General features: G+C 58.9%; 415 protein-coding genes, 6 tRNA genes, 3 rRNA genes, 1 other RNA gene, 7 pseudogenes and 1 riboswitch (2 of these 433 cut by a window edge). Of the genes and pseudogenes, 238 read left to right on the forward strand and 194 right to left on the reverse strand.

Features of this window, described 5'->3' with window-relative positions; all coding sequences use genetic code 11:
* Positions 1–178, reverse strand: partial view of an AAA family ATPase gene (locus ACP3TY_RS01620; RefSeq protein WP_053123866.1) — the 5' portion only. The gene continues 1,379 nt to the left of window position 1, outside the view; only the first 178 of its 1,557 coding nucleotides appear in the window; the start codon lies at positions 176–178; the stop codon falls past the left edge of the window.
* Between the two features lie 117 nt (positions 179–295).
* On the opposite strand from ACP3TY_RS01620, the gene mrcB reads away from it, so the two are divergent.
* The 3 genes from mrcB to ACP3TY_RS01635 are packed head-to-tail and all read left to right on the forward strand — an operon-like array spanning position 296 to position 3,721.
* Positions 296–2,620, forward strand: a complete 2,325-nt coding sequence (gene mrcB, locus ACP3TY_RS01625) for a penicillin-binding protein 1B (protein ID WP_212550780.1) — start codon at positions 296–298, stop codon at positions 2,618–2,620.
* A gap of 16 nt (positions 2,621–2,636) precedes the next feature.
* The gene (locus ACP3TY_RS01630) at positions 2,637–3,386 is read left to right on the forward strand and encodes a hypothetical protein (protein ID WP_426619130.1); all 750 of its coding nucleotides are present in this window, start codon (positions 2,637–2,639) and stop codon (positions 3,384–3,386) included.
* Entirely contained in the window at positions 3,386–3,721 is a 336-nt protein-coding gene (locus tag ACP3TY_RS01635) for a YqcC family protein (protein WP_053123861.1), read from the forward strand. The genes ACP3TY_RS01630 and ACP3TY_RS01635 overlap by 1 nt, the downstream gene beginning before the upstream one ends.
* A gap of 147 nt (positions 3,722–3,868) precedes the next feature.
* On the opposite strand, the gene ACP3TY_RS01640 is transcribed toward ACP3TY_RS01635, so the two are convergent.
* The gene (locus ACP3TY_RS01640; protein WP_426619131.1) at positions 3,869–4,285 is read right to left on the reverse strand and encodes a DUF4124 domain-containing protein; all 417 of its coding nucleotides are present in this window, start codon (positions 4,283–4,285) and stop codon (positions 3,869–3,871) included.
* 398 nt (positions 4,286–4,683) lie between these two features.
* Between ACP3TY_RS01640 and ACP3TY_RS01645 the strand changes: the two genes are divergently transcribed.
* The 14 genes from ACP3TY_RS01645 (at position 4,684) to ACP3TY_RS01710 (ending at position 20,092) form a co-directional block, all read left to right on the forward strand.
* The gene (locus tag ACP3TY_RS01645) at positions 4,684–6,408 is read left to right on the forward strand and encodes an acetolactate synthase 3 large subunit (protein WP_053124217.1); all 1,725 of its coding nucleotides are present in this window, start codon (positions 4,684–4,686) and stop codon (positions 6,406–6,408) included.
* A 2-nt stretch (positions 6,409–6,410) separates the two neighbouring features.
* Positions 6,411–6,902, forward strand: a complete 492-nt coding sequence (ilvN, locus tag ACP3TY_RS01650; RefSeq protein ID WP_003176102.1) for an acetolactate synthase small subunit — start codon at positions 6,411–6,413, stop codon at positions 6,900–6,902.
* A gap of 48 nt (positions 6,903–6,950) precedes the next feature.
* Positions 6,951–7,967 (forward strand): ketol-acid reductoisomerase, encoded by a 1,017-nt coding sequence (gene ilvC, locus ACP3TY_RS01655; protein ID WP_053123857.1) that lies wholly within the window; start codon positions 6,951–6,953, stop codon positions 7,965–7,967.
* 147 nt (positions 7,968–8,114) lie between these two features.
* Entirely contained in the window at positions 8,115–8,972 is an 858-nt protein-coding gene (gene pssA, locus ACP3TY_RS01660; protein ID WP_053123855.1) for a CDP-diacylglycerol--serine O-phosphatidyltransferase, read from the forward strand.
* A gap of 63 nt (positions 8,973–9,035) precedes the next feature.
* Complete coding sequence (gene msrP, locus ACP3TY_RS01665; protein ID WP_426619132.1) at positions 9,036–10,049, forward strand: protein-methionine-sulfoxide reductase catalytic subunit MsrP; 1,014 nt, start codon at positions 9,036–9,038, stop codon at positions 10,047–10,049.
* Positions 10,049–10,672: a protein-methionine-sulfoxide reductase heme-binding subunit MsrQ gene (gene msrQ / locus ACP3TY_RS01670; RefSeq protein ID WP_426619133.1), complete on the forward strand. Its 624-nt coding sequence runs from the start codon at positions 10,049–10,051 to the stop codon at positions 10,670–10,672. Before msrP ends, msrQ begins: the two co-directional genes overlap by 1 nt.
* A 483-nt stretch (positions 10,673–11,155) precedes the next feature.
* Positions 11,156–12,692: ribosomal RNA gene (locus ACP3TY_RS01675) — 16S ribosomal RNA — on the forward strand.
* A 123-nt stretch (positions 12,693–12,815) separates the two neighbouring features.
* Positions 12,816–12,892: transfer RNA gene (locus ACP3TY_RS01680), tRNA-Ile, on the forward strand.
* A 10-nt stretch (positions 12,893–12,902) separates the two neighbouring features.
* Positions 12,903–12,978 (forward strand) — tRNA-Ala (locus tag ACP3TY_RS01685).
* Between the two features lie 234 nt (positions 12,979–13,212).
* A 23S ribosomal RNA gene (locus tag ACP3TY_RS01690) occupies positions 13,213–16,106 on the forward strand.
* Between the two features lie 156 nt (positions 16,107–16,262).
* Positions 16,263–16,378, forward strand: a 5S ribosomal RNA gene (gene rrf / locus ACP3TY_RS01695).
* Together the 16S, 23S and 5S rRNA genes with 2 tRNA genes alongside form the textbook arrangement of a ribosomal RNA operon.
* 148 nt (positions 16,379–16,526) lie before the next feature.
* Complete coding sequence (locus ACP3TY_RS01700; RefSeq protein ID WP_426619134.1) at positions 16,527–17,186, forward strand: paraquat-inducible protein A; 660 nt, start codon at positions 16,527–16,529, stop codon at positions 17,184–17,186.
* Positions 17,173–17,796, forward strand: a complete 624-nt coding sequence (locus ACP3TY_RS01705) for a paraquat-inducible protein A (protein ID WP_426619135.1) — start codon at positions 17,173–17,175, stop codon at positions 17,794–17,796. Before ACP3TY_RS01700 ends, ACP3TY_RS01705 begins: the two co-directional genes overlap by 14 nt.
* Positions 17,789–20,092 carry an intermembrane transport protein PqiB gene (locus ACP3TY_RS01710; protein ID WP_159815604.1) on the forward strand — a complete coding sequence of 768 codons (2,304 nt, stop codon included), beginning with the start codon at positions 17,789–17,791 and terminating at the stop codon, positions 20,090–20,092. Before ACP3TY_RS01705 ends, ACP3TY_RS01710 begins: the two co-directional genes overlap by 8 nt.
* 183 nt (positions 20,093–20,275) lie before the next feature.
* On the opposite strand, the gene mksF is transcribed toward ACP3TY_RS01710, so the two are convergent.
* Genes mksF through mksB form a run of 3 tightly spaced genes read right to left on the reverse strand, consistent with a single transcriptional unit; the run spans position 20,276 to position 25,081 of the window.
* Positions 20,276–23,116, reverse strand: a complete 2,841-nt coding sequence (gene mksF, locus ACP3TY_RS01715) for an Mks condensin complex protein MksF (RefSeq protein WP_426619136.1) — start codon at positions 23,114–23,116, stop codon at positions 20,276–20,278.
* Entirely contained in the window at positions 23,113–23,814 is a 702-nt protein-coding gene (mksE, locus tag ACP3TY_RS01720) for an Mks condensin complex protein MksE (protein WP_034156067.1), read from the reverse strand. Before mksE ends, mksF begins: the two co-directional genes overlap by 4 nt.
* Entirely contained in the window at positions 23,804–25,081 is a 1,278-nt protein-coding gene (gene mksB, locus ACP3TY_RS01725; protein WP_426619137.1) for an Mks condensin complex protein MksB, read from the reverse strand. Before mksB ends, mksE begins: the two co-directional genes overlap by 11 nt.
* A 219-nt stretch (positions 25,082–25,300) precedes the next feature.
* On the opposite strand from mksB, the gene ACP3TY_RS01730 reads away from it, so the two are divergent.
* Positions 25,301–26,047 (forward strand): energy transducer TonB, encoded by a 747-nt coding sequence (locus tag ACP3TY_RS01730; RefSeq protein WP_212545608.1) that lies wholly within the window; start codon positions 25,301–25,303, stop codon positions 26,045–26,047.
* Positions 26,040–26,492, forward strand: a complete 453-nt coding sequence (gene rimI, locus ACP3TY_RS01735) for a ribosomal protein S18-alanine N-acetyltransferase (RefSeq protein WP_053123834.1) — start codon at positions 26,040–26,042, stop codon at positions 26,490–26,492. The genes ACP3TY_RS01730 and rimI overlap by 8 nt, the downstream gene beginning before the upstream one ends.
* Before the next feature lie 143 nt (positions 26,493–26,635).
* Here rimI and ACP3TY_RS01740 read toward each other — a convergent pair whose 3' ends face one another.
* Positions 26,636–27,040: a hypothetical protein gene (locus tag ACP3TY_RS01740; RefSeq protein WP_053123832.1), complete on the reverse strand. Its 405-nt coding sequence runs from the start codon at positions 27,038–27,040 to the stop codon at positions 26,636–26,638.
* A gap of 141 nt (positions 27,041–27,181) precedes the next feature.
* Between ACP3TY_RS01740 and can the strand changes: the two genes are divergently transcribed.
* Complete coding sequence (gene can / locus ACP3TY_RS01745) at positions 27,182–27,826, forward strand: carbonate dehydratase (protein WP_053123831.1); 645 nt, start codon at positions 27,182–27,184, stop codon at positions 27,824–27,826.
* Positions 27,827–27,834: 8 nt separating this feature from the next.
* Here the strand turns inward: can and ACP3TY_RS01750 are convergent, their stop codons facing one another.
* The 3 genes from ACP3TY_RS01750 to ACP3TY_RS01760 form a co-directional block, all read right to left on the reverse strand.
* Positions 27,835–28,356, reverse strand: a complete 522-nt coding sequence (locus tag ACP3TY_RS01750) for a lysine methyltransferase (RefSeq protein WP_426619138.1) — start codon at positions 28,354–28,356, stop codon at positions 27,835–27,837.
* 171 nt (positions 28,357–28,527) lie between these two features.
* Positions 28,528–29,700, reverse strand: a complete 1,173-nt coding sequence (locus ACP3TY_RS01755) for a hypothetical protein (protein ID WP_426619139.1) — start codon at positions 29,698–29,700, stop codon at positions 28,528–28,530.
* A gap of 116 nt (positions 29,701–29,816) precedes the next feature.
* On the reverse strand, positions 29,817–31,520 hold the full coding sequence (locus ACP3TY_RS01760; RefSeq protein WP_426619140.1) for an acid phosphatase: 1,704 nt from the start codon (positions 31,518–31,520) through the stop codon (positions 29,817–29,819).
* Positions 31,521–31,665: 145 nt separating this feature from the next.
* Between ACP3TY_RS01760 and ACP3TY_RS01765 the strand changes: the two genes are divergently transcribed.
* Positions 31,666–31,956: a nucleotidyltransferase family protein gene (locus ACP3TY_RS01765; protein WP_282358664.1), complete on the forward strand. Its 291-nt coding sequence runs from the start codon at positions 31,666–31,668 to the stop codon at positions 31,954–31,956.
* A gap of 213 nt (positions 31,957–32,169) precedes the next feature.
* Here the strand turns inward: ACP3TY_RS01765 and ACP3TY_RS01770 are convergent, their stop codons facing one another.
* The gene (locus tag ACP3TY_RS01770) at positions 32,170–33,588 is read right to left on the reverse strand and encodes a short-chain fatty acid transporter (RefSeq protein WP_053123825.1); all 1,419 of its coding nucleotides are present in this window, start codon (positions 33,586–33,588) and stop codon (positions 32,170–32,172) included.
* A gap of 353 nt (positions 33,589–33,941) precedes the next feature.
* On the opposite strand from ACP3TY_RS01770, the gene ACP3TY_RS01775 reads away from it, so the two are divergent.
* The 7 genes and pseudogenes from ACP3TY_RS01775 (at position 33,942) to ACP3TY_RS01805 (ending at position 39,074) form a co-directional block, all read left to right on the forward strand.
* Positions 33,942–35,255 carry an MFS transporter gene (locus ACP3TY_RS01775; protein WP_426619141.1) on the forward strand — a complete coding sequence of 438 codons (1,314 nt, stop codon included), beginning with the start codon at positions 33,942–33,944 and terminating at the stop codon, positions 35,253–35,255.
* 206 nt (positions 35,256–35,461) lie between these two features.
* Positions 35,462–36,148, forward strand: a pseudogene (locus ACP3TY_RS01780) (PAS domain-containing protein); the annotation flags it as partial.
* A gap of 102 nt (positions 36,149–36,250) precedes the next feature.
* Positions 36,251–36,688, forward strand: a pseudogene (locus tag ACP3TY_RS01785) (methyl-accepting chemotaxis protein); the annotation flags it as partial.
* A gap of 179 nt (positions 36,689–36,867) precedes the next feature.
* The gene (locus ACP3TY_RS01790) at positions 36,868–37,479 is read left to right on the forward strand and encodes a flavin reductase family protein (protein WP_426619142.1); all 612 of its coding nucleotides are present in this window, start codon (positions 36,868–36,870) and stop codon (positions 37,477–37,479) included.
* Between the two features lie 92 nt (positions 37,480–37,571).
* Positions 37,572–38,132 carry a DUF2975 domain-containing protein gene (locus ACP3TY_RS01795; protein ID WP_159814605.1) on the forward strand — a complete coding sequence of 187 codons (561 nt, stop codon included), beginning with the start codon at positions 37,572–37,574 and terminating at the stop codon, positions 38,130–38,132.
* 7 nt (positions 38,133–38,139) lie between these two features.
* Entirely contained in the window at positions 38,140–38,361 is a 222-nt protein-coding gene (locus ACP3TY_RS01800) for a helix-turn-helix domain-containing protein (RefSeq protein ID WP_053123815.1), read from the forward strand.
* Positions 38,362–38,441: 80 nt separating this feature from the next.
* Positions 38,442–39,074: a LysE family translocator gene (locus ACP3TY_RS01805; protein ID WP_282358943.1), complete on the forward strand. Its 633-nt coding sequence runs from the start codon at positions 38,442–38,444 to the stop codon at positions 39,072–39,074.
* 23 nt (positions 39,075–39,097) lie between these two features.
* On the opposite strand, the pseudogene ACP3TY_RS01810 reads toward ACP3TY_RS01805, so the two are convergent.
* Positions 39,098–39,268, reverse strand: a pseudogene (locus tag ACP3TY_RS01810) (helix-turn-helix domain-containing protein); the annotation flags it as partial.
* 152 nt (positions 39,269–39,420) lie between these two features.
* The gene (ggt, locus tag ACP3TY_RS01815) at positions 39,421–41,253 is read right to left on the reverse strand and encodes a gamma-glutamyltransferase (RefSeq protein WP_426619143.1); all 1,833 of its coding nucleotides are present in this window, start codon (positions 41,251–41,253) and stop codon (positions 39,421–39,423) included.
* Positions 41,254–41,520: 267 nt separating this feature from the next.
* On the opposite strand from ggt, the gene ACP3TY_RS01820 reads away from it, so the two are divergent.
* Positions 41,521–42,621, forward strand: coding sequence for a DUF2817 domain-containing protein (locus ACP3TY_RS01820; RefSeq protein WP_426619144.1), 1,101 nt, complete (start codon positions 41,521–41,523; stop codon positions 42,619–42,621).
* Positions 42,622–42,719: 98 nt separating this feature from the next.
* Here ACP3TY_RS01820 and ACP3TY_RS01825 read toward each other — a convergent pair.
* From ACP3TY_RS01825 to ACP3TY_RS01850, 6 genes are all read right to left on the reverse strand, one after another.
* Positions 42,720–42,796: transfer RNA gene (locus tag ACP3TY_RS01825), tRNA-Met, on the reverse strand.
* Between the two features lie 86 nt (positions 42,797–42,882).
* Positions 42,883–44,337, reverse strand: coding sequence for an amidase (locus tag ACP3TY_RS01830; protein WP_426619145.1), 1,455 nt, complete (start codon positions 44,335–44,337; stop codon positions 42,883–42,885).
* Between the two features lie 60 nt (positions 44,338–44,397).
* Positions 44,398–45,444 (reverse strand): extracellular solute-binding protein, encoded by a 1,047-nt coding sequence (locus ACP3TY_RS01835; RefSeq protein ID WP_212545503.1) that lies wholly within the window; start codon positions 45,442–45,444, stop codon positions 44,398–44,400.
* Between the two features lie 27 nt (positions 45,445–45,471).
* Positions 45,472–46,278: an ABC transporter permease gene (locus ACP3TY_RS01840; RefSeq protein ID WP_426619146.1), complete on the reverse strand. Its 807-nt coding sequence runs from the start codon at positions 46,276–46,278 to the stop codon at positions 45,472–45,474.
* On the reverse strand, positions 46,278–47,198 hold the full coding sequence (locus tag ACP3TY_RS01845; RefSeq protein ID WP_426619147.1) for an ABC transporter permease: 921 nt from the start codon (positions 47,196–47,198) through the stop codon (positions 46,278–46,280). The genes ACP3TY_RS01840 and ACP3TY_RS01845 overlap by 1 nt, the downstream gene beginning before the upstream one ends.
* A 15-nt stretch (positions 47,199–47,213) precedes the next feature.
* Positions 47,214–48,332 carry an ABC transporter ATP-binding protein gene (locus tag ACP3TY_RS01850; RefSeq protein ID WP_426619148.1) on the reverse strand — a complete coding sequence of 373 codons (1,119 nt, stop codon included), beginning with the start codon at positions 48,330–48,332 and terminating at the stop codon, positions 47,214–47,216.
* A gap of 227 nt (positions 48,333–48,559) precedes the next feature.
* Here ACP3TY_RS01850 and ACP3TY_RS01855 point away from each other — a divergent pair, with 227 nt between their 5' ends.
* Complete coding sequence (locus ACP3TY_RS01855) at positions 48,560–49,462, forward strand: LysR substrate-binding domain-containing protein (RefSeq protein ID WP_426619149.1); 903 nt, start codon at positions 48,560–48,562, stop codon at positions 49,460–49,462.
* Here ACP3TY_RS01855 and ACP3TY_RS01860 read toward each other — a convergent pair.
* Entirely contained in the window at positions 49,455–51,650 is a 2,196-nt protein-coding gene (locus tag ACP3TY_RS01860; protein ID WP_426619150.1) for a methyl-accepting chemotaxis protein, read from the reverse strand. The genes ACP3TY_RS01855 and ACP3TY_RS01860 overlap by 8 nt on opposite strands.
* A gap of 294 nt (positions 51,651–51,944) precedes the next feature.
* Here ACP3TY_RS01860 and ACP3TY_RS01865 point away from each other — a divergent pair, with 294 nt between their 5' ends.
* A complete protein-coding gene (locus ACP3TY_RS01865; RefSeq protein ID WP_426619151.1) occupies positions 51,945–53,162 on the forward strand; it encodes an MFS transporter in 1,218 nt (405 codons plus the stop codon).
* 149 nt (positions 53,163–53,311) lie between these two features.
* On the opposite strand, the gene ychF is transcribed toward ACP3TY_RS01865, so the two are convergent.
* From ychF to ACP3TY_RS01905, 8 genes are all read right to left on the reverse strand, one after another.
* Positions 53,312–54,412, reverse strand: a complete 1,101-nt coding sequence (ychF, locus tag ACP3TY_RS01870) for a redox-regulated ATPase YchF (RefSeq protein ID WP_426619152.1) — start codon at positions 54,410–54,412, stop codon at positions 53,312–53,314.
* 22 nt (positions 54,413–54,434) lie between these two features.
* Positions 54,435–55,019: an aminoacyl-tRNA hydrolase gene (gene pth, locus ACP3TY_RS01875; RefSeq protein WP_008079560.1), complete on the reverse strand. Its 585-nt coding sequence runs from the start codon at positions 55,017–55,019 to the stop codon at positions 54,435–54,437.
* Positions 55,020–55,190: 171 nt separating this feature from the next.
* Positions 55,191–55,790 carry a 50S ribosomal protein L25/general stress protein Ctc gene (locus ACP3TY_RS01880; RefSeq protein ID WP_053123771.1) on the reverse strand — a complete coding sequence of 200 codons (600 nt, stop codon included), beginning with the start codon at positions 55,788–55,790 and terminating at the stop codon, positions 55,191–55,193.
* A gap of 142 nt (positions 55,791–55,932) precedes the next feature.
* Positions 55,933–56,874, reverse strand: a complete 942-nt coding sequence (locus ACP3TY_RS01885) for a ribose-phosphate pyrophosphokinase (protein WP_003171603.1) — start codon at positions 56,872–56,874, stop codon at positions 55,933–55,935.
* 45 nt (positions 56,875–56,919) lie between these two features.
* A tRNA-Gln gene (locus ACP3TY_RS01890) sits at positions 56,920–56,994 on the reverse strand.
* 36 nt (positions 56,995–57,030) lie between these two features.
* Positions 57,031–57,882, reverse strand: coding sequence for a 4-(cytidine 5'-diphospho)-2-C-methyl-D-erythritol kinase (ispE, locus tag ACP3TY_RS01895; RefSeq protein WP_053123769.1), 852 nt, complete (start codon positions 57,880–57,882; stop codon positions 57,031–57,033).
* Positions 57,883–57,885: 3 nt separating this feature from the next.
* Positions 57,886–58,503: a lipoprotein insertase outer membrane protein LolB gene (lolB, locus tag ACP3TY_RS01900; RefSeq protein WP_053123767.1), complete on the reverse strand. Its 618-nt coding sequence runs from the start codon at positions 58,501–58,503 to the stop codon at positions 57,886–57,888.
* Positions 58,504–58,506: 3 nt separating this feature from the next.
* Positions 58,507–60,231: a tetratricopeptide repeat protein gene (locus ACP3TY_RS01905; protein WP_159814616.1), complete on the reverse strand. Its 1,725-nt coding sequence runs from the start codon at positions 60,229–60,231 to the stop codon at positions 58,507–58,509.
* A gap of 334 nt (positions 60,232–60,565) precedes the next feature.
* Between ACP3TY_RS01905 and hemA the strand changes: the two genes are divergently transcribed.
* From hemA to ACP3TY_RS01935, 6 genes are all read left to right on the forward strand, one after another.
* A complete protein-coding gene (hemA, locus tag ACP3TY_RS01910) occupies positions 60,566–61,852 on the forward strand; it encodes a glutamyl-tRNA reductase (RefSeq protein WP_053123763.1) in 1,287 nt (428 codons plus the stop codon).
* Entirely contained in the window at positions 61,849–62,931 is a 1,083-nt protein-coding gene (prfA, locus tag ACP3TY_RS01915; protein ID WP_053123761.1) for a peptide chain release factor 1, read from the forward strand. The genes hemA and prfA overlap by 4 nt, the downstream gene beginning before the upstream one ends.
* The gene (gene prmC / locus ACP3TY_RS01920; protein WP_426619153.1) at positions 62,932–63,762 is read left to right on the forward strand and encodes a peptide chain release factor N(5)-glutamine methyltransferase; all 831 of its coding nucleotides are present in this window, start codon (positions 62,932–62,934) and stop codon (positions 63,760–63,762) included.
* Positions 63,756–64,511: a molybdopterin-synthase adenylyltransferase MoeB gene (locus tag ACP3TY_RS01925; protein WP_426619154.1), complete on the forward strand. Its 756-nt coding sequence runs from the start codon at positions 63,756–63,758 to the stop codon at positions 64,509–64,511. The genes prmC and ACP3TY_RS01925 overlap by 7 nt, the downstream gene beginning before the upstream one ends.
* A complete protein-coding gene (gene murI, locus ACP3TY_RS01930; protein ID WP_426619155.1) occupies positions 64,504–65,295 on the forward strand; it encodes a glutamate racemase in 792 nt (263 codons plus the stop codon). The genes ACP3TY_RS01925 and murI overlap by 8 nt, the downstream gene beginning before the upstream one ends.
* A gap of 112 nt (positions 65,296–65,407) precedes the next feature.
* Entirely contained in the window at positions 65,408–65,926 is a 519-nt protein-coding gene (locus tag ACP3TY_RS01935) for an acyloxyacyl hydrolase (protein ID WP_426619156.1), read from the forward strand.
* Between the two features lie 114 nt (positions 65,927–66,040).
* Here the strand turns inward: ACP3TY_RS01935 and ACP3TY_RS01940 are convergent, their stop codons facing one another.
* From ACP3TY_RS01940 to ACP3TY_RS01995, 12 genes are all read right to left on the reverse strand, one after another.
* Positions 66,041–66,346, reverse strand: coding sequence for a YkgJ family cysteine cluster protein (locus ACP3TY_RS01940; RefSeq protein ID WP_426619157.1), 306 nt, complete (start codon positions 66,344–66,346; stop codon positions 66,041–66,043).
* 52 nt (positions 66,347–66,398) lie between these two features.
* Positions 66,399–66,890 carry a DUF2878 domain-containing protein gene (locus ACP3TY_RS01945; protein WP_426619158.1) on the reverse strand — a complete coding sequence of 164 codons (492 nt, stop codon included), beginning with the start codon at positions 66,888–66,890 and terminating at the stop codon, positions 66,399–66,401.
* Positions 66,883–68,148 (reverse strand): class I SAM-dependent methyltransferase, encoded by a 1,266-nt coding sequence (locus ACP3TY_RS01950; RefSeq protein WP_426619159.1) that lies wholly within the window; start codon positions 68,146–68,148, stop codon positions 66,883–66,885. Before ACP3TY_RS01950 ends, ACP3TY_RS01945 begins: the two co-directional genes overlap by 8 nt.
* The gene (locus tag ACP3TY_RS01955) at positions 68,135–68,950 is read right to left on the reverse strand and encodes a DUF1365 domain-containing protein (protein WP_053123744.1); all 816 of its coding nucleotides are present in this window, start codon (positions 68,948–68,950) and stop codon (positions 68,135–68,137) included. Before ACP3TY_RS01955 ends, ACP3TY_RS01950 begins: the two co-directional genes overlap by 14 nt.
* Positions 68,947–70,194, reverse strand: a complete 1,248-nt coding sequence (locus ACP3TY_RS01960; RefSeq protein WP_426619160.1) for an NAD(P)/FAD-dependent oxidoreductase — start codon at positions 70,192–70,194, stop codon at positions 68,947–68,949. The genes ACP3TY_RS01955 and ACP3TY_RS01960 overlap by 4 nt, the downstream gene beginning before the upstream one ends.
* Entirely contained in the window at positions 70,191–70,973 is a 783-nt protein-coding gene (locus ACP3TY_RS01965; protein WP_053123740.1) for an SDR family NAD(P)-dependent oxidoreductase, read from the reverse strand. Before ACP3TY_RS01965 ends, ACP3TY_RS01960 begins: the two co-directional genes overlap by 4 nt.
* Positions 70,970–71,392 (reverse strand): nuclear transport factor 2 family protein, encoded by a 423-nt coding sequence (locus ACP3TY_RS01970; protein WP_053123738.1) that lies wholly within the window; start codon positions 71,390–71,392, stop codon positions 70,970–70,972. The genes ACP3TY_RS01965 and ACP3TY_RS01970 overlap by 4 nt, the downstream gene beginning before the upstream one ends.
* Positions 71,385–72,830 carry a deoxyribodipyrimidine photo-lyase gene (gene phrB, locus ACP3TY_RS01975; protein WP_212548756.1) on the reverse strand — a complete coding sequence of 482 codons (1,446 nt, stop codon included), beginning with the start codon at positions 72,828–72,830 and terminating at the stop codon, positions 71,385–71,387. Before phrB ends, ACP3TY_RS01970 begins: the two co-directional genes overlap by 8 nt.
* A 16-nt stretch (positions 72,831–72,846) precedes the next feature.
* Entirely contained in the window at positions 72,847–73,788 is a 942-nt protein-coding gene (locus ACP3TY_RS01980; protein WP_400651611.1) for a MerR family transcriptional regulator, read from the reverse strand.
* Complete coding sequence (locus ACP3TY_RS01985; RefSeq protein WP_426619161.1) at positions 73,788–74,750, reverse strand: YbgA family protein; 963 nt, start codon at positions 74,748–74,750, stop codon at positions 73,788–73,790. Before ACP3TY_RS01985 ends, ACP3TY_RS01980 begins: the two co-directional genes overlap by 1 nt.
* Before the next feature lie 178 nt (positions 74,751–74,928).
* The gene (locus ACP3TY_RS01990; protein WP_053123731.1) at positions 74,929–75,147 is read right to left on the reverse strand and encodes a TIGR02450 family Trp-rich protein; all 219 of its coding nucleotides are present in this window, start codon (positions 75,145–75,147) and stop codon (positions 74,929–74,931) included.
* On the reverse strand, positions 75,144–76,130 hold the full coding sequence (locus ACP3TY_RS01995) for an NAD(P)/FAD-dependent oxidoreductase (RefSeq protein ID WP_053123729.1): 987 nt from the start codon (positions 76,128–76,130) through the stop codon (positions 75,144–75,146). The genes ACP3TY_RS01990 and ACP3TY_RS01995 overlap by 4 nt, the downstream gene beginning before the upstream one ends.
* Before the next feature lie 197 nt (positions 76,131–76,327).
* Between ACP3TY_RS01995 and ACP3TY_RS02000 the strand changes: the two genes are divergently transcribed.
* Both ACP3TY_RS02000 and hemH read left to right on the forward strand, forming a co-directional pair.
* Positions 76,328–77,230 (forward strand): TIGR01777 family oxidoreductase, encoded by a 903-nt coding sequence (locus tag ACP3TY_RS02000; RefSeq protein ID WP_426619162.1) that lies wholly within the window; start codon positions 76,328–76,330, stop codon positions 77,228–77,230.
* Between the two features lie 13 nt (positions 77,231–77,243).
* Positions 77,244–78,269, forward strand: coding sequence for a ferrochelatase (hemH, locus tag ACP3TY_RS02005; RefSeq protein WP_426619163.1), 1,026 nt, complete (start codon positions 77,244–77,246; stop codon positions 78,267–78,269).
* A 150-nt stretch (positions 78,270–78,419) separates the two neighbouring features.
* Here hemH and ACP3TY_RS02010 read toward each other — a convergent pair whose 3' ends face one another.
* Both ACP3TY_RS02010 and upp read right to left on the reverse strand, forming a co-directional pair.
* A complete protein-coding gene (locus ACP3TY_RS02010) occupies positions 78,420–79,694 on the reverse strand; it encodes a uracil-xanthine permease family protein (RefSeq protein WP_008086144.1) in 1,275 nt (424 codons plus the stop codon).
* 2 nt (positions 79,695–79,696) lie between these two features.
* Positions 79,697–80,335 (reverse strand): uracil phosphoribosyltransferase, encoded by a 639-nt coding sequence (upp, locus tag ACP3TY_RS02015; RefSeq protein WP_007912842.1) that lies wholly within the window; start codon positions 80,333–80,335, stop codon positions 79,697–79,699.
* Positions 80,336–80,497: 162 nt separating this feature from the next.
* Between upp and ACP3TY_RS02020 the strand changes: the two genes are divergently transcribed.
* The 3 genes from ACP3TY_RS02020 to ACP3TY_RS02030 all read left to right on the forward strand — a co-directional run bounded on the left by ACP3TY_RS02020 (position 80,498) and on the right by ACP3TY_RS02030 (position 82,010).
* The gene (locus ACP3TY_RS02020) at positions 80,498–81,055 is read left to right on the forward strand and encodes a hypoxanthine-guanine phosphoribosyltransferase (protein ID WP_159814630.1); all 558 of its coding nucleotides are present in this window, start codon (positions 80,498–80,500) and stop codon (positions 81,053–81,055) included.
* Between the two features lie 124 nt (positions 81,056–81,179).
* Positions 81,180–81,659: a hypothetical protein gene (locus ACP3TY_RS02025; RefSeq protein WP_400754539.1), complete on the forward strand. Its 480-nt coding sequence runs from the start codon at positions 81,180–81,182 to the stop codon at positions 81,657–81,659.
* Positions 81,660–81,722: 63 nt separating this feature from the next.
* Positions 81,723–82,010 (forward strand): PA4642 family protein, encoded by a 288-nt coding sequence (locus tag ACP3TY_RS02030; protein ID WP_053123715.1) that lies wholly within the window; start codon positions 81,723–81,725, stop codon positions 82,008–82,010.
* Positions 82,011–82,147: 137 nt separating this feature from the next.
* Here ACP3TY_RS02030 and mqo read toward each other — a convergent pair whose 3' ends face one another.
* Positions 82,148–83,656, reverse strand: a complete 1,509-nt coding sequence (mqo, locus tag ACP3TY_RS02035; RefSeq protein WP_053123713.1) for a malate dehydrogenase (quinone) — start codon at positions 83,654–83,656, stop codon at positions 82,148–82,150.
* A 402-nt stretch (positions 83,657–84,058) separates the two neighbouring features.
* Between mqo and ACP3TY_RS02040 the strand changes: the two genes are divergently transcribed.
* Complete coding sequence (locus ACP3TY_RS02040; protein WP_156316182.1) at positions 84,059–84,295, forward strand: hypothetical protein; 237 nt, start codon at positions 84,059–84,061, stop codon at positions 84,293–84,295.
* Positions 84,296–84,364: 69 nt separating this feature from the next.
* On the opposite strand, the gene ACP3TY_RS02045 is transcribed toward ACP3TY_RS02040, so the two are convergent.
* Entirely contained in the window at positions 84,365–84,598 is a 234-nt protein-coding gene (locus ACP3TY_RS02045; RefSeq protein WP_053123709.1) for a hypothetical protein, read from the reverse strand.
* Positions 84,599–84,803: 205 nt separating this feature from the next.
* On the opposite strand from ACP3TY_RS02045, the gene ACP3TY_RS02050 reads away from it, so the two are divergent.
* Positions 84,804–85,388, forward strand: a complete 585-nt coding sequence (locus tag ACP3TY_RS02050; RefSeq protein WP_008086137.1) for a YajG family lipoprotein — start codon at positions 84,804–84,806, stop codon at positions 85,386–85,388.
* A gap of 160 nt (positions 85,389–85,548) precedes the next feature.
* Here ACP3TY_RS02050 and ACP3TY_RS02055 read toward each other — a convergent pair whose 3' ends face one another.
* A complete protein-coding gene (locus tag ACP3TY_RS02055; RefSeq protein ID WP_027612213.1) occupies positions 85,549–85,755 on the reverse strand; it encodes a hypothetical protein in 207 nt (68 codons plus the stop codon).
* 193 nt (positions 85,756–85,948) lie between these two features.
* On the opposite strand from ACP3TY_RS02055, the gene ACP3TY_RS02060 reads away from it, so the two are divergent.
* Positions 85,949–86,227: a hypothetical protein gene (locus ACP3TY_RS02060; protein ID WP_053123707.1), complete on the forward strand. Its 279-nt coding sequence runs from the start codon at positions 85,949–85,951 to the stop codon at positions 86,225–86,227.
* Between the two features lie 90 nt (positions 86,228–86,317).
* Here ACP3TY_RS02060 and ACP3TY_RS02065 read toward each other — a convergent pair whose 3' ends face one another.
* Entirely contained in the window at positions 86,318–87,481 is a 1,164-nt protein-coding gene (locus tag ACP3TY_RS02065) for a 1-acyl-sn-glycerol-3-phosphate acyltransferase (protein WP_172680153.1), read from the reverse strand.
* Between the two features lie 142 nt (positions 87,482–87,623).
* On the opposite strand from ACP3TY_RS02065, the gene ACP3TY_RS02070 reads away from it, so the two are divergent.
* From ACP3TY_RS02070 to ACP3TY_RS02085, 4 genes are all read left to right on the forward strand, one after another.
* On the forward strand, positions 87,624–87,806 hold the full coding sequence (locus ACP3TY_RS02070; protein WP_053123703.1) for a CPXCG motif-containing cysteine-rich protein: 183 nt from the start codon (positions 87,624–87,626) through the stop codon (positions 87,804–87,806).
* Positions 87,807–87,815: 9 nt separating this feature from the next.
* Entirely contained in the window at positions 87,816–88,076 is a 261-nt protein-coding gene (locus ACP3TY_RS02075; RefSeq protein ID WP_025109321.1) for a putative signal transducing protein, read from the forward strand.
* Positions 88,077–88,111: 35 nt separating this feature from the next.
* Complete coding sequence (locus ACP3TY_RS02080; RefSeq protein WP_053123700.1) at positions 88,112–88,735, forward strand: SOS response-associated peptidase; 624 nt, start codon at positions 88,112–88,114, stop codon at positions 88,733–88,735.
* Positions 88,736–89,042: 307 nt separating this feature from the next.
* Entirely contained in the window at positions 89,043–89,861 is an 819-nt protein-coding gene (locus ACP3TY_RS02085; protein WP_053123698.1) for a M48 family metallopeptidase, read from the forward strand.
* 123 nt (positions 89,862–89,984) lie between these two features.
* Here ACP3TY_RS02085 and ACP3TY_RS02090 read toward each other — a convergent pair whose 3' ends face one another.
* From ACP3TY_RS02090 to ACP3TY_RS02100, 3 genes are all read right to left on the reverse strand, one after another.
* Positions 89,985–90,569, reverse strand: a complete 585-nt coding sequence (locus tag ACP3TY_RS02090; protein ID WP_053123696.1) for a TMEM165/GDT1 family protein — start codon at positions 90,567–90,569, stop codon at positions 89,985–89,987.
* Positions 90,570–90,657: 88 nt separating this feature from the next.
* A riboswitch (yybP-ykoY riboswitch) is annotated at positions 90,658–90,782 on the reverse strand.
* 50 nt (positions 90,783–90,832) lie between these two features.
* Complete coding sequence (locus ACP3TY_RS02095; protein ID WP_212545528.1) at positions 90,833–91,831, reverse strand: class I SAM-dependent methyltransferase; 999 nt, start codon at positions 91,829–91,831, stop codon at positions 90,833–90,835.
* Positions 91,832–91,863: 32 nt separating this feature from the next.
* Positions 91,864–92,829, reverse strand: a complete 966-nt coding sequence (locus tag ACP3TY_RS02100) for a 2-hydroxyacid dehydrogenase (protein ID WP_282357648.1) — start codon at positions 92,827–92,829, stop codon at positions 91,864–91,866.
* Between the two features lie 244 nt (positions 92,830–93,073).
* Between ACP3TY_RS02100 and ACP3TY_RS02105 the strand changes: the two genes are divergently transcribed.
* Positions 93,074–93,703 carry a LysE family translocator gene (locus ACP3TY_RS02105; RefSeq protein WP_053123690.1) on the forward strand — a complete coding sequence of 210 codons (630 nt, stop codon included), beginning with the start codon at positions 93,074–93,076 and terminating at the stop codon, positions 93,701–93,703.
* Positions 93,704–93,826: 123 nt separating this feature from the next.
* Here the strand turns inward: ACP3TY_RS02105 and ACP3TY_RS02110 are convergent, their stop codons facing one another.
* Complete coding sequence (locus tag ACP3TY_RS02110; protein WP_401244136.1) at positions 93,827–94,591, reverse strand: AraC family transcriptional regulator; 765 nt, start codon at positions 94,589–94,591, stop codon at positions 93,827–93,829.
* Between the two features lie 85 nt (positions 94,592–94,676).
* On the opposite strand from ACP3TY_RS02110, the gene ACP3TY_RS02115 reads away from it, so the two are divergent.
* From ACP3TY_RS02115 to ACP3TY_RS02145, 7 genes are all read left to right on the forward strand, one after another.
* Positions 94,677–95,861, forward strand: coding sequence for an MFS transporter (locus ACP3TY_RS02115; protein ID WP_426619164.1), 1,185 nt, complete (start codon positions 94,677–94,679; stop codon positions 95,859–95,861).
* A gap of 146 nt (positions 95,862–96,007) precedes the next feature.
* Positions 96,008–97,690: a fatty acid--CoA ligase gene (locus tag ACP3TY_RS02120; protein WP_159814639.1), complete on the forward strand. Its 1,683-nt coding sequence runs from the start codon at positions 96,008–96,010 to the stop codon at positions 97,688–97,690.
* A 336-nt stretch (positions 97,691–98,026) separates the two neighbouring features.
* Positions 98,027–99,916 carry a DUF1302 domain-containing protein gene (locus ACP3TY_RS02125; RefSeq protein ID WP_426619165.1) on the forward strand — a complete coding sequence of 630 codons (1,890 nt, stop codon included), beginning with the start codon at positions 98,027–98,029 and terminating at the stop codon, positions 99,914–99,916.
* A gap of 28 nt (positions 99,917–99,944) precedes the next feature.
* Complete coding sequence (locus tag ACP3TY_RS02130; RefSeq protein ID WP_053123680.1) at positions 99,945–101,309, forward strand: DUF1329 domain-containing protein; 1,365 nt, start codon at positions 99,945–99,947, stop codon at positions 101,307–101,309.
* A gap of 726 nt (positions 101,310–102,035) precedes the next feature.
* Positions 102,036–104,771, forward strand: coding sequence for a LuxR C-terminal-related transcriptional regulator (locus tag ACP3TY_RS02135; protein WP_426619166.1), 2,736 nt, complete (start codon positions 102,036–102,038; stop codon positions 104,769–104,771).
* A gap of 52 nt (positions 104,772–104,823) precedes the next feature.
* The gene (locus tag ACP3TY_RS02140) at positions 104,824–105,468 is read left to right on the forward strand and encodes an MBL fold metallo-hydrolase (RefSeq protein ID WP_053123676.1); all 645 of its coding nucleotides are present in this window, start codon (positions 104,824–104,826) and stop codon (positions 105,466–105,468) included.
* Between the two features lie 112 nt (positions 105,469–105,580).
* Positions 105,581–106,318: an OmpA family protein gene (locus tag ACP3TY_RS02145; RefSeq protein WP_212545532.1), complete on the forward strand. Its 738-nt coding sequence runs from the start codon at positions 105,581–105,583 to the stop codon at positions 106,316–106,318.
* Positions 106,319–106,556: 238 nt separating this feature from the next.
* On the opposite strand, the gene ACP3TY_RS02150 is transcribed toward ACP3TY_RS02145, so the two are convergent.
* Positions 106,557–106,994, reverse strand: coding sequence for a YhcB family protein (locus ACP3TY_RS02150; RefSeq protein ID WP_053123671.1), 438 nt, complete (start codon positions 106,992–106,994; stop codon positions 106,557–106,559).
* Positions 106,995–107,138: 144 nt separating this feature from the next.
* Between ACP3TY_RS02150 and ACP3TY_RS02155 the strand changes: the two genes are divergently transcribed.
* The 3 genes from ACP3TY_RS02155 to zapE all read left to right on the forward strand — a co-directional run bounded on the left by ACP3TY_RS02155 (position 107,139) and on the right by zapE (position 110,333).
* A complete protein-coding gene (locus ACP3TY_RS02155) occupies positions 107,139–107,768 on the forward strand; it encodes an alpha/beta hydrolase (RefSeq protein WP_426619167.1) in 630 nt (209 codons plus the stop codon).
* 24 nt (positions 107,769–107,792) lie between these two features.
* Positions 107,793–109,148 carry a tryptophan--tRNA ligase gene (locus tag ACP3TY_RS02160; RefSeq protein ID WP_053123670.1) on the forward strand — a complete coding sequence of 452 codons (1,356 nt, stop codon included), beginning with the start codon at positions 107,793–107,795 and terminating at the stop codon, positions 109,146–109,148.
* Between the two features lie 90 nt (positions 109,149–109,238).
* The gene (gene zapE / locus ACP3TY_RS02165) at positions 109,239–110,333 is read left to right on the forward strand and encodes a cell division protein ZapE (RefSeq protein ID WP_053123668.1); all 1,095 of its coding nucleotides are present in this window, start codon (positions 109,239–109,241) and stop codon (positions 110,331–110,333) included.
* Between the two features lie 259 nt (positions 110,334–110,592).
* On the opposite strand, the gene ACP3TY_RS02170 is transcribed toward zapE, so the two are convergent.
* Complete coding sequence (locus ACP3TY_RS02170) at positions 110,593–111,489, reverse strand: GlxA family transcriptional regulator (RefSeq protein ID WP_172680158.1); 897 nt, start codon at positions 111,487–111,489, stop codon at positions 110,593–110,595.
* A 250-nt stretch (positions 111,490–111,739) separates the two neighbouring features.
* Here ACP3TY_RS02170 and ACP3TY_RS02175 point away from each other — a divergent pair, with 250 nt between their 5' ends.
* Positions 111,740–112,876 (forward strand): acyl-CoA dehydrogenase family protein, encoded by a 1,137-nt coding sequence (locus ACP3TY_RS02175; RefSeq protein WP_426619168.1) that lies wholly within the window; start codon positions 111,740–111,742, stop codon positions 112,874–112,876.
* Between the two features lie 103 nt (positions 112,877–112,979).
* Here the strand turns inward: ACP3TY_RS02175 and ACP3TY_RS02180 are convergent, their stop codons facing one another.
* Positions 112,980–114,020: an NADP(H)-dependent aldo-keto reductase gene (locus ACP3TY_RS02180; protein ID WP_008080271.1), complete on the reverse strand. Its 1,041-nt coding sequence runs from the start codon at positions 114,018–114,020 to the stop codon at positions 112,980–112,982.
* Positions 114,021–114,265: 245 nt separating this feature from the next.
* Here ACP3TY_RS02180 and rplM point away from each other — a divergent pair, with 245 nt between their 5' ends.
* The 7 genes from rplM to ACP3TY_RS02215 all read left to right on the forward strand — a co-directional run bounded on the left by rplM (position 114,266) and on the right by ACP3TY_RS02215 (position 119,149).
* Positions 114,266–114,694 (forward strand): 50S ribosomal protein L13, encoded by a 429-nt coding sequence (rplM, locus tag ACP3TY_RS02185; protein ID WP_019693576.1) that lies wholly within the window; start codon positions 114,266–114,268, stop codon positions 114,692–114,694.
* Between the two features lie 14 nt (positions 114,695–114,708).
* Complete coding sequence (rpsI, locus tag ACP3TY_RS02190; RefSeq protein WP_008080273.1) at positions 114,709–115,101, forward strand: 30S ribosomal protein S9; 393 nt, start codon at positions 114,709–114,711, stop codon at positions 115,099–115,101.
* A 269-nt stretch (positions 115,102–115,370) separates the two neighbouring features.
* Positions 115,371–115,964 (forward strand): ubiquinol-cytochrome c reductase iron-sulfur subunit, encoded by a 594-nt coding sequence (petA, locus tag ACP3TY_RS02195; protein WP_053123662.1) that lies wholly within the window; start codon positions 115,371–115,373, stop codon positions 115,962–115,964.
* Positions 115,964–117,175, forward strand: a complete 1,212-nt coding sequence (locus ACP3TY_RS02200; protein WP_016985147.1) for a cytochrome b — start codon at positions 115,964–115,966, stop codon at positions 117,173–117,175. The genes petA and ACP3TY_RS02200 overlap by 1 nt, the downstream gene beginning before the upstream one ends.
* Positions 117,175–117,954, forward strand: coding sequence for a cytochrome c1 (locus tag ACP3TY_RS02205; RefSeq protein ID WP_053123660.1), 780 nt, complete (start codon positions 117,175–117,177; stop codon positions 117,952–117,954). Before ACP3TY_RS02200 ends, ACP3TY_RS02205 begins: the two co-directional genes overlap by 1 nt.
* 147 nt (positions 117,955–118,101) lie before the next feature.
* Complete coding sequence (locus tag ACP3TY_RS02210) at positions 118,102–118,719, forward strand: glutathione S-transferase N-terminal domain-containing protein (RefSeq protein WP_047303097.1); 618 nt, start codon at positions 118,102–118,104, stop codon at positions 118,717–118,719.
* A 16-nt stretch (positions 118,720–118,735) separates the two neighbouring features.
* On the forward strand, positions 118,736–119,149 hold the full coding sequence (locus ACP3TY_RS02215) for a ClpXP protease specificity-enhancing factor (protein ID WP_053123658.1): 414 nt from the start codon (positions 118,736–118,738) through the stop codon (positions 119,147–119,149).
* Between the two features lie 218 nt (positions 119,150–119,367).
* Here the strand turns inward: ACP3TY_RS02215 and ACP3TY_RS02220 are convergent, their stop codons facing one another.
* The 4 genes from ACP3TY_RS02220 to ACP3TY_RS02235 all read right to left on the reverse strand — a co-directional run bounded on the left by ACP3TY_RS02220 (position 119,368) and on the right by ACP3TY_RS02235 (position 122,814).
* Positions 119,368–119,946: a BON domain-containing protein gene (locus tag ACP3TY_RS02220; protein ID WP_007917023.1), complete on the reverse strand. Its 579-nt coding sequence runs from the start codon at positions 119,944–119,946 to the stop codon at positions 119,368–119,370.
* Positions 119,943–120,536, reverse strand: coding sequence for a phosphoheptose isomerase (locus tag ACP3TY_RS02225; protein WP_008082788.1), 594 nt, complete (start codon positions 120,534–120,536; stop codon positions 119,943–119,945). Before ACP3TY_RS02225 ends, ACP3TY_RS02220 begins: the two co-directional genes overlap by 4 nt.
* A gap of 104 nt (positions 120,537–120,640) precedes the next feature.
* Positions 120,641–121,003 (reverse strand): YraN family protein, encoded by a 363-nt coding sequence (locus ACP3TY_RS02230; protein WP_426619169.1) that lies wholly within the window; start codon positions 121,001–121,003, stop codon positions 120,641–120,643.
* Positions 121,003–122,814, reverse strand: a complete 1,812-nt coding sequence (locus tag ACP3TY_RS02235) for a penicillin-binding protein activator (RefSeq protein WP_426619170.1) — start codon at positions 122,812–122,814, stop codon at positions 121,003–121,005. The genes ACP3TY_RS02230 and ACP3TY_RS02235 overlap by 1 nt, the downstream gene beginning before the upstream one ends.
* A gap of 177 nt (positions 122,815–122,991) precedes the next feature.
* On the opposite strand from ACP3TY_RS02235, the gene rsmI reads away from it, so the two are divergent.
* The 18 genes from rsmI to lpxC all read left to right on the forward strand — a co-directional run bounded on the left by rsmI (position 122,992) and on the right by lpxC (position 142,582).
* Positions 122,992–123,897, forward strand: coding sequence for a 16S rRNA (cytidine(1402)-2'-O)-methyltransferase (rsmI, locus tag ACP3TY_RS02240; RefSeq protein ID WP_159815078.1), 906 nt, complete (start codon positions 122,992–122,994; stop codon positions 123,895–123,897).
* A 73-nt stretch (positions 123,898–123,970) separates the two neighbouring features.
* An RNA gene (rnpB, locus tag ACP3TY_RS02245) (RNase P RNA component class A) lies at positions 123,971–124,324 on the forward strand.
* A gap of 402 nt (positions 124,325–124,726) precedes the next feature.
* The gene (gene mraZ / locus ACP3TY_RS02250; RefSeq protein WP_008147486.1) at positions 124,727–125,182 is read left to right on the forward strand and encodes a division/cell wall cluster transcriptional repressor MraZ; all 456 of its coding nucleotides are present in this window, start codon (positions 124,727–124,729) and stop codon (positions 125,180–125,182) included.
* Positions 125,179–126,126: a 16S rRNA (cytosine(1402)-N(4))-methyltransferase RsmH gene (rsmH, locus tag ACP3TY_RS02255; protein ID WP_371926024.1), complete on the forward strand. Its 948-nt coding sequence runs from the start codon at positions 125,179–125,181 to the stop codon at positions 126,124–126,126. Before mraZ ends, rsmH begins: the two co-directional genes overlap by 4 nt.
* Positions 126,123–126,416: a cell division protein FtsL gene (gene ftsL, locus ACP3TY_RS02260; protein ID WP_053123650.1), complete on the forward strand. Its 294-nt coding sequence runs from the start codon at positions 126,123–126,125 to the stop codon at positions 126,414–126,416. The genes rsmH and ftsL overlap by 4 nt, the downstream gene beginning before the upstream one ends.
* Positions 126,416–128,155 carry a peptidoglycan D,D-transpeptidase FtsI family protein gene (locus ACP3TY_RS02265; protein WP_178124211.1) on the forward strand — a complete coding sequence of 580 codons (1,740 nt, stop codon included), beginning with the start codon at positions 126,416–126,418 and terminating at the stop codon, positions 128,153–128,155. Before ftsL ends, ACP3TY_RS02265 begins: the two co-directional genes overlap by 1 nt.
* Positions 128,155–129,618, forward strand: coding sequence for a UDP-N-acetylmuramoyl-L-alanyl-D-glutamate--2,6-diaminopimelate ligase (locus tag ACP3TY_RS02270; protein WP_212545539.1), 1,464 nt, complete (start codon positions 128,155–128,157; stop codon positions 129,616–129,618). Before ACP3TY_RS02265 ends, ACP3TY_RS02270 begins: the two co-directional genes overlap by 1 nt.
* A complete protein-coding gene (locus ACP3TY_RS02275; RefSeq protein ID WP_400652403.1) occupies positions 129,611–130,978 on the forward strand; it encodes a UDP-N-acetylmuramoyl-tripeptide--D-alanyl-D-alanine ligase in 1,368 nt (455 codons plus the stop codon). Before ACP3TY_RS02270 ends, ACP3TY_RS02275 begins: the two co-directional genes overlap by 8 nt.
* Positions 130,978–132,060: a phospho-N-acetylmuramoyl-pentapeptide-transferase gene (mraY, locus tag ACP3TY_RS02280; RefSeq protein WP_008082775.1), complete on the forward strand. Its 1,083-nt coding sequence runs from the start codon at positions 130,978–130,980 to the stop codon at positions 132,058–132,060. The genes ACP3TY_RS02275 and mraY overlap by 1 nt, the downstream gene beginning before the upstream one ends.
* Before the next feature lie 5 nt (positions 132,061–132,065).
* The gene (gene murD, locus ACP3TY_RS02285; RefSeq protein WP_426619171.1) at positions 132,066–133,412 is read left to right on the forward strand and encodes a UDP-N-acetylmuramoyl-L-alanine--D-glutamate ligase; all 1,347 of its coding nucleotides are present in this window, start codon (positions 132,066–132,068) and stop codon (positions 133,410–133,412) included.
* Positions 133,409–134,626, forward strand: coding sequence for a putative lipid II flippase FtsW (ftsW, locus tag ACP3TY_RS02290; protein ID WP_053123640.1), 1,218 nt, complete (start codon positions 133,409–133,411; stop codon positions 134,624–134,626). The genes murD and ftsW overlap by 4 nt, the downstream gene beginning before the upstream one ends.
* Positions 134,616–135,686: an undecaprenyldiphospho-muramoylpentapeptide beta-N-acetylglucosaminyltransferase gene (gene murG / locus ACP3TY_RS02295; RefSeq protein WP_426619172.1), complete on the forward strand. Its 1,071-nt coding sequence runs from the start codon at positions 134,616–134,618 to the stop codon at positions 135,684–135,686. Before ftsW ends, murG begins: the two co-directional genes overlap by 11 nt.
* Positions 135,679–137,139 (forward strand): UDP-N-acetylmuramate--L-alanine ligase, encoded by a 1,461-nt coding sequence (gene murC / locus ACP3TY_RS02300; protein WP_053123636.1) that lies wholly within the window; start codon positions 135,679–135,681, stop codon positions 137,137–137,139. The genes murG and murC overlap by 8 nt, the downstream gene beginning before the upstream one ends.
* Entirely contained in the window at positions 137,136–138,110 is a 975-nt protein-coding gene (locus ACP3TY_RS02305) for a D-alanine--D-alanine ligase (protein WP_159815072.1), read from the forward strand. Before murC ends, ACP3TY_RS02305 begins: the two co-directional genes overlap by 4 nt.
* A 4-nt stretch (positions 138,111–138,114) precedes the next feature.
* Positions 138,115–138,981, forward strand: coding sequence for a cell division protein FtsQ/DivIB (locus ACP3TY_RS02310; protein WP_053123632.1), 867 nt, complete (start codon positions 138,115–138,117; stop codon positions 138,979–138,981).
* 15 nt (positions 138,982–138,996) lie between these two features.
* Entirely contained in the window at positions 138,997–140,256 is a 1,260-nt protein-coding gene (ftsA, locus tag ACP3TY_RS02315; RefSeq protein ID WP_053123630.1) for a cell division protein FtsA, read from the forward strand.
* A gap of 105 nt (positions 140,257–140,361) precedes the next feature.
* The gene (ftsZ, locus tag ACP3TY_RS02320; RefSeq protein WP_053123624.1) at positions 140,362–141,558 is read left to right on the forward strand and encodes a cell division protein FtsZ; all 1,197 of its coding nucleotides are present in this window, start codon (positions 140,362–140,364) and stop codon (positions 141,556–141,558) included.
* Positions 141,559–141,670: 112 nt separating this feature from the next.
* On the forward strand, positions 141,671–142,582 hold the full coding sequence (gene lpxC, locus ACP3TY_RS02325) for a UDP-3-O-acyl-N-acetylglucosamine deacetylase (RefSeq protein ID WP_008082763.1): 912 nt from the start codon (positions 141,671–141,673) through the stop codon (positions 142,580–142,582).
* A gap of 151 nt (positions 142,583–142,733) precedes the next feature.
* On the opposite strand, the gene ACP3TY_RS02330 is transcribed toward lpxC, so the two are convergent.
* The 7 genes from ACP3TY_RS02330 to ACP3TY_RS02360 all read right to left on the reverse strand — a co-directional run bounded on the left by ACP3TY_RS02330 (position 142,734) and on the right by ACP3TY_RS02360 (position 152,710).
* Complete coding sequence (locus ACP3TY_RS02330) at positions 142,734–144,242, reverse strand: sensor domain-containing diguanylate cyclase (RefSeq protein WP_426619173.1); 1,509 nt, start codon at positions 144,240–144,242, stop codon at positions 142,734–142,736.
* A gap of 135 nt (positions 144,243–144,377) precedes the next feature.
* Positions 144,378–145,694, reverse strand: coding sequence for an OprD family porin (locus ACP3TY_RS02335; RefSeq protein WP_426619174.1), 1,317 nt, complete (start codon positions 145,692–145,694; stop codon positions 144,378–144,380).
* 194 nt (positions 145,695–145,888) lie between these two features.
* On the reverse strand, positions 145,889–146,110 hold the full coding sequence (locus tag ACP3TY_RS02340) for a hypothetical protein (protein WP_053123621.1): 222 nt from the start codon (positions 146,108–146,110) through the stop codon (positions 145,889–145,891).
* 300 nt (positions 146,111–146,410) lie between these two features.
* Positions 146,411–147,775: a heavy metal sensor histidine kinase gene (locus ACP3TY_RS02345; protein ID WP_053123619.1), complete on the reverse strand. Its 1,365-nt coding sequence runs from the start codon at positions 147,773–147,775 to the stop codon at positions 146,411–146,413.
* Positions 147,765–148,442, reverse strand: coding sequence for a heavy metal response regulator transcription factor (locus tag ACP3TY_RS02350; protein WP_053123617.1), 678 nt, complete (start codon positions 148,440–148,442; stop codon positions 147,765–147,767). Before ACP3TY_RS02350 ends, ACP3TY_RS02345 begins: the two co-directional genes overlap by 11 nt.
* Before the next feature lie 9 nt (positions 148,443–148,451).
* On the reverse strand, positions 148,452–151,553 hold the full coding sequence (locus tag ACP3TY_RS02355; RefSeq protein ID WP_426619175.1) for a multidrug efflux RND transporter permease subunit: 3,102 nt from the start codon (positions 151,551–151,553) through the stop codon (positions 148,452–148,454).
* Positions 151,550–152,710, reverse strand: a complete 1,161-nt coding sequence (locus ACP3TY_RS02360) for an efflux RND transporter periplasmic adaptor subunit (RefSeq protein ID WP_426619176.1) — start codon at positions 152,708–152,710, stop codon at positions 151,550–151,552. Before ACP3TY_RS02360 ends, ACP3TY_RS02355 begins: the two co-directional genes overlap by 4 nt.
* 949 nt (positions 152,711–153,659) lie before the next feature.
* On the opposite strand from ACP3TY_RS02360, the gene ACP3TY_RS02365 reads away from it, so the two are divergent.
* A complete protein-coding gene (locus ACP3TY_RS02365) occupies positions 153,660–154,022 on the forward strand; it encodes a DUF6124 family protein (protein ID WP_426619177.1) in 363 nt (120 codons plus the stop codon).
* Between the two features lie 320 nt (positions 154,023–154,342).
* Positions 154,343–154,582, forward strand: coding sequence for a hypothetical protein (locus tag ACP3TY_RS02370; RefSeq protein WP_053123604.1), 240 nt, complete (start codon positions 154,343–154,345; stop codon positions 154,580–154,582).
* Positions 154,583–154,732: 150 nt separating this feature from the next.
* On the opposite strand, the gene ACP3TY_RS02375 is transcribed toward ACP3TY_RS02370, so the two are convergent.
* The 5 genes from ACP3TY_RS02375 to norR all read right to left on the reverse strand — a co-directional run bounded on the left by ACP3TY_RS02375 (position 154,733) and on the right by norR (position 159,322).
* Positions 154,733–155,482 (reverse strand): YkgJ family cysteine cluster protein, encoded by a 750-nt coding sequence (locus ACP3TY_RS02375; protein ID WP_282354298.1) that lies wholly within the window; start codon positions 155,480–155,482, stop codon positions 154,733–154,735.
* 83 nt (positions 155,483–155,565) lie between these two features.
* The gene (locus tag ACP3TY_RS02380) at positions 155,566–155,892 is read right to left on the reverse strand and encodes a hypothetical protein (RefSeq protein ID WP_282354300.1); all 327 of its coding nucleotides are present in this window, start codon (positions 155,890–155,892) and stop codon (positions 155,566–155,568) included.
* 152 nt (positions 155,893–156,044) lie between these two features.
* A complete protein-coding gene (locus tag ACP3TY_RS02385; protein ID WP_426619178.1) occupies positions 156,045–156,506 on the reverse strand; it encodes a GNAT family N-acetyltransferase in 462 nt (153 codons plus the stop codon).
* Between the two features lie 27 nt (positions 156,507–156,533).
* A complete protein-coding gene (locus ACP3TY_RS02390) occupies positions 156,534–157,436 on the reverse strand; it encodes a chemotaxis protein CheV (protein ID WP_053123596.1) in 903 nt (300 codons plus the stop codon).
* 326 nt (positions 157,437–157,762) lie between these two features.
* Positions 157,763–159,322: a nitric oxide reductase transcriptional regulator NorR gene (gene norR, locus ACP3TY_RS02395; RefSeq protein WP_426619179.1), complete on the reverse strand. Its 1,560-nt coding sequence runs from the start codon at positions 159,320–159,322 to the stop codon at positions 157,763–157,765.
* A 164-nt stretch (positions 159,323–159,486) separates the two neighbouring features.
* Between norR and hmpA the strand changes: the two genes are divergently transcribed.
* The 11 genes and pseudogenes from hmpA (at position 159,487) to ACP3TY_RS02450 (ending at position 168,946) form a co-directional block, all read left to right on the forward strand.
* Complete coding sequence (gene hmpA, locus ACP3TY_RS02400) at positions 159,487–160,668, forward strand: NO-inducible flavohemoprotein (RefSeq protein ID WP_401244286.1); 1,182 nt, start codon at positions 159,487–159,489, stop codon at positions 160,666–160,668.
* 198 nt (positions 160,669–160,866) lie between these two features.
* Positions 160,867–161,376, forward strand: coding sequence for a disulfide bond formation protein B (locus ACP3TY_RS02405; protein ID WP_053123590.1), 510 nt, complete (start codon positions 160,867–160,869; stop codon positions 161,374–161,376).
* 825 nt (positions 161,377–162,201) lie between these two features.
* Entirely contained in the window at positions 162,202–163,143 is a 942-nt protein-coding gene (gene cyoA, locus ACP3TY_RS02410) for a ubiquinol oxidase subunit II (protein WP_008084799.1), read from the forward strand.
* Between the two features lie 3 nt (positions 163,144–163,146).
* The gene (cyoB, locus tag ACP3TY_RS02415; RefSeq protein WP_053123588.1) at positions 163,147–165,177 is read left to right on the forward strand and encodes a cytochrome o ubiquinol oxidase subunit I; all 2,031 of its coding nucleotides are present in this window, start codon (positions 163,147–163,149) and stop codon (positions 165,175–165,177) included.
* Positions 165,178–165,180: 3 nt separating this feature from the next.
* The gene (cyoC, locus tag ACP3TY_RS02420; RefSeq protein ID WP_042560958.1) at positions 165,181–165,804 is read left to right on the forward strand and encodes a cytochrome o ubiquinol oxidase subunit III; all 624 of its coding nucleotides are present in this window, start codon (positions 165,181–165,183) and stop codon (positions 165,802–165,804) included.
* On the forward strand, positions 165,804–166,142 hold the full coding sequence (gene cyoD, locus ACP3TY_RS02425) for a cytochrome o ubiquinol oxidase subunit IV (RefSeq protein WP_053123586.1): 339 nt from the start codon (positions 165,804–165,806) through the stop codon (positions 166,140–166,142). The genes cyoC and cyoD overlap by 1 nt, the downstream gene beginning before the upstream one ends.
* Positions 166,143–166,152: 10 nt before the next feature.
* Positions 166,153–167,040: a heme o synthase gene (gene cyoE / locus ACP3TY_RS02430; protein ID WP_053123579.1), complete on the forward strand. Its 888-nt coding sequence runs from the start codon at positions 166,153–166,155 to the stop codon at positions 167,038–167,040.
* A gap of 116 nt (positions 167,041–167,156) precedes the next feature.
* Positions 167,157–167,285: pseudogene (locus tag ACP3TY_RS02435) on the forward strand (toxin); the annotation flags it as partial.
* Positions 167,286–167,312: 27 nt separating this feature from the next.
* Positions 167,313–167,627 carry a helix-turn-helix domain-containing protein gene (locus ACP3TY_RS02440; RefSeq protein WP_426619180.1) on the forward strand — a complete coding sequence of 105 codons (315 nt, stop codon included), beginning with the start codon at positions 167,313–167,315 and terminating at the stop codon, positions 167,625–167,627.
* A 320-nt stretch (positions 167,628–167,947) separates the two neighbouring features.
* Positions 167,948–168,196, forward strand: a complete 249-nt coding sequence (locus ACP3TY_RS02445) for a hypothetical protein (RefSeq protein ID WP_426619181.1) — start codon at positions 167,948–167,950, stop codon at positions 168,194–168,196.
* A gap of 258 nt (positions 168,197–168,454) precedes the next feature.
* A complete protein-coding gene (locus ACP3TY_RS02450) occupies positions 168,455–168,946 on the forward strand; it encodes a RidA family protein (protein WP_159814012.1) in 492 nt (163 codons plus the stop codon).
* Positions 168,947–169,037: 91 nt separating this feature from the next.
* On the opposite strand, the gene ACP3TY_RS02455 is transcribed toward ACP3TY_RS02450, so the two are convergent.
* From ACP3TY_RS02455 to ACP3TY_RS02470, 4 genes are all read right to left on the reverse strand, one after another.
* Entirely contained in the window at positions 169,038–170,180 is a 1,143-nt protein-coding gene (locus tag ACP3TY_RS02455; protein ID WP_426619182.1) for an IS481 family transposase, read from the reverse strand.
* Positions 170,181–170,523: 343 nt separating this feature from the next.
* Positions 170,524–171,225: a hypothetical protein gene (locus ACP3TY_RS02460; protein WP_053123575.1), complete on the reverse strand. Its 702-nt coding sequence runs from the start codon at positions 171,223–171,225 to the stop codon at positions 170,524–170,526.
* A gap of 118 nt (positions 171,226–171,343) precedes the next feature.
* On the reverse strand, positions 171,344–172,855 hold the full coding sequence (locus ACP3TY_RS02465) for a sensor histidine kinase (protein WP_212545556.1): 1,512 nt from the start codon (positions 172,853–172,855) through the stop codon (positions 171,344–171,346).
* A complete protein-coding gene (locus ACP3TY_RS02470) occupies positions 172,852–173,562 on the reverse strand; it encodes a response regulator transcription factor (RefSeq protein WP_159814006.1) in 711 nt (236 codons plus the stop codon). Before ACP3TY_RS02470 ends, ACP3TY_RS02465 begins: the two co-directional genes overlap by 4 nt.
* A gap of 151 nt (positions 173,563–173,713) precedes the next feature.
* Here ACP3TY_RS02470 and msrB point away from each other — a divergent pair, with 151 nt between their 5' ends.
* The 3 genes from msrB to msrA are packed head-to-tail and all read left to right on the forward strand — an operon-like array spanning position 173,714 to position 176,804.
* Entirely contained in the window at positions 173,714–174,232 is a 519-nt protein-coding gene (msrB, locus tag ACP3TY_RS02475) for a peptide-methionine (R)-S-oxide reductase MsrB (protein WP_212545558.1), read from the forward strand.
* Between the two features lie 43 nt (positions 174,233–174,275).
* Positions 174,276–176,084 (forward strand): cytochrome c biogenesis protein DipZ, encoded by a 1,809-nt coding sequence (locus tag ACP3TY_RS02480; protein ID WP_426619183.1) that lies wholly within the window; start codon positions 174,276–174,278, stop codon positions 176,082–176,084.
* Positions 176,085–176,099: 15 nt separating this feature from the next.
* The gene (gene msrA / locus ACP3TY_RS02485) at positions 176,100–176,804 is read left to right on the forward strand and encodes a peptide-methionine (S)-S-oxide reductase MsrA (protein ID WP_426619184.1); all 705 of its coding nucleotides are present in this window, start codon (positions 176,100–176,102) and stop codon (positions 176,802–176,804) included.
* Between the two features lie 15 nt (positions 176,805–176,819).
* On the opposite strand, the gene ACP3TY_RS02490 is transcribed toward msrA, so the two are convergent.
* Both ACP3TY_RS02490 and ACP3TY_RS02495 read right to left on the reverse strand, forming a co-directional pair.
* Positions 176,820–177,224, reverse strand: a complete 405-nt coding sequence (locus ACP3TY_RS02490; protein ID WP_426619185.1) for a GNAT family N-acetyltransferase — start codon at positions 177,222–177,224, stop codon at positions 176,820–176,822.
* 56 nt (positions 177,225–177,280) lie between these two features.
* Positions 177,281–178,186: a LysR family transcriptional regulator gene (locus ACP3TY_RS02495; RefSeq protein WP_400651313.1), complete on the reverse strand. Its 906-nt coding sequence runs from the start codon at positions 178,184–178,186 to the stop codon at positions 177,281–177,283.
* A gap of 102 nt (positions 178,187–178,288) precedes the next feature.
* Here ACP3TY_RS02495 and ACP3TY_RS02500 point away from each other — a divergent pair, with 102 nt between their 5' ends.
* Complete coding sequence (locus ACP3TY_RS02500; RefSeq protein ID WP_426619186.1) at positions 178,289–179,461, forward strand: aspartate aminotransferase family protein; 1,173 nt, start codon at positions 178,289–178,291, stop codon at positions 179,459–179,461.
* A gap of 112 nt (positions 179,462–179,573) precedes the next feature.
* Here the strand turns inward: ACP3TY_RS02500 and ACP3TY_RS02505 are convergent, their stop codons facing one another.
* The 3 genes from ACP3TY_RS02505 to ACP3TY_RS02515 form a co-directional block, all read right to left on the reverse strand.
* Positions 179,574–181,493, reverse strand: a complete 1,920-nt coding sequence (locus ACP3TY_RS02505) for an alkaline phosphatase D family protein (protein ID WP_426619187.1) — start codon at positions 181,491–181,493, stop codon at positions 179,574–179,576.
* 72 nt (positions 181,494–181,565) lie between these two features.
* On the reverse strand, positions 181,566–182,297 hold the full coding sequence (locus tag ACP3TY_RS02510) for a hypothetical protein (RefSeq protein ID WP_401244504.1): 732 nt from the start codon (positions 182,295–182,297) through the stop codon (positions 181,566–181,568).
* Positions 182,298–182,427: 130 nt separating this feature from the next.
* Positions 182,428–182,781 carry a hypothetical protein gene (locus ACP3TY_RS02515; RefSeq protein ID WP_426619188.1) on the reverse strand — a complete coding sequence of 118 codons (354 nt, stop codon included), beginning with the start codon at positions 182,779–182,781 and terminating at the stop codon, positions 182,428–182,430.
* A 199-nt stretch (positions 182,782–182,980) separates the two neighbouring features.
* Here ACP3TY_RS02515 and ACP3TY_RS02520 point away from each other — a divergent pair, with 199 nt between their 5' ends.
* On the forward strand, positions 182,981–183,349 hold the full coding sequence (locus ACP3TY_RS02520) for a PH domain-containing protein (RefSeq protein WP_053123551.1): 369 nt from the start codon (positions 182,981–182,983) through the stop codon (positions 183,347–183,349).
* Here the strand turns inward: ACP3TY_RS02520 and ACP3TY_RS02525 are convergent.
* Together ACP3TY_RS02525 and ACP3TY_RS02530 are read right to left on the reverse strand one after the other, a co-directional pair.
* A complete protein-coding gene (locus ACP3TY_RS02525) occupies positions 183,346–183,675 on the reverse strand; it encodes a hypothetical protein (RefSeq protein WP_053123549.1) in 330 nt (109 codons plus the stop codon). The genes ACP3TY_RS02520 and ACP3TY_RS02525 overlap by 4 nt on opposite strands.
* 135 nt (positions 183,676–183,810) lie before the next feature.
* Positions 183,811–183,895, reverse strand: a tRNA-Leu gene (locus ACP3TY_RS02530).
* Between the two features lie 108 nt (positions 183,896–184,003).
* Between ACP3TY_RS02530 and queA the strand changes: the two genes are divergently transcribed.
* From queA to ACP3TY_RS02560, 6 genes are all read left to right on the forward strand, one after another.
* Positions 184,004–185,068 (forward strand): tRNA preQ1(34) S-adenosylmethionine ribosyltransferase-isomerase QueA, encoded by a 1,065-nt coding sequence (gene queA / locus ACP3TY_RS02535; protein WP_426619189.1) that lies wholly within the window; start codon positions 184,004–184,006, stop codon positions 185,066–185,068.
* A gap of 14 nt (positions 185,069–185,082) precedes the next feature.
* Positions 185,083–186,198 carry a tRNA guanosine(34) transglycosylase Tgt gene (tgt, locus tag ACP3TY_RS02540; RefSeq protein ID WP_164979451.1) on the forward strand — a complete coding sequence of 372 codons (1,116 nt, stop codon included), beginning with the start codon at positions 185,083–185,085 and terminating at the stop codon, positions 186,196–186,198.
* A 43-nt stretch (positions 186,199–186,241) separates the two neighbouring features.
* Positions 186,242–186,580, forward strand: coding sequence for a preprotein translocase subunit YajC (yajC, locus tag ACP3TY_RS02545; protein ID WP_003227923.1), 339 nt, complete (start codon positions 186,242–186,244; stop codon positions 186,578–186,580).
* Between the two features lie 65 nt (positions 186,581–186,645).
* The gene (gene secD / locus ACP3TY_RS02550; protein WP_053123543.1) at positions 186,646–188,514 is read left to right on the forward strand and encodes a protein translocase subunit SecD; all 1,869 of its coding nucleotides are present in this window, start codon (positions 186,646–186,648) and stop codon (positions 188,512–188,514) included.
* 9 nt (positions 188,515–188,523) lie between these two features.
* Positions 188,524–189,438 carry a protein translocase subunit SecF gene (gene secF / locus ACP3TY_RS02555; RefSeq protein ID WP_426619190.1) on the forward strand — a complete coding sequence of 305 codons (915 nt, stop codon included), beginning with the start codon at positions 188,524–188,526 and terminating at the stop codon, positions 189,436–189,438.
* 120 nt (positions 189,439–189,558) lie between these two features.
* Positions 189,559–190,107, forward strand: a complete 549-nt coding sequence (locus tag ACP3TY_RS02560; RefSeq protein ID WP_053123539.1) for a glycine zipper 2TM domain-containing protein — start codon at positions 189,559–189,561, stop codon at positions 190,105–190,107.
* 228 nt (positions 190,108–190,335) lie between these two features.
* On the opposite strand, the gene suhB is transcribed toward ACP3TY_RS02560, so the two are convergent.
* The gene (suhB, locus tag ACP3TY_RS02565; protein ID WP_008084666.1) at positions 190,336–191,154 is read right to left on the reverse strand and encodes an inositol-phosphate phosphatase; all 819 of its coding nucleotides are present in this window, start codon (positions 191,152–191,154) and stop codon (positions 190,336–190,338) included.
* A 145-nt stretch (positions 191,155–191,299) separates the two neighbouring features.
* On the opposite strand from suhB, the gene trmJ reads away from it, so the two are divergent.
* From trmJ to ACP3TY_RS02670, 21 genes are all read left to right on the forward strand, one after another.
* Positions 191,300–192,070, forward strand: a complete 771-nt coding sequence (trmJ, locus tag ACP3TY_RS02570; protein WP_008084663.1) for a tRNA (cytosine(32)/uridine(32)-2'-O)-methyltransferase TrmJ — start codon at positions 191,300–191,302, stop codon at positions 192,068–192,070.
* A gap of 3 nt (positions 192,071–192,073) precedes the next feature.
* The gene (gene cysE / locus ACP3TY_RS02575) at positions 192,074–192,850 is read left to right on the forward strand and encodes a serine O-acetyltransferase (protein WP_026000547.1); all 777 of its coding nucleotides are present in this window, start codon (positions 192,074–192,076) and stop codon (positions 192,848–192,850) included.
* Positions 192,851–193,087: 237 nt separating this feature from the next.
* Positions 193,088–193,579 (forward strand): Fe-S cluster assembly transcriptional regulator IscR, encoded by a 492-nt coding sequence (gene iscR, locus ACP3TY_RS02580; protein WP_003227911.1) that lies wholly within the window; start codon positions 193,088–193,090, stop codon positions 193,577–193,579.
* A gap of 47 nt (positions 193,580–193,626) precedes the next feature.
* Positions 193,627–194,841 carry an IscS subfamily cysteine desulfurase gene (locus tag ACP3TY_RS02585; RefSeq protein WP_008084662.1) on the forward strand — a complete coding sequence of 405 codons (1,215 nt, stop codon included), beginning with the start codon at positions 193,627–193,629 and terminating at the stop codon, positions 194,839–194,841.
* 101 nt (positions 194,842–194,942) lie between these two features.
* On the forward strand, positions 194,943–195,329 hold the full coding sequence (gene iscU, locus ACP3TY_RS02590) for a Fe-S cluster assembly scaffold IscU (RefSeq protein ID WP_007916892.1): 387 nt from the start codon (positions 194,943–194,945) through the stop codon (positions 195,327–195,329).
* A gap of 34 nt (positions 195,330–195,363) precedes the next feature.
* Complete coding sequence (gene iscA / locus ACP3TY_RS02595; protein ID WP_003227904.1) at positions 195,364–195,687, forward strand: iron-sulfur cluster assembly protein IscA; 324 nt, start codon at positions 195,364–195,366, stop codon at positions 195,685–195,687.
* Between the two features lie 8 nt (positions 195,688–195,695).
* The gene (gene hscB, locus ACP3TY_RS02600; protein WP_053123537.1) at positions 195,696–196,217 is read left to right on the forward strand and encodes a co-chaperone HscB; all 522 of its coding nucleotides are present in this window, start codon (positions 195,696–195,698) and stop codon (positions 196,215–196,217) included.
* Positions 196,218–196,268: 51 nt separating this feature from the next.
* Positions 196,269–198,134 (forward strand): Fe-S protein assembly chaperone HscA, encoded by a 1,866-nt coding sequence (gene hscA / locus ACP3TY_RS02605; protein ID WP_053123535.1) that lies wholly within the window; start codon positions 196,269–196,271, stop codon positions 198,132–198,134.
* Complete coding sequence (fdx, locus tag ACP3TY_RS02610; RefSeq protein ID WP_007916885.1) at positions 198,134–198,475, forward strand: ISC system 2Fe-2S type ferredoxin; 342 nt, start codon at positions 198,134–198,136, stop codon at positions 198,473–198,475. The genes hscA and fdx overlap by 1 nt, the downstream gene beginning before the upstream one ends.
* Positions 198,476–198,489: 14 nt before the next feature.
* Positions 198,490–198,690: a Fe-S cluster assembly protein IscX gene (gene iscX / locus ACP3TY_RS02615; protein ID WP_053123533.1), complete on the forward strand. Its 201-nt coding sequence runs from the start codon at positions 198,490–198,492 to the stop codon at positions 198,688–198,690.
* Between the two features lie 87 nt (positions 198,691–198,777).
* On the forward strand, positions 198,778–199,203 hold the full coding sequence (gene ndk / locus ACP3TY_RS02620; RefSeq protein ID WP_007916882.1) for a nucleoside-diphosphate kinase: 426 nt from the start codon (positions 198,778–198,780) through the stop codon (positions 199,201–199,203).
* A 28-nt stretch (positions 199,204–199,231) separates the two neighbouring features.
* Positions 199,232–200,380, forward strand: a complete 1,149-nt coding sequence (rlmN, locus tag ACP3TY_RS02625; protein ID WP_008084652.1) for a 23S rRNA (adenine(2503)-C(2))-methyltransferase RlmN — start codon at positions 199,232–199,234, stop codon at positions 200,378–200,380.
* A gap of 12 nt (positions 200,381–200,392) precedes the next feature.
* Positions 200,393–201,151 (forward strand): type IV pilus biogenesis/stability protein PilW, encoded by a 759-nt coding sequence (gene pilW / locus ACP3TY_RS02630; RefSeq protein WP_053123531.1) that lies wholly within the window; start codon positions 200,393–200,395, stop codon positions 201,149–201,151.
* On the forward strand, positions 201,151–202,185 hold the full coding sequence (locus tag ACP3TY_RS02635; RefSeq protein WP_426619191.1) for a RodZ domain-containing protein: 1,035 nt from the start codon (positions 201,151–201,153) through the stop codon (positions 202,183–202,185). The genes pilW and ACP3TY_RS02635 overlap by 1 nt, the downstream gene beginning before the upstream one ends.
* A 3-nt stretch (positions 202,186–202,188) precedes the next feature.
* Positions 202,189–203,298 (forward strand): flavodoxin-dependent (E)-4-hydroxy-3-methylbut-2-enyl-diphosphate synthase, encoded by a 1,110-nt coding sequence (gene ispG / locus ACP3TY_RS02640; protein WP_008084646.1) that lies wholly within the window; start codon positions 202,189–202,191, stop codon positions 203,296–203,298.
* Between the two features lie 37 nt (positions 203,299–203,335).
* Positions 203,336–204,625 carry a histidine--tRNA ligase gene (hisS, locus tag ACP3TY_RS02645; RefSeq protein WP_426619192.1) on the forward strand — a complete coding sequence of 430 codons (1,290 nt, stop codon included), beginning with the start codon at positions 203,336–203,338 and terminating at the stop codon, positions 204,623–204,625.
* A 41-nt stretch (positions 204,626–204,666) separates the two neighbouring features.
* On the forward strand, positions 204,667–205,308 hold the full coding sequence (locus tag ACP3TY_RS02650) for a YfgM family protein (RefSeq protein ID WP_053123524.1): 642 nt from the start codon (positions 204,667–204,669) through the stop codon (positions 205,306–205,308).
* Entirely contained in the window at positions 205,301–206,452 is a 1,152-nt protein-coding gene (gene bamB, locus ACP3TY_RS02655) for an outer membrane protein assembly factor BamB (protein ID WP_053123522.1), read from the forward strand. Before ACP3TY_RS02650 ends, bamB begins: the two co-directional genes overlap by 8 nt.
* A gap of 139 nt (positions 206,453–206,591) precedes the next feature.
* Positions 206,592–208,061 carry a ribosome biogenesis GTPase Der gene (der, locus tag ACP3TY_RS02660; protein WP_053123520.1) on the forward strand — a complete coding sequence of 490 codons (1,470 nt, stop codon included), beginning with the start codon at positions 206,592–206,594 and terminating at the stop codon, positions 208,059–208,061.
* Positions 208,062–208,306: 245 nt separating this feature from the next.
* Positions 208,307–209,455, forward strand: coding sequence for a pyridoxal phosphate-dependent aminotransferase (locus tag ACP3TY_RS02665; protein WP_426619193.1), 1,149 nt, complete (start codon positions 208,307–208,309; stop codon positions 209,453–209,455).
* Entirely contained in the window at positions 209,443–210,234 is a 792-nt protein-coding gene (locus tag ACP3TY_RS02670; RefSeq protein ID WP_212548801.1) for an amidohydrolase, read from the forward strand. The genes ACP3TY_RS02665 and ACP3TY_RS02670 overlap by 13 nt, the downstream gene beginning before the upstream one ends.
* Positions 210,235–210,505: 271 nt before the next feature.
* On the opposite strand, the gene leuA is transcribed toward ACP3TY_RS02670, so the two are convergent.
* The 4 genes from leuA to ACP3TY_RS02690 all read right to left on the reverse strand — a co-directional run bounded on the left by leuA (position 210,506) and on the right by ACP3TY_RS02690 (position 215,861).
* A complete protein-coding gene (gene leuA, locus ACP3TY_RS02675; protein WP_053123514.1) occupies positions 210,506–212,185 on the reverse strand; it encodes a 2-isopropylmalate synthase in 1,680 nt (559 codons plus the stop codon).
* A gap of 453 nt (positions 212,186–212,638) precedes the next feature.
* Positions 212,639–213,460, reverse strand: a complete 822-nt coding sequence (locus ACP3TY_RS02680; RefSeq protein ID WP_282354647.1) for a peptidoglycan DD-metalloendopeptidase family protein — start codon at positions 213,458–213,460, stop codon at positions 212,639–212,641.
* Between the two features lie 3 nt (positions 213,461–213,463).
* The gene (xseA, locus tag ACP3TY_RS02685) at positions 213,464–214,843 is read right to left on the reverse strand and encodes an exodeoxyribonuclease VII large subunit (protein WP_426619194.1); all 1,380 of its coding nucleotides are present in this window, start codon (positions 214,841–214,843) and stop codon (positions 213,464–213,466) included.
* Positions 214,844–214,973: 130 nt separating this feature from the next.
* Positions 214,974–215,861 carry a LysR family transcriptional regulator gene (locus ACP3TY_RS02690; protein WP_426619195.1) on the reverse strand — a complete coding sequence of 296 codons (888 nt, stop codon included), beginning with the start codon at positions 215,859–215,861 and terminating at the stop codon, positions 214,974–214,976.
* A gap of 100 nt (positions 215,862–215,961) precedes the next feature.
* On the opposite strand from ACP3TY_RS02690, the gene ACP3TY_RS02695 reads away from it, so the two are divergent.
* The 4 genes from ACP3TY_RS02695 to guaA all read left to right on the forward strand — a co-directional run bounded on the left by ACP3TY_RS02695 (position 215,962) and on the right by guaA (position 220,823).
* Positions 215,962–216,729: a sulfite exporter TauE/SafE family protein gene (locus tag ACP3TY_RS02695; RefSeq protein WP_426619196.1), complete on the forward strand. Its 768-nt coding sequence runs from the start codon at positions 215,962–215,964 to the stop codon at positions 216,727–216,729.
* Positions 216,730–216,894: 165 nt separating this feature from the next.
* Complete coding sequence (locus ACP3TY_RS02700) at positions 216,895–217,443, forward strand: sugar ABC transporter ATPase (RefSeq protein ID WP_401243146.1); 549 nt, start codon at positions 216,895–216,897, stop codon at positions 217,441–217,443.
* Between the two features lie 207 nt (positions 217,444–217,650).
* Complete coding sequence (gene guaB / locus ACP3TY_RS02705; RefSeq protein WP_053123503.1) at positions 217,651–219,120, forward strand: IMP dehydrogenase; 1,470 nt, start codon at positions 217,651–217,653, stop codon at positions 219,118–219,120.
* 125 nt (positions 219,121–219,245) lie between these two features.
* Positions 219,246–220,823 (forward strand): glutamine-hydrolyzing GMP synthase, encoded by a 1,578-nt coding sequence (gene guaA / locus ACP3TY_RS02710; RefSeq protein ID WP_212545604.1) that lies wholly within the window; start codon positions 219,246–219,248, stop codon positions 220,821–220,823.
* Positions 220,824–220,892: 69 nt separating this feature from the next.
* Here guaA and ACP3TY_RS02715 read toward each other — a convergent pair whose 3' ends face one another.
* Entirely contained in the window at positions 220,893–223,868 is a 2,976-nt protein-coding gene (locus ACP3TY_RS02715; RefSeq protein WP_426619197.1) for a membrane-targeted effector domain-containing toxin, read from the reverse strand.
* Positions 223,869–224,122: 254 nt separating this feature from the next.
* Here ACP3TY_RS02715 and ACP3TY_RS02720 point away from each other — a divergent pair, with 254 nt between their 5' ends.
* Positions 224,123–225,499: a multicopper oxidase family protein gene (locus ACP3TY_RS02720; RefSeq protein ID WP_426619198.1), complete on the forward strand. Its 1,377-nt coding sequence runs from the start codon at positions 224,123–224,125 to the stop codon at positions 225,497–225,499.
* On the forward strand, positions 225,499–225,999 hold the full coding sequence (gene tadA / locus ACP3TY_RS02725) for a tRNA adenosine(34) deaminase TadA (protein ID WP_053123497.1): 501 nt from the start codon (positions 225,499–225,501) through the stop codon (positions 225,997–225,999). The genes ACP3TY_RS02720 and tadA overlap by 1 nt, the downstream gene beginning before the upstream one ends.
* A 574-nt stretch (positions 226,000–226,573) precedes the next feature.
* Here tadA and cmoB read toward each other — a convergent pair.
* The 8 genes from cmoB to ACP3TY_RS02765 all read right to left on the reverse strand — a co-directional run bounded on the left by cmoB (position 226,574) and on the right by ACP3TY_RS02765 (position 238,071).
* A complete protein-coding gene (gene cmoB, locus ACP3TY_RS02730; protein ID WP_159813950.1) occupies positions 226,574–227,530 on the reverse strand; it encodes a tRNA 5-methoxyuridine(34)/uridine 5-oxyacetic acid(34) synthase CmoB in 957 nt (318 codons plus the stop codon).
* Positions 227,527–228,270 (reverse strand): carboxy-S-adenosyl-L-methionine synthase CmoA, encoded by a 744-nt coding sequence (gene cmoA, locus ACP3TY_RS02735; protein WP_007916813.1) that lies wholly within the window; start codon positions 228,268–228,270, stop codon positions 227,527–227,529. The genes cmoB and cmoA overlap by 4 nt, the downstream gene beginning before the upstream one ends.
* Before the next feature lie 234 nt (positions 228,271–228,504).
* A complete protein-coding gene (locus tag ACP3TY_RS02740) occupies positions 228,505–229,143 on the reverse strand; it encodes a lysoplasmalogenase (RefSeq protein WP_400649443.1) in 639 nt (212 codons plus the stop codon).
* Positions 229,144–229,145: 2 nt separating this feature from the next.
* Positions 229,146–229,538, reverse strand: coding sequence for a protease inhibitor I42 family protein (locus ACP3TY_RS02745; RefSeq protein WP_053123491.1), 393 nt, complete (start codon positions 229,536–229,538; stop codon positions 229,146–229,148).
* 218 nt (positions 229,539–229,756) lie between these two features.
* Positions 229,757–232,174: an endopeptidase La gene (gene lon / locus ACP3TY_RS02750; protein ID WP_282354601.1), complete on the reverse strand. Its 2,418-nt coding sequence runs from the start codon at positions 232,172–232,174 to the stop codon at positions 229,757–229,759.
* A 1,018-nt stretch (positions 232,175–233,192) separates the two neighbouring features.
* Positions 233,193–233,558, reverse strand: coding sequence for a DUF6124 family protein (locus ACP3TY_RS02755; RefSeq protein ID WP_426619199.1), 366 nt, complete (start codon positions 233,556–233,558; stop codon positions 233,193–233,195).
* Positions 233,559–234,079: 521 nt separating this feature from the next.
* Positions 234,080–236,491, reverse strand: coding sequence for a glucose/quinate/shikimate family membrane-bound PQQ-dependent dehydrogenase (locus ACP3TY_RS02760; protein WP_426619200.1), 2,412 nt, complete (start codon positions 236,489–236,491; stop codon positions 234,080–234,082).
* A gap of 218 nt (positions 236,492–236,709) precedes the next feature.
* Positions 236,710–238,071 (reverse strand): carbohydrate porin, encoded by a 1,362-nt coding sequence (locus tag ACP3TY_RS02765; protein WP_426619201.1) that lies wholly within the window; start codon positions 238,069–238,071, stop codon positions 236,710–236,712.
* A gap of 333 nt (positions 238,072–238,404) precedes the next feature.
* Between ACP3TY_RS02765 and ACP3TY_RS02770 the strand changes: the two genes are divergently transcribed.
* Together ACP3TY_RS02770 and ACP3TY_RS02775 are read left to right on the forward strand one after the other, a co-directional pair.
* Positions 238,405–238,635 carry a VF530 family DNA-binding protein gene (locus ACP3TY_RS02770; RefSeq protein ID WP_008088485.1) on the forward strand — a complete coding sequence of 77 codons (231 nt, stop codon included), beginning with the start codon at positions 238,405–238,407 and terminating at the stop codon, positions 238,633–238,635.
* A gap of 1 nt (position 238,636) precedes the next feature.
* A complete protein-coding gene (locus tag ACP3TY_RS02775; protein WP_426619202.1) occupies positions 238,637–239,266 on the forward strand; it encodes a Pr6Pr family membrane protein in 630 nt (209 codons plus the stop codon).
* Positions 239,267–239,512: 246 nt separating this feature from the next.
* On the opposite strand, the gene ACP3TY_RS02780 is transcribed toward ACP3TY_RS02775, so the two are convergent.
* Positions 239,513–240,298 carry a siderophore-interacting protein gene (locus ACP3TY_RS02780; protein ID WP_053123478.1) on the reverse strand — a complete coding sequence of 262 codons (786 nt, stop codon included), beginning with the start codon at positions 240,296–240,298 and terminating at the stop codon, positions 239,513–239,515.
* Positions 240,295–240,870 (reverse strand): PadR family transcriptional regulator, encoded by a 576-nt coding sequence (locus tag ACP3TY_RS02785; RefSeq protein WP_053123477.1) that lies wholly within the window; start codon positions 240,868–240,870, stop codon positions 240,295–240,297. The genes ACP3TY_RS02780 and ACP3TY_RS02785 overlap by 4 nt, the downstream gene beginning before the upstream one ends.
* Before the next feature lie 535 nt (positions 240,871–241,405).
* Between ACP3TY_RS02785 and ACP3TY_RS02790 the strand changes: the two genes are divergently transcribed.
* The 6 genes and pseudogenes from ACP3TY_RS02790 to ACP3TY_RS02815 form a co-directional block, all read left to right on the forward strand.
* Complete coding sequence (locus tag ACP3TY_RS02790; protein ID WP_426619203.1) at positions 241,406–241,897, forward strand: CS1 type fimbrial major subunit; 492 nt, start codon at positions 241,406–241,408, stop codon at positions 241,895–241,897.
* A gap of 108 nt (positions 241,898–242,005) precedes the next feature.
* The gene (locus tag ACP3TY_RS02795) at positions 242,006–244,528 is read left to right on the forward strand and encodes a CS1-pili formation C-terminal domain-containing protein (protein WP_426619204.1); all 2,523 of its coding nucleotides are present in this window, start codon (positions 242,006–242,008) and stop codon (positions 244,526–244,528) included.
* 72 nt (positions 244,529–244,600) lie between these two features.
* Positions 244,601–245,338: a molecular chaperone gene (locus ACP3TY_RS02800; protein WP_426619205.1), complete on the forward strand. Its 738-nt coding sequence runs from the start codon at positions 244,601–244,603 to the stop codon at positions 245,336–245,338.
* A 33-nt stretch (positions 245,339–245,371) separates the two neighbouring features.
* Positions 245,372–245,872 carry a CS1 type fimbrial major subunit gene (locus ACP3TY_RS02805; RefSeq protein WP_426619206.1) on the forward strand — a complete coding sequence of 167 codons (501 nt, stop codon included), beginning with the start codon at positions 245,372–245,374 and terminating at the stop codon, positions 245,870–245,872.
* A gap of 34 nt (positions 245,873–245,906) precedes the next feature.
* Entirely contained in the window at positions 245,907–247,154 is a 1,248-nt protein-coding gene (locus tag ACP3TY_RS02810) for a hypothetical protein (protein WP_426619207.1), read from the forward strand.
* A 42-nt stretch (positions 247,155–247,196) separates the two neighbouring features.
* Positions 247,197–247,811: pseudogene (locus ACP3TY_RS02815) on the forward strand (hypothetical protein); the annotation flags it as partial.
* Here the strand turns inward: ACP3TY_RS02815 and ACP3TY_RS02820 are convergent.
* The 3 genes from ACP3TY_RS02820 to ACP3TY_RS02830 all read right to left on the reverse strand — a co-directional run bounded on the left by ACP3TY_RS02820 (position 247,808) and on the right by ACP3TY_RS02830 (position 256,802).
* A complete protein-coding gene (locus ACP3TY_RS02820) occupies positions 247,808–252,931 on the reverse strand; it encodes an NEL-type E3 ubiquitin ligase domain-containing protein (protein ID WP_426619208.1) in 5,124 nt (1,707 codons plus the stop codon). The pseudogene ACP3TY_RS02815 and the gene ACP3TY_RS02820 overlap by 4 nt on opposite strands.
* 114 nt (positions 252,932–253,045) lie before the next feature.
* Positions 253,046–256,159 carry a transglycosylase domain-containing protein gene (locus tag ACP3TY_RS02825; RefSeq protein WP_426619209.1) on the reverse strand — a complete coding sequence of 1,038 codons (3,114 nt, stop codon included), beginning with the start codon at positions 256,157–256,159 and terminating at the stop codon, positions 253,046–253,048.
* A gap of 184 nt (positions 256,160–256,343) precedes the next feature.
* Entirely contained in the window at positions 256,344–256,802 is a 459-nt protein-coding gene (locus tag ACP3TY_RS02830; protein ID WP_159815112.1) for an REP-associated tyrosine transposase, read from the reverse strand.
* 886 nt (positions 256,803–257,688) lie between these two features.
* Here ACP3TY_RS02830 and ACP3TY_RS02835 point away from each other — a divergent pair.
* Positions 257,689–259,110, forward strand: a complete 1,422-nt coding sequence (locus ACP3TY_RS02835) for an amino acid permease (RefSeq protein ID WP_053123460.1) — start codon at positions 257,689–257,691, stop codon at positions 259,108–259,110.
* A 244-nt stretch (positions 259,111–259,354) separates the two neighbouring features.
* Positions 259,355–259,717, forward strand: a complete 363-nt coding sequence (locus ACP3TY_RS02840; protein WP_426619210.1) for a GtrA family protein — start codon at positions 259,355–259,357, stop codon at positions 259,715–259,717.
* 36 nt (positions 259,718–259,753) lie between these two features.
* On the opposite strand, the gene ACP3TY_RS02845 is transcribed toward ACP3TY_RS02840, so the two are convergent.
* Together ACP3TY_RS02845 and ACP3TY_RS02850 are read right to left on the reverse strand one after the other, a co-directional pair.
* On the reverse strand, positions 259,754–261,373 hold the full coding sequence (locus tag ACP3TY_RS02845; RefSeq protein ID WP_212546298.1) for an FMN-binding glutamate synthase family protein: 1,620 nt from the start codon (positions 261,371–261,373) through the stop codon (positions 259,754–259,756).
* A 109-nt stretch (positions 261,374–261,482) separates the two neighbouring features.
* Complete coding sequence (locus ACP3TY_RS02850; RefSeq protein ID WP_426620420.1) at positions 261,483–262,271, reverse strand: response regulator transcription factor; 789 nt, start codon at positions 262,269–262,271, stop codon at positions 261,483–261,485.
* A 242-nt stretch (positions 262,272–262,513) separates the two neighbouring features.
* On the opposite strand from ACP3TY_RS02850, the gene ACP3TY_RS02855 reads away from it, so the two are divergent.
* Genes ACP3TY_RS02855 through ACP3TY_RS02865 form a run of 3 tightly spaced genes read left to right on the forward strand, consistent with a single transcriptional unit; the run spans position 262,514 to position 264,119 of the window.
* Positions 262,514–262,948 (forward strand): NUDIX hydrolase, encoded by a 435-nt coding sequence (locus ACP3TY_RS02855; protein WP_159815115.1) that lies wholly within the window; start codon positions 262,514–262,516, stop codon positions 262,946–262,948.
* A 23-nt stretch (positions 262,949–262,971) separates the two neighbouring features.
* Entirely contained in the window at positions 262,972–263,610 is a 639-nt protein-coding gene (locus ACP3TY_RS02860) for a LysE family translocator (RefSeq protein WP_426619211.1), read from the forward strand.
* Between the two features lie 2 nt (positions 263,611–263,612).
* On the forward strand, positions 263,613–264,119 hold the full coding sequence (locus ACP3TY_RS02865; RefSeq protein ID WP_426620421.1) for an N-acetyltransferase family protein: 507 nt from the start codon (positions 263,613–263,615) through the stop codon (positions 264,117–264,119).
* An 83-nt stretch (positions 264,120–264,202) separates the two neighbouring features.
* On the opposite strand, the gene metR is transcribed toward ACP3TY_RS02865, so the two are convergent.
* Complete coding sequence (gene metR / locus ACP3TY_RS02870) at positions 264,203–265,120, reverse strand: transcriptional regulator MetR (protein WP_008087231.1); 918 nt, start codon at positions 265,118–265,120, stop codon at positions 264,203–264,205.
* Between the two features lie 203 nt (positions 265,121–265,323).
* On the opposite strand from metR, the gene ACP3TY_RS02875 reads away from it, so the two are divergent.
* Positions 265,324–266,358 carry an alpha/beta fold hydrolase gene (locus ACP3TY_RS02875; RefSeq protein ID WP_426619212.1) on the forward strand — a complete coding sequence of 345 codons (1,035 nt, stop codon included), beginning with the start codon at positions 265,324–265,326 and terminating at the stop codon, positions 266,356–266,358.
* A gap of 178 nt (positions 266,359–266,536) precedes the next feature.
* Complete coding sequence (locus tag ACP3TY_RS02880) at positions 266,537–267,205, forward strand: DsbA family oxidoreductase (protein ID WP_426619213.1); 669 nt, start codon at positions 266,537–266,539, stop codon at positions 267,203–267,205.
* A 107-nt stretch (positions 267,206–267,312) separates the two neighbouring features.
* On the opposite strand, the gene ACP3TY_RS02885 is transcribed toward ACP3TY_RS02880, so the two are convergent.
* The 11 genes from ACP3TY_RS02885 to ACP3TY_RS02935 all read right to left on the reverse strand — a co-directional run bounded on the left by ACP3TY_RS02885 (position 267,313) and on the right by ACP3TY_RS02935 (position 279,898).
* A complete protein-coding gene (locus ACP3TY_RS02885) occupies positions 267,313–267,651 on the reverse strand; it encodes a GlpM family protein (RefSeq protein ID WP_008079444.1) in 339 nt (112 codons plus the stop codon).
* A gap of 11 nt (positions 267,652–267,662) precedes the next feature.
* Positions 267,663–268,991 (reverse strand): sigma-54-dependent transcriptional regulator, encoded by a 1,329-nt coding sequence (locus ACP3TY_RS02890; protein WP_053123444.1) that lies wholly within the window; start codon positions 268,989–268,991, stop codon positions 267,663–267,665.
* Positions 268,988–270,889 (reverse strand): sensor histidine kinase, encoded by a 1,902-nt coding sequence (locus ACP3TY_RS02895; protein ID WP_212548821.1) that lies wholly within the window; start codon positions 270,887–270,889, stop codon positions 268,988–268,990. Before ACP3TY_RS02895 ends, ACP3TY_RS02890 begins: the two co-directional genes overlap by 4 nt.
* A gap of 144 nt (positions 270,890–271,033) precedes the next feature.
* A complete protein-coding gene (locus ACP3TY_RS02900; protein WP_053123439.1) occupies positions 271,034–271,768 on the reverse strand; it encodes an amino acid ABC transporter ATP-binding protein in 735 nt (244 codons plus the stop codon).
* On the reverse strand, positions 271,765–272,436 hold the full coding sequence (locus ACP3TY_RS02905) for an amino acid ABC transporter permease (protein ID WP_003227756.1): 672 nt from the start codon (positions 272,434–272,436) through the stop codon (positions 271,765–271,767). The genes ACP3TY_RS02900 and ACP3TY_RS02905 overlap by 4 nt, the downstream gene beginning before the upstream one ends.
* Positions 272,436–273,182 (reverse strand): amino acid ABC transporter permease, encoded by a 747-nt coding sequence (locus tag ACP3TY_RS02910; RefSeq protein ID WP_053123437.1) that lies wholly within the window; start codon positions 273,180–273,182, stop codon positions 272,436–272,438. The genes ACP3TY_RS02905 and ACP3TY_RS02910 overlap by 1 nt, the downstream gene beginning before the upstream one ends.
* Positions 273,183–273,375: 193 nt before the next feature.
* Positions 273,376–274,302 carry a glutamate/aspartate ABC transporter substrate-binding protein gene (locus tag ACP3TY_RS02915; RefSeq protein ID WP_053123435.1) on the reverse strand — a complete coding sequence of 309 codons (927 nt, stop codon included), beginning with the start codon at positions 274,300–274,302 and terminating at the stop codon, positions 273,376–273,378.
* Positions 274,303–274,825: 523 nt separating this feature from the next.
* The gene (glpD, locus tag ACP3TY_RS02920; protein ID WP_426619214.1) at positions 274,826–276,367 is read right to left on the reverse strand and encodes a glycerol-3-phosphate dehydrogenase; all 1,542 of its coding nucleotides are present in this window, start codon (positions 276,365–276,367) and stop codon (positions 274,826–274,828) included.
* Between the two features lie 248 nt (positions 276,368–276,615).
* Positions 276,616–277,371: a DeoR/GlpR family transcriptional regulator gene (locus tag ACP3TY_RS02925; protein WP_007916700.1), complete on the reverse strand. Its 756-nt coding sequence runs from the start codon at positions 277,369–277,371 to the stop codon at positions 276,616–276,618.
* 95 nt (positions 277,372–277,466) lie between these two features.
* On the reverse strand, positions 277,467–278,969 hold the full coding sequence (gene glpK / locus ACP3TY_RS02930; RefSeq protein WP_212546291.1) for a glycerol kinase GlpK: 1,503 nt from the start codon (positions 278,967–278,969) through the stop codon (positions 277,467–277,469).
* Between the two features lie 77 nt (positions 278,970–279,046).
* Positions 279,047–279,898: an MIP/aquaporin family protein gene (locus ACP3TY_RS02935; RefSeq protein WP_053123429.1), complete on the reverse strand. Its 852-nt coding sequence runs from the start codon at positions 279,896–279,898 to the stop codon at positions 279,047–279,049.
* 361 nt (positions 279,899–280,259) lie between these two features.
* Between ACP3TY_RS02935 and ybaK the strand changes: the two genes are divergently transcribed.
* Both ybaK and ACP3TY_RS02945 read left to right on the forward strand, forming a co-directional pair.
* Positions 280,260–280,730, forward strand: coding sequence for a Cys-tRNA(Pro) deacylase (gene ybaK / locus ACP3TY_RS02940; protein WP_426619215.1), 471 nt, complete (start codon positions 280,260–280,262; stop codon positions 280,728–280,730).
* A 98-nt stretch (positions 280,731–280,828) separates the two neighbouring features.
* Positions 280,829–281,611, forward strand: coding sequence for a PhzF family phenazine biosynthesis protein (locus ACP3TY_RS02945; protein WP_426619216.1), 783 nt, complete (start codon positions 280,829–280,831; stop codon positions 281,609–281,611).
* Between the two features lie 78 nt (positions 281,612–281,689).
* On the opposite strand, the gene ACP3TY_RS02950 is transcribed toward ACP3TY_RS02945, so the two are convergent.
* Both ACP3TY_RS02950 and argF read right to left on the reverse strand, forming a co-directional pair.
* Positions 281,690–282,799 (reverse strand): ABC transporter ATP-binding protein, encoded by a 1,110-nt coding sequence (locus tag ACP3TY_RS02950; RefSeq protein WP_212548824.1) that lies wholly within the window; start codon positions 282,797–282,799, stop codon positions 281,690–281,692.
* Positions 282,796–283,716, reverse strand: coding sequence for an ornithine carbamoyltransferase (gene argF, locus ACP3TY_RS02955; RefSeq protein WP_426619217.1), 921 nt, complete (start codon positions 283,714–283,716; stop codon positions 282,796–282,798). Before argF ends, ACP3TY_RS02950 begins: the two co-directional genes overlap by 4 nt.
* A 403-nt stretch (positions 283,717–284,119) precedes the next feature.
* On the opposite strand from argF, the gene ACP3TY_RS02960 reads away from it, so the two are divergent.
* The 3 genes from ACP3TY_RS02960 to grxD all read left to right on the forward strand — a co-directional run bounded on the left by ACP3TY_RS02960 (position 284,120) and on the right by grxD (position 287,089).
* Positions 284,120–284,410, forward strand: a complete 291-nt coding sequence (locus ACP3TY_RS02960; RefSeq protein WP_053123421.1) for a hypothetical protein — start codon at positions 284,120–284,122, stop codon at positions 284,408–284,410.
* Positions 284,411–284,544: 134 nt separating this feature from the next.
* Positions 284,545–286,650 carry a molybdopterin oxidoreductase family protein gene (locus tag ACP3TY_RS02965; RefSeq protein WP_426619218.1) on the forward strand — a complete coding sequence of 702 codons (2,106 nt, stop codon included), beginning with the start codon at positions 284,545–284,547 and terminating at the stop codon, positions 286,648–286,650.
* Positions 286,651–286,747: 97 nt separating this feature from the next.
* Entirely contained in the window at positions 286,748–287,089 is a 342-nt protein-coding gene (grxD, locus tag ACP3TY_RS02970; RefSeq protein WP_007916674.1) for a Grx4 family monothiol glutaredoxin, read from the forward strand.
* 213 nt (positions 287,090–287,302) lie between these two features.
* On the opposite strand, the gene bfr is transcribed toward grxD, so the two are convergent.
* A complete protein-coding gene (bfr, locus tag ACP3TY_RS02975; protein ID WP_426619219.1) occupies positions 287,303–287,776 on the reverse strand; it encodes a bacterioferritin in 474 nt (157 codons plus the stop codon).
* A gap of 200 nt (positions 287,777–287,976) precedes the next feature.
* Positions 287,977–288,195 (reverse strand): bacterioferritin-associated ferredoxin, encoded by a 219-nt coding sequence (locus tag ACP3TY_RS02980; protein WP_426619220.1) that lies wholly within the window; start codon positions 288,193–288,195, stop codon positions 287,977–287,979.
* Between the two features lie 314 nt (positions 288,196–288,509).
* Here ACP3TY_RS02980 and ACP3TY_RS02985 point away from each other — a divergent pair, with 314 nt between their 5' ends.
* The 3 genes from ACP3TY_RS02985 (at position 288,510) to ACP3TY_RS02995 (ending at position 290,217) form a co-directional block, all read left to right on the forward strand.
* On the forward strand, positions 288,510–289,112 hold the full coding sequence (locus ACP3TY_RS02985) for a peroxiredoxin (RefSeq protein ID WP_003227723.1): 603 nt from the start codon (positions 288,510–288,512) through the stop codon (positions 289,110–289,112).
* 217 nt (positions 289,113–289,329) lie between these two features.
* Positions 289,330–289,800: a Panacea domain-containing protein gene (locus ACP3TY_RS02990; RefSeq protein ID WP_007916669.1), complete on the forward strand. Its 471-nt coding sequence runs from the start codon at positions 289,330–289,332 to the stop codon at positions 289,798–289,800.
* A 3-nt stretch (positions 289,801–289,803) separates the two neighbouring features.
* Complete coding sequence (locus ACP3TY_RS02995) at positions 289,804–290,217, forward strand: hypothetical protein (protein ID WP_426619221.1); 414 nt, start codon at positions 289,804–289,806, stop codon at positions 290,215–290,217.
* Positions 290,218–290,274: 57 nt separating this feature from the next.
* Here the strand turns inward: ACP3TY_RS02995 and rnt are convergent, their stop codons facing one another.
* Both rnt and pyrC read right to left on the reverse strand, forming a co-directional pair.
* Positions 290,275–290,952 carry a ribonuclease T gene (rnt, locus tag ACP3TY_RS03000; RefSeq protein WP_007916667.1) on the reverse strand — a complete coding sequence of 226 codons (678 nt, stop codon included), beginning with the start codon at positions 290,950–290,952 and terminating at the stop codon, positions 290,275–290,277.
* Entirely contained in the window at positions 290,949–291,995 is a 1,047-nt protein-coding gene (gene pyrC / locus ACP3TY_RS03005; protein ID WP_426619222.1) for a dihydroorotase, read from the reverse strand. Before pyrC ends, rnt begins: the two co-directional genes overlap by 4 nt.
* 160 nt (positions 291,996–292,155) lie before the next feature.
* Here pyrC and ACP3TY_RS03010 point away from each other — a divergent pair, with 160 nt between their 5' ends.
* Entirely contained in the window at positions 292,156–293,064 is a 909-nt protein-coding gene (locus ACP3TY_RS03010) for a flagellar protein MotY (RefSeq protein WP_282355510.1), read from the forward strand.
* Positions 293,065–293,193: 129 nt separating this feature from the next.
* Positions 293,194–294,411, forward strand: coding sequence for an argininosuccinate synthase (locus ACP3TY_RS03015; RefSeq protein WP_053123414.1), 1,218 nt, complete (start codon positions 293,194–293,196; stop codon positions 294,409–294,411).
* A 113-nt stretch (positions 294,412–294,524) separates the two neighbouring features.
* On the opposite strand, the gene ACP3TY_RS03020 is transcribed toward ACP3TY_RS03015, so the two are convergent.
* Positions 294,525–295,169 (reverse strand): hypothetical protein, encoded by a 645-nt coding sequence (locus ACP3TY_RS03020; RefSeq protein ID WP_426619223.1) that lies wholly within the window; start codon positions 295,167–295,169, stop codon positions 294,525–294,527.
* Positions 295,170–295,643: 474 nt separating this feature from the next.
* On the opposite strand from ACP3TY_RS03020, the gene ACP3TY_RS03025 reads away from it, so the two are divergent.
* On the forward strand, positions 295,644–296,270 hold the full coding sequence (locus ACP3TY_RS03025) for a response regulator transcription factor (protein ID WP_053123410.1): 627 nt from the start codon (positions 295,644–295,646) through the stop codon (positions 296,268–296,270).
* Between the two features lie 88 nt (positions 296,271–296,358).
* On the opposite strand, the gene ACP3TY_RS03030 is transcribed toward ACP3TY_RS03025, so the two are convergent.
* The 8 genes from ACP3TY_RS03030 to metG all read right to left on the reverse strand — a co-directional run bounded on the left by ACP3TY_RS03030 (position 296,359) and on the right by metG (position 303,359).
* Positions 296,359–296,541 (reverse strand): PA3496 family putative envelope integrity protein, encoded by a 183-nt coding sequence (locus ACP3TY_RS03030; protein WP_212546280.1) that lies wholly within the window; start codon positions 296,539–296,541, stop codon positions 296,359–296,361.
* Between the two features lie 107 nt (positions 296,542–296,648).
* A complete protein-coding gene (nth, locus tag ACP3TY_RS03035) occupies positions 296,649–297,287 on the reverse strand; it encodes an endonuclease III (protein WP_053123406.1) in 639 nt (212 codons plus the stop codon).
* Positions 297,284–297,853, reverse strand: a complete 570-nt coding sequence (locus ACP3TY_RS03040; protein ID WP_426619224.1) for an Rnf-Nqr domain containing protein — start codon at positions 297,851–297,853, stop codon at positions 297,284–297,286. The genes nth and ACP3TY_RS03040 overlap by 4 nt, the downstream gene beginning before the upstream one ends.
* Positions 297,850–298,455: an RnfABCDGE type electron transport complex subunit G gene (locus ACP3TY_RS03045; RefSeq protein ID WP_212546277.1), complete on the reverse strand. Its 606-nt coding sequence runs from the start codon at positions 298,453–298,455 to the stop codon at positions 297,850–297,852. Before ACP3TY_RS03045 ends, ACP3TY_RS03040 begins: the two co-directional genes overlap by 4 nt.
* Positions 298,452–299,435 carry an RnfABCDGE type electron transport complex subunit D gene (locus ACP3TY_RS03050; protein ID WP_426619225.1) on the reverse strand — a complete coding sequence of 328 codons (984 nt, stop codon included), beginning with the start codon at positions 299,433–299,435 and terminating at the stop codon, positions 298,452–298,454. The genes ACP3TY_RS03045 and ACP3TY_RS03050 overlap by 4 nt, the downstream gene beginning before the upstream one ends.
* Positions 299,422–300,627 carry an electron transport complex subunit RsxB gene (rsxB, locus tag ACP3TY_RS03055; protein WP_426619226.1) on the reverse strand — a complete coding sequence of 402 codons (1,206 nt, stop codon included), beginning with the start codon at positions 300,625–300,627 and terminating at the stop codon, positions 299,422–299,424. The genes ACP3TY_RS03050 and rsxB overlap by 14 nt, the downstream gene beginning before the upstream one ends.
* Positions 300,624–301,193 (reverse strand): electron transport complex protein RnfA, encoded by a 570-nt coding sequence (locus ACP3TY_RS03060; RefSeq protein ID WP_426619227.1) that lies wholly within the window; start codon positions 301,191–301,193, stop codon positions 300,624–300,626. Before ACP3TY_RS03060 ends, rsxB begins: the two co-directional genes overlap by 4 nt.
* A 114-nt stretch (positions 301,194–301,307) precedes the next feature.
* On the reverse strand, positions 301,308–303,359 hold the full coding sequence (metG, locus tag ACP3TY_RS03065) for a methionine--tRNA ligase (protein ID WP_426619228.1): 2,052 nt from the start codon (positions 303,357–303,359) through the stop codon (positions 301,308–301,310).
* 225 nt (positions 303,360–303,584) lie between these two features.
* Between metG and apbC the strand changes: the two genes are divergently transcribed.
* Positions 303,585–304,679, forward strand: a complete 1,095-nt coding sequence (gene apbC / locus ACP3TY_RS03070; protein ID WP_212546272.1) for an iron-sulfur cluster carrier protein ApbC — start codon at positions 303,585–303,587, stop codon at positions 304,677–304,679.
* A gap of 130 nt (positions 304,680–304,809) precedes the next feature.
* Here apbC and ACP3TY_RS03075 read toward each other — a convergent pair whose 3' ends face one another.
* Positions 304,810–305,568, reverse strand: a complete 759-nt coding sequence (locus ACP3TY_RS03075) for an SDR family oxidoreductase (protein ID WP_053123391.1) — start codon at positions 305,566–305,568, stop codon at positions 304,810–304,812.
* Positions 305,569–305,732: 164 nt separating this feature from the next.
* Between ACP3TY_RS03075 and ACP3TY_RS03080 the strand changes: the two genes are divergently transcribed.
* From ACP3TY_RS03080 to groL, 4 genes are all read left to right on the forward strand, one after another.
* Positions 305,733–306,464 (forward strand): HugZ family protein, encoded by a 732-nt coding sequence (locus tag ACP3TY_RS03080; RefSeq protein ID WP_053123387.1) that lies wholly within the window; start codon positions 305,733–305,735, stop codon positions 306,462–306,464.
* 65 nt (positions 306,465–306,529) lie between these two features.
* Positions 306,530–307,006 (forward strand): FxsA family protein, encoded by a 477-nt coding sequence (locus ACP3TY_RS03085; RefSeq protein WP_212546271.1) that lies wholly within the window; start codon positions 306,530–306,532, stop codon positions 307,004–307,006.
* Positions 307,007–307,265: 259 nt separating this feature from the next.
* Complete coding sequence (locus ACP3TY_RS03090; protein WP_007916610.1) at positions 307,266–307,559, forward strand: co-chaperone GroES; 294 nt, start codon at positions 307,266–307,268, stop codon at positions 307,557–307,559.
* 50 nt (positions 307,560–307,609) lie between these two features.
* Positions 307,610–309,256 (forward strand): chaperonin GroEL, encoded by a 1,647-nt coding sequence (groL, locus tag ACP3TY_RS03095; protein ID WP_426619229.1) that lies wholly within the window; start codon positions 307,610–307,612, stop codon positions 309,254–309,256.
* A 165-nt stretch (positions 309,257–309,421) separates the two neighbouring features.
* On the opposite strand, the gene ACP3TY_RS03100 is transcribed toward groL, so the two are convergent.
* Positions 309,422–310,165 (reverse strand): phosphatase PAP2 family protein, encoded by a 744-nt coding sequence (locus ACP3TY_RS03100; protein ID WP_282355485.1) that lies wholly within the window; start codon positions 310,163–310,165, stop codon positions 309,422–309,424.
* A 221-nt stretch (positions 310,166–310,386) separates the two neighbouring features.
* Between ACP3TY_RS03100 and ACP3TY_RS03105 the strand changes: the two genes are divergently transcribed.
* The 5 genes from ACP3TY_RS03105 (at position 310,387) to ACP3TY_RS03125 (ending at position 314,110) form a co-directional block, all read left to right on the forward strand.
* The gene (locus tag ACP3TY_RS03105; protein ID WP_053123379.1) at positions 310,387–311,058 is read left to right on the forward strand and encodes a response regulator transcription factor; all 672 of its coding nucleotides are present in this window, start codon (positions 310,387–310,389) and stop codon (positions 311,056–311,058) included.
* Positions 311,058–312,332, forward strand: coding sequence for a sensor histidine kinase (locus ACP3TY_RS03110; protein ID WP_053123377.1), 1,275 nt, complete (start codon positions 311,058–311,060; stop codon positions 312,330–312,332). The genes ACP3TY_RS03105 and ACP3TY_RS03110 overlap by 1 nt, the downstream gene beginning before the upstream one ends.
* A 161-nt stretch (positions 312,333–312,493) precedes the next feature.
* Entirely contained in the window at positions 312,494–313,162 is a 669-nt protein-coding gene (locus tag ACP3TY_RS03115) for a class I SAM-dependent methyltransferase (protein ID WP_053123376.1), read from the forward strand.
* A 4-nt stretch (positions 313,163–313,166) separates the two neighbouring features.
* Positions 313,167–313,880 carry a lipopolysaccharide kinase InaA family protein gene (locus tag ACP3TY_RS03120; protein WP_212546268.1) on the forward strand — a complete coding sequence of 238 codons (714 nt, stop codon included), beginning with the start codon at positions 313,167–313,169 and terminating at the stop codon, positions 313,878–313,880.
* A gap of 2 nt (positions 313,881–313,882) precedes the next feature.
* Positions 313,883–314,110 carry a hypothetical protein gene (locus ACP3TY_RS03125; protein WP_053123372.1) on the forward strand — a complete coding sequence of 76 codons (228 nt, stop codon included), beginning with the start codon at positions 313,883–313,885 and terminating at the stop codon, positions 314,108–314,110.
* Between the two features lie 134 nt (positions 314,111–314,244).
* Here the strand turns inward: ACP3TY_RS03125 and ACP3TY_RS03130 are convergent, their stop codons facing one another.
* The 7 genes from ACP3TY_RS03130 to ACP3TY_RS03160 all read right to left on the reverse strand — a co-directional run bounded on the left by ACP3TY_RS03130 (position 314,245) and on the right by ACP3TY_RS03160 (position 326,108).
* On the reverse strand, positions 314,245–317,271 hold the full coding sequence (locus tag ACP3TY_RS03130; RefSeq protein WP_426619230.1) for a multidrug efflux RND transporter permease subunit: 3,027 nt from the start codon (positions 317,269–317,271) through the stop codon (positions 314,245–314,247).
* Between the two features lie 13 nt (positions 317,272–317,284).
* Entirely contained in the window at positions 317,285–318,433 is a 1,149-nt protein-coding gene (locus ACP3TY_RS03135; protein ID WP_212543935.1) for an efflux RND transporter periplasmic adaptor subunit, read from the reverse strand.
* A 168-nt stretch (positions 318,434–318,601) separates the two neighbouring features.
* Complete coding sequence (locus ACP3TY_RS03140) at positions 318,602–319,702, reverse strand: DUF1513 domain-containing protein (protein WP_426619231.1); 1,101 nt, start codon at positions 319,700–319,702, stop codon at positions 318,602–318,604.
* Positions 319,703–319,716: 14 nt separating this feature from the next.
* Positions 319,717–320,781 carry an imelysin family protein gene (locus ACP3TY_RS03145; RefSeq protein WP_426619232.1) on the reverse strand — a complete coding sequence of 355 codons (1,065 nt, stop codon included), beginning with the start codon at positions 320,779–320,781 and terminating at the stop codon, positions 319,717–319,719.
* Positions 320,782–320,808: 27 nt separating this feature from the next.
* Positions 320,809–322,236: a di-heme oxidoredictase family protein gene (locus tag ACP3TY_RS03150; RefSeq protein ID WP_426619233.1), complete on the reverse strand. Its 1,428-nt coding sequence runs from the start codon at positions 322,234–322,236 to the stop codon at positions 320,809–320,811.
* Positions 322,237–322,497: 261 nt separating this feature from the next.
* On the reverse strand, positions 322,498–323,844 hold the full coding sequence (locus ACP3TY_RS03155) for an imelysin family protein (protein ID WP_053123360.1): 1,347 nt from the start codon (positions 323,842–323,844) through the stop codon (positions 322,498–322,500).
* A 212-nt stretch (positions 323,845–324,056) separates the two neighbouring features.
* On the reverse strand, positions 324,057–326,108 hold the full coding sequence (locus tag ACP3TY_RS03160; protein WP_053123358.1) for a putative bifunctional diguanylate cyclase/phosphodiesterase: 2,052 nt from the start codon (positions 326,106–326,108) through the stop codon (positions 324,057–324,059).
* A gap of 491 nt (positions 326,109–326,599) precedes the next feature.
* Here ACP3TY_RS03160 and ACP3TY_RS03165 point away from each other — a divergent pair, with 491 nt between their 5' ends.
* Positions 326,600–327,931 (forward strand): hypothetical protein, encoded by a 1,332-nt coding sequence (locus ACP3TY_RS03165; RefSeq protein ID WP_426619234.1) that lies wholly within the window; start codon positions 326,600–326,602, stop codon positions 327,929–327,931.
* 109 nt (positions 327,932–328,040) lie between these two features.
* Positions 328,041–328,835, forward strand: coding sequence for a hypothetical protein (locus ACP3TY_RS03170; protein WP_282358266.1), 795 nt, complete (start codon positions 328,041–328,043; stop codon positions 328,833–328,835).
* 68 nt (positions 328,836–328,903) lie between these two features.
* Here ACP3TY_RS03170 and ACP3TY_RS03175 read toward each other — a convergent pair whose 3' ends face one another.
* The 3 genes from ACP3TY_RS03175 to ACP3TY_RS03185 form a co-directional block, all read right to left on the reverse strand.
* Entirely contained in the window at positions 328,904–329,500 is a 597-nt protein-coding gene (locus ACP3TY_RS03175) for a superoxide dismutase (RefSeq protein WP_007918933.1), read from the reverse strand.
* A gap of 176 nt (positions 329,501–329,676) precedes the next feature.
* Positions 329,677–330,279, reverse strand: a complete 603-nt coding sequence (locus ACP3TY_RS03180) for a LysE/ArgO family amino acid transporter (RefSeq protein ID WP_053123351.1) — start codon at positions 330,277–330,279, stop codon at positions 329,677–329,679.
* 5 nt (positions 330,280–330,284) lie between these two features.
* Positions 330,285–330,686: an ACT domain-containing protein gene (locus tag ACP3TY_RS03185; RefSeq protein ID WP_426619235.1), complete on the reverse strand. Its 402-nt coding sequence runs from the start codon at positions 330,684–330,686 to the stop codon at positions 330,285–330,287.
* Between the two features lie 96 nt (positions 330,687–330,782).
* Between ACP3TY_RS03185 and ACP3TY_RS03190 the strand changes: the two genes are divergently transcribed.
* The 4 genes from ACP3TY_RS03190 to ACP3TY_RS03205 all read left to right on the forward strand — a co-directional run bounded on the left by ACP3TY_RS03190 (position 330,783) and on the right by ACP3TY_RS03205 (position 334,852).
* A complete protein-coding gene (locus tag ACP3TY_RS03190; RefSeq protein WP_053123347.1) occupies positions 330,783–331,682 on the forward strand; it encodes a LysR family transcriptional regulator ArgP in 900 nt (299 codons plus the stop codon).
* 97 nt (positions 331,683–331,779) lie between these two features.
* Positions 331,780–332,772, forward strand: a complete 993-nt coding sequence (locus ACP3TY_RS03195) for an NAD-dependent epimerase/dehydratase family protein (protein WP_053123345.1) — start codon at positions 331,780–331,782, stop codon at positions 332,770–332,772.
* Positions 332,773–332,888: 116 nt separating this feature from the next.
* The gene (locus tag ACP3TY_RS03200; RefSeq protein WP_159812569.1) at positions 332,889–333,743 is read left to right on the forward strand and encodes an ATPase; all 855 of its coding nucleotides are present in this window, start codon (positions 332,889–332,891) and stop codon (positions 333,741–333,743) included.
* A 260-nt stretch (positions 333,744–334,003) separates the two neighbouring features.
* Positions 334,004–334,852, forward strand: a complete 849-nt coding sequence (locus ACP3TY_RS03205) for a cache domain-containing protein (protein WP_053123341.1) — start codon at positions 334,004–334,006, stop codon at positions 334,850–334,852.
* An 84-nt stretch (positions 334,853–334,936) separates the two neighbouring features.
* On the opposite strand, the gene ACP3TY_RS03210 is transcribed toward ACP3TY_RS03205, so the two are convergent.
* Together ACP3TY_RS03210 and pobA are read right to left on the reverse strand one after the other, a co-directional pair.
* Positions 334,937–336,454 carry an MDR family MFS transporter gene (locus ACP3TY_RS03210; RefSeq protein ID WP_426619236.1) on the reverse strand — a complete coding sequence of 506 codons (1,518 nt, stop codon included), beginning with the start codon at positions 336,452–336,454 and terminating at the stop codon, positions 334,937–334,939.
* A gap of 79 nt (positions 336,455–336,533) precedes the next feature.
* The gene (pobA, locus tag ACP3TY_RS03215; protein WP_426619237.1) at positions 336,534–337,727 is read right to left on the reverse strand and encodes a 4-hydroxybenzoate 3-monooxygenase; all 1,194 of its coding nucleotides are present in this window, start codon (positions 337,725–337,727) and stop codon (positions 336,534–336,536) included.
* Positions 337,728–337,905: 178 nt separating this feature from the next.
* On the opposite strand from pobA, the gene ACP3TY_RS03220 reads away from it, so the two are divergent.
* The gene (locus ACP3TY_RS03220) at positions 337,906–338,790 is read left to right on the forward strand and encodes a helix-turn-helix domain-containing protein (protein WP_053123335.1); all 885 of its coding nucleotides are present in this window, start codon (positions 337,906–337,908) and stop codon (positions 338,788–338,790) included.
* Between the two features lie 135 nt (positions 338,791–338,925).
* Here ACP3TY_RS03220 and ACP3TY_RS03225 read toward each other — a convergent pair whose 3' ends face one another.
* A complete protein-coding gene (locus ACP3TY_RS03225) occupies positions 338,926–339,102 on the reverse strand; it encodes a hypothetical protein (protein ID WP_212543925.1) in 177 nt (58 codons plus the stop codon).
* A gap of 130 nt (positions 339,103–339,232) precedes the next feature.
* Positions 339,233–340,138 (reverse strand): LysR family transcriptional regulator, encoded by a 906-nt coding sequence (locus tag ACP3TY_RS03230; protein ID WP_426619238.1) that lies wholly within the window; start codon positions 340,136–340,138, stop codon positions 339,233–339,235.
* 114 nt (positions 340,139–340,252) lie between these two features.
* On the opposite strand from ACP3TY_RS03230, the gene ACP3TY_RS03235 reads away from it, so the two are divergent.
* Positions 340,253–341,131: an MBL fold metallo-hydrolase gene (locus tag ACP3TY_RS03235; protein WP_426619239.1), complete on the forward strand. Its 879-nt coding sequence runs from the start codon at positions 340,253–340,255 to the stop codon at positions 341,129–341,131.
* 225 nt (positions 341,132–341,356) lie between these two features.
* Positions 341,357–341,971: an NAD(P)-dependent oxidoreductase gene (locus ACP3TY_RS03240; RefSeq protein ID WP_426619240.1), complete on the forward strand. Its 615-nt coding sequence runs from the start codon at positions 341,357–341,359 to the stop codon at positions 341,969–341,971.
* 115 nt (positions 341,972–342,086) lie between these two features.
* Here the strand turns inward: ACP3TY_RS03240 and ACP3TY_RS03245 are convergent, their stop codons facing one another.
* Positions 342,087–342,968: a LysR substrate-binding domain-containing protein gene (locus tag ACP3TY_RS03245; RefSeq protein ID WP_426619241.1), complete on the reverse strand. Its 882-nt coding sequence runs from the start codon at positions 342,966–342,968 to the stop codon at positions 342,087–342,089.
* Positions 342,969–343,195: 227 nt separating this feature from the next.
* Here ACP3TY_RS03245 and ACP3TY_RS03250 point away from each other — a divergent pair, with 227 nt between their 5' ends.
* Both ACP3TY_RS03250 and ACP3TY_RS03255 read left to right on the forward strand, forming a co-directional pair.
* Positions 343,196–344,833: a 5-guanidino-2-oxopentanoate decarboxylase gene (locus ACP3TY_RS03250; RefSeq protein ID WP_426620422.1), complete on the forward strand. Its 1,638-nt coding sequence runs from the start codon at positions 343,196–343,198 to the stop codon at positions 344,831–344,833.
* Positions 344,833–346,281, forward strand: a complete 1,449-nt coding sequence (locus ACP3TY_RS03255) for an aldehyde dehydrogenase family protein (RefSeq protein WP_426620423.1) — start codon at positions 344,833–344,835, stop codon at positions 346,279–346,281. The genes ACP3TY_RS03250 and ACP3TY_RS03255 overlap by 1 nt, the downstream gene beginning before the upstream one ends.
* 129 nt (positions 346,282–346,410) lie before the next feature.
* On the opposite strand, the gene ACP3TY_RS03260 is transcribed toward ACP3TY_RS03255, so the two are convergent.
* Positions 346,411–347,340, reverse strand: coding sequence for an AraC family transcriptional regulator (locus ACP3TY_RS03260; protein WP_212543919.1), 930 nt, complete (start codon positions 347,338–347,340; stop codon positions 346,411–346,413).
* A gap of 370 nt (positions 347,341–347,710) precedes the next feature.
* Here ACP3TY_RS03260 and ACP3TY_RS03265 point away from each other — a divergent pair, with 370 nt between their 5' ends.
* A complete protein-coding gene (locus ACP3TY_RS03265) occupies positions 347,711–348,064 on the forward strand; it encodes an antibiotic biosynthesis monooxygenase family protein (protein WP_159812559.1) in 354 nt (117 codons plus the stop codon).
* Positions 348,065–348,107: 43 nt separating this feature from the next.
* Positions 348,108–348,350 carry a hypothetical protein gene (locus ACP3TY_RS03270; RefSeq protein WP_053123283.1) on the forward strand — a complete coding sequence of 81 codons (243 nt, stop codon included), beginning with the start codon at positions 348,108–348,110 and terminating at the stop codon, positions 348,348–348,350.
* Between the two features lie 4 nt (positions 348,351–348,354).
* Here ACP3TY_RS03270 and ACP3TY_RS03275 read toward each other — a convergent pair whose 3' ends face one another.
* From ACP3TY_RS03275 to ACP3TY_RS03300, 6 genes are all read right to left on the reverse strand, one after another.
* A complete protein-coding gene (locus tag ACP3TY_RS03275; RefSeq protein ID WP_426619242.1) occupies positions 348,355–348,984 on the reverse strand; it encodes a flavin reductase family protein in 630 nt (209 codons plus the stop codon).
* 229 nt (positions 348,985–349,213) lie between these two features.
* Positions 349,214–349,468 (reverse strand): hypothetical protein, encoded by a 255-nt coding sequence (locus ACP3TY_RS03280; RefSeq protein ID WP_426619243.1) that lies wholly within the window; start codon positions 349,466–349,468, stop codon positions 349,214–349,216.
* 384 nt (positions 349,469–349,852) lie between these two features.
* Complete coding sequence (locus tag ACP3TY_RS03285; protein ID WP_426619244.1) at positions 349,853–351,172, reverse strand: MFS transporter; 1,320 nt, start codon at positions 351,170–351,172, stop codon at positions 349,853–349,855.
* A gap of 294 nt (positions 351,173–351,466) precedes the next feature.
* On the reverse strand, positions 351,467–352,789 hold the full coding sequence (locus ACP3TY_RS03290) for a sigma-54-dependent transcriptional regulator (RefSeq protein WP_159812554.1): 1,323 nt from the start codon (positions 352,787–352,789) through the stop codon (positions 351,467–351,469).
* A complete protein-coding gene (locus ACP3TY_RS03295; protein WP_159812577.1) occupies positions 352,789–354,549 on the reverse strand; it encodes an ATP-binding protein in 1,761 nt (586 codons plus the stop codon). Before ACP3TY_RS03295 ends, ACP3TY_RS03290 begins: the two co-directional genes overlap by 1 nt.
* A 500-nt stretch (positions 354,550–355,049) precedes the next feature.
* Positions 355,050–356,573, reverse strand: coding sequence for a fumarate hydratase (locus ACP3TY_RS03300; RefSeq protein WP_008080438.1), 1,524 nt, complete (start codon positions 356,571–356,573; stop codon positions 355,050–355,052).
* 553 nt (positions 356,574–357,126) lie between these two features.
* Here ACP3TY_RS03300 and ACP3TY_RS03305 point away from each other — a divergent pair.
* The 3 genes from ACP3TY_RS03305 (at position 357,127) to ACP3TY_RS03315 (ending at position 360,207) form a co-directional block, all read left to right on the forward strand.
* Entirely contained in the window at positions 357,127–358,233 is a 1,107-nt protein-coding gene (locus ACP3TY_RS03305) for a GGDEF domain-containing protein (RefSeq protein ID WP_159812553.1), read from the forward strand.
* Positions 358,226–359,161 carry an iron-sulfur-binding ferredoxin reductase gene (locus ACP3TY_RS03310; protein WP_159812552.1) on the forward strand — a complete coding sequence of 312 codons (936 nt, stop codon included), beginning with the start codon at positions 358,226–358,228 and terminating at the stop codon, positions 359,159–359,161. The genes ACP3TY_RS03305 and ACP3TY_RS03310 overlap by 8 nt, the downstream gene beginning before the upstream one ends.
* Before the next feature lie 296 nt (positions 359,162–359,457).
* Entirely contained in the window at positions 359,458–360,207 is a 750-nt protein-coding gene (locus ACP3TY_RS03315) for an enoyl-CoA hydratase-related protein (protein WP_159812551.1), read from the forward strand.
* 121 nt (positions 360,208–360,328) lie between these two features.
* On the opposite strand, the gene pyk is transcribed toward ACP3TY_RS03315, so the two are convergent.
* Positions 360,329–361,780: a pyruvate kinase gene (gene pyk / locus ACP3TY_RS03320; protein ID WP_008080434.1), complete on the reverse strand. Its 1,452-nt coding sequence runs from the start codon at positions 361,778–361,780 to the stop codon at positions 360,329–360,331.
* 198 nt (positions 361,781–361,978) lie between these two features.
* On the opposite strand from pyk, the gene ACP3TY_RS03325 reads away from it, so the two are divergent.
* Entirely contained in the window at positions 361,979–362,365 is a 387-nt protein-coding gene (locus tag ACP3TY_RS03325) for a tetratricopeptide repeat protein (RefSeq protein WP_053123257.1), read from the forward strand.
* A 230-nt stretch (positions 362,366–362,595) separates the two neighbouring features.
* Complete coding sequence (locus ACP3TY_RS03330) at positions 362,596–362,955, forward strand: PilZ domain-containing protein (RefSeq protein ID WP_053123255.1); 360 nt, start codon at positions 362,596–362,598, stop codon at positions 362,953–362,955.
* A gap of 70 nt (positions 362,956–363,025) precedes the next feature.
* On the opposite strand, the gene ACP3TY_RS03335 is transcribed toward ACP3TY_RS03330, so the two are convergent.
* The 8 genes from ACP3TY_RS03335 to ACP3TY_RS03370 form a co-directional block, all read right to left on the reverse strand.
* Positions 363,026–363,403, reverse strand: coding sequence for a DUF6124 family protein (locus ACP3TY_RS03335; RefSeq protein ID WP_053123253.1), 378 nt, complete (start codon positions 363,401–363,403; stop codon positions 363,026–363,028).
* Between the two features lie 496 nt (positions 363,404–363,899).
* Positions 363,900–364,109 carry a hypothetical protein gene (locus ACP3TY_RS03340; RefSeq protein ID WP_426619245.1) on the reverse strand — a complete coding sequence of 70 codons (210 nt, stop codon included), beginning with the start codon at positions 364,107–364,109 and terminating at the stop codon, positions 363,900–363,902.
* Between the two features lie 143 nt (positions 364,110–364,252).
* Positions 364,253–365,584, reverse strand: a complete 1,332-nt coding sequence (locus ACP3TY_RS03345) for a DUF58 domain-containing protein (protein WP_426619246.1) — start codon at positions 365,582–365,584, stop codon at positions 364,253–364,255.
* A gap of 109 nt (positions 365,585–365,693) precedes the next feature.
* On the reverse strand, positions 365,694–366,695 hold the full coding sequence (locus ACP3TY_RS03350; protein ID WP_053123333.1) for an AAA family ATPase: 1,002 nt from the start codon (positions 366,693–366,695) through the stop codon (positions 365,694–365,696).
* A complete protein-coding gene (locus tag ACP3TY_RS03355) occupies positions 366,692–367,855 on the reverse strand; it encodes a DUF4350 domain-containing protein (RefSeq protein WP_159812548.1) in 1,164 nt (387 codons plus the stop codon). The genes ACP3TY_RS03350 and ACP3TY_RS03355 overlap by 4 nt, the downstream gene beginning before the upstream one ends.
* A complete protein-coding gene (locus ACP3TY_RS03360; protein ID WP_159812547.1) occupies positions 367,852–369,399 on the reverse strand; it encodes a DUF4129 domain-containing protein in 1,548 nt (515 codons plus the stop codon). The genes ACP3TY_RS03355 and ACP3TY_RS03360 overlap by 4 nt, the downstream gene beginning before the upstream one ends.
* Positions 369,386–370,363: a stage II sporulation protein M gene (locus ACP3TY_RS03365; protein ID WP_426619247.1), complete on the reverse strand. Its 978-nt coding sequence runs from the start codon at positions 370,361–370,363 to the stop codon at positions 369,386–369,388. The genes ACP3TY_RS03360 and ACP3TY_RS03365 overlap by 14 nt, the downstream gene beginning before the upstream one ends.
* Positions 370,360–371,085, reverse strand: a complete 726-nt coding sequence (locus ACP3TY_RS03370; RefSeq protein ID WP_426619248.1) for an RDD family protein — start codon at positions 371,083–371,085, stop codon at positions 370,360–370,362. Before ACP3TY_RS03370 ends, ACP3TY_RS03365 begins: the two co-directional genes overlap by 4 nt.
* A gap of 180 nt (positions 371,086–371,265) precedes the next feature.
* On the opposite strand from ACP3TY_RS03370, the gene sbcB reads away from it, so the two are divergent.
* Positions 371,266–372,696, forward strand: coding sequence for an exodeoxyribonuclease I (gene sbcB / locus ACP3TY_RS03375; RefSeq protein ID WP_212543903.1), 1,431 nt, complete (start codon positions 371,266–371,268; stop codon positions 372,694–372,696).
* Between the two features lie 97 nt (positions 372,697–372,793).
* On the opposite strand, the gene mvaT is transcribed toward sbcB, so the two are convergent.
* Positions 372,794–373,171 (reverse strand): histone-like nucleoid-structuring protein MvaT, encoded by a 378-nt coding sequence (mvaT, locus tag ACP3TY_RS03380; protein WP_007933316.1) that lies wholly within the window; start codon positions 373,169–373,171, stop codon positions 372,794–372,796.
* Positions 373,172–373,508: 337 nt separating this feature from the next.
* Here mvaT and purU point away from each other — a divergent pair, with 337 nt between their 5' ends.
* On the forward strand, positions 373,509–374,357 hold the full coding sequence (gene purU, locus ACP3TY_RS03385) for a formyltetrahydrofolate deformylase (RefSeq protein WP_007912774.1): 849 nt from the start codon (positions 373,509–373,511) through the stop codon (positions 374,355–374,357).
* Between the two features lie 85 nt (positions 374,358–374,442).
* Positions 374,443–374,616: a hypothetical protein gene (locus tag ACP3TY_RS03390; RefSeq protein WP_212543902.1), complete on the forward strand. Its 174-nt coding sequence runs from the start codon at positions 374,443–374,445 to the stop codon at positions 374,614–374,616.
* 39 nt (positions 374,617–374,655) lie between these two features.
* Here the strand turns inward: ACP3TY_RS03390 and ACP3TY_RS03395 are convergent, their stop codons facing one another.
* The 5 genes and pseudogenes from ACP3TY_RS03395 to ACP3TY_RS03415 all read right to left on the reverse strand — a co-directional run.
* Entirely contained in the window at positions 374,656–375,651 is a 996-nt protein-coding gene (locus ACP3TY_RS03395; protein WP_400752730.1) for a lysylphosphatidylglycerol synthase transmembrane domain-containing protein, read from the reverse strand.
* Entirely contained in the window at positions 375,648–376,424 is a 777-nt protein-coding gene (locus ACP3TY_RS03400; protein ID WP_426619249.1) for a DUF2334 domain-containing protein, read from the reverse strand. Before ACP3TY_RS03400 ends, ACP3TY_RS03395 begins: the two co-directional genes overlap by 4 nt.
* Positions 376,417–377,508, reverse strand: a complete 1,092-nt coding sequence (locus ACP3TY_RS03405; protein ID WP_426620424.1) for a glycosyltransferase family 4 protein — start codon at positions 377,506–377,508, stop codon at positions 376,417–376,419. The genes ACP3TY_RS03400 and ACP3TY_RS03405 overlap by 8 nt, the downstream gene beginning before the upstream one ends.
* Positions 377,509–377,898: 390 nt before the next feature.
* The gene (locus ACP3TY_RS03410; RefSeq protein WP_371262383.1) at positions 377,899–378,663 is read right to left on the reverse strand and encodes a methyl-accepting chemotaxis protein; all 765 of its coding nucleotides are present in this window, start codon (positions 378,661–378,663) and stop codon (positions 377,899–377,901) included.
* Between the two features lie 93 nt (positions 378,664–378,756).
* A pseudogene (locus ACP3TY_RS03415) lies at positions 378,757–379,788 on the reverse strand (HAMP domain-containing protein); the annotation flags it as partial.
* Positions 379,789–379,974: 186 nt separating this feature from the next.
* Here ACP3TY_RS03415 and ACP3TY_RS03420 point away from each other — a divergent pair.
* On the forward strand, positions 379,975–381,462 hold the full coding sequence (locus ACP3TY_RS03420; RefSeq protein WP_426619250.1) for a helicase HerA-like domain-containing protein: 1,488 nt from the start codon (positions 379,975–379,977) through the stop codon (positions 381,460–381,462).
* 111 nt (positions 381,463–381,573) lie between these two features.
* On the opposite strand, the gene ACP3TY_RS03425 is transcribed toward ACP3TY_RS03420, so the two are convergent.
* A complete protein-coding gene (locus ACP3TY_RS03425) occupies positions 381,574–382,029 on the reverse strand; it encodes a DUF721 domain-containing protein (RefSeq protein ID WP_053123114.1) in 456 nt (151 codons plus the stop codon).
* 307 nt (positions 382,030–382,336) lie between these two features.
* On the opposite strand from ACP3TY_RS03425, the gene secA reads away from it, so the two are divergent.
* From secA to ACP3TY_RS03445, 4 genes are all read left to right on the forward strand, one after another.
* Entirely contained in the window at positions 382,337–385,072 is a 2,736-nt protein-coding gene (gene secA / locus ACP3TY_RS03430; protein WP_426619251.1) for a preprotein translocase subunit SecA, read from the forward strand.
* 122 nt (positions 385,073–385,194) lie between these two features.
* Positions 385,195–386,412: a bifunctional glutamate N-acetyltransferase/amino-acid acetyltransferase ArgJ gene (gene argJ, locus ACP3TY_RS03435; RefSeq protein ID WP_053123110.1), complete on the forward strand. Its 1,218-nt coding sequence runs from the start codon at positions 385,195–385,197 to the stop codon at positions 386,410–386,412.
* Positions 386,413–386,573: 161 nt separating this feature from the next.
* Positions 386,574–387,206 (forward strand): glutathione S-transferase family protein, encoded by a 633-nt coding sequence (locus ACP3TY_RS03440; protein ID WP_159812539.1) that lies wholly within the window; start codon positions 386,574–386,576, stop codon positions 387,204–387,206.
* Complete coding sequence (locus ACP3TY_RS03445; RefSeq protein ID WP_400648786.1) at positions 387,203–388,150, forward strand: Nudix family hydrolase; 948 nt, start codon at positions 387,203–387,205, stop codon at positions 388,148–388,150. Before ACP3TY_RS03440 ends, ACP3TY_RS03445 begins: the two co-directional genes overlap by 4 nt.
* A gap of 120 nt (positions 388,151–388,270) precedes the next feature.
* Here the strand turns inward: ACP3TY_RS03445 and ACP3TY_RS03450 are convergent, their stop codons facing one another.
* Genes ACP3TY_RS03450 through ACP3TY_RS03460 form a run of 3 tightly spaced genes read right to left on the reverse strand, consistent with a single transcriptional unit; the run spans position 388,271 to position 391,849 of the window.
* The gene (locus ACP3TY_RS03450) at positions 388,271–388,846 is read right to left on the reverse strand and encodes a cob(I)yrinic acid a,c-diamide adenosyltransferase (protein WP_426619252.1); all 576 of its coding nucleotides are present in this window, start codon (positions 388,844–388,846) and stop codon (positions 388,271–388,273) included.
* 3 nt (positions 388,847–388,849) lie between these two features.
* On the reverse strand, positions 388,850–390,886 hold the full coding sequence (locus ACP3TY_RS03455; protein WP_426619253.1) for a sensor histidine kinase: 2,037 nt from the start codon (positions 390,884–390,886) through the stop codon (positions 388,850–388,852).
* A gap of 45 nt (positions 390,887–390,931) precedes the next feature.
* On the reverse strand, positions 390,932–391,849 hold the full coding sequence (locus ACP3TY_RS03460) for a putative 2-dehydropantoate 2-reductase (RefSeq protein WP_426619254.1): 918 nt from the start codon (positions 391,847–391,849) through the stop codon (positions 390,932–390,934).
* Between the two features lie 140 nt (positions 391,850–391,989).
* On the opposite strand from ACP3TY_RS03460, the gene ACP3TY_RS03465 reads away from it, so the two are divergent.
* Positions 391,990–392,475, forward strand: coding sequence for a YajQ family cyclic di-GMP-binding protein (locus tag ACP3TY_RS03465; protein WP_008080210.1), 486 nt, complete (start codon positions 391,990–391,992; stop codon positions 392,473–392,475).
* Positions 392,476–392,627: 152 nt separating this feature from the next.
* The gene (locus ACP3TY_RS03470; protein WP_053123098.1) at positions 392,628–393,470 is read left to right on the forward strand and encodes a mechanosensitive ion channel family protein; all 843 of its coding nucleotides are present in this window, start codon (positions 392,628–392,630) and stop codon (positions 393,468–393,470) included.
* 228 nt (positions 393,471–393,698) lie between these two features.
* Here ACP3TY_RS03470 and ACP3TY_RS03475 read toward each other — a convergent pair whose 3' ends face one another.
* Positions 393,699–395,024 carry an OprD family porin gene (locus ACP3TY_RS03475; RefSeq protein WP_053123096.1) on the reverse strand — a complete coding sequence of 442 codons (1,326 nt, stop codon included), beginning with the start codon at positions 395,022–395,024 and terminating at the stop codon, positions 393,699–393,701.
* Between the two features lie 897 nt (positions 395,025–395,921).
* Between ACP3TY_RS03475 and ACP3TY_RS03480 the strand changes: the two genes are divergently transcribed.
* Both ACP3TY_RS03480 and ACP3TY_RS03485 read left to right on the forward strand, forming a co-directional pair.
* Positions 395,922–396,347, forward strand: coding sequence for an HIT domain-containing protein (locus tag ACP3TY_RS03480; protein ID WP_053123094.1), 426 nt, complete (start codon positions 395,922–395,924; stop codon positions 396,345–396,347).
* Between the two features lie 3 nt (positions 396,348–396,350).
* The gene (locus tag ACP3TY_RS03485; protein ID WP_053123092.1) at positions 396,351–396,557 is read left to right on the forward strand and encodes a SlyX family protein; all 207 of its coding nucleotides are present in this window, start codon (positions 396,351–396,353) and stop codon (positions 396,555–396,557) included.
* Positions 396,558–396,623: 66 nt separating this feature from the next.
* Here the strand turns inward: ACP3TY_RS03485 and ACP3TY_RS03490 are convergent, their stop codons facing one another.
* A complete protein-coding gene (locus ACP3TY_RS03490; protein WP_053123090.1) occupies positions 396,624–397,226 on the reverse strand; it encodes a cold-shock protein in 603 nt (200 codons plus the stop codon).
* A 313-nt stretch (positions 397,227–397,539) separates the two neighbouring features.
* On the opposite strand from ACP3TY_RS03490, the gene ACP3TY_RS03495 reads away from it, so the two are divergent.
* The 19 genes from ACP3TY_RS03495 to nadA all read left to right on the forward strand — a co-directional run bounded on the left by ACP3TY_RS03495 (position 397,540) and on the right by nadA (position 412,623).
* Complete coding sequence (locus ACP3TY_RS03495) at positions 397,540–398,010, forward strand: Dps family protein (RefSeq protein ID WP_053123088.1); 471 nt, start codon at positions 397,540–397,542, stop codon at positions 398,008–398,010.
* Positions 398,011–398,192: 182 nt separating this feature from the next.
* Entirely contained in the window at positions 398,193–398,531 is a 339-nt protein-coding gene (locus tag ACP3TY_RS03500) for a ribbon-helix-helix domain-containing protein (RefSeq protein WP_426619255.1), read from the forward strand.
* Positions 398,532–398,664: 133 nt separating this feature from the next.
* Positions 398,665–398,886 carry an FmdB family zinc ribbon protein gene (locus ACP3TY_RS03505; RefSeq protein ID WP_053123084.1) on the forward strand — a complete coding sequence of 74 codons (222 nt, stop codon included), beginning with the start codon at positions 398,665–398,667 and terminating at the stop codon, positions 398,884–398,886.
* Positions 398,887–398,995: 109 nt separating this feature from the next.
* Positions 398,996–400,771 (forward strand): aspartate--tRNA ligase, encoded by a 1,776-nt coding sequence (gene aspS, locus ACP3TY_RS03510; protein ID WP_053123083.1) that lies wholly within the window; start codon positions 398,996–398,998, stop codon positions 400,769–400,771.
* A 128-nt stretch (positions 400,772–400,899) separates the two neighbouring features.
* Positions 400,900–401,646, forward strand: a complete 747-nt coding sequence (locus ACP3TY_RS03515) for a YebC/PmpR family DNA-binding transcriptional regulator (RefSeq protein ID WP_016983823.1) — start codon at positions 400,900–400,902, stop codon at positions 401,644–401,646.
* Positions 401,647–401,802: 156 nt separating this feature from the next.
* Positions 401,803–402,330 carry a crossover junction endodeoxyribonuclease RuvC gene (gene ruvC / locus ACP3TY_RS03520; RefSeq protein ID WP_008080220.1) on the forward strand — a complete coding sequence of 176 codons (528 nt, stop codon included), beginning with the start codon at positions 401,803–401,805 and terminating at the stop codon, positions 402,328–402,330.
* 114 nt (positions 402,331–402,444) lie between these two features.
* On the forward strand, positions 402,445–403,053 hold the full coding sequence (gene ruvA, locus ACP3TY_RS03525) for a Holliday junction branch migration protein RuvA (RefSeq protein WP_053123081.1): 609 nt from the start codon (positions 402,445–402,447) through the stop codon (positions 403,051–403,053).
* Complete coding sequence (gene ruvB / locus ACP3TY_RS03530; protein ID WP_053123079.1) at positions 403,054–404,115, forward strand: Holliday junction branch migration DNA helicase RuvB; 1,062 nt, start codon at positions 403,054–403,056, stop codon at positions 404,113–404,115.
* Between the two features lie 127 nt (positions 404,116–404,242).
* Positions 404,243–404,710, forward strand: coding sequence for a tol-pal system-associated acyl-CoA thioesterase (gene ybgC / locus ACP3TY_RS03535; protein ID WP_053123077.1), 468 nt, complete (start codon positions 404,243–404,245; stop codon positions 404,708–404,710).
* A complete protein-coding gene (gene tolQ / locus ACP3TY_RS03540) occupies positions 404,700–405,395 on the forward strand; it encodes a protein TolQ (RefSeq protein ID WP_008080223.1) in 696 nt (231 codons plus the stop codon). Before ybgC ends, tolQ begins: the two co-directional genes overlap by 11 nt.
* A gap of 23 nt (positions 405,396–405,418) precedes the next feature.
* On the forward strand, positions 405,419–405,871 hold the full coding sequence (gene tolR, locus ACP3TY_RS03545; RefSeq protein ID WP_161806672.1) for a protein TolR: 453 nt from the start codon (positions 405,419–405,421) through the stop codon (positions 405,869–405,871).
* Positions 405,871–406,950 (forward strand): cell envelope integrity protein TolA, encoded by a 1,080-nt coding sequence (tolA, locus tag ACP3TY_RS03550; protein ID WP_053123075.1) that lies wholly within the window; start codon positions 405,871–405,873, stop codon positions 406,948–406,950. Before tolR ends, tolA begins: the two co-directional genes overlap by 1 nt.
* Positions 406,951–406,967: 17 nt before the next feature.
* On the forward strand, positions 406,968–408,248 hold the full coding sequence (gene tolB / locus ACP3TY_RS03555; RefSeq protein WP_172680149.1) for a Tol-Pal system beta propeller repeat protein TolB: 1,281 nt from the start codon (positions 406,968–406,970) through the stop codon (positions 408,246–408,248).
* 52 nt (positions 408,249–408,300) lie between these two features.
* Positions 408,301–408,798, forward strand: a complete 498-nt coding sequence (gene pal / locus ACP3TY_RS03560) for a peptidoglycan-associated lipoprotein Pal (protein WP_003178634.1) — start codon at positions 408,301–408,303, stop codon at positions 408,796–408,798.
* A gap of 6 nt (positions 408,799–408,804) precedes the next feature.
* Entirely contained in the window at positions 408,805–409,647 is an 843-nt protein-coding gene (ybgF, locus tag ACP3TY_RS03565; RefSeq protein ID WP_053123074.1) for a tol-pal system protein YbgF, read from the forward strand.
* Positions 409,648–409,813: 166 nt separating this feature from the next.
* Positions 409,814–410,461, forward strand: coding sequence for a 7-carboxy-7-deazaguanine synthase QueE (queE, locus tag ACP3TY_RS03570; RefSeq protein ID WP_426619256.1), 648 nt, complete (start codon positions 409,814–409,816; stop codon positions 410,459–410,461).
* A 1-nt stretch (position 410,462) separates the two neighbouring features.
* Entirely contained in the window at positions 410,463–411,155 is a 693-nt protein-coding gene (gene queC / locus ACP3TY_RS03575; RefSeq protein ID WP_053123071.1) for a 7-cyano-7-deazaguanine synthase QueC, read from the forward strand.
* Between the two features lie 62 nt (positions 411,156–411,217).
* Positions 411,218–411,293: transfer RNA gene (locus tag ACP3TY_RS03580), tRNA-Lys, on the forward strand.
* A 271-nt stretch (positions 411,294–411,564) separates the two neighbouring features.
* The gene (gene nadA / locus ACP3TY_RS03585; protein WP_008080237.1) at positions 411,565–412,623 is read left to right on the forward strand and encodes a quinolinate synthase NadA; all 1,059 of its coding nucleotides are present in this window, start codon (positions 411,565–411,567) and stop codon (positions 412,621–412,623) included.
* Between the two features lie 82 nt (positions 412,624–412,705).
* Here nadA and ACP3TY_RS03590 read toward each other — a convergent pair whose 3' ends face one another.
* The 12 genes from ACP3TY_RS03590 to arcD (ACP3TY_RS03645) form a co-directional block, all read right to left on the reverse strand.
* Positions 412,706–413,194: an RDD family protein gene (locus ACP3TY_RS03590; RefSeq protein WP_212543896.1), complete on the reverse strand. Its 489-nt coding sequence runs from the start codon at positions 413,192–413,194 to the stop codon at positions 412,706–412,708.
* A 97-nt stretch (positions 413,195–413,291) separates the two neighbouring features.
* A complete protein-coding gene (locus tag ACP3TY_RS03595) occupies positions 413,292–413,504 on the reverse strand; it encodes a cold-shock protein (RefSeq protein WP_003227496.1) in 213 nt (70 codons plus the stop codon).
* Between the two features lie 404 nt (positions 413,505–413,908).
* Positions 413,909–415,033 carry a glycine cleavage system aminomethyltransferase GcvT gene (gene gcvT, locus ACP3TY_RS03600; RefSeq protein WP_426619257.1) on the reverse strand — a complete coding sequence of 375 codons (1,125 nt, stop codon included), beginning with the start codon at positions 415,031–415,033 and terminating at the stop codon, positions 413,909–413,911.
* 149 nt (positions 415,034–415,182) lie between these two features.
* Complete coding sequence (locus ACP3TY_RS03605) at positions 415,183–416,559, reverse strand: L-serine ammonia-lyase (protein WP_426619258.1); 1,377 nt, start codon at positions 416,557–416,559, stop codon at positions 415,183–415,185.
* A 180-nt stretch (positions 416,560–416,739) separates the two neighbouring features.
* Positions 416,740–419,592, reverse strand: coding sequence for an aminomethyl-transferring glycine dehydrogenase (gene gcvP / locus ACP3TY_RS03610; RefSeq protein ID WP_426619259.1), 2,853 nt, complete (start codon positions 419,590–419,592; stop codon positions 416,740–416,742).
* Between the two features lie 11 nt (positions 419,593–419,603).
* The gene (gene gcvH, locus ACP3TY_RS03615) at positions 419,604–419,987 is read right to left on the reverse strand and encodes a glycine cleavage system protein GcvH (RefSeq protein WP_159812526.1); all 384 of its coding nucleotides are present in this window, start codon (positions 419,985–419,987) and stop codon (positions 419,604–419,606) included.
* Positions 419,988–420,562: 575 nt separating this feature from the next.
* Positions 420,563–422,071, reverse strand: a complete 1,509-nt coding sequence (locus ACP3TY_RS03620) for a sigma-54-dependent transcriptional regulator (protein WP_053123059.1) — start codon at positions 422,069–422,071, stop codon at positions 420,563–420,565.
* Positions 422,072–422,303: 232 nt separating this feature from the next.
* Complete coding sequence (locus ACP3TY_RS03625) at positions 422,304–422,666, reverse strand: DUF5064 family protein (protein ID WP_053123058.1); 363 nt, start codon at positions 422,664–422,666, stop codon at positions 422,304–422,306.
* A gap of 62 nt (positions 422,667–422,728) precedes the next feature.
* Complete coding sequence (gene arcC, locus ACP3TY_RS03630; protein ID WP_053123056.1) at positions 422,729–423,658, reverse strand: carbamate kinase; 930 nt, start codon at positions 423,656–423,658, stop codon at positions 422,729–422,731.
* Between the two features lie 191 nt (positions 423,659–423,849).
* Positions 423,850–424,860 carry an ornithine carbamoyltransferase gene (locus tag ACP3TY_RS03635; protein WP_053123054.1) on the reverse strand — a complete coding sequence of 337 codons (1,011 nt, stop codon included), beginning with the start codon at positions 424,858–424,860 and terminating at the stop codon, positions 423,850–423,852.
* 69 nt (positions 424,861–424,929) lie between these two features.
* Positions 424,930–426,186, reverse strand: a complete 1,257-nt coding sequence (gene arcA / locus ACP3TY_RS03640) for an arginine deiminase (protein ID WP_053123052.1) — start codon at positions 426,184–426,186, stop codon at positions 424,930–424,932.
* Positions 426,187–426,221: 35 nt separating this feature from the next.
* Complete coding sequence (gene arcD, locus ACP3TY_RS03645) at positions 426,222–427,649, reverse strand: arginine-ornithine antiporter (protein ID WP_053123050.1); 1,428 nt, start codon at positions 427,647–427,649, stop codon at positions 426,222–426,224.
* 496 nt (positions 427,650–428,145) lie between these two features.
* Between arcD (ACP3TY_RS03645) and arcD (ACP3TY_RS03650) the strand changes: the two genes are divergently transcribed.
* Positions 428,146–429,573: an arginine-ornithine antiporter gene (gene arcD / locus ACP3TY_RS03650; protein WP_053123047.1), complete on the forward strand. Its 1,428-nt coding sequence runs from the start codon at positions 428,146–428,148 to the stop codon at positions 429,571–429,573.
* Positions 429,570–430,433 carry a DNA-3-methyladenine glycosylase family protein gene (locus ACP3TY_RS03655; RefSeq protein WP_426619260.1) on the forward strand — a complete coding sequence of 288 codons (864 nt, stop codon included), beginning with the start codon at positions 429,570–429,572 and terminating at the stop codon, positions 430,431–430,433. The genes arcD (ACP3TY_RS03650) and ACP3TY_RS03655 overlap by 4 nt, the downstream gene beginning before the upstream one ends.
* Positions 430,434–430,559: 126 nt before the next feature.
* Here ACP3TY_RS03655 and ACP3TY_RS03660 read toward each other — a convergent pair whose 3' ends face one another.
* From ACP3TY_RS03660 to gap, 9 genes and pseudogenes are all read right to left on the reverse strand, one after another.
* A complete protein-coding gene (locus tag ACP3TY_RS03660) occupies positions 430,560–431,906 on the reverse strand; it encodes a CoA transferase (RefSeq protein WP_426619261.1) in 1,347 nt (448 codons plus the stop codon).
* 175 nt (positions 431,907–432,081) lie between these two features.
* Positions 432,082–432,837 (reverse strand): methyl-accepting chemotaxis protein, encoded by a 756-nt coding sequence (locus tag ACP3TY_RS03665; protein ID WP_401242094.1) that lies wholly within the window; start codon positions 432,835–432,837, stop codon positions 432,082–432,084.
* Positions 432,838–432,987: 150 nt separating this feature from the next.
* A pseudogene (locus tag ACP3TY_RS03670) lies at positions 432,988–434,220 on the reverse strand (cache domain-containing protein); the annotation flags it as partial.
* Between the two features lie 389 nt (positions 434,221–434,609).
* Positions 434,610–434,999, reverse strand: coding sequence for a YbaN family protein (locus ACP3TY_RS03675; RefSeq protein WP_426619262.1), 390 nt, complete (start codon positions 434,997–434,999; stop codon positions 434,610–434,612).
* A 167-nt stretch (positions 435,000–435,166) separates the two neighbouring features.
* Positions 435,167–435,775, reverse strand: a complete 609-nt coding sequence (locus ACP3TY_RS03680) for a biliverdin-producing heme oxygenase (protein WP_159812518.1) — start codon at positions 435,773–435,775, stop codon at positions 435,167–435,169.
* A gap of 112 nt (positions 435,776–435,887) precedes the next feature.
* Positions 435,888–438,443, reverse strand: coding sequence for a TonB-dependent receptor (locus tag ACP3TY_RS03685; protein ID WP_400649644.1), 2,556 nt, complete (start codon positions 438,441–438,443; stop codon positions 435,888–435,890).
* A 120-nt stretch (positions 438,444–438,563) separates the two neighbouring features.
* Positions 438,564–439,529 (reverse strand): FecR family protein, encoded by a 966-nt coding sequence (locus tag ACP3TY_RS03690; protein ID WP_426619263.1) that lies wholly within the window; start codon positions 439,527–439,529, stop codon positions 438,564–438,566.
* A 107-nt stretch (positions 439,530–439,636) separates the two neighbouring features.
* The gene (locus ACP3TY_RS03695; RefSeq protein WP_053123030.1) at positions 439,637–440,164 is read right to left on the reverse strand and encodes an RNA polymerase sigma factor; all 528 of its coding nucleotides are present in this window, start codon (positions 440,162–440,164) and stop codon (positions 439,637–439,639) included.
* Positions 440,165–440,353: 189 nt separating this feature from the next.
* Positions 440,354–441,355, reverse strand: coding sequence for a type I glyceraldehyde-3-phosphate dehydrogenase (gene gap, locus ACP3TY_RS03700; RefSeq protein ID WP_053123028.1), 1,002 nt, complete (start codon positions 441,353–441,355; stop codon positions 440,354–440,356).
* 220 nt (positions 441,356–441,575) lie between these two features.
* Between gap and edd the strand changes: the two genes are divergently transcribed.
* The 11 genes from edd (at position 441,576) to ACP3TY_RS03755 (ending at position 455,296) form a co-directional block, all read left to right on the forward strand.
* Positions 441,576–443,402, forward strand: coding sequence for a phosphogluconate dehydratase (edd, locus tag ACP3TY_RS03705; RefSeq protein ID WP_053123026.1), 1,827 nt, complete (start codon positions 441,576–441,578; stop codon positions 443,400–443,402).
* Complete coding sequence (locus ACP3TY_RS03710) at positions 443,399–444,352, forward strand: glucokinase (protein ID WP_212548881.1); 954 nt, start codon at positions 443,399–443,401, stop codon at positions 444,350–444,352. Before edd ends, ACP3TY_RS03710 begins: the two co-directional genes overlap by 4 nt.
* 175 nt (positions 444,353–444,527) lie before the next feature.
* Entirely contained in the window at positions 444,528–445,259 is a 732-nt protein-coding gene (locus ACP3TY_RS03715; protein WP_008082801.1) for a response regulator, read from the forward strand.
* Positions 445,249–446,718, forward strand: coding sequence for an ATP-binding protein (locus ACP3TY_RS03720; RefSeq protein WP_053123022.1), 1,470 nt, complete (start codon positions 445,249–445,251; stop codon positions 446,716–446,718). Before ACP3TY_RS03715 ends, ACP3TY_RS03720 begins: the two co-directional genes overlap by 11 nt.
* 189 nt (positions 446,719–446,907) lie before the next feature.
* Positions 446,908–448,167, forward strand: coding sequence for an AGE family epimerase/isomerase (locus ACP3TY_RS03725; RefSeq protein ID WP_426619264.1), 1,260 nt, complete (start codon positions 446,908–446,910; stop codon positions 448,165–448,167).
* A 118-nt stretch (positions 448,168–448,285) separates the two neighbouring features.
* Positions 448,286–449,587, forward strand: a complete 1,302-nt coding sequence (locus tag ACP3TY_RS03730) for an ABC transporter substrate-binding protein (protein WP_053123019.1) — start codon at positions 448,286–448,288, stop codon at positions 449,585–449,587.
* 117 nt (positions 449,588–449,704) lie between these two features.
* A complete protein-coding gene (locus tag ACP3TY_RS03735) occupies positions 449,705–450,613 on the forward strand; it encodes a carbohydrate ABC transporter permease (protein ID WP_008082808.1) in 909 nt (302 codons plus the stop codon).
* Positions 450,606–451,451: a carbohydrate ABC transporter permease gene (locus tag ACP3TY_RS03740; protein WP_007917872.1), complete on the forward strand. Its 846-nt coding sequence runs from the start codon at positions 450,606–450,608 to the stop codon at positions 451,449–451,451. The genes ACP3TY_RS03735 and ACP3TY_RS03740 overlap by 8 nt, the downstream gene beginning before the upstream one ends.
* A 2-nt stretch (positions 451,452–451,453) precedes the next feature.
* The gene (locus ACP3TY_RS03745; RefSeq protein WP_053123017.1) at positions 451,454–452,614 is read left to right on the forward strand and encodes an ABC transporter ATP-binding protein; all 1,161 of its coding nucleotides are present in this window, start codon (positions 451,454–451,456) and stop codon (positions 452,612–452,614) included.
* Between the two features lie 192 nt (positions 452,615–452,806).
* Positions 452,807–454,156, forward strand: coding sequence for a carbohydrate porin (locus ACP3TY_RS03750; RefSeq protein ID WP_053123015.1), 1,350 nt, complete (start codon positions 452,807–452,809; stop codon positions 454,154–454,156).
* A 285-nt stretch (positions 454,157–454,441) separates the two neighbouring features.
* A complete protein-coding gene (locus tag ACP3TY_RS03755) occupies positions 454,442–455,296 on the forward strand; it encodes a D-hexose-6-phosphate mutarotase (RefSeq protein ID WP_400755821.1) in 855 nt (284 codons plus the stop codon).
* A 151-nt stretch (positions 455,297–455,447) separates the two neighbouring features.
* Here the strand turns inward: ACP3TY_RS03755 and ACP3TY_RS03760 are convergent, their stop codons facing one another.
* Complete coding sequence (locus tag ACP3TY_RS03760) at positions 455,448–456,308, reverse strand: MurR/RpiR family transcriptional regulator (protein WP_171057240.1); 861 nt, start codon at positions 456,306–456,308, stop codon at positions 455,448–455,450.
* Between the two features lie 226 nt (positions 456,309–456,534).
* Here ACP3TY_RS03760 and zwf point away from each other — a divergent pair, with 226 nt between their 5' ends.
* The 3 genes in view from zwf to ACP3TY_RS03775 are tightly spaced (at most 17 nt apart) and all read left to right on the forward strand, a layout consistent with a single transcriptional unit that may run on beyond the window.
* A complete protein-coding gene (zwf, locus tag ACP3TY_RS03765) occupies positions 456,535–458,001 on the forward strand; it encodes a glucose-6-phosphate dehydrogenase (protein WP_053123011.1) in 1,467 nt (488 codons plus the stop codon).
* Positions 457,988–458,701 (forward strand): 6-phosphogluconolactonase, encoded by a 714-nt coding sequence (gene pgl, locus ACP3TY_RS03770; protein WP_426619265.1) that lies wholly within the window; start codon positions 457,988–457,990, stop codon positions 458,699–458,701. The genes zwf and pgl overlap by 14 nt, the downstream gene beginning before the upstream one ends.
* 17 nt (positions 458,702–458,718) lie before the next feature.
* On the forward strand, positions 458,719–458,775 hold the 5' end (the start) of the coding sequence (locus ACP3TY_RS03775; protein ID WP_008082815.1) for a bifunctional 4-hydroxy-2-oxoglutarate aldolase/2-dehydro-3-deoxy-phosphogluconate aldolase. Its footprint extends 609 nt past the window's final position; 57 of the gene's 666 nt are visible here — the first part of the coding sequence; the start codon lies at positions 458,719–458,721; its stop codon lies off the right edge, out of view.

Consider the following 458,775-nt stretch of genomic DNA (forward strand, 5'->3'; position numbering starts at 1 on the left):
CGCGCGATTCGAGGCCGGTGAAGTCGAGGAAGCCGAAATTCACGGGCTTCTTCACTTTATAAGCAAACGGACCGGTGAGGATTACCCACGAGATGTGCGTTTCGATGACCTGAAACCCTTCGACAGGGTGCGGGTAGAGGGCCGGGTTTTGCAGGGCAGCGATCAGTGACTGGCTCACGGGCGATCCTTCAGAGAGGGGGGAAATTCGAGGCGGCTATTATGGCCGCTCGCCAGCCTGACGCAAACCTCGGAGCGCTCCTGTTGAGGATGAATAAAGTGCGTATAATCCGCCGCCATGACTCGAACTCGATCTCCCCGTACCAAGAAAAAACCACCTTCCAAGGGCCTTAGCCCGTGGTTGAGCTGGGCCATTAAACTCAGTCTGGTCGGCCTTGTCGTGCTGGCCGGCTTCGCCGTTTACCTCGATGCCGTGGTGCAGGAGAAGTTCTCCGGCAAGCGCTGGACCATCCCGGCCAAGGTTTACGCGCGCCCGCTTGAGCTGTTCGTCGGACAGAAGCTCAGCAAGGACGATTTCCTCACTGAACTCGATGCCCTCGGCTATCGCCGCGAAGCCGTGAGCAACGGCCCCGGTGCTGCTGCGGTCAACGGCAACACGGTTGATCTGAACACTCGTGGCTTCCAGTTCTACGAAGGCCTGGAAAAACCGCAACCGGTGCGCGTGCGCTTCTCCGGCGATTACGTCGCCGAGTTGTCGGCGACCAACGGTTCCAAGTTGTCCGTGGTGCGTCTTGAACCGCTGATGATCGGCGGCATTTATCCGAAAAATCTCGAAGACCGCATTCTGATCAAACTTGATCAAGTGCCGCCGTACCTGCTCGAAACCCTGGTGGCTGTCGAAGACCGCGATTTCTACAGCCACTGGGGCGTGTCGCCGAAGTCGATTGCCCGCGCTGTCTGGGTCAACACCTCGGGCGGCAAAATGACTCAGGGCGGCAGTACGCTGACCCAGCAGTTGGTGAAAAACTTCTACCTGACCAGCGAACGCAGTCTGACCCGCAAGCTCACCGAAGCGATGATGGCGATGCTGCTGGAGCTGCATTACGACAAGAAAGAAATTCTTGAGGCCTACCTCAACGAAGTCTTTGTCGGTCAGGACGGTCAGCGTGCGGTGCATGGTTTCGGTCTGGCCAGCCAGTTCTTCTTCGGCCAGCCATTGTCCGAGCTGAAGCTGCATCAGGTTGCGCTGCTGGTCGGCATGGTCAAAGGCCCGTCCTACTACAACCCGCGTCGCAACCCGGAGCGTGCGCTGGAGCGTCGTAACCTGGTGCTCGACGTGCTTGAGCAACAAGGTGTGGCGACCGCCGAGCAAGTCGCAGCGGCGAAGAAAATGCCACTGGGTGTGACCACGCGCGGCAAACTGGCCGACAGTTCCTTCCCGGGCTTTATCGATCTGGTCAAACGTCAGCTGCGTGAAGACTATCGCGACGAAGACTTGACCGAAGAAGGCCTGCGGATCTTCACCAGCTTCGACCCGATTCTGCAGATGAAGGCGGAAGCCTCGGTCAACGACACTTTCAAACGTCTGTCCGGGCGCAAAGGCTCCGACGATGTCGAAGCGGCGATGGTCGTGACCAACCCGGAAACCGGCGAAGTGCAGGCGATGATCGGCAGCCGTCAGGCCAGTTACGCAGGCTTCAACCGCGCGCTCGATGCTGTGCGGCCGGTGGGTTCGTTGATCAAACCGGCGGTGTACCTGACCGCGCTGGAAAAACCGAGCAAGTACACGCTGACCAGTTGGCTGTCGGATGACCCGTTGTCGGTCAAAGGCGCGGACGGTCAGGTGTGGAAACCGCAGAACTACGATCGTCGCTCCCACGGCACGGTGTTCCTCTATCAAGGTCTGGCGCATTCCTACAACCTGTCGACCTCGCGTCTGGGTCTGGAAGTCGGTGTGCCGAACGTGCTGAAAACCCTCGGGCGCCTTGGCGTAACCCGTGAGTTCCCGGCGTTCCCGTCGATGTTGCTGGGTGCCGGCGGCATGACCCCGATCGAAGTGGCAACCATGTACCAGACCCTCGCCAACGGCGGTTTCAACACGCCGATGCGCGGGATTCGCAGCGTATTGACCGCCGAGGGCGAACCGCTCAAGCGTTATCCGTTCCAGATCGAACAGCGTTTCGATCCGGCATCGATCTACCTGATCCAGAACGCCATGCAGCGCGTGATGCGTGAAGGTACCGGTAGCTCGGTTTACAACGTCTTGCCGAAAACCCTGACGCTGGCCGGCAAGACCGGTACCAGTAACGATTCGCGGGACAGCTGGTTCGCCGGTTTCAGTCAGGATCTGCTGGCTGTGGTCTGGTTGGGTCGCGACGATAACGGTAAAACGCCATTCACCGGTGCCACCGGTGCGTTGCAGGTCTGGACCAGTTTCATGCGCAAGGCCGACCCGCTGCCGCTGGACATGCCGCAGCCGGACAACATCGTTCAGGCATGGGTGGATTCGCGCACCGGACAAGGCTCCGATGCCAACTGCCCGGGCGCGGTGCAGATGCCGTATATTCGCGGCAGCGAACCACCACCCGGCGCCGCCTGTGCAAGCGAAACGCCTGCTTCCGGCGAGTCGGTGATGGATTGGGTCAAGGGCTGGATGAATTAAGCAAAGAGGGTTTCAAGTGAACAAGTGGTTGATTCCAGCGGTGACCGCCGTGGCTTTGCTCAGCGGCTGCTCTACCGTACAGCGTGGTTCGATTCCGGTGGTTGATTCCGGGACTGCGGTGTCCAACAGCGAACGTATTTCGGCCAATGGCGGTTTCCGTCAAACCACGGTGACGCGTCCTGCGCAGGGCCAGACTCAGGCCATTCCGCAGGGTGATACCGGCGTGGTGGTGATGGTGCCGGGTGGCGGCGCTGCCGTGTCGACGCCGATCAGCTCTTCGCCAATCGTGCCGGGCCCGGCGTCCGGCGGTATCACGGCGGGGCCTTACAACCCTGCGCCAGTCGAGTCGGCGCCGGTCAATACCGGCACCTACAACATGCCGTCGACGCCGAGCGGGATTCCTTCGGCCAGCAGCGGCGGCGGTTTGTCGGCTGACGAGCAACTGGACGGTCCGGTGCTCGCCTTGCTGACCACTGCGCAACAGCAACAGGCCGGTGGCGACCTCAACGGTGCGTCCTCCAGCCTCGAGCGTGCGCAACGTGTCGCGCCGCGTGAGCCGCAAGTGCTTTATCGCCTCGCGCAGGTACGCATGGCTCAAGGCGATGCGCCGCAAGCCGAGCAGTTCGCCCGTCGCGCGTTGACCATGGCCAATGGTCGTCCGGATCTGCAGGCGAGCCTGTGGGAATTGATCGCGCAGTCCCGTGAGAAACAAGGCGATTCCGCCGGCGCCGCTCAGGCCCGTCAGAAGGCCAAGGTTTCGCTGTGATGGATGCACGGTTCCCGAAAATCGCCGATCAGTTACTGCTGATCGAGCGCGAACTGCGCACACAGGGCTGGTGGGATGAGGTGCAGCCGTCGGCAGAAGCCTTGAGCAGTGTCGAACCGTTTTCGGTCGATACGCTGGACTTCGAACAATGGCTGCAATGGATCTTCCTGCCGCGCATGAAAATGATCCTCGAGCAGGATCTGCCACTGCCGAATGCCTCGGGCATTCAGGAAATGGCCGAGATGGTCTTCGCCCAGCGCAACCTGGGTGGCAAGGATCGTCAACTGCAGGTGCTGCTCAAAGAGTTCGACCTGCTGATCACCGCCTCACGTTAACCCCCCGATCCTTTTCGGGGCCCGGTAACCCCGATCCTGTCGGCGTGTACACCGGAAACTGTAGGAGCTGCCGAAGGCTGCGATCTTTTGATCCTGTTTTAAAAACAACATCAAAAGATCGCAGCCTTCGGCAGCTCCTACACATATCTATTCACAATTCTGTGCAATCTGCTTCTGCGCCTCAACAATCCGCTCCTGACGCTGCGCATCATCCAGCCGTCGCATCTGTCCCTGCACTTCCTCCCTCAAACGCGGATTGTTCTGCAACTGCGCAAGGTTCGTCCGTGCCTGCTGACAAAACTGCTTGAGCTGCGCCTGCTGATCCGCGACCTGTTTCTTCACCTTGTCATCAATCGCCTTCTGATCGCCGAGCACGCCGCTGGCCGGCATTGGCGCAGGTTTGGGCGGGGGCGAGGAGGGCGTCTGTAACGTCGTCGACGGCTGGCCCGCTGGCGGCTGCGCATCGAAATGCGTGACACCTTGGGCGTCGACCCATTTGTAGATCTGAGCGGCCATGCACCAGGGGCTGAGGCCGATCAGCAGGGTGAGGAGGAGCGTTCGCATGCTGATTCCTTGGCAAAATTGCGCAATTGACGCTAACTGAGTAGCGGTTTTCAGGTTTTTTCTTGCGTTCTCATGTGCTTACCCACAATTAGTGACATAGACAGCTTGACTTGGAGAGGGCGAAACAGAAGAATCCAAAGTCCGCTGTAGAGGGACTGCCAGAAGCAGACCCACTCGGTAGATCATGAGGCGCACATCCGCGCCGACCTGTTACACCCGCAACGCGTTACCTCGCGCTGGGTGGGAAAGGCCCGCAACACTGGGACGATCCCAATACTTGCTCAGTCAGTGCTGACGTAGTCGGCGACCACCGTCGCTCATGCTCTGCCGAGAAGTAAACCTATTAAGACCCGCCCCTTTTTTGTGGACGGTATTCTGGCGTTTTAGAGGTGAACAACGTGGAGCTTTTATCTGGCGGTGAGATGCTCGTCCGCTTTTTGCGTGACGAAGGCGTCAAATATATCTACGGGTACCCGGGTGGTGCTCTCCTGCATGTTTACGATGCCCTGTTCAAAGAACCGGAAGTGAATCACATCCTGGTTCGTCACGAACAAGCGGCAACCCATATGGCTGACGGCTACGCCCGTGCCACCGGTAAAGCCGGCGTGGTATTGGTGACTTCCGGTCCAGGCGCCACAAACGCCATCACCGGTATCGCCACGGCCTATATGGACTCGATTCCAATGGTGATCATTTCCGGTCAGGTGCCAAGCACCATGGTCGGCACCGACGCGTTCCAGGAAACCGACATGATCGGTATCTCCCGGCCGATCGTGAAGCACAGCTTCATGATCAAGCACGCTTCGGAAATCCCGGAAGTCATGAAGAAGGCCTTCTACCTGGCGCAATCCGGTCGTCCGGGCCCGGTCGTGGTCGATATCCCGAAAGACATGACCAACCCGGCCGAGAAATTCGAATACATCTTCCCGAAGAAAGCCAAGCTGCGTTCCTACAGCCCGGCCGTTCGCGGTCACTCCGGGCAAATCCGCAAGGCAGCCGAAATGCTCCTCGCGGCCAAGCGCCCAGTGCTCTATTCCGGTGGCGGCGTGATTCTCGGCAACGGTTCCGCACCGCTGACCGAACTGGCAAAAATGCTTAACCTGCCCGTGACCAACACTTTGATGGGCCTGGGTGGTTTCCCGGGGACTGATCGGCAGTTCATCGGCATGCTCGGCATGCACGGCAGCTACACCGCCAACCTGGCGATGCACCATGCTGACGTGATCCTCGCGGTCGGCGCGCGTTTCGACGATCGCGTGATCAACGGCCCGGCGAAGTTCTGCCCGAACGCCAAGATCATCCATATCGACATCGACCCGGCTTCGATTTCCAAGACCATCAAGGCCGACGTGCCTATCGTTGGTCCGGTTGAGAGCGTCCTGACCGAAATGGTCGCGATCCTCAAGGAAATCGGCGAGACCCCGAACAAGGAGTCCGTGGCCAGTTGGTGGAAGCAGGTTGATGAATGGCGCGGTGATCGCGGCCTGTTCCCTTATGAAAAGGGCGACGGCAGCCTGATCAAGCCACAAACTGTGATCGAAACCCTCTGCGAAGTGACCAAGGGCGATGCCTTTATCACTTCCGACGTGGGCCAGCACCAGATGTTCGCTGCGCAGTACTACACGTTCAACAAGCCGAATCGCTGGATCAACTCCGGTGGCCTGGGCACCATGGGCTTCGGTTTCCCGGCGGCCATGGGCATCAAGTTGAGCTTCCCGGATGACGACGTTGCCTGCGTCACCGGCGAAGGCAGCATCCAGATGAACATCCAGGAACTGTCGACCTGCCTGCAATACGGCTTGCCAGTGAAAATCGTCATCCTGAACAACGGTGTTCTGGGGATGGTTCGTCAGTGGCAGGACATGAGCTACGGCAGCCGTCACTCGCACTCCTACATGGAATCGCTGCCTGACTTCGTCAAGTTGGCTGAAGCCTACGGCCACGTCGGCGTACGCATCACCGAATCGAAAGATTTGAAGTCGAAGATGGCAGAAGCGTTCGCCATGAAGGATCGCCTGGTGATCATCGATGTTTCGGTCGACACCAGCGAGCACGTCTATCCGATGCAGATCAAAGACGGCTCCATGCGCGATATGTGGCTGAGCAAGACGGAGCGTACTTAATCATGCGGCACATTATTTCCTTGCTTCTGGAAAACGAACCCGGCGCTTTGTCTCGCGTAGTCGGCCTGTTCTCGCAGCGCAACTACAACATCGAAAGCCTGACCGTGGCCCCGACCGAAGACCCGACCCTGTCGCGTCTGACGCTGACCACCGTTGGCCACGATGAAGTCATCGAGCAGATCACCAAAAACCTGAACAAGCTGATCGAAGTGGTCAAGCTGGTGGACCTGTCGGAAAGTGCTCACATCGAGCGCGAACTGATGCTGGTCAAGGTCAAGGCCACTGGCGCCCAGCGCGCCGAGATCAAACGCACCACCGATATTTACCGTGGACAGATCGTCGACGTCAGCGCCAGCGTGTATACCGTTCAACTGACCGGTACCAGCGACAAGCTCGACAGCTTCATTCAGTCCATCGGCACCGCATCGATTCTGGAAACCGTCCGCAGCGGCGTGACCGGCATTGCCCGCGGCGACAAAGTACTCAGCATCTAAAACAAATTAGCGAATGGCCTGAACGGCCTGGATATATAGGGGAATTTCATGAAAGTTTATTACGAAAAAGACTGCGACCTGTCGATCATCCAGGGCAAGAAAGTTGCCATCATCGGTTACGGTTCCCAAGGCCACGCTCAAGCGTGCAACCTGAAAGACTCCGGCGTTGACGTTACTGTTGGTCTGCGTAAAGGTTCGGCCACCGTTGCCAAAGCTGAAGCTCACGGCCTGAAAGTGACTGACGTTGCTTCCGCTGTTGCGGCTGCCGACCTGGTCATGATCCTGACCCCGGACGAGTTCCAGTCTTCGCTGTACAAGAATGAAATCGAGCCGAACATCAAGAAAGGCGCCACCCTGGCCTTCTCCCACGGCTTCGCGATTCACTACAACCAGGTTGTTCCGCGTGCTGACCTCGACGTGATCATGATCGCGCCGAAAGCACCAGGCCACACCGTACGTTCCGAGTTCGTGAAAGGCGGCGGTATCCCTGACCTGATCGCGATCTACCAGGACGCCTCGGGCAACGCCAAAAACGTTGCACTGTCCTACGCTGCTGGCGTTGGTGGCGGTCGTACCGGCATCATCGAAACCACCTTCAAGGACGAGACTGAAACCGACCTGTTCGGCGAACAAGCCGTTCTGTGCGGCGGTACCGTTGAGCTGGTTAAAGCCGGTTTCGAAACCCTGGTTGAAGCTGGCTACGCGCCGGAAATGGCCTACTTCGAGTGCCTGCACGAACTGAAGCTGATCGTTGACCTCATGTACGAAGGCGGCATCGCCAACATGAACTACTCGATCTCCAACAACGCCGAATACGGCGAGTACGTGACTGGCCCGGAAGTGATCAACGCCGAGTCCCGTCAGGCCATGCGCAACGCCCTGAAACGTATTCAGGACGGCGAATACGCCAAAATGTTCATCAGCGAAGGCGCAACCGGCTACCCTTCGATGACCGCCAAGCGTCGTAACAACGCCGCTCACGGTATCGAAATCATCGGCGAGCAACTGCGCTCCATGATGCCGTGGATCGGTGCCAACAAGATCGTCGACAAAGCCAAAAACTAAGTCGTCCTTCTTGTACGGAAAACGCGGCCTCGGCCGCGTTTTTTCGTTTGAGCCGGTGGTTCTGGTATAAAGCTGCAGCGTTTGTGGCCGAACTGTCGTCCTCAAGCACCTGTCGAAATTTCTCCAAACCGTTGCAAGGTAATGTCCATGAGCGAACGTCCCGAAGAGCCGAACAAGGCTTCTGACGCCGAAAGCCTGCTGCCCATCGATGAACATATCGAAGAAGGGCACGACGCAGAAGGTCGTAAAGTCCGGCATCGTGGTATCTATCTGCTGCCGAATCTATTCACCACTGCGAACCTGTTCGCAGGGTTTTACTCCATCATCAACTCGATGAGCGCGCAGGCGGCATTGAGTGCTGGGGATTCCGTCAACGCGAGCAAGTATTTCGCCTTTGCCGCAATCGCGATTTTCGTCGCCATGGTGCTCGACGGCCTCGACGGTCGTGTGGCGCGCATGACCAATACGCAAAGTGCCTTCGGCGCCGAGTACGACTCGCTGTCGGACATGGTCGCGTTCGGTGTCGCACCGGCGCTGCTGGCGTTCGGTTGGGCGTTGGGTGATATGGGCAAGGTCGGCTGGATGGTCGCCTTCATCTATGTCGCGGGCGCGGCATTGCGTCTGGCGCGCTTCAACACCCAGGTCGGCACGGCAGACAAGCGCTATTTCATCGGTCTGGCCAGTCCGGCAGCGGCGGGTGTGGTGGCGGGTATCGTCTGGGCGTTCAGCGATTACGGCATTCAGGGTTCGAAGATGTCGTTCCTCGTTGCGCTGATGGTTGCGGCGGCCGGCATGCTGATGGTCAGCAACATCAAGTACAACAGCTTTAAAGAGCTGGACTTGAAAGGGCGCGTGCCATTCGTGGCGATTCTTGCCGTGGTGCTGGTGTTTGCCGTTGTGTTCAGCGATCCGCCGCGCATTCTGCTGTTGGTGTTCCTCGCCTATGCAGCATCCGGCCCGGTGCAATACTTGTTGCACCTTCGTCGGCACAAAAAAGCCGAGTGATGTAATTTCACGCATACTCCGCAGTCTATGGGTGCATCTGTCCTCCAAAGCTGCGGAGTTGTCATGCTGATCAAAATCCCCAAAGCGTCTGACTGCAACGAGTCGGATGTCACGCCTGAATCCATTTATCTCTCGCGCCGCCAATTGCTCGGGGCTACTGCTGCCGGTATCGCCGTCAGTAGCCTGCCACGCTGGGCCAATGCCGAGGATGCCGCTCGCTACGCCGATGTCGAACCCGGTAAAGCGCCTGCCTGGTTTAGCGATAAGCTGTCCTCTACTAAATGGGGAGCAGTCAACGTCAAGGATGAGGCGATCACGCCTTTTAAAGACGCCACTCACTACAACAACTTCTACGAGTTCGGCACCGACAAGGGGGATCCGGCGGCGAATGCCAGCTCGCTGAAAACCGAACCGTGGAGTGTGGTGATAGACGGGGAGGTGGGTAAGCCGGGGCGATATGCGCTGGAAGACTTCATGAAACCGTATCAACTGGAAGAGCGAATCTATCGCCTACGCTGTGTAGAGGCGTGGTCGATGGTGATTCCGTGGATCGGTTTTCCAATCTCGGCGTTGCTCAAGCAAGTCGAGCCAAACGCTAATGCCAAGTACATCCGCTTTGAAACACTGCAGGATCCCAAAACCATGCCGGGGCAGCGCTCCGGTTTTGCCTTGATCGACTGGCCGTATGTAGAAGGCTTGCGTCTGGATGAGGCAATGAATCCTTTAGCGATTCTGGCGGTGGGCATGTATGGCCGCGAGTTACCAAATCAGAACGGCGCGCCGCTGCGTTTGGTGGTGCCGTGGAAGTATGGCTTCAAGAGCGTCAAATCCATCGTGCGTATCAGTCTGGTCAGCGAGCAACCGAAAACCACTTGGCAAAGCATTGCGGCGGATGAGTATGGGTTCTACGCGAACGTGAATCCAACGGTTGATCACCCACGCTGGACGCAGGCACGGGAGCGACGGTTGCCGAACAGCCTGTTCAAACCGAACGTGCGCGATACGCAGATGTTCAACGGCTACTCGGATGAAGTCGCTTCTTTATATACAGGGCTCGATCTGCGGAAGAACTACTGATGCGATTTCCGTTCTGGCGTATAGGCGTTTTCATTGCGGCAGCGATCTGGCCGATGCTTTGGTTGTATCAAGCGCTTGAGGATTTGCTCGGCCCTGATCCCGGCAAAGTGTTGGTCGATCGGCTGGGGTTGGGAACCTTGGTGTTGTTGCTGATCACCCTGAGCATGACGCCGATGCAGAAACTCACCGGTTGGGCGGGGTGGATTGCGGTTCGCCGGCAGTTGGGGCTTTGGTGTTTCGCCTATGTGGTATTGCACCTGTGCAGTTATATGGCGTTTATCCTGGGGTTAGACTGGTCGCAGCTGGCGGTCGAGTTGCGCAAGCGGCCTTACATAATAGTAGGGGCGTTGGGTTTTCTAGGATTGTTGGCGTTGGCGGTGACGTCCAATCGCTACAGTCAGCGGCGTTTGGGCTCGCGCTGGAAGAAGCTGCATCGCCTGGCGTACGTAATTCTGGGTTTGGGTTTACTGCATATGCTGTGGATCGTGCGCGCTGATCTTGAGGAATGGGCGATCTATGCCTTTATAGGTGCAGTGCTTCTGATACTGCGTATTCCGCCCGTGACGCGGCGTATCCCGCGTTTGCTGGCCAGAAAGCCAGTTTTGCAAGAAAAGCGAAATTAACGGTTGACGGCAGATTTCATGCGTCTATAATTCGCCCCACTTCCGGCGCAGTCGAAACGGAAAACTCCTTGAGATTCAATGAGTTACGCAGTTTTCGGCAGCATGTGCTTCAGTTCATCGAAGCCAAAAGGAAGTTGAAAAAGAGGTGTTGACAGCAGCGTGTAACGCTGTAGAATTCGCCTCCCGCTGACGAGAGATCTGAAGCGCAAGTGGTTGAAGTTGTTGAAGAATTCTTCGAAAACTTCTGAAAATAATCACTTGACAGCAAATGAGGCTGCTGTAGAATGCGCGCCTCGGTTGAGACGAAAGATCTTAACCAACCGCTCTTTAACAACTGAATCAAGCAATTCGTGTGGGTGCTTGTGGAGTCAGACTGATAGTCAACAAGATTGTCAGCATCACAAGTTACTCCGCGAGAAATCAAAGATGTAACCAACGATTGCTGAGCCAAGTTTAGGGTTTCTTAAAAACCCAAAGATGTTTGAACTGAAGAGTTTGATCATGGCTCAGATTGAACGCTGGCGGCAGGCCTAACACATGCAAGTCGAGCGGATGAGAGGAGCTTGCTCCTTAATTCAGCGGCGGACGGGTGAGTAATGCCTAGGAATCTGCCTGGTAGTGGGGGACAACGTTTCGAAAGGAACGCTAATACCGCATACGTCCTACGGGAGAAAGCAGGGGACCTTCGGGCCTTGCGCTATCAGATGAGCCTAGGTCGGATTAGCTAGTTGGTGAGGTAATGGCTCACCAAGGCGACGATCCGTAACTGGTCTGAGAGGATGATCAGTCACACTGGAACTGAGACACGGTCCAGACTCCTACGGGAGGCAGCAGTGGGGAATATTGGACAATGGGCGAAAGCCTGATCCAGCCATGCCGCGTGTGTGAAGAAGGTCTTCGGATTGTAAAGCACTTTAAGTTGGGAGGAAGGGCAGTAAATTAATACTTTGCTGTTTTGACGTTACCGACAGAATAAGCACCGGCTAACTCTGTGCCAGCAGCCGCGGTAATACAGAGGGTGCAAGCGTTAATCGGAATTACTGGGCGTAAAGCGCGCGTAGGTGGTTCGTTAAGTTGGATGTGAAATCCCCGGGCTCAACCTGGGAACTGCATTCAAAACTGTCGAGCTAGAGTATGGTAGAGGGTGGTGGAATTTCCTGTGTAGCGGTGAAATGCGTAGATATAGGAAGGAACACCAGTGGCGAAGGCGACCACCTGGACTGATACTGACACTGAGGTGCGAAAGCGTGGGGAGCAAACAGGATTAGATACCCTGGTAGTCCACGCCGTAAACGATGTCAACTAGCCGTTGGGAGCCTTGAGCTCTTAGTGGCGCAGCTAACGCATTAAGTTGACCGCCTGGGGAGTACGGCCGCAAGGTTAAAACTCAAATGAATTGACGGGGGCCCGCACAAGCGGTGGAGCATGTGGTTTAATTCGAAGCAACGCGAAGAACCTTACCAGGCCTTGACATCCAATGAACTTTCCAGAGATGGATTGGTGCCTTCGGGAACATTGAGACAGGTGCTGCATGGCTGTCGTCAGCTCGTGTCGTGAGATGTTGGGTTAAGTCCCGTAACGAGCGCAACCCTTGTCCTTAGTTACCAGCACGTCATGGTGGGCACTCTAAGGAGACTGCCGGTGACAAACCGGAGGAAGGTGGGGATGACGTCAAGTCATCATGGCCCTTACGGCCTGGGCTACACACGTGCTACAATGGTCGGTACAAAGGGTTGCCAAGCCGCGAGGTGGAGCTAATCCCATAAAACCGATCGTAGTCCGGATCGCAGTCTGCAACTCGACTGCGTGAAGTCGGAATCGCTAGTAATCGTGAATCAGAATGTCACGGTGAATACGTTCCCGGGCCTTGTACACACCGCCCGTCACACCATGGGAGTGGGTTGCACCAGAAGTAGCTAGTCTAACCTTCGGGAGGACGGTTACCACGGTGTGATTCATGACTGGGGTGAAGTCGTAACAAGGTAGCCGTAGGGGAACCTGCGGCTGGATCACCTCCTTAATCGACGACATCAGCTGCTCCATGAGCTCCCACACGAATTGCTTGATTCATTGAAGAAGACGATAGAAGCAGCTTTAAGCTCCAAGCTGATAGCTCCAAGCTAACAGTTACGCGCTCGAAATTGGGTCTGTAGCTCAGTTGGTTAGAGCGCACCCCTGATAAGGGTGAGGTCGGCAGTTCGAATCTGCCCAGACCCACCAATTTTGTTATGGGGCCATAGCTCAGCTGGGAGAGCGCCTGCCTTGCACGCAGGAGGTCAACGGTTCGATCCCGTTTGGCTCCACCATATAACTGCTTCTGAAAGCTTAGAAATGAGTATTCCATTGAGAATATTGATTTCTAGTCTTTTGATTAGATCGTTCTTTAAAAATTTGGGTATGTGATAGAAAGATAGACTGAACGTTACTTTCACTGGTAACGGATCAGGCTAAGGTAAAATTTGTGAGTTCTCTTAATTGAGAAATTCGAATTTTCGGCGAATGTCGTCTTCACAGTATAACCAGATTGCTTGGGGTTATATGGTCAAGTGAAGAAGCGCATACGGTGGATGCCTTGGCAGTCAGAGGCGATGAAAGACGTGGTAGCCTGCGAAAAGCTTCGGGGAGTCGGCAAACAGACTTTGATCCGGAGATGTCTGAATGGGGGAACCCAGCCATCATAAGATGGTTATCTTGTACTGAATACATAGGTGCAAGAGGCGAACCAGGGGAACTGAAACATCTAAGTACCCTGAGGAAAAGAAATCAACCGAGATTCCCTTAGTAGTGGCGAGCGAACGGGGACTAGCCCTTAAGTGGCTTTGAGATTAGCGGAACGCTCTGGAAAGTGCGGCCATAGTGGGTGATAGCCCTGTACGCGAAAATCTCTTAGTCATGAAATCGAGTAGGACGGAGCACGAGAAACTTTGTCTGAATATGGGGGGACCATCCTCCAAGGCTAAATACTACTGACTGACCGATAGTGAACTAGTACCGTGAGGGAAAGGCGAAAAGAACCCCGGAGAGGGGAGTGAAATAGATCCTGAAACCGTATGCGTACAAGCAGTGGGAGCAGACTTTGTTCTGTGACTGCGTACCTTTTGTATAATGGGTCAGCGACTTATTTTCAGTGGCGAGCTTAACCGAATAGGGGAGGCGTAGCGAAAGCGAGTCTTAATAGGGCGTCTAGTCGCTGGGAATAGACCCGAAACCGGGCGATCTATCCATGGGCAGGTTGAAGGTTGGGTAACACTAACTGGAGGACCGAACCGACTACCGTTGAAAAGTTAGCGGATGACCTGTGGATCGGAGTGAAAGGCTAATCAAGCTCGGAGATAGCTGGTTCTCCTCGAAAGCTATTTAGGTAGCGCCTCATGTATCACTGTAGGGGGTAGAGCACTGTTTCGGCTAGGGGGTCATCCCGACTTACCAAACCGATGCAAACTCCGAATACCTACAAGTGCCGAGCATGGGAGACACACGGCGGGTGCTAACGTCCGTCGTGAAAAGGGAAACAACCCAGACCGTCAGCTAAGGTCCCAAAGTTATGGTTAAGTGGGAAACGATGTGGGAAGGCTTAGACAGCTAGGAGGTTGGCTTAGAAGCAGCCACCCTTTAAAGAAAGCGTAATAGCTCACTAGTCGAGTCGGCCTGCGCGGAAGATGTAACGGGGCTCAAACCATACACCGAAGCTACGGGTATCATCTTCGGATGATGCGGTAGAGGAGCGTTCTGTAAGCCTGTGAAGGTGAGTTGAGAAGCTTGCTGGAGGTATCAGAAGTGCGAATGCTGACATGAGTAACGACAATGGGTGTGAAAAACACCCACGCCGAAAGACCAAGGTTTCCTGCGCAACGTTAATCGACGCAGGGTTAGTCGGTCCCTAAGGCGAGGCTGAAAAGCGTAGTCGATGGAAAACAGGTTAATATTCCTGTACTTCTGGTTATTGCGATGGAGGGACGGAGAAGGCTAGGCCAGCTTGGCGTTGGTTGTCCAAGTTTAAGGTGGTAGGCTGAGATCTTAGGTAAATCCGGGATCTTAAGGCCGAGAGCTGATGACGAGTGTTCTTTTAGAACACGAAGTGGTTGATGCCATGCTTCCAAGAAAAGCTTCTAAGCTTCAGGTAACCAGGAACCGTACCCCAAACCGACACAGGTGGTTGGGTAGAGAATACCAAGGCGCTTGAGAGAACTCGGGTGAAGGAACTAGGCAAAATGGCACCGTAACTTCGGGAGAAGGTGCGCCGGTGAGGGTGAAGGACTTGCTCCGTAAGCTCATGCCGGTCGAAGATACCAGGCCGCTGCGACTGTTTATTAAAAACACAGCACTCTGCAAACACGAAAGTGGACGTATAGGGTGTGACGCCTGCCCGGTGCCGGAAGGTTAATTGATGGGGTTAGCTAACGCGAAGCTCTTGATCGAAGCCCCGGTAAACGGCGGCCGTAACTATAACGGTCCTAAGGTAGCGAAATTCCTTGTCGGGTAAGTTCCGACCTGCACGAATGGCGTAACGATGGCGGCGCTGTCTCCACCCGAGACTCAGTGAAATTGAAATCGCTGTGAAGATGCAGTGTATCCGCGGCTAGACGGAAAGACCCCGTGAACCTTTACTATAGCTTTGCACTGGACTTTGAATTTGCTTGTGTAGGATAGGTGGGAGGCTTTGAAGCGTGGACGCCAGTTCGCGTGGAGCCAACCTTGAAATACCACCCTGGCAACTTTGAGGTTCTAACTCAGGTCCGTTATCCGGATCGAGGACAGTGTATGGTGGGTAGTTTGACTGGGGCGGTCTCCTCCTAAAGAGTAACGGAGGAGTACGAAGGTGCGCTCAGACCGGTCGGAAATCGGTCGTAGAGTATAAAGGCAAAAGCGCGCTTGACTGCGAGACAGACACGTCGAGCAGGTACGAAAGTAGGTCTTAGTGATCCGGTGGTTCTGTATGGAAGGGCCATCGCTCAACGGATAAAAGGTACTCCGGGGATAACAGGCTGATACCGCCCAAGAGTTCATATCGACGGCGGTGTTTGGCACCTCGATGTCGGCTCATCACATCCTGGGGCTGAAGCCGGTCCCAAGGGTATGGCTGTTCGCCATTTAAAGTGGTACGCGAGCTGGGTTTAGAACGTCGTGAGACAGTTCGGTCCCTATCTGCCGTGGACGTTTGAGATTTGAGAGGGGCTGCTCCTAGTACGAGAGGACCGGAGTGGACGAACCTCTGGTGTTCCGGTTGTCACGCCAGTGGCATTGCCGGGTAGCTATGTTCGGAATAGATAACCGCTGAAAGCATCTAAGCGGGAAACTAGCCTCAAGATGAGATCTCACTGGAACCTTGAGTTCCCTGAAGGGCCGTCGAAGACTACGACGTTGATAGGTTGGGTGTGTAAGCGCTGTGAGGCGTTGAGCTAACCAATACTAATTGCCCGTGAGGCTTGACCATATAACACCCAAGCAATTTGACTACTCGAAAGAGCATCAGATTGCGGTGTGTGAAGACGAAACGAACCGAAAGTTCGATGTTCACAAACACCGAAAGCTGTCACATACCCAATTTGCTGAAGCGAGGCCATCTGGTCACGACTCAGTACCCGAATTTCTTGACGACCATAGAGCGTTGGAACCACCTGATCCCATCCCGAACTCAGCAGTGAAACGATGCATCGCCGATGGTAGTGTGGGGTTTCCCCATGTGAGAGTAGGTCATCGTCAAGATTAAATTCCGAAACCCCAATTGCGAAAGCAGTTGGGGTTTTGTTTTGCCCGCAGGAAAGTTTTTGCACGGTTCATCGAACAAATTTGCACAGTTATTTTCGAACCAGAACACTAGAATAGCCCCACCTTTTTTGGAGCCAGAGCCTTTATGTCAGAGTCGGTTGACGCCCCCGGGCTGTCAGATCTACCGCTGGAAGACTTGGTGGCCTGTCACGAGTGCGACCTGCTGGTGCGCAAGCCAACACTCGCCCACGGCGAGAAAGCCCTCTGCCCCCGCTGCGGATACGAGTTGTACGCCCATCGCCATAACGTGGTGCAGCGCAGCCTTGCCCTGGTGATTGCGGCACTGCTGCTGTACATACCAGCGAACTTTTTGCCGATCATGCAGCTCAATCTACTCGGGCAGTCTTCGGATGATACGGTCTGGAGCGGCGTGCTCGGTCTCTTCAATACCGGCATGCAAGGCGTATCGATTGTTGTGTTCCTGTGCAGCATGGCCATTCCGCTGCTCAAGTTGCTGTGCCAATTGTTTGTGCTGCTGACAATCCGTTTCGATATCGGTCGCAGCTATGGCTTGTTGCTCTACCGCATTTACCACCACCTCAAAGACTGGGGGATGCTCGAGGTTTACCTCATGGGCGTACTGGTGGCGATCGTCAAACTGGCGGACATGGCCGCCATCACCGTCGGCCTTGGCCTGGCGTGTTTTATCGGCTTGTTGCTGGTTCAGGTCTGGCTGGAAGTGGTGATGTCGCCGCACCAGATCTGGCAGGCGTTATCAGGGGAAGATGCTCATGCGGGCGATTGATGCAGGCATTCTGACGTGCACCGAATGCCATGAGTTGAACCGGCAGGAAGCGGAGAACGATGAACAAACCTGCACCCGCTGCGGTGCATTGGTTCACGCGCGCCGGCCGAACAGCCTCACCCGTACTTGGGCCCTGCTGATCACGGCGGCGATTATCTATATACCGGCCAACGTATTGCCGATCATGACTGTCAGTTCTTTGGGTCAAGGTGACCCAAGCACGATCATGTCCGGCGTGATCCAGTTGGTGCAGCACGGCATGATTCCGATTGCTGCCGTAGTGTTCATCGCCAGTATTCTGGTGCCGACTTTCAAACTGGTGGGCATCGCACTGCTGTTGTTTTCAGTACAACGCAAACAACCGTTGTCGGCGCGGCAGCGCATCTGGATGTACCGCTTCATCGAGTTCATTGGCCGCTGGTCGATGCTCGATATTTTTGTGATCGCCATTCTGGTGGCGGTCGTCAATTTCGGCCGCTTAGCCAGTGTCGAAGCCAATCTTGGCGCCATCGCCTTCGCCAGTGTGGTGATTCTGACGATGCTTGCCGCAGTAACTTTTGATCCCCGACTGATTTGGGATAACACGGAGTCGGACGACGACCATGACTGATTTGCCCGTAGCGAAAACCCGACCGGCCTCGAACTGGTCTGCCATTTGGGTACTGCCTCTGATCGCGCTGATCATCGGTGGCTGGCTCGGCTGGCGTGCCTATTCCGAAACCGGCATCGAGATCCAGATTCGCTTTGAAAGCGGCGAAGGCATCCAGGCCAACAAGACCGAGATCATGTACAAGGGCATGTCGGTCGGTAAGGTCAAAACGCTGAAGCTCGACGACGAGGGCAACTCCAAAGGCGTCATCGCCACCGTCGAGATGAACAAGGACGTCGAGCAATACCTCAAGACCAGCACGCGTTTCTGGCTGGTCAAACCGAGCGTAACTCTGGCCGGCATCACTGGTCTGGAGACGTTGGTCTCAGGTAACTACGTCGCTATCAGTCCCGGCGAAGGCGAGCCCGCGCGCAAGTTCAAGGCGCTGGCCGAAGAGCCGCCGCTGTCCGACGCCAAACCTGGTCTGCACTTGACCATCAAGGCTGATCGTCTCGGTTCGTTGAGCCGTGGCAGCCCGGTGTTCTACAAGCAGATCAAGGTCGGTCAGGTCAAAAGCTATGTGCTGTCGGAAGACCAAAGCACCGTTGAACTCAAAGTGTTCATCGAACCGACCTACGCCAAACTGGTGCGCAAACACACGCGTTTCTGGAACGCCAGCGGCATCAGCATCGACGCGAACCTGTCCGGGGTCAAAGTGCGCAGCGAATCGCTGGCCAGCATCGTCGCCGGCGGTATCGCGTTCGCCACACCGGAGAATCGCAAGGACAGTCCGCCAACCGATCCGAGCCTGCCATTCCGTCTCTACGAGGACTTCGACGCTGCCGCTGCCGGTATTCGTGTGAAGGTCAAACTCAGCGACTTCGAAGGCCTGCAGGCTGGCCGTACGCCAGTGATGTACAAAGGCATTCAGGTCGGCAACCTGAAAGCATTGAAAGTCGATGCCGATCTGAACAGCGCCACCGCCGAGCTGACCCTCGATCCGTTGGCCGAAGATTATCTGGTGGAGGGCACTCAGTTCTGGGTGGTCAAACCGTCGATCTCGCTGGCCGGCATCACGGGTCTCGAAGCGCTGGTGAAAGGTAACTACATCGCCGTGCGTCCGGGTGACAAAGGTGCCGCCCCGAAACGTGAGTTCGAAGCACGTCCGAAAGCGCCACCGCTGGATCTGCGTTCGCCGGGTCTGCACCTGGTGCTGTTCACCGACACGCTGGGTTCGATCGATGTCGGCAGTCCGATCTTGTACAAGCAGGTCAAGGTCGGTTCGGTACAGAGCTACCAATTCTCCAAGACGCGCAAACAAATCATCGTCGGCGTGCACATCGAGAAGGAATACGAAAACCTGGTCAACGCTTCGACGCGGTTCTGGAATGTCAGCGGTGTCACGTTGACTGGCGGGCTGACCGGCGGCATTCAGGTCAAGAGTGAATCCCTGCAAACCCTGATGGCCGGCGGTATCGCCTTCGAAACACCGCAGGCCAAGGCGCCGCTGCAGAAACGCATTCCGCGTTTCCGTCTGTTTGCCAATCATGACGACGCCAGTAAAAAAGGCAGCGTAGTAACGATCAAAGTCGATCGCGCCGACGGTCTCAGCAGCGGCACGCCGGTTCGTTTCAAAGGGCTGGATGTCGGCAAGATTGAAAGCGTCGATCTGACTGACGACTTGCAATCGGTCATCCTCACCGCGCGCATCACGGAAGTGCCGGAGAAGATTGCCCGGGTTGGCAGTCAGTTCTGGGTGGTCAAGCCTGAGCTCGGCCTGATCAAGACAGAAAATTTGGAAACCCTGGTGACCGGCAAGTACATCGAAGTGCAGCCAGCGGCGAAGAATCTTGGGCCGCAGAAGAACTTCGTTGCACTGGCCACGGCGCCGGAAGTCACCAAACAAGAGGCGGGTCTGAGTCTGGTCTTGAGCGCTGCTCGCCGTGGTTCGTTGAAGCCGGGTGTGCCGGTGACTTACCGTGAAATTACCGTGGGTAAAGTCACCGGTTATGAACTGGGTCAGACCGCTGATCGCGTATTGGTGCACATTCTGATCGAGCCGAAATACGCGCCGCTCGTACGCAGTGGCAGCCGCTTCTGGAACACCAGCGGTGTCGGGTTTGATATCGGTTTGTTCAACGGGCTGACGGTGCGCACCGAATCGCTGGAGACAGCGATTCAGGGCGGGATTGCCTTCGCTACGCCGGAGGGTGAGCGGATGGGCGGTCAGGCTCGGGCGGAGCAGACGTTCCCGTTGTTCGACAAGTTTGAAGATGAGTGGCTGACGTGGGCGCCGAAGATTTCGCTCGGTAAATAAATTCTGCGGTGTTTGAAGTGGGGCCATCGCGAGCAGGCTCACTCCTACAGGGGAACGCATTCCAACTGTAGGAGTGAGCCTGCTCGCGATAGGGCCAGCCAATTCAGCACAAACCCCAAGCCATAAAAAAGGGCCGCGATCCCAGCAGATCGCGGCCCTTTTTTTATCTTCAGTTAACGCCGATCAAACCGCATCCAGCTCCGGTTCATCCGCTTCAACATTCACCGTGGCCTTCACCACATCATGGCGACGGATGTACTTCCAGTCCGCCTCATCAATGTAGATCCCCGCCGGGCCGCTGCCGCCTTCCAGGTCGATCGCGACACTCGCGCAGACCTGCGGCTTCACGCTCGCCAGAATCGGCACGAAACCCAGTTGCAGGCTGGTTTCCAGCAGTGCGGCCTGGTTCTTCTCATCGATGTCCGCCGCCTCGTCGAGGTAGTACGGCAGACGCACGCGGCCGGCCTGATCGCGATCCATCAAGTGCAGCAACAAGTACATGTTGGTCAGCGCCTTGATGGTCATGGTCGTGCCGTTGGACGCCGCGCCATCGATGTCGGTGTGGATCACCGGCTGGCCGTTGACCTTGGTGATCTCGAACGCCAGTTCGAACAAGTCCTTGAGCCCGAGTTGGTTGTGGTTCGCTGCCACCAACCGCGCCAGATATTCCTTGGCCTCTTCGTTCTTGTTGTCTTGCTCGGCGCTTTGGCTGAGGTCGAACACCGACAGGGTTTCGCCTTCTTCGTACTGACCGGCGCTGTGGATGATCTGGTCGATGTGCTTCAGGGCTTCCTTGTTCGGCGCGAGGACGATGCGGAAGCTCTGCAGGTTGGAGACCTGACGCTTGTTGATCTCGCGGTTGAACAGCGCCAACTGGTGCTCGAGGCTGTCGTAGTCGCTGCGAATGTTGCGCAGGGTTCGAGCAATGTCGGTAACCGCCGCGCGACGGGCCTTGCCCAGCGTCAGTGCTTCATCGGTACGGTGCGCGTAAGCGTTGATCAGCAGCGACAAACGGCGCTCCATGTCGTCTTCGCTGTCGAACTTGGCCACACCTTTGAGGCGCACTTGCGCGTACAGCGCTTCGATCTGACCGTCAGCACGGAGCAAGCCTTGCCAGCTGTCCTGATAGTCGTTGAGCAGCGGTAGCAGGTTGTCCATCGAATCGTCGACCGGATCCATGAACGGCGTACCGAACGGCAGATCCGCCGGCAGCAACTGACGACGGCGCAATGCATCGTCGAGCGTGCGTTGCTTGGCTTCCATATCGGCGATCTGGCGGCCGACCAGTTGCAGCTTGGCCGACAGTTGCTGGACGCGCTCGGTGAAGGCATCGCTGGAACGCTTGAGTTCGTCCTGCGCGCCTTCCATCTGCGCCAGTTGCTCGAGCTTGTCGCCTTCTTCAGCGCTCAAGGTCTGGGTGCGACGGAAATCTTCCAGCGCCTTTTGCGCGTCCAGCACTTGCTGGTACAGCGCTTCGGTCTGGGTCTTGCTCGCCGAGCGGTCAGCGGCAACGGCCTGCTGGGTCTTGAGCTGTTTCAGCTCTTTGTCCAGACGTTCTTTCTGGTCGCGCAACGCGGCACGGTCGGCCAGTGCTTGCAGCGCCGGTGGCTCAATGTGCGAGAGGTCTATCGACAGGCCCGGCACTTCGAAGCGTTCACCCTTGAAGCCATCAAGGATCAGCTCAACCGATTTGACCCATTCGCCACCCTCGTCGAGGGTAATGCCGTGTTCGCCCAGCGGCAGGCTGAACAGTGCGCTGTTGAACAGACGCATCAACCGTTCGACGTCGGGTTGCGAAAATTCTTCGCGCAGACGTGCATAGCTGTTGTTGTCGGCGTGATCGAGTTGCTGCTTCACCGACTTCAGGCGTTTTTCCAGATCGCGCAGGCGTTCTTCGAGATCTTCTGCACTGAACTGACGCGATTGCGCCAAGGCGCCGGCGAGTTCGTCGTGGGCGTCTTTGGCCGCGAGCAATTGTTGCTCCAGCACTTTGACGTCATCGACCAAAGCAAAGCGATTCTTCAGTACCGACAGCTCGCCGAGCCAACGCTGGATGCCGGAAATTTCCCGCTCCAGACGCATCAGTTCCTGGGTACCGCCGCGCTGATTGTTTTGCAGACTGTCCTGCTCGCCACGGTAGTGGTCGGCCTGGATGGTCAGCTCTTCCTTGCGCGCACTGGCGTAATCCGACCAAGTACCGAGCAACGAATCGAGCAGCGGCGACAGCCGATGCAGCTTGCCGCGCAGCACGTCGCGCTGTTTCACGCCGTTGGCCAGGGCTTCAACCAACGGGCCGGCAGCGACCAGCGAGTTGTAGTCCTGTTCCATGCGACGCACGTCGCGGAAGGCTTCTTCGCACGCGGCGATGTAATCGACACTGCCGGAACGCAGGCTGTGTTCGAAGGCATCGAGGAACAACTGCTTCAACTTGGCCGCTGTAATTTCGCGCATGTGCAGCAGGTTGATGAACAGCGCGCGGAAAGTCTTCAGGCTTTGCTCGCTGGTGGAGCGCAGCGGGATCAGGGTCAGATCCAAAGGAATAGACGTGTGACCGCCCACCAGCAAACGACGCAGCTCATCGGGCTTGAGTTCGTAGGCTTTCAGGCCTTCTTTCTCAAGGTTGCTGAACAGCTCTTTCTGACGCAGGCAGGTGTCGTTCTTTTGGTAATGCGCCAGATCGAGCTTGCCGGCGTAGGCGAAGAACTGGTGACCGAAACCACCGCCCGGGCCGCGACCGACCACGCCGATCACGTGCGGGCCGTGTGGCAGGTTCACTTCGACAAGGATGTAGCTGGTGTCGGAAGCGAAGTAGAAGCGCCGCGATTGTTCGAGGCTGTACTTGCCGAAACTCATGTCCGACATGCGCGCCAAAATCGGGAACTGCAAGGCGTTGATCGACGCCGATTTACCGAGGTTGTTCGCGCCGTAAACCGACAGCGGTTCTTCCAGCGGGAACAGGCCGAGGCTGTAACCGGCAGTGTTCAATAGGGCAAAGCGGCGGATGCCGTAGCGTTCCTGGCTCATGCGTCGGACTCCTGTTCTTCGGCAATGGCGCGGGCCAGTGCGTCTTCTTCGCTTTCTTCATCGAACTCGGTTAGATCAAGCGGATCGTCGGTTTCGAGGAATTTGGCTTCGGCCGCTTCGTCGATCAGCACCGGCGCTGGCAGCGGCAATACGCTGTGCACGCTGGCCGCCAGATCGCGGTCTTGCTGCACCGACAGGCACACGTCGAGGAAACGGTGCATCGGTGGCAGGAAGCGGTACACACCGTTTTCTTCACCGGCGAAACCGAGTTGAGTCATGCGGCGCATGATCTTTTCTTCGAGCTCTTCGACGGTCTGCACTTCGGCTTGAATAAACAGGTCGCGGTACTTCTCCAGCAGCGACGGCAGTTCTTCGCGGCCGAGGCTGCCGCCATCGAGCACGGCGATCGGGTCGCGGCCCTGATCGGCCAGATGCTCGACGAGGATGAAGGTGAACAGCGCCAGACGCTGCGCCGTCTTGTTCACCGCCGCAGCGGCCATGTCCGGCACAAAGTAGTAGAAACCACGGGTGTCGCAGACCAGTTCAAAACCCAGCGCCTTAAACAGTGTGCGGTATTGATCCTGGAAGTTCGACAGTTGCGCGTACAGTTCCGGGTCGCGGCGGCTGACGTGGTAACCCTTGAACAGCTCGCGGAAGATCGGTGCCAGTTGGGACAGTTCGGAGAGATCAAGATGCATTGGGGATGCTCGCAGAATCCTCGGCGGCACTGTCGCGGGCCGAGAGCAGGGCGAAGGAGCGCAGGCTGACCTGGTGCTCATGAGTGTGGTATTCGCGGCGTTCCAGACGTTCGCGGGTAAAGCGTTTTTCCCGCGACAGGCGCGAGAACCAGTAGAGCAATTCGTCGGTGGCGCCGTCCGGTTCCTGCTCGAGCAGCCAGGTCATCAGATCCGGCATCGGCAGCGATTCTTCGCAACGGTCGACCATCTCGCGCACGGTGCGCGGGGCACGTGGCGCATCGCCTTTCTGGGTTTTGTGCGCTTTCGGGAAGCGGGCCGGTTTCGGTTCGAAACGCGCCAACGCGTACACGTAGGCTTCGACCTGACTGGCGCTGCCGAGGAAGGTGCTTTGCGGGCGAGTGAACATCGGCATCGCGGCTTGCGGCACGGCGTCGATGCCTTTACGGCGGATCGCCGCCAGTGCGAGCGCGGCGCCACGGGTCACGGCGTTGTGCCGGCGGGCTTCTTCACGCAGCGGCAGCAACAGTTCGCGGGCATGCCGCAGAGTCAACTGAGCGCTGGTCTGCATTTCGAGGATGCGCGCGTGGGTGCGCAGCAGCATGTCATCGTCAACCAGATGGCCGAGGCGCTGTTGCTCGCTGAGCATTTTCAGCAGCACGGTTTCAACCTTGCGCACGCCTTGTTCGAAGGCGCCGTCGGCGTTCACCAGATCGATCATCGGCTCGACGTATTCGTCCCACGTCGCCAGTACTTCGGCGTAACGCTGACGCAGCGGAATCTGCCGGTCACTGGTCTTGGCGCGTTCTGCCACCGCCACCAGCGCTTGTTCGTCGTTGTCGAGTTTCTTCAGAACATCGCGCACGCGCATGTCGAGCAAACGCAACTGACGGGCGAGGTCGTGACCGTCGCGAACGTCGAACGCATCCTGAATGTAACCGGCCAGGCGTTCGAGGTGACGCAAATAGGCTTCGATTTCCAGGCACAGGCCCAAACGGTGTTCACGACGCAGGTAAGCGAGGAAGTCGTGAATCTGCGCATTGAGCTCGAACCGGTTCGGGCTTTTCGCCACCGGCACCAGAATATCGAGGCGAATCCACACGTCGAGCAGGCTGGTAATGTCCTGCGGCGTGCTGTCCAGTTGTTGGGCGGCCAGTTGCGTGCGCAGTTCGTTGAGGCTCAATGTGCCTTGGTCGAAGTGCTCACACAAAGGCTCCAGAAGCGCCCAGTGTTCAGCGAGGGCGCGCAAGACGCGCTTGGGTTCGATCATCGGAATGCCCGGCTGGTTGGCAATGAAAAGCGGCGATTGTACTGCATCGCAGCCGATACGATTCAATCCAGGGACAGGCTGTTGTTTTTCTTTCGGTCAAGTGATTGATCAACAACGGGCGATCTTGGACGAAGGGCGGTAGAATCAGCCCACTTCAGTTATCCACAAGTGGCCGACCCTTTGCTAATCGAGTCCCGCCGCCGCGCCTATTTGAACGCCATGCAGGTGGTCAATTGGCTGCCGCGCACCGAATTGCCCTTCGCCGCGCCCTCGCGCCCCGAGCTGCTGGACATGCCCGAGCCCGAGGTAGAAGCGCCGCTGGTGCCCGCGCCTCAGGCCGAAGCGCCGGTGCAGCCTGTTGCGCGCCCGAGCGAACGGCCGAAGATCGAAGTGCCGCGCCCGTCGCTGGCGAGCACGCGAACCAACGCCAAACCGGTGGAAGAGGCCGACGACACGCCAGTCGTCGCCAAGCCCGCACCGGTGCCGCCGCCGCGTTTCGCCCTGCAATTATTGCGGGCCGGGCGTTGCCTGCTGCTGGTCGAGTTACCCACAGGCGAGCCGTTCCAGAGCCGTGATCCTGCTTATTTATTGCTCAAAGACATGCTGCGTGCCGCCGGTCTGCCGGATGCGCCGCAAATTGTCGGCGAGCCAGTGCGTTGGCCGTGGCTCAATCGCGGCACCATGGATCAGGGCCCGGATGCGGCGCGCGACTTTGTGCAGGGTTTCCTTTCGGTACAAATGGAATCCGCACCCTGCGCCTGCCTGTGGCTGATCGGCCTGCCGGCGGTGCGTTTTGCCGGTGAGGCGGACGCTGAAGCATTCAATCGTGAATTGCAGATCGAAGGTCTGGGCTCAGCCTGGGCCATTCCCGGTCTGGAATTGTTAATGGAAGAGCCACAGCGCAAAGCCGCTGTGTGGCAAGCCATGCGTCGGCTGATGGCGCGCTGGAAAGAATCGAATGAGTGACGCTGTATCGTTCCGCCCGATGATCGAGGCGGATCTGGACGCTGTGCTGAAGATTGAATTCGCCGCGTACAGCCATCCGTGGACACGCGGGATTTTTCTCGACGGCTTGGGCAAATACCAGATCTGGCTGATGTTCGAAGGTGAGCAACAGGTCGGGCATGGTGTGGTGCAGATCATTCTCGATGAAGCGCATCTGCTCAATATCACCGTGAAACCGGAGAGTCAGGGGCGAGGGTTGGGGCTGACATTGCTGGAGCATCTGATGTCGCGAGCGTATGCGGCTGAGGCTCGGGAGTGTTTTCTCGAAGTGCGCGACAGTAATACGGCGGCGTTCCGGTTGTATGAGCGTTATGGCTTCAATGAAATTGGCCGGCGTCGGGATTATTATCCGGCGGTGGGCGGGCGTGAAGATGCCGTGGTCATGGCCTGCACTTTGGTTGACTGACCCCCTGACTCATTCTGCTCCTGCGGATACAACATCCCCCTGTAGGAGTTGCCGAAGGCTGCGATCTTTTGATCTTGTTCCGGATCATGCAAAAAGATCAAAAGATCGCAGCCTTTGGCAGCTCCTACAGGGGATCGGGTCTGTCAGCGCTTGCCATCCATCGGATCACGCCGCGCCAGTTCCGCCTCATCCAGCCCGTTTCCACCGCCAATGTCATCCTCATCGACAATGCTCAAATCCCAATCCGCCTGATTGCCTTCCCCGGCCTCTTCGGCATCCCGCGCACCGTCTTCATGAATCAGCGTTTCCGGGCTCATGTCATCGTCGGTCGGCTCATGGTCGGCAACCGAGGCGCCAGTCATCCCGGCTTCACGCACGCGTTCATTGGGCATCAACTGCTCGCGTTCACGCTCGGGAATCTCATCACCGATCTTCGCGCTCGGCTCGTCTTCATCGAAATCCAGCTCATGCACCGAACCCATGCGGTCTTCGTTATCATCGATGGGCTCCGGCTGTACCGCATCGTAAGGGCGTCGTGAATCAGTCATGGCAATTCCTCATACTGTGGGCCTTACTAAGGTGGACTCACCGGGCACACGAGAATTCCAACGAAATCACTTTCGGCTCAAGCGTGACCCCGACGGGCGGTCGACTGTCATACCAGCGCATCTTTCTTGAGGCCTTACAGCATGCATGACTTACAAGACCTGATTGATAACAACGAGCGTTGGGCTGACGCGATCACCAAGGAAGACCCGGATTTCTTCGCCAAACTGGCCCGCCAGCAAACGCCGGAGTATCTGTGGATCGGCTGTTCCGACGCGCGCGTGCCGGCCAACGAAATCGTCGGCATGTTGCCGGGCGATCTGTTCGTTCACCGCAACGTCGCCAACGTGGTGCTGCACACCGACCTCAATTGTCTGTCGGTGATTCAGTACGCGGTGGATGTGCTCAAGGTTAAGCACATTCTGGTCACTGGCCACTACGGTTGCGGCGGTGTGCGCGCCTCGATGCAGGATCGCCAGTTCGGCCTGATCGACGGCTGGCTGCGTTCGATTCGCGATCTGTACTACGAAAAACGCGAAGAACTGGCCAAGTTGCCGACCGAAGAAGAACAGGTCGATCGGATGTGCGAACTCAACGTAATCCAGCAAGTGGCCAACGTCGCCCACACCAGCATCATCCAGAACGCCTGGCATCGTGGGCAGAGCCTGTCGATCCACGGCTGCATCTATGGCATCAAGGATGGCCGCTGGAAAAGTCTCAACACCACCATCAGTGGTTTCGAGCAATTGCCGCCGCAATACCGTTTGCGTCCGGTCGGCGCGCCGTAATCAGCGTTTCAGCGCAGGCCCGCGTGGCGCCAGCGCTGTAAAAACTGTTGGCCTTCGCGGTTGGGTGGTTCGTCGTAACCGGTGATCCACCCACGACAATGCGACGATCCGCAATGGCAAGCGAACTGGCGCAAGAGTTTGTCTTCGGTGGCGGCGAAATCCATGGTCAGCCGTTCGCCCCTGTGGATATCTTTCAGCGCCCACAGCCACAATTCGCTCATGTCGAGAAACACGTTGGGGTTGCAGGAATGCTCCAGCAATCCGCAGAAGCGTGGGTCGTAAAGATGCAGGCCGGTTTGCAGTTGCCGGGTCTGCCGACATCGATAGGGCAACACTTGTCCCGATACGCGACACATGCGGGTGATGCGCAGAAACTCCCGATGCGCGATCACCGCATCGGCGCCATCGTCATCGTGAATGATTTCGAAGTCATCGCTGGCTGGAAACCCGAGACGCACGGGGAGGCCGGCAAACGGATAAATGCCCGGCGAATCACAAGCATGACGGGCGTGAACGGCATGACTGTTCATAACGATCCTTGTCCAACGGGTGCTGCGACTTCCGTAGGCTGACGTCCTGTCAGTCCTGCAACACGATTTATGGATCCAATCCTGCGATATATGACAGAACCGGTCTACTGTCAGATCTGACAGGCGCGATTCGCGCTTTTGCGCGTCAGCCAAAACTGACGCGCAACACTTCTATAAGTGTGGGGCCGGGACGGCAGCGGCAGGCAGCGGTGCCTGCAATTTCTGCAGTTCAGCCTTGATCGGCGTGGTGGTGCATTTCGCGGCGGCTTGTTCTGCGCTCAGATTGCGAATCGAGGTGTAGAACAGCTCGCAGGTTTTGACCTTCTGCGTCACCTGCCAGGTTTGTGTGCAACGGTTGAGCAGGGGCTTCGGGTCGCTGCCCGGTTTGCTGCCCATTCCGGCCTGCCAGCAAGCGGCGCTCAAATCCTGTCCCATCACTTTCAGGCCGGCGGCATCGGCATTGGCTTGTGCGTCATCACCGGTGTAGCTTTTCGGGTCGGCGGCGTACCAGATGTAACTCGGGTGATTGGAGCCCAATACCGGCACGTTCACGCCTTTGCTCGGTGTGATGGTGGCGAGGCCTAACACGCTCACGGTCGGCCCGTATTGATCTTTGATCCAGTTTCGCACCGGCGCCCCGAAAGCGACCATCGGCAGCACGCTACCGCTGGCGCTCTGGCTGAACTGTTTGACCAGCGTGGTCTGGTAGTCCTTGAAGTAACCGTAGACGCCTTCCAGATCACTGCCGGCGCTGGCGGGCGCGGCGATCGGGGCGATGTCGATGATGGTTTGAAACGCCGGTGTTTGCGCCGCAGGAATACCGTTTGCGGTCAGCAACGTTGCCCAGCGATCGGTGGTGTTCGAGCGCAGGTAATCCTGCGCCTGGGTCAGCGAATAATCCGGCGGGAAGTGCAGCAGTTCGATGCTTTTGCGGTTTTCCAGGGCCATGCCCAGCGGCAGGAACAGATACCAGCTGTACGCCCATTTGCCGTCGGCGTTGAGTTGGCTGGCGCCTTTGTAAGCCAGATCGCCGGCATCGAGCAGCGCCGACAACGGTTTGTCATAACCCTTCGGCACGCCGGTTATCTCGGCGTAGAGCTGACCGTTATCAGTCTTCACCAACACCTTTGCATTGGCGTAACCGTCGCGTTGCACGCTCTGGTTCAAGTAGTGGGCGACGGTCTGCTCCAGCGTCCAGTTGCGAAAGCAGATGACGCTGCAGTTGTTGGGGTAGGCGAAGAGACGGGTAACGCGTTCGCTGCTGCCGAGTTTCAGGTCGACATCGGCGTGGGCGGCGGCGCTCAGCGTGAGCGCGGCGAGGGTCAGTCCTGCGATTTTCAACATGCTCAGATCCTTTTCAGCGTGATTCCCCCTCGTTCGGGGGCGCCTCATAGTGGATCAGCCGTGATGCCCGGAGAAGTCGGGCAACACGGTTTTTTGTGCGCAAGTCGCAGGCGGGTTTATCCGGCCGGAAAGTGCAGGGCGTTGCTCAGATCGCCCATGGGTTGTTGCCCGCGCGCAGTCATCGCGTCATCGCGCTGCTTGAGGCCGTCGAGCTTCTCCAACTGGAACACGCGGGTGATCAAGCGCAGGATCGACGCCGTGTCGTAAACCGTGTGATCGACTGTGCCTCTACGCGCAAACGGCGACACCACCAGCGCCGGTACACGCGAGCCCGGGCCCCAGCGATCGCCCTTGGGCGGCGCAACGTGATCCCACCAGCCGCCGTTTTCATCGACGGTCACGACCACCACCATGTTTTTCCACTGCGGACTTTCGCGCAGCACTTTCAACGCGCGGACGATGTGTCGATCCCCGGAGGCGACGTCGGCATAACCGGCATGCATGTTCAGGTTGCCCTGAGGTTTGTAGAAACTCACGGCGGGCAATTTGCCGGCCTCGGCGTCGGCGAAGAATTTGTTAGTACTCGACTCATCGCCCAACCCGGCGTCGCGCAGACGTTTAGTGCGCTCTGCGGGATTGTCCGGGCCTTGTTGTTTGAAGTAGTTGAACGGCTGATGGTGATACTGAAAGTTGGGAATCTTCGGGATGCCGCCGGAATCCTTGAACTGATCCAGCGTCGCCTGCCACGCGCCGGCGTACCACGCCCAATCGACGTTCTTTTTCGACAGCTTGTCGCCGATGTGCTCGTGGGTCTGCGGCACCATCACATTGGGCAGATCGGCTTTCGAATACGCCGGGCGCTCAGGGTCGCGAATCCATGTCGGCCAGTAGGGCGGGGCCAGTGTGTTAACGCCATAACCATCCGGCGTAAGCGCACTCGGGCCGAATTGAGGCGGGCCAGTCATGGCGCTGGCGGGCGATGCGTCCAGCGGTTTGAGGCGCGGGTCGTTTGGATCAGCGCTTTGCAGCGCAGCGATCTGCGACTTGGCCACAGAATTGCCGACGTCCGGATAGAACGGTGCGGTGGCGCTGATCAGGTACTGATGGTTAAGGAACGAGCCACCGAAAGCACCCTGGAAAAAGTTGTCACAGAGCACGAACTCCTGCGCGAGATCCCACAGGCGCAGGGCATAACGGCTCTGTGCGTAGTGCCCCATGGTCAAACCACCGGAGTCGGCCCACGCGACGAAACCGTCATTCTTGCCGCCGTTGATCTGCATCTGGTTCTGATAAAACACGTGCCACAAATCACGGGTGACCAGGCCAAAGGGCAGGTCTTCGCCATTCGGGCCTTTGAGGGCGAACGGCGCGTTGAGCAGGTTTTCCTGAAACTGCGTGGCGTTGGGGTACGTCACGCCATCCAGGGTTTGCGGGCCGATCTGCAAGGTGCCGCCCCAGACCGGCGGCAGGGTTTGCAACAGCGAGCCATCGCGGTCGCGTTGCTGATAGTCGGCAGGTTTCAGCGCCGACAGCGGCTTTTCGACGCCGGGGAAATCACCGAACAGGTTATTGAAACTGCGGTTCTCGGCGTAGATCACCACCACGGTTTTCACCTGCTCACGCAGCGCCTTGTCCAGCTCGGCCGGGGTCAGCGGATGCTCGGCTGGTTTATCCGGTTGATCGCTGGTATTGCCACACGCCGCCAGCGTCGCCCCGACGCCAAGCACCGCAACACCCCCAAGGAAACGGCGGCGACTGGTATCGGTGGGGGTATCGGATTTTGCGGAAGGTGCGTCGGTGGCGTCTGAATCGTCGATCATGTGTCGGCCCGTTTTGCTTAAATGTTTCAGTATGTTTCGGGCGGACGCTAGCAAGGGGATGTGACGGTTGGGTTACAAATGGTGCGGTGATTGTTGATCTGCTGCACGGTTAGACTTTCGCGATTGAATCCTGTCGCGATAAACCATGAAGCCCTCTACTGCTCTTGATTTGCAACGAATCGCTGTCCGTGCGGTTGCCCGCCGATTTCAGATGGGCAACCTTCGTGTTTTTGGTTCGGTGGCCATGGGCACCGATACAGAAGGCAGTGATCTCGACCTTTTGGTCGATCCAAAGCCCGGCACCACATTGTTTGATCTAGGAGGGCTTCAGGTGGAGCTTGAGGAATTATTGGGCGTCACCGTTGACTTGCGAACCCCGGAAGATATTCCACTCAAATTTCGCCAACAGGTTTTGGAACAGTCGCGACCTGTATGAAAAGGGAACTGATCTATCAGTTAAGAACTGAATGAGACTGCGAATAATGGGTGTGAAGTCTGGATGGTGATTCAAGTTCGAAGTGAAAAACAAATGTGGGAGCGGGCTTGCTCGCGAAGGCGATGTATCAATCAGCAATGATGTTGACTGACACACCGCTTTCGCGAGCAAGCCCGCTCCCACAGGGGTTTTATGCCAACTTGACGATCCGGTTTACGGCATCACCGGCGGTGTATACGCCAATGTCGTCCCCAGCGCCCACAGCAAAAACAGCACCAGTGGCGTGTGCACCAGCAGTTGCACGAACGAGAAGCCGATCAGATCCCGTGCCTTCAGTCCGAGCACGCCCAGCAACGGCAGCATGTAGAACGGGTTGATCAGGTTCGGCAGCGCTTCCGCCGCGTTGTAGATCTGCACCGCCCAGCCGAGGTGGTATTGCAGATCGTTGGCGACCTGCATCACGTACGGCGCTTCGATGATCCACTTGCCGCCACCCGACGGGATGAAGAAGCCGAGAATCGCCGAGTACACGCCCATCAGCAGGGCATAGGTGTCGTGGGAGGCGATGCTGACGAAGAACGTCGAGATGTGGTGTGCCAGCGTCTGCGCATCGGCGCCTTTGACCGTGGTCATCAGTGCGGCAATCGAGCCGTACAGCGGGAACTGGATCAGCACGCCGGTGGTGGTCGGCACCGCGCGCGACACCGCATCGAGGAAGCTGCGCGGGCGCCAGTGCAGCAGCGCGCCGAGCATGATGAACAGGAAGTTGTAGGTGTTCAGCCCGGAAATCGCGGTGATCGCCGGTTTCGTCGAGAATTCGTGGAACAGCCATCCCGCCGCCAGCAGCACCAGCACGATGATGAGAAGAGGACTGTGTTCGAGCCATTCGCCCGGACGAGTGCGCGGTTGCAGCGGTGGCAGATTGAACGCCGGGTCGATGCCGCACGCCTTGGCGTCTCGCGCAGAGTTCGGGCCGGGCGCGGTGGCGTAGGCGATGATGATCGAGATCACGATCAGCGCCAGCAGCATCACGCCGGACTGCCAGAGGAAAATCGTTTCGGTGAACGGAATCACTCCGGTGATCGACAGGATCGACGGCGGCAGGCTGCCCGGGTTGGCCTGCAACTGTGCGGCCGACGACGACAGGCCCAAGGCCCACACGGCGCCCAGACCCAGATAGGCAGCGGCACCAGCGGCGCGGTAATCCATTTTCAGATCGGTGCGGCGGGCGAGGGCGCGCACCAGCAAACCGCCGAACACCAGCGACAGGCCCCAGTTGAGCAGCGACGCAACCATCGAAATCAGTGCGACCCAGGCCACGGCGGAACGACCGTTTTTCGGGATGCGCGCCAGACGATCGATCAGTTTCACGGCGGGCGGCGAGCTGGCGACGACGTAGCCGCCGATCACCACGAAGGCCATTTGCATGGTGAAGGGGATCAGGCTCCAGAAGCCGTCACCGAAAGCCATCGCGGCGTCGGTGGGTTTGGCGCCCATGGCCATTGTCGCCAGCGCGACGATGATGACGGCCAGCGCGGCGAACACCCAAGAGTCGGGAAACCAGCGTTCGGCGAAGTTGGAACAGCGCAAGGCGAAGCGCGCGGAGCGGCTATCTTCGATATCAGCGGCCACAGAAGTACCTCGGATTTTTTTATGGTTATTTTTGATCCAGGAGCGTGTTACCCATTTCAGGCAAAGCGGTGAACCCTGTGGGAGCGAGCCTGCTCGCGAAGAGGCCGGCACATTCAACATAAATGTTGCCTGAGCTGACGCTTTCGCGAGCAGGCTCGCTCCCACAAGGGGGCACTTTGGTTTGCCGGCGTTAGAGCGGGCGCCGCCTGGACAGGCCCCAACAGTAAATCAAGCCGAGGCGTTTTGTGAGCAGGTTTTTCCAAATCAGGACTATGGTCTAACGGGTTGTCCATCCGTCCATTTGCGTAGACCATGTGCGCCTTGGTTTTTTGCCTGTGCCAGAGTTCTTTGTCATGACTGCCAATTCCGCAGCGCAACCCGCGCCGTTCAGCCGCTCCGACTACAAGACCCTCGGCCTTGCAGCCCTCGGTGGCGCGCTGGAAATCTATGATTTCATCATTTTCGTGTTCTTCGCCCTGACCCTCAGTCAGCTGTTTTTCCCGCCGGAAATGCCCGAATGGCTGCGCCTGCTGCAAAGCTTCGGGATCTTTGTCACCGGTTACCTGGCGCGGCCGCTGGGCGGTATTTTGATGGCGCATTTCGCCGACCGCATGGGGCGCAAGAAAGTCTTCAGCCTGAGCATCCTGATGATGGCGCTGCCGTGCCTGCTGATCGGGATCATGCCGACCTACACGCAGATCGGTTATTTCGCGCCGCTGTTGTTGCTGGCGCTGCGCATCCTCCAAGGCGCGGCGGTCGGCGGCGAAGTGCCGAGTGCCTGGGTGTTCGTCGCTGAACATGCGCCTGCTGGCCATCGCGGTTATGCGCTGGGCTTCCTCCAGGCCGGGCTGACCTTCGGTTACCTGATCGGCGCGTTGACCGCGACGTTTCTGGCGCAAGTCTTCACCCCGGCGGAAATCCTCGATTACGCCTGGCGCTATCCGTTCCTGCTCGGCGGTGTATTCGGCGTGATCGGCGTCTACCTGCGTCGCTGGCTGAGCGAAACGCCGGTGTTCATGGCCATGGAAGCGCAACGTGAGGCGCGCGTCGAACTGCCGTTGCGCACGGTGTTGCGCGAACACCGACTGGCGATGTTGCCAGCCATGCTGCTGACCTGCGTGCTGACCTCGGCGGTGGTGGTGTTCGTCGTCATCACGCCGACGATGATGCAGAAAACCTTCGGCATGAGCGCCAGCCACACCTTCGCCCTCAGCGCCTTGGGCATCGTTTTTCTCAATATCGGCTGCGTGATCGCCGGGTTGCTGGTCGACCGCATCGGCGCCTGGCGCACGGTCATGCTCTATAGCCTGCTGCTGCCGCTGGGCATTGCCGTGCTCTACGGCTGCCTGATCAGCGGCGGCGACTGGATTGGCATCGCCTACGCCATCGCGGGTCTCGCCTGCGGCGTGGTGGGTGCGGTGCCGTCGGTGATGGTCGGGTTGTTCCCGGCGCGTATTCGCGTGTCAGGCATTTCCTTCACCTACAACATTGCCTACGCCGCGTGGGCAAGTATCACACCGCTGCTGCTGATCGGTCTGATGCCGTGGAGCCCGTGGATCTGCGTGATGTTCTGCGCGGTGATGGGCGCGGTCGGTATCGTCAGCGCGGCGTATTTCGGCGCGCGGATGCCGCGCACGGGACAATGTCAGGTAGCCGGAACTGCCTGACAACGTACGTCCGAACTATTTTTGACTGAGGAGTCTCAAGCGCTCTTCAGAAACGCTGCGCAAGGCCGATGGTTAGGCTGCATCCCGCTCTCTAACCTGTCCATCGGTACTTTCCCATGTTCAACAAACGCTTGAAGCAAGAGCTGGCCGCTCTTCGTGAAGAACTCTCCAGTCTTGTGCAAGTGAAGGAAAGCCTGGAAAGCGAGATGCTGGTGCTGACCCTTGAGCCCGACGGCCGGGTGCAATCGGTCAATCAGAACTTCCTCACCGAGATGCTCTACAAGAGCCACGATCTGATTGGCCGCGCGATCGAAGACATCGTTCCGGCCCACGTGAAGTCCGATGAATTTCATCAGCGCTTCAAAAACGCCATGAACCGTGGCGAGCATTTCGCTGGCGCGATTCGTTTGATGCGCGGCAATGGTGAAGAGGCGTGGCTGCGTTCGATTGTGCAGCCGGTGCGCACGTCGGATGGGCGGATCAAAAACATCTCGATCTACGCCAGTGACCTGACGCGCACCATCGAAGCCTCCCGTGAACACGAAAACCTGATCGGCGCGCTGGTGCGTTCCACCGCCGTAATCGAGTTCGATCTCAACGGTAATGTACTGGCCGCCAATGATCGTTTCCTTAGCGGTATGGGTTACAGCCTGGCGCAGATCAAGGGCAAACATCACCGGATGTTTTGCGAGCCGCAGGAGTACAACAGCGCCGAGTACGCGAACTTTTGGCGTCGTTTGAACAACGGTGAGTTCGTCGCCGACCGTTTCAGACGGGTCGACAGCCATTGTCGTACAGTCTGGCTGGAAGCGTCCTACAACCCTGTGGTCGATGCCAACAACAAACTGTACAAAGTGGTGAAGTTCGCCACGGTGATCACCGATCAGGTCAACCGCGAAAAGGCCGTTGCCGAAGCCGCCAACATTGCCTACAGCACCTCGCAACAAACCGACAGCACGGCGCAGCGTGGCACCACGGTGGTGACCGAGGCGGTCAATGTGATGCGCGATTTGTCGCGGCACATGCAGACGGCGGGTGAGGGCATTGAAGCGCTGAACGAGCAGTCGCTGGTGATCGGTACCATCGTCAAAACCATCAGCGGCATTGCTGAACAGACCAACCTGCTGGCGCTGAACGCGGCGATCGAAGCGGCGCGTGCCGGTGAACAGGGGCGTGGTTTTGCCGTGGTGGCCGATGAAGTGCGGCAACTGGCTTCGCGCACCAGTCAGGCGACGGACGAAATTGTTGGCGTGGTGCGGCAGAACCAGGAAATGGCGCGCAATGCTGTGGCCCTTATGACTGACGGCAAGCTGCAGGCCGAACAGGGGCTGGCGCTGGCGGCAGAGGCGGGCACGGTGATTGTCGAGATTCAGGACGGTGCGCAGAAAGTGGTGAATGCGGTTGGCCAGTTCGCCAATCAACTTTCCAACTGAAGATCCACCCAATCCCTGTAGGAGCTGTCGAGTAAAACGAGGCTGCGATCTTTTGATCTTGATGTTGAGGGCCAAGATCAAAAGATCGCAGCGTTCCGCAGCTCCTACAGGTTTTTCACCAGCAGATATTTCGTTGCAGGCGCTACAATCGGCTCCTTTTCTCCCCGGAGCAGATCCCCATGAGCGCCGACCATTGCCGCCCGGTTCCCCTCAACAAAGCCTACCGTTTGCTCAACCACGGGCCGACCGTATTGGTCAGCGCCGCCCACAACGGCCAGCGCAATATCATGGCTGCCGCCTGGGCAATGCCGCTGGATTTCGAACCGCCGAAAGTCGCCGTCGTACTCGACAAATCGACCTGGACGCGACAGTTGCTCGAAGCCTCGGGCACCTTCGTCCTCAACGTGCCGTGCGCGCAACAGGCCGATATTGTACAAACCGTCGGTAACACGTCCGGTCTGGACATCGTTGGCAGTCAAAGCCGCGACAAATTCGAAGCCTATGGCCTGCAAACCTTCGCCGGAGATCTGGTTGAGGCGCCGCTGCTCGACGGCTGCGTCGCCTGGCTTGAATGTCGTTTGTTGCCGGAGCCGCACAATCATCAGCAGTACGATCTGTTCCTCGCCGAGGTGATTGCCGCTCACGCCGATGCGCGCGTGTTTAGCGAAGGGCGTTGGCATTTCGACGGCCACGATTCGTTGCGTACGCTGCACCATGTGGCGGGCGGGCATTTCCTCACTATTGGCGATGCGCTGGATGGCAAAGTGCTGGAAGCTAAACCATCGGAGTGAAACAAAAATTAACGTTTTGCAGTAATTAATTATTGTTTTGCGATAATTTAATCGTCTATGGTTTGTCTCACATTCAATCTGTGAGGCTTTCCATGACTTCCGTTTCTCTCGCGCAATTCAGCCGCCGTATGGCCACGATTACATTGCTGCTGATCATCCTGATGCTGGTGCTCAACGCTGCGGTCTGGCTGTTCCCGACGTTGGCCAGCAAGGATGGTTTGGGCCTGGGGTTCGCCTTGAGCGATCGTCAGCTTTCGGACATGACCAGTGCCGCCGCAGTGTTTCCGTGGTGGCAAACATTGGGCGCGATCGTGCTGTCGAGTATTCCCCTGATCGCATTGGCATTTGGTTTGAGGGCGCTGCGCCGTCTGTTCCAGTGCTACGCCACGGGTGAGTATTTTTCCGCAGAAGCGGCCGGTCATCTGGGCAAGGTCGGGCGCGCCGTGGCGCTTTGGGTGCTGCTGGATTTTCTATGCGAACCGATGCTCAGCTTGTGGATTACGCAAAATGCGCCGGTGGGTGAGCGAATGGTGACTTTGAGCGTCACAGCGTCCACCTTCGTCGCGTTGTTCATGGCCGGCTGTATTTCGATCATTGCGCGTATCCTGTCGCAGGCCAGCGAAGTGGATTCCGAAAACCGTACTTTTATTTGAGATCGCTATGTCTATCGTGATTCAACTGGACGTGATGCTCGCCCTGCGCAAGGTCAAATCCAAGGATCTGGCCGCCGCCATCGGCATCACCGAAGCCAATCTGTCCTTGCTCAAACAGGGCAAGGTCAAAGGTTTGCGTCTGGCGACTCTGGACGCCATTTGTGAATACCTCAACTGCCAACCCGGCGACTTGCTGATCCGCGTGCCGGAGGGCGAACCGGCTGTTTAAAAGCACTGCCCAACCCATGGCAAAACGCGGCGGGATGTTGCAAGGTGTGGGCATTGTCGAATCAATCAGGCACATGCCCCATGGATATCTCTGCCGTGAGCTACCTCGCTCCACTGCTGTCGCTGGCGCTGTTGTGGACAGTCGCCGTGGTCACGCCGGGGCCGAACTTCTTCAACATCGCGCAACTGGCCGTCAGCCGTTCGCGACGCCATGGCGTCGTTGCCGCACTCGGCGTGGCCAGCGGCACGGTACTGTGGGGACTGGCCGGCGGCTTGGGCATCCAGTCATTGTTCAGCGCCGCACCGACGCTGTATCTCAGTTTCAAGATCGCCGGTGGCTGCTACCTGATCTACCTCGGCCTCAAGCAATTCAAACGCAAGGCTGCCATCGCGCCGGGCACCGTCGACGCGTCGCAGCAAACACTGCGCGGCGCCTATGCCCGAGGCTTTCTCGGCAACATGACCAATCCAAAATCGGCACTGTTTGTCGCCACCATCTTCGCTACCGCAATGCCGGCACACATACCGCCGTTATTGCTGGCGCTGGCGGTACTGACCATGGCCACGCTGTCGTTCAGTTGGTATTGCAGCGTCGCACTGTTCTTCGCCAGCCGCCGGGTGGCGAGTGTTTACGAACGCTCGCGTAAGTGGCTGGATCGACTGGCCGGTGGTTGCTACTTGCTGTTTGGCGCACATCTGGTGGCGAGTCGTTGAGCGCATTGGGTGTATCTGTCTCAGGGCAAGTCGAGAGGAAAATGCTTCGCTTCGTAGGCTTCGATCAAGGTGATCAATACCTCGAAGTAATCCCCTTCAGGCGTACCAGGTACAGGTTCATTGTCGAAAAGTCCGGAAACGTTTTTGAGCGCCGCACGGTAGTCTTCTTCGGTGTGGATCGGACGGATGTTCATGGGGAAAACTCCATTTCAACGAACGGACTCACTCTACCTCTGCGTACAATTTTCAGGGGTAGGAAAAGGCGACGTGATATTGCCGTAGCTTCCGAGCCCGCATAAAAAAAGGCCTACCTCCCAGTAAGCCTTTTCCGTCTTGCATGTAAGCCTCAATCCCCCAACGCTTCCCCTTCACGCCGTGGGTCCGCACCACCTTCCAGCGTTGCATTCCCTTGCGCATCCTTGACCCGAACAATCGCCTGGGTGCCGCTGGTCATGTCGATTTCATTCACCGCATGCCCTTTGTCCTTCAACGCCTGAATCAGCGTCGGGCTGAATTGGCCTTGTTCCAGTTCGGTCGGGCCGTTGCGGCTGCCGAAGTTGGGCAGGCTGATAGCGCTTTGTGGGTCGAGGTTCCAGTCGAGCAGGCCGATGGTGGTTTTCGCCACGTATTCGATGATCTGCGAGCCGCCCGGTGAACCGACGCTGGCGAGGAATTCGCCGCTGTTGCGATCGAAGATCAAGGTCGGTGCCATCGACGAGCGTGGGCGTTTGCCGGGCTCGACGCGGTTGGCGACTTTTTGGCCGTTCTCTTCGGGGATAAAGGAGAAGTCGGTCATCTGGTTGTTCAGCAGAAAACCCTGAACCATCAGGTGCGAACCGAACGCTGCTTCGATGGTGGTGGTCATCGATACGGCGCCGCCGAGGTCATCCACTGCGACCACTTGTGACGTCGAGATACGCAGTGGCGAACGATCCGGTGCATAGGCCACCTGCACGCCCGGCGGTGTGCCGGGTTGGGCGGTGCCCATGCTGCGCTCGCCGATCAGGCTGGCGCGGCTGGCCAGATAACCCGGGTCGATCAGGCCTTTCACTGGCACCGGAACGAAGTCGGTATCGGCGACGTATTGCGCGCGGTCGGCGTAGGCCAGACGTTCAGCTTCGGCGATCAGGTGCACCGCTTGTGGCGCGGGTTCGATGCCGGCGGGTTTGTCGGTTTTCACTGGTTTTAGCGGGGTGAGCGACAAGCGCGGATCGCGGGTTTCCAGCGCCTGCAAGGTGCCGAGAATCTGCGCCACGGCGATGCCGCCCGACGACGGTGGCGGCATGCCGCAGACTTGCCAGCGCTTGTAGTCGGTGCACAGCGGCGCGCGTTCTTTGGCTTGATAGTGCTGAAGATCGTTCAGCGACAGGCTGCCCGCGTTGGCGTGGCCCTGAACCTTGGCGACGATTTCTTCAGCGATCGGGCCTTTGTACAGCGCGTCGGCGCCTTCGTTGGCGATGCGTTTGAGCACGGCGGCCAAGGCTGGATTCTGCAAGCGTGTGCCGACCGCTTTGACACTGCCATCGGCATTGAGGAAATACGCGGCCATGTCCGGCGAATTGCGAATCACCGGATCAGATTCCAGCAGCGAATGCAGGCGCGGGGAAATCGCGAAACCTTGTTCAGCGAGTTTTATCGCCGGTTCAAACAGCTTGGCCCATGGCAGGCGACCGTGTTGTTTATGCGCCATTTCCAGTGCGCGCAAAACGCCCGGAGTGCCGACTGAGCGGCCGCCAATTTGCGCCTGGGGAAACGACATCGGTTTACCGTCAGGGCGCAGAAAGAGTTTCTCGGTTGCGCCGGCCGGCGCGGTTTCGCGACCGTCATAGGTGCGCACCTGTTTACCGTCCCACAACACGATCATCGCGCCGCCACCGATCCCGGAAGATTGCGGCTCAACCAGCGTCAGCACGGCCTGCATCGCAATCGCTGCATCAATCGCCGAACCGCCCTGACGCAACATCTCGCGACCGGCCTCGGCAGCCAGTGGATTGGCAGCGGCGGCCATGTGTTTGCTCGCGTGACGGGTTTGCAGATCGGTGCGGAAACCCGACGCGGCTTCCGGTGCCAAGGGCATGACCGAGGAGGGCGGGGCGTTGCACGCGGTGAGGGTCAGGGCGCTGATGATCAGCGTCAGGGCAGGCAGGCGAAAGCGGCTCAAGGGCAAGGCTGAAAACACGCGGGCTCTCCGTCCGTGGATTAAAAGTCTGAGGGACTCTATCGACCGGTCGGTCGAGACGCAAACCGATGGGCATTTTTGTCTTTCTTTTCTGGGCGGATGTTCGCTAGGGTCGACCTCAACTGATAGACCATAACGACTCCCTGTAGGAGTGAGCCTGCTCGCGATAGCGTCATCACATTCAACATCATTGCTGACTGATCCAGCGCTATCGCGAGCAGGCTCACTCCTACAGTTGAAAGGCATAAAAATCATAAGAGGCCAGGCATGCACAGCGAGTTTCCCACTGAGTCCAGTTACCGCATTCAACGCGAACAGTTTCTCGCCGCCGCCAATGCCGCCGGGGCGTCAATCACCTCCTACGCACATCCGCGCTGTGGCCCGTTTGGCGAGCCGTTGAGCACCGACGTCGCCGTGCTCGGTGACCCGCAGGCCAAAAAACGTCTGGTGGCACTCAGCGGTACCCACGGTGTGGAGGGCTATTACGGTTCCGACTGCCAAATCGACTGGCTGAAAGCATTCGCACCCGGCTCGCTGCCCAAGGATGTCGCGGTGATCATGGTTCACCTGATCAACCCGTGGGGCACGGCGTGGTTGCGTCGAGTCAACGAAGACAACATCGACCTCAACCGCAATCACCTGGATTTCACCGAAGCATTGCCGGATAACCGTGCTTACGCGGCATTACACGATATCTACGCCTGCACCGACCTGAATGGCCCCGAGCGTCAGCGCGCCGATGCCTTGCTCGATGCGCAGATCAACGAACACGGCTGGCCGGCGGTGATGTCGATTGTCGAGGGCGGGCAGCACAGTCATCCGGATGGATTGTTCTATGGCGGTCGCGCGCCGAGCTGGTCGAATCGCACGTTGCATCAAATCATCGAAGCGCACTTGGCCGGCGCGGACACCGTGATGTGTTTCGACCTGCACACCGGCGCTGGCGAATACGGTCATCCGATGTTGCTGACCATCACCCAAACGCCGTACCCGGCACTCCCCAAGGCTCAGTCGATTTACGGGCCATGGCTTTACACGCTGCACACCGGCGCCGACACCCTGAGCGAAACCGGCGTCGCCGCGACCGCCACCGGTTACACCTCGCAGGCATTGCTCGATGCCTTGCCGGACGTGCAATTGATGCCGTTCGTGATCGAGTGCGGCACCTATCCCGGCGCGGATGTGCATCGGTATTTACGTGACGACCATTGGTTGCATCTTCACGGCGATCCGCTGGATGCGACGGGAAGGGTGATCAAACTGAATCTGCTGGAACAGTTTTACCCGGCCGATCCCGACTGGCGGGCGATGGTGGGTTTGCGTACCCGGCAAATCTGGGCGAAAGGATTGACGGCACTGGCAGGCTAAAACGCTGGATGAGGGGAGAAATCCCCTCACCATAAAACCGGCGCTTTTCTCGAGGCATAAAAAAACGGCCTACCTTTCGGTAAGCCGTTTTTAGTACTTGGTGGCTACACAGGGACTTGAACCCCGGACCCCAGCATTATGAATGCTATGCTCTAACCAACTGAGCTATGTAGCCAAGTGGCGCGCATTATTCCCCTGAAATGGAAAAGCGTCAAGCGTAAATTTAAAAATTTTTTCTACGCTTTCAACCGTTTATCAAAATCACTGGCTCAGCAGTGGCGAAGGGCAGCGTTGGAACCAGCGGCTGGCCTGTTCATACGCGTGCGCCAATTGCAGAACAGCGAAGTCTGCCTGGTGCTTGCCGATGATCTGCAGCCCCATCGGCAAACCCTGCGCATTGAATCCAGCCTGAACGCTCGCCACCGGGCAACCCGATAACGTGCCGGGGATCACCACTTCCATCCAGCGATGATAAGTGTCCATGCTCACGCCATCGATCGACGTCGGCCACGGCTGGGTCTTGTCGAACGGAAACACCTGAGCGCTCGGCAACAACAGGTAGTCGTATTTTTCGAATAACTTCGAGATCGCTCGATACCAATCACTGCGCACCGCCGAGGCGGTAAACACTTCGCTGGCGGAAAGCTGCAAACCGTTTTCCACTTCCCAGATCGCTTCCGGTTTCAACAGTGCGCGCTTTTGCGGATCGGCGTAAGTCGCGCCCAACGAACCGGCGACCATCCAGTGGCGCAACGTGCGCCAACTGCTCCACAAGCGCTCAGGCGCGAAACCCGGATCCGCTGCCTCGACGTGGCAGCCAATGCTTTCGAAGTCGGCGAAGGTCTTCTCGCACAGCGACAGCACGCCGTTCTCCATCGGCAGATAACCGTTGAAGTCACCCAGCCAGCCCAGCCGCGTGCCTGTGAAATCACGTTCCAGCGGCGCCGCAAACGCCTCACCGGATTCGGCGATGGACAGCGGCGCTCGCGCATCGGCGCCGGCCTGCACTGACAGCAGCAATGCCGCGTCACGCACGCTGCGCGCCATCGGGCCTTCGTAACCGAGTTGATCGATAAACAGATCGGCACTGTCATCAAACGGTACGCGACCCTGCGACGGGCGGAAGCCGAAGATGTTGTTGAACGCCGCCGGGTTGCGCAGTGAGCCCATCATGTCGCTGCCATCGGCCACCGGCACCAGATGCATCGCCAGCGCCGCGCCTGCGCCACCGCTGCTGCCGCCGGCGGTTTTGCTCGGGTCATACGCGCAACCGGTGGCACCGAACAATGGGTTGTAGCTTTGCGAGCCGAGGCCGAATTCCGGGGTGTTGGTCTTGCCGATGATGATCGCGCCGGCCTGCTTGATCCGCTCGACCATGATGCCGTCGCGCTCGGGCACAAAATCCTTGTACAGCGGCGAACCCATGGTGGTGCGAATGCCACGGGTCAGCGACAGATCCTTGATCGCGTGCGGCAGGCCGTGCATCCAGCCATGGTATTCGCCGCGCAGCAGTTCAGCGTCGCGCTGATCGGCCTGAGCCAGCAGATCTTCAGGCGCTTGCAGGCTGATCAACGCATTGACTTTGGGGTTGAAGCGTTCGATGTGCGCAAGGTACGTCTGCATCACTTCGCGGCAGGAAACCTGGCGCAGGCGAATGCGCTCGGCGAGCTCATGGGCCTGCAACAGGACCAGTTCGCTGATGTTATTAGAATTCATTGCAAGCAGCCTTTAAGACGACTGGAAAAACGCCCCGGCCTCGCGCCGGGGCGGCAGGGATCAACGCATCAGGTTGGTCCAGAGACGGTCGGCCAGACGGATCGAGCCTTCGCCGCAGGTCTTGCTGAACACCACTTTGGTGCCTTGCGGAATGTGCAGCTCCGGTGCGTCCTTGAGCGAGGCATCGAGGAACGGTTCGACGCCTTTGATCGGGCTCTGATGCTTGAGGAAGTTCTGTGTCATCGCCGCATTTTCAGGCTGACTGAGGAACGCAATGAACGCCTTGGCATTCGCTGGATTCTTGCTGCCGGTCGGAATGACCATATTGTCGACCCACGCCAGCACGCCTTCCTTCGGGTACAGATATTTCAGCGTCGGTTTCATTTCGCGGGCGCGCATCGACGAGCCGCCCCAGAACATCGACATGTCGATTTCACCCGAAGCGAGGTTTTCGCGGATCGAACCGGCCTTCGAGCTGTAGGTTTTCACGTACGGCTTCTGCGCCTTGAGCAACGTCAGAATCTGCTGCATCTGCTTCGGATCTTCGGTGCACAACGGGATGTCGAGGTAGAGGCTGGCCATGTCTACCGCATCGCTGACCGCGTCGAACATGTTGATCCGGCCTTGCAGTTCGGCCGGCGGCTCATACAAGACTTTGTAGCTGTCGGCCGGGCCGCTGTAGCGCGCGGTGTCGAGCACCACGCTGGTGGTACCCCAAATGAACGGCACCGAATACGCGCCCTCGGGATCCCAGCTTGGCTTTTTCAGGTTGTCGGCAACGTTGGCGTAATACGCTTCTTTGACCGGGTCGAAGCGCTCCAGCAGTTTTTCCTGAATCAGGATCGGCACGAATTGATGCGACGGAATCGCCACGTCATAACCGGCGCCGCCCTGTTTCAGTTTCGCCAGCAGCGTCTCGTTTGAGTCATAGGAATCGACGGTGACTTCGATGCCGGTCTGCTTCTGGAACTTGGCGAGAATCTCCGGCGAAAAGTAGCCGCTCCAGCTCACCACGTTGAGTTTCTCGGCGGCCTGAACACTCACGGCCATGGTCAGCGGTAAAGTCAGGAACAACGAAGTGCCGACGCTTTTTATCCACTTGCTCATGTCATTTCCCCACGGTAGGTAGAAGGTTCAGGCGTTCTTTTTGCCCAACAGATAAGAGAGGCTGACGAACAGCACCGAGACGCCCAAAATCAGTGTCGAGACGGCGTTGACGTCGGGTGTCACACCCATGCGCAGCAGGCCGAAGATGAAGATCGGCAGGGTGGTGGTGCCGGCCTGCGAGACCATCATCGAGATCACGAAGTTATCCAGCGAGACGATGAAGGCCAGCATCAACCCGGAGAAAATCCCCGGCATCAGCAGCGGCAGCGTGACCTTGCGAAAGGTGCGCCACGGGCCGGCGTAGAGATCGGCCGAGGCTTGCTCCAGCGACAGATCCATATCGTTCAGACGTGCACGAATCGGCAGGTAGGCGAAAGGAATGCAGAACACCGTGTGCGCGATGATCAGGTTGCCGTAACCCAGCGACAGGCCGATGGTCGAGAACAGCGCGAGCGTTGCCACGCCGACGACAATTTCCGGCAATACCAGTGGCAACATGATCGCGCCCATCGACAGTTGCAGGCCTTTGAACTTGGCCCCGCGCGAGGTACCAAGCGCGGCGAGGGTGGCGATCGCTGTGGCGATCATGCTGGCGCACACCGCGATCATCAGGCTGTTGCTGGCGGCCTGGCGCAAGGCCTGATTGGCGAACGCGGCGCGGTACCAGTCGAGGCTGAAACCAGTCCACACCGTCGCCGACTGATTGGCGTTGAACGAGAACACCACCAGCACCACGATCGGCGCATAGAGGTACAGATAGAACAGAAAACTGAAACCGCCGAACCCTGGAAAGTCCTGCACGCCCAGCCCTTTGCGTTTGAATAAAGCCAGCATCACGCACCTCCTTTGGCGATGCGCTGACGCTCGGCGCGCAGGGCATACACGGTCAGCACCAACATCACTGCGGCCATCAGCACCAGCGACAGCGCCGCGCCGAATGGCCAATTACGCGAGTCACTGAACTGGCGGAAGATCAGGTTGCCGAGCATCATTCGCGTGCCGCCGCCGAGCAGTTCCGGGGCAATCATCGCGCCCAGGCACGGTACGAAGGTGAGGATGGCGCCGGCGAGAATCCCCGGTTTGGCGATCGGCAACACCACTTTGCGCAAGGTGCGCACGCGGCCGGCGTAGAGATCCTGCGCAGCTTCAAGCAGGCGGGTGTCCATTTTTTCCAGCGTGGCGTAGATCGGCAAAACCACGAATGGCGCGTAGGTGTAAACCAGCCCCAGCAGCACCGCGCCGTCGGTGTACAGCAACTGCAACGGTTCATGGATGACGCCCATGCCCATCAGGCTGTTGTTGATCACCCCGGTGTTACGCAGCAGCAAAATCCACGCATAGGTGCGGATCAGCAGGTTGGCCCAGAACGGCACGGTGATCAGAAAAATCAGCAAGCCGCGCCGATGCGGCGGTTGCATCGCCAGCCACACGGCGACCGGAAAACCGATCAGCAGGGTGATGATCGTGGTCAGCCCGGCGATGCCGATCGAACGCAGGGCGATGAGCAGATAGGAGTCGGTAAACGCCAGGCTGTCATCCATTTGCCGCTCGAACAGCAACGAGGTGTACGCCTCACTGCTGAAGACTTTATTGACCCCGCCGTAGGGGTTGGCTTCCATCAGCGAATAGCCGATGACAATCAGGATCGGCACCACCAGAAACAGGCAGATGGCGGTCAGCGCCGGGCTGACCCCGAGGAAACTCTGGAAGGCCTTGCGACGTTCCAGCGTGTTGGCAATCGGTAAGGCGTGCATGGCAATTTCTCCGGCTCAATCGTGCAGGACGCTGGCGCTACCGCGGTCAAACAGCAGACCGGCCCGGGAGCCGACGGCAAAGCGCAGGCTCTGGTCGACGCAATTGGGCGTGCGCACGGTGAGACGCGAACCATCGCTGAGGCTGACCTGATATTGCAGGTCGGTGCCAAGGTAGATCTGCGCGTCGATCCGGCACGGCAAGGCAGCCTCGGTAGTGGCCGGCACCAGATGCAGGCGCTCGGGGCGTACCGACAGCGATACGCTGGCGCCGACCTGCACGTCATCGCACGCTTGCGCCGGCAGCGGATGCCTGGCCGGCCCGGCGAACCACGCCTGACCGTCTTCCACACGAGTCACGGTGCCTTCGATGAAATTGGTTTCGCCGATGAAGTCAGCGACGAAGCGATTGCGCGGACGTTCGTAGATTTCTTCCGGCCGCCCGACCTGTTGCACTTCGCCTTCGGAGAGCACGGCAATACGGTCGGACATGGTCAGTGCTTCTTCCTGGTCGTGGGTGACGAAGATGAAGGTGATGCCGGTTTTCGCCTGAATGGTTTTCAGCTCTTCGCGCATGGCCTGACGCAGCTTGAGATCGAGTGCCGACAGCGGCTCATCAAGCAGCAACACTTTTGGATGCGGCGCCAAAGCGCGGGCGAGGGCGACACGTTGTTGCTGGCCGCCGGACAGTTGCGCCGGTTTGCGATTGGCGAAGCGCTCCATCTGCACCAGCGCGAGCATCTCGCGGACACGTTCGCTGATTTGCGCCTTGGTGAGGACTTTGCCCATCGGGTGCGATTCGAGGCCGAAGGCCAGGTTTTCAGCGATGGTCATGTGCGGGAACAGCGCGTAATGCTGAAACACCGTGTTGACCGGCCGCTCGAAGGGTGGACGATCGGCGATGTTTTCGCCGTAGAGGAGAATCTCGCCTACGGTGGGAAATTCGAAACCGGCGATCATCCGCAGCAGCGTGGTTTTGCCACAGCCGGACGGGCCGAGAAGGGTGAAGAATTCGTTGTCGCGGATATCCAGATCAATGCTTTTCAGCGCCACTGGACCGGTTTGCGGATCACCGTATACCTTGCGCACCGAGCGGATTGAGACCGCCAGTGTTTGCAGCGAATGCAGGGCATTCATGCGTTACCTCCGATTCCCCCATCGCCTGCGGTTCGCTCAGAAAAGCGTTGCCGTCGGGCCATGGATATTATTTTTTTGGGCAGGATCGAGATTGCGTTCGGGTGTAATAACCAGCTTTTTTTGTGTTCTGCTGTGGCTCGATTATCAGCCAGGGGTTGCGCGGGGCGACACTTCAATTTAAACATGGCAGCTGTTAGTTAATTTAATAGCCAAAGGTGCCAGGAATCATGCCCGACCACCGATTGCCGCCGTTGAATGCGGTGCGTGCCTTTGATGCCGCCGCCCGTTTGGGCAGCTACGTCGAAGCCTCGAAAGCGCTGCACGTGACCCAGCCTGCGATAGGCCGGCATGTGAAATTGCTCGAAGACTGGTTGGGCATTCAATTGTTCGAACGCACCTCGCGCGGGGTCAACCTGACCCCGGCGGGCGAGAAATACCACCGCAAGATCAGCGCCGCGTTGCAGTTGATCATCGAGGCCGGCAAGGAAGCGCAGCCCAAAGACGCCGAACGCTGGCTGCGGATCATGGTGGTGCCGGGGTTCGCCAAGCGCTGGTTGATGCCACGGATCGAAGCCATGCGGCACCTGCGGCCGGGGCTGAAATTTGCCATCGAACCCAACTCGACCTTCACCGAAGTGGACGGCAAGAGTGCCGATCTGGGCATCGTCTACGGCCTCGACGGGGAGTACGCCGATTCGCGGGAAGCGCTGATTTGCTCTCGGGTGTTTCCGATTTGCACGCCGGAGTATCTGGCGAGCATCGATCCTATCGACAGCCCGAGAGATCTGATCAAGCACGAGCTGATTCACGTCGATGACGGTGAGTGGTGGAACCTGTGGTTCGCCGCCCATGACCTCGATATCCACCTGAAATCCGACCTGCTGTACGTCAACAACGATCACGCCTTGTCGGTGGCCGAGAGCGGGCAGGGCATTGCGCTGGCCAACGAAGTGCTGGTGCGCCATGAGCTCGCCAGCGGCAAACTGGTGCGCGCGATTGATGATGAGGTGAAGCTGGAAAGTTACCGGGTGCTGACGCCGTCCGCCGAGCTCTCAGCGGACGCCGTGTGGTTTATCCAGTGGCTGAAAACCGAGCTGGAAAAGGACTTCCCGCAAGCGGTGATCAGTTGAGGCGAAAGCGCGCCGTGTTCTCGCTCAGTGCCTGGCTGCCGAGGCGCAGGGTGTCTGCCGCGAGGTTCACCGCTCGCGCGCCTTCTAGCAAACGTACCGCCGCTTGATCGACCTGCTGGATATTGCCACTGACTTCATCGGCGGTGCACGCCTGTTCCTCCACCGCCGTGGCGATTTGCGCGAGGGTGTCGGTGACACTTTGCACGGCACTGGCGATTTCGCCCAACCGTTCGCCAAGCCCGGTGACTGACTCGGCGTCGGTTTGCGCCTGGCCGCAGGCAGCTTCCATCAAACTCACGGCTTCGTTGACCGTTGCGCGCAGGCTGTCGACCGTTCCAGCGATCTGCGCGGTGGATGATTGCGTGCGTTGCGACAGGCTGCGCACTTCGTCAGCCACGACGGCAAAGCCGCGTCCCTGTTCGCCGGCGCGCGCGGCTTCGATGGCCGCGTTGAGCGCCAACAGGTTGGTCTGTTCGGCCACCCCGCGAATGGTGTCGACCACCAATTGAATCTGCTGGCCTTGCTCGCTGACCCGACCCAGCGCCGCAGCGGTGTCGTTCAAACGCTGATTGAGCTGTTGAATACTCGCGGTGGTGCGCTGACTGTCGCGGCTGCTGTCGGCGGCGATACGCTGGGTGTGCTGAGCGCTGCCGGAAGCCTGTTCGCAACTTTGCGCCACGCCTTGCGAGGTCGCGGCCAATTGCGTGGCCGCAGCGGCGATCTGGCTGATCTGCAACTGCTGCGCTTCGACTTCGCCGAGGGCACCGCTGGAGTGATCGTTGAGGCTGCGCACCGCGTCGCTCAGTTGCGAGGTCTCGTGATCGACTCCGAGCATACTGCTGCGCAGTTGCACCACCGCGACGTTGAGCGCGGTGCTGATCGCCGCCAGTTCATCGCGACCCTCCACCGGCACTTGCAGGCTGAGGTTGCCATCGCGCAGGGCTTCCGCGAGCAAGGTAATGCCGCTGGCGCTGCGACGAATCGAAGCTTGCAGGCAGATGAACAGGTACAGCGCGGCCAGCAGCAGGCACCCGAACACGGCGGCTACGATGATGAACTGACGGATCGCTGAACCGTGATAAGCATCAAGCCTTTGATCCAGCGAGACCAGCGATTGCTGGCGCAGGGCGGCGAGGTCGATCAACAAGGCGTCGAGGCTGCGCTCAAAGTCTTCCGGTTTGAGATTGATGCTGCCGCCAAACACGCCGTCATCCAGCACCTTCAGGCCGCTGTCGAGGTGTTTGAGGCTCTCGTGGTATTGGCTGGCCCAGCTCTGCTGATCTTTCGGCAGGCGTGCTTCCAGCAGCGTGGCGGTTTTCACCAGTTGCTCGCGAGCATCACCGATTCGGCTGCGCAGATCGCGCAACTGCAGACGGCTTTGCAGGGTGAACTGGCCCGAGACTACCGAGGCCTGGCCGACGGCAGCGAGGCGACCGACGCGTTCAATCAAGTCCGGCGCGTGTTGCGTGGAGATTTGCGTCAGCAGATAGGTTTCCAGCCACGGCGCGAGGGTCAGGCGATTGTCCATGACGATCTGCTCGCGCAACGCTTGCAGGGCGCTCAGGGCGTTGGTGAAACGGTCATAACCGTCCGGCCACCAACCGACACTGCTGAGGCTTTTCGAATCCAGTCCATTGAGTGCGGTTTGCAGCGTTTGATAGCGGCTGAGTGTTTCATCTTCCGCGCCTTCGTTTTGCAGGGCATTGCCCAGATCCGTGGTGGCTTGCACAACCGCCGGTTGCACCGCGTCGAACGCGCCCATGGCGGCGAGGGTGGCCGGTGTCGGCTGGCGATTGGTTTCGGTGGCGCGCCAACGGGCGGCGCGGTCGCGTTGGGCGGCGAGCAGGTTGTCCAGCGCATCCAGCGCGAGCAACTGGCGCACGCCGGCACGTTCGCCGGCAATCAGATTGAGCTTGTCGCGATAGTCCTGGCCGATCATCAACAGGCTGCCGGCCAACGGCAAAATGAACAGCAGAAACAACAACTGGAATTTACCCGCGAAGCCAAACCGCCCCAGCAATTTGATCCCCGGTGAAAGGAAAGCCTGCATGCCCCATGACTCCTCTGGACACCACGCACCATCGGCGTGCATCGCGGTCGTTCGACGTTGATGTTGTGCCCTGCTAAAAGGCCTCGAAAGTTCACTCTCACCCGCTCTGTAGGCAGGTTCTGTAGCGAAACTTCCCATTGTCGATCACCTTTGTAAGGCGACCGCGTTCAGGGTCAGTATCAAGGCAAGATTCAGACCATGGCGTTGGGCTATCACCTAAATCCCGTACCCTGTAGGAGCTGCCGAAGGCTGCGATCTTTTGATGTTGTTTTTTAAAAGATCAAAAGATCGCAGCCTTCGGCAGCTCCTACACGATTGGGTGATTCAGGTCGGGTGGTTAGTTAGCTGGCTAAGGGGATGGCGCTGACGCACTGAAAAATGGCACATTGACGCACCTGCCTGCGTGCACCCATCTGCTGTCCGGAAACTTCCATGGCCATCAGCAACGTTCAGACCGCCGCTGCCTCGGCGCCCGCTGCTCCTCAAAGCAGTCCATTGGTGATGCGAATTATCGGCGCGGTGGCGCTGGCGCATTTGATCAACGACCTGATTCAGTCGGTCTTGCCGTCGATCTACCCGATGCTCAAGGCCAATTACGGCCTGACCTTTACCCAGGTCGGCCTGATCACGCTGACCTTCCAACTGACCGCGTCGCTGCTGCAGCCGTGGGTCGGTTATCACACCGATCGGCATCCGAAACCGTGGCTGTTGCCTGCCGGTTCGCTCTGCACATTGATCGGCATCGTGATGATGTCGATGGTCGGCAGTTTTCCGTTGATTCTGCTGGCGGCGGCGCTAATCGGCATCGGCTCCTCGACGTTCCACCCTGAGGCCTCGCGGATTGCGCGGCTAGCGTCGGGCGGACGTTTTGGTCTGGCGCAATCGACCTTCCAGGTCGGTGGTAACGCCGGTTCCGCGTTCGGCCCGTTACTGGCGGCGGCGATCATCATTCCGTTCGGTCAGGCCAATGTGGCGTGGTTCGGTTTGTTCGCGGTGTTTGCGCTGTTCGTCCTGTACCGCATCAGCCGTTGGTACGCGCACCACTTGAACCTGTTCAAACTCAAGGCCGGTCAGGCCGCGACTCACGGACTGTCGAAGGGCAGGGTGACCAGTGCGCTGGTGGTATTGGGGCTGTTGGTGTTCTCCAAGTATTTCTACATGGCCAGCCTCACCAGCTACTTCACCTTCTACTTGATCGAGAAGTTTGACCTGTCGGTGGCGAGCTCGCAGTTGCACCTGTTCCTGTTTCTCGGTGCGGTAGCGGCGGGCACCTTCTTCGGCGGGCCGATTGGCGACAAGATCGGCCGTAAGGCGGTGATCTGGTTCTCGATCCTTGGCGTGGCACCGTTCACGCTGCTGATGCCCCACGTTGATCTGTTCTGGACGACTGTCCTTAGCGTGGTGATCGGCTTCATTCTGGCCTCGGCGTTCTCGGCGATTGTGGTGTACGCGCAGGAACTGGTGCCGGGCAACGTCGGGATGATTGCCGGGGTGTTCTTCGGTTTGATGTTTGGTTTCGGCGGGATAGGCGCGGCGCTGCTCGGGCATCTGGCGGATATTCACGGGATTGAGTACGTGTATTACCTGTGCTCGTTCCTGCCGCTGTTTGGTGTGTTGGCGATCTTCTTGCCGCGTACCAAAAAGGCCTAAGATCAAAAGATCGTCCGATCGCGGCCCGAGCCTTCGGCAGCTCCTACAGGTGATCCCATGTAGGAGCTGCCGAAGGCTGCGATCTTTTAACAATCTTTCAGGCACAAAAAAGCCGCGTATCAAACGCGGCTTTTTCTTGGGCGTAACGCTTACACGTTAAAGCGGAAGTGCATCACGTCGCCGTCTTTGACGATGTAATCCTTGCCTTCCAGACGCCATTTACCGGCTTCTTTGGTGCCGGCTTCGCCCTTGTACTGGATGAAGTCGTTGTAGGCGATGACTTCGGCGCGGATGAAGCCTTTCTCGAAGTCGGTGTGGATCACGCCGGCAGCCTGAGGTGCGGTCGCACCGACTTTGACGGTCCAGGCGCGGACTTCTTCGACACCGGCGGTGAAGTAGGTCTGCAGGTGCAGCATCTCGTAGCCGGCGCGGATCACGCGGTTCAGGCCAGGCTCTTCCAGGCCCAGGGCCTCGAGGAACATGTCTTTTTCTTCACCGTCATCGAGCTCGGCGATTTCTGCTTCGATCTTGTTGCAGACCGGAACGACCATTGCGCCTTCTTCTTCGGCGATGGCGCGAACCACGTCCAGGTGCGGGTTGTTCTCGAAACCGTCTTCAGCGACGTTGGCGATGTACATGACCGGTTTGGTGGTCAGCAGGTGGAAGCCCTTGATCACTGCTTTTTCGTCAGTGCTCATGTTCTTCATCAAGCTGCGTGCCGGCTTGGCTTCGGTGAAGTGCGCGATCAGTTGCTCAAGCAAGGCTTTCTGAACCACGGCGTCCTTGTCACCACCCTTGGCGTTACGCGCGACTTTCTGCAGTTGCTTCTCGCAGCTGTCGAGGTCGGCGAAGATCAGTTCCAGGTCGATGATTTCGATGTCGCGCTTCGGGTCAACGCTGTTGGAAACGTGGATCACGTTCTCGTCTTCGAAGCAGCGCACCACGTGAGCGATCGCGTCGGTCTCGCGGATGTTGGCGAGGAACTTGTTGCCCAGGCCTTCACCTTTCGAGGCGCCGGCAACCAGGCCTGCGATGTCGACGAATTCCATGGTGGTCGGCAGGATGCGCTTTGGATTGACGATGGCCGCCAGAGCGTCCAGACGCGGATCCGGCATCGGCACGATGCCGCTGTTCGGCTCGATGGTGCAGAAGGGGAAGTTTTCGGCCGCGATACCGGATTTGGTCAGGGCGTTGAACAGGGTGGACTTGCCGACGTTAGGCAGGCCGACGATGCCGCAATTGAATCCCATGGTGTTTCCCCTCGGAGTAGAGTCAGGCCTTCTGGCTGTGCAGGTTTTTCATCGCGCGGTTCCATTCACCGGCGAGGATATCCGGCAGCACGCCGAGGGCAAAGTCGATGCTGGCATCGAGTTTTTCCTGTTCGGCGCGTGGCGCACGACCCAGGACGAAATTTGAAACCATACTGGCGACGCCCGGGTGGCCAATGCCAAGCCGCAGGCGGTAGAACGTATTCTGATTGCCCAGTTGCGCAATGATGTCGCGCAACCCGTTGTGACCGCCATGGCCGCCGCCCTGCTTGAGCTTGGCAACGCCCGGAGGCAAGTCGAGTTCGTCATGCGCCACCAAAATTTCTTCAGGCTTGATGCGGAAGAAACCGGCGAGTGCCGCTACGGCCTGGCCGCTGCGGTTCATGTAAGTGGTGGGAATCAGCAGACGAACATCCTGACCCTGATGCGAGTAGCGCCCGGTCAGGCCGAAATATTTGCGATCGGCCACAAGATTCACATTCTGTGCGTGGGCGATGCGCTCAACAAAAAGGGCCCCTGCGTTATGCCGGGTCTGGTCGTATTCGGCGCCTGGATTTCCCAGGCCAACGATCAGTTTGATGGCAGTCACGATAGGGGCCCTTCCTTTGAGTGGTGAGTAACATCGCCGCGATCAGGGAAAGCGGCGAAAGTGGACGAAAAATGCTCATTTACCATGGATGTAAACTCCGCGTTCTCGCCCGCTTTCTCGCTACGTTCCAGTCCGCGATGTTACTTGCTCACTCAGGCATGACAGAGTGAATTACTCTGCTGCGCCTTCTTCAGCTTCTGGAGCAACGCGTGGAGCGTGTACGTTTGCAACAGCTTTGTCGTCGCCGTGAGCCAGTGCAACGAACTCAACGCCTTTAGGGGCTTTGAGGTCGGACAGGTGAACGATTGCGCCGATTTCCAGAGCCGACAGGTCGACTTCGATGAACTCAGGCAGATCTTTCGGCAGGCAGGAAACTTCGATTTCGTTCAGGACGTGCGAGATCTCGCCGCCTTTCTTGGTCGGAGCTTCTTCACCAACAAAGTGCACAGGCACGATAGCGGTCAGTTTCTGGCCGGCTACGACGCGTACGAAGTCAGCGTGCAGAACGTGACCCTTGGACGGGTGACGTTGCAGAGCCTTGATGATGACGTTCTGCTTTTTGCCGCCAACGTTCAGTTCGATAACGTGGCTGTAGGCAGCATCGTTTTCGAGCAGTTTGGCAACTTCTTTGGCCAGCATGCTGATGGATTCAGGGGCTTTTTCGCCACCGTAAACAACAGCTGGAACCAGAGCGGCGAGACGACGCAGGCGGCGGCTCGCACCTTTCCCCAGGTCGGAACGCAGTTCAGCATTCAGAGTAAAATCGTTCATTGTGTATCTCCAAAATAGCCATGACCGGGTTGACGTTTGCGACCAGCGCCAAACACGGTATGGGCAAAAAAGCCCCGCCCCGGCAGGAATGCCGGGGCGGGGCGCTTTTCGTCAACGAGACATTTCGAGAAGGGCAGGGCCCTTAACGGAACATCGCGCTGATCGATTCTTCATTGCTGATGCGGCGAACCGCTTCGGCAACAACCGGTGCGATATCCAGTTGACGGATACGTGCACAGGCTTGTGCTGCAGCGGACAGCGGGATGGTGTTAGTCACCACCAGCTCGTCCAGCACGGAATTTTCGATATTCTCGATGGCCCGACCCGACAGCACAGGGTGTGTGCAGTAGGCAAAGACCTTGGCTGCGCCATGCTCTTTCAGGGCCTTGGCCGCGTGGCACAGAGTGCCGGCGGTATCGACCATGTCATCGACCAGAATACAGGTACGCCCTTCGACATCACCGATGATATGCATCACTTCAGAGTGATTGGCTTTCTCACGGCGTTTGTCGATGATCCCGAGGTCCACGCCCAGGGATTTGGCAACAGCACGTGCACGCACGACGCCACCAATGTCCGGGGACACAATCATCAGGTTTTCGAAGCGCTGATCTTCAATGTCATCCACCAATACCGGGGAGCCGTAGATGTTATCTACCGGAATATCGAAGAAACCCTGAATCTGGTCAGCATGCAGATCAACCGTGAGAACACGGTCGATGCCGACTACGGTAAGCATGTCAGCAACGACTTTCGCGCTGATAGCCACACGTGCGGAACGCGGACGGCGATCCTGACGGGCATAACCAAAATAAGGAATAACAGCAGTGATACGAGTAGCCGAGGAGCGGCGGAAGGCGTCAGCCATCACTACCAGTTCCATCAGGTTATCGTTGGTCGGAGCGCAAGTCGGCTGAATAATGAAAACGTCTTTACCGCGAACGTTTTCATTGATCTCGGCTGTAATTTCGCCGTCGGAAAACTTACCGACAGAGATGTCACCGAGAGGGATATGCAGCTGACGTACAACACGCCGAGCCAGATCGGGGTTAGCGTTCCCCGTAAAGACCATCATCTTGGACACGCGCAGTACCTAGAGGCTGAGGGTAACCTGGATGAGTATAGAAAATGGCAGGGGCGGCTGGATTCGAACCAACGCATGGCAGGATCAAAACCTGCTGCCTTACCGCTTGGCGACGCCCCTGTATCTGTTGCATCAAGTGCCGTGCACTTGGTTCCTTTAGAGCAGACTTTGCAGCTTGCGATGCAACATCGAAACGTTGCTTCCTTTCGCTACAAACCCTGTAAGGGTCTCTGTCAGAAGGGCCGAGACTTTATCAGCTTCAGCTTTGCTTGGGAAGCCCCCAAACACACAACTTCCAGTTCCGGTGAGCTTTGCTTCGGTAAATTTACCTAACAAATCCAATGCGTTACGTACCTCTGGATAACGCCTTGCAACCACCGGCAAGCAGTCATTTCGACTGTTTCCCTCGGGAACGGGGCGCACTTTAATGGGCGGCGTGTTACGTGTCAACAAAGGATCGGAAAAAATTTCTGCCGTACTTACAGAGACTTGCGGTACGAGCACCAGATACCACGGTTCTTCGGGATCGACCGGGGTGAGTTTCTCGCCCACGCCCTCGGCAAAAGCCGCGTGACCACGGACGAAAACCGGCACGTCGGCGCCAAGCGTCAGACCCAGTGCCGCCAGGCGATCTTCATCCCAGCCCAGCTGCCACAAGTGATTCAGGCCGAGCAAGGTGGTCGCCGCGTTCGAGCTGCCGCCACCGATGCCGCCGCCCATGGGCAGAATTTTGTCGATCCAGATGTCGATACCCAGCGTACAACCCGATTGTTGCTGAAGCATTTTGGCTGCGCGCACGATCAGATTGCTGTCATGTGGCACGCCGGCAAATTCGGTGTGCAACTGAATCACGCCGTCATCGCGCACGGCAAAAGTGATTTCATCGCCGTAGTCGACAAACTGAAACAGCGTCTGCAACTCGTGATAACCGTCTTCACGGCGACCAAGAATGTGCAGCATCAGATTGAGTTTGGCCGGCGAGGGCAGGGTCAGACGTGCAGCGGTCATGCGTTATTGCCCCAGCTTGCGCGGTTGCCAGGTCTTGATCACCAGCGTGACGTCGAGGTCGGTGCCGTGCAGCTTGATGCGCTCGGGCAACCAGTAACCGTTTTGTTCGGTGTACGCGGTGTACTCAACTTTCCAGCCGTCCTGTTCCAGGCTGGCCAGACGGCTGTCGGCGTCCAGATTCAGGCGACTTTTAGTGTCCGGAGCCGGCAGGCCACGCACCCACCAGGCCAGATTCGACACCGGCAACTTCCAGCCCAGTTGCTCTTCGAGCAGGGCTTCCGGCGATTGCGATTCGTAGCGACCCTGATTGGCGACTTCCAGCGACACCTTGCCCGGGCGTCCGGTCAGGCGTGCAGCGCCACGACCCAACGGGCCGGACAGACGAATGTCGTAATAATCCTGACGTTGCAGCCAGAACAACGTGCCGCTACCGGAATCTTTCGGTGCGCGGATGCCGATCTTGCCGTCGATCTGCCAGCCGTCGAGGCCGGTCAGCTGCTGTTTGTTCGCCGCCCATTGAGCCGGGCTGCCGTGGCCCTCGACCGATTCACGAGTACCAAAACCCGAGCAACCAGCGAGGAGGGCGATGAAGCTGAAAACAATAACGTGGCGCAAAAACATGAGTTAAAGAGTCTCGGATCCGGTCAGGCGCTTGATGGTGCTGCGCAGAATGGTGCTGTCGGGCTGATCCTTGAGGAATTTGCCCCAGATTTGTTTGGCTTCACGCTGGTTGCCCTTGGCCCACAACACTTCGCCCAGATGCGCGGCGACTTCGTGATCCGGGAAACGCTCCAGCGCCTGACGCAGATATTTCTCGGCGTCGTCCAGATTGCCCAAGCGGTAATTCACCCAGCCGAGGCTGTCGAGTACGGCCGGGTCTTCCGGATTGATCTGGTGCGCCTGCTCGATCAGCGTTTTCGCTTCAGCGTAGCGGGTCGTGCGGTCGGAGAGGGTGTAACCCAGCGCATTCAGCGCCATGGCGTTGTCCGGATCACGCTTGATGATCAGGCGCAGGTCTTTTTCCATCTGCCCGAGATCATTGCGTTTTTCCGCGAGCATCGCCCGGGTGTAGAGCAGATTCAGGTCGTCCGGGTATTGCAGCAACGCTTGCTGCAAGACTTTCCAGGCCTTGTCGTCCTGTTTATTGGCCGACAGGGTTTCCGCTTCGATCAGATACAACTGGATCGCGTAATCCGGTTCTTCGTCACGCTGCGCCGCCAGTTTGCTTTGCGCTTCAGCGGTTTTGCCGTTGTTCATCAAAATATCTGCCTGACGCAATTGCGCCGGCAGATAGTCGTTGCCCGGGCCAACCTGGGCGTATTCGATCAGCGCGCCTTGTGGATCGTTACGCTCTTCGGCGATGCGACCGAGGTTCAGGTGGGCTGAATCGACGTGGCTTTCACGGGCGATCAAGTCTTCCAGATAGCCCTTGGCCTCGTCCCAGGCCTTGGCTTCGAGGCACACCAGCGCCAGCGAGTAACGCAGTTCGTCGTCTTCCGGGTATTGCTGAACGAGGCTGGAGAATTCGACTTTGGCGTCGTCCATCCGGTCTTGCTCGACCAGCATGCGCGCGTAAGTCAGGCGCAGGCGTTTGTCGTCCGGGTATTTCTTGATGTTTTTTCGCAGCAGCGGCAGCGCTTCGTCGCCACGGTTCATCACTTGCAGCAGGCGTGCGCGCAACAGAATCGGGGCGATTTCGCCTTCTTCCGGCGGATGGTCTTCGAGCAGGGTCAGGGCCGCTTTATTGTCGCCGTCCTGTTGCAACAGCAGGGCTTTGCCGAAAATCAGCTGACTGTTGTTCGGGTGGCGCTGCAACAAACGGTCAAAACTTTTCATCAGACCGTTGCGGGTTTCCTGATCAGTGTCAGCCGCCGACAGGGCGAGGAAGTCGAAATGGGTGTCGCCCTTGCCCTGCAGGACTTTCTCCATATAGACCATCGAGTCGTCGTAACGCCCGGCGCGCGCCAGTTGCACGGCGGCGGCGCGTTGCGCTTCGAGGTCTTCCGGAGCGTTTTTCGCCCAGATCAGCGCGGTATCGAGGGCCGGTTGATCGGCGCCCAGATATTCGGCGATGCGAAACGCGCGCTCGGAAACGCCCGGATCTTGCGTATTGATCGCCTGGGTCACGTAGTTATCCAGCGCAATATCGAAGCGATTGCGCTGGCCGGCGAGTTCGGCGCTCAACAGGCTGAAGACGGTTTCCTCGCTGAACGAGCTGTAAACCTTGGGCTTTTCAGGCGCGGGCGTGGTGTCTTCGACCGGCGGCGTACCGTCCGGCGACACGGGTGCCAAGGCCTGGCAGCCGCTGAGGAAGACAAAAGCGAGGAGCAACGCGGAAGATCTATTCATATAGGAAGAGGACGACTAACCTGCGGTCGGATCATCATGACACAAGCCTTCGGCCAAACATAACCGCTCAGGCAATTTACGGCTTATCGCCTGTAGGAGCTGCCGCAGGCTGCGATCTTTTGACGTTGTTTGAGACGCGGAGCGTCCCGGGCTGCATTCCCACGCCGAGCGTGGGAACGATCAATCAAAAGATCGCAGCCTGCGGCAGCTCCTACAAGGAGCTAAATTGTGACCATTATAGGGACTGACCATTGGGACAATAGTCAGCGGTAGTTGTTCTGAATCTGACGAAGTAGGACAATTGCCGGCTTCACGTCACCACCAGCGACTTTGAATGGCCTTCCTTGCACTCGGTATCAACCACAAGACTGCTTCAGTAGACGTCCGCGAGCGCGTGGCTTTTACGCCTGAGCAACTGGTGGAGGCCTTGCAGCAGCTTTGCCGACTGACCGACAGCCGCGAAGCCGCGATCCTCTCCACCTGCAATCGCAGTGAGCTTTATATAGAACAGGATCAGCTTTCTGCCGATGTCGTCTTGCGCTGGCTGGCTGATTACCATCATTTAAGCCTCGATGAGCTGCGCGCGAGTGCTTATGTGCATGAAGATGATGCGGCAGTTCGTCACATGATGCGCGTCGCCTCCGGGCTTGACTCGCTGGTGTTGGGCGAACCGCAGATTCTCGGCCAAATGAAATCGGCCTACGCCGTGGCCCGTGAGGCTGGCACCATCGGCCCGCTGCTGGGGCGACTGTTTCAGGCGACGTTCAATGCCGCCAAGCAGGTGCGTACCGACACGGCGATTGGCGAAAACCCGGTATCGGTGGCGTTTGCTGCCGTCAGTCTGGCCAAACAGATTTTCAGTGATTTGCAACGCAGCCAGGCCTTGCTGATCGGCGCCGGCGAGACCATCACCTTGGTCGCCCGCCATTTGCACGAGCTGGGGGTCAAGCGCATCGTCGTCGCTAACCGCACGCTCGAACGCGCCAGTTTGCTCGCCGAACAGTTCGGCGCCCACGCGGTGCTGCTCTCGGACATCCCGGCAGAACTGGTGCGCAGCGATATCGTGATCAGTTCGACCGCCAGTCAGTTGCCAATCCTCGGCAAGGGCGCGGTGGAAAGTGCTTTGAAACTGCGCAAGCACAAACCGATCTTCATGGTCGACATCGCGGTTCCCCGGGATATCGAACCGGAAGTCGGCGAACTGGACGACGTTTACCTGTACAGCGTCGACGATCTCCACGAAGTGGTCGCCGAAAACCTCAAGAGCCGCCAGGGCGCAGCGCAAGCCGCCGAAGAGATGGTTTCGGTCGGCGCCGACGATTTCATGGTGCGCCTGCGCGAACTCGCGGCGGTTGATGTGCTCAAGGCCTATCGTCAACAGAGCGAACGCCTGCGCGACGAAGAGCTGCAAAAAGCCCTGCGTCTCCTGGCCAACGGCGGCAACGCCGAAGACGTGCTCGGGCAACTGGCCCGTGGCCTGACCAATAAACTGTTGCATGCGCCCAGCGTGCAACTGAAAAAGCTTTCTGCCGAAGGCCGCCTCGATGCGCTGGCCATGGCCCAGGAACTCTTTGCCCTCGAGGGCTCACCGGATAGCTTTTCGGATAAAAAACCGCAATGAAAGCGTCACTGCACAATAAGCTGGACATCCTCCAGGATCGTTTCGAGGAACTGACCGCGCTGCTCGGCGACGGCGAAGTCATTGCCGATCAGAGCAAATTCCGCGCCTATTCCAAGGAATACGCCGAAATCGAGCCGGTCGTACAAGGCTATAAAAAGCTCCTCAGCGTACAAAGCGATCTTGAAAGCGCGCAGGCGCTGCTCAAAGACAACGACCCGGACATGCGTGAAATGGCCGTGGAAGAAGTCCGCGAAGCCAAAGAATCGCTGATCACCCTGGAAGCCGATCTGCAACGCATGTTGCTGCCGAAGGATCCCAACGATGGCCGCAACGTCTTCCTCGAAATTCGCGCCGGCACCGGTGGCGACGAGGCGGCGATCTTCTCCGGCGACCTGTTCCGCATGTACTCGCGTTACGCCGAGCGTCGCGGCTGGCGCGTGGAGATCCTCTCGGAAAACGAAGGCGAACACGGCGGCTATAAAGAAGTCATCGCGCGCATCGAAGGCGACAACGTTTACGGCAAACTGAAATTCGAATCCGGCGCGCACCGCGTTCAGCGCGTACCCGCCACCGAATCCCAGGGCCGTATCCACACCTCGGCCTGCACCGTGGCGGTATTGCCCGAGCCGGACGAGCGCGAAGCGATCGAGATCAACCCGGCGGATTTGCGCGTCGACACGTTCCGTTCCTCCGGGGCCGGCGGTCAGCACGTCAACACCACCGATTCGGCGATCCGCATCACGCACATTCCGACCGGCACCGTCGTTGAGTGTCAGGAAGAGCGTTCCCAGCACAAGAACCGTGCCCGGGCGATGGCCTGGCTGTCGGCGAAACTCAACGATCAGCAGACCGCAGCGGCGGCGAATGCCATCGCCAGCGAGCGCAAATTGCTGGTCGGTTCCGGCGACCGCTCCGAACGCATTCGCACGTACAACTTTGCTCAGGGCCGGGTTACCGACCATCGCGTCAACCTGACCCTGTACTCCCTTGATGAAATTCTCGCCGGTGGCGTTGATGCGGTGATCGAGCCGTTGCTGGCCGAATACCAGGCTGACCAACTCGCAGCGATAGGTGAATAAATGACCATCATTGCCAGCCTGTTGCGCGCCGCCGAACTGCCGGACTCGCCCACTGCGCGTCTGGACGCCGAATTGCTTCTGGCCGCTGCACTGGGCAAGTCGCGCAGTTTTCTGCACACCTGGCCCGAGCGCATCGTGCCGAGTGAAGCGGCGCTGACCTTTGCCGAGTACCTGCAACGTCGCCGTGGCGGTGAGCCGGTGGCCTACATTCTTGGTCAGCAGGGTTTCTGGAAACTCGATCTGGAAGTCGCGCCGCACACGCTGATCCCGCGTCCGGACACTGAATTGCTGGTGGAAGCGGCGCTGGAATTGCTGCCCGCGACGCCGGCTAAAGTGCTCGACCTCGGCACTGGCAGCGGCGCGATCGCCTTGGCCTTGGCCAGCGAACGTCCGGCGTGGAAAGTCACTGCGGTGGATCGCGTGCTCGAAGCCGTGGCACTGGCCGAACGCAATCGTCAGCGCCTGCATTTGAACAACGCCACGGTGCTGAGCAGCCATTGGTTCAGCTCGCTGGCCGGTCAGCGTTTTCAGTTGATCATCAGCAACCCGCCGTATATTGCGGCGGCCGATCCGCATCTGGTCGAAGGCGATGTGCGCTTCGAACCGGCCAGCGCCTTGGTCGCCGGTGAAGACGGCCTCGATGACCTGCGTTTGATCGTCGCTCAGTCCCCGGAGTATCTGGAGGCCGGTGGCTGGCTGATGCTCGAACATGGCTATGATCAAGCCGAAGCCGTGCGCGATCTGTTGCTGACGCGCGGTTTTGAAGAAGTCCACAGCCGCACCGATCTGGGCGGCCATCAACGCATCAGTCTGGGACGCCTGCCGTGCTGAATGATCAGGAGTTGCTGCGCTACAGCCGGCAGATTCTGCTGCAACACATCGACATCGATGGCCAGTTGAAGCTCAAGGACAGTCGCGTGCTGATCGTCGGCCTCGGTGGTCTCGGCGCGCCGGTCGCCTTGTATCTGGCGGCGGCGGGTGTCGGTGAGTTGCATCTGGCGGATTTCGACACGGTCGATCTGACCAACCTGCAACGCCAAATCATTCATGACACCGACAGCGTCGGCATGAGCAAGGTCGATTCGGCGCTCAAGCGTCTGAGTGCGATCAATCCGGATATTCAACTGATCGCCCATCGGCAGGCGCTGGACGAGGATTCTCTCGCCGCCGCCGTGACAGCGGTGGATCTGGTGCTCGACTGTTCCGATAATTTTTTTACGCGCGAGGCGGTCAACGCCGCGTGTGTGGCGGCGCGCAAACCGCTGGTCAGCGGCGCGGCGATTCGCCTTGAAGGGCAATTGTCGGTGTTCGACCCGCGCCGCGATGAGAGCCCGTGCTACCACTGCTTGTACGGCCACGGCAGCGAAGCCGAATTGACCTGCAGCGAAGCGGGTGTTGTCGGGCCGTTGGTGGGGCTGGTTGGCAGTCTGCAAGCGCTTGAAGCGTTGAAAGTGCTGGTCGGTTTCGGCGAGCCGCTGGTGGGCCGTTTGTTGCTGATCGATGCGCTGGGCTCGCGTTTCCGTGAGCTGCGCGTCAAGCGTGATCCGGGTTGCAGTGTCTGTGGTTCGCGCCATGCGTGAAGCGCCGATCGGCGTGTTCGATTCCGGTGTCGGCGGTTTGTCGGTACTGGCAGAAATCCAGCAATTGTTGCCCAACGAATCGCTGCTCTATGTCGCCGATTGCGGGCACATTCCCTATGGCGAGAAAACCCCGGAATTTATCCGCCAGCGTTGCAGCGTGATGGCTGGGTTTTTCCGCGAGCAGGGCGCCAAGGCGTTGGTGCTGGCCTGCAACACGGCGACCGTCGCCGGAGTTGCCGATCTGCGTCGTGATTACCCGGACTGGCCGATTGTCGGCATGGAACCTGCGGTGAAACCGGCGGCGGCTGCGACCCGTAGCGGTGTGGTCGGCGTGCTCGCCACTACGGGCACTTTGCAGAGTGCCAAGTTCGCGGCATTACTTGATCGCTTCGCCACCGATGTGCGGGTGATTACCCAGCCTTGTCCCGGACTGGTCGAGCTGATTGAAAGCGGTGACCTGCACAGCGACACATTGCGCGCGTTGTTGAAAAGTTATGTCGATCCGTTGCTGGCCAACGGTTGCGACACGATCATTCTTGGTTGCACGCACTATCCCTTCCTCAAGCCGATGCTCAAATCGATGATCCCGGCGGACATCAGTTTGATCGACACCGGCGCCGCTGTGGCGCGGCAACTTCAACGGCTGCTGGCCGAGCGCGATCTGCTGGCTGAGGGGCCGAACCGATCGGTCAGATTCTGGACCAGCGCGGATCTGCAGTCCTTCAAAAATGTCCTGCCATTGCTGGGGCAAATCGCGAATGATGTGCAAAACTTCGGTTTGTGAAAAAAACGTGAAATAAGCTGAAATTCGTCTGAACTTCTATTCAGGCGCAGACTTCTATAGCGTTGTGTTAACCAGAAAACCAAACGATCGTTCCGGAAAAGGAAGTTTCAAAGTGAAGCGACTATTCTGCTTGGCCGCGATTGCGGCCGCACTAATGGGGCAAAGCATTACTGCACAAGCGGCAGGTGTTGAATTTGCGGTGGGGGCCACCAGCGATTCGACCATGACCTACCGCCTGGGGATGAATTTTGATTGGGATCAGAGCTGGCTGCAGAGCGACGTCGGTCGCCTGACCGGTTACTGGAGCGGCGCCTACACCTATTGGGAAGGTGACAAGACCTCCAGCAACAACAGTCTGTCGTTCTCGCCGGTATTTGTTTACGAGTTTGCCGGCCAGTCGGTCAAACCGTATGTAGAGGCGGGCATCGGCGTTGCCGCGTTCTCCAACACCAAGTACGAATCCAACAACATTGGCGGCTCGCTCCAGTTCGAAGACAGTATCGGTTTTGGTCTGCGTTTCAATGGCGGGCATGAAGTCGGGATCCGTGCGACGCACTATTCCAACGCCGGCCTGGCCAGCAGTAACGACGGCGTAGAAAGCTACGCGCTGCACTACACAATGCCGTTGTAACCGCACCCTTGTAGGAGCCGAGCTTGCTCGCGAAGGCGCAGTGTCAGTCGATGAGAATGTTGACTGAACCATCGCGTTCGCGAGCAAGCTCTGCTCCTACAAAAAACGGGTAGATCAGCGGTAGGCAGTGGTAATGCGTTGGCGTTCTTCGAGGCACTCGGGGGCGCCCATTTCGAATTCGCGGCAGATCAGCGGGCGTTTTTCGTAGATCGTGCACATCATCGTGTCGCGATCCAGCGCCGCGCACCAGCCGTCGTCCAGGCGCAGCATCACTTCGCCGCCCCACTCATCGGTATCGATAAAGCGATCAGGCACGCCGGTGTCGGTGATCAGCATCACTTCGAGCTGGCAGCAGCACGCCGCGCAGGTCGAGCAGGTGACTGCAGGCTCGGTGATTTGCTGGTGGGGGATGGTTTTCATGGCGCCAGTGTAAGGCAGTCGCTGCGGTGCGTGTGAATGGTCTGACAGACGCTCAGCCCGCCAACCGCCGCGCCATAGAGTGCAAAAGCGGAAACAACAGTGCCCAGAGCAGGCCGATGCCAATCAGTGTCGGTAATTCGCCGTAGGGAAATTGCACCCCGGCGAGTCGTCCACCGCCGTAATACGACAACGCGCCACCCACCGCGCCCAATCCACTCGCCAGCCACCAGGGCCGACCACTCCATTGCAGACAGTGCCGCAACGTGGTCGCAAGCAACGCCCACAGCAGCATCAGCCACAGCGGAATCAGCGGCGATTGATCCTGAAATTCAAACACGCCGGCGCCGCGCAATACGCTGTCCACCGCTGTACCGACAATCACCACGCTGAGAATCAAACGTCCCTCAGCCGCCCAACTGCTGATCCAGCGCAGATGAATCACCAGCACTGCCAATGCCAGCAACAACCACAAACTGTTGCCGCCGATTACGCAGGTCAGCCAGCCGATCTGGAACAACACGGCATTGGCAACTCGCTCAAGCATCGAAGCGGCCAAGCAATGGCGCAGTCATCGCCGCGGGTTTGGCCAGCAGCAATTGCGCGGTGCCGATGGTGCGTTCGAGGAACCCACCTTCGCAGTAGCACAGGTAAAACTCCCACAGTCGCAGGAAATAATCGTCGTAACCCAGCTCGGTCAAACGGCCATGGGCGCGGCGAAAGTTCTCGTGCCACAGGCGCAGGGTCTTGGCGTAATGCAGGCCGAAATCTTCCATGTGCAGCAGGTTCATGTCGGTGTCGCGGCTGACCACTTCGAGCATCTTCTGCACACAGGGCAGGGCGCCACCGGGGAAGATGTAGCGCTGAATGAAGTCGACGCCGCGTTTGGCCTGTTCGTAGCGTTGCTCGCGAATGGTGATCGCCTGGATCAGCATCAAACCGTTGCTCTTGAGCAAGTGCGCGCACTGTTTGAAATAGGTCGGCAGGAAGCGATGGCCGACCGCTTCGATCATCTCGATCGACACCAGTTTGTCGTACTCGCCCGTGAGGTCGCGGTAGTCCTCCAGCAGCAGCGTCACTTGATCCTGCAAACCGAGTTGCTCGATGCGCTGGGCGGTGAAGGCGTACTGCTCTTTCGACAGCGTCGTGGTGGTGACGCGGCAACCGTAATTCTGTGCGGCGTAAAGCGCCATGCTGCCCCAACCGGTGCCAATCTCGAGCAAGTGATCGCTGGGCTTGAGCGCGAGCTTCTGGCAGATGCGCTCCAGTTTGTTCAGTTGCGCCTGCTCCAGCGTGTCTTCGGGAGTAAGAAATTGCGCCGCCGAATACATCATGGTCGGGTCGAGAAACTGTTCGAACAGATCGTTGCCGAGGTCGTAATGCGCCGCGATGTTCTTCTGCGAACCCTTGCGTGTATTGCGATTGAGCCAGTGCAGACCTTGCACCAACGGCCGACTGATGCGGGCCAGTCCGCCCTCCATCGCATCGAGCACTTCAAGGTTGCTGACGAACACGCGCACTACCGCCGTCAGATCCGGCGAACTCCAGTAACCGTGAATAAACGCCTCGCCCGCACCGATCGAACCGTTGCTGGCAACCATGCCCCACAGGGCCGAATCCAGCACGTGGATTTCCCCGAGCATCGCACTGCCCGGCGTGCCAAACATCAAGCGTTCGCCATCCTCGACCACCAGCAGTTGCCCGTTTTTGAGCTGACCCAATTGGCGCAATACGCCGCGGCGCAGCAACGAACCGGTCAAACCGTTGGTGCTGAGCCGACTGACCGACAGGCTAGAGGATTTCATGGCGGTGCTCCTTGGGAGGCACAGTGGCGGTTTGAAAGCTGCCGTCGGCAGCCTGATGAGCAAAGATCGGTACGCGTTTAAGCAACAGCCGCAGCGCTTGCCAGTAAATGGCCAACGCGGTTTTTGCGGTCATCCACGGAAAGCGTTTCAGGTAGCGATGCAGGCTGCGACGGTCGAGGGCTTCGCGTTGCAGATTGAGCGTCGCGTCGAACAGTTTTTCCTCGCCCTGCCAGTCGGCCATGTGTACGCCGAGATTTTTCGCGGCGGGGCTGAAGCTCATGCGGTATTCGAGGTCGCGCGGCAGAAACGGCGAAACGTGAAAGGCCTTGGCCACGGCAAAGTGCTGGTGGAAATCCTGCAGATTGCTCGGCGCACGGGCCGGCAACACATAGTGATAACGCTCGCGCCACGGCGTGTTGGTGACTTCGCAGACGATCGCTGCCAGTTGCCCATCGGCTTCGTGGCAATAAAAGAAGCTCACCGGATTGAACGACAAACCCCAACTGCGCGCTTGGGTCAGCAGACAGATCGCGCCTTGCGGTTCGTGACCGATGGCGGCGCCGACCTGTTGGCGCACCGCATCAATCAAACGCACGCCGCGACTGGTGAAGGATTTGAGGTAGTCGGTCTCGCGAAAGGAGAACGGTGCAAATCGGCTGCGACCTGCCAGCGGCGACAGCGCGAGCACGGCGTCCTGTTCGCTGAGATCGAGATAGAGCAAACCGATCTTGTAGCGGAATTGATGCTTGCGCGGCGAGAAGCGCCGATGGCCGATCCAGCCGCTGTAAAGGGCGCTGTTCATAAGGTTTCCCCGAACGCCGAGGCCACGCGCAACGCACTGACCACGCCGTCTTCATGGAAACCATTGGCCCAGTAAGCGCCGCAATAATGCGTATGTTGCGCACCGTCCAGTTCCGCCCAGCGATTTTGCGCCGCTACCGCCGCGAGGCTGTATTGCGGGTGGGCGTAGGTGTATTTGGCGAGCACTTTGAACGGGCTGATGCCGGCACTCTGGTTGAGGCTGACGCAGAACGTGGTGTCGCTCTGAATGCCTTGCAGAATGTTCATGTCGTAAGTGACGGCGGCGTGAGTATGACCGGCGCCGCTGAGCCGATAGTTCCAGCTGGCCCAGGCCAGTTTGCGTGTTGGCAGCAAACGCGTGTCGGTGTGCAGCACCACCTCGTTATCGGCGTAGGGCAGGGCGCCGAGGATTTCGCGTTCGGCATCGCTCGGCTCGGCGAGCAATTGCAGGGCCTGATCGCTGTGGCAGGCGAACACCACTTTGTCGAACTGCTCGCTGCCCTCCGCGCTGTGGATAACTACGCCATGCTCGTCACGATCAACCCGCGTTACCGGGCAATTGAGGCGGATCTTGTCTTTGAACGCGGCGGTCAGCGGCGCAATGTAAGCGCTGGAACCGCCCTCGATCACCCGCCATTGCGGACGATTGCTCACCGACAACAGCCCGTGATTCTTGAAGAAGCGCACAAAGAATTGCAGCGGAAAATTGAGCATCTCGGCCATCGGCATCGACCAGATCGCCGCGCCCATCGGCACGATGTAATGCAGGATGAAACGCTCGCCGTAGTTGCCTGCTTTCAGGTAATCGTCGAGGGTCATGTCGCTGGAAATGCGCAACTCGGCGAGGTCGCGCTGGGCTTCTTTATTGAAGCGCAGAATGTCGCGCAACATGCCCCAGAACGCAGGCGACAACAGATTGCTGCGCTGGGCGAACAGGCTGTTGAGGTTGTTGCCGTTGTACTCCAGACCGGTGTCCGGGTCGCTCACCGAAAAACTCATTTCGGTGGCTTTGAACGGCACGCCGAGCTGGCCGAGCAGGCGGAGGAAATTCGGGTACGTCCAGTCGTTGAAGACGATAAACCCGGTGTCCACCGCGTACTGCTGGCCGTCGACCGTCACTTCGACCGTGTGCGTGTGGCCACCGACCCAGTCGCTGGCCTCGAACACGTGCACGTCATGTCGGCGATTGAGCAGGTGGGCGCAGGTGAGCCCGGCGATCCCGCTGCCGACGATGGCGATTTTCATGCTGGATCTCGCAGCGGCGGCGATTTACGCACCATGCGCTTGCCGATCGCCAGTTGCAGGCTGGCGGGCAATTTCGACAGCGGCCACAGCGCCGCCATGAACAGCGCCGGAAAGGCGATTTCCAGTGGCCGATCCTTGAGCTTGGCGAAGATGTGCCGCGCGGCTTTATCCACAGGCCAACTGAGCGGCATCGGGAAATCGTTCTTCGCGGTCAGCGGCGTTTCGACGAAACCGGGGCTGACGATGGTGACTTCGATGCCTTCATCCGCCAGATCGATGCGCAGCGATTCAAACAGATAACGCAGCCCGGCCTTCGACGCGCCGTAGGCTTCGGCCCGTGGTAGCGGCAAGTACGTCACCGAACTGGCGACGCCGATCAGATGCGGCGCGGTGCCTTTGCGCAACAGCGGCAGGGCGGCTTCGATGCAGTAGCTGCTGGCGAGCAGATTGGTGCGCACCACGTGCTCGATGATCGACGCATCGAACTGCTTGGCGTCGACATATTCACAGGTGCCGGCGTTGAGAATCACCGAATCCAGCGAGCCCCAGACTTCAGCGATCTGCTCACCGATTTCGCGCACGGTCTGACTGTTGGTCAAATCCCCCGGCACCACTAAAACCTGGCCTGGATAGCGTTGCGACAAGACTTTCAGTGCCGCGACCGAGCGCGAGCTGACCGCCAGGTGCGCGCCGCTTTTCAGAATCTCTTCAGCGAGCGCCGCGCCGATGCCACTGCTGGCCCCGGTCAACCAATAGCGCCGTGGAGGTGTACGACTCATCCCATTCTCCTTTTTAGCCAGGCGATGACCCGGCCCAATACGGGTAAATGTTCATACAACAGCGCCCCGGCATCGAAGTAATCCCGGTGGCGATAAACCTTGTCGCGCCAGAGCAGATGCGAGCAGCCGCTGACGCGAATCACCTGACCACTCGCCAGGCGCGGATGGCGGTAACTCATGACCCAGCGCAGATAGCCTTCGCCGTCGCTGATCTGATCGAAGCCATGAAAATCAAACCGCAGCTCGCTGACGTTGGCGTACAGCTCGCTGAAATAATCGTGCAGTTGCTTGAGCCCCTGCACTTCGTGCAACGGGTCGGTGAAATGAATGTCATCGCTGTACAGCTCGCCCAGCCGGTGCAGGTTGTCTTTGTTCAACTCGCAAAATTGTTGGGCGAAGCGGCGCAGGAATTCACTCATCACTGCCCTCCATTGCCGTGCGCGATGGCAGGCTCTTGAACGCGGCCAGTGCGCGCTCACGGGAGGCGCTGAGATTGACGATTGGCGACGGATAATCGGCGACGCCAAACAGTCCGCCAAGGTTGGCCGGGTTGTGGATTTCCTTTTTGTTCAGCCCGGCGAGTTCCGGCAGCCAGTGCTTGATGAACAGGCCTTCGCTGTCGAATTTTTCCGACTGGCTCAACGGATTGAAAATGCGGAAGTACGGCGCGGAGTCGGTGCCGGTCGAGGAGCTCCATTGCCAGCCACCGTTGTTCGCCGCCAGATCGCCGTCGATCAGATGACGCATGAAAAAGCGCTCGCCTTCACGCCAATCGATCAACAGGTTTTTGGTCAGGAACATCGCCACGACCATGCGCAGACGGTTGTGCATCCAGCCGGTTTCGAGCAATTGGCGCATCGCCGCGTCGATGATCGGCAGGCCGGTGCGCGCTTCTTGCCAAGCCTTGAGTTCCTCCGGCGCATCACGCCAGGCCAAGGCCTCGGTTTCCGGGCGGAAAGCACGGTGACGCGAAACCCGTGGGTAGCCGACCAGAATGTGTTTGTAGAACTCGCGCCAGAGCAGTTCGTTGATCCAGGTGACGGCGCCGACGTTGCCGCTTTCGAATTCGCCCTGATTGCTTTGCAACGCGGCGTGCAGGCATTGGCGCGGTGAGATCACGCCAGCGGCGAGGTACGCCGAGAGCTGACTGGTGCCGGGTTTGGCCGGGAAGTCGCGTTCGCTTTTGTAGTATTCGATCTGCGCGTCGGTGAAGGTGTCGAGGCGACGGCGCGCTTCTTCTTCACCGGCCGGCCACAGGGCTTGCAGGGATTCGCTTGGGGTGGCGAAGCCTTTGACCGAGTCAGGAATCGGGTCGCTGTCGACCTTGAGTGTTGCCTGTTTGCCGGGCGCCTTGACCAGCGCCGGCATGGAGCGGTGCAGGCGTTCGTAGCAGACCTTTCTGAACTGGCTGAACACCTTGAAATAGGTGTCGGTTTTGGTCAGCACGGTGCCCGGTTTGAACAGCAGTTGATCGAGGTAGCTGTGAAACTCGATGCCTTCGGCCTGCAAGGTTTCCGCCACGGCGGCATCGCGACGGCTTTCGTGGACGCCGTATTCTTCGTTGACGTGAACCGCTTCGACCTTCAGTTCGCGGCACAGCTTGAGCAGCTCCGCTGGAGCCTGATCCCAATGATTGGCAGTGCGGATCAACAAGGGGATGTTCAGCTCGCCGAGGCTGTTGCTCAGTTCTTTGAGATTGCGTAACCAGAAGTCGACCTTGCACGCGGCATCGTCGTGTTCCAGCCACTGCTGCGGGCTCAACAGGTACACGGCCACGGTCGGGCCGCGGGCTGCGGCGGCCGCGAGAGCGGTGTTGTCGTGTTGGCGCAAGTCGCTGCGCAGCCAGATCAATTGCATGACATTAAACCCATCATTAAATCAGTCCACGCTGAACGAGTACCTGGTGCGCTGACAGCGCATCTTCAGCCAGGTACACATCAGCGATCTCGGAAGTTCTTACGGACAACTCGGCGTGGTGGATGCATACCGTTGGTCCGACAATCATTTTTGGGCAACTGACTCCGTTCAGTAGCTTGGGCAGGTGGGCAAGGTTCATGGCCTTGCTCGAATAGAGCAGCACGCCACGGGCTTGCAGGTGTTCGACGGCCAGCGCCAGTTCGCCGGCCGGTAACGGCCAGTCAAACACTTGCACCGGGCAATCGGCGCTGCTGATCAGCCACGCGCATAGCCACAGATGAGGTTCCAGTGGCAGGTCGGAGTGGTTGATCAACAGCAGCGGTGCGGCGTGCAGCTGACGATTGTTATGGTAGATGCGCGCACCGAATTTGCTGCGCAGCCAGGAAAAAAAGAACGTGCGCTCCATCTGCGCACCGAATTGGCCCTGCCAGCGTTGTTCGAGCTCAGCCAGCAGCGGCATCAACAACTGCTCACACAAGGTGCGCGGCGGGTACAGCGCCATCGCTTGGTTGACGCTGTCGTCGAGGTTGCGTTCGTTGAGCTGGGTGACGGCGGCGAGCAACGTTTGACGCAGGCGTTGCCAATCGTTTTCCACCGGTTCGCTGAAGGCTTGCGGGGTGTCTAGGAGCGGCTTGACCTGGCTGACTGCAACGCCACGATTGAGCCAGGTCAGGATCGCCAGAATTCGTTGCACATGTTCAGCGGAATACAGCCGATGGCCCTTGGGTGTGCGTTGCGGCACGATCAGCCCGTAGCGACGTTCCCACGCGCGCAAAGTGATCGCGTTGACGCCGGTTTGCCGCGCGACTTCGCGGATCGGCAACCAGCCTTCATCAAGGGCTTTCTTGAAATCGGCGCCGAGGTCTTCCTGGGCACTGGAGTCGAGTTTGTCGTTCATCAGATGGCGTTTCGCAGGCTGAGGTTTTCCGGGTGCGGTTGCAGGTAAACCTGTTGCGCGATGTACGGATCGGGGTGTTGGCGAAAGTGATGCTTGAGCAGCGTCAACGGCACCACCAGCGGCACAATGCCGAGGCGGTATTGGTCGATAACGTGCACCATTTCCTGTTTGTCTTCGGCGCTGATCACCTGTTTCAGGTAACCGCTGATGTGCAGCAGCACGTTGCAGTGCGTGCCGCGCGTGGCGCATTTTTTCAGCGCGGCCATCAGTTCGCTGAAGTAGCGCGGGCCGAGTTCGGCGGGATCGGTGTGCGCCATGTTGCCCAGCAGTTTGCCCAACGCTTTGTATTGCAGCGGGTTGTGGGCCATCAGCAAGTATTTGTAGCGCGAGTGAAATTCGGTGAGGGCGCGACGGCTCAGGCCATCGGCGAGTACCTGCTGCCAGGCACTGTAGGCAAATACGCGGGTGATGAAGTTTTCCCGCAGCACCGGATCGTTGAGACGCCCGGCTTCTTCCACCGGCAAATCCGGGTGTTGTGCGCAGAAGGCTTGGGCATAAATGCCGCGTCCGCCGCCATTCACCGGAGCGCCGTTGGCGTGATAGACCTTGACCCGCTCCAGCCCGCAGGACGGCGATTGCTGCATAAATATGTAGCCGCAGATGTCATCAAGGTCAGCGGCCATTTTCTCGCCGTATTCGGCCAGTGGCTGGGTGACGTTGATCGCCGGATTGACTGTGCCGATGGCTTGCGGATGTTCGGGATCACCGACGAGGCGAATCGGCTCGCGGGGAATGCCGAGGCCGATAGCGACTTCCGGGCAAACCGGGGCGAATTCGAAATATTCAGTGAGGGTGCGGCTGCACAGGCGCGATTCCTTGTGGCCACCGTTGTAGCGCACCTCGGCACCCAACAGGCAGGCACTGATGGCGATTTTCGGTTTGGCGGCGGGCAGGGCAAGCATAGGCACCTCGAATCTAAACCTGTACAGAGTGCAATCTCTGTACAACATTGCGTTAGCATAGATTCAAAGGTGTACAAGTCAAATTGTTTGTATAACTTTCTGTAGGAGCTGCCGAAGGCTGCGATCTTTTGATGTTGATTTAAAAGCAAGATCAACAGATCGCAGCCTTCGGCAGCTCCTACATGAGCCAACCGATTTTCCAGTCAGTGCTGTTTTGGAGCGTCTGCCAATCGAGGCGTTCGGCGCGCTTGGTCAGCACGGCCTGCAATTCAACTTCCAGCACCGTGCCCTCCTCATCGCGGAACAATTCGGTCACCAGAAAATGCTTTTCGCGATTCTGCGGGTGGGCTGCTGTCCATTTCGACAGCAGCAACTTGCGCGGGTTGATGCGGTTCATTGCAGGTGTTCGTGCAAGCGGCGTGCAGCCTCCTGACCACTCAGCCATGCACCCTCCACACGCCCGGACAGGCACCAGTCGCCGCAGGCATACAAGCCCAGATCGGCATCGGCCAGCGTGCCCCATTCGTGCCCCGTTGCCGGGCGTGCATAGAGCCAGCGATGGGCGAGGCTAAAGCTCGGCGCCGGCATCGCGCTGTGCAGCAATTCAGCGAATGCACCGTGCAGATGCTCGATCACCGCTTCCTTGGACAGGTCGATGTGTTGCCGACTCCAGGCGCTGGTCGCGTGCAGCACCCAGGTGTCGAGGGTGTTGTCGCGCCCGGGTTTGCTGCGGTTGCGCGCCAGCCAGTCGAGCGGGCTGTCCTGCACGAAGCAGCCTTCGATTGGCGTATCCAAAGGCGTGTCAAAGGCGAGGGCAACGGCCCACGTCGGATCCATCTTCACCCCGGCAGCGGCGCCGGCGAGCTTCGGTGCTGCGGCCAATAATGCCGTGGCTTGCGGCGCCGGCGTGGCGATCACCACGTGGCTGAAGGGGCCGTGGGTGAAGCCTTCAGCGTCCTGCAAATGCCAGTGCTCTTCACCGCGAAAAACTTCGGTGATGCGGCAGGCGAAATGCACTTCCAGACCGTCGAGCAAACCACGGGTGATGGCGCTCATGCGCGGCGCGCCAACCCAGCGTGTCTGCTCGTCCGGCGACAGGTTCAGTTGCCCGCCCTGATAGGTGTAGAGCTGCGGCGTCCACTCGGCGACCCAGCCCTGGCTTTGCCAACGCTGTACTTCGGTGACGAAGCGCCGGTCGCGGGCGGTGAAATATTGCGCGCCCATGTCCAGCGAACCGGCGTCGCTGCGTTTGCTCGACATGCGCCCACCGCTGCCGCGGCTTTTATCGAACAGTTGCACGGTATGCCCGGTCTCTGTCAGAGCCTGGGCGGCGGAGAGCCCGGCGATGCCGGTGCCGATGATTGCGATAGGTACAGTCATAGGGGCCTCGTTTACCTTTCTGTACAGACTACGCCGTGATTGAAACCTGTACAATTTTGTTTTCTGGTATAACTTCTAGCGTTCTCGTTCTGACAGCTTGGCCTATGGTTAAACAATAGAGCCTGCCCGATAGAAAAGATCCCTGCTTTTAAAAATAGACTAGTGATCCGGGTTAAACGCCACGCGAGGAAGATGTCATGCACATATTGCTGACCGGCGGTACTGGTTTGATCGGCCGACAACTCTGCCGACACTGGTCCGCGCAGGGTCATCGTCTGACGGTATGGAGCCGCACGCCGGAAAAAGTCGCGAAAATTTGCGGCGCACAGGTGCGTGGCATCGCTCGTCTCGAAGACCTGGGTGATGAGCCGTTAGACGCGATCATCAACCTCGCTGGCGCTCCGATTGCCGATCGGCCGTGGACGCATCGGCGCAAGGCGTTGCTGTGGAGCAGTCGCATCACGCTGACGGAAACCTTGCTGGCGTGGCTCGAAACTCGCGCGCAGAAACCGGCGCTGTTGATTTCCGGCTCGGCGATCGGCTGGTACGGCGATGGCGGCGAACGTGAGCTGACGGAAGAATCGCCGCCGGTGATCGACGACTTCGCCAGTCAGCTGTGCATCGCCTGGGAAGAAACCGCGCAACGTGCTGAAGCGCTGGGCATTCGCGTGGTGCTGGTGCGAACCGGTTTGGTGCTGTCGGCCGAGGGCGGCTTTTTGTCGCGGCTGCTGTTTCCGTTCAAGCTTGGGCTGGGCGGGCCTTTGGGCAACGGTCGGCAATGGATGCCGTGGATTCATATCGATGATCAAATCGCCCTGATTGATTTTCTTCTGCACCGCGAGCAGGCCAGTGGTCCTTATAATGCGTGCGCGCCGCAACCTGTGCGCAATCGCGAATTTGCCAAAACCCTGGGCAGCGTATTGCACCGCCCGGCGTTCATGCCGATGCCGACCCTGGCACTGAAGGTCGGTCTCGGCGAGATGTCTTTGTTGTTGCTCGGCGGCCAAAAGGCTACGCCGGCACGCTTGCTGGAAGCGGGTTTCACTTTCCAGTTCACGGAATTACGCGCGGCTTTGGATGATCTCTCCAGCCGCCTCTGAAATAGGACGTTGCATGACCGATCACGCCTTGCTTCTGGTCAACCTGGGCTCCCCGGCCTCCACTTCGGTGGCCGATGTGCGCAGTTACCTCAATCAGTTTTTGATGGATCCGTACGTGATCGACCTGCCATGGCCGCTGCGGCGTTTGCTGGTGTCGCTGATCCTGATCAAACGCCCGGAGCAGTCAGCCCATGCCTACGCGTCGATCTGGTGGGAGGAGGGCTCGCCACTGGTGGTGCTCAGCCAACGTCTGCAACAGCAGATGAAGGCGCAGTGGACGCAAGGGCCGGTCGAACTGGCGATGCGCTACGGCGAGCCGTCGATTGCAACCTGCTTGCTGAAACTGGTCGCGGCGGGGCACAAACGCATCACGCTGGCGCCGCTGTATCCGCAGTTCGCCGACAGCACCACGACCACCGTGATCGAAGAAGCCAAACGGGTGATTCGTGAGAAGAAGTTGAATGTGCAATTGTCGGTGCTGCAACCGTTCTACGATCAGCCGGAATACCTCGACGCGCTGGTTGAAAGTGCCAAGCCGCATCTGCTGCAGGATTACGATCACTTGCTGCTGAGCTTTCATGGCTTGCCGGAGCGGCACCTGACCAAGCTCGACCCGACGGGCAATCATTGTTTCAAGAACGAAGACTGCTGCAAGAACGCTTCGCCGGCAGTATTGGCCACCTGTTATCGCGCGCAATGCCTGCGCACCGCCGCGCTGTTTGCCGAGCGCATGGGATTGGCGGACGGCAAGTGGTCGGTGTCGTTTCAGTCGAGGTTGGGCAAGGCAAAGTGGATCGAGCCGTACACCGAAGCGCGGCTGGATGAGTTGGGTAAAAGCGGCGTGAAGAAGTTGCTGGTGATGTGCCCGGCGTTTGTCGCCGACTGCATCGAAACGCTGGAAGAGATTGGCGATCGCGGCAAGGAACAGTTCCGCGAAGCAGGGGGCGAGGAGTTGATTCTTGTGCCGTGCCTGAACGACGACCCGCAATGGGCGAAGGCGTTGGCGACCCTCTGCGAACGAGCACCGTTGGCCCTTTAAAAGCCAAAAGCTTCGCGAGCAAGCCCGCTCCCACATGATCGTTCCCACGCTCCGCGTGGGAATGCAGCCCGTGACGCTCCGCGTCACTGGACGCGGAGCGTCCCTAGAGACATTCCCACGCAGAGCGTGGGAACGATCAGATCTAAAAGTTTAGATCAGCGGCTCATCCGCCTTCTTGTTCTTCCAGCCGTCATTGCCCGGCAGGATCAGGTTCAGCGCAATCGCCACCACCGCGCACAGCGCGATGCCTTTGAGGCCGAAGTCGTCCGGGCCAGTGCCAGTGCCAACCAGCACACCGCCAATCCCGAACACCAACGTCACCGAGACAATCACCAGATTGCGTGCTTCGCCCAAATCGATCTTGTGACGGATCAGGGTGTTCATGCCCACCGCCGCGATCGAACCGAACAACAGGCACAGAATCCCGCCCATCACCGGCACCGGAATGCTTTGCAGCAGCGCGCCGAACTTGCCGATGAACGCCAGGGTGATGGCGAAAACCGCCGCCCAGGTCATGATTTTCGGGTTGTAGTTCTTGGTCAGCATCACCGCGCCAGTCACTTCGGCGTAGGTGGTATTCGGCGGACCGCCAAACAGACCGGCGGCGGTGGTGGCAATGCCGTCACCTAGCAAGGTGCGATGCAGGCCCGGCTTCTTCAGATAGTCGCGACCGGTCACGCTACCCACAGCAATCACGCCGCCGATGTGTTCGATGGCCGGGGCCAAGGCCACCGGAACGATGAACAGAATCGCCTGCCAGTTGAACTCCGGCGCGGTGAAGTGCGGAATCGCAAACCATGGCGCAGCGGCAATCTTCGCGGTGTCGACCACGCCGAAATAGAACGACATGGCAAAACCGACCAGCACACCGGAAATGATCGGCACCAGGCGGAAGATGCCTTTACCGAACACCGCCACGATCAACGTGGTCAGCAGCGCTGGCATCGAGATCAGCATCGCGGTCTGGTAGTGAATCAGTTCCGAACCGTCGCCAGCCTTGCCCATCGCCATGTTCGCGGCAATCGGCGCCATGGCCAGGCCGATGGAGATGATCACCGGGCCAATCACTACCGGCGGCAGCAAGCGGTCAATGAAGCCCGTGCCTTTGATCTTCACGGCCAGGCCCAGGAAGGTGTAGACGAAACCGGCCGCCATCACACCGCCCATGGTCGCGGCGAGGCCGAACTGGCCCTTGGCGAGAATGATCGGAGTAATGAAAGCGAAGCTCGACGCCAGAAACACCGGCACCTGACGCCCGGTGACGATCTGGAACAGGATCGTCCCCAGACCCGCGGTAAACAGTGCCACGTTCGGGTCGAGGCCCGTGATCAGCGGCATCAGCACCAAAGCGCCGAAAGCCACGAACAGCATCTGGGCGCCGGACAGCACCGTGCGCCAGAGCGGATCGTTGAACTCTTGCTGCATGGTTACGCGTCCTTCTGCTTGGTGCCGAAGATCTTGTCACCGGCGTCGCCAAGCCCAGGGATGATGTAACCGTGCTCGTTCAAACGCTCATCGATGGACGCGGTGTAGATGGTCACGTCCGGGTGAGCCTTCTCGACGGCAGCAATGCCTTCCGGCGCAGCAACCAGCACCATCGCGCGGATGTCTTTGCAGCCGGCCTTTTTCAACAGGTCGATGGTCGCAACCATCGAGCTGCCAGTGGCGAGCATCGGGTCGATGATCATCGCCAACCGTTCGTCGATTTCCGGAACCAGTTTTTCCAGATAGGTGTGCGCTTGCAGGGTTTCTTCGTTGCGGGCGACACCCACAGCGGAAACCTTGGCACCCGGGATCAGGCTCAGCACGCCTTCAAGCATGCCGATGCCGGCGCGCAGGATCGGCACGACGGTGATCTTCTTGCCGGCGATTTTCTCGACCGACACAGTGCCGCACCAGCCTGCAATATCGTAGGACTCCAGCGGCAAATCTTTTGTAGCTTCATAGGTCAACAGGGCGCCGACTTCCTGAGCGAGCTCACGGAAGTTCTTGGTGCTGATATCGGCGCGGCGCATCAGGCCGAGTTTATGACGGATCAGCGGATGGCGGATCTCGAGGATGGGCATGGAAAAACTCCGGCGGCGGGCAAAAAAACCGGCCTAGATTAATCTATCCGAGGGTGATGTCCTATAGGACATACAGTACGTTAGTCCACAAATGCTTGATTCGACCTCGCGGGATGCGTACCTTTGCCCGCTTTTCCGAAATCGAACCCCCTGGAGAGCGCCATGTCCGCTGATCTCGAGCATATCCGTCAAGTCATGCGAGAGGCTGACTGCCTGTACACCGAAGCTGAAGTCGAGGCGGCCATCGCCCGTGTCGGTGCACAAATCAACGAACAACTGGCTGACAGCAACCCTGTGGTGTTCTGCGTGATGAACGGCGGCCTGATCTTTTCCGGCAAACTGCTGACGCATCTGCACTTCCCGCTGGAAGCGTCCTACCTGCACGCAACCCGTTATCGCAACGAAACCAGCGGCGGCGACCTGTTCTGGAAAGCCAAGCCGGAAGTCTCGTTCATCGACCGCGACGTGCTGATCATCGACGACATCCTCGACGAAGGTCACACCCTCGGCGCGATCATCGACTTCTGCAAACACGCTGGCGCGCGCAAAGTGCACACCGCGGTGCTGATCGACAAGGATCACGACCGCAAGGCGCGTCCTGACCTGAAAGCCGATTTCGTCGGCTTGCCGTGCATCGACCGTTATATCTTCGGTTACGGCATGGACTACAAAGGCTACTGGCGCAACGCCAACGGGATTTTTGCCGTTAAAGGCATGTAAGCAAGATCAAAAGATCGCAGCCTTCGGCAGCTCCTACAGGTTCAATGTAGGAGCTGCGGAACGCTGCGATCTTTTGCTTTTAATCCCATGCTAGAGTGCTCGGCCCCGCCCTCCGGAGCCTGTCATGAGCCTCTTGATCCGCAGCCTCGCCGCGCTTTTCCTGATCTTCAGCCTGCCTCTGTCCGCCGCGCCGATGCACAGTCAATTCCTGCCGCCGGACGATCTGACCGTGCGCGATGCCGAGCCCGAGCAACAGCAACTCATGCAGGTCACCGATTATTCCGTGGTGGTGGGCGCGCAACGTCAATCCAATCAACAACCGATTCCGGTCACGTCACCGCTGCTGATCCGTCTCAAGGGCAAATCCCTGAACAAGGGTGCGACCATCACGCAGGTGCTGGTCAATTTTGACGGCGAAAGCAAAAGCCTGAAAAAGCCGATTTACGACGACAAAAGCAAAACCCTGACGTTGTTTTATCCACAGGCCCAATACCGCGTGATCATCGATTTGCTGCGCAATGACACCGTCTATGTGCAGTTCCTCAGTTACGCCAACGGCCACATCTGGGCCGATTTGCACACCGGCAGCACGCGTTCGCGTTGAGCCCGGCGGCAGGGCAGGGGTAAACTGCCCGCCCCGTGTAATGTCTGCGAGCTGGAGTCGGCAATGCGTAAAGATAAGAAACAAGTGATTGGTGACGAGATCGGCGATGAGCAGATCAAGCTGTTCCTCGATTTTGAACCGGTCGACGCCACTTCGCCGTCGCTGCACAAACTGATCAAGGCCTACCGTGGCTTGCGTATCGACGACTTCGAACGCTTCCTGGGTTTCTTCGTTGAGGCCGGTTATGACGTTGATGGCAAGGACGAGCAGGGCAAGACCTTTGTTGAGCTGATCGCCGATCAGCGTAATGCCCCGGACTACATCGAACTGATCGAAAAGTCCCGCGGTTAAGGTCAAAAGATCGCAGCCTGCGGCAGCTCCTACATGGGATTTATGGTGACTGTGTAGGAGCTGCCGAAGGCTGCGATCTTTTGCTTTTCAAGGCCATAAAAAAACGCCCCGATCGGGGCGTTTTTTATGCCGCAAGATCAAGCGTAGCTTGGTGTCTCGCTGCTTTCTTCAACCAGTTCCAGCGCGATGTTGTTCTGCGTGTTGATCTTGCGATACAGCGCAGCATCGGTTTCCAGCACCTTTTCACGGGCCGGGAAGATCTCGGCCAGTTTCGCCGCCCACTCACCCTTGGCCTGATTCGGGAAGCACTTCTCGATCAGTTCGAGCATGATCGAAACGGTCACCGAAGCGCCTGGCGAAGCGCCGAGCAGCGCGGCCAGCGAACCGTCCTTGGCCGACACCAGTTCGGTACCGAATTGCAGGATGCCGCCCTTTTTCGGGTCTTTCTTGATGATCTGCACCCGTTGGCCAGCCACTTCCAGACGCCAGTCTTCGGCTTTCGCTTCCGGGTAGAAACGGCGCAGGGAATCCAGACGCTGTTCCATCGATTGCATCACTTCGCTGACCAGGTACTTGGTCAGATCCATGTTGTTTTTCGCCACGGCCAGCATCGGCCCGATGTTACCGGCGCGAACCGACAGCGGCAGGTCCATGAAGGAGCCGTGCTTGAGGAACTTGGTGGTGAAACCGGCGTATGGCCCGAACAGCAGGGATTTCTTGCCGTCGACCACGCGGGTGTCCAGGTGCGGCACCGACATCGGTGGCGAACCCACAGCGGCCTGGCTGTAAACCTTGGCCTGATGCTGTTTGACCACTTCCGGATTATCGCAACGCAGCCACTGGCCGCTGATCGGGAAGCCGCCGAAGCCTTTGCTTTCTTCGATGCCCGAAGCCTGCAGCAACGGCAACGCCGCGCCACCTGCACCGAGGAAGACGAATTTGGCATCGACTTCACGGGTGTTGCCGTTGTTGACGTCTTTGATGCTCACGGTCCAGCCGCTGCCGTTACGCTTGAGACCAGTCACGCGCTTGCAGTATTTGACCTGAGTGTCGGGAGCGCTGGTCAGGTGCTTGAGCAACTGATTGGTCAGCGCGCCGAAGTTGACGTCGGTGCCGTTCATCACGCGGGTGGCAGCGAGGACTTCGTCCGGCGAGCGGCCCGGCATCATCAGCGGCATCCACTCGGCCATTTTGGCCTTGTCTTCGGTGTATTCCATGTCGGCGAAGGCGTGGTGCTTGTGCAGCACGTCAAAGCGTTCTTTGAGGAACGACACGCCGGAATCACCCTGCACGAAGCTCAGGTGCGGTACCGGGCTGATGAACGATTTGCACGAGCCGAAGGTGCCTTTCTTGGTCAGGTACGACCAGAACTGCTTCGACACCTCGAACTGGGTGTTGATGTGCACGGCTTTCTTGATGTCGACGGTGCCATCGGCGGCCTGCGGCGTGTAATTCAGCTCGCAAAGACCAGCGTGACCGGTACCGGCGTTGTTCCACGGGTTGGAACTCTCCGCAGCACCGGAATCCATCAGCTCGACGACTTCCAGCTTGATCGCGGGGTCGAGCTCTTTGAGCAGTACGGCGAGGGTGGCACTCATGATGCCGGCCCCAACCAGTACTACGTCGACTGCTTCGTTATGCGCCATTTAACGCGTCTCCAAAATCTGCAGCACCAAATTGTCGGCATGGCTGCCAGGCGTTCCGGGACAGATCAATTGTGTCCAGGCTATCCGTGGTCAGGTTCGCCATGTCCGAATCTTCGCAATTTTTCGCAACTTCGACGGATGCATGCGGCCTGGCTTCAAAAGCTCCATGAACTCATTTCAGCACGCAGCTGGCAATTCGACTTATGGTCGAGACATCCGTTTTTGTGCAACCAAATCCGTAGCGGACAGGCTTCAGGCTCCGATATTCGAGGTATACCCGGTCCTGTGTCGTTGGGCTGTTCCAGACGCTAATGGTGCATGTTCAGACGCAAAACTATTCATTTGCTCGCCACACTCTTGTGAAGTTGTGAAAACCCGTTTTTTTCACGCTCTTTTGAAGACGTGAACCTCAAAAAAGGGCTGTCTTGGCTTGGCACCTTGCCCGAGGGCAAAAACAACGCGGCGGCCGAGCGTCATGACAGCTCTGCAGATTCGCGAAAAGCGGGGTTTTTGCCGGAAGAACAGGCAAGCGCGCCAACTTCACTCGATCTGTGTGGGCGGCTCTCTGTGGGCGATTTTGATGTCGATGCGATGCGCATTGACGCTGTTGCGGGGCCCGATCAGGAGACGTCCTTATAATCGGGGGGAGATTGTATCGAAGAAATGCGGGGAGTTGGTCGTGTTTAATGACTTTTATTAGGCATCCGGTCAGATGCTCAACATCGCCTGAGCGCGTGCACGAGGCTGCGGCGCTATGACGCGGGCGCTGGCGGGCAATGGGTGGTGCAACCAGTTGAGACGAATTTCTTCGATTTCCACCCAACCGTCACCCATCGGTTGCAGGCTGCACTGCTTGAATGCCTGACAATGGCCGTTGCGGTCGAGCAGGGCAAAGCTGCGGTGCAACGGGCGTGGCGCAAACAACGAGATCAAATAACGCATGGCCGATTACCTTGCTGGAGGACTTGTTTGAAGGTTGCCAGCAGGGCGTGACGTCAACATGTACGGCAGATGACAGCGGCGTGACAGGAACCGGCCTGCCACGGCTGTGTCAGACATTTCAGTATTCACCGTGTGACGCTGGTGACCCGCAGTGGCCCACCGCTATACTGCCGGCCTGTTTGTGCCTGATTCTGGAGAGAAGAGCATGTTGCAACGCCTGTTGTTCGGTTTGATCACTGTGGCCGGTTTGACCCTGGCCGGCTGCGCCCACAGCCCGCAACAACTGAATCCGGAGCCGAAGCTGACCACGCAGTTGCCTGCGGTCGGCCGTGGCCAGCCCGTTGTCGTGCGTGTGGTAGACGGTCGTCCGTCGCCAACCCTCGGCACCCGTGGCGGTCTGTACCCGGAAACCAGCGCTATCACCGTGCAGCGCGAGCAGATCCTGCCGAAGCTGCAAGCTCAGGCTGAAGCCGCCGTGCGTCTGCTCGGTTTCACCCCGACCAACAATGCACCGAACGCGCCGCAGCTGACCGTGACCCTGGCCGAGCTGAAATACCAGTCGCCGAAAGAAGGCATGTACGTGACGGAAGCGACCATCGGCGCGACCTTCCGCTCCGATGTGCAGAACGCCAACCGCCGTTACAGCGGCCGTTACGGCGCGTCGCTGGATCAGCGTTTCGGCATGGCGCCGAACCAGGAAACCAACACCAAACTGGTCAGCGACGTGTTGAGCGATGCGCTGACGCGTCTGTTCAAGGATCCGACCGTGGGTCAGGTGCTCGCTGAGTAAGCTTTCAGCGGATGTGAAAAAGCCCGGGGCCAGTGATGACCCCGGGCTTTTTCATACAGATCGATTCCCTGTAGGAGCTGCCGAAGGCTGCGATCTTTTGATGTTGGTTTTAAGATCACAAGATCGCAGGCTTCGGCAGCTCCTACACGGGGAGTTTTATTCAGGCAGCCTGCGAGTAGAAGTCGAGCACGCTAACCCCCGTCAACAAATCCGTCTCCGGCAAATCCGCATGCTGATGCCCGCCCAGCGCGCAATACACCAGCCAGTGGCGATCCTGAACATTGAAGGCAAGACTGCCGACGAGGCTTTGCTGTTCGTCGGTCGGGGTGATGAGGTAGAGGCGATCCTGGTTTTCGGCGTGCAACATGACGCGTTCCCTGTCGGTTTCGAGGCGCGCATCTTGGGTTATCCAGATGACGATGCCGTGACACAGGACAGCCATCGGTCGATTGTTACGTTATTTGTCGTAAAGGCTGGGGCAGGGGGCCAAGGTTTGGTTAGAATCCGCGCCGCGGTCGTCGGTCTGGCGCCTGCCACACCGGTTTAGATAGAGGTCTGTGATGTCGCTGCACTTGATGACGCTGTTTACCGCCCATCCCGCCAAATTGATCAACCTGCTGGCGCTGCTGTTGGCGTTCCCGGGCAGTTGGCTGCTGCACGCAACGCGCCGCCGCGAACAACGCGCAATGGCCAGCATCGCCGCCCAGCGCAACGCGCAGCCGAATGCCGAGCCCATTCTTGATTGGGCGACCTTGCGCATGAACCGGTTTTTCTATCGATTTGGTTTTGCTTGCCTGGGGCTGGCACTGATCGTCTCGTGGATCAGCACGCGTTACTAAAAGCAAAAGATCGCAGCCTTCGGCAACTCCTACATGAATCCACTGTAGGAGCTGCCGAAGGCTGCGATCTTTTGATCTTGCTCTGAAAATTTAAAGCGGCAACCCGGCCTTAACGCGGTATTGGTTACGCACCGGCGTCGCATATTGCAGCACCAGATACGGACGATGTTCTGCAGGGCAAGCATCCAGCCGGCTCTGCCATTCTTCCTGCGCCTTGGCCAGTTCATCCGCCGCAAACACCTCGGCAGCCTTCGGCACATTCAACTGCGGATCCGCATCAGCCCACTGCGCGTACGCCAGGTAATGCACCGGGAATAACCGGTAGCCGCCGAGAATCTGCTTGTCCATCTCGACCGCCAATTGCTTGGTGTCTTCGAACAGCTCGGTGATCGGCGCAGCAAAGTTCACGTGCACGCGGCCCTTGTAGCCGGTGATGCCCTTGGCAATGCTCACGTCATCCTCGCCCGGCGCTTTCGCGTAGGTGCCGGTGGTGGCGCGGATGTACAGCTCGCGGGCCTTGGCCTGGTCGCACGGGTCGTATTCGTAGCTGATCGAAACCGGAGTGACATTCAGCGAGCGAATGACTTCGCCGAACGGCTCGTCCTTGCGGCTCATGTGGAACATCTTGAGGATCGCCGACTCTGTGCGATCATCGCCATCCTTCGCCCGACCTTCAGCCTGCGCGATCCAGATCGACGCGCAATCATTGCGGATCGAGTGGTTGATGTACGCCGACAACAGCTGATACGCAGCCATTTTCTCGCGACGGCCGGTGATCGAACGGTGAACGATGAAACTCTTGTTCAGGCGCATCAGATCGCTGACAAACGGCTTTTGCAGCAGGTTGTCACCGATGGCGATGCGCGGCGTCGGCAGGCCAGCGTGGTACACGGCGTAGTTGACGAAGGCTGGATCCATGACGATGTCACGGTGGTTGGCGATGAACAGATAGGCGCTGCCGGACTTGAATTGCTCGACACCGGTGTAGGTCACGCCGTCGGTGGCGCGCTCGATGGTGTGGTCGACGTAGGACTCGACCTTGTCCTGCAACGTCGCCACCGAGGTCACGTCGGCGAACTCACGACGCAGCCGATGGGCTATAAGTGGTTTGAGCATCCAGCCGAAAGCACCGGCAAAACGCGGGAAGCGGAAGTGGGTGAGGATATCTAGAAACGCCTTGTCGCCGAGCAGTCTTGCCAGTACCACAGGTACTTCGCTGTCGTCGTAAGGTCGGATGGCATCGAATTCGCCCATCATGCTCTCTTGTTAGAAACGGCTAGGGTAAGTAAAGGTTTTGATCGAAAACCAACGGGGCACGGTCTGAAAAGTCAGCCAGACAAAAATAGCCCTGCAAATAGACCGGCGATTATACGCACAAGTCACTTGGGAGACCGCGATGCTGGAGAGCGCACTGTACGAATGTCCGTATTGTGGTGAGCAAGTTGAAACGACGGTGGATCTGTCCGGCGGTGATCAGACCTACATTGAGGACTGTCAGGTGTGTTGCCGGCCGATCACGTTCGTCTTGCAGGTACACGGAGAGGATTGGTTTCTGGAAGTCTTCAGCGAAAACGAGTGAGGCGCGCCCATGCAGCGGATCTACGAGCCGGAAAACCTGATGGAAGGCGAAATGCTCAAGGGCATGCTCGCCAGCGAGGGCATTGAGGCGCACCTGGTTGGCCGCGATTTGCTCGGCGGCACCGGTGAGTTGCCGATCTTCGGCTTGCTCGGGCTGTCGGTCGACAACGACCAGGCCGAATACGCCCGCGAGCTGATCACCGCGTACAATGCCGCGCTGCCGCTGCCCGGCGACGAACCGGAGAGCTTCCCCGGGACGCTGGTCTGTTAGGCTGACGATCGTTTTATTTAGAGTCTTGTTGCCCCATGTGTGGACGTTATGCCCTGTTTCGCTGGAACCGCGATTTTGCGGCCCTGCCAGGTTTTCCCGCCGATCAGCAGGCGCAGTGGAACATTTCCCCCAACGATTCGGTGTTGATGCTGCGTGCCGGTGACGCCGGCGAACGCACGCTGGCCCGCGCCCGCTGGGGGCTGACGCCGCCGTGGCTGACCGACCTGTCGAAAACACCCGCGCATGCTCGCGCGGAAACCGTGGCCGAACAGCCGATGTTCCGTGAGGCGCTGCGTCAACGTCGCTGTCTGTTGCCGGCGAATGGTTTTTACGAATGGCGCGGGACTCAGCGCAAACGCCCGTACTGGCTGACGCCGGGGGAGGGCGCGTCGCTGTTTTTCGCGGCAATCTGGGAAGCGTATCCGGTGCAGGAACAGGTCTGGTTGAGTACGGCGGTGATTACGCAGTCGGCGTCGAGTCAGCGCCGACCGTTGATTCTGGATGAGGCGGGGCAGGCGGCGTGGCTGGATCCCGAGACGCCGTTGCATGTGTTGCAGGCGTTGCTGGCGAGTGAGCCGGCGGTGTTGCGGGAGCGGGTGTTGGCGAATCTGATCAATGATCCGAAGCTCAATGGGCCGGAGTGTTTGACGCCGGGTTGAGTTGTCTGGTCTATCAAGAGCCCCTCACCCTAACCCTCTCCCAGAGGGAGAGGGGACTGATCGAGGTGTCTTGCTTCATACATCGACCTGAGAAATCGAGTCGATTATGGATTCAAAGCAGATCGTTCAGGTCGGCGAACTTCTTGAATATCCCCCAATCAGTCCCCTCTCCCTCCGGGAGAGGGCTAGGGTGAGGGGCTTTTGAACTGTGGGACATGTCTGAAAGTCACTGCAACACGTCCGTTGTATCTGGCGTCGATACAATTACCCGCCTAGGATACCCGGCAGGTTTTCAGGGAGCTTTTGAATGAACAAGACATTGGTTGTAAGTGCACTGAGCGCAGCGTTGTTGCTGGCCGGTTGTCAGTCGGTCAACACCACCAGCGGCGGCGCTGTGGGTGTGGAGCGCAAGCAGTACATGTTCAGCATGCTGTCCTCGCAAGAGGTCGACCAGATGTATGCCCAGTCGTATCAGAAGACCGTCGGCGAAGCGTCCACCAAAGGTGTGCTGGACAAGACCAGCAGCGACGCCAAACGCGTTCAGGCGATCGCCGACCGTTTGATCGCTCAGGCGCCGAACTTCCGCCCCGATGCGGCGCAATGGAAATGGGAAGTCAATCTGATCAAGAGTGACGAGCTCAACGCCAACTGTGGCCCCGGCGGCAAGATCATTTTCTACACCGGGCTGATCGACAGCCTGAAACTCACCGACGATGAAATCGCTGCTGTCATGGGCCATGAGATTGCCCACGCCTTGCGCGAGCATGGCCGTGAAGCGATGTCCAAGGCGTACGGGATTGAAATGGCCAAGCAGGGCGCGGGTGCGTTGCTCGGTCTGGGGCAGGACAGCCTGGCGCTGGCCGACACCGTGGCCAATTACGGCATGACGCTGCCGAACAGCCGCGCCAACGAAAACGAAGCCGACCTGATTGGTCTGGAACTGGCCGCCCGCGCCGGCTACAACCCGAATGCCGCGATCACCCTGTGGGACAAGATGAGCAAGGCCTCGGAAGGTTCACCACCGGAGTTCATGAGCACTCACCCGGCATCGGCTAGCCGGATTGCTTCGTTGCAGGCAGCGATTCCAAAAGTCATGCCGCTATACGAACAAGCCCCGAAATCCTGAGTCGGTGATCGTTCCCACGCTCTGCGTGGGAATGCCTCAAGGGACGCTCCGCGTTCCAATGGGACGCAGAGCGTCCCCGGCTGCATTCCCACGCAGAGCGTGGGAACGATCCTTCTCTCAGGGTTAAACCCAACCACTGCTCTGCATCGCTTTGTACACCGCGACAATTGCCAGAATCATGAACGCCGACGCCGCGAGGCGACGGATCAGGGTCAGTGGCAATTTGTCGGCGGCAAAGTTACCGGCCAATACCACCGGCACGTTGGCAATCAGCATGCCCGCCGTCGTCCCGATAATCACCAGCCACAAGTCAGGGTATTGCGCGGCCAGCATCACCGTCGCGACCTGAGTCTTGTCACCCATTTCAGCCAGGAAGAACGCAATCAGCGTGGTCAGGAACGGCCCGAACTTGCGTGCCGTGCTGCTTTCATCGTCGTCCATTTTGTCTGGCACCAACGTCCACAGCGCCGTGGCCGTGAAGCTCGCGGCGAGGATCCAGTGCAGCGTCGCATTCGAGAAGAAACTGCCGAACCAGGCGCCTACCGCACCGGCTGCTGCGTGGTTGGCCAAGGTCGCGGCGACAATACCGGCAATGATCGGCCAGGGTTTGCGGAAGCGAGCGGCGAGAATCAGCGCGAGCAGTTGCGTCTTGTCGCCGATTTCGGCCAAGGCAACGATTGCGGTGGGAACGAGTAACGAGTCCAGCATCAGGATTTTCCTAAGGGGCGGGTCGACACGGCTATGACACGTACAGCCTTCCCGCCCCGGGTAAGGTGTGCGTGTCATAGGTCTTGTCAAACCCTGCGATCCGTCTGATGCGGACGCTTGGGTCGCATACGCCATGATCTGAGGATCAAGTATGTTGACGTATGCCGGACGAGCATGGCGCTCGTGGGAGACTACTCCCCTAGGACGGAGCGGATTCTGCCTAGGCAAATCCGATTGAGCAAGCCTCTTTTTTGAAAGAAGTTCTAGCCGCGCTTGGCCCGGTAAATCCGGAAGCCATTGCCTTCGGCCTTGATCGCGCACACGCCCAGATGCTCTTCGATCAGCGGCTGATACTTGAGGAAGCTGTTGGCGACCAAGCGCAGTTCGCCACCGTTTTTCAGATGTTTGGCCGCTTTTCGCAGCAAGTTTTCGGTAGCGAAATAATCGGTGTGCACGCCGACATGGAACGGCGGATTGCTCAAAATTGCGCTCAAACCCATCGGTGCCGCATCGATGCCATCGCCTGTCAGCACCTCGGCCTCCAGACCGTTAGCGGCCAATGTCAGACGACTGCTGGCAGCGGCAAACGCGTCGACATCAAGCAGCGTCACCTGATTATGCGGATAGCGACGCTTCACCGCCGCGCCCAACACACCCGCGCCACAACCGAAGTCGAGCAGATGGCCACTCGGCAATTTGTCCAGATGTTCCAGCAGCAGGGCGCTGCCGCGATCAAGACGACCGTGGCTGAACACGCCCGGCAGGCTGATCACTTTCAACGGGCCTTCGGCCAGCGGCAATTCATAAGTCTGCGCGAGGCTTTCCAGCGATTTCGTTTCGGGCGCGTTGGCCACGGTGACTTGCCAGAGCTGGCAGTGACGCGCGCTGTCGAGTTTGCGCGGCTTGCCGAACGGATTGAGCTGTTTCGACGCGCCTTCGATGCCGCTGCGTTTTTCCCCGACCAGAAACACTTCTCGACCGGCCAGACGCGAGGCCACGGCGTTGAGAATGTAATCGGTCAGATCCTTGGACTTGGGCAAGAACACCACAGCGCTATCAAACTCACGCTCCGGAACATTCACGCCGAAATGGCTGCGACCTTCGAAGCGAGCGTCCAGCGCCGCTTGATCGCCGGCATGCCAGCACCAGCCGAACGCGTTGGGCAAGCGCCCGAGCAGATCGTCGGCGGGCAAACCGGCCAACAACAACGAACCTTGAAACAACTCGGGCTGACGAAGCAGTACTTCACTGCGCGGATCCATAACTGCTCCTCAAAAAAAAGTGCCGCAGTTTATCAACTGACGACCCGCAGCGCCTTACCGCTGAAGAACGCCTGAGCATTTTCGGTCAATTGACCGACGATGCGCTGGCGCGCTTCAACACTGCCCCAAGCGTTATGCGGCGTGACGATCAGACGTGGAATGTCGGCGGCCAGCAGCGGATTGCCTTGAGTCGGCGGCTCGACGCTCAACACATCCGTCGCCGCGCCGCCAAGGTGGCCATTACGCAGCGCATCGGCCAACGCCTGTTCATCGATCAAACCGCCACGCGCGGTGTTGACCACGAAGGCGCCGGGTTTCATCGACGCCAGTTCGCGGGCACCGATGAAGTGGCGGGTGTGCTCGTTGAGCGGGCAGTGCAGGGTGAGGGCGTCGATTTGCGGCAGCAGTTCGTCCAGCGGCAGGCGATCCGGGCGGGCAGGGCGCCCGGGGATCTGTCCGAGCAAAACGCGCATGCCGAAGGCTTCGGCCAGTCGCGCCACCGCGCCACCGAGTTCGCCGTGACCGAGCAAACCCAGGGTTTTGCCTTCCAGTTCAACAATCGGATAGTCGAGCAGGCAGAACTGTTTCGCCTGCTGCCAGCGACCTTCGCCGACGGCTTTCTGATAATCGGCCAGACGCGTGGCGAGGTTGAGCAGCAGCATGATCGTGTGTTGCGCCACCGACGGCGTGCCGTAACCCTGACAGTTGCACACGGTGATGCCGTGAGCGCGGGCGGCGGCGAGGTCGACGTTGTTGGTGCCGGTGGCGGTGATCAGGATCAGCTTCAAATCAGGGTTGGCAGCCATCGCGGCGGCGTCGATCAGGATCTTGTTGGAAATGGCCACGGTGGCGCCTTGCAGACGTTCGCTGACTTGCTCGGGCAGGGTCTGGGCGAACAGTTGCAGATCGCTGAAACACTCGCGCAACGGACTGAGGTCGAGGTCGCCAAGATCGAGCGACGGGTGATCAAGGAATACGGCGCGGCGCGTGTTCGTCATCAACTGTACCTTTTAGGCTTTGAGCGTTGGGCGTAATCTGCCGAGCCTACCAGATGAAACAATTGGTTACTCGATGCCTGAGATGCTCACAAAACCTGTAGGAGCCGAGCTTGCTCGCGAAGACGTGGTGTCAGACAAATGGAAGTCGCCTGACACTCCCTCTTCGCGAGCAAGCTCGGCTCCTACAGGGACATGCGTCGCCCAGCGAGTCTAATTTTATCCGACCTGATTCAGAGGAGCCCCCATGTACTGGACCGAGTTCTTGACCGTTGCACTGATCCACCTGCTGGCCGTCGCCAGCCCCGGCCCGGACTTTGCCGTGGTGGTGCGCGAAAGCGTGACCCACGGGCGTCGCGCCGGCACCTGGACGGCACTCGGTGTCGGTACGGCGATTTTCCTCCACGTCGGTTATTCGTTGCTCGGCATCGGCCTGATCGTGTCGCAATCGATCGTGCTGTTCAACGCGTTGAAATGGGCGGCGGCGGCTTATCTGCTGTACATCGGCTTCAAGGCCTTGCGCGCGCAACCAGCGAAAACCGTCACCGACGATCTGCACAAAGAAGCCGGCGTACGCACGGCTCGCGGCGCGTTCACTTCGGGCTTCGTGACCAATGGCCTCAACCCGAAAGCCACGCTGTTCTTCCTGTCGCTGTTCACCGTGGTGATCAACCCGCACACGCCGCTGTCGGTGCAGGCCGGTTACGGGATTTATCTGGCGGTCGCGACGGCCGTGTGGTTTTGCCTGGTGGCGATGCTGTTCAGCCAACAACGTGTACGCGCCGGTTTTGCCCGCATGGGCCACTGGTTTGACCGCACCATGGGCGCGGTGCTGATTGCTCTCGGCGTGAAAATCGCCTTCACCGAGATGCATTGATTCCAGAACCGCAATTCAAACCTGTGGGAGCGAGCCTGCTCGCGAAGGCGTCGGATCAGTCGACATCACAGGTGACTGGAAGATTGCTTTCGCGAGCAAGCTCGCTCCCACAGTGGTGGGAACCTACACAAGCTCGCTGAGTTTGCTCAGGTTGTTGAGGTAATCACGGGGATTTTCCCCAAGCAAACGGCGAAACATCGCGCTGAACGCCCGCGCGCTGCCGTAACCCAAGTCCCGCGCCACACGCTGCACGCTGTCCCCGGCGAGCAGACGTGGCAGGGCTTCCATCAGGCGCAGTTGCTGGCGCCAGGCGTTGAAACTCATCTGCAACTGTTGCTGAAACAGCCGTGCCAACGTCCGTGAGCTGGCGCCGACCTGCTGCGCCCAGTCTTCAAGGGTATTGGCATGATCGGGGGTGTGCAGCAGTGCCAGACAGATGTTTTGCAGACGCCGGTCGCTGGGCATAGGAATGTGCAGCGGCAGGTTTTCCAGACTGGCGAGTTCTTCCAGCATCAACTGCTGAATCAGCGGGTTGTCGGCGTGCGGCGGCCCTTGCACGGCACGCAGAATCAGCTCGCGCAGCAACGGTGTCACCGCCAATACGCAGCACTGTTGCAGGCTGGCGGGCGACAATTCTGGCGCGATGAACAGCGAGCGCATCTGCACGTCACCGCTCATGAAAATCTCGTGCGCTATCTCGGGTGGAATCCACACCGCGCGACTCGGCGGAATCACCCACGCACCCGATTCCGTGACCACGCGCATGATCCCGCTGACCGCGTACAACAACTGCGCCTCGCGATGCAGGTGGAGCGGCTGGTGGGCGCCGTCCAGATAATCCCGGGGGTAGGCACTCACCGGGCCGTGTTCGAAATGGCTGATCAACATGTCTGATTCGATGACTTGCTTGGCAGGAATGCGCTTTACCGCCAACCTAGCATAGACGGCACACAACAACGTAAAGCGTGCCGCCATGAATCAATCCCGTAATGTCATTCGCTACATCAACGCCGCCCATGTGATCGATCACATGTTCATGCTGATTTTTCCCGCCGCCGTGCTCGGTATGACCCAGGCTTTCGGCCTCGATTACGCCACGCTGATCGGCCTGTCGTTGGGAGGATTCATCGCCTTCGGCGCCTGTTCGCTGCCCGCCGGCTGGCTCGGCGATCACTGGAGTCGGCGGCAGATGATGCTAGTGTTTTTCTTCGGTATCGGCGCTTCGGCGATCTTCACCGGGCTGAGCAACAGCCCGAGCATGCTGGTGATTGGCCTGACTCTGATCGGTATTTTCGCGGCGATTTATCACCCGGTCGGCACAGCAATGCTGGTGGCCTACGCACAAAATCGTGGCCGCGAAATTGGCATCAACGGCATGTGGGGCAATCTGGGCGTGGCGTTTTCGGCGCTGATCACCGGCTTGCTGGTGGCGCAGTTCGGCTGGCGCTCGGCGTTTCTGATACCGGGCGCAGTGGCGATTGTGCTGGGTTTTGGCTTCGCCTTGCAGGTGCGTGAGGAACCGATTCCGAAGCGCCCGCACACGCCACTCAAAGGCGCCGCCGGTCAGCGCATCTCGATGGTGATGGTTTTCGGCGTGCTGGCGTTGGCCACGGCCACCGGCGGCGTGGTGTTCAACGCCACCACCATGACCTATCCGAAGCTGTTTCAGGAACGTTTGCATGAGCTGTTCGCCTCGCCGCAAACCCTCGGCATGGTGGTCAGTCTGGCCTATGCCTTCGGTGCGATTGCGCAATTGAGCATTGGTCGTGTGTTGCATCGGCTCAGCCTGAAATGGCCGTTTGTTGTCCTGACGTTGTGCCAGGCACCGCTGTTGTTTGCGTTGGCCTATGCCGACGGCTGGGCGGTCATCGCCCTCGGTGCAGCGTTCATGTTTGTGGTGTTTGGTCAGGTAACAGTCAATGATGCGATGGTCGCCAACTTCGTCGCCCCGCAGTGGCAATCACGGGTATTCGCCCTGCGTTACTGCTTATCGTTCGGCGCCAGTGCGACGGCGATTCCGCTGATTTCCTATGTTGAACCGCGCCATGGTTTTGTAGGCCTGTACTTGATTCTCGCGGGTTTCGGCGCGTTGACCTTCCTTGCAGCAGTCGTATTCCCACGGACACCTTCCGAGGAGGCTGTAGGGCAAACGGCCTGACTTGGGACGAAAGTCGGCAAATGCTGGCGCAAAGCTAGCATTTGTACGGCTCTGCAAATCATTCCTTTGGCTGATTTGGCTGGCGTATAAGGGTTCTAGAGTACAAATCTCTATGCCAACACCGTGCAGCCAGAAAAGGGATTCATATGTTGCAGACTCGCGTCATTCCCCCGGCCGATGGGGCCTACCAGTATCCATTGCTGATCAAACGGCTGCTGATGTCCGGCGCCCGTTACGAGAAAACCCGCGAGATCATCTACCGTGACCAGATTCGCTACAGCTACCCGACCCTGATCGAGCGTGTTGCGCGGCTGGCCAACGTGCTGACGGCGGCCGGTGTGAAGGCCGGTGACACCGTCGCGGTGATGGATTGGGACAGTCATCGTTACCTGGAATGCATGTTTGCAATTCCGATGATCGGCGCGGTGATCCACACGATCAACGTGCGCCTGTCGCCGGAACAGATTCTCTACACCATGAACCACGCCGAAGACCGTTTTGTGCTGGTGAACAGCGAGTTCGTCGGCCTCTATCAAGCGATCGCGCCGCACCTGACCACGGTCGAGAAGACCTTGCTGCTGACTGATCTGCCGGAAAAAACCGCCGACTTGCCGAATCTGGTCGGCGAGTACGAGCAACTGCTGGCGGCTGCGAGCCCGCAGTACGATTTCCAGGATTTCGACGAAAATTCCGTCGCGACCACGTTCTACACCACCGGCACCACCGGCAACCCGAAAGGCGTGTACTTCACCCATCGGCAATTGGTGCTGCACACCATGGGCGTGTCGACGATCATGGGCTCCATCGACAGCGTGCGCCTGCTCGGCACCAACGATGTGTACATGCCGATCACGCCGATGTTCCACGTCCACGCCTGGGGCCTGCCTTATGTGGCGACCATGCTGGGGCTGAAACAGGTTTATCCGGGGCGCTACGATCCCGAGTATCTCGTTGAGTTGTGGCGCAAGGAGAAGGTCACGTTCTCCCACTGTGTGCCGACCATTCTGCAAATGCTGCTCAACGCCAAAGGCGCGCAGGGCACCGATTTTGGCGGCTGGAAGATCGTCATCGGCGGCAGTGCGCTCAATCGCTCGCTGTACGAAACCGCCAAGGCGCGCGGCATTCAACTGACGGCCGCCTACGGCATGTCGGAAACCGGTCCGCTGGTTTCCTGCGCACACCTCAATGATGAATTGATGGCCGGCAGCGAAGACGAGCGCACCACTTACCGGATCAAGGCCGGTGTGCCGGGGCCACTGGTGGAAGCGGCGATCGTCGATGCCGAGGGCAATTTCCTCCCGGCGGACGGCGAGACCCAGGGCGAACTGGTGCTGCGTGCGCCATGGCTCACCGAAGGTTATTTCAACGAGCCACAAAAGGGCGCAGAGCTCTGGGCCGGCGGCTGGCTGCACACCGGCGACGTCGCCACGCTCGACAGCATGGGCGTGATCGACATCCGCGACCGCATCAAGGACGTGATCAAGACCGGTGGCGAATGGATTTCCTCGCTGGATCTCGAAGATTTGATCAGCCGTCACGTCGCGGTACGCGAAGTAGCAGTGGTCGGCATCGCTGATCCGCAGTGGGGCGAGCGCCCGTTTGCACTGCTGGTGATCCGCGAAGGGCACGTGATCGGGGCCCGTGAGCTCAAGGAACACCTCAAGCCGTTCGTGGAATTGGGCCACCTGAGCAAGTGGGCGATCCCGAGTCAGATCGCCCTTGTTACCGAAATTCCCAAGACCAGCGTCGGCAAGCTCGACAAGAAGCGCATCCGCCTCGACATCACCGAATGGCAGGCCAACAACAGCACCTTCCTCTCGACACTTTGAGTGTCTTCTGGCGCGCCGAAAACGGCGCGCCAGCCCCACCAAGCAAGCGCTTGGCTTGTGAAATCAAAAAAATCAGCCATCCTTGCCGTGCCGACGCGTGTCGGACTGGCGAAAGGACTGTTCCAGAGTGGTTGCTCACTGCAAATCACACTTTAGAGGGATCAAGCAGTACCCCCTGCTGGATATAGTCCGTTCAAGGATTTTTAAGAACGGAGCACACGCACAGATTGGGGCGAGCAACTTTGGAGTGATTTCGGGCAGCCTTGGCGCCCGGCCCTCCACAGCGTTTTTAAAAGTACTCACTGCCATAACAATAATGCACATGGAGTAGCGTCGATGACCTCAGTAAACCAGTTCTGGCGCCGGGCAAAACTGCCTCTGGCGGTCAGTCTTGCCTCTTCGCTCGCCGGGCCCGCATTCGGCGTCAGTTTCAACGTCGGTGAAATCGAGGGTCAGTTCGACTCGTCCTTGTCGCTCGGTGCCAGTTGGTCTACTCAGAGCCCGAACAAGAACCTCATCGGCGTCAACAACGGCGGCCACGGCCTGTCGCAGACTTCCGATGACGGTCACGCCAACTTCAAAAGCGGCGAAACCTTCTCGAAAATCTTCAAGGGCATCCATGACCTTGAACTGAAGTACGGCGACACCGGCGTGTTCGTCCGTGGCAAATACTGGTACGACTTCGAACTCAAAGACGAAAGCCGTGAGTTCAAGGACATCAGCGACAACAACCGCAAGGAAGGCGCGAAGTCCTCCGGCGGGCAGATCCTCGACGCCTTCGTCTACCACAACTACTCGATCGCCGATCAGCCGGGCTCCGTGCGTCTGGGCAAGCAGGTGGTGAGCTGGGGTGAAAGTACCTTCATCGGCGGCGGCATCAACTCGATCAACCCGATCGACGTGTCCGCATTCCGTCGTCCGGGTGCCGAGATCAAGGAAGGCCTGATTCCGGTCAACATGTTCTACGTTTCGCAGAGCCTGACCGAAAACCTCTCGGCCGAAGCGTTCTATCAGCTGGAATGGGATCAGACCGTTGTCGACAACTGCGGCACGTTCTTCTCGCAACCCGACATCATTGCCGATGGCTGCGACAACAACCTGCGCGTACTGAACAAGCGTTCGCAGATTCCGGCGGTTGCGCTGGGGCCTTTGGCGGCCAACGGCGTCAACGTCGACGAAGAGGGCGTGCTGGTGCGCCGTGGCGGCGACCGTGATGCCCGTGACAGCGGCCAGTGGGGCGCGTCCTTCAAGTACATGTACGACCCGATCGATACCGAGTTCGGCGCCTACTTCATGAACTACCACAGCCGTGCGCCGATCTTCAGTGCCACCGGTGCGCCACAATCGGTATACAACACCGCACGTGCGCTGCCAGGCCCGTTCGCGGCACTTGCGCCGCTGTTGGTCGCGGGTAACTCGGAGTATTTCGTTGAGTATCCGGAAGACATCCGTCTTTATGGTCTGAGCTTCTCCACCACCTTGCCTACCGGTACCGCGTGGAGCGGTGAGATCAGCTACCGTCCGAATGCGCCGGTACAACTGAACTCCACCGACATCCTGTTCGCCGGTGTACGTCCGCTGGGCGGCGCACTGACCAACGCTTCGCTGCTCAACGGCGTTCCGGGTCAGGATCTGCATGGCTATCGCCGCAAGGAAGTGACGCAGTTCCAGACCACCCTGACGCACTTCTTCGATCAGGTCATGGGCGCCAGCCGTCTGACCGTCGTGGGTGAAGTCGGCGTGACCCACGTTGGCGGTCTGGAAAGCACTTCTGATGTTCGTTATGGCCGTGATCCGGTCTACGGCCCGGGTGAGCTGCCAGCGACTGGCGGCATCGACACCTGCGCCAACATCCTCAACGCCAGCACCATCAACGGTGCCGGCCCGGGTTCGCCGCAGAACAACCGCAGCCGCAACTGCACCAACGAAGGCTTCACCACTGCGACGTCGTGGGGCTATCGCGGCCGTGCCATCTGGGAATACAACGACGTATTCGCCGGTGTGAACCTCAAGCCGAACGTGGCTTGGCAGCACGACGTCAGCGGCTACTCGCCAGGCCCTGGCGGTAACTTCGAGGAAGGTCGCAAAGCGGTCAGCCTCGGTGTCGACGCTGAATACCAGAACACCTACACCGCCAGCCTGGCTTACACCAACTTCTTTGACGGCAAGTACACCACTGTGGACGACCGCGACTTCGTTGCGCTCAGCTTCGGCGTGAACTTCTAAGCACTGCATTTTCAGGACGAACGAATTTATGAAAATAACAAAGAGTCTGTTCCACGCGGGTGTTCTGGGTCTGTCGTTGCTGGCGACCGGTGTGATGGCGGCCGTCCCGGCTGCCGAAGCCGACAAACTGGGCAAAAGCCTGACGCCGATGGGCGCGGAAATGGCCGGTAACGCTGACGGTTCGATCCCGGCGTGGAAGCCGTTGCCGAAAAATGCCGGCAGCGTCGATGCACGCGGATTCCTGTCCAACCCTTATGCCAGTGAGCAACCGCTGTTCACCATCACCGCCAAGGACGTCGACAAGTACAAGGACAAACTGGCGCCGGGGCAGTACGCGATGTTCAAGCGCTACCCGGACACCTTCAAGATGCCGGTGTACCCGTCCCACCGTGGCGCGACTGTGCCGGATGACGTGTTCGCCGCCATCAAGAAAAACGCCACCAACACCAATCTGGTGTCCGGCGGCAACGGTCTGGAAAACTTCGAAACCGCGGTACCGTTCCCGATTCCGAAAAGCGGTGTGGAAGTCATCTGGAACCACATCACCCGCTATCGCGGCGGCAGCGTGACCCGTCTGGTAACCCAGGCCACGCCGCAACCGAACGGCTCGTACAGCCTGGTGTACTTCCAGGATCAGTTCGTGTTCCGCGACAAGATGAAGGACTACGACCCGAAAAACCCGGGCAACATCCTGTTCTACTTCAAGCAGAAAGTGACCGCGCCTGCGCGTCTGGCCGGTGGTGTGCTGTTGGTGCACGAAACCCTCGACCAGGTTAAAGAGCCACGTTCGGCGTGGGTCTACAACGCCGGTCAACGTCGTGTGCGCCGTGCCCCACAAGTGTCCTATGACGGCCCGGGTACTGCGGCAGATGGCCTGCGTACCTCCGACAACCTCGACATGTTCAACGGTGCGCCGGATCGTTACGACTGGAAACTCGAAGGCAAGAAAGAGATGTACATCGCCTCCGACAGCTACAAGCTCGACGATCCGAAGCTGAAGTACTCCGACATCATCAAGGCCGGTCACATCAACCAGGATCTGGCGCGTTACGAGTTGCGTCGCGTCTGGCACGTGGTGGCGACTCTGAAGGAAGGTCAGCGCCACATCTACGCCAAACGTGACTTCTACATCGACGAAGACACCTGGCAAGCAGCAGTCATCGACCATTACGACGGTCGTGGTCAACTGTGGCGCGTAGCCGAGGCGCATGCCGAGGACTACTACGACAAGCAAGTGCCGTGGTACGCCCTGGAAACCCTCTACGACCTGCAGTCCGGCCGTTACCTGGCACTGGGCATGAAGAACGAAGAGAAGCAGGCGTATGACTTCGGCTTCACCGCTACTACCAGCGATTTCACTCCGGCCGCTCTGCGTCAGGATGGCGTTCGCTAAACCGCAGTAAACCCGAGGCCGCATCCTCGTAAAAACGCCCCGACTGGTTCGGGGCGTTTTTTTTTGCGCGGCCTCCGCGCCTTCGAACCGCCGTAAAACCACTTTCGAACCGCCTTCGAACTGCCGTCAAACCGTTTTCGAACCGCCTTCGAACTGCCGTCAAACCGCTGACCGCTTTCGAACCGCCCTCAAACCGCCTTTGTAGGAGCTGCCGAAGGCTGCGATCTTTTGATCTTGCTTTGGTTTTTGATCTTCGCCCCCATCGGCAGGCCGAGCGAAGGTGTTCATCCGGGGCAGGCGCGCAGCGCCGTGCGGCGCAGCCGCATACATCGAGAGGAGGTGCAGCGAAGCAAACCGTAGGCGATGCCCCCGGATGGACACCGTAGCGAGGGAACACTGAGCCTAGGCGAAGTGCCGTACGCCGGGGGCAAAGCCTTTTGCTTACTTTTCGGCGTCTGGAAAAGTGAGTCGCTGTAAGAGCGAAACCGCCAGAAGCCCCAACCGCAGCAACGGATATGCCCCCAAAACCCAAACAACAAAATCAAAAGATCGCAGCCTTCGGCAGCTCCTACACAAACCCGTCGGCGACCGAAATGCAGGGGGGATGGCGCATTATGGAAAGACTTTTGTAGCCATTTGTAGCAGCAACCTTCATTACCGGTACGTTTAAGGCTAGTCTGCGGACATCTGCAACGCCGCCAATAGCCATTCAAACAAGAGCCGGCCATGACTGATCTGTCCCCACTTCCGGGTCCTGCAAGCGTTGCCGTCGCGGCACTGGACGGGCGTTTCTTCCGTCCACCGTTGCCCGACGGCTATGTTTTGCGACCACGCCTGTGCGAACGCCTGCAAGCCGGGCTCGGCGGGCGATTGTTGCTGGTCAGCGCACCGGCCGGGTTCGGCAAGAGTTCGCTGGCGGTGGAGTTCTGTCAGAGCCTGCCGGCGCACTGGCAAAGTCTGTGGCTGGGCCTGAGCCCGCGAGACAGCGACCCCGGGCGCTTTCTCGAACGTTTGCTCGAAGGCCTGCAGGACTACTTTCCCCAAGTGGGCAGCCGCGCATTGGGGCTGCTGAAAATGCGTCAGCGCCATCAGCCGTTTGCCTTTGAAGAATGGCTCGACGGCCTGCTTGACGAGTTGGCGCTGCACCTCGATACCGCGACGCCGCTGCTGCTGGTGCTCGACGATTACCATCTCGCCCAAGGCCCGGTGCTCGACCGTTGCCTGCAATTTTTCCTCAATCATTTGCCCGACGGCTTGCTGGTGATGGTCACCAGTCGCCAGCGGCCGGACTGGCATCTGGCGCGTTTGCGCCTGTCCCGTCAGTTGCTTGAACTGCATGAACAGGATCTGCGCCTGACCCACGACGAAGCCCTGACTTTGCTCGATCGCCACAGCAGCTCATTGCGCGGCGAAGCACTGGAGAGTCTGATTCAACGCAGCGAAGGCTGGGTTGCCGGGTTGCGTTTCTGGTTGCTCGCAGTGGCTGAAGCCGGCAACGATGCCGCGTTACCGCAAGCGCTGAACGGCGGGGAAGGGCTGATCCGCGATTATCTGCTCGAAGAAGTCATCGATTGCCTGCCGGCCGAAGTGCAGGCCTTTCTCTACGACACCGCGCCGCAAGAACGTTTTTGCAGCGAGCTGTGCGACGCCGTGCGCGAAGCCCATGACAGCGCCGAGATTCTGCGTTTTCTGCAGGCGCATCAGGTGTTTCTGGTGCCGCTGGACGAGCACGGTCACTGGTATCGCTATCACCATTTGTTCTCCGATCTGTTGCGCAGTCGGCCGATAGCACACGCCATGGTGCCGACCGCGACGCTGCATCTGCGCGCCTGTCGCTGGTTCAATGCTCAGGGCTTGCTCGATGAAGCGGTGGAGCAGGCGTTGCGCGCCGGCCACCTCGATGTCGCGGCGAATCTGGTACAGAACCTTTCCGAAGAACAACTGCTGGCCGAGCAAAACGTCGGCATGCTGCTGCGCTGGAAAATGGACTTGCCTGACAGTCTGCTGATCAGCACGCCACGGCTGATCGTGCTGTACAGCTGGGCGTTGGGACTGGCCTGTCAGCTCGATGCTGCCGAAGAACTTTCCAGTCATTTGAGCCGCTTCCTGCCGGCGCCCTCAGCCACCGCGCAAAAGTCGATGCTGGCGCAATGGCTGGCGCTGAGCGGGATCATCGCCCGTGGGCGCGGCCATCGTGAACTGACCCTGAAATATTGCAGCGAAGCGCTGGAGAGCCTGCCGGCCAAGCGTTATGGCCAGCGTCTGATGTGCCTGTCGACGCTGTCCAATCTGGCGATTGCCGACGGTGATCTGTGGCGCGCCCGTGGGCTCAACCGTGAATCGCTGGAGCTGGCGCAGCGTGTCGGCAATCCGTTGTTCGAAGCCTTGGCGCATTACGATCGCGCTCGCGTGTTGCAGGCGCGTGGCGAAATTCTGCGGGCACTGGATGAAGTGCATCAAGGGTTGGAGCGCTTGCGCGGTTTGTCACCGCAACGTCTGTACGCGGTGCGCGCACGGCTGACGTTATACGAAGGTTTTCTGTTAGCGATGCGCCTGCAGCCGCAGGTCGCCCGTACGCGGTTGTTGGCCGGCATCGGCGAGGCGCGCGCCTGTCGTGACATCAGCGTGTTGATCGGCCATTGCGTGATAGCGCGGCTGGACGGTGCCACCGGCGAATTCGCCAAAGCCTTCGCTGAACTCTCCGAAGCCGAACGGCTGATGCACATCTGGGACGTGCCGCCGATCTACTATCTGGCGATGATCACCCTGGTCAAATGCGAGCTGTGGCTGGCGCAGGGCCGCACCGATCTCGCCGAGGCCTGGCTGGCGCGACTGGGCCAGACTTACACCGGTGAACGCGCCGCTGCGCCACCGGAGTTTCATCCACAACTGCCCTTGCACGTTGAATTGCAGCAGGCATTGCTCGACATGATTCAGGGCCAGCCGATGCTCGCCGAAGGGCGCTTGAACGTGTTGCACGAGAACGGTCAGCAAACCGGGCGACAGTTGCTCAGTGTGATGGCGCTGACACAGAAAGTGGCGTTGCTGCTGGCCGGTGGACGCGAGCCGGAAGCGCGCAAGGCGTTGAGTCAGGCGCTGGATGCCGCGGCTGGTGGCGTGCTGCAGCCTTTCGATGCATTGATCAAAGGATACACCGACTGGCTGCGCGCCCAATTGGCGCCGATCGCGTCGACCCTTGTCGGTCAGCAATTACTCGGACACATGCCGCATGTTGCTGTCCGTGCCGTGGCCGAATGCTCAGCAGCAGAACAACTCAGCAGCCGCGAACTGGCCGTGCTGCGCCTGATCGCCCAAGGCTGTTCAAATCAGGAAATCAGCGAGCAGTTATTTATCTCGCTGCACACCGTGAAAACCCACGCCAGTCATATCAACAGCAAACTGGGGGTCGAGCGGCGCACGCAAGCGGTGGCGCGGGCGAAGGAGTTGGGGTTAAGGGTCTAGCGACGGTAACATCCGGCATCGGCCGTTTTCGAGCCATTGCTCAGGATTTCCCATGACCGTTCCAGCCCCAGCGCTCATCCGCGAAACCTTCCCCGTCGGCCCCTTGCAGTGCAACTGCACGATCATCGGCGATCCGATCACCAAGAAAGCCATCGTCGTCGATCCGGGCGGCAATCCCGATCTGATCATGGCGCGCCTTGATGCGCATGGCCTGAAAGTGGTCAGCATCATCCATACCCACGCGCATCTCGATCACTTCCTCGCGTCGGGGCAGATGAAAGAGAAAACCGGCGCGACTCTGCATTTGCACAAAGAAGATCAGTTCCTCTGGGACAACCTCGAGATGCAATGCCAGATGTTCGGCGTGCCGTACACGCCGGTACCGTCGCCAGATCGCTGGTTGAGCGACGACGAAGAACTCGCCTGCGGCTGCGGCGTGGCGCTGCACACACCGGGGCATACGCCCGGCTCCATGAGCTTTTGGTTTTCCGAGGCTAAGCTGTTGATTGCCGGCGACACGCTGTTTCGTCGTGGCGTAGGGCGCACGGATTTGTGGGGCGGCGATCAGGCGACCATCGTGCGGTCGATCAAGCAGCGGCTATACACGCTGGACGAGGACGCGACTGTCGTGACCGGGCATGGCCCGGACACGCGTCTGGGGGATGAGATGCGCGAAAACCCGTTTGTGCGGGCCTAAATATTTTGTCACGGGTCTGCTGCGGAATTTTTGTGCATTGTCATGATCCAACGCCCGCACGGGCGATTGCCAATGGCCGTTGCACCATAGAATGCAAAAGTAGGAGCTCTTCATGTTCACCACGCGTCGTTTGATTATTGTCGCTACTGCCGTGGCCTTGCTGTCCGGCTGCGCCTCGCCTAACCCGTATGACAATCAGGGCCAGGCCGACAGTGGCTCCCAAGGAATGAGCAAAACCGCCAAATACGGTGGCCTCGGTGCACTCGCCGGCGCACTGGCCGGTGCCGCCATCGGCCACGACAACCGTGGCAAAGGCGCGCTGATCGGCGCGGCCGTGGTCGGTGCTTCTGCCGCCGGTTACGGTTACTACGCTGACCAGCAAGAGAAGAAGCTGCGCGCGAGCATGGCCAACACTGGCGTTGAAGTGCAGCGTCAGGGCGATCAGATCAAACTGATCATGCCGGGCAACATCACGTTCGCCACCGATTCGGCGAACATCGCTTCCAGCTTCTATCAGCCACTGAACAACCTCGCGAGTTCGCTGAAGGAATTCAGCCAGAACCAGATCGAGATCGTCGGCTACACCGACAGCACCGGCAGCCGCCAGCACAACATGGATCTGTCGCAGCGTCGTGCGCAGAGCGTGGCGACCTACCTGACCTCGCAAGGTGTCAGCGGTGCCAACCTGTCGGCGCGCGGTGCCGGCCCGGATAATCCGATTGCCAGCAACGGTGACGTCAATGGCCGTGCGCAGAACCGTCGGGTTGAAGTCAACCTGAAGGCGATTCCGGGCCAACAGTACGGTGCGCCGCAGCAACAGCAGCCGGGCACGGTTCAGCAATATCCGTAAGCGATTGCCTGAATGAAGAAATGCCCGATCCGGTGATCGGGCATTTTTTTGCGCGCGGCCCTGTAGGAGCTGCGGCACGCTGCGATTTTTTGATCTTGAAACATGAACATCAAAAGATCGCAGCCTCGTTGCACTCGACAGCTCCTACAGGTTTTATGGTCGCTGCCACTTCCCCAGACACAAAAAAGCCCCCGAACACTTCACTGTCCGGGGGCTTTTGGTTTTCAGCGAAGACTGCTTACTTCTTCAAACCATAGTGCTCATCAAGCATGCCCGGCGCGTTCGGGGTTTTTGGTGCGTAGTCACGCGGCGGTTCTTGATTGTTGTGCGGTGGCGTCAGGCGTTCGCGTGGTGCCTGCGCCGCGTCGGCGTGCAGGGCGGCCATCAGGCGCTGGCGGGTTTGCTCGTCCAGGGCCAGACGGTTGGCGCCCTCGGCGAGGTGATCCTGCACTTCCTGATAGCTCTGGGTCAGTTTCTTGACCAGCATCGCGGTGCTGTTGAAGTGGGTGACCACCTCGTTTTGATAACTGTCGAAGCGCTCCTGGATATCATCCAGTTGACGCTGCGTACGGCTCGGCGCGGCGTTCGGCGCAACGCGCGCGATCAGGAATCCAATGGCGACACCCACAACCAGGGCAAGAGTCGGTAACAACCAAACTAAGAGCGAGTGTTCCACGAGTCCTTCCTCTATAAACGGCTTTGCTTTACGTTAACGGCTCGAACCTGCGCTGTATACCGCGATTCACTCGCAATAGATTGGCACAGACAATTTGCTAGACGAGTCGACCCGATTAGAGGTCACGGAGTTCCTTCCTTGCTGATGCGTGAAACCCCTGTTGTGATTGCCGGCCCAGTCGGCCAAATCGAAGCCTTGTACCTCGATAACGAGCAGCCGCGCGGCATCGCGCTGATCTGCCACCCGAACCCGGTGCAGGGCGGCACCATGCTCAACAAAGTCGTCTCGACCCTGCAGCGCACCGCGCGCGACGCCGGCCTGATTACCTTGCGCTTCAACTATCGCGGCGTCGGCGCCAGCGAAGGTTCGCACGACATGGGCACCGGCGAAGTCGACGATGCTCAGGCTGCCGCTGCCTGGTTGCGGGAAAAACACCCGGATCTGCCGCTGACCCTGTTCGGTTTCTCCTTCGGCGGATTTGTTGCAGCAAGTCTCGGCGGTCGTCTTGAAGCCCAAGGCGTGCAGCTCAAGCAGCTGTTCATGGTCGCCCCGGCGGTCATGCGTCTTGGCGAGCAGGATCAACTGCCGCAGCAGGGCGAACTCACCGTGATCCAGCCGGAAACCGACGAAGTCATCGATCCGCAACTGGTTTACGACTGGTCGGAACAACTCCAGCGCCCCCATGAGCTGCTGAAAGTGGCAGAATGCGGACACTTTTTTCATGGCAAGCTGACCGATCTCAAGGATCTGATCCTGCCGCGTCTCTCGAATTGATTGCAGTCTGACAAGCGATTACCCATGACGAACCGTACCCGAATCCTCACCGGCATCACCACCACCGGCACGCCGCACCTGGGCAACTATGCCGGCGCCATCCGCCCGGCGATCCTTGCCAGCCGCGACAGCAATGCCGATTCGTTCTACTTCCTGGCCGACTACCACGCCCTGATCAAATGCGATGACCCGCTGCGCATCCAGCGCTCGCGTCTGGAAATCGCCGCGACCTGGCTGGCCGGTGGCCTCGATGTCGACCGCGTGACTTTCTACCGCCAGTCCGACATCCCGGAAATTCCTGAGCTGACCTGGCTGCTGACCTGCGTCGCCGCCAAGGGCCTGCTCAACCGTGCGCACGCCTACAAGGCGTCGGTGGACAAGAACGTTGAAACCGGTGAAGACCCGGACGCCGGCATCACCATGGGCCTCTACAGCTACCCGGTGCTGATGGCGGCGGACATCCTGATGTTCAACGCGCACAAGGTGCCGGTCGGTCGCGACCAGATCCAACACGTTGAGATGGCCCGCGACATCGGCCAGCGCTTCAACCACTTGTTCGGTCAGGGCAAAGAATTCTTCACCATGCCCGAAGCGCTGATCGAAGAAAGCGTGGCGACGTTGCCGGGCCTCGACGGTCGCAAGATGTCGAAAAGCTACGACAACACCATCCCGTTGTTCTCCAGCGCCAAAGAGATGAAGGACGCGATCTCGCGGATCGTCACTGACTCGAAGGCGCCAGGCGAAGCGAAAGATCCGGACAACTCGCATTTGTTCACCCTGTTCCAGGCCTTCGCCACGCCAGCACAGGCTGACGAATTCCGCAGCGAACTGCTCGGTGGTCTGGGTTGGGGCGAGGCGAAGAGCCGTTTGTTCCAGTTGCTCGACAACGATCTCGGCGAAGCGCGCGACAAGTATCACCAGTTGATCGAGCGCCCGGCGGATCTGGAAGACATCCTGCAGATCGGTGCGAAAAAGGCCCGTGCTGTGGCGACGCCGTTCCTCAACGAATTGCGCGAAGCCGTTGGCCTGCGTTCTTTCGTCAATCAGGTTCAGGTTGCCGCAACCACCAAGAAGAAAGCCGCGAAAGCCGCGCGTTTCGTCAGCTTCCGTGAAGACGACGGCAGCTTCCGTTTCCGTCTGCTCGCGGCCGATGGCGAGCAATTGCTGCTGTCGCGCAACTTCGCCGACGGCAAAGCCGCTGGTCAGGTGACCAAGCAACTGCAATCGGGTCAGGCGCTGGACGTACGCAGCGAAGACCTGAGCTTCAGCGTCTGGCTCGAAGGCGAGTGCGTGGGCGACAGCCCGGCGTTTGCCGATGCTGCGGCTCGCGATGCGGCCATCGAGGCACTGCGCGTCGCGCTGACCCCGGTTCAAGACTAATCGGCGGCACGGCCCGACCAAGGGCCGATTGCCATTCCTCCGGGCCATCGCTACAGTGACGGCCCGTTTTTGTTGCCTTGCTAACGAATTATGACGCCCCTAGAACGATACCAAGCTGATCTGAAACGCCCGGACTTCTTCCATGATGCCGCGCAGGAAACTGCTGTGCGTCATTTGCAGCGTCTGTACGACGATCTGATCGCCGCCGATCAAAACAAGCCGGGTCTGCTGAGCAAGCTGTTCGGCAAAAAGGATCAGACGCCGGTCAAGGGCCTGTATTTCTGGGGCGGCGTAGGTCGCGGCAAAACTTACCTGGTCGACACCTTCTTCGAAGCGCTGCCGTTCAAGGAAAAGACCCGCACCCACTTCCACCGCTTCATGAAGCGCGTGCACGAAGAGATGAAAACCCTCGGCGGCGAGAAAAACCCGCTGACCATCATTGCCAAGCGTTTCTCCGACGAGTCGCGAGTGATCTGCTTCGATGAGTTCTTCGTTTCCGACATCACCGACGCGATGATCCTCGGCACGTTGATGGAAGAACTCTTCAAAAATGGCGTGACTCTGGTCGCGACGTCGAACATCGTCCCGGACGGTCTGTACAAGGACGGCCTGCAACGCGCGCGCTTCCTGCCAGCCATCGCGCTGATCAAGCAGAACACCGAGATCGTCAACGTCGACAGCGGCGTCGACTATCGTCTGCGTCACCTCGAACAAGCGGAGCTGTTCCACTTCCCGCTCGACGAAGCGTCCCACGAAAGCCTGCGCAAGAGCTTCCGCGCGCTGACGCCGGAATGCACGGCAGCGGTCGAGAACGACGTGCTGATGATCGAGAACCGCGAGATCCGCGCCCTGCGTACTTGCGACGACGTGGCCTGGTTCGACTTCCGCGAACTGTGCGACGGCCCGCGTAGCCAGAACGACTACATCGAACTGGGCAAGATCTTCCACGCCGTGCTGCTCAGCGGTGTCGAGCAGATGAGCGTCACCACTGACGACATCGCTCGCCGCTTTATCAACATGGTTGACGAGTTCTACGACCGCAACGTCAAGCTGATCATTTCTGCTGAAGTCGAGCTGAAGGATCTGTACACCGGCGGCCGTTTGAATTTCGAATTCCAGCGAACGCTGAGCCGTCTGCTCGAAATGCAATCGCACGAATTCCTGTCGCGGGCGCACAAGCCTTAAGCGGATTTCGGCAAATAAAAAGGGCCTGCAATTGCAGGCCCTTTTTTATGCGCTGAAGATCAAAAGATCGCAGGCTTCGCCAGCTCCTACAGGTGTACGTCATTCTGTAGGAGCTGCCGCAGGCTGCGATCTTGATCGTTCCCACGCTCCGCGTGGGAATGCATACCGTGACGCTCTGCGTCACATTCCGGGGCGGACGCAGAGCGTCCATTGGCAGCATTCCCACGCAGAGCGTGGGAACGATCATCGGGGGGGAGGGTTAGGCAGCTTGCTGAAACTGCTGCCGATACTGGTTCGGCGACAGCTCGGTGTGCTGGCGGAACAACCGCGCAAAGAAGCTCGCATCGTCGTAACCGACCTCATAACTGATGGTCTTGATGCTCTTGCGGCTGCCGGACAACAAGCCCTTCGCCGTCTCGATGCGCAGCCGCTGCAGGTAATGCAACGGCTTGTCGCCAGTCGCAGTCTGGAAGCGGCGCATGAAATTGCGAATGCTCATGCCATGCTCGCGCGCCACATCTTCGAAGCGGAATTTGTCGGCGAAGTGCTCTTCAAGCCAATGCTGAATCTGCAGAATGATCACGTCCTGATGCAGCTTCTGCCCGCCAAAACCAATGCGCCCCGGCGAATAGTTACGCTGCACTTCGTAAAGAATATCGCGGGCCACAGCCTGCGCCACGTTGGCTCCACAGAAGCGCTCGATCAAGTAGATGTAAAGGTCGCAGGCCGAAGTGGTGCCGCCGGCGCAATACAGGTTGTCGGCGTCGGTCAGGTGCTTGTCCTGATTCAGGTGCACCTTGGGGAAGCGTTCGGTGAAGGCGTTGAAGAAGCGCCAGTACGTGGTCGCCTCCTTGCCATTCAGCAGCCCGGCTTCGGCCAGCCAGAACACCCCGGTGGCTTCGCCACAGAGCACAGCGCCGCGAGCATGTTGCTCACGCAGCCACGGCATGATTTGCGGGTAACGGGTGCACAGGGTTTCGAAGTCGTCCCAGAACGCCGGGAGGATGATGATATCGGTGTTTTCCAGACCACCGTCGACGGGGATCACCACATCGCTGAAGCTTGTTACCGGTTTGCCGTCGGGGCTGACGATGCGCGTTTCAAACGCCGGTGTCAGGCCGTGGCCCAGTTGTTTGCCGTAGCGCAGGCTCGCCACATGGAAAAAATCCTTGGCTTGCATGAGGGTGAAGGCGAAAACCCGGTCGATAGCCAGGATGCTGACGCGCCGCAAGGGCGTGGAGACTTGCTTGGACATAATTCAACTTTTGTTTTGTTTTTATAAGGGAAAGTGGTCACCAGACGGCTGGATCGTCTTATTTTTTGTCGGATGTGTCCAGTGTCCTGTGTCGGAGGGGAGGCTTAGTCTCTGAGGGTCATCTCCCTCCAACAAGAAAGAAAGGTGCCGCATGATCCCCAGAACCTTGTTCAGCTCCGAGCACGAATTATTCCGCGACAGCGTACGAACCTTCCTCGAAAAAGAGGCCGTGCCGTTTCATGCGCAGTGGGAGAAACAAGGCCACATTGACCGCAAGCTGTGGAACAAGGCCGGGGAGGCGGGGATGCTCTGCTCGCACCTGCCGGAAGAATACGGCGGGCTGGGGGCGGATTTTCTCTACAGCGCTGTGGTGATCGAGGAGGTCGGCCGGCTGGGCCTGACCGGCATCGGTTTCTCGCTGCATTCGGACATTGTCGCGCCGTACATCCTGCATTACGGCAGTGAAGCGCTGAAACACAAATACTTGCCGAAACTGGTCTCCGGCGAGATGGTCACCGCCATCGCCATGACCGAACCTGGCGCGGGCTCCGACCTGCAAGGCGTGAAGACCAGCGCCGTGCTCGACGGTGACGACTACGTGATCAATGGCTCGAAAACCTTCATCACCAACGGCTTCCTCGCGGATCTGGTGATCGTCGTTGCCAAGACCGATCCCAAGGCCGGCGCCAAGGGCACCAGCCTGTTTCTGGTCGAAGCGAATACGCCGGGCTTCGAGAAGGGCAAACGCCTCGAGAAGGTCGGAATGAAGGCGCAGGACACGTCGGAATTGTTCTTCCAGGACGTACGCGTGCCGAAAGAAAATCTGCTGGGGCAGGCCGGGGCAGGGTTTGCTTATCTGATGCAGGAGTTGCCTCAGGAACGCCTGACGGTGGCGATTGGCGGTCTGGCCTCAGCCGAAGCAGCGTTGCAATGGACGCTGGATTACACCCGTGATCGCAAGGCGTTCGGCAAGGCGATTGCTGATTTCCAGAACACGCGCTTCAAACTGGCCGAGATGGCCACTGAAATTCAGATCGGCCGAGTGTTTGTCGACAAATGTCTGGAACTGCATCTGCAAGGCAAGCTGGATGTGCCGACGGCGGCGATGGCCAAATACTGGGGCACCGACCTGCAATGCAAGGTGCTCGACGAATGCGTGCAGCTGCATGGCGGCTATGGCTTTATGTGGGAATACCCGGTGGCCCGCGCGTGGGCGGATGCGCGCGTACAGCGGATCTATGCCGGCACCAATGAAATCATGAAAGAGATCATTGCGCGGTCGCTCTGATGTTGTGGTGAGGCGGCGGGCGCCTTCGCGGGCAAGCCTTGCTCCTACGGGATTTTGATTCTCTGTAGGAGCAAGGCTTGCCCGCGAAGCTTTTAATGCTCAATCAGGGTGCGGGATTCGGATGATCCTTGTGAATCGCCTCAATCCCTTCCAGCACTTCATCGGAAAGCTTCAGATCAAAACTGGCGATGTTGCTGTCCAGTTGTTCAAGCGTCGTCGCACCAATGATGTTGCTGGTGACGAACGGTTGCTGGGTCACGAACGCCAGCGCCATCTGCGCCGGATCCAGACCGTGCTCACGGGCGAGGGCGACGTAACGGCTGCACGCTGCTTCCGATTGCGCATTGAAATAGCGGCTGAAGCGGCTATAGAGGCTCAGACGGCCTTTCGGCGGACGTGCGCCACCTTCGTACTTGCCCGACAGGAAACCAAACGCCAGCGGCGAATAGGCGAGCAGGCCGCACTGTTCGCGAATGGCGATTTCCGCCAGACCCACTTCAAAGCTGCGGTTGAGCAGGTTGTACGGGTTCTGGATCGACACCGCACGCGGCCAGCCACGGGCTTCGGCCAGTGCGAGAAAGCGCATGGTGCCCCACGGCGTTTCGTTGGACAGACCGATGTGGCGAATCTTGCCGGCCTTCACTTGCTCGTCGAGTGCTTCGAGGGTGTCCTCCAGCGGTGTCAGATTGGCTTCGATCTTGTGCTTGTAGCCCAGTTGTCCGAAAAAGTTGGTGCTGCGCTCCGGCCAGTGCAATTGGTACAGATCGATGTAATCGGTCTGCAGGCGCTCGAGGCTGGCATCCACCGCGGCGGTGATGTGTTGGCGGTTGTGACGCAGGTTTTTATCGCGAATGTAGTCGATGGTGTTGCCTGGGCCGGCGATCTTGCTGGCGAGGATCCAGTCGGCACGATCGCCGCGACTTTTGAAATAATTGCCGATGTAACGCTCGGTGGTGGCGTAGGTTTCGGCTTTCGGTGGCACCGGGTACATCTCGGCGGTGTCGATGAAATTGATCCCGGCTTCCTTGGCGCGTTCGATCTGGGCGAAGGCTTCAGCTTCAGTGTTTTGCTCGCCCCAGGTCATGGTGCCGAGGCAGATTGCGCTCACGTTCAGGTCGGTACGGCCTAGCTGGCGATAGTCCATCGGGTACTCCTTGGGCAAAACAATCATAAAAGCAGGTTGAATTATTTTTCGCAATCTGCATAATTGCCGACCTCTTTCTGCAGTGGAAGTGATGCGCCGCCGCCGAAGAATCTTGCCGTTGAACGGACGCGCCGACCCGAGCCCCCGAAAGCGTCTGTATCCGGCTGCCTTTGACTTGTCAAAGTACGCACTATTCAGTAAGATCCGCCGTCTAATTTACAGGGCGGCCCCTGAGGCTATAAAGAATGAAAACTTTTACTGCTAAACCAGAAACAGTAAAGCGCGACTGGTTTGTCGTCGACGCTGCTGGTCAGACCCTGGGTCGTCTGGCCACCGAAATCGCGAGCCGTCTGCGTGGCAAGCACAAGCCTGAGTACACTCCTCACGTTGACACCGGCGACTACATCGTCGTAATCAACGCTGAGCAGATTCGTGTTACCGGTGCTAAAACCACTGACAAAATCTACTACTCCCACTCCGGTTTCCCGGGCGGCATCAAGTCGATCAACTTTGAAAAGCTGATCGCTAAAGCCCCTGAGCGCGTGATCGAGACCGCGGTTAAAGGCATGCTGCCTAAAAACCCACTGGGTCGCGACATGTACCGTAAGCTGAAAGTCTATGCGGGCGCTGCACACCCACATACTGCTCAGCAGCCCCAAGAACTGAAGTTTTAACGGAATAGTACATTATGTCGGCGACTCAAAATTACGGCACTGGCCGTCGCAAGACCGCAACCGCACGCGTTTTCCTGCGTCCGGGTACTGGTAACATCTCCATCAACAACCGTTCGCTGGAAAACTTCTTCGGCCGCGAAACTGCCCGCATGGTAGTTCGTCAGCCGCTGGAGCTGACTGAGACTGTCGAGAAGTTCGACATCTACGTCACCGTGATCGGCGGTGGTGTAAGTGGTCAAGCTGGCGCAATCCGCCACGGTATCACTCGCGCTCTGATGGACTACGACGAAACCCTGCGTGGCGCTCTGCGCAAAGCTGGCTTCGTTACTCGCGACGCCCGTGAAGTTGAACGTAAGAAAGTTGGTCTGCGTAAAGCGCGTAAGCGTCCGCAGTACTCGAAGCGTTAATTCCGCTTCCACGTTCAAAAAGAACGCCCGCCTCCTCACGGAAGCGGGCGTTTTTTTATGCCTGTGATTTATCAAAGAATTGCGCTGCGACAACTTGCCACTTCCGTAGACCCCCTATACTGCAAGGCTTGAGGGTAAGAGCTCCGGGTAATTCCCTTGTCAGAATTGGGGCTTTTCATTACCATTCGGCAAAATTTTTATAAGTAACATTGATTTATTTAGTAGATGCCTGATTTAACAGGCCACAAAAGCTGATGGGAGAGGACTGAATGAGCAATGACGGCGTGAATGCAGGCCGGCGTCGCTTCTTGGTAGCAGCCACATCCGTGGTGGGTGCTGCAGGAGCGGTGGGGGCTGCGGTCCCGTTCGTGGGGTCATGGTTTCCCAGTGCCAAGGCGAAAGCCGCCGGTGCACCGGTGAAAGTGAATGTCAGCAAAGTCGAGCCAGGACAGCAGATGATTGCTGAATGGCGTGGCCAGCCGGTGTTCATTGTCCGCCGTACCAAGGAAATCCTGGATAATCTGAAAAAGATCGAGGGCCAGCTCTCCGATCCTGAATCCAAAAACTCCACGCAACCCACCTATGTCGACCCTGAAGTGCGATCGATCAAGCCGGAAATTCTGCTGCTGATCGGGATCTGCACACACCTGGGTTGCTCACCGACCTTCCGTCCCGAAGTGGCACCTGCGGATCTGGGTAAAGACTGGGTAGGCGGTTATTTCTGCCCTTGCCACGGCTCCCACTACGATCTGGCTGGCCGCGTCTACAAGTCGCAACCTGCGCCTTTGAACCTGCCAGTTCCCCCGCATTCCTATGAGACCGATGACCTGATTGTCATTGGCGTCGATACGGAGAAAGCGTGATGAGCAAGTTCATGGATTGGGTTGATGCGCGCTTTCCCGCGACAAAAATGTGGGAAGACCATCTCAGCAAGTATTACGCGCCAAAAAACTTTAACTTCTTCTATTTCTTCGGCTCTCTGGCACTGCTGGTTCTGGTAAATCAGATCGTCACTGGTGTCTGGCTGACGATGAGCTACACGCCGTCGGCAGAAGAAGCGTTCGCTTCCGTTGAATACATCATGCGCGACGTCGAGTACGGCTCGATCCTGCGTTTGCTGCACTCGACCGGCGCTTCGGCGTTTTTCATCGTGGTTTATCTGCACATGTTCCGTGGCCTGCTCTACGGTTCGTACCAGAAACCGCGTGAACTGGTCTGGGTGTTCGGCATGCTGATCTACCTGGCGCTGATGGCCGAAGCCTTCATGGGTTATCTGCTGCCGTGGGGTCAGATGTCCTACTGGGGTGCCCAGGTGATCATCTCGCTGTTCGGTGCGATACCGGTGATCGGTAACGACCTGACCCAGTGGATTCGTGGTGACTACCTGATCTCCGGCATTACCCTGAACCGCTTCTTCGCCTTGCACGTTGTTGCGCTGCCGATCGTGATTCTCGGTCTGGTGGTGTTGCACATTCTGGCGCTGCACGAAGTGGGTTCGAACAACCCTGACGGCGTCGACATCAAGAAGCACAAAGACGAAAACGGCATCCCGCTGGACGGCATCGCCTTCCACCCGTACTACACCGTGAAAGACATTGTCGGTGTTGTGGTGTTCCTGTTTATCTTCTGCTTCATTGTGTTCTTCTTCCCGGAAATGGGCGGCTACTTCCTCGAAAAACCAAACTTCGAGCAAGCTAACCCGTTCAAGACACCAGAGCACATTGCGCCGGTTTGGTACTTCACACCGTTCTACGCAATCTTGCGGGCAATCCCCGACAAACTCATGGGCGTTATCGCCATGGGCGCGGCGATTGCGGTGCTGTTCGTGCTGCCGTGGCTGGATCGAAGCCCGGTCAAATCGATGCGCTATAAAGGCTGGATGAGCAAAATCTGGCTGGTGGTGTTCTGCATTTCGTTCGTGATCCTCGGCATTCTCGGTGTGCTTGCGCCGACGCCGGAGCGAACCTTGCTGTCGCAGGTCTGCACCTTCCTGTACTTCGCCTACTTCATTCTGATGCCGTTCTACACCAGGCTCGAGAAGACCAAACCGGTTCCGGAAAGGGTGACTGGCTGATGAAAAAGTTATTTTTTGCTCTGATTTTTGCTGCGTTGCCTGTCTTGTCGTTCGCTGCTGAACACGGTGCGGAGCTGGAAAAAGTCGACATTGATGTCGCCGATAAAGCTGCTTTGCAGGACGGTGCGCGCACTTTCGCCAACTACTGCATGGGTTGCCACAGCGCCAAGTTCCAGCGTTACGAGCGCGTTGCCGATGACCTCGGCGTGCCGCACGAACTGATGCTGGAGAAGCTGGTGTTCACCGGTGCCAAGATCGGTGATCACATGACCATCGGCATGCAGCCGGCGGACGCCAAAACCTGGTTCGGCGCAGCACCACCGGATCTGACGTTGGTGGCTCGCGTGCGTGGCACCGACTGGCTCTACGGTTACCTGAAGTCGTTCTACGAAGATCCGGCACGCCCATGGGGTGTGAACAACAAGGTCTTCCCGAACGTCGGCATGCCTAACGTACTGGTCGGCCTGCAAGGTCGTCAGGTGGTGGGATGCAAACAAGTGCAGATCGTCGAAGACGGCAAGAAGCAATATGATCCGTTGACCGGTACGCCGCTGACTCATGAAGCGTGCGATCAATTGACCATCGTGCCGAAATCCGGTGCTCTGAACGAAGAGCAGTTCGATGAGAAGGTCAAGAATCTGGTAACCTTCCTGGCTTACTCGGCTAACCCGGTTAAGCTGCAACATCAGCGCATCGGTACCTACGTCTTGCTGTACCTGGCGTTCTTCTTTGTGTTCGCCTACCTGCTCAAGCGTGAATACTGGAAAGACGTGCACTGATACGCTTCAAAGCATTGCTGTTAATCGCGCGCGCCCAAGGGCGCCTCCGATAACGCAACGTCTGGTTCGCCGGACATTGCGGGAGGCGCCCTCTGGGCGCGCGCGTTTTTCCGGTTCCAATCATTTCAACAAGCGAGGAGGATCGCCATGGGCGTGACCAATCGGTTGGCCTGTTACTCCGACCCCGCCGACCACTATTCCCACCGAGTGCGCATCGTGCTTGCAGAGAAGGGTGTCAGCGCCGAAATCATTTATGTGGAAGCTGGTCGTCAGCCGCCTAAACTGATTGAGGTGAACCCTTACGGAAGTCTGCCTACGCTGGTCGATCGTGACCTGGCGCTGTGGGAGTCGACTGTGGTGATGGAATATCTGGATGAGCGTTACCCGCACCCGCCGTTGTTGCCGGTTTATCCAGTGGCGCGTGCCAACAGTCGACTGCTGATTCATCGTATTCAGCGCGACTGGTGTGGTCTGGTGGATCTGATTCTTGATCCAAAGTCCAAAGAGGCCGCGCGTGTCGTGGCGCGCAAGGAATTGCGTGAAAGCCTGACGGGCGTGTCGCCGCTGTTTGCCGACAAGCCGTTTTTCCTCAGTGAGGAACAAAGTCTGGTGGATTGCTGCCTATTGCCAATACTCTGGCGTTTGCCGATTTTGGGTATTGAACTGCCGCGGCCAGCCAAGCCGCTGCTTGATTACATGGAGCGCTCGTTTGCGCGTGAGGCTTTCCAGGCGAGTCTGTCTGGTGTCGAACGCGATATGCGCTAAGGCTTAAGGAGCCGCTATGAACTCCAGTCGACCTTATTTGGTTCGCGCGCTCTATGAGTGGATTGTGGATAACGATTGCACCCCGCACATGCTGGTCAACTCCGAGTACCCGGCGGTGCAAGTGCCGCAGGGTTTCGCCAGTGACGGGCAGATTGTCCTGAACATCTCGCCAAGTGCCGTACGGCATTTGCACATGGACAACGACGTGGTGACCTTTGAAGGTCGCTTCGGTGGCGTCCCGCACAGCCTGTACGTGCCAATTGGCGCCATCCTGGGGATCTACGCCCGGGAGAACGGTCAAGGCATGGTGTTTGATCTCGAGTCGCCGATGGATGACGAGGAAGAGATCGAGTCGGATGACGACTTGCCACCACCGGACAGCGAACCGCCGCGCCCAACAGGCCGGCCAAGTTTGAAAGTGGTGAAATAAAAAAAGGCGATCCGGATGGATCGCCTTTTTTATGCGCATCTCAAAACTGCATACACATCTCAAACTGCATACACATCTCAAAACTGCATGCGCATCTCAAAACTTCATATACATCTCAAAACTGTAGGAGCTGCCGAAGGCTGCGATCTTTTGATCCTGATCTTTAAAGCAAGATCAAAAGATCGCAGCCTTCGGCAGCTCCTACGTAGAGAGGTGTATCAGTCGATGTATTCGAACAGCTTCACAATCTTCTGCACGCCGGAAACGCCCTGCACCAGGTTGGTTGCCTGAGTGGCTTCCTGTTTGGTCAGCAGGCCCAGCAGGTAGACGATACCGTTCTCGGTCACGACCTTGATGCGCGAGCCGGGAATGCTCGCATCGGTGAGCATCTGCGTCTTGATCTTGGAGGTCAGCCAGGTGTCGTTCTGGCGAGCCAGGAAACCGGACGGCGGAATAACCTGCAGTTCGTTATGCACGGTTTTTACCCGTTGAACGGCGGCTGCGGCCTGTTCGGCCTTGGCTTTCAGGTCGGCACGAGGGGTTTGGCCGGCGAGCAGAACAACACCGTTGAAACTGGTCACGACGATGTGTGAATCGTTGTCCAGCGCCGGGTCGGCCTTCGCCACGTTCACACCCACTTTGGTTTCAATCAACGAGTCGTCGATCTTGCTGCCGAAGGTGCGCGTGCCACGGTCGTCATCGATCGGTGCTTCACGGCTGGCGTTCACCACCGAGGTGCAGCCGCTGATGCCGAGGCACAGGGTCAAGGCCAGAAGGCCAAGGCGATTAGGGGTCATTCTTCACTCCCGAACAGTTGGCTGTCGATCAGATCGCAGAGGCAATGGATCGCCAGCAAGTGGACTTCTTGAATACGTGCAGTGACATTGGCCGGAACGCGAATCTCGACGTCCTCGGGCAACAGCAGCGAGGCCATGCCGCCGCCATCGCGTCCGGTCAAAGCTACGACAATCATTTCGCGATCATGTGCGGCCTGGATCGCTTGAATAATGTTCGCCGAGTTACCGCTGGTCGAAATCGCCAGCAGGACATCGCCTGGCTGACCGAGCGCACGGATCTGTTTGGAGAACACTTCGTTGTAGCTGTAGTCGTTGGCGATCGAGGTGATCGTCGACGTGTCAGTGGTCAGCGCGATGGCCGGCAGGCTTGGGCGCTCGCGTTCGAAGCGGTTGAGCAGCTCCGAAGAGAAGTGCTGGGCGTCACCGGCCGAGCCGCCGTTGCCGCACGAAAGCATTTTGCCTTCGTTGAGCAGGGCGTTGACCATGATCTGGCTGGCTTGCTCGATGTGCGGTGCAAGTACGTCCATCGCCTGTTGCTTGGTGTCGATACTGGCCTGGAAAAGCTGGCGAATTCGGGATTGCATGTCCATCTGTGTGACCTTAAGTAGCGCGGCTATTCGGCACATGAAAGTGCAGCCCGCAAAGCAAAGAGCAAAATTTGTCGGTGGGATTGTCCGGATTGCAGCGCCGACGATCAACTGTCGAAAGCATTCTGCAACCAGTTCAGCTGACTCGGATGGCTGTCGATGGCCACCACGTCGAAGCGGCAGGGGGAATTGGCCCAACGCGACTCGCGCTGAAGAAAATACTGAGCGGCAAAAATCAGTTTCTGCTGCTTGCGCCCATCGATGCTAGCGAGCGCGCCACCCCAATGAGTGTTTTTTCTATAGCGAACTTCAACGAATACTACTGTATCGCCATCAAGCATGACCAGATCAAGCTCGCCGCGTTTACAAAACCAGTTCTGCGCCAACAGGTGCAGACCTTGTTGTTGCAGATGCTCGAGCGCCTGGCGCTCGGCATCCTTACCGCTTTGCGAGCGTGACCTGTCGGGCATTAGCGCGGGGTGTCCGGCAGGCGCTGCACCTGACCGCTGACGAACTGCGCCCAAGGCAACTGACGCACCACACGCTGGGTCTGGGTCATGCCGAGGCTGCCCGACTCACCATCGATGCGGCTGTCCGGCAATGCCTTGAGCTGATCCAGACGCGGGGCCAGGCGATAGGCGTCAACACCCATCGCGTACAGGCGGCCAAGGCTGCCGGCAGCTTGCGGCCACTGTGCAACCACTTGCTGGCGCAGTGGGTCGCTGTTGTCCAGCAACCATGGGGTTTCGCAGAAGCGAATGCCGTTCATGTCGTTGTACTGGTTGACGTCGCCGCTGGCGCTGTAAACGTGCGAGGTGGCGTAAACCGGAACATCACCAGCGTACTGGAAATTAAGGGTTGGCTTGATCTGCTGCGCCTGTTGCGGAGTGGCGGCGAGGAAGATGAACTCGATGTCCTGGCGACGCGAAGGCTGTGCGGCGACGTTAGTGCCGGCAGCGTTTTGCAGGCTCTTAGCGCGCGCTTCGCTCTGACGCAGCTGGAACATGTCGGCGATCTGCTGAGCCAGTTGCACCGGCTGATCAACGCGCTCGGTGGCAACGATGGTGCCGCCGTTAGCCTGCCAGTCCTGGCTGAATGCGCGCATGACGCGGTCGCCCCATTCACCTTTCGGCACCATGATCGCGGCGCGGTGCAGGCCATCAGCACGGGCACGGCGCGACACTTCGCGGGCTTCGTCTTCAGCCGCCAGACCAAACTGGAACAGTTGCGCCGGGCCTTGATCGCCTTCGCTGTAGTTCAGCGCGAGGGTGGTGATCGGCAATTGCGGGCGAGTGCTCAGCTGTTTGACCAGTGGTTTTTCCAGCGGCCCGACGACCAGTTGCACGCCATCAGCCTGAGCCTTGCGGTAGAACTCGTCCATCGAGGTCAGTTTCGAGCTGTCGTAGAACTCGATCGCTGGTGGCTTCTGCCCGGCCTGTTGCGCCTGGTAGTGCGCCGCCATGAAACCTTCACGCAGTGCTTTGCCGACGGCAGCCAGTTGGCCATCTTGTGGCAGCAGCAGGGCGATTTTGCTCAGGGGCTGGCTGGCCAGTTCCTTGAGTTTGGTCAGCGGCTGCGGCAGGTTGATCGCAGCAGGGTGCTTTGGATTCTGCGCGCGCCAGGTGTCGATCGCGGCTTGCTGCTGTTCCAGCGTACCGGCGGATTTCACCGCCAGTGCCAGGCCCATCCAGCCGCCGAGGTCGTCGGTGGTATTGGCTTGTAGTTGATCGGTTGGCAGCGAGGCAATCAGTGTCCAGATCGCTTCGTGGTTTTTGCTGGCGGCTTCGCCCTTCAGCATCGGCGCGATAAAGACGCGCTCGCGAGCGGCAGCCAGGGTCTGACCATCGGCTTCAAGGGCACGGGCGTGAACGGTGCCGGTGCGCACTTGCTGCTCTTCAGGCATTTCGCCCAGATGCTGCAGGCTTGGATGGCTCAGAGCGGTCAGCGCGGCTTTCGGCTGATTGCGCGTCATCGCCAGTTCCGCGTTCAGCGTGCTGGCGAAAATCTGCTGGCCGGGCTTCAGTTGCTCCATCGGCACTTGTTGCAGGATTTGCGCGGAGCGTCCGGCATCGCCCTGGTGGTAAGCCAGATCTGCCGCGCTCAGGCGCAACAGGGCAGCTTTTTCCGGGGTACTCGCCTGGCTGGCCTGCACGAGCAGTTGCTCGATGCTGGCGTCCGGAGTCCGTGGAAGTTCGCCAAGGCTGGAGGAAGGGGAGCTGGCGCAGGCCGCCAATAAGGCAGCGAGGCAGAGGGCAGTGAACAGCCGCAGGCAAGCGATCATGTAAGTGTTCCTGATACTCGATCAAATTAGCGTGGAATTGTACCCAAGCACTGGCCGGGGCGCGATGTTAGTGGCGTGAAACGGTCAATTTAGCTGGAGTAAATGTTGCGGCGCTGCGTTACAGCGTGCAAAACCGTGGTCGGGCAGAGCGCAACGCAAGCCTCGTGACGCGCTACAATGGCCGCTTTTACCGATCATGAGGTGTGCGCTTTGACTGCTCCAGGTTCCCCGAATTCCGCTGCTGGCTCGCTTTATGTGGTGGCGACGCCCATCGGCAACCTGGACGACATCAGCGCCCGGGCACTGAAAATCCTTCGCGAAGTGGCGTTGATCGCTGCCGAAGACACCCGCCACTCGGCGCGCCTGATGCAACACTTCGGTATTTCCACGCCGCTGGCCGCCTGCCACGAACATAACGAACGTGATGAAGGTAGCCGCTTTATTACCCGTCTGCTGGCGGGCGACAACGTTGCGCTGATTTCCGATGCCGGCACGCCGCTGATTTCCGATCCGGGTTATCACCTGGTGCGTCAGGCCCGTGCGGCCGGGATCGCGGTGGTGCCGGTGCCGGGGGCGTGCGCGTTGATTGCAGCATTGTCGGCGGCGGGGCTGCCTTCCGATCGCTTTATCTTCGAAGGTTTCTTGCCGGCCAAGTCGGTCGGGCGCAAGGCGCGACTGCAAGCGGTCAAAGAAGAGCCGCGCACGCTGATCTTCTACGAAGCTCCGCACCGTATTCTTGAATGTTTGCAGGATATGGAAGAAGTGTTCGGTGGTGAGCGTCAGGCACTGTTGGCTCGCGAAATCACCAAGACCTTCGAGACGCTTAAAGGCTTGCCGCTCTCGGAACTGCGCGAGTTTGTTGAATCCGACAGCAATCAGCAGCGTGGCGAATGCGTGGTGCTGGTGGCGGGCTGGACGGCGCCGGAGTCTGAAGACGCGGTCAGCAGCGAGGCAATGCGCGTGCTGAATCTGCTGCTCGAAGAAATGCCGCTCAAGCGTGCCGCCGCTCTCGCCGCGCAAATCACCGGCGAGCGCAAAAACGTGCTGTATCAGGTCGCGCTGGAGAAACAGAAGGGCGAGTAACCCGTCGCGCAGACAGGTTTTGCGGCTATTAGCGCTTGTTCTTCGGGCGCTCTGCCGTTAACCTTCGCGGCGGAGAGTCGATCGGACAGTCGCTGCCCTCTATGAAAATTAGGGGGGGGAGGAAAGTCCGGGCTCCATAGGGCGAAGTGCCAGGTAATGCCTGGGAGGCGTGAGCCTACGGAAAGTGCCACAGAAAATAACCGCCTAAGCGCTTCGGCGCCGGTAAGGGTGAAAAGGTGCGGTAAGAGCGCACCGCACGTCTGGCAACAGTTCGTGGCTAGGTAAACCCCACTTGGAGCAAGACCAAATAGGGTCCCAAGGCGTGGCCCGCGCTGGGACCGGGTAGGTTGCTAAAGATGTCCAGTGATGGCCATCGTAGACGAATGACTGTTCAAGACAGAACCCGGCTTACAGATCGACTCTCCACCTTTTTCTTTCCCTGCTTGAATCAATAGCAACAGGGCTGTGTAATATCAGCAGACCTGCTCTGAAAGTCCGGCAGCGGCAAACGCAGTAATAGCCATTTCCCACCGTGCTTCAATCAACAGCAGAAGCGCTTTTGTAATACCGAAAAAATCTTACTCTTAACAAATTACTTTAACTTCCGAGCGCAGCTTCCAGTGCTGCATCAAGTTATTGGTCAAAACTATCCGCCAATTTGTCGTTACCCCTCCTTTTATGTTCCTAAATCTCCGTTCTGTAAGGGTTTTCCTTTACTCCGCGCCTTGACGGTGTGGTGGGCGCATTCCTATAGTGTGCGCAAGTGGCGAAAAGTGGCATGAAGTGGGTTTTTTGAGCTCAAAACGATAAAAATTGGAGAAACGCTGACGTGTTTCGCGGAGCTAACGCTATCAGTCTCGATGCAAAGGGCCGTCTCGCTATGCCGAGCCGGTACCGCGACGAGCTCGTTTCGCGTAGTTCCGGCCAATTGATCGTGACCATTGATGCCGTTGATCCATGCCTGTGTGTCTATCCGCTCGATGAGTGGGAAATTATTGAAACCAAGTTGCGCGCACTTCCTTCGCTTCGCGAAGAGAACCGTCGCCTGCAACGTTTATTGATTGGTAATGCCGTCGATCTCGAACTCGATGGCAGTGGTCGTTTTCTGGTTCCACCGCGTCTGCGCGAATACGCCAAGCTCGATAAGCGCGCGATGCTGGTAGGCCAACTGAACAAGTTCCAATTGTGGGACGAGGATGCATGGGACGCGGTATCTGCCGCTGACCTTGCTGCTATTCAACAACCGGGCGCCATGCCTGATGAACTGCGTGATTTGATCCTGTGACTATTGATAGCGGCTTTAACCACATCACCGTACTGCTCGACGAAGCCGTGGAGGCTCTCGCCGTACGTCCTGATGGATGCTATCTGGACGGTACGTTCGGTCGCGGCGGACACAGCCGGCTGATCCTCAGCCAGCTCGGAACAGATGGTCGTCTCATCGGATTCGACAAAGATCCACAAGCGATTGCCACCGGGCAAACGCTAGCGGCCGAAGACGGCCGCTTTGTCGTTGTGCAGCGCAGCTTTGCCGAGCTCGGTTCGGTGGTTGCCGAACAGGGTCTGAGCGGCAAGGTCAGCGGCATTCTGCTCGACCTCGGCGTCTCTTCGCCGCAGCTCGACGACGCTGAACGCGGCTTCAGTTTCCTCAACGATGGTCCGCTGGACATGCGCATGGATCCGTCCCGTGGCATCAGCGCTGCCGAATTCGTCAACACCGCACCGGCCGAAGAAATCGCCCGGGTGTTCAAGGAATACGGCGAAGAACGTTTCTCCGGTCGCATGGCTCGTGCCGTTGCCGAACGTCGCGATATCACGCCGTTCGAGCGCACCGCCGATCTGGCCGAAGTGCTCAAGGTCGCCAACCCGGCGTGGGAAAAGGGCAAGAACCCGGCCACCCGTGCGTTCCAGGGTTTGCGCATTCACGTCAACAACGAACTGGGCGATCTGGAAGCCGGCCTCGAAGCCGCGCTGGACGCACTGGAAATCGGTGGTCGTCTGGTGGTGATCAGCTTCCACTCGCTGGAAGACCGCATCGTCAAACTGTTTATGCGCAAACTGGTGAAAGGCGAAGCCGACAACCTGCCGCGCAACCTGCCGGTTCGTCACGTAGCGTTCGAACCGAAAATCAAAGTCCATGGCAAAGCGCAGACGGCCTCCGACGCCGAACTCAAAGCCAACCCACGTTCCCGTAGCGCCGTCATGCGCGTCGCGGAGAAGTTGCGGTGAGCAAGCTTTTCGCCAAGCCATTGCCTGGCGGCAGCTTTTTGATGCTGCTGCTGTTTATCGGCGTGCTCGTGTCGGCCATCGGCGTGTCTTACAGCGCGCACTGGAACCGCCAGTTGCTCAACAATCTTTATAACGAACTCAGCGTGCGCGACAAGGCGCAGGCCGAGTGGGGCCGTTTGATTCTTGAACAAAGCACCTGGACCGCGCACAGCCGGATCGAAGTGCTGGCCAGCGAACAATTGAAAATGCACATTCCGGGCGCGGCTGACGTGAAGATGGTGGCGCCATGATGAAACTCGAAGGCGCACTCTTCCCGTGGCGCTTCCGCCTGATGGTGGCACTGCTCGGCGTGATGGTCGCAGCAATCTGCTGGCGCATCATCGACCTGCAAGTGGTTGACCGTGACTTCCTCAAAGGTCAGGGCGACGCACGCAGTCTGCGTCACATCCCGATTCCGGCTCACCGTGGTCTCATCACCGACCGTAACGGCGAGCCTTTGGCCGTCAGTACCCCGGTGACCACCCTGTGGGCCAACGCCAAGGAAATGCAGTCGGCCAAAGAGAAATGGCCGGCGCTGGCGGCAGCCCTGGGTCAGGATCCGAAAGCCCTGACCGAGCGTCTCGAAGCTCAGGCCAACAAAGAATTCATTTATCTGGTGCGCGGGCTGACCCCCGAGCAGGGCCAGGCTGTGCTTGATCTGAAAGTGCCAGGCGTTTACGGCATCGAAGAATTCCGCCGCTTCTATCCGGCCGGTGAAGTCACTGCGCACATGGTTGGCTTTACCGACATTGACGACCACGGTCGTGAAGGCGTCGAACTCGCCTACGACGAGTGGCTCGCCGGTGTACCGGGCAAACGGCAGGTCATCAAGGATCGGCGCGGTCGGCTGATCAAGGATGTCCAGGTCACCAAAAACGCCAAGGCCGGCAAGCCCTTGGCGTTGTCCATTGACCTGCGTCTGCAATATCTGGCCAACCGCGAGTTGCGTAACGCAATCATCGAAAACGGCGCCAAGGCCGGCAGTCTGGTGATCATGGACGTGAAGACCGGCGAGATCCTCGCCATGGTCAACCAGCCGACCTACAACCCGAACAACCGTCGCAACCTGCAACCGGCGATGATGCGTAACCGCGCAATGATCGACGTGTTCGAGCCGGGTTCGACCATGAAAGCCATCTCGATGAGCGCCGCGATCGAATCCGGCCGCTGGAAACCGACCGACACCGTCGAGGTGTATCCGGGTACTTTGCAGATTGGCAAGTACACCATCAAAGACGTTTCGAGAACCGAAGGTCCGGTGCTGGACATGACCGGCATCCTGATCAATTCCAGTAACGTCGGCATGAGTAAGGTCGCGTTCGATATCGGCGGCGAAACCATTTATCGCCTGGCACAGAAAGTCGGCCTCGGCCAGGACACCGGCCTCGGCTTCCCGGGCGAGCGCGTCGGCAACCTGCCGAACTACCGTGAGTGGCGCAAGGCAGAAACCGCAACCCTGTCTTACGGCTACGGTATTTCCGTGACCGCGATTCAGCTGGTGCACGCCTTCTCTGCGCTGGCCAACAACGGTCGTCTCGCGCCGCTGACCCTGATCAAAACCGACAAGCCGCCGCAGACTACGCAAGTGCTGCCGGAAGCCGTCGCGAAAACCATGCAAGGCATGCTCACCCAAGTGATCGAAGCACCGCGCGGTGTATTCCGTGCGCAGGTGCCGGCGTATCACGTGGCCGGCAAGTCGGGTACTGCACGTAAAACGTCGGTGGGTACCAAGGGCTACGCCGAAAACTCCTATCGCTCGCTGTTCGCCGGTTTCGGCCCGATGAGCGATCCGCGTTACGCCATCGTTGTGGTGATCGACGAACCAAGCAAGGCCGGCTACTTCGGTGGTCTGGTATCGGCGCCAGTGTTCAGCCGCGTGATGTCCGGCACCCTGCGTCTGATGAACGTGACCCCGGACAATCTGCCGGCGACACAACAGGCCAACGCCACCCCGGTCATACCGCTGAAAGCCAATGGAGGGCGCGGCTGATGTCATTAAGTCTGAACAAGATATTCCCCCACGCCGGCCACGATCTGTTGATCCGTGAATTGGCGCTGGACAGCCGTAACGTACGCGCTGGCGATCTGTTCCTCGCCGTGCCGGGCGGCAAATTTGATGGCCGTGCGCACATCGCTGATGCATTGCAACGCGGTGCTGCCGCTGTAGCTTATGAAGTCGAAGGCGCCACTGTGCTGCCGATCACTGACGTGCCATTGATTCCGGTCAAAGGCCTGGCTGCGCAACTGTCGGACATCGCCGGGCGTTTTTACGGTGAGCCAAGTCATCACCTGAACCTGGTGGGCGTGACCGGCACCAACGGTAAGACCAGCGTGACCCAATTGGTTGCGCAGGCGCTGGATTTGCTCGGCCAGCATTGCGGCATCGTCGGCACGCTGGGTTCCGGCTTCTATGGCGCACTGGAAAGCGGTCTGCACACCACGCCGAACCCGATTGCCGTACAAGCGACATTGGGCGACCTGAAAAAGGCTGGCGCCAAAGCCGTGGCCATGGAAGTCTCGTCCCACGGTCTGGATCAGGGCCGCGTCACTGCACTGGCGTTCGACGTCGCGGTGATGACCAACCTGTCCCGTGATCATCTGGATTATCACGGCACCATGCAGGCGTACGCTGAGGCCAAGGCCAAGCTGTTCGCCTGGAATGATTTGAAGTGCCGCGTGGTCAACCTCGACGATGATTTTGGCCGGCAACTGGCCGCTGAAAAACGTGAGTCGCGCTTGATCACCTATAGCCTGCTCGACAGCAGCGCCTATTTGTATTGCCGCGAAGCGCAGTTCGACGACCACGGTGTGCGCGCCACATTGGTCACGCCGCAGGGCGAACATCATCTGCGCAGCACGCTGCTCGGTCGCTTCAACCTGAGCAACGTGCTGGCTGCGGTCGGCGCATTGCTCGGTCTGGATTACGCGCTCGACGAAATTCTCAAAGTGCTGCCTAAACTCGAAGGCCCGGCCGGACGCATGCAGCGTCTTGGCGGTGGCACGCAACCGTTGGTGGTGGTCGATTACGCCCACACCCCGGACGCACTGGAAAAAGTACTGACTGCGTTGCGCCCGCACGTCAAAGGTCAACTGCTGTGCCTGTTCGGCTGCGGCGGTGATCGTGATCGCGGCAAGCGTCCGTTGATGGCCGAAGTGGTCGAGCGTCTGGCCGATCAGGTGCTGGTCACCGACGACAACCCGCGTACTGAAGATCCGGCAGTGATTTTCGATGACATCCGCGCCGGTTTCACGGCTGTGGATAAAGTCACCTTCGTCGCCGGCCGTGGTCAGGCGATTGCACAACTGATTGCCGGCGCGTCGGCCGATGACGTGATCGTCCTGGCCGGTAAAGGTCACGAGGACTATCAGGAAATCAACGGCGAGCGCCACGCTTTCTCCGACCTGGTCGAGGCTGATCATGCCCTGACCGCTTGGGAGGTGGCCCATGCTTAAGGCCCTGAAACTCAGCGAACTGACTAACGCCCTCGATGCCCGTTTGATCGCCGGCGATGCCAGCTTCGACGGCGTCAGCATCGACAGCCGTGCGATCCAGCCAGGCCAACTGTTTATTGCGCTGACCGGCCCGCGTTTCGACGGTCATGACTATTTGAATGACGTCGCCGCCAAAGGCGCGGTGGCTGCGCTGGTCGAGCGTGAAGTCGCCGACAGCACCTTGCCGCAATTGCTGGTCAAGGACACCCGTCAGGCCCTTGGCCAGTTAGGCGCCTTGAATCGCGCCGCGTTCACTCAGCCTGTAGCGGCGGTGACCGGTTCCAGCGGCAAAACCACGGTCAAGGAAATGCTCGCAAGCATTCTGCGCACGCGCGGCCCGGTGCTGGCGACTCGCGGCAACCTGAACAACGACCTCGGCGTACCGCTGACCTTGATCGAACTGGCCGCGGAACACACCTCGGCCGTGATCGAACTGGGCGCCTCGCGTCTGGGTGAAATCGCCTACACCGTCGGGCTGACCAAGCCGCACGTAGCGATTCTGAACAATGCCGGCACCGCTCACGTCGGTGAGTTCGGCGGCCCGGAAAAAATCGTCGAAGCCAAAGGCGAAATCATCGAAGGGCTGGCGGCCGATGGCATCGCCGTGCTCAACCTCGATGACAAGGCTTTCGGTATCTGGAAGACCCGCGCTGCCGGTCGCAAGGTGTTGACCTTTGCCCTGAGCAACACGCAGGCGGACTTTTACGCCAGCGACCTGACCACCGATGCCCGTGGTTGCCCGGCCTTCAATCTGCACACACCTGAAGGTGTCGAACGCGTTCAACTGAACCTGCTCGGCACCCATAACGTCGCCAATTCCATGGCCGCTGCCGCTGCCGCTCACGCCTTGGGCGTGTCGCTGTTCGGCATCGCCACCGGCCTTGGCGCGGTGCAACCGGTCAAGGGTCGCACCGTCGCGCAACTGGCGAAAAACGGCATGCGCGTGATCGATGACACTTACAACGCAAACCCCACCTCGATGTGCGCGGCCGTTGATATACTCGCCGGCTTTTCCGGCCGCACCGTCCTGGTGCTCGGGGATATCGGCGAGTTGGGCGATTGGGCGGAGCAGGGGCACCGCGACGTGGGCGAGTACGCCCGGGGCAAGGTTTCCGCGCTTTACGCCGTCGGGCCAAACATGGTTCACGCCGTCAACGCATTCGGTGAACAGGCGCATCACTTCGGCACGCAAGCCGAGCTGATCCAGGCCCTCGACGCCGAGCAGGACACAAACACCACTATTTTGATCAAGGGTTCGCGCAGTGCAGCGATGGAAAACATCGTTGCGGCTCTGTGCGGATCCAGTCTGGAGAAACATTAATGCTGCTGCTGCTAGCGGAGTATCTGCAACAGTTCTACAAAGGCTTCGCGGTCTTTCAGTACCTGACCCTGCGCGGGATTCTCGGTGTGCTGACCGCGCTGGTTTTGTCGCTGTGCTATGGCCCGTGGATGATCCGCACCCTGCAGAACCGTCAGATCGGGCAATCCGTGCGTAACGATGGCCCGCAATCGCACCTGTCCAAGTCGGGCACCCCGACCATGGGCGGCGCGCTGATTCTGTCTTCGATCGGCGTCAGCACTTTGCTTTGGGCTGACTTGAGCAACCGCTACGTCTGGACTGTGTTGCTGGTGACCCTGCTGTTCGGCGCCATCGGCTGGGTCGACGATTACCGCAAAGTCATCGAGAAGAACTCCCGTGGCTTGCCGAGCCGCTGGAAGTATTTCTGGCAGTCGGTGTTCGGCCTCGGCGCGGCGATCTTCCTTTATATGACCGCGTCCACCCCGGTGGAAACCACGCTGATCCTGCCGATGCTCAAGGACTACAGCATTCCGCTGGGCCTGGGCTTCATCGTGCTGACTTACTTTGTGATCGTCGGTTCAAGCAACGCGGTCAACCTGACTGACGGTCTCGATGGTCTGGCGATCATGCCCACTGTGATGGTTGGCGGTGGCCTCGGCATCTTCTGCTACCTGTCGGGTAACGTGAAATTCGCTGAATACCTGCTGATCCCTTATGTGCCGGGCGCGGGCGAACTGATCGTGTTCTGCGGCGCGCTGATTGGCGCCGGATTGGGCTTCCTCTGGTTCAACACCTATCCAGCGCAAGTGTTCATGGGCGACGTCGGTGCCCTGGCACTCGGCGCGGCACTGGGCACCATTGCGGTGATCGTCCGTCAGGAAATCGTCCTGTTCATCATGGGCGGCGTGTTCGTGATGGAAACCCTGTCAGTCGTCATTCAGGTTGCGTCCTTTAAGCTGACCGGTCGCCGTGTGTTCCGCATGGCACCGATACACCACCACTTTGAACTCAAGGGCTGGCCCGAGCCGCGCGTGATTGTCCGTTTCTGGATCATCACCGTGATTCTCGTGTTGGTTGGCCTTGCCACCCTGAAGCTGAGGTAGAACGAGTGTCTCTGATCGCTTCTGACCACTTCCGCATCGTTGTCGGCCTCGGCAAGAGCGGCATGTCCCTGGTTCGCTTCCTGGCGAACCGGGGCACGTCGTTTGCCGTGGCGGACACGCGGGAAAATCCACCGGAACTGGCCACGCTCAAGCGTGACTATCCGCACGTGGAAGTGCGTTGTGGCGAGCTGGACGTCGAATTCCTCTGCCGTGCCGACGAGCTCTACGTGAGCCCCGGCCTGGCACTGGCGACCCCGGCCCTGCAAGCCGCTGCGGCCCGTGGCGTGAAACTGTCCGGCGACATCGAGCTGTTCGCGCGTAACGCGCAGGCGCCGATCGTGGCCATCAGCGGTTCCAACGCGAAAAGCACCGTCACCACCCTGGTCGGCGAGATGGCGGCTGCGGCGGGCAAACGCGTCGCCGTCGGCGGCAACCTCGGCACCCCGGCGCTGGACTTGCTCAGCGACGACATCGAGCTGTACGTGATGGAGCTGTCGAGCTTCCAGCTGGAAACCACTGACCAGCTCAACGCTGAAGTGGCGACCGTGCTGAACATCAGCGAAGACCACATGGATCGCTACAGCGGCCTGCCGGCGTACCACCTGGCCAAGCACCGGATCTTCCGTGGCGCGAAGCAGTTCGTGGTCAACCGTCAGGATGCGCTGAGCCGTCCGTTGATGGGCGAAGGCCAGCCATGCTGGACGTTCGGCCTGACTAAACCTGATTTCAAAGCCTTCGGTATCCGCGAAGAAGACGGCGAGAAGTATCTGGCCTTCGAATTCCAAAACCTGATGCCAGTGCGCGAATTGAAGATTCGTGGCGCGCATAACCAGTCCAACGCCCTCGCGGCGCTGGCACTCGGTCATGCGGTCGGCCTGCCGTTCGATGCGATGCTCGGGGCGCTGCGCAACTTCGCCGGTCTCGAACACCGTTGCCAGTGGGTGCGTGATCTCGACGGCGTGGCCTACTACAACGATTCCAAAGCCACCAACGTCGGCGCCGCACTGGCTGCCATCGAAGGCCTGGGCGCGGACATCGACGGCAAGGTCATCCTGATCGCCGGTGGCGATGGCAAGGGTGCCGAATTCAACGATCTGCGTGATCCGGTGGCGGCCAACTGCCGCGCCGTGATCCTGATGGGCCGCGACTCCGACAAGATCGGCGCCGCCATCGGCGATGCCGTGCCGCTGATTCGCGCGACCTCGCTGGTCGACGCCGTCGCGCAATGCCGCGCCGCTGCCCAGCCGGGTGACGTGGTGCTGCTGTCGCCAGCCTGCGCCAGTTTCGACATGTTCAAGAATTATGAAGACCGTGGTCACCAGTTCGTCCGCGCTGTGGAGGAATTGGCATGAGCCTGCGCAATATCATCAAACCGTATCCGTCGCCGATCATCACCGGGCGCGGTATCGACCTCGATTTCCCGATGCTCGCCGGTTGCCTGGCGCTGCTCGGTCTCGGTTTGATCATGATCGCCTCGGCGTCCACCGAAGTGGCGGCGGCGCAGTCGGGCAGTCCGCTGTATTACATGATTCGCCACCTTATATATGTGGTGCTGGGTTTGGGCGCGTGTGTCATCACCATGATGATTCCAATTGCTACCTGGCAGCGCCTCGGCTGGTTGATGTTGCTGGGTGCGTTTGGCTTGCTGGTGATGGTGATCGTCCCCGGCATCGGCCGAGAAGTGAACGGTTCGATGCGCTGGATCGGTTTCAGCTTCTTCAACGTGCAGCCGTCCGAAATCGCCAAAGTATTCGTGGTGATCTACCTCGCCGGTTATCTGGTGCGGCGTCAGAAAGAAGTGCGCGAGAGCTGGATGGGCTTCTTCAAGCCGTTCATCGTGCTGCTGCCGATGGCCGGTCTGTTGCTGATGGAGCCGGACTTCGGTGCCACCGTCGTGATGATGGGCGCTGCGGCGGCAATGCTATTCCTTGGCGGGGTCGGGCTGTTCCGCTTCTCGCTGATGGTGGTGTTGGCGGTCGGGGCCGTGGTCTTGCTGATTCAGATGCAGCCGTATCGTATGGCGCGTCTGACTAACTTCGCTGACCCGTGGGCTGACCAGTTCGGCGCCGGTTATCAACTGTCGCAAGCGTTGATCGCCTTCGGTCGCGGTGAATGGCTTGGCGTGGGTCTGGGCAACAGCGTGCAGAAGCAGTTTTACCTGCCGGAAGCGCACACCGACTTCGTGTTCTCGGTTCTCGCTGAAGAGCTGGGCGCGGTCGGTTCGCTGTGCACCGTGGCCCTGTTCGTGTTCGTGTGTATTCGCGGCATGTACATCGGCTTGTGGGCGGAGAAAGCCAAACAGTATTTCGCAGCTTATGTGGCCTACGGCTTGTCGTTCCTGTGGATTGGTCAGTTCCTGATCAACATCGGGGTGAACGTCGGCCTGCTGCCAACCAAGGGTCTGACCTTGCCGTTCCTCAGTTACGGCGGCAGTTCGTTGGTGATCTGCTGTGCCTGCCTCGGCTTGTTATTGAGGATCGAGTGGGAGAGTCGAACCCACTTGGGCAGTGAAGAAATGGAATTCCATGAGAGCGACTTCGCTGAGGAGCCGAATCATGGGCGCTAACGTATTGATCATGGCCGGCGGAACCGGTGGTCACGTGTTCCCGGCGCTGGCCTGTGCCCGCGAGTTTCAGGCGCGTGGCTACACCGTGCACTGGCTCGGCACGCCGCGCGGAATTGAAAACGAACTGGTGCCGGGCGCAGGTCTTCAACTGCACCGCATCAACGCCAGCGGTTTGCGCGGCAAGGGCAAGCTGTCGCTGCTCAAGGCGCCGTTCATGCTGCTGAAATCGGTGTGGCAGGCGCGGGCGATCATTCGCCAGTTGAAACCAGTGTGTGTGGTCGGTTTCGGTGGTTATGTGACTGGTCCCGGCGGGCTTGCCGCGAAACTGGCCGGCGTGCCGGTGATCGTTCACGAGCAGAACGCTGTGGCCGGCACCGCCAATCGGTTGCTGGTGCCGTTCGCCGCCCGGGTGTGTGAAGCGTTCCCCGACACCTTTACTCTGTCGGACACCCGCCGTACCACCGGAAACCCGGTGCGCAGCGAGCTGTTCCTCGAAACATTGCGCCCGGCTCTGGCTGGTCGCAAAGCGCGTTTGCTGATCCTTGGCGGAAGCCTTGGCGCAGAACCGTTGAATAAATTGCTGCCTGAAGCCCTGGCCCAAGTCGCTGCCGATTTGCGCCCGGAAGTGTTTCATCAGGCCGGCAAAAACCACGATGAAGTGACTGCAGAGCGCTACCGCGCCGCCGGCGTCGAAGCGCAGGTGCAGCCGTTCATCAAAGACATGGCCCAAGCCTATGGCTGGGCCGACCTGGTGGTGTGCCGCGCAGGCGCGTTGACCATCAGTGAGCTGGCTGCCGCCGGTCTGCCCTCGATGCTGGTGCCTTTGCCCCACGCGATCGACGATCACCAGACCCGCAACGCCGATTATTTGGCCCGTGAAGGCGCAGCCTTCCTGATGCCGCAAAGAACGACTGGTGCCGCGGATCTTGCCGCGCGCCTGACAGAGGTCTTGATGCAACCGCAACGACTCGAAGATATGGCCCAAGCGGCCCGCCGTCTGGCGAAACCCGATGCCACCCGTAGCGTGGTCGATACCTGTCTGGAGGTGGCCCATGGTTGAGAATCAGAAAGCCATGCCGCAACCGGAGATGCGCCGCATCCGTCGCATCCACTTCGTCGGTATCGGCGGCGTGGGCATGTGCGGTATTGCCGAAGTGTTGTTGAACCTGGGCTACGAAGTGTCCGGTTCCGACCTGAAAGCTTCGCCGGTCACCGAGCGTCTGGAATCGTTCGGCGCGCAGATCTTCATCGGCCACCGTGCCGAGAACGCCGCGACCGCCGATGTACTGGTGGTGTCGAGCGCTGTGAACACCTCTAACCCGGAAGTCGCGACCGCCCTTGAGCGTCGCATCCCGGTAGTGCCGCGGGCCGAAATGCTCGCCGAATTGATGCGCTATCGCCACGGCATCGCCGTCGCCGGTACGCACGGCAAAACCACCACTACCAGCCTGATCGCTTCGGTGTTCGCCGCCGGTGGTCTGGATCCGACCTTCGTCATCGGTGGTCGTCTGAATGCTGCGGGCACCAATGCCCAGCTCGGCACCAGCCGTTACCTGATCGCCGAAGCCGATGAAAGCGACGCGAGCTTCCTGCACCTGCAACCGCTGGTGGCCGTGGTCACCAACATCGACGCCGACCACATGGCGACCTACGACGGTGACTTCAACAAACTGAAGAAAACCTTCGTCGAGTTCCTGCACAACCTGCCGTTCTACGGTTTGGCCGTGATGTGCCTGGACGATCCGGTCGTGCGCGAAATCCTGCCGCTGGTGAAACGTCCGACCGTGACCTACGGCTTCAGCGAAGACGCTGACGTCCGCGCGATCAATGTGCGTCAGCAAGGCATGCAAACCTTCTTCACCGTGCTGCGCCCTGACCGCGAGCCGCTGGACGTTTCCGTGAACATGCCGGGCAACCACAACGTGCTCAACTCGCTGGCGACCATCTGCATTGCGTCCGACGAGGGCGTCAGCGATGAAGCCATCGTTCAGGGCCTGTCGGGTTTCCAGGGTGTCGGTCGACGCTTCCAGGTTTACGGCGAATTGCCGGTGGACGGCGGCCACGTGATGCTGGTCGATGACTACGGTCACCACCCGACCGAAGTCGCAGCAGTGATCAAAGCCGTACGCGGTGGCTGGCCGGAACGCCGTCTGGTGATGGTGTATCAACCGCACCGTTATAGCCGCACCCGCGACCTGTACGACGATTTCGTCAATGTACTGGCCGACGCCAACGTGCTGCTGCTGATGGAAGTTTATCCGGCCGGCGAAGAGCCGATCCCGGGCGCCGACAGCCGCAAGCTGTGCAACAGCATCCGTCAGCGCGGTCAGCTCGACCCGATCTACATCGAGCGTGGCGTTGATCTGGCACCGCTGGTCAAGCCGCTGTTGCGTGCCGGCGACATCCTGCTGTGCCAGGGCGCGGGAGATATCGGCGGTCTCGCGCCGAAGCTGTTGAAAAGTGAATTGTTCGCTGGCGCCGTGGCGGCGTCGGTCGAGGGGAAGTTGAAATGACTGCTGCCTACGCCAACCTGTTCTCCACCATCGCGCCGAAAGACTTCGGCCGCGTCGCCGTGCTCTTCGGCGGCTTGAGTGCCGAGCGTGAGGTTTCGCTGAAATCCGGTAACGCTGTACTCGACGCGCTGCAGAGCGCTGGCGTGGACGCGTTCGGTATCGACGTTGGCGCCGACATTCTGCAACGTCTGCTGAGTGAAAAAATCGACCGCGCCTTCATCATTCTTCACGGCCGTGGCGGTGAAGACGGCTCCATGCAGGGCCTGCTCGAAGTGGCCGGCATTCCCTACACCGGCAGTGGCATTCTGGCCTCGGCACTGGCGATGGACAAACTGCGCACCAAGCAGGTCTGGCACAGCCTCGGGATTCCGACGCCGCGTCACGCCGTGCTGTGCAGCGAAGCCGATTGTATTTCTGCGGCGACGGAACTGGGCTTCCCTTTGATCGTCAAACCGGCCCATGAAGGTTCAAGTATCGGGATGGCCAAAGTGAGTTCTGCGTCCGAGTTGATCGACGCATGGAAAGCGGCCAGTACCTACGATTCGCAAGTGTTGGTTGAGCAATGGATTCAAGGTCCGGAGTTCACCATCGCCACCCTGCGTGACCAGGTGTTGCCTCCAATCGCCCTGGGTACACCGCACACGTTTTACGACTACGACGCCAAGTACATCGCCAACGATACCCAGTACCGCATTCCGTGCGGGCTGGATGCCGCCAAGGAAAAGGAACTCATGGATCTCACGGCCAAGGCCAGTGAGGCGCTGGGGATTGCCGGTTGGGGCAGGGCGGACGTGATGCAGGACGCCGACGGGCAGTTCTGGTTCCTGGAAGTGAACACCGCACCGGGCATGACCGATCACAGTCTGGTGCCGATGGCGGCCCGTGCTGCCGGTCTGGATTTCCAGCAACTGGTACTGGCCATTCTGGCCGCCAGTGTTGAAGGCGCAGTCACCCAAGAGGCGCGAGGTTAAGACCATGCAAGGCGCTCAGCTCAGACATCAGCCACCCGCACCCGGCCGCAAGCCGGTACCGCGGGGTGCCAGCCGAATGGTGGCGAAAGAGCCGATGTCCGCGCGCCTGCCGAAAGCCAATTTTGGTTTTCTGAAAAGCCTGTTCTGGCCGGTGCTGCTGGTTGTGCTGGGCTTTGGTACGTACGAAGGGGCAACGCGTTTGCTGCCGTACGCCGACCGGCCGATCACCAAGATCGCCGTGCAGGGCGACCTGAGCTACATCAGCCAGCAAGCAGTGCAGCAGCGCATCGCCCCGTACGTGGCGTCGAGCTTCTTCACCATCGACCTGGCCGGGATGCGCACCGAGCTTGAGCAGATGCCCTGGATCGCCCATGCCGAAGTACGTCGGGTGTGGCCGGATCAAGTGGTGATCCGCCTAGAAGAGCAATTGCCGGTGGCGCGTTGGGGTGACGAGTCGTTGCTGAACAACCAGGGCCAGGCGTTTACGCCAAAGGAACTGGCGAACTACGAACACCTGCCACAGCTGTTCGGCCCACAACGGGCCCAGCAGCAAGTGATGCAGCAGTATCAGGTGCTGAGCCAGATGCTGCGGCCGTTGGGCTTCTCGATTGCACGCCTGGAATTGCGTGAACGCGGGAGCTGGTTCCTGACCACCGGTGCCGGCAGTTCCGGCCCCGGCATCGAGCTGCTGCTGGGACGCGGCAATTTGGTGGAAAAGATGCGCCGCTTTATCGCCATCTATGACAAGACGCTTAAAGACCAGATTACGAACATTGCGCGCATCGATCTGCGCTACGCCAACGGCCTTGCTGTTGGCTGGCGGGAACCTGTAGCGCCGACGACAGCCCAACCCGCTGTCGCAAAGAATTAAGAAGAGGCAGGACCCATGGCAAACGTGCAAAGCGGCAAAATGATCGTCGGTCTCGATATCGGCACCTCCAAAGTGGTGGCGCTGGTCGGCGAGGTCTCCGACGACGGCACGCTGGAAATCGTCGGGATCGGTACCCATCCGTCCCGTGGCCTGAAGAAGGGCGTGGTGGTGAACATCGAGTCCACCGTGCAATCGATCCAGCGTGCGATCGAAGAAGCCCAACTGATGGCGGGCTGCCGCATTCACTCGGCGTTCGTCGGCGTGGCGGGCAATCACATCCGCAGCCTGAACTCCCACGGCATCGTCGCGATCCGTGATCGCGAAGTCAGCTCGGCCGACCTTGAGCGCGTACTCGACGCTGCTCAGGCTGTAGCGATCCCGGCTGACCAGCGCGTGCTGCACACCCTGCCGCAGGATTACGTGATCGATAACCAGGAAGGCGTTCGCGAACCTCTGGGCATGTCCGGCGTGCGTCTGGAAGCCAAGGTTCACGTGGTCACCTGCGCCGTCAACGCTGCACAGAACATTGAAAAATGCGTGCGTCGCTGCGGTCTGGAAATCGACGACATCATTCTCGAGCAACTGGCCTCGGCCTACTCGGTACTGACCGACGACGAGAAAGAGCTGGGCGTGTGCCTGGTCGACATCGGCGGCGGTACTACCGACATCGCGATCTTCACCGAAGGCGCGATCCGTCACACCGCGGTGATCCCGATTGCCGGTGATCAGGTGACCAACGACATCGCCATGGCGCTGCGCACCCCGACTCAGTACGCCGAAGAAATCAAAATCCGCTACGCCTGCGCCCTGGCGAAACTGGCCGGTGCCGGTGAAACCATCAAGGTGCCAAGCGTCGGCGACCGTCCACCGCGCGAACTGTCGCGTCAGGCCCTGGCCGAAGTGGTCGAGCCGCGTTACGACGAACTGTTCACGCTGATTCAGGCCGAGCTGCGTCGCAGCGGCTACGAAGACCTGATCCCGGCCGGCATCGTGCTGACTGGCGGTACTTCGAAGATGGAAGGCGCGACTGAACTGGCCGAAGAAATCTTCCATATGCCGGTTCGTCTGGGCGTGCCGCACGGCGTCAAAGGTCTGGATGACGTGGTGCGCAACCCGATTTATTCCACTGGCGTTGGCTTGTTGATGTACGGCCTGCAAAAGCAGTCCGACGGGATCTCGTTCTCGGGCATCGGCAGCCGCGACAGCTACAGCAACGAAGAGCCACAGGCGCCGTTGCTGGATCGATTGAAGAAGTGGGTTCAAGGCAACTTTTAAACGCAGCTGGAAGCGTCAAGCTTCGAGCGGCAAGCAGTAGCAGTAGATGCACCGCAACAAACATGCAGTAGGCGAAAAAAACTAGAGAATGTAAGGAGAGGGAAAATGTTCGAACTCGTAGACAACATCCCCGCAAGCCCGGTAATCAAAGTTATCGGTGTCGGCGGTGGCGGCGGCAACGCTGTCAACCACATGGTCAAGAGCAACATCGAAGGCGTTGAATTCATCTGCGCCAACACCGATGCTCAAGCGCTGAAAAACATCGGCGCACGTACCATCCTGCAACTGGGCACTGGCGTGACCAAAGGCCTCGGCGCCGGCGCGAACCCGGAAGTCGGCCGTCAGGCTGCTCTGGAAGACCGTGAGCGTATTGCCGAAGTGCTGCAGGGCACCAACATGGTGTTCATCACCACTGGCATGGGCGGCGGTACCGGTACCGGTGCTGCACCGATCATCGCCGAAGTGGCCAAGGAAATGGGCATTCTGACCGTTGCGGTCGTGACTCGTCCGTTCCCGTTCGAAGGCCGCAAGCGTATGCAGATCGCCGATGAAGGCATCCGCATGCTGTCCGAAAGCGTCGACTCGTTGATCACCATTCCTAACGAGAAGCTGCTGACCATCCTCGGTAAAGACGCAAGCCTCTTGTCGGCTTTCGCCAAGGCTGACGATGTACTGGCCGGTGCCGTTCGCGGTATCTCCGACATCATCAAGCGTCCGGGCATGATCAACGTCGACTTCGCCGACGTGCGTACCGTGATGAGCGAAATGGGCATGGCAATGATGGGCACTGGCTGCGCCAGCGGTCCGAACCGTGCACGTGAAGCCACCGAAGCGGCAATCCGTAACCCGCTGCTGGAAGACGTGAACCTGCAAGGCGCACGCGGCATTCTGGTGAACATCACCGCCGGTCCTGACCTGTCCCTGGGTGAGTACTCCGACGTAGGTTCGATCATCGAAGCCTTCGCTTCCGAGCATGCGATGGTCAAGGTCGGTACCGTTATCGATCCGGACATGCGCGACGAGCTGCACGTGACTGTGGTTGCTACCGGTCTGGGCGCAAAAATCGAGAAGCCTGTGAAGGTCATCGACAATACCGTTCATACCTCCATGTCGACCGCTCAGGTACAACAACCGGCTCCGACCCGTCAGGAAGCGCCAGCGGTAAATTACCGTGATCTGGATCGTCCGACCGTCATGCGCAACCAGGCTCAGGCCGGTGCTGCGGCTGCCGCGAAGATGAATCCGCAAGATGACCTGGACTACCTGGACATCCCGGCATTCCTGCGTCGTCAGGCCGATTGATGGAATGTATCAGGGCTATGAAGGTGATTGGTGTTCAGCAAAGGCTCGGTCTGCTATTATCGCCAGCCTTTGTTGATACCAGTTCGCAATTTGCGCTGAAGCGGCCCAAGCCATGATTAAACAACGCACACTGAAAAATATTATCCGTGCCACAGGTGTAGGCCTGCACTCCGGTGAGAAGGTCTATCTGACCCTCAAGCCTGCGCCTGTCGACACTGGCATTGTGTTTTGTCGCGCTGACCTCGACCCTGTGGTGCAGATCCCTGCCCGCGCGGAAAACGTCGGTGAAACCACTATGTCGACGACGCTGATCAATGGCGACGTCAAAGTGGACACGGTAGAGCACTTGCTCTCGGCCATGGCTGGCCTGGGCATCGATAACGCCTACGTCGAGCTCTCCGCGTCCGAAGTCCCGATCATGGATGGCAGCGCTGGACCCTTCGTATTCCTGATTCAATCGGCAGGCCTGGAAGAACAGGACGCCGCCAAGAAATTCATCCGCATCCTGCGTGAAGTGACAGTGGAAGACGGCGACAAGCGCGCCACTTTCGTCCCTTTCGAAGGGTTCAAGGTGAGCTTCGAGATCGATTTCGATCACCCGGTTTTCCGGGACCGCACCCAAAGTGCAAGCGTGGATTTTTCCAGCACTTCGTTCGTAAAAGAAGTCAGCCGCGCCCGTACCTTTGGTTTCATGAGTGATATCGAGTACCTGCGCAAGCACAACCTCGCACTCGGCGGCAGCGTTGAAAACGCAATCGTGGTCGATGCCGATGGCGTACTGAACGAAGACGGCCTTCGCTATGAAGACGAATTCGTGAAGCACAAGATCCTCGATGCCATTGGCGACCTGTACCTTTTGGGTAACAGCCTGATTGGTGAGTTCAAAGGCTTCAAGTCCGGTCATGCACTGAACAACCAGCTGTTGCGCAAGTTGATTGAGCAAACAGATGCTTGGGAAGTGGTGACGTTCGATGACGCCAGCACCGCACCAATCTCTTACATGCGCCCGGTTGCGGCGGTGTAAGTAAAAAACCTCTCTAGTTTTTTGAAGGCCATCCTCGGATGGCCTTTTTTTATGCTCCTTTTTTCAGAAGCAAAAGATCGCAGCCTTCGGCAGCTCCTACAGGAACCGCATTCCAATGTAGGAGCTGCCGAAGGCTGCGATCTTTTGATCTTCAGGCAGCCACCACCACTCGATTGCGCCCGCCTTCCTTCGCCTGATACAACGCCTTGTCCGCGACAAACAACAACTGCTCCAGCGTCATCTCACTCGCCGCCGTCCACGTCGCAATGCCGATACTCACCGTCATCGGCCGATCAGCCCCTGCTACCCGCGGCAACTGCTCCACCGCCTGCCGAATATGCTCGGCAATCTGCTGCGCGCCCTGGCTGTCAGTCTCAGCCAGAATCACCGAGAACTCCTCGCCGCCATACCGCGCCACCAGATCCGCCGGTCGCCGCACATTGTCCGTAATCACCTTGGCCAACGCCTTCAACGCCTGATCGCCGGCCTGATGCCCGTGCTGGTCGTTGAACGCCTTGAAATGGTCGGCGTCGATCATCATCACCGACATCGGTTTGCCCGAACGCTGCGCGCGGAACCACTCGTGACGCAGTGATTGATCAAGCATCCGACGATTGGCGACACCGGTCAGCGCATCGGTGGCGGCCAGTTGCGCCAGTTCACGTTCAGCGCGCTGACGTCGACGCAGTTCGCGGGCGAGCAGCCAGGTCAGCCACAACAGACCGAGACACAACACCCCGGTGGCGCCACTGATCAACATCGCCGTACGCCGCCACGTCGCAAACACCTCATCGCTGGACAGCGCGACCATCACCGTCAGCGGTAAATTGCCCACCCGCGAGTACGTATAGAGGCGCTGCTGATGATCCATGCTCGACGTGCTGCTGAAACTGCCCTTGCCATCCTTGTCGCGCAAAATCCGGATGACATTGGGCCGGTTGCCGAAGCTTTTACCGATCGAATCGCTTTGCAGATAGGGCTTCTGCGCCAGCAGCACACCGTCATCGTCGATGATGTTCAGCGTGCTGCCTTTGCCGATGTCGAGGCTTTTGAACAGTTGATCGAAATAGTCGAGCTTCATCGACGCCACCGCCACCCCGACGAATTCGCCGGTGTCCGAGGAAATGCGTCGGCTGAAACTGATACGCCATTGATTGGCTTCGTCGCAGTCGCAACGGGTCTTGAACGGTCGGCTGATGAACATGCCGACATCGCGGTTGAAGGCGTGGGCGAGGAAGTAATCGCGGTCGGCGAAGTTGCCCGGTTTCGGCTCGACTCTTGAGGAGTCAGCAAGAACATCGCCGTGTTTGTCGAGCAGCAGAATATCGCCCTTGAAGCGCGCAGTGGTGGAGCGGTCGAACAGCGCCAGATGGCGGATTTCCGGCGACACGTTTTGCAGATCATCGCGCTGGGCGGCGGTGATCAAACCTTGCAGAGACAGGTCGTAGAGTTCGACGGTACGCAGCACGTCGGCGTCGATCAACTGAGCAATGGTGGTCGCACTGCGGGTGGCGGATTGCCGAGCGTTGGCGTGCTCGCGGATCAGCAGAAAAGTGACGATGGCTAAAATCGCGATCACGCTGAGCAAACTGCCGCAGATCAGCAGCAGCTCGGGGCGTCCGGTCTTGCCCGAAACGGGAGGGGTACGGCTCGCGATCATGATCGGGTTATCGGTTGGGGGATCTTCTAAGCGTAGGAGCTGCCGAAGGCTGCGATCTTTTGATCTTGTTTTTAAAAATCAGGATCAAAAGATCGCAGCCTTCGGCAGCTCCTACAGGTTCAGTGTTAACTGATCTTAGAAGACGTTGATCGGGTAGTCGATGATCACGCGGTATTCGTCGGTGTCGGTATCAATTGCGCCGTAACCATTGCCACCGCGGTTGGTCGCCCATTGCAGGCGTACCGCCAGATCTTTGGCCTGGCCACTCTGCACCACGTACTTCAAATCGATATCGCGCTCCCAATGCTTGGCATTGCGACCCTCGGCGCTGTACCAGTTCGAGTAACCCTGGCTATCCGGATCAACCTTGGTCAAATCCACCGTCCCGCGCGAGTACGACACCGCTGACGTCAGCCCCGGATAACCCACACCGGCAAAGTCATAGGCGTACTTGAGCTTCCACGAACGCTCGTTCGGGCCATTGAAGTCCGAGTACTGCTGCGAGTTATCCAGATAAACGCTGTCGCCCTGACTGATGTAGTCGAACGGCGTGTTGCCGTTGACCCGTTGATACGCCGCCGTAACGCTGTGGCTGCCAATACCGACGGTGAAATGCAGGCTGTAGGTGTTGTTGTCGATGTCGCCGAGCAGCGCATCGCCGGTGTCTTGCGTGTGATAGAAGTGCAGGCCGGGGTTGAGGCTGACCAGATCGTTCAACTGCCAGGTGTAATCCAGGTCGTAGTAGTACTGGTTCCAGATGTCCTTGAGTTCGGACGCGTACAGGCTGCTGGTCAAACCCTCGACACCGCTCCACGCCACGCCAGCCCAGTTCAGATGCTGGCTTTCGTCGCCCTCGGCCAACGTCCCGTAAGAGGTGCCGATGCGTGTGTGACCACTCTGGTTGTACGGCTTGGTGAAACTGGCCTGACCGCCCTCGATCAACCAGCCGTCGAAGCTATGGTTGCTCAGACTGACACCACGAAACGTCTGCGGCAGCATGCGCGTGTCACCGCCCGCGATCACCGGGTTGGTGAGGAACAGATCACCAGCCTTCAACTCGGTATCGAACGCACGCATTTTCAACGTACCGCCCGCTGTTGAGAACGAGCCCGGCGCTTTGCCGTTGCCATCGCTGATCGGCAGGATGCTTGAGCCGTCCGTGCCGCCACCGCCGTCGAGTTTCAGGCCGAGCATGGCGTGGGCATCAATGCCGAAACCGACCGTGCCTTCGGTGTAACCCGACTGGAAGATCCCGAGAAACCCCTGGCCCCACTCAATGTTGTCGTCCGCCTGCTGCATGCGGTTGCGATTCATGTAGTAGTTGCGGGCGTTGAGGTTGAGGCTTGAGCCTTCGATGAAACCTTCTTTCGCAGGCTCGTCGGCGTGAACGGCGGGGGCAATCGTTGCGGCAATTGCAATGAACAACGGAGTGAAACGGACTGGGTAACGCACGTGCAATGGAGCTCCTTGGGTCAACTGGCGCCTCTGTATTTTGAGGTGCTCGATGTTTCTTGTTGTTACAGACGAACCAAACGGCTTTCAGACCACAACGAAAAAAGGCCGCTGAAAGGCAGCGGCCTGGAATGACGACGGTTGAACGGGAAGAGCCAAACAACCGCGTCGAGGGAAACGGAGCGATGCGCGACTCAGCTGTCTTTTTCCAGCGATTGAGCCTGGGAAGTTGCAGCCTGAGGGGCCTGCGTGGCGTCTTTGGCCTTGGCCATCATTTCTGCCTGATGCTGGTCATACGCTTGAGCGCGGGCAGAATTCTGCGCCACGAACGCGTGGGATTCTTCAGCCATCGCCATTGGCGACAGGATCAATGAGGACAAAACGAAAGCGCTGGCAATACCCATACTGTTGGACATCTTGAAAACCTTCTCGCTTGGCGAGTGTGCTGTTTGGTGCGGGCAAAGATAAGGTTGCCGAGCGATGGGAAACAGCGCGATTTTCATAAATGACTGTTACAGCAAAAGCAAAGATCACCCCCTTCTGCAGGGTGATCACCGGTTGATCGTTCCCACGCTCTGCGTGGGAATGCCGCCCGGGACGCTCCGCGTCCCTGTGACGCAGAGCGTCACTGGATACATTCCCACGCAGAGCGTGGGAACGATCGTCGAGGGGAACACCTGTAGGAGCTGCCGAAGGCTGCGATCTTTTGATCCGCTTTAAACCGGCAAATAAATCCCGAAAGTATTCATCCCCCGATCACTGCGCACAAACACATCCCCGCCATGCATCAGCGCAATCGCCTTGACGATCGCCAGCCCCAACCCATGGTTATTGCCGCTGTTACTGCGCGACGCATCCACCCGATAAAACCGCTCGAACAATCGCGGCAAATGCTCACTGGCAATCGGCGATCCCGGATTGGCCACACCAATACTCACCTGATGTTCTTCAACCTCAATCCGCACCTCAATCACCTGACCCGCCTCGGTATGCTGCACGGCATTACTCAGCAAATTGATCAACGCCCGCCGCAGATGCGCGACTTCAATCTGCACCAGCGCATCGCCGCTGACCTGCACCTGAACCTGCGCATCTTCAAGAATGAAATCCAGATACTCCAGCGTCGTCGCCACCTCATCCGCTAGCGAAGTCGACGTCAGTTTGGTCGCCTTATTACCCTGATCCGCACTGGCCAGAAACAACATGTCGTTAATGATCGAACGCAACCGTTCCAGTTCTTCCAGGTTGGATTGCAGCACCTCGAAATAGTGTTCTGCAGAACGCCCACGGGTCAGCGCCACTTGGGTCTGGCCGATGAGATTGGTCAGCGGCGAACGCAACTCATGAGCGACGTCAGCGTTGAACGATTCCAGCCGCGAATAGGCCAGTTCGACCCGTTCCAGCGTCGAGTTGAACGAGTCGACAAACTGTTCCAGCTCCGGCGGCAACGGCGACAGACGCAAGCGCCCAGCCCTCAGCGGCGGTGCCAGTCGCTGTGCTTCGTGAGAGAGTTTGATCAACGGCTTCAAACCAATACGCGCCACCCAATACCCCAGCGCCGAAGCCATCAACACACCGACAATCGCCAGCCCGATCAACGCGATCAACAGGTTGTGCTGAGTCTCATGAAACGTATCGGTGTCGATGCCGATCATAAAGCGCAGCGGCGGGCGCTGATCCTTGGCCGGAAACTCACTTACCAGCACTTTCAGTGGATAAGGCTGCCCCGGCAATTGCAGATCGCGCGTGCCCAAAGGGCCATTGGTGATCTCGCGGATTTGGGGCGTGAGGTTGCCATATTCGTATTGCGGATCGCCGCTGCTGATCCAGAAACTGATGCGCTTGTCTTCTTCGCCGAGCAGCTTGAGTTTGTTGTTGATCTTCACCCAGTGCTCGGGCGTGCCGAAGCGGCCGACCGTGGATTCGAGCACGCTGTAACGCGCATCCAGTTCGGCTTCCGGCAGCAAGCCCAAGCCTTTATCGACCTGCTGATACAACGCGCCGCCAATCAACAGAAACACCAGCAACGCCACCAGCGTGAACATGCCACTCAGGCGCAGGGCAATCGAATTACTGGACACCACGGCTCTCCAGCACATAACCCATGCCGCGAATGGTGTGCAGCAGTTTCTCGTCGAACGGCCCGTCGAGCTTGGCGCGCAGGCGCTTGATTGCGACTTCGACGACGTTGGCATCGCTGTCAAAATTGATGTCCCAGACCATCTCGGCGATGGCGGTTTTCGAGAGGATTTCACCCTGGCGGCGAGCCAACACGCTCAGCAGCGAAAATTCCTTGGCGGTCAGATCCAGTCGCGTACCGGCGCGGGTCGCCTTGCGGCTGATCAAATCTATCCACAGGTCGGCAATGCTCACTTGCACCGGTTCATGGCCGCCACTGCGCCGGGTCAGCGCTTGCAAGCGTGCGACCAGTTCGAGGAAGGAAAACGGTTTGCCGAGGTAATCGTCGGCACCGTCGCGCAAGCCTCGGATACGATCTTCGACGCGCTCGCGGGCGGTGAGCATGATCACCGGGGTTTGCTTGCGCGCACGCAATGCGCGCAGCACGCCGAAGCCATCGAGGCCCGGCAACATGACGTCGAGGACGATCACCGCGTAGTCGCTTTCCAGCGCCAGGTGCAGACCCTCGATGCCGTCGCGGGCCAGATCCACGGTGTAACCCTGTTCCGTCAGACCGCGGTGCAGATAATCCGCGGTTTTTTCCTCGTCTTCGATAATCAGAACGCGCATGACCCTGCCTCAGTCTGTGGTCGCCAACGCCGGCTGGGGCGCAGGTTTGGGTCTATGGAAAAGTCGCTCGAGCCACAAGTATATGACCGGCGTGGTAAACAACGTCAGCATCTGGCTGACCAGCAAACCGCCCACCACCGCGATCCCCAGCGGCTGGCGCAGTTCGGCGCCGGTGCCGTAACCGAGCATAAGCGGCAGCGCGCCGAGGAGGGCGGCGAGGGTGGTCATGATGATCGGCCGGAACCGCGTGATGCACGCCTCGAAAATTGCATCCTGCGGCGACAGGCCTCGATGGCGCTGCGCCTCCAGGGCGAAGTCGATCATCAGGATGCCGTTCTTCTTGACGATACCGATCAGCAACACCAGACCGATCAACGCCATGATCGAAAAGTCCTGGCCGCAGATCCACAGCATGATCACCGCGCCCAAACCTGCCGCCGGCAGCGTCGAAATGATCGTCAGCGGGTGTACGAAGCTTTCATAAAGCACGCCGAGAATGATGTACACCGCCACCAGCGCCGCGAGAATCAGCCACGGCTGACTGGCCAGCGAACTCTGGAACGCCTGCGCCGCACCCTGAAAATTGCCGCTGATCGCCGTCGGCATACCGATCTCGGCCTTGGCCTGATTGAGCAGAATCACCGCATCACCCAACGCCACGCCGGGCGCGAGGTTGAACGACAGGTTGGCGGCGGGGAACATGCCGTCGTGGGCGATCGACAACGGGCCAATGGTCGGCGCATCGAATTTGGCCAGCGCTGACAGCGGCACCATCTCGCCACTCAGCGGTGAGCGCAGGTAGAAATAGTTGAGGCTTTCGGCCTTGCCGCGCTGCTTGGTGTCCAGTTCCAGAATCACGTTGTACTGGTTGACCTGGGTCTGAAATTCATTGATCTGCCTTTGACCGAAGGCATCGTACAGCGCCTCATCGACATCGCTGGCTGTCAGGCCGAAACGCGCGGCGGCGCTGCGGTCGATGCTGATGTGGGTGATGCTGCCGCCCAGTTGCAAATCGTTGGAAATGTCGCGGAACGCAGGGTTGCTGCGCAGTTTTTCAGTCAGGCGTTGCGTCCATGTCGCGAGGGTCGCGCCGTCGTTACTCTTGAGCACGTATTGGTACTGCGCGCGGCTCGGGCCGGAACTGAGGTTGATGTCCTGGCCTGCGCGCAGGTACAGCACGATGCCGGGGACTTTCATCAGTTGCGGGCGGATGCGGTCGATGAACTGGCTGGCGCTGACGTCGCGGTCACCGCGTTTTTTCAGGGCGATCCAGAAGCGGCCGTTGGCGATGGTCTGGTTACTGCCGGAGACACCCACCGAGTGGGAAAACGCCTGCACGGCCGGATCGGCGGCGACGATTTCGGCCATGGCCAAGTGTTTTTTCACCATGTCGCCGTAGGAAATATCCGCAGCGGCTTCAGTGGTGCCGAGGACGAAACCGGTGTCCTGCACCGGGAAGAAACCTTTCGGGATAAAGATGTAACCGCCGATGGCCAGCGCCAGCGATAAACCGAATACGCCGATCATCAATTTTTGATGGGCGAGGGCGCGGCGCAGGCCCCGTTCGTACCAGCCGAGCAGGCGTTCGCTGAAGCCCGGTTTGTCGTGGGCGTGATGCACCGGTTTGCGCATGAACAGCGCGGCCAGCGTTGGCGCCAAAGTCAGCGACACCACCACGGAAATCATGATGGTCGAGGTCGCGGTCAGGGCGAATTCCTTGAACAGTCGCCCGACCACACCGCCCATGAACAGCAGCGGAATAAACGCCGCCACCAACGAGAAACTGATCGAGACCACGGTGAAGCCGATTTCGCCGGCGCCCTTGATCGCCGCTTCGCGCATATCGTCGCCGGCCTCAAGGTGCCGGTGGATGTTTTCCACCACCACAATCGCGTCGTCGACCACAAACCCAACGGCCACCACGATCGCCACCAGCGTCAAGTTGTTCAGGCTGAAGCCGAGGATGTACATCAAAGCAAAACTGGCGATCAGCGACACGCCGAGCACTGCCGAGACAATCAGTGTTGCCGACAACTGGCGCAGGAACAGCGCCATCACCGCGACCACCAGCATGATCGCGATCAACAGGGTGATTTCGACTTCATGCAGCGAGGCGCGAATAGTCTGGGTGCGGTCGATCAGGGTTTTAACCTGCACCGAGGCCGGCAGCATCGCTTCGAGACCGGGCAGGGCGGCTTGAATGCGGTCGACGGTTTCAACGATGTTGGCGCCGGGCTGGCGCGAGATCACCAGGTTCACACCGGGTTGATCACCGGCCCAGGCTTGCACGTAGGCATCTTCCGAACCGTTGACGACTTTGGCGACATCGCGCAGGTGAACCGGGGCGCCATCCTTGTAGGAAACGATGAGTTGGCTGTAGTCCTCAGGGTGGAACAACTGGTCGTTGGTCGACAGCGTCGAGATGCTCGACTCGCCGTACAGCGCACCTTTGGCGAGGTTGAGGCTGGTCTGTTGAATTGCCAGACGAATGTCGGCGAGAGTCAGGCCAATCGCCGCGAGTTTGTCCGCCGAAGCTTGTACGCGAATCGCCGGACGTTGCTGACCGGTGATGTTGATTTGGCCTACGCCGTCGATCTGGCTGATCTGACGCGAGAGCAGGGTTTCCACCAGGTCGCTGAGTTCGGTGCCGGGCATCTGCGTCGAGCTGACGCTGAGGATCAACACCGGGCTGTCGGCCGGGTTGACCTTCTTCCACGTTGGCAGCGTCGGCATGTCCTTGGGCAGTTTGCCGGCGGCGGTGTTGATCGCCGCTTGGACTTCTTGCGCAGCAGTGTCGATGCTTTTATCGAGGGTGAATTGCAGGGTCAGCAGGCTTGAGCCCAGCGCACTGCTTGAGGTCATCTGAGTCATGCCGGGGATGGCGCTGAATTGCACTTCCAGCGGAGTGGCCACGGATGAAGCCATGGTGTCGGGGCTGGCGCCGGGCAACTGCGCGGAAACCTGAATCGTCGGAAATTCCGCTTCCGGCAGTGGGGCGATTGGCAAGCGCGGGAAGGCAATCAAACCGACCAGCACCAGAGCGATGGTCAGCAGAATGGTGGCGACCGGGTGATCGATGCACCACGTGGAGACGCCTTTGTGCGCTTTCATGGTTTCGGCTCCGCTTGCACCACATGCGCCGGCTCGGTCATGACTTGCACGGTCGAGCCGGGCTTGAGCCGCGACTGGCCGTCGGTGACCAGCACGTCACCGGCCTTCACGCCTTTGATGATGTCCTGGCCGCTGCCCTGATAAACCATCTGCACTTGCACGGCTTCAACCTTGTCGCCATTCACGCGGTAAACGAAGTGTTGGTCGAGACCGCGTTGTACGACGGTGGGTGGGACGACCAGCGCATCTTTGTCGAGGGCTGTCTGAATTTTTACCGTGACCAGCAGACCGGGCCAGAGCTTCTGGCTGGCGTTGTCGAATTCGGCTTTGGCGCGGATGGTGCCGGTGTTGGCGTTGATCTGGTTGTCGATCAGGGTCAGGTGACCTTCGCCGAGCAGGTTGCCGGTTTCGCCATCGGTGTCGGCGCCGATGTAGGCCTTGACCTGGGCGCGCTGTGGATCGTTGATCAGGCCTTGCAGGGTCGGCAGCATTTGCTGGGGCAGGGAGAACTCGACGGCGATCGGGTCGATCTGGGTGACGGTGAACAGGCCGGCGGTGTCGGTCATGCGCAGGAAGTTGCCTTCATCGACTGTACGAATACCGACGCGGCCGGTGACCGGGGAGCGGATCTGCGTGTAGGAAAGTTGTACCTGCGCGGAATCGATGGAGGCCTGGTTGCCTTGGGCGGTGGCCTTCAATTGGTTGACCAGGGCTTGTTGTTGGTCGTAGGTCTGTTTCGAGATGCCGTCGTCGACGGTGAGCAGTTTGTAGCGTTTGAGGTTGACCAGGGCGACTTGCAGTTGTGCCTGGCTTTCGCCCAGTTGCGCGCGGGCCTGGTCGAGGCTGGCGCGGATGGAGCGGTCGTCGATGGTGGCCAGCAGGTCGCCTGCTTTGACGAGTTGGCCTTCTTTGACGAGGATTTTGGTGAGGATGCCGTCGATTTGTGGGCGCACGACCACGCTGTGTAACGAGAGTACGGAGCCGATACCGCTGGTGTAGCGGGGGACGTCTTTTTCGCTGACCGCTATGACTCGCACGGGGATTGCTGTGGGGGTGGCGAGTTTGGTCGGGGCGGGTTTCAGGGCGTACCACAGACCTGCGCCTGCGAGGACGATCAATAGGGTGGCGAGCAGGGCTTTGTTCTTTTGGATTCGCATGCGGGGTGGGCGCCGGACGGATTTTGGGCAGGGTTAGGGTCTTTATAAACTTGTTTGGGGGTCAGGAGGGTGACGGCTAGCTGTCGGCGCTGTCAGTTTCGTTGGGTACATATCCGTTGTTGCGGGTGTTGCTGATTACGGTTCCGCCCTTACGGCGGGTCACTTTTTCCAGACGCCGAAAAAGTAACCAAAAAGGCTTGCTCCTACGTGCGGCCCGCTCGCTGGGGCTCGGGGTTCCTTCGCTCCGGGATCGATCCGGGGGGCAGCGCCTACGGTTTGCTTCGCTGCACCTCCTCTCGCTGTGTTTGGCTGCGCCAAACGGTCGCTGCGCTCCCACCCCCGGATCAATCCCTCCACTCAGCCTTCCGACGTCGCCCGTGGATCAAGATCAAGAGCTGCACCCGAGCTTGCGCTCATCGTGTTGAGTGGTGAGAAGCAGAAGCGGTGTGCGTTCTGCTTTTGCTCTCCGTAGGAGCAGAGCTTGCTCGCGATGGCGCCCAACCGGCCAACCCGTTTCTCACAGATATACTCAATCCAACTGTAGGAGTGAGCCTGCTCGCGATGGCGGCCCGCCAGCCGACCATTTTCTTCAGTTGGCGGCAGCTCCTACATCGGCAGTGGGTGTTTAAAAGCGTTTCGAAATGGGTGAACCTTCCCACAAGGTTTTCAGGTTGTCCGTCGGACGCGCGCTCTCTAGTCTTGGCTTGTCGCCGAAGGCTCGGCGATCGGGTGTGAGAACCCGGGCTAAGTATTATTCCACCTGCAGTATCGTCATAATTGCCGCCAGTTCATTGCTGTCTGCATTTCTATGGCGGCTGTGTGCGGGCGAACTTCGGTTCGGCCGGAAGTGGTGGTTCTTACCCGGTTTCTCACCCTGCACATAGCTGCCACCCAATACGTCGCGTGAGAAACGGCAATTGGTTGGCTCCGATCAGTGAGAACCGATTCCATGACTAAGCCCGTACCCGATCCCCCCTTCGAAACAACAACCCCCCTCGAAGACGCCATCCGCGCCGACGACCAGATCAAAAACCGCGAAGCCATCAAACGCGCCCTCGATTTTTACCTCAGCCCCGACCCGATAAAACCGCGCCTGCCCAGCACGATGTTCCTCGTCCACCCGAACATTGACACTGAAAGCCTGCTCGCTCACGCCTGCGAATCCCTGGCCTCGGCCAACGTGATGGCCGGCGATTTCGCCGATCAGCTCAGCCGTCCGCAACGCAGCACGGCATTGGCCATCCAGCAGATCGTCATGCTTGCCGAATTGGCGGTAAACCGGGCACTGGATCGGGTTGATCCGCAAATGTAACTCGTCCTGATACCGCGTCATCGTTCTTCGCGAGCAAGCTCGCTCCCACCTTGAAAGGCGTCCGACCTGTGGGAGCGAGCCTGCTCGCGAAGACGTCGGATCGGGCAACACATCTCTACCGGTCAGCGTTGTTAAGCAGTCCCAAAAAGGGACCGATCAGTCCCAAAAAGGGACCGATCAGTCCCAAAAAGGGACTGACTGCTCTGCAAGCCGTTCGGCGCGCACTGCAAATCTTCAGGTGCCGAGCCATGGCGCACAGGTATACTGCGCGCCTTCGCGGCTCACTGTTCGGGCCCGACTTTTTGCTTTCCGGAGCTTTCATGACTTCCCCGACCCAACCGCCGGTTGACGACGCTATCAGCGATGTCCCGGCCGATCTGACTGACGTCAGCGAAACCAAGCCTGCGATCCCGGCGTTCAAGTTCCCGTTCAAGCCCGGTGAATTGGCGGCTGGCAAGGATTCGAATCAGCCGTGGTACAAGAACGGCGCCAAGAACGGCCACACCAAAACCCCGGGCATGGCCCCGCCGGGTACGCGTCGGTCGATGGGTAAGCGCTGATTCAGATTTGCTTGATCTGGCGGGCCTCTTCGCGAGCAAGCTCGGCTCCTACAGGTTTTGTGTCGTACACAAATTGTATGAACACCCTACAACCCCGTAGGAGCAAGGCTTGCCCGCGAAGAGGCCATTAGCCTCAGCACAACTCTGGAATCAAGCCGCCCGCAACGAAATAAACGCATACGTCTGCGCCGGCTCTGTCACCACCTGAGCCCCGGCCGCCAGCACTTGCCCGGCAATGTCCTCCCCGGACACATGAAACAGCCATTCACTCTGCGCCGTGTTCAGCGGTTGCTCGATCACTTGATCAATCACCGACGCAAACGCGTCCATATTGGGCAGATACGCGGTAAAGCCGTCGCCCTTCAACGCCGTGGTACGAATCCCCAACGTCGCGCAAATGGCATCCTTGAGCCGAATGTCATCGCGATCCGCCTGGCGTGAGCGCTGAATCAATTCGACCAGTTCCTGATCCACCAACTCACCGCCCACAATCAACGCCGGCCCTTGTTCCCAGGACTCTGGCGGGCAATCTTTGGCGGCGGGATTGAGCGGGATATGCGGGTTGATTTCCGCCGGATAAATGCGGCACACCAATGGTCGGCGCTCGTAGATGCGGCAGAGCTTGTCTTCGTCAAGATTCCGGCAAGGCCCGACGTTGTACGCGGCGAAGGTGATTGCCACGTGCGCAGCGGTCGCGCCGCTGCGTACCACCGCCGAGCGACGTTCGGCGTGCTCGCGTTGCTGCGTTGGCAAGCCGAGTCCGTTGCCGAGAAAGGCCTCGACCAACACGATCACTTGACCACCGTCCGCCGCCCACATACGGGCTTCAGCCAAGGTCAGGGGCACATGATGGTCGGTGCAGCATTTGCCGCAGCCTACGCAGGAAAACGTTGTATTCATTGAACGGCCAGTCGCGATTCAGGGCATTAAACGGTGACGGAAAACCACCGCGCTGACCTGAATCGAAGCAAGTTGTGCGCCATTCACTGGGTTTTGGCGGGCGGGCGGATCGAGTCCCACTCGGTGACGAACGCGGTTTTCGACTGTTTGTTGTAGAGGCACAGCTCGGTGCCTTGCTGGCCTTTCATGTGTTTTTGCGGGTAGGTGCCTTGCAGCAGAACGGCGGTGTAGCCGACGCGGTCATCGAATTGCGCGGGGCTGCCGACGGGTTTTGGGGTTTTGAGGCCGCTGGCTTTGGTGCAGCTGGCGAGGACGGTTTTATCGTAGGCGGCCCAGGCGTCGGGGCTGGAGGCTTGGGCCTGGGAGGCTAGGGCGGTGAGGCAGAGGAGGCTGAGGGTGAGGGCTTTCATGATTGGGCGTCCTTGATGTGGGTGGCCAAGGTTGGAGTCTGCCTCTGCAGTTTTGTTGCTCAGGTCATTGTCAAAAGATCGCAGCCTTCGGCAGCTCCTACAGGGGATCGCGAACATCTGTAGGAGCTGCCGAAGGCTGCGATCTGTTGACTTTACAGGTTCGGCACCAATTCCCGGCGGACTACATACATCCCGGCACTTTCATACAAGCGCTGCGCCCGCCGGTTGTCTTCCAGCACCTTCAAATCAACAAACCCTTCACGGCGTTGCTGAAACACCTTGAACGCATTCAGCAGCAACGCCCGGCCCAATCCTCGACCCTGCGCCCGAGGATGCACCACCAGATTTTTGATGTAGGCACTCGTCCAGCACTGCGCCACACCGACAACCCCTTCGCCATCGCAGGCAATAAAGCACAAGGTCGGGTCGTATTCCGGATCGCGCTCAAAGCGTTGCTGCCATTCATCGAGCATCGGCACCCGTCCGCCGCCCTCGCGGTAACCGAGTTGCATCAGGTGATGCACCGCTGGCGCCAGTTCTGCGCGGTAAACGGAAATCTCGATGCCTGAGGGCCATTGCACATCCGGCACGACTTCAGCCAAGTCGCGCCGCATCAGAAAACAATACGTCTCGCTCAACACTCAATGCCCGTGCGCAGCGACGTGCTTGGCCGCTTCGATCAAACGCTGGGTCAGTTCCGGCGAGGAGAATTTGGTCAACACCGCATTCGCTCCGGCCAGCCGCGCTTTTTCGCTGTTCATTGCGCTGTCGAGGGAGGTGTGCAACAGCACGTAGAGGTGGGCGAAGTCCGGGGTCTCGCGCAGGGTGCGGGTGAAGGCGTAGCCGTCCATTTCGGACATTTCGATGTCGGAGACGATCAGGTTGATCTGCTGCGCTGTGCCTTGCAGGTCGAGCAGGCAGTCGATGGCTTCCTTGGCGCTGCGCGCGGTGTGGCATTGCAGGCCGAGGTTACGCAGGGTGTGCACCGATTGTTGCAGCGCGACCTGGCTGTCGTCGACCACCAGAATCCGTGCGTTACCGAGGACTTCGGCGTCTTCCATGGTCAGGTCGGTCGGCGCCATTTCGATCTGCGCCGGGGCGATGCTGTGGATGACTTTTTCGATGTCGAGCACCTGCACCAGCGTGCCGTCCACCGAGGTCACGCCGGTGATGTAAGCGCGCGGGCCGCCGGAGCCGAACGGTGGGGGTTTGATGTCGGTGGTCAGACAGTGGACGATTTTGCTCACGGCTTGCACGTGCAGGCCCTGTTTGGAACGGCTGACGTCGGTGACGATCAGGCAGCCGCCGTCCGGGTCTTCGAGTGGTCGTTCGCCGATCGCGCGGCTGAGGTCGATCACCGAGAGCGAATTACCGCGCAGGGTTGCGATGCCTTTGACGTGCGGATGTGATTCCGGGAGTTTGGTCAGCGGCGGGCAGGGAATGATTTCACTGACTTTCAGCAGGTTGATCGCCATCAGCTTGCCGCTGCGCAAGGTAAACAGCAGAAGCGAAAGTGAATCTGCGCGGGCTTTGGTGGAAGACATATAAACCTTCTGTGGAAAAAGGTGGTGGGCGAGGGTGGAGATCGCCAGGAACTATTGATGCCGGGTTATCGGCGTTAAGGGGTGGGGCTTTAGGTCAGTTGTCGGGTGGGGGTTGGATTCAGAGTCTGCGGTCAGATCAGAGCCCCTCACCCCAGCCCTCTCCCAGAGGGAGAGGGGGCCGACCGAGGTGTCTGGCGTTTTACATCGACCTGAACGACCGAGTCGATTATGGATTCGGTAAAGCAGGTTCACGTCGGCGGACATCGCCAATATCCCCCAATCAGTCCCCTCTCCCAGTGGGAGAGGGCTAGGGTGAGGGTGTGCTTCTAGCTCTTCATACCCAACCGCTTAGCCATCCGCCCAAGATTCGCCCGATCCAGCCCCAGTTCCCGCGCCGCACTCGCCCAGTTATCCTGATTCCGCTCCAGCGCCGCACTGATCAACCGCCGCTGATACTCCTCAGTCGCACTGCGCAAATCACCGTTAATCAACGGCGCCGTCGCGACAACATCGGCAGCCGCGCCGGCAGAGTTATCCACAAGCTCGCGCGGCAAATCCAGATCCGCTGCACTCAAACTCAGAATCTTCGGCCGCACTTTGCAGTTACCCAACGCCTTCAACGCACTGCGCCCAATCAAATGCTCCAGCTCGCGCACGTTGCCGGGCCAGGTATAAGCGAGCAGCGCTTCCTGCGCATCGCTGTTCAGACGCAGGCTATTAAGGCCCATGCGCGAACGGTTCTGCTCCAGAAAGAAACCGCTGAGCAACAACACATCCCGCCCACGATCACGCAGCGCCGGCACACGCAGCGGGTACACACTCATACGGTGATAGAAGTCGGCACGATAGCGACCGCTGCGTACTTCCTCGGCCAAATCGCGGTTGGTCGCGGCGATCAAACGCACGTCGACTTGATGCTCTTTATCCGAGCCCAAACGCTGCAACTGCCCGCTCTGCAACACCCGCAACAACTTGGCCTGCACCGTCAGCGACAGTTCACCCACTTCATCGAGAAACAGCGTGCCGCCATTGGCCAGTTCAAACTTGCCGCGACGATCGCTGGTGGCGCCGGTGAACGCGCCGCGCACGTGGCCGAACAGTTCGCTTTCCACCAAGGTGTCCGGCAGTGCGGCGCAGTTGAGGCTGATGATCGGTTTGTCGGCGCGCGGGGAGGCGGCGTGGATCGCTTGCGCCACCAGCTCTTTGCCGACTCCTGTTTCGCCAGTGATCAACACTGTCAGATCACTGCCGCCGACCAGGTTGATTTCCTCCACCAAGCGTTTGAGCGCTTTGCTCTGGCCGATCATTTCGCGGTTTTGCTGACCGCTGGCTTGGCGGTACACCTCGGCGCGCTGATGCTCGTCCTCCGCGCGAATCGCCAGTCGTTCGATGCGCTCGGCCGCGTTGACCGTGGCCGAGGCCAGACTGGCGAACGCTTGCAGAGCATCCAGTTCGATCGGCTCGAAACGTTCCGGATCGAGCGCGTCGAGGGTGATCAGCCCCCAGAGTTTTTCATCGACAAACAGCGGGCAGCCGAGGCAGTCGTGGACTTCCAGATGTTCGTCGAGCCCATCGACCAAACCGTCATAAGGATCGGGCAAGTCGCTGTCGGCGGCGAAACGCGTTGGCCCGGCACCGGCCAGTAAAATTTCGAAACGCGGATGCTCGCTGACCTTAAAACGGCGGCCAAGGGTGTCGGTACTCAAACCATCGACTGCCAGCGGCACCAGCGATTCACCGTCGAGGCGCAACAACGCGGCGGCATCGCACGGCAGCAGGGCGCGCATGGCTTCGAGCAAGCGTCGATAACGCTCGCCCTCGGGCAGTTCGCGCGACAGGTCGGAGACTAGAGGCAACAGTGCGGTAAGCAGGGATTTGGCGGTCATGGTCGTGTAGTCAAAGAGACAAGATGTAGTCGCGATGACTATAAAACCGTTTGAGTCGTTATGACTACGTATTTCTCAAGCCATTGATTTATAGGCATTAAAAAGTTGGCACGGAAACTGATATGACTCAGATAACTTTTTCAAGAAGCTCAGGAGTCACTCTTATGCTTAGCGTCCAGGATCGTGCCATCGTCAAATCCACCGTGCCTCTGCTGGAAAGCGGCGGGGAAGCGCTGATCACGCACTTCTATCGCATGATGCTCTCTGAATACCCGGAAGTACGCCCTCTATTTAATCAGGCGCACCAGGCCAGCGGCGACCAACCGCGTGCTCTGGCCAACGGGGTCTTGATGTACGCCCGCCACATTGATCAACTCGATCAGTTGGGCGATCTGGTGGCGAAAATCATCAACAAGCACGTGGCCCTGCAGATTCTGCCGGAGCACTACCCGATTGTCGGTACCTGCCTGTTGCGGGCGATCTCTGAAGTGCTCGGTGACGAAATTGCCACCCCGGAAGTGATGAGCGCGTGGGGCGCGGCGTACGGTCAACTGGCCGACATTCTGATCGGTGCAGAAACAGCCATCTACGACGAGAAAGAACACGCGGTCGGCGGCTGGCGTGGGGCGCGCGACTTTATCGTCGCGGCCAAAGTTGAAGAGAGCGCGGAAATCATCTCGTTCTACTTCGAACCTGCCGATAAAGGCCCGATTCTGGCAGCCGAGCCGGGTCAGTACATCGGCATGAAACTGATCCTCGATGGCGAAGAAATCCGCCGCAACTATTCGCTGTCGGCGTTGGCCAACAAAGGTCAGTACCGCATCAGCGTTAAACGTGAACCGGGTGGTCGTGCGTCGAATCACTTGCACGATCAACTGCACGTCGGCGCGAGCATTCAGCTGTTCCCGCCATCGGGCGAGTTCACCCTGACGGCCAGCGATAAACCGCTGGTGCTGATCAGTGGCGGCGTGGGTATTACGCCAACATTGGCGATGCTCGAAGCGGCGCTGGAAACCGAGCGTCCTGTGCACTTTATCCACTGCGCGCGCAATGGCGGCGTGCATGCGTTCCGCGATTGGGTCGATGGCTTGGCGGCGCGTCATCCGCAGCTCAAGCGTTTCTACTGCTACGCCGAAGACGATGGCGTGAGCCCGGCGGCGGACAAGGTCGGCATGTTGAGCCTGGAGCAATTGGGCGAGTGGTTGCCGGAACAGCGTGATGTCGATGCTTACTTCCTGGGGCCGAAGGGGTTCATGGGTGCGATCAAGCGTCATCTGAAAGCGCTGGGTGTGCCGGAGCAGCAGAGCCGTTATGAGTTCTTCGGGCCGGCTTCGGCTTTGGAGTAACCCCCAGCAAAAGATCGCAGCCTTCGGCAGCTCCTACAGGGAAAGGGTGTAATAACTGTAGGAGCTGCCGGAGGCTGCGATCTTTTGATCCTGGATTTAATGAATCCTTAACCGCTTTATCGTTTATTCCCCCGGTGTAGACTTGCGGCAACTTTCAGCCGCACGCCGGCTGAACCATGGACATACAAGGGAAACGCGATGAGCGAGGAAACAATGCGGTTGGGACGTGAGCGGCGCTTTCTGGTGCTGTTGGGGATCATCTGCCTGGCGCTGATCGGTGGGGCGTTGTACATGCAGATCGTGCTCGGTGAAGCGCCATGCCCGCTGTGCATCTTGCAGCGTTATGCGTTGCTGCTGATTGCGATCTTCGCGTTCATCGGGGCGGCCATGCGCACGCGTCGCAGCATCACCGTGTTCGAAGTGCTGGTGGTGATTTGCGCACTGGCTGGCGCGGCTGTCGCCGGGCACCACGTGTACACGCAGTTCTATCCGGCAGTGAGCTGTGGCATCGATGTGCTGCAGCCGATTGTCGATGATCTGCCGCTGGCGAAGATCTTCCCGCTGGGCTTTCAGGTCGACGGTTTCTGCTCAACGCCGTACCCGCCGATCCTCGGCCTGTCGCTGGCGCAATGGGCGCTGGTGGCGTTCGTGCTGGTGGTGATTCTGGTGCCGCTGCTGACCTCGCGTAACCGCAAGGCACTGCGCTGAGTCAACTATTCGGCAAGCAAGCCGATACAGAAAACGCCTCGATTTGCGGATCAGTAAATCGGGGCGTTTTGCATTTCAGAGACTTTGTGAAAACACCGTGACGAACGGCAACGGAGGGTGCGACAGGTGTGCGACATGTTGTCACACGCGGTGTGTCGCAGGGCTTCGCGAGGAGCCGGATTGGCCTCCTGTTACACAAAAACATTGGTCTGTTTCGGCAATTTTCTGCTTTTAAGCACAAACGCTCGAACAGGCAGTTTTAACACGCTCTGGCAAATGGCCAGAGCCCTTGTGTTATCGGGCTTTACGCTGATATCGACGTGGGAAAAAGCCATCAGAGCTGTCTGAACTGAGGCGGGTAGACCTACAATTTTTGGTGTTTTTGTTGAGAATCGATTTCGATAACATGTGGAACTTTTGCAAAAATGGCGATGGATTGTTGCTCGAACGGATAAAAATTATTTCGGGATAAGACATGGTGTATAGGGCGCTACCTATCTACAATCGCCCGCACTGAATTCCCGGCACTGTTCAGCCTTTATTAAGGAGGCGAGCAGGAAGTCGGGTGTCGAGTGAGTCGTTAGGCTTCCAAGACACCCAGGTGTCGGTGCCTTCCAACTTTCCGCACCAAATGGAATTGGTCTGTAACTAGGCCTTTGACCACGAATTCGAATAAGAACTCACCGCTGTCCCAGGATTTGTCGAGCGTCTGACGCGAGACGGGCGGCCCTTATTCAATCCAAAGAAAATGCCAACCCTTGGCAGGGTGAAGTGTTGGCGATCAAAACCCAACTGCATTGCGCAAGCTGCTTTAGAGGTCGTGAGATGAGTAAAAACAGGTACCCCAGATTACTAGGCCTAGTGCCGCTGCTCGGCACGTTGTTGCTGGGAGGCTGCAACATGACCTTGCTCAATCCAACGGGCCAGGTCGGCCTGGAACAGCGCAACCTGATCATCACCGCGACCCTGCTGATGCTGTTGGTCGTTGTGCCGGTTATCGTCATGACCTTCCTGTTCGCCTGGAAATACCGCGCGTCGAACAAGAATGCCGTCTACACCCCGAAATGGTCGCACTCGACCAAAATCGAAGTGGCGGTGTGGACCATCCCGGTTCTGATCATCATTGCCCTGGGTTACATCACTTACATCTCGACTCACGAGCTGGATCCGTATCGTCCGATCGAATCCGACGTCAAGCCTGTGACCATCGAAGTGGTCGCGCTGGACTGGAAGTGGCTGTTCATCTACCCGGAACAAGGCATCGCCACGGTCAACAAGATCGTGTTCCCGGCGCACACGCCAATCAACTTCAAGATCACCTCTGACGCTGTGATGAACTCGTTCTTCATCCCGGGTCTGGGCGGCCAGATCTACGCGATGGCGGGCATGCAGACCAAGCTGCACCTGATCGCTGACCGTAACGCTGAAATGGACGGTATCTCCGCCAACTACAGCGGCGCGGGTTTCACCGGCATGAAGTTCAAAGCTATCTCCACGACTCAGGAAGATTTCGACGCCTGGGTAAGTGAAGTCAAGAAGTCACCTAAACAGCTTGATCAAGCTGAATACGCAGCCCTTGCCAAGCCAAGCCAGAACAACCCAGTCGAGCTCTACTCCTCGGTCACGCCGAACCAGTTCCAGATCATCGTCGACAAGTACGAAGGTATGAAGCCGGGCAAGCCGCTGAAGCACGAGAAGAAAGAGAAAGAAGTGGCGGCCACGGAAATTGACTCGAGTTCGCATTCAGCTGCCGGGGCAGAGGAGTAAACGATGTTTGGTAAATTAAGTTGGGAAGCAGTCCCATTCCACGAGCCGATCGTGATGGTGACCATCGCCATGATCGCCCTCGGTGGTCTGGCGCTGTTCGCTGCAATCACCTACTTCAAGAAGTGGACGTACTTGTGGACCGAGTGGCTGACTTCGGTTGACCACAAGAAAATCGGCGTGATGTACATCATCGTCGCCATGGTCATGCTGCTGCGCGGTTTTGCCGACGCCATCATGATGCGTACCCAGTTGGCCATGGCCACCGAGGGTTCGCCTGGCTACCTGCCACCTGAACACTATGACCAGATCTTCACCGCTCACGGTGTGATCATGATCATCTTCATGGCGATGCCATTCTTCACCGGCCTGATGAACCTTGCAGTGCCGCTGCAGATCGGCGCGCGTGACGTTGCGTTCCCGTTCCTGAACTCCCTGAGCTTCTGGCTGCTGGTGTCCGGCGTTGTGCTGATCAACCTGTCCCTGGGCGTTGGCGAATTCGCCAAGACCGGTTGGGTTGCTTATCCACCGCTGTCGGGTCTGCAGTACAGCCCTGGCGTGGGCATGGACTACTACATCTGGGCGCTACAGTTATCCGGGTTAGGTACGACGTTAACCGGGGTTAACTTCCTCGCGACCGTACTGAAAATGCGTACCCCTGGCATGAAACTGATGGACATGCCGATCTTCACCTGGACCTGCACCTGGGCAAACGTTCTGATCGTGGCTTCGTTCCCGATCCTGACCGCTACCCTGGCACTGCTGACCCTTGACCGTTACATGGATTTCCACATTTTCACCAATGAACTTGGTGGCAATCCAATGATGTACGTCAACCTGTTCTGGGCGTGGGGCCACCCTGAGGTTTACATCCTGATCCTGCCGGCATTCGGCATCTTCTCGGAAGTGATCTCGGCGTTCACCGGCAAGAAACTGTTCGGCCACCACTCGATGATCTACGCCTCGGGCGCGATCTCGGTACTGGGCTTCATGGTTTGGCTGCACCACTTCTTCACCATGGGTTCGGGTGCAAGCGTCAACGCCTTCTTCGGTCTGGCGACGATGCTGATTTCCATCCCGACGGGTGTGAAGCTATTTAACTGGCTGTTCACCATCTACCAGGGCCGTCTGCGTTTCACCAGCCAGGTGCTGTGGACCCTGGGCTTCATGGTGACCTTCGCTATCGGCGGCATGACCGGCGTACTGCTGGCCATCCCGGGTGCTGACTTCGTTCTGCACAACAGCCTGTTCGTGATCGCGCACTTCCATAACGTGATCATCGGCGGTGCGGTATTCGGTTACATCGCAGGTTTCGCGTTCTACTTCCCGAAAGCGTTCGGCTTCAAGCTGCACGAAGGCTGGGGTAAAGCAGCGTTCTGGTTCTGGATCTCCGGCTTCTTCGTCGCGTTCATGCCGCTCTATGCACTGGGCTTCATGGGCATGACCCGTCGTCTGAACGCCACCACCAACCCTGAGTGGGTACCGTACCTGTACGTTGCCATGTTCGGTGCGGTGATGATCGCTGTCGGTATCGCCTGCCAACTGATTCAGCTGTACGTCAGTGTGCGTGACCGCAACAAGCCAGAGAACATTTGCGATCACGGTGACCCGTGGAATGCACACACTCTGGAATGGTCGACCTCGTCGCCTCCGCCGTTCTACAACTTCGCTGTGCTGCCAAAAGCTGACTGCATCGACCCGTTCACCGAAGCCAAGGAAGACGGTACTGCGTACCAGCGTCCGGCCAAGTACGAGCCGATTCACATGCCGAACAACACCGCCACTGGCGTGGTGATGGGCGCACTGTTGACCGTCTTCGGTTTTGCCATGATCTGGCACATCTGGTGGCTGGCCATCGCGAGCCTGGTAGGCACTGTTGTCTACTTCGTGATCCACGCTGCACGTGACGATCAGGGCTATATGGTTCCGGTTGAAACGATCGAACGTATCGAAGCCGAGCAGCACAAGCGTCTGGTCGCGGCAGGGAAAATCCCGGCCAATGCCACCCGTGTTGAAACCTCGTTGGAACAGGCTTAAACCATGTCGAATTTAGTGACCAATGCTGGACACGCCCATGGTGAACATGGGCACGATGACCATCACCACGATTCGGGCGAGATGACCGTATACGGTTTCTGGCTCTACCTGATGACCGACTGCATTTTGTTTGCGTCGATCTTCGCGGTATACGCGGTACTGGTAAACAACGTCGCCGGTGGCCCGTCGGGCCACGACATCTTCGAACTGCCATACGTGCTGGGCGAAACCGCTCTGCTGTTGTTCAGTTCGATCACCTACGGCTTCGCCATGCTGGCGTTGTACAAAGGCAAGAAGCAGCAGGTTCTGGGTTGGTTGTTCATGACCTTCCTGCTGGGCGCAGGCTTCATCGCCATGGAGATCAACGAGTTCCACCTGCTGATCTCCGAGGGCTTCGGTCCTAGCCGTTCGGGCTTCCTGTCCGCGTTCTTCACCCTGGTCGGTACCCACGGTCTGCACGTATCCGCGGGTCTGATCTGGATGGGCATCATGATGTACCAGGTCAACAAGCACGGCCTGACGGCGACCAACAAGACCCGTCTGAGCTGCCTGAGCCTGTTCTGGCACTTCCTGGACGTGGTGTGGATCTGCGTATTCACCGTTGTTTACCTGATGGGGACCCTGTAATGGCTAACGCACACTCCCATGACAGCCACGACGACGCCGGCCACGGCAGCGTCAAGTCCTACGCGATCGGCTTCATCCTGTCGGTGATCCTGACTGCGATCCCGTTTGCTCTGGTGATGTACCCGTCGTTGCCGAAGTCGATCACGCTGATGATCGTTCTGGCCTTCGCCGTGATCCAGGTGGTTGTCCACCTGGTGTACTTCCTGCACCTGGATCGCTCGGCTGCGCAACGTAACAATGTGATCGCCTTCGTGTTCGCCGCGATTGTGATCGTGCTGCTGGTTGGTCTGTCGTTGTGGATCATGTTCAGCATCCACACGTACATGATGGCGAAGTGAGGTAGACCCGATGTCGCTTAAGCACTTTATCCAAATCACCAAACCGGGGATCATTTTCGGTAACGTGCTTTCTGTGGCAGGCGGGTTCTTCCTGGCCTCGAAAGGGCATGTCGATCTGGCGGTGTTTCTGGCAGCCATGATCGGCACGTCCCTGGTTGTCGCCTCCGGTTGCGTGTTCAACAATTGCATCGACCGCGACATCGACCTGAAGATGGAACGCACCAAAAACCGCGTGCTGGTGCAGGGCTTGATCTCCCTGAAACTGGCACTGGTTTACGCGACCATCCTTGGTGTTCTCGGCGTTGCCTTGTTGTACAAGGTGGCCAACCCGTTGGCTGCCCTGTTCGCCGTAATCGGCTTTGTTATCTACGTCGGCTTCTACAGCCTGTACCTCAAGCGCAAGTCGGTTCACGGCACGCTGGTGGGCAGTCTGTCGGGCGCCATGCCGCCAGTGATCGGTTACGTTGCCGTAACCAACAGCTTCGACATGGCCGCGCTGACGCTGCTGGTGATGTTCAGCCTGTGGCAGATGCCGCATTCCTACGCCATCGCGATTTTCCGCTTCAACGATTACCTGGCCGCATCGATTCCGGTGCTGCCAGTGAAGCGCGGGATTCAAGTGGCCAAGAAGCACATCCTGCTCTACATCCTGGCGTTCCTCGTGGCGACCTTGATGCTGACCTTCAGCGGCTACGCCGGCATGAGCTACCTCGCTGTAGCAGCGGCCATGGGCATGTACTGGTTGTACATGGCCTGGACTGGCTACAAAGCGGTGGATGACACGGTCTGGGCACGCAAGCTGTTCGTGTTCTCGATCTTCACCATCACCGCGTTGAGCGTCATGATGTCCCTGGACTTCAAGGTGCCCGCAGAGTTGCTGCTGACGTACGCGCCGTAAGGTTTAAAGGCTGTATGAAAAACCCCGCACGTTGAGAGATGTGCGGGGTTTTTTTGTTTAACGGAAACGTGATTTGTTGATAGTCTGTCTATAGGCAATCTGCCTATAGTTTGGTCATGCGAACTGTCTTCTTTGAAACCACAGTTTTTACTGCGAACGTTGGTCATTACCTGACGGACGATGAGTATCGAGAGCTGCAGGACTTTCTGCAGGGTAATCCGCTGGCTGGCGATGTGATGCCGCGCTAGAGAGTTAAAAGCACGAGGCACCCCATGAAAAAACGCGACCTGTTTGCAGAGTTGATGCAGGGCGTTGATGAGATGGCAGCTCAACGCGAAGGCAAAATTACGTTGCGTAATACGATCGGCGAGGACAAACCTGTTCCCGAGGTTGGCGCCCAGGAAATTGTCGCGCTACGGGAAAGGTTACATATGTCCCAAGCGGTTTTTGCCAAGCGAATCAGAACAAGCCCCAGCACCTTGAGAAACTGGGAGCAGGAAAAGTCGAAGCCCAATGCTCAAGCAGCCCTGTTGATTCGTTTGGTTGAGAAGTTCCCAGACATGGTCGAGCGTTTGAGCGCTGTTTAGCGCGCTAAACTCAGGTTTTAGCTAATAGCGCATTTTGTTTTCGGAGCATCAGTTGCGGATTTGTTGCAGACGTACAGTCATGAGTTTTGAATGCTTCAAGAAAACCCCGCACATTGCGAAATGTGCGGGGTTTTTTGTTGGCTTATGGAGACTGGATGTGTGAGACCTTAGCCAAGGTAAGTCGACGCACTGCAGCAATGTTAGCAATTAAAAGCTTGATGGTTATGAGAGATACGTCTGAATAACTGTCATTTTTTACAGGTGAGCGCTTTTTATTAAGAGTCTATGTTCATAGCTCACCTACAGGCGGAGTAATCATCATGGCTTTTTCGAAGTGTTCTTTTGCAAATGTCTCAGTTGGTACGAAAATCAAACTTGTTGAAAAAAGCTACGCTGAAAGTTCGGGAACATTCAAGAGAGCCACTGATTCTAGTGTGACGATTTTCTGGACTGCTTATGGTAAGGATTTGACGCTCGAACATTACAGGCTCTGGCAGGTGTTCTTGGGGGACGACGAGTTGAAAGAGGATGGGACGGTTGTAAAAGGAATCGACATGTTGATCCCCTAAATTTGTCATCGGGTATCCGCCCGATATAGCCGGTATCGACTAAAAAATCTCATCTTTAGCTGCTCATGTTTAAAAGTGCCTTTGAAAAGCTTCGTTTCTCGAGAGAGTGCGGAGCTTTTTTGCCCTGGAGGTACATACTGCGGCCTGCTGGTTAAATTTTCAGATTCGGCTCCAGCCATCGACAACCCTTCGTTATTCACTGAAGCTCAACTGTTGTAACCTGCGTTTTTTCATGCACTGATCACAAGGCTAGCCGACATGACTGAGAGGATGACCTGCGACGAACGCTTTATTGCCCTGGCACAAGAGCTGAATTACGACATCTATGGCGAGAACACGGCTGGCGGTAATTACGCGCCGCTGATTCGTCATCATGATGAGCTGTACATCAGCGGGATGGTGCCGCGCACTCACGGCAAGATTCAGTATCCCGGTCGTGTCGGGCTGGAGTTGACGCTCAAGGATGCGCAGGCGGCGGCGAGCATCAGTGCGATGCGCTGTCTGGCGCTGATTGTTGATGCGGTGGGGTCGCTGGACAAGATCAAGGCGTTGTTGCGGGTCACGGTGTATGTGAAGTCGACGCCGGATTTCGTCGATTTGAGTGAAGTGGCCAATGGTGCTTCGGATGTGTTCAGCCATGTGCTCGGTGATGCCGGGCGGCATACGCGGACGACGGTGGGGGTGTATCAGTTGCCGAAGAATGCGGCGATTGAAGTGGACATGATTGTGGCGTTGCATCCTGCGGCTTGAGTCTGATTTCGCGACTTGCCCTCACCCTAACCCTCTCCCTGTATGTACCGGAGACATGGTGGACACATGTTCGGAGACATGGTGGACGGTTTTAGATCTTCTTACCTGCCGTGACGATCTGCAAGTTCAAGTCGATTCGGGCGATACGATGTCTACTCCAGTAGACATCGTGGATGCCGTCCTCCGTCGTTTCCCGGATAGCCACTGACCTCCCGTAAAACGCCTTCCCGACAGTGTATTCACGGTTGCCCCAGTAGATCTCGCCCTTCACCTGAACCTTCCTGACCACATCTCCATCGTCGTACTCAGGCGCCGCCGGTTGCTCCTGATATTCCCGCGGGCTGCTGCTGTAGCGAGTAGCAGGAACCTGCATGCCCAGTGCTTGATGCGGGCGCTTCTGGTTGTAAATCTCACGCCAGATATCAAACGCCCGTTGTGCGTCGTCCAGATCGATGAAGAGCTGACCTTGCAGGACTTCCCTTTTCAGACTGCGGTGGAAGCGCTCCAGCTTTCCCTGGGTTTGCGGGTGATAAGGTCGGGAGTGGCCGACCTTGATGCCTTGGCTCATCAGCCAGACCTCCAGCGCGGTGTAAACACCGGTCTGGTCACCCCATGGCGAACCGTTGTCCATCGTCATGCGCAGAGGCAGACCGTAGCGCCGAAAGGTCCGCATTAGTTGCTCCTGGACGGTTCGGCGCTGCTCATTGGCGCACGCAGCGATGCACAGTGAGAACCGCGAGTGATCGTCCAGTATCGTCAGCGGATGGCAACGTCCGTGGTTCAGGCTGATATGACCCTTGAAGTCGATTTGCCAAAGATCGTTGGGCGCCTCGTGCTCGAACCGGATAAACGGTTTGGTCTCGGCAGCCTTTGGATCAACGCGCGAATGACGCTGTAAAACCGCATGCACGGTGCTGACGGAGGGCATCACTTTGCCGTCGTCTTCCAACACGCGCTTGAGCTTGCGAGCGCCCCAAGCGGCGTACTCCTGACTCACGTTCAGAATCTGCTGCTCAACCTCTTCAGCGCAGCGTTTGGGTGACGTCTTTGGTCGTCGAGACTGATCGATCAACCCTTGCGCACCGAGATTTTCAAACCTGTTGAGCCATTTGTAGGCAGTGCTTGGGCTGATATTGAATCGACGGCAAAGCTGCCGAACATTGGCCCCTTCTTGCCGAGCCAAAAGCACGAATTCTGAACGAAGCTGCACGGTGGACACCTCTTCCCAGGACACAGGTCATCTCCTTGGTGATGAGCAATGTGTCTATTAAAATGTGTCCACCATGTCTCCGAACACCCGTCCACCATGTGTCCGGTACATACACTCCCGGGGGGAGAGGGGACTGACCGAGGGGCTCTCAAGATATACGCCGACCTGAATTATCGAGGCGATTGTGGATTCGACACAGCAAGTTCATTTCGGCGTACTTCTACAATATCCCCCAATCGGCCCCCTCTCCCTCGGGAGAGGGCTGGGGTGAGGGGCCTCGGTGTAGGCCATCCCACTAAACCCAAGCCGAAAACCAAAAAGCCCCACACTGAATCCCAATGCGGGGCTTTTTCGTCAGCGCTGAAAATTACTGCGCAGCGATGCTGTACCCATCAAACGCTGTCTGCTTCTGCAGTGCAGTGATGATGTTCTTGCGGTTCACGGCCTGCTCGGCGCCGTCGTTATCAACGAAGACTTCGCTTTCCAGTTCCGCCTCTTCGCCTTCACCGACGAAGGTGAAACCGAGGAACTCCAGCGCTTCACGATCAACATTCAGACGCGAACGCGGTGTGCGCAGTGGCAGGGTCACGCTGATGCCGTCTTTGCTGATGGTGAAGATTTCGACTTCTTTCTTCTTCGCGGCTTTGCTCTTGCCGCCACTCGGGTTGCTGATCGCCTGATGGGTCTGATTCAGCACTTTGAGGGCCAGGCCGTAAACGATTTCCTGGAACGCCGGATCGTCCTTGAAGCTGGACAGGATGCGGCCAATCGAAAACTTGCTGCTCAGGTCTTCAAGGGCGGCGAGGTCGGCGGCTTCGGCGTCTTTCAGTGCCTTGAGTTCGCCCATCAGCTCGTAAGCCTTGTCGTCGTCGAAGCTGTCGTGAGCGTGACGGATCGCGGCGCGCAGTTCGCGGATCTGGTCGCTTTCGCGGGTCGACTGGAACGCGTCCAGCACCATCTCGCTGATGATTTTGGCTTGTGGCAGGTGTTGTGAAAGATTGATGGAGTTTTCGTATTCCGCTTTGGACGATTCGGTGACTACGGATTCAGCGGTGTTGAAATCGGACATTGAAATTTCACTACTTTTTAACTTGAGTGGAGATGAGCAAGCCCGAGGGCTTTTTCAGGTCGACTAATTTAGGGGAGCGGGGCGGCGTTGTCACGGAGCAACGGGCCGGCGGTCTCAACTATTTGGCCGGGGTGTGCAGATTCATTGAACGTACCATCCATTGCTCGGCGGTTTGCTGATCCGTTGGCAGCGAAAAGCGAAACGTCGCGCCGCGCCCATTAACGTCCAGCAACTGAATGTCGCGTCCATGCAATTGCAAGATGCGGTGCACGATGCGCAGACCCAAGCCGCCATCCCGTCGCGCGCCACCGATATTGAACGGGCGCAGGAACAGCCCTTCGCGCAATTCAGGTGCAATGCCTGGGCCGGTGTCGCTGACCGTAACATCGACCAAAGCGCCATGGGGTTTCAGATCAAGTTCGATTTCGCCGCCCTGTGGCGTGTGCCGCAACGCGTTATCCACCAGATTGGTCAGCACCCGTTCGATCAGCCCAAGGTCGGCGCAGACCGTTGGCAGGTTTGGCACAAACTGCGCCTTGAGTTCGACCTGTCGTGCCTCAGCGGTCAGTTCGAATTTCTGAAAGATATCCTGCACCAGATCGGTCAGGGAGAAACGCTCAAGCACCGGTTGTACAAACCCGTGTTCCAGCCGCACCAGTTCCAGCAGCGATTGCGCCAGCCCGCCGACCTTGCGGCTCTGATCCAGCGCGATGCCCAGATAACGCCGGCGTTCTTCCGGTGACAGCGTGGCGTCCTTCAGTGACAGGGTTTCCAGATAGCCGTGCAGCGAGGCCAGTGGCGTGCGCAGGTCATGGGAAATATTCGCCACCAGTTCGCGGCGTTCCTGATCCTGACGGGTCAATGAGCGCCACTGTTCGCCGAGACGGTTTTGCATCTGCCGGAAAGCCGCGTCGAGAACGGCAATTTCATCCGGGTCGGCGGATTTATCCACAGGCGCCGTGACCGGTTGCGGTGCTCCATCGATATCAAAACGGCTGACGGTATCGGTGAGTCGCCGCAACGGTCGGGTAATCAGATTGAATGCGGTGAGACCGGCGATCAAACACAGCAGCGCGACCAGTCCGATCGACAACAGAGCAGTGTTGAGCGCGGCGCTGGTCGCCCCGCGTTCGGCGAAACGGTCGTGTTCTTCGCTAAGCAACACCACGTACAGATAACCAGCGGGTTTGCCATTGACCTTCAGCGGTGCGGCGCTGAAGACTTTGCGTCCGTCCACGCTGCGCGGATCGTCGCCGAGGATCGGCAAGGGCTGGTCATTGAGCAATTGGCGAATCGGCGCCAGATCGACCTGCTGCCGGAGTATCCGGCCTTCAGGCGCGGCGCTGCCGACAACCTTCCCCTCACCGTCGAGCAAATACACTTCGACACTCGGATTAACCAGCATCAATTGACTGAACAGTTGGCGCACGGCGCCGGGCATCAGGCCGTTGCTGTCCATCAGCACGGTGTCGTGGGCGATGTGTTGCGCCAGATCCCTCGACAACCCTTGCACCACTTCCAGTTCATGCATCTTGCTGGAGCGCACCTGCAGCCACGCCGATGTGCCGCAGCACACCAGCAGCAACACGGCGAAAACGATAGACAGGCGCTGCGTCAGGGTCAGTTTCATGGCTGCTCGGTACCGAATTTATAACCGCGACCCCACACGGTGAGGATGCGCGTCGGCTGTGCCGGATCTTTCTCGATCTTTGCCCGCAGACGATTGATATGGGTATTGACCGTGTGCTCGTAACCCTCGTGGCTGTAACCCCAAACGGCGTTAAGCAGATCCATGCGCGAGAAGACTTTGCCCGGTTGGCGGGCGAAGAAATACAGCAGGTCGAACTCCCGTGGCGTCAGATCCAGGCGCTGACCGTCGAGACTGACGTCGCGAGTGATCGGGTCGATGCTCAACCCGTCGAGAATGAGGCTGCCGGCATCCATCTTCAGGTTGCGCGCCATCGCGTCGACCCGGCGCAACAGCGCTTTGACCCGCGCCACCAGTTCCAGCATCGAAAACGGTTTGGCCAGATAGTCATCGGCTCCCAACTCCAGACCCAGAATCCGGTGAAGTTCACTGGAGCGGGCGCTGGTGATGATGATCGGTGTGTAGCGCGCCATGGCCCGGGCGCGGCGGCAGATTTCCAGACCGTCGACCCCCGGCAACATCAGATCGAGGATCAGCGCGTCCCAATGGCCTTGTTGCAACAGGCGCATGCCCTCGTCGCCGTCGGCGCTGTGCGTCACCTCGAATTGTTCATCCCGCAAATGCAGGCAAATCAGGTCGGCAATGTGCTGGTCGTCCTCGACCACGAGAACGCGTTTGGTCTGTTCCATGAAGCTCAACCCTTCGGCGCGATTGACGCATTGTGCGGGTTTTTACCGTGGCGAGTTATCACGAATTCGTTAACTCCCTGTGAGGATTTGGCGATCAATCCAAGCCTAGGCTGTGTTCCATGAAGAGCACTTGGAATTTTCGGAGGCGGCCATGTTTTCACGGCGACAGATTCTGTTAGCGGGCGGCGGGCTAGGGGTTGCAGCCCTGGTCGCGGGTGTATTGCCAAAATTGTCGACCAGCGCTGCAGTGGTCAGCGCAGCGCAGGCAGATGAAATGTTTGAAGTGACGCACAGCGACAGTGAATGGCATTCGATCCTGAGCGACGAGCAATACCAGATCCTGCGCGAAGAAGGCACCGAACGCGCCTACACCAGCCCGCTGAACAACGAGCATCGGGTCGGCACTTTTGCCTGCGCCGGTTGTGATCTGGCGCTGTTTTCCTCCGCGACAAAATTCGACAGCCGCACCGGTTGGCCGAGCTTCTGGGCGCCATTGGAGCGTGCGGTGGCGGTGCGCCAGGATCGATCGTTCGGCATGTCGCGCGAAGAGGTTCACTGCCGGCGTTGCGGCGGTCACTTGGGGCATGTTTTCGACGACGGCCCGAAACCCACCGGTCTGCGCTATTGCATGAATGGCCTAGCCATGACCTTCAAAACCGTGGCGGCGTAAGCCATGAAGCGCGGGCGATCTTCACCTCACACAGGACAAATCTATGTGGCTCTTGGTTCTCGCTTATCTCGGTGGTGTGCTGACGATCGTCAGCCCTTGCATCCTGCCGGTTCTGCCTTTTGTCTTCGCTCGCACCGGGCAGCCATTTATCAAGAGTGGCTTGCCGCTGCTGGCGGGGATGGCGCTGACCTTTGCGCTCGTCGCCTCGTTGGCGGCGGTGGGCGGCGGTTGGGTGGTGCAAGTCAATCAGTACGGGCGCTGGCTCGCGTTGCTGTTCGTTGCGCTGTTCGGGCTGACCTTGCTCCTGCCGCGTGTGGCCGAGCGCCTGACCCGGCCACTTGTGTCGGCCGGCAGTCGTCTGTCGCAAGCCGCCGGGCAGGACAATCGCCCGCGTCCCGGCGCTTCGTTTCTGATCGGGGTCGCCACGGGGCTGCTCTGGGCGCCTTGCGCGGGGCCAATCCTCGGCTTGATTCTGACCGGTGCCGCGCTGCAAGGGGCAAGCATCGCCACCACGCTGTTGTTGCTCGCTTACGCGGCGGGTGCCGCGACCTCATTGGCCGCAGCGCTGTTGCTGGGCGGTAAGGTTTTTGCCTTCATGAAGCGTTCGATCGGTACCGGCGAGTGGATTCGTCGAGGCCTCGGCGCGTTGATGTTGGCCGGGGTGGCAGCGATCGCTTTGGGTCTTGATACCGGCATTCTCGCGCGGATATCGACCGCGTCTACCGGAGGGCTCGAGCAAGCATTGGTTGGCAAGCTTTCAGCAAAAAAACCTGATGCGAACGGCACGATGATGGCGCAGATTCCGCCGGCAGATGATTTGGCGAACGGCAGCATGATGGCCGCCGGTAGCGCGATGAAAATGGCTGCGAATGCACCGGGCTCATTGCCGGTCGAAGGCCAGTTGCCGCCGCTCGATGGCGCCGTGCAATGGCTCAACTCGCCGCCGCTGGATGCGCAAGCGTTGAAGGGCAAAGTCGTGCTGGTGGATTTCTGGACGTACTCCTGCATCAACTGTTTGCGCACCGTGCCTTACGTCAAAGCCTGGGCGGAAAAGTATCGCGATCAGGGCCTGGTGGTGATCGGTGTACACGCGCCGGAATTCGCTTTCGAACGCGATGTAGGAAACGTCACCAAAGCCATGAAGGAATTGGGTATCAATTACCCGGTGGCCATCGATAACGACTACAAGATCTGGCGCGCTTTCAACAACGAATACTGGCCGGCGCATTACTTTGCCGACGCCCAGGGACGCATTCGTTACCACCACTTTGGTGAAGGGGACTACGCCGAATCGGAACGCGTCATTCAACAACTGTTGCGTGAAGCCGGTTCGAAAACCGTCGCCGATGGCTTGATCAATGCCGACGCTAAAGGCGTGCAACTGGCCCCGGACATGAACGAAGTGCAATCGCCGGAAACCTACCTCGGCTACCAGCGCGCAGAACATTTCGTGCCCGAAACTGGCCTGGTGCCCAACAAAGTTTCCGTCTATGTCCCGCCGGCCAATCTGGCCCTGAATGACTGGAGCCTCGGCGGCCAATGGAACGTCGGCGCCGAACGCGCCACCGCCGATGCCACAGCCAGCCGCATCGTTTACCGCTTCCATGCCCGCGACCTGCATCTGGTGCTCGGGCCGGGCGCAGATGGCAAACCGGTGCGCTTCAAAGTGTCGATTGATGGTCAGGCCCCGGGCGATGCGCATGGTGTCGATGTTTCTCCCGATGGCTCTGGCCAAGTCACCGAACAGCGCTTGTATCAATTAGTGCGGCAGTCCGGCGGCGTGAAGGATCGAACCTTCAGCATCGAATTTCTCGACCCTGGTGTTTCCGCCTACGCCTTTACCTTCGGTTGATATGGAGTGACAGACATGAAAACCCAATTCACATGGCGTCGTATGTTGCTGGCCGTTGCGGTCGTCGGCGTGATCGGCCAGGTCTCAGCATTCTCCTTCGGCGGCGAAGACGCTGTGGCCATCCCGCCACCCACACTTGATGAAGTCACCCAGGCCCACAGCGAAACCGCCGTGTTTGCGGGCGGTTGTTTCTGGGGCGTTCAGGGTGTTTTTCAACACGTCAAAGGCGTGCAGAAAGCCGTTTCGGGATACGCCGGTGGCGCGGCCAACACCGCTGAATATGAGCGGGTCAGCGGCGGCGATACCGGTCATGCGGAATCGGTGCAAGTCACCTTCGATCCGACGCAAGTCAGCTATGGCGACCTGTTGCAGATCTACTTCTCGGTGGCGCACAACCCGACCGAATTCAACCGGCAGGGCCCGGACAGCGGCACGCAATATCGCTCGGCGCTGTTCCCGATCAATGCCGATCAGCAGAAGGTCGCACAGGCCTACATCACGCAACTCGATGCGGCCCATGCCTTTAGCAAACCGATCGTCACCAAACTGGAAAGCTACAACGGTTTTTACCCGGCAGAGGATTATCACCAGGACTTCCTGACCGAACATCCGAGCTATCCATACATCGCGATCAACGACATGCCGAAAGTGGCGAATTTGAAGCAAATGTTTGCGGAGCGTTATCAGGAAAAACCGGTGTTGGTGAAGGGCGGGTCGTGATCGAATCAAGGCCCGTTACTTTAGCCTTGGTCGCTCCATCGCAATCACTGACGTTTCAAACCCCAGACTGGCAAAGAACGCTTCAGCCCCGTCACGCCCGGCACGCAGCACCCAGGTGATGTCGGGGTTGTCGCCCATCACATGTTCAACCAGCGCTCGACCCACACCTTCTCGCCGATGGTGGTCATCAACGACCACCATCGACAGGTATCCGTTGGATAAACCGTCGCTGATGCCCCGGGCGAAACCGATGATTTGCGCATCTTTCAGCGCGACGGCTGTTCGCTGTGAGTTACGGATCAGTTGGGCAAAATGCTCAGGTGAGCCGACGCGATGTCCCCAGTCATGCTGTTGCAGAAACAGCCGCACTGATTCGATTTCGCCGGAATGCAAATCACGCACGTTCAGTGTGTTTTTCATTTCAGATTACGTCCTTGTTCGTCGTTGTTTCGAGCGTAGCTGAAGCACGCGCGGAGTCAGGATTTCCCCCACATGCGCATGGCAAATTCAACGAACCGGCGCAGCTTCGGCAGTCGATAGCGATCCTGCGCATACAGCAAATGCATCGGCCTGCTCGGTGCATGGTAATCAGGGATGACCTTGACCAGTTTGCCTTCACGCAGATCCTGCTCGACCAGCGCATCCGGCAGCATGACGATGCCCATGCCGTTGCGCGCGGCCTGATGCAAACCGGCGGAGCTGTTGATCAGCATCGGCCCGCTGACGTCGACCATGATTTCCCCGTCCGGGCCGCTGAGTCGCCAGCGTTTTTCCACTGATTGCCAGTCATCGCCGGCCGGATAGGCGAACGACAGGCAGTCGTGCTGCTGCAACTCTTCAGGCGTTTTCGGCATGCCGCGTCGCGCCACGTATTGTGGGGATGCGCACACGGTCAGGGTGTAATCGATCAAGGGCCGGGCGATCAGGTTCGACTCTTCGAAATTGCCCAGTCGAAAAGCCACGTCGAGACCGCTTTCCAGCAAGTCCGGGCGGCCATTGGTCAGCACCACATCGAGTTTTACTTGTGGGTACAGCAGCGAATATTCGCTGAGCGCTGGCGCCAGACGTTCGACACCAAAAGTCAGCGGCGCGGTGATGCGTAACATGCCACGCGGTTGATCGAGGGCTTGTTCGGCCAGGGCTTCGGAGTCGGCGACCAGTCCCAGTACTTCCAGGCAGCGCTGATAATAAACGCTGCCAAACTCGGTCAGCCGCTGACGGCGAGTGGTGCGTTGCAGCAGTTGCACGCCCAGCCGTTGCTCCAGCGCGCGCAGGTGATTGCCGACCATCGTCGTCGACATGTCGCACTGCAGCGCGGCCGCCGTCATGCTCCCGGCTTCGACGACTTTGATGTAAACGCTCATCGACTGGAACAGATCCATTATCAAGTCCTGCTTATAAATGATCGAAGTTTTGCCGAGTTTATCCAGTTCAGGTGGCTAACCATACTCCCAGTACACCGACCTGCACTGGAGTTTGAAGTCATGACCGCCGCCCTGATGAACACTTACCAACCGCTGGCCCTGAGTTTTATTAAAGGCCTGGGCACCCGACTGTGGGATCAGGCGGGGCGCGAGTATCTGGACGCGGTTGCCGGGGTGGCCGTGACCAATGTCGGTCACTCGCATCCGCGGATCGTTGCGGCGATCAGCGAGCAGGCAGGCTTGCTGCTGCACACCTCCAATCTCTACAGCATCGACTGGCAGCAACAACTGGCAAAGCGGCTAACTGAGTTGTCGGGAATGCAGCGCGCGTTCTTCAACAACTCCGGCGCCGAAGCCAATGAAACCGCGCTGAAACTGGCGCGCCTTTATGGCTGGCGCAAAGGCATCGAACAGCCGTTGGTGGTGGTGATGGCCAACGCCTTTCATGGCCGCACGCTTGGCACGTTGTCAGCCAGTGATGGCCCGGCGGTACGCTTGGGTTTCAATGAGCTGCCGGGGGATTTCGTCAAAGTGCCGTTCGGCGATCTCGACGCGTTGGAGCACGTGCGGCAGAAGCACGGCGAGCGCATCGTTGCGATTCTGGTGGAACCGATTCAGGGCGAGAGCGGCGTACAACTGGCACCGCCCGGTTACCTGAAAGCGCTACGTGAAATGTGCAATCGTCAGGCGTGGCTGCTGATGCTCGATGAAATTCAGACCGGCATCGGTCGCACCGGGCGCTGGTTTGCGTTCCAGCACGAAGGCATCGTTCCGGATGTCATGACGCTGGCGAAAGGACTGGGCAATGGCGTGCCGATCGGCGCGTGTCTGGCACGGGGCAGGGCGGCGGATCTGTTCACGCCGGGCAGCCATGGCAGCACGTTCGGCGGTAATCCGCTGGCCTGCCGGGTGGGTTGCACGGTGCTGGATATTATCGAAGAACAGGGCTTGCTGGAGAACGCGCGGCTGCAGGGCGAGCGTCTGCTGACGCGGCTGCGTGCAGAGTTGGCGGACAATCCCAATGTACTGGCGATTCGTGGATTGGGTTTGATGATCGGTATCGAGTTGAAGCAACCGGTGCGTGATCTGACGCTGATTGCGGCGCGGGATCATGGATTGCTAATCAACGTCACGCGTGGCAAGACGATACGACTGCTGCCACCGCTGACGATTGATGAGCGGGAGGTGGAGATGATTGTCAGGGGGATTGGACGGGTATTGGCCGCCGACTGATTACTGTGGGAGCGAGCCTGCTCGCGAAAGCGTCATCTCAGTCGACATGTATGTTGAATGGTCGGACGCCTTCGCGAGCAGGCTCGCTCCCACATTTGAAATCAGTAGGGCCTCAGTCCGGATAATCCGTCATATCCGGCGCCAGCATCCGCGTCTTCACCTTTCCGTTCGAGTTGTGCTGAAAGATCTCCCGCGGCTGCCCCTGTTCATTGAAAAACACTTGGCCGATCCCCGCCGAATTCCACAAGCGTTCTCCAGCCTCCGCATGTTCAGGCGTGTACGGCACGATGCGCATCAGCCGGCGTTTGGTAAACCAGTTCAGCGGTGAGCGCGGCGAGTAGAGCCAGCGGTTGAGGCGGTCGAACCATTCCAGCAAGGTCGGCGGAAACTCGTTTTTGATCCCGCTGCTGGTGATCTGCCAGATCCGTGGGCCGGCCTTGCGGTGTCGGATAAGGACTTCGTAGACGAAGGAATAATGCACATCGCCGGACAGCACCACGTAGTTACCGGGTGTACGTGAGTGTCGGAAAATGTTGAGGATCACCTGTGCCGCGCCGCGATGGGCCATCCAGTTTTCCGCGTCGACCAGCAGCGGGAAACCGCACCAACTGAAGACCTTTTGCACGGTTTCGATCAGCTTGACGCCGAAGATCGGTGCCGGTGAAACGATGATCGCCGACGGGTGATCGAGCAGCTCTTGTTGCAGCTCGCTCAAGGCCTCCCAGTCGAGTAGTCCCGACGGTTGCTTGAGCGCCATCTCGCTGCGCCAGCGTCGGGTGCGGGTGTCGATGACCACCAGCGCGGGACTGCTCGGCAGCACGAAATGCCAGTGTTGAAAGCGCAGCAGGTCATCGATCAGTGCGTCCTGCACCGGGCTGTCGAGGTATTGATCGTCGCCGCTGGCGCTCAAACCTTGAGTTTGCTTCAGCAGATCGTTGAAGGCGTCCGGGTTATTGCCCCAGCCCTGGCACAACATATAAGCGATCAAAGCGTTGCCGATGATGCGTTTGGAGAACGGATGGCCGTAGGCCGTTTCCTCCCATTGCGCGGACAGATTCCAGTCATCGGTGATGTCGTGATCGTCGAAAATCATCAGGCTCGGCAGATGCGCGAGCGCCCGGGCGACGTTGCCCAGACCTGCTGTGAAGGTATCAATTCGCGTTTGTTCGAGCGTGTATCGTTTGAGGCGTTCGGGCGTGAGTGCTGGCGCTTGCGGATTAACCAGTGTCCACGCGGTTGGCGACCACACCAGCAAGTACATCGCCATGACTTCGGCGAACGTCACCAGGTGATTGTCAGCGCTGCTGCTGGTGAAAATCGGCTTACGTGCGCCGCCGAAAAATCGCTCACGCAAAGTCTCATTGCTCTCCAGCGCCGGTAGCAAATCCGCGCGGTGGTAGTAACTCGCCGGGTGCTCGTAAAGCTTGGCGCTGTCGCTGACCACGGCGCCTTCGAGGTGCTCGTCGAACAGGCCAAGACGTGTAATCAATGCATGAATCGCGCGCAGCATCGGCCCGGCGACGTCATCGGCGTAGACCTGATCGCCGCTCATCATCAACTGCGCCGGGCGTTGTTGCGGGTCGGTTTCGCTGGCCAGAAGCTCGTCGACGCAGAGCAAACCATCCGCCGCCGGGTGATGCGGTTTGCGGCAGGAGCCATGCAGCAACTGATCGATCCGCGAACGCACAACAAGGTTCGGGCTCGTCGCAGTGCCATACAACAGATGCGGCGCCCAATCGGCGATGCCGTGGGTGTCGTCAATCAGCAGGTCGTAGTCGATGCGGGTGTCGCAGGGCAGGGCGTTTTCCAGGGTGACATCGATGAGATGGACAAACGCCTGACGGCCTACGGGAATGACGGTGCATTTCGCCGCATCGAGAGGAATCTCTCCTACACCTTGCAGGCGCAAGGTCAGAGACAGTTGGCGCGTGCCGACCAGCCACAACACCAGCCGAGTCGGTTCCAGCCGTCGCAGCAGCGGGCCGGCCAAAACAGGTGGCAGCGGGGTCAGGTCATCAAGGGTTGCGGACATCCGGGGACAAAGCTCAAGGCGCACAGGTCGGCGATGATAGCGCAGCCGGCGCCTTGAACCCTTAAGTGAGGCTTAAGAGTCGGTTTTCTGTAGCTTCAGCGCCAACAGCTGCCATTCACCGGACGACGCCTGTTCTTGTACTGAGCAGTCGAAACGGTAGGTGACATCGTCGCCGTTCATGTTGCGCGCGGTGACGCTGTTGCTGAAGGTGTACACCTGATTCTTGAAGCGCTGGGTGGTGATCGCCTTGCTGTCGGCAAAACGCGCCGAGGCCGGGAAGCGCAAGGTGCTGGTCACCAGCGGACTGCACATGACATAGGCGAGCATCGACTTGTCGCTGTCAGCGTCATGCCCGAGTTTTTTGCTCAGGGCGGTCAGGGCTTTGCGTCCCTGCTCGTCACTTTGATCCAGTACGGTTTTTTCCGAGATCGACGTCGGCGCGCGGCTGGCGTAGTTCGGCAGCAGCGCAGAATCCGGCGGCGATGGCGTGTTGTCCGGTTCGATGGCGGCGAAGTTCGGCGCGTTTTCGAGCGGAGCCGGTGCCGCCGCTGATTCGGATTCAGGCAGCAAAGAGGTCGGTTCGACGTTCTGCGCGACGGTGTTTTCGACCGGCGCCTGTTCAGCGCTGTGCCTGGATGGCAGCAGCGACAGCGTGATCGACAGCACCACCAACCCGACAATGAAACCGCCCGCTGCGCCGACGATATTGCCGTAGAACAGATTCCAGCTGCCGCGGTTCTTTACCACCCAGCGCCACATGAAACCCCAGGCGGCGATGAACGCCAGAAAACGCAGAAACTCCATTCGATCCTTTCCTTAACCTGCAAAAAGCTTGATGCAGCGCGTGTCGAGACAGCGCGCTGTAGATGGACGGCAAGATATCAAAATCGGTGTCTGCCGCCACGAACACATTCACCGACCGCTCAAACGAACGCTACGTCAGGGCGAAAAACGCGAATGTAGTGATGCCCGCCGCAGTGCCGCAAAGCGCAGCCAAAAGCTGACGAGCGATTGGAGGTTCAACTTGCGAGCGGCGTGCGACCCACATCCATACGCCGATGAGCGCACCGGCAGTCGCCATCATTTCCATCAGGGTGCCGATGACGCCGGGCACCGGTGGCCGCGCTGAACCGAACAGTCCTGCACACAACTGCGCACTGGTCAGGCCAACGATCATCCCACTGATAGCGCCCAACACATTGGCAAGCAACAGATTCCAAGTCCCACGGACTTTGACCACCCACACCCACATCGCTGGCCAAATCACAAAGAACACCAACACATCCATCGAATTTCTCTCCTGAAATCAGCGCGGGTCGAAGCGCTCTATGCCCCAACCGACAGTGGACGGCAAGATAGCAAAATAGTAGCGTCGCGCCACGCTGGTCATCCTGGTAAAGGCTTTCCGGACGATATTTTTTGTACTAGAAGTGCGTCACTGATACGAAGCACGACCAGGATGTTTTCTCGAACAGAAGGATGGACAGATGATCGACTTCAACAACAAAGGCTTCTTCAAGCTCAAGCAAAACGATGAGTACGCGCAACGCGTGACCGAACTATTGCTTGATGGGGAAGAGGTCATCGATTCGTACAAGTCGATGCGCGATGGCGTGGTGTTTACCAACAAACGCATCATCGCCGTCAACGTTCAAGGCATCACCGGCAGCAAGAAAGACTTCACGTCGCTGCCGTATAAAAACATCGTCGCGTATTCCGTGGAAACGTCGGGAACGTTCGATCTGGACTCGGAGCTGGAAATTTACTTTTCGTCGCTGGGGAAAGTGAAATTCGAATTCACCGGGAAGACCTCGATGGTCGAGATTTCGAAGTACATCTCCAAGTACCTGTTCTAAAGAATGTCTTTGAGATAACCCTTCAGCGCGAGGAGCGGCGGATCAAGCTGCTCCAGCGACTGCGCCTGCCTGAGATCGGCTGACAACTTGTGCAGCTCACGCCCCAACGGTTTCTCGACACCGCCCAATGCATCCAGCGCCAGGCCAAGGCACTCATTCATCTTGAATTGAATAGTCTCGACATCGCCACGTTTCACCAACAACTCGAAAATATCCCGCTGGTAGTCACCCATGACCATGTCATCGCGCAGGATCGGGCTCAGGCCCTCTTCCTCATACGCGAGTTTCAGGGAGAACAGGGCGACTGTTTCCAGTGACGTTTCCATGGTGTTGATCCTTGGGGTTTTCGTCGGTCGAGAAGCTGAAGGTCAAAAGATCGCAGCCTGCGGCAGCTCCTGCAGGGGCAGGGCTTTATTGCAGGCGAAAAAAAAGGCCTTGCTAAGCAAGACCTTTCTTAATTTTGGTGCCCCGAGGGAGACTCGAACTCCCACTCCTTTCGAAAACGGATTTTGAATCCGCCGCGTCTACCAATTCCGCCATCAGGGCTCAATGGCGGCGAAGTATAGAGATGAGATTACCGTTGGTCAATCACGTTTCATGGTCTATTTTCGATATTTCCGCTAAACTTTCCGGCCCTGCTAGACGAACCCCATCATGCGTGTTGCTGACTTTACTTTCGAGCTCCCTGATTCGCTGATCGCCCGCCACCCTTTGGCCGAGCGTCGCGGTAGTCGCCTGCTGACCCTTGATGGGCCGAGCGGCACCCTTGCACACCGTCAATTCACTGATTTGCTTGAGCATTTGCGCCCGGGCGATTTGATGGTGTTCAACAATACCCGGGTGATTCCGGCGCGGCTGTTCGGGCAGAAAGCGTCCGGCGGCAAGCTGGAAATCCTCGTCGAACGCGTGCTCGATTCGCACCGCGTGCTGGCCCATGTGCGCTCCAGCAAGTCGCCGAAGCCGGGTTCGAAAATCCTTATCGACGGTGGTGGCGAAGCTGAAATGATCGCGCGTCACGATGCGTTGTTCGAGCTGGCCTTCGCCGAAGAAGTGTTGCCGCTGCTCGACCGCGTCGGGCACATGCCGCTGCCTCCTTATATAGACCGTCCGGACGAAGGTTCGGATCGCGAGCGTTATCAGACCGTGTACGCCGAGCGTCTGGGTGCGGTGGCGGCGCCGACGGCCGGGCTGCATTTCGATCAGTCGCTGATGGAGGCGATTGCAGCGAAAGGCGTCGAGACCACGTTCGTCACGCTGCACGTGGGCGCCGGTACCTTCCAGCCTGTTCGCGTCGAGAAGCTTGAAGATCACCACATGCACACCGAGTGGCTGGAAGTCGGCCAGGACGTGGTTGATGCGGTGGCTGCGTGCCGTGCGCGCGGTGGTCGGGTGATTGCGGTCGGCACCACCAGCGTGCGTTCGCTGGAAAGTGCTGCGCGCGATGGCGTGCTCAAGCCGTTCAGCGGCGACACCGATATCTTTATCTTCCCGGGCCGGCCGTTCCATGTGGTCGATGCCCTGGTGACCAATTTCCATTTGCCGGAATCCACGCTGTTGATGCTGGTTTCGGCATTTGCCGGTTATCCCGAAACCATGGCCGCCTACAAGGCCGCCGTCGATAACGGTTACCGCTTTTTCAGCTACGGTGATGCGATGTTCATCACCCGTAACCCCGCACCTACTGCCCCTAAAGAAACCGGCCCAGAGGAAACAGAATGAGTCGCGAATGTCGCATGTCCTTTGAGCTCCTTGCCACCGATGGCAAGGCCCGTCGTGGTCGCCTGACCTTCCCGCGTGGCACCGTCGAGACCCCGGCGTTCATGCCAGTGGGCACGTACGGCACGGTCAAGGGCATGTTGCCGCGTGACATCGTCGCCACGGGCGCAGAGATGATTCTGGGCAACACCTTCCACCTGTGGCTGCGTCCTGGCACTCAAGTGATCAAGGAGCACGGCGACCTGCACGATTTCATGCAGTGGAAAGGCCCGATCCTTACCGACTCCGGCGGTTTTCAGGTGTTCAGCCTCGGCGCGATGCGCAAGATCAAGGAGGAGGGCGTGACCTTCGCCTCTCCTGTCGACGGCGCCAAAGTGTTCATGGGCCCGGAAGAATCGATGCAGGTTCAGCGCGATCTGGGCTCGGACGTTGTGATGATTTTTGACGAATGCACCCCGTATCCGGCTGACGAAGATGTCGCGCGCGTATCGATGGAGCTGTCGCTGCGTTGGGCTCAGCGTTCGAAAAATGCCCACGGTGAAAACACTGCGGCACTGTTCGGCATCGTGCAGGGCGGTATGCACCAGGATCTGCGCAAGCGCTCGCTCGAAGGCCTCGACAAGATCGGTTTCGATGGCTTGGCCATTGGCGGTCTGTCGGTCGGCGAGCCGAAGCACGAGATGATCAAAGTATTGGATTATCTGCCGGGCATGATGCCGGCTGACAAACCTCGTTACCTTATGGGCGTTGGCAAACCGGAAGATCTGGTTGAGGGTGTGCGCCGCGGTGTGGACATGTTCGATTGCGTGATGCCAACCCGTAATGCCCGCAATGGGCATCTGTTCATTGATACCGGCGTGCTGAAGATCCGTAACGCGTTCCATCGCCATGATGAATCGCCGCTGGATCCGACCTGCGATTGCTATACCTGCCAGAACTTCTCCCGCGCTTATCTGCATCACCTGGACAAGTGCGGCGAAATGCTGGGAAGCATGCTCAATACCATCCATAACTTGCGCCATTATCAGGTGCTGATGGCTGGTTTGCGCGAGGCTATTCAACAGGGTACATTGGCCGCCTTTGTCGATGCCTTCTACGCCAAACGCGGGCTCCCCGTTCCGCCTTTGGACTGAGTTTTCTGACCCCAAGATTCAACATTTGCAACTGGAGTGCTAAATGAGCTTTTTTATCTCTAACGCCATGGCTGACGCGGCTGCACCGGCTGCTGCCGGCCCAATGGGCGGCGGTTTCGAGTGGATTTTCCTGGTCGGTTTCCTGGTCATCTTCTACCTGATGATCTGGCGTCCACAGGCCAAGCGCGCCAAAGAGCAGAAGAACCTGCTGAGCAGCCTTGCGAAGGGCGACGAAGTTGTGACCACTGGCGGCATCGCCGGCAAGATCACCAAAGTTGCCGATGACTTCGTGGTTCTGGAAGTTTCCGACACCGTCGAAATGAAATTCCAGAAAGGCGCCATCGCCGCCACGCTGCCAAAAGGCACGCTGAAAGCGATCTAAAGGTAACAACTTCTACTCAATCGACGGGGCGCGCAAGGCGCCCCGCGTTCATAACGGGCGGCGTGATGCTGAACAAATACCCTCTGTGGAAATACATTCTGATCCTGGCGGTGCTGGCGGTCGGTCTGATTTATTCCGCTCCCAATCTTTATCCTGATGACCCGGCCATTCAGGTCAGCGGTGCAAGCACTGCGCTGCAAGTCAATCAGGCTGATCTGGATCGCGTGAGCACTGCGCTCAAGGAATCCGGGATCAACGTCAAGGCAGCCACACTGGCGGCAAACGGCAAGGGCGGTCTGATCCGTCTGACCAAGGCTGAAGATCAGCTGCCGGCCAAAGACGTTGTGCGCAAGGCATTGGGTGATGACTACGTCGTTGCGCTGAACCTGGCACAGACCACCCCGCAATGGCTGCGCAATCTGGGCGCGCACCCGATGAAGCTGGGTCTGGACTTGTCCGGTGGTGTGCACTTCCTGCTGGAAGTGGACATGGATAAAGCCCTCGATGCACGCCTGAAAGTCTACGAAGGCGACGTCAAGAGCCTGCTGCGCAAAGAGAAACTGCGTTATCGCAGCCTGCCGCAACTCAATGGCGCCATTCAGTTGGGCTTCAGTGATGAAGACTCCCGCGAACAGGCCCGTGCGCTGATCCGCAAGAACTTCAACGATTTCGACATTGTTCCGGCCGATCTCAACGGTCAACCGGTACTGCGTCTGGCGATGACCCCGGCCAAGCTGGCGGAAATCCGTGAATACTCCATCAAGCAGAACTTGACCACGGTACGTAACCGCGTCAACGAGCTGGGTGTTGCCGAACCGATCGTCCAGCGTCAGGGCGCCAACCGCATCGTGGTTGAGCTGCCAGGCGTGCAGGACACTGCCGAAGCCAAGCGTATTCTCGGCAAGACGGCCAACCTTGAGTTCCGTCTGGCTGCAGAGCCGGGTGCTTCGAAAGCCACTTCCGAGACTTTCGAGTTCCGTGAAGGCAATCGTCCCGCTGCGCAGATCGAACGTGGTCTGATCATCACCGGTGACCAGGTCACTGATGCCAAGGCCGGTTTCGGCGAGCACGGCACGCCTGAAGTGAACATCCGTCTGGATGGTCACGGTGGCGAGCTGATGAGCCGCGCAACCCGTTCGAACGTCGGTCGCAGCATGGCGGTGATCTTCATCGAGCAGCGTCCGGTGACCACCTACGTAAAGCAGATGGTCGACGGCGTCGAAAAAGACGTCGCGGTGCAAACGTTTAAAGAAGAGAAGAAGATCATCAGCCTGGCGACCATTCAGTCGCCGCTGGGTGCTCAGTTCCGCATCACTGGCCTGAACGGTCAGGGCGAGTCGTCCGAGCTGGCGCTGCTGCTGCGTGCCGGTGGTCTGGCTGCACCGATGTACTTCGCTGAAGAGCGCACAATCGGCCCGAGCCTGGGTGCTGACAACATCACCAAAGGTATCGATGCGTCGCTGTGGGGCATGCTGTTCGTGTCGCTGTTCATCATCGCCATCTACCGCTTCTTCGGCATCATCGCTACTGTCGCACTGGCAGTGAACATGGTGTTGCTGCTGGCCTTGATGTCGCTGCTGGGGGCAACACTGACCCTGCCAGGTATCGCCGGTATCGTGCTGACCATGGGTATGGCGGTCGACGCCAACGTGCTGATCTTCTCGCGGATCCGTGAAGAGATCGCCGCCGGCATGACTGTGCAGCGTGCAATCAACGAAGGCTTCGGCCGGGCATTCACCGCGATTCTCGACGCCAACCTGACAACTCTGTTGGTCGGCGGGATTCTCTTTGCCATGGGCACCGGCCCGGTCAAAGGTTTCGCAGTGACCATGTCCCTCGGGATCTTTACCTCGATGTTCACGGCCATCATGGTGACCCGCGCAATGGTCAACCTGATCTTTGGCGGACGTGACTTCAAGAAGTTGTGGATTTAAGGGGCTGCCATGTTACGTACAATCAACTTCATGGGCGTTCGCAACTTCGCGTTCGGCGTCACAGTATTCCTCACCTTGCTGGCCTTGTTCAGTGTCGCTACCAAGGGCATGAACTGGGGCTTGGACTTCACCGGCGGTACGCTCATTGAGCTGACCTACGAGCGTCCGGCCGACGTCACCAAGGTGCGTGAAGAGCTGGTAACTTCCGGTTACCACGAAGCCATCGTGCAGAGCTTCGGTGCAACCACCGATTTGCTGGTGCGCATGCCGGGTGAAGACCCGCAGCTGGGTCATCAGGTTGCGGAAGCGCTGCAGAAGCTCGGCGGTGACAACCCGGCGACGGTCAAGCGCGTCGAGTTCGTTGGCCCGCAGGTCGGTGAAGAGCTGCGCGACCAGGGCGGCCTCGGCATGCTGCTGGCGCTCGGTGGCATCCTGATCTACCTGGCTTTCCGCTTTCAGTGGAAATTCGCGGTCGGCGCCATCGTTTCGCTGATCCACGACGTGATCGTGACCATCGGTATCCTGTCGTTCTTCCAGATCACTTTCGACCTGACGGTACTGGCGGCGGTACTGGCGATCATCGGTTACTCGTTGAACGACACCATCGTCGTATTCGACCGGGTGCGTGAGAACTTCCGTGTCCTGCGCAAGGCGACGCTGATCGAGAACATCAACATCTCGACCACGCAAACCCTGCTGCGCACCATGGCGACCTCGATCTCGACGTTGCTGGCGATTGCGGCACTGCTGTTCTTCGGTGGCGATAACCTGTTCGGTTTCTCCATCGCACTGTTCATTGGTGTATTGGCGGGTACTTACTCGTCGATCTACATCGCCAACGTGGTGCTGATCTGGCTGAACCTGAGCACAGAAGACCTGATTCCTCCTGCAAACACTGAGAAGGAAGTCGACGACCGTCCATAACGCGTAGCGTTTTCCCGGTTGTCAGCCAAAAAAGGCGCGAGTTGAACTCGCGCCTTTTTTTATGCTCCAAGGCTGGGAGAAGCGCGGGCGCGTCCCGCATGTGATGGTCAGGAGGTTCATGTGAACAAGTCGTTGCTGGTTGGTGCGGTATTGGGTGCTGTCGGTGTCACTGCCGGGGGTGCTGTTGCCACCTACAGCCTGGTTAAAAGCGGCCCTGAGTATGCGCAGGTTTTGGCCGTTGAGCCGGTCAAGACACAGATCAAGACACCACGTGAAGTGTGCAAGGATGTAACGGTCACTCGCCAGGCGCCTGTAAAAGATCAGCACCAGATTGCCGGTACGGTAGTCGGTGCACTGGCAGGTGGTCTGTTGGGTAACCAGATCGGCGGCGGCACCGGCAAGAAAATTGCCACGGTCGCTGGCGCAGTCGGTGGCGGTTATGCCGGTAACAAGGTGCAGGAAGGTATGCAGAACCGCGATACCTACACCACCACGCAAACCCGCTGCAACACAGTGAATGACATCAGCGACAAGGTCGTTGGTTATGACGTGCGTTATTCGCTGGATGGCAAGGAAGGCAAAGTGCGCATGGATCGTGATCCGGGCAACCAGATTCCGGTCGACAAGGAAGGTAAGTTGATCCTGTCGCAGAACGAGCCGGGCCAGTAACAGGCCGATCGTTTAGAAAAAAGCACCCTGCGGGGTGCTTTTTTTGTGCCCACAAAAAACCGATTCCTATGTAGGAGCTGCCGAAGGCTGCGATCTTTTGATGTTGGTTTTTAAAAAAACAAATATCAAAAGATCGCAGCCTTCGGCAGCTCCTACAGGGAGGTTTTGTAAAATTCCAGGCATAAAAAAAGCGCCCCGAAGGGCGCTTTTTTTCGTTTCGCGTAACGCTTAGCGCTTCAGCGAAGCCGGCAGGTGCGGCTGGATCGCCGTCAGAACTGCTTTGAAGCATTTGGTGTTGCCGGCAACGATGTGGCCTTTTTCAAGGAAGTCGTGACCGCCGGTGAAGTCGCTCACCAGGCCGCCGGCTTCTTGAATCAGCAGGGCGCCTGCAGCCATGTCCCACTCGGACAGACCCGATTCCCAGAACGCATCGAAACGACCGGCAGCCACGTAAGCCAGATCCAGGCTCGCCGAACCGGCGCGACGGATGCCGGCAGTCTGGCCAACCAGAGCGCGGAACATGCCCAGATAGTTTTCCAGGTTGTCCATTTGATCGTCACGGAATGGGAAGCCCGTGCCGAGCAGTGCGCCGTCGAGGCTGGTACGGCCGCTGACGCGCAGACGACGACCGTTCAGTTGAGCGCCGCGACCACGGCTGGCGGTGAATTCTTCCTGACGAACCGGATCCAGAACAACTGCGTGTTCCAGGCGACCGCGGTATTTGCAGGCGATGCTTACGGCGAAGTGAGGAATGCCGCGCAGGAAGTTGGTGGTGCCGTCCAGCGGATCGATGATCCACAGGTACTCTTCGCCTTCGATGCCGGTACCGGCGTGCATGCCAGTCTCTTCACCGCGGATGGAGTGGTTCGGGTAAGCCTTGCGCAGCGCGTCGATGATTTTCTGTTCAGCGGCGCGATCGACCTCGGATACATAATCCTTGGCGTCTTTTTCGTCGACCTTGATGGTATCCAGGCGCTCGATGGAGCGGAAGATCAGTTCACTGGCGCTGCGGGCGGCGCGCAGCGCGATATTCAGCATGGGCTGCATGGATGTGTCACCTAAGGTTGTTAAAGAAAGCCGCGCATTCTATCAGAACTTTTCTTCAGGTGAAGGACGCTGTTCGCTTTCATAGCTTAAAGGTAGGCTGTTCTGTAAGATTTGCACCCCTTTCCTGTGTCCGAGAGCGCCTCCCTTGCTGCAGAACATTCGTGTTGTCCTGGTCAATACCAGCCACCCCGGCAATATCGGCGGGGCCGCGCGCGCCATGAAAAACATGGGTCTGTCGCGACTGGTGCTGGTCGAACCGCGCCTGTTTCCGCACCACGAGGCCGATGCTCGCGCCTCCGGTGCCGGTGACATCCTTGAAAATGCGCAAGTCGTCGCCACCCTGGAAGACGCGTTGGTCGGCTGCAATCTGGTGCTCGGCACCAGCGCCCGTGATCGCCGAATCCCTTGGCCGCTGCTGGATCCGCGCGAATGCGGCACCAAAGTGGTCGAGGAAGCCGGGCAGGGCGCAGAAATCGCTTTGGTGTTTGGTCGTGAAGATTCCGGCCTGACCAATGACGAGCTGCAGCGATGTCACTTTCACGTGCACATCCCCTCCGATCCTGAGTTCAGTTCACTGAACCTCGGGGCGGCGGTGCAGGTGTTGAGCTATGAAGTGCGCATGGCCTGGCTGGCTGCACAAGGTCAGCCGAGCAAGATCGAGAAAGAAGAAGTGGCTTCGGTGAAAAGCGCCGAGCTGGCGACCATGGATGAGCTGGAGCGCTTTTATGAGCATCTGGAGCAGACGCTGGTCGCTATCGAATTTCTCGATCCGGAAAAGCCGCGGCACTTGATGGCGCGCCTGCGCCGGTTGTACGGACGCAGCTCGGTCAGCCGGGCGGAAATGAATATTTTGCGTGGCATCCTCACGGAAACCCAAAAAGCGGCCCGTGGTGAGCTTCTAAAGCGGAAGGACTAAATGATGTTTGAGCGTTTGCGTGAAGATATCCAGAGCGTGTTCCATCGAGACCCGGCGGCGCGAAACGCTTTTGAAGTCCTGACCTGCTACCCCGGCATGCATGCAATCTGGATCCATCGACTGGCCGGCATGCTGTGGCGTAACGAGCTGAAATGGCTGGCGCGGCTGGTGTCGAACTTCGGTCGCTGGCTGACCGGGATCGAGATTCATCCCGGCGCCAAGGTCGGTCGGCGCTTCTTTATCGACCACGGCATGGGCATCGTTATCGGTGAAACCGCCGAAATTGGCGATGACGTGACCATTTATCAGGGCGTGACCCTCGGCGGGACCAGTTGGAACAAAGGTAAGCGCCACCCGACGCTGGGCGACGGTGTTGTGGTGGGTGCGGGCGCCAAGGTGCTTGGTCCGTTCACGGTCGGCGCCGGTGCCAAGGTCGGTTCCAATGCTGTTGTGACTAAAGAAGTGCCGCCGGGCGCCACGGTAGTGGGAATTCCGGGGCGGATCATCGTCAAATCCGACGAAGAGCAGGACGCCAAGCGCAAGGCCATGGCCGAGAAGATCGGTTTTGATGCCTATGGCGTCAGCGAAGACATGCCCGACCCGGTGGCGCGCGCCATCGGTCAGTTGCTCGATCACCTGCAAGCGGTGGACGGGCGGCTGGAAGGGATGTGCGGCGCGCTGAAGGATCTGGGCAGCAATTACTGTGCGAAAGATCTGCCTGAGCTGCGTGAAGAAGACTTCGCCTGCGTGAAGGACAAGGATCAGAGCCAGGCCAGTTAAACCGCGGCGCTTTCTTCGCGAGCAGGCTCGCTCCCACAGAGGATTGCATTCCAATGTGGGAGCGAGCCTGCTCGCGAAGAACGATAACGCGGTACCGCTGGCTGCATGCCGCCAGCCTTTGCTATGATGCGCGCGCTCTTTTGCGGGTAATCCTGACTAAAGTACTAGGTCTTAAAGTTGACTTAAATACTCGGGAATTGCATACTCGCCCCATTCTGAACTCCGTGGTAACTGTCCATGCGACTGACTACAAAAGGCCGATACGCCGTGACCGCCATGCTTGACCTGGCGTTGCACGCGCAGCACGGGCCCGTGTCCCTGGCCGATATCTCCGAGCGCCAAGGCATCTCCCTGTCCTACCTCGAACAGCTGTTCGCCAAGCTGCGCCGCAGCAACCTGGTTTCCAGTGTTCGCGGCCCGGGTGGTGGCTACCAGTTGTCCCGCGACATGCAGGGCATCCAGGTCGCCCAGGTGATCGATGCGGTAAACGAATCGGTTGATGCCACCAAATGCCAGGGCCAGGGCGATTGCCATTCCGGCGATACGTGCCTGACTCACCATCTGTGGTGCGATTTGAGCCTGCAGATTCACGAATTTCTAAGTGGTATCAGCTTGGCTGATCTTGTAACTCGCCGTGAGGTGCAAGAAGTAGCCCAGCGTCAGGACCAGCGTCGTTGCAACAGCAAGGCGCCACGCCTGGACAAGATTGAAGCGTCCGCCGTCGAATGACAGCCGAAGAGCTAGCGGTACGCCAGCCCTGATTTAGGAGATAGTCCATGAAATTGCCGATTTACCTTGATTACTCTGCGACCACCCCGGTCGATCCGCGCGTTGCGCAAAAAATGAGTGAATGCCTACTGGTTGACGGAAACTTCGGTAACCCGGCGTCCCGTTCCCACGTATTCGGCTGGAAAGCTGAAGAGTCCGTCGAAAACGCCCGTCGTCAGGTGGCCGATCTGGTCAACGCCGATCCGCGCGAAATCGTCTGGACCTCCGGTGCCACTGAGTCCGACAACCTGGCAATCAAGGGTGCGGCACATTTCTATGGTTCCAAGGGCAAACACCTGATCACCTCGAAGATTGAGCACAAGGCTGTCCTCGACACCATGCGCCAACTGGAGCGTGAAGGTTTCGAAGTGACCTACCTCGAGCCAACTGAAGACGGTCTGATCACCCCGGCGATGATTGAAGCGGCACTGCGCGAAGACACCATTCTGGTCTCCGTGATGCACGTGAACAACGAAATCGGCACCGTTAACGACATCGCCGCGATTGGCGAAATGCTCCGCGCCAAGGGCATTCTGTTCCACGTCGACGCCGCTCAGTCCACTGGCAAGGTCGAGATCGACCTGCAGAAGCTGAAAGTCGACATGATGTCGTTCTCCGCCCACAAAACCTACGGCCCTAAAGGCATCGGTGCGCTGTACGTCAGCCGCAAGCCGCGTGTGCGCATCGAAGCGACCATGCACGGTGGCGGTCACGAGCGTGGCATGCGTTCCGGCACCCTGGCGACTCACCAGATCGTCGGCATGGGCGAAGCGTTCCGTGTGGCCAAAGAAGACATGGCTGCTGAAAACGTCCGTATCAAAGCGTTGAGCGACCGCTTCTACAAGCAGGTCGAGCATCTGGAAGAGCTGTACGTCAACGGCAGCCTGACCGCCCGCGTTCCGCACAACCTGAACCTGAGCTTCAACTACGTTGAAGGCGAGTCGCTGATCATGGCGCTCAAGGATCTGGCGGTATCGTCCGGTTCGGCGTGCACCTCGGCGTCGCTGGAGCCTTCGTACGTACTGCGCGCCTTGGGCCGCAACGACGAACTGGCACACAGTTCGATCCGCTTCACCTTCGGCCGCTTCACCACCGAAGAAGAAATCGACTACGCCGCGCAGAAAGTCTGCGAGGCCGTTACCAAGCTGCGCGCTTTGTCGCCGCTGTGGGACATGTACAAAGACGGCGTCGATATCTCGAAAATCGAGTGGGCGGCACACTAAATATAGAAGCCGCCAGATACAGATCCTGTAGCGACGCGGCGGTTTACGCAGCGCAGTTGCAGGGTCTCAAGAGCGGCCCTGATGAGTGAGGATTGAGAATCATGGCTTACAGCGAAAAGGTCATCGACCACTACGAAAACCCGCGCAACGTCGGCAAGATGAACGCGGAAGATCCTGATGTCGGCACCGGCATGGTCGGCGCTCCGGCATGCGGCGACGTGATGCGTCTGCAAATCAAGGTCAACGACGCCGGCATCATCGAAGATGCCAAGTTCAAGACCTACGGCTGCGGTTCGGCTATCGCTTCCAGCTCCCTCGCCACCGAGTGGATGAAGGGCAAGACCCTGGACGAAGCAGAAACCATCAAGAACACTCAGCTGGCCGAAGAACTGGCCCTGCCGCCAGTGAAAATTCACTGCTCGGTACTGGCTGAAGACGCTATCAAAGCGGCTGTTCGCGATTACAAGCAGAAGAAAGGCTTGATCTGACTTTCTGGATTTGGCGACGAGTAAGGAGTCACCGATGGCTATCAGCATGACAGAAGCGGCTGCTCGACACGTGCGGCGCTCCCTCGACGGGCGCGGCAAAGGTGAAGGGATTCGTCTGGGTGTTCGCACCACAGGCTGTTCCGGCCTTGCCTACGTGCTGGAGTTTGTCGACGAGGTGGTTGCAGAGGATCAGGTGTTCGAGAGTCACGGCGAAAAAGTGATCATCGACCCGAAAAGCCTCGCCTACCTGGACGGCACCGAGCTCGATTTCGTCAAGGAAGGGTTGAACGAAGGCTTCAAGTTCAACAACCCCAACGTACGCGGTGAGTGTGGCTGCGGCGAAAGCTTCAACATCTGAGGCTTGTCGTGGGTATTCCTTGTCATTTCGCTTTATTCGAGCTGCAACCGAGTTTCCGTCTGGATCTCGAGCAGTTGGCCACGCGCTACCGTGAGTTGGCGCGCGGCGTTCATCCTGACCGCTTTGCCGACGCTTCCGAGCGTGAGCAGCGAACCGCACTCGAGCAGTCTGCACGGCTCAACGACGCCTATCAGACGCTCAAGAGTCCGGCCCAGCGCGCACGCTACCTGCTGACCATCAGCGGGCATGAAGTGCCGATGGAAGTCACTGTCCATGATCCCGAGTTTCTTCTGCAGCAGATGCAATGGCGCGAAGAGCTTGAAGACCTCCAGGACAGTGCCGACCTCGACGGTGTCGCGGTGTTCAAGCGTCGCTTGAAAGTGGCTCAGGAAGAACTCAACGAAAGCTTCGCAGCCTGTTGGGATGATGCGGCGCAACGCGAACAGGCCGAACGCCTGATGCGGCGCATGCAGTTCCTCGACAAGCTCACCTACGAAGTGCGCCAGTTAGAAGAGCGCCTCGACGATTAACCCAGTGCCGCTCCGGTCGCACGCCTGATATACAGATAAGTCCTGATCACGATGGCCCTACTGCAGATCGCCGAACCCGGCCAAAGTCCTCAACCGCACCAGCGTCGTCTGGCTGTGGGGATCGACTTGGGCACTACCAATTCGCTGGTCGCTGCGTTGCGCAGTGGTCTTTCCGAACCGTTGGCCGACGCAAACGGGCAGGTCATCCTGCCGTCCGCTGTGCGTTACCACGCCGATCACGTCGAAGTCGGCGAGTCGGCGAAGCTGGCCGCCGCGTCCGATCCTTTGAATACTGTGCTGTCGGTCAAGCGCTTGATGGGTCGTGGTCTGTCCGACGTCAAGCAATTGGGCGACCAGTTGCCTTACCGCTTTGTCGGTGGCGAATCGCACATGCCGTTCATCGACACCGTGCAAGGCCCGAAAAGCCCGGTCGAAGTCTCCGCCGATATCCTCAAGGTGCTGCGTCAGCGCGCTGAAGCGACCTTGGGTGGCGAGCTGGTTGGCGCGGTGATCACCGTTCCGGCGTATTTCGATGATGCTCAGCGTCAAGCCACCAAGGATGCGGCCAAGTTGGCCGGTCTGAATGTGCTGCGTCTGCTCAACGAGCCGACTGCGGCCGCCGTGGCGTACGGTCTGGATCAGCACGCCGAAGGCCTGGTCGCAATTTATGACCTCGGCGGCGGTACTTTCGATATTTCGATTCTGCGTCTGACTGGCGGTGTTTTTGAAGTGCTGGCCACTGGCGGCGACAGCGCGCTGGGCGGCGATGATTTCGATCACGCGATTGCCGGCTGGATCATCGAGAGCGCCGGCCTGTCCGCCGATCTCGATCCGGGCGCACAACGTAATCTGCTGCAAACCGCTTGCGCGGCCAAAGAAGCCCTGACCGACTCGGCCAGTGTTGAAGTGGCCTACGGCGACTGGAAAGCACCGCTGACCCGCGAAGCCTTCGATGCGCTGATCGAGCCAATGGTCGCGCGCAGCCTGAAAGCTTGTCGCCGCGCCGTGCGCGACTCCGGCATCGAACTGGACGACGTACACGCTGTGGTTATGGTTGGCGGTTCGACTCGCGTTCCTCGCGTTCGCGAAGCCGTTGCCGAAGCCTTTGGTCGTCAGCCTCTGACCGAAATCGACCCGGATCAAGTGGTGGCCATCGGTGCCGCGATCCAGGCCGATACCCTGGCTGGCAACAAGCGCGATGGCGGCGAACTGCTGCTGCTCGACGTGATTCCACTGTCCCTGGGGCTGGAAACCATGGGCGGTTTGATGGAGAAGGTGATTCCGCGCAACACCACCATCCCCGTCGCTCGCGCACAAGATTTCACTACGTACAAAGACGGCCAGTCGGCCATGGCGATCCACGTTCTGCAGGGTGAGCGCGAGCTGATCAGTGACTGCCGCTCGCTGGCGCGCTTCGAATTGCGTGGCATTCCAGCGATGGTCGCCGGTGCAGCGAAAATTCGCGTGACCTTCCAGGTCGATGCCGACGGTCTGCTCAGCGTGTCTGCCCGTGAGTTGGGCTCAGGCGTTGAAGCGAGCATTCAGGTCAAGCCGTCTTACGGTCTGACCGACGGCGAAATCGCGAAGATGCTCAAGGATTCGTTCCAGCACGCCAATGACGACAAGGTCGCCCGCGTGCTGCGCGAGCAGCAAGTTGATGCCCAACGCCTGATCGAAGCGGTGCAGGGTGCTCTGGAGGTTGATGGCGAGCGTTTGCTCGACGCCGAAGAGCGCATGGTCATCGACCTGCAGCTGCAGGAACTGGCTGAACTGATGAAAGGTACCGATGGTTACGCCATCGAGCAGCAGACCAAGCGTCTGTCGCAAGTGACCGATGCTTTTGCTGCCCGCCGCATGGATCTGACGGTGAAAGCCGCTCTGTCGGGGCGCAATCTGAATGAAATCGAGGATATCTGATGCCGCAGGTCATTTTTCTGCCACACGAGAAGTTCTGCCCTGAAGGCATGGTGGTCGAGGCTGCGCCCGGCACATCGATTCTCGAACTGGCCCACGAACACCACATCGAGATGGAAAGCGCCTGCGGCGGCGTCTGCGCTTGCACCACCTGCCACTGCATCATCCGCGAGGGTTTCGACTCGATGGAAGAGGCTGACGAGCTGGAAGAAGACTTCCTCGATCGTGCATGGGGCCTGGAAGCGCAATCGCGTCTGGCCTGTCAGGCTATCGTTGGTGAAGAAGACATCACCGTCGAAATTCCGAAATATTCGCTTAACCATGCGGCTGAAGCGCCGCACTGACTGGTAAGACTGTCATGAGCTACGGTTGGAATGATGTTCAACGTATTGCAGAAGAACTGGCCGAGGCCCATGCCGGCGTCGATCCATATTCTGTAGGTTTTGTCCGTTTGCAGCAGATGATCCTTGATCTGCCTGACTTCGATGGCACTTCTGGCCGTGTCGGCGAGAAGGTGCTGGAAGCGGTTCAGGAGCTCTGGGCCAAAGAATTGGACTGATCGTCTCGCAGGTTAGGCAATACCCAAGAACCCGCGTATAATTCGCGGGTTTAATTTTTCGCAAATTACCGTTTCTGGAGTTACACCATGGCTGTTCAACGCACTTTCTCCATCATCAAGCCTGACGCTGTTGCAAAAAACGTCATCGGCGAAATCACCACTCGTTTCGAAAAAGCCGGCCTGCGCGTTGTAGCTTCGAAACTGAAGCAACTGTCCAAAGCTGAAGCTGAAGGCTTCTACGCTGAGCACAGCGCTCGTGGTTTCTTCGGCGACCTGGTTGCTTTCATGATCTCCGGCCCTGTTGTTGTTCAGGTTCTGGAAGGCGAAAACGCTATCGCTCTGAACCGTGAGCTGATGGGCGCTACCAACCCTAAAGAAGCTGCTGCCGGCACCATCCGCGCTGACTTCGCTGATTCCATCGACGCCAACGCTGTTCACGGTTCGGACTCCGAAGCCGCAGCTGCTCGTGAAATCTCGTACTTCTTCGCAGCTACTGAAGTAACCACTCGCTAAGCATTGGCTTAAGAGTGAAGGTGAATCCATGACTACATCGACTGTAAAAACCAACCTGCTGGGTCTGACTCAACAGGAAATGGAAAAATTCTTCGACTCAATCGGGGAGAAGCGTTTCCGTGCCGGTCAGGTAATGAAATGGATTCACCACTTTGGTGTCGATGATTTCGACGCCATGACGAACGTCAGCAAGGCCTTGCGCGACAAGCTCAAGGTTATTGCTGAGGTCCGTGGTCCGGAAGTGGTCAGCGAGGACATCTCCACCGACGGCACCCGTAAGTGGGTGGTGCGTGTGGCGTCCGGCAGCTGCGTCGAGACCGTGTACATTCCCCAGGGCAAACGCGGCACTCTGTGCGTTTCGTCCCAGGCAGGCTGTGCCCTGGATTGCAGTTTCTGCTCCACCGGCAAGCAAGGCTTCAATAGCAACCTCACCGCCGCCGAAGTCATCGGTCAGGTGTGGATTGCCAACAAATCTTTCGGCAGTGTCCCGGCAACCGTCGACCGTGCCATCACCAACGTGGTGATGATGGGCATGGGTGAGCCGCTGCTGAACTTCGACAACGTCGTCGCCGCCATGCATCTGATGATGGATGACCTCGGCTACGGGATCTCCAAGCGCCGCGTGACCCTGTCCACCTCGGGCGTGGTGCCGATGATCGATGAGCTGGCCAAGCACATCGACGTCTCCCTGGCGTTGTCCCTGCACGCACCGAATGACGCATTGCGTAACCAATTGGTGCCGATCAACAAGAAATATCCGCTTAAGATGCTGCTCGAGTCGTGCCAGCGTTACATGTCGTCCCTGGGCGAAAAACGTGTGCTGACCATCGAGTACACCTTGCTCAAAGACATCAACGACAAGGTTGAACACGCCGTTGAGATGGTCGAGTTGCTGAAAAATATTCCGTGCAAGATCAACCTGATTCCGTTCAACCCGTTCCCGCATTCCGGGTACGAGCGTCCGAGCAACAACGCGATTCGTCGTTTCCAGGATCAGTTGCATCAGGCCGGTTTCAACGTCACTGTCCGCACCACCCGTGGTGAAGACATCGACGCCGCATGTGGTCAATTGGTAGGGCAGGTGCTGGATCGCACCCGTCGCAGCGAACGTTATATCGCCGTGCGTGAGTTGAACGCCGACAGCGATCTGGCACAGAACGCCGCGAACACTAACTAAGAGAGGATCTCTATGTCCCTGCGCTTTGCGCTGCTGTTGCTGTTGGCCAGCCTGTGTGCTGGTTGTGTCCTGTCGGGTGACTACAACCCGATGAAGACCAGCAAGGGCCGCGATGAAGCGCGGGCTGCGTACGTGCAGTTGGGACTGGGATACTTGCAACAAGGCATGACCGAACGGGCCAAGGTGCCGTTGAAGAAGGCGCTGGAACTCGACAGTTCGGATCCAGACGCCAATGCCGCGCTCGGTTTGGTGTTTCAAGCCGAAATGGAGCCTGCACTGGCCGACGAGCATTTCCGCAAGGCCTTGTCCTCGCGTCCCGCCGATGCCCGTATCCTCAACAACTACGGCAGTTTTCTCTACGAAGAACAGCGTTATAAAGAAGCCTACGAGCGTTTTGAACAGGCGGCCGCCGATACCCTGTATCCTGAGCGCTCGCGTGTGTTCGAGAACCTCGGCATGACGGCGGCGAAACTCGGTCAGCGTGATGTCGCGCAGCAGCAACTGGAAAAAGCCTTGCGGCTGAACCGTCAACAACCGCGCGCATTGCTGGAAATGGCTGAGTTGTCCTTCGAAGACAGGCATTATGTGCCCGCGCGTGACTATTACGACCGTTTCAGCCTGCTGACCGAACAAAATGCACGTAGTCTATTGCTCGGCGTTCGGCTGGCAAAAGTGTTTGAAGATCGCGACAAGGCCGCCAGTTATGGCCTGCAATTAAAACGACTCTATCCCGGTACGCCGGAATATCAGCAATACCTGTCGGAGCAATGATGAAAGCGGCGCATCCCGAAGTTGTAGCAGCGAATCGCGTTAACCCCGGTGAGACCCTGCGCCAGGCCCGCGAAAGCAATGGCTGGTCGCTGGCCGAAGTGGCCCTCAAGCTCAACCTCACCGTGACGTCTCTGGGCAATCTTGAAGCCGGTGCTTTCGACAAGCTGCCGGGGCATACCTTTGCTCGCGGTTATATTCGCGCGTATGCCAAATTGCTCGGCATGGATCAGACCGTTCTGGTTCAGCAGTTCGACCAGTCCACCGGCACCGATTCCCAAGGCAGCAACGTTCACGCCTTGGGCCGTATCGAAGAGCCTGTGCGGGTTTCCCACACTATTTTGCGTATCGTCAGCCTGTTGTTGCTGATCGCGGTCATCGGCGGTGGTTTCGTCTGGTGGCAGGATCAGACCTCGCTGCGTACCAAGGACTTCACCAGCCTGACGCCGGAACACGTTGAAGTCGAAGGCGCCGACGGCACCACGCAGATTCACCCGATCGACGAGCCGGAAGACCAGGCCGTCGCCGAAGGTCAGGCCGAGGGCGCGACCGCTCTGGCGCTGCCACAATCGGAAACCACCGCGGAATCCACCGGTGCCGAAGCTACTGCTCCTGCAACATCGACTGCGCCAGCAACGCCGACCGCTCCAGCGGTTGCGCCGACTGCGCCGGTTCACACGCCAGCGCCAGTGGTTGCCACTCCGGCAACACCTGCTCCGGCTCTGCCTGCCACACCAGCACCAACCACGACTGCACCGATCGCCCCAACCGTGGCTCCAGTGGCACCAGTGGCTGGCGAAGGTCAGGTTTCAATGCAGTTCGTTGCCGATTGCTGGACGCAAGTCACCGATGGCAGCGGCAAAGTATTGTTCAGTGGTCTCAAGCGTAAGGGCGACAGCCTCGCCGTTGCCGGCAAGCCACCGTTTGCCGTCCGCCTGGGCTACGCTCGCGGCGCGCAGGTCAGCTACAACGGCCAGCCGGTCGATGTCGCTCCGTTCACCAGTGGCGAGACTGCTCGCCTGAAGTTGGGTCAATAAGTCATGCACGGCGAATCTCCAATCAAACGTCGCGTTTCGCGCAAGATCTGGGTCGGCAACGTACCGGTGGGCGGCGATGCGCCGATCGCTGTGCAAAGCATGACCAACAGCGACACCAATGACGTTGCCGCCACTGTTGCGCAAATCAATCGTCTGGAAGCCGCCGGCGTCGACATCGTCCGCGTATCGGTACCGGACATGGACGCCGCCGAGGCGTTCGGCAAGATCAAACAACTGGTCAAAGTGCCGTTGGTTGCCGACATCCACTTCGACTACAAGATCGCTCTGCGCGTAGCCGAACTGGGCGTCGACTGCCTGCGCATCAACCCGGGCAACATCGGTCGCGAAGACCGTGTTCGTGCTGTGGTCGATGCCGCGCGTGATCGCGGGATCCCGATCCGCATCGGCGTCAACGCCGGCTCGCTGGAAAAAGACCTGCAAAAGAAATACGGCGAGCCGACCCCGGCCGCGCTGGTTGAGTCTGCTTTGCGTCACGTTGAACACCTCGAACGCCTGAATTTTCAGGACTTCAAGGTCAGCGTGAAGGCCTCCGACGTGTTCATGGCCGTCGAAGCCTACCGCTTGCTGGCGAAAGAAATCGTCCAGCCGCTGCACCTGGGCATCACCGAAGCCGGTGGATTGCGTTCGGGCACAGTGAAATCCGCCGTGGGCCTAGGTATGCTGCTCGCCGAAGGGATTGGCGATACTATCCGCATCTCGCTGGCGGCCGATCCGGTCGAGGAAGTGAAGGTCGGTTACGACATCCTCAAGTCTTTGCATCTGCGTTCCCGTGGCATCAACTTCATCGCCTGCCCGAGCTGCTCGCGGCAGAATTTCGATGTGGTGAAAACCATGAACGAGCTGGAAGGGCGCCTTGAAGACCTGCTGGTGCCGCTGGATGTCGCGGTAATCGGTTGTGTGGTCAACGGCCCCGGCGAAGCCAAGGAAGCCCATATCGGCTTGACCGGCGGCACGCCAAACCTGATTTACATCGACGGCAAGCCGGCGCAGAAACTGACGAATGACAATCTGGTGGACGAGCTGGAAAGGCTGATCCGCCAGAAAGCGGCCGAAAAGGTCGAAGCTGACGCTGCCGTAATTGCGCGCGGCTGACCCTGACTGAAGAGCCGAACGAATTTAAGGATTTAAAGTGAGCAAGTCATTGCAAGCCATTCGTGGCATGAACGACATCCTGCCCGAACAGACTCCCCTGTGGCGTTATTTAGAGGGCACCGTTGCGCGTCTGCTGGATAACTACGGTTACAAGCAGATCCGCATGCCGATCGTCGAGTTCACCGAGCTGTTCAAGCGCTCGATCGGTGAAGTGACCGACATCGTCGAAAAAGAGATGTACACCTTTGAAGACCGCAACGGCGACTCCCTGACCCTGCGTCCGGAAGGCACTGCGGCGTGCGTGCGTGCGGTGCTTGAGCACGGCATCACCGGCGGTGGCCAGGTGCAGAAACTCTGGTACATCGGCCCGATGTTCCGCCACGAGCGTCCGCAGAAAGGCCGTTATCGTCAGTTCCACCAGATCGGTCTGGAGGTGTTCAACCTCGACGGTCCGGACATCGACGCCGAGCTGATCATCATGACCTGGCGCCTGTGGGGCGAGCTGGGTATCCGTGATGCGGTCAAACTTGAACTCAATAGCCTCGGCACCAGCGAGTCCCGTGGGCGTTATCGTGAAGCGCTGGTCGAGTACCTCTCGGCGCACCACGACAAGCTCGACGAAGACAGTCAGCGTCGTCTGAAAACCAACCCGCTGCGCGTGCTCGACACGAAAAATGCCGACACTCAAGCGGTGCTGGTCGATGCGCCGAAGATGGCCGACTACCTCGATGAAGAGTCCCGTGCACACTTCGAAGGTCTGAAATCGCGTCTGGATGCCGTCGGCATTCCGTACGTGCTCAATCCGAAGCTGGTGCGTGGCCTCGATTACTACAGCAAAACCGTTTTCGAATGGGTCACCGACAAGCTCGGCGCCCAGGGCACTGTTTGCGCGGGCGGTCGTTACGACGGTCTGGTCGAGCAAATGGGCGGCAAGCCGACCACCGGCGTTGGTTTCGCCATGGGCATCGAGCGCCTGGTGTTGATGCTCGAAACTCTTGAGCAGATCCCGGAAGAAATCTCCCGTCAGGTCGATGTCTACCTCTGCGCCTTCGGTGAAGAAGCCGAACTGGCCGGTCTGGCCCTGGCTGAACGGGTTCGCGATCAACTTCCAAACCTGCGCCTGCAAGTCAATGCCGGCGCCGGCAGCTTCAAAAGCCAGTTCAAGAAAGCCGACAAGAGCGGTGCGCTGTACGCACTGATCCTCGGTGACGACGAAATGGCCCAGCAAGTGGTAGGTTTCAAACCCCTGCGTGGCCAGGGCGAACAACAAAGCATTGCCTGGGATGCGCTCGCCGCTCACCTGGCCACCTGCGTCGTGCAGGGTTGAAGCTGTCTAAACAGCCGATTTAGCGATTAAGGAGTATTGGGGTGTCGAGTACCGAAGACGAACAGTTGGCGGATTTGAAGGACTGGTGGACACGCAACGGCAAACCTCTGGTCACCGGCGGCCTGTTGGCGCTGGTCATCGTGTTCGGCTGGCAGGCTTATCACAAATATCAGGGCAACCAGTCGCAAGGCGCCTCGGTGCTCTATCAGCAATTGCTGGAAACCACGCTGACGCCTGACGGCAAACCTGATGCTGCCCGCGTTGCGGATCTGGCCGGCAAGCTCAACAGCGAATTCGGCGGTACTGCCTACGCGCAGTACGGCAGCCTGTTCGTCGCCAAAGTGGCGGTCGACAGCGGCAAGCTGGACGACGCCGCGACCGAGCTGAAAGCCATCGTCGACAAACCGGCCAACCCGGCGCTGGGCGAAATCGCCCGTCAGCGTCTGGCACAGGTTTTGGGTGCGCTGAACAAGGCTGAAGACGGTCTGAAACTGCTCGACGGCGACGCCGACAAAGCGTTCCTGGCCACTCGCGAAGAACTCAAGGGCGATCTGCTGGTGCAGCTGGGCCGTACCGATGACGCGAATAAGGCGTATCAAAAAGCCAAGGCAGCACTGTCGGATGAAGCGGCGGTCGGTGGCCTTCAAATCAAGCTCGACGACCTGGCCAAAGGGGATGCGTGACGTGATCCGTTGGAAGCATGCAGCATTGCTGGCTCTGGCCCTTCTGGCCGCGGGTTGCAGCAGCAACAGCAAGAAAGAATTGCCACCGGCTGAACTGACCGACTTCAAAGAAGAAGTGGTTCTGCAAAAGCAGTGGAGTCGTTCGATCGGTGACGGTCAGGGCGAAACCTACAACATGCTGGTGCCGGCGATCGACGGTGACACCATCTACGCCGCCGATGTAACCGGCGTGGTGATGGGCATGGATCGCAGCAACGGCGACGTGAAGTGGAAGCAAGACCTTGAACTGCCTGTCTCCGGCGCCGTTGGCGTGGGGTACGGTCTGGTTCTGATTGGTACGCTGCGTGGCGAAGTCGTCGCTCTGGACGCCAGTAATGGTGAAGAGAAGTGGCGTGCTCGCGTCAACAGCGAAGTACTCGCGCCGCCGGCCAACAACGGCGACGTCGTGGTGGTGCAGACTCAGGACGATCGTCTGATCGGTCTGGATGCCTCCACCGGTACGCAACGCTGGGTGTATGACAGCACCCCGGCCGTTCTGACCCTGCGTGGCACCAGTGCACCGCTGGTCACCAATCGCCTCGCGGTGGCTGGCCTGTCGACTGGTAAAGTCGTCGCCCTGGATATTTCCAACGGCGTGCCGGTCTGGGAACAACGCATTGCGATTCCGCAAGGTCGTTCGGAACTGGAGCGCGTGGTCGACATCGACGGCGGTCTGCTGTTGTCCGGCGGTACCCTGTACGTTGCCAGCTATCAGGGTCGCGTCGCGGCACTGGATCTGGAAAGCGGTCGTCAACTCTGGCAGCGCGATGCGTCGAGCTACGCGGGTATTGCTCAGGGTTTCGGCAGCGTTTACGTGAGCCTGTCTTCGGGCACTGTTGAAGGCGTCGACGAGCGTTCCACCACAGCATTGTGGAGCAACGATTCGCTGGCTCGCCGTCAACTGTCGGCTCCGGAAGTGTTCTCCAGCTATGTAGCAGTGGGTGACCTGGAAGGTTATCTGCACCTGTTGAGTCAGGTTGACGGTCGTTTCGTCGGCCGTGAGCGCATCGACAGCGACGGCCTGCGTGCCCGTCCGCTGGTGGTGGGTGACACGATTTATGTGTATGGCAACAGCGGCAAACTGGAAGCCCTGACCATCAAGTAACAACTATGCTTGGGGATAACACCCCAGGCAGCTTCACTAGTGGAGGTGAACCTGTTCACTCCCACAGTGTTGCCCCGAGCACCAGCCGCTGCCTCGCAGCGGCTTTTGTATTTTCTGAAATAACGAAGTGGAGAGCCGCATGGTTCCCGTAATCGCCCTGGTGGGCCGACCGAACGTCGGCAAGTCCACCTTGTTCAACCGCCTGACCAGGACTCGCGACGCCATCGTCGGCGACTTGTCCGGTCTGACCCGTGATCGCCAGTACGGTGAGGCCAAGTGGCAAGGGCGTTCCTACATTCTGGTCGACACCGGTGGTATCTCCGGTGACGAGCACGGTATGGACGAAAAAATGGCCGAGCAGTCGCTGCTGGCCATTGAAGAAGCAGATGTTGTGCTGTTCCTGGTAGATGCCAAGGCCGGTTTCACCGCCGCCGACCAGATGATCGCCGAACACCTGCGCAAACGTAACAAGCGTTCCTACGTGGTTGCCAACAAGGTCGACAACATCGACCCGGAAATGGCCCGCGCTGAATTCGCACCACTGGGCATGGGCCACGCGATTCCAATCGCTGGTGCTCATGGCCGTGGCATCACGCAGATGCTGGAAATCGCCCTGGGTGATTTCCCGCGTGATGAAGAAGAGCCGGAAGACGGCGAAGAAGAAATCGTTGCCGAAGGTGAGGAAGCCAAGCGCATTCCTGGCCCGAGCGAAAAAGACGGGATCAAGATCGCCATCATCGGTCGTCCGAACGTCGGCAAATCGACCCTGGTCAACCGTATGCTCGGTGAAGACCGGGTAATCGTTTATGACCAGCCTGGCACCACCCGCGACAGTATCTACATCCCGTTCGAGCGGAATGAAGAAAAATACACGCTGATCGACACCGCCGGTGTGCGCAAGCGCGGCAAGATCCACGAAGAAGTCGAAAAATTCTCCGTGGTCAAAACCCTGCAAGCGATTAAAGACGCCAACGTGGTGATCTTTGTGATGGACGCCCGTGAAGGTGTGGTCGACCACGACCTCAACCTGCTCGGCTTCGCCATCGAGTCGGGCCGTGCGCTGGTGATCGCGATCAACAAGTGGGACGGCATGACGCCGAGCGAGCGCGACTTCGTCAAGGTCGAGCTGCAGCGTCGTCTGTTCTTCGTTGATTACGCCGATATCCACTTCATCTCGGCACTGCACGGTACTGGCGTGGGCAACCTCTACGCGTCCGTACAGAACTCGTTCAAGTCCGCGGTCACCCGCTGGCCGACCAACCGTCTGACCCAGATTCTGGAAGACGCGGTGGGCGAGCACGCGCCACCGATGGTCAACAACCGCCGGATCAAGCTGCGTTACGCCCACTTGGGTGGTGCTAACCCGCCGATCATCGTGATCCACGGTAACCAGATCGAGAAAGTGCCGAAGTCGTATGTGCGCTATCTGGAGAACACTTACCGTCGTGTGCTCAAGCTGGTCGGTACGCCGATCCGCATCGAGTTCAAGGGCGGCGAGAACCCGTACGAAGGCAACAAAAACACCCTGACCGACCGCCAGGTCAACAGGAAGCGTCGAATGATGTCGCACAGCAAGAAAGCCGACAAAAAGCGCCGCGACAAGAAGTAATTGAGGTGGCCATTCCTGCCTTGGTGTGGGAATGCTCAATGGCTTCTGTAGGAGCTGCCGCAGGCTGCGATCTTTTGATTTTGCTTTAAAGGCAAGATCAGAAGATCGCAGCCTTCGGCAGCTCCTACAGGGTTAGGCGATAAGAAGGGTGCCATCCGGCGCCCTTTTTTTATGGGCGCCGGATGGGCTATCCTCGGGCTCTCCCGCGCCGTCGTCAGAGCCGGGTGTTGAGCAGGGAACCCCCGATGATCACCAGTAAGCTGCCGAATGTCGGCATCACTATTTTCACGCAGATGTCTCAGCTCGCGGCGCAGACCGGCGCGATCAACCTGTCCCAGGGTTTTCCTGATTTCGACGGCCCGCAGTCGCTGCGCGATGCGGTCGGTCGGCACATTGCCAGTGGCCACAACCAGTATTCGCCGATGACCGGTTTGCCGGCGCTGCGCGAACAGATTGCGCTGAAGATCGCGCGCAGCTACGGCGTGCAGGTCAACGCCGACAGCGAAGTGACCGTCACTCCCGGTGCGACTCAAGCCATCTTCTGTGCGATTCAGGCAGTTATCCACAGCGGCGACGAAGTCATCGTGTTCGATCCATGCTACGACAGCTATGCACCGGCAACGGAATTGGCGGGCGGTCGTTGCGTGCATGTGCAACTGAACCCGGATGACTTCTCCATCGATTTCGAGCAGCTCGCGGCGGCCCTGAGCCCGCGCACGAAAATGATCGTCATCAACACCCCGCACAACCCGAGCGGTGCCCTGATCACTCGCGCGGAACTCGATCAACTGGCAGCGCTGATCCGCGACCGCGACATCTACCTGATCAGCGATGAAGTCTACGAACACCTGGTCTTCGACGGCGTGCCCCACGTCAGCGTGCTCGCGCACGAAGAGCTGTATCAACGCGCCTTCGTGGTCAGCTCGTTCGGTAAGACCTATCACGTCACGGGCTGGAAAACCGGCTATGTCGTTGCGCCGCCGGCACTGACCGCCGAACTGCGCAAAGTCCATCAGTACGTCAGCTTCTGCGGCGTGACACCGCTGCAATACGCGTTGGCCGATTACATGGCCGAGCACCCGGAGCACGTCGAAGAGTTGCCGGATTTTTATCAGGCCAAACGCGACCTGTTCTGCGACCTGCTGGCCCCGTCTCGCTTCACCTTCAGCCGTGTCGCGGGCACCTATTTCCAACTGGTCGATTACTCGCAGATCCGTCCTGATTTGAACGACGTCGAGATGGCCATGTGGATGACCCGCGAACACGGCGTGGCGAGTATTCCGGTGTCGGTGTTCTACCAGAATCCACCGCAAGGCCAGCGCCTGGTGCGTCTGTGCTTTGCCAAACGCGAGGAGACGCTGCGTGAAGCGGCGGCGAAACTATGCGTGATCTGAGTGCATTACCCGATCTTAATCTGGCGCTGATCCAGACCACCCTGGCCTGGCACGACCGTCAGGCCAACTTCGAGCATTTCGAGCAATTGCTGGAGCAGGCGCGGGGGGCGGATTTGATCATCCTGCCGGAAATGTTCACCACCGGTTTCTCCATGGAGTCAGAAACGCTCGCCGAAGCCGAGAACGGCCCAACCAGCAAATGGCTGCGGGTTCAGGCGGCGAAACTCGATGCGGTGATTACCGGCAGCGTGATTATTCAGGCGGCAGACGGCAGCCATCGCAATCGCCTGCTGTGGGCGCGGCCGGACGGTGAAGTGTTGCATTACGACAAGCGTCATCTGTTCCGCATGGCCGGTGAGCACAATCACTACACGCCCGGCGAACGGCAGGTGCAGTTCGAACTGAAGGGTTGGCGTGTGCGTCCGCTGATTTGCTACGACCTGCGCTTCCCGGTGTGGAGCCGTGATTCGCAGGATACGGATTTGCTGCTGTACACCGCGAACTGGCCTGGTGCGCGGCGTTTGCACTGGAACCGTTTGCTGCCGGCGCGGGCGATCGAAAACCTTTGTTATGTGGCAGCGGTGAATCGCGTTGGCACTGATGGTAAGGGTTTCGCTTATACCGGTGACAGTCAGGTGCTGGATTTCCAGGGCGAGAGCTTGCTGGCGGCGGGGGAGGCGGACGGTGTGTTCAAGGTGGTGCTGGAAGCGGCGCCATTGGCGGCGTATCGCGAGCGCTTTCCGGCGAATCTGGATGCCGATACCTTCGAGTTCACCTGATTCCTGCGGCGCCTGACAGGACGCCTTCGCGAGCAGGCTCGCTCCCACATTTGCTGATCGTTCCCACGCTCTGCGTGGGAATGCAGCCCGTGACGCTCTGCGTCACTGGACGCGGAGCGTCCCCTGATTCATTCCCACGCGGAGCGTGGGAACGATCGCACAGGGTGTACGAAATCCCAATGTAGGAGCTGCCGAAGGCTGCGATCTTTTGATCTTGAACAAAAAGGCCCCGAAGCTTTAGCTTCGGGGCCTTTTGCATTTCAGCAGTCGATTACGCCGCTTTCGCCTCAGGCTGGCTCAGCGAGCGGTTCAGCGCGCTGAACAAGGCCTTGAAGCTGGCCGTGGTGATGTTTTCATCGATACCCACGCCGTGCACCGCACGCTCACCGTTCACACGCAGCTCGATGTACGCCGCCGCTTTGGCGTTGGTGCCGGCGCCGATTGCGTGTTCGTTGTAGTCCATGATCTCCACCGGAATCGGCAGGCCGGCGACCAGTGCTTCCAGCGCACCGTTGCCCTTGCCGCGCCAGTGCAGGTTGGTTTCGCCCTGACCTTTGCTCGCCACTTCCACTTCAACATTGCTGTTGCCGTTTTCTTCCTGCAAGCGATGGCTGACCAGCGCGTACGGGGTGTTGGCTTGCAGGTATTCGCTGATCAACAGCGAGTGAATCTGCTTGGCGGTCATCTCCAGACCGAGACGATCGGTTTCACGCTGCACGACCTGGCTGAATTCGATCTGCATGCGACGTGGCAGGCTGATGCCGTATTCCTGCTCCAGCAAGTACGCGATGCCGCCCTTGCCCGACTGGCTGTTGACGCGAATCACCGCCTCGTAGCTACGGCCGATGTCGGCCGGGTCGATCGGCAAGTACGGCACTTCCCACAGTGCGTCTGGTTTCTGCTGGGAGAAACCTTTGCGGATCGCATCCTGGTGCGAGCCGGAGAACGCGGTGTGCACCAGGTCGCCAACGTAAGGGTGACGCGGGTGAACCTGAATCTGGTTGCACTCTTCAACGACTTTGCGCACGCCGTCGATGTCGGAGAAGTCCAGCTGCGGGTCGAGACCCTGGGTGTACATGTTCAATGCGACGGTGACGAGGTCGACGTTACCGGTACGCTCGCCATTGCCGAACAGGCAGCCTTCGACGCGATCAGCGCCCGCCATCAGGCCCAGCTCGGTGGCGGCGACGCCTGTGCCACGGTCGTTGTGGGTGTGCAGGCTGATGATCACGCTGTCACGACGATTGATGTTGCGGCCGAACCACTCGATCTGATCGGCGTAGATGTTCGGCGTCGCGCACTCAACGGTGGCGGGCAGGTTGAGGATCATCTTGTGCTCAGGCGTCGGGTTCCAGACCTCAATCACCGCATCACAGACTTCCTTGGCGAATTCCAGCTCGGTAGCGCTGAAGGTTTCCGGCGAGTATTCGAACGTCCACTCGGTGTCCGGCTGCATCGCGGCGTATTTGACGAACAGCTTGGCAGCGTTCACGGCGATGGCCTTGATGCCGTCCTTGTCCTGGTTGAAGACGATACGACGGAAAGAAGGCGAAGTGGCGTTGTACAAGTGAACGATGGCTTTCTTCGCGCCGCGCAGGGATTCGAAGGTGCGCTCGATCAAGTCTTCACGACCCTGGGTCAGCACCTGAATGGTGGTGTCGTCCGGGATGTGGCCTTCTTCGATGAGGGTGCGCACGAAGTCGAAGTCGGTTTGCGAAGCGGCCGGGAACGAGGCTTCGATTTCCTTCACGCCGACTTGCACCAGGGTTTTCCAGAAGCGCAGCTTTTTCACCGCGTCCATCGGCTCGATCAGCGACTGGTTGCCGTCACGCAGGTCGGAGCTGCACCAGATCGGCGCGGTGTCGATGGTCTTCGACGGCCAGGTGCGATCCGGCAGGTTGATGACAGGAAACGCGCGGTATTTCGAAGACGGGTCTTTGAGCATGCTCATCGGGAAATTCCTTATTGTCTGGGCCGAAAAAAGGCGGCCTGCCGGTGTTACGAATATGTCGGGAAAAGCTCTGGGCGAGGCGCAGCGATTCAGCCTGGCAGTCGTGCGCTGACGAGGCACAGGCTGCGGTGCTGGCGAAGCTGAATGAGGGTGTGAGAGGTTTTCATGCCTTCAACCCTAACCGCGAGGGGAGAGGATGGCAAGCAGTCGAAAAAAATTGAGAGGAATACTCGGAAAGCGGGGTTTAGCAGGATTTTATTGCGAGTAAGTCAGCAGATCTTGTTGAAGTTTGCGTGAGGTTAGATTGGGACGCAATTGACGGTGGTGGGTGTCAGAGGGTGTTTTAGTGGTTTTGAGGCCGTCTTCGCGAGCAAGCTCTGCTCCTACAAGTATGCGGTGTCCTTGTAGGAGCAAAGCTTGCTCGCGAAGAGGCCATTAGCCTCACCGAATGTCTTAAGGTTGGAAGGCTCCAATAAAAATCGCCGGATCCACCCGCGCATCATTCAGGCTGACATTCCAGTGCATATGCGGCCCGGTCGCGCGGCCGGTCATGCCCACCTTGCCCACCACCGCACCACGCGCCAGTTGCTGGCCGTCCTTCACGTCAATCTTCGACATATGGCAGAACATGCTGATAAAGCCCTGCCCGTGGTCGACAAACACCGTGTTGCCATTAAAGAAGTAATTGCCGATCAGAATCACCTTTCCCGCCGCCGGGGTCTTGATCGGCGTACCTGCCGGCACCGCAAAGTCGAGGCCCGCGTGCGGATTGCGTTCTTCACCATTAAAAAAACGGCGCACACCAAACTTGCTCGACAGCGGCCCGTTGACCGGCTTGTCCAACAGCAGATTGCTCGGCGTATTCGGGCTGAAACTGCGATAGGCCTTGATCTGCACGGCCAGCTCACCCTCGATGCGCTTGAGGTTCGACTGATCCGGATTGACCTGCTGCTTGTTCTTCAGGGTGATGTGCTGTTCCGGGTATTTCTTGTTACCGACAGTAAACGGCAGATTACGGCCGCCACTGCTGATCTGCTGCGCACCCGGTTTGACCGTCAACGGCACGCCGACGATTGCCAGCCAGTTGTCCTGTTCCTTGACCACCAGCACCGGTTTGCCTTGATAGGTGGCGGTCGGCGCCTGCGCGGCCGTGCCCAGATCAACCACGGCGACGCCACCCGGTACCGGTTTGTTGAGCATGCGGGTGATGTAGCTGTCGGCATGGGCGTTGAAGGTCAGGCAGAGCAAAAACAGTGGAGCCAGAAAACGCGGCATGGATCAGTCCAGTAAAGAAAGGGTGACAGGCGTCAGGTGATTGTCCTCGACGCGCACTTGCAGTTCGCCTTCGCCGAGTTTGGCTTTCAGACGCTGGCCGGTGTGGGTCTGCGCGGCGTTACGAATCGCATGGCCGCGCTCATCGAGCAGAATGCTGTAACCACGACCGAGGGTCGCCAGCGGACTGACCACGTGCAGCGTCTGCATATGGCTGTGCAATTGCAGGCGACGGTTTTTCAAGCCTTCACGCATGGCACGGGGCAGACGTTCGGCGAGGCTGTCGAGGCGCTGGCGCAACATCGCCAACTGGCGGCCCGGATGTTGTCCGGCGAGACGGGTTTCCAGACGAATCAGCCGTTCACGGCGAGTATTGAGGCTGCGCTCGAACGCCCGACGCATGCGCATGTCCAGATCGTCCAGACGTTGCGCTTGCTGGCGCAGACGTTCGCCGGGATGACGCAGGCGACGCGCCATGCCTTCGAGGCGCAGACGATCACGCATCAAACGGTCACGCATGCGCATCACCAAACGGCGATGCAGGCTTTCGACCTGACGAATCAAATGGCTGGAATCCGGAGCGAGCAACTCGGCAGCCGCAGATGGCGTTGGTGCGCGCACGTCAGCAACAAAGTCACTGATCGACACGTCGGTCTCATGGCCGACAGCGCTGACAATCGGCGTCACGCAAGCATCGACGGCGCGGGCCACGGCTTCTTCGTTGAAACACCAGAGGTCTTCCAGCGAGCCGCCGCCACGGGCGAGGATCAGCGCATCGAAGCCACGGGCATCGGCCATTTTCAGCGCACGAACAATTTGTGCGGTGGCTTCGCGGCCCTGTACGGCGGTCGGAATCAGCGTCAACTGAACCTGCGGCGCACGACGGCGGAACACGCTGATGATGTCGCGAATCACCGCGCCGGTCGGCGAACTGATAATGCCGATGCGCTGCGGATGCGCGGGCAACGGCACCTTGCGCTCGGCACTGAACAGGCCTTCGGCGCTGAGCTTTTCTTTCAGCGCATCGAAGGCCAGACGCAGCGCGCCGTCACCGGCAGGCTCGACGGTGTCGAGAATCAACTGATAGTCGCCACGGCCTTCGAACAGCGAAACCTTGCCGCGCACCTTCACCGCCAGGCCATCCTTCAACGCTTGGCGCACGCGCGCGGCGTTCTGCCGGAACAGCGCGCAACGCACCTGCGCGCCACTGTCCTTGAGCGTGAAGTAGATGTGCCCGGACGCCGGTCGGGCGAGGTTGGAGATTTCGCCTTCGACCCAGATGTTGCTGAACACGTCTTCGAGCAACACCCGCGCACGGCCGTTGAGCTGGCTGACGGTCAGGACTTCACGGTCCAGGCCAAGTCTTGCAAAGGGATCTTTAATCATTGGGCGCAGTTTAAAGGCATTGTCCCGCTCATTGCACGATCCCCGTAGGAGCTGTCGAGTGAAACGAGGCTGCGATCTTTTGATCTGGTTTTTGAGATCAAGGTCAAAAGATCGCAGCCTTCGGCAGCTCCTACAGGGGAGTGGTGAAGGTCTGGAGGAAGTGGTGGATAAGGGGGCTGGGGTTCTGGCGGTAGGCGAGGGCGACGGTGCTTTGGCAGTCGGGATTCCTCAGCGGCAGAAATAGTACGCCGCTCGGTGCAATGTCTTGCATTGATTCCGGCAGCAGGGCAATGCCGAATCCGCCCTGAATCAATTGTAACTGCGTGGTCTTGCGCGACATCACCCGCGCCGCTTTCGGGAAGAAACCCTGGCGCATGCACAGATCGGCGCACAAATAGCTCAGGCCGCCGCGCTGAGGATGGGGAATGGAGATGAAGGCTTCGTCCTTGAGCTGTGCCAGTTCCACCTTATCCAAGGTGGCCAGTCGATGATTCGCCGGTACGGCCAACAACAGGCGTTCACTAAACAGCGGCACGATCTGAATACCTTCGCGCTGGCGCAAAACCGGCAACCGCAGCAATCCGACATCAAGGCGACCTTCGGCCAATTCCTCCAATTGCGCCTCGGAAGACAGTTTGCCGATATCCAGCGACACGCCCGGTTGTTGCTGTAGGTAAGCGCCGATATCGCTGAGCAAACGGCCACTGATCGGCACGGTGCTGGAATGGCTCAAACGCAGGGTGCCGAGTTGCCCGTTACCGACTTCGGTGGCCATGACGCTGGCCTTGTTCAGTTCGATCAGCAGATTACGCGCTCGCGGCAAAAACGCTTCGCCCGCCGCCGTGAGTCGCGGCTGACGTGCTGTGCGCTCGAACAGCGGCGTTTGCAGGTGTGTCTCCATGGTCTTGATCTGCCGGCTTAGCGCCGATTGGGCAATGAACAAGCGCTCCGCCGCCGCACTGAAACTGCCGCATTCAGCGATTTCGACGAAGTAACGCAATTGACGGGTGGAAAGCATCAGGTATGCCTTTTCGAGATGACTTGGCGACTTTGAAGATATTAGTCGCAAGCGTTGGCGCTGGCTAAAGTCATCTCAAGCTTATTAAGGAAGCGCATCAATGAGCGTGGCGGGGTTGTTGAGTGAGTGGCCGTGGGGCGTGCAAGGCTGGGTGATTATCGGCTTGGGCATCGTGCTGGCTTATATCGTCTTCGGTATCGCCGGGTTCGGTACGGCGTTGGTGGCGGGGCCGATTCTGATTCTGTTCATGCCGTTGTCGAAGATCGTGCCGCTGCTGGTGTTGCTGGATTTTGTCGCGGCGTTCGGCAATCTGCTGCCGTCGCGGCGCGATGTCGCTAAGCCGGAGCTGTTGCGGTTGCTGCCATGCATGGGGGTCGGTTGTACGTTGGGGGTGATTTTCCTGCTTAACCTCAAATCCGACCTGCTGTTGCTGTTGATGGGGTTGTTTATCAGCGCTTATGCGATTTACAGCCTGTGGGTAACAGCGCGGCCGACGCAAATGTCGGCAGGGTGGGCGGTGCCGATGGGCACGGTGGGTGGGTTATTTGGTGCGCTGTTTGGCAGCGGCGGTTTTTTATATGCGATTTATTTGAACAGCCGATTGTCGAAGGAAGCGGCGCGAGCCACGCAAAGTGCGCTGATCAGTTGCAGCACGGTGGTGCGTTTGAGCTTGTTTGCCATCGCCGGAGTGTATGCCGAGCTACCCTTGTTGATGTTGGCGCTGTGTCTGTTGCCGGCCATGGCGTTGGGGTTGTGGGTCGGGCGGCGGTTGACCATGAAGTTGTCGCGCGAGGCGTTTGTGCGATTGGTGACGTGGCTGGTGCTGGCGAGTGGACTGGCGTTGATCGGGCGCTATCTCAGCACTTGACCGGATTTTGTCAGGGATTAAGCTGCCGGCCGCAATTCCTTTGTAGGAGTGAGCCTGCTCGCGATAGCGGTGTATCAGTTGATCTTGATGTGTCTGACCCACCGCTATCGCGAGCAGGCTCACTCCTACAGAGGTAAATTTCAGTATCTGCAGCAGGCTTGCACCATGAATTCGCAAAGCATCATCGTCCCGAAAATCTCCACCCTGCCGGTGCACGAACCCCGGGCCCGGGCGATCTTGCGCTGGCTGGTGCGCAAAAACATCGTCAAGGAAGAGCTGAGCACCTGCGGCCGCACTGGCAATCGCATGGCTTACGCGATTGCCGATGGCGCGCGGGCTGTGGTGCTGCACCCGCAGGCGTTGCCGTTCGGTGAGCCAATCAACGGTCTGGAAATCGTCACCAAACGCTGCATCTATACCCCGGCCAAAGGGTTTCTCGGAGAGGCCGGTTGTGCCGAATGCCGTCGCGAGATCGGCGAGGCACTGTTCGAAAGCCTGGAAGACTGGATGCCTGGGCGCACCGATAACTTCACCTGCCCGGAATGCGGGCACGAAGACGACATCAACGGCTTTCTGTATTTGCAGGAGTGCGGGTTTTCCAACCTCGGCTTCATCTTCAACAATTGGCTGGAGGCGGGTTTCAAACAAAGCTTCCTCGACGAGTTCGCCGACTGGCTCGATCTCCCCGTCAGCTGGGTAAAAGTAGAACTCTGACCCTCAAATATTCCCTGTAGGAGCTGCCGAAGGCTGCGATCTTTTGATCTGGTTATTAACAGACAACGTCAAAAGATCGCAGCCTCCGGCAGCTCCTACAAAAAACAGGGTTTTCCGTATATCAATTAGACTGAGTTTTACGTTGATCCGAAGGGGGTGTCTGACTATAATGGCGCGCTTCCATTTTCCCGCTCGGGAGCCCCCGCGATGCTGCGTATCAGCCAAGAAGCTCTGACATTCGACGACATTCTCCTAGTGCCTGGTTATTCCGAGGTGCTTCCTAACGAAGTCAGTCTCAAGACCCGCCTAACCCGTGGCATCGAGCTGAATATTCCTCTGGTTTCTGCCGCAATGGACACCGTTACTGAAGCCCGTCTGGCAATTGCCATGGCTCAGGAAGGTGGCATCGGCATTATCCACAAGAACATGACCATCGAGCAGCAAGCTGCCGAAGTTCGCAAGGTCAAGCGTTACGAAGCCGGTGTAGTCAAGGATCCGATCACCATCGAGGCTGATGCCACGGTGCGTGAACTGTTCGAACTGACCCGTCTGCACAACATTTCCGGCGTTCCGGTACTGCACGATGGCGACCTGGTCGGCATCGTCACTTCCCGTGACGTGCGTTTCGAAAACCGTCTGGAAGCCACCGTCCGTGAAGTGATGACGCCTAAAGAGCGTCTGGTCACGGTCAAGGAAGGCGCGGACAAGAACGACGTTCGCGAGTTGCTGCACAAAAACCGCATCGAACGCGTTCTGATCGTCGACGACAAATTTGCCCTCAAAGGCATGATGACCGTCAACGACATCGAAAAAGCCAAAGCCTACCCGCTGGCCAGCAAGGACGATCAAGGTCGTCTGCGCGTTGGCGCTGCTGTCGGTACCGGTAAAGACACCGGTGACCGCGTCGCTGCGCTGGTCAATGCCGGTGTGGACGTGGTGGTAGTCGATACCGCTCACGGTCACTCCAAAGGCGTGATCGACCGCGTTCGCTGGGTTAAACAGAATTTCCCTGAAGTGCAGGTGATCGGCGGCAACATCGCCACCGGCGCCGCTGCCAAGGCGCTGGCCGAAGCAGGCGCTGACGCAGTCAAGGTCGGTATCGGCCCTGGCTCGATCTGCACCACCCGTATCGTCGCCGGTGTCGGCGTCCCGCAAATCAGTGCCATCGCCAACGTCGCCGCTGCCCTTGAAGGCACTGGCGTTCCGTTGATCGCCGACGGCGGCATCCGTTTCTCCGGTGACCTGTCCAAGGCCATCGTAGCCGGTGCTTCCTGCGTGATGATGGGCTCGATGTTCGCCGGTACTGAAGAAGCGCCGGGCGAAATCGAACTGTTCCAGGGCCGTTCGTACAAGGCTTATCGCGGCATGGGTTCGCTGGGCGCCATGTCCCAGGCTCAAGGTTCTTCCGACCGTTACTTCCAGGATTCCTCGGCAGGCGCCGAGAAACTCGTTCCGGAAGGCATCGAAGGCCGTGTGCCGTACAAAGGCACCCTGAGCGCGATCATTCACCAACTGATGGGCGGTCTGCGTTCCTCGATGGGTTACACCGGCAGCGCCGACATCGAAGAAATGCGCACCAAGCCTGAATTCGTGCGGATCACCGGCGCCGGCATGGCCGAATCCCACGTTCACGACGTGCAGATCACCAAAGAAGCGCCAAACTACCGGGTCGGCTAACGCCGACAGCTATAAGCCACAAGCTATAAGCTGCAAGCGGTACTGCATTCATGCAGCTACCGCGCAGCTTCCGATAACTTGCAGCTTGCAGCTTGAAGCTTGCAACTGCTTTTCAGAGCTCTACCATGGCCCTCGATATTCACGCTCACCGCATCCTGATCCTCGACTTCGGTTCGCAATACACCCAACTGATCGCCCGCCGCGTGCGCGAGATCGGTGTGTACTGCGAACTGCACCCGTTCGACATGGACGAAGATGCGATCCGCGAATTCGCTCCTAAAGGCGTCATCCTCGCCGGCGGCCCCGAGTCCGTGCACGTCGCCGACAGCCCGCGCTGCCCACAGGCAGTGTTCGATCTGGGCGTACCGGTTTTCGGTATCTGCTACGGCATGCAGACCATGGCCGAGCAACTGGGCGGCAAGGTTGAAGGTTCCGAGCTGCGTGAGTTCGGTTACGCCCGTGTTGACGTAGTCGGCAAGAGCCGCCTGCTCGACGGCATCGAAGACCACATCGACGCTGATGGCCTGTTCGGCCTCGACGTCTGGATGAGCCACGGTGACAAAGTCACCAAGATGCCGGAAGACTTCCACGTCCTCGCCAGCACCCCGAGCTGCCCGATCGCCGGTATGTTCAACGACGACCGTGGCTACTACGGCGTGCAGTTCCACCCGGAAGTGACCCACACCAAGCAGGGCGGTCGCATCCTGTCGCGCTTCGTGCTCGACATCTGCGGCTGTGAAGCCCTGTGGACGCCGTCGAAAATCGCTGAAGACGCCATCGCCAACATCCGCGCACAAGTCGGCACCGACAACGTGCTGCTGGGTCTGTCCGGCGGCGTTGACTCCTCGGTGGTTGCCGCGCTGCTGCACAAAGCCATCGGCGACCAACTGACCTGCGTCTTCGTCGACAACGGCCTGCTGCGTCTGCACGAAGGCGAGCAAGTGATGGCCATGTTCGCCGAGAACATGGGCGTCAAGGTAATCCGCGCCAACGCTGAAGAGCAGTTCCTGAACAACCTGGCCGGCGAAGCCGATCCAGAGAAGAAGCGCAAAATCATCGGTCGCACCTTCATCGACGTATTCGATGCCCAGTCGAACAAACTGGACAACATCAAGTACCTCGCTCAGGGCACCATCTACCCGGACGTGATCGAGTCGGCTGGCGCGAAAAGCGGCAAGGCCCACGTGATCAAGTCGCACCACAACGTGGGCGGCCTGCCGGAAGAGATGAACCTGAAACTGGTCGAGCCACTGCGCGAGCTGTTCAAGGACGAAGTCCGTCGTCTGGGCCTGGAACTCGGCCTGCCGTACGACATGGTCTACCGTCACCCGTTCCCGGGCCCGGGTCTGGGCGTACGTATCCTCGGTGAAGTGAAAAAGGAATACGCCGACCTGCTGCGTCGTGCCGACCACATTTTCATCGAAGAACTGCGCAAAGCCGACTGGTACCACAAAGTCAGCCAAGCCTTTGTCGTGTTCCAGCCAGTGAAATCGGTTGGTGTTGTTGGTGATGGCCGTCGTTACGCTTGGGTGGTTGCCCTGCGTGCCGTAGAAACCATCGACTTCATGACCGCGCGTTGGGCGCACCTGCCTTACGAACTGCTGGAAACCGTCTCCGGCCGCATCATCAATGAAATCGAAGGCATTTCGCGCGTTACTTATGACGTGTCGAGCAAGCCGCCTGCGACGATTGAGTGGGAATAATCCCGGTCTGATTGATCGGCGTTAACCCCGAAAAGCCCCGTGAACGCGAGTTCACGGGGCTTTTTTACGTCAGCTGATTTTTATCGGTTTGAACCCCATGATCCGCAACGCAGCCGAGAGTTCGGCAAGGTTGGGGTAACGTCGGCCGCTGATGGGCCAGTTCGGCCGTTCAACGTAATAGAACCCGCCCTTGTTGAGGATCGGCGTTCGTACGATGTTGCCATCGCTGCTGCGATGAATCAGCGTGGCGACGTCGTCGATGTTCATCACCGTGCAATCACCTGGATTGATCAGTGTTTTTTCCAGTGAGTCGGCCAAGGCAACGCTGGCGGGGGTGTCGATTTGCAGGCGCAGGTCGCTTTTGACGGGCGATAACGGGCGGGCAAACTCGTCGGTCGGAATGCGCCCGGGATCCGGCTCTATGCCTCGGGCAGTTCCGGCCGGGGTGCTTTCTATACGCAGGCCGATGCCGCCTTCCAGTTCGCTTAAACCCGGTACGCCTTCCCAGGTATTGGCATGGCTGTCGCCTACCAGCGCGATCCAGCGATGGGCGCCACGAGCGTTCTGATCCGCCGTGATCACCTCATGCGAAAAGTAATTCATCATCTTCTGGCGGAAAGTGCTTTTGTCGACACCGCTCATGCCGGTGCTTCTATAGCTGGCCAGGCAATCGATCGACTGGACACGGATATGATTTTTTTGCGCCGCTTTGGCCAGTTCGAGGAAGGTGTACTGGCCGCTGGTGTCGGTTTTGAATCCCCCGTCCATAGTCTTCAGGTAGGTTTCCAGCGTCTCCGACATCTTCCCGGTGCGATTGAAAACATCCAGATCGGCTTGATGGAAGTCTGTCAGCACATGCTCCAGATACAGGGTTTTGACCTTCTGTTTACTGAGTGCCGCCATGTTGTCGATCAGAAACTGTTTGCTGCCGACACTGGAGTGATTTTCGCCAATGACCAGCCCGGACGCCGATTTATACAGCTTCTTGATGATCTCTTTCGGCGCGAGTTTCGCAGGCAATTCAGGGATTTCCGGGCGCGCTGGCAGCGTGTGGGACTCCAGAAAGGCATTGGCATCGCGATATAGCGTCTGGCGTAACGCCTTGAACTCAGCGTGCGGATTACTCCCGTCGGTTTTTGGCAGGGAGGCCATGTAATCTTTGAGCTCGTATTTGGTACCCCGGCCTTGAGCGAGTTCGTTCAGCGCATCGCATGAAGCGGGTGGAATGTCGTAGGCGGTCGGCGGACTGTCCACGTCCGGAAGCGGTGTGCGAGCGCGACCCCATGGCCACAGCCCGATGCACTTGCCGCCGCCCATCAGGCCCGGACGATTGATCGGTTGCCATTCCCCAGCCTCATCCAGACGAATCGGCAAACTGCGATAGAACGAGTGAGGATTTGCTGGATCAATGATCGCCCAGCCCTTGAGCTCTTTGATGAAGCGAACCAGGTAATAACTGTCGTTGATCAGTACGTAGTGCCCACCACCCGGTGGTTGAAAGATCCCTTGATACTGGCCTTCTTGCGAGACAGGCGATAATCCGTCCAGCACTTCATTGGTCTCGAAAGACTCCAGTAAGTCTGTGCCTTGTTGCCCATAAGCGGGGCCAGGGGCATAACGCGCAATTGGCGGGACATCTGCAATATCTGCAGTCGATTCGTCGATAAGGGGTTCGGTAAACTCGTCCTGAACGCTAAACATTTCGCTCGCTTCGCCAACTTCCGCGACTTCTGCTGCTCCACGCAGGTACGACAGGTTGAACAGCACATCGATGCCGCTGGCGATCGCTCCGATCACCCCGGCCTTGCGATCTGCCTTGCTGGTGCCGTTGATGGCTTGATCGATGTTCATGCCCATGTCGGCCAGTCCCGCACCGACCACTGCCAGCGCAACGGGCCAGCCCACGGCGGCCATGGAGCCGAAAACCCGGAGAAAGGCGTTCAGGTAGCCGATCCACATCTTCTTGCGCAGCTCACCATTGGAATGCAGCGAAAGGTCAGCATCGCTGTGCATGCGCGCCTTGACCGAGTCGCGTAGCCAACTGAACGCGTCACCTGTGATTGCGGTGGTGTTCTGATTGATCAGGTGGTGATCGTTTTTGCCCCAAGTGGAGTACAGCAAGTCGATCATGGCATTCAGACCGATATTGCCGTCATCCTGCTGTTGGGCGGCCAAGGGGAAATGCGCCATGAAGCGTGCGCGATTCTCCGCATGATTGTTTTGCATCAACAACCACCAATGCAGATCGGACTCAGTGGCGAGCACATGGAAGCAGTCGAGCTCACCGGGGGTGTAGAGAATCTGCACGCCATTGCTGTCAGCGATGCACAAAATATCCGTGGCGCTGTAGCCGCCGATGTTCAGGGCGCTCACTCGCAGTCCGTCAGCAACGGGCGTTTCGCGTTGCAGAAATGCCAGCGAAACCGGCCAGGTGATATCGCTCGCCACAGCCTTGATCAATGTTTTGAGGTTTTCATTGTTCAGCCGTTCGCCGTCGTGTTCGTCGAGGGCCTTGGCGAGGAAATTCAGTTTGGCCAACGTGCGGAAATCGCCGGCGTGCAGCGTCCAGAACTGCTGCATTTTCGTTCGATAGAGTTCGCTGAAGTTGATCGCCCAAAGGTCTTTCAGCACTTCGCTGGGGCGCAGGCGAACTTCGTTGGTCTCGTTGAAGACCGATGCGTCTGCGCCTTCGCTGTAAAAGCCGCCGTAGCCGTCGAGGAGGTCGGCATTGTCCTGATCGTGGGCGTGGAAACGTTTGACCAGAAGCTCCGTCAGCGTCAAGGATTCCGACGGCTTTGGGTAGTGCTCCCAGCCCAGAAAGGCTTTGTCGCTGCTGACCGAGGTGTTGTTGAAGCGGTGCCACCAGACATTTTCGGGATCGATGTCTTTGATACCGTACTTGTCGAGAATGCCCTGGGCCGCTTCGTGGGCCATGTCGTGCAAGTCGGGACAAGCCTCGGTAAACGGCAGCACCAGCGCTTGCAGAGACTGTTCATCCGCCGGGTTCGGCAGTAGTGACGGGGGCAGGATTACAGAAATGTTCACTTCTCGCTCCTTGAGAAATGGGTGGGGGGAAACTGATCGTCACTATGGCTTTTCCAGCGGCGCGAATCTGTAGGGCTGAGGCCATCTGAGCGTGAAGGAAGCAGGGACGCGATCTGTACGAAAGTGTCCCGCAGACATGGCGAACCTGTGTCGCATTGCCACGCCGGCCTTACTGTTTCGCAGTTGCGGGTGTATCGTATTCGCCTTTTAACGGGCCCCCGGGCCTGTCGCTGATACGTGAGGTAGTTGAGTTCATGTCCTTTACCCGTCGCCAAATCCTCGGTGGCCTGGCCGGTCTAGTTGTCGTTGGCGTCGGCGCAGGGGGCGCGTCGCGTTACTGGCTGGGCAAGATGGCCGACGCTGAGGCGGGTCACGATTACGAGCTGATCGCCGCGCCACTGGACGTTGAACTGGTGCCAGGGCACAAGACCGAAGCCTGGGCGTTCGGCCCGTCGGCGCCGGGTACCGAATTGCGTGTGCGTCAGGGTGAATGGCTGCGGGTGCGCTTCATCAACCATTTGCCGGTGGCGACCACCATTCACTGGCACGGCATCCGCCTGCCGCTGGAAATGGATGGCGTGCCTTATGTTTCGCAACTGCCGGTGTTGCCGGGCGAATACTTTGATTACAAATTCCGTGTTCCTGATGCCGGCAGCTATTGGTATCACCCACACGTCAGCAGCAGCGAAGAACTTGGGCGCGGGTTGGTCGGGCCGCTGATCATTGAAGAGCGCGAGCCGACCGGTTTCGTCTACGAAAAGACCTTGAGCCTGAAGAATTGGCACATTGATGACGTAGGCAATTTCGTCGAGTTCAGTATTCCGCGCGAAGCGGCGCGGGGCGGTACGGCAGGGCGTTTGTCGACGATCAATGGTGTGCCGACCCCGGTGATTGAATTGCCGGCGGGGCAGATCACTCGGGTGCGGCTGCTCAATCTGGATAACACCCTCACGTATCGCATCAATATTCCCGGCGTCGAAGCGAAAATTTATGCGCTGGACGGCAACCCGGTCGAGCCACGGCCATTGGGCAAGGAATATTGGCTGGGCCCGGGCATGCGCATTTGTCTGGCGATCAAGGCACCGGCGGCGGGCGAAGAGTTGTCGTTGCGTAATGGCCCGGTGCGTTTGGGCACATTGCGTTCGGTGGCCAATACCGACGCGCCGACCGACTGGCCGAAAACCTTGCCGGCCAACCCGGTGGCCGAGCCGGATCTGGCGAATGCCGAGAAACTCAACTTCAATTTCGAATGGGTCGGTTCGGTGTCGGTCGATGTCGACAACGGGCGGCCGCCGAGCCTGTGGCAGATCAACGGCAAGGCTTGGGACATCACCGACAAGACTTGCGCTGATCGGCCGATCGCCAGTTTGAAGCTGGGGCAGAGCTATATTTTCGAACTGAAAAACATGACCCAGTACCAGCACCCGATTCACCTGCACGGTATGAGCTTTAAAGTGTTGTCGTCGAACCGGCACAAGGTCATTCCGTATTTCACCGACACCTATCTGCTGGGCAAGAACGAGCGCGCGCAAGTGGCGCTGGTGGCCGATAATCCGGGGGTGTGGATGTTCCACTGCCACGTGATCGACCACATGGAAACCGGCCTGATGGCCGCCATCGAGGTGAAGTGATGCGCCAGATTCGCCCAGCGGCGATCATCGACCGCAGCCGTGATCGCGATTTCATGCGTGAAGCCTTGGCGCTCGCGGCGCAAGGTGCAGCGCTGGGCGAAGTGCCGGTGGGCGCGGTGTTGGTGCAGGATGGCGAGATTATCGGGCGTGGGTTTAATTGCCCGATCAGTGCCAGCGACCCGAGTGCGCATGCCGAAATGGTCGCGATCCGCGCGGCGGCGCAGGCAGTGGATAACTATCGGCTGCCGGGCAGTACGCTGTATGTGACGCTCGAGCCGTGCAGCATGTGCGCGGGGTTGATCGTGCATTCGCGGGTGGCGCGGGTGGTGTATGGCGCGCTGGAGCCGAAGGCCGGGATTGTGCAGAGTCAGGGGCAGTTTTTTACCCAGGGCTTTTTGAATCACCGGGTGTTGTATGAAGGCGGGGTGTTGGCGGAGGAGTGTGGTGCGGTGCTGACTGAATTCTTCCGCGCCCGCAGAGCAAAAAGCCCCTCACCCTAACCCTCTCCCGGAGGGAGAGGGGACTGACCGGATTGAATGGTCGAGATCCGCCGACCTGAGTTATCGAGTCGAACTCAAGTTTTGAAAAGCCCAAGGATCGGCTCCCTCTCCTGGAGTGAGAGGGACTGACCGGGTTGGATGGTCGAGATCCGCCGACTTGAGTTATCGAGTCGAACTCAAGTTTCGAAAAGCCCAAGGATCGGCTCCCTCTCCTGGAGGGAGAGGGACTGACCGGGTTGGATGGGCGAGATCCGCCGACTTGAGTTTTCGAGTCGAACTCAAGTTTCGAAAAGCCCAAGGATCGGCTCCCTCTCCTGGAGGGAGAGGGACTGACCGGGTTGGATGGTCGAGATCCGCCGACTTGAGTTATCGAGTCGAACTCAAGTTTCGAAAAGCCCAAAGATCGGCTCCCTCTCCTGGAGGGAGAGGGACTGACCGGGTTGGATGGTCGAGATCCGCCGACCTGAGTTATCGAGTCGAACTCAAGTTTCGAAAAGCCCAAGGATCGGCTCCCTCTCCTTGGGGAGAGGGCTGGGGTGAGGGGTGAATTCACCGCGGTGTTTGAGAGGTTGCGTTACTTCTTGGCGACAATCACCGCACGCATCGGCGCCGGCAACCCTTCGATGGTTTTGCTGTGGTCTTCGGGATCAAGGAAGTCGCTCAACGACTGGTACTTCATCCACTCGGTACCGCGCTGCTCTTCAACAGTCGTGGTGCTCACATCCACACAACGAATGTCGGTAAACCCCGCACGACGCAACCACAACTCCAACGCCGGCACCGACGGCAGGAACCAGACGTTACGCATCTGCGCATAACGGTCTTCCGGCACCAGCACCTGATGCTTGTCGCCTTCAACCACCAACGTTTCCAGCACCAGTTCACCGCCCTTGACCAGGCAATCCTTCAGCGCCAGCAAGTGCTCGATGGGCGAGCGACGGTGATAAAAAACGCCCATCGAAAACACCGTGTCGAAGCCTTCCAGATTCGCCGGCAGGTCTTCGAACGGGAAGGGCAGGTGCCAGGCATTCGGCTCGGACAGATAACGTTGCACCGCTTGGAACTGGCAAAAGAACAGCCAGTTCGGATCAACGCCAATCACGCTGTTGGCGCCGGCGCCGAGCATGCGCCACATGTAGTAGCCGTTGCCGCAGCCGACATCGAGGATGCGTTTGCCTTTCAGATCCAGATGCGGGGCGACACGCGACCACTTCCAGTCCGAACGCCATTCGGTGTCGACGTGCACGCCGAACAGATCGAACGGCCCTTTGCGCCACGGCGACAGTCCCATCAACGCAGTACGCATCTGCGCGCGGGTTTCATCGTCGCAATCGGTGTCGAGCTTCAGGCCGTTGAGCAGATCGATTTCGCTTGGCTGGATCTTCGGCAAGGCGTCCAGCGCACTTTGCCAGCGCTCCAGGTCGCCGTGGCCTTTCTCCATTTTCTTGTCGAGTTGAGCTTGCAGGGTGTTGGCCCATTCGGCCAGCGGCGTGCCTGCCAGACGGCGGGCGAGGGGGGACAGATCAATCATGGCAAGGCAATCAACGAGGCAAAGTTAAGACACTGGAACCAAGGCACGACTTTCGAGAACCCGGCCGCCAACAGGCGCTCGCGGTGTTCTTCGAGGCTGTCGGGCTTCATGACGTTTTCGATGGCGCTGCGCTTCTGGGCGATTTCCAGTTCGCTGTAACCGTTGGCGCGTTTGAAGGCGACGTGCAGATCGGTGAGCAGCGCGTGCTCTTCGGCATCATTGAAGCGCAGCTTCTCCGAGAGGATCAGCGCGCCGCCCGGCAGCAACGATTGGCGGATGCGCGATAGCAACGCGGTGCGCTGATCGGGGGCGATGAATTGCAGGGTGAAGTTCAGCGCCACGACCGAGGCGGGCTGGAAGTCGAGGGCGAGAATGTCGCCTTCGATCACTTCGACCGGCAGCAACTCCTGAAACATCGAGTCCTGACCGTTGAGGTATTCGCGGCAGCGTTCGACCATCGCGGCAGAGTTATCCACCGCGATCACCCGGCAACCGTCGGTGCGCACGTGGCGGCGCAGGGCTTGAGTGACCGCACCCAGCGATGAGCCGAGGTCGTAGAGCACGCTGTTCGGCTGAGCGAATTGCGCCGCGAGTACGCCAAGGTTTTCGACGATGGTCGGGTAACCCGGCACCGAGCGCTTGATCATGTCCGGGAACACCCGCACCACGTCTTCGTTGAAGGCGAAGTCGGGTACCTGGGCCAGAGGCTTGGCGAAAATGCGATCGGGTTCTTTGCTCACGGCGGTTCCGGCGGTGTAAATGGAAAGGCCGGCATTTTAGCCAAAAGGGCGCGGGGATGCTTGGGTTGTCTGATAAAGCGGTAAATCAAAAGATCGCAGCCTGCGGCAGCTCCTGCAGAGATCGGCTGATCATTCCCACGCTCTGCGTGGGAATGCCGCCCCGGACGCTCTGCGTCCCTGCGCAAGTGACGCAGAGCGTCACAGGATGCATTCCCACGCGGAGCGTGGGAATGATCAGATCCGTTTGGTCTGGGAGAACGCCGAGGCGGCGATGCCCCACTGGCCGAGCCAGTAGCTGAGGATGATGACGTATGGCGCAGCGTGAAATGGCGATACGAAACGATCGATGCCAATCACGCTGTCGGAGAATACAAACGCCAGCGCACCGCCGGCCGCGAGCAACGCCGAACGTTTCGGCACATCGGTGCCGAGTCGGGCAAGTGCGCGCCAGAGCATCGCGCTGATTGCCGTGCCATAGACAATCACCGGCACCAGCAATGGCCCGAGCCCGCTGGAAATCAGCATTCCCAACAGCACCGCGCCAACACCGAGGGCAAGCACCAGCGGCAGCATCGCCAGACGCTTGCAGTCACTCAGATAAGCCTTCAGATACGCCAGATGCGCGACCAGAAACGCGCCAAGGCCAAACACGAACAAATCCCCCGGCCACGCCAGCAGCACATCACCGAGCAACGAGAAAATCAGCCCCAGACTGATCCAGCGCCGATAGTCGCTGGGCGGCGCGTCATGCAGCCAGCCGAGCAGCGCCAGCACTGGCAGTGGTTTGACCAACAAACACAGGAGCGCCGCGTGGGTGCTCAAACCATAAAGAAACGTCACCGCGCCCATCAGCGCCAGAATCAACCAACCCACGATCAGTTCACCGAAATCGCGCAATCAAAGGTTTCCACCGGCAGCACTTCCGGCGCCCACGGCTGTTGCGAGGTCAAACGCAGACGCCCGGTGCCGGGCGCAAACGCCTGGAAGCGCCAGGTCGAAATTCCGGCGGCACCGACCACGCCGGCATCTTCCGGATTGCTGTAAACCTCAGGGCTGAGTGCGCGCAGCACGCCACCGGCGGAATCCTGAATGGCCCAGCGGTAGCCGGTGGTTGGATTGCTTGGCAGGGTGATGATCAGGTTTTGCCCGTTAGTGAGTTGCACCGGGCATTCGCTTTGTTTTTCCACGGTCACGTTCTGTTTCGGTTGGCTGGCGCAAGCGGCCAACAACGAGAGGGCGAGGGGGACAAACAGGCGAGTGGGGGACATAAGGTCAGCGGCTCCGGGCGTTCACGACGAACGGCGAGCATAACTGAAGATGAGACAAAGTGTGACAGTCTGGGAATCCAGTGTTGTCAGAGCTGACGCCTTCGCGAGCAGGCTCACTCCTACAGTGAGTTGTGGCGTTCACAAATCAACTGTTCACCATAGAACCCTGTAGGAGTGAGCCTGCTCGCGATAGCGGTAGTCATGTCACCGCAGGACTGTCAGAACAAGATCTTCGCCACATCGGCAAATTTCTTCGCGAAATGCACGGTAATCCCTTCTTTCAGATAATCCGGCAATTCCTCAAAATTACCCCGGTTCGGCTCGGGCAAAATCAACTCGAAAATCTTCTGCCGCCGCGCCGCAATCACCTTCTCGCGCACCCCGCCAATCGGCAGTACATGCCCGGTCAACGTCAGTTCGCCGGTCATGGCTACGCCTTTTTTCGGCGGCTGATTACGTGCGAGCGAGAGCAGGGCGCTGGCCATGGTCACGCCGGCGCTTGGGCCGTCTTTCGGGGTGGCGCCTTCGGGCACATGCAGGTGGACGAAGGCTTCGTCAAAGAACTTCGCATCGCCGCCGAACTGTTTCAGGTGCGAGCTGACGTAGCTGTAGGCGATCTCTGCCGATTCTTTCATCACATCACCGAGTTGCCCGGTGAGTTTGAAACCGCGATTGAGCGTGTGAATGCGCGTCGCTTCGATCGGCAACGTCGCGCCGCCCATGCTGGTCCACGCCAGACCGGTAATCACACCGGTGCCGGACAGCACCTGTTCGTTGCGGAACACTGGATGACCCAGTGACGCTTCCAAATCTTTCGGCCCGAGTTTGATCACCGCTTTCGGGTCGTCGATCAGCTTCATCACCGCTTTGCGTACCAGTTTGCCCATCTGTTTTTCCAGCTGGCGCACGCCGGCTTCACGGGCGTAACCGTCGATCAGGGACTTGAGCGCGCTGTCGCTGATGCTCAGGCTGCCCTTGGACACACCGGCCTTTTCCAGCAATTTCGGCCACAGGTGACGCTTGGCGATGGCGACTTTTTCTTCAGTGATGTAGCCAGACAGGCGAATCACTTCCATCCGGTCCAGCAACGGGCCGGGGATCGAATCGAGGGTGTTGGCGGTGCAGACGAACAGGACTTTCGACAAGTCCATGCGCAGGTCGAGGTAGTGGTCGAGGAATTCGACGTTCTGTTCCGGGTCAAGGGTTTCCAGCAGCGCCGAGGCCGGGTCGCCCTGGTAGCTCTGGCCCATCTTGTCGATCTCGTCGAGCATGATCACCGGGTTCATCACTTCGACGTCTTTCAACGCCTGCACCAGTTTGCCCGGCTGCGCGCCGATGTAGGTGCGGCGATGGCCCTTGATCTCGGCTTCGTCGCGCATGCCGCCGAGGCTGAAGCGGTAGAACGGTCGGCCAAGGGATTCGGCGATGGATTTGCCGACGCTGGTTTTACCCACGCCCGGCGGGCCGACCAGCAGCACGATGGAGCCGCTGATTTCACCTTTATAAGCACCGACGGCGAGGAATTCGAGGATGCGATCCTTGATGTCGTCGAGGCCGGCGTGGTGTTTGTCGAGCACTTTACGCGCGTGCTTGAGGTCGAGTTTGTCCTCGCCATACACGCCCCACGGCACCGAGGTCGCCCAGTCGAGGTAGTTGCGGGTGACCGCGTACTCCGGCGAGCCGGTTTCGAGGATCGACAGTTTGTTCATTTCCTCTTCGAGGCGTTTCTGCACCTGCGCGGGGAGGACTTTGCCTTCGAGGCGTTGTTCGAACTGTTCGAGGTCGGCGCTGCGGTCGTCTTTGGTCAGGCCGAGTTCCTGCTGGATGACCTTGAGTTGTTCCTTGAGGAAGAACTCGCGCTGATGCTCGCCGATCTTGCGGTTAACTTCCGCCGAGATCTCTTTTTGCAGGCGCGCGACTTCGACTTCCTTGCGCAGCATCGGCAGGACTTTTTCCATGCGCTTGAGCATCGGCACGCAGTCGAGCACTTCTTGCAGCTCGGGGCCGGTGGCGGAGGTCAGCGCGGCGGCGAAGTCGGTCAGCGGCGACGGGTCGTTGGGGCTGAAGCGGTTGAGGTAGTTTTTCAGCTCTTCGCTGTACAGCGGGTTGAGCGGCAGCAGTTCCTTGATCGCGTTGATCAGCGCCATGCCGTAGGCCTTGACCTCATCGGTCGGCTCGGTCGGCTGGTGCGGGTATTCGACTTCGACCAGGTACGGTGGGCGGTGGTGTTTGAGCCAGGTTTTGATGCGTACGCGGCTCAGGCCCTGGGCGACGAATTGCAGTTTGCCGTTCTCGCGGCTGGCGTGATGGACTTTGACCAGCGTGCCGTATTCGGGAAGGGCGCCGGTGTTGAAGTGGCGCGGGTCTTCCTGGGGCGTGTCCATGAAGAACAGGGCCAGGGAGTGGTGGTCGGATTTGCTGACCAGGTCGAGGGTTTCGGCCCAGGGTTCTTCGTTGACGATGACCGGCAGGACTTGGGCCGGGAAGAACGGGCGGTTGTGGATCGGGATGATGTAGACCTTGTCCGGCAGGTTTTGGCCTGGCAGGGCGAGGCCTTTGCCGGAGGAGGTGTGTTCGATGTGGTCGTCTTCGGTGTAGTCGTCGGGGTGATCGGGGAATTCTTGCTGGTCGCTCATGGGGCACCTGCGCAATGGGGTATGGGTCTTAGATGGGGCAGGCTTTGGGTGGTTTCAATGGGGGGCGATGTTTCTGCTTGTGTGTTCAGGGTTTTGACAGGGGGCACGCTTTGGGCTTGGCGGCCTTTGGGCCGGCCATGTTCTTGGGGTTTGGGTGTATATCCGTTGCTGCGGTAACGGCTGCTTAGGGTTTCGCCCTGACGGCGACTCACTTTTTTGACAACCGCCTCAAAAAAGTAAGCAAAAAAACGCTTGCTCCTACGTGCGGCCCGCTCGCTGGGGCTCGGGGTTCCTTCGCTGCGGGATTGATCCGGGGGGCATCGCCTACGGTTTGCTTCGCTGCACCTCCTCTCGATGTGTTTGGCTGCGCCAAACGGTCGCTGCGCTCCCACCCCCGGATCAATCCCTCCACTCAGCCTTCCGATGTCGCTCGTGGATCAAGATCAAAAGCTTCACCCGAGCTTGCGCTCATCGTGTTGAGTGGTGAAGAGCGGGCGCGATGCGAAAATTTATTGGGTGAACTCAATTCCTGTGAGCTGGCTTGCCAGCGATGGCGGCCTGACAGCCGACCTGTTCTGGCGGATGAACTGGATTCAACGGTAGGAGCTGCCGAAGGCTGCGATCTTTTGATCTTGCTTTTGTAGGAGTAAAGCTTGCTCGCGATGGCGGCCTGCCAGCCGACCTGGTTCTGGCGGATGAACTCGATTCACATGTAGGAGCTGCCGAAGGCTGCGATCTTTTGATCTGGCTTGTAGGAGCAAAGCTTGCTCGCGATGGCGGCCTGACAGCCGACCTGGTTCTGGCGGATGAACTGGATTCACATGTAGGAGCTGCCGAAGGCTGCGATCTTTTGATCTGGCTTGTAGGAGCAAAGCTTGCTCGCGAAGGCGGCCTGACAGCCGACCTGTTCTGGCGGTTGGACTGGATTCACATGTAGGAGCTGCCGAAGGCTGCGATCTTTTGATTTTAAAATCCAGATCAACAGATCGCAGCCTTCGGCAGCTCCTACAGGTCGGTGTCAGTTTTGGGTGGGGATTTCGTGGTTATCCAGTGCGCGGTTCACCGCGAGTTCGGCGAGCATGATGATTTGCTGGATCGCCAGAATCGTGCGTCGCTGCGGCAGTTCGATGTAGGCGGCGATGTCGCTGGTCATGAGGCTGGCTTGGGCCAGGGATTCGCAGGCGTGGACCAGCAGGCTTTCGTTGTCCTGATTGGGGGCGACCTGGAACATGGTGCTGGGTTTGTGGAAGCGCAGGGTGAGTGCGTTGGGTTTGAGGTAGTGGTCGAGGGCGCGTTCGGCGGCGTCGTGGAATCTTTTTGAGCCGGGGAATTCGTAGGGGGTGGTGTCGTCCGCTGCGGGCGGATTGGGTGTTGGTTTGATCATGGTGAAGCTCCGAATGATGAGTGGGGCTGTCACTCTCAATCGCCGCGACGCGACAAAGGGTGGCAGCTGTACGCAGGTTCGCGGACCGAGCCATTCGGCAATCTCGGCATACCCGAAGGTATCCCGCGCACAGCCACCATCAAACCAAACAACAAGCACCTGAGCGCTCCCGTTTGGGTCGGCGATTATGCATCAAATCGAATGAACTGCTCGGGCCGCGACGCCCGTTCGCTGAATTTGCAGCGACCCTCAGAGCCTATCCACCCCACTTCCGAGGCACAACCGACGCGACTTGTGGGAAAAACTCCGTTCAATCAGCAGCATTTGTAGGACGAGCAAATTTCCCACAGCCAACCCATTCCACCCTGTAGGAGCTGCCGAAGGCTGCGATCTTTTGATCTGGCTTTTAAAAATCAAAGTCAACAGATCGCAGCCTTCGGCAGCTCCTACATGGATATGTGGTGCACAAAAAAGGCGATGTCCCTCACGAGACATCGCCTTTGTTTTACCGCCGTTAAAGCTTATTCCGGCAGTTTGTAGGCAATGATGTAGTCGCCCATTTTGGTGCCCAGCGAGCCGTGACCGCCGACAACGAGCAGCACGTATTGCTTGCCGTCCTTGCCGGTGTAGGTCATCGGGGTCGCTTGACCACCCGCCGGCAGACGCGATTTCCACAGCTCTTTACCGCTGTTCACGTCGTACGCGCGCAGGTACTGGTCGAGGGTGCCGCTGAGGAAGCCGACGCCGCCAGCCGTGACCATCGAGCCGCCCATGCTAGGCACGCCCAGGGTGAAGCCGATCGGGATTGGCGAGCTGTCGCGGCTGGTGCCGTTTTTGCGTTTCCACACGACTTTGCCGGTGGTCAGGTCGATACCGGCAACGTAGCCCCAGGCCGGGGCCTGGCACGGTACGCCGAGTGGCGACATGAACGGGTGCATGATCACGGCGTATGGCGCGCCAGTGTTCGGTTGCACGCCAGCGGTTTCGCTTTCGCGTTTGCTGCCGGCGGCGACTTGCTCGCGTGGCACCATTTTCGAAACGAAGGCCATGTAGTTCGGGCTGGTGAACAACATTTGGCGAACCGGATCGACCGAAACGCCGCCCCAGTTGAACACGCCGACGTTACCCGGGTAGATCAGGCTGCCCTGTTCCGACGGCGGGGTGTACTGGCCTTCATAACGCAGTTCTTTGAACTGGATGCGGCACAGCATCTGGTCGAACGGGCTCGCGCCCCACATGGCTTTTTCGGTCAGTTCCGGGGCCAGCAGGTTGAGATCCGAACGCGCCTGGGTCGGTGCGGTGTGGTCGCCTTTCACGGCGCCTTGCGGTACCGGGATTTCCTTGATCGGAATGATCGGCGTGCCGTCACGACGGTCGAGGACGTACAGGCTGCCCTGTTTGGTCGGGGCGATCAGCGCCGGTTTCACGCCGTCGGCGGTTTTCATGTCGAGCAGGGTTGGCTGGCTGCCAACGTCCATGTCCCACAGGTCGTGGTGGGTGAACTGGTAGTTCCAGCGCACTTTACCGGTGGCCAGGTCCAGAGCAACGATACCGGCGCTGAATTTCTCGGCGCCCGGGGTGCGGTCTGCGCCCCACTGGTCTGGAGTCTGGTTGCCCAGTGGCAGGTAAACCATGCCGAGTTTTTCGTCGACGCTGGCCAGCGACCACATGTTCGCCGAGTTGCGGCTGTAGGTTTCGCCCGGTGCCAAAGGCTCGGTGGCGTCTGGCTTGTCGCTGTCCCAGTTCCATACGAGGTGGCCGTCGTGCACGTCGAAGGCGCGGATCACGCCCGATGGCTCGTTGGTCGATTCGTTGTCGGTGACGTGACCGCCCATGATCACCAGATCTCGAGTAATCGCGGCCGGCGAGGTGGAGTAGTAGCCACCAGCGGTGAACGGGCCGATGCCTTGGGTCAGGTCAACCACACCGTTGGTGCCGAAGCCTTCGCAGATTTTGCCGGTGTCGGCGTTCAAGGCGATCAGGCGGGCATCAGCGGTTGGCAGGTACAGACGACGCGGGCAGGCCTGAGCAACAGCTTTACCGGCTTCGGAAATCACCGCGGAAGCTGCGTTTTCAGTTTTGGCGTACGCGGCTTCGTCGTAGTACGACACGCCACGGCAAGTCATGTGGGCGAAGCCTTTGAAGCCGACCGGGCTCTTGATCTGCGGGTCGAAGCGCCACAGTTCTTTGCCGGTGTCCGGATCCAGTGCCAACACTTTGCTGTGCGCGGTGCAGGCGTAGACCATGCCGTTGGCTTTCAGCGGGGTGTTTTCGTTGGTCAGTTCAACCGGGTCATCAGCGGTCGGCAGGTCGCCGGTCTGGATGCGCCAGGCTTCTTGCAGCTTGCCGACGTTGGCCGGGGTGATCTGTTTCAGCGGCGAGTAACGGTCACCGAATTCGGTGCGGCCATAGGCCTGCCAGTCGCCATCTGGCATCGCTGGTGCGGTGCTGCTGGTGTCGGCGGTGTCGCGGCCCAGTTCGCCGAAGGTTTCGCCCGGGTGGGTGAACAGGCTGATCAGCGCGGTGAGACCGGCCAGAACCACGGCTACGGTCAGGCCGCGAGTGCCCATCGGCGCCGGGCCGTTAAGCAGCAGCGGACGACGGAACCACGGCAGCAACATCACGAAGCCGAGGACAAACCACAGGGCCAGACGTGGCACCAGTTGCCACCAGTCCAGACCGACTTCCCACAGCGCCCAAACGGTGCTGGCAAACAGGACGATGGCATACAGGCCCAGCGCCGCACGCCGGCCCAGCAGCAACAGAATGCCGCTCAGCGCAATGCCGATACCGGCCAGCAGGTAGTACAGCGAGCCGCCGAGCATGCTCAGCTTGACCCCACCGGCCAACATGGCCAGGCCCATCAGCAGAAGCAGAATGCCGAGCAGACTCGGTAGCAGACGGCTTCGACTCGAAGCACTTTCGGTGCTCATAGTGTGATTCTCCGTGACGTTTCAAGTAGTCCCGCGCAGTAGTCACTGTAGATGACGATTGAGCGTGGGCATGGTTCAGATAAAAACTTGTCTAGCTAACGAATTTCATCTGTAGGAGTGAGCCTGCTCGCGATAGCGCTGTTTCAGTCACTGGAGATGTCGCCTGAAACACCGCTATCGCGAGCAGGCTCACTCCTACAGGGGATCTGTGTGTTGCTTTAGAACGAGGACTGGATCTTGATCCCGCCGATCAGGGCGTCGTCGACGTCGTTCACGCCACCGGGGTGGCGGATGTATTGCAGGTTCGGACGTATGGTCAGCCAATTTGTTACATGCACGCCGTAATACAACTCGGCGCTGTATTCGGTGTCTTGCGGTGGCAAGAACGCCGGATCGTCATAGTCGTAAACGGCATTGGCCTGATTCGTCGCTTCGGCATTTTTGCGAAAGGCCGGGTTGACGTGTACGCGGGCGAGGGCGAAACCGATGTCGTCCTTGGCGCGCGCGTCGAACGGGCCTTTGTAGGTGATGCCGGCCTGCACGTAGTTGTCGATCGCGTTGGTTTTCTTGTCGTGCATGGTGCCGTTGGCGAACACGCTCAAACCGCGACTGTTATCGCTGGCCACGCTGGTGATTTGCTGCTGAATGCCCAGCCAAACCCCGTGTTTGCTCGACGCGCTGCGGTAGGCTTCGCCGCTGAGGGCCGCCGGTTGGCCGTTCTGATCTTTATAAGCGTCAGTGGCTTTGGCGTTGCTGTAGTAGTAACCGGCGCGGTATTCGCCCGGCAGGCCGTTGAGCTTCGGCGTCCACACCAGTTCGATCGGCAGGATTGCGCCCTGGGTGCCGCTGCCGCTGAGTTTGAAGCCGTTGCCGCGATCGAGGTTCGACGGGTTCTGCTCATAGGCACCGACCTGCGCGTACAACTCTGGGGTCAGGTGATATTTGACGCGCAGCGCCCATTGGCTGACCGGCCAGTTGTACCAGATGCCGCCGACCCAGTTGCCGACCTGCGAGCCGCAGAACGCGAGGTTCTGGAAGTCGCACGGGAAGCTGTTGAAGTCTTCGCCCTCGCCGAAACGACCAACCTTGATGTCGAGTTTCTGATCGAAGAATTTCTGCTGATACCACATCTGCGTCAGGCGCGTGGTCTGGCCACGGCCCCAGACTTCCTGGGCCGAAGTGAAGCCGCCGACGCGCGGATCGTTGATGCGATCGTTGCTGATGTTGTTGCCGCTGCGTTTGGTGATGGTCAGTTGAAACTCGGCATCGTCCCAGCCGAGGATCTTTTGCAGATCCAGGTGTGTGCCCAAACCGAACTGATCGCTGTAACGCGCGGTGCGGTCATGGTCATAGCCACCGTGCAGGTTGCTGCCCATTTCGCCGGTGTAATCGAGCTTGAAGTCGTAGCCTTTTTCCGAGAGTTCGGTGCGCGTGCCGTTCCAGTCACCGAGCATGTACGGTGATTCACTGTCGAACGCGGGAGCCGCTTGGACGCAAGTGGCGAGGCCAAGGGCGGTGCAGCCACCGATGGCGCGCAGGGCTGAGATAGCGCTGTCTCGGGAGAAGGAAAAATCGGGCATGAATAAGTCTTTTTTTGGTGTTTTCGGGGTGCAAACTGAGCGCTTCAATATGTCGCAGGCAGTGAAGCGATTCAGCTGAAGGGCGGCAGGATAATGATCTGTAACAAATTGAGAAAGGCCTTTTGTGAACATGCATCCTTTCAGATTTGGTAACAGTGCGAAAAGATCGCAGCCTTCGGCAGCTCCTACATTGAAATCCGTGCACCAGTAGGAGCTGCCGAAGGCTGCGATCTTTTGCCCTTGACCTACATTTGAAGGAAGCCCTTCCACCGAACCACCCCCTCGGCTAAGGTGCGCGGCTTCCGCATTTTTCACTTCGCCCAAAGGCCTGGCATGAACGACCAAACCCCCGATCCGCTGCACGGCGTCACCCTCGAACAGATCCTCAACGCTTTGGTGACTCATTACGAATGGTCGGGGCTGGCCGAGCGCATTGATATTCGCTGCTTCAAAAGCGATCCAAGCATCAAGTCGAGCCTGACGTTTCTGCGCAAAACCCCGTGGGCGCGGGAGAAGGTCGAGCGTCTGTACGTGAAGTTGATGCGCACCAAGCGACCACTCTGAGATGGACGCCGTCTGGCGCCATCGCCTGATGACCTGCGCGGCCGTTTTAGGTTGGGCGGGGTTGGCTATTCAGCTGTACCTGATTTTCTTCGCACGCTTAAGCGTCAGCGCCAGTCTGTTGGGCGGGCTGGTGAGCTTTTTCAGTTACTTCACGATATGGACGAATACGCTGGTGGCGACGGTGCTGACCTGCGCCGTGACCGAGCGTGAGTCCGCCGCACGCCGTTGGTTTCTACAGCCGTGGGTGACCAGTGGGATTGCCGTGAGCATTGTCGTGGTCGGCCTGGCCTACAGCATTTTGCTGCGGCATTTGTGGCACCCGGAAGGTTGGCAGTTTGTTGCCGATGAATTGCTGCACGACGTGATGCCGCTGCTGTTTTTGGGGTACTGGTGGGTGTGCGTACCGAAGGGCACGTTGCGCTGGTGGCATCTGCCGTTGTGGCTGATTTATCCGCTGGTGTATTTCATCTACGCCTTGCTGCGCGGGCATTTGCTCGGCGCGTATGCGTATCCGTTCATTGATGTGGCGGTGTTGGGTTATCCACAGGTGTTCGTCAATGCCGGGGGGATATTGCTGGGGTTTGTGTTGATTGGGTTGCTGGTGATCGGCCTCGACCGATCTCGGCGATGAACGTCAAAAGATCGCAGCCTTCGGCAGCTCCTACATTGGAATGCGTACTTCTGTAGGAGCTGCGGCACGCTGCGATCTTTTGATCTTGTTATTGAACAATCAACGTCAAAAGATCGCAGCCTTCGGCAGCTCCTACATTGGAATGCGTACTTCTGTAGGAGCTGCGGCACGCTGCGATCTTTTGATCTTGTTATTGAACAATCAACGTCAAAAGATCGCAGCCTGCGGCAGCTCCTACAGGGGATATCACTCTTCTTCGGAACCTTCGGCGCGCCAGTAGCCGACGGCTTTGATCAGTTGTTCATCCAGCCCGTGCTCATCGATCAGGACACGGCGAATCTGCCGTGACACCTTGGTCTCCGTCGCCACCCACGCGTACAGATTGCCCTTCGGCACCTGCAATTGCTTCACGGTGGTCAGCAGGTTGTCCTGGCCGCCTTCACGCAGCACCCAGATCACATTGATCTGCGCCGCGCTCTCGAGCACTTGCTGTTCCGCGCCGTTTTCCACCTCGATCACCACCAGCGCTTTACGATTCGCCGCCAAACCTTCAAGGCGGCGGGCGATGGCGGGCAGGGCGGTTTCGTCGCCGATCAGCAAATAGCTGTCGAAGATGTCCGGCACGATCATCGAGCCACGCGGCCCGCCGATGTGCAGGAATTGTCCCGGTGCAGCTTGCTCAGCCCAGGTCGACGCAGGGCCGTCACCGTGCAGCACAAAATCGATGTCCAGTTCCAGTGCATCCAGGTCGTAACGGCGCGGCGTGTAGTCGCGCATCTCTGGCTTCGGCCCATCGTCCTTGCCGGCGCCGAGCACCATGGTTTCCAGCGCGGCGGCCTGTTCGGCGTTCTGCGGGAACAGCAGTTTGACGTGATCGTCCGTGCCCAGGCTGATAAACCCGGCCAGTTCCGGCCCGCCGAGGGTGATGCGGCGCATGCGCGGCGTCAGGTCAACCACGCGCAACACTTCAAGCTTGCGGCGTTTGATTTCGTGCATCACGCGGTGAATGGTTTGGGTATCGACTGCAGTCATTCGGCTTTCTCCGAGGCAGGTTGAACGGCAGGGCCGTCGACGATGGCTTTCGCGGTGTCGTTGAGCAGGTCACGCACACGCAGGATTTCTTCCGGGCTCCAGCGCCCGTGGTGCATTTGCAGGGCATGGCGCAAGTTGTGCACGGCTTCATGGATTTCGGCAGGGCGGTCATGGCCGCGCAGCGAGCGTTTGCTCACATCAATGCGCATGCGCACGCCATCGAGTGCCACGGCTTGTTCGCTTAAAGACAAACGACCGGCCTCGGTGACGCTGTAGCGTTTTTTGCCGCCCTCGGCGTCACCGGCAATCAGGTCGCTTTCTTCGAGGAAGGTCAGGGTCGGGTAGATCACGCCGGGGCTCGGGCTGTAGGCGCCGTCGAACATGCCTTCGATCTGGCGGATCAGGTCGTAGCCGTGGCACGGCTGTTCGGCGATCAGTGCCAGCAACAGCAATTTCAAATCGCCGGGGGCAAACACCCGTGGGCCGCGGCCGCCGCGTTCGCGACCGGGGCGTTTTTCGAAGCCGTCACGGCCGTCGCCGTGTTCGCGGTGGGGGGAATGATGGTCTCTCATTTCAGTCTTCTCTCGTCGTGTTTAGATACAACTTAAGATATATCTTTTGGCCTGATCAAGCTGAAATGACCAACGGTCGTGCGGGTCTGCACGAGCTCGCAGAAGGCGCAAGGGGCACCTGAGCAGGATTTTTTCGCCGCGCCGGTAACAATAAATGCCTATACAACGTTCGCTTAGTTTGATTAATTACTCTAAAGCATCGATACCGTCCCTGTTTTTGTTGTGCGTGTAGTTTGGTTCTTACAGAAGTTGCATAACATGCAACTTTGTCATTTTGTCCTGATGTAGTACCGGTCTTACAGTTGCTCAGGTGTTTTTCTTGAAAGTTGCTGTTTTTCTTTCAAGTCAAATAGCACTTGGGCTACGCGTGCGTCAGAAACGCCCTGCTTATTTCGTGGTGGGAATAGCGGAATATTCCCCGGCGTTGAACGTCCACTTTCTTACGTGTCTGAGCCCAGCTGGCTTTGTTATTCAGACCTGTAACGAGGTGCAGGACTTCAGCCAACTCCCACAACGAAATGACAGGAAGTTAATCATGCTCAAGCAACTTGCAATCGCTACTCCTCTGGCCATGCTGACACTGGGTGCTTCGGTTGCCTTTGCGGCTGAAGAATCGCGTACAGCCATCAATATCGTCGCGGACATTCCGAGCACTGTGTTTCATGCACAGCCGGTCGATCCGAACTTCGGTCGAAATGAAGAAATGCGCTATGTCATCGGCTCCGGGACTCTGACGCCGGTACGTGGCACCTATGACATCCAGCACACCCAGGGCTCGGTAGGCGCTTACGTTGAAGGCGGTCCGCAACCACTGTTCAACGGTTCAAATACTATTGCGCTGACGTATGCCTTCAACGGTAAAACCCTCACCGGCGCGTCTGCAGAAGTGGTAGGCGACACCGAATCCAACGGCGGCATGCGTGCTGATCTGGTGATTACCGCCGCCAAACCAGCCGACGGCCAATCCGGTCTGTACACCGCCACCCCGGTGGTGATGTTCGACGCCATCCCACGCATTACGCAGTAATGCGTATTTGACCTCTGCCAATTTTGGCAATGGGTTCGTCCGGCCGGCCGCTAGTCAATAGCGTTCGGTCGGCGTTTGGCCGATCAAACAAAAAGAGTAACTAAGTTCATGTTTCCGATGACACCCATCGCGGCAGCGCTTGCACTTTTTTTATGTGCCAATGCCTTGGCTGCGCCTACGGATGACCGTCATACGCCACGTAACTTGCTGGCGCAGGCAAAAGGGTTGCCGAGTGAATTCGAAGAGCACTTCTTTGATGTGCCACTTGCGGTGCGTGTGGAGTTGGATCAACAGTTTCTGGGCGAAGCGATGATTGTTCTATCACGCGATGATCGCATCACCCTGCTCGAATTCACCGAGAGTATCGACAGCAACTTCAGCGCCACTGAACGTGATGTCTGGGCTGACTATTTAGGCCGTGGCGTTGCTTTGGGTGCCTGTCAGGGCAGTTGCCCGGCGCAGATGCTCGCCGTGCACTACAACCTGGAAAACTCTCTGGTGTCGATCGTCACCGAGAATGCTGAGCGCGACAGCCAGGCGCCGCGCTATTACCTGCAACCGAAATCCGGCAGCACCGGGTTGATCGTGCGTAACCAGCTCAACCTCAACGGCGGTCAGGATCAGGATCTTGGTGGTCGTTACGGCTTGGTCACCAGCAGCAGCCTCGGCAACTGGACACAAAGCCTGAACGTACAAATGGCCCGTCTGGGCGGTTCGGACGAGCAGATGTATCACGCCGTGCAAGAGCTCTACAGCCAGAAAGAGCTGCAGGGCAGTTTTGTTCGCTTAGGCTATTTCATGCCCGATTCCGAAGGCCTGACCCGCCAGCCGCGATCGTTCGGTGTCAGCCCGGACACGGCGGTGGGCGCCATGTATGGCAGCTCCGACAGCCTCGCCATCGACAATCCGAAACCCAGCGTTTATCCGCTCTACGTCACCGCGAACCGCCAGGCTTCGGTGGAGATTTATCGCAATGGCTTGTTGATCAACACACAACCGGTCGACGCCGGTCTGCAAACCCTCGACACCCGACCATTACCCGGCGGCATTTATGAAGTTGAAGTGCGCCTGATCGAAGACGGCCAGATCACCTCCACCACGTCCGAGCTGATCTACAAACCGAACAACTGGCGCAATCATGACGAGCGCTGGCGCTACAACGTGTTCGCCGGGCGCGAGAGCAAATTGTGGAGCAACTGGGACGATCAGGCCTCCGGCGGCATGACGGCGGGCGCAGCGTTCAACTACTTGCTGCACCCGCGAGTCATCGTCGGATTCTCCGGGCGGCAGATCAGCGAAAAACTGCAGTACGGCACATCGATCGACTGGACGCTGGCCAACAACACCAGTGTGTTCGGCAATGTTTACCAAACCGAAGACCACGGCACCGGTCTCGATCTGCAAGGCATGTACAGCTACGGCTCGGGCAGTATTTTCCTGACCCACAACCGCAGCTGGCTCGACACCACCAACACCTACGAAACCCTGCCCGACGGCACGCGTGTACGGCAGCGCAACGTGTTCATCGGCCAGACCAGCAACTCGGCGCTGTCGGTGAATCATCGGGTCAGCAACAAAAGTTCGATCAACGCGCGGGTCTCGCACAGCGACGGCAATATCGAAGGTGTCGGTCTCGATCTCGGCTGGACGCAGCGCGGCGAATTGTTTGGCAGCGATGCCAACTGGCGATTTTCGGTGTTCGACCGCCCGGGCAGTTTCAGCAGCGGCGATGCGCGCAATCGCGGGGTCGACCTGAGTGTCAGCCTGGCGCTCGGCGGGCCGGGCGAGCAGATTTCCGGCAGCCTCGGTTCGCGAACTTCGCGCGATGGCGGGCGTGACAACAATGCCTCCGTCACCTATCGCAAAGACTTGCAGGATCACTTGTTGCAGAGCGTCTCGGCCACGGCGATCACCGACACCTACGGTCTGGGGCTTTCCGGGACTGGCAGCTTTCAGAGCGACGCAGTCAACGGCGATGGCTTCATTCAGCGCTCTTCGTATAACAACAATTTTTCCGGTGGTTTGAACCTCGACAGCACCGTAGCGCTGAGTGGCCAATACATCGCCATGACCAGCCAACACGACCGAGGTGGCGCCGGGATGATCGTTGATGTCGAGTCTGATCTGGACGACATCGCCCTGCGCGCCGATGACTTGAGCGGCGGCAGCGCCAACCTGCGGCCGGGGCGCAACTTCATCCCGATCACCGCTTACAAAAACGGCACGGTGAGCTTCGATTTTGAAGGCAACGACGTCCCGGCCGCGGCGATTCAACCGGCACGCACGAGTTACCACTTGAACAAGGGCGGCGTGGACTATCGAAAAATCCGCGTGATGAAAACCCTGACCGTGCTTGGCCGCTTGATCGACCCCAAAGGCCAGCCGCTCAAGGGCCACCACATCATCAACCACGCCAGCCGAGGCGTGAGCGAAGTCGACGGGTTCTTCTCGATGGAAATGAATGCCGGAGCGCCGACCCTGGAAGTGCGTCAGGGCGATCAATTGCTCTGCCGGTTCCGCCTCAACACCGATGCCGCCCGGGTGGAAAACAACGTGCTGATGATTGGCGATTTGCGCTGCACGCCGGACACCTTGGCGGACACCGCTATTGCCAATGAAACCGCTGGCTGATCCGACCTTAAACCCGTCACTCGCTGTGACAGCCCGTTGCGGCTGTGTTGAAAATACAGAGGCAAATCGAATATGAAACGTTTGTTGGCAATTGGTTTTTTCTTGTTTGCACCCCTCGCTTTTGCTGCTCCGCAGATCAACGTCGGCGTGGTCTACGACTATCTGGATGCCGACAAAAGCACCTACCTGAAACGCATCTTCAATGGCGGCGACAGTACCGCGTTCATCAAGATCAACATCCTTGAAATGATCTTCGACGAGCAGGGCACTGCCCGGGAAATCCCCCTGCAATCCCAGGCCGGTGCCACGGCACGCGACGGCCTGATGGCTAGCCCGGCGCGGCTGATCGTGCCGGCCAACGGCACTCAAGGCACGCGCTTGTTGTACATGGGCGCGCGCGATCAGGAACGTTATTTCCGCGTCCGTTTTGTGCCGGTGGTGCCTGAAGCCGCCGACGAATTTGCGCTCACGGATGAAGAGCAGGCCGACTACAAAAAAGACTTTGCCGCTGGCGTTACGGTGCTGGCCGGTTACGGCACGGTGTTTTTCGTGCGGCCGAAAAACACCCGGTTCGACAGCGTCATCGATGACAGCAACGGCCAATATCAAATCCGCAATAACGGCAACAGCGTGGTGGTTATCGACGAGTTCAAGGACTGTCTCGCGGGCAATGAACAGGACTGCCAGCCGACCACCAAACACCACATTCTGGCGGGCCGGACATTCCGCTTCGACAAGCAGGCCGGGCGCAATTACCGCTTCACGGTGATTGAAGGCGCGGCGAAAAAGAAAGTCGAAGTGAAGGGTTAGGCACACCGCGATTTGGATAGTAGAGGAACGATCATGAACAGGCGAAAAATTGCACGGGTGACGCTGACCGGTTTGTTGCTGGCCTGCACCTGTGCCCACGCGGCGCGCGAGGTGCAGGAGTTTGAAGTGTCGGTGAGCATTCCCTCTTCAGGGTTCCATGTGTTGCCGGCAGACCCTGGCTGGATCAGTCGCGAGCAGCGACTGCCTTGGAGTTTGCTCAACTCGACGCTCGGTGGTCTGCGCAAGGATTTTGATGTGAAAAACGAGGGCGGAGCGATCGAGGCACGTCTGGACGGTCTGGCATATCTGTCCAGCGGCGAGTCCGGCCACGAGATCGAATTGCAGGTGGTGTTTAACGGCAGAGAATTGAAGGTGGGCGAGGCGGTTGAAGTGGTGTCTGCGGCGGACGGTCGGCAGGGTCGCCGGGTGTTGCTGGAAATCACTCCACAGCCCCCTGACGACGGAATTTATAAACCGGGCAGTTATTTCGGCAACGTCAACATGATGTTCAACGCCGTTTTGCCAGGTGCTTGATGACCGATTCTCCGAACTGAACAGGTGACGTGACATGATCAATATGTATGGACGTTTGGCGGTTGCGTTGCTGACCCTGTTTGCAGTGATGCCAGGGGCGGCAGCAGTAAAAGAGATTGAAGCGTTGTTTCGGCCAGACTCGGCTAATCCGCAGAACAACGAGTTTATTAACCAGACGCCGTCGGAGGGGTTTTGTCTGCAGTTACCTCATGTTTGCAAACCGGAAGGCCTATTCAGCCTGATCGCGCCGATTGTTTTCAGCGCCAGTAAGCCTATTCAGCCTTTTCACACAGACCCGCGGCAGGGCGGCATGGCTAAAGTCCCTTCGCATTGGCAGAAGATCGAAGTCACACATGAGTCAGGGGACAGAACGACATTAGAAATACGTATTGCAGGAATTGGTCATGAGTCAGGAGTAAGAACGTCCATATTTGATCTTGTTGAGGGGCAAGCGGGTAAAGACATTTGGAAAGCATGGCAACTGCTTTGGACGGGGGGCAGTTGGGTTAACGCACCGGCCCCATGTACAGGTGTAGGTCGCTATACCGCTGGTGAGTGGGGTTACAACAGTTTTTGGAGAGTGCCTGTAAACGGTGGGGTTTGTTCCAAGCAGGCCCGATTTGAGATCCCCGATTTTTTTTATCGTTACTTCGTTTTCGGCTATGAACTGCGTACCCCCAACCCGTTGACAATGAAGTCTGGTCAATACCAGGGGAGCGTCGAGTATTCGGTTGGCCCGGGCAAGGATTTCGACATGGGCGATCTTATGTTCCCTGAGGACAACCTGCTCCAACTCAATTTCACCCTGGTCGTCGAGCACATGCTCAAAGTCGAAATCCCTCCGGGTGGCAACAAGGTTGAGTTGATCCCTGAGGGCGGGTGGCAGGCCTGGCTCAATCAGGGCCGCAAGCCGACGCGATTGTTCCGTGATCAGACCTTCAATATCTGGACCAGCTCGCAATTCAAAATGCAGATGACGTGCGAGTTCACCCTGGGTGATGTCTGCGGTCTTGAGGAACCTGGAGGTCGCATCGTGCCGTTGCAAGTTGCGGTGACTTTGCCCACCGGCCTGACCTCGGCGGGCGGCCAGCCGGTCGTTCGCCAGCCGTTGCGGGTGAGTGGCGTGGGCACCGAGCTTTTTCAGCCCGGAATTTATGTTGATCGCAAACCGGGAGTCCTGCACTTCGATATCAAGCAGGCCGATGTCGAACGCATGTTGTCCGGCGAGGCTGCCACGTATAGAGGCAACGTCACGGTTGTCTGGGATTCCGAGGTCGGCTGATCTGGTCAAAACCGGCTACCGATCAGGGAATTGATTGACGGCCTGCAAACACCCAGCCCACTGGCAATGTCCTCGGGGAAATACATTGGCACCCTGACCTACACCCTAGGACAAGGAGCGGATTTCGATTTTGGCGACATCATGTTGCCAACCGATTCCGCATTGACCTTGAATTTTGAGCTAGAGGTGCAGCACATCCTTAAAGTCGATATTCCACCGGGTGGCACTCGTGTCGAGTTAGTGCCTCTGGGCGGCTGGCAGGCCTGGCTGAATCAGGGACGTAAGCCGACGCGTCTGTTCCGTGACCAGACCTTTAATATCTCGACAAGCTCACGTTTCAAAATGCAGATGACGTGCGAGTTCGCGGTGGGCGATACCTGTGGTCTGGAGGAACGAGGAGGTCGTTCCGTACCGTTGCAGGTTGCAGTGACGTTGCCCGCTGGTCTGACATCGGCAGCTGGCGGTGCAGTAATCCGCCAACCGTTGCGGGTCAGCGGCACAGGTACCGAACTGTTCCAGCCGGGCGTTTACGTTGACCGCAAACCGGGAACGTTGCACTTCGCGGTCGAGCAGGCGGATGTCGAACACATGTTGTCCGGCGGCGCCGCAACGTACAAAGGCAACGTCACGGTCATCTGGGATTCCGAGGTCGGTTAACCGGGTAACAGTGCGTATTTTTTCAAGGCATCACGGGTCTGTTGGCGGCTCAGTTGTTGCTCCTGATCGCCCAGATCCGTGATCAGCGATTCATAGAGCGGGTCCGGCATGGGTTGCCCGGTCAGCACTTGCTCCTTGGTCACGCCTAACCGCCGCGCCAGATCCTTGATCTCGTCACGCAAAGCCGCTTTTTGCCGGTACGGATCGATCGACCCGGCCCATTCGGCTTGCGCGGTGCGCAGATCGTCCAGTTGCGAAGCTTTTTCTTCGAAGGTGATTTTGTTCGCGTAGTAACGCTCGGGGTACACCTCACGCAGGTAGTCGACCCAGAATGGTTGTTCGAGCATGCGATTGATCAGGCCGTCGCCTGCCTCCATCGATTTCACCGTTTCAAAGGCCAAATCGATTTTGGCCTGATCGACCCCGGCGGTTAAACGGTAGAGCATGTCCTGCGACTGCCACGGCAGATCCAAACGCTGCGCCAGTCCCGTCTGATAAGCCAGATACACCTCGACGACATCCGGATCACCGCCACGGCTCTGAATATCCGCTTGGGCGACGTCATTGACGTTATCCAGTCGCGCAGCGCCTCGGGCCAATGTCACCAGTTTTTGCTCGAGCATTTCTCTAGAGGTCGAAGACAAGCGGGCTTCAGCCGCCAGCACCTTAATGCCCATCTGATTGAATACCTGCGCCCCGGCGTCCCGGCAATTGACCGGAGCGACAGCCATTTCAAACAGATCCTGACGCAGGTTTTTGTCGATATCGACTGCATGGATCATCCGCCAGACACGGTCGCTCAATTGCTCCAGTGCCGAGCCGCCGGCGCGATAATCCGCTGATTGGGTCAGGTCATTGATGATTTTGAAGAAGCCCCGCGAGTTGGGTTCCGAAGCCAGATCGGGCCAGGCTTCCGGGCGATAAATGCCGGTTCCAGGCATACGGTTGAATAACGCATCGGTCTTCAAAGGCCAGCGTCTTATCATTTCGGTGGTGGTTGCCGACGCTACATGTTCAGGGATAAGGCCGACGGAGGTGCGATAGTTCTCGTAGAGAACACGATTGATATCGGACAGCTCACTGGCGATCAGACGGGTGCGGGCGACGATAAAGGCGTTGTTGGAGCCCGGCACGACATGCGGGATTTGCTCGATCGGATTGCCCAGCATGTCGAGGAAGAACTGGCGCGGTCGGTACTTTTCAAACAGTCCCTCAGGCCAGGTTTTTAGCCCGGTTTCGTTCAGCGTAAGGATACTCAGACGTGGCATGCGGCTGACATTGGGGGCGAGGCCCAAGGGGTTGAGATCCAGGCGCAGGGTTTGCAGGCGCGTGAGGTTTTTCAGTTGCTCCACCGTTTGCGGTGTTAACTGAATCTGGTTGCCCGAAAGGCGCAAGGTTTCCAGTTGGCGCATGCGGCCAATGTCTTTCGGCAGTTGCTTCAACTCGCAGTTTCTGGCGCTCAATTGGCGCAGGTGATGAAAGTCCTTGAGCAGGCCCGATCCATCGGTGGCGAGCGGCACGTTGTCGAGTGAGAGGGTGGTGATCTGATCAAGGTAGGGCTTGAGATCAGGCAGTTTTTTCCACCAGTGCTCAAGATTATAACGACGCATTTCGGATGAAAGATCCAGCGTATAGCCGGATTGCGGTGCAACGCTGCGCTCGCCGAACACCGTGGCTTTGCGTTCAAAACAGGCCATCAGTCTTTCGGACAAATGCAGGCCGCCGTCGAGCATAAACGCCAGATTGTGCGTGCCACCGTTGCCGGAATTCCAGTTGATTACTTCCTCGAAGCGCCAGGTGTCGAGGGCGATGCGCAATGTGTCGAGGTCGTTTTCGATCCGCCGGATGCCAGACTCGGCATCGCCCTGAGTGCTCAGCTCGCGGGCAAAACCTTGCACTTCGTTTTCATTGAGGTGCGGATAAATGTCCCGAATACGCTCGAGCAGGGTCTGCCCGACTCTGGAATAACCTGGGCCACCCAGCAAAATAGTGGTTTCAGTCGTTACGGTGTTGCTGATCGGAGGTTCGGCGAGCAGGGTGCGACGTACGCTCGCGGGCTCGGTTTTGGCCATGATCCACTGTTTGAAATCGGCGGCGCCATCGAGTCGATAACCCAGCGCCTGGCGCTGGTCAGCGGGCAGGGCGACGAGGATTGCCTGGAACAGGTCGCCGGGCGGGTCTTGCAATGGCTGACCTTGAGCGTCGTGGGCGGTGTAACGAGAATCGGCATCCTTGACCAGCGCATGTACGGTCGTGGCGTCTTCGGCACCAACGCTGCAAATCAGCTCGCCCTGCAGCGATTGCTGGCGTACTTCGATGCGCAGTTGTGCCAGCGCATCGCTGTGGATACGCAGGGCATTGAGAGCCAGACGCTCGGTGTCGGCGGTTGCCAGCCAGTCATGATGAAAACCTTGCCAGGCGTGAGTGGTGCGGGTTTCAAATTGCAATTCGGCGCCCAGTTGCTTAAGCCGCAATGGCAAGTGTTGTTGCTGGTTTAACACGTCGAGTTCAGCATGCGTGGCGTTGCCCAGCAACGTGTCGGCGAGCGGCACCGGCAGCGTAGGGAATGCTTCGGTCAATACCGTTTGCGCCGGGCTCAACGGACGTTTCTGAGCGCGGTAACGCTGATCGAATAATTGCCGACGCAGACTGTTTGCCGTGTCGGCGATGCGTGTTTGCAGAAGCGCCTCTCGCTCTTCTGACGCTACGTCGAGGGCAATCGGTGCACCATTGGCTTCCAGTGTTTGCAGGACTGTTTTCAAACCTTGGCCGCCGCGCAGTTGCTGATCGCTCAACTGAACTACCAGTTTTTTGCCTTGCACTGATCTGGCCGCCGCTGATTGCCAGAGTGTTTCGCCGCGATTGTTGCTGACACGCAAGGGGACGTCGGCGGGCCATAGCCCTTGAGCTTCGATGATCTGCAACTGACTGGCCGGATCGCGTCCGGCCCGGGCCCGAATAACCGGATCATCGCTGCGGACGTTGTCGACGAAAGTCTGTACGTCGCGCTCGATATTGAAACGCTGCACGGTGTCGGCCAGCAGCGGCGGTATGGGCGCATTGTCGTGGTACATGCGGCGCAACACGTCGGGTGAAGTGCCGCTGGTTTGTCGAATCTGCTCCAGTTTCTGCGGATCCGTAAACGCTTCGACCGAATGGCCCAGGAGACGCATCAACGTGGTGTCGTCCCAGCTTCTAGGGGTTTCACCTTCGAGTACAAAACTACCGGAACCGTTGTGTCGAACCGGCACTTCAAAGGCATTCGAACGTGTGGCGTGGCGTACCACCATCGCATCGGTGGTCGCTTGTGCGGACACTTCGTAATGGTGCCCGTCCACCCGCAGCAGGGATTTGCCTTCGTGCGTATACAGCCCGTGCTCACCCCGCGCGAGTTCGGGCGGCAGCTTGCCTTTGAATCGGTACGGCGTCAGATCGGGCTTCCAAAGGCGAGTCTTTCCGCTCTGCAAGCGCACCGCTTTCAAGCTTTCGATGAAAGGTGAAACGGTGAAGTGAAAAACCGGTGCCAGCGCGACGCCCGCCGCGAGATTTTCAATGACATCAGTCAAGTGGGCCCAGCCTGCATCGCGGTCTCCTTCACTCAACTCCACAGCACCTTCGAATACCTCGTAAAGCAATTGTCCTGCCGTCACCACCAGCATCAGTTCGCCCAATCCGGGCACGACCAGCGCAAAGGCGCCGAGGGCGATAAAGCCGATATTCAGGTAATTGGCCCAGCGCTCCGAACGCGCCTTGGCGTCCTCATCGGCATTGGGCACGGCGATGACTCTGGCGTCGTTAATCAGCTGATCGAGCGACGCTTCGTGCAGCACTGGCCACAGTTCGAAATCCTCCCACAGGCCCTTGCCCGGCAGGTTGCAGTCGATGATGTGAAAGTTCGGCGCTTCAAGCGGAACCTGACGCACGCCGGATTCAGGTGGCGGTGGAATGTCGACGTGCAGCACCAACCGTTCACCCAGTCGCACCAGTTCGTGATGTCGCCACTTTTCTGCGAACGACTTTGGGGGGCCGTCATTGACGGTCTCGTTGAAGCGGCGGAAATAGTAGGGTTTGTCCTTCTGCGTAACGAAGCGGCTGAAGAACAGTTGATAGGCGCTCGGTTTGCCGGAATCGGGGCCTGTTGTATTGCCAGAGGGGCGGGCGGTCAGTTGGCGGGTCAGTTCTTGCTGGAATGCCTGATAGCTCGGGTAGCGCTTGAGCGGGTGTTCGGGATCGCCGGGAATCCAGGCCATCAGTGGCCCGTCGCTGTAGCGCTGGAACTCGCACGGCACAAACAGTACGCAGCCGTTCAGGCGCAGCCCCATCAGGCTCAAGCCACGAAAGCGCAGTTGTTTTTTGCCGTCCATGACGACGCTGTCGCCGTTGACGACTTTCATCAATTGATTGAAGTCGCTCTGACCGATGTCTTTCTTGATTAGCGCCAGACAGGCGGCAGTGTGCAGTGATTGCTTGTGGTAGTCGCCGTTGATCTGGCTTAACAGATTCTCGACGAGGCGGTTGCCGGGCGGGCGCAGAAAGTCTTTCAGGTAGCGCTGATATTGCTCGCCGATGTTCAGACGCCGACACAGGCGCGCGAATACGTCGACGCTGACCGGGGTGGCAATGGGTTCAAAGTGCCCATTGGCATCGGGGCGGCTGATAAAGCACGAACTCGTGTCATAGAACCCCGGCCGGGTTTCGTCATATTCAAAGTTGTGCAGCGCCGCTTGCAGCAGTGAGAGGGTTTTAACCGTCAGTGCTTCGCTTTTGAGACCGAAAATGCCCAGGCTTTTTGGCGCGTACAAGCGCAGCCAAGTGTTGTCGGCATCGAACCCCGGGTCGAGTTTTTGCAGTTCAGGTTCCAGCAGGTTTTTCGCAAAGCCGTCGATGCTCTGGATTTTGTCGAACAAGGCGTCCCGTTGATTCTGGCGCAGGTGCAGGGCTTCGCTGGCGTCCTTGAGTGTCTGTTGTTGGCCCGACGACGCCTTGGTGAACCAGGCCGGCAGCACCGGCCGGATCTCGCGCAGCTCGGCGCGGCGTTTCGCCGAGGCCTTGATCAGCACGTGGGGAATGGCCTTTTTCAAGGTCTCGAAGTGAATGCCCTGTGCTCCGGAGTCAGACATGCGCAAAATCCTTTTGGCGTAGAAAGGATGTCAGTTTGCGCGGCTGCTCAGGAGGGCATGCGATACATAGTTATCGTTTGTGTATCGCAGTGTTTGCGGGATTTACCGAATATTTCAATTGCGCTGGGCGACGACAGGCACCTCGCAGCGGGTGTGGGAGTCAGGCTGCAGATACGGCGACAGAATCGGCGCCATGCCTTTGAGCACCTGCACGGGCAGCGCCGAGGTGAACTTGAAGTTCTCCGCCGAACGGCCCGGCACAAACGCCGTCAGCGTGCCGAAATGATGGTCGCCGATGTAGAACACGAAGGTCGCGGTGCGGTTGATTGATTTCGAGCTGAGAATCCGCCCGCCCGAGCCAATCGCTTCGATGCGGTTATCACCGGTGCCGGTCTTGCCGCCCATGACCAACGGCGTACCGTCGTCGGTTTTGAAACTGCCGGAAACACGCTTGGCGGTGCCGGAGTCGACTACTTGCGAGAGCGCCTCGCGCATGGCCGTGGCGACCTCGGACGGCATCACCCGTTTGCCGACGTGAGGGTCGTTGGTCACGAGGGTTTCGTACGGCGTGCCGGCGGCAAAATGCAGGCTGTCGATGCGCAAAGTCGGCATGCGCACGCCGTCGTTGAGGATGGTGCCGATCAATTCGGCCAGCGCCGCAGGACGGTCGCCGGAGCTGCCGATCGCGGTCGCCAGCGATGGCACCAGGTGGTCGAACGGGTAACCGACTTTCTGCCAGCGCTGGTGAATTTCAAGGAACGCTTCGATCTCGAGCATGGTGCGAATGCGGCTGTCGCGCGCGCCTTTGTGCTTGCTCTTGAACAGCCAGCTATAGACTTCCTGACGCTCAAAGTGACTGGCTTTGACGATCTGACTGAAGGTCGCGTCCGGGTTGTGCAGCAGGTAGCCCATCATCCACAGATCCAGCGGGTGCACCTTGGCGATGAAGCCCTGATCGGGCAAATCATAGCTGCCCGGGCCGTAGGAATCGTAGAGGCGGATCAAGCGATCATCGGTGAGTTTTTCGTTGAGCTTGGCGCCTTTGAGGTGAGCGCGGACGAAGGTGTTGAAGTCTTCCTGACTGGCATCCGGCAATAGATAGCGGTGCACGGCGGCCATGCGGATCGGGGTCGGGCGCATGCTGTCGAGGAAGGTTTCGAGGCGCGCCTGGGTGTCCTTGTTTTTGTACTTTTTCCAGAACTTGAGCTGGAATGCGGTGCCTTCGCGGTCGGCGAAATTGGCCAGGTATTCCTGACGCCGTGGGTCGCGATCGTCCTTGAGCAATTCGGCGCTGCTGTTCGGGCCGGAGTAGGTGACGTAGCGCACCACATCGCGCATCAGGCGAATGAACGGCAGGTTGATCGACTCGCGCAATGCATCGCGCAGGGTCGGCAGGCGGCCATTGTCTTCCTTGCGAAAGTTATGGAACACATGCAGACCGCCACCGGTAAAAAACGCCTCCCCGGGGCTCGCCGAGTATTTGCGATCGAGCGCGGCGCCGAGCATTTTCGACAGATCGCGATCCTTGTTTTGCACCAGATAATCAATGACCCAGCGGCTCAGGCGATCCTGATCCGGCACGTCGACTTTCTTCAATTCCGGTACCGACATGCCCGCGTATTTGTCGTGCAGCTCGGAGATGATTTGCAGGTAAGTGGTCAGCACGCGCATTTTCGCCGTCGAGCCGAGTTCGAGTTTGCTGCCTTCATTAATGTCGAAGGGCTGATCGGTGCTGTCGGTCTGGATGCGCACGCGCGAGCCGTCCGGGGTCAGCTCGAACAGGGTGAAGCTGTAGCGAACCTGGGTGGTGCTGGTGGGCGTCAGCAGACGTTCGCCCATCAGGCCGATTTCGGCGGCGAAGGCCGGGTCGGCGAGTTTTTTCAGGTACTCGGTGGCCTGCATTTGCAGGTCGCCTTGCAGGGTGCTGGTGGCCGAGAGGTCAAGGCGATCGAGGTCGTACAGCGGACGGTTGAGCATGCTCGCCAAGCGGCTGCGGGCGACACTGATGCCTTTATTGGTTTCGATTGGCTGGATGGTCGGCTGGGTCTGCCAGTCGCGATAGGTGACCTTGCTGGCGAGCGCGGCATCGGCCAGTGCGCTGTCGATCACGCCGTTCTGTTTAAGCAGACGCAGGTGGCTGTCGGTGAGGTCGGCGAGTTCTTCGCGGCCTTTGGTCAAGTAGTGCGAAGGACGGCGTTGGGCGATCATCAGCGAGAGCATTTCACGCAGGGCCAGACCTTTGTCGGCCATGGTTTTCGGGTCGGTGGCCGGGCTGTTCAGTTGTTCGTTGGCCTTGTTGAAATCGCTGCCGTACCAGACGCGCAAGCCTTCGGCCATGCCGTGCACTTCACCGTGCCCCGGGACTGCCGACAGCGGCACACTGTTGAGGTAATCGCGGACGATGTTCTGCCGAGAGCCCAAGGTGTCCGGGCCGTCCTGATAGGCGCGCACGCTGGCGGAAATCATCTGGCGGATCTTCTCGGCGCCCGACACGGTCAGCCCATCCGGTGAGTGCCGATATTTTTCCAGTTGCGTGGCCAGGGTGCTGCCGCCGGCTGACTGGCCGGGCAGGTGCAGCAACTTCGCCACTTGCGACCACGCCGCCATGCCGAAGCGCGGCCAGTCCACCGCCGGGTTGGCCCGGGGTTGTTTGGGGTCGAGCAGGAAGCGGTTTTCAATAAACAACAGGCTGCTGACCACCACCGGCGGGATCGCCGCGAAGTTCGAGTAGAGCTGTTGCGGATAGTTGTATTTGTACAGCGGCGCGGCGCGGCAATCAGTGATGGTCAGGCCGGCCTGAATCTTTTCCGAATAGGGCACGAACAGGCCCTTGCCGGTGTAGCTGAGCAGGGCGGGGGAGAAGCGGGTCTGCTCGGTGATCACGTAATTACGCTTGAGCAGACGCGGCAGGAATTCATCGAGGGCGCTGTAACCCAGGCGCAAATCGAAAGGGCCGTTGCCGGGGTAGTGAATCGCTTCACTGGGGCCCGGTTCCAGTTTGTAGGTCAGCGAGGCGGCGAATTTGCTCAACTCACTCGACTGGAAACGCGAGGTGCGCATTTCCTTGGCCGCAGCCATTCCCACCACGATTGCAATAATCAGCAGCAATAACCAGAAAGCCTTCCAGCCATGCCGGGGACGGCGTGGTTTTTCGGGGACAGGCGCTTGATCCACACTCTCAGTCGGAACCACAGATTTACTCGAATCGGTTTGCCACAAAGCGCCCATAGTCGATTGATCCATTCACGCAGATTGATCGGACTTGTTTGAAGCTTAGACGGTGGTTGGCAGTGGTGAAAAAATTGTGACGGGTTGGGGTGGGGGAAAGTGCTGAACAAATCTGGAAACATTGCGGATCTTGTTGCTAGAGCCTGTTCAATGGTCTGACAAATTATCTGTGGTGTAGTGCAAGTCATAGCCAGCAGGCATCCCAGAGAGGGTAGTCACCGATTTTCTTTACCAAACCGGCCCGCAAAGGATTGGCGACAATGTAGCGGGCGAAGGGACGCAGATCCTCACCATCGCGGATAGCGCGGTCGTGATAGCCGGTTTGCCAGAATGCGCCTTGCCGGTTCAATTTGCGATTTATGGTGAGCGTGCTGCGGGATTTGATGACCTGCATCAGCTGTTCCATACCGCAGCCTTCGAGTTGAACCAGCCAATGAATATGATCCGGCATCACTACCCAGGCGATCGAGTTGACCCAGCCTTTCTCATGAGTTTGCTGAAGCTCCCTTACCAATAGGCGTCCGATCTGCCAATCACTGAAGATCTTTGCCCGTCCATGTACCACTGCGGTAATCAGGTAAGCACGCCCCGATTCAGAGCAACGCCCGTGGCGGAGTCGATGCGAGTTCAACTGTTTGCGCATTCCATTGCGTCCTGTTTGATTGATCTCCTTTCAAGCTAGTTGCTCACCTTCCTACATGAAGCTGAGAAGGCTGTCGGACGTTTCCCCATTTCACGCAGAAACACCTGAACACAGCAAACCCTGTGGCGAGGGAGCTTGCTCCCGCTGGACTGCGCAGCAGGCCCAAACGCAGTAATCCCGGATTGCCTGAATGATCGGGGTGGCAGGTTTTACGACTGCTGCGCAGCCGAGCGGGAGCAAGCTCCCTCGCCACAAGTAGAGCGGAGCCCTCCAGGAGTTCTGAGTTAGAGCCTTCGCAAAATCAACTGGACTTAGGCAGGGGCATGACGTCGGTCGTTTCCTCGATTCAAGCAGGACTACCCAAACACGCCGCCCCCCTGTGGCGAGGGAGCTTGCTCCCGCTGGACTGCGCAGCAGGCCCAAACGCAGTAATCCCGGATTGCCTGAATGATCGGGGTGGCAGGTTTTACGACTGCTGCGCAGCCGAGCGGGAGCAAGCTCCCTCGCCACAAGTAGAGCGGAGCCCTCCAGCAGTTCTGCGCTAGAGCCTTCGCGAGATCAATTGCACTAAGGCAGGGGCATGACGATGCACCAATGCTGTGCAATACTCGGCGCCTTTTTCGGTGGCGAATATTCCTACGTGAAGCAGGGAATGCCTCTCCGCAAACCAGGCTTTTGCCGGGAGTTGTCGCTGAATGTTGTGGTTTATAGAGTGAAAAGCCCTGCCCAAGGCTTTTTATACTGCACGCCCCGCTGATCTTGCAGGTTTTGTCCTACAAGACGCGTTTGCCCACGAGGCCGACGCGGTTTCACGGCAGCCAAGGCTTACCGGCCGACGTTGCGACACTCGGTGGTCATATCCAATAACAAGACGAGGTTGTACCCCATGCCAGTCGGCAATCACCTGCCTCACGGCGAAACCGCTCAGGGCGGTCCGCTCAAACGCGAACTCGGCGAACGGCACATTCGCCTGATGGCGCTCGGTGCCTGTATCGGCGTCGGTCTGTTTTTAGGTTCGGCCAAGGCCATCGAAATGGCCGGCCCGGCGATCATGATTTCCTACATTCTTGGCGGCCTGGCGATCCTGGTGATCATGCGCGCCCTCGGCGAAATGGCCGTGCACAACCCGGTCGCCGGTTCTTTCAGCCGCTATGCGCAAGACTACCTCGGCCCATTGGCCGGCTTCCTTACTGGCTGGAATTACTGGTTCCTGTGGCTGGTAACCTGCGTCGCCGAAATCACTGCTGTAGCGGTGTACATGGGCATCTGGTTCCCCGATGTGCCGCGCTGGATCTGGGCCCTCGCGGCGCTGATCAGCATGGGCTCGATCAACCTGATCGCGGTAAAAGCCTTCGGTGAATTCGAATTCTGGTTCGCGCTGATCAAGATCGTCACCATCATTGCCATGGTCATCGGCGGCGTCGGCATTATCGCTTTCGGTTTCGGCAATGACGGCGTGGCGCTGGGCATTTCCAATCTGTGGGCCCACGGCGGCTTCATGCCTAACGGCGTGACCGGCGTGTTGATGTCCCTGCAAATGGTCATGTTCGCCTACCTCGGTGTCGAGATGATCGGCCTGACTGCCGGTGAAGCGAAGAACCCGCAGAAGACCATTCCCGACGCGATCGGCTCGGTGTTCTGGCGGATTCTGTTGTTCTATGTGGGCGCGTTGTTCGTGATTCTGTCGATCTACCCGTGGAATGAAATCGGCACCCAGGGCAGCCCGTTTGTGATGACGTTTGAACGTCTGGGCATCAAAACCGCTGCCGGCATCATCAACTTCGTGGTGATCACCGCGGCGCTGTCGTCGTGCAACGGCGGCATCTTCAGCACCGGGCGCATGCTCTACAGCCTGGCGCAGAACGGTCAGGCCCCGGCCGGTTTCGCCAAGACGTCGAACAACGGTGTGCCGCGTCGTGCATTGCTGCTGTCGATTGCGGTGTTGCTCCTGGGCGTAATGCTCAACTATCTGGTGCCGGAGAAAGTCTTCGTCTGGGTGACCTCGATTGCGACCTTCGGCGCGATCTGGACCTGGGTGATGATCCTGCTGGCGCAACTGAAATTCCGCAAAGGCCTGAGCGCCAGCGAGCGTGCCGGCCTCAAGTACAAGATGTGGCTGTACCCGGTCAGCTCGTATTTTGCCCTGGCGTTTCTGGTGCTGGTGGTCGGCCTGATGGCGTACTTCCCGGACACCCGCGTGGCGCTCTATGTAGGGCCTGCGTTCCTGGTGCTGCTGACGGTGTTGTTCTACGTGTTCAAGCTGCAACCGACGCAAGTCACACAAGGTGCGGCGCGTTCGGCTTCCTGATTCATAGCCTCTAAAACAAAAGATCGCAGCCTTCGGCAGCGCCTACCTTGGAACGTGTTTCCTGTAGGAGCTGCCGGAGGCTGCGATCTTTTGCTTTCTATAAACGAGCCGCACGACCGATTGCCGCAGTAATGCGCCCGCACCGCTCGTCGAAAGAGGCGCCTTACCTGTAATTTCTGACAGTAGACCGCGCTCGATTCCTGACTTAGCGTGAATGCCTGTCAAATCATGGCAAGGAACGCTAATGAAAGGAATTTCAGCATTGATAGTCATCGGCCTGGCCGATGCGTTGATCCACTGGCAGGTATTTTTCGTCATGTGCAGTGCCGGTGGCTTGTCCCAGGCGGCCAGTAACTTCGCTGCGTTTTGCGTGGCGGCGGCGTTCACGCTGTACGTGAACATGCTTTACACCTTCGAGACTGGAACGTCACTGCTCAGCTATCTGCTGTTCATCTGTGTGATGGCTGGCGTGAGTGTGGGCATCGGCTTGATTGGCGATGCTCACGCGCTGCACGGGCTGATCACAGTGGCGTCCTTTACCGTGCTGAATCTATTGCTCGGGTACTGTTTTTTCCGCTTTGTATTGTTTCGCGAGTATGAAATTTGAGGCGCCAGCCTGTGGTTAAGACTGGCGCATTCAACGTTATGCCGCCGCGATTTCATTCGGCTCAAAACTGTCCGCCCGCGCCATCTGCCACATCCGCGAATAGAATGCGCCGCTCACTTCACCCGTGAGCAATTCACCGGGTTTCAAGAACACGTGCAGCTCGGAAAACAGCTTGATCTCGGTTGCCGACATGCGTCGCACCAGATGCTTGGCCGACAGTTGCGACGGATGCTCAAGCCCCGCCGCCGCGAGCATTTCCGCCAGCGCTTTCAGCGTGCTGCGATGGAAGTTGAACACCCGCTGCGCTTTGTCCGGAACCACCAGCGCACGTTGGCGCAAAGCGTCCTGTGTGGCGACGCCGGTCGGGCATTTATTGGTGTGGCAACTTTGTGACTGAATGCAGCCGATGGCGAACATAAAGCCGCGCGCCGAGTTGGCCCAGTCGGCGCCGATGGCCAGCACGCTGGCGATGTCGAAAGCGCTGACGATCTTGCCGCTGGCGCCGAGTTTGATTTTGTCGCGCAGGTTGAGGCCGACCAGGGTGTTGTGCACAAACAGCAGACCTTCGCGCATCGGCACGCCGATGTGGTCGGTGAATTCCACGGGCGCCGCGCCGGTGCCGCCTTCTTTACCGTCAACGACGATGAAGTCGGGGAGGATGCCGGTTTCCAGCATGGCTTTGGCGATGCCCATGAACTCCCAAGGATGGCCGAGGCAGAATTTGAAGCCCACCGGTTTGCCGCCCGACAGTTCGCGCAGTTGCTGGATGAAATGCATCATTTCGATCGGCGTGGAAAACGCGCTGTGACGCGATGGCGACACGCAGTCTTCGCCCATCATGATCCCACGGGTTTCAGCGATTTCTTTGGTGACTTTGTGCTTGGGCAGGATGCCGCCGTGGCCGGGTTTGGCGCCTTGGCTCATCTTGATTTCGATCATCCGTACTTGCGGGTTTTGCGCTTGGGTGGCGAAGCGCTCCGGGTCGAACCGGCCGTCGCTGGTGCGGCAGCCGAAGTAGCCGCTGCCCAGTTCCCACGTCAGGTCGCCGCCGTTTTCCCGGTGATACGGGCTGATGCTGCCTTCGCCGGTGTCGTGGGCGAAGTTGCCGAGTTTCGCGCCTTGGTTCAACGCACGAATGGCGTTAGCGCTGAGCGAGCCGAAGCTCATCGCCGAGATGTTGAACACCGATGCCGAATACGGCTGCGAGCACTGCGGGCCGCCGACGGTAACGCGGAAACTGTTCGGATCGCTCAACGGCGCCGGGCGCATCGAGTGGCCGATGAATTCGAAGCCGGACTGGTAAACGTCGATCAGCGTGCCGAACGGTTTGTCGGCGGTTTCGTTTTTCGCTCGCGAGTAAACCAGCGAACGCTGGGCGCGGGAGAAGGGCAGGGCGTCGCTGTCGGATTCCAGCAGGTATTGGCGGATTTCCGGGCGGATGCCTTCAACCAGGTAGCGGATGTTACCGAGGATCGGGTAGTTGCGGCGCACGGCGTGCGGGGTCTGCAGCAGGTCGAACAGACCGATCAGGCTGAGGACGCCGGTGACGGCGGTGATCGGCCACAACCAGTCGTGGTCGAGAAAAGGCAGGCTGGCGAGGGTGAAAATCACGCAGACGGCAAAGAAGGCGTAGCGGCTCAGGAGTGACAGGCTCATACGGTTTCCTTGGTTCGGACTCAGATTCAAAAGATCGCAGCCTGCGGCAGCTCTTACAAGTCAGTGCATGGCTTGCCCACTGTAGGAGCTGCCGCAGGCTGCGATCTTTTCAGGCGTTTTGTGCCTGAAGAAAAATCGAAAACAGCTCGGACTGGGATTTGATCCCCAGTTTGCTGTACATGTGTTTCTTATGGACTTTCACGGTTTCTACGGAGATTTCCAGCTTACGGGCGATTTCTTTACTGGAGCAACCGCTGAGCATCAAACGCCCGACATCCAGTTCGCGGGCGGTCAGTTGCGCGCCCTTGAGTTGTTGCACCGAAGTTTCCAGTTGCACCCGCCAATCGGCAGAGGCAGGCGCGCCGGTTTCATTGGTTTCATAGGGTAGACGCTGGCGCAACAGCGCGAGCACCCACGGCTGGATCAGTGACAACAAGGCAATCTGCTCGCTGCTGAAACGCTGCTTGCTGCCCAGCGACAGACACAACGTGCGATCACCTTCGAGCTGACAATTGAACTGGATTTCGTCGGCGACCACATTCAGACGAAAGTATCGCTGGTAATACTCGGTCTGCTCAAAATGCTCGGGCGCGACTTCCCACAGACGATACAACCCCGAGCGCGATTGCTCGCGACTGGCGATATAGAACGGGTCGAGCAGGTACACGCCGCGCAGGTAATCTTCGAACAGGGCGTCCGGGATACCTTCCACGCCGGGGCTGGCGGCGAAGACTTGCGGGTGTTGGTCTGAACTGAACAGCAGCGCCACCCAGCTATCGAACGGCATGTACTGATCAAGCAAACGCACCAGTTGCGCCCAGAAATTCGGCTTGTCCAGCGCCTCGATCAATTGCCCGACGGCGCGGTGCCAGGTGATGTCGTCGAAGGAAAGTGTCATCGGTTTACCTTGAATGCCCGGCCGGATGCTGCTGCGCATACTGGCCCACTCGATGGCCGGACACAAATCCCGGGCCACCACAAAACCCCTGTAGGAGCTGCCGAAGGCTGCGATCTTTTGATCTTGGTTTTTCCAGGATCAAGATCAAAAGATCGCAGCCTTCGGCAGCTCCTACAGGGGTCTATGGCGTAAGGCGGGTTTGCGTGGGATCCTTTGCGTTTTTCGAAACAAGGATCGTTTTTATGTCGACGCTTTCCGGTGCTACTACTTCTATCATCCGCATCGCCGCCGCTCTGCTGCTTAACGCGAATGGCCAAACTCTATTGGTACGCAAACGCGGCACCACGGCGTTCATGCAACCGGGCGGCAAGATCGAAGCGCATGAATTGCCGGTGCATGCCCTGGCCCGTGAGCTGGAAGAAGAACTGGATCTGCAGATTGATCCGGCGCAAGCGACTTTCCTGGGTCAGTTTTCTGCACCTGCTGCCAACGAACCGGGATGTGTCGTACAGGCCGATATCTTTCAGCTGACAATCAACGCCGACGTTTCCCCGGCAGCGGAAATCGAAGAAGTGATCTGGATCGACCCGGCCACTGACGGCGATGTCGTTTTGGCGCCATTGACACGCGATGTGATCCTGCCGTTTTATCGAGCCTCGCTGACCGCCATCGCCTGATCATCCACGCAAAGGACTTTGCCATGATCCCGCTTCAAGACCTGCTGATATTCGCCGCCGCTGCGTTACTGATGGTACTGACGCCGGGGCCGAACATGATCTACCTGATCTCGCGTTCGATCTGTCAGGGGCGCAAGGCCGGGGTCACCTCGTTGCTGGGCGTGGTCGCGGGATTTTTTGTGCATATGTTTGCCGCAGCCGCCGGCTTGACCGCAGTGTTCCTCGCGGTGCCGATGGCTTATGAAGTGTTGAAGTGGGCGGGTGCGTTGTACCTGCTGTGGCTGGCGTGGCAAGCGGTGAAGCCCGGTGCGCGTTCGCCGTTCGAGGCACAGCAATTGCCGCCAGAGTCGTCGCGCAAACTGATCACCATGGGTTTTCTCACCAGCGCGCTGAACCCGAAAATTGCGGTTTTTTATCTCTCGGTGTTTCCGCAGTTCATCACGCCTGAACACGGCTCGGTGTTCACCCAAAGCCTCATCCTCGGGCTGACGCAGATCAGCGTGAGTTTCACCGTCAATCTGCTGATCGCATTGTTCGCGGCAGGAATTGCGTCGTGGTTCGTACGTAATCCGACATGGCTGGCGATGCAGCGTTATTTCATGGGTTTTGTGTTGGCCGGGTTGGCCGTGCGATTGATGCTTGAGCAACGAAGGGCGGCTTGAGCATGTGGATAGAACGGCTGGATGCCAGTCATGCCCTGGCTTATCGGGAGTTGATGCTGGAGGCTTACGATCGCCATCCGCAGGCGTTTACCTCCAGCGTGCGTGAGCGCGCGGTGATGCCGTTGAGCTGGTGGGAAGGGCGGCTGACCAGCAAGCTCGATGTGGTGCTGGGGGCATTCGAGGGTGGCACGCTGGCCGGAATTGTCGGGCTGGCGTTTGAACCTCGGGAGAAGGCCCGGCATAAAGCCACGTTGTTCGGGATGTATGTGTCGGCGGATTTTCGACAGCACGGTTTGGGCTATGAACTAGTGCAAGCGGCGATTGCCGAGGCGCAGAATCATCCGGCGTTGAAGGTCGTTCAGTTGACCGTTACTGCCGGCAATGACGCGGCGTTCAAACTCTACGAGCGATGCGGCTTTATCCAGTTTGGTCTGGAGCCATTGGCGGTGCGGGTTGGCGAAGACTACTTCGACAAGATCCATATGTGGCGTGAACTGCCTCAGGCATAAAGATCAAAAGATCGCAGCCTTCGGCAGCTCCTACAGGGTTTTGTGTAGGAGCTGCCGAAGGCTGCGATCTTTTGATTTGGGTTTTAGCGAACCGCGCTAACCCCATCCAGTGTCGAGAACGAAGTGTCCTTCGCCGTCAGCAAGAAATCGCGCATGTACGGCGCATCCAGCATGTCCGCACGGATCGCTGCGTACAGCGTGGCAAACAGGCCTTTCTCACCCAGCCGCTTGGCCTTCACGTAACCGCGCGAGCTGTATTCGTGCAGCGCCCAATGCGGCATGCCGCACACGCCACGGCCACTGGCGACCAGTTGCATCATCATCACCGTAAGCTCTGAAGTCCGTACCTGCGCCGGCTCAATATCCGCCGGTTCGAGGAAGCGCGTGAAGATGTCCAGCCGATCACGCTCCACCGGATAAGTGATCAATGTTTCCGTGAGCAAATCCTCAGGCACGATGTACGGTTTGCTCGCCAGCGCATGCTGATTGGCCACCGCCAGCATCGCTTCATAAGTGAACAGCGGTACATAAGTGATACCAGCGATTTCCAACGGATCGGATGTCACCACCAGATCCAGATCGCCCCGCGCCAATGCCGGCAGCGGTGCAAAGGAAAAACCCGACGCGAGGTCGAGCTCGACTTCCGGCCACGCATCGCGGAACTGGTCGATGGTCGGCATCAGCCACTGAAAGCAGCTGTGGCATTCGATCGCCATGTGCAAACGCCCGGCGGTGCCACCGGCCAAGCGGCTGATGTCACGCTCGGCGGCACGCAGCAGTGGCAGGGTCGCATCGGCCAGTTGCAGCAGGCGCAAACCGGCGCTGGTGAAACGCACTGGTTTGGTCTTGCGCACAAACAATTGCATGCCCATACGCTCTTCCAGTTCCTTGAACTGGTGGGACAGCGCCGACTGCGTCAGATGCAGACGATCCGCCGCGTCGACGAGGCTGTCGGCCTCGCGCAGGGCATGCAGGGTTTTCAAGTGGCGGATCTCAAGCACCGATGGCTCCATGAACAAAATTTGCTGATTCAGCGATGGTGGTGAGTTTGTCTCATGTTGGCGGGGCTGTCGACCGCGTCTGATCGAGAGGCGCAATGACCGCTCGGCACTCTTCATCAAACTGTCACGCAACTGTGGAAGCGCGCTTGAAGAAACTTCATCAGACTCGCGCTCTACTGGGGTTCTGCGTTTCGGTGTTTTTCATGCACAAGTTGTTTTTATCAGTCGCGGCCATCTTGGCCGCGCTTTTGTTCGGTGCGCCGTCGATGGCGGCCGCGCGTTGCGATGTCAACGTGCCGACTGAGCACGTCGATCTGCAACAAGTCAGCATCGCTTATCAGAGCATTGGTCGTGCGTCGGATCCGGCGTTGTTGCTGGTGATGGGCCTGGGCGGGCAGTTGATTCACTGGCCGGACGAGGTGGTGGTCGCGCTGTGTCAGCAGGGCTTTCGGGTGATCCGTTATGACAACCGCGACGTGGGATTGTCGACCTGGCGACAGGCGCCGGAAGAGGCCAATCTGACCTTCGAAGTGCTGCGCTACAAACTCGGTCTGCCGGTGTCGGCGCCGTACAGCCTGACCGATATGGCTGACGACGCGTTAGGCCTGATGGACGCCCTGCATGTTGAGCAATTCCACGTCTTGGGCGCGAGCATGGGCGGGATGATCGCTCAGCACATGGCGGCGATGGCGCCGCAGCGGGTCGAGAGCCTGACGTTGATCATGACCACTTCTGGCGCTGAAGGCTTGCCGGCGCCGAGTGCGGCGCTGGTGCAGTTGTTGTCGCGGCGTAGCGCACCGAATCGTCAGGTGGCGCTGGAGCAACAGGCGGATTTGTTGGCGGCGCTGGGTAGCCCGGCGGTGACCGATGATCGGCAGAATTTGCTGCAACAGGCAGCGGCTTCCTATGACCGCGCGTTTAATCCCGAGGGTGTGAAGCGGCAGATCATGGCGATCCTCGCCGAGCCTAGCCGCGTTGCGTTGCTCAACCAGTTGCGCGTACCGACGCTGGTGGTGCATGGCACGGCCGATCCGTTGTTGCCGGTGATGCATGGTGTGCATCTGGCGGCGCATATTCGTGGCAGTCAGTTGAAGCTGATTCCGGGGTTGGCGCATCGGTTCCAGGAGGCGTTCAAGGAGCCGTTGCTGGCGGCAGTGTTGCCGTATTTGCAGGCGCACCGGGAAGACACTTCGCATTGGGCGCAGATTGAGCCGGTGGTGGGGGGGAATCTGCTGTAACCATCAGGATTGCGGTGCGCGTTTTGGCCTCTTCGCGGGCAAGCCTTGCTCCTACAGGGATCACAGCAAACCCGTAGGAGCAAGGCTTGCCCGCGATGGGGCCATCACGGTCACCACAAAACCCGGGTCAGGTGTATCGTGCAAACTTTCCCGCACGATTTCCCCTGCGAGGTGTTTGATGAATTCCGCTCTGAAAATCGATTTTGTCAGCGACGTGGCCTGCCCGTGGTGCGTCGTTGGTTTGTATGGCTTGCTGGAAGCGCTGGAAATCCTGCGCAACGAAGTGCAGGCCGAGATCCGCTTCCAGCCGTTCGAGCTGAACCCGAAAATGGGCGCCGACGGGCAGAACATCGCCGAGCACATTCAAGAAAAGTACGGCTCGACGCCGGAGCAATCGCAGAAGAATCGCGACGCGATCCGCGCTCGTGGTGCAGAACTGGGGTTTGCTTTTCGCACCGATTCCAACAGCCGCATTTACAACACCTTCGATGCGCACCGTTTGCTGCATTGGGCAGAGCTTGAGGGTTTGCAGTTGCCGTTGAAGGAGGCGTTGTTCAAGGCGTATTTCAGCGATGGCGGCAATCCTTCCGATCACGGCCAACTGGTGCAGATTGCTGAGAGTGTCGGGCTGGATCGCCAGCGTGCCGAGGCGATTCTGGCGTCGGACGAATTTGCCGATGAGGTGCGCGAGGAGGAGCAGTTGTGGCTGCAGCGGGGAGTGAGTTCGGTGCCGACGGTGGTGTTTAACGGCCAGTACGCGGTGACGGGCGGACAACCGGTAGAAACATTTGTCGGGGCCATTCGGCAGATTATGGCGGAGTCAAAAGGCGGCACCGTCAACGGCTAAACACCAACCCCTGTAGGAGCTGCCGAAGGCTGCGATCTTTTGATCTTTTAAACAGCAAGATCAAAAGATCGCAGCCTTCGGCAGCTCCTACAGTGCATCGGTGTTCGTCAGCTGTGCAGGCGCACCCAAACCGTCACCAACACCGTAGCCGCCATCAACCAAGCCACCGCCGCCACCGCCAATGAAGCCTCCAGCCGCATCCGGTCTACCATCACATACAACGTCGCCAGATAGACGAAGTACGGAATGATCGACCACATCCCGAACACGATGGTGGTCTTCAAATCCTCAATCGAGCGCCCCTTGCCAACGATGTAATGCGCAATCAGCGCAAACGTCGGAAACAGCGGCACCAGTCCGGCGATGTAGTAATTTTTGGTCTTCGACAGCGCCGCGATGATCAGCACCACCGCTGCGCCCAACAGCGCTTTGAAAAACAGATCCACGTCGTTCTCGCTTAATGGCTCAGGCCGTATTTTTTCACTTTGTCGAACAGCGTGGTCTTGGCCATGCCCAACTCAAGACTGGCCTGAGTCAGGTTGCCGCCGCTGCGCTGCAATGCATCGCTGAGCAGGTTGCGTTCGAAGGCTTCCACCGCTTCGGCAAAGCCCAGGCCTTGTCCGCCGCTGTTGGCACCGGACTTTTTGAACGCCGGCAAACCGAGGGCAAAGCGCTCAGCAACGTTACGCAATTCACGCACGTTGCCCGGCCAGTCGTGGCTCATCAGGTTCGACAAGGTCTGGTTGTCCAGTTCCGGCAACGCGCGGTCGAAGCGCAGGGCCGATTGCTGAGTGAAGTGTTCGAACAGTTGCAAAATGTCTTCGCGGCGCTCGCGCAGGGGCGGCAATTCCAGCGTCACCACGTTGAGGCGGTAGTACAAATCGCTGCGGAATTCGCCAGCCTTGCTCGACTCGTCGAGGTCGGATTTGGTCGCTGCGATCACTCGGCAATCTACTGCCACGCTCTGGTTTGAGCCGAGGCGTTCGAGGGTGCGTTCCTGCAACACGCGCAGCAATTTGATCTGCAACGGCAGCGGCATGCTTTCCACTTCATCGAGGAACAGCGTGCCGCCGTCGGCGTGTTCGATTTTGCCGATGCGCCGTTTGCCAGCACCGGTGAAGGCGTTGGCCTCGTGGCCGAAAATTTCGCTTTCGAACAGATTTTCCGGCAGACCGCCGCAGTTCAGCGCGACGAACTGTTTGCTGTGGCGCCGACTGAAATCGTGCAGGCAACGGGCGACCAGTTCTTTACCGGTGCCGGTTTCGCCTTCGATCAACACGTTGGCCGAGGTGTCGGCGACGTTGGCGATCAGTTCGCGCAGGTTCTGCATGGCCGGCGAGCGACCGATGATGCGTCCTTCGAGGGAATCACGTTCGGCCAGTTGCCGACGCAGCGACGACACTTCGCGAGCGAGGCTGCGTTGTTCCAGCGCACGTCGCGCAACATCGACCAGACGTTCCGGCGAGAACGGTTTTTCCATGAAATCGTAGGCGCCTTTCTGCATCGCGCCGACGGCCATGGAAATGTCGCCATGCCCGGTGATCAACACCACCGGCAGGCTGCGGTCGCGTTGTTTGAGGCGCGTGAGCAGTTCGAGGCCATCGATGCCCGGCAGGCGAATATCGCTGATGACGATGCCGGCAAAATTGTCGCCGACCCGCTCCAGCGCTTCTTCGGCACTGCCGACGCCGACGCAGGGAATGTCTTCCAGCGTCAGCGCTTGTTGGCAGCCGAGCAGCACATGGGGGTCGTCTTCGACGATCAGCACACTGAGTTCTTGGTTCATATTGGCTCGGCGGGAGTAGGGCTTACCAACGGTAAACTGAGGACGAAAGTGGTTCCGCCGCCGCCCGGGTGTTCGACACCCAGATGGCCGCCGGTGGCGGCGGCGAGGCTGGCGGAAAGCGTCAGGCCCAGACCCAGGCCTTGTTCGCCGGGTTTGGTGGTGAAGAACGGTTCGAACAGATGCTTGCGCGCCTCGGCGTCGATGCCGTGACCGTTGTCGCGCACGCGCAGGCGATATTTACCGTTGAATTCTTCGCCCTCCAGCCACAGTTCTGGCTGCGGTTGCGCCTGCATCGCATCGAGGGCGTTGCCGACCAGATTGACCAGAATCTGTTCGAGGCGAGTCTGGTCGATCTGCACTTGCACATCGATGAACTGCCGATGGATTTGCAGCGCCGCATGTTCAACACGCGCGCCGAGCAATTGCAGTGCAGCGTCCACGGCTTTGCCGAGACTGGCCTGACCCTGATTGTCACCCCGGCGGGCGAACGAACGCAGGCTTGCGGTGATCCGGCCCATGCGGTCGATCAGGTCATTGATGGTCTTGAGGTTGGTGCTGGCGACGTCGAGCTGGCCACGTTCCAGAAAACGTACGGTGTTGCCCGAGAGCGTGCGCATCGCGGCCAGTGGCTGATTCAATTCGTGGGCGATGCTGGTCGACATCTGGCCGATGGCGGCGAGTTTACCGGCCTGCACCAGTTCATCCTGCGCGCGGCGCAAGGTCTCTTCGGCTTGACGGCGTTCGCGGATCTGACTCTTCAAGCGCTCGTTGCTGGCGCGCAGGTCGGTGGTGCGTTCGGTAATCCGACGCTCCAGTTGATTATTGGCTTCCTGCAAGGCTTCGCGGGCGGCGAGGCGGGTGGCGATCACTTTGCGCCGCTCGTTCCAGGCGATCAGCAGGAAGGCGACCAGTGCGAACGCCACGGCGACGAGAATGCCTTGGTTGATCGCCTCGCGGCGCAAGTCCTGCAACGGCGTGAGCAGGGTGAAATTCCACGGCGTGTCGCTCAATGGCCGGGTCTGCGCCAGGTAGCTGATGTCGTCCTCGCCTGACTGCACTTCGCTGTTGGCCGGGAAGGTGAGTTTTTCCACGCCTTCGGCCAATGTTTCGCGGGCCAGCGGTTGTAGTTCGATTAGCGGGAACCAGTAGTACTGCAGGCTGCGGGCGAGTTTTTCTTTGGTTTCCTCGCTCAGCGGAATCACTGATTTGAGCCGGCGTGCCGGATCACTGGAGAGAATGATGATGCCGTTTTCGTCGCTGACAAACGCCTCGAGACGCGCGCGCTGCCAGCGTTCTTCCATGGCTTCCAGACGCACTTTGACCACGGCGACGCCGATGATCTTGCCGTGCTCTTCGAGGCCGTGGGCGAGGTAGTAACCGGGTTCGCCGTTGGTGCTGCCAATGCCGTAGAAACGCCCGGGTTCGCCGCGCACGGCTTTCTGGAAATAGGCACGGAAGGACAGGTCTTCACCGAGGTAACTGTCGACATCGCGCCAGTTGCTGGTGGCCATGACGCGGCCGGTGGTGTCCATGACGTAGATGGCCCGACTGCGACTGCGCCGGTTCAGGCCTTCAAGGTAAGCGTTGACCGTTTGCCGGTGTTCCGGGGTCGGGTCGGCCAGCAGCCGCGACACACTGGTTTCGAGTTCCAGCAGGCTGGGCAGGTAGGTGTATTTGCTGATCTCGCTTTCGACCGCGCGGGCGTTCAGTTCGAGCTGGCGCTGGCCGTTTTCGCTGAGGTTGCGAATGCCAAAATGCTCACTGACCCAGAACCCGGCGTAACCCAACCCGATCATCAGAATGATGATCAGCGGCGGCAGGAACAAATGACGAATCAGACGGGGCTTCACGGCAAGTGATGGCGGCGCGGCGCGATAGAGATTGGGGTCGCATTTCATCACAGATGCCTTGGGTCAACCACCACAACAGACCTTGCCATCCCCTGTAGGAGCTGCCGCAGGCTGCGATCTTTTGATCTTTAAAAACAAAGTCAAAAGATCGCAGCCTGCGGCAGCTCCTACAGGGGGCCGGCGATGGTGAATTTAGTGCTGCAGGATTTTCTCGAGGAAGTGCTGCGCGCGTTCGGAGCGGGCCTTGATGTCGCCGAAGAATTCCTCTTTCGGGCAGTCTTCGATGATCTTGCCGGCGTCCATGAAGATCACGCGATCGGCCACTTTGCGCGCAAAACCCATTTCGTGGGTTACGCACATCATGGTCATGCCTTCGTGAGCCAGTTGCACCATCACGTCGAGCACTTCGTTAACCATCTCCGGGTCGAGCGCCGAGGTCGGTTCGTCGAACAGCATGACAATCGGGTCCATCGCCAGCGCACGGGCAATCGCCACACGTTGTTGCTGACCACCGGACAGTTGCCCCGGATGCTTGTGGGCGTGCGCCGAGAGGCCAACGCGCTCGAGCAGTTGCAGACCTTTTTTGGTCGCCTCTTCCTTGCTGCGGCCCAACACTTTGATCTGCGCGATGGTCAGGTTTTCGGTGATGGTCAGGTGCGGAAACAGTTCGAAATGCTGGAACACCATGCCGACGCGCGAACGCAGTTTCGGCAGGTTGGTCTTCGGATCGGCAATCGACGTACCGTCAACCACGACGTCGCCTTTCTGGAACGGCTCCAGCGCGTTGACGCATTTGATCAGGGTCGATTTACCCGAACCGGACGGGCCGCAGACCACGATCACTTCGCCTTTTTTGACCTCGGTGCTGCAATCCGTCAGTACCTGGAAGTCCCCATACCACTTGTTGATGTTCTTGATAGAGATCATACGGCGAACCTTTTTTGCAGACGCTTGACCAGCAGCGAGGCGGAAAAGCTGATGATGAAGTAGACGACACCGGCGAAGATCAGGAACTCGTTGGAACGGCCAATGATGTCGCCGCTGGAGCGGGCGGAGTTGAGGAAATCCACCAGACCCACGGTGTAAACCAGCGAGGTGTCCTGGAACAGGATGATCGACTGTTGCAGCAGCAACGGCGTCATCTTGCGGAACGCCTGAGGCAGGATGATCAGACGCATGGTCTGGCCATAGGTCATGCCCATCGCCTGTGCAGCGGCCATCTGACCTTTGGGGATCGACTGCACACCGGCGCGGACGATTTCGCAGAAGTACGCGGCTTCGAACATCATGAAGGCCACGACGCAGGAGGTGAATGCGCCGATCGGCGTGTCTTCACCGGTAATCCAGCGCAGCACGAACGGCACCGCCAGGTAGAACCAGGTGATCACCAGCAGCAGCGGGATCGAACGGAAGTAGTTCACATAAGCGCCGGCCACGCGTGACAACAGTTTGCTCGACGACAGGCGCATAAGCGCCAGGATCGTCCCGAGCACAATGCCGCCGACCACGCCCATGACCATCAACTGCAAGGTCATCACCATGCCGTTCCACAGGCCCGGGATAGCGGGGATGATGCCGCTGAAATCGAAGTCCATTATTTGCCCCCCACGGAGATCAGGCCAGGCACCGCGACTTTCTTCTCGACCACGCGCATCAGCAGCATCAGGCTCATGTTCAGGGTGAAGTAAATCAGCGTGGCCAGGGTGAAGGCTTCAAACAGGTTGGCCGAAAATTCGGCGGTCTGTTTGGTTTGTGCCAGCAATTCCATCAAACCGATCAAGGACGCCACGGAGGAGTTCTTGAAGACGTTGAGGAATTCCGAGGTAAGCGGCGGAATAATGATGCGGTAGGCCTGGGGCAGCAGCACGTTCCAGTAGATCTGCGGCAGCTTGAAACCCATGGCACGCGCGGCGGATTCCTGGCCGCGTGGCAGCGCCTGAATACCGGTACGCACTTGCTCGCAAACACGCGCAGCGGTGAACAAGCCCAGGCACACGACAACGCTCAGGTAAGCCGAGGTGGTCGGGTTGAGGTCTTGTTTGTACCAGTCCTGCAGGTTTTGCGGCAGCAGGTCGGGCACCAGGAAGTACCAGATGAACAGCTGAACCAGCAGCGGCACATTACGAAACAGTTCCACGTAGCAGGTCGCTATGCCCGATACGATGCGGTTTGGCACAGTGCGCATGACCCCCAGAATGGAGCCCAGCAGCAAGGCGATGATCCATGCCACGATGGCAATGGCAATGGTCCAGCCCAAACCGGTGACGTACCAGTCGAGATAAGTCTCGCTGCCGACGCCGGTGGACTTGAAGAACACGCCCCAGTCCCAGTTGTAATTCATTAGGGTCTCCCCTCGAGATCGATCGATGTACAAGCACCCGCTCGGGGAAAATCCTTTCCCGTCCGACGTTGAACGCCGGGCACACGCGATCGGCTCGAAAACCGCCAGGTCGAGTGTTCCACAGTACAGCCAGCAGGTAGTAACAGACGCCTGAGGGAGGGTGACTCCCTCAGGAGATAAGGTTAGTCAGGAATCAGATTTTTACGTCAGGCGCCGGCTTGTCGCTCGGGGTGGCGATCAGATCTTTTACCTTGTCGCTCATCGGGAAGTTCAGGTTCAGGCCTTTCGGTGGGATCGGGCTCTCGAACCATTTGCTGTAGATCTTGTTGATCTCGCCAGACTTGTACAGCGCAACGATGGCGTCATCGACGGCTTTCTTGAAGGCCGGGTCATCTTTACGAACCATGCACGCATAGGCTTCGAAGGACTGTGGAGTACCGGTGATGATCCAGTCATTCGGCTTCTTGGCCTTGGCTTCTTCGCCGGCCAGCAGAGCGTCGTCCATCATGAAGGCAACGGCGCGGCCGCTTTCCAGCATGTTGAAGGATTCGCCGTGGTCTTTGGCGGAGATGATGTTCATGCCCATCTGCTTGTCGGCGTTCATCGCTTTGATGATGCGCTCGGACGTGGTGCCAGCGGTGGTCACGACGTTCTTGCCTTTGAGGTCGGCGAAGTCAGCGTAGGACGGCTTGCCATCCTTGTCTTTCTTGACCAGCAGACGGGTGCCGATTTCGAAGATGTTGACGGTGAAGTCGACTTGCTGAGCGCGTTCGGCGTTGTTGGTGGTCGAGCCGCACTCGATATCCGCGGTGCCGTTCTGGATCAGCGGGATACGGGTTTGCGAGGTCACCAGGTTGTATTTGACCTGCAGATCGGGCTTGTTCAGGTCTTTTTTCAGGGCTTCAACGATAGCCACCTGAATGTCGTGGGAGTAGCCCACTGGTTTGCCGGAAGCATCTGCAATGTAGGAAAACGGAATGGAGCTGTCGCGGTGAGCGAGCGTGATGGTGCCCGAATCGTTGATTTTCTTCAGGGTGCCGGTGAGTTCGGCGGCGAAAACTGGCGTGCTGATCAGAGCGGCAGCAATGGCTGCGCCCAGGATATGGGGAACGATGCGCATCAAATTTTCCTCGACATTGTTTTTTTTATGGAGCCAGTTCGTCGGCCCTTTTGTGCTTCGAATGCCTGACGGCTCCTGAAGTGTTGGCACAACAGGCATTCGTCGAGAGAGTGTAGAGCATGACTCGTGCCAGACCAGTGACGAATGGAGAAGTATATGATTTATAAGGATATTAAAGTTTTATGGCGGATTTTTTTGTGGGGAGTGATCCGGTTTACCGAATTGACCGGGGAGTCTCGTTCGGAAAACCGAACAGTCAAGAGCCCCTCACCCTAGCCCTCTCCCGGAGGGAGAGGGGACTGACCGCAGTGGATGGTCGAGTTACGCCGACGTGAGATACCGAGTCGAACTTAGATTTTGAAGCCCACGAAAATCGGCTCCCTTCCCCCTCTACCCCCTGGGGGAGAGGGCTGGGGTGAGGGGGAAAAGATCTAACTGACTCAATGAGATTCAATAAAACCCACAAAACAAAAAGCCCCTGAACCTTACGATTCAGGGGCTTTTTGTTTAACCAATGTTCAAATCACGCCGCTTCAATCTTGCTACGGTTCTGCTCAACCGTACCCAGATACGCCGCAAGCTTCTCCTGCTCCGCCGGAGTGGTAAACAACCCCAGCTTGCTACGACGCCACAGAATGTCATGCGCCGAGGTCGCCCACTCTTCGCTGCACAGGTAATCGACTTCACGGGTGTAGAGCCCGCCGCCAATGTGTTCGCCCATGTCGGCGAGGGTTTCAACGCCTTCGAGCATGCGCCAGATGCGGCTGCCGTACGTGGTCGACCAGCGACGCGCGATCTCGCTCGGCACAAAGTCGTACTTGTCGCGAATCAGCGCGCTCAAGGCTTGCGGCGTGGTCATGTCTTCGCCGCCGGGCAGGGTGGCGGTGGCCGTCCAGCTCGGGCGCATCTGGGTGAAGAACGGCATCAGTTGCGCCATCGCCGATTCGGCGAGTTTGCGGTAGGTGGTCAACTTGCCGCCGAACACCGACAGCAGCGGCGCTTCTTCAGTGCTGCCGGACAGCGCCAAGGTGTAATCGCGGGTGACCGCCGACGGGTTGTCGGATTCGTCGTTGCACAGTGGACGCACGCCTGAGTAGCTGTGCTGGATGTCTTCGCGGCTGACTTGTTTCTTGAAGTGAGCGTTGACCACTTTCAGCAGGTAATCGGTTTCGCCGTCGGTAATCGCCACTTTCGCCGGGTCGCCGGTGTATTCACGGTCGGTGGTGCCGATCAGGGTGAAGTGGTTGTTCAAGTACGGAATGGTGAAAACGATGCGCTGATCTTCGTTTTGCAGAATGTGCGCGTGATCGCCTTCGTACAATTTCGGCACGATGATATGGCTGCCTTGAATCAGACGGATGCCGTACGGCGATTCCATCTTCAGATCGTCACGAATGAACTTGGCAACCCACGGGCCGGCGGCGTTCACCAGCGCTTTGGCGGTGATCGAAAACAGGCTGCCGTCGGCACGTTCCAGGTTCAGGTGCCACAAACCTTTGGCGCGACGGGCGCTGACGCAACGGGTCTGGGTGTGCACGTGGGCGCCTTTTTCGCGGGCGGCCATGGCGTTGAGTACCACGAGGCGAGCGTCGTCGACCCAGCAATCGGAGTATTCGAAGCCTTTTTTGATTTCGCTTTTCAGTGCGCTGTCGGCGCCGAACTTGAGGCTTTTCGAACCTGGCAGTTTTTCGCGCTTGCCGAGGTTGTCATACAGGAACAGGCCGGCACGAATCATCCACGCGGGACGCAGGTGCGGACGGTGCGGCAGCACGAAGCGCATTGGCTTGACGATGTGCGGGGCTTTGGCCAGCAGCACTTCGCGCTCGGCCAGTGCTTCGCGCACCAGACGGAATTCGTAATGTTCGAGGTAGCGCAGGCCACCGTGGATCAGCTTGCTGCTGGCCGACGAGGTGTGGCTGGCGAGGTCGTCCTTTTCGCAAAGGAACACCGAGAGACCGCGACCGGCGGCATCCGCTGCGATCCCCACCCCATTGATCCCGCCGCCGATAACGGCGAGGTCGTAGATCTCGGAGATAGGGGGCGTACGCAAGGTAGATGTGGACATCGGCTGGCCTCAGGCTCTTTTGATTTTCTATATTGGAAATCGAACATGAATGTTCATTTGCGAAAATGGTAGCCGATAAAGACGCGCACAGCCAGTCGACTTCGATTGAAAAAACTCATCGAAGGGCGGGGAAAGGAAAATTTTCGAACATTAAAAGCAAAAAGATCGCAGCCTTCGGCAGCTCCTACAGGTCAAGTGAACCCATGTAGGAGCTGCCGAAGGCTGCGATCTCTTGATCTTGAGGGTTTTTAAACCACTTCCAACCGAATCTTGTGCTGACTCAACAACTGCGCCAGAGCCGGCACCGGCTGCTGATCCGTCACCAAACAATCAATCAAGCTGATCGGCCCCAACCGAATCATCGCATTACGCCCAAACTTGCTCGAATCCGCCGCCAGAATCACCTGCCGCGCATTGGCAATGATCGCCTGCGAAACCCGCACTTCCTGATAATCAAAATCCAGCAAGCTGCCGTCTTCATCAATCCCGCTGATCCCGACCAGCGCGAAATCAACCTTGAACTGATTGATGAAATCCACACTCGCCTGACCGACCACACCGCCGTCACGACGAACATTGCCGCCAGTCAGCAGCACATCAAAATCATCCTTGGCACTGAGCATCGACGCCACGTGCAAGTTATTGGTGATGATCTTCAGATGGTTGTGATTGAGCAGAGCACGGGCAATCGATTCAGTGGTAGTGCCGATGTTGATGAACAGCGAGGCGTGATCGGGGATCTGTGCGGCGATGGCTTCACCGATGCGTTGTTTTTCATCGCGCATTTGATCGGCGCGCATCGCATAGGCCGTGTTTTCAACACTGGAATCGTAGGCCGCGCCACCATGGTAGCGACGGAGCAAATTGGCTTCCGCGAGCTGATTGATGTCGCGGCGGATGGTTTGCGGGGTAACAACGAACAGCGTGGCCATTTCCTCGATGCTCACATAGCCGCGTTCGCGAACCAGCTCGAGGATTTGCTGCTGACGGGGAGGCAGATTCATGGGGCTTCCTTTGGGCTGCCGTGCAAAATTTGCCCATGATGCCGCAGGAATCTCCTCCCTACCAGTTACAAGCCTTTACAAGTACTCAGGTTGGCTTATTCAGCGTCTTCACGCGCCCAGTCACGGGTGCGGCTGACGGCTTTTTTCCAGCCTTTGTACAGCTTCTCTTTCTCGACTTCGTCCAGGCTCGGCTCGAACTCGCGCTCGATCACCGCTTTGCCGCGCAGCTCTTCCAGGCTGCCCCAGAAACCGCACGCCAGACCGGCCAGGTACGCCGCGCCCAGCGCTGTGGTTTCGCGCATTTGCGGGCGCTCGACCTGAGTGCCGAGGATGTCAGCCTGGAACTGCATGAGGAAGTTGTTCGCCACCGCGCCGCCGTCCACGCGCAGGGCTTTCAGGCGTTCGCCGGAATCCTGTTGCATGGCGTCGAGTACGTCGCGGGTCTGGTAGGCAATCGATTCCAGCGCGGCGCGGATGATGTGATCTACGCGAACACCGCGCGTCAGGCCGAACAGTGCGCCACGGGCGTACGGATCCCAGTAAGGAGCGCCCAGACCGGTGAAGGCTGGCACCAGATACACGCCGTTGCTGTCCTTCACTTTATTGGCGAAGTATTCGGTGTCGTGGGCGTCGTTGATGATTTTCAGTTCATCACGCAGCCATTGCACGGTCGAACCGCCGTTGAATACCGCGCCTTCCAGGGCGTAAGCGACTTCGCCGCGCGGGCCGCAAGCGATGGTGGTGAGCATGCCGTGCTGCGATTTCACCGCTTTGTCGCCGGTGTTCATCAGCAGGAAGCAGCCGGTGCCGTAGGTGTTTTTCGCCTGACCTGGTTCTACGCACATTTGACCGAACAGCGCCGCTTGCTGGTCGCCGGCGATACCGCCGATGGCGATGCCGCTCTTGGTGTGGCCGTAGATTTCCGATGACGCTTTGACTTCCGGAAGCATCTCGCGCGGGATGTCGAGGATCTCCAGCATCTTCGCGTCCCACTCCAGCGAGTGAATGTTGAAGAGCATGGTGCGCGAGGCGTTGGTGTAGTCGGTGACGTGCACCTTGCCGCCAGTGAATTTCCAGATCAGCCAGCTATCGACGGTGCCGAACAGCAGCTCGCCGTTGCGCGCACGCTCGCGGCTGCCTTCGACGTTGTCGAGGATCCACTTCAGTTTGGTGCCGGAGAAGTACGGGTCGGTGACCAGACCGGTGGTGTCGCTGATGTATTGCTCGTGGCCATCGCGCTTGAGCTGCTGGCAGATTTCGGTGCTGCGGCGGCATTGCCAGACGATGGCGTTGTAGACCGGGCGACCGGTGGTCTTGTCCCAGACCACGGTGGTTTCACGCTGGTTGGTGATGCCGATGGCCGCGACCTGGTCGTGGTGCAGACCGGCCTGTGCCAGCGCTTCAACCATCACCGCACTTTGGGTGGCGAAGATTTCCATCGGATCGTGTTCGACCCAACCGGCTTGCGGGTAATGCTGAGCGAATTCGCGCTGCGCGGTGCAGACCACGTTCGCGTCGCGGTCAAAAATGATCGCGCGGGAGCTGGTCGTACCCTGATCGAGGGCAATGATGTAGTTCTTATTCTGAATGTCGGTCATGTCGATTGCCTTGGACGAAATAAGGGTGATTGGGCCGTGGCGCAGGCTCGGATGGGCAGGAGCCTGCGCCGACTGTTTCAAGAAGTTCTTGGTTTGCCGTCAATGGCCGGTTCTGCATCCTTTGTAGCAGGTGTGGCGCCGGTCAGGTGACGGGCGATGAGCCCGCGATACCCGGCAGCGCCGAGGCAGGCACCGACAATCGGTGCAAAAATCGGAATCAGGAAGTACGGAATATCGCGGCCGCCAGTGAAGGAAATTTCACCCCAGCCAGCGAAGAAAGTCATCAGTTTCGGACCGAAGTCACGCGCCGGGTTCATCGCAAAACCGGTCAGCGGGCCCATCGAGCTGCCGATCACCGCGATCAGCAAGCCGATCAGCAGCGGCGCCATCGGGCCTCTTGGCAGACCATTGTTGTCGTCGGTTAAGGCCATGATCACGCCCATCAGGATCGCGGTGATGATCATCTCGACCAGGAATGCCTGGGCGGTGGACAGCACTGGGTTCGGGAACGTTGAGAACACCGAGGCCAGCTCAAGGCTGGCGGCGGACCCGCGAACCATTTGGTGAGTTTGTTCGTAATCGAAGAATAGATTGCTGTACAGCGTGTAAACCAACAGCGCCCCGCAGAAGGCGCCGGCGATCTGCGCAAGAATATAGAAGGGCAGTTTGCGCTTTTCGAAGTCGGCGAAGATTGCCAGGGCGATGCTGACAGCCGGGTTCAGGTGCGCGCCGGAAACCCCGGCTGTGAGGTAGATCGCCATGCTCACGCCGACGCCCCAGATGATGCTGATTTCCCACAGGCCGAAGCTGGCGCCCGCGACTTTGAGCGCGGCGACACAGCCAGTGCCAAAAAAGATCAGAAGTGCAGTACCCAGAAATTCGGCCATGCATTGGCTCGAAAGCGATGGTTGCTGTAAAGCAGTTGTCATTGAAAACCTCAATTTTTGTTGTTGTCTGGCGCGATTGCCGACAGGGCAAGGCGCGATTTTCACCGGGTCGGAATCCCCATTCGTTTCCCGGTTTACTGCTGAGTGCTGCAATGATGATAATTCTTACATTATTCAGATTCGAAAAAATATAGACAAGAAACAAACCTGTCAAAGGTCGAAAGTGAACCGTCAGTCACAATAGAACTATCAGTCGCATGAATGACTCACCGGGTGACCGCTTTCTTAACGTTGTGAATTACCTGCAAAGCCGCGTAATTCGGGGCCGGGATAGAGCCTTTTACGGCTCGATGTCCTAGAATCCGGCGCAGGATTTTCTGCCATTGCCGAGCCTGGAGCTGCCATGACCCCTGCGTTGGACTTGTTAAAAAAAGTTCGTGCCGAACATCGCGTGCACAGTTACGAACATGATCCAAAGGCCGCGTCCTACGGGCTGGAGGCTGCGGAAAAACTGGCGCTCGAGCCAGCGCAGGTGTTTAAAACCTTGCTGGCGGCGAGTGAAAAAGGTGAGCTGCTGGTGGCCGTAGTGCCGGTCGTCGGAAGCCTCGACCTCAAAGGTCTGGCGCAGGCGGCGGGGGTGAAAAAAGTCGAGATGGCTGACCCGGCAGCGGCGCAGCGATCCACCGGTTATCTGCTGGGCGGTATCAGTCCATTGGGGCAGAAAAAGCGTCTGCGCACCTTCATCGATAGTTCGGCTCAGGCTTTTGCGACTATTTATGTCAGCGCCGGCCGGCGTGGGCTGGAAGTCGAATTGGCACCCGCCGTGCTCGCTGAACACACCCAGGCCAAATTCGCCGACATCGGTCGTGCGTAACGTCGGCTGATTCTGTATGAAGAAAATTGGCCGGTTCTGTCGCTGGCGCTGATCCGGCCCGCATTGCATGCTCTGCCGACTGACTTAAGGAGAAGGTTATGCAGCTCGAGTTTCATCAGGTTGACGCATTCAGTGAGCGGCCATTCAGTGGCAACCCGGCGATGGTTTATCGGCTGGATGCGTGGCTCGCCGATGATTTGATGCAAAAGATCGCGGGTGAACACAACCTGGCGGAAACCGCGTTTCTGGTGCGCGAAGGTTCGGCCTGGCATATCCGTTGGTTCACCCCGACCACTGAAGTGCCGTTGTGCGGCCATGCGACGCTGGCCAGCGCTTATGTGTTGTTCGAGATCTACAAGGAAACGGCCGAGCGTATCGACTTCACCTGCAAGTCCGGGCCGTTGAGCGTGACGCGAGCAGACGGGCGTTTGTGGCTGGATTTCCCCTCGATCGTGCCGTCAGAGATTGGCGTGACCCTGGATGTCGAGCGGGCGCTGGGCGTTGAAGCGGTTGATGTGCTCGGCTCGAACGAACTGTTTGTGGTGCTGGAGTCGGAGCAGGCCGTACTCGATTGCAAGCCGGACATGGTCGCGCTGGCCAAACTGCCGTGGCTCGGTGCAATCGTCACCTCGCGGGGCAATCAGCACGATTTTGTCTCGCGCTATTTCGCCCCGGCGATTGGCATCAATGAAGACCCGGTGACCGGGTCGACGCACTGCAGCTTGATTCCGTATTGGTCAAAACGTCTGGGCAAATCGAGCCTGACCGCGTGCCAGCGCTCGGCGCGGGGCGGGGAGTTGTTTTGTCGGCTGGAGGGTGAACGGGTGAAGATTGGCGGGCATGCAACGCTCGTCGCCAGCGGCACCCTGATCCTGGGTTAAAAGCTAAAAGATCGCAGCCTTCGGCAGCTCCTACATTGATCCCTGTAGGAGCTGCCGAAGGCTGCGATCTTTTGATCTTTAAAGGGCGGTGTTGTAGCGGCGGACGCCGTTCTCAACTGCCGGGATCTGCGCAGCAGTGCTGCCGGAGGCCTGGAACAGCACCAAGTGTTCAGCCGCAACCCGAATCCCTACTTCCGCACCGACCTGATGATCAGCATGGCTCGGAAAAATCGATTCCAGCTGCGCCCCCGTCGGCAGTTGCAAGCGATACAGGGTTGAGGCCCCGAGGAACGTCTTGCCGACAATCCGCGCTTTCAACGAACTGTCCGGTGCATAAACAATGTCATCTGGACGCAGCAACACATCCACCGCCCCGCCAATCGGCCAGGTATAAGCCCGATTGCCGCGCAGTTCGCCCAACTCAGTCTGCACCGATTCCGGGCTACCAAGCTGACCGCGAATGAAGTAACCCTGACCGATAAAACTCGCCACAAATGGCGTCGCCGGTTCGTGATACAGGTTGTACGGCGTGTCCCACTGTTCCAGCCGACCTTCCTTGAACACGCCAACGTGATCGCTGACGGCAAAGGCTTCTTCCTGATCGTGGGTGACCAGAATCGCGCTGGTGCCACGGGCCTTGAGAATGTCGCGCACCTCATGGCTGAGCTTGCGGCGCAGCTCGCCATCGAGGTTGGAGAACGGCTCATCGAGCAGCAGCAATTGCGGCTCCGGCGCCAACGCACGGGCGAGGGCGACGCGCTGTTGCTGACCACCGGATAGCTCGTGCGGGAAACGCTTGCCGAGATTTTTCAGGTTGACCAGTTCCAGCAGCTCTTCGGTGACGCGCTCCTTGTTCGGATGCTTGCGGATACCAAAGGCAATGTTGTCGGCGACGCTCAGGTGCGGAAACAGCGCGTAGTCCTGGAACACCATGCCGATCCGGCGCTTCTCCGGCGCCAGAGTGAAACCGGCGCTGGAAATGGTCTCGCCGCCAAGGGTGATTTCGCCCTCGTGTACCGGCTCGAAACCGGCGATGGCGCGCAGGGTGGTGGTCTTGCCGCAGCCGGACGAGCCGAGCAGGCAGCCGATGTCACCGGCGTTGAGGTGCAGATTGAGGTTCTGCACCACGCGTTGATCTTGATAGCCGCAAGCGAGGTTGCGCAGGTTCAGCAGTAATTCATGGCTCATGCGTGGTGATATGCCGGTTCAACGAGGAACTCGAGCAGGGCCTTCTGTGCGTGGAGACGGTTTTCTGCCTGATCCCAGGCGACGGAGCGCGGGTCATCAAGCAGGTCGAGACTGATTTCTTCGCCGCGGTGCGCCGGCAGGCAATGCATGAACAACACGTCCTCGGCAGCGAGGTCGAGCAGCGCACGGTTGACCTGAAACGGCGCGAACAGCTTGAGGCGCTTGGCAGTTTCCTCTTCCTGACCCATCGAAGTCCAGACATCGGTGCTCACCAGATGCGCGCCGCGCACGGCGTCTTGCGGATCACGGACGATGGTCACGCGATCGCCGGCCTTGGCGACGAATTCCGGGTTCGGCTCGTAACCTTCCGGGCACGCGACGCGCAACTGGAAGTCGAACTGGATCGCCGCTTCTATATAGCTGTTGCACATGTTGTTGCCGTCGCCGATCCAGGCCACGGTTTTGCCCTGGATCGAGCCGCGATGTTCAAGGAACGTCTGCATGTCGGCCAGCAACTGGCACGGGTGCAGGTCATCGGACAAGCCGTTGATCACCGGCACGCGCGAGTTGGCGGAGAATTCGGTCAGGGTGCTGTGGGCAAAGGTGCGGATCATCACCGCATCGAGCATGCTCGACATGACGATGGCGCAGTCACCGATCGGCTCGCCACGGCCCAGTTGGGTGTCGCGCGGCGAGAGGAAGATCGCCTGACCGCCGAGCTGGATCATGCCGGCCTCGAAGGAGATCCGGGTGCGGGTCGAGGATTTCTCGAAGATCATGCCCAGCACGCGGTTTTTCAGAGGCTCGAACAGTACGCCGCGGTTACGCAGGTCCTTGAGCTCAACGCCTCGACGGATCACGCTGACCAGCTCTTCGGGCGTGCAATCCATCAGGGAGAGAAAGTGCCTTGCGCTCATCATTGACTACCTTTTTGCTACAAACCGCAGATGCTCAAAGCCTTGTTTAACGGAACAACGGGCGAGACCTGCGGCGTAAGCCGCACGGGGCGACGAAATAGGGGGAGGCGCGATATTGACATTAAATGTCGCGTTTTTCCAATAGGCTACGGTTTTGCGGGATTCGGAGAGCGGACAGGATGTTGCAGTCGCACATTTGAAGCCGGGTTCAGGACAGCAGCGAGTCCCTTTGTACACTGGCCTCGCGGGGCTTGGCAATCCGCCGTGGCGGGGATCGGGTCGCTTGAGTCGGTTTACGACCGTGGCGGCATGCCATCACTTGGTCGGATGCTCAGGTTGAAACATTTGCTAAAGCAAAGTGCTGGGTTATAAATAAGTTTCGAGCGACGCAGGAAGCCTCCGCATGGAATCGAAAGAAAAATTGTTAATGGAATTGCTGGGCCACACGGCTCGCTCTCTGACCCATCTCACCGCGTCAATGACTTCAATGTCCTTCGAGCTGCTGCGCAGCGAAGACGACGTGGTCAAATCCGCCGGCCGCCACATGATCGACCGCATGGCGACCATCAGTGCCGGGCTCGATGAGCACTGGCGATTGATCGGCGAACTCACCGGCGTACACGTCGCTCACGAGCAGATCGAAACCATCCAGGAAATCCAGCTGGCCGCGCCGCCGCAACTGCCCTCCAGTTGAGTGAGGCGGTCTATCGGCGCACCTGATAGCCGTCGATTCACAAGACGAACGTCGCTGGCGCCTGACCCGCGACGGGGCCATAGTTTTGTTCCCGCGGGCGTCATTGCCCGCCCAGAACAAGACAGAGACTGGCCATGACCAAGACTCTCCATCACCGTGCCTGCCACCTGTGTGAAGCCATCTGCGGCCTGACCATCGAGACCACTGAAACCGATGGCCACGTGGCGATCACCTCGATCAAGGGTGATGCGCTCGACACCTTCAGCCGTGGCCATATCTGCCCCAAAGCTGTCGCGCTGCAAGACATCCAGAATGATCCGGATCGCCTGCGTCAGCCGATGCGCCGCGTGGGTAGCGAATGGTTGCCGATCGACTGGGACGAGGCGTTTGCGCTGGTGGCCGAGAAACTGGCGGCGATTCAAGAGCGTCACGGCCAGAACGCGGTGGCGGTCTATCAAGGCAACCCGAGCGTGCACAACTACGGGCTGATGACCCACAGCAATTATTTCCTTGGATTGCTGAAAACGCGCAATCGCTACTCGGCGACCTCAGTCGATCAGTTGCCGCATCACCTGAGCAGCTATTTGATGTACGGCCACGGCTTGCTGCTGCCGATTCCGGACATCGATCACACCGATTTCATGTTGATTCTCGGCGGTAATCCACTGGCCTCTAATGGCAGCATCATGACCGTGCCAGATGTTGAAAAACGTTTAAAAGCGATCCAGGCACGCGGTGGTAAAGTCGTGGTCGTCGATCCACGGCGCAGCGAAACGGCGGCGATGGCCGATCAGCATTTGTTCGTGCGCCCCGGTGGCGATGCCGCATTGTTGTTTGGTGTGCTCAACACATTGTTCAGTGAAGGCCTGACCCGCGACAGTCATTTGCCGGTCGATGGATTGGACGACATGCGCGCTGCGGTGGAGACGTTCACCGCCGAGGCCATGAGCCCGCTGTGCGCCGTTCCCGCCGAGCAGATCCGCCAACTGGCGCGTGATTTTGCTGCGGCGCCGAGTGCGGTTTGCTATGGCCGGATGGGCGTTTCGACTCAAGCCTTCGGCACGCTGTGCCACTGGGTGGTGCAGTTGATCAATCTGGTTACCGGTAACCTCGACCGGGTGGGTGGTGCGCTGTGCACCGAGCCGGCCGTGGACTTGGTGGCGTCGACGTCGGGCGGGCATTTCAATAAGTGGCAAAGCCGTGTTTCCGGGCGTCCTGAATACGGCGGAGAGCTGCCGGTCTCGGCACTGGCCGAAGAGATGCTCACCGAAGGCGAAGGCCAGATCCGCGCGCTGATTACTGTGGCGGGTAACCCGGTGTTGTCGACGCCGAACGGGCGGCAACTGGAGCAGGCGCTGGATGGCCTGGAGTTCATGGTCAGCATCGACCTCTATATCAACGAAACCACGCGTTACGCCGACCTGATCCTGCCGTCGACGTCGGCACTGGAGAACGATCACTACGACACCACGTTCAACTTGTTCGCGGTGCGTAATGTCACTCGCTTCAACCGCGCGATCCTTGCCAAGCCTGAGGGCGCGCTGCATGACTGGGAGATCTTTGTCGGTCTGGCCAAAGCATTCGCCGAGAAAACCGGCAAGGAGCTGAAACCGACCATGCCACCGGCGAAGATGATTGATATGGGTTTGCGGATGGGCATGTACGGTGACGCCTCCGAGCAGAAACTCTCGTTGGCGACACTGTTCGATCATCCTCACGGCATTGACCTGGGCGCGTTGAAAGCCAATCTGGCGCCGCGCCTGAAAACGCCGAACCAGCACGTGCAGGCCGCGCCGCCAGAGATCCTCGCTGACCTCGCACGGTTTGCCGCGTTGCAAGCTCCGGCCGCCGACGAACTGTTGATGATTGGCCGCCGACATGTGCGCAGCAACAATTCGTGGATGCACAACTATCACCGTCTGGTAAAAGGCAAGCCGCGCCATCAGTTGCTGATGCATCCGGACGATCTCGCCAGTCGTGGGCTCTACGATGGTCAGTGGGTGCGCGTCAGTTCGCGGGTCGGGCAGATTGAAGTGGAAGTGCTCGGCAGTCTCGACATGATGAAAGGCGTGGTGAGCCTGCCGCACGGTTGGGGGCATGCGCGCCCGGGTGTGCAGATGGCGATTGCCAGTGGCCAGCCAGGTTCGAGCGCTAATGACCTGACCGATGAGTGCCAGCTCGACGAATTGTCCGGGAATGCCGCGTTGAACGGCGTGCCGGTCACCGTGGCGGCGGCTTGAACGTGACCGTCGGGGAGACCGAGCATGGCGCTCGGGATTCCGTTACAATGCGTCACCGTGCCGACCCGTGAGTCGGAAAGTTCAGCCGAGGTGCTCCATGGATATCATCGAAACGATTAAAGAGCAGATTGCCAACAACACCATTCTGCTTTACATGAAAGGCTCGCCGAATGCCCCACAGTGTGGCTTCTCCGCGAAAGCAGCGCAGGCTGTCATGGCGTGTGGCGAAAAGTTTGCGTACGTGGACATCCTGCAGAACCCGGAAATCCGCGCCAACCTGCCTAAGTACGCCAACTGGCCGACTTTCCCACAACTGTGGGTTGGCGGTGAGCTGGTCGGCGGTAGCGACATCATGACCGAGATGGCTGCAGACGGTTCGCTGCAAACCACCATCAAGTCGGCTGTTGAAGCGGCTGCGGCTAACAAGTCCGAAGCCTGATGCTTTTGTTGTAGGAGCAAAGCTTGCTCGCGAAAAACGATAACGCGGTGTGTCTGTAGCACCGCGGCGCTTTCTTCGCTGGCGAGCCATGCTCCTACAGAAAAGCCAATAAAAAGCCCCGCACCTCGAAAGAGGGCGGGGCTTTTTAGTGCGTCCGAAAAGTTATTGCGAGTTGCCGGTGCAATCTAAAAAGATCGCAGCCTGCGGCAGCTCCTACTCTTCGCCCATCTGCGATTGCAGATAGTTCTCAAGACCGACTTTGCCGATAAGACCCAGTTGGGTTTCCAGCCAGTCGATGTGTTCTTCTTCGGATTCGAGAATGTCTTCCAGCAGTTCACGGCTGCCGAAGTCACCGACGGTTTCGCAATGTGCGATCGCGGTTTTCAGGTCAGCGTGGCCGGTCTTCTCGATGCGCAGGTCGCACTCCAGCATTTCCTGGGTGTGCTCGCCGATGTGCAGCTTGCCCAGATCCTGCACGTTCGGCAGGCCTTCGAGGAACAGGATGCGCTTGATCAGCTTGTCCGCGTGCTTCATTTCATCGATGGATTCTTTGTATTCGTGCTTGCCGAGCTTGTTCAGACCCCAATCTTCATACATGCGCGCATGCAGGAAGTACTGATTGATCGCGACCAGCTCATTGGCAAGGATCTTGTTGAGATGCTGGATGACTGTAATGTCGCCTTTCATGATCGGAGTCCTGCCCTGTATTCGCTGTATATACGGCAGAGTTTGAGCTTCGTATTTATAAGTGTCAAACCTAAGTTATTGAATAATATATGAAAATTAATCGGAATAAGAATGTTTGTGTTCCGCGTCTGGAGCCTAAGCAATTGATTTACAGGCATAAAAAACCGGACATAAGTCCGGTTCTTTGAAATGGGGTGTTATTACGCGGCAGTAAATTCTACCGGATAGGGGATCGCGGCCTGGGCGGTTTGCAGCTTGGTCAGGGTTTCGCGAACGACTTCCTTGGCAAGGCAGGCACATTTGCCGCATTGGTTGGCGACGCCGGTGGCCTGACGAACTTCTTTATAGCTGCAGCAACCTTCATAGATCGCTTCGCGGATCTGTCCGTCGGTGACGCCAGTGCAGAGACAAACATACATAAGTGAGAACCGTCGCTGGTTGTGACTCAATTGCGATGGATCTTAATGTTAACGAGAATGATTGTCAAAGTGCTTTCCGACCGCTTCAGCGAATTAACAGCTACGACTGACGAACGGTGTTTGCTGGCTATTTGCCTGGCCCTGTAAATGCAGCACGGTTCTGCGCCTGCTTTAAAAAACCGTTAAGGACAGGCCAAATTCGCAGTGTATGATGGTCGGCCCTTGCGAAGGGGGTTCGTGTCACAGGGCTGTCGTCTGAGGATGGCAGGCTGGCGCAAACCCTGAACTTCAAGTTTCTACACCAGGAGATATCAATGAGCGTACTCGTAGGCAAACAAGCCCCTGACTTCACCGTCCCGGCCGTACTCGGCAATGGCGAGATCGTTGACAGCTTCACCCTGTCCTCGGCCATCAAAGGCAAATACGGCCTGGTGTTCTTCTACCCACTGGACTTCACCTTCGTCTGCCCGTCCGAGCTGATCGCTCTGGACAACCGCATGGCTGACTTCAAGGCCCGCAACGTTGAAGTGATCGCTGTGTCGATCGACTCGCACTTCACTCACAACGCATGGCGCAACACTCCAGTGAACAATGGCGGCATCGGCCAGGTGAAATACACCATGGCTGCCGACATGAAGCACGACATCGCTAAAGCCTACGACGTTGAGTCGGAAGGCGGCGTAGCGTTCCGTGGCGCGTTCCTGATCGACGACAAAGGCGTTGTCCGCTCGCAGATCATCAACGACCTGCCGCTGGGCCGTAACATGGAAGAGCTGATCCGTCTGGTCGACGCTCTGCAATTCCACGAAGAGCACGGCGAAGTTTGCCCTGCCAACTGGAAAAAAGGCGACAAAGGCATGAACGCTTCGCCAGAAGGCGTTGCGGCATACCTGACCGAGAACGCTGCTGCCCTGTAAGGCGCAACGTCGAGGTACAAAAAACCGGCCCAAGTGGCCGGTTTTTTTATGCTCGGGATTGTGAGCAGCAATCTCTCGGCATTATTTGTTTCAAATGCCCGGGAAAAAATACTGGATGACTGAACAGTGGTTAGATAGGGTGATGGTCGAGCGATAACGGGTGAAGAGGGCGATTGCCCTGGCCTGAATCGCGCCTCACTTCAGTAAGGACGGTGCAATGGATTGCATGATGCAGAAGGGGATTCAAATGCCGAGTAGCTTGGACGTTGCGGATTATTTCCTCTGCCTGGAAGGGCATGAGGGCGAGATCTCCAATCTCAAGATTCAAAAAATGGTTTATTACGCGCAAGGGTTCAGTCTGGCAGTCCATGGCGAGGCTCTCTTCCCTGAAAAGCTGGAAGCGTGGATGCACGGGCCAGTGGTTCCGGATCTGTATCGAAGATTCAGCCAATTTGGATCGAGCGCCATTCCTCCTCCAAGTGATTTCAATCCCGATGTTTTCAGTACCAAACAACAAACTCTGCTCAACGAAGTGTTCGACGTTTATGGCCAATTCTCGGCGTGGAAACTGCGTCAGTTGACGCATGAAGAGGCTCCATGGCGTAGAAACTTCAAGGAAGGGGAGTTCAGCCGAGAAATTCCCGCCTGCGAGATGCAGGAGTATTTCCGGGAGCATTTGGTGAACTGAAAAATGGCCAAGTTCAAGCGCAGGGAACGCGATGCGGCGGTGATAGTAACGGTACGGACGTCCACAATCGAAATGGACTCATCGGAAGCCCGACCTCCGGTTTTCTCATTTGAGTATTTGCAGAATGGCTGGTGCATTCAGGACTGTGAGGCCGTCGAACGGTCGAAAATGCTTGAGCGTCTCAGGATCCTGGGAAAGATGCCTTGGAGAGAATTGCGCAAGGAGCATAGGCATCGGTATGGATGTGAAACAATTGAGAGAAACAGCCTGAAAGTGGGGATACCTGCTTTTTTAACAGGTGATGTCAGGTTGTTGGTGTTTCGGGCTTTCGAGCGTGTAGCGATGGTGGGTTACAAGAACCATCGGGTGTTTTACGTCGTGTGGATTGATCGAGAATTTAAGCTCTATAAGCATTAACAAAAAAACCGGCCCTAGTGGCCGGTTTTTTTATGCGCGGGATTTACTCATTGAGGATCAGTCGTCGAAATCTTCCCAGCCGCCCATCTGTTTCCAGCGGTTGACGATGCCGCAGAACAGCTCAGCGGTTTTCTCGGTGTCGTAACGCGCGGAGTGCGCTTCACGGCCGTCGAAGTCGATGTCGGCTGCCTGACAGGCTTTCGCCAGTACGGTTTGACCGTAGGCCAGACCGGCCAGTGTCGCGGTGTCGAAGCTGGAAAACGGGTGGAACGGGTTGCGCTTCATGTCCAGACGCGCGACGGCGGCGTTGAGGAAGCCGAGGTCGAAGCTGCTGTTGTGGCCGACCAGAATCGCGCGCTTGCAGCCGTTGGCCTTCAGCGCTTTGCGGATGCCACGGAAGATGTCGGTCAGCGCGGTTTCTTCGCTGACGGCCATGCGCAGTGGGTGATCGAGTTTGATCCCGGTGAACTCCAGCGCCGCCGCTTCGATGTTGGCGCCTTCGAACGGCTCAACGCGGAAGAAGTAGGTGTGATCCGGGTAAACAAAGCCCTTTTCATCCATGGCGATGGTGGTCGCAGCAATTTCCAGCAACGCGTCGGTGGCCGAGTTGAAGCCACCGGTTTCTACGTCGACGACAACCGGCAGGTAGCCGCGAAAACGTGCTGCCATCGGGTGACGGGAACCGCCGCCGCCACTTTGACCGTCCAGTTCGTCGTCGAAATGGTCTTCACTCACGCGTGTTCCTCCAGCAGGCGCCAGCGCAGTTTTTCACCGGCGCGCAGCGGGATAACGGTCAGCTCGCCGAAGGGCAGGCTGGTCGGGGCGGTCCATTCTTCACGAACCAGGGTGATGCGATCAGTGTTCGCCGGCAGGCCGTAGAAGCGCGGGCCGTTGAGGCTGGCGAAAGCTTCGAGTTTGTCCAGCGCGTTACGCTGTTCGAAGGCTTCGGCGTACATTTCGATGGCGGCGTACGCGGTGTAGCAGCCGGCGCAGCCGCAAGCGGCTTCTTTGGCGTGCTGGGCGTGCGGTGCCGAATCGGTGCCGAGGAAGAACTTCGCGCTGCCGCTGGTGGCGGCGTCGAGCAGAGCTTCCTGATGGGTATTGCGCTTGAGAATCGGCAGGCAGTAGAAGTGCGGCCGAATCCCGCCCATCAGCATGTGGTTGCGGTTGTACAGCAGGTGGTGCGCGGTGATGGTCGCGCCAACGTTGGCCGAAGCCTCGTTGACGAACTGCACGGCGTCGGCGGTAGTGATGTGTTCAAACACCACTTTCAGTGTCGGGAAACGCTCGACCACGCGGCGCATGTGCTCATCGATGAAGATCTTTTCGCGATCGAACACATCGACGTCGCCACGGGTGACTTCACCGTGGATCAGCAGCGGCATGCCGACTTCGGCCATGGCCTCGATTGCCGGCAGAATCTTGTCGATGCTGGTCACGCCGGAGTCGGAGTTGGTGGTTGCGCCGGCCGGGTACAGCTTGGCGGCGTAGACAAAACCACTGGCCTTGGCTTCACGAATTTCTTCGGGCTGGGTGCGGTCGGTGAGGTACAGCACCATCAGCGGCTCAAAGCGACTGCCGGCCGGGCGGGCAGCGAGAATCCGCTGGCGATAGCCGTCGGCTTCAGCGGCGTTGCGCACCGGAGGTACCAGGTTGGGCATGATGATCGCGCGGCCAAAAGTGCGCGCAACATCGGCAACGGTATTGGTCAACACGGCACCATCGCGAAGATGAATGTGCCAGTCGTCGGGACGCAGCAGGGTCAGGCGGTCGGACATGAGGGGATTCCAGGCGGGTCAAACTGAGGCGAATGCTACCGGAAAAGACTCTTGCAGGCACTCGCTATCAAGTTTTGCGGGAACCTTCCGATATCCCGTAGGTATGCCGTAAACATCGTGTGAATCGGTCTTTGTGTTTCAGAAGCCAATGGAGCCTCCCGTGCGCCAGCGTTATTTAGCCTTGCTCAGTGTGTTTGCCAGCCTCCCCGCGATGGCGCTCACGTACCAGACACGTCTGGAGAACATTGAGTGGACGGTCGCCGGCGACAAGTTCGAATGCCGCCTGACACAGCCGATTACAGATTTCGGCTCGGGTGAGTTCGTGCGCAAGGCCGGCGAGCAGGCGATATTCCGCTTGAACGCCTACAACGCCATGCTGGGCGGTGGTTCGGCGACGTTGCTCGCAGCGGCGGCGCCATGGCAGCCGGGACGCGCTGACATTAATCTGGGCAGCGTCAGAATCGGCAGCGGCAATGTCTTGTTCAACAGTTCGCAGTCTCAGGCTGGCGGTTTGATCAGCGGTCTGCTGGACGGTCGCAGTCCGGTCGTGCGTCGCGCGTCGGGTGATGGTCGGGTCTCGGAAGTGCGCCTGTTGCCAGTCAAATTCAGCAAAGCGTTTAACGACTATCAAACCTGCGTGGCGAAATTGTTGCCGCAGAATTTCGATCAGGTTAAACAGTCGCAAATCGGTTTTCCCGGCGAAGGCACCGATCTCGACGCCGCCGCCAAAGCCAAACTCGCGGTCATGTTGGAATATATGAAGGCTGACCCGACGGTGAATCACATTGAGCTCGACGGCCACTCGGACAACAGCGGCAACCGTCTGACCAACCGTGAACTGTCGCGCCGCCGGGCGCTGGCTGTGGTCGACTACTTCAAGGCCAATGGCATTCAAGAGTCGCAGATCACCGTGCGTTTCCACGGTGAGCAGTATCCGGTGGTGCCCAACACCAGTGCGGCGAACCGGGCGAAGAACCGCCGGGTCAATGTGCACCTTGCGCGGGTTACGCCAGTCGCGGCTCCGGCGCCGCAAGCGAGTACACCCGCGAGCACTGCAGCAACTTCCTGACCCGCCGGTCATCGTCGCGCTCTCGACAGATTCTGTCGCTTTGTCGTCTTAAGCTGTCGCGCCTCTGTAAATTATTGCGTTTGGGCGGTAGACTCCTCGGCTTTCCGTAGAACCCCGTGGAGTGATGGCATGGCGGACGTAAACAAGGTCGTTCTGGCGTATTCCGGCGGCCTGGACACTTCGGTGATCCTCAAGTGGCTGCAGGATACTTATAACTGTGAAGTGGTGACTTTCACCGCTGATCTCGGTCAAGGCGAAGAGGTCGAGCCGGCCCGCGCCAAGGCTCAGGCCATGGGCGTCAAAGAAATCTACATCGACGATCTGCGCGAAGAATTCGTGCGTGATTTCGTGTTCCCGATGTTCCGCGCCAACACCGTTTACGAAGGTGAGTACCTGCTGGGTACCTCCATCGCACGTCCGCTGATCGCCAAACGTCTGATCGAAATCGCCAACGAAACCGGCGCTGACGCCATTTCCCATGGCGCCACCGGCAAGGGCAACGACCAGGTACGTTTCGAGCTGGGTGCCTACGCACTCAAGCCGGGCGTAAAAGTGATTGCCCCTTGGCGTGAGTGGGATCTGCTGTCCCGCGAGAAGCTGATGGACTACGCCGAGAAGCACGCGATCCCGATCGAGCGTCACGGCAAGAAGAAATCCCCGTACTCGATGGACGCCAACCTGCTGCACATCTCCTATGAAGGCGGCGTGCTGGAAGACACTTGGACCGAGCACGAAGAAGACATGTGGAAATGGACCGTCTCCCCGGAGAACGCTCCCGACAAACCACAGTACCTTGAACTGACTTACCGTAACGGCGACATCGTTGCGCTGGACGGCGTCGAAATGACCCCGGCCACTGTTCTGGCAACGCTGAACAAGATCGGCGGCGAGCACGGCATCGGTCGTCTCGACATCGTTGAAAACCGTTACGTCGGCATGAAGTCCCGTGGCTGCTACGAAACCCCGGGCGGCACCATCATGCTGCGCGCTCACCGCGCCATCGAATCGATCACCCTGGATCGCGAAGTCGCTCACCTCAAAGACGAGTTGATGCCGAAGTACGCCAGCCTGATCTACACCGGTTACTGGTGGAGCCCTGAGCGTCTGATGCTGCAACAGATGATCGACGCTTCGCAGGTCAACGTGAACGGTGTTGTGCGTCTGAAGTTGTACAAAGGCAACGTGATCGTTACTGGCCGCAAGTCCGACGATTCGCTGTTCGATGCCAACATCGCAACCTTCGAAGAAGACGGCGGTGCTTACAACCAGGCCGACGCGGCGGGCTTCATCAAGCTCAACGCGCTGCGCATGCGTATTGCTGCCAACAAGGGCCGCAAACTGTTCTAAGCCCCTCGGGCCTGGAATGAAAGGGCAGCCTTGTCATCGCGACAAGGCTGCCACTGTCCAAATCCTTCCTGATTTTTGCGTTATCTGTGTTCTTCACGATATTCGCCCGCCTTTTAATCCCCTCTCAAAATTGTCGTGATCTGCTGGCTGACGTTGTAGGCGATATAGACCGTGTTTGTTGTGCCTTTTTTCGTCTGTTTGCCGGGGCTGAGCGCGATTTGCTTGAGCAGTGCGTCTGACACCGGATCAGTCAGAAACACCATGAACCTTACCGATGGCCTGCTGGTGACTGTGAGACTTGCCTGCAACTGATCGAATTGCGCCTTGCTGTTCATCGGTCGTACATCAATAACCCGCAGCGCGTTCATGGGTTTGGGTAGCTGCACGTTATGTTCGATCCACGGGGGGGGCGCCCAGCCGCTGCCAGTGGGGGGATCGGCCACGTTGCCCGGGCACTCGGACGTCTTCGAAAGAGGATCGTGTTGATGGTCGCTGGATTTGAGCTCTTCAAAGGCTTTCAGAAAGTTATCGTCCTCGGCGAAGTCAGAAGGTGCGTAGAGCGATCGGTAGTTGAAGTTCAAGGTAATAAAAAACAGGAATAACAAATAGAACGGAAAGCTGATTAGAAACCATATGTAGATTTCACGTTCATTGTTATCCAGAAAGGGCAGTGATACCGCTGCGGAAGTTTCTGAAATGAACGCGAATATCGCGATAACAGTCATTGGGTTGGTGATTTTCTTTTTAAAGTTCCGCATGGCATTGGCTCTATAGATGTTGGAGTCGCTGATTTGATTAAGTGTTTGATTGAAGTCTTTGGGGTTTAATGTTTATATTAAAAATTGCCTTGTGGGTAGAAGTGTCTTGTTTCAGATTTTTTGCAAAGCGAAGTTAGTTGCCGATATTCTCTGAGGCGCGAGAGCAAGCAGCTTTTCAGAGCTGTATCCGCATGCCCAATGGCTTGGACGGCGGCGTATTCTTCGGGCGGGCAACGGGCCTGTATGAGGGTTTTGTACTAAAAATATCAGCGGGTTAAACCGTGCCTGGATGCAGCGAGGAATGCACGTACAGCCCATTCGATAGCGGCAAGTGTATTTCTTGTAGGAATAATCCTCATTGGTTGTAGGGAATGTCTTGCGCTGCAAGTACAAGAGAACTGCGCTGTGCCACGAGTGAATTGACTAGGCTATTGTGCGGGCTCTAAAAATCGAACAGCGAAATTGGACCTGCCCATGAATAAAGTGCTGATCGTGGATGATCACCCCGTCATTCGTCTTGCGGTACGTATGCTGATGGAGCGTCATGGCTACGAAGTGATTGCTGAAACCGATAATGGTGTCGATGCATTGCAACTGGCGCGCGAACAAATGCCGGATATCGTGATTCTGGATATTGGAATACCGAAACTGGACGGCCTGGAAGTTATTGCGCGCTTGAGTTCGGTGGCCATGCCGATGAAAGTTCTGGTGCTGACTTCACAGGCCCCCGGACACTTCTCCATGCGTTGCATGCAGTCGGGCGCGGCGGGTTATGTGTGTAAACAACAGGATCTGACGGAGTTGCTCAGCGCCATAAAAGCCGTACTCTCCGGTTACAGTTATTTTCCGAATCAAGCGCTGCATACCGTGCGTACCAGTCTGGGCAATGCCAGTGAAGCCGATATGGTCGATCGCCTTTCCGGACGAGAGATGATGGTGTTGCAACAGTTGGCGCGGGGCAAAACCAACAAGGAGATCGCCGACGGCATGTTTTTGAGCAATAAAACGGTCAGTACGTACAAGACCCGTTTATTGCTGAAACTCAATGCTCGCTCACTGGTTGACCTCATTGAGCTGGCGCAACGCAACGGACTGGTCTGAGCATGACCAACGTTGACGTAATCATGGGCGATCGAATTCAGCGACCAGTGGAAAGTAAAAAGCCTCCGTTTCGGGAGGCTTTCAAGTGTCAGTCATCAAAATCGTACTCGGCCAATTGCTTTTGCAGTCGGCGCTCCTCCAGCAGGTTATCGATGGTGCGGCGTTTACTCAGATTGGTCTTGGCGACCTCGACTACCGGTTCGGCATCATCAGCGTCCGCGGCCACAAAATCTTCGTCAGCTTCTTCCAGTTGCTCTTTGCTGGTACTCATAGGTTAACTCCAGGCTAAGAGGGGCCTTTGGCGCTCCTTATATCGACATTCCTGCGGCGGGTAAAAAAGATTTTTTCAATCGACGAATCGATAAACCTAATAGCCAGTCAATCGTCGGACGTTTTGGCTTTGTATTCGCACAGATCTTCGATTCGACAGCTGCCACAACGCGGCTTGCGGGCCAGACACACATAGCGTCCGTGAAGAATCAGCCAGTGATGGGAGTCGAGCAGGAATTCCTTGGGCACAAACTTCATCAGCTTGTTTTCCACCTCAACCACATTTTTGCCGGGGGCGATGCCGGTGCGGTTGCTGACGCGGAAAATGTGCGTGTCGACGGCCATGGTCAATTGGCGAAATGCAGTGTTGAGCACCACGTTGGCGGTTTTACGGCCAACGCCGGGCAGGGCTTCGAGCTCTTCGCGGGTCTGCGGGACTTCACCGCCATGAAGTTCGACCAGCATGCGGCAGGTCTCGATGACGTTTTTCGCTTTGCTGTTGTAGAGGCCGATGGTCTTGATGTATTCGGACAGGCCTTCAACCCCCAAGGCATGAATGGCGGCGGGCGTATTGGCGATCGGGAACAGTTTCGCCGTGGCCTTGTTGACGCCGACGTCGGTCGACTGCGCCGAAAGAATCACCGCAATCAGCAGTTCGAAGGGCGAGGAGTAGGCCAGTTCTGTCTTCGGTTCGGGATTGTCTTCATGCAGTCGGCGAAAGATCTCAAGACGTTTTGCAGCATTCATGGGCGATGCGTTTCCTTGGAAATAGAGTTCGGGCGCGTCCACGCCTGACGGGCCGCGAGCAGCAGCCCCAATACAATAAAGGCGCCGGGCACCAGGGTTGCCAGATGCAGCCCTTCGCCGAATAAAACAAGACCTGAGCCATGCGCGGACAACCCACGGCCAAGGCTTCCCTGACCGATGAGTTCACGCAGCGCGGCGAGCACCAGCATCAAACCGCCAAACAATGCGCAAAGCTTGAAGCGCTGCGCCAGCGGTTGGCGGAAGAAGCCGTTGTGTTCAAGCACCACGCACTGCAAGGCGATCAATCCGCCATAGAGGCCGAACGACTGATGCCATGCGAGGAACCAGCGTTGCGCCAACAGATCGGCACAACTGGCCAACGTTGCAGCAAGCAACACACCGGCCAGCAAGGCACTTCCATCTGTCAGGCGCGAACGCAGTGGTGACATGCCCAAAGCATAAATGCCGACCACTGCGACGAACATCAACATCGTGCCCAACGCACCGGCCAAAGAAACGGTGGTGCCCAGCAATAGCACCAGCATCAGCGAGTTGGTCAGGCTCATGGTGCGCTCCCCAGCAATGCGCTTCGATGCTCGTCAAAGTAGCGCAATGCATCGTGGATCGCGTTGATGGCTGCGCGGGAAGTAATGGTCGCCCCAGCCATTTGGTCGAATTGCCCCTGATCTTTTTTCAATGCCCAGCCAGCGTCATTCGGTTCGCCGCGTGATTTGCCGGTGAATAACTGAAGCCAGTGGTTCGGCCAATCGCCAATGGGCCCGCCGAGCGCCGGGGTTTCGTTTTGCTTGAGGGTTTTCACGCCGAGCAATTTGCCGTTGGTATCGATGGCGATCAGCAATTCGATGGCAGCGGCGTAACCCTCGGTCTGATTGCGCAGCAACACTGCAACGGTCTGGCCATTCCTGGTTGCACGGTAACCCGCTGTAAGCGTGCTGTGGCTCAGCCCCGTATCGGTCAGCGGAAGCGGCTGTTCCAGCGGTTGGTTGTCGTAGCTGTCAGTGGGCAGCACGTCGAGCAGTTTGCGGTTGTCGGCCAAAAGTTGTTCGGCAGCAATCTGCGGTGCACTGTTGCGTTGCAGCAGATACGTCGTGCCGATGCCGACCATCGCCAACAGCAATAACGTCAATGCGCTGCCCGTGCGGTTCATGGGCTCACCTGTGGCTGACGGCTAGCGGCAAACCGTTCCAGCGCCGGCACGCAAAGGTTCATCAACAGCACGGCAAACGCGACGCCATCCGGGTAACCGCCCCACGTGCGAATCAAATAGGTCAGAAGGCCGACGCCGACGCCAAACAGCAGTCTGGCAAGCGCCGTTCTGGCACCCGAGACTGGCTCGGTGATAATGAAGAACGCACCGAGCATGGTCGCGCCGCTGAGCAGATGAAACAGCGGCGAGCCATGGGAGTCCGATCCCGATCCGTTCCAGCACAGCAGGCTGATCACAAAAAGGCTGGCGAGCATGCCGACCGGCGCGTGCCAGGCGATCACTCGCCGCTGCAGCAAAAACAGCCCGCCGGCGAGAAACGCCAGATTCACCCATTCCACACCGCGACCGCCGAAACGCCCGAACGCCGAATCACTGGCGAACAGCTCATCCATGGTCAGGCTTTTGTTGATGCGCAGACTGTCCAGTGCGGTGGCCTGTACCCAGGCATCCGGCGCCTGACCGATATTGAAAACCTGTTGAAAGCTTGTCGTCAGATCCAGGCCATGGGCGGGCCAATGAGTCATCGGCTGCGCAAACATCACCATCGCCAAAACAAAACCGAGCATCGCCGGATTGAACGGATTTTTGCCGACACCGCCGTACAAATGCTTGCCGAACAGCAAACCCGCAGCCACCGCCGTCACCGTCAGCCACCACGGGCAATAGGGCGGCAGGGCGGCAGCGAGCAATGTGGCACTGACAATCGCGCTGCCATCACTTAGCGTCGGCGGTAAGGGTTGACGGCGCAGTCGAGTAACAATCGCCTCGACGATCAACGCCGTGGTAACAGCCAGAATCAGGTTGATCAACACGCCCCAACCGTACAACCAGAACAACGCCAGCAGCCCCGGCAACAGGGCCAGCAGCACAAGCTTCATCGCTTGCTGCAGGCGCTCGTCCGGTGCCTCAAGGGGCGACATGGTCTTGCACCTGGCGCTCGGCGGTTTGCAGGCGGGCGCGGGCCTTGTCGAGGATGTCGTCGGGCGTGTCGGCGCGGCGTTCGAGTTTGTTGAGGTCGGCGCGGGCGTAGGCCAATTCGGTTTTTAACTGGCGAAGTTGGCTGTCGATCGGGCGTTTTTCGACGCGCACCAGGTCAGGCGCAGGCTGATCGCTTGTGGCTTCGGCGTCGTGCAACGCTTGTTCGGCGTCGCGCAGTGCGTGTTCCAGTGCGGCGATCTGTTCCGGTGAAGCTTCGGCGGTTTGCGCTTTTTTCAGCTCGGCGCGGCGCATCGCCAACTGGATTTTCGCGCGTTTCAGGTCGGCATCTTTCGCGGGGGCCGGTGCTGCAACTGCCGGGGCGCTGCTTTCCAGTTTCGCCAACACCTGTTCCGCCGCTTCAAATTGTTGCTGGAGCACGATCAATTGCGACTGTTGCTCGAAGGTCGGCGGATGGCCGAAAGCTTTCAGGGATTTGTGCAGTTGCGCACGGCTCATCGCCACATCGATCTTGGCTTTTTTCAGTGCCGCATCGGCGGTCGCGGTTTTCTGTGCGCGCACGCGCTCCAGCGCAGCCTGCACTGGATCCGACGCGGTCGCCTCAGGCTGAGCAGCACGTTTGGCGCGGGCTTCACGTTCGGCCTGCTTTTGCTGTTCTTCGCGCAGCAACCGGTCATTGCGGCGCTCGAATCGCAGGCGTGCGTGATCGCGTTTGGCGGCGCGCGCGCGTTGTTCTTCAAGACTGAAGGCCAAGCCGCCGACCACCGGCAACGTGCTCAAAGGCAGAGGATGCATTTCGATGCAATCCACCGGGCACGGCGCTACACACAGGTCGCAGCCGGTGCACTCATCGATGATCACCGTGTGCATCAATTTCGCCGCGCCAACGATGGCATCGATCGGGCAGGCCTGAATGCACTTGGTGCAGCCGATGCATTCAGCCTCGCGGATATAGGCGACTTGCGGCGGCGCCGAACCGCGACTGATATCGAGTTCCAGCACCGGCACTTTCAACAGCTCGGCCAACGCTGCGATGGTTTCATCGCCACCGGGCGGGCATTTGTTGATCGGCTCGCCGTCAACGATGCCTTGCGCATAGGGTTTGCATCCGGGATGGCCACACTTGCCGCATTGGGTCTGCGGCAGAAGGGCATCGATGCGTTGAATCAGACTCATGTTTTGATCAGTCCACTGAATCCGAGAAAAATCACTGCGATCAGTCCGGCGCCGATCAAGTCGATCGGCAAGCCGCGAAAGGGCAGGGGAATGTCGTTGTCGGCGGTGCGCTCACGCAAATCGCAGAACAGGCTCAGCACCAGCCAGAAACCCAGTCCGGCGCCGAGGCTCAGCGCTGTGGCGTGGAGCAGGCCTTGATCGTTTTGCGCATTGATCAAGGCCAGTCCAAGTACGCCGGCATTGCCCAACAACAGCGGCCATAACCCTTCGAAAGGCAAATTCGGCCGCCAGCGCGCCAACATTTTCAACAGCGGTGCGATCAACAAAACGCTCAACGGCACAAACACGAACAGGCGCAGCGCCTCAAGTTGCAGCGGCACCAGCAGCCAATGCCAGATCGCGTAACCGATGACGCCGACGATCAACATCAGACACAACGTCGCCAGCCCCAGCGCATGCGCCTGCCGGCGACTGCCCGCCAACAGCGGATCGACGCCCAGCGGCCAGTGCAACACGAAGTTGTTGAGCAGCGCAGCACTGATGAGCGTAAGCACAAGTTCGGTCATGGTTCTGCCAGCGAAACGGGCGGCTGTCTCTTAAGGTTAGGCATTATCCGGGCAGATATGAAAAATCCCACAGGCATGCCGGGCACGCCTGTGGGATCGATTCACCGCCGAGTGTTACTTGATGCGTTGACCCGGCTTGGCGCCGCTGTCAGGGCTCAGCAGGTAGATTTCTTCACCGCCAGGGCCGGCCGCCATGACCATGCCTTCGGAAATACCAAACTTCATTTTCCGTGGCTTGAGGTTGGCGATCATCATGGTCAGACGGCCGTCGAGCTTGGACGGATCCGGGTAGGCGCTCTTGATCCCCGAGAACACGTTGCGTTGCTCGTCACCGATATCCAGGGTCAGGCGCAGCAGCTTGTCGGCACCTTCCACGTGTTCGGCTTTAACGATCAGCGCGACGCGCAGGTCGATCGCAGCGAAAGCGTCGAAGTCGATTTCCGCCGACAGCGGATCCTTGGCCAGTTCGCCATTGCCCGCAGGGGCGGCGGCACCGGTGTCGGTCTGGCTGGCGGTCAGGTCTTCTTTCGAGGCGTCGGTCATGGCTTGGACTTTTACCGGGTCGATGCGGGTCATCAACGGCTTGAACTCGTTCAGTTGATGATTGGCCAGCAGGGTCGCGTGGTCGTTCCAGGTCAGCGGGGCGACGTTGAGGAACGCCTCGGCATCGGCAGCCAGCAGCGGCAGCACCGGTTTGAGGAAGATCACCAGTTGGCGGAACAGGTTGATGCCGGTGGCGCAGATCGCCTGGACTTCATCGTGTTTGCCTTCCTGCTTGTTCAACGACCACGGCGCCTTGTCGGCAATCCAGGCGTTGGCGCGGTCGGCCAGACCCATGATTTCACGCATGGCGCGGGCGAAATCGCGGGCTTCATAGGCGTCGGCAATGCTTGGCGCGGCGGCGAGGAAAGCCTCGGTCAGTTCTGGCGCAGCGTTGTTGTCGACCAACAGGCCGGCGTTGCCTTTTTGAATGAAACCGGCGCAACGGCTGGCGATGTTGACGACCTTGCCGACCAGGTCGGAGTTGACCTTCTGCACGAAGTCTTCGAGGTTCAGGTCGAGGTCGTCAACGCCACGACCGAGTTTGGCCGCGTAGTAATAGCGCAGGTATTCCGGCGACAGGTGATCCAGATACGTGCGGGCCTTGATGAAGGTGCCGCGCGACTTGGACATTTTCTGGCCGTTGACGGTCAGGTAGCCGTGCACGTTGATGCCGGTCGGCTTGCGGTAGCCCGCGCCTTCGAGCATGGCTGGCCAGAACAGTGCGTGGAAATTGACGATGTCCTTGCCGATGAAGTGGTACAGCTCGGCGGTGGAATCCTTGGCCCAGAACGCGTCGAAATCCAGCTCCGGCGTACGGTCGCAAAGGTTCTTGAAGCTGGCCATGTAGCCGATCGGTGCATCCAGCCACACGTAAAAGTACTTGCCTGGCTCGCCCGGAATCTCGAAACCGAAATACGGCGCATCGCGGGAGATGTCCCACTGTTGCAGGCCGGCGTCCAGCCATTCGGCGATTTTGTTGGCGACGGCGTCTTGCAGGGTGCCGCTGCGGGTCCAGGTTTGCAGCATTTCCTGGAAGTCCGGCAGTTTGAAGAAGAAGTGCTGGGAATCCTTGAGCACCGGGGTGGCGCCAGAGATCGCCGACTTCGGATCCTTCAGATCAGTCGGGGCGTAGGTCGCACCGCATTTTTCGCAGTTGTCGCCGTACTGGTCTTCGGTGCCGCATTTCGGGCAAGTGCCCTTGATGAAGCGGTCGGCCAGGAACATTTTCTTTTCCGGGTCGAAATACTGAGTGATCGAGCGTTGGGCGATGTGCCCGGCGTCACGCAGCTTCAGGTAGATCTGGCTCGACAGCTCACGGTTTTCTTCAGCGTGAGTGGAGTGGAAGTTGTCGAAATCAACCAGGAACTCGGCAAAGTCGGCGCTGTGTTCAGCCTGCACGTTGGCGATCAGTTGTTCCGGGGTGATGCCTTCCTTTTCCGCGCGCAGCATGATCGCCGAACCGTGGGCGTCGTCGGCGCAGACGTAGATGCATTGATTGCCGCGATGCTTCTGGAAGCGCACCCACATATCGGTCTGGATGTATTCCAGCATATGGCCAAGGTGAATCGAACCGTTGGCGTAGGGCAGGGCGCTGGTGACGAGGATCTTGCGTGGTTCGGACATGTGGGGCTTCGCTACTTGATGAAACGGAGGTCGGCCACTATAAAGCGCTGGCGCATATTTTTCACCCTGTGCACCTGTTTCATTGGATGAGAAACAGCAAAGATCAAAAGATCGCAGCCTTCGGCAGCTCCTACACATAATCCCCTGCAGGAGCTGCCGAAGGCTGCGATCTTTTTCAGGTACGATACCCACCATCTTTTCCCAGTCTTGTTATCGGAGTTGCCCATGAGCGCCGTCACTCGCGCAGCGGTGGAAGCCGTCCTCAGCCAATACACCGACCCTTACCTGAACCAGGATCCGGTCAGCGCCGGTTGCGTGAAGAACATCGAGATCGTCGGTGATCGCGTCAATGTGCAGCTGGAAATCGGTTACGCCGCCGGTCTGTTCAAGAGCGGCTGGGCGCAATTGCTGCAACTGGCCATCGAAAACCTCGACGGCGTGGTGATTGCCAGGGTTGAAGTCAACACGGTGATCGCCGCGCACAAGGCGCAGGCGCAGATCCCGGGCCTGGCCAACGTCAAGAACGTGGTCGCCGTGGCCTCCGGCAAGGGCGGTGTGGGCAAGTCGACCACCGCCGCCAACCTCGCGCTGGCGCTGGCCCGTGAAGGCGCCAAGGTTGGTATTCTCGACGCCGATATCTATGGCCCGAGCCAAGGCATCATGTTCGGCATCCCCGAGCGTACCCGCCCGGAGGTCAAGGATCAGAAGTGGTTCGTGCCGCTCAAGGCCCACGGTGTCGAAGTCATGTCGATGGCGTTCCTCACCGACGACAACACGCCGATGGTCTGGCGCGGCCCGATGGTTTCCGGCGCGTTGCTGCAACTGGTCACGCAAACCGCGTGGGGCGATCTGGATTATCTGGTCATCGACATGCCGCCAGGCACCGGCGATATCCAGCTGACCCTGGCGCAGAAGGTTCCGGTGGCCGGTGCCGTGATCGTCACCACGCCGCAGGATCTGGCCCTGCTTGACGCGCGCAAAGGCGTGGAAATGTTCCGCAAGGTCAACATTCCGGTGCTGGGCGTGGTGGAAAACATGGCCGTGCACATCTGCTCGAACTGCGGGCATGCCGAGCATCTGTTCGGTGAGGGCGGCGGTGAGAAACTGGCGACGCAGTACGGCGTTGAGCTACTGGCTTCGCTGCCGTTGTCGATGCTGATCCGCGAACAGGCCGATGGCGGCAAGCCAACGGTGATCGCCGAGCCGGACAGCCAGATTGCCATGGTCTACCAGGAACTGGCCCGCCACGTTGGCGCGCGGATTGTGTTGCAGGAAGCGGCATCGCCGGCGATGCCGAACATCACCATCAGCGACGATTGATACATCCGAAACATCCTGTACTTGTAGGAGCTGAGCTTGCTCGCGAAGGGGCCGTGTCAGGCAACATTAATGTTGTATGACACGGCCCCTTCGCGAGCAAGCTCGGCTCCTACAGGTTTTGCGGTGTGGGTCAGATACGCAGGCCGCCGTCCATCTCCAGAATCCGCCCGGTGTAGTAGTCGTTCTCGAAGATATACGCCGCCGAATGCGCGATCTCTTCCGGTTTGCCCATGCGTTTGAGCGGAATCCCCGAAGTCATCTTCTCCAGCGCTTCCGGCTTCATGCCCAGGGTCATCTCGGTTTCGATGAAGCCCGGCGCAATCCCCGCCACACGAATCCCGTAACGCGCCAGTTCCTTAGCCCACGTCACCGTCGCCGCTGCCACGCCAGCCTTGGCTGCGGAATAGTTGGTCTGGCCAACGTTGCCCGCCCGCGAGATCGACGAGATGTTGATGATCGCGCCGCTGTTCTTCAGCTCGACCATTTTCGCCGCCACTTCACGGGTGCAAAGGAACACGCCGGTCAGATTGACGTCGATCACGGCCTGCCACTGTGCCAGGCTCATCTTGGTCATCTCGCCGTCCTTGACCTTCAACAGCAGGCCATCACGGAGGATCCCGGCGTTGTTGATCAGGCCGTGAATTGCACCGAAGTCGGCGGCCACCTGAGCGACCATGTGCTCGACCTGTTCTTCATTGGCGACGTTGCACAGATAGCTGCGCGCCTCGACGCCCTTGGCTTTACACGCCGCGACCGCGTCGTCGAGTTTTTCCTGATTGAGGTCGACGAGCGCAAGCTTCGCGCCCTTGCCAGCAAAATACTCGGCCATGGAGCGGCCCAAACCCTGGCAACCGCCAGTGATAATGATTACTTTGTCGTTGAGTTGCATTCGCATGCCCCGATAGCAGGTCTGAGTAGTTTTTATTGTCAGCGACTCCCGATCTGCACCGGCCGTGGCTGGTTTGCACATGAGAATTGCCCGATGGCGTGACCGAAACTTTCTTCCGGGCGCCTGTCCGTTTTTTCGACGGATTCTATTTAAGGAGTCATAAATTGAGCGTTGAAGTGGCCAAGAATGCCCGAGAATTGCTTCTCAAGGAATACCGTGGAGTGCTGTCGACGCACTCCAAATCGATGCCCGGTTTTCCCTTTGGCTCCGTGGTGCCGTACTGCCTCGACGAGCAGGGCCGCCCGCTGATCCTCATCAGCCGCATCGCCCAGCACACCCACAACCTGCAGAAAGATCCGAAATGTTCGTTGTTGGTGGGTGAGCGTGAAGCCGACGACGTGCAAGCCGTTGGTCGCCTGACCTATCTCGCCGAAGCGCAAAAGCTCGAAGACGGCGCTGCGATTGAAGCCGCCGCCGAGCGTTACTACCGCTACTTCCCGGATTCGCAGAACTACCACAAGGCTCACGATTTCGATTTCTGGGTGCTGACCCCGGTGCGCCATCGTTACATCGGCGGTTTCGGCGCGATTCACTGGATCGATCAAGTGACGCTGGCCAACCCGTTCGCCGGCAAGGGCGAGATCAGCATGGTCGAGCACATGAACAGCGACCACGCCAAAGCCATCGCGCACTACGTCGACCTCGCCGGTCTGCCGAAAACCGTGCCGGCGCAATTGGCGGGCATCGACACCGAAGGCATGCACCTGCGCATCGGTCAGGCGCTGTACTGGCTGCCGTTCCCAGCACCCTGTAATACGCCGACACAAGTGCGCGAAGCCTTGGTTTCTCTGGCTCACGCCGAGGTCTGGCCAAAAAATGAAGTGGCCGACGCTTGAATTCACGAAAGGCCGACGTCATCTAAGGCTTACTGCAAGGCATTTCTTGCGTTGAGGAAACTTTGATGCGCCCTTTTCTGTTGCTCTTTCTGCTGTTTCCGGTGCTGGAGCTGTTCGTATTCGTCAAAGTGGCAGGGGCTATCGGGTTTTTCCCGGCCCTGCTGCTGATCATTGTCGGCTCGATGTTCGGTGTGTTCGTACTGCGCGTCGCCGGTCTGGCCACGGCACTGCGTGCCCGTGAAAGCCTGAACCGCGGCGAACTGCCTGCGCAAACCATGCTCGAAGGCCTGATGCTGGCACTGGCCGGTGGTCTGTTGATTCTGCCGGGCTTTATCAGCGACGTCGTCGGTCTGGTCATGCTGCTGCCGTTCACCCGTCGTCTGCTGGCGAACAAAATGCGCCAGCGCGCCGAAGAACAGGCCATGCGTCAGCGCGCCTTTGCTGACGACCTGCAACCGCGTGGCGGTCCCGCACCGCGTCAGCCTCTGGGCCGCGAGGGTGATGTGATCGAAGGCGAGTTCGAACACCGCGATCCCAAGTAACGTCTGTATCGACACGGCACCTTCGGGTGCCGTGTTCGTTTGGGGCTGATTTTGTCCGCAGAATCCGCGAAATTTTTTTCGCCTCGCCCTTGTAATAAGCTTATGCGCCCTTATGTATCGGTCACCGAAAGGTTTCTGGCATTTGCGCCAGTCAGTCTTCCGCGTCTCGCTCGACGAGGCGCAACCGGCGAAGGCCGGATTTGTTAAACCCGCCGGGACTACACCGGCCGATGAAAACCACAATTAGGAGAGATCGACAATGAAGCTTCGTCCTCTGCATGACCGCGTCGTAATCCGTCGCAGCGAAGAAGAAAAGAAAACCGCTGGCGGTATCGTCCTGCCAGGTTCGGCTGCTGAAAAAGCCAACCACGGTGTGATTCTCGCTGTAGGCCCGGGCAAAGCTCTGGAAAACGGCGAAGTGCGCGCACTGTCCGTTAAAGAAGGCGACAAGGTTGTGTTCGGTCCTTACTCCGGCAGCAACACAGTGAAAGTCGACGGCGAAGACCTGCTGGTAATGAGCGAGAACGAAATCCTCGCTGTTATCGAAGGCTGATACCCCCGTTCATTTTCCCGCTACTACAAAGTATTTAAGGAATATCGATCATGGCTGCTAAAGAAGTTCTGTTTGGCGATTCCGCCCGTAAAAAAATGCTCAAGGGCGTCAACGTCCTGGCTGACGCAGTAAAAGCGACCCTGGGCCCGAAAGGCCGTAACGTGATCATCGAGAAGAGCTTCGGCGCTCCGACCATCACCAAGGACGGCGTTTCCGTCGCCAAAGAAATCGAACTCGAAGACCGTTTCGAAAACATGGGCGCGCAGCTGGTCAAAGACGTTGCCTCCCGTGCCAACGATGACGCTGGTGACGGTACTACTACCGCTACCGTTCTGGCTCAGTCGATCGTCAACGAAGGCCTGAAAGCCGTCGCTGCCGGCATGAACCCGATGGACCTGAAGCGCGGTATCGACAAAGCGACCATCGCTATCGTCAAAGAGCTGAAGAACCTGTCCAAGCCTTGCGCTGACACCAAGGCAATCGCTCAGGTCGGCACCATCTCCGCCAACTCCGACAGCTCCATCGGCGACATCATTGCCGAAGCCATGGAAAAAGTCGGCAAAGAAGGCGTGATCACCGTTGAAGAAGGCACTGGCCTGGAAAACGAACTGTCGGTTGTTGAGGGCATGCAGTTCGACCGTGGCTACCTGTCCCCGTACTTCGTCAACAAGCCAGAAACCATGGTTGCCGAGCTGGACAGCCCGCTGATCCTGCTGGTCGACAAAAAGATCTCGAACATCCGTGAAATGCTGCCAGTACTGGAAGCCGTTGCCAAAGCCGGCCGTCCACTGCTGATCGTTTCCGAAGACGTTGAAGGCGAAGCCCTGGCGACTCTGGTTGTGAACAACATGCGTGGCATCGTTAAAGTCGCAGCCGTCAAGGCTCCAGGCTTCGGCGACCGTCGCAAGGCCATGCTGCAGGACATCGCTGTTCTGACCGGCGGTACCGTTATCTCCGAAGAAATCGGCCTGAGCCTGGAAGCAGCAACCCTGGAAAACCTGGGTAGCGCTAAAAAGGTCAGCATCTCCAAGGAAAACACCATCATCGTTGACGGTGCTGGCGTTGAAGCAGACATCCAGGCGCGCATCACTCAGATCCGTGCCCAGGCTGCTGAAACTTCCTCGGACTACGACCGTGAAAAACTGCAAGAGCGTCTGGCCAAGCTGTCCGGCGGCGTTGCAGTGATCAAGGTTGGCGCTGGTTCCGAAGTAGAAATGAAAGAGAAGAAAGCCCGCGTTGAAGACGCCCTGCATGCAACCCGTGCAGCCGTTGAAGAAGGCGTGGTACCTGGCGGTGGCGTTGCGCTGATCCGCGCTCTGCAAACCCTGAACGACCTGAAAGGCGACAACGCTGATCAGGACGTCGGTATCGCAGTTCTGCGTCGCGCTGTTGAAGCACCGCTGCGTCAGATCGCTGCCAACAGCGGCGACGAGCCAAGCGTTGTAGTCAACGAAGTCAAGAACGGCACCGGTAACTTCGGTTACAACGCTGCGACTGGCGAATACGGCGACATGATCGAAATGGGCATCCTGGATCCGACCAAGGTGACTCGTTCCGCTCTGCAAGCTGCATCGTCGATCGGCGGTCTGATCCTGACCACCGAAGCTGCAGTAGCTGACGCGCCGAAGAAAGACGGCGCAGCTGGCGGCGGCATGCCAGACATGGGCGGCATGGGTGGCATGGGCGGCATGATGTAAGCCAGCCTTACCCCCGTAACGAAAAACCCCGCTGACGCGAGTCAGCGGGGTTTTTTATTGTCCTTCAAAAGATCACAGGCAAAAGATCGCAGCCTTCGGCAGCTCCTACAGGGGATCGCGAACATCTGTAGGAGCTGCTGAAGGCTGCGATCTTTTGATCTCCATTCAGGCGCTGATTGGTTGTGTTTTGACGACTGCCTCAGCCCTCACCGCCGGGCGATACAGCACCCAGTAATACGACCCCAGACAAATCAGCCAGCAGAAAATCGCCGTCCACACGTTGTGCGAGAAAAAGTGCGCGCCCTGCATCATCCGGCTGATCGAGAACACCGAACCCAACGCAAAGGCAAAGATAAACGCCTGCCTGGCCAAACGCGGACGACGATCACGCAGCACGAAAAACAGCGCAAACAAGGTAAACCCGGTAGCCGCATGCCCACCCGGCCAGCAACGCCCCGGCTTGTCGGTTTGCGGGCGATGTTCCATGAGCTTGCTGTAAGTCTCATGGCCGCCAAACTGCTCAAGGCTCCACGGGCATTGCACTGCCGTCATGGCTTTGACCGGCGTGACAAACGAAGTCGCCAGACCCAACGACAGCACCAGACAGCCCAGTTCGCGCTTGAACGGTTTCAGCCGCTCTATAAAGAACGCGCCAATGAAACCAAAGATCGCAAACACCGAAAACGCAATCACCACCTCCTTGGCGCGGTCATGCAGGATGTCTTCGAGAAAGTAACTGTGTCGCCCGATGAAATCACCCGCTACCGGGTCGTAAAACAGTTGAGCCAGGTACATGTCCAGATCGGTCAGTTCGAGCAGTACCAGAATGATCGCCGCAACAGCGGGTATTCCCAGGCACCACCAGAAATTCAGCGGCCGGGGAGCGGGGCGGGCAGAGGTCGACACCATGGGTAATTCCTTGGTCGGTAAGTGTGTTCTGAGGAGCGCAACCGCGGGGAGTCTGCGCGCGCTGGCGTCGCTGATTTGTTAATCGAAAGTGAAAAAAACGTTGGCGGCCACAATGAACGTTTTTCTCGCAAAACAACCCAACACACGCCTAGCCGTCAGCCACACTTGGCCGTAAGCTGCGCGGGCCAAGACGGCCATTACTGTGTACGGAAGAGGTGCCCATGCGAATTCTGGTGGTCGAAGACAACCGCGATATCCTCGCCAATCTGGCCGATTATCTGGGCCTCAAGGGCTATACCGTCGATTGCGCGCAGGACGGACTGTCGGGCCTGCATCTGGCCGCAACCGAGCATTACGACCTGATCATTCTCGACATCATGTTGCCGGGCATCGACGGCTACACCCTGTGCAAGCGCCTGCGTGAAGATGCCCGCCGTGACACTCCGGTGATCATGCTCACCGCCCGCGATCAACTCGATGACCGTTTGCAGGGTTTCAAATCCGGTGCCGACGATTACCTGATCAAGCCGTTCGCCTTGTCCGAACTGGCTGCGCGGGTCGAAGCAGTCATGCGTCGTGCGCAAGGTGGCGGACGCCGAGCGTTGCAGGTTGGCGAGCTGAATTACGACCTCGACACGCTGGAAGTGACCCGCGAAGGCAAACTGCTCAAGCTCAACCCGGTGGGCCTCAAGTTGCTCGCGGTATTGATGCAGAAGAGCCCGCACGTACTGCGTCGCGAGGTGCTTGAAGAAGCGCTGTGGGGCGACGACTGCCCGGACAGCGACAGCCTGCGCAGTCATGTGCACCAGTTGCGTCAAGTGATCGACAAACCGTTCGCCAAACCACTGCTGCATACCGTGCACGGCGTGGGTTACCGCCTGGCCGATGCGTAATGGAGTTTAGACAGAGCCTTTCGCAACGGATCATTATCGCTTTTGCATTGATGAGTGCGCTGGTGGCCGGCGCGTTTGCCATGGGCATTGTCGCCACGGTGCATCTGGTCGAGGAGAAACTGATTTCGGCGGGCCTGGGCGGCGACTTGCAGCGCTTGCTGTTGATGGACAACGTTTCGGACTGGAGCCATCGCCCCGAGCCGGATCAGTTGTTCTACTTCAGCGGCGGGCCGGGCGATTTCGAGTTGCCGAAAGATCTGCGTCACCTTGATTCCGGTTTCCACGAAGTGTTCCGCGAGCAGCTGTCGTATCACGCGATGGTCGAGATCGTCGACGGTCGGCGTTACGTGTTGCTGCAGGATCAAAGTGATTTCGAAGAGCGCGAGCGCGTGCTGTTCGCCGTGGTGCTGGTGGGCTTTGTGCTCAGTCTGGCGCTGGCGGTGTTCCTCGGCTGGGTGCTCGCGCGCAAGGTAATGGCACCGGTGGTGCGCCTGGCGCGCCAGGTTCGCCATCGCGACCAATTACTTGGGCTGGCGCCACCGTTGGCGCCGGATTATGCCGCTGACGAAGTCGGGGAACTGGCGGTGGCATTTGACGCCACGCTGGGGCGCCTGCGTCAGGCCCTGACCCGTGAGCGGCTGTTTACCAGCGACGTCAGCCATGAGCTGCGCACGCCGTTGATGGTTCTGGCCAGTTCCTGTGAGCTGCTGCTGGAAAACCCGGCCATCGACGCACGGGGACGTTCGCAGGTCGAGCGCATCGCCCGCGCCAGCGAAGAAATGCGCGAACTGGTGCAAACCTTCCTGATGCTCGCCCGAGCCCAGCGTGAAGACGCGGGTGCAGCACCTCAGCAAAGCCTCTCGCAAGTCGCTGAAGGGTTACTGTGTGTGTGGCGTGAGCCGATTGAATCCAAGGGCTTGAGGCTGGATTTTGCCGCCGGCCAACCAACGCAGACCCGTTTCAATGCGACCTTGTTGGGAGCGGTGATGGGCAACTTGCTGCGCAACGCCTGCCACTACACCGAAAAAGGTTTTATTCGCCTGACGCTGACGGGCAACGGCTTTATCGTCGAAGATTCCGGCGTGGGCATTCCGGAGGAAAAGCGCGAGGCGATGTTTCAGCCTTTCGTGCGCGGGGCAGAGAAACGCGGCGAAGGTCTGGGGCTCGGATTGTCGCTGGTGCAGCGCATCTGCGAGAACGAGGGCTGGAGCGTCAGTTTGAGCACGATGGAGCCCAATGGCTGCCGCTTCGAAGTGGATCTTGGCAAACTTTGACGCCAGTAGTGGCCCCGCGCTACTCCCGCTTACCTGTCTAAATCCTGTATAACTCTGAAATAGTTTGGCGGTTTACCCAACGAAATTTTCACAATTGGATGACCTGACACTGACACCCCCATCCCTAAGGTGGGGGCATCAGTAATTCAGGAGTCCTGGTGATGGCCGGCCCGATCAAGCTCGATTTTTCCGAAAAGTACGACGACAACCATGCGCAGAAATATCTGCACAAGCATCAAGCCAATCTGGGGCGCCGCTTATCCCATTGGCGCGATGTTCAGTTGGCCCGCAAGGCGCTGACTCTGGCCGGCGAGCCGGGGCTGGTGCTGGATTTGCCCTGTGGTGCAGGCCGTTTCTGGCCGATGCTGGCGGAAAAGTCGAATCGGGTAATCATCGGTGCGGACAACTCCGAATCAATGATCAAGACCGCGATGCAGGCGCAACCGGCTGATGTGGTGAAAAGGGTACAACCCTTGCACACCTCCGCGTTCGACATCGCTTTACCGGACAACGCCGTCGACAGCATTTTCTGCATGCGCCTGCTGCATCACATCGGTGAAGCCGAGCACCGGATGGCGATCCTGCGTGAATTCGAGCGTGTGACCCGTGACAGCGTGATTATTTCGCTGTGGGTGGATGGCAATTTCAAGTCCTGGAAGCGCAAGCGCTCCGAGGCAAAACGTGGGCAGGAAGGTTACCAGAACCGTTTTGTGTTACCGGCCGCTACGGTCGAGAAAGAATTCGAAGCCGCCGGTTTCCGTATTCAGGAACAATTGGATTTTATCCCGCTATATGCGATGTGGCGGGTCTACGTATTACGCAAGAGGTAGCAGGATGGCAGTGCAATTTGCAGCAGAGACGGACGTCGCTCCGCAGGATCGTTTCGACTACTACTGGAACCAGCAAGGCGAATGGGTAGAAGAACCCAATGTCCGCCGTGGTGGCCAAAGTGGTGTTCAGCGAGTCGTGGGGCGAGATGGTCAACTGCTGTATGCCAAGCGCCAGACCGGACACATTTATCGTAGCTGGCTGCACCCGTTTGGCCGTCCGACCGTATTGCGTGAGCTGGATGCCCTGACCGGCGTCAGCAAGCTCGGTGTGCGTGTGCCGGAGATCGTGTTCTGCGGTGCCCAGCCGGATCCGCAATACAAGTGGCGTGCACTGCTGGTGACCAAATCCCTGGACGGCTTTGACGAGCTGGAAAAGTGGGAAGCCGCCGGTGGTCGTGCGCAGTACGGCGAAGCGGTGTATGAGCGCGTGCTCAAAGACCTCGCCGAAAACATGGCGCGCATGCACAAGGGCCGTTGGCAGCACAGCTGCATCTACATTAAACACGTTTTTGTACGGGTAACCGGCGAAGGGGATTCGGCCAAGGTTGAAGTGGCCTTGATCGATCTGGAGAAGTGCCGTCAGCGTCTGACCGCCTATCGCGCCGCCTCCCATGACATGAAACAAATGCGCCGCCATTCGTCGTTCAGCGATGCTGACTGGAAGAAACTCGTCTACTTTTACGAGACGGCGTTTGGCAGCGCTATCAAAGGTTTATAGCGATGAAACTCGAAATTGCACGAGGTTTGTTTCTGGTTGGCGCCTTGGCAGTTGCTTCATTAGCGGTGGCTGCCTGGGAGCAGCCACGCATGCAGGTCATCGGTGCGTCCGTAGAGGGCGAGCACTGCGCAATACCACGGGTGGCGAAAGCCTCCGTGGCGACCAAACCCGATCATGATTTATTGCTGTTCATGTTCGGGATGGCACAGGGAATGAGGCCGCAAAGTTGAACCGATTGAAGCCAAAATAAAGGCCTCGCAGATGCGAGGCCTTTTTTTGAGAATCAAAAGATCGCAGCCTTCGGCAGCTCCTACAGAAGATGCATTGCAATGTAGGAGCTGCCGAAGGCTGCGATCTTTTGATCTTAAGCTTTGTCAGGTTTTGCCAGCAGGGTGTAGATGCACGGCAATACAAACAGGGTAAACAGCGTGCCGATCGACATCCCCGTCGCGATCACCATGCCGATATCAAACCGGCTGACCGCGCCCGCACCGGTCGCCAGAATCAGTGGCACCATGCCAAACACCATCGCCGCCGTGGTCATCAGCACCGGGCGCAATCGAATCGCCGCCGCTTCCTCCACCGCCTCGCGCGCGGTCAGGCCTTTGTCCTTGCGTAACTGGTTGGCGAATTCGACGATCAAGATCCCGTGTTTACTGATCAAACCGATCAACGTCACCAGCCCGACCTGGGTGTAGATGTTCATGCTCGACCAGCCAAGAAACAGCGGAATCAGCGCCCCGCAGATCGACAACGGCACCGTCACCAGAATCACCAGCGGATCACGGAAGCTCTCGAACTGCGCCGCGAGCACCAGAAAAATGATCGCCAGTGCCAAGGCAAACGTCACCCACAACGCGCTGCCTTCCTGCACGAACTGCCGCGAAGCGCCGCCATAGTCAAAGGCAAACCCGGCCGGCGCTTCTTCGCGGGCGATCTGCAGCACCGTGTCGATGGCTTCGCCCATGCTGACCAGCGGGAAACCGGAAATCTTCGCCGCGTTGAGTTGCTGGAACTGGTTGAGTTGTCGCGGTCGCGCACGATCGGTGACTTTGATCAGCGTCGACAGCGGCAACAGCTCGCCTTGGGTGTTCTTCACGTAATAGTTGTTCAGCCAGTCCGGGTTGTCGCGATACGGCCGCTCGACCTGAGCGATGACCTTGTAGCTGCGCCCCTCAATGGTGAAGCGATTGATTTCCGCCTCGCCCAGCAGCGTCGCCAGCGTGCTGCCCAAATCGAGCATCGACACGCCCATCTGCGCGGCTTTGGCGCGGTCGATGTCGACCACCACTTCCGGTTTATCGAACGCCAGATCAAGGTCGACGAAGGCGAACTTGCCCGACTCCATCGCGCGTTTCTTGATCCGGTCGGCCACCTGTAACAGCAGTTCGTAATCGTTGGCGGTGTTGATCACGAATTCAAACGGCAAACCTTCGCCGGTGCCAGGCAGGGAGGGCAGGTTGAAGCCGAAAATCTGCAGGCCTGGAATGCCTTCGAGTTTGCCCTGCACCTCGGGAAGAATTTCCATCTGCGTGCGGCTGCGCTCGTTCCACGGTTTCAGCAGGAAACCGCCGATGCCCGCCTGCACGCCGTTGTAGCCGTTGATCTGGAACGAAGAGTAGTACTCCGGGAACTCCTTGAAGATCTTGATGAATTCGTCGGTGTAAGTGCTCAGGTAATCGAGGTTGGTCGGTTGCGGCGCGTTGGCCATCATGAAAATGATGCCCTGGTCTTCGTCCGGCGCCAGTTCCGATTTGGTGAACTTGAGGAACACCGGAATCAGGCACAGTACGATCACCGCAAACACCAGCACCACCGGCCGCGTGTTCAGCGTGCCGTGCAGCGTGCGCTGGTAGCGGCGCTTGAGGCCGTCGAAGATGCGGTCGAGACGATGGGCGAGGCCGCTGGGGTTTTGTTCGTGGCGCAGCAGATAGGCGCACATCATCGGCGACAGGGTCAGGGCAACGACCCCGGAAATCACCACCGCCCCGGCCAGCGTCAGGGCGAACTCCTTGAACAGCGCCCCGGTCAGGCCGGTGAGAAAACCGATCGGCGCATACACCGCCGCCAGGGTGATGGTCATCGACACCACCGGCATGGCGATTTCCCGGGCGCCTTCGAGGGCCGCGTCAAACGGCGTTTTGCCTTCCTCGATGTGCCGGTGAATGTTCTCCACCACGACAATCGCATCGTCGACCACCAGACCGATGGCCAACACCATCGCCAACAGCGTCAACAGGTTGATCGAGTAACCCATCATCTGCATGAAAAACATCACGCCGATCATCGACAGCGGAATGGTCACCACCGGGATCACCACCGAACGCAGTGCGCCGAGGAACAGGAACACCACCACAATGACGATCAACACCGCTTCGAACAGGGTTTTCACCACTTCGTCGATGGAGGCCTGAATAAACAGCGTGGCGTCGTAGGCGATCTCGCTCTTGAGGTTCGGCGGCAACTGCGCTTCCAGCTCGGGCATCAGCTTGCGCACTTCCTTGATCACGTCCAGCGGGTTGGCCCCCGGCGTGGCTTTGATGCCGATATACACCGACGGCGTGCCGCCGAACGAGCTGATCGAGTCGTAGTTTTCCGCGCCCATTTCCACCCGCGCGACATCGCTGAGCAGCACGCGGCTGTCGCCACTGACCTTGAGCGGAATGGCGGCGAACGCTTCGGCGGATTTCAGTTCGGTGTTGGCGTTGATGCTGGTGACCACGTACTCGCCTTTCACTTCGCCGGCGGCGGAGAGAAAGTTGTACTGGCGCACGGCGTTGGTCACGTCGGCGGCGCTGAGGCCGAACCCGGCGAGCTTCACCGGGTCGAGCCACAAGCGCATGGCGAACACCTGATTGCCGAGAATCTCCGCTTCGGCCATGCCCGGCAGCGTCGCCAGTTTCGGCTGGATCACCCGCGACAGGTAGTCGGTGATCTGCGGGTTGCTCAAATCCTTGCTGAAAAAGCTGATGTACATCAGCGCCGAAGCGTCGGCAGATTCCTTGCTCAGCACCGGGTCTTCGGCGTCTTGCGGCAGCTTGTTTTTCACCTCGTTGGCCTTGGCCAGCAACTCGGTGAACAAGCGGTCGGTGTTCGAGCCGATACGCGCGTAGATCGAGATCACCGAGAAGTTCTGCCGACTGACCGAGGTCATGTAATCGATGCCCTCGGCGCTGGCCAGGCTCTGTTGCATCGGCTGGGTGATGTAGCCCTGAATGGTTTCGGCGTTGGCTCCGGGGTAGGCGGTGGTCACCGTGATCAGGGCGTTTTCCATTTGCGGGTATTGGCGCAGCGGCAACTTGCTCCAGGCCTGGAAGCCAAGCAACACAATCAACAGGCTGACCACGGTGGCGAGCACCGGGCGGCGGATGAACGGATCGGTAAAAGCCATGGGGATTCCTTGATCAGTCGGCGCGAGGCGGACTGTTCTGCTCGCCGAGGGTCTTGTCGTCGCTGATGGCGATGCGTGCACCGTTGTCCAGTTTGATCTGGCCAGCCGTCACTACTTCTTCGCCGCTCTGCACGCCCTTGTTGATCATCACCAGGCCATCGCGGCGCTCACCGGTTTCGATGAAACGCCGCTCGGCGATCAGTACTGGTTGGCCCTTGTCATCCTTTTCGACGGTGCCGTCCTCGGCTTTCTTCTGCCCAACCACGTAGATCGAGTTGCCGTAGAGGGTGTAGGTGATCGCGCTTTCCGGCACGACGATGTGTTTTTGCGGATCGGGCAGCAACACTTCAAGGCTGGTGAACATGCCCGGCAATAATTTGCCGTCCGGGTTGGCCAGGGTGGCGCGGATCAGAATGTTGCGCGTGGTGCTTTCAACAATCGGGTTGATCGCGCTGATCTTGCCGGCGAAGTTTTGCCCCGGATAAGCCGAGACCGAGATTTGCACCGGTTGCCCGATCGCCAGTTTCGGCACTGATTGTTCGGGCAGGTAGAAGTCGGCGTAGAGGCTGCTCAAATCCTGCAACGTGGCGATCTTGGTGCCGCTGGCGAGGTAGTCGCCGATGTCGACCTGACGGATGCCGATGGTGCCGCTGAACGGCGCGAGGATGCGTTTTTTTGCCAGCGAGGCGTTGAGCTGATTGACCGTGGCTTTGTTCTTTTGCAGCACGGCGGAGAGGCGGTCGTACTCGCCTTTGGAGATGGCGCGGCTGTCGACCAGTTGTGCGCCACGGCCGAAGTCCAGTTGCGCGAGGCCCAGATCAGCCTTGGCGGTTTCCAGCAGCGCGGTTTCGACGGCGCTGTCGAGTTGCAGCAACGGCTGCCCGGCTTTGACCTTCTGCCCGGATTCGAATTTGAGTTCGGTGACGGTGCCGGCGACTTCCAGGCTCAGCTCGACGCCTTGCAGCGCCTTGAGCGTGCCGACGGTGGGCAAGCGCATCTGCCACGGGCGCTCGGCGGCGGTGGCCACGGCAACGCTGATCGGCGGTTTCGGTTTGGAGAAGCCCTGGATCATTGTGTAGATCGAAAAGGCTTTGTAGCCGCCCAAGACCAGGACGATCAACAAGACAACACCCAACATGATCAGCATGCGGCGACGCAGCATATTTCCATTTCCTTGGATAAATCAGGTGAGACAGGCCCGAACATTACTCCGAGAGCGGCAGGGAATCCAACTGCCGACACAGCAAAAGATCGCAGCCTTCGGCAGCTCCTACAGGGGAATGCATTCCAAGGTAGGAGCTGCCGAAGGCTGCGATCTTTTGCGGTGGGTTCAGGCCATCAGGTGCAAATGGTTGTCCCAGAGCCCCGCCGGCAGTTCCAGCGGCTTGGCCAGCAGTTCATCCTGACGGCAATCGTAGTAGCGGCAACGGCCCTGACCAGACGTCACAACGAATCCGTCCTGCACCGCACCGACGCCCGCGCAATCCGGCAATGGTGCATCGAGGCGCACTTCGCCGCTGTCCAGATCCCAGATAAAGAAACGATTGCCACGCGGTGCCGTCAGTGCGACCAGACGCAACTCGCTGTGCACCGCAACGCTGGCGGTGTAATGCCCCATCGACTGCAACTGATGCTCAGGCACCGGGAACGCCACAAATGGCTGCCCCGGACGCTTTATCGCCAGCAGCTCCGAGCGCTCATGCGACGCGCCCATGAATTGCTGACCGGCAACGATGGTGCCGTCGCTGGCGATACCCAAATGGCGCACGCTGTTCATCTGCTGGGCGAGGGTTTCCTTGCTCAGCAACGTACCGTCGCGTTGCATCAATACCAGGCTCGGCTCCATGGCGCTGAGGTTCATGTCGACGCGGCTTTCCGCTTCGGTACGAATCCCGCCGTTGGCCACCACCAGCGTCTCGCCGTCAGGCATCCACGACACTTGATGCGGGCCGAGGCCGTGGGTGGAAATCTCGCCGCTGTGCACCAACCGCTCGCCTTCGAACTTGTACACGCCAAGCAAACCACGGCCAGGATCGGTCGTGTCGTTTTCGGTGGCGTACAGGTACTCGCCGTCTTTGTGCACCACGGCATGCCCGTAGAAGTGCCGGTTCGGCTGCGAGGTCACCGTATGCAACAACTTACCGTCACGCAGGTCGATCAGGTAACTCTCGGTACCCGGACGCCGAGCGACGAACAGCGCAATCGGCTGCGTCGGATGATTGATGATGTCGTGGCAACGCTGGCCGACTTCAGTGGCGAACACTCGCGTGCCGTCCAGCCGATAGCCGACGGCGTAATGCTTGCCGTCGGTATCGTCGCGCGCCGACAGCAGCAGCGGGCTCTGATCCTTGCGTTTGAACAGCGTCCAGCCGCCCAGTGTCACTGCTCCCAGCAGCGTACTAGCTAAAGTCAGAGCCTGGCGTCGCAGCATGGCACTTGCCCTCATCAGTCACCGTCGTTGGCGTTAAAGCCCAGTTGGATGCCCAGCGCCTTGGCCAGTTCGCCTTCGTGCAGGCGATGGACGACGTTGAGGCTGTCGTAGATGTCGTTGAGTTGCTGACGACCGGCGTCGTCTTCAAGCATTTCGCCGAGCGAGCGCTGAGTGCTGTCGAACAGTTTCAGCGAGGCAGCGTAGGCAGCATCGATCTTGTCGGCCAACGGCTTTTGCTCAGCCGGCAACAGCCCACGCAGGCCTTTGTTGTCGACGCCTTCCCACACGGTTTTCGCGGCGGTGAGGCTGGCTTCCAGCGCGGTCAACGAAGACTGGCTGCGCCATGCATCGGCCTGGAACGGCTGTGGCACGCCTTTGCTCTGGCGGCCCATTGGCGTGCCGAGTTTTTTCTTCAAGGTGTCCAGCGCGGTGACTTGCACGCGCAGCAGATCGGCGATCGCTTCGTGGGAGTCGGCGTAGCGCTGGTTAGGGAACTTGGACATCTGCGCGAGCATGCCGTCGGTGTTGTTCCAGCTCTGCAAAATCTCTTCGGCCAGTTGCTTCTGACGCTCGCCGATGGCGATCAGCAGTGGGCAGTATTTGGCTTTCTGCTCGGCGTTGGCGACGTCAGGCTTGGCGTCGAACAGGATGTATTCGTAAGCCGACAGACCCTGAACCACTACGCTCGATTTGGCCAGCGCGGCGGCATCGATCTGCGGCTGGGCGACGACCAGTTGCTCGACCTGACGACCGACCAGGTTCTTCTTGTCCGGCCAGAACTGGACTTGCCAGGCGCGGTTGCCTTCAGCCAGCGGACCGATCAGCAGCGGTTGCAACTCGGCCCAGGCTTTCTGCGCGTGCAGGAAATCGGCGCGGGCGGTCTCCAGGGTTTCTTTGCCTTGGCAGTAGGCGAGGGCGCTGACCGCCAGTTGCTTGTCGGCTTCGACCCAACGGGTGTAGGTCGGCAGAATCACCGATTTGGCGATGGCCGCCGAGGTGACCGCTTGCGGATCCTGCGGCGAGCAGGCGCCGAGGGCGAGCGCGGCAAGGCTGGTGAACAGTAGCTTGGGACGGAACATGTCGGGCTCCCGATTCTTTTTCAGTGTTTAAAGTGAGTTCAGAAACGCCAGCAGCGCAGCGCGCTGCTCGGCATTGAAAGATAAAACCTGTTGCTGCGCCGCCGTCGCTTCGCCGCCGTGCCAGAGCACCGCTTCGAGCAGATTGCGCGCGCGACCGTCATGCAAAAACTGTGTGTGACCGCTGACCGCTTGCGTCAGGCCAATCCCCCACAACGGCGGCGTGCGCCAGTCGCGGCCGGAGGCCTGGAATTCCGTACGGTTGTCGGCCAGACCGTCGCCCATGTCATGCAGCAGCAGATCGCTGTACGGGCGAATCACTTGATTGGCCAGTTCAGGTTCGGCGGCGTTGGCGGCGGTGGTGTATTTCGGCGTGTGGCACGAGTCGCAACCGGCCTGGAAAAACAGGTTCTTGCCGGCGATGACCTCTGCCTCGTTAACGCCACGGCGTGCCGGCACAGCGAGGTTGCGGCTGTAGAACAGCACCAGACGCAGGATGTTATCGCTGACTTCCGGTTTGCCGTCCGGGCCATTGCCGCTCGGCGCCTGTTTGCAGGCGGTTTGCGCGTCGGTGCAATCATCGAACGGTCTCAGGCTGGTCGTCAGGCCCATATCACCTGAAAACGCGTGAACATTCTGTTGATTGAGATTCGGTTGTCCGGCTTTCCAGCCAAATCGGCCCATGACGGTTTTTTGCAGTTCGTCATCCCAGACCTGGTTTGGCCGGCCATTGATGCCGTTTTTCGCTTTGGCCTGTGCGGCGGCGTTGGCGAGGATGGCTTCTTCGGGGATCGCTTCGAGCAGGCCGAGGCCGATCATCGGTGGGGCGACGCGTGCGGAAAAACGCGTGTCCGGGTGCATCGGGCCGTAGCCGAGTTGAGTGATCTGCAAGACCGGTTTGCGCAATTCGACTTCGGTGCCGTCCTTGAAGCGTACCGGCACTGGCGTGTAATCGACGCGCACCTTGCCTTCCGGGGTGACGCCGGGGATCGCCATGTCCTGAAACTGCCCGCCATACACCGGCTCCGGCACGATGCCGACCTGCTCGATGAGTTTGGCGTAGGCCGGCGTGTCAGGAATCGACAGGCGCACCAGCATCGACACGGCGTTCGACGCACCGGGCGTCGGCGGATGTCCGCGACCGTCCTTGATGTGGCAGTTCTGGCAGGCGTTGGTGTTGAACAGCGGGCCGAGGCCATCGCGGGCGGTGGTGGTTGCCGGGGCGATCACCCACGGATTGCGGAAAAAGCTGTTGCCGACGCTGAAATCGACCCGGCGCGAGGGCGGCAGATTGGCCGACGGCAGGGAAAACGCGTTCTGATCAGTCTTGCGCACAGTCGCCGCCCCGCCGGATCGCGCTTCACCGGGCTCAGCCTTGGTGAAACGCGGGGCGTCATCGCAGGCACCCAGGCCCAGGGCCATGAACAGTGCGAACAAGCGAAGAGGCAGCGAGGGCATCAGACATCCTGCGGACGAGCGAAAATAAAGGCGCAAAGTCTAACAGGGCGAGGGGGTTTGAATAAGAGGAATTATCGTTTGCTTGATACAGCGCAAATGCAAAACCCCTGTAGGAGCTGCCGAAGGCTGCGATCTTTTGATCTTGCTTTTAAAAAGACAGATCAAAAGATCGCAGCCTTCGGCAGCTCCTACATGGGACTGTGAACATCAGGGATGAAAAAGGCGACCCGAAGGTCGCCTTTTTTGAAGCGGACGTTGTGATCAGAACTCGTGATCAGCGTTGTCCGGGTTCAGGTCGCTGATGCCCAGTTTGCCGGCAGCGGCTTCGATCGAACCGGTCTGCTTGACCAAGGAGGCGATGGCGTCGCGAACGATCTGGTTGCCAGCGGTGTTGCCGGCAGCGATCAACTGGTCGTAGTGCTCACCCTTGTTGGCGTGATCAACGATGACCTGCATCTTCGCTTCGGTAGCCGCCAGGTCGGCTTTCAGCGCAGTGTCGGCAGCCGGGTCGGCTTTGACCACCAGCGACGACAGGCTGGCGCCGGTCATCTTGGTGCCGTCAACGCGCGTGTATTCGCCCAGGTAGACGTTACGAATGCCCTTGGCATCGTAGAACTGCGAGTTGTGCGTGTTATCGCTGAAGCAGTCGTGTTCGTCTTCCGGCGAGTTGGCTTCCAGGGAAACCTTCATGCGCTCGCCCGCCAGTTCACCCAGCGACAGGCTGCCCATGCCGAACAACATTTTGCGCAGGCCGCTTTCGCCTGGCTCGGCTTCCAGCGTGGCGCGGTAGTTGTCAGCCACGTTCGGCTTCCAGTTACCGACCATTTCTTCCAGATCGCTGACCAGCAGTTGGGTCACGGCTTTCAGGTAAGCGCGACGACGATCGTTGTGACCGCCAGTGGCGCCAGCGCCTTCGAGGTAGTCGGAAGCAGGACGGTTGCCAGCGCCAGGGCCGGTGCCGTTCAAGTCCTGGCCCCACAGCAGGAACTCGATGGCGTGGTAGCCAGTTGCAACGTTGGCTTCGGAACCGCCCAGCTCATTGAGGCTGGCGAGTTTTTCCGGGGTGATGTCTTTGACATCGACCTTGTCTTCGCCGACCTGGATTTCAGTGTTGGCGATGATGTTGGCGGTCGCGCCCGGGTTACCCAGTGCGTGCTCGTAGGATTTGTCGACGTAGTCGATCAGACCCTCGTCCAGTGGCCAGGCGTTAACCTGACCTTCCCAATCGTCAATGATGGTGTTGCCGAAGCGGAACACTTCGCTCTGCAGGTAAGGAACGCGAGCAGCGATCCAGGCTTCGCGAGCGGCTTTCAGCGTGTCGGCGTTCGGCTTGGCGAGGAAAGCGTCGACGGCGGTTTGCAGGGTTTTCGCGGTAGATTCGGCATCGCTGTAAACGGCGAAGACCATGTCGGCGTAGTGCGCGACCACAGCCTTGGCGGCGGCTTCGTCGACTTTACCGGCAGCGGCAGGAGCAGCCGCAGGTGCGGTGGTGCTGGCGGCTGGAGTCGGCGTGGCCGGTGCGGCGGCCTTGTCTTTACCTTCGCCGCAACCGGCGAGGGAAATAGCGATGGCCAGCAGACTGGCGGTAGCCAGAGGCATACGAATCATGGCGAACATCCTGCTTCGGTGGTTTATGGGACAGGCGCGGGGGTGCGCAAAACTGCGACATAATGCAAATCTTTCGCATTATGTGTAAAGGGTTGTGGCTGGAAATATTTCTTATTTACGTAGATCAAAAGATCGCAGCCTCGTTTCACTCGACAGCTCCTACAGGGGAATGCGATTCATGTAGGAGCTGCCGCAGGCTGCGATCTTTTGCTTTATAAAATGGCTGCGTTACTGCGCTGCGCCTGTTTGAGATAAACGCTCAACTCGCGCGCCGGCAGCGGCTTGCTGTAGAAGTAACCCTGACCTTCGTGGCAGCCTTCGGAAATGATGTAGCTTTCCTGTTCGGCGGTTTCAACGCCCTCGGCAATCACCTGCATGCCAAGGCTTTTGCCCAATTGAATGATCGCGCGAACGATGGTCGCATCGTCGTCGTCATCGAGCAGATCCTGGACGAAGCTCTTGTCGATCTTGATCTTGTCCAGCGGCAAACTTTTCAAATAACTCAGCGATGAATAACCGGTACCGAAGTCGTCGATGGCGATCAGCGCACCGGAACGGCGCAGGCTCAACAAGTGTTGCGCAGCGGTGCTGATGTCTTCCATCAGGCCGGTTTCGGTGACTTCCAGTTCCAGACTGCGCGGCGGTAAGCGGTACATCTGCAGCAGGTTATTGACCACGCGCGGCAACTCGGCGTGATGCAGTTGCACGGTGGACAGGTTCACCGCCATGCGCAAGTCGGCGAAACCCTGATCATGCCAGTCGCGCAATTGCTTGCAGGCCTGATCCAGTACCCACTCGCCAATCGCGATGATCGTGCCGTTCTGTTCCGCCAGTGGAATAAACAGATCCGGCGGTACCAGACCGTGTTCTGGATGTTGCCAGCGAATCAACGCTTCGACGCCGACCACACGGTGATCGCGATAGCTGATCTGCGGTTGATAGACGAGGTAGAACTGATCGCGCAGCAAGGCATCGCGCAGGTCTTTTTCCAGTTCGCGGCGGCGACGCATCTCGCTGTCGACGCTGGCGATGTAGAACTGATAACGGTTGCGGGAGCGGGTCTTGGCCAGGGTCATGGTCTGCTCGGCTTTCTGCAACAGCTTCTCGGTGCTGTCGCCATCCTCCGGGAACAGAGTGATGCCGATGGTCGCGCGCAGACGGATTTCCTGATGGTCGAGGGCGAACGCCGCTTCCAGATCATCCAGAATGCTTTGCGCCAGTTCCGCCGCTTCGTAAGGCTGTTCGATATCGGCCTGCACCAGTGCGAACTGATCGCCGCCCAAACGGGCGAGGGCGCCGAGGCGGCCGCTGTGGGCGCGCAAGCGATCGGCCAGCGCCAGCAGCAGTTGGTCGCCGGTCTGGTAGCTGAATTGTTCGTTGATGCCTTTGAAATCGTCCAGTCCTACACACAGCACCGCAACGCGGCGTTGCAGCTTGCCGGCGTCGACCAGGATTTTGTCCAGTTGCTGCTGCAATTGCTGACGGTTCGGCAGGCCGGTGAGAAAGTCGTATTGGGCCATGCGCAGCAGGCTGTTTTCCGCTTCGTGGCGCAAATGGGTGTTGCGTTCGATCGATTCAAGTAACTGGTTAGCGGTGTTGATCCAGAGGCCCAGCTCGTTTTTCTCGTGGCCCTTGAGCTGCGGAATCTTGTGTTCGCTGGGGCGATCGGGGTTGATCTCGGTGAGGTGCTCGATGATCCGCGACAGCGGTTTGGTCAGTAGCCAGTGATAAACCAGATACAGCACCAGACCCATGGCCAGTGCACGCAATACGCCGGAGATGAAAATGATCACCGAACTGACGATAAAACCTTCGCCATAGGTGGCGGTGTCGAGGGTGATGCTCAAGTCGCCGTAATACTCGCTATAGGGCCCGCGCCCCACCAGTTGCGTGGTGAAGGTACGTTCCTGACCGAGGATCAGGTCGGTCAGCCAACGGCTGTTGGAATGCTGCAAGTCGCGGGACTTCTGCGCGAGCATGGCTTCGTTGGGATGACCGATGGAGGCCTGGCGCACGGCATCGTCCTGGAACAGGCCCTCGATCACCTGCATGCCCATCTCCCGATCGAGGCTGTAAACCGCCTGGGTCGAGGGGTCGCGGAACATGTCGAGGATGCGTTCGGCGTCGCCGGCAACCGCTTGACGTGTTTTATAGGCATCGAAAACGATCTGCGCGCAGCTCAAGACCACGCCGACGATCAATGCCGACAGGAGCACGACCCGGAGCAACTTCACCGACAAGCTGTTCTTGAGTTCCAGCTTCAAAGGGTTATTCCTTAATCCGTGCGGGTAGCGTCAAGTTGCCATGAGTATTGGCAATCCCGTGTTGGCAGTCAAAGGGACAATCAGGCCCCGAATGAATTACCCGTGGCGTTGGCCGAAATGCTGCTCTGTGGCGTCTTCGCCCGATTAGTACTGTGTCGGTTGTATTGGCCCTCAACTTGAGCGCTGTCTGACAATTTTTCCTTTGATTGATGTTAGCCCTCTGCGCCACGGCAGCAAGCGGCGTGAGGCTGCATTTTCTGTGGGAGAAACGCCATTTTCACGTAGGAGCTGCCGAAGGCTGCGATCTTTTGATCTGAAATACCATCCGGCCAATGAGTCGCGGTCATCAAGGGCTCGATTTCCCCACAGTTCAGCGAGTCTCTCCCGCCAAAGAAAAGTCGGAATTTCCCTACGCACAATGCGGAATCGGCCTGCATCCGTGCTTGAGTTCGCTCGTCAAAGTCCGCTGTTTTGCAGAACAGTGCACGGACGTGACCAGACTTATCCCTCAACGCGAACTCCACGGCCAGCAGGTACTCGACACCCATCAAGCCATGGACATCTTTCGAGAGGCACTCAACCGCCCAGATGAATTGCCGGGCTTCGACAATCTGCTCAATGCAATGAATCTCAATCATTCCAATTACCTGCAAGGCGCCAACCAGAGAAAACTCGGCGAAGCCATCAGTAATGGTGAGTGGGTTGTGGTGAAACCACGTGTTGTCGCGAATAACAGCGGTGCTTCCTGGAACGCCTTCAAACCCAAATCAGAACCACCACCCGCCGAGCATCTGGTGGAAGACCACGCCTACACCTTGCCGCCACCGGCTGAGTCGGGCTTTCACATTGTCCAGAAGCCCATGAGCCGCGAAGCGCTGGAGCGAGCGCTGTATGAAACGACGCCTGGCGATGCATTGCGCCGCGAGTTCCGTTCGCTAAACCGTCATTTAAGTGAACAGGTCAAACCGGGGCAAATGGTCATCTTCAGTGACTCGCGCAACTACATGTGCCGACGCGAAGAGGCGCAGATGATGGCGGCAGCGGAGAAGGTGAATGAAGCGCTGAAGGATCTGACGGATGAAGAAGCTTCTTTCATGGTTGAGCATCATCAGGTGATTGAGCCGTTTTTGGGTGTTTCTTCCGGAGCATTGGGCGTTGCATCGTTCATGGTGGGGCAGCACATGGAAACGCTCAATAACACGCTTAAAGAACTGGAGCGCTTACACATCGAGCAATACCGCCAGTATGGCAATCTCCATTCCGTGGGTTTTTTTGCGCAACGCAAAAGGCTGATGAAGAAGCTTGATGTCGGTTTGGGGACGTTGGTTCGAAAGACAACAGGCATTCCGAATCACCCGAAGCTTAAACGCGCACTAGGGTTGTCCACGCAAAGAATCGTGCACAACTGGAACAAAGCTGGAGCACCAACTCAACTGCCGGGGTATGCGACACATATTGAAGGCGTGGCGCGTGCATCGAAATACATGAAAGCCGGTGGTTATGTAGCAATTGGTCTGGGAGCTGGATCTGCGGCGATGAAAATTCACGAAGCGTGCCGAAGCGGGCGCGAAGAGGAATGTCGCAGGGCGAGATTCATAGAGGGAGCGAAGCTGTCTGGAAACGTTCTAGGCGGAATACTAGCGGGCAAGTTAGCGACAACCATTGCTCCGATGACATGTGTCGCGATAGGCGTAGGAACCGCCGGAGCAGGAGGAGTCGCTTGCATGTTGGTTGTAAGTGGCATGCTCGCAGCGCAAATAGGAGATGGGGGTAGCCAGACAGGGGAACTTCTCGGCGAAAAACTATACGAGATGAACGAATAATGAGCTTCTACCGAATTTTAAGCTTGCCCACCACTTCACTTCTTAAATTGAGCCAAGTACTTCTTGCTAAAGGGTCCTGGATGCTGGGAATCAACGTTAAGGATCCATCGTGATCGCCCCACATTTTGATCTCGTCTATCTCTATTCATGGGCCGTGGTACTTCTGCTTTTCTTCCTCAGCGGGGCATTCGTGTTGTTCGCCGCCTATTTCCGGCTGGATCAGATGGAAGACCATTTCATTGCCTCCCACATTGTGGGCATTAATAGCAGAATATTTGGAAACGGCCCATTTGGGCGAATGAGAAGAGTCAGAGAAATAGGGACATTGACGGGCCGTTTGACCCATTTTCAAATGCTGGATCCGCATGCAGTCATGGAAGCAGAAATTATCCCGGAGCATCTGAAAAAGTGGGTGAGAATTCCAGACTACCTCTTCCAGCTGAGTGTGATCGGTGGCGGGTTACTCTTGCTTTGGTTGAGTACTGGTTGGATATGCGTGACTCTTTCCAGACCAGCGAGTGATCTGCAATTAATCGGTGTTGCCGGGTTAATTGCCTGTTTTTCCTTGGGCCTGATCGCTGTATTTGCAAAAGTATGGATCAGCTTTTTCAGACTGGCGCAGCTTGAGTCTCTCCTGAAAACATCGTACTTCGTCGCTCGCAATCAACGAGTGTTGGGAAACGGCGTCTACGGTCGCTACTGTCGTTTGTCTCACATCTCACAGATGCTTTTAATCGACGATGATTTTTTGTCAAAAAGTGATCCCTATGCGATGGATGAGATCGCTGCTTTCCCCTCGCATCTACGACGCCTGGTTGTTATTCCTGCGCAAATAATTGCTTATTCTTTTCTTGGATTTTTGGTCATCCACCTCGGTGGGAAAACTTTTGGAGTATTTGCCTGATACTGCTGCCGCAAATCACAGGCATAAAAAAACCCGGCCGAAGCCGGGTTTTTTGACTGACGCGCAGCTTAAGCGGTGAAGGTTTTGCCTTCGAACTGCTCAGCAACAAACTTCCAGTTGACCAGGTTCCAGAACGCTTCGACATACTTCGGACGAACGTTGCGGTAGTCGATGTAGTAAGCGTGTTCCCAGACGTCGCAGGTCAGCAGCGGGGTGTCGCCGCTGGTCAGCGGGTTGCCGGCGCCGATGGTGCTGGCCAGGGCCAGGGAACCGTCAGCCTTTTTCACCAGCCAGCCCCAACCGGAACCGAAGGTGCCGATCGAGGTTTTGCTGAACTCTTCCTTGAACTTGTCGAACGAACCGAAAGCTGCGTTGATGGCTTCAGCCAGCGCGCCGGTTGGTTGACCGCCGGCGTTTGGCGCCAGGCAGTTCCAGTAGAAAGTGTGGTTCCAGACCTGAGCGGCGTTGTTGAAGATACCGCCCGAGGAAGTCTTGACGATTTCTTCCAGGGTCTTGCCTTCGAACTCGGTGCCTGGCACCAGGTTGTTCAGGTTCACGACGTAGGTGTTGTGGTGCTTGTCGTGGTGGTATTCCAGGGTTTCCTTGGAAATGTGCGGCTGCAGGGCATCGTGTGCGTAAGGCAGCGGCGGCAATTCGAAAGCCATGATGATTCTCCTAATCAGGTCTGTTGCGGTGAGCGCAAGGCCGATCACGGGCGGCCAGAAATGCACCGGCGAGTTTTTACTCTTTGCGGCGCAGGGGTTGGATCATAGCACCGGGGTTGCGCCATAACCACGCAACAACTGTGTGGGATAGAGGTTCCAGAGCCTTTTGGAATAAATCAGCTGGCGATAATTAATTGCCCGGCCACGGTGAACATCATCAACGCCACCACCAGATCGAGAATTCGCCACGTGCTCGGCCGTGCCAACCACGGTGCCAGCCATGCCGCGCCGAGCGCCAAGGTGAAAAACCACAACAGCGAAGCACTCGCAGCACCGACCACATAAGCGCCTGGCACCGATTGCTGCGCCCCCAGCGAACCGATCAGTAAAACCGTATCCAGATAAACGTGCGGGTTGAGCAACGTCACCGCCAACGCGCTGAGCATCACCGCGCGCAGCGAACGCACGGTCTGATTCTCGCCCTGATTCAGGCTCTGTTTCGAGCACGCCCGGCGCAGCGCCTGGCTGCCGTACCAGATCAAAAACGTCGCGCCGCCCCAGCGAGCGATCGCCAGCAGCGTCGGGTTCTGCGCCAGAATCGTCGCCAGCCCGAACACCCCGGCGGCGACCAGCAGCGCATCGCAAACCACGCACAATGCCGCCACTGGCAAGTGATGCTCGCGCCGCAGGCTCTGCGCCAATACAAACGCGTTTTGCGTGCCGATCGCCATGATCAGCCCGAACGCCACCAGCAGGCCGTTCACATAGCTTTGCCACATAACAATTACTCCGCGTTGGCCGCCAGATCGCGCAGCACTTGCATCGCGCGTTCGGCGTCGGCCTGACCGACAAACAAATGATCGTGGTAGTAGCCGGCAATCACGTTGCAACTGATCCCGGCCTTGCCCAATGCCGTGGCGAACGCGGCGGTGAGGCCGACGGCTTCCAGCGCTGAATGCACGTTGAGGGTGATCCACGCGGCGACGTAGTCGAAGCTGAAACCAGCCTGTTCAGCGTGGGAACGTTCGAGAATCACCGTCAGACCTTCCTGCTCGCGGAAGCTGCCGACGGTCTCCAGACCTTCCGGCAATTGGCTGTCGCGCAGGGTGCAGAACACGTATTCGCCGGCGTTGAGTTGCGGGCTCATGCTGCGCAACAAGGTTGTTATAGAGGTTTCGCCAGCCATTGCAGTGTTCCTTGATAAAGAGTGCTTGCTGGCTATTCTCCGGGCGAAACCTGTATAAGAAAAACCAATAGTGCTGATCGCTCATTAGGAAAACTGATGTTCGACTACAAATTGCTGTCTGCTCTGGCCGCCGTGGTCGAGCAAGCCGGATTCGAACGCGCCGCGCAGATTCTCGGGTTGTCGCAATCGGCGATCTCGCAACGGATCAAACTGCTGGAGGCGCGGGTCGGCCAGCCGGTGCTGGTGCGCGGCACGCCGCCGTCGCCCACGGAAATCGGCCGGCGTTTGCTCAACCATGTGCAGCAAGTGCGTTTGCTTGAGCGCGACCTGCAAACCCTCGTCCCGGCCTTGGACGAAGAGGGTTTGCCGGAGCGCCTGCGCATTGCGCTGAACGCCGACAGCCTCGCGACGTGGTGGGCGCAGGCTGTCGGCGATTTCTGCGCCGAGCAACATTTATTGCTGGATCTGATCGTCGAAGACCAGACCGTCGGGCTCAAACGCATGCGCGCCGGTGAAGTGGCCGCGTGCCTGTGCGCCAGCGAACGACCGGTGGCGGGTGCGCGTAGCGTGTTGCTCGGCGCGATGCGTTATCGCGCACTGGCCAGCCCGGCGTTTATCGAGCGGCATTTCCCCGATGGCGTGCGCGCCGAGCAACTGCCGCGCACCCCGGCGCTGGTGTTCGGCCCGGACGATTTTCTTCAGCATCGCTATTTGGCGTCGCTGGGTGTCGACGGCGGATTCGAGCACCATTTGTGCCCGTCCTCGGAAGGTTTTATCCGTCTGACCGAAGCCGGTTTGGGCTGGGGACTGGTGCCGGAACTGCAAGTGCGCGAGCAACTGCAACGCGGCGAATTGCGCGAACTGTTGCCAGATAAACCGATCGACGTGCCGTTGTACTGGCATCATTGGCGCAATGGCGGTCAGTTGCTCGGCTTACTGACCGAGCAATTGGTGCGCGCTTCAGCACAATGGCTAGTGCCTTGGAAACAGCTATAAGCGTCAAGCTGCAAGCGGCAAGTTGTGGGCTTGCGCACCGTTTTTACTTGTAGCTCGAAGCTTGATGCTCGCAGCTGCTTTTCTGTTGGAGTTGTGCATGAAAATTCTGGTCACCGGCGCAAGCGGCTTCATTGGCGGACGCTTTGCGCGTTTCGCTCTGGAGCAGGGCCTGGACGTGCGGGTCAACGGGCGCCGGGCCGAAAGCGTCGAGCATCTGGTACGCCGTGGCGCCGAGTTTGTGCCCGGCGATCTGAGCGATGCCGAGCTGGCGCGCGAACTCTGCAGCGATGTCGAAGCCGTGGTGCACTGCGCCGGGGCCGTCGGGCTGTGGGGGCGCTATCAGGACTTTCATCAGGGCAACGTGCAGGTCACCGAAAACATCGTCGAAGCCTGCCTGAAGCAACGTGTGCGGCGGCTGGTGCACCTGTCGTCGCCGTCGATCTATTTCGACGGCCGCGACCACCTCAACCTGACCGAAGAGCAAGTGCCCAAGCGCTTCAAACATCATTACGCGGCGACCAAATATCTGGCCGAACAGAAGGTTTTCGGCGCCCAGGAATTCGGTCTGGAAACCATCGCCCTGCGCCCGCGTTTCGTCACCGGCGCCGGCGACATGAGCATCTTCCCGCGTCTGCTGAACATGCAGCGCAAGGGCCGTCTGGCGATCATCGGCAACGGCCTGAATAAAGTCGATTTCACCAGTGTGCAGAACCTCAACGAGGCGATGCTCAGCAGTCTGCTCGCCGCCGGTTCGGCGCTGGGCAAGGCCTACAACATCAGCAATGGTGCGCCGGTGCCGTTGTGGGATGTGGTGAATTACGTGATGCGCAAGATGGAAGTCCCACAGGTCACCAAGTACCGTTCCTACGGGCTGGCCTACAGCGTCGCGGCGCTGAATGAAGGCGCGTGCAAACTCTGGCCCGGGCGTCCGGAGCCGACGCTGTCGCGGTTGGGCATGCAGGTGATGAAGAAAAATTTCACCCTCGACATCAGCCGCGCGCGGCATTATCTGGACTACGATCCGCAAGTCAGCCTGTGGACGGCGCTCGATGAGTTCTGCGGCTGGTGGAAAGCCCAGGACATTCGTTGAGTTCACTTGGTCGGCCAGCACTGAACCGCGCCCTCGGTCGAGGGTCAATGCCTGCGGCTGAGCGGGTTATACTTCGCAGCATTTAGCCATCACCGCGTTTTACAAAGGTTGCCTCAATGTCCATGCGTAATGATGCCCACGACGATTTCGATGATGTGCCGAGCCTGCGTGCCGACACCTTCGACGACGATGACATTCCGACCACCGCCCGCACCACCGTGCACTCGCGCACAGCGCCAGTGGTCAAGGTCAAAGCCGCCAGCACCGGGCCGCTCTGGGCTTTGGTCGGCGCGTTGTTTTTTGCTTTCATCGGCCTGGCCTGGTGGAGCTTTCAGCAGATTTCGTTGATGGAGCAGCAACTGGTCGCGACCCAGGAAAGCTTCGCGCGGATCAGTGAAGAAGCGGCGGGGCGCTTGCAGGATATTTCCGGCAAAGTCGTCGCCAGCCAGAGCAACGTCACCAGCGACAGCGAAGCCTTGAAGTTGCAGATCAAGCAACTCGAAGAAAAGCTGCTCGATCAGAACAAACAGCAGCAAGGCGTCGCGGGGCAGGCCAGTGATCTGGACAAGCGTCTGGCGCAGATGACCGCGCAGACCACCGAGCAGCAGACCGCCAATACCCAGTTGCAGGCGCAGGTCAAAGCCTTGAGCGCAGAACTGGCGACGCTGAAAAGCACCCCGGCGGACACCGGCAAGGTCGATACGCAGTTGAAGGCTTTCGATGCGCAGTTCAAGAGCCTCAGCGCTGATATTGCGGCGTTGAAGAAGCAAGGCAATCCGAGCGCGGCCATCGAACGTCTGGAACAGGACATCGTTGTGCTGAAGAGCGAGCAGGACAATCGCCCGGCAGCGCCACAGGGCGGCGGCAACACCGCCGAGTTCGACGCATTCCGTGGGCAGATGACGCGCACCATCAACACCTTGCAGGCGCAGATCCAGAACTTGCAGCAGCAGATCAATTCCAGGCCTTAAACGCCGATCCCTCGTCGAGTGGGCTTTTGTGGTGAGGGGATTTATCCCCGATGGGTTGCGAAGCAGCCCCAAAGCCTGAGAACTCGGTGTCACTTTAGAAATGCAGGGGAGCGCTTCGCACTCCAACGGGGATAAATCCCCTCGCCACAGGGACGCGTTTAGCCACAGGGCTTTGCAATCCCCTGCATCATTCTGAATATCCATACATCCGCGCAACCCGTCTACGCTCTTGAAACACCAACAAGAACGAGGGATGCGTCATGGGGTTTGTGCAAAAATTCGCCTGGCTCTGTTTGCTGGTATTGGCCGGGTTCGGTCAGGCCAGCGCCGCGACCGCCGCAAAAGATGACAGCCAGGCGGCCATCGCCCTGCTGGAAAAAGCGCTGGCTTACTACCACGACAACGGCGACAAGGCCTTCGCGGCCTTCAGTCGTCAGGGCGAGTTTGTCGACAAGGATCGCTACGTGTTTGTGGTCGACACCAAAGGCGTGATGCTCGCCAGCGGTGGGCCGTCGTCAGCGCTGATTGGCCGTGATGTCAGCGAAGTGCTCGGGCCGGATTTGCAGAAAGCCTTCAAGCAGGCGTTGCTGGTGCCGGAAGGCAATGGCATTCAGCAGGCGGAGTACCGCTGGCAGAATTGGTCTGACGGCAAAGTCGAGCGCAAGCACGTGTTTTACCAGCGCATCGGTCAGCGGATTCTGGCCGTCGGTTACTACCTGCCTCGCGCCTCCGCTGAACAAGCCAAAGCCCTGCTGGATAAAGCTGCGACGGATCTGAGCAAAGACGAGAAGGGCACGCTGACGGCGATCAACTCGCTCAAGGGCGGGTATTTGCAGGATGACCTGTATGTCTTCGTGGTCGATTTGAATACCCAGCGCTATGTTGCCCACGGCACCAATCTGCGGCTGATCAATACCGACTTCGGCAAGGTCAAGGATCCGGAGGGCAAACCGGTGGGCGAGCCGATTCTGGCGCTGATCGGCAAGCAGGATGACGGCGAGTATGAGTATCGCTGGAAAAACCCGGTGACCGGCAAGATCGAGGATAAGCATGCCTACCTGAAGAAGGTCGGGCATTTCCTCGTTGCGGTCGGTTACTACAGCCCTTGAAGATCAAAAGATCGCAGCCTGCGGCAGCTCCTACATGGGGCCCGTCATCCTGTAGGAGCTGCCGAAGGCTGCGATCTTTTGCTGTTATTTTGCGCCGTGTTCACGCCCGCGCAGCAGGTTGTTCGGCATGGCAATCGCCGCCGCTAGCCCGAGCAACGACACCGCGGCACTCACCCACAACAAATGCCGGAACGTCACCAGCAACTCCGCGCGCAAGGCATTCTGCGCATCCCCCGGTGCCGCGTTGAGGCCGTCCAGCAAGACATTCCCGGAGTGCGCCTCACTCATCAACGAACTGCTCGCCAAATGGGCAAAACTGGAATCCTGCAACAACGCCAACAGCAGCGCCGACATCAACGCCACACCCACCGCGCCGCCCAGCGAACGGAACAGGTTGGTGGTGCTGGTGGCCACGCCGATGTCGCGCTGTTCCACCGAATTCTGCGTGCCGACCAGCGAGGTCGGGAACTGCATGCCGCTGGCGATTCCGCAGAGCAACATGAATAAACCACTGATCAACGTCGCTTCCGGAGGACTGAAGGCCATGCCCAGCACGGCAATTGGCATCAGAATCGCGCCGGTCAAAATCTGCGGTTTGTAGCGCCCGGTCACTGACGTGCGGCGACCGGCGAAATACGCACCGATCGGCAAGCCCATCGCCAACGGCAGCAAGTGCAACGCCGCACTGTCCGCGCCGGCGCCGGTGACGCTTTGAAAGCGCAACGGCATCAGCACGATCAAGGAAATCGCCTGGAAACTGGTGAAGAAAATCGTGCACCAGCACAGCAGCGCATTACGGTTGGCGAACAGGTGCATCGGCAGCAACGGCTCTCGTGCCCGGCGTTCGTGCCAGACGAAAATCGCCAGCACCACCACCGCGCAGGCAAACAACCCGAGCACTTCAGCGCTGCGCCACGCATGACCCTGACCCACCTGAGTGATGCCCAACAGCAGCGCGGTCAGGCCGATGATCATCAGCACGGTGCCGACATAATCGATGATCGGTTTGCGCTGCGGAATCGGCAGCCCGCGCAAGTTGCGGTGCGCGACCCAGTAAGCGCCAAGCCCCAACGGCAGGTTGATCAGAAACACCCAGCGCCACGACAGGTATTCGGTCATGTAGCCGCCAAGCACCGGCCCGGCAACGCTGGCCACCGCGTACATGCTGCTGAAGTAACCCTGATAACGTCCGCGTTCGCGCGGCGGCACGATGTCGCCGATGATCGCCTGGCTCACCGAAATCATCCCGCCGGCGCCGATGCCCTGAAGGATCCGCGCCAGCACCAGTTGTTCCATGCTTTGCGCCATGCCGCAGAACAGCGAGGCCAGGGTAAACAGGCCCATGCCGAACAGCATCAGTTTGCGTCGCCCGTACAGATCGCCGAGCTTGCCGTAGATCGGCACCGCCACAGTCATCGCCACCATGTACCCGGAAATCACCCAGGCCAGCAGGCTGACGTCTTTGAATTGGGCGGAGATCGCCGGCATCGACACGGCGACGATGGTCTGATCCAGCGCACCGAGAAAGATCGCCATCATCAGCGCCACCAGCACGCTGCGAATGGCCGGTTTGGGCGTTTCGGGGTGATTGAGATTGGTCACGGGCAAAACCTGCGGGCAGTGAGAGTCCCGCAGTTCGTCAGGCGAGCGGGGATGCTCGCCAGTGTAAGTCGGTAGGAAGCTATTCGATAGCCTCATAAGGAAGTCCGACGTAATTTTCTGCAATAGTTTTTCGGCCCGCTTCTGAACTGACAAAGTAGTCCAGTTCCGAGGCACTGATGCGCTGACTGAACGCATCGTGATCATCAAAACGGTGCAACATCGAAGTCATCCACCAGGAAAACCGCTCGGCTTTCCACACGCGGCGCAGGCAGATCTCCGAGTATTTCTCCAGCAAGTCGATACGCCCATCGCGGTAAACCTTCAGTAGAATATTGAACAATGTGCTGACATCGCTTGCCGCCAGATTCAGACCTTTGGCGCCGGTGGGCGGGACGATGTGTGCAGCGTCGCCGACCAGAAACATCCGCCCGTACTGCATTGGTTCAACGACAAAACTGCGCAGCGGCGCGATGCTTTTTTCGATCGAAGGGCCGGTGACCAGTTTCTCGGCCAATGCAACTGGCAGGCGGTTTTTCAGTTCATCCCAGAAGCGCTGGTCGCTCCAGTCAGCGACGTTTTCTTCCGCCGGCACCTGCAAGTAGTAACGCGTGCGCGTCGCCGAACGCATGCTGCACAAGGCAAAACCGCGTTCGTGGCGGGCGTAGACCAACTCGTCATGCACCGGCGGCGTGTCGGCCAGAATGCCCAGCCAGCCAAATGGATAAACCCGTTCGAACACCTGCAGACAATCCTCAGGAATCGACTGCCGAGCGACGCCATGGAAGCCATCGCAGCCGGCGATGTAATCGCAATCGACGCGCCAGGTTTCACCGTCCTTTTCGAAGGTGACAAAAGCCTCGTCGCTTTTCATGCCGTGGGGAACGACATTGCTCGCTGAATAAATTGTCTGCGCGCCAGCGTCCCGACGAGCGGCCATCAGGTCGCGAGTGACTTCGGTCTGGCCGTAGATCATTACGGTCTTGCCGCCGGTCAACGCGTGCAGATCGATGTGCACCTGACGCCCGTCGAGCGCCAGTTCGAAGCCGCCGTGAACCAGCCCTTCAGCGTTCATGCGCTGACTCACCCCAGCCTGACGCAACAGCTCTACCATGCCTTGTTCAAGCACGCCGGCGCGGATGCGGCTGAGCACATAATCGGGTGTCTGACGTTCGAGGATGAGGGTGTCGATGCCGGCGTTGTGCAGCAACTGGCCGAGGAGCAAACCGGACGGGCCGGCGCCGATGATGGCAACTTGGGTTTTCAGCGTTTTCATTGTTTTTATGACTCGCAAGCTTCGCGCGACAATCGCCGCTGATTTATTTTTATGGATCGAGTGCTTGCATTTTTCCCTTGCGGGTCTGTCAATTGAAGGTGAAAACTGAGCCGATACCTGTACATTCTGCCAATCGGTGCGATTATCGCCCGCAAACCTCGAGGCCTGGATTGAAGTGATGAACAAGCCTGACCTGCCTTCGATTCCAGTGTTCAAGCTCTACGGTGAAAGCCTGGATTGGCCGACCCCTGACTTGCTGCACTGTGAAACCATTTCCTCCCGCAGCCGCGAACATCAATGGGAAATCAAACCCCACCGCCACGCCGATTTGTGCCAGTTACTCTTCGTTTTCAAAGGTCAGGCAGAGCTTGAAATCGAAGGCCATCGCACGCAGTTGCAGACCCCGGCAATCCAGGTTCTGCCGCCGTTATCGGTGCATGGCTTTCGTTTTTCCGAGGACGTTGAAGGCTTTATCGTCACCCTCGCCACACCGCTGATCAACCATTTGCAGGCGCAACTGGGCGACTCGGTGCACGCATTGGCGCAGACCGAAAATTATCCGGCGGGCAAGGACGGCGACTACCTCAACAGCTTGTTCACCGCGTTGCAGGCCGAGTACAACGGCCATCAACCGGCGCGGGAAATGCTCATGCATTCGCTGGTCAGCGTGATCATGGTCTGGGTCAGTCGCCAGGCAATCGTGCGGCATAACGCGAGTCAACGGCCGCAGCGTCAACGCGAATACCTGAACGGGTTTATTCAGTTGGTGGAAGAGACTTACCGTCAGCACGTGAAGGTCGAGGATCTGGCGCATCGGCTGGGGATCTCGGTGTCGCACCTTAATGGCACGTGCCGCGAACTGGCGGGGCAACCGGCGTTGCAGATCATGCACGAGCGTCAGTTGCTGGAAGCCAAGCGCTTGCTGACGTACACCAGCATGACCATTTACGAGATGTCGGAGTTGTTGGGGTTCTCTGATCCGACCAACTTCACGCGCCTGTTCCGGCGCCGGGTGGGGATATCGCCAAAGGCCTTCCGCGATCGCTTGAAGACCGAGCAGTAACCCGAAAAACACCATAACCCCTGTGGGAGCGAGCCTGCTCGCGAATGCAGTGTGTCAGTCGCCACTTATGTAGGCTGATGCGCCGCCTTCGCGAGCAGGCTCGCTCCCACAAGGACGCGTTCCAGCATGCTTACCTCAGCGCAGTGCGTTCAGCGACGCATTGTGCGGAATGCAGCGCTCGAAATTGCAGCTCGCGTATTCACGCGGCAGCTGTCGCAACTGCTCGACCCGCCAGGCCGCGGTGCCGTACAGCGCCAGCGTGGCAGCGCAGGTAATGAAAATCGCGGCGTACCTTCTTGTTTTGATGTTCATGGCGTTCACCTCTGAACGAAATACCCTGCGGTATTACTTTCAGCATAGAACAAGATCAAAAGATCGCAGCCTGCGGCAGCTCCTACATGGATCCGTGTAGGAGCTGCCGCAGGCTGCGATCTTTTGACTTTTAAAATCCCACGTCCCAAGCAGGGTTCTCGGGGAATCGCTGCACCAGAAAATCCAGCATGCTGCGCAGCGCCGCCGGCATGTGTTTGCGTGAGGCGTACACCGCGTAGATGTTCATCTGGCGTGGTTCGGCGTGGGGCAGTAGTCGCACCAGTTCGCCGCTGTGAACATGCACGCCGGCCTGATACGTCGGCAGCATCGCCACCCCGGCGCCGGCCAGCGTTGCGCGCAATAACGTGCTGGCCTCGTTGGCGCTGATATTGCCTTGCACCGGCACCGAAACCGGTTCGCCATCCTCTTCGAAATGCCACAGGCTCTTGCCGAAATACGAGTGCGTCAGGCAGTTGTGCTGGCTCAAATCCTCGACCCGTTGTGGCGCCGGATGCTCTTGCAGATACGCTGGCGCGGCGCAGACAACTGAACGACAAACGGTCAGGCGTCGGGCGATCAGGTTGGGATCGAGATCGTTGCTGGTGCGAATCGCCAGGTCGATGCGTTCGTCCACCAGGTTCACCGTGCGATCAAGCATCTGCAAATCGATGCTCACCCCCGGATAACGTTTGACGTACGCGGCCATCGCATCGGCCAATTGCGCCTGACCGAACGAGGTGCTGACGCTGATCCGCAGCAATCCGCGCGGCGCGTCATGGGGTTCGCTGACGGCGGCCTGCATGTCGCTCGACAGTTCGATCATCTGCCGACAGCGCGGAAGGATTTCACTGCCGGCCGCGGTCAGGCTCAACTTGCGCGTGGTGCGGTGCATCAGGCGCGCGCCGACCCAATCTTCCAGCTCCGCCAAGTAGCGTGAAACCACCGGCCGCGAAAGATCCAGATGATCCGCAGCGGCCGACTGGCTACCGAGATCCACCACCGTGACGAACACCCGCATTGCCTGGAGACGATCCATGATTTGCCCGCTTTCAGAAACAAACTATGTCCCAGCATCGCATTTTTTGTACTGAGTCTGGCAACTAAGCTCTGTTCCATCGCCAAGCAAGGCATTCGAACACCGGAGCAACAGATGATCGGCTTCACCACCCTCATACGCGTTCTACTCGCCACCGCCTCGCTGGGTTTCGCTGCGCATGCCGCGGCTGCCAATTTGATGCTGGATGTGTACAACCCCGGCGCCAATGCGATTTTCCCGGTGACCTCGGTGCTGGTCAGCGGCGAGAAAGACGCGATCCTCGTCGACGCACAGTTCGGCAAATCCCAGGCCGAACAAGTGGTAGAAAAGATTCGCGCCACCGGCAAACAACTGACCACCATCTACATCAGCCACGGCGACCCGGATTACTACTTCGGCCTCGACACGCTGACCAAGGCGTTCCCGAATGCCAAGGTGCTGGCCTCGCAACCGACCGTTGATCACATCAATAAAACCGTCGCCGGCAAACTCGCGTTCTGGGGCCCGAAAATGGGCGCCGATGTGCCAGCGAAAACCATCGTGCCGGGTGTGCTCAAGGGCGACAGCCTGATGCTTGAAGGGCAGAAATTGCAGGTGGTCGGGCTTGACGGCAAACAGCCGGATCGCAGTTTCGTGTGGATTCCGTCGCTCAAGGCAGTGGTCGGTGGCGTGGTGGTGGCCGAGAACATTCATGTGTGGATGGCTGATACGCAGACCGCGCAATCTCATGCGGATTGGCTGGAGACGCTGCAGTCGATTGAAACGCTGAAGCCGACAACCGTGGTGCCGGGTCACTATCTGGGGGAAAGCAGCCGCTCGCTGGCCAGCGTGAAATTTACTGCGGACTACATTAAAGCTTTCGACGAAGAAACGGCGAAGGCCAAGGATTCCGCTGCGCTGATCGCCGCGATGAAAAAGCGCTACCCGACGCAGGGCGAAGAGAGCTCGCTGGAGCTGAGCGCGAAAGTCGCGAAGGGCGAGATGAAGTGGTAATGCGCTCCATCTGAATACTGAGGTCTCAAGGATTGCTGATTGTTTTTGTGGCGAGGGAGCTTGCTCCCGCTGGAGGGCGAAGCACTCCCCGCATTTAGCCAGACACACCCGGATGGCAGGGCTTGCGACTGCTGCGCAGCCGAGCGGGAGCAAGCTCCCTCGCCACAGGGAATGCATTTTCACAGAAGTTCAATGCACATACACCCAAGCCAACTGGAGAACGTCATGAGCAAGATCGCAATCATTGGTGCCACCGGCCGTGCCGGTAGCCAACTGCTGGAAGAAGCCCTGCGTCGCGGTCATAGCGTCACCGCCATCGCCCGCGATACGTCGAAGATCGGCGCGCGCGCCGGTGTCGTCAGCAAGAATGTCGATGTGCTGGATTCGACGGCGCTGCAAGACGCGGTGACCGGCAACGATGTGGTGATCACCGCCGCACATTTCGCCACGGTGCCGGCATCGGCGATTGTCGGGCCGGTGAAGCAGGCGGGGGTGAAGCGGCTGCTGGTGGTGGGCGGTGCCGGTTCGCTGTTGCTGCCGGACGATACACGCGTGATCGACAGCGCGGGGTTCCCGGCCGAGTACAAGGCCGAGGCCAGTGCGGGGGCGGCGTTTTTGGATGCGCTGCGTCAGGAGAAGGAACTGGACTGGACGTTTCTGTCGCCATCGGCGGAATTCGTTGAAGATGAGCGCACGGGCAAATTTCGTGTTGGCCAGGATCACTTGCTGGTGAGCGCCGAGGGCCGTAGCTGGATCACCTTTGCCGACTATGCGATTGCACTGATCGACGAAGTAGAAAAACCCAAGCACTCCCGCCAACGCTACACCGTCGGCTACTAATACACCCCCCTGTAGGAGCTGCCGAAGGCTGCGATCTTTTGATCTTGTTTTTGATTTTAAAAAACCAGGATCAAAAGATCGCAGCCTTCGGCAGCTCCTACAGGGGGATTTGTGTTCAGCGGGTGTGGGCTTGTTCTGTCAGCCAGATCATCAGTTCTTCGAGCGGTGGCGACGGTTCGGTTCCCGGTGGCAACACCACGTAATACGCCAACCCCGTCTTCACCTTTAACTCAAACGGCATCACCAGCCTTCCGGCGCGCAAGTCATCGCCGATCAACGACCAATCCCCAATCGCCACCCCCGTCCCGTGCGACGCCATCGACATCGCCTGATCCAGCGTTTCGAAATGCTGGCCGCTGCTGACGTTGTTCAAATTCAGCTGCGCGGCGTTCAGCCACACCGACCAATCCTGAATATCGTGCGTCGGGTGCAGCAGCAGATGCTGTTGCAAATCCGCCGGAGCATTCAGCGCCGGCGAACCCTTGAGCAGCAGCGGCGAACACACCGGCGTCAGTTGCTCATCGAACAGGTGCAGAGCGCCCGGCGAGTTATCCGGTGGCGGCCCGTAGATCACCGCCGCATCAAATTGCTCTCGCTGAAAATCCACACCGTGCTGCAACGACGCGGTGAGTTTCACCGGCACATCCGGGCGTTCTTTCTGCCATTGCAGCAAACGCGGCAGCAGCCAGCGCATCACGCAACTCGGCGCCTTGAGTTGCAGGGTTTCACGCTGCAGACCGATCTGCTCGGTGGCTTCGCTGATCAGGCCGAAGACTTTTTCCACACGCGGTAGCCATTCGCGTCCCTCGGCGGTCAGCGCCAGGCCTCGGGCCAGGCGGATGAACAGCGGATAACCGAGATGCTCTTCCAGCCCGGCGATCTGCCGGCTCACCGCGCCTTGGGTGATGTGCAACTGCTCGGCGGCGCGGGTGAAATTGCAGCACTGCGCGGTGATCAAAAACGTGTGCAGGGCGGGCAGGGGAGGCATGCGTTTCATGTGGATCCAAGGTATGACGTGAGGACATGGCTAGTATGACTTTTAATCGATTGTTGCGGCTACTTGCCGACCGTTCAATGAAGCCATTCCACGGATCATTGTGGGAGCGAGCCTGCTCGCGAATGCGGTCTGACATTCAACATCTCTGTTGCCTGACACACCGCTTTCGCGAGCAGGCTCGCTCCCACATGGGTTCGGTGTTTCAATCGAACAAGAGGGCAATCGACATGGCGACGTGTGGCGAAGTACTGGTCAAGTTACTCGAAGGTTATGGGGTCGAGCAGGTGTTCGGCATTCCTGGGGTGCACACCGTGGAGCTGTATCGCGGGCTGGCGCGTTCGAGTATTCGTCACGTCACCCCTCGCCATGAGCAGGGTGCCGGTTTCATGGCTGACGGCTACGCGCGCACCGCTGGCAAACCGGGTGTGTGCTTTATCATCACCGGCCCGGGTATGACTAACATCACCACCGCCATGGGCCAGGCCTACGCCGATTCGATCCCGATGCTGGTGATTTCCAGCGTGCAATCGCGCAGCCAATTGGGCGGCGGGCGCGGCAAGCTGCATGAGTTGCCGAACCAGAGTGCATTGGTCTCGGGAGTTGCGGCGTTCTCGCACACGTTGATGTCCGCCGCTGAATTGCCGGTGGTGCTGGCGCGTGCGTTTGCCTTGTTCCAGGCCGGTCGTCCACGTCCGGTACACATCGAAATTCCGTTGGACGTGCTGGTCGAAAACGCCGATGACTTGCTCGCCAGTGTGCCGGTCAATATCGACCGCGCCGGTGCAGCGCCAAGCGCAGTCAAGCGCATGAGCGAATTGCTCGCCGGTGCCAAACGTCCGCTGATTCTCGCCGGTGGCGGGGCCATCGACGCCGCGCCGGAACTGACCAAGCTCGCCGAGTTGCTCGACGCTCCAGTGGCGCTGACCATCAACGCCAAAGGCATGCTGCCGGGCAACCATCCGCTGCTGATCGGTTCGACCCAGACGCTGGTCGCCACCCGCGCGCTGGTCGCTGATGCCGACGTGGTTCTAGCCATCGGCACTGAATTGGCCGAGACCGATTACGACGTGACCTTCGCAGGCGGTTTCGAGATTCCCGGCAAACTGCTGCGCATCGATATCGACGCCGACCAGACCGTGCGCAACTACCCGCCGCACCTGGCGCTGGTGGCCGATGCACGCAACGCGTCACAAGCGTTGCTGAACTCGCTGTCGCAGGAAAAACTGGATGAGCGCAGCAGCGATTGGGGTCAGGCCCGCGCCGGCAAACTGCGCGCCGATCTGGCCGCGAGCTGGGACGCGCCGACCCTCGCACAAACCCGTTTCCTCGACACCGTGCTCGATGAATTGCCGAACGCGGTGTTCGTCGGCGACTCGACGCAACCTGTGTACACCGGCAACCTGACGTTCAACCCCGATCACCCGCGCCGCTGGTTCAACGCCTCGACCGGTTACGGCACCCTCGGCTACGCCTTGCCGGCCGCGATTGGTGCGTGGCTCGGCGGCCAACTCGACAAAGGTGCGCGCCCTCCGGTGGTGTGCCTGATCGGCGACGGCGGGCTGCAATTCACCCTGCCGGAACTGGCCAGCGCGGTCGAAGCGCGGGTGCCGGTGATCGTCCTGTTGTGGAATAACCAGGGCTACGAAGAGATCAAGAAATACATGGTCAACCGCGCCATCGAGCCGGTCGGCGTGGACATCTACACCCCGGATTTTGTCGCGGTGGCCAAGGGTCTCGGCTGCGCGGCTGAAGCCATCAGCAGCATCGAACAACTGCGCAGCGCGTTGCGTTGTGCAAGCGATCGTCAGGGCCCGACCCTGATTGAAATCGACCAGACCCAATGGATGCAGGCGGTGGCGCAATGATCAGTTTCCCAACCACACTCGATGGCCTCTACATCAACGGCCAATGGTCGGCGGGTGGCGAACATCTGCGCGTAATCAACCCCGCCACCGAAGCGCTGCTGACCACGGTCAATGGCGGTGACGAGCAGGCGGTCGATCAAGCCGTCGCCGCTGCCAGCGAAGCGTTCAAGAGCTGGTCGCAAACCACTGGCGCCGAGCGTGGTGCGATTCTGCGCAACATCGCCAACGGCGTGCGCAACGGCCGCGAGCATTTGATGAAGTTGCAGTCGAGCAATAACGGCAAACCGCAATTCGAAGCGGCGATCGACGTCGATGACGTGGTCGCCACCTTCGAGTATTACGCCGAACTCGCTGAAGGCCTCGACGCGAAACAGGACAGCAATGTGCCGCTGCCGAGCGATGATTTCAGTGCACGTCTGCGCCGCGAACCGTGCGGTGTGGTCGGGCTGATCGTGCCGTGGAATTTTCCGATGGTCACTACCGCGTGGAAGCTTGCGCCGGCGTTGGCGGCGGGTTGCTGCGTGGTGCTCAAGCCGTCGGAAGTGACAACGCTGCCGGAGCTGGAATTGGCGGCGATCATTGCTGAATCGGGACTGCCGAATGGCGTGTTCAATCTGGTTTGCGGGACTGGATTGGCGGTCGGTGCGCCGTTGTCGGCAGATCCGCGTATCGCCAAGATTTCCTTTACCGGCAGCAACGCGGTTGGCGTGCAGGTCATGCAGCGCGCGGCGGAAACGGTGAAGGGCGTCAGCCTGGAATTGGGCGGCAAATCTTCGCTGCTGGTGTTGGCGGATGCTGATATCGATCTGGCGGTTGAACTGGCCTGTGGCGGTGCGTTTTTCAATGCCGGGCAGATGTGTTCGGCCACCAGTCGGGTGTTGGTGGCTGAGGAGCTGGAAGAGGAATTTCTCGCTCGTTTGCAGAAGCGTGCGCAGGCGATTCGTGTGGCGGATCCGTTCGACCCTGAGGTGGAAATGGGCGCGCTGGTCAATCAGGCGCAGTACCAGCGCGTGCTCGGGCACATCGATCGTGGGCTGAGCGCGGGTGCGCGATTGGTCTGCGGCGGTAATCGTCCGGCGGATCTGCCGCGTGGTTATTTCTTGCAGCCGACGGTGTTTACCGACGTGCCGCTGGACAGCGCATTGTGGTGTGAAGAGATTTTCGGGCCGGTGCTGTGTGTGCGCAGTTTCAGCAGTGAGGTCGAGGCGATTGCGCTGGCCAATGACACGCCGTTTGGTTTGGTCGCGAGTGTTGTGACGGCGGATGCTGTAGCGGCGGATCGTGTGGCCAATGCGTTGCAGGCGGGCATGGTGTGGATCAATGCGCCGCAGGTGATTTTCCCGCAGGCGGCGTGGGGTGGGTACAAGCAGAGCAGCATTGGCCGCGAGTTAGGGCCTTGGGGATTGGCGGCGTTTCAAGAGATCAAGCATGTGATTCGGGCGATCTGATCCAGAGGTTTTTTCGTCTGAACTGGCCTCATCGCGAGCAGGCTCACTCCTACATTGGGCGGGTGTACACCTGACCCTGTAGGAGTGAGCCTGCTCGCGATAGGGTTGTAAGCCCAATGACATTCCGGATCAGACCGAAAGCCGCAACCGCGCCAAATCCCGCAACGGCGGCGCACCAAACAACCGACTGTACTCGCGGCTAAATTGCGAAGGACTCTCATACCCCACCCGATACCCCGCCGCCGAAGCTTCCAGCCCCTCCGCCAGCATCAACCGTCGCGCCTCCTGCAAGCGCAGCTGCTTTTGATACTGCAGCGGACTCATCGCCGTCATCGCCTTGAAGCGGTGATGCAACGTCGACACGCTTAGGTTCACTTCTTTGGCCAGATCATCAATGCGTAACGGCTGCTCAAAGTTGCCGTTAAGCCATTTGATCGCCTGGCTGATGCGATGGCTCTGGCTGTTGGCAATCGCGATCTCATACAAACGATGGCCCTGCGGACTGCGCAGCAGGCGATACAAAATCTCCCGACGAATCAGCGGCGCGAGCATGGCGATGTCTTTTGGTGCGTCGAGCAAACGCGCCAGACGCAGCACCGCGTCGAGCATCGAACTGTCGATTTTTTCCACGTACAAGCCACGTCCGGTCGGTCGAGTCGGTACGCCCATCGGCCCGGCGTCGGCGATCAGTGCGGTGATTTCCGCCGGATCAATATCGAGGCGCACGGCGAGGATCGGTTCCTCCGGAGACACGTTAACCACGCGCCCACTTAGCGGCATCGAAACCGACACCACCAGATAATTCAGCGGGTCGTAATTGAAGTATTCATCGGCCAGCCGCACCTCTTTACGACCCTGCGCCATGATGCACAGCGCCGGTTGCGCGAGCACCGGGGCAAAGTCGTGGGATTTGGTGTGGCGTGACATAAACAGCGAACCGATCGCGGTCTCGTAACTGCCATCGTCCGTGGTGTTGCGGCGGATGATCGCCGCCAGTTCCGCACGCTGTTTTTCCATGTCAGCGCTGGGTTCGGCTTGAAAACGATCGAATGACGTCATGCACGGCATCCTCGGCAAGGGAGGTGGAATGGAGCAGAGCATATGTTTGTGCAAGCGCGAGCGGTAGACACATCCTGCGAAATGCTTGCCTGATTCTGCACCGCGATATTCATCAACCATGACGCGACGCCGGACTGTAGGAGCTGCCGAAGGCTGCGATCTTTTGATTGTTGTCTTTAAGGTCAAAAGATCGCAGCTTGCGGCAGCTCCTACAGGGGAGCGGGCATCTGCGATGCTTTGGGTAAGTCTCGCAGGATTGTGCAACGCGGCGGCAGGAATCGACTAACGGCACTCAGCGCCTGGCCCTTAACCTTTGATCCTGTCGCAGCCCGTCCCCCGGCTGCCACGCGACTCCCTGGGAGGGTTGAACATGTCCAAGCAGATTCCCGTCAGTCATATGGCCTTCGTCCGGGCGCGCGCCGGGCGTTCGGCGGAACTCGGTGTACGCCTTAGCGCGTTGATCGAGCCGTCCCGCGCCGCCCCTGGTTGCCTGAGCTTCGCCTTGCAGCATTCGCAGTGTGATCCCGAGTTGTGGCTGGTCTCCGGGTTCTGGAGTAATCAGCAAATGATGACCGCATATTTCAACAGCCCGTCGATGGGTATCTTCGCCGAGCTGGTGCAGGAACTGGTGGTCAACAGTCTGGATTTCCACACCTTCAAAGACGTCTCGGCGGCACAAGCGCTCGGCCAATCTCCGGCAGCGGTACACAAACTCGTCGGTTGAGGGTTTAATGTCCGGCTTAATTGACTGAGCCAGGACTTGCGACATGGCACGTAAAGAGTTCGAACACTTCGAAGCAGTATCCGCAGTCGTCCCCGTCGAACTGGGTGGCAACAAGGGCTATTACGCGGCAATCGCGGTCAAAGCCCTGGTCGATGGCGGTGCACCACGCTTTCACAAACTGCTGAATGACCAAGTCTTCCCCGGCGCCATCGCCGCCGATGAGGCTGCCATCAATGAGCTGGATAACCTCAAAGGCGTCACCGAAGAAGCCGAGTTGATCTGGTAACGCGTTACCTGTTTGCGCCCGGACGCCACATCTTGAACAGGGCCTCAGGCCCCAACTGGAAGTAATCCGCCGGCCCGCCGCCGCGCAGAATCGGTTCTGCCGCGGCGGTGTCGTAGATGCCGTCCTTCAGCAGCCATTTGGCGATATGCACGGCGACCACTTCGCCGAGGATCAGCCAGCTCGGCACCGTTTCGCCATCAGCACGCTGCAACTGAATGATCTGCGTAACCTTGCACTCGAAGGACACCGGGCTTTCGGCCACACGCGGCACCGAAATCACCTTCGACGCAACAGTCGTCAGTCCCGCCAATTCAAACTCGTTGACCTCAGGCGCGACCATCGCGCAGCTCTGGTTCATCTGCTCGGCCAATGGGCGCGTGGCGAGGTTCCAGACGAATTCGCCGGTCTGCTCGATGTTGTTCAGGCTGTCTTTGCGCCCGACGCTGGAGAAGCCAATGATCGGCGGAATGTAGTTGAACGCGTTGAAGAAACTGTACGGCGCCAGATTGAGTTGGCCGTTGGCATCCTGCGAGGAAATCCAGCCGATCGGGCGCGGGCCGACGATAGCGTTGAACGGATCGTGCGGCAGGCCGTGGCCATGGACGGGTTCGTAGAAATGGATGTCATCGGGCATGGCGGGGGATCCTGAGGCTAGGTTTTGAATGAGTCCATAGTGCAAGGCAACCCCACATATTTCCAGCCAAACAAAAATCCCATGTAGGAGCTGCCGAAGGCTGCGATCTTTTGATTTTGCTTCTGAAAGTCAAAAGATCGCAGCCTTCGGCAGCTCCTACAGAAAATTTGTCAGCCCCCAGAAATAACTAAGCCCGGCCGAAGCCGGGCTGTGCCCTGCGCAGCAGCGATTAGCTGATGGCAGCGGATTGGGTGCGGTCATAACCGTCGGCTGCGAAAGTCGCGGAGCCGGTGCGGTCGTAGCCATCTTCAGCAACAGTCGCCGAACCGGTGCGGTCGTAACCATCAGCAGCGACGGTGGCAGAACCAGTACGGTCATAACCATCAGCAGCCACAGCAGAACCGGTGCGGTCGTAACCGTCGGCGGCGAAGGTGTTGGCAGCCAGTACAGACAGGGCGAAAGCGAGGATCAGTTTGGTTTTCATGGTCGTGTACTCCGAATGCGTTGGGGGTGTGTGTCTTGCCTGGGTTTAATGCTACGCCGATCAATTCGATTAAAAAGCGCAAAATAATGCTAAAAACTATCGATTAACCTGATGTTAAGGGCGGCGCATTTAAATCGCTTACGTCGTCGAAGCGAACGTCGCGCAGGTCATCGATCAGGTAGGGGCAGGATGTCGCGCCAGTATTAATTAGCGATTAATGGCGGGTGGGGGCGGGTGACAGATTTTTCATACAGGGCTGGAGAGCGTGTCGACTCCAATCGCGAGCAGGCTCACTCCTACAGGGGAACGCATTCCAAATGTAGGAGCGAGCCTGCTCGCGATAAAGCCATCACAGCCACCATTGCAGTGGCTGTAAATCCCCAATCAGTCAGTCACGATCCGCGAATGCTTCTGGGTATCTTTCATGGTCACATACACCAGCAGCGACACGGCGATGCACGCCGTCACGTACCAGTAGTAACCGGTTTCCATACCAATGCTCTTGAACCACAGCGCGATGTATTCAGCGGTGCCGCCGAAGATCGACACGGTCAGTGCGTACGGCAGGCCGACGCCCAGCGCGCGGATTTCAGTCGGGAACAGTTCGGCCTTCACCACCGCGTTGATCGAGGTGTAGCCGCTGACGATGATCAGCGCCGCCATGATCAGGAAGAATGCGCCCCACCAGGTTTGAATGGTGTGCAGGGTCATCAGGATCGGCACGGTGAAGATCGTGCCCAGCACGCCGAAGGCGATCAGGATCGGACGACGACCGATCTTGTCCGAGAGGCCACCGATGATCGGTTGCAGGCACATGAACAGGAACAGCGTGGCTGCGGAAATAGTGGTCGAGTCGGAGATGCTCATGCCGACGGTGTTCACCAGATATTTCTGCATGTAGGTGGTGTAAGTGTAGAACGCCAGCGTACCGCCCATGGTCAGGCCGACCACGGTCATCAATTCCTTTGGATGACGCATCAAGGTGCGCATCGCGCTTTCCTTGGACTTCTCTTTTTTGGTGAACGACTCGGTTTCTTCCATGCCGCGACGCAGGTACAGCGCAACGACTGCGCACAGCGCGCCGATGGCGAACGGGATACGCCAGCCCCACGCGTACAGCTGTTCAGTGGTCAGCACGTTTTGCAGCACGATCAACACGCCGAGCGCGATGAGCTGGCCGGAGATCAGGGTTACGTACTGGAAGCTGGAGAAGAAGCCGCGACGTTGCTTGGTCGCCATCTCGGACAGGTAGGTCGCCGAGGTGCCGTACTCGCCACCGACCGACAGGCCTTGCAGCAGACGGGCGAAGATCAGCAGGATCGGCGCGCCGATGCCGATGGTTCCGTAGTTCGGGCTCAGCGCGATCAACAGCGAGCCGAAGCACATCAGATAGACCGAGGCCATCAGCGCTTTCTTGCGCCCGACCTTGTCAGCGTACAAGCCCATCAGCCAGCCACCGATCGGACGCATGAGGAAGCCCACGGCGAAGATCGCAGCGGTGTTCATCAGTTGTGCGGTGGAGGAGCCGGCAGGGAAGAAGGATTTGGCGAAGTACAGCGAGAAGGCGGCATACACATACCAGTCGTACCACTCGACCATGTTGCCGACGGAACCGCTGAAGATCGATTTGATCCGGCTGGCGGTGGTTCTTTCTTTGGCGGGCACGGCAGCCGACCCAAGAGGCAGGGCGTTGGAGTTATCCATTGAAGGATCCTTCGTTTAATTGTTTTTGTGGAGCGCGTTAAAACGCAGCCTGCGTGGGCTATAGCAGGAGGTGTGCCAACGGGGGGAGGGGCGGTTTAGAGGGGTTGACGGGATCGGGTGAGCGGGAATCCGCTGATCGCAGAGGATCTATGAGCGGAATATCGCTCACTCCGATCATTCCCACGCTCTGCGTGGGAATGCCTCAACGGACGCTCCGCGTTCGGCTCTAGTAGGGACGCAGAGCGTCCCGGGCTGCATTCCCACGCGGAGCGTGGGAACGATCAAGTACAGGCGCTACAGAAACATCTCCCGACTCAACCCATGCCGCTGCATCTTTTCATTAAACGTCCGTCTTGGCAGTTGCAGTTCTTCAAGCACCGCTTTCACATCACCCTTGTGCCGTGTCAGCGCCGCGCGCAAACACTGCGCTTCAAACGCTTCCTGCTGCGCCGCCAGCGATTGCCCCGGATCAATCCCCGGCGCCGGTTCATCCAGCCCCAGCACTTGTCGCTCGGCGACGTTCGCCAGTTCCCGCACATTGCCCGGCCAGTCGTGGCTGAGCAGATGACTCAACTGCGCGCCGCTCAACGGCGGAAAAGTCCGCCCCAAGCGTTCAGCCGCACTCTGCGCAAAGGTTTCAAACAGCAACGGAATGTCTTCACGACGATCACGCAGCGGCGGCAGGCGCAACTCCGCGACGTTCAAGCGATACGCCAGATCCTCACGAAAACGCCCGGCGCGAGCCTCGTCGAGCAGATCCGGTTTGGTCGCCGCAACGATGCGCAAATCCACGCGAATACTCTGATTCGAACCCAAGCGCTCGAGCTTCTGCTCCTGCAACACCCGCAGCAATTTCACCTGCTGGGCCAGCGGCATGCTTTCGATTTCATCGAGAAACAACGTGCCGCCAGACGCGTATTCCAGCTTGCCGATGCGCTTGCCCGAAGCACCGGTAAACGCGCCGCTCTCATGTCCGAACAACTCGGCTTCAAACAACTGCTCGGGGATCGCCGCGCAGTTCAGCGCCACAAACGGCTTGTCCGCACGCGGGCCGAAATCATGCAGGCAACGCGCAACCAGTTCCTTGCCACTGCCGGTTTCACCGCGGATCAACACGTTGACCGGCAGCGCCGCCAGATCGAGCACTTGCCGACGCAGTGTCTGCAAACCACGCGACACCCCGAGCAAGGTCGTATCGAGTTTGGCGCGGTTGTCGGCTTGCTCGTGCAGCGCGCGGTTTTCCAGTACCAGGCGGCGTTTATCCAGCGCCCGGCGCAGGCTGCCCAACAGCGTTTCCGGGCTGAACGGTTTCTCCAGAAAGTCGTACGCACCATCGCGCATGGCTTCGACCGCCATCGGCACATCGCCATGGCCGGTGAGCAAAATTACCGGCAGATCCGCGTCGCGCTTTTGCACTTCAGCCAACAACGCCAAGCCACCGATGCCGGGCATGCGCACGTCGCTGAGGATCACCCCGGGGAAATGCGCGGGCAGGGCGGCGAGGCATTCTTCGGCGCGGCTGAACAACTGCACCTCGAACCCCGACAGGCTCAGCCACTGCTCGACTGCGTTGCGAATACTGCTTTCGTCATCGACCACCATCACCGAATTGAGCATTAGATATGCGCCTCCAGGTCGATTGGCAGCGTCAGGCTGAACACCGCGCCGCTCTCGCCATTGTCGGCGCTCAGGCGACCGCCGGATTCATGCACGATGGCGAAGGAAACCGCCAACCCCAGACCCAAACCGTCGCCTACCGGTTTGGTGGTGAAGAACGGATCGAACACCTGGCTCAGATGCTCTTCGGCAATGCCGCCGCCATTGTCGATGACGCTCAGGCGCCACAATTGTTCGTCGACTTCCAGACGAATCTCCAGACGCTTGCAGGTTTTCCCTTGCATCGCATCAAGGGCGTTGCGCAGCAGATTGATCAGCACTTGTTCGAGGCGGATCGCATCGCCGCGCACCCACGCCGGCCGCGTCAGGTGCAGCACCAGACTGACCTGTTCGTCACGCAGACGCGCATCGAGCAATTGCAGCGCCTGATCGACCACCGTGGCCAGATCCAGCCGCTCGCGCAAACCACTCGGGCTCTTGCGTGCAAACGTCTTCAGATGGCCCGTGAGCGCCGCCATGCGCGTGAGCATCTCGTCCACCGGTTTCAACGCTTTGTATGCATCGTCGACGCGGCCATGGTCGAGCAGCAGCCGCAGAGTCGCCAGTTGCATGCGCTGAGCGGTCAGCGGTTGATTGATTTCGTGGGCCAGCGCCGCCGACATCTGCCCCAGCGCCGCGAGTTTGGCCGACTGCACCAGACCGTCCTGCGCGGTACGCAAATCGCGGGTGCGTTCTTCGACCAATTGTTCGAGTTCTTCGCGGCTGCGCTGGCGCATTTTCGCCAGACGCCAGCGCTGATTGAGGAACAGCAACAAAAACACCAGCGCCAGCCACACCCCGGCAGCGGCGAGCCCGGCGTTGCGCAAATCTTCGAAGGCCACCTGCGGGTGACGCAGCAGATGCAACGTCCAGCCTTCGGCGGCCAGCGGCAGCGATTCCCACAGATAATCCGCCGTGCCTTGCGGGCCTTCTACCCGGCGTAGATCGCTGTTGTCGTCAAAACTGCGCAGTGCCAGATGCGTCAGCGGCACCAGCGCTTGCTTGTCGTATTGGCGGGTGGCTTTGATCTCGGCCATGTCGCTGGAACTCAGCGCTCGCAGCGAGCGATAGCGCCAGCCCGGCTGATTGGCGATGAAGATGATCCCGCGCGCATCGCTGACCAGCAGCGTGTCGCTGCCTTGGCTCCATTCACGTTCCAGTTCGGGGAATTCCAGCTTGACCACCATCGCCCCGAGAAACTCGTCCTTGTCGCCCAGCACCGCGCTGGACAGGAAGTAACCGGGAATGCCGCTGGTCACGCCCACCGCATAAAAACGCCCGGTGCCCTGCGTGCGGGTCTGACTGAAATAGGGGCGGAAGCCGTAGTTGTGGCCGACGTAACTGCTCGGCAGTCGCCAGTTGCTCGCGGCCACGGCGAGCCCCGTGCGATCGAGCAGTTCAAGGGTCGAGGACTGCGCCGCACCGTTGATCTTTTCCAGCTTCAGATTCAGCGTCGCCTGCTCTTCGGCATCGACTGAACCTGCCAGCGCCGAGCGCAATTGCGGATCCAGCGCCAGCACGGCGGGCAAGGCGCGATAACGGTCGATCAGGGTGTGCAACGAGTTGGCGTACAGCGCCAGTTGCTGATTGGCACGCGCCGCATCTTCCTCCAGCGCCTGACGTTCGGCGTGGCGGATGGCAAGGGTCGCGGCAACGGCCGCCCCGGCGACGATCAGCAGGGAATACAACGACAGGCGCAGGGTACGGGAAGTCGGCAGCATGCTGGGCAGATGGGTGGCAGGTCGGGCGGGAAAGATAGCATGGGCGGGCATGGCGGCCCATGAGTGCGCAGGTAATCGTACGGTGACCTCGGATTTCTTCGGTTACGCAAAGGAATCCATTGGGATTGGGTTCGGGGTCTTGTCTCTTTTGAAGAAGCCTTTGAATTGTGTCCACCAGGAGTTATCTGCTTGAACGCTATCACCGGCTGCGGATGCGAAGTCGTTCAGCGAGCCACTGATCGAGGATCTGGCTCCCAGACTTTCATTATTCACAGGTTCGACCACGTCAGCAGTTGCGCTGAGCATGGTTTTTTCAAGTCTACGAACCGTTCGAGAAACTCTCTCACCGATTCACCTACCGGCGTCCCGGTGGTGATGCGTAGTTGGACTGACAGGTGCGCAAGATCAATTTATATGCTTGCACAAGATTTTTATCACGAAATGCAAAAGGCCGGTTCATCCTCGCAGATGAACCGGCCTTTTCAGTGCTGCAAAAAAACTTACTGCACTTCTACCGCCAGGCTTTCGCTAATCTTCTGTTGCCAGATCGCAGGGCCGGTGATGTGTACCGACTCACCTTTGCTGTCTACCGCAACGGTGACCGGCATGTCTTTGACTTCGAACTCGTAGATCGCTTCCATGCCCAGTTCGGCAAACGCCAGTACTTGCGACTTCTTGATCGCCTGAGCCACCAGGTAAGCAGCGCCGCCAACGGCCATCAGGTACACCGCTTTGTTGTCCTTGATCGCTTCGATTGCGGTAGGGCCGCGCTCGGATTTGCCGATCATGCCCAACAGGCCGGTTTGCTCAAGGATCTGACGGGTGAACTTGTCCATCCGCGTCGCGGTGGTCGGGCCAGCCGGGCCAACCACTTCGTCACCGACCGGATCAACCGGGCCAACGTAGTAGATGAAGCGACCTTTGAGGTCGACCGGCAGTGTTTCACCCTTGTTGAGCATCTCGACCATGCGCTTGTGCGCGGCGTCGCGCCCGGTGAGCATTTTGCCGTTGAGCAGGACGGTTTCGCCCGGCTTCCAGCTCTGCACGTCTTCCGGGGTCAGGGTGTCGAGGTTGACGCGACGGGCCGACGGGCCGGCTTCCCAGACGATTTCCGGGTAGGCGTCCAGCGGTGGCGCTTCCAGCGAGGCCGGACCTGTACCGTCGAGCACGAAGTGTGCGTGACGGGTGGCGGCGCAGTTCGGGATCATGCACACCGGCAGCGAGGCTGCGTGGGTCGGGTAGTCCATGATTTTCACGTCGAGCACGGTGGTCAGGCCACCGAGCCCCTGGGCGCCGATACCCAACTGGTTGACCTTCTCGAACAGCTCCAGACGCATTTCTTCGATGCGGTTCTGTGGGCCACGGGCTTTCAGCTCGTGGATGTCGATGGATTCCATCAACACTTCTTTGGCCATCACCGCAGCTTTCTCGGCGGTGCCGCCGATGCCAATACCGAGCATGCCCGGTGGGCACCAGCCGGCGCCCATGGTCGGAACGGTCTTGAGCACCCAGTCAACGATCGAGTCGGACGGGTTGAGCATGGCCATTTTCGACTTGTTCTCGGAACCGCCGCCCTTGGCCGCCACGTCCACTTCCACGGTGTTGCCCGGGACGATGGAGTAGTGAATTACGGCCGGGGTGTTGTCCTTGGTGTTTTTACGAGCGCCCGCCGGGTCGGCGAGGATCGAGGCACGCAGGACGTTTTCCGGCAGGTTGTAGGCGCGACGCACGCCTTCGTTGATCATGTCGTCCAGGCCCATGGTGGCGCCATCCCAACGTACGTCCATGCCGACGCGCACGAACACGGTGACGATGCCGGTGTCCTGGCAGATCGGGCGGTGGCCGGTGGCGCACATGCGCGAGTTGATCAGGATCTGCGCCATCGAGTCACGGGCCGCTGGCGATTCTTCGCGCAGGTAGGCTTCGTGCATCGCCTGGATGAAATCCACGGGGTGGTAATAGGAAATGAATTGCAGGGCGTCGGCAACGCTCTGAATCAGGTCGTCTTGCTTGATCACGGTCATGAGTCGCGCTCCTCTAAAAGACGGGAACATTTTAATAGGGCAGCTTTGAGCTTCGAGCTTTGAGCGACAAGTTACGACAGTACGCGGACTGCCTGCGCTTGCGGCTTGAAGCTTGCAACTTGAAGCTGGCCCTTTGGGCCGGGCACGCCGGGGCTGCTGGCGCGACGCTAAAAAGGCGCGGCAGTATACCGCGCATCAAAGGGGCATACACGCGTCGGCAGTCATTCGTTGGTCGCATACCGCACACTGACTGCCACCACCATACCCTTGTGGCGAGGGGATTTATCCCCGCTCGATTGCGCAGCAGTCGCTAAACCTGAACACTTGATTTAACTGGAACACCGCAGGGGGCCGCTTCGCAGCCCAACGGGGATGAATCCCCTCGCCACAGGGGGCTCGCCGTGACGTAGATGCGAGGTAGGCAGGTCATCCATTTGACGTCAATTTTCGGGCCCGAAAATCGGTGGTCATTTATCGACTACGCCTCTAAAGTGGCAGCCGGTCTGTAGAGTAGGACACTCAGTCAGCCTCCTATCGCACGGTGAGTCAACGATTGACCCATAACGCCATACAACGTCTTTTGCTCAAACGTTTTGCCCTCGCTGCAGCCACCTATGGATTGGCTCTGCTGCTACTGTGGCTGGCGTTTTTTACCGGGCATTACCAACAATCCCTCAATACTGTGGCCGTCGGCAGCGCCCTCGTGGTGATCAGTCAGGCAACCCTGTTCGTCTTGTTCTGGACCGGGCGCAACCAGCGCTTCGACGATCCGAGCATGACCGAAGTGCAGGTGCTGCTCGGCCTCGGCTGGCAAACCTGGCTGATCGCCCATCTGGATGAGGCGCGTGGCGCCTTTCTGGTTTTTTACGTGCTGATCCTGCTGTTCGGGCTGTTCCATCTCAGTCGACGCGCGTTCATTCGAACGGCGCTGCTGGTGTTCTTCAGTTTCTGCGCCATCACCTTGTGGGACGGTTACAACTTCCGCTTGGCCGAGCCCGCACTGGCCGCGTTGCAAGTGTGCATTCTGGCGATGGTGCTGGCGTGGCTGGTGCTCTACGCACGCTTCGTTCAGGTCTCGCGACAACGCCAGCGTCAGCGCCGGTTTGCCTTGCAGGCGCACCAGGACACCCTGCGCGGGATGATGCGGCAGTTGGAAGATCTGGTCGCCACCGATGAGCTGACCGGGTTGTTCAACCGTCGTCACTTCCTGCGTCTGGCCTCGCGCGAACTGAATGAAATGGACGAAGACGTGGCGCACGGCTTGGCGCTGATCGACCTCGATCACTTCAAACGCATCAACGACATGCACGGCCATGCCGCCGGCGATCAAGTGTTGCAGGCGTTCGCCGGCGTTGCTCAAGCGTGCTTGCGCGACGGTGATGTGCTGGCGCGCTACGGGGGTGAAGAGTTCGTGGTGTTGCTGCCCAACTGCGATGCCGAACAGTTGACCGCGTGCTGCGAACGTCTGCGCGTTGCGTTCGCCGATGTCGAACTGGTGGGCTTGAATGTGCGCAACCTGAGTCTTTCGGTCGGTATGACTTTGTTGGAAATGGGCGATGATCTGGACGACGCGTTGCATCGCGCCGATCAGGCGCTCTATCGGGCCAAGCGCGACGGGCGTAATCGCTGTGCGGCGGCGTGGGAGAACGTCGATGCCTGAACTTCGCGTCGGTGAACGGCAGTGGTCGGTGGCGCCGGGCACCAATCTGCTCGACGCTCTCAACCAGAATGGCGTTGCCGTGCCTTACAGCTGCCGCGCCGGCAGCTGCCATGCGTGTCTGGTGCAATGCGTACAAGGTTTGCCTGCCGACAGTCGCCCGGATGCCTTGAGTGCCGAACAACGGCAAGAGGGCTGGCGACTGGCCTGCCAATGTCAGGTGACTGAAGATTTGCAGGTGCACACCTTTGACCCGATTGCCGACGGTCGCCCGGCCGTGGTCGAAGCGCTGGACTGGCTCAGCGACAGCGTGCTGCGCCTGCGCCTGACCCCGCAACGTCCATTGCGCTACAGCGCCGGGCAACATCTGGTGCTGTGGATCAATCACATCGCCCGACCGTATTCGCTGGCGAGCCTGCCGGAGGAAGATCGTTTTCTCGAATTCCACCTTGATTGCCGCCAGCCCGGCGAATTCAGCGACGCCGTCCGGCGTTTGCAGATTGGCGATGCGATCCGCCTCGGCGAACTGCGCGGCGGCGCTTTGCATTACGACGCCGACTGGCATGACCGGCCGCTGTGGCTGCTCGCGGCAGGCACTGGTTTAGGCCCGCTGTTCGGCGTGCTGCGTGAAGCGTTGCGCCAGGATCACCAAGGCGCAATCCGTGTCATTCACCTGGCCCATGACGATCGCGAACACTATCTGGCCAAACCCCTTGCGGCGCTTGCTGCGCAGCGTGAAAACCTCAGTGTAGAACTGTGGACGGCGGCCGAGTCAGCCGCCGCTTTGGCGCAACTGCGCCTTGTCTCCAGACAAACCCTGGCTTTAGTCTGCGGCTCGACTGCCAGTGTCGACGCCTTCGCCCGGCGCCTGTATCTGGCCGGACTGCCGCGCAATCAACTGCTGGCCGATGTGTTCCTGTCCCGCGGTTGAGCGCTAATGCTTATCGGGTTTCATAGGTTCTTTGTGGCCAAGTCTTTATGGTCAGTGGATTTTTTGTGGCAAGGGGATTTTGTGGCCTGGGGAATATGTGGCGAGGGGATTTATCCCCGTTTGAGTGCGTAGCGCTCACAAGATTTTGGGGCCGCTGCGCAGCCCAGCGGGGATAAATCCCCTCGCCACATAATCCCCAGGCCACAAAAGCCCCCCTGGCCACAGAAAGTCCCCTAGCCACAGAAAGCACTATCCCCGCTTGACCTTCGCAAACCCGACTATCGCCGAGACCCACCATGACCGAAGCCATCCTGCTGGAACGTGAACGCGGTTTGCTCACCCTGCGCCTCAACCGCCCGGACAAGAAGAACGCCCTCACTCGCGCCATGTACAGCCGCCTCGCCGAGGCCCTGAAACTTGCCGACAGCGACCCCGAAATCAACGCCGTGCTGATCACCGGCAGCGCCGAGTGCTTCACCGCCGGCAACGACATCGCCGACTTCATCCAGCAACCGCCCTCCGACCTCGACAGCCCCGTGTTTCACTTCATGCTCAACCTGCTCGAATGCCGCAAACCGGTAATCGCCGCAGTGGCCGGCGCGGCGGTGGGCATCGGCACCACGTTATTGCTGCATTGCGATCTGGTTTACGTGGCCCGCGATGCTCGTCTGCGCATGCCATTCGTCAACCTTGGTTTGTGCCCGGAGTTCGGCTCCAGCCTGATCCTTCCGCGCTTGCTCGGCCAAGCAAAAGCATCGGAGTTGCTGTTGCTGGGCGAAGGCTTTACCGGTGAACAAGCGGCGCAATGGGGCATTGCCACTGAAGCTTTGGACAATGGCGATGCTGCGTTGAGCAAGGCGCGGGAAATGGCGCTACGTTTCGATGATTTGCCGGCAGATGCGGTACGCATCAGCAAGCAACTGATGAAGGCGCCGGACCGTGAGTTGATCCGCAAAGTGATCGAAGAGGAGGGCGTGTTGTTCACCCAGCGCCTGAAGTCGCCAGAGGCATTGGCGGCGTTGACAGGGTTTATCAAACGGCATTGAAATTGTCGGTGACCTGGCTTGCCAGCGATGAGGACCGAATAGGCACCACATCTTCAGGAGCAGAAAACAAAAAGCTCCGCCATTCACATGGCGGAGCTTTCGCTTTTCAACAACCGATCAATCAGACCTGTGGGTCGCCCACGTGCAGGATCTTCATGCCGTTGGTGCCGCCGGTGGTGTGGTAGCTGTCGCCCTTGGTCAGGATGACCCAGTCGCCTTTTTCCACAACGCCGCGTTTAACCAGCTCGTCGATCGCCTTCTGGCTGACTTCGTGCGGTTCCAGCGAAGCCGGATCGAACGGTACGGTGTACACGCCACGGAACATGGCTGCACGCGCCTGAGTTTCACGGTGCGGCGAGAACGCGTAGATCGGCACCGAGGAACGGATGCGCGACATGATCAGCGGGGTGTAGCCACTTTCGGTCAGCGCGATGATCGCTTTAACGCCCGGGAAGTGGTTGGCGGTGTACATGGTCGCCAGTGCGATGCTTTCGTCGCAACGGGTGAATTCCTTGCCGATACGGTGGCTGGAAGTCTTGCCGGTCGGGTGCTTTTCAGCGCCGACGCAGATGCGCGCCATCGCTTGAACCGCTTCCAGCGGATACAGACCTGCAGCGGATTCAGCAGACAACATCACGGCGTCGGTGTAGTCGAGCACGGCGTTGGCCACGTCGGACACTTCGGCGCGAGTCGGCATCGGGTTCTGGATCATCGACTCCATCATCTGGGTCGCGACGATCACAGCCTTGTTGTGGCGGCGTGCGTGCAGAATGATTTTCTTCTGAATGCCCACCAGCTCGGCGTCGCCGATTTCCACACCGAGGTCACCGCGGGCAACCATCACCGCATCGGAAGCCTTGATCAGGCCGTCGAGGGTTTCGTCGTCTGCGACGGCTTCAGCACGTTCGATCTTCGCCACCAGCCAAGCGGTGCCGCCGGCTTCGTCGCGCAGTTGACGGGCGTATTCCATGTCGGCAGCGTCACGCGGGAAGGATACCGCGAGGTAGTCGACTTCCATTTCAGCGGCGAGCTTGATGTCGGCCTTGTCTTTTTCAGTCAGGGCCGGCGCGGTCAGGCCGCCACCGCGACGGTTGATGCCTTTGTGGTCGGACAGCGGGCCGCCGATGGTCACGGTGCAATGCAATGCATCGTCAGTTTGGGTATCAACGCGCATCACCACACGGCCGTCGTCGAGCAGCAGCTCGTCGCCTACGCCGCAGTCCTTGACCAGATCCGGGTAGTCGATGCCGACCACTTGCTGGTTGCCTTCGGTCAACGGATGGCTGGTGGAGAAGGTGAACTTGTCACCGATCTTCAGCTCGATCTTCTTGTTGGCGAATTTGGCGATACGGATTTTCGGGCCTTGCAGGTCACCCAGCAGGGCGACGAAGCGACCGTGCTTGGCGGCAATGTCACGCACCAGTTTCGCGCGAGCCTTGTGCTCGTCGGGGGTGCCGTGGGAGAAGTTCAGACGGGCAACGTCCAGGCCAGCCAGAATCAGCTGTTCGAGAACTTCCGGCGAGTTACTGGCCGGGCCAAGGGTAGCGACGATTTTGGTACGACGGACGGACATGCAAAGACTCCTGAGTTCAAGCGCAAGCGAAGGCTACTATGCTCTTGGGGTGTAGTCATTGTTCGAATGCACTACTTTTTGTGAAGGGCTTTGTTATTACTTTCTTTATTGAACGCGACGAACGCGACAATCGGCACAAACCGTTCTGAAGATTTTCGGCGCAAGGTCGATACAGAGCACAAGACAGGAGAACCCCCCATGCGATTGTTGCCCATTGCCGCCCTTGCCCTCAGCGTCCTCGCCGTCACGGGCTGCACCCGTTGGTCGATGAACCACCATTTGAACAACGCCTACAGCGCCTATGATCGCGGCAATTGCGAGCAGGTCATGCTGGAGCTGTCCAAGGTCGAGCGCGCCAGCCGTGCCCGCCCGTACGTGTGGCCGGAAGTGTCGATGATGCGCGGCCAGTGCCTGGAACGGCAAAGTATGTTTGTCGATGCCGCGCAGACCTATCAGTTCATCATCGCCTCGTACCCCAACAGCGAATACGCCTACCGTGCCCGCGCCCGTTTGGAGACCCTACAAAGCCTGGGTCATTACCCAACGCGCAGCGCCGCAGCCGTGGTACGTCCAACGCGTTTCTGATGACAGTTGTCATACAAAATCTGGCCGTGCGTACAGGCTGAGCTATAGTCGAATGATCCGGATTTAGAGCGCTGTCTCTGATCCGGGGCAACACCTGCGACTGGCAAGTGGTCAAGTGACGGCGACGTAGCGACCGTCACACCGGAAGCGGGGAGAGCGGGCCTGCCGAACAGGTTCGTTCCGAAGCAAAGGTGCGGCTCTGTGACGGAGCCCTGCATGGCGAACTGCGCATGTTTACCGACCGCCGGATTGAACGGCACCAACTGCCGTACTTCTTGAGAGTGTTCAACAGCGTTACCGACAAACCGATTGGCTTTCTCGGCAACGTTTCAGAAGACGGGCTGATGCTTATCAGCCAGTTACCGATGATGATCGGAGTTGATTTCGCGCTACGTCTGAAAATCCCCATGGGTGATGGTTGCCACCAGGTCATCGACTTTTCGGCGTGCTGTTTGTGGTGTCACGAGGATGCAACCCCGCAACATTACGATGCTGGTTTCAGTTTGCACCGACCGCCTGCCGAGTATGGGCAACTGGTGCGAGCGTTGAAGCAGTACTTCAGTTTTCAGCCGTTGCCGGCGTCTGCCTGATAATGGGGAAATTCAGCCTGCGGTAGCTCAGGGCAGTGCGCATAAATGTGGCTGCCGCAGACTGCAAATTCTAAGTTTTATTAGCAATCGCTCGTTCACTATCCAATGTTTTTTCAGCTAGCAACAATCCCATCTCGCTCAATTGATATATTGCCATTGCCAAATGGCGGGGCTTATCTTCCAAACTGTCCGCTAGATCCAGCAAAAGAATACTCACAGACGAAAACGTTTCATAGGTCTGGATAGCGATAGCTTCGGAATTGATTTCTGGAGAAACCATAAACATTTGCATACCTCGGTCTACGGAGTTACGGGAAGGTATATCAGGTTTTAAATAGTGGTCTAAAGCGCGTTCAGCTGCTTCGTGGAGTTTTCTTGAGTCTTGTGAAGCATACGGGGAAGTATCAGTAGGATCTATTTCAGGTGGATTTGGTGTAATTTTAAACATTGCCTTGTTTCCTTGTTTGATGACACCACACGCTTCGCGACTAAGGGAAGGGTGGCGGCTATGCGCAGGTTAGTCGACCGGTGGAAACAAGGCTTTTCCGGCGCGCCCTAGGGCGCCCTGCACATAGCCACCATCAAGTGCGGGTATGAAAACCCTACGAGATGATGTGATGCACCTTGTTAATCCACCGGGCGACTAAACCCGATCGCTGGTCGTCAGCGACATGCATCAATTTAATGGGCGGCACCTAGCGTGTAAGTCAGTCAGTTCTGATGGGAGTGTAGGGAACGGCGCCAAGCGTTGTAGTCCGAATCCCCCGGCAAGACATGCTCCGAATCATGGAGAGCTATGCTTTTTTAAATCAGTTCGGAAGTTTTAGGGAGGGTGCCAAGTAGCTGTATAGCTACTTGGTATTAAATTATTAGTGGCAGGTCTTGTTTGGGTGTGACTTGAGTGATTTTAAAAACCTTTCATGCTTCTGTTGCAATAAGCGTTGTCATTTTTTTCCTCTGAGTTTGGCGAAGCCGTGTTTAATGTAGCCGGCATTTTCACCAATTATACTCAGTGCACCTCGGATGTTTTCACCAACCTCATTTAAACCCTCCTTCTCTGCGTGCAGCGTCAATTCCATGATGGCGGCCTCTAGACCCAATTGATTCTGATACATCCTTTCCAATAAATCAGACAGCGAATATTCATCTGGCATTGGTTCGACTCCGTTCGAGAAAAGACAAGCATAGCAACGGTTTTCGGGTGCAGCGCTTTGAAAATTGTTTACGTCTTTCTATTGAACAGGCTGTAGATCGGATCAGTAGTCCGTTGAAAATGCTGCGTGGGAATAAACCACCTTCAAAACGTACCAGCCTTCTTCCAGCTCAAGTAACGCGTCACCAACTCAGTCCCTAACGACTGTGGCCGCACATCCAGCGTATGAACGCCATGTGCGGTCAACCTTTCATGGCATTCATTGCGCGCATTCAGATAGTCCACGGTGCCGCAATAGGTCAACGCTTCATCCAGTGTCTGAACGGTGCTCTGCGGCACTTGATCAAGTACGCCTTCACGCAGGCTCGCCACCAACACTCGATGCTGCTGGCTCAAGCGTTTGACGGCGGTGAGCAGTTCCTCGTCGTCGTCATCGCGCAGGTTGGTGACCAGTATCACCAGCGCCCGACGCTTTTGCCGCGACAGCAGTTGGCTGACGGCCGCTTGATAGTCCGCCGTGCGCTGAGTGCTTTGCAGGTCGTAGACACTGTTGAGAACGATATTGAGCTGACCCGCACCTTTAATCGGTGCGAGGTAATGCGGCTGGGCATTGGCCAGGGTACACAAACCCACCGCATCGCCCTGACGCAGGGCCACGTAGCTGAGCAGTAAACAAGCATTCAGCGCATGGTCGAAGTGCGAGAGTTCGTCGTCCTGGCTACGCATGCGGCGGCCACAATCGAGCATGAAGATGATCTGCTGATCGCGTTCGTCCTGATATTCACGGGCAATCGGTGTGCGCTGGCGGGCGGTGGCTTTCCAGTCGATCTGGCGCAGGCTGTCGCCTTCGCGAAATTCGCGCAGTTGATGAAATTCCAGACCCTGACCACGGCGCTGCTTTTGCCGCACGCCGAGCTGACTGAGCCAGTTGTCCACGGCCAGCAGTTCACCGCCGTAGAGGCGGGCGAAGTCCGGGTAGACGCGGGTGTGATCGGTGACGTCGAGCAGGCGTTTGCCTGTCCATAAACCCAGCGGGCTGGGCAGGTTGATTTCGCAGTGTTCAAAGCTGAAATGACCGCGCTGGAGCGGGCGCAGGCGGTAGCCGACATGGCTGATTTTGCCGGGCTGCAGTTCGACGCTGAGCGGCAGGTTTTCGAAGCTCAGGCCTTCCGGGACATGATCGAAGATGTGCAGGTGCAGGGGCTCGCTGAAGGGGTGTTCGACGTCCAGGCGGATTTCGCTCCAGCGACCAAGTGCGAGGCTGCCGGGCATGTGCCGTTTGACGCGGATGTCGGGCAGGCGTTTGAGGCGCAGGGCATCGATGGCGGCCAGGGCCAGCAGAGCGAGGAGCAAGCCCCAATTGATCGCCGGCAGGCTGGGCGGGAGGGCGATTTGCAGTGCTTGCAAGGTGCCGAGGGCGATGCCGATGGCCATGAGCAGTGTTAGCCAGATTAGTAAGAGTTTTGATGGTTTCATGGCTTGGCACCGGGCTGTTTGTTGCAAAGATCGCAGCCTTCGGCAGCTCCTGCATGAGTGATGTGTAGGAGCTGCCGGAGGCTGCGATCTTTTCTGCCCAAAACGGATTTCACAGGCGCGGCGCCGGGATCTGGTCGAGCAGTTGCTGCAATACCTGATCGACTTGCAGGCCTTCGATGTCCAGTTCCGGGGCGATGCGTACGCGGTGGCGCAGCACGGCCAGCGCGCAGCCTTTGATGTCGTCGGGGATGACGAATTCGCCGCCGCGTAACAGGGCGCGGGCGCGGGCGCAGCGCACCAGGGCAATCGAGGCGCGAGGCCCGGCGCCGAGGGTCAGCCCCGGCCAACTGCGGGTGCTGCGCGCCAGTCGTACGGCGTAATCGAGGACTTGATCGTCCAGCGGCAAATCACTGGCAATGCGTTGCAGCGCTTGCACGTCTTTGGCTTGCAGCACGGTGCGCAACGGTTGCACATCAAGCATGTCGGCGCGGGTCGAGCGACTGACCTGACGCACCATGTTCAACTCCTGATCGGCGTCGGGGTAATCCATGCGCACCTTGAGCATGAAGCGGTCGAGTTCGGCTTCGGGCAGCGGGTAAGTGCCTTCCTGTTCAATCGGGTTTTGCGTGGCCAGCACCATGAACGGCTGAGCGATGGGCAGGGCGCGGCCTTCGAGGGTGACTTGCCTTTCTTGCATCGCTTCGAGCAGCGCCGCCTGGGTTTTCGCCGGGGCGCGGTTGATCTCGTCGGCCAGCAGCAAATTGGTGAACAGTGGGCCTTTGCGCAATTTGAACTGCTCGGTTTGCAGGTCATAGACGGCATGACCGGTGACGTCGCTGGGCATCAGATCCGGGGTGAACTGGATACGCGCGAACTCGCCACCGAAGCAGCGCGCCAATGCACGCACCAGCAAGGTTTTACCCAGCCCCGGCACACCTTCGAGCAGCACGTGGCCACCGGCGATCAGCGCGGTCAGCACGTCGTCGATTACCTGATTCTGGCCAATCAAAGCTTTCTGCAATTCGCTGCGAACCGCTTGCGCCAGTTGGCTGGCGCGCTGGCGTTGCTGGGCGGCGTGGCTGGCGCTGCCGGGCTCGGTCTGTTCACTCATAGCGTGTTCCTCAAGGTTTGCAGGTGGGCGACCTGACGGCAGAACTCGGCGCTGGACAAACGCTGGTTCGGAACCGGGCTCAGGGCCTGGCTGATGGCGCGGGTGGGCTGGCGGGTCAGGCGTGACAGTGCCAGCCATTGTTCGGCAACGTTCAATCGATCAAAACCGGGATGGCGACGGCGCGCGCGACGCAACACGTCTTGTTGCAAGGCTTGCAGCAGCGCTTGCTGACCGTTGTGGCGCAGCAGGAAATCCGCGCTGGCACGCAGGTGTTCCTGCAATTGTCGGCGGCCGCTCGGCGCCGGTGCCTGAAGCGGGCCGTGGCGCACACCGACATGCCACAACCACAGGCCGATCAAGGCGAGCAGGGCGACGATGGCCTGCGGGAAGTAGCGCCAGAGCAAGGTCAGCAAACCGTCGTGTTCGCTGTTGTAGATCAGCGTGACGTCGGTGTCGGCGCTCAGGTACCAGAGCAGCCAGGCATTGTCGTATTGAGCGATGGTCTGGCTTTTCCACAGCTCGGCGTCAGTGACCACGGTGATCGAGCCGAGGCTGTAAGGCAGTTGCATCATGTGCGTGGCTTTGCCGCTGTTGGCCCAGGCTTGCGCGAGGTTTTTCGGGTCGTCGAGGTGGAAGTCCGTGTCGAACCCGGCATAGGCCGGCGCGTCTTCATCCTCCACATAGAGCTTGGTCAATTTCGGGAAGGGGTCTTGCTCAAGGTCTTTGGGCGGATCCTTGAGATCCTTGCTCAGGGATTGATGCAGTTGCACGCGATCGAGCAACAGGTCGTTGCTCTGTTTGGTCTGTTCGTCCCATAACGATTCAGCGACAAACACCAGTCGCCCGCCGGCCCGCGTCCAGTTCAACACTTGCTCGACCTGACGTGGGGTCATGCGTGAACGGTCGTTGAACAGCAGCAGCGTGTGTCGGCGTGGGTCGATATCCGGCAGTACGGAAAGGCTTTCGGCATGACTGACTTTGAGGCCGCGCTCACGCAAAAACATTTCCGCCGCCAGATACGGATTGGCTTGGGCAGCAGGGGACGGGCCGTGATCGACTTCTTCCTGATAAGGCTTGGCCTTGAGAACCAGAAACACGCTCAATGCGATCAGCAGTGCGACGAGCACTGCGCCGACCCACCACGCGGCGCGGCGATTCAACGGGCAGCTCCGTGGCCAAACAAGGCGCGCCAGCCGTCGCACAATTCCTGTTGCAGATGCGCTGCCGGGACTCGATGCCCGTAGGCCATGTTCTGCCAGTGCACAGTGAGGTTGCGACTAAACGCGAGCAACTCCGGTCGCTGCAGTTGTTCTACACGCGCCAGCACCTGATTTTCGGTGTCGGCAGGTTTCAGCGTCAGATCGAAGTCATGCAGCAGATGGCTGAGCAGACCGCGATAGAGCAGGCTCAACGCCGCGCGCGGTTGGCTGAGCCAGAGTTGTTCGGCGCTGGCGGCGATGTCGTCGGGCAAGGTGTCGCGGTTCAAATCCAGACCGAACGCTTGCTGCGGCACCGCTCGTTTTGGCAGCGCTGGCAGTTTCGGCCGGCGACTGACGAAGGCCCGGAGAAACTCGCGGTAACGCCAGATCAGCCAACCGATCAAGGCAATCAGCACACCCCACAACAGCACCTCGATCAGCTTGGCCAGCCCATTGAAGTGTCGACCGTCGAGCCAGCCCAGCAAGGTTTTAAGCCACTGCGGTGCGTCGCCGGGTTTTGCGTCTTTGGCCGGCGTTGCCGGGTCGTCGCCAAAACGGTAGCGGGTGACCGATTCCTTGTTCTTGAACGGTGGTTGTTCGAGCAAGGCCTTGATGCTGTCGTGGGAGGCCTGACTGGTCAGCGGCTGATTTAACAAGCGCGGTGCATCCGGACGGGTGTCGGGTTCAGCCGCCCAGACCGAGGGCACATTCGGCAGCACCAGACAGATCGCCAGCAACAGACCGAGCACGCCGTTGTTCAGGCGCTGGCGCAAACGCCGGAACACCAGTTCGATGTCCCACGCTTCCAGTTGCGTGCGGCGGTTCAGATAGAGGCTGAATCCGCAGGCGGCGTAGATCGGTTCCCACACCACCAGCACCAGCGCATAAAAAGCGTTGGTCAGGTGTTCTAGCCAGCGCCATTCGTGATCGGCCGAGAGAATCAGCGACTGCCAGTCCCAATCGGTTTCCACTTGCTGCGGCAGCAACAGATAGAACAGCACCATCAAGCCGATCCACAGCGCAGTCTCCAGATGCACGCCAATGATGGTCAACCATTGCGCCGCGCCGGCGTTGCGCTGCAACAGCACTTGCAGGCGTTGTTGGCGAGCATTGCCGTCGAGGCCTTCGAGTTGCACCACCGGCAGCAGAAAGCTGCGGCTGAAGCTCAAGCGGCGCCAGGTCAGGCTGGCCAACAGTTGCGGTTTGAGCAGGCGCGGCCATTCGCGCAGCGCTTGTTTGAGGGTGGGCGTTTCGCCGAACAGCGCTTTGGACAGGATGTACAACGGCAGGCGTTCGTACGCCGGTTTCAGCCACCAGAATATAAACACGGCCAGCGTCGGCGAATCCCAAAACACCAGGCTGAGCAGGGCGAACAGCGGCAAGGTGACAATCGCCCAACTGGTCATCAGCAAGCGTCGATGTTGCTGACACATGAGCACGCCCAGATCCATGGCTTCCCAGGTCGTGCGCGGGCGGATCACCACGGTGGCGTCACTCAGGCGCATGGCGTGTCCTTCCGGCGAACAGCAGATAGCACGCGACCAACGTCCAGAGTCCGGCGCCGACCAGGTATTTGGTCAGCGGCGCGACACTGGTTTTCGACGACCAATAGGCTTCGATAAACGCCGCGATCAGCAGGAACAACATCACCCCGCAAACCAACAACACGCTTTTGCGCGCCGCGCGTTTCAGGGCTTCGGCGCGGGTAAGGCGTCCCGGGGCGATCAACGCCCAGCCGAGTTCCAGACCGGCCGCGCCGGCGAGGGCAATTGCCGTCAGTTCGAAGGCGCCATGGGCGATGACGAACGACCAGAAGGTCTCGCCGAAACCGATCTCGGTCAGATGCCCGGCCACCGCGCCGATGACCAGACCGTTGTAGAACAGAAAGAATGCGCTGCCCACGCCCATCAACAATCCGCTGGCGAAGGTCTGAAAGGCGATGCCGATGTTGTGCATCACGTAGTAACCAAACATCACCCAGTCTTCGCTGGCCGCGCGTTCGGCGGGGCGCCCGAGGTGGCCGGCGACCGGGTCGTACATGCCTTGCATCTCGCGCACTTGATTGGCGGGAATCAGGTTGTAAACGAGGTCGGGAAACACATACACCAACACCCCTACGCCGATCAGGCTGCCGAAAAACAGCAGCGCGGCGACCAGCACAAACGGCCATTCGGCGCGCACCAGTCGCGGGAAATCGGCGAGGATAAAACTGAGCAGGTTGGCGCCAAGGCGACTGCGATGGCGGTACAGCTGTTGATGGCCGCGCAGCACGTGTTGCTGCAACGAGTCGATGAGAAAACTGCTGTAGCCGCGTTCCTGTGCCAACGCCAGATGCTGGCAGAGTCGGCGATAGGTTCTCGGGAATCCGGCGATTTGCGAGGTGTCCTTGCCGCGTTCAAGGCGTTCGAGGGCCAGCGCAAAACGCTCCCATTCGGCCTTGTGGCGACTTTCGAAAAGGCTCTGCTTCATGTCGGGCCCAACAAGCCGCGCGCGATGCCATTGAGTTCGGCAACGGCTTTGGGCGCGGAGATATGCAGCGGCTGGGCGAGCAGGGCGGCCAGTTCATTGACCCGCGCCGGTGACAGTTCGCCTTGACGTTCGGCAAAACCGAGCACTGCACGTTGTTCGCTGAGCGTCAGCGGCACGGGCGAGCGCCGGGGTTCGGCGTCAGGCAATTGCGGACGCGTCAGCGGGCGTTCGCTGTAAACCACCAGCGTGCCGGCAGCGATGTCGCCGAGGCGTTTGAAGGTCGGGTGTTGCAGGCAACTGAGGCTGCCGAGGAAGTAGCCGAACGGCAGCAGATCAACGAAGCGCAGCAGATTGCGCAACAACGAGGCCGACCAGCCAACCGGCGTGCCGTCATCGTGTACCACGCGCAGGCCCATCCACTGTTTGCCCGGCGAGCGTCCCTGTCGCAGCACTTCGAACAGCACCATGTACCACCAACTGATCGCAAACAGCAGCAGCGAACCGAGGCCCATGCCGAGCTTGCCGAGAAACGCCAGCGCGATAAACAGAACGCCCATGATCACACCGCGAATGCCCAGATCGATGGCGAACGCCACGGCCCGTACCATTAACCCGGCAGGGCGCAGGGGCAGGTCGATGCCTTCCGGCGTTTCGACCTGATGCCGCGTATCCAGCGGCGGGGCCAGCGGTGCTTTCCTTGGCAGTGCTGTGGGCTCGAGCATGGGCTACCTGATGTCGCCTGTTCTGAGTGCAAGTGCGTCCGATGCTAGCAGCCTCTCGGGGGGAAACGACATAACTATGTATTGCACAGCATGTGTCGCCAGGTGTTTGAATGTTTCAAGACTGGCCGCGACGGCGGTTGAGCGCCTAGACTTTGCCGATCTTCAGTTCAGGATCCGCCCGTGACTTCAATCTTCTGGTACGACTACGAAACCACTGGCATCAATCCGCGTAACGACCGCCCGCTGCAGGTCGCCGGGATTCGCACCGACCACGAGCTCAACGAAATCGACGAGCCGGTCAATCTTTACTGCCAGCCCAGCGAAGACATCCTGCCGCACCCGGCGGCGTGTGCGATTACCGGCATCACCCCCAGTCAGCTCGCCGAAAAAGGTTTGAGCGAAGCCGATTTCATGACCCGGGTTCACGCGCAATTGGCCGCGCCCGGTACGTGCGGCGCGGGTTACAACTCCTTGCGTTTCGACGACGAGATGACCCGTTACAGCCTGTATCGCAATTTCTTCGATCCCTACGCCCGTGAATGGCAGGGCGGCAACAGTCGCTGGGATTTGATCGACGTGGTGCGCGCTGCTTACGCCTTGCGCCCGGACGGGCTGGTCTGGCCGACCGATGACGAGGGCCGCGTGACCCTCAAGCTCGAACGCCTGACCGCCGCCAATAACATCGATCACGGCCATGCCCACGAAGCGTTGTCGGACGTGCGCGCGACCATTGCGCTGGCGAAACTGATCCGCGAGAAACAGCCTAAGCTCTATGACTGGCTGTTCCAGTTGCGCAGCAAACAGAAGGTGATGGATCAGATTCGCCTGTTGCAGCCGCTGGTGCACATCTCCGGACGCTTCTCGGCGGCGCGCAGTTATGTCGGCGTGGTCATGCCGCTGGCCTGGCACCCGAAAAACCGCAACGCGCTGATTGTTTGCGACTTGCACCTCGATCCACAGGGCTTGCTCGATCTCGACGCACAAACCCTGCGCCAGCGTCTGTACACGCGCCGTGACGATTTACTTGAGGGCGAATTGCCGGTGCCGCTGAAGATTATTCACATCAATCGCTGCCCGGTCGTCGCGCCGTTATCGGTGTTACGCGCCGACGATCAGCAACGATTGGGTCTGGACATGGCGCTTTATCAGGAACGCGCGCTGCGGCTAACTGACGCACAACAAGTTTGGAAAGATAAAATCGCGGCTATTTATGCCAGCGAAGATTTCACCCCGAGTGAAGATCCGGAACAACAGTTGTACGACGGATTTATCGGTGATCGTGATCGGCGTCTGTGTGAGCAAGTGAGAAACGCTGACCCGGCACATTTGGCACAAGAGCAATGGCCGTTCGATGATGAACGTTTGCCTGAATTACTCTTTCGATATCGCGCACGTAACTTTGCCGATACGTTGAATTCTGAAGAACAGGCACGCTGGAAATTATTTTGTCAGCAACGTTTGTCGGCCCCGGAATTCGGCGCGCCGAATACCTTGAAATCTTTTAGCGAGGCGGCCGAGCAATGGTTGCTTAGTGCTACGCCAGAGCAGAGCGCAGTGCTCAATGAATGGCAGAGTTATGTCCAGGCATTGCGCAAACGTTTGGGTCTTTGAAATCGAACATGTTTGTTACTAAACGTCAGGCATAAAAAAACGCCAGCATTCGCTGGCGTTTCTTTTTTCGCGGATCACTCTGCGAAGGCGTTGCGGCTTAGCCCAGCAGGGTAGCCCAGCCTTCAACCACGTCGCCGCCCCACTTGGCTTTCCACTCTTTCAGAGTTTTGTGGTTGCCACCTTTGGTTTCGATGACTTCGCCGTTGTGCGGGTTTTTGTATTGTTTAACTTTGCGAGCACGCTTGGTGCCGGTAGTTTTTACTGCGCCGCCGCGTGGTGCTTTGGTTTTCGACTCTGGGTCCAGCAGCGCGATGATGTCACGCAGCGACTTGGAGTATTCGCCCATCAGGGTGCGCAGTTTGCCTTCGAATTCCAGCTCGGTTTGCAGTTTGTCGTCTTGCGACAGGTTCTTCAAACGGGCTTGCAGCTCTTTGATAGCTTCTTCGGTGGCGCGATATTCGTTGATCAAGGACATGATTACTACCTTAGTAGAATGCTGAATGACAGGGGACAGTGGCGCAATAATAGTCAGGCTGTTTCATCAAGTAAACATTTAACAGGGGTTTTTATTTAAATTAGTTACGAGAAATAGCCGCAAATTGATTGTTCAGTTAAATAGTGTGAAGCCGTCAGCACAGATATTCACAAATGTCTGTTTAACAATGCCAGCAAAGCGCCATCCCTCTGGCGTTTGTTTCCGTCAAAAAAGTGTGGGTATCAGGCGCCGACCACGCCAGCGCTCATCAATACTGCAGTTTTCCCGCGCAGTCGCTAGAATGGCGGCCTTTGCGAAGTTCTGGAGTCTTCCCCTCATGCGCACTTTTCGTCTGGTGATTTCTTGCCCGGACCGCGTTGGCATCGTTGCCAAAGTCAGTAATTTTCTGGCAGCCCACAATGGCTGGATCACCGAAGCGAGCCACCACTCGGATAATCAGGTGGGCTGGTTCTTCATGCGTCACGAAATTCGTGCCGATTCGCTGCCATTCGGTATTGAAGTATTGCGCGAGAAGTTTGCGCCGATCGCCGAAGAGTTCTCGATGGACTGGCGCATCACCGACACTGAGCAGAAGAAGCGCGTAGTGCTGATGGCCAGCCGCGAATCGCACTGCCTGGCGGACTTGTTGCACCGCTGGCACAGCGATGAGCTGGATTGCGAAATCTCCTGCGTGATTTCCAACCACGACGACCTGCGCAGCATGGTCGAGTGGCACGGCATCCCGTATTACCACGTCCCGGTCAATCCGCAGGACAAGCAACCGGCGTTCGACGAAGTGTCGCGTCTGGTCAAACAGCACGACGCTGAAGTAGTGGTGCTGGCGCGTTACATGCAAATCCTGCCGCCGGACATGTGCCGCGAATACGCGCACAAGGTGATCAACATTCACCACAGCTTCCTGCCGTCGTTCGTCGGTGCCAAGCCGTACCACCAGGCGTCGCTGCGCGGCGTGAAGCTGATTGGCGCGACCTGCCACTACGTGACCGAAGAGCTGGACGCCGGCCCGATCATCGAGCAGGACGTGGTGCGCGTGAGCCACAGCGACAGCATCGAAGACATGGTGCGTTTCGGCCGTGACGTCGAGAAGATGGTGCTGGCTCGCGGCCTGCGTTATCACCTCGAAGATCGCGTGCTGGTGCACGGCAACAAGACTGTGGTGTTCTGATCGAACACACGCAGGCTTGAAAAACCAAGGGTCTGGGCGTTCAATCGCTCAGACCCTTTGTCGTTTAAGCCCCGAGGAAACTTACATGAGTGATCCACTGGACAAAGCCACGTCCAAAGCACCGGCGACGTTGGGCGAAGGTTGTTTGAGTCGCTACGACCCCGAGGACATGACCCCGGAGGATGGCACCGAGTTTCCCGGTGCAGCCGAGTTGTGGGAACAGTTGCAAGAGTCCGACGATAAACAAAACGATGCCTGAAACGCGATCCCTGTAGGAGCTGCCGCAGGCTGCGATCTTTTACGTCTGCGGCACTTTCATCAATTTGCGCAACAACGGCCGCCCCAACATCATCAAAAACACCGGCCCCCCCACCAGCAGATAAAAGTAATACGTCACCACCCGCCAAATCAGAATCGCCGCCGCTGCGGTGGATTTCCCCACCATCGGCGCCAACAGTGCCGCCGAAGTCAATTCCGCCGCCCCCGCGCCCCCCGGCAATAAACTGAATTGCCCGGCCCCCAGCGACAGCATCTGCACCAGAAAACTCCAGGCCCACTGCAAGTCCGCGCCCAACCCGCGCAACGCCAGATACAACACGCTGTAACGCAATAACCAATGCACACACGTCAGCGCGAACACTTTGATCAGGGTTTGCCAAGGCAACTTCAACGTGTCGGTAAACGCCGCGAGAAAGTGCAGCAACTTGCGCGCCCAGCGGCGGCGAGTGCCCGGTTTAACGTTCATCCTTACCAATAAGCGGCCACTCAAGCGAATCAACGCGCGGTGATAACGCGCAATCAACACGCAAGTGAACAAGCCGCCAAACAACGAAATCGCGCTGACTGTCAGCAGCCATTCCAGGCGATCACTCAGATGTTGAAACAACGCATAAATCAGAATTCCACTGAGGGCGCAGAGAAAGAACAGCAAATCGCTGAGTTGATCCATGGCAAACACCGCGCTACCACGGGCCGGACGCACACCGCAGCGGGCGAGCAACGCCATGATGGTCAACGGCCCACCGCTGCCACCGGGCGTGGCGCAATAAGCGAACTCGGCGGCCATCACCACGCCGAGGCTTTTCAGCGGCGTGACGCGGTCGCGTTGATCACCGAGTAACAAGCGCAGGCGCAGGGTATTAATGCCCCAGCAGAGCAGGATCATGCCGAACATGATCAACAGCCATAACAGTGGAAAACTTTGCAGGCGCGCCCAGGTTTCGCCTCCACCGAGCACCACCGGAATCAGCACCGCCGCGAGCAGGCCGATCAACAACAGAATGCCGCGACTCATGCAGCGGATCCCAATTGACCGCGCTGTTGGGCGAGCCAGTGGATTTTGGTCATCGGTACGCGTCCTTCATTCAGTAGTCGCTGCAAGGTGTGCAGCCAGTAATCGCGGGAAAAATCGTGGCGCATGTCCACAGGGTGCAAGCCTAGCCGAATCACCGACGCCTGGCGCCAACGCTGTTGCCGCTGCTCGCTGACAATCTTCGATAAACCGCGACGCCAGGCGCTGCGCGCGCTCCAGACCAGACCCGGCGCGTCGATGGCGGTGAAATCCGGCAATCGATAAAGATGCTGTGGATCACTGGTGTAGCTCAGCGGTAATTCACGCAGGGCTTGGCGGGTGCCGTCGCTCATCAACCACGCCGGGGCGACGAAACCGTGCAACGGCCAGTCGTGGCGCTGGAAGACTTCGATGCCATCGCGCAGACGGGCGAGGGCGGTTTCGCGGGACAAACGATAAAACTCGCCTTCGTGGGTGTAAACGCGGCGCATGAACCAGTCGCGCGGACTGGTTGGGCCGGGTTCCTGATCGTCATGGAAAAAACCGTGCAAGGCCAACTCATCGCCTCGGGCAACACGCTCATCAAGCAGTCGGCAAAACGCCGGATGCTCGTTGAGGGCGTTGCGCCGATGGAAATCGGGGACGACCAGCCAGGTCATTGGCACGCTGCCCAGTGCGTCGACGGCTTCGACAAACGGTTGGTAATCCGCCCACGTCGACGGTGCCACGTCATGCAGCACCAACAACACGGCGGGGCGATTCAGCGCCTCAGCCATTGGCCACCTTTGGCAGCGCATGGCCGAGGACGGCGTGATAGTGGCCGAGCAGACTGTCGACCACCGTGTCCCACGCGTAGTGTTGTTCAACATGCTGTCGCGCTTGCTCGCCCAGTTTCACAGTGCCGCGACTGAACACTTCGCGCACGGCATTGGCCATCGCCTGTGGATTATTCGGTGCACAGAGCAAACCGCAGGATTCGTTGACGATTTCTTCAAACGCCCCGGCCGCCACCGCCACCACCGGAATGCCGCAGGCCATGGCTTCGAGAATCACCAGGCCGAAGGTTTCCTGATCGCCGGCATGGATCAGCGCATCGGCGCTGGCCATCAATTGTGCGACGCGCGGTGCCGGGCAGAATTCATCAATCACGCTGACATTGTCCGGCACCACGGCGGGCATCGACGAGCCGACCAGCAGCAAGTGATAGCGCGGGCCGAGGCGTTGCATGCATTTGAGCAGCACTGGCAGGTTTTTCTCTTTTGAACCGCGCCCGGCGTAGATCAGCAGGCGGGTGTCGTCGGCGATGCCCAGTTCTGCGCGCAGATTCGGGTCGCGGGCCTCGGGGTGAAAGGTTTGCAGATCGACGCCCAGCGGTTGCACGAAGACATTGCGCACGCCGAGGCCGGTGAGCTTGTCGGCCATTACCTGACTTGGCGCGAGCACGCGGTCGAAGTTGCCGTACAGCTTGGTGACATACGCTTCGACATTCGGCGTAACCCAATGGCCCATGCGATTGCCGACCAGCAGCGGCAGATCCGAGTGATAAAAGCCGATCACCGGCACATCCAGTTGCCGTCGGGCGTCCAGTGCGGCCCACGCGGTGAGGTAGGGGTCGCCGACTTCGATCAGATCGGGCTGCAAATCCTGCAAGACGTTTCGCCACGGCGCGAGGCGCAGCGGGAAGCGATAGCCTTTGCCGAAGGGCAGGGCGGGGGCGGGAACCGTGTAAACGCCGTCGTGTTCGCCGAAGCGAGCGCCGGGGATCAGCAGGCTGTGGCGAATGCCGGGTTTGAAGCCCAAACGACGATGTTTGGTATCCAGATACGTGCGCACGCCACCGCTGGCCGGGGCGTAAAACATGGTGATGTCGGCGATGTGCACGGTGAACAACCCTCCGCTGCGTGGTACTCCCTTGGTTGACCTATGTGCGCAATGGATGGTTCGGTCGGAATCCGCGCTGAAGCGGCCCCTCACCCTAACCCTCTCCCGAGGGAGAGGGGACTGACCGAGGTGGATGTTGGAGGTACGCCGACTTGAGAGACCTGAGGTGAACTCAGGTTTTGAAGAGTCCCTCACCCCTCCCGGAGGGAGAGGGGACTGATTGGGGTGGATGTTGGAGGTACGCCGACGTGAGAGACCTGAGTCGAGCTCAGGTTTTGAAAGGCTTGAAGATCTGCTCCCTTTCCCCCTCGCCCCCCTGGGGGAGAGGGTTGGGGTGAGGGGGTAAGCTCTTGATCTTAAATTCTGATCTTAAATCCTGAAACTACCCACCAACTGCTTCAACCGCGAAGCCTGCTGTTCCAGATCGGAGCACGCCCGCAACGTCGCCTGCAGGTTTTCCACCCCTTCCTGGTTCAGCGTATTGATCTCGGTGATATCAACGTTGATCGACTCAACCACCGCCGTCTGCTCCTCAGTCGCCGTCGCCACTGACTGGTTCATCCCGTCGATCTCGCCAATCCGCAAGGTCACGCTGTTCAAACGCTCGCCGGCAAGGTTGGCAATCTCGACGCTGTCCTGACTGTGACGCTGACTTTCACTCATGGTGCTCACCGACTCCCGGGCGCCGACTTGCAACTCCTCGATCATCGTCTGCACCTGCTGCGCCGATTCCTGCGTGCGATGCGCGAGGTTGCGCACTTCATCCGCCACCACCGCAAAGCCACGCCCGGCCTCACCGGCACGCGCCGCTTCGATCGCGGCGTTGAGCGCCAGCAGGTTGGTTTGCTGGGAAATGCTGGTGATCACTTCAAGAATCTGGCCGATATTCACGGTTTTGCTGTTCAGCGATTCGATATTGCTGCTCGACGCACTGAGCATGCTCGACAGCTGATTCATCGCCTTGATGCTGCGATCGACCACCTGCTGGCCGTCTTCGGCGAGGCCACGCGCATCGCTGGCCTGGTTCGACGCCTGCGCGGCATTGCGGGCGATTTCCTGAGCGGCGGCCCCCAGTTGATTGATCGCCGCGGCGACGCTGCTGGTGCGCGAGGCTTGTTGATCCGAGTTGTACATCGACGAGTTCGACGCGGCGACCACGCGCAGCGCAACTTCGTTGACTTGCCCGGTGGCCGACGACACCTCGCGGATCGAGCCATGAATGCGCTCGACGAAACGGTTGAACGCTGTGCCCAACACACCAAATTCATCGTTATTGACGATGGTCAGGCGCTTGGTCAGGTCGCCTTCGCCGTCGGCGATGTCTTCCATGGCGCGGGTCATTACGTGCAGCGGCTGGATCAGAATGCGGATGAGCATGCCGAGCAGGGCGAGGATGATTGCCACGGCGATCACCGTCGCAATCACCGCCGAGGTGCGGAATTCGCTGAGCATGGCGAACGCCTGATCTTTATCTACCGACAGACCGATGTACCAGTTCACCGACGGCAAACCTTTGATCGGCGCGAAAGTGACGATGCGGGTTTTGCCATCGACGGTGACTTCGCTGAAGTCGCCGCTGATGCGCGGGGTGTCCTGCGGGAAGGCGTCTTTCAGTGATTTCATCACCAAGGCCTTGTCCGGGTGCACGAGGATCTTGCCGTCGGCGCTGACCAGGAACACATACCCCATGCCGTCAAAATCTCGGGCGGCGAGGGTGTCGATGAGCGATTGCAGGCTCAGATCACCGCCGACCACGCCGACGCTTTGGCCAGCCTTTTTCGAGGCGGTGGCGATGGAGATGATCAACTGCCCGGTGGCCGCATCGATGTACGGTTCGGTCAGGGTCGACGTGCTGCTGCCTTCGGCACCTTTATACCAAGGGCGCACGCGCGGATCGAAACCCTCTGGCATCTTCGTGTCCGGGCGGATGGTGAAGTGGCCGGTGGCGTCGCCGAGGTAGGTGGCCATGAACGTCGAGGTCAGGGTTTTCTGTTCCAGCAGGCTGGCCACGTTGGCGGGCTCGGGGTTGATCGAGATGTTCTGGGCGGCGTTTTCGATCAGCAGAATGCGACCGTTGAGCCAGGTTTGAATGTTTCCGGCAGTGACTTCGCCCATCTCGTTGAGATAGTTGTTCAGGTCATCGCGGATCGCGTTGCGCTGCAACCAGTCGTTGTACAGCGTAAACGAGGCGAAAGCGGCGATGACGATGAGGGCGGCGGCAAGCAAAATTTTATGGCTGAAGCGCAGATTTTTGTTCATGGCTTGGGGTTCCGCTAAGGTCTTAATGTCCTGGGCGTGCTTTTATAAAGGCGCGCACTATGGGCAAGGGTGAGTACACGTGAATATTTCCGTCTCTCCTTAGGGAAATGTCCTACCGACTTTTCAGCCAGGTTCACGTTTTATCTATCGGCCAAAGCGAATCAAAGATTAACCATGGGTGACAAAATGCCTGACTCATCGCAACTCGTAATCGGCGCCGATCTCACGGGGCAACCGATTGGCCAGGCCATGCGCCTGGCGAACCGTCACGGGCTGATCGCCGGCGCGACCGGTACCGGTAAAACCGTGACCTTGCAGCGTCTGGCTGAAGCGTTCAGTGATGCCGGCGTGGCGGTGTTCGCCGCCGACATCAAGGGCGATTTGTGCGGCCTCGGTGCCGCCGCCAACCCGCAGGGCAAGATCGCCGAACGCATCGCCGGCATGCCGTGGCTCAACTACACGCCGCAGGCTTACCCGGTGACCTTGTGGGATATCCACGGTGAGTCCGGTCATCCACTGCGCACCACGTTGAGTGAAATGGGCCCGCTGCTGATCGGCAGCCTGCTGGAACTCACCGATAGTCAGCAGTCGGCGCTGTACGCGGCGTTCAAGGTCGCTGACCGCGAAGGGTTGTTGTTGCTGGATCTGAAAGATCTGAAAGCGCTGCTTAACCATCTCAAGGAAAATCCGCAGCTGTTGGGCGAAGACGCCGCGCTGATGACCACCGGCTCCAGTCAGGCGCTGTTGCGCCGTTTGGCGACTCTGGAACAGCAAGGCGCGGAAGCTTTGTTCGGCGAGCCGGCGCTGCAACTTGAAGACATCCTGCAACCGGCCGCCGATGGCCGTGGGCGCATTCATTTGCTCGACGCCAGTCGTCTGGTGCATGAAGCGCCGAAGGTTTACGCGACGTTCCTGTTGTGGCTGCTGGCCGAACTGTTCGAGCAGTTGCCAGAGCGCGGTGATGCCGACAAACCGCTGCTGGCGCTGTTTTTCGATGAGGCGCATTTGTTGTTTGGCGATACGCCGAAGGCTTTGCAGGAGCGGCTGGAGCAGGTGGTGCGCTTGATCCGTTCGAAAGGCGTTGGTGTGTATTTCGTCACGCAGTCGCCGGCGGATTTGCCGGATGACGTCTTGGCGCAGCTCGGTTTGCGCATCCAGCACGGTTTGCGCGCGTTCACCGCCAAGGAACAGAAATCCCTGCGCGCGGTGGCGGACGGCTTCCGGCCGAATCCGGCGTTCGATACGTTGTCGGTGCTGACGGAGCTGGGGATCGGCGAGGCGCTGGTCGGCACGCTGGCGGAGAAGGGCACGCCGGAAATGGTGCAGCGCGTGCTGGTGGCGCCGCCGCAATCGCGGATCGGGCCGTTGACTGAAACCGAGCGCACCACGCTGATCGCCGGCTCGCCTTTCAAGGGACGGTATGACAAGCCGATTGATCGCGAGTCGGCGTATGAAATCCTCATGGGTCGCAAAGGACTGGCGCCGGAGGCTGAGACACCTGCCGGTAACCCTGCGGCTGAAGAACCAAGCCTCGCCGACAGAGCCGGAGAGTTCCTCGGCACCGCCGCCGGGCAGGCACTGAAATCCGCCATGCGCCAAGCCGCGAACAACCTCGGCAAACAACTGGTGCGCGGCCTGATGGGCTCTTTATTAGGCGGCAGCAAACGCCGCTGATCCTGCTTTTGTAGGAGCAGAGCTTGCTCGCGAAGGCGTCATGTCAGACACAACATAGGTTGAATGACACACCGCTTTCGCGAGCAAGCTCAGCTCCTACAAAGGGCGGTGTCAGGACTTGTCTTTGGCGTGCGCCGCCAAACGCTCCAGTGCCGCACGTAACCCCGGATCACTGATCCCGTCCGCCGTCGCCTGAATCGTCGCCGCAGCATCCGTCGACAAATCCATCGTATTGCCCACCACCGCGCGCTGAATCGTCGGCGGCTGCACCTTGAACAGAATCCGCGTCAAACTGGCGAACTCATCGAACATCTGCAACTGGCGCTGCAAACGCTTTTGCTGGTAACGCAGACGCGTGGCCCAATGACCATCGGTGACAATCAGCAACAGACTGCCCTCACGCCACGACGCCACATGGCAATGCTCGCGGGCGGCGGGTTGCAGTTGGCTTTCGAGCAGGCGTTGCAAATGCCCCAGTCGCTGGGCATGGCCGAGGATGGCCTTGAGCGGTTTGGCTTCGCGAAGCAGAACGGCGGGTGCTCTGGCCGTAAGAGGGCGAAATGCCATGATCGAACACCTGAAGTAACAGAAACGCCATGGTAGCAGAAAGCGGACTTTTCACTCGCCCATTGCAATTGCCCCTGCTTTACCCATTAAATCAACGACTAACTTCTTTTCCGTACGACTTGAAGTTGAGCAAAACGCCCCTATTTTAAGTGAGCCCCGTCAAAGCGCAGTGCCAGCATCGTGGAACATCGCCACTTTCCTCACCACCGTTTCCGGGTAGAATGCTCGTTCGCATGCGGCCATGAGGGCTGCTCGGGCGACTCACGGGGCCGCCCTCCATCCCTTTAGTGTGGAAGATCCTGCCGATATGTTTGCGCCTTTGTTAAAGAAACTTTTTGGAAGCAAGAACGAGCGTGAAGTCAAACGCATGCTCAAGACGGTGCAGCTCGTCAATGCCTTCGAAGAGCAAATGGTGGCCCTTTCGGACGATCAATTGCGCGCCAAGACCGACGAGTTCAAGGCCCACATCGCCAAAGGGGAAACCCTCGACAAACTGCTGCCAGAAGCCTTTGCGGTCGCCCGCGAAGCCGGTAAGCGTGTCATGGGTATGCGTCACTTCGATGTCCAGCTGATCGGCGGCATGACCTTGCATGAAGGTCAGATCGCAGAAATGCGTACCGGTGAAGGCAAGACCCTGGTGGCAACACTGGGCGTTTACCTCAACGCACTGTCCGGCAAGGGCGTGCACGTTGTGACGGTGAACGACTACCTGGCCCGCCGTGACGCCAACTGGATGCGTCCGCTGTACGAATTTCTCGGCCTGACCGTCGGCGTCGTGACGCCGTTCCAGCCGCCGGAAGAGAAGCGTATCGCCTACGCCGCCGACATCACCTACGGCACCAACAACGAATTCGGTTTCGACTACCTGCGCGACAACATGGCGTTCAGCATGGAAGAAAAATTCCAGCGCGAACTCAATTTTGCCGTGATCGACGAAGTCGACTCCATCCTCATCGACGAAGCGCGTACCCCGCTGATCATTTCCGGTCAGGCCGAGGACAGCTCCAAGCTGTACATGGAGATCAATAAACTGATCCCGCAGCTGGAACTGCACGTCGAAGAAGTTGAAGGCGAAGTCACCAAGGCTGGCCACTACACCGTTGACGAGAAGACCCGTCAGGTCGAACTCAACGAAGCCGGTCACCAGTACATCGAAGACATGCTCACCGGCGTCGGCCTGCTGGCTGAAGGCGAGAGCCTGTACTCGGCGCATAACCTGGGCCTGCTGACCCACGTCTATGCCGGTCTGCGTGCGCACAAACTGTTCAACCGCAACATCGAATACATCGTGCAGGACGGCCAGGTCGTACTGGTCGACGAACACACCGGCCGTACCATGCCGGGTCGCCGTCTGTCCGAAGGTCTGCACCAGGCCATCGAAGCCAAAGAAGGTCTGAACATTCAGGCCGAGAGCCAGACCCTGGCCTCGACCACGTTCCAGAACTACTTCCGTCTGTACACCAAGCTGTCCGGCATGACCGGTACCGCTGACACCGAAGCGTTCGAATTCCATCAGATCTACGGTCTGTCGGTCATGGTCATTCCGCCGAACAAGCCGCTGGCGCGTAAGGACTACAACGACCTTGTGTTCCTGACGGCCGAAGAGAAATACACGGCAATCGTTGCAGACATCAAAGAAAGCATGGCTGCCGGTCGTCCGGTGCTGGTGGGTACTGCCACCATCGAAACCTCCGAGCACATGTCTGCACTGCTCGAGAAGGAAGGCATCGAACACAAGGTTCTCAACGCCAAGTTCCACGAAAAAGAAGCTGAAATCATTGCGCAGGCCGGTCGTCCGGGCGCGCTGACCATCGCCACCAACATGGCCGGTCGTGGTACCGACATTCTGTTGGGCGGCAACTGGGAAGTGGAAGTCGCTTCGCTGGAAGACCCGACCCCTGAGCAAATTGCCCAGATCAAGGCCGACTGGCAGAAGCGTCACCAGCAAGTGCTGGAGTCCGGTGGTTTGCAGGTGATCGCGTCCGAGCGTCACGAATCGCGCCGTATCGACAACCAGTTGCGTGGTCGTGCCGGTCGTCAGGGTGATGCCGGTTCCAGCCGCTTCTACCTGTCGCTGGAAGACAGCCTGATGCGTATCTTCGCCTCTGACCGGGTGAAGAACTTCATGAAAGCCCTGGGCATGCAGCCGGGCGAAGCGATCGAGCACCGCATGGTGACCAACGCGATCGAGAAGGCGCAGCGCAAGGTTGAAGGCCGTAACTTCGACATTCGTAAGCAACTGCTCGAGTTCGACGACGTCAACAACGAACAGCGTAAAGTGATTTATCACATGCGTAACACGTTGCTGGCCGCTGACAACATCGGTGAAACCATCGCCGACTTCCGTCAGGACGTGCTCAACGCCACCGTCAGCGCACACATTCCGCCGCAATCGCTGCCGGAACAGTGGGACGTTGCCGGTCTGGAAGCGTCGATTGCCAGCGATTTCGGCGTGACACTGCCGATTCAGCAGTGGCTCGACGAAGACGATCACTTGTACGAAGAAACCCTGCGCGAGAAGCTCATGACCGAGCTGATGGCGGCGTACAACGAGAAAGAAGATCAGGCCGGTGCCGATGCACTGCGCTCCTTCGAGAAGCAAATCGTTCTGCGCGTGCTGGATGACCTGTGGAAAGACCACCTGTCGACCATGGATCACCTGCGTCACGGTATCCACCTGCGTGGCTACGCCCAGAAGAACCCGAAGCAAGAGTACAAGCGCGAGTCGTTCACGCTGTTCTCCGAACTGCTCGATTCGATCAAGCGCGACTCGATCCGTGTGCTCTCGCACGTTCAGGTTCGCCGCGAAGATCCGGAAGCCGAAGAGCAACGTCTGCGTCAGGAAGCCGAAGCACTGGCCGCCCGCATGCAGTTCGAACACGCTGAAGCGCCAGGTCTTGAGCAACCGGAACTGCTCGGTGAAGAGGTCGATGTGGCCCTCGCCGCCGCCCCGGTTCGCAACGAACAGAAGCTGGGCCGCAACGAACTGTGCTACTGCGGTTCGGGCAAGAAATTCAAGCATTGCCACGGGCAGATCCAGTAAAACCCGTTATCACTGCTGAAATACCCGCGCCGCGACCGGCTTATGCCGTCGCGGCGTTTTGCCATTTAAACCACCGTCACTGCGCGTGACGGTGCTGACATCATTGAGTAAGGAGCGCATTCATGGCTGTTGGTCTTGGTCCTTTGCCAACGTTGCACCCGGTTGCCGGTTTTGAACTCGGTATTGCCTCGGCCGGCATCAAGCGCCCTGGGCGCAAAGATGTCGTTGTGATGCGCTGCGCCGAAGGTTCGACCGTGGCCGGCGTGTTCACGTTGAACGCCTTTTGTGCCGCGCCGGTGATTCTGGCGAAGCAACGCGTACAGAACGCCGTGCGTTATCTGCTGACCAACACCGGCAACGCCAACGCGGGCACCGGCGAGCCGGGCCTGGCCGCTGCCGAGCGCACCACCGCCAGACTGGCTGAGCTGACCGGCGTCGATGCCAGCCAGATTCTGCCGTACTCCACCGGTGTGATCGGCGAGCCGCTGCCGGTCGAGAAAATCGAAGGCGCGCTGCAAGCTGCGCTGGACGATCTCTCGGAAAACAACTGGGAAGCCGCTGCCACCGGCATCATGACCACTGACACCTTGCCAAAAGGTGCCAGCCGCCAGTTCCAGCATGACGGCGTGACCATCACCGTCACCGGCATCAGCAAAGGCGCGGGCATGATCCGTCCGAACATGGCGACCATGCTCGGTTACATCGCCACTGACGCCAAAGTCTCCCGCGACGTGCTGCACAATTTGATGCTCGACGGCGCCAACAAGTCGTTCAACCGCATCACCATCGACGGCGACACCTCGACCAACGACTGCTGCATGCTGATCGCTACCGGCAAGGCTGCACTGCCGGAAATCACCCGCGCTGAGGGCGAACTGTTCGCCAAATTGAAGCAAGCGGTGTTCGAAGTGTGCATGGACGTGGCCCAAGCCATCGTGCGTGACGGCGAAGGCGCGACCAAGTTTGTCACTGTTGAAGTGAATGGCGGCGGCAATCATCAGGAATGCCTGGACGTTGGCTACACTGTGGCGCACTCGCCGCTGATCAAGACTGCACTGTTCGCCTCCGACCCGAACTGGGGCCGTATTCTGGCGGCCGTCGGTCGTGCCGGCGTGCCGGATCTGGACGTGAGCAAGATCGACGTGTTCCTCGGCGACGTGTGCATCGCCAGCCGTGGCGCGCGCGCGGCGACCTACACTGAGGCGCAAGGCTCGGCAGTGATGCAACAGGAAGAAATCACCATCCGCATCGAACTGGGTCGCGGCGAATGCAGCGAAACCATCTGGACCACCGACCTTTCGCATGAGTATGTGAAGATCAACGCTGAATACCGCACTTGATCTAACCTGAGACCGAGTCGATGCCATCGCGAGCAGGCTCACTCCTACAGTGGTTTTGTAAACGCCACAGATCCCCTGTAGGAGTGAGCCTGCTCGCGATGGCGCCCCATCAGGTACCAAAAATTCTGGCCTGATTCTCCTGACGAAAAGGCGCCAAACCCATGTCCCTGCACCTGATCATCGGCGACAAACTGCTTTCCTCCTGGTCTCTGCGCGCTGCCTTGGCGCTTGAACTGACCGGCGCTCCTTACACCGAAGAACTGATCAAACTCGGCAAGCCCGACACCCGCGAGCGGCTGCTCAAGCATTCGCCGACCGCCAAGGTGCCGCTGCTGCAAACCTCGCGCGGCACGGTTGCCGATTCGCTGGCCATCGCCGAATACCTGGCCGAACAGTTCCCGTCCGAGCAACTCTGGCCGAGCGACATTTTCGCCCGCGCTCAGGCCCGATCCGCCTGCGCACAAATGCACAGCGGCTTCTTCGCCATGCGCAATCACATGCCGTTCAACCTCAGTCATGACGCGCCGCTCAACCCGGTGCCGCCAGAAGTGAAGGTCGATATCGAACGCATGCTCGCGCTGTGGGCCGAATGCCGTGACGCCGCCACCGAGAGCGGGCCGTACCTGTTCGGTCGCGTCAGTCTGGCCGATGCTTTTTTCGCACCGATCGCCGTGCGCCTGCGTACCTATCAGGTAAAACTGCCGGCCGCCGACGAAGCCTATGTTGAAACCGTCTACCAATGGCCCGCCTTCAAAGCGTGGCAACAGGCTGGACTGGAGGAGTTGAATCCGTGAAACGTGTACACGTCGCCGCCGCCGTCATCCGTGACGACAGCGGCAAAATCCTCATCGCCCGCCGCGCCGACTCCCAGCATCAGGGTGGTCTGTGGGAGTTTCCCGGCGGCAAGGTCGAGGCGGACGAAACTGTCGAAAGCGCACTGGCCCGAGAGCTGAAAGAAGAACTGGGCATCGTCGTTGGTGCTGCTCGACCGTTGATCAAAGTGCGTCACGATTACCCGGACAAGCAGGTGTTGCTGGATGTCTGGGAAGTCTCGGCATTCACCGGCGAACCGCACGGTGCCGAAGGCCAGCCATTGGCCTGGGTGACCGCGAAAGACTTGCCGAACTACGAGTTCCCGGCCGCCAACCAGCCTATCGTCGCAGCCGCGCGTTTACCTGGCGAATATCTGATTACCCCGGAAGATCTGGAAACCCCGGCTTTGCTGCGCGGGATTCAGAAGGCGATTGCTGGCGGGATCAAGCTCATCCAGCTGCGCGCACCGAATGGCTACGACCCGAAGTACCGCGATCTGGCGGTGGATGCCGCCGGTCTCTGTGCTGGCAAGGCGCAATTGATGATCAAAGGGCCATTTGAATGGCTCGGCGATTTCCCGTCGGCGGGTTGGCACATCACCTCAGCGCAATTGCGTAAATACGCAGCGGCGGGGCGGCCGTTGCCGGCTGAACGCTGGCTGGCGGCGTCGTGCCACAACGCTGAGGAATTGGCGTTGGCGGAGCAGATGGGCGTGGATTTTGTGACGCTGTCGCCGGTGCAGCCGACGTTGACGCATCCGGATGCGCAGCCGTTGGGTTGGGAGCAGGCTTCGGCGTTGATCGAAGGCTTTAGTAAGCCGGTGTTTCTGTTGGGTGGGGTTGGCCCGGCGGAGCGCGAGAAGGCTTGGGGTGTTGGGGCGCAGGGTGTGGCGGGGATTCGCGCGTTCTGGCCTGATTCTCTGTAACGGCTGCTGGCCTCATCGCGAGCAGGCTCACTCCTACATGGGCCGTGTTCCTTCAGTTGGAATACGGTCAACTGTAGGAGTGAGCCTGCTCGCGAAGGCGTCCTTCCAATCACTGCAAAGCTAAGGTTTAGCCGCCGGTTGCCACAAAATCTCCGCAATCCCCTGTCGCCGCGCAATCAACCGCGCCGCCACAAACAACAAATCCGACAACCGATTGATATACGCCAGGCCAACCCCGGCCAATGGCTCGATCGCATTCAGATGCTGACAGCGCCGCTCGGCACTCCGCGCCAGGCTGCGGCACACATGCGCCTGCGCAATCAGCATCGAACCACCCGGCAGAATGAAATTCTCCAGCGGCCCCAACTCCTCATTCCAGACGTCGATCGCCGCTTCCAGCCGCTCGATTTCCGCCGCGTTCAATGCCTGATATTGCGGCATCGCCAACTCGCCGCCCAAATCAAACAAGCGATGCTGACAAGGCGCCAACACCTCGATCAATTCATTCAGCCCCGGAGTGGCCTCGCGCTCGGCAAGTAACCCGGCCAGCAACACGCCAACCTGACTGTTCAGCGTATCGACTTCACCAATCGCTTCGATGCGCGGGTGATCCTTCGGTACGCGGCGGCCGTCGCCCAGGCCGGTTTCGCCTTTGTCGCCGGTGCGCGTGTAAATCTTCGACAAGCGAAAGCCCATGGGTTACCTCGGAAGTTGATTAATTTCAGCCGCGATGGCCGGTAGTGGCGCCAGCGGCAAGCGCAGGGTGAAGCAGGTGCCCTGACCGGGCGCCGACTGCACTTCCATCTGGCCTTTGTGATTGTTGGTGATGATGAAGTACGACACCGACAAGCCAAGCCCGGTGCCCTGACCGATTTCCTTGGTGGTGAAGAACGGCTCGAAGGTGCGTTTGCGCACACTCTCGCTCATGCCGATGCCGTTGTCCTCGACCTGAATCTCGGCCCACGGCGGATTGAGCTTGGTGCGCAAAATAATCCGCCCTGGCTCGCTGTCGTCCTCGCGCTGGTGAATCGCTTGTGCGGCGTTCTTCAGCAGGTTGAGCAGTACTTGTTCCAGCTCGTTGGCAGTGCCGGGCACCGGGCCGAGCGCCGGGTCGAACTGGCGCACAATGGCCTGACCCTTGAAGTCGAAACCGATCGCCAGATCGAAGTCGTTGCCGGCAATTTCCACGGCTTGATCGATCAGCGCCGGCAGGTCGCACGGTGCCATTTCCCGAGTGCTACGACGGCTGAAGCTGAGCATGTGCGTGACGATTTTCGCCGCACGGGCACCGGCCTGTTGAATGCCGTCGAGGAGTTTCGGCACTTCGCGGCCTTGCAGGTAACGGTTGACGGTATCGAGTTCGATGCCCAGTTGTTCGGCGGTTTCGATGTTCTTCGGCAGATCTGCTGAAAGGCGTCGACGGATGTTTTGCACGTTGTGCAGGATCGCGCCCAGCGGGTTATTGATCTCGTGGGCCATGCCCGCCGCGAGGCCGCCGACCGAAAGCATCTTCTCCGACTGCACCATCATTTCTTCCAGCGACAAACGCTGGGTGATGTCATCGATGCGGATCACCACGCCACGGCCGGCGCCGCCCATCAGCGGATAAAACGTCAGCGCGTAATGCTTCGGCTCGTCGTCCTTGAACCACGTCACTCGCTCGATTTTCGCCACCGTGTGTTGTTCGACGGTTTGCTTGAGCTGCGGCAGAAACGGTTTCAATGGTTCGAAGGCGAGGAAGATCGGCTGGTTAAGAGCTTCGTCCAGACGTGTGCCGGAAAGGGCACTGGCCTCCTGATTCCATTGGGTGACGTAGAGCTGTTCGTCGAGGGCGATCAGTGCCGAGGGCATCGAGTCGATGATGCTATTGAGGTAGTTCTGGAAACCGGTGAGCTTCTTCTCGATTTTGCTGCGTACCTGAACTTCCAGTTCCAGTTTGCGGTTGGTGTGGCGGGTTTCCTCGGCCAGACCTTGAGCCTGATCGTAGGCGGCTTGCGAGTCGTCGCGGGCGCGTTTGAGCTGCTGCTCGCGGGCTTCAATGCGCGACAGCATGGTGTTGAACGCTTCGGCGAGGCTGCCGATTTCGTCGTGGTTGCCGCGTGAGGCACGCAGCGCGTAGTTCTCTTCGCGGGTGACCTGACGCGAGAGTTCTTCCAGTTGATGGATCGGCCGGGTGATCAGGCGTTTGATCTGGCGGGCAATCACCAGCCACAACAGCACGCTGAAAATCAGAATCCCAAGACTCGCGGTCAGGGTGCCGGTGTAGAACGCCATCGGCAGTTCGCTGCTCGCCACCAGCAACAGATGACCGGGCGCGGTGCCGGGGCGGGGCAGGGTGATCAACTGGTTGCTGCGAAACTCGGTGAGTTGCCAGGCTTCGATGTGCCGGTAGCGTTCCGGCAGTTTGAGTTTGTCGCCGCGCTGCACCTGCGCGAGGCGTTCGCCTTTGCCGTCATAGATCGCAGCGGCGCGTAATGGCGAATAGCTGTCGAGCTCCTTGAGCAGACGCTCGGCGCTCTCCGGCGATTGCAGGGACTCGCTGACCAGACTCGGGTTGGCGATCAGTCGGCCGATGGTCTGCAAGGCTTGCGGCGCCATGCTTTCCTGGGAAATGTAGTAGGCGGCGCTGATAAAGGTCAGGTTGGCGACCAGCAACACAGTGGTTAACAGCACCAGCAGGGCGGCCAGCAGTTTCTGGCCGACCGGCAGGTTTTCGAGGCGCTGGCGCAATGGCATCAGGTCTATCGCAGCAAAGGAACAAGTGGCCAGCGTAGCCGCTGCTCAGTCGCTGGGCAATCCAAGGCTGTGCAGATGCGCGACGAGGCGCTGCTGCAACTGGTTGAGGTGCGGCAGATTCAATTGATGACGGGTGGCGACTTTGCAGGCGTGGCCCAATAGATAGCTGATTTCGGTGCGGCGTTGGTTGGCGACGTCCTGATACATCGACGAGTAATTGGTCGCCGTCGCCTGAATCACCCGTTCGACTTCCTGTTGCAGGTTTTCAGCAGCAGCGGGTTGGCCGCAGTGCTGCAACAACTCGGCGAGTTCGGCACACAGCGTGGCGACTTCGCAGTGATGATCCTGCAAACCACCGTTGCGGCAGTGGTGCAGCACGGTCAGTGGATTGATCGCGCAGTTGAGCGCCAGTTTGCGCCACAGCCGCGTGAGGATGTCGGTGCTCCATTCGTGGGGAATGTTCGCGGCTTGCAGATCGTCCAGCCAGATTGGCGCAACCGGTTGAGTGACATCGCCCAGCCAGGTGAAGCCGTGACCGGCGAACACCACGCGCCAGTCGCCGTCGCGAAACGCGCCTTCGGTGCTGGACGCGCTAATGCAGCGCGCTTGCGGAACGCGCGTGGCGACGGCGTCCTGACTGCCGAGGCCGTTCTGCAACAGGATCAGTTCGGCATCCGCTGTCAGGCGCGGAGCGAGGCGGGCGATGGCACTTTCGGCGTCGTAGGCTTTGCAGGCGACCAGCAGTCGGCGAATTGGCTCAGGGCTGTCGGCGGTTTCGCCCGGCACCGCATACGTGCTGGCCTGGCCGTGTTCGACGAGCGTTAGCCCGCCGGCCGCTTCATAACTGCGCAGGCGTTCGGCATCGCGCACGATCAATTTCACCGGCAAACCAGCCCGGGCCAGACGCGTGGCCCACAGTGTGCCGAGGCTGCCGGCGCCGAGGACGTGCCAGGTGGTCGACATCAGTTTTTTGCTCGATTGCGTACAGGCATGTGCGGCTCGCCGTGTTCGTAGGAAAAGACCCGTTATAATGAGCCCGATTTTAACCGCAAGCCAAGCGCGCTCCATCCTCATCGAGCGCGCCTTTTTATTGGAGAGATTACATGCCGTCGTTCGACGTGGTATCCGAACTGGACAAACACGAACTCACCAACGCGGTCGAGAACGCCGTGAAGGAACTCGATCGTCGTTATGACCTGAAAGGCAAAGGCAGCTTCGAGTTCAAGGAAAAAGACCTGACCGTGAGCCTCACCGCTGAAGCCGGGTTCCAGCTCGAAGCGATGATCGAAATCCTCAAGCTGGCGCTGGTCAAGCGCAAGATCGATGTGCAGTGCCTTGAGGTCAAGGACGCTTATGCATCGGGCAAGCTGATGAAGCAGGACGCCATCCTCAAGGAAGGCATCGACAAAGAACTGGCGAAGAAAATCGTCGGCCACATCAAAGACGCCAAGCTGAAAGTGCAGGCCGCCATTCAGGGCGAGCAAGTGCGCGTGACCGGCAAGAAGCGTGATGACCTGCAAGAAGCCATCGCTGCACTGCGTGCCAAGGAATTCGGCATGCCGCTGCAGTTCAACAACTTCCGCGACTAAGCTCGGTCAGATGACCTGTGGGAGCGAGCTTGCTCGCGAAAGCGGTGTGTCAGTCAACTCATTGGCTGAATGACCCAGCGCTTTCGCGAGCAGGCTCGCTCCCACATTTGTTTTGAATACACCCCGGAAAGCCGGAAATCAGGAGATAGAAGATGGATTTGAATGCTGAGGTAGACCAGTTGGTCAAGGCATCCCAGGCGTGGATCCCGATGATCATGGAATACGGCAGCCGCGTGCTGCTGGCAGTGATTACCCTGGCCATCGGCTGGTGGCTGATCAACAAGGTCACGCAAAAACTCGGCGGTCTGCTGGCTCTGCGCAATGCTGACCTGGCGCTGCAAGGTTTTATCAGCAGCCTGGCCAACATCATTCTCAAAGTGCTGCTGATCGTCAGCGTCGCGTCGATGATCGGCGTGGAAACCACCTCGTTCGTTGCCGCAATCGGTGCTGCCGGTCTGGCCATCGGTCTGGCGTTGCAGGGCAGCCTGGCGAACTTCGCCGGTGGCGTGCTGATTCTGCTGTTCCGTCCGTTCCGTATCGGTGACTGGATCGAAGCGCAGGGCGTGGCGGGTACTGTCGACAGTATCCAGATCTTCCACACCGTACTGCGTACCGGCGACAACAAGACCATCATCATGCCTAACGGCAACCTGTCGAACGGCATCATCACCAACACCAATCGTCAGCCGACCCGCAAGGTGGTGTTCGATGTGGGCGTTGATTACGAAGCCGATCTGCAAAAGGCCCGTCAGGTGCTGCTGGATCTGGCCAACGACGAGCGCATTCTGCAAGACCCGGCGCCGCAGGCGGTAATTTCGACGCTGGGTGACAGCGCGATCACCGTTTCCCTGCGTGTGTGGGTTAAAACTGCAGACTACTGGGACGTGATGTTCATGTTTAACGAGCAGTCGCGTGATCGTTTAAAAACCGCTGGTATTGATATTCCTTTTCCGCAGCGAACCATTCGCGTAGTTCAGGAAACAGCAGCGCAGTAACAACCTTGATACCTGGCTTTGCAGTCAGTTAATCAATAAAGACCCAAGAGCTGTTCACACTCTTGGGTTTTTTATGGCCGTCATTAAAGTTCGCCAGCTAATAGATAGCTGACTAATCTTTGTCATTCGAATGCAGTTAAGCCAGGCATAAAAAAACCGCCCACCTGAAGCAGGTGAGCGGTTCTTGTTTAGAGCAGAGCTCTACAGTACTTCAGCTGTGCATCCCTATTAGAGGATGTTCAGTGGGTACTCAACGATCAGACGCACGTCGTTGTTGTCAGACGAGTAGCCGCTGTAAGCACCGTTCGAACGGTACATGGCATAACGCAGACGGAACGACAGGTCTTTGGCTGGACCTTCTTGCAGAACGTACTTGGACTCGGCGTTCCACTCGTTCTCTTTACCTTCACCCAGACCGTTGGTCTCGATGTTGTCACCCATCACGTAACGGGTCATGAAGCTCAGGCCAGGAACGCCGTAGTCTTTCATGTTGATGTCGTAGCGAGCCTGCCAGGATTTCTCTTCGCGACCCACGAAGTCGGAGATCTGGATGGAGTTGGCTACGAAGATTGTGCTGTTACCGTCAACGCCATAGTAGTAAGCGTTGTCGCCGCTCGACTGCTGGTAGGCAACGGTGAACTTGTGCGCGCCCAGGCTGTAAGCAGCAGCCAGGGACCACAGGTTGTTGTCCACACCCAGAGTGCCGTCACCGATGGCGTCGACCAGGTCACCACGGCTGTCGCCCTTGGTTTTGTAACCGTTCAGGTCGAAGTTCAACGACTGAGTGTCGTCGATCGGCAAGGTGTAGTTCAGGTTGATGTAGTACTTCTTGAAGTAGTCATCAGCGTCGGAAGCAGCCAGTGCACCGGTGAAGTTGTCGGTGAAGGCGTAGCTGGCACCAAAGATATTGATGTTGGTCAGGCCTTTGCCGCCGTTACCGTTTTCATCAGGCAGACCGCCGATGCTGTCACGGCCCATACCGGTTTGCTTGCTCAGGGAAGTGAAGCGACCTGCGCTCAGTTCCAGACCTTTGATCTCTTTGGAAGTGATCAGGGTACCGGTCGCGACTTCTGGCAGCAGACGGCTGTCATCGGTAGCGAACACTGGGCTGGCAACAAATTGCTGGCCGTATTTCAGGGTGGTGTCGGAGAGACGGAATTTAACTGCGCCGCCGATTTTGCCCTGGGATTTTTCCGGGTTGCCGTCGCTGTCGCTGGCGAACAGGCCGTTACCGCGGTGGCCCGAGCCGCCGTCCAGTTTGACCGAACCCATTGCCATGGCGTCGAGACCGAAGCCGATGGTGCCTTGAGTGAAGCCCGACTCGTAAGTCAGCAGTTGGCTGACACCGGTGTCCTGGCGATAGCCAGCAGTACCGGAAGAGCCGTTGCCTGCACCGTTTTTAAAGTCACGGTTCATGTATTCCATACGAGTCTTCAGTTTCAGACTCTGGTCGCCGAAGAAACCTTTGGAATCATCCTGAGAAGACGCCACTGCGAACTGCGAGGTGCCTGCTGCAACAGCCAGTGCGATCATGCTCCACTTCATCACGCGCATCGTGATTTGCTCCTTTGGTTTTTAGAAGAGTACTGCCGTCCCACCTGTTTTATTATCTGGGCGGCTCTTTCTTTTTGTGTCGGCGCAAACTTATATCACGCCGACAATGTTGGCGATACTTGCGAATCTAACGTTTCACCTTCTTTACGACGCTGTCGCAGATGGCTTTGTAGAGGTCGCAAATTCACAGTACCGATGCAATCGGGTCTACAACTTTCTCGCTGTTTTTCTAGCCTTTTGCATCGCTAAAAAAGAGTCCCTGGCAAAACACTTGAATCTCCATCGGGCAACCCTGCCACTGTTTTTGTTGGGCTTGAGGCATCCACATCGTGTGGTGCGCTTATAGTCCATATGTGTACGAATGCAACAAGCGTGCACAAACCGCAATGTCGGTGCGGTTATTTTTCTGAACACCGCCTGTTACCCGTAAAAACCTTATAAATACGGGGCGCCAAGCCCCTTTCTACAAGGGCTTGACGCCATTCCGGCTATCGTGTTGCCAAGGCATCGGCCGCGTGCGACAGCCAAAAACGTTACCGGTTCACCCCGCCAGTGAGTATTCGGCGGATGCTTCGACGCCTGAGCGTAGACGCACTGTGCGGTTTTGGTGCAAAAAAAATGACACCCTGTCCTGTAATCACACAGTCCGGCATGTGGGTAATCTCGAACGCCTCAATGGTTTTCAGTCATTTACGCGTATTCGTTATCCCTCTCGGTTCCGTGCTGGTGCAGGGCGCCAATAAATGTCACATGTCGGGGCGTTCGGCGAAAGCGCCGCAGGGCACAGCTGTCGTGAAGACTGGCGTATTCGCGGTATGCTTCCGGTCTGTCGCTTGGTGCGCTGCCCATCGGGCTGGCCGCTAAGCTGAATATGTCGATCAGCCGGGAGTGCGCGCAGTGTTTGCTTTAGATTCACGACTTCAACAGGACACGCTGACCATCGGTGACTTCCCGCTCTGCCGCCTGTTGCTGTCCAACGACAGCAACTATCCATGGTTCATCCTGGTGCCTCGTCGCGACGATATCAGCGAGTTGTTTCAATTGGATGTCGCCGATCAGCAGCAGTTGTGGCTGGAAACTACCGCACTGGCCGAGTTGCTCAAGGACTTGCTGGACGCGGACAAAATGAACGTGGCAACACTGGGTAATGTTGTCAGCCAGTTACACATGCATGTAATTGTGCGCAAACGCGATGACGCCGCCTGGCCGGCGCCGGTCTGGGGCAAACACCCGGCCAAGCCATACAGTGCCGAGCAGGTTGCCGCGATTCGCGAGCGCTTGCGTCTGGTGTTGACCGAAGACTTCACGTTTCTGGAGGGCTGAAGCATGAGCCTGGAACAACGCGTTACCGATCTGGAAAGCCGTCTGGCGTTTCAGGACGACACCATTCAGGCGTTGAACGACGTGCTGGTCGCGCAGCAGCGCGTAGTCGATCGTCTGCAACTGCAGATGGCGGCGCTGCTCAAGCGTCAGGAAGAAATGGTCGGGCAGTTCGAGTCTTTTGAAGAAGAGGCGCCACCGCCGCACTATTAAGGTTTTTCTGAAGGCATAAAAAAACCGCGAACAGCCAGGCTGCTCGCGGTTTTTTATTGCCTTGGATCAGCGACGCGGCAGAGCAGCGATCACGTCCTCGGCTTGCAGGCCTTTGTCCCGGTTCATCACCGAGAACTCGACGCGCTGGCCTTCGACCAGAACGCGGTGGCCTTCGCCACGGATTGCACGGAAGTGCACGAAAATATCATCGCCGGAATCCCGGGAGATAAAGCCGAAGCCTTTGGAAGTGTTGAACCACTTGACGGTACCGGTATCACGATTGGTCATGTCATAGCTGGTTGGCGCGGCAGCAGGTGAAGAACGATAGAAGCTGACGGCCAGGTGCAGAACCACGGCAACCAGAGCGATCACCAGGGTGAACAGCACGGCTGGCTGGCCGGCGATGACAGGCATCGGCGCGATCAGGGTCAGGGTTTGCAGGACAACGGTCAGTACCAGAAGCGCGCTGACGAGGTTTTGCAGATGCTGACGCGGGCCTTTGTTCCAGTAAGGAATCACCGGGGCAATGATCAGGTTCAGCAGGCCGAAAAAGGCCAGGTAAAGTGCATCGGGTTGTTGCAGGTAGGGAACGGCTTCGGATTTCAAGCTAGGTATGAACGACAGCAGCAAAGCCGCTGCGCCCATTAGCAGGTGGACGATTTTCAACATTTTAATTGGCTCACGTTTATGACGGCTCACAAGGAAGAGCTGAAGGCGCACGGTTCGCTTCGGAACAAAAATAAGAGGCGTTGGACACGTACACGGCATCAGCCTATGCGCAACACCCCGAAAAATGGGGCATGGCGACACACTGCCTATTTAACAGCAAAGCCTGCGGCTACTCAAATCAGCCCGGCCAGCGGCACCGCGTCGGTCGATTTGTCGCAGCGTCTGTGGCCAATCAAGGCTGCGAGGTGTGGTCAGCCTTGCTAGAGTGGGTCTGCACCTGTTGGATGAATTCAATCGCCGTTAGGGGGTAAACATGGCAATCGATATCGGTATCAGTGAAGAAGACCGCAAATCCATCGTTGAAGGACTGTCGCGACTACTGTCCGACACCTACGTGCTGTATCTCAAGACCCACAACTTCCACTGGAACGTCACCGGTCCGATGTTCCGTACGCTGCACCTGATGTTCGAAGAGCAATACAACGAACTGGCGCTGGCCGTGGATTCGATCGCCGAGCGCATTCGCGCGCTGGGCTTTCCGGCTCCGGGCGCCTACGCGACGTACGCGCGTCTTTCTTCTATTAAGGAAGAAGAGGGCGTGCCGAGCGCAGAAGACATGATCAAGCAACTCGTCGCTGGCCAGGAAGCGGTGACCCGCACCGCACGCGGCATCTTCCCGCTGCTCGATAAAGTCAGCGATGAGCCGACCGCCGACCTGCTGACTCAGCGCATGCAGGTGCACGAAAAAACCGCGTGGATGCTCCGCGCGTTGCTCGAAGGCTGATCGAAGCGCGCCTGTAATCGTTGGGTTGCAGGCGCGCTGTCCAGACTCTTACTTGTTGCGTTGGCTTATCCTACGTGGCGGGTCAACAAGTCGTCTGGCTATAACTTTGCGTCTGCGTTTTTATGGAGGTCACAGGAAGTGGCTTTGAAAATCCGCAGAGATGGCAAAGGAGTGTCAACGATATGGAAGATGTAGACAGGCGCAACGACAGGGTTGTCGTGCCGCCCCATGAACTGATCGTCGATCCGTTCGTCAATGAGTTCGACATGGCATTGATCCGGCCGCTGTCGCGATCCGTGCGTTTGAATGGTTACGCCACCTGCCTGCGACTGGAGCAGGTGTACTGGAACATCCTCGCCAATATGGCGGCCAATAATTGCTGTTCGATCAGTTCGCTGTTGTCCCACGTCGACCGCGAGGTGCAGTTGCGTCACGGCGGAGTGAAAAATTTCAGTGCGCTGGTGCGGGTGGTCTGTGTGATGAACAGCGGCCGGGAGGTGGCGCCGGCCATCGCGGTCTGAACAGTGACGGTTGCAAGCGAGGTCGCGGCCCGTGCAGTCTTACGGCTGCACGGGCCGCATTTAATGGATATAATCCCGCTCTTTCGCCGCAAAGCCCTGCGCGCGGTAGCAATCTGATCGCCGAGACACCTCCATGCCGATGTACGATTATCAATGTGCTTCCTGTGGTCATCAGTTGGAAGCCATTCAAAAGATCAGCGCTGCACCGCTGGTCGACTGCCCTGCCTGCCAGGCGCCAGAGCTCAAGAAACAAATGTCCATGCCAGGTTTTCGCCTCAGCGGCAGCGGCTGGTACGAAACCGATTTCAAGACCGGCGCCAAGAAGAACCTGGCCGGTGGCGACAAATCTGACTAGGGTTCAGGCCCAGGTCGAACGACACGCGTGAGTGTCCCGATGGCGCACACAGTTTGAGTGCGGCGGGATCTCCACCGAATTTCGAATTACGAGAAGCGAAACCACTACCATGATGCGCAGCCATTATTGCGGCCAACTGAACGAAAGCCTGGAAGGTCAGGAAATTACCCTTTGCGGATGGGTTCACCGTCGTCGCGACCACGGCGGGGTGATTTTCCTCGATATCCGTGATCGTGATGGTCTGGCCCAAGTGGTATTCGATCCGGATCGCGCCGAGAGCTTCGCCGCCGCCGACCGCGTGCGCAGCGAATACGTCGTAAAGATCACCGGTAAGGTGCGTCTGCGTCCGGCCGGTGCCACCAACGCCAACATGGCGTCGGGCATGATCGAAGTGCTGGGTTATGAGCTGGAAGTGCTGAACGAGTCGGAAACCCCGCCGTTCCCGCTGAACGAGTTCTCCGACGTCGGCGAAGAAACCCGTCTGCGCTATCGCTTCCTCGACCTGCGTCGTCCGGAAATGGCCGAGAAGCTGCGTCTGCGTTCGCGCATGACCACCAGCATCCGTCGCTTTCTCGACGAAAACGGCTTCCTCGACGTTGAAACACCGATCCTGACCCGTGCCACCCCTGAAGGTGCGCGTGACTATCTGGTGCCGAGCCGTACTCACGCCGGTTCGTTCTTCGCCCTGCCGCAATCGCCGCAGCTGTTCAAACAACTGCTGATGGTTGCCGGTTTCGACCGTTACTACCAGATCGCCAAGTGCTTCCGCGACGAAGACCTGCGCGCTGACCGTCAGCCAGAATTCACCCAGATCGACATCGAAACCAGCTTCCTCGATGAAAAAGAGATCATGGGCCTGACCGAGCAAATGATCCGCAACCTGTTCAAGGAAGTGCTGGATCTGGAATTCGGCGAATTCCCGCACATGACCTTCGAAGAAGCCATGCGCCGCTACGGTTCCGACAAGCCAGACCTGCGTATTCCGCTGGAACTGGTCGACGTTGCCGATCAACTGAAAGAAGTTGATTTCAAAGTGTTCAGCGGCCCGGCCAACGATCCGAAATGCCGTATCGCTGCTCTGCGCGTACCAGGCGGCGCAAGCATGCCACGCAAGCAGATCGACGATTACACCAAGTTCGTCGGCATCTACGGTGCCAAGGGCCTGGCGTACATCAAGGTCAACGAGCGCGCTGCCGGTGTTGAAGGTCTGCAATCGCCGATCGTGAAAAACATCCCGCTGGAAAACCTCAACGCCATCCTCGATCGCGTTGGCGCCGTTGACGGCGACATCGTGTTCTTCGGTGCCGACAAGGCCAAGATCGTCAGCGAAGCCTTGGGCGCACTGCGTATCAAGCTCGGTCACGACCTCAACCTGCTGACCTGCAAGTGGGCACCGATGTGGGTTGTCGACTTCCCGATGTTCGAAGAAAACGACGACGGCAGCTTCTCCGCGCTGCACCACCCGTTCACCGCGCCGAAGTGCTCCCCGGAAGAACTGGAAGCCAACCCGGCCGGCGCGCTGTCCCGCGCGTACGACATGGTGCTGAACGGTACTGAACTGGGTGGCGGTTCGATCCGTATTCACCGCAAGGAAATGCAGCAAGCGGTATTCCGCCTGTTGGGTATCAACGAAGCGGAACAGGAAGAGAAGTTCGGCTTCCTGCTCGACGCCCTGAAATACGGTGCGCCGCCGCACGGTGGTCTGGCTTTCGGTCTCGACCGTCTGGTGATGCTGATGACCGGCGCCCAGTCGATCCGTGAAGTGATCGCCTTCCCGAAAACCCAGAGTGCTGCTGACGTGATGACGCAAGCGCCGGGTGTCGTGGACGCCAAGGCACTGCGCGAGCTGCACATTCGTTTGCGCGAAACGCCAAAGGCTGAGTAACACGGGCCTGAAGGCGCATCTTCGGATGCGCCTTTTTTCTATCTATAGAAAGCAGGTCGAGATTTTTTGTGTGCTGGCCGCTGCATGAGCAGGGCGGGCAACGTTTTAAAGAGAATTCGGAGCGAGTTATGGCTGGTCATTCCAAGTGGGCGAACATCAAGCACCGCAAAGAACGTCAGGATGCCAAAAGGGGCAAGATCTTCACCAAGTGGATCCGCGAACTGACCGTTGCGGCCCGTCAGGGCGGCGGTGATCCGGGCTCCAACCCGCGTCTGCGTCTGGCGCTGGATAAAGCGCTGAGCGCAAACATGAGCCGCGACATCATCGACCGTGCCGTTGCGCGCGGCGCCGGTGCGACCGAAGCGGACAACGTTGAAGAGCTGACCTACGAAGGCTACGGCCCGGGCGGCGTAGCGGTGTTGGTCGAGTGCATGACCGACAACCGCAACCGTACTGCCGCAGCCGTGCGCCACGCGTTCAGCAAGTGCGGTGGCAACCTTGGCACCGACGGTTCGGTGGCGTACCTGTTCGAGCGTAAAGGCCAGATCAGCTTCGCGCCGGGCGTCGATGAAGACGCACTGACCGAAGCAGCGCTGGAAGCCGATGCCGATGACGTGGTTGCACACGAAGACGGTTCGATCGACGTGTTCACCTCGTTTACCAGTTTCTACGCGGTGCGTAACGCGCTGGAAGCGGCCGGCTTCAAGGGTGATGACGCAGAAATCGTCATGCAGCCGACCACCAGCGCCGAGCTGGATCTGGAAGGCGCGGAGAAGGTGCTCAAGCTGATCGACATGCTTGAGGATCTGGACGACGTGCAGAACGTCTACTCCAACGCGGACATTCCGGAAGACGTGGCCGCTCAGCTCGGTTGATGTAAATAGAAAGGTCGCAGTTTTTGCTGGCTCTACACTTCACCTGTAGGAGCTGCCGAAGGCTGCGATCTTTGTGTTTTTAAAAGATCAAAAGATCGCAGCCTTCGGCAGCTCCTACCTGTACCCTCAGCTTTCGCATCAATTTCTGCAGGCGTTATGACTTTAATTCTTGGTATCGACCCCGGTTCGCGCATCACCGGTTACGGGATTGTTCGTGATACCGGGCGTGGCGGCTGTATCTATGTGGCTTCCGGCTGCATCCGCACCGGAGCGGGCGAGCTGCACGAACGGCTGCAAATCGTTTATCGCGGCGTGCGTGAAATCATTCAGACCTACGGCCCGGTCACCATGGGCATCGAAAAAGTCTTCATGGCGAAGAACGCCGATTCTGCACTGAAACTCGGGCAGGCCCGTGGCGCGGCGATTGTCGCTGGCGCCGAAGAGAGCCTGGAGATCGCCGAGTACACGGCGACTCAGGTCAAGCAGGCCGTGGTGGGCACCGGCGCCGCCAATAAAGAACAAGTGCAGATGATGGTCATGCATATGCTCAAACTGACCGCCAAACCGCAAATCGATGCATCCGACGCCCTGGCCATTGCCATTTGCCACGCGCACACCCGCTCCAGTCTGCTGCCGCACGGCTTGGGCACTGCACGCAGTCGTGGCGGGCGCCTGCGTCTCTGATAGCATCAGCATCAAATTTCCCGAAAGCGGATGCTTGCGCCTGTGTCGTCGGCCCGAAATCCGCGTTTCGACAGTCGCCAGCCCACGGTTGGCCAACGCTCAAGGATCTGAAACGTGATTGGACGCTTGCGCGGCACCCTGGCTGAGAAACAGCCGCCGCACCTGATTCTGGATGTAAACGGCCTCGGGTATGAGCTGGAAGTACCGATGACCACGCTTTATCGTCTGCCGTCGGTCGGTGAACCGCTGACCCTGCACACCCATTTGGTCGTACGCGAAGACGCGCAACTGCTCTATGGTTTTTCCGGTAAACGTGAGCGAGACTTTTTTCGCGAGTTGATTCGTCTCAATGGTGTCGGGCCTAAATTGGCCCTGGCGTTGATGTCGAGTCTGGAAGTCGACGAGTTGATCCGCTGCGTGCAATCCCAGGACACCTCGGCGCTGACCAAGGTGCCGGGCGTTGGCAAGAAGACGGCCGAGCGCTTGCTGGTCGAGCTGAAAGATCGCTTCAAGGCGTGGGAAACTTCGCCGGCTATGTTTGCGCTGGTACCGAATCAGCCGGATGGCCCGGCGCCGGTCAATACCGCCGAGAACGATGCCGTCAGCGCGTTGATTTCCCTCGGTTACAAACCGCAGGAAGCGAGCAAGGCGATTTCCGCGATCAAGGACAAGAATTTGAGCAGTGAAGACATGATCCGCCGCGCCCTGAAGGGAATGATTTAAGTGATTGAAGCTGATCGTCTGATCGCCGCCGCGCACAGCCCGCGTGAGCGCGAAGAAGTCCAGGATCGGGCCATTCGCCCGGTCAGTCTGGCCGACTATATTGGCCAGCCGACCGTGCGCGAGCAGATGGAATTGTTCATCCAGGCCGCGCGTGGCCGCAGTGAATCCCTCGACCACACGCTGATCTTCGGCCCGCCTGGCTTGGGCAAAACCACGCTGGCCAACATCATTGCCCAGGAAATGGGCGTGTCGATCAAGAGTACCTCGGGCCCGGTGCTTGAACGTCCGGGTGATCTCGCGGCATTGCTGACCAACCTTGAACCGCACGACGTGTTGTTCATCGATGAAATCCATCGCCTGTCGCCGATCGTGGAAGAAGTGCTGTACCCGGCGATGGAAGATTTCCAGCTCGACATCATGATCGGCGAAGGGCCGGCGGCGCGTTCGATCAAACTTGATCTGCCACCGTTTACCCTGGTCGGTGCCACGACGCGCGCCGGCATGCTGACCAATCCGCTGCGTGACCGCTTCGGTATCGTCCAGCGTCTTGAGTTCTACAGCACTGCCGATCTGTCGACGATTGTCAGTCGTTCGGCGGCTATTCTCGGTTTGCCACTGGATCCGGAAGGCGCCTTTGAAATTGCTCGCCGTGCCCGTGGTACGCCGCGTATCGCCAACCGTTTGTTGCGGCGCGTGCGTGATTTTGCTGAAGTCCGCGCCAAAGGGCACATCACCAAGTCGGTCGCCGATCTGGCGTTGAACCTGCTGGACGTTGATGAACATGGCTTCGACCATCAGGATCGACGTCTACTGTTGACCATGATCGAGAAGTTCGACGGCGGGCCGGTCGGTATCGACAGTCTGGCGGCGGCGATCAGCGAAGAGCGCCACACCATTGAAGACGTGCTGGAGCCGTACCTGATTCAACAGGGCTACATCATGCGCACGCCACGGGGCAGGGTGGTGACCCGGCATGCGTACCTGCATTTCGGTTTAAACATCCCGTCACGAATGGGCGAAATGCCCGTGGCAGACGAGTTTCTCGATGCCGTGGACGATTAATACACATTTGTTGTCGATTTATTCAGGGTTTGTACTGTCAGACGACGGTACTTTTGCGTTAAAGCTTTGAAACCATGAAAAACAGTTGCCTGGCCGGATTGGCAACCTGAGGAGTAAGCACTAGAGTATGCGCGCGCAAAACGGGCTTGGGCCGTTCGCACATCGTTGTCGCGTTTATTACGAGGACACCGATGCGGGCGGCATCGTGTATTACGTTAATTACCTCAAGTTTATGGAACGGGCTCGAACCGAGCGGCTGCGTGAACTGGGCTTTGCCCAATCGCAGTTGGCAGGGGAGGATCTGTTGTTTGTCGTGCATTCCAGCGAAGCGCGTTACCACGCGCCGGCGCGACTGGATGACGAACTGCTGGTAAGCGCTGAAGTAATCGAATTGAACCGTGCCAGCCTGCGCTTTAAACAGCAGGTCAGGCGGGCTACGGATAATGTGCTGCTCTGTGAAGGGCAGTTTTTGGTGGCCTGTGTGCGCACTAACAGTTTGAAACCCCGGGCCCTTCCCGAAGACTTGCGTGCGGCCTTTGCCGACGCGGTCGGCCCGGGTACACACTCAAAGCAGGAGATAAAGCGTGGAAGCTAACGTCGTCGACCATTCCTCCATGTGGAGCCTGGTCAGCAATGCCAGCATCGTGGTGCAGTTGGTAATGTTGACCCTGGTGGCCGCATCGGTGACCTCATGGATCATGATCTTTCAGCGCAGCAATCTGCTGCGTGCCGGTCGACGCGCCCTGGAGAGCTTCGAAGAGCGCTTCTGGTCGGGTATCGATCTGTCCAAACTGTACCGTCAGGCGGGCAGCAACCCGGATCCGGATTCGGGCGTCGAGCAAATCTTCCGCGCCGGTTTCAAAGAGTTCTCGCGTCTGCGTCAGCAGCCAGGTGTCGACCCTGAAGCGGTGATGGAAGGTGTGGCCCGTGCCATGCGCGTTGCCATCTCCCGTGAAGAAGAGAAACTCGAGCAAAGCCTGCCGTTCCTCGCCACCGTTGGTTCGGTCAGCCCGTACATCGGTCTGTTCGGTACTGTGTGGGGCATCATGAACTCCTTCCGCGGTCTGGCCAGCGCCCAGCAAGCAACCCTGGCCACTGTGGCCCCGGGTATCGCCGAAGCCCTGATCGCCACCGCGATCGGTCTGTTCGCCGCGATCCCTGCGGTTATCGCTTACAACCGTTTCGCCGCTCGCAGCGAAACCTTGCTGGGCCGCTACTACACCTTCGCCGATGAATTCCAGGCGATCCTGCACCGCAAAGTGCACACCAGCGAAGAATAAGCAGGTAATTTCCAATGGCTTTAATCGCTCGAGCTCGCAAAAAGCGCAAGCCGGTCGCCGAGATGAACGTGGTGCCTTACATCGACGTGATGTTGGTGCTGCTGGTCATCTTCATGGTGACCGCGCCGATGCTCAATCAGGGCGTGAAAGTTGATCTGCCCAAGGTTTCCAGCGAAGCCTTGCCGCAGGACAACAACACGCAAGTCCTGACCATTTCGATCAAGGCTGACAAGACCTACTACTGGAACCTTGGCAGCGAAGTCGATACCGAGAAGCAACAGGACAGGGCCATGACCCTGCCGCAAATGACCGACGCGGTGACCAAGATCATTCGTGCCGGCACCGAAGGCGGCAAGCGTACCCAGGTCTTCATCCGCGGTGACAAGACCGTCGATTATGGTTCCGTCATGGGCGCCATGGGCGGGTTGCAGAAAGCCGGGGTCGGTAATGTTGGTTTGATTACCGAGGCCCCCTGATGCAGCAACAGCGAGAGCCGTCCGCCTCGGAAAGCTACTTCTGGCCTAGTGTTCTGGCAATTGTCCTGCACGTGCTGGTGTTCGGCATGCTGTTCGTCAGTTTCGCCTTTACACCAGAGCTGCCGCCGGCCAAGCCGATTGTCCAGGCGACCCTGTACCAGCTGAAATCGAAAAGTCAGGCAACCACCCAGACCAATCAGAAGATTGCGGGTGAGGCGAAGAAATCCGCCGCGCGTCAGACCGAAGTCGAGCAGATGGAGCAGAAAAAGGTCGAGCAGGAAGAGATCAAGGCTGCGGCGGAACAAAAGAAAGAAGAAGCGGCTCAAAAAGCCGAGGAAGCCAAGAAGGCCGACGAGTCGAAAAAAGCGGACGAAGCGAAAAAGGCTGATGAAGCCAAAAAAGCCGACGACGCGAAAAAGGCTGAGGCGAAAAAGGCAGAAGAGAAACAATTGGCTGATATAGCCAAGAAGAAAGCCGAAGACGAAGCCAAAAAGGCTGCTGAAGAAGAGGCCAAGAAAGCGGCCGCTGAAGAAGCCAAGAAGAAGATTGTCGAAGACGCGAAGAAGAAAGCCGCCGACGACGCCAAGAAGAAAGCTGAAGCTGACGAGGCGAAGAAGAAAGTCGCCGACGAAGCGAAGAAGAAAGCTGCTGCCGATGCTGCGAAGAAGAAAGCGCAGGATGCGGCACGTAAATCGACCGAAGACAAAAAGGCTCAGGCCTTGGCCGATTTGCTTTCCGACACGCCGCAGCGCCAGCAGGCTTTGGCGGATGAGCAGGGTGACGAAGTCGCGGGCAGTTTCGATGACCTGATTCGTGCGCGAGCAGCAGAAGGTTGGGCTCGACCACCTTCGGCACGTAAAGGCATGACGGTCGTGCTGCAAATCGGCATGTTGCCGGACGGTACGGTGACTTCGGTCAGCGTGTCCAAGTCCAGCGGCGATGGTCCGTTTGATGCTTCGGCAGTGGCGGCAGTGAAGAATATTGGACGTTTGACAGAAATGCAGGGAATGAAGCCGAGCGATTTCGCTCCGTATCGTTCATTCAAGATGACATTCACACCTGAGGATCTAGCCTTGTGAGAAACCTTCTTCGAGGAATGCTGGTCGTGATCTGCTGCATGGCAGGGATCGCGATGGCTGATGAAAAGAACATTCTGGTTACCAGCGGCAGTGATCGGGCTACTCCGATCGCGGTTGTACCGTTTGGTATGCAGGGCGGTGCCGTCCTGCCGGACGACATGGCTGAAATCATTGGTAACGATTTGCGTAACTCGGGCTACTACTCGCCGATTCCAAAGCAAAACATGATCAGCCAGCCAAGCCAGCCGAGCGAAATCATCTTCCGTGACTGGAAGGCGGTGGGTGCTCAATACATGATGGTCGGCAGCATTGCTCCAGCCGGCGGTCGCCTGCAGGTGCAATGGGCACTGTTCAACGTCGCCACCGAGCAGAAAGTGGCTGACGGCAGCGTCTCCGGTACCACGGATCAAATCCGCGACATGGCGCACTTCATTGCTGACCAGTCGTTCGAAAAACTCACCGGTATCCCGGGTGCGTTCTCGACTCGCCTGCTGTACGTAACGGCCGAGCGTTTCTCCGAGAAGAACACTCGCTACACCCTGCAACGTTCGGACTACGACGGTGCTCGCGCCGTGACTCTGCTGCAATCGCGTGAGCCGATCCTGTCGCCGCGTTTCGCACCGGATGGCAAGCGCATCGCTTATGTTTCGTTTGAACAGCGCCGTCCGCGCATCTTCATGCAGAACATCGACACCGGTCGCCGTGAGCAGATCACCAACTTCGAAGGTTTGAACGGTGCACCGGCCTGGTCGCCGAATGGTGATCGTCTGGCGTTCGTCCTGTCGAAAGACGGTAACCCGGACATTTACGTGATGAACCTGGCTTCGCGTCAGATCACTCGCGTGACCGCAGGTCCAGGCATCAACACCGAACCGTACTGGGGCAAGGATGGTTCGACCATCTACTTCACCTCGGATCGCGGCGGCAAGCCACAGATCTACAAAACCAGCGCCAGTGGCGGCGGTGCGGAGCGAGTGACCTTCATCGGTAACTACAACGCCAACCCTAAATTGTCGGCGGATGAAAAGACCCTGGTGATGATCCATCGTCAGGACGGTTTCACCAATTTCAAGGTGGCAGCCCAGGATTTGCAGCGAGGTAGTGTAAAGATCCTCACTGATAGCACTCTGGACGAGTCGCCTACTGTTGCGCCCAACGGCACCATGGTAATCTACGCCACCCGCCAACAGGGCCGGGGAGTCTTGATGCTCGTGTCCATTAATGGACGCGTTAGGCTCCCGCTTCCTACCGCTCAAGGCGAAGTCAGAGAACCGTCCTGGTCCCCTTACCTGAAGTGAGCGGGCGCTACACGTTTTACTTAACACACTGGGGTTCATTAGGAGTTTCACGATGGAAATGCTGAAGTTTGGTAAATTTGCTGCGCTGGCTCTGGCCATGGCTGTAGCTGTAGGTTGCTCGTCCAAAGGCGGCGACAACGCCGGTGAAGGCGCTGTTGATCCAAACGCTGGTTACGGCGCAAACACTGGTGCCGTTGACGGTTCCCTGAGCGAAGAAGCTGCTCTGCGCGCAATCACCACCTTCTACTTCGAATACGACAGCTCGGACCTGAAGCCAGAAGCCATGCGCGCTCTGGACGTTCACGCCAAAGACCTGAAAGCAAACGGCGCTCGCGTTGTTCTGGAAGGCAACACCGACGAACGTGGTACTCGTGAGTACAACATGGCACTGGGCGAGCGTCGTGCGAAAGCCGTTCAACGCTACCTGGTACTGCAAGGTGTTTCCCCAGCTCAGCTGGAACTGGTTTCCTACGGCGAAGAGCGTCCAGTTGCTACCGGCAACGACGAGCAGTCCTGGGCTCAAAACCGTCGCGTCGAACTGCGTAAGTAATTCGATATGCGAACGTGCCGTCGTGCTGTAACTGTTCTGGCTCTCAGCCTCGCGCCGCTTGCGGCGTGGGCTGCGGTTCCTGTGGTCGATGACAACTCCGGTTATAACAATAGCGGGAGCAGTTATCCGCCTGCAGGTTACGGTACGAACGGCGCCTATGCCGGGGGAGCGGCTTCGGCCCCTGCCTCGGCACAAGGCATGCTGTTCAACCAATTGCAACAGATGCAGGATCAGATCTCGCGCCAGCAAGGCGTGATTGAAGAACTGCAAAATCAGGTTGCGCGCATGAAGCAGGAATCCCTGGAGCGATACCAGGATCTTGATCGGCGCATAGGATCCGGTGCTGCACCTGCCGCGACTCCCGAGAATTCTTCTGCCGGTGGCGACGCAAGCGCTGCTGCCGGTGCTGCCGCTGGTGCAGGGGCTGCTGCTGCAGCAACCCAGGCGCCGGCTGCGGGTAGCGAACCGGCTGATCCGGCCAAAGAAAAGCTGTATTACGATGCCGCTTTCGACCTGATCAAAGCCAAGGATTTCGACAAGGCCAGCCAGGCTTTTGCCGCTTTCCTGCGCAAATACCCGAACAGCCAATACGCGGGCAACGCCCAGTACTGGTTGGGCGAAGTGAACCTGGCCAAAGGCGATCTGCAAGGTGCGGGTCAGGCTTTCGCCAAGGTTTCGCAGCTGTATCCCAAGCACGCCAAAGTGCCGGATTCGCTATATAAGCTGGCTGATGTAGAGCGCCGCCTTGGTCACACCGACAAGGTCAAAGGCATTCTGCAGCAGGTGGTGGCCCAATATCCGGGTACCTCCGCCGCTCAGTTGGCCCAACGCGATCTGCAACGCATGTAAGGCTGTTTGACCTTTCAAGAAGAAACCCGCGCTTGTCGCGGGTTTTTTCGTTAGAATTCACGCCCTTTTTCTGAAACACGCTTCTTGCGGTCTACGCGTTGGCGGGATTGCCTGAAGTGCCTGACGGAGGCGGACAGCCTGTTTAGCTGTTACGCCCGTGGCGACTATGCAAGACACATTGAGAATCACCGAAGTTTTCTACTCTTTGCAGGGGGAAACGCGGACTGCCGGGCTGCCCACTGTTTTTGTGCGCCTGACCGGTTGCCCTTTGCGTTGCCAATACTGCGACAGCGCCTATGCGTTCAGTGGCGGCACCGTGCGCAGCCTCGACGACATCCTCGAGCAAGTGACCGGATTTCGTCCGCGCTACGTTTGTGTCACCGGCGGTGAGCCGCTGGCGCAACCCAATGCCATTCCTCTGCTTAAACAGTTGTGTGATGCCGGTTACGAGGTTTCGCTGGAAACCAGCGGCGCCCTCGACGTCTCGGCGGTCGATCCGCGCGTCAGTCGCGTGGTTGACCTGAAAACGCCGGGTTCGAAAGAAGCCCATCGCAACCGTTACGAAAATATCGAATTGCTGACCCCCAACGATCAGGTGAAGTTTGTCATCTGCTCGCGGGAAGACTATGACTGGGCGGTATCGAAACTGATTCAGTACGGGCTTGATCGACGTGCGGGCGAAGTGCTGTTTTCGCCAAGTCATCATGACCTCAATGCCAGGGATCTGGCGGACTGGGTGGTGGCAGACAACCTGCCAGTGCGGTTGCAACTGCAGCTGCATAAATATCTATGGAATGATGAGCCGGGGCGCTGATATGACTGAACAACTGAACACTAACGAAAAACGTGCGGTAATCCTGCTGTCCGGTGGTCTCGACTCGGCCACGGTCGTGGCCATGGCCCGCGCTGAAGGTTATGCCTGCTACACCATGAGCTTCGACTACGGTCAGCGCTCCCACGCCGAATTGCACGCCGCTGCACGCGTCGCCCGCGATTTGGGGGTGGTCGAGCACAAAGTGATTGGCCTGAACCTGAACGGCATGGGGGGCTCGGCCCTGACCGACACCAGCATCGACATTCCGGAAGAACTCGGCGAAGGCATTCCGGTGACCTACGTGCCGGCACGTAACACCGTGTTCCTGTCGTTGGCATTGGGTTGGGCAGAAGTGCTTGGCGCGCGCGACATCTTTATCGGTGTCAACGCGGTGGACTATTCCGGTTACCCGGATTGCCGTCCCGAGTTCATCGAGTCGTTCGAGCGCATGGCCAACCTGGCAACCAAGGCTGGCGTGGAAGGCAATGGCTTCCGCATCCAGGCGCCGTTGCAGAACCTGAGCAAGGCGCAGATCGTCCAGGCCGGCGTGAAGCTGGGCGTTGATTATGGTCTCACCGTTTCCTGCTATCAGGCCGACGATGAAGGCCGCGCGTGCGCCAAATGCGACAGCTGCCGCCTGCGTGCGGAAGGCTTCGCGGCCGCTGGTGTGGACGACCCAACACCTTATTTTTGATTATTTTCAAAAAGGTGTTGAATAGTCCTTAAAAATCAGTATTATACGCGCCACCACACAGCGGGTCGTTAGCTCAGTTGGTAGAGCAGTTGGCTTTTAACCAATTGGTCGTAGGTTCGAATCCCACACGACCCACCATTTTTGGCGGTTTAGAAAATCCGGAAGGCCCACGCAAGTGAGGATTTCCGGGTTTTTTTTTGCCTGCAATTCGGCCCCGCGTCGTTTCAGTGTCAGCAGCGCTGACGCAGGTCAGAATGATCTTTTGTATCAACGGGATATTCTGTAGCCTTGCGCAGCTTCAATGCTGTCCGTGCCTGATAATACTCACTCTCCCGGCGGTACCCTCAAGCGGTCCGGAGCCGGGTGTATACTCGACTTTCGCGCGAACGCGCCTGCAGGTCTTGCGAACATGACGCAGATTTCCGAACGCCTTCTGGTTCAAGCCCACCTCGATGCCAAACAGCCCAAACCGCTGACGGCTGAGGAAGAGGCTTATTACCGTGCCGCCATCGCCGCCGAGCTCAAGGCTCAGGACGCGGTGCTGGTTGCCCACTTTTATTGCGACCCGGTGATTCAGGCTCTGGCCGAAGAAACCGGCGGTTGCGTGTCCGACTCCCTGGAAATGGCGCGCTTCGGCAACGCCCACCCGGCCAAGACCGTGGTGGTCGCCGGCGTGAAGTTCATGGGCGAGACCGCGAAGATTCTCAACCCGGAAAAACGCGTGCTAATGCCGACGCTTGAGGCAACCTGCTCGCTGGATCTGGGTTGCCCGGTCGATGAGTTCTCGGCGTTCTGCGATCAGCACCCGGAGCGTACGGTGGTGGTCTACGCCAACACCTCCGCTGCTGTTAAAGCGCGAGCCGACTGGGTGGTGACATCGAGTTGCGCGCTGGAGATCGTCGAAAGCCTGATGGACAACGGCGAGACGATTATCTGGGGCCCTGACAAGCACCTGGGGACGTACATCCAGCGCAAGACTGGCGCCGACATGCTGCTGTGGGACGGTGCCTGTATCGTCCACGAGGAGTTCAAGTCCAAGCAGCTCGAAGACATGAAAGCGCTGTACCCGGACGCCGCGATTCTGGTGCACCCGGAGTCACCGACCTCGGTGATTGAGCTAGCAGACGCCGTGGGCTCAACCAGTCAGCTGATTGCCGCTGCTCAGTCGTTGCCGAACAAGACGCTGATCGTCGCGACCGACCGTGGCATCTTCTACAAGATGCAGCAGCTGTGCCCGGACAAGGTCTTCATCGAGGCGCCAACCGCCGGTAACGGCGCAGCGTGCCGCAGTTGCGCACATTGCCCGTGGATGGCCATGAACACCCTTGAGCGCACGCTGAAGAGCTTGAAGGAAGGCACGAACGAGATCTTTGTCGATCCGGCGCTGATTCCGCAGGCGATTCGCCCGTTGAAGCGCATGCTCGACTTCACCCAGGCTGCACGGATGAAGTTGGCCGGTAACGCCTAAAAGCAAAAGATCGCAGCCTTCGGCAGCTCCTACATTGATCCCTGTAGGAGCTGCCGAAGGCTGCGATCTTTTTTGTGGGCGCTTACTTTTGTTTCTTCGGGATTCGCACCACGCGCGTATCCGAATAGATGTCATGCCACGTGCGCTTCTGCTTGTCGTACAGCGACCAGAAAAAACCCAGTCCCACGCACAGCCACGACGCAATCGACACCATAAACCGCAACAGCGCCTGCCACAGGCTGATCGCGCTGCCATCCGCGTTTTGCACGCGAATCCCCCACACCTGCATGCCCAGTGTCTGCCCGCCGTGGGTCCAGAACTTGGCAAAGAATCCAAACAGCACCAACAACAGTACCGTCGAATACAGCGGATCGCCGTCCATTTTTCCGGCATCGGTCAGCACGCGCAGGCGTTCTTCGCCGATGATCGCGGCCTGGATCAGTTTGTAAATGAAACCGGTGACGATCAACAGTGCCGTGCACAGCAGAAAGTCATAGAACATCGCGGCCAGACGGCGGCCCAGGCCAACGGCAGGAAAATCGCCCTGGGGAGTGAGCAGGTTTTTCGACATGGCAGCCTCTGGACGCGAAAGGAAGCGCCATTTTACGGGTTCGCGCGCACAAAAAAGCCCCTGATATCAATATCAGGGGCTTTTTCGTTACAGAAGATTAGGCTTCTGCTTGTACTTCGTCAGCCTGCATGCCTTTCTGGCCCTGCACAGCAACGAAAGTCACTTTCTGGCCTTCTTTCAGGCTCTTGAAGCCGTTGCCCTGAATGGCGCGGAAATGCACGAACAGATCCGGACCGCTTTCTGGAGTGATAAAACCAAAACCTTTCTCGTCGTTAAACCACTTGACGGTACCGCTCTGACGTGTGGACATTTCTTATTTCCTTTGACGCAAAAATTAATGACAGTCTCTTTCATATGAAAGAGTACTGGGGCTGGTTGCAGGAGAGTAAGAAGACGTCGAACGGGATGTAGCTAACTTGTAGGCTACTGCCCAGGTCACGATTCAAAGCTGACCCATGCAAACACAGTGAACAAACTCTACGCCAACTACGGGAGAAAAAACAAGCCCCCGTGAAGGCCCCGGTTTCAATGCGCTTGATGGCAATTAGTCAGTTCACTAGTGCGGCTTAGGCGATTCGCTTGTTCAATTGTTTTCGATCGTTATAAGCAAAGTTCATATTCGAATAGAAGGGTGGGAGATGCACTGTTTTATGGCGGTTGCGTTACACATTAGTGCACGTTTAACGCAACCGCGTTACTTATAGAAACAGTCAATCAACCACGGTAGTAGCGTTGCGGAACAAATGGCATTTTGCTTACAAGCATTGGCACCTTTTTCCCACGCACGATGGCCCATACGACGGTATCGATCGCGTTATAAGCCTTGTTGAGGTAACCCATCGCCAGAGGCCCGCCAAGAGTCGGACCGAAACCACCGCTGCACACGCTGCCGATGATCTCGCCGGCTTCGTTGACGATTTCGGCGCCTTCGCGCACCGGGGTACGTTCTTGCGGCAGCAGGCCGACGCGTTTACGTGCGACGCCATTCTGTTGCTGTGTGAATACCTGCTCTGCACCCGGGAAACCACCGGCCCGCGCGCCGTCTGCACGACGGGGCTTGGAGATCGCCCACAAGAGGCTTGCTTCGATCGGTGTGGTTTCGGTGTTCATGTCGTGGCCGTACAAGCACAGGCCGGCTTCGAGGCGCAGCGAATCGCGGGCGCCGAGGCCGATGGCCTGTACTTCCGGTTCGGCGAGCAGGGCACGGGCGAGTTTTGCTGCATCGGCGGCAGGAACGGAGATTTCGAAACCGTCTTCACCGGTGTAGCCCGAGCGGCTGACGAAGCAATCCACGCCCAGCAACGACACGCGGTTGAATTGCATGAAGGTCATCTTCGCGACTTCCGGTGCAAGGCGCGCCAGCACCGTAACGGCTGCCGGGCCTTGCAGCGCCAGCAGGGCGCGCTCTTCGAACAGCTCTGTAATGGTGCACTGGTCGCCGATGTGTTTTTGCAGATGGGCGAGATCCTGATCCTTGCACGCGGCGTTGACCACCAGGAACAGTTCGTCGTTGCCGAGGTTGGCCACCATCAGGTCATCGAGGATGCCGCCAGTCTCGTTGGTGAACATGGCGTAACGCTGCATGCCCACCGGCAGGTCGATGATGTCCACCGGCACCAGGGTTTCCAGGGCTTTGGCGGCGTTGGCGCCGGTCAGGCGGATCTGGCCCATGTGCGAGACGTCGAACAGCCCGGCGTATTCACGGGTGTGCTGGTGTTCTTTCATCACGCCGAGCGGGTATTGCACCGGCATGTCGTAGCCGGCGAACGGCACCATGCGGGCGCCGAGTTCGATGTGCAGGGCGTGAAGTGGAGTTTTCGACAGTTGTTCGGTGGACATGCGTGGCTCCTTGAAAATTTGGGTTTGGGGTAAGGGCAAGATCAAGATCAAGAGCCCCTCACCCCAGCCCTCTCCCGGAGGGAGAGGGAGTTAGTTACGTTTCTCTCCCAGGGGGAGAGGTGGTCGATTTCGTTTGGCTAGGTTCGCGATCAGCATTCGATAATGTTGACCGCCAGACCGCCGCGGGCGGTCTCTTTGTATTTGCTTTTCATGTCGGCGCCGGTCTGACGCATGGTGCGGATGACTTTGTCGAGGGAGACGAAATGCTGGCCGTCGCCGCGCATGGCCATGCGCACCGCGTTGATGGCTTTCACCGAGCCCATCGCATTGCGCTCGATGCACGGCACCTGCACCAACCCGCCAATCGGATCGCAGGTGAGGCCGAGGTTGTGCTCCATGCCGATTTCTGCGGCGTTCTCGACTTGCTGAACACTGCCACCGAGCACTTCACACAACGCGCCGGCGGCCATAGAACAGGCCACGCCGACTTCACCCTGACAACCGACTTCGGCGCCGGAGATCGACGCGTTTTCCTTGTAGAGAATGCCGATGGCCGCAGCGGTCAGCAGAAACCGCACCACGCCGTCGTCATTCGCGCCGGGGATAAAACGCATGTAGTAATGCAGCACCGCCGGAATAATCCCCGCCGCGCCGTTGGTGGGTGCGGTGACCACGCGCCCACCGTTGGCGTTTTCTTCATTGACGGCGAGGGCGTAAAGGTTGACCCAGTCGAGGACCGACAACGGATCGCGCAGCGCCGATTCCGGGTTTTTGCACAGTTGCCGATGCAGCGCTGCCGCTCGGCGTTTGACCTTCAAACCACCGGGCAAAATACCTTCGTTACGGCATCCCGCAGCGACGCAGTCCTGCATCACTTGCCAGATGTTCAGCAGGCCGGCGCGGGTTTCCGCTTCCGGGCGCCAGGCGCTTTCGTTGGTCAGCATCACTTGGCTGATCGATAGGCCGTAAGTGGTGCAATGGCTGAGCAAGTCCTTGGCACTTTTGAACGGGAAGGTCAGCGGCGTCGCGTCTTCGACGATGCGATCGGCACCGGCCGCGTCTTCATCGACGACAAAACCACCGCCGACCGAGTAGTACTCGCGGCTGCGGATCTGCAACCCGGCCGCATCGAAGGCGCGGAAGATCATGCCGTTGGGGTGATAGGCCAGCGGCTTGCGGATCATCGCCAGGTGTTCTTTCTCGTTGAACGCAATGCTGTGTTCACCGAGCAGGTTCAAGCGAGCGTTGCCGCGAATTTCCTGCAGGCGCGCGGCGACGGTTTCGGTATCAACGGTGTCGGGATGTTCGCCTTCGAGGCCAAGCAGCACGGCTTTGTCGCTGCCGTGGCCTTTACCGGTAGCGCCGAGGGAACCGTACAACTCGACACGAACGCTGGCGGTGGCCGTCAGCAGGTTTTCACGGCGTAAACCTTCGGCGAAACGCGCAGCAGCACGCATCGGGCCGACGGTGTGGGAACTGGAGGGGCCGATGCCAATCTTGAACAGGTCGAACACGCTTAACGACATGAGTGGTTCTCCTGCGGAGCAGTTGTGAGCTTCAAGTTGCAAGCTACAAGTAAAAGCGGATCGGGTTTTTCCTTGCGGTTTCTATAAGGCCGCAGTGCATGCAGCAAGACACAAGCCGCAAGTAAAAAGCAGATCAGCCCTTACTTGCAGCTTGTAGCTCAAAGCTCGCAACTGCTTCTCTTAAGCGTAGCTTTCGATCGACGGGCAGGCGCAGACCAGGTTGCGGTCGCCGAAGACGTTGTCGACACGACCGACCGGTGGCCAGTATTTGCCTTCAACCAACGATGCAACCGGGTAAACGGCTTGCTCGCGGCTGTACGGGTGCGTCCACTCGCCAACCAGTTCCGCTGCGGTGTGCGGAGCGTTTTTCAGCGGGTTGTCGTCCTTGTCCAGCGTGCCGTTTTCCACCGCGCGGATTTCTTCGCGGATGCGGATCATGGCGTCGCAGAAGCGATCCAGTTCTTCCTTGGATTCGCTTTCGGTCGGCTCGATCATCAGCGTGCCGGCGACCGGGAACGACATGGTCGGCGCGTGGAAACCGAAGTCGATCAGGCGCTTGGCGACGTCATCAACGCTGATGCCGCTGCTGTCTTTCAACGGACGCAGATCCAGAATGCACTCGTGCGCCACCAGACCGTTGCTGCCGGTGTACAGCACTGGGTAGTGCTCTTCGAGGCGACGGGAAATGTAGTTGGCATTGAGGATCGCCAGTTGCGAAGCGCGTTTCAGGCCTGCGCCGCCCATCATGCGAATGTACATCCAAGTGATCGGCAGAATGCTTGCGCTGCCGAACGGTGCCGCGCAGACCGCGCCTTCTTTGCGTTCCATCTGGCCGTGGCCGGGCAGGAACGGCGTCAGGTGCGACTTGACGCCAATCGGGCCGACGCCCGGGCCGCCACCGCCGTGGGGGATGCAGAAGGTTTTGTGCAGGTTCAGGTGCGAGACGTCGCCGCCGAACTTGCCCGGTGCGCACAGGCCGACCATCGCGTTCATGTTGGCGCCGTCGATGTACACCTGGCCACCGTTGTCATGAATGATCCCGCAGATTTCGCGGATGCCTTCTTCGAACACGCCGTGGGTCGACGGGTAAGTGATCATCAGCGCGGCGAGGTGTTCGCGGTGCTCGATGGCTTTGGCGCGCAAGTCTTCGATATCAACGTTGCCGCGGGCATCGCACGCAGTCACGACCACGCGCATGCCAGCCATGTTGGCGGTGGCCGGGTTAGTGCCGTGGGCGGAAGACGGGATCAGGCAGATGTCGCGGCGCTCATCGCCACGGCTCTGGTGATAAGCACGAATCGCCAACAGGCCAGCGTATTCACCTTGCGAACCGGCGTTCGGTTGCAGCGAGATCGCGTCGTAACCGGTGGCGGCGCAGAGCATCGCTTCCAGTTCGTCGGTCAGTTGCTGGTAACCGGCGCTCTGTGCGGCTGGGGCGAACGGGTGCAGGGCACCGAATTCAGCCCAGGTCACCGGGATCATTTCGCTGGCGGCGTTGAGTTTCATGGTGCACGAGCCCAACGGGATCATGGTGCGATCCAGTGCCAGATCCTTGTCCGCCAGTTTGCGCAGGTAGCGCATCAGCTCGGTTTCCGAGTGATAACGGTTAAACACCGGGTGACTGAGGATTGGTGACTGACGTACCAGCGACGCAGGAATGGTGCTTTGCACCGAGGCGGCGAGAGCAGCGAAGTCCGGCAGGGTCTTGCCGTCGGCGAACAGGCCCCACAGGGTTTCAATATCCGCCTGGGTGGTGGTTTCGTCGACCGACAGGCCCAGACGCTGAGCGTCGATCACGCGCAAGTTGATCTGCGCAGCGTGCGCCTTGTCGTGCAGTGCGGCGGTTTGTGCGCCGGTGGCCACGGTCAGGGTGTCGAAGAAACTGGCTTGTTCGACGTTCGCGCCCAGCGCGGTCAGGCCCTTGGCCAGAATCGCGGTCAGGTGATGCACGCGGTTGGCGATCTGCGTCAGGCCTTTCGGGCCGTGGTAGACGGCGTACATGCTGGCGATGTTGGCCAGCAGCACCTGCGCGGTGCAGATGTTCGACGTGGCCTTCTCGCGACGGATGTGTTGCTCGCGGGTTTGCATCGCCAGACGCAGCGCCGGCTTGCCGAAACGGTCAACCGAAACACCGACCAGACGGCCCGGCATGTCGCGCTTGAACGCATCTTTGGTGGAGAAGTAAGCGGCGTGCGGGCCACCGAAGCCCAGCGGCACGCCGAAGCGTTGTGCCGAACCGATGGCGACGTCAGCGCCGAATTCGCCCGGGGCGGTCAGCAGGGTCAGGGCCAGCAGGTCAGCGGCCACGGCCACCAACGCGTTGGCGGCGTGGAAGCGTTCGGTCAGTTCGCGGTAGTCGAACACGTCACCGTTGGCGGCCGGGTATTGCAGCAGCGCGCCGAAGAACGGCGTCACGTCAGTCAGTTCACGCTCATCGCCCACAACAACTTCAATGCCAAGTGGCTCGGCACGGGTGCGCAGTACGTCGAGGGTTTGCGGATGGCTGTGGATCGAGGCGAAGAATTGGTGACTGCCCTTGTTCTTGCTCAGGCGTTTGCAGAAGGTCATGGCTTCGGCAGCGGCGGTGGCTTCGTCGAGCAGCGAGGCGTTGGCGATCGGCAGACCGGTGAGGTCGCTGATCATGGTCTGGAAGTTCAGCAGCGCTTCGAGACGGCCCTGGGAAATTTCTGGCTGGTACGGCGTGTAAGCGGTGTACCAGGCCGGGTTTTCCAGCAGGTTACGCAGGATCGGCGACGGCGTGTGGCAGTTGTAGTAGCCCTGGCCGATGTAAGTCTTGAACAGCTGATTCTTGCCGGCGATGCCTTTGATCATCGCCAGAGCATCGGCTTCGCTGAGGCCGTCGTCCATGCCGAGCACGCTGGTGCCCTTGATGCTTTCCGGGATGACGCTGGCGCTCAGCGCTTCGAGCGAATCGAAGCCGAGGCTGTTGAGCATGGCTTGCTCGTCACCGGCGCGCGGGCCGATGTGACGGGCGATGAATTCGTTGGCGGTGCCAAGGTTTACTTGAGTCATGTCGGTGTTCCTCACGCTTCTGCTTGGGCTTTGATCAGACGGTCGTACGCGTCCTGATCGAGCAGTTTGCCGACAGCGGCGGCGTCGCTTGGCTTGAAGCGGAAGAACCAGCCTTCGCCCAGCGGATCTTCGTTGACCAGTTCCGGGCTGTCTTCCAGCGCCGGGTTGGTTGCCAGCACTTCGCCGTCGAGGGGCATGTATACGCCGCTGGCGGCTTTCACCGATTCCACGGTGGCGGCTTCGGCGCCTTTGTCGTACGCCTGCAATTCAGGCAGTTGCACGAACACCACGTCGCCCAAGGCGTTCTGCGCGAAAGCGGTGATGCCGACAGTAACGCTGCCGTCAGCTTCGGTGCGCAGCCATTCGTGATCTTCAGTAAAACGCAACTCGCTCATGGAAACTCCTCAGGGGCCAGACTCGTCTGGTGGACGCGGTGGAAGGCTTGGGCAGGCAAGCCCTTTATTTATGAAGGGTTGATTAGCAAGAACGCGGCCAAGGTTGATTTGTCTTTATAAATCAATGATTTGGCAGGTTTTTGAATATGGGTTTTGATGAAGTGTGTAGCGAAATCGCTACAGCATGAGGCGAGGAGAAAAGCTGAACCGGATCAAAGCCTTGCACAGCGGTGATCACAGGAGAGTGTAACGACATCATTCCACTGTAGCGCTTTCAGTACAGACGAAGGTCGCTTTTAAGCAGTAAATACAATTCTTGAATTGGAAACCCGGACTGTAGGAGCTGCCGAAGGCTGCGATCTTGTCCCGGCCAATACACATCCAGAGTCAACAGATCGCAGCCTCCGGCAACTCCTACAGAAAACAATCTGGAACACAGTTCAAAATGTAGGAGCGGGCTTGCTCGCGAAAGCGGTCTGTCAGTCACCATTAATTGCAACTGAAAGGCCGCTTTCGCGAGCAAGCTCTGCTCCTACAAGGGCGCGGCGTCGGATTTGATAAGTGTGCAAAAGGAGTTACGGTTTGTTGGGGATGCCGTATTTGCGCAGGCGATGGGCGATAGCGGTATGCGAGGTCTGCAGGCGGCTCGCCAGTTGCCGGGTCGAGGGGTAGCTGACGTAGAGTTTTTCCAGCAGCGCTTTCTCGAACGATTCGACCGCTTGTTCTAGGCTGTCGACCTCGCTGTCGGTCTGCCGCGCCACCGAGGTGCCGGCGATGTCGAGGTCGCCGATGTCCACCAGACTGCTTTCGCAAATCGCCGCCGCGCGAAAGATCACGTTCTGCAATTGCCGCACGTTGCCCGGCCAGCGGTTGCCGAGCAGCGCCGGGTAAGTGCCCGGGGCGAGGCGGCAGACCGGGCGCTGAATCTGCGCGCAAGCCTGCTGCATGAAGTAGCGCGCCAACAGCAGAATGTCCTGACCACGTTCACGCAGCGGCGGCACTTCCACGTTGAGCACGTTGAGGCGATAGAACAGATCCTCACGGAACGACCCTTCGCTGACCATTTTTTCCAGATCGCGGTGGGTCGCGCTGAGGATGCGCACGTTGACCTTGACCTCTCGATCACCGCCCACGCGACGGAAGCTGCCGTCATTCAAGAAGCGCAGCAATTTCGCCTGCAAGTACGGCGACATCTCGCCGATCTCATCGAGAAACACCGTGCCTTGGTTGGCCAGTTCCATCAGCCCCGGTTTGCCGCCACGCGCCGCACCGGTGAAGGCGCCGGGGGCGTAGCCGAACAGCTCGCTCTCGGCGAGGTTCTCCGGCAGCGCTGCGCAGTTCAGAGCAAGGAACGGCGCGTTGTGCCGCGCGCTGATCGCGTGGCAGGCGCGGGCGACCAGTTCTTTGCCGGTACCGGTTTCGCCTTGAATCAACAGCGGCGCATCGAGGGCTGCTACACGTTGAGCGCGGGCCTTGAGAGTGCGAATAGCAGGGGATTCGCCAAGCAGCGCATCGAAACCTTCGGCATGGTCGTGGTGCAGCGCCGAGAGCTGCTCGCCGATGCGGTTGGGTTGATACAACGTGAGCAGGGCGCCGGCGTCGGTGATTGGCGTGGCGTCGAGCAACAAGGTTTGACCGTTGACGGTGATTTCCCGTAACGGCAGGCGGAAGCCGTGTTCGAGCAGCGTGTCGAGCAGGCCGGGGTCGTTGAACAATTCGGAGACACTTTCGCCGGCCGGTTCGCGACCGTAGAGGGCGATCAACGCCGGGTTGCCAAGCAAGACTTTGCCGGCGCTGTCGAGGGCTAGAACAGGATCGGTCATCGCCGCGAGCAAGGCATCGAGCTGCAAGTGCCGACGCTGGCCGGGGAGGATATCGACCACGGTCACGGCTTCCACGCCGAGCACGCGGAACAACGCATCTTTCAGCTCTTCGAGCACTGTCGGACTCAGGGTCGGCGCGTCGATGTAGACGTTCGGCGGGATCATCTCCACCGCATCCAGATTGAGGTTGCGCCCACCGAGGATAGCCAGGACTTCCTGGGTGATGCCAACGCGGTCGATGAAACTGACGTGGATACGCATGGGGCGATTCAGTGATCTGCAGAGCGGAGGGTGGCAAGTATGCCTTGGGGCGGGCTAATGGTGAAATCTGTGTCCTGCGCTGATCGTTCCCATGCTCCGCGTGGGAATGCATCCCGTGACGCTCTGCGTCAAAGCGGACGCGGAGCGTCCGTGGCGGCATGCCCACGCAGAGCGTGGGAACGATCAATCGATGTAGGAGCTGCCGAAGGCTGCGATCTTTTGATCTTGACGGTTACTCGAAATGCTCAGGATTAACCGGATCCCCGGACTGCATGTTCAGCTGTTTGCGGATGTCTTCAAACATCAGGTCGTAATGTTTGTGCACCGAGCCGATCTGGCTGTGCGTCTTGGGAATCCCGTATTTTTCGGCGATCCGGGTCACGTCGCGGGCGAAGTTGTAGGCCTCTTCCTTGGGCAGGAAAAACGTTTCCTTCATGTCCTTGCCCTGCATATTGCCGTGCAGGGTGAACTGTATCCCTTTGCCTTTTTGCGGATCGGTGAACACTTCATAGTCGAGGCAGACGTTGTAATTGACGTCATCGTCGGTCAACGCATGCCGCTCGATGTGCAAATGACCGGGTTCAAACTGGGCCATGAGGAACTCCTTTCAAGGCATTGAACAAGGGCAGACCCCGGGCCTGCCCCCGCCGTTTCTAATTATCGGTAAGTGATGCCAGGCTTCGCTGTGGTCACGCGTGTACCGGCGGTGCCTTGGACAATCGCTTCGATGTCCGCCAGCGAACCGATCACCGCGACCTTGCCAGTATGGCGCGCAAATTCGCAGGCTGCCTGCACCTTCGGCCCCATTGAACCGGCGGCGAAACCGAGGCGCTCGAGTTCATCCGGATGCGCTTCGGCGATGCCTTTCTGCGTTGGTTTGCCGTAATCGATAAACGCCGCGTTGACGTCGGTGGCGATTACCAGCAGATCCGCTTCCAGTTGCTCGGCGAGCAGCGACGAACACAGATCTTTGTCGATCACCGCTTCGATACCCTTGAGGTTGCGGTTCTCGTCATACATGGTCGGAATCCCGCCACCCCCGGCGCAAATCACGATGCTGCCCTTGTCCAGCAGCCACTTGATCGGGCGGATTTCGAAGATGCGTTTTGGTCGTGGGCTGGCCACCACACGACGATACTTATCGCCGTCCGGTGCAATCGCCCAGCCTTTTTCAGCAGCGAGTTTTTCCGCTTCGGCTTTGTCGTAAACCGGGCCGATCGGTTTGGTTGGATTCTTGAACGCCGGGTCGTTGGCGTCGACTTCAACCTGAGTGAGGAGGGTGGCGAACGGGACTTCGAAGTCGAGCAGGTTGCCCAGTTCCTGTTCAATGATGTAGCCGATCATGCCTTCGGTTTCAGCACCGAGCACGTCCAGCGGGTAAGGGGTGACGGAGGTGTAGGCCGCCGCTTGCAGCGACAGCAAGCCGACTTGCGGGCCATTGCCATGGGCGATGACCAGTTGGTTGCCGGCATGGATTTTGGCGATTTGCTCGGTGGCGATGCGGATGTTGGCGCGCTGATTGTCAGCGGTCATCGGTTCACCACGGCGGAGCAGGGCGTTACCGCCCAGAGCTACGACGATACGCATGGTGCATGTCCTTCTAATCAGAGGAGAGGCGAACAACTCGATCTTCCTGCCGGAACCGGGATCCCCTGTGGGAGCGAGCCTGCTCGCGAAGGCGTCAGATCAGTCGACATCTCTGTTGAATGACCCACCGCTTTCGCGAGCAGGCTCGCTCCCACCTTTGGAACCGGTTCCTTCAGTGGGAGCTATTTCAGTTACAGATCAGCGAGGGTCGAGACCAGGATCGCCTTGATTGTGTGCATGCGGTTTTCCGCTTGCTCGAAGGCGATGCAGGCTGGGGACTCGAACACGTCGTCGGTCACTTCGATGCCGTTTTTCAGGTGCGGATACTGTTCGGCGATTTGCTTGCCGACTTTGGTATCACTGTTGTGGAATGCCGGCAGGCAGTGCATGAACTTGGTGCGCGGGTTGCCGGAGGCTTTCATCAGCTCGGCGTTGACCTGGTATGGCAGCAGTTGCTGGATACGCTCGGCCCAGGCTTCCACCGGCTCGCCCATCGACACCCAAACGTCGGTGTGGATGAAGTCGACGCCTTTGACCGCCGCTTTCGGGTCTTCGGTCAGGGTGATGCGTGCGCCACTTTCTTCGGCATATTTGTGGCAACGCTCAACCAGATCATCCAGAGGCCACAGGGCTTTCGGCGCGCAGATGCGCACGTCCATGCCGAGTTTGGCGCCGATCAGCAGCAGCGAGTTACCCATGTTGTTGCGCGCATCGCCAAGGTAGGCGTAGCTGATTTCGTGAATCGGCTTGTCGGCGTGCTCACGCATGGTCAGCACGTCGGCGATCATTTGTGTCGGGTGATATTCATCGGTCAGACCGTTGAACACTGGCACGCCAGCGAACTTGGCCAGCTCTTCGACGATTTCCTGTTTGAAGCCACGGTACTCGATGGCGTCGTACATGCGACCCAGCACGCGGGCTGTGTCTTTCATGCTTTCCTTGTGACCGATCTGCGAAGAGTTCGGGTCGATGTAGGTGACGTTGGCGCCTTGGTCATACGCCGCCACTTCGAACGCGCAACGGGTGCGGGTCGAGGTTTTTTCGAAGATCAGGGCGATATTGTTGCCCTTCAGATGTTGTTGCTCGGTGCCGGTGTACTTGGCGCGTTTGAGGTCGCGGGACAGGTCGAGCAGGTAACGCAGCTCACGTGGGGTGTGGTGTTCCAGGCTGAGCAGGTTACGGTTGTGAATGTTAAAAGCCATGATGGATCTCCTTCGGTGTCGGTTATCCCCCTGGCCGCACTTTATAAGTGACGGCCAGGGCTCAGAGGTTTAGTAGTCGATTGCGTCGCGCACGATTGGGCAGGTCATGCAGTGGCCACCGCCACGGCCTCGGCCCAGTTCACCGGCGCTGATGGTGATGACTTCCACGCCGGCCTTGCGCAGCAGGGTGTTGGTGTAGGTGTTGCGGTCGTAGCCGATGACCACGCCCGGTTCAACGGCCACCACGTTGTTGCCGTCGTCCCATTGCTCGCGTTCAGCGGCGAAGCTGTTGCCGCCGGTTTCCACCACGCGCAACGCTTTCAGATTGAGGGCCTTGGCCACGGTGTCGAGGAAAGTGCCTTCTTCGCGGCGGATGTCGATGCCGCCCTGTTTGCCTTCGTCAGGTCGCAGGGTGAAGGCGACGATCTGATTGACCACTTCCGGGAAAATCGTCACGAGGTCGCGGTCGCAGAAGCTGAACACGGTGTCGAGGTGCATCGCCGCGCGGGATTTCGGCAGGCCGGCAACGATGACTTTTTCCACGGCTTTGTTCTTGAACAGGTTCAGCGCCAGTTGGCCGATGGCCTGACGGGACGAGCGCTCGCCCATACCGATCAACACCACGCCGTTGCCGATTGGCATGACGTCGCCGCCTTCAAGGGTCGAGCTGCCGTGATCCTTGTCCGGGTCGCCGTACCAGATTTCGAATTCGGCGTTGGTGAACTGTGGATGGAATTTGTAGATGGCGGTGGTCAGCAGGGTTTCCTGACGTCGCGCTGGCCAGTACATCGGGTTCAGCGTCACGCCACCGTAGATCCAGCAGGTGGTGTCGCGGGTGAACTGAGTGTTCGGCAGCGGCGGCAGAATGAAGCTCGAATGGCCGAGGAAGTCGCGGAACATCTGGATGGTCTTACCGCCGAAACTGTCCGGCAGATCATCAGCGGACACGCCGCCAATCAGGAACTCGGCGATGTGCCGTGGCTCGAGGCTTTTCAGCCAGGATTTGACTTCGTTGATCAGGCCCAGGCCCACCGAATCGGCGGTGACCTTGCGCTCAAGAATCCAGTCCAGCGCCTCAGGGATGGCGACGATGTCGGTCAGCAGGTTGTGCATTTCCAGCACATCGATGCCGCGCTCGCGCATCTTGGTAACGAAGTCGAAGTGGTCGCGCTTGGCCTGGGCAACCCAGAGCACGTCGTCGAACAGCAGCTCATCGCAGTTGTTCGGGGTCAGCCGCTGGTGGGCCAGACCTGGGGAGCAAACCATGACTTTGCGCAGTTTGCCGGCTTCGGAATGTACGCCGTACTTAACTTTTTCCGTGGTCATTTCAGTGATCCTCCAGATGACAAATTAGTCGGGTATTACAGCGTCAGGAAGCCGTCGTAGAGACCGTAGGCTGCCACCAGGGCACCCACGATCACCGCGGCGAAAAGCAGCTTCTCGACATTAGTGAAAATCGGTTGTTTGAGTTCCAGCTTGGCTTTGGCGAACAGGATCGCGCCAGGTGCGTAGAGCAGGGCCGAGAGCAGCAAGTACTTGACCCCGCCGGCATACAGCAGCCACACCGCATAGATCAGCGCGATGCCGCCGATAATCAGATCCTTGCGCCGTTCGGCCGCAAAGCCTTCGTAAGTTTCGCCGCGCACCGCCAGCAGCAGCGCATACGCCGCCGACCACAGATACGGCACCAGAATCATCGAAGTGGCGAGGTAGATCAGCGACAGGTAAGTACTCGCCGAGAACAGGGTGATGATCAGGAAAATCTGCACCATCGCGTTGGTCAGCCATAGGGCGTTGACCGGTACGTGGTTCTCGTTTTCCTTGCGCAGGAACTCCGGCATGGTGTGGTCTTTGGCGGCGGCGAACATGATCTCCGCACACAGCAGCACCCACGACAGCAGCGCACCCAGCAGCGAAATGATCAGACCGACGCTGATCAGCACCGCGCCCCAGTGACCGACCACATGCTCAAGCACGGCGGCCATCGACGGGTTCTGCAGTTTCGCCAGTTCCGGCTGAGTCATGATGCCCAGCGACAGCACGTTCACCAGCACCAGAAACAGCAGCACGGTGATGAAGCCGATCACGGTGGCTTTACCGACGTCCGAGCGTTTTTCCGCGCGGGCCGAGAAGATGCTCGCGCCTTCGATGCCGATGAACACCCACACGGTGACCAGCATCATGTTGCGCACCTGGTTCATCACGCTGCCCAGATCCGGGTTTTTAATGCCCCAGATGTCGGCGGTGAAGATGTCCAGTTTGAAGGCGAAAATCGCGATCAGAACGAACAGCACCAGCGGCACAACCTTGGCGACCGTGGTCACGAGGTTGATGAACGCTGCTTCCTTGATTCCGCGCAGGACGAGGAAGTGCACGGCCCACAGCAGCACCGAGGCGCCGATCACGGCTGCGACAGTGTTGCCTTCACCGAAAATCGGGAAGAAGTAGCCGAGGGTACTGAACAGCAGAACGAAGTAACCGACGTTGCCCAGCCAGGCACTGATCCAGTAACCCCAGGCGGACGAGAAACCCATGTAATCGCCGAAACCGGCCTTGGCGTAGGCGTAGACACCGCCGTCCAGATCAGGCTTTCGATTGGCGAGGGTTTGAAAGACAAAAGCGAGGGTGAGCATGCCGACAGCGGTGATGGCCCAACCGATCAGCACGGCGCCAACGTCGGCGCTGGCGGCCATGTTTTGTGGCAAAGAGAATATCCCGCCACCGATCATTGAACCGACTACCAACGCAACCAGTGCACCGAGTCGTAGTTTTCCGGGAGCTTCAGACATTGCATGACTCCATTGCAGGAGAAGAGAGATCACAGCGTAGTTCTGTTGTCTGTTCAGTTAGCTGACTTAGATCAGTGCATGGTCACATTCCATTGTTAATGAATGACTTATGAATCGGCTGAAGGCATAAAGCTATCGTCTGCGAAGCCCGATTTAGACGCTTTGTGGCTACATGCTTAGGAATGGCTATTATTACTTTCGAATTATGACGCTAGTTCGTTTTGGCGGATTGGCAAATTTTCCGCGTCTGTTTTCAGTACAGAATTGATTTATTAGGATCAGCGCACAAAATTGTCTGAGCGTGCTAGGCGTTAGCGTGATCGGCTATATATAAATGGGCATTTGTTGGCGTTATCTAATAAACGTACTTACTCTTTACCCATTTAGTTAGTTAAGTCATAAACCTGTGGTGAGGGGTTCGGTGCATCTGGGGTTTGGGTGGATCCTGAGGTTTGGCTGGAAATTGAGAATTCGTTGATCAGGAAGGGAGATTTGAATGTCGCAACCGACGCAAAAGCTGCGCCTAGGCGCGTTGATCGCTCTGGTGGTGGGGTCGATGATTGGTGGGGGGATTTTCTCGCTGCCGCAGAACATGGCGGCGCGGGCCGATGCCGGGGCGATATTGATCGGTTGGGGCATCACCGCGATCGGCATGCTCACGCTGGCGTTCGTCTTTCAGACCCTGGCCAACCGCAAGCCTGAACTGGATTCCGGTGTCTACGCCTATGCCAAGGCCGGGTTCGGCGACTACATGGGATTTTCATCGGCGTGGGGTTACTGGATCAGCGCCTGGCTGGGTAACGTCGGTTATTTCGTCCTTTTATTCAGCACCCTCGGCTACTTCTTTCCGGTGTTCGGTCAGGGCAATACGCCGATCGCCATCGGCTGCGCTTCGGTGCTGTTGTGGTGCGTGCATTTTCTGGTAATGCGCGGGATCAAAGAGGCAGCGTTCATCAATCAGGTGACCACGGTGGCGAAGATCGTGCCGCTGATCATGTTCATCGTCATCGCCGCCGTCGCCTTCAAGGCCGACATTTTTACCCGCGACATCTGGGGCACCAGCAACCCGAACTTCGGCAATGTCATGGATCAAGTGCGCAACATGATGCTGGTCACGGTGTTCGTGTTCATCGGCATCGAAGGCGCCAGTGTTTACTCGGCGCGCGCGGAGAAACGCAGCGACGTCGGCCGCGCCACGGTGATCGGCTTTATCGGTGTGCTGGCGCTGTTGGTGCTGGTCAACGTGCTGTCGCTGGGGATCATGAGCCAGCCGGAACTGGCCAACCTGCAAAACCCTTCGCTGGCAGCGGTGCTGGAACACATCGTCGGGCCATGGGGCGCATTGCTGATCAGCATCGGCTTGGCGATCTCGCTGCTCGGTGCGCTGCTGTCGTGGGCGCTGCTCTGCGCAGAAATCCTCTTCGCCACGGCCAAAGACAAAACCATGCCGGCGTTCCTGAAAAAGGAAAACAAAAACCACGTGCCGGTGAACGCGTTGTGGCTGACCAACGCGATGATCCAGATTTTCCTGCTGATCACCCTGTTTTCGGCGGGCACCTACACCAGCCTGATTTATCTGGCCTCGTCGATGATTCTGGTGCCGTATCTGTGGTCGGCGGCGTATGCCGTGCTGCTGAGCGGGCGTGGCGAAACCTACGAACACGCCTCGGCCGAACGCACCAAGGATTTGCTGATCGGCGGCATCGCCCTGGGTTATGCGGTGTGGTTGCTGTACGCCGGCGGGGTGAAATATTTGCTGCTGTCGGCGCTGCTGTATGCGCCGGGGGTGATCCTGTTTGCCAAGGCCAAACATGAGCAGGGCGAGCCGATTTTCACTTCTATTGAGAAGGGCATCTTTACCGTCGTCATCATCGGTGCGGGTCTGGCGGCGTATGGCTTGTACAGCGGCATGCTGTCGTTGTGAGGTTGGCGCTGGACTATCAACCGCCGTATGACTGGGAGGCGATGCTGGGTTTTCTCGCGGCGCGAGCGGTGGTCGGGATGGAGACCGTGGTCGATGGCGTGTATTCGCGCAGCATCGGGTTGAACGGGGTGCATGGCACGGTTTCAGTGTGGCCCGGTGCTGCTGATTCGCTCGCGGTTGAAGTGGATTTTCCTGAATCGCAGGCGCTGCCGGAGATTGTTCGGCGGTTGCGGCGGATGTTCGATCTGGATGCGGATCTGGCGGTAATGCAGGGGCATCTTGCGCAGGATCCGCTGCTGGCGCGGTTGATGGCCGAGCGTCCGGGGTTGCGCATTCCGGGGGCGTGGGATGGTTTGGAACTGGCGTTTCGTGCTGTGCTCGGGCAGCAGATTACCGTGCTGGCGGCGATTCGCTTGGCGGGGAAATTGGTGGCTCAGTATGGCGTGCCGTTGCAATCGACGGTGCCGGGTTTGAGTTACGTGTTTCCTGAGGCGAGTGTGTTGGCTGAGGCGGATTTGGCGGCGTTGGGGATGCCCAAGAGTCGAGGGCGGACACTGTCGGGCGTGGCGCAGGCGTTGCTTGATGATCCAGCATTATTTGAGCCTTATCGCGAAGGCGGGGTGGCGCGGTTGCTGGCGTTGCACGGGATTGGCGAGTGGACGGCGCAGTACATTGCGCTGCGGCAGTTGCGCGATCTGGATGGCTTTCCCCATGGCGATGTCGGGTTGTTGCGGGCGTTGGAAGTGCTGGAAGGACAGCGGCCGACGGCGCGGGAATTGGCTGTGCGGGCGGAGGGTTGGCGGCCTTATCGTGGGTATGCGGCGCAGGTGTTATGGGCGTCTTTGAGTCGTGGTGATTGATCCGGAATTTGCGTGGCCAATTCAGTCCTCATCGCGAGCAGGCTCACTCCTACAGTTGACCGCGTTTCTACTGTTGGAACGCGGTCAACTGTAGGAGTGAGCCTGCTCGCGATAGCGGTTTAAAATTCACCACTGAGGTTGGTGTGAACCCAAGTCCACGGCAGGCAACGCCCACTGCAACGGTGTGCCGCTGATCTTCACGGGCGCCAGCAACCGATGTGCTGGCCCCCATGGGGTTTGTTCCAAGGGCAACCCTTGGTCTTGTTCATCCTCGGCACGCAACGCTTCGGCTATTCCGGCCCCGTGTTCGATCAACAACCTCGCCGTCCGCGCCAACGACAACCGTGCCGAACCACCATGTCCATTCCGCAACCGCTCAGTCAGCAACCTGATCGCACTCGCCGCCATCAAATAGCCGGTCGCATGATCCAGCCCCTGCACCGGCAACGGCGTCGGTTTGTCCGCGTGCTTCCAGCGCTGCCCGGCCTCGGCGATGCCGCTGCTCATTTGCACCAGGCTGTCGAAGCCACGACGGTTCTGCCACGGGCCGCTCCAGCCGTAAGCGTTGAGGCAGACATCGATCAGCCCCGGCGCCAATTGGCGACGGTGTTCGAGGCCGAAACCAAGATTCTCCAACGCATCAGCGCGATAACCGTGCAGCAGAATGTCGGCGTCTTTCAGCAGACTCTCGAACACCGCGCGATCCGCCGGAACCTGCAAATCCAGCCGTGCGCAGCGTTTGCCCAAGGTCATCTCCGGGACGACGCCGGGCTCGTTCCAGGTCGGCGGATCGATGCGCAAAACCTCAGCACCGAGCCCCGCGAGGAAACGACTGGCGGTAGGGCCGGCGAGCACGCGCGTCAGATCTAACACCTTGATCCCGGCCAATGGGCGTTCCACGGAGCCTTGCCACGATTTCGCATATTCATCCTGATCAGCGATGAAGTGCACCAGCGGTTCGGCATTCACCGCCAACCCCTGCGGATGCTGTTGCCACTGCGCCCAACTGCGCATTTCGGCGGCGCAACCCTTGGCGTCGACCACCGCTTGCTCCAGCTCCGTGCTCGCCCACTGCGCGACTTTCGCCGCCATCACCGCGCGGTCGGCGCAGGCACCGAGCACGCGTTCAGCGGCGGCGCGGTGGTACGGGGCGTTGGTGTGCAGGCGAATCCAGCCGTCGCGCGTTGCGTAGTCACCGGCGACCGGATCCCACAGCGGCGGCACTTGCCAGCCGATCGGGCGCAGTGATGACGAGAACCAGAACGAGGCCAGACGACGATCGACTGCAACGGCGGGCAGGTGGCCGGTTTGTTGCTGCAAGAGTTCGCTGATGGCTTGCCCGGCAGCGGCGATGCTGGCGCAGGCCAGATCGGTGACGGCGAAGGCCGAGGGCAGGGCGCCACTGGCGGTGAACGCAATCGGCGTGTGCGGCAAGCCGAGTGCGGCTTGAATGGACGTGAGTAAATCAGTCATCGAAGGCCCTCCGGAGCGAGAGGGCGATGATAGTGCAAAACGTCACGGGATTAGATGAAGGCTCTTGTAGGAGCTGAGCTTGCTCGCGAAAGCGGTGTGTCAGTCGACGAAGATGTTGAATGTGACGGCCTCTTCGCGAGCAAGCTCTGCTCCTACAAGTTTGTGTGGTGAGGGTCTAGACGCGGAACTGATCCATCAATTTCATCTGCTGGCTCGCCAGTGCATTGAGCTGGCTGCTGATCGCCGCCGACTCGGTGGCTTGTCCGGTCAAGGTCTCGGTCACAGTGCGAATCGCCGAAACGTTGCGATTAACCTCTTCGGCCACCGCGCTCTGCTGTTCCGCCGCGCTGGCAATCTGCAGGTTCATGTCGCTGATCACCGTCACCGCGTCGCTGATCTTGCCCAGCGCATCCACGGCCTGACGAATCTGCCCGGCGTTGTTGTGCGCCTGAGTCTGGCTCGAATGCATGGTCGCGACCACGCCACGGGTGCCGGTCTGAATACGTTCGATAACCACGCGAATCTCTTCCACCGAATCCTGCGTGCGTTTGGCGAGGTTACGCACCTCGTCGGCGACCACGGCGAAACCGCGTCCACTCTCACCGGCACGGGCCGCCTCAATCGCCGCGTTGAGCGCGAGCAGGTTGGTCTGTTCGGCGATGCTGCGGATCACTTCAAGTACCGAACCGATCTGCTCGCTGTTGACCGCCAGCGCTTCAACTTCGGTCACCGCTTTGCTGACTTCATCGGCCAATTGATTGATGTCGCGGGTGCTGCGTTCGATGATCGACATGCCGTCCTTCGCCGACTGATCGGCACCTTTCGCGGCGTTGGCTGCGTTCGACGCGCTGTTGGCGACGTCGTGGGCGGTGGCGCTCATTTCGTTGGACGCGGTGGCGACCTGATCGATTTCGCGGAACTGCACCTGCATGCCTTCGCTGGTCTGACGGGCGATTTCCGAAGACTGGTCGGCGGTGCCGCGCGCTTCGGTGATGCTCTGTTTGATCTGCGCGATGGTCGGTTGCAGCTTGTCGAGGAAACGGTTGAACCAGTTCACCAGTTCGCCCAGTTCATCTTTCTTGCTGTAGTTCAGACGCTGGGTCAGATCACCTTCACCGCTGGCGATGTTCTTCAGCATCTCGGCGACGCTGTTGATCGGACGGGTAACGCCAGACGCGGTCAGCCAGATCAGCAGCAGGCCAACCACACCAGCCACCACAGCCACCAACAGCGCGGTGAGCACGCCGGTTTCCTGGGCATCATCGAGCACCGCTTGCAGCTTGACCGAGTCGGCCAGCAGCACTTGTTTCGGCAGGTCGATGACCACGCCCCACGCACGCGAGTTGCCAATCGGGTCGACCGGGTACACCGCACGAATCAGGTCGCCCTGTTCGAGGATTTTCGGTGTGCCGGAGGCGAGCAGTTGCAGTACGTCCTGGCCATTAGCGCCGAGGGTGTCGTTGATCTTTTTGCCGACCTTGGCCGCGTCCGAACTGTCGGCGCCGAGCACGCCGCTGCCGGAGACGATGAGCATGTGCCCGGCGTTGTTGAAGAGGTTGCGTTGCGACTCGACGGCGGCTGCTTGCAGCGCGTCGAGGGCGATGTCGACACCGACCACGCCGATCGCTTTGCCGTCGACAATCAATGGTACGGAAATGGTCGTCATGAGCATTTCCTTATTGCCCACGGTGTCGGCGTACGGATCGAGCAAGCAGGTGCGTTTGTTGTCGTGAGGGCAGGTGTACCAGCTGTTGTACGGCGTGCCGCTGACGCTGAGGGTAGTTTTGGTCAGGTCTTCTTCGACCATGATCGTGTTCAGCGAGGCGCCGGCCGCGCGGCTCCAATAGGTCGCGAACCGTCCGGCTTCGTTGGACTGGCGCGCGGCGTCGTTGGCGAACTCGCTGTCCTTGCCGTCGAGGCCGTTGGGTTCGAAGGCGAGCCAGATGCCGAGCACTTTATCGTTGCGCTCGAACGCGGTTTTCAGGCTCTGGTTCAACTCTTCGCGCAGGGCGCCGGCGTCCAGCGAACGCTTGGCGGCCATCACGCGCATGTCTTTGATCTGATCCGCCAGCGCGGTAATCACCAACAAGCTTTCGCCAAAGGTTTTCTGCACCCGCACCGCTTGTTCGGCGGCTTTGGCTTGCAGCAGGTTTTGCACACTGGCGGTGAGCAGTTGGTTGCTGGAGTTGCTGACCAGTTCATCGTTCTGGTTGGTCTGGTAGATGTTCATGCCAACAATCAGCGCGACCACACCGAGCAGGCACAGGCCGGAGAGCAGGACGATTTTCAGGCGGATGGACAGAGAGTCGAACATGGGGCGATCTCGCGAATGGATAAACGGTTGGCTTGCGGGTATGGACTACCCGGTTCGCCAAATCCATTCAGCGCCATGAATGCTCATCGGCGCGAGGCGAAAAGGCATGAGGCGCGCGCCGACGAACGGTCAGCGCTAAACGTTTGCGCAGGGGAAAGTGCTGGAAATCAGAGCAATTTCAGGGAAGTGTTTGCGTGTTTGGGAGGGCACTTGTGGTGAGGGGATTTATCCCCGATGGCCTGCGAAGCGGGCCCAAAACCTGAGAATGGGTTCTGTCGGAAAAATCAGGGTTTCTGGACTGTGGCTGCTTCGCAGCCAATCGGGGATAAATCCCCTCGCCACAGAATCCCCTCACCACAAAAGTTCTTCACACAGAAACTCGGTGTGGCTTAAACAGGAATCGATTCCGGGCGCGACCAGATCCACAGATTCCCCAACCCCATCCCGGCAATCGCGAGATAGATCGGCCAGCCGTGATCCAGCACGACCAACATCAACGTCGCGCACAGCAACATGCTTACCGTCGCGCTGACTTTGGCTTTGCGCGCGATGATTTTGCCGTTGCGCCAGTTGCTCAGAATCGGCCCGAACAGGCGATGGTTTTCCAGCCAGGCACTCAGGCGCGGCGAACTGCGGGTGGCGGCCCAGGCGGCGAGGAGGATGAACTCGGTGGTCGGCAGGCCGGGCACGACAATGGCGATCAGGCCGATGCCGAGGCTGACGTAGGCCAGGAGGCCGAACAGCACGCGGGCGAGTTTGGAGGAGGCTGGTTGCGGCATGGGCTCGGCGGGATGCTTCTGAAGCGGAATGGAGATCTTACAGACTTACGCGGGCCCTTGTAGGAGCAAGGCTTGCCCGCGAAGGCGGTGTGTCAGTCAACGATGATGTTGAATGGGCTGACGCTTTCGCGGGCAAGCCTTGCTCCTACAAGGGATCGTGTCGGGAATCAGGCCGGTTCAGCCTCGGTGGCGTAAGCCTGTTCCAGCAACACGGTGAAGCGGTTGAACGCGTCGATCGCGCCTTGTTCCACTTCGGCTTCTTCTTCAGCGCTGAATTCCAGCGAATCCAGGGTGCGCACGAAGCTCTTCCAGCCTTCTGCACGGCCACCTTCTGGCTCACCGAGGTGACGGGCGCCGAAGGTTTCGCTCAGCTCCAGGGCCACGGCGCGTTTGATCAGGAACGCAGCGCCGAGCTTCGAACCTTCGGACACAAAGATCCAGCCCAGTGCCCGTGCCTTGCTCGGGTTTTTCACCGCGCCGGCGACCGGGGCCGGGACTTCGGTGTCGAGATCGGCGAGGTCAGCCTTGGCCGCTTCAGCGCGGCAGCGGGCCGGCAGGTCAGGGACGATGGCGGTCAGTTCGGCGCTGTTGTAGAGGTCGACCAGTTCCGACTGGAACAGGTACTGCGCGACGACGAAACGGGCGAAGTTGGCGCGGGTCTCGAACGGCGCGTGAGCCTTCACCAGGGCATCGAGCTTGGTGTGCGGCTCGTTGGTGATCTGGTTCAAGCGTTGCGAACGCAGGGCAGGGCGTTGTTCGGTGTCTTGAGCTGTCATGGGAAATCCTTGAGAAAGAGAGGCGCTTGCTAACGAGACGAACAAGCAGACGCCTGAGCGTAAAAAAACCTCACTGCGCGGTGCTTGAACACGCGCAGTGAGGTCGGCCGGATCAGATGTCCCAGACCAGATTGATCGCGAAGTTGCGGCCCGGTTGGGTCAGGCGATCAAGGTTGGCCGGTTGCGTGACCGAGGCTTCGCCAACGCTGTCGTAACCGCGCACGTCATCCCACTGCCAGTATTTCTTGTCGGTCAGGTTGTAGAGACCGGCGTTGACGGTCACGTCGTCGGTGACTTTGTAGAAGCCCGCCAGATCGAGCACGCCATAACCCGGGGTCTTGAACTGGGTGCTGGTGCCGTCAGGCGTTTTGAACATGGTGCTGTCGACCCGATCCTTGCGCTTGACCAGCGTCCAGCTCAGCAGTGCGCCGTATTTGTCCTGGTCATAACCGAGGCCGAACACGCCGGTCAGCGGGTTGATGCTGTTCAGCGGCTCACCGCTGTCGTCGTTGCGGCCATACAGGTACGCCATCGAGCCTTGGGTGTAGAGACCGGTCGGTGCGCCGAAGGTATCGAGGTTCAGGCGACCTTTAAGCTCCACGCCTTTGATGGTGGCGTGTTTGATGTTGTTGCTCTGGAACGTGGTCTCGGTGTAACCGGGAGTGATGGCGTTCTCGTCGATGAAATCACGGTACTTGTTGTAGAACACCGCAACGTCGAAGGTGCCCGCTTCAAACTGGCCACGCAGACCGGTTTCATAGCTTTTGCTTTTTTCCGGTTCCAGATCCGGGTTCGGCGCGACCTGGTAGCCGCCCGCGAGGTTTTCAAAGCGACCATACAAAGCCTTGGCGGTCGGGGTGCGGAAGCCTTCGGCGTACTGACCGTACCAGGTGTAGTTGTCGTTGAAGCTGTAAGTGGTGCCGAACTTCGGCGACAGACGATGCCAGGTTTTCTTCTCGTCGCTGACCAGACCGTTACCGCTCTGGTCGGCAGTGGCGAGGAACTCATCGGTGATGTGCGGTTTGAGTTCGGTGTAGTCGTAACGTGCGCCCGGCAGGAACGTCCAGTTGCCCCAGCTGATCTGATCCTGGGCAAACAGGCTGTAGCTGTTGATGGTCGGATCCGGGAAGTCGCTGGCCGGTGTCAAGGTGTCGGCGGCGCTTGGCGCCCCGATCACGCGGCAGGCACCGGCGACAGTCAGGCAGGTGCCGGAGCCGGTGCGCAGACCGGTGACCTTGTCCTGCTTGATGGTCGTGCCGTAGGTGATGGTGTGATCGGTGTCGGCGATGGCAAACGACTTGTCAGCCTGCGCATCGAACACCCACTGGCGATCTTTGTAATTGGTGTCACGGTTACGCAGCACAGTGCGCGACGGCGCGTAGATTTCCTGGGTGCTCTGATCGGTCTTGGCGATCTGATAGTTGAGCGACCACTTGATGTTGTCGGCCAGCACAGTGTCCAGTGCGAAGCGGTGTTCCAGACCAAAACGCTCGCGGGTAACGGTGTCGTTGCCGGTGCGCGACTTATAGAAACCGAAACCGCGTCCAGCGTTGAACGGGCCGCCGACGGCGCTCAACTGGTTGGTGTCGCGATCATCTTTATAGTGTTCGTAGGTCAGGCCGAAGCGCGCGTCGTCAGCGTAGTTCCAGCCGAGTTTGGCCAGCACGTTGGTGGTGCGCACGTCTTCCGGGTTGGCCTCGGTGCGGTTCAGGCCGGTGCCACCGGTTTCGCCGTAGGATTCGGTTTCGTGACCGTTGCGCTGGCTCAGGTGCAGCAAACCGTCGAAGTCGCCGGTGCGGCCAGCAACGGTGCCGGAGGTCAGCCAGCTGTCATCGGCCGAGCTGTAACCGGTTTTCAGCCGGGCGCCGACGTCCTGACCAGGCTTGATGATGTCGTCCGGATCGAGGGTGTAGTAGCTGACGGCGCCGCCAATGGCGTTGCTGCCGTACAGCACCGAGGCCGGGCCACGGAGAATTTCGACGCGTTTGACGATTTCCGGGTCGACGTAATTGCGGTTGGTCTGTGCGTACGGGCCGTTGAAGAAACTGTCCGGCACTTGCACGCCGTCGACCTGAGTCAGCACGCGGTCGCCATCGATACCACGGATGTTGTAGCCGGTGATGCCGGCACGTTGACCGGCGCCGCCCACCGAAACGCCCGGCTCGTACCGCACCAGATCCTTGATCGAATTGACGTTGTTGCGATCGAGATCTTCGCGGGTCTGCACGCTGACGGTGGCCGGCACGCTATTGACCGACTGTTCCTGACGCGTGGCGCTGATGGTCACCTGATCAAGGTTAAGGGTGCCGCTGCTGTTGCGCTTTTCCAGCACCACATTGTTGTTGCTCAGCTTGCGGAAGCTCAGATTGGTCCCCACCAACAGCCGCTCCAGCGCTTTCTCCGGCGGCAGCGAACCGCGCACGCCCGGCGACGATACGCCCTGACCCAGTTCCGCTGGCAAGCCGACCTGCCAACCGGTCACAGAGGTGAAGGCATTGAGCGCCGACACCAGCGGTTGCTGGTTGATGGAGAACGCGTAATCACCCATGTTGCGCGCCGGTTGCTCGGTGGCAGCCATCAGCGGTGCGGTGCCGGCCATGAGAATGGCAGCGGTCAGCAGCGACAATACGCGGGAAGGGGAAGTCTGACGGGTAAGGCGTGAGGACATCGATAGCGCTCCGTGTCGCACGAATCTTTATAGGTGCTGATTGGCATCGTGATGCGAATCAATTGCATTGGCTATAACGAGACGAACGGGCTCCAGCTATCGAGTAAAAATAATTCTCATTTAGTTCAAGATCACCAGCGCCGGAAATTCCTGCAAGCGCGCGGAGGTGATGTGGGCGAGAGAGCGCACCACGTCGAGCGGTTGATCGAGGCGATAATTGCCGGTCACAGCGACGTCGGCCAACTGCTCGTTGGTGTTGATGATCCAGCCCGGATAGTAGCGGCGCAGCTCGGCCAGCACCTGGTTGAGCGGGCAGTTCTCGAACACCAGTCGGCCCTGCACCCAGGCCAGATCGGTCGCCGCATCAAGTTTGGACGGGCGGTCGAAGCCATTAGGGCCGATGCGGATACTTTCCCCGGCCGACAGGCGCACGCGGGCATCGTTGTGGGTCGCGCGCAGATCGACATCGCCACGCTGGACGTTGACCTGCGCGACGCCATCGAGATAACGCACGGCGAATTCGGTGTCGCGCACACTGGCTTTGACCGGGCCAGCATCGATTTCCAAGGGCTGAGTGCGGCTGCCGGCGATCTCGAAATACGCCTCGCCCTGATACAGCCGCGCCACGCGCTGCTGATCATTGATCGTGCTGGAGAACGCGGAATTGGTGTTGAGCAGGACTTTCGAACCGTCCTCCAGTTGCAGGCGCTGACGCTCGCCGACTACCGTCAAGTGATCGGCCTGAATACGCATCGGCAAGTTGCTGAAACTGAACAGACCGAGAATCAGCACCGCTGCGCTGGCCAACGGTTTCCAGTGCGGGCGCAACCGCTTGAGAAAGGTGACCTTGGCCGGTTTCGCCGCGAGGCTTTGCGCGCACTGAATGACTTGCGGGCCGTCCCAGATCGCCTGCGCCTTGGCGAACGCTTCGGCGTTCAACGGATCAGCCGCCAGCCAAGCATGGAACTGCCGGGTCTGCTCCTCGTCCGGGCTGCCGAGCACGATGAGCCAGTCCAGCGCCTGGTCCATTGCGTCTGCAGCGTCCCGCGCCGAATCAGGCGAAGGCGAGCGGTGGGTGTCCGTCACGGTGTTTCCTCGGGCTTTTTCAAAGCAAGTTTCGAGTTTCAAGCGACAAGCTGCAAGCTAAAGCTCATTCGGTGTGAACTTTGAGTTTTCAGCTTGCCGCTTGAAGCTTATAACTCGCCGCTGCTGTTATGCCGTTCGGCGACGCCGATGCAAATGGACATGATCAGTTTCAATTCTTTCTGCACGGTGCTCAGGGAGACGTTCAGTTCGTCCGCGATTTCCTGGTAACTGTTGCCGTGCAAACGGCTGAGGATGAAAATCTGCTGCTGACGCGAGCTGAGTTCGCTGAGGCTCACGTTCAATCGCTCCAGCATTTGTTCGGCGTGGGCGGCGTCTTCGGCGCTGCTGGCGGGGGCGGCGATGCTGTGCACGACGTCTTGCGGCACGTCATCGACCATCGTCCGTGAGTGCAGCTTGCGCGCACGCAAATGATCCAGCGCCAGATTGCGCGCGGTCTGGAAGACAAAGGGCTCGAGGTGATCGATGGCCCGCTCGCTCAACGCCCGCGTCACGCGCAGGTAGGTTTCCTGCAGCAGGTCTTCAGCGGTGCTGTGATTGTTGACCATCCGTTCCAGCGTCCGCAGCAGGGACATACGCTGGGTGAGGAAGACGTGGTTGAAGCGCGATTGACTCACGGGGGAACCTGATCCATTTCGAGCGAATGATAATGCTTATCATCTATGCGAATGGTCAAGTATTGTTTTGTGATCGACACGGATAAATGCAGGAGCTGCCGAAGGCTGCGATCTTTTGATGTTGATCTTAAAAAACAAGATCAAAAGATCGCAGCCTTCGGCAGCTCCTACGGGGAGAGCGAGGCAACCTTATTCGGCGTTACACAGCGCCAGGCAGTTATCCAGCATGCGGTTGGAGAAGCCCCACTCGTTGTCGTACCAGGCCAGCACTTTCAGCAGTTTGCCGCTGGATTTGGTGTGGTTGGCGTCGAAGATCGACGACAGCGGGTTGTGGTTGAAGTCGCTGGAAACCAGCGGCAACGTGTTGTAACCCAAAATCTTCGAATGCTGGCTCGCAGCCTTGAGCAGCGCGTTGACCTCATCCGCCGAGGCTTCGCGCTTCAATTGCACGGTCAAATCCACCAGCGACACATTGATCACCGGCACCCGCACGGCCATGCCGGTCAGTTTGCCGGCCAGTTCCGGCAGCACCAGGCCCACCGCTTCAGCGGCGCCGGTCTTGCTCGGGATCATGTTTTGCGTGGCCGAACGCGCGCGGTACGGGTCGGTGTGGTAGACGTCGGTGAGGTTCTGATCGTTGGTGTAGGCGTGAATGGTGGTCATCAAGCCACTTTCAATGCCCAGCTCACGGTGCAGCACCTGCGCCACTGGCGCCAGGCAGTTGGTGGTGCACGAAGCGTTGGAGATGATCTGGTGCGACTGGCGCAGAATGTCGTGGTTCACACCATAAACGACGGTGGCGTCGGCGCCTTTGGCCGGGGCCGAGATAATCACTTTGCGCGCGCCGGCAGTAATATGCGCGGCCGCTTTGGCGCGGTCGGTAAAGAGACCGGTGCATTCAAACACCACATCAATCTTTTCCGCGGCCCAGGGCAGGTCGGCCGGATTGCGAATCGCGCTGACCGCAATGCGGTCGCCGTTGACGGTCAGACTCTCGTTGTCATGCTCGACTTGCGCGTCGAACGTGCCGTGAACGGTGTCGTATTTGAGCAGATGGGCGTTGATCGAGCTGTCGCCCAGATCGTTGATGGCGACGATCTGCAAATCCTGTCGATAGCCTTGGGTATACAGTGCGCGCAGGACATTACGGCCGATGCGGCCAAAACCATTGATTGCGATTCGTAGAGTCATGGAACAGCGCCGCCGTCGTTTTGTTGTTGGAATTACAAGATTATTCGCATAAAAATAGAAAACAAGCCTTTTTAATGGCAATATTTTGTTTTATCTACAACGAGTGACCTGAATCAACTGGTCCGAATGATCAAAAAAACCGTCTGTCATTCCAACAACAACGGCGTTTGATCAGCATAGACAATCAGGTCGCCACATCCGTTAGCCTGGAGTTCTACACATGCATCCCCGCGTTCTTGAGGTCACCGAACGGCTTATCGCCCGCAGCCGCGCCACGCGTCAGGCTTACCTTGCACTGATTCGCGGCGCCGCCACTGACGGGCCGATGCGCGGCAAGCTGCAATGCGCCAACTTCGCCCATGGCGTGGCCGGTTGCGGCAGCGAAGACAAGCACAGCCTGCGGATGATGAACTCGGCGAACATCGCCATTGTTTCGTCTTATAACGACATGCTCTCGGCGCACCAGCCGTACGAAGTGTTCCCGGAACAGATCAAAAACGCCCTGCGCGAAATCGGTTCGGTCGGCCAGTTCGCCGGCGGTACTCCGGCGATGTGCGACGGCGTGACCCAAGGCGAGCCGGGCATGGAACTGAGCCTGCCGAGCCGCGAAGTGATCGCCATGTCTACAGCGGTGGCGCTGTCACACAACATGTTCGACGGCGCGCTGATGCTCGGCATCTGCGACAAGATCGTGCCGGGCCTGATGATGGGTTCGCTGCGTTTCGGCCACTTGCCGACGATTTTCGTGCCGGGCGGGCCGATGGTCTCGGGGATTTCCAACAAGGAAAAAGCCGACGTGCGCCAGAAGTACGCCGAAGGCAAAGCGACCCGCGAAGAGCTGCTGGAATCGGAGATGAAGTCCTACCACAGCCCGGGCACCTGCACGTTCTACGGCACCGCCAACACCAACCAGTTGCTGATGGAAGTCATGGGCCTGCACTTGCCGGGCGCCTCGTTCGTCAACCCGAACACGCCGCTGCGTGACGCGCTGACCCGCGAAGCCGCGCACCAGGTGACGCGCCTGACCAAACAAAACGGCAACTTCATGCCGATCGGCGAAATCGTCGACGAGAAGTCGCTGGTCAACTCGATCGTTGCGCTGCACGCCACCGGCGGTTCGACCAACCACACCCTGCACATGCCGGCCATCGCCATGGCCGCCGGCATTCAACTGACCTGGCAGGACATGGCCGACCTCTCCGAAGTCGTGCCGACCCTGAGCCACGTCTATCCGAACGGCAAAGCCGACATCAACCATTTCCAGGCTGCGGGCGGCATGTCGTTCCTGATCCGCGAACTGCTTGGCGCCGGTCTGCTTCACGAAGACGTCAACACCGTGCTCGGCCACGGCCTGAGCAAATACACCAAGGAACCGTTCCTCGATAACGGCGAATTGGTCTGGCGTGAAGGCCCGGTCGACAGCCTCGACGAGAACATCCTGCGCCCGGTTGCCCGTGCGTTCTCCCAAGAGGGCGGTCTGCGGGTGATGGAGGGCAACCTCGGTCGCGGTGTGATGAAGGTTTCCGCCGTTGCGCTGGAAAACCAGATCGTCGAAGCGCCAGCGATGGTGTTCCAGGATCAGCAGGATCTGGCCGACGCGTTCAAGGCCGGTCTGCTGGAAAAAGATTTTGTCGCCGTGATGCGCTTCCAGGGCCCGCGCTCCAACGGCATGCCCGAGTTGCACAAGATGACGCCGTTCCTCGGTGTGCTGCAGGATCGCGGCTTCAAAGTCGCGCTGGTGACTGACGGACGCATGTCCGGTGCCTCGGGGAAAATTCCGGCGGCGATTCACGTCAGCCCCGAAGCTTATGTCGGCGGCGCTTTGGCACGCGTGCAAGAGGGCGATATCATCCGCGTCGATGGCGTCAAAGGCACTTTGGAACTTAAAGTCGACGCCGCAGAATTTGCAGCGCGCGAACCCGCCAAAGGCCTGTTGGGCAACAACATCGGCAGCGGCCGCGAACTGTTCGGCTTTATGCGCATGGCCTTCAGCTCGGCAGAGCAGGGCGCCAGCGCCTTCACTTCTGCCCTGGAGACGCTTAATTGAAACTGGCTTTGGTCGGTGACATCGGAGGCACCAACGCACGGTTTGCGTTGTGGAAAGATCAGCAACTGCAATCGGTTCAGGTCTTGGCCACCGCCGACCACGCCAGCCCGGAAGAGGCGATCAGCCTTTACCTGAGCGGGCTCGGTCTGGCGCCGGGTTCGATCGGTTCGGTGTGCCTGTCGGTGGCCGGTCCGGTCAGTGGTGATGAATTTAAATTCACCAATAACCACTGGCGGCTGAGCCGCACGGCGTTCTGCAAAACCTTGCAGGTCGAGCAGTTGTTGCTGGTCAACGACTTCTCGGCAATGGCGCTGGGCATGACCCGTTTGCAGCCGGGCGAATTTCGCGTGGTCTGCGAAGGCACGCCGGAGCCGTTGCGCCCGGCGGTGGTGATCGGCCCGGGCACTGGCCTTGGCGTGGGCACTTTGCTCGATTTGGGCGAAGGCCGTTTTGCCGCATTGCCGGGCGAGGGCGGTCACGTCGATCTGCCGCTGAGCAGCCCGCGTGAAACGCAATTGTGGCAGCACATCCATAACGAAATCGGCCATGTCAGCGCCGAGACGGCGTTGAGCGGCGGCGGTTTGCCGCGGGTTTACCGGGCGATCTGCGCGGTGGACGGACATGAACCGACACTCGATACGCCGGAAGCGATTACCGCGGCCGGTCTGGCGGGTGATCCGATTGCGCTGGAAGTGCTCGAGCAATTCTGCTGCTGGCTCGGCCGTGTCGCCGGCAATAACGTGCTGACCACGGGTGGGCGTGGCGGGGTGTTTATCGTTGGCGGCGTGATTCCACGGTTTGCCGATTTCTTCCTCGAAAGCGGTTTTGCCCGCAGCTTTGCGGATAAGGGCTGCATGAGTGATTATTTCAAAGGCATACCGGTGTGGCTGGTGACAGCGCCGTATTCCGGGCTGATGGGCGCGGGTGTGGCTCTGGAACAGGCAGGCTGAAGCGTGAGATCGTTCCCATGCTCCGCGTGGGAATGCAGCCCGTGACGCTCCGTGTCACTGGACGCGGAGCGTCCCCAGAGGCATTCCCACGCAGAGCGTGGGAACGATCAGCGTGGGAACGATCGGTTCATCAGGCATAATCCGCCCCAATTCCAACAACAAGGATGCCTTCGAAGTGAGCTCAGTCAACAAGTCGATATTGTTGGTCGATGACGACCAGGAAATACGCGAGTTGCTGGAAACCTACCTGACCCGCGCCGGGTTTCAGGTACGTGCCACGGCCGATGGCGCCAGTTTCCGTCAGGCACTCAACGAGGCGCCGAGTGATCTGGTGATCCTCGATGTCATGCTCCCCGACGAGGACGGCTTCAGCCTGTGCCGCTGGGTGCGTCAGCATCCGCGTCAGGCGCAGGTGCCGATTATCATGCTCACCGCCAGTTCCGACGAAGCCGATCGCGTAATCGGACTCGAACTCGGCGCTGACGACTACCTCGGCAAACCCTTCAGCCCTCGCGAACTGCAAGCGCGGATCAAAGCCCTGCTGCGCCGCGCGCAATTCGGTCAGGAACGTAATGGCAGCGAAGTGCTGGCATTTGATGAATGGCGGCTGGACATGGTCAGTCATCGTCTCTTTCACACCGACGGCGAAGAAGTGATTCTCTCCGGCGCCGACTTCGCCCTGCTGAAACTGTTCCTCGATCATCCGCAGGAAATCCTCGACCGCGACACCATCGGCAACGCCACCCGTGGCCGCGACCTGATGCCGCTCGATCGCATCGTCGACATGGCCGTCAGCCGCTTGCGCCAACGCCTGCGCGATACGGAAAAACCGCCACGACTGATCCGCACCGTGCGCGGCAGCGGTTACCAATTGGCAGCCAATGTGGTTGCCGGCAATGGTCACTGAGTCGCTGCGTAAACTCGCCGCCAAGGTACCAGTGCCGCGCTCGCTGCTCGGGCGGATGTTGCTGCTGACCTTGCTCGCCGTGCTGTTCGCGCAGACGTTGTCCAGCGTGATCTGGGTCTCGCAACTGCGCGCCACCCAGCTCGAAGGCCTGGTCACCAGCGCCCGCAGCCTCGCCCATTCGATGACCGCCAGCGTCAGTTATTTCCGCTCGTTGCCAGTGGCTTATCGCCCACTGGTGCTCGATCAATTGCGCAGCATGGGCGGCACCCGATTTGTCGTGACGCTCAATGACAAACCGCTGGGCATGGACGTTTTGCCGGTCACCCCGCGTAAAGCCGCAGTGATGAAAGCGGTCGACGAAGTGCTGCGCCAGACCCTCGGTCATGACACCGATATTTCGGTGACCTTTGTCAGTCCCGAGGATCTGCGGATCTTCAATGCCGGGCTGAAACTCGATGAATTGCCACGCTCGTGGGCGCATTACGCGTTGACCCTCGAGCCGGTCAATCCGCCGGTTCTGGTCACGCAAATCCAGATGGCGCCGGGCGAATGGCTGTACATCGCCTCGTTGCTGCCCGAGCCGTACACCAGTCTTGAAGAACAAGGCCTGCCGTCGCAGCAGGTGTGGTTCATCGTCCTCACCAGTGGCTTTCTGTTGTTGTTCATCGGCGTGCTGGTGCACTGGCAGAGCCGTCCGCTCAAGCGTCTGGCACGTGCGGCGCGGGACATGTCGCTGGGTGCCGACGTTGAGCCGGTGGCGGAGGGCGGCGGCAGTGAAGTGGTGGAAGTGGGGCGCGCGTTCAACAGCATGCGCGAACGCATCAGCCGTTACCTGACCGAACGCAGCCAGTTGTTCAGTGCTATTTCCCATGACCTGCGCACACCGATCACGCGATTGCGTTTGCGCGTGGAATTGCTTGAAGACGAGCAACTGCAAGCCAAGTTCGGCCGCGATCTCGACGAGTTGGAGTTGCTGGTCAAAGGCGCGCTGCAATGCGTGAAAGACACCGACATCCACGAGAACATTGAACCGGTCGATCTCAATCATGTGCTCGACTGTCTGGTCGAGCCGTATCTGGCGCCAAACGGCAATGGCCGCGTGACCCAACAGGGCCGGGCACTGGCGGCGTATTCGGGCAAGCCGTTGGCGCTGAAACGCTGCATTGGCAACTTGATCGACAACGCGTTGAAGTACGGGCAGAACGCGCATTTGCACATCGATGACGATGACAGCGCGTTTGTCTTGCACGTTGATGATGAAGGCCCTGGCGTGCCGGAGCAGCGGCTGGAGCAGGTGTTCGAGCCGCACTTCCGGTTGGCGGGGCAGCAGCAGGGGTATGGCCTGGGATTGGGCATTGCGCGCAACATCGCCCACAGTCATGGCGGCGAAGTGACGTTGCAGAATCTGCGTGAGGGTGGGTTGCGGGTGACCCTGCAATTGCCGCGTTCCGCGGACTGAAGATCAAAAGATCGCAGCCTTCGGCAGCTCCTACACTGATCCCTGTAGGAGCTGCCGAAGGCTGCGATCTTTTTGACTTTGCTCTTTCCAATGTCACAGCCTGGTGACAAAACCCGCCCCCTTCGTTACAAGCCCGCCCCGGCCCGTTGTTTAGACTCCCCGCAGTCATAACAACAAAAAAGGCCACCCATGGATCGCTTCCAACCCGGCTTCAGCAGTTGGCTGAACGCCCCTGCCCACCAGCAATGGCTTGCCGCTGAAGGCCTGCGTCTGCTGGATTTCGCCAAGGCTGCAAAACTCCCGCAAGGTTTCGGTAACCTCGACGAACTCGGCCGCCTGCCAGCGAACGCGCAAGCCGAAACCATGAACACCGCGCGCATGACCCACAGCTTCGCCATGGCCCATATTCAGGGCTTGCCGGGTTTCGCTGAACTGGTCGATCACGGCATCGCCGCACTGCGCGGGCCGTTGCGTGATGCGTTGCACGGTGGCTGGTTCGCCGTCGCCGAACACCGCGACGACAACACCGGCAAAAACGCCTATCTGCATGCCTTCGTCGCGCTGGCCGCCAGCTCTGCTGTGGCCGCAAAACGCCCCGGCGCGCAAGCGTTGCTGGATGATGCGATCGACATCATCGACACCTATTTCTGGAGCGAAGAAGAGGGCGCCATGCGCGAATTCTTCAATCGCGACTGGAGCGGAGAAGAAGCCTATCGCGGCGCCAACAGCAACATGCACGCCACCGAAGCATTCCTCGCGCTGGCCGATGTCACCGAAGACCCGCGCTGGCTGGTGCGCGCGCAACGCATCGTTGAGCGGGTGATCCACGCTCACGCTGCCGGCAACGGTTACATGGTCATCGAACACTTCGATCGCGACTGGCAACCGCTGCGCGAATACAACCACGACAATCCGGCTGACGGTTTTCGCCCTTACGGCACCACGCCGGGCCACGGTTTCGAGTGGGCGCGGCTGTTGCTGCACCTCGAAGCAGCGCGGGTGCAGGCCGGCATGCTCACGCCGGGTTGGCTGGCGACCGATGCGCAGAAACTCTTCGAAAACAATTGCCGCAACGGCTGGAACGTCGATGGTTTGCCGGGCATCGTTTACACCCTCGACTGGAACAACAAAGCCGTCGTCCGTCATCGCTTGCACTGGACGCACGCCGAAGCCAGCGCCGCCGCCAGTGCCTTGCTCAAGCGCACCGGCGATGAGCAATACGAAACCTGGTATCGGCTGTTCTGGGAATTCTGCGAAACGCATTTCATCGATCGTTGCGACGGCAGTTGGCACCACGAACTCAACCCGCAAAACGTCCCAAGTGCCGATATCTGGGCGGGCAAACCCGATCTGTATCACGCCTGGCAAGCGGTGCTGATCCCTCGTCTACCCTTGTCACCGAGCATGGCGACTGCTTTGGCGCAGTTGTCTCAAGAGATTCCTGTGTAACCATACGGTGACATTCGCGCGTCCCTTCGTTACCTGCGAAGGGAATCGCCCTGTTTAAACTCCTGTGCAGCGCAAGCACCAGACTTGCATGCATAACAACAAGAAAGGTACATCTCAGATGAATGCGATTTCTCGCCTCGCTACTGTCATTTCTGTCGCCTCCCTGTTCCCGCTCGCAATTCTGCCTCTCAGTGTTTCTGCTGCCGAATCCAAAGGTTCGGTCGAAGTCGTGCACTGGTGGACGTCCGGTGGCGAAAAAGCCGCTGTTGATGTGCTCAAGGCTCAAGTCGAAAAAGACGGTTTCACCTGGAAAGACGGCGCTGTCGCCGGTGGTGGCGGTGCCACTGCCATGACCGTGCTGAAAAGCCGTGCAGTCGCCGGCAACCCGCCTGGCGTTGCTCAGATCAAAGGCCCGGACATCCAGGAATGGGCATCGACCGGCCTGCTCGACACCGACGTGTTGAAAGACGTCGCCAAGTCGGAAAAGTGGGACAGCCTGCTCGACAAGAAAGTCTCCGATACCGTCAAGTACGACGGTGATTACGTGGCCGTGCCGGTGAACATTCACCGCGTGAACTGGCTGTGGATCAACCCGGAAGTCTTCAAGAAAGCCGGCATCACCAAGAACCCGACCACCCTCGAAGAATTCTACGCTGCGGGCGACAAGCTGAAGGCTGCGGGCTTCATTCCGCTGGCTCACGGCGGTCAGCCTTGGCAGGACAGCACCGTGTTCGAAGCCGTGGTGCTGTCGGTCATGGGTGTTGATGGTTACAAGAAAGCCCTGGTTGATCTGGACAACGGCGCGCTGACCGGTCCGGAGATGGTCAAGGCACTGACCGAGCTGAAGAAAGTCGCGACCTACATGGACGTCGACGGCAAAGGTCAGGACTGGAACTTGGAAGCGGCCAAAGTCATCAACGGCAAGGCCGGCATGCAGATCATGGGTGACTGGGCCAAGTCCGAATGGACTGCCGCCAAGAAAATCGCCGGCAAGGATTACGAGTGCGTAGCCTTCCCGGGCACCGATAAAGCGTTCACCTACAACATCGACTCGCTGGCTGTGTTCAAGCAGAAAGACGCAGGCACTGCGGCCGGTCAGAAAGACATTGCCAAAGTCGTGTTGGGTGAAAACTTCCAGAAAGTCTTCAGCATCAACAAAGGCTCGATCCCGGTTCGCAACGACATGTTGAACAACATGGAAGCGCTGGGCTTCGACTCCTGCGCACAGACCGCTGCCAAAGACTTCCTGGCTGACGCCAAATCCGGCGGCCTGCAACCAAGCATGGCGCACAACATGGCGACCACGCTGGCCGTGCAAGGCGCGTTCTTTGATGTCGTGACCAACTACATCAACGACCCGAAAGCCGACCCGGCCGACACCGCCAAGAAACTCGGCGCAGCGATCAAGTCCGCTAAATAGGCCGTAACGGCAAGCTGCGAGCCGCAAGCTACAAGCTACAAGCTTGAGCTCTATCGGTCTCGCAGCTTGCAGCTTGCGGCTTGTAGCTGCTCTTCTCTTTTTTTGATGGATTTCCCCATGAGTTCTGTTGCTGTGTTCAGCAAGGCCTCGCCGTTCGATGCATTGCAGCGCTGGCTACCAAAACTGGTGCTGGCGCCGAGCATGTTCATCGTTCTGGTGGGCTTCTATGGCTACATCCTGTGGACGTTCGTGCTGTCGTTCACCACCTCGACTTTCCTGCCCAACTACAAGTGGGCCGGTCTGGCGCAATACGCGCGGTTGTTCGACAACGATCGCTGGTGGGTCGCGAGCAAAAACCTCGCGGTGTTCGGCGGCATGTTCATCGGCATCACCTTGGTGATCGGTGTGTTGCTGGCGGTGTTCCTCGACCAGCGCATCCGTCGCGAAGGCTTTATCCGCACCATTTACCTGTACCCGATGGCGCTCTCGATGATCGTCACCGGTACCGCGTGGAAATGGCTGCTCAACCCGGGCATGGGCCTGGACAAATTGTTGCGTGACTGGGGCTGGGAAGGCTTCCGTCTCGACTGGCTGATCGACCCTGATCGCGTGGTGTATTGCCTGGTGATCGCTGCTGTCTGGCAAGCCTCGGGCTTCATCATGGCGATGTTCCTCGCCGGCCTGCGTGGCGTTGATCAATCGATCATCCGTGCCGCCCAGATCGATGGCGCAAGCATGCCGATGATCTACTGGAAAGTCGTGCTGCCAAGCCTGCGTCCGGTGTTCTTCAGTGCCGTGATGATTCTGGCGCACATCGCGATCAAGAGCTTCGACCTGGTCGCGGCGATGACCGCCGGTGGTCCGGGTTACTCCTCCGACCTGCCCGCGATGTTCATGTATTCCTTCACCTTCAGTCGCGGCCAGATGGGCATGGGCTCGGCCAGTGCGATTCTGATGCTCGGTGCGATCCTCGCGATCATCGTGCCTTACCTGTATTCCGAGCTGAGGACCAAGCGCAATGACTAGTCTCGCTGCCAAACCTGCTATCAGCCTGAGTCGCATCGCGATCTATGCGGTGCTGATCCTCGCTGTCCTGCTTTATCTGGTGCCGCTGGTGGTTATGTTGCTGACCAGCTTCAAGACCCCGGAAGACATCAGCACCGGCAACCTGCTGAGCTGGCCGACCGTGGTCAGCGGTATCGGCTGGGTCAAAGCCTGGGCCACGGTTGACGGTTACTTCTGGAACTCGATCAAGATCACCGTTCCGGCCGTGATCATCTCCACCGCCATCGGTGCGTTGAACGGTTACGTGCTGTCGTTCTGGCGCTTCCGTGGTTCGCAGTTGTTCTTCGGTCTGCTGTTGTTCGGTTGCTTCCTGCCGTTCCAGACCGTGCTGCTGCCGGCCTCGTTCACCCTCGGCAAAATGGGCCTGGCGAGCACCACCACCGGCCTGGTGTTTATCCACGTGGTTTACGGTCTGGCGTTTACTACGCTGTTCTTCCGTAACTACTACGTGAGCATTCCGGATGCGCTGGTGAAAGCCGCACGTCTGGATGGTGCGGGTTTCTTCACGATTTTCCGCCGCATCATTCTGCCGATGTCGACGCCGATCATCATGGTCTGCCTGATCTGGCAATTCACCCAGATCTGGAACGACTTCCTGTTCGGTGTGGTGTTCTCCAGCGGTGATTCGCAACCGATCACGGTGGCGCTGAACAACCTGGTCAACACCAGCACCGGCGCCAAGGAATACAACGTTGATATGGCAGCGGCGATGATCGCCGGCCTGCCGACCCTGCTGGTCTATGTGGTCGCAGGCAAGTATTTCGTGCGCGGGCTGACGGCCGGCGCAGTCAAGGGGTAATCATGGCAACGCTCGAACTTCGCAACGTAAACAAGACCTACGGTGCCGGCCTGCCGGACACCCTGAAGAACATCGAACTGTCGATCAAGGAAGGCGAATTCCTGATCCTCGTCGGCCCGTCGGGCTGCGGCAAATCGACGTTGATGAACTGCATCGCCGGTCTCGAAACCATCACCGGCGGCGCGATCATGATCGGTGATCAAGACGTCAGTGGCATGAGCCCGAAGGATCGTGACATCGCCATGGTGTTCCAGTCCTACGCGCTGTACCCGACCATGAGCGTGCGCGAGAACATCGAATTCGGCCTGAAAATTCGCAAGATGCCTCAGGCGGCGATCGACGAAGAAGTCGCGCGTGTGGCCAAGCTGCTGCAGATCGAACATTTGCTGAACCGTAAACCGGGTCAGCTCTCCGGTGGTCAGCAACAGCGTGTGGCGATGGGCCGTGCCCTGGCACGTCGGCCGAAGATTTATCTGTTCGACGAACCGTTGTCCAACCTCGACGCCAAGCTACGCGTCGAGATGCGCACCGAAATGAAACTGATGCACCAGCGTCTGAAAACCACCACGGTCTACGTGACCCACGACCAGATCGAAGCAATGACCCTGGGCGACAAAGTGGCGGTGATGAAGGACGGCATCATTCAGCAGTTCGGCACGCCAAAAGAGATCTACAACGATCCGGCCAACCTGTTCGTCGCGAGCTTCATCGGTTCGCCGCCGATGAACTTCATTCCGCTGCGCCTGCAACGCAAGGACGGTCGTCTGCTGGCGCTGCTCGACAGCGGTCAGGCCCGTTGCGAGCTGCCGATGAGCATGCAGGATGCCGGTCTTGAAGATCGCGAAGTGATCCTCGGTCTGCGCCCGGAGCAGATCGTTCTGTCGAACGGCGAGGGCAATGGCCTGCCCAGCATTCGTGCCGAAGTGCAGGTCACCGAGCCGACCGGTCCGGACACGCTGGTATTCGTCAATTTGAATGAAACCAAAGTCTGCTGCCGTCTGGCGCCGGACGTGGCACCGCAGGTGGGCGAAAGCCTGACGCTGCAATTCGATCCGTCGAAAGTGTTGTTGTTCGATGCCAACACCGGCGAGCGCCTCGGCACTGCCGGCCAACCACAGACCGATGCGCGGTCTGCGAACGTGGCCCAATTCAAAGGCCGCTGAAGATCAATGTAGGAGTGAGCCTGCTCGCGATTGTGTCCTGTCAGTTGATGTAGTTGTTACCTGACACACCGCTATCGCGAGCAGGCTCACTCCTACAAAGGAGCACGCGGCGGATTGCCTGTAATCCATCGCAATTTATGTAAACCGCGTTAGATAAAAACAGTTAATAACAATAAAGACGAGGATGTAGGGATGAAAAAGAAACACGTCAATGCCCGGTTGATCTGCCAAGTATCAGCTGCGGCGGCATTGGTGCTGGCCGGTAACGCCATGGCGGCGGATGCCTTCAGCTCCGATTCGAAATGGATGACGGGCGACTGGGGTGGCGAGCGTACCAAGCTGATCGAGCAGGGTATCGACATCAAGGCCGACTACGTTGGGGAAGTCGGTGGCAACCTGAACGGTGGCTACAACGACGACAAGACTGCGCGTTACGCTGACCAGTTCGGTCTGGGCGTGGCACTCGATCTGCAAAAGCTGTGGGGCTGGGACAACACTCAGGCGAAGATCCAGCTGACCAACCGTAACGGTTACAACATCTCCAACGACCGTGTTGGCGATCCGCGTGCCGGCACCCTGAGCTCCTCGCAGGAAGTTTACGGTCGTGGCCACATGGTGCGTCTGACCCAATTGTGGATTCAGCACCAGTTCTTCGACAACAAACTCGACGTCAAGGCCGGTTACTTCGGTGAAGGCGAAGACTTCAACACCTTCCCGTGCGACTTCCAGAACCTGGCGTTCTGCGGTTCCCAAGTGGGTAACTGGGCCACCAACATCTGGTACAACTGGCCAGTCAGCCAGGCCGCGATCCGCGTGAAGTACAACATCAACGACGAGCTCTACGCGCAAATCGGTGCTTACAACCAGAACCCGTCGCAGCTGGAACACGGCAACGGCTTCAAACTCAGCGGCAGTGGTACCAAAGGGACTGTGTTGCCGGTTGAATTGGTCTGGTCGCCGAAGGTCAACAGCCTGCCGGGCGAATACCGCGTCGGTTACTACAAGAGCACGGCCGATGCCGACGACGTCCGTGAAGACGTCAACGGTTTCGACGCGGCTACCACGGGCGATGCGTACAAAACCCACAGCAGCAAAAGCGGCTACTGGTTTGTGGCGCAACAGCAACTCACCAGCCACAACGGTGATGCTTCTCGCGGTCTGAACATCGCGGCCAACGCCACGTTCCACGACAAAGACACCAACTTCATCGACAACTACCAGTCGGTGATGTTTGTCTACAAAGGCCCGTTCGACGCACGTCCGAAGGATGACGTCGGTATCGGCGCGGCACGTATCCACGTCAACGATGACGTGAAGAAAAACGCCGAGCTGCTCAACGTTTCCAACGGTGTGTCGGATTACGACAATCCGGTGTTCTCGCCGATTCGTGAAACCGAATACAACTACGAAATCAACTACGGCTTCCACGTAACAAACTGGCTGACCGTACGTCCTAACCTTCAGTACATCACTCACCCGGGCGGTGTGGATGATGTGGACAACGCATTGGTCGCTGGCCTGAAAATTCAGTCTACGTTCTAACGCGTCTGCGATAAGCTCCTCTCTATGTGCGCATATTTGCGGACAGCTAAGGCTGTCCGCTTTTTTTTGTGACACAGGTCGATGCAATCATAGGTAATGCCTCTGTGGCGAGGGAGCTTGCTCCCGCTCGGCTGCGCAGCAGTCGTAAACGCTGCTGATGAGATTTGACTGACACACCGCAGTGAATGATTCAGGGGCCGCTTCGCAGCCCAGCGGGAGCAAGCTCCCTCGCCACAACAGCAATGTGGAATTTGAATACCCCCATGATTTTCAGGACCGTGGCCCATGCATGAGCATCCGCTACAACGCTTCTTCAAATCCCTGCGCGAACAGCCGATATTCGCCTGGGAGCGCTATCAGATGCGCGACGTGTTGGTGATCGATCACCCGCTGTGTCAGGCGGTGTTCAGTCGTCAGGGCGCGCAGTTGCTGCACTTTCAGCCGCGCGGGCAGAAACCGTGGTTGTGGTGTGCGGCAAAGTGGCCGCATGTCGGGGCGATCCGTGGCGGTGTGCCGGTCTGCTGGCCGTGGTATGGCCGTCATCCGAGTGAGAACGCATGGCCGTCGCATGGCTGGGCGCGTTTGCTCGACTGGAAATTACTCGACAGCAGCACCGCCGACGACGGCGTGCGTTTGCACTGGCAATTGCAACTGTGCGACTGGCAGGTTGATCTGCACGCGCACCTTGGCGAACGCATGGATCTGCGCCTGAGCACCGAGCATCAGGACGACATGCCGTGCCAGTTGAGCCAGGCTTTGCACGCTTACTGGCGTATTGGCGATGTTGGTGAGATAGCGCTGTCTGGACTCGAAGGGGCGCAGGGTTACGACCAGTTGAGCCGCCAGTCTTGTCAGCAAGAAGGCGAATTACGGGTGGATGGCGGGTGTCAGCGAGTGTTCCAGCATGACGGCGAATTACAGCTGAAAGATCACGCCTGGCAGCGCGAGTTGTGCATTGATACCGGCGACAGTGCCGACACGGTGGTCTGGCATCCCGGGGCGCGGCCATTATTGGGCGTGACGTGGGATGAGATTTCGGAGTTTGTCTGTGTTGAAGCGGCGGCGGGCGGGACGGACAGTCTGCACCTGGCGCCGGGGGAGAAGGCGCATTTGAGTTTGCAGGCGTGGGCGGCGGCTTGATGATCGTTCCCACGCTCTGCGTGGTAATGGCTCAAGGGACGCTCCGCGTCCAGTGACGCGGAGCGTCACGGGCTGCATTCCCACGCAGAGCGTGGGAACGATCAACCCCTGTAGGAGCTGCCGAAGGCTGCGATCTTTTACGCGAAGCGTCCTAATTAAATTCATCCCCAACCGGATACCGGCTGGCATTCAAGCTCTCTTTGATCTTGCGCAGATGCGGCTGGAAATCCACCCCGCGCCGCAAGGTCATCCCGGTCGCCAACACATCCAGCACGGTCAACTGAATGATCCGCGAAGTCATCGGCATATAGATGTCGGTGTCTTCCGGCAGCGGAATGTTCAGGCTCAACGTACTGGCCTTGGCCAGCGGCGAATTCTCCGCCGTCAAACCCAGCACCGAAGCCCCGTTCTCGCGAGCAATGCGCGCCACTTCCACCAGTTCACGGGTACGCCCGGTGTAGGAAATGATCACGAACAGCTCACCGGTGTGCGCCACCGAAGCAATCATCCGCTGCATCAACACATCGGCGTGCGCGGTAACCGCCAGGTTGAAACGGAAAAACTTGTGCTGCGCATCCAGCGCCACCGGTGCCGAGGCGCCGAGACCAAAGAAGTGGATCTGCCGTGCCTGAATCAACAGGTCGACGGCGCGGCTGATCAGGTTCGGATCCAGCGCCTGACAAGCGCTGTCCAGCGAGGCGATGGCGCTGCCGAAAATCTTTTGCGTGTAGGCCTCGGGATTGTCATCGGCCTCGACCGCGCGGCTGACGTACGCCGCGCCACTGGCCAGGCTCTGCGCCAATTGCAGCTTGAGTTCCGGGTAGCCGCTGACACCGAACGAACGGCAGAAACGGTTGACCGTCGGTTCGCTCACCGACGCGGCCTGGGCGAGGGCGGCGATGCTGAAGCGGGTGGCCTGCTGTGGGTTGAGCAGGATCACCTCGGCGACTTTGCGTTCGGCCTTGTTCAGGTCTTCAAGGCGACTCTGGATCTGTTCCAGTAAATTTCGCACGCGGTCCATATGGAATTCCTAATTCACCAGCGCAAAGGTGCGCTGATCTATGCAAATTGGGCCTTTGATGTGGCCCGTCACGGTGGCCTATCCTACTGATGGCTCCGACCGACCACCACTCGGAATCTGTATTTTGCGAAAATGTTGTGGTTATTACTACATTTTCCCTTGAGTGATGCCTTGAAAAAAGGTATTTGTAGCTTAACTTGATAAAAGAACAAACATCATGCCTTCGATTACGGTTGAACCGTGCACCTTTGCCTTGTTCGGCGCTCTCGGCGATCTGGCCCTGCGCAAGCTGTTTCCTGCCCTGTATCACCTGGATGGCGCCGATCTGTTGCACGAGGACACGCGCATCATCGCGTTGGCCCGTGAAGACGGCACCGAGCAGCAGCACCTGGCGTTCATCGCCGCCGAACTGCGCCGCTATGTCGGCAAAGAGCTGGACGAAGCCGTGGCCGAGCGCTTTCTTGCGCGCCTGAGCTACCTGCACGTCGACTTCCTCAAGGCTGAAGACTATGTCGCGCTGGCCGAACAGGCCGGCAGCACGCAACGCATGATTGCTTACTTCGCCACACCGGCAGCGGTGTACGGCGCGATCTGCGAGAACCTGGCGAGCGTCGGTCTGGCAGAAAACACCCGCGTGGTGCTGGAAAAACCAATCGGCTCCGACCTCGAATCGTCGCGCAAGGTTAACGATGCCGTGGCGCAGTTCTTCCCGGAGAACCGCACTTACCGTATCGACCACTATCTGGGCAAAGAAACCGTTCAGAACCTGATCGCGCTGCGTTTCGCCAACAGCCTGTTCGAAACCCAGTGGAACCAGAATTACATCTCCCACGTGGAAATCACCGTGGCCGAGAAGGTTGGCATCGAAGGCCGTTGGGGCTACTTCGACAAGGCCGGCCAGCTGCGCGACATGATCCAGAATCACCTGTTGCAGCTGCTCTGCCTGATCGCCATGGATCCACCGGCTGACCTGTCTGCCGACAGCATCCGTGACGAAAAAGTAAAAGTGCTCAAAGCATTGGCGCCGATCAGTCCGGAAGGCCTGACTACGCAAGTGGTGCGCGGCCAGTACATCGCCGGCCACAGCGAAGGCAAATCCGTACCGGGTTACCTCGAAGAACCAAATTCCAACACCCAGAGCGACACCGAAACCTTCGTCGCTTTGCGTGCCGACATCCGCAACTGGCGCTGGGCCGGCGTGCCGTTCTACCTGCGCACCGGCAAGCGTATGCCGCAGAAGTTGTCGCAGATCGTTATCCACTTCAAGGAACCGTCGCACTACATTTTCGCCCCCGAGCAGCGCTTGCAGATCAGCAACAAACTGATCATCCGCCTGCAACCGGACGAAGGCATTTCCTTGCGCGTGATGACCAAAGAGCAGGGCCTGGACAAAGGCATGCAACTGCGCAGCGGGCCGCTGCAATTGAATTTCTCTGACACCTGGCGTAGCGCGCGGATCCCTGATGCCTACGAGCGGTTGTTGCTGGAAGTGATGAACGGCAATCAGAACCTGTTTGTCCGTAAAGATGAAATCGAAGCCGCGTGGAAATGGTGTGACCAGTTGATCGCCGGTTGGAAAAAATCCGGTGACGCGCCCAAGCCGTACGCGGCCGGGTCGTGGGGGCCGATGAGCTCCATTGCATTGATCACGCGGGACGGGAGGTCGTGGTATGGCGATATCTAATGTGCAACTGCCTGCGGGCGTAAACGCTCACGAATTCAAGAGCCCGGTGCTGTTGGCTGAAGGTCAGGCGCTGAATGTCGCCAAGCAATTGAGCGAGGCCATTGAGGCACGCGGCAACGCGGTGCTGGTGGTGTCGGGCGGTCGTAGCCCGGTGGCGTTTTTCCAGCATCTGGCCAAACAGGAACTGGACTGGTCGAAGGTCGTCGTGACCCTCGCCGACGAGCGCTGGGTACCGGTTGAACATGCCGACAGCAATGCCGGTCTGCTCAAGCAATACCTGCTCAAAGGCCCGGCGGCCAAGGCACAGTTTCTCAGCCTTTATAGCGCTGCGGCGAACGTCGAGCAGGCGGCTGAACAGGCTGATCGCTTGCTCGCCGAATTGCCGCCGATTGACGTGCTGGTGCTGGGCATGGGCGATGACGGCCACACCGCATCGCTGTTCCCGAACAGTCCGAACCTGGCCGAAGCGCTGCAAGCCGATGGCACCCGCCGTTGCTGGCCGATGCTGGCGCCGAGCGTGCCGCGTCAGCGCCTGACCATGAGCCGTGCGCTGCTGGCTTCGGCGAAACACAAGATTCTGTCGATTTCCGGTCAGTCGAAACTGACCACCCTGAATGCCGCGCTGGCATCCGATGACGTCGCCGCCATGCCGGTGCGCGCGTTTCTGCAACCTACGTTAGAGATTTACTGGTGCCCATGAGCCAAGGAACAGCCGCTATGACAACCCCATCCCCGACCGTTTCCATGGCGGACAAAGTTGCCCTGATCGACAGC

The sequence above is a fragment of the Pseudomonas rustica genome, from assembly GCF_049959085.1.
Lineage (GTDB): Bacteria > Pseudomonadota > Gammaproteobacteria > Pseudomonadales > Pseudomonadaceae > Aquipseudomonas > Aquipseudomonas rustica.

Bases quoted from the DNA above. Each gene is read 5' to 3' on its own strand.
- queE (WP_426619256.1), top strand. From the start codon at position 409,814: ATGCAAGACACATTGAGAATCACCGAAGTTTTCTACTCTTTGCAGGGG.
- ilvN (WP_003176102.1), top strand. From the start codon at position 6,411: ATGCGGCACATTATTTCCTTGCTTCTGGAAAACGAACCCGGCGCTTTG.
- bamB (WP_053123522.1), top strand. From the start codon at position 205,301: ATGCGTGACGTGATCCGTTGGAAGCATGCAGCATTGCTGGCTCTGGCC.
- ACP3TY_RS03250 (WP_426620422.1), top strand. From the start codon at position 343,196: ATGGCGACGTGTGGCGAAGTACTGGTCAAGTTACTCGAAGGTTATGGG.
- ACP3TY_RS03120 (WP_212546268.1), top strand. From the start codon at position 313,167: ATGGCAGTGCAATTTGCAGCAGAGACGGACGTCGCTCCGCAGGATCGT.
- ACP3TY_RS03370 (WP_426619248.1), bottom strand. From the start codon at position 371,085: ATGCTCGAGCCCACAGCACTGCCAAGGAAAGCACCGCTGGCCCCGCCG.
- ACP3TY_RS02785 (WP_053123477.1), bottom strand. From the start codon at position 240,870: ATGAGAGACCATCATTCCCCCCACCGCGAACACGGCGACGGCCGTGAC.
- ACP3TY_RS02360 (WP_426619176.1), bottom strand. From the start codon at position 152,710: ATGCGAATCCAAAAGAACAAAGCCCTGCTCGCCACCCTATTGATCGTC.
- pilW (WP_053123531.1), top strand. From the start codon at position 200,393: ATGTCCCTGCGCTTTGCGCTGCTGTTGCTGTTGGCCAGCCTGTGTGCT.
- ACP3TY_RS01945 (WP_426619158.1), bottom strand. From the start codon at position 66,890: ATGCTTGAGCGAGTTGCCAATGCCGTGTTGTTCCAGATCGGCTGGCTG.
- petA (WP_053123662.1), top strand. From the start codon at position 115,371: ATGAGCAATGACGGCGTGAATGCAGGCCGGCGTCGCTTCTTGGTAGCA.
- ACP3TY_RS02820 (WP_426619208.1), bottom strand. From the start codon at position 252,931: ATGTCTGACTCCGGAGCACAGGGCATTCACTTCGAGACCTTGAAAAAG.
- ACP3TY_RS02000 (WP_426619162.1), top strand. From the start codon at position 76,328: ATGCACATATTGCTGACCGGCGGTACTGGTTTGATCGGCCGACAACTC.
- lon (WP_282354601.1), bottom strand. From the start codon at position 232,174: ATGAGCGACCAGCAAGAATTCCCCGATCACCCCGACGACTACACCGAA.
- ACP3TY_RS02585 (WP_008084662.1), top strand. From the start codon at position 193,627: ATGAAATTGCCGATTTACCTTGATTACTCTGCGACCACCCCGGTCGAT.
- ACP3TY_RS03015 (WP_053123414.1), top strand. From the start codon at position 293,194: ATGGCGGACGTAAACAAGGTCGTTCTGGCGTATTCCGGCGGCCTGGAC.
- ACP3TY_RS02895 (WP_212548821.1), bottom strand. From the start codon at position 270,889: ATGAAATGCGACCCCAATCTCTATCGCGCCGCGCCGCCATCACTTGCC.
- ACP3TY_RS02800 (WP_426619205.1), top strand. From the start codon at position 244,601: ATGAAACGTTTGTTGGCAATTGGTTTTTTCTTGTTTGCACCCCTCGCT.
- ACP3TY_RS03675 (WP_426619262.1), bottom strand. From the start codon at position 434,999: ATGCCGCAACCAGCCTCCTCCAAACTCGCCCGCGTGCTGTTCGGCCTC.
- ACP3TY_RS03685 (WP_400649644.1), bottom strand. From the start codon at position 438,443: ATGTCCTCACGCCTTACCCGTCAGACTTCCCCTTCCCGCGTATTGTCG.
- pal (WP_003178634.1), top strand. From the start codon at position 408,301: ATGGAAATGCTGAAGTTTGGTAAATTTGCTGCGCTGGCTCTGGCCATG.
- ACP3TY_RS01985 (WP_426619161.1), bottom strand. From the start codon at position 74,750: ATGCTTGCCCTGCCCGCCGCCAAACCGAAAATCGCCATCAGTGCCTGC.
- ACP3TY_RS01850 (WP_426619148.1), bottom strand. From the start codon at position 48,332: ATGAATGCCCTGCATTCGCTGCAAACACTGGCGGTCTCAATCCGCTCG.
- ACP3TY_RS01700 (WP_426619134.1), top strand. From the start codon at position 16,527: ATGTCAGAGTCGGTTGACGCCCCCGGGCTGTCAGATCTACCGCTGGAA.
- ACP3TY_RS03130 (WP_426619230.1), bottom strand. From the start codon at position 317,271: ATGGCTTTTACCGATCCGTTCATCCGCCGCCCGGTGCTCGCCACCGTG.
- ACP3TY_RS02370 (WP_053123604.1), top strand. From the start codon at position 154,343: ATGACTTCCCCGACCCAACCGCCGGTTGACGACGCTATCAGCGATGTC.
- ACP3TY_RS02125 (WP_426619165.1), top strand. From the start codon at position 98,027: ATGACCTCAGTAAACCAGTTCTGGCGCCGGGCAAAACTGCCTCTGGCG.
- mvaT (WP_007933316.1), bottom strand. From the start codon at position 373,171: ATGTCCTTGATCAACGAATATCGCGCCACCGAAGAAGCTATCAAAGAG.
- ACP3TY_RS03680 (WP_159812518.1), bottom strand. From the start codon at position 435,775: ATGACAGCTCAAGACACCGAACAACGCCCTGCCCTGCGTTCGCAACGC.
- ACP3TY_RS02465 (WP_212545556.1), bottom strand. From the start codon at position 172,855: ATGAAACTGACCCTGACGCAGCGCCTGTCTATCGTTTTCGCCGTGTTG.
- ACP3TY_RS01765 (WP_282358664.1), top strand. From the start codon at position 31,666: ATGAAGCCCTCTACTGCTCTTGATTTGCAACGAATCGCTGTCCGTGCG.
- ACP3TY_RS03410 (WP_371262383.1), bottom strand. From the start codon at position 378,663: ATGTACAACTCGGATCAACAAGCCTCGCGCACCAGCAGCGTCGCCGCG.
- ACP3TY_RS03100 (WP_282355485.1), bottom strand. From the start codon at position 310,165: ATGGTGTCGACCTCTGCCCGCCCCGCTCCCCGGCCGCTGAATTTCTGG.
- ACP3TY_RS02180 (WP_008080271.1), bottom strand. From the start codon at position 114,020: ATGGACTATCGCCAGCTAGGCCGTACCGACCTGAACGTGAGCGCAATC.
- ACP3TY_RS02670 (WP_212548801.1), top strand. From the start codon at position 209,443: ATGCGTGATCTGAGTGCATTACCCGATCTTAATCTGGCGCTGATCCAG.
- ACP3TY_RS01790 (WP_426619142.1), top strand. From the start codon at position 36,868: ATGAGCGCCGACCATTGCCGCCCGGTTCCCCTCAACAAAGCCTACCGT.
- phrB (WP_212548756.1), bottom strand. From the start codon at position 72,830: ATGCAATTGATCTGGCTGCGCAGCGACTTGCGCCAACACGACAACACC.
- queC (WP_053123071.1), top strand. From the start codon at position 410,463: ATGACTGAACAACTGAACACTAACGAAAAACGTGCGGTAATCCTGCTG.
- ACP3TY_RS02310 (WP_053123632.1), top strand. From the start codon at position 138,115: ATGCAAGGCGCTCAGCTCAGACATCAGCCACCCGCACCCGGCCGCAAG.
- ACP3TY_RS02525 (WP_053123549.1), bottom strand. From the start codon at position 183,675: ATGGAAACGTCACTGGAAACAGTCGCCCTGTTCTCCCTGAAACTCGCG.
- ACP3TY_RS02500 (WP_426619186.1), top strand. From the start codon at position 178,289: ATGACCGCCGCCCTGATGAACACTTACCAACCGCTGGCCCTGAGTTTT.
- grxD (WP_007916674.1), top strand. From the start codon at position 286,748: ATGGATATCATCGAAACGATTAAAGAGCAGATTGCCAACAACACCATT.
- ACP3TY_RS03515 (WP_016983823.1), top strand. From the start codon at position 400,900: ATGGCTGGTCATTCCAAGTGGGCGAACATCAAGCACCGCAAAGAACGT.
- ACP3TY_RS02095 (WP_212545528.1), bottom strand. From the start codon at position 91,831: ATGGATCCGCGCAGTGAAGTACTGCTTCGTCAGCCCGAGTTGTTTCAA.
- ACP3TY_RS02770 (WP_008088485.1), top strand. From the start codon at position 238,405: ATGAACGACCAAACCCCCGATCCGCTGCACGGCGTCACCCTCGAACAG.
- ACP3TY_RS02210 (WP_047303097.1), top strand. From the start codon at position 118,102: ATGGGCGTGACCAATCGGTTGGCCTGTTACTCCGACCCCGCCGACCAC.
- ACP3TY_RS03740 (WP_007917872.1), top strand. From the start codon at position 450,606: ATGACTAGTCTCGCTGCCAAACCTGCTATCAGCCTGAGTCGCATCGCG.
- ACP3TY_RS02065 (WP_172680153.1), bottom strand. From the start codon at position 87,481: ATGGGCGAATTCGATGCCATCCGACCTTACGACGACAGCGAAGTACCT.
- yajC (WP_003227923.1), top strand. From the start codon at position 186,242: ATGAGCTTTTTTATCTCTAACGCCATGGCTGACGCGGCTGCACCGGCT.
- ACP3TY_RS03230 (WP_426619238.1), bottom strand. From the start codon at position 340,138: ATGGATCGTCTCCAGGCAATGCGGGTGTTCGTCACGGTGGTGGATCTC.
- ACP3TY_RS01640 (WP_426619131.1), bottom strand. From the start codon at position 4,285: ATGCGAACGCTCCTCCTCACCCTGCTGATCGGCCTCAGCCCCTGGTGC.
- ACP3TY_RS02215 (WP_053123658.1), top strand. From the start codon at position 118,736: ATGAACTCCAGTCGACCTTATTTGGTTCGCGCGCTCTATGAGTGGATT.
- suhB (WP_008084666.1), bottom strand. From the start codon at position 191,154: ATGCAGCCCATGCTGAATATCGCGCTGCGCGCCGCCCGCAGCGCCAGT.
- ACP3TY_RS02860 (WP_426619211.1), top strand. From the start codon at position 262,972: ATGATCCCGCTTCAAGACCTGCTGATATTCGCCGCCGCTGCGTTACTG.
- ACP3TY_RS01820 (WP_426619144.1), top strand. From the start codon at position 41,521: ATGCACAGCGAGTTTCCCACTGAGTCCAGTTACCGCATTCAACGCGAA.
- cyoC (WP_042560958.1), top strand. From the start codon at position 165,181: ATGTCGAATTTAGTGACCAATGCTGGACACGCCCATGGTGAACATGGG.
- ACP3TY_RS03620 (WP_053123059.1), bottom strand. From the start codon at position 422,071: ATGCGTATCCACGTCAGTTTCATCGACCGCGTTGGCATCACCCAGGAA.
- ACP3TY_RS03235 (WP_426619239.1), top strand. From the start codon at position 340,253: ATGATCGGCTTCACCACCCTCATACGCGTTCTACTCGCCACCGCCTCG.
- rimI (WP_053123834.1), top strand. From the start codon at position 26,040: ATGAGTGACGCTGTATCGTTCCGCCCGATGATCGAGGCGGATCTGGAC.
- ACP3TY_RS02130 (WP_053123680.1), top strand. From the start codon at position 99,945: ATGAAAATAACAAAGAGTCTGTTCCACGCGGGTGTTCTGGGTCTGTCG.
- bfr (WP_426619219.1), bottom strand. From the start codon at position 287,776: ATGAAAGGCGACATTACAGTCATCCAGCATCTCAACAAGATCCTTGCC.
- ACP3TY_RS02110 (WP_401244136.1), bottom strand. From the start codon at position 94,591: ATGTTGATCAGCCATTTCGAACACGGCCCGGTGAGTGCCTACCCCCGG.
- ACP3TY_RS03085 (WP_212546271.1), top strand. From the start codon at position 306,530: ATGCGCCCTTTTCTGTTGCTCTTTCTGCTGTTTCCGGTGCTGGAGCTG.
- ACP3TY_RS02780 (WP_053123478.1), bottom strand. From the start codon at position 240,298: ATGACTGCAGTCGATACCCAAACCATTCACCGCGTGATGCACGAAATC.
- mksE (WP_034156067.1), bottom strand. From the start codon at position 23,814: ATGCATCTTGATCTCTCCGAACTGTCCCAACTGGCACCGATCTTCCGC.
- ACP3TY_RS01980 (WP_400651611.1), bottom strand. From the start codon at position 73,788: ATGAACGACAAACTCGACTCCAGTGCCCAGGAAGACCTCGGCGCCGAT.
- ACP3TY_RS02830 (WP_159815112.1), bottom strand. From the start codon at position 256,802: ATGCGCAAACAGTTGAACTCGCATCGACTCCGCCACGGGCGTTGCTCT.
- murI (WP_426619155.1), top strand. From the start codon at position 64,504: ATGCGTGAAGCGCCGATCGGCGTGTTCGATTCCGGTGTCGGCGGTTTG.
- ACP3TY_RS02025 (WP_400754539.1), top strand. From the start codon at position 81,180: ATGAGCCTCTTGATCCGCAGCCTCGCCGCGCTTTTCCTGATCTTCAGC.
- pobA (WP_426619237.1), bottom strand. From the start codon at position 337,727: ATGAAAACGCTGAAAACCCAAGTTGCCATCATCGGCGCCGGCCCGTCC.
- ACP3TY_RS02510 (WP_401244504.1), bottom strand. From the start codon at position 182,297: ATGGAGTTTCTGCGTTTTCTGGCGTTCATCGCCGCCTGGGGTTTCATG.
- ACP3TY_RS02490 (WP_426619185.1), bottom strand. From the start codon at position 177,224: ATGAAAAACACACTGAACGTGCGTGATTTGCATTCCGGCGAAATCGAA.
- ACP3TY_RS03405 (WP_426620424.1), bottom strand. From the start codon at position 377,508: ATGTTTTACGCCCCGGCCAGCGGTGGCGTGCGCACGTATCTGGATACC.
- ACP3TY_RS03060 (WP_426619227.1), bottom strand. From the start codon at position 301,193: ATGACCGAACTTGTGCTTACGCTCATCAGTGCTGCGCTGCTCAACAAC.
- iscU (WP_007916892.1), top strand. From the start codon at position 194,943: ATGGCTTACAGCGAAAAGGTCATCGACCACTACGAAAACCCGCGCAAC.
- ACP3TY_RS03635 (WP_053123054.1), bottom strand. From the start codon at position 424,860: ATGGCTTTTAACATTCACAACCGTAACCTGCTCAGCCTGGAACACCAC.
- ACP3TY_RS02855 (WP_159815115.1), top strand. From the start codon at position 262,514: ATGTCGACGCTTTCCGGTGCTACTACTTCTATCATCCGCATCGCCGCC.
- prmC (WP_426619153.1), top strand. From the start codon at position 62,932: ATGACCATCATTGCCAGCCTGTTGCGCGCCGCCGAACTGCCGGACTCG.
- ACP3TY_RS03295 (WP_159812577.1), bottom strand. From the start codon at position 354,549: ATGCTGCCGACTTCCCGTACCCTGCGCCTGTCGTTGTATTCCCTGCTG.
- ACP3TY_RS03490 (WP_053123090.1), bottom strand. From the start codon at position 397,226: ATGTTGAAAATCGTCCACCTGCTAATGGGCGCAGCGGCTTTGCTGCTG.
- ACP3TY_RS02355 (WP_426619175.1), bottom strand. From the start codon at position 151,553: ATGAAAGCGCACAAAGGCGTCTCCACGTGGTGCATCGATCACCCGGTC.
- ACP3TY_RS03350 (WP_053123333.1), bottom strand. From the start codon at position 366,695: ATGAGTGAACAGACCGAGCCCGGCAGCGCCAGCCACGCCGCCCAGCAA.
- ACP3TY_RS02265 (WP_178124211.1), top strand. From the start codon at position 126,416: ATGAAACTCGAAGGCGCACTCTTCCCGTGGCGCTTCCGCCTGATGGTG.
- ACP3TY_RS02980 (WP_426619220.1), bottom strand. From the start codon at position 288,195: ATGTATGTTTGTCTCTGCACTGGCGTCACCGACGGACAGATCCGCGAA.
- ACP3TY_RS03590 (WP_212543896.1), bottom strand. From the start codon at position 413,194: ATGTCGAAAAACCTGCTCACTCCCCAGGGCGATTTTCCTGCCGTTGGC.
- groL (WP_426619229.1), top strand. From the start codon at position 307,610: ATGGCTGCTAAAGAAGTTCTGTTTGGCGATTCCGCCCGTAAAAAAATG.
- gcvH (WP_159812526.1), bottom strand. From the start codon at position 419,987: ATGAGCGAGTTGCGTTTTACTGAAGATCACGAATGGCTGCGCACCGAA.
- ACP3TY_RS02030 (WP_053123715.1), top strand. From the start codon at position 81,723: ATGCGTAAAGATAAGAAACAAGTGATTGGTGACGAGATCGGCGATGAG.
- fdx (WP_007916885.1), top strand. From the start codon at position 198,134: ATGCCGCAGGTCATTTTTCTGCCACACGAGAAGTTCTGCCCTGAAGGC.
- ACP3TY_RS02755 (WP_426619199.1), bottom strand. From the start codon at position 233,558: ATGATCAAACCAACACCCAATCCGCCCGCAGCGGACGACACCACCCCC.
- ACP3TY_RS01940 (WP_426619157.1), bottom strand. From the start codon at position 66,346: ATGAAAACCATCCCCCACCAGCAAATCACCGAGCCTGCAGTCACCTGC.
- ACP3TY_RS02100 (WP_282357648.1), bottom strand. From the start codon at position 92,829: ATGACGAACACGCGCCGCGCCGTATTCCTTGATCACCCGTCGCTCGAT.
- ACP3TY_RS02985 (WP_003227723.1), top strand. From the start codon at position 288,510: ATGAGCGTACTCGTAGGCAAACAAGCCCCTGACTTCACCGTCCCGGCC.
- ACP3TY_RS03150 (WP_426619233.1), bottom strand. From the start codon at position 322,236: ATGCCCTCGCTGCCTCTTCGCTTGTTCGCACTGTTCATGGCCCTGGGC.
- ACP3TY_RS01830 (WP_426619145.1), bottom strand. From the start codon at position 44,337: ATGAATTCTAATAACATCAGCGAACTGGTCCTGTTGCAGGCCCATGAG.
- ACP3TY_RS02135 (WP_426619166.1), top strand. From the start codon at position 102,036: ATGACTGATCTGTCCCCACTTCCGGGTCCTGCAAGCGTTGCCGTCGCG.
- aspS (WP_053123083.1), top strand. From the start codon at position 398,996: ATGATGCGCAGCCATTATTGCGGCCAACTGAACGAAAGCCTGGAAGGT.
- ACP3TY_RS01775 (WP_426619141.1), top strand. From the start codon at position 33,942: ATGACTGCCAATTCCGCAGCGCAACCCGCGCCGTTCAGCCGCTCCGAC.
- msrP (WP_426619132.1), top strand. From the start codon at position 9,036: ATGCTGATCAAAATCCCCAAAGCGTCTGACTGCAACGAGTCGGATGTC.
- ACP3TY_RS03075 (WP_053123391.1), bottom strand. From the start codon at position 305,568: ATGCAACTCAACGACAAAGTAATCATTATCACTGGCGGTTGCCAGGGT.
- ACP3TY_RS03470 (WP_053123098.1), top strand. From the start codon at position 392,628: ATGGATTTGAATGCTGAGGTAGACCAGTTGGTCAAGGCATCCCAGGCG.
- ftsA (WP_053123630.1), top strand. From the start codon at position 138,997: ATGGCAAACGTGCAAAGCGGCAAAATGATCGTCGGTCTCGATATCGGC.
- ACP3TY_RS03390 (WP_212543902.1), top strand. From the start codon at position 374,443: ATGAGTGATCCACTGGACAAAGCCACGTCCAAAGCACCGGCGACGTTG.
- ACP3TY_RS02960 (WP_053123421.1), top strand. From the start codon at position 284,120: ATGGAATCGAAAGAAAAATTGTTAATGGAATTGCTGGGCCACACGGCT.
- msrA (WP_426619184.1), top strand. From the start codon at position 176,100: ATGAAAACCCAATTCACATGGCGTCGTATGTTGCTGGCCGTTGCGGTC.
- ACP3TY_RS02805 (WP_426619206.1), top strand. From the start codon at position 245,372: ATGAACAGGCGAAAAATTGCACGGGTGACGCTGACCGGTTTGTTGCTG.
- murG (WP_426619172.1), top strand. From the start codon at position 134,616: ATGGGCGCTAACGTATTGATCATGGCCGGCGGAACCGGTGGTCACGTG.
- cyoB (WP_053123588.1), top strand. From the start codon at position 163,147: ATGTTTGGTAAATTAAGTTGGGAAGCAGTCCCATTCCACGAGCCGATC.
- ACP3TY_RS02270 (WP_212545539.1), top strand. From the start codon at position 128,155: ATGTCATTAAGTCTGAACAAGATATTCCCCCACGCCGGCCACGATCTG.
- ACP3TY_RS02175 (WP_426619168.1), top strand. From the start codon at position 111,740: ATGATCCCCAGAACCTTGTTCAGCTCCGAGCACGAATTATTCCGCGAC.
- ACP3TY_RS02845 (WP_212546298.1), bottom strand. From the start codon at position 261,373: ATGAGCCTGTCACTCCTGAGCCGCTACGCCTTCTTTGCCGTCTGCGTG.
- ACP3TY_RS01965 (WP_053123740.1), bottom strand. From the start codon at position 70,973: ATGAGTCGTACACCTCCACGGCGCTATTGGTTGACCGGGGCCAGCAGT.
- norR (WP_426619179.1), bottom strand. From the start codon at position 159,322: ATGACCGCCAAATCCCTGCTTACCGCACTGTTGCCTCTAGTCTCCGAC.
- can (WP_053123831.1), top strand. From the start codon at position 27,182: ATGCATGACTTACAAGACCTGATTGATAACAACGAGCGTTGGGCTGAC.
- ACP3TY_RS01840 (WP_426619146.1), bottom strand. From the start codon at position 46,278: ATGCTGGCTTTATTCAAACGCAAAGGGCTGGGCGTGCAGGACTTTCCA.
- ACP3TY_RS03240 (WP_426619240.1), top strand. From the start codon at position 341,357: ATGAGCAAGATCGCAATCATTGGTGCCACCGGCCGTGCCGGTAGCCAA.
- ACP3TY_RS02915 (WP_053123435.1), bottom strand. From the start codon at position 274,302: ATGCGCATCGTTCCCCATATCCTGGGCGCAGCCATTGCTGCCGCTCTG.
- ACP3TY_RS03750 (WP_053123015.1), top strand. From the start codon at position 452,807: ATGAAAAAGAAACACGTCAATGCCCGGTTGATCTGCCAAGTATCAGCT.
- ACP3TY_RS02665 (WP_426619193.1), top strand. From the start codon at position 208,307: ATGATCACCAGTAAGCTGCCGAATGTCGGCATCACTATTTTCACGCAG.
- ACP3TY_RS01970 (WP_053123738.1), bottom strand. From the start codon at position 71,392: ATGAGTGAATTCCTGCGCCGCTTCGCCCAACAATTTTGCGAGTTGAAC.
- ACP3TY_RS01730 (WP_212545608.1), top strand. From the start codon at position 25,301: ATGCAGGTGGTCAATTGGCTGCCGCGCACCGAATTGCCCTTCGCCGCG.
- msrQ (WP_426619133.1), top strand. From the start codon at position 10,049: ATGCGATTTCCGTTCTGGCGTATAGGCGTTTTCATTGCGGCAGCGATC.
- mksF (WP_426619136.1), bottom strand. From the start codon at position 23,116: ATGAGCCAGGAACGCTACGGCATCCGCCGCTTTGCCCTATTGAACACT.
- xseA (WP_426619194.1), bottom strand. From the start codon at position 214,843: ATGATTAAAGATCCCTTTGCAAGACTTGGCCTGGACCGTGAAGTCCTG.
- ACP3TY_RS03205 (WP_053123341.1), top strand. From the start codon at position 334,004: ATGGGGTTTGTGCAAAAATTCGCCTGGCTCTGTTTGCTGGTATTGGCC.
- ACP3TY_RS03755 (WP_400755821.1), top strand. From the start codon at position 454,442: ATGCATGAGCATCCGCTACAACGCTTCTTCAAATCCCTGCGCGAACAG.
- ACP3TY_RS03475 (WP_053123096.1), bottom strand. From the start codon at position 395,024: ATGCGCGTGATGAAGTGGAGCATGATCGCACTGGCTGTTGCAGCAGGC.
- hscA (WP_053123535.1), top strand. From the start codon at position 196,269: ATGGCCCTACTGCAGATCGCCGAACCCGGCCAAAGTCCTCAACCGCAC.
- leuA (WP_053123514.1), bottom strand. From the start codon at position 212,185: ATGAGCATGCTCAAAGACCCGTCTTCGAAATACCGCGCGTTTCCTGTC.
- ACP3TY_RS02050 (WP_008086137.1), top strand. From the start codon at position 84,804: ATGTTGCAACGCCTGTTGTTCGGTTTGATCACTGTGGCCGGTTTGACC.
- argF (WP_426619217.1), bottom strand. From the start codon at position 283,716: ATGAGCGCAAGGCACTTTCTCTCCCTGATGGATTGCACGCCCGAAGAG.
- ACP3TY_RS02835 (WP_053123460.1), top strand. From the start codon at position 257,689: ATGCCAGTCGGCAATCACCTGCCTCACGGCGAAACCGCTCAGGGCGGT.
- rsxB (WP_426619226.1), bottom strand. From the start codon at position 300,627: ATGAGTCTGATTCAACGCATCGATGCCCTTCTGCCGCAGACCCAATGC.
- ACP3TY_RS03280 (WP_426619243.1), bottom strand. From the start codon at position 349,468: ATGAAAACCAAACTGATCCTCGCTTTCGCCCTGTCTGTACTGGCTGCC.
- secD (WP_053123543.1), top strand. From the start codon at position 186,646: ATGCTGAACAAATACCCTCTGTGGAAATACATTCTGATCCTGGCGGTG.
- tolA (WP_053123075.1), top strand. From the start codon at position 405,871: ATGCAGCAACAGCGAGAGCCGTCCGCCTCGGAAAGCTACTTCTGGCCT.
- ACP3TY_RS02825 (WP_426619209.1), bottom strand. From the start codon at position 256,159: ATGGGCGCTTTGTGGCAAACCGATTCGAGTAAATCTGTGGTTCCGACT.
- ACP3TY_RS03465 (WP_008080210.1), top strand. From the start codon at position 391,990: ATGCCGTCGTTCGACGTGGTATCCGAACTGGACAAACACGAACTCACC.
- ybgC (WP_053123077.1), top strand. From the start codon at position 404,243: ATGCGCGCGCAAAACGGGCTTGGGCCGTTCGCACATCGTTGTCGCGTT.
- ACP3TY_RS01800 (WP_053123815.1), top strand. From the start codon at position 38,140: ATGTCTATCGTGATTCAACTGGACGTGATGCTCGCCCTGCGCAAGGTC.
- ACP3TY_RS02440 (WP_426619180.1), top strand. From the start codon at position 167,313: ATGAAAAAACGCGACCTGTTTGCAGAGTTGATGCAGGGCGTTGATGAG.
- ACP3TY_RS01865 (WP_426619151.1), top strand. From the start codon at position 51,945: ATGGCCATCAGCAACGTTCAGACCGCCGCTGCCTCGGCGCCCGCTGCT.
- ACP3TY_RS03450 (WP_426619252.1), bottom strand. From the start codon at position 388,846: ATGGGCTTTCGCTTGTCGAAGATTTACACGCGCACCGGCGACAAAGGC.
- secA (WP_426619251.1), top strand. From the start codon at position 382,337: ATGTTTGCGCCTTTGTTAAAGAAACTTTTTGGAAGCAAGAACGAGCGT.
- ACP3TY_RS02115 (WP_426619164.1), top strand. From the start codon at position 94,677: ATGAATCAATCCCGTAATGTCATTCGCTACATCAACGCCGCCCATGTG.
- ACP3TY_RS02765 (WP_426619201.1), bottom strand. From the start codon at position 238,071: ATGCCCGATTTTTCCTTCTCCCGAGACAGCGCTATCTCAGCCCTGCGC.
- ACP3TY_RS02720 (WP_426619198.1), top strand. From the start codon at position 224,123: ATGTCCTTTACCCGTCGCCAAATCCTCGGTGGCCTGGCCGGTCTAGTT.
- ACP3TY_RS03500 (WP_426619255.1), top strand. From the start codon at position 398,193: ATGGAAGATGTAGACAGGCGCAACGACAGGGTTGTCGTGCCGCCCCAT.
- gcvT (WP_426619257.1), bottom strand. From the start codon at position 415,033: ATGTCCACCGAACAACTGTCGAAAACTCCACTTCACGCCCTGCACATC.
- secF (WP_426619190.1), top strand. From the start codon at position 188,524: ATGTTACGTACAATCAACTTCATGGGCGTTCGCAACTTCGCGTTCGGC.
- ACP3TY_RS03425 (WP_053123114.1), bottom strand. From the start codon at position 382,029: ATGGCATTTCGCCCTCTTACGGCCAGAGCACCCGCCGTTCTGCTTCGC.
- ACP3TY_RS03460 (WP_426619254.1), bottom strand. From the start codon at position 391,849: ATGTCGACCACCTGGCACGTCCTCGGCGCCGGCAGCCTCGGCACACTG.
- ACP3TY_RS02235 (WP_426619170.1), bottom strand. From the start codon at position 122,814: ATGATCGCTTGCCTGCGGCTGTTCACTGCCCTCTGCCTCGCTGCCTTA.
- ACP3TY_RS02875 (WP_426619212.1), top strand. From the start codon at position 265,324: ATGCACAAGTTGTTTTTATCAGTCGCGGCCATCTTGGCCGCGCTTTTG.
- ACP3TY_RS03360 (WP_159812547.1), bottom strand. From the start codon at position 369,399: ATGCGCCTGAGTGACGCCACCGTGGTGATCCGCCCGCGCACGACCTGG.
- ACP3TY_RS01710 (WP_159815604.1), top strand. From the start codon at position 17,789: ATGACTGATTTGCCCGTAGCGAAAACCCGACCGGCCTCGAACTGGTCT.
- ACP3TY_RS02470 (WP_159814006.1), bottom strand. From the start codon at position 173,562: ATGGAACAGACCAAACGCGTTCTCGTGGTCGAGGACGACCAGCACATT.
- hemH (WP_426619163.1), top strand. From the start codon at position 77,244: ATGACCGATCACGCCTTGCTTCTGGTCAACCTGGGCTCCCCGGCCTCC.
- ACP3TY_RS01740 (WP_053123832.1), bottom strand. From the start codon at position 27,040: ATGACTGATTCACGACGCCCTTACGATGCGGTACAGCCGGAGCCCATC.
- glpK (WP_212546291.1), bottom strand. From the start codon at position 278,969: ATGACCGACATTCAGAATAAGAACTACATCATTGCCCTCGATCAGGGT.
- ruvC (WP_008080220.1), top strand. From the start codon at position 401,803: ATGACTTTAATTCTTGGTATCGACCCCGGTTCGCGCATCACCGGTTAC.
- ACP3TY_RS03260 (WP_212543919.1), bottom strand. From the start codon at position 347,340: ATGACGTCATTCGATCGTTTTCAAGCCGAACCCAGCGCTGACATGGAA.
- ACP3TY_RS03485 (WP_053123092.1), top strand. From the start codon at position 396,351: ATGAGCCTGGAACAACGCGTTACCGATCTGGAAAGCCGTCTGGCGTTT.
- ACP3TY_RS02220 (WP_007917023.1), bottom strand. From the start codon at position 119,946: ATGACCCCTAATCGCCTTGGCCTTCTGGCCTTGACCCTGTGCCTCGGC.
- ACP3TY_RS02155 (WP_426619167.1), top strand. From the start codon at position 107,139: ATGCGTGAAACCCCTGTTGTGATTGCCGGCCCAGTCGGCCAAATCGAA.
- ACP3TY_RS03395 (WP_400752730.1), bottom strand. From the start codon at position 375,651: ATGAGTCGCGGCATTCTGTTGTTGATCGGCCTGCTCGCGGCGGTGCTG.
- ACP3TY_RS03735 (WP_008082808.1), top strand. From the start codon at position 449,705: ATGAGTTCTGTTGCTGTGTTCAGCAAGGCCTCGCCGTTCGATGCATTG.
- ACP3TY_RS02760 (WP_426619200.1), bottom strand. From the start codon at position 236,491: ATGAGCACCGAAAGTGCTTCGAGTCGAAGCCGTCTGCTACCGAGTCTG.
- ACP3TY_RS02480 (WP_426619183.1), top strand. From the start codon at position 174,276: ATGTGGCTCTTGGTTCTCGCTTATCTCGGTGGTGTGCTGACGATCGTC.
- pssA (WP_053123855.1), top strand. From the start codon at position 8,115: ATGAGCGAACGTCCCGAAGAGCCGAACAAGGCTTCTGACGCCGAAAGC.
- arcC (WP_053123056.1), bottom strand. From the start codon at position 423,658: ATGCGTATCGTCGTAGCTCTGGGCGGTAACGCCCTGCTCCGCCGTGGT.
- ACP3TY_RS03505 (WP_053123084.1), top strand. From the start codon at position 398,665: ATGCCGATGTACGATTATCAATGTGCTTCCTGTGGTCATCAGTTGGAA.
- hmpA (WP_401244286.1), top strand. From the start codon at position 159,487: ATGCTTAGCGTCCAGGATCGTGCCATCGTCAAATCCACCGTGCCTCTG.
- ACP3TY_RS02055 (WP_027612213.1), bottom strand. From the start codon at position 85,755: ATGTTGCACGCCGAAAACCAGGATCGCCTCTACCTCATCACCCCGACC.
- ACP3TY_RS03180 (WP_053123351.1), bottom strand. From the start codon at position 330,279: ATGTGGCAAAGCTATGTGAACGGCCTGCTGGTGGCGTTCGGGCTGATC.
- ACP3TY_RS02505 (WP_426619187.1), bottom strand. From the start codon at position 181,493: ATGTCCGCAACCCTTGATGACCTGACCCCGCTGCCACCTGTTTTGGCC.
- pgl (WP_426619265.1), top strand. From the start codon at position 457,988: ATGGCGATATCTAATGTGCAACTGCCTGCGGGCGTAAACGCTCACGAA.
- ACP3TY_RS02060 (WP_053123707.1), top strand. From the start codon at position 85,949: ATGTCGCTGCACTTGATGACGCTGTTTACCGCCCATCCCGCCAAATTG.
- ACP3TY_RS03285 (WP_426619244.1), bottom strand. From the start codon at position 351,172: ATGGATAACTCCAACGCCCTGCCTCTTGGGTCGGCTGCCGTGCCCGCC.
- ACP3TY_RS02205 (WP_053123660.1), top strand. From the start codon at position 117,175: ATGAAAAAGTTATTTTTTGCTCTGATTTTTGCTGCGTTGCCTGTCTTG.
- ACP3TY_RS03660 (WP_426619261.1), bottom strand. From the start codon at position 431,906: ATGACTGATTTACTCACGTCCATTCAAGCCGCACTCGGCTTGCCGCAC.
- ACP3TY_RS02680 (WP_282354647.1), bottom strand. From the start codon at position 213,460: ATGCCGCGTTTTCTGGCTCCACTGTTTTTGCTCTGCCTGACCTTCAAC.
- msrB (WP_212545558.1), top strand. From the start codon at position 173,714: ATGTTTTCACGGCGACAGATTCTGTTAGCGGGCGGCGGGCTAGGGGTT.
- ACP3TY_RS02995 (WP_426619221.1), top strand. From the start codon at position 289,804: ATGGCCAAGTTCAAGCGCAGGGAACGCGATGCGGCGGTGATAGTAACG.
- ACP3TY_RS02350 (WP_053123617.1), bottom strand. From the start codon at position 148,442: ATGCGCGTTCTGATTATCGAAGACGAGGAAAAAACCGCGGATTATCTG.
- iscR (WP_003227911.1), top strand. From the start codon at position 193,088: ATGCGACTGACTACAAAAGGCCGATACGCCGTGACCGCCATGCTTGAC.
- ACP3TY_RS02145 (WP_212545532.1), top strand. From the start codon at position 105,581: ATGTTCACCACGCGTCGTTTGATTATTGTCGCTACTGCCGTGGCCTTG.
- ACP3TY_RS01880 (WP_053123771.1), bottom strand. From the start codon at position 55,790: ATGAACGATTTTACTCTGAATGCTGAACTGCGTTCCGACCTGGGGAAA.
- ACP3TY_RS03400 (WP_426619249.1), bottom strand. From the start codon at position 376,424: ATGGCTGAGGCGCTGAATCGCCCCGCCGTGTTGTTGGTGCTGCATGAC.
- ispE (WP_053123769.1), bottom strand. From the start codon at position 57,882: ATGACCGCTGCACGTCTGACCCTGCCCTCGCCGGCCAAACTCAATCTG.
- ACP3TY_RS03125 (WP_053123372.1), top strand. From the start codon at position 313,883: ATGAAACTCGAAATTGCACGAGGTTTGTTTCTGGTTGGCGCCTTGGCA.
- ACP3TY_RS01795 (WP_159814605.1), top strand. From the start codon at position 37,572: ATGACTTCCGTTTCTCTCGCGCAATTCAGCCGCCGTATGGCCACGATT.
- ACP3TY_RS01755 (WP_426619139.1), bottom strand. From the start codon at position 29,700: ATGTTGAAAATCGCAGGACTGACCCTCGCCGCGCTCACGCTGAGCGCC.
- ACP3TY_RS03275 (WP_426619242.1), bottom strand. From the start codon at position 348,984: ATGCCCGATGACATCCATTTCTACGAACCCGTCCATGGCCACGGCCTG.
- glpD (WP_426619214.1), bottom strand. From the start codon at position 276,367: ATGTCCACATCTACCTTGCGTACGCCCCCTATCTCCGAGATCTACGAC.
- ACP3TY_RS01705 (WP_426619135.1), top strand. From the start codon at position 17,173: ATGCGGGCGATTGATGCAGGCATTCTGACGTGCACCGAATGCCATGAG.
- cyoE (WP_053123579.1), top strand. From the start codon at position 166,153: ATGTCGCTTAAGCACTTTATCCAAATCACCAAACCGGGGATCATTTTC.
- ACP3TY_RS01990 (WP_053123731.1), bottom strand. From the start codon at position 75,147: ATGAACCGCATCAACCCGCGCAAGTTGCTGCTGTCGAAATGGACAGCA.
- ACP3TY_RS02700 (WP_401243146.1), top strand. From the start codon at position 216,895: ATGAATTCGCAAAGCATCATCGTCCCGAAAATCTCCACCCTGCCGGTG.
- ACP3TY_RS02120 (WP_159814639.1), top strand. From the start codon at position 96,008: ATGTTGCAGACTCGCGTCATTCCCCCGGCCGATGGGGCCTACCAGTAT.
- ACP3TY_RS02450 (WP_159814012.1), top strand. From the start codon at position 168,455: ATGACTGAGAGGATGACCTGCGACGAACGCTTTATTGCCCTGGCACAA.
- rlmN (WP_008084652.1), top strand. From the start codon at position 199,232: ATGACTACATCGACTGTAAAAACCAACCTGCTGGGTCTGACTCAACAG.
- ACP3TY_RS01835 (WP_212545503.1), bottom strand. From the start codon at position 45,444: ATGAGCAAGTGGATAAAAAGCGTCGGCACTTCGTTGTTCCTGACTTTA.
- lpxC (WP_008082763.1), top strand. From the start codon at position 141,671: ATGATTAAACAACGCACACTGAAAAATATTATCCGTGCCACAGGTGTA.
- ACP3TY_RS03290 (WP_159812554.1), bottom strand. From the start codon at position 352,789: ATGCTCAATTCGGTGATGGTGGTCGATGACGAAAGCAGTATTCGCAAC.
- der (WP_053123520.1), top strand. From the start codon at position 206,592: ATGGTTCCCGTAATCGCCCTGGTGGGCCGACCGAACGTCGGCAAGTCC.
- ACP3TY_RS02225 (WP_008082788.1), bottom strand. From the start codon at position 120,536: ATGGACATGCAATCCCGAATTCGCCAGCTTTTCCAGGCCAGTATCGAC.
- tgt (WP_164979451.1), top strand. From the start codon at position 185,083: ATGTCCTTTGAGCTCCTTGCCACCGATGGCAAGGCCCGTCGTGGTCGC.
- ACP3TY_RS03050 (WP_426619225.1), bottom strand. From the start codon at position 299,435: ATGTCGCCCCTTGAGGCACCGGACGAGCGCCTGCAGCAAGCGATGAAG.
- arcA (WP_053123052.1), bottom strand. From the start codon at position 426,186: ATGACCACGGAAAAAGTTAAGTACGGCGTACATTCCGAAGCCGGCAAA.
- pyk (WP_008080434.1), bottom strand. From the start codon at position 361,780: ATGTCCGTCCGTCGTACCAAAATCGTCGCTACCCTTGGCCCGGCCAGT.
- ACP3TY_RS02045 (WP_053123709.1), bottom strand. From the start codon at position 84,598: ATGCGTTATTTGATCTCGTTGTTTGCGCCACGCCCGTTGCACCGCAGC.
- ACP3TY_RS02990 (WP_007916669.1), top strand. From the start codon at position 289,330: ATGGATTGCATGATGCAGAAGGGGATTCAAATGCCGAGTAGCTTGGAC.
- ACP3TY_RS03725 (WP_426619264.1), top strand. From the start codon at position 446,908: ATGGATCGCTTCCAACCCGGCTTCAGCAGTTGGCTGAACGCCCCTGCC.
- ACP3TY_RS03190 (WP_053123347.1), top strand. From the start codon at position 330,783: ATGTTCGACTACAAATTGCTGTCTGCTCTGGCCGCCGTGGTCGAGCAA.
- tadA (WP_053123497.1), top strand. From the start codon at position 225,499: ATGCGCCAGATTCGCCCAGCGGCGATCATCGACCGCAGCCGTGATCGC.
- ACP3TY_RS03745 (WP_053123017.1), top strand. From the start codon at position 451,454: ATGGCAACGCTCGAACTTCGCAACGTAAACAAGACCTACGGTGCCGGC.
- arcD (WP_053123047.1), top strand. From the start codon at position 428,146: ATGTCGCAACCGACGCAAAAGCTGCGCCTAGGCGCGTTGATCGCTCTG.
- ACP3TY_RS03195 (WP_053123345.1), top strand. From the start codon at position 331,780: ATGAAAATTCTGGTCACCGGCGCAAGCGGCTTCATTGGCGGACGCTTT.
- ACP3TY_RS02935 (WP_053123429.1), bottom strand. From the start codon at position 279,898: ATGACAACTGCTTTACAGCAACCATCGCTTTCGAGCCAATGCATGGCC.
- ACP3TY_RS01845 (WP_426619147.1), bottom strand. From the start codon at position 47,198: ATGCACGCCTTACCGATTGCCAACACGCTGGAACGTCGCAAGGCCTTC.
- ACP3TY_RS02850 (WP_426620420.1), bottom strand. From the start codon at position 262,271: ATGACACTTTCCTTCGACGACATCACCTGGCACCGCGCCGTCGGGCAA.
- ACP3TY_RS02950 (WP_212548824.1), bottom strand. From the start codon at position 282,799: ATGAGCCATGAATTACTGCTGAACCTGCGCAACCTCGCTTGCGGCTAT.
- ACP3TY_RS02635 (WP_426619191.1), top strand. From the start codon at position 201,151: ATGAAAGCGGCGCATCCCGAAGTTGTAGCAGCGAATCGCGTTAACCCC.
- ACP3TY_RS02090 (WP_053123696.1), bottom strand. From the start codon at position 90,569: ATGCTGGACTCGTTACTCGTTCCCACCGCAATCGTTGCCTTGGCCGAA.
- edd (WP_053123026.1), top strand. From the start codon at position 441,576: ATGCATCCCCGCGTTCTTGAGGTCACCGAACGGCTTATCGCCCGCAGC.
- ACP3TY_RS03090 (WP_007916610.1), top strand. From the start codon at position 307,266: ATGAAGCTTCGTCCTCTGCATGACCGCGTCGTAATCCGTCGCAGCGAA.
- ACP3TY_RS02515 (WP_426619188.1), bottom strand. From the start codon at position 182,781: ATGGATGTGTTGGTGTTCTTTGTGATTTGGCCAGCGATGTGGGTGTGG.
- iscA (WP_003227904.1), top strand. From the start codon at position 195,364: ATGGCTATCAGCATGACAGAAGCGGCTGCTCGACACGTGCGGCGCTCC.
- ACP3TY_RS01635 (WP_053123861.1), top strand. From the start codon at position 3,386: ATGGATGCACGGTTCCCGAAAATCGCCGATCAGTTACTGCTGATCGAG.
- ACP3TY_RS03110 (WP_053123377.1), top strand. From the start codon at position 311,058: ATGGAGTTTAGACAGAGCCTTTCGCAACGGATCATTATCGCTTTTGCA.
- ACP3TY_RS02075 (WP_025109321.1), top strand. From the start codon at position 87,816: ATGCAGCGGATCTACGAGCCGGAAAACCTGATGGAAGGCGAAATGCTC.
- ACP3TY_RS01860 (WP_426619150.1), bottom strand. From the start codon at position 51,650: ATGGGAAGTTTCGCTACAGAACCTGCCTACAGAGCGGGTGAGAGTGAA.
- upp (WP_007912842.1), bottom strand. From the start codon at position 80,335: ATGCCCATCCTCGAGATCCGCCATCCGCTGATCCGTCATAAACTCGGC.
- ybgF (WP_053123074.1), top strand. From the start codon at position 408,805: ATGCGAACGTGCCGTCGTGCTGTAACTGTTCTGGCTCTCAGCCTCGCG.
- ACP3TY_RS02840 (WP_426619210.1), top strand. From the start codon at position 259,355: ATGAAAGGAATTTCAGCATTGATAGTCATCGGCCTGGCCGATGCGTTG.
- ACP3TY_RS02105 (WP_053123690.1), top strand. From the start codon at position 93,074: ATGTACTGGACCGAGTTCTTGACCGTTGCACTGATCCACCTGCTGGCC.
- ACP3TY_RS02020 (WP_159814630.1), top strand. From the start codon at position 80,498: ATGTCCGCTGATCTCGAGCATATCCGTCAAGTCATGCGAGAGGCTGAC.
- murC (WP_053123636.1), top strand. From the start codon at position 135,679: ATGGTTGAGAATCAGAAAGCCATGCCGCAACCGGAGATGCGCCGCATC.
- ACP3TY_RS01960 (WP_426619160.1), bottom strand. From the start codon at position 70,194: ATGAAAATCGCCATCGTCGGCAGCGGGATCGCCGGGCTCACCTGCGCC.
- ACP3TY_RS03185 (WP_426619235.1), bottom strand. From the start codon at position 330,686: ATGGCTGGCGAAACCTCTATAACAACCTTGTTGCGCAGCATGAGCCCG.
- guaB (WP_053123503.1), top strand. From the start codon at position 217,651: ATGCTGCGTATCAGCCAAGAAGCTCTGACATTCGACGACATTCTCCTA.
- ACP3TY_RS03105 (WP_053123379.1), top strand. From the start codon at position 310,387: ATGCGAATTCTGGTGGTCGAAGACAACCGCGATATCCTCGCCAATCTG.
- ACP3TY_RS03245 (WP_426619241.1), bottom strand. From the start codon at position 342,968: ATGAAACGCATGCCTCCCCTGCCCGCCCTGCACACGTTTTTGATCACC.
- ACP3TY_RS02445 (WP_426619181.1), top strand. From the start codon at position 167,948: ATGGCTTTTTCGAAGTGTTCTTTTGCAAATGTCTCAGTTGGTACGAAA.
- ACP3TY_RS01995 (WP_053123729.1), bottom strand. From the start codon at position 76,130: ATGACTGTACCTATCGCAATCATCGGCACCGGCATCGCCGGGCTCTCC.
- ACP3TY_RS02900 (WP_053123439.1), bottom strand. From the start codon at position 271,768: ATGATCTCTATCAAGAACATCAACAAGTGGTATGGGGACTTCCAGGTA.
- ACP3TY_RS03270 (WP_053123283.1), top strand. From the start codon at position 348,108: ATGGCACGTAAAGAGTTCGAACACTTCGAAGCAGTATCCGCAGTCGTC.
- hemA (WP_053123763.1), top strand. From the start codon at position 60,566: ATGGCCTTCCTTGCACTCGGTATCAACCACAAGACTGCTTCAGTAGAC.
- ACP3TY_RS03335 (WP_053123253.1), bottom strand. From the start codon at position 363,403: ATGTTTAAAATTACACCAAATCCACCTGAAATAGATCCTACTGATACT.
- cyoA (WP_008084799.1), top strand. From the start codon at position 162,202: ATGAGTAAAAACAGGTACCCCAGATTACTAGGCCTAGTGCCGCTGCTC.
- ACP3TY_RS03665 (WP_401242094.1), bottom strand. From the start codon at position 432,837: ATGCAGGTGCAGTTCCGCGAAATCGATCAGGTCGCCACCGCGTCCAAC.
- tolB (WP_172680149.1), top strand. From the start codon at position 406,968: ATGCTGGTCGTGATCTGCTGCATGGCAGGGATCGCGATGGCTGATGAA.
- ACP3TY_RS03145 (WP_426619232.1), bottom strand. From the start codon at position 320,781: ATGTTCCGTCCCAAGCTACTGTTCACCAGCCTTGCCGCGCTCGCCCTC.
- ACP3TY_RS03340 (WP_426619245.1), bottom strand. From the start codon at position 364,109: ATGCCAGATGAATATTCGCTGTCTGATTTATTGGAAAGGATGTATCAG.
- mksB (WP_426619137.1), bottom strand. From the start codon at position 25,081: ATGATCGAACCCAAGCGCGTCTTGCGCGCCCTCGCTGAACACTGGGCG.
- iscX (WP_053123533.1), top strand. From the start codon at position 198,490: ATGAGCTACGGTTGGAATGATGTTCAACGTATTGCAGAAGAACTGGCC.
- mqo (WP_053123713.1), bottom strand. From the start codon at position 83,656: ATGGCGCATAACGAAGCAGTCGACGTAGTACTGGTTGGGGCCGGCATC.
- ftsW (WP_053123640.1), top strand. From the start codon at position 133,409: ATGAGCCTGCGCAATATCATCAAACCGTATCCGTCGCCGATCATCACC.
- ACP3TY_RS02865 (WP_426620421.1), top strand. From the start codon at position 263,613: ATGTGGATAGAACGGCTGGATGCCAGTCATGCCCTGGCTTATCGGGAG.
- nadA (WP_008080237.1), top strand. From the start codon at position 411,565: ATGACGCAGATTTCCGAACGCCTTCTGGTTCAAGCCCACCTCGATGCC.
- ACP3TY_RS03115 (WP_053123376.1), top strand. From the start codon at position 312,494: ATGGCCGGCCCGATCAAGCTCGATTTTTCCGAAAAGTACGACGACAAC.
- lolB (WP_053123767.1), bottom strand. From the start codon at position 58,503: ATGTTTTTGCGCCACGTTATTGTTTTCAGCTTCATCGCCCTCCTCGCT.
- ACP3TY_RS03040 (WP_426619224.1), bottom strand. From the start codon at position 297,853: ATGAGCCTGACCAACTCGCTGATGCTGGTGCTATTGCTGGGCACCACC.
- ACP3TY_RS02160 (WP_053123670.1), top strand. From the start codon at position 107,793: ATGACGAACCGTACCCGAATCCTCACCGGCATCACCACCACCGGCACG.
- ACP3TY_RS01905 (WP_159814616.1), bottom strand. From the start codon at position 60,231: ATGAATAGATCTTCCGCGTTGCTCCTCGCTTTTGTCTTCCTCAGCGGC.
- ACP3TY_RS02385 (WP_426619178.1), bottom strand. From the start codon at position 156,506: ATGCGGCGCGACTTGGCTGAAGTCGTGCCGGATGTGCAATGGCCCTCA.
- pyrC (WP_426619222.1), bottom strand. From the start codon at position 291,995: ATGTCCGACCGCCTGACCCTGCTGCGTCCCGACGACTGGCACATTCAT.
- ACP3TY_RS02910 (WP_053123437.1), bottom strand. From the start codon at position 273,182: ATGAATTACAACTGGGACTGGGGCGTGTTCTTCAAGTCCACCGGCGTC.
- mraY (WP_008082775.1), top strand. From the start codon at position 130,978: ATGCTGCTGCTGCTAGCGGAGTATCTGCAACAGTTCTACAAAGGCTTC.
- ACP3TY_RS01805 (WP_282358943.1), top strand. From the start codon at position 38,442: ATGGATATCTCTGCCGTGAGCTACCTCGCTCCACTGCTGTCGCTGGCG.
- ACP3TY_RS03140 (WP_426619231.1), bottom strand. From the start codon at position 319,702: ATGCTGCGACGCCAGGCTCTGACTTTAGCTAGTACGCTGCTGGGAGCA.
- ACP3TY_RS03200 (WP_159812569.1), top strand. From the start codon at position 332,889: ATGTCCATGCGTAATGATGCCCACGACGATTTCGATGATGTGCCGAGC.
- ACP3TY_RS02365 (WP_426619177.1), top strand. From the start codon at position 153,660: ATGACTAAGCCCGTACCCGATCCCCCCTTCGAAACAACAACCCCCCTC.
- ACP3TY_RS03720 (WP_053123022.1), top strand. From the start codon at position 445,249: ATGGTCACTGAGTCGCTGCGTAAACTCGCCGCCAAGGTACCAGTGCCG.
- ybaK (WP_426619215.1), top strand. From the start codon at position 280,260: ATGACCCCTGCGTTGGACTTGTTAAAAAAAGTTCGTGCCGAACATCGC.
- ACP3TY_RS03155 (WP_053123360.1), bottom strand. From the start codon at position 323,844: ATGATTCGTATGCCTCTGGCTACCGCCAGTCTGCTGGCCATCGCTATT.
- mrcB (WP_212550780.1), top strand. From the start codon at position 296: ATGACTCGAACTCGATCTCCCCGTACCAAGAAAAAACCACCTTCCAAG.
- ACP3TY_RS02790 (WP_426619203.1), top strand. From the start codon at position 241,406: ATGCTCAAGCAACTTGCAATCGCTACTCCTCTGGCCATGCTGACACTG.
- ACP3TY_RS02405 (WP_053123590.1), top strand. From the start codon at position 160,867: ATGAGCGAGGAAACAATGCGGTTGGGACGTGAGCGGCGCTTTCTGGTG.
- ACP3TY_RS02275 (WP_400652403.1), top strand. From the start codon at position 129,611: ATGCTTAAGGCCCTGAAACTCAGCGAACTGACTAACGCCCTCGATGCC.
- argJ (WP_053123110.1), top strand. From the start codon at position 385,195: ATGGCTGTTGGTCTTGGTCCTTTGCCAACGTTGCACCCGGTTGCCGGT.
- ACP3TY_RS03325 (WP_053123257.1), top strand. From the start codon at position 361,979: ATGCGATTGTTGCCCATTGCCGCCCTTGCCCTCAGCGTCCTCGCCGTC.
- ACP3TY_RS03310 (WP_159812552.1), top strand. From the start codon at position 358,226: ATGCCTGAACTTCGCGTCGGTGAACGGCAGTGGTCGGTGGCGCCGGGC.
- ACP3TY_RS02230 (WP_426619169.1), bottom strand. From the start codon at position 121,003: ATGCCCGACAGGTCACGCTCGCAAAGCGGTAAGGATGCCGAGCGCCAG.
- ACP3TY_RS02390 (WP_053123596.1), bottom strand. From the start codon at position 157,436: ATGTCTTCCACCAAAGCCCGCGCAGATTCACTTTCGCTTCTGCTGTTT.
- prfA (WP_053123761.1), top strand. From the start codon at position 61,849: ATGAAAGCGTCACTGCACAATAAGCTGGACATCCTCCAGGATCGTTTC.
- ACP3TY_RS02460 (WP_053123575.1), bottom strand. From the start codon at position 171,225: ATGTCCGATTTCAACACCGCTGAATCCGTAGTCACCGAATCGTCCAAA.
- ACP3TY_RS01955 (WP_053123744.1), bottom strand. From the start codon at position 68,950: ATGAACAGCGCCCTTTACAGCGGCTGGATCGGCCATCGGCGCTTCTCG.
- ACP3TY_RS03030 (WP_212546280.1), bottom strand. From the start codon at position 296,541: ATGAGTACCAGCAAAGAGCAACTGGAAGAAGCTGACGAAGATTTTGTG.
- ACP3TY_RS02200 (WP_016985147.1), top strand. From the start codon at position 115,964: ATGAGCAAGTTCATGGATTGGGTTGATGCGCGCTTTCCCGCGACAAAA.
- ACP3TY_RS03440 (WP_159812539.1), top strand. From the start codon at position 386,574: ATGTCCCTGCACCTGATCATCGGCGACAAACTGCTTTCCTCCTGGTCT.
- ACP3TY_RS01855 (WP_426619149.1), top strand. From the start codon at position 48,560: ATGCCCGACCACCGATTGCCGCCGTTGAATGCGGTGCGTGCCTTTGAT.
- ACP3TY_RS03315 (WP_159812551.1), top strand. From the start codon at position 359,458: ATGACCGAAGCCATCCTGCTGGAACGTGAACGCGGTTTGCTCACCCTG.
- ACP3TY_RS02330 (WP_426619173.1), bottom strand. From the start codon at position 144,242: ATGATCGCGAGCCGTACCCCTCCCGTTTCGGGCAAGACCGGACGCCCC.
- ychF (WP_426619152.1), bottom strand. From the start codon at position 54,412: ATGGGATTCAATTGCGGCATCGTCGGCCTGCCTAACGTCGGCAAGTCC.
- gcvP (WP_426619259.1), bottom strand. From the start codon at position 419,592: ATGACTCAAGTAAACCTTGGCACCGCCAACGAATTCATCGCCCGTCAC.
- cysE (WP_026000547.1), top strand. From the start codon at position 192,074: ATGTTTGAGCGTTTGCGTGAAGATATCCAGAGCGTGTTCCATCGAGAC.
- zwf (WP_053123011.1), top strand. From the start codon at position 456,535: ATGCCTTCGATTACGGTTGAACCGTGCACCTTTGCCTTGTTCGGCGCT.
- ACP3TY_RS03265 (WP_159812559.1), top strand. From the start codon at position 347,711: ATGTCCAAGCAGATTCCCGTCAGTCATATGGCCTTCGTCCGGGCGCGC.
- ACP3TY_RS03220 (WP_053123335.1), top strand. From the start codon at position 337,906: ATGAACAAGCCTGACCTGCCTTCGATTCCAGTGTTCAAGCTCTACGGT.
- ACP3TY_RS02070 (WP_053123703.1), top strand. From the start codon at position 87,624: ATGCTGGAGAGCGCACTGTACGAATGTCCGTATTGTGGTGAGCAAGTT.
- ACP3TY_RS03730 (WP_053123019.1), top strand. From the start codon at position 448,286: ATGAATGCGATTTCTCGCCTCGCTACTGTCATTTCTGTCGCCTCCCTG.
- ftsZ (WP_053123624.1), top strand. From the start codon at position 140,362: ATGTTCGAACTCGTAGACAACATCCCCGCAAGCCCGGTAATCAAAGTT.
- ACP3TY_RS03175 (WP_007918933.1), bottom strand. From the start codon at position 329,500: ATGGCTTTCGAATTGCCGCCGCTGCCTTACGCACACGATGCCCTGCAG.
- ACP3TY_RS02085 (WP_053123698.1), top strand. From the start codon at position 89,043: ATGAACAAGACATTGGTTGTAAGTGCACTGAGCGCAGCGTTGTTGCTG.
- ACP3TY_RS02695 (WP_426619196.1), top strand. From the start codon at position 215,962: ATGAGCGTGGCGGGGTTGTTGAGTGAGTGGCCGTGGGGCGTGCAAGGC.
- ACP3TY_RS01750 (WP_426619138.1), bottom strand. From the start codon at position 28,356: ATGAACAGTCATGCCGTTCACGCCCGTCATGCTTGTGATTCGCCGGGC.
- ACP3TY_RS03345 (WP_426619246.1), bottom strand. From the start codon at position 365,584: ATGAAACCATCAAAACTCTTACTAATCTGGCTAACACTGCTCATGGCC.
- gap (WP_053123028.1), bottom strand. From the start codon at position 441,355: ATGACTCTACGAATCGCAATCAATGGTTTTGGCCGCATCGGCCGTAAT.
- ACP3TY_RS03045 (WP_212546277.1), bottom strand. From the start codon at position 298,455: ATGAACCGCACGGGCAGCGCATTGACGTTATTGCTGTTGGCGATGGTC.
- ACP3TY_RS02890 (WP_053123444.1), bottom strand. From the start codon at position 268,991: ATGAACCAAGAACTCAGTGTGCTGATCGTCGAAGACGACCCCCATGTG.
- ACP3TY_RS02880 (WP_426619213.1), top strand. From the start codon at position 266,537: ATGAATTCCGCTCTGAAAATCGATTTTGTCAGCGACGTGGCCTGCCCG.
- ACP3TY_RS03330 (WP_053123255.1), top strand. From the start codon at position 362,596: ATGTTTACCGACCGCCGGATTGAACGGCACCAACTGCCGTACTTCTTG.
- ACP3TY_RS03625 (WP_053123058.1), bottom strand. From the start codon at position 422,666: ATGGCCCAGTTTGAACCCGGTCATTTGCACATCGAGCGGCATGCGTTG.
- apbC (WP_212546272.1), top strand. From the start codon at position 303,585: ATGAGCGCCGTCACTCGCGCAGCGGTGGAAGCCGTCCTCAGCCAATAC.
- ACP3TY_RS02375 (WP_282354298.1), bottom strand. From the start codon at position 155,482: ATGAATACAACGTTTTCCTGCGTAGGCTGCGGCAAATGCTGCACCGAC.
- ACP3TY_RS02745 (WP_053123491.1), bottom strand. From the start codon at position 229,538: ATGTCCCCCACTCGCCTGTTTGTCCCCCTCGCCCTCTCGTTGTTGGCC.
- ACP3TY_RS02520 (WP_053123551.1), top strand. From the start codon at position 182,981: ATGATCGACTTCAACAACAAAGGCTTCTTCAAGCTCAAGCAAAACGAT.
- ACP3TY_RS02775 (WP_426619202.1), top strand. From the start codon at position 238,637: ATGGACGCCGTCTGGCGCCATCGCCTGATGACCTGCGCGGCCGTTTTA.
- ndk (WP_007916882.1), top strand. From the start codon at position 198,778: ATGGCTGTTCAACGCACTTTCTCCATCATCAAGCCTGACGCTGTTGCA.
- purU (WP_007912774.1), top strand. From the start codon at position 373,509: ATGCGCACTTTTCGTCTGGTGATTTCTTGCCCGGACCGCGTTGGCATC.
- ACP3TY_RS03495 (WP_053123088.1), top strand. From the start codon at position 397,540: ATGGCAATCGATATCGGTATCAGTGAAGAAGACCGCAAATCCATCGTT.
- ispG (WP_008084646.1), top strand. From the start codon at position 202,189: ATGCACGGCGAATCTCCAATCAAACGTCGCGTTTCGCGCAAGATCTGG.
- rpsI (WP_008080273.1), top strand. From the start codon at position 114,709: ATGTCGGCGACTCAAAATTACGGCACTGGCCGTCGCAAGACCGCAACC.
- ACP3TY_RS01760 (WP_426619140.1), bottom strand. From the start codon at position 31,520: ATGATCGACGATTCAGACGCCACCGACGCACCTTCCGCAAAATCCGAT.
- zapE (WP_053123668.1), top strand. From the start codon at position 109,239: ATGACGCCCCTAGAACGATACCAAGCTGATCTGAAACGCCCGGACTTC.
- arcD (WP_053123050.1), bottom strand. From the start codon at position 427,649: ATGTCTGAAGCTCCCGGAAAACTACGACTCGGTGCACTGGTTGCGTTG.
- ACP3TY_RS02010 (WP_008086144.1), bottom strand. From the start codon at position 79,694: ATGCAGCAAGAGTTCAACGATCCGCTCTGGCGCACGGTGCTGTCCGGC.
- nth (WP_053123406.1), bottom strand. From the start codon at position 297,287: ATGAATGCTGCAAAACGTCTTGAGATCTTTCGCCGACTGCATGAAGAC.
- ACP3TY_RS03595 (WP_003227496.1), bottom strand. From the start codon at position 413,504: ATGTCCACACGTCAGAGCGGTACCGTCAAGTGGTTTAACGACGAGAAA.
- ACP3TY_RS03455 (WP_426619253.1), bottom strand. From the start codon at position 390,886: ATGCCATTGCGCCAGCGCCTCGAAAACCTGCCGGTCGGCCAGAAACTG.
- rplM (WP_019693576.1), top strand. From the start codon at position 114,266: ATGAAAACTTTTACTGCTAAACCAGAAACAGTAAAGCGCGACTGGTTT.
- ACP3TY_RS02965 (WP_426619218.1), top strand. From the start codon at position 284,545: ATGACCAAGACTCTCCATCACCGTGCCTGCCACCTGTGTGAAGCCATC.
- ACP3TY_RS01950 (WP_426619159.1), bottom strand. From the start codon at position 68,148: ATGAAATCCTCTAGCCTGTCGGTCAGTCGGCTCAGCACCAACGGTTTG.
- ACP3TY_RS02945 (WP_426619216.1), top strand. From the start codon at position 280,829: ATGCAGCTCGAGTTTCATCAGGTTGACGCATTCAGTGAGCGGCCATTC.
- queA (WP_426619189.1), top strand. From the start codon at position 184,004: ATGCGTGTTGCTGACTTTACTTTCGAGCTCCCTGATTCGCTGATCGCC.
- ACP3TY_RS03225 (WP_212543925.1), bottom strand. From the start codon at position 339,102: ATGAACATCAAAACAAGAAGGTACGCCGCGATTTTCATTACCTGCGCT.
- ACP3TY_RS02810 (WP_426619207.1), top strand. From the start codon at position 245,907: ATGATCAATATGTATGGACGTTTGGCGGTTGCGTTGCTGACCCTGTTT.
- ACP3TY_RS02305 (WP_159815072.1), top strand. From the start codon at position 137,136: ATGACTGCTGCCTACGCCAACCTGTTCTCCACCATCGCGCCGAAAGAC.
- ACP3TY_RS02690 (WP_426619195.1), bottom strand. From the start codon at position 215,861: ATGCTTTCCACCCGTCAATTGCGTTACTTCGTCGAAATCGCTGAATGC.
- ACP3TY_RS03300 (WP_008080438.1), bottom strand. From the start codon at position 356,573: ATGACCGTGATCAAGCAAGACGACCTGATTCAGAGCGTTGCCGACGCC.
- ilvC (WP_053123857.1), top strand. From the start codon at position 6,951: ATGAAAGTTTATTACGAAAAAGACTGCGACCTGTCGATCATCCAGGGC.
- ACP3TY_RS02340 (WP_053123621.1), bottom strand. From the start codon at position 146,110: ATGTCCAACAGTATGGGTATTGCCAGCGCTTTCGTTTTGTCCTCATTG.
- ACP3TY_RS02140 (WP_053123676.1), top strand. From the start codon at position 104,824: ATGACCGTTCCAGCCCCAGCGCTCATCCGCGAAACCTTCCCCGTCGGC.
- rsmI (WP_159815078.1), top strand. From the start codon at position 122,992: ATGGCCGCTTTTACCGATCATGAGGTGTGCGCTTTGACTGCTCCAGGT.
- ACP3TY_RS02380 (WP_282354300.1), bottom strand. From the start codon at position 155,892: ATGAAAGCCCTCACCCTCAGCCTCCTCTGCCTCACCGCCCTAGCCTCC.
- ACP3TY_RS03135 (WP_212543935.1), bottom strand. From the start codon at position 318,433: ATGCTGCGTCGCCGCATGCTGATCATGTTGGGTGTTGTCTTGTTGATC.
- ACP3TY_RS02795 (WP_426619204.1), top strand. From the start codon at position 242,006: ATGTTTCCGATGACACCCATCGCGGCAGCGCTTGCACTTTTTTTATGT.
- cmoB (WP_159813950.1), bottom strand. From the start codon at position 227,530: ATGATTGATCTGTCCCCCCTCGCCCGCCGTCTGGCAGGCACGCCGCTG.
- ACP3TY_RS02495 (WP_400651313.1), bottom strand. From the start codon at position 178,186: ATGGATCTGTTCCAGTCGATGAGCGTTTACATCAAAGTCGTCGAAGCC.
- ACP3TY_RS03420 (WP_426619250.1), top strand. From the start codon at position 379,975: ATGCCTGACTCATCGCAACTCGTAATCGGCGCCGATCTCACGGGGCAA.
- ACP3TY_RS02905 (WP_003227756.1), bottom strand. From the start codon at position 272,436: ATGGACTTCGATTTCAGCGGCATCATCCCCGCTATCCCGGGCCTGTGG.
- ACP3TY_RS03605 (WP_426619258.1), bottom strand. From the start codon at position 416,559: ATGTCGTTAAGCGTGTTCGACCTGTTCAAGATTGGCATCGGCCCCTCC.
- guaA (WP_212545604.1), top strand. From the start codon at position 219,246: ATGGCCCTCGATATTCACGCTCACCGCATCCTGATCCTCGACTTCGGT.
- ACP3TY_RS02925 (WP_007916700.1), bottom strand. From the start codon at position 277,371: ATGAATCTGCCTCCCCGTCAGCAGCAAATCCTCGAGCTGGTTCGCGAA.
- cyoD (WP_053123586.1), top strand. From the start codon at position 165,804: ATGGCTAACGCACACTCCCATGACAGCCACGACGACGCCGGCCACGGC.
- ACP3TY_RS03020 (WP_426619223.1), bottom strand. From the start codon at position 295,169: ATGCGGAACTTTAAAAAGAAAATCACCAACCCAATGACTGTTATCGCG.
- metG (WP_426619228.1), bottom strand. From the start codon at position 303,359: ATGTCCGAACCACGCAAGATCCTCGTCACCAGCGCCCTGCCCTACGCC.
- ACP3TY_RS03025 (WP_053123410.1), top strand. From the start codon at position 295,644: ATGAATAAAGTGCTGATCGTGGATGATCACCCCGTCATTCGTCTTGCG.
- ACP3TY_RS02080 (WP_053123700.1), top strand. From the start codon at position 88,112: ATGTGTGGACGTTATGCCCTGTTTCGCTGGAACCGCGATTTTGCGGCC.
- ACP3TY_RS03365 (WP_426619247.1), bottom strand. From the start codon at position 370,363: ATGAAGCAGAGCCTTTTCGAAAGTCGCCACAAGGCCGAATGGGAGCGT.